This window comes from Pelagibius litoralis, from assembly GCF_011683915.1.
Classification (GTDB): domain Bacteria; phylum Pseudomonadota; class Alphaproteobacteria; order Kiloniellales; family Kiloniellaceae; genus Pelagibius; species Pelagibius litoralis.
On record NZ_JAAQPH010000001.1, the window covers coordinates 112,812 to 440,563 of the forward strand.

The following is a 327,752-nucleotide window of genomic DNA, read 5'->3' on the forward strand; positions in this document are numbered from 1 at the left end:
TGCGATTATAGTTGGTTGCAACAAAAATATTGCAACGCAGCATAGCTCTGCGGGAAACGCATGGCAAAGGTGCGGGGGCTGTGCCGGGACGGGAAGGCGGCCGCCGCGCCCCTGGGAACGTTAATATGGGATAGCGTTTGACGCTTGCAGGATTTGGCGTAAGGTTCGCGGCTGAACGCGTTACAGGGAGTTTGGAGAGACCGAGGGGCGGCTCTCCGGGAAGTCAAAAAGTCAGACGCAAACAAGCGAAACAAGAGCCGGGGGCAGTTTGCGCCCAGGCGGACGGGGGACATGGAGTATTTCGTTCAGCAGCTTATCAACGGAGTCACCCTTGGGGCGATCTACGGTCTGATCGCTATTGGCTATACGATGGTCTACGGGATCATCGGCATGATCAATTTTGCCCATGGTGACATCTTCATGATCGGTGCCTTCATCGGGCTGATCACCTTTCTCATTCTGGGGGTGGCGGGCATTACCTGGGTGCCCCTGGCGCTGGCGATCGTGCTGATCGTCGCCATGTTATTGACCTCCGTCTACGGCTGGACGGTGGAGCGATTGGCCTACCGGCCTTTGCGAGGCTCGCATCGCCTGGCGCCGCTGATCTCTGCGATCGGCATGTCGATCTTCCTGCAAAACTACGTGCAGCTGCTACAGGGCGCGCGGGTGCGCCCGATGGCGCCGGTGGTCAAGGGTGGGGTCACCCTGATGGAGGCCGACGGCTTTGCCGTGCAGCTCAGTTATGTGCAGATTCTGATCGTGGTGGTGACCGTTGCGCTGATGACGATCTTCGCGCTGATCATCGCGCGTACGTCTTTGGGGCGCGCGCAGCGGGCCTGCGAACAGGACCGCACCATGGCGGCCCTGCTTGGCATCAATGTGGACCGGACCATCTCGCTGACCTTCGTCACCGGGGCCGGGCTTGCCGCCGTCGCCGGTATTCTCTTTCTCGTCTACTACGGGGTGATCGACTTCTACATCGGCTTCCTTGCCGGTATCAAAGCCTTCACCGCAGCGGTGCTGGGGGGGATCGGGTCTTTGCCCGGCGCTATGCTGGGCGGACTCTTGATCGGTTTGATCGAGACCTTCTGGTCAGCCTATTTTACCATTGAATACAAGGATGTGGCGGCCTTTTCGATCCTGGTCCTGGTGTTGATCTTTCGTCCGACCGGCCTGCTTGGCCGGCCCGAAGTCGAGAAGGTCTGAGCCATGACCGTTGAGGCAAGCAGGCAAGCCGGCGGCACCGAAGGCACGGACCTTGTGGCGTTGTTGAAGGAAGCCGGCCTGGCGGCCCTGGTCGCGCTCGGCCTGGGCATCTCTATAATCGGTATACGCACGGTTACGATCCCGGGCGGGCTCGGCCTGGAGTATCGCTGGGACTGGGTCGTTATTGCCGTGGTCTCGGTCTTCGTCGGCCGTTTCGTGCTGGCGCTGCGGCGGGAAACCCGGAGCCCGGCCAAGCGGGCGGAACGCGAAGTGGTGATGAACCGCATCGGCGCGACGGTGCAGAGGGTGTCGAAGATCGCGGGCCCGGTATTGGTCGTCATCGCCATTGCCCTGCCGTGGATGCCTTTTTCCAACCGCTACATCGTCGATATCGCCACCTTGGTGTTGATGTACATCATGCTGGGTTGGGGCCTGAACATCGTGGTCGGCTTGGCCGGTCTGCTCGACCTTGGTTATGTGGCTTTCTACGCCGTGGGGGCTTACTCCTATGCGCTGATCGCCGTCCACTTCGACCTGTCGTTCTGGCTCTGCCTGCCTTTGGCCGGCCTCTTCGCCGCCACCTTCGGCGTGCTGCTCGGCTTTCCCGTTCTGCGTCTGCGCGGCGATTACCTGGCCATCGTGACGCTGGGATTCGGTGAGATTATCCGCGTCGTGCTGCTGAACTGGTATGAGTTCACGCGCGGGCCGGACGGGATTTCAGGCATCCCGCGGCCAAGCTTTTTCGGCCTGCCGTTCAGCCGGCGGGTGCAGGAAGGCGAGCAGTCGTTCCATACCTTCTTCGGGCTCGATTACTCCTCGATGCACCGCATCATGTTCCTCTATTATCTGATTCTGGTCCTGGCGCTGATCACCAACTTCTTCACCATGCGCATCCGCAAGCTGCCGGTCGGCCGCGCCTGGGAGGCGCTGCGCGAGGATGAGATCGCCTGCCGCTCCCTCGGCATCAATCCGACCAACACCAAGCTGACGGCTTTTGCCATCGGCGCGATGTTCGGCGGCTTCGCGGGTTCCTTCTTCGCGACCCGCCAGGGCTTCATCTCACCGGAGAGCTTCACCTTCGTCGAATCAGCCGTGATCCTGGCCATCGTCGTGCTGGGCGGCATGGGCAGCCAGATCGGTGTCGTCATTGCGGCAGTGCTGCTGATCGGCGGTACCGAGTTGTTCCGCGAGTTGGAACAGTTCCGCATGCTCGCCTTCGGCGGCGCCATGGTGCTCATCATGGTCTGGCGGCCGCGTGGTCTGCTGGCGCATCGTGATCCGACCCTGCGTCTGAGCGCTGGGGGCCAGAACGCTGGGGCCAAGGGAGGCGCTTCATGAGCCTGGCCGAGGCGGAAACCCAGTCCCGGGACGTCCACGATAAGACGGTGCCGAGCGGTGCAAGGCCCCTGCTGACGGTCGACCACCTGACCATGCGGTTCGGCGGCCTGGTGGCGGTGAACGATGTTTCCTTCGCCGCAGGCGACGCCGAAATCACCGCCATCATCGGCCCGAACGGGGCAGGCAAGACAACGCTCTTCAACTGCCTTACCGGGTTTTACAAACCGACGGTGGGGCGGCTTACCCTGGACAGTTCGGGGCGCCAGCACTTTCTTGAGCGCATGGATGATTTTCGGATTTCCCAGAAAGCGCATGTCGGCCGCACCTTTCAGAACATCCGCTTGTTCCCGGCTATGTCGGTTCTGGAAAATCTCATGGTGGCGCAGCACAACGCCCTGATGCGTGCCTCGGGCTATTCGGTGCTCGGGCTGCTGGGCATCGGCGGCTATCGAAAGGCGGAGCGTGAGGCCGTTGACTGGGCGCGCTATTGGCTGGAGCAGGTCGATCTGGTCGACCGCGCCGACGACAATGCCGGCGATCTGCCCTACGGCGCCCAGCGCCGGCTGGAGATTGCCAGGGCCATGTGCAGCCGGCCCGTACTGCTGTGTCTCGACGAGCCTGCGGCGGGCCTCAATCCCCGGGAATCGGCCGAGCTGAATGCGCTGTTGCTGTACATCAAGGAAAAGCACCAGATCGGCCTGTTGCTGATCGAGCACGACATGAGCGTCGTCATGGAAATCTCCGACCACATCGTCGTGCTGGATTACGGCCGCAAGATCTCAGACGGCACGCCGGCCTTTGTGCGCGGCGACCCGACGGTCATCCGGGCCTATCTGGGTGAAGAGGAAGACGACGAGATTCCGCCGGAGGTGGTGGCCGATCTGGCCCCGGTTTTGGCTGGTACGAAACCCGACCCGAGCGACGGGGAGGGGCGCTGAGATGACCATGCTTTCCATCGCCGGGGTTCACTCCTTCTACGGCAATATCGAAGCCCTGCGCGGCGTCGACCTGGATGTGCAGCAGGGCGAGATCGTCACCCTGATCGGCGCCAACGGAGCCGGCAAATCGACCCTTCTGATGACGGTCTTCGGCAACCCGCGTGCCGCGGTTGGTTCTGTGCGTTTCGAGGGACAGAACATCACCACCATGCTGGCCCATGATATCGTCCGCCTGGGCATTGCGCAGTCCCCGGAGGGGCGGCGGATCTTCCCGCGCATGACGGTGATGGAGAACCTCCAGATGGGCGCCACGGTGGCGCCGCTGGAACACTTCGACGACGATCTGGATCGGGTCTTCACGCTCTTTCCGATCCTAAAGGCCCGCCAGCAGCAACGCGGCGGGACACTGTCGGGCGGTGAGCAACAGATGCTGGCGATTGCCCGGGCGCTGATGAGCCGTCCCAGGCTCTTGCTGCTGGACGAGCCTTCGCTCGGCCTTGCGCCGCTGATCGTCAAGCAGATCTTCGCCGTTTTGAAGGACATCAATAAGCAGGAAGGCATGACCATTTTTCTGGTCGAACAGAATGCCTTTCATGCCCTGAAGCTTGCCGACCGTGGCTATGTGATGGTGAACGGCCGTATCACCCTGAGCGGCGGAGGCGAAGAGCTGCTGGCGATGCCTGAGGTGCGGGCCGCCTATCTGGAGGGTGGGCACTAGGCATGGCGCCCCACCGACAGACACTATTGAAGAGGGAAGCATGATCGCGCTGCTGGGTACCAGTCTTCCGGTCTTTATCGCCGTGACCTTGTTCCTGGGCGGCGGCGCGGCCTTCATGACCGGCCAGGCGCTGAGTGCACACTGGCGGCCGGTCTGGCAGGCGGTTGGCTACTCCATGCTGCTGGGCTTGGCCGACCGTTTCATCATCTTCAGCCTTTTCGGCGGAGAACTGCTGTCCCTCAGTGGCTATGTTATCGATACCGCCGTGATCATGGCCGTGGCTTTACTGTCCTATCGGGCCACCCGGGCACGCACGATGGTGGCGCAGTACCCCTGGCTTTATGAGCGCGCCGGCCCCTTCGGCTGGCGCGAACGGCGTGCGGGCTAGTGGGAAGTCGTTGGAATAAAAGGGATTGCGGGCTTTCTCAGGCCTGCCTAAGCTGTCTGTCGAAATGACATGACGTAAGGTGCGGAGGGGCCGGTGGCCGCGACGCCAAAGAATAGTGAACACAGGGATTTCAAGCTAGACGGGAGGGTACCCCCAGATGCGTAAATTTACTTCGGTGCTTATGGCTGCGGCAGCCGTGACGGCTTTGTCCGTTACAGCGGCTAAGGCGGATATCGTAATCGCAACGGCCGGGCCGATGACCGGTCAGTACGCCAGCTTTGGTCAGCAGATGAAAGCCGGTGCCGAGCAGGCCGTGGCTGACATCAACGCTGCCGGCGGTGTGCTTGGTCAGCAGCTGGTTTTGGAAGTGGGCGACGATGCCTGCGATCCGAAGCAGGCGGTGGCTGTTGCCAACCAGATGGTCAACAAGGGTGTCGTTTTCATGGCCGGGCACTTCTGCTCCGGTTCTTCCATTCCGGCGTCGCAGGTCTATGAGGAAGAGGGCATCCTTCAGATCTCTCCCGCGTCGACCAACCCGGCTCTGACGGAAGAAGGTGGCGACAACGTTTTTCGCGTCTGCGGTCGTGATGACCAGCAGGGCGAAGTTGCCGGTGCATTCCTGGCCGACAGGTTCGGTGCGAAGAACATCGCCATCGTTCATGACAAGACCGCCTACGGTAAAGGCCTGGCGGACGAGACCCGTAAGAACCTGAACTCGGCCGGCGTAACCGAGGCTCTCTATGAGGCCTATACCGCTGGTGAAAAGGACTACACGGCGCTGGTCTCCAAGCTGAAGCAGAATGCCATCGACGTGCTTTATGTCGGCGGCTATCACACTGAGGCGGGCCTCATGGTGCGGCAGATGCGCGATCAGGGGATGAACACGTTGCTGATTTCCGGCGATGCCCTGGTGACCGACGAATACTGGTCAATCACCGGTGACGCTGGTGAGGGCACTCTGATGACCTTCAGCCCCGACCCGCGGAAAAACCCGGTGGCTGCGCCGGTGGTGAAGGTCTTCCGCGACAAGGGTGTCGAGCCGGAGGGTTATGTCCTCTACACCTACGGTGCGATCCAGGCCTGGGCCCAGGCCGTTGAGACGGCTGGCAAGGTCGATCTCGATCCGGTCATCGCTTCTCTGAAGTCCGGCGAGTTCGAAACGGTGCTCGGTAACATCGGCTTTGATGACAAGGGCGATGTGACGGCGCCGGGTTATGTCTTCTACGAGTGGAAAGACGGCGTCTACGATTATCTTCAGTAGGACCTGATTTCCTGAGAGTTTGAGGCGGCCCGCTCAAAAGGCGGGCCGCCTTTCTTTTTGTCCGGACGGCACCCGGCTTGACGTTCCGGTAAGGCTTTGGTTCTAGCCTGCCGCCATGCCCCGGCTCCACCGCGCCCTTTTTCTGACGTCGCTTCTGTCCGCCAGCCTGTTTGGCGGCATTGCCCTGGCCGAGGAGAAACACCTTCCCGTCGGCCCGGCGAAGGTACGGGTCCTCGGTGCGAACCAGGCGCCGATCCTACCCAGGCGCTCGGTTAACTATCGCCAGGGTTCACACCTGCTGATGGAAGACGAGCGTCCGCTGCGCGAATTCGATCGTGACCGGGGGCTGACCGATCTCTGTCGTGCCGGCCGCTTCCGGCAGAAGCGGGACCGCTTTCTGATGGTGCGTCTGGCCGGTTTTAACCACGGTGCGGTGGTCGGCGGGCACTGGGCGCTCTATGACCCTGAAGGCCTTGCCGTCCCGGATCTGGTCTATGCGGTTAAGGGCCAGGATACGGCGCGCTGCGAGGTCTACATCATCAGGCATATGGCGCCGATCCGGTAACCGCCCATCCTGCTCGCAAACGTTGGAGAACAAGCGATAGATCGGTAACTAAAGCTACGCCGATTAACGCCTTCCTAAGCAGCCCGGCAATAGACTGATCTCTCATTCAGCCCCTTTTATCCAGCCAGGGATCAGCAAGCCGAATGGTCAGCGCCGACGACAGACTGCAAGGAATTGAAGCACGCTCTCTAGGCCGCTGGGGTGATCCGCGCCTGTTGTTGATCGTGCTGGTCATGGTGCTGGGGATCGCTGCGTCGGGCCTGTTGCTGGCCGGCCGAAGCGACCCGAGTGCCGACGCGGCTGACTGGTCCCTCAGTCAGTGGTTGTATGACCAGGGCTTCCGTCTCATACCGGGCGATCTGCCGCCGGGTGTCGGCGTCCAGGGGGGCGAACGTGACCTGGAATCGAAACCCTGGCATCAGCATCGTGTTTGCGGCCGCATTCTCCAGATTGTCGAGACAGCCTGCGGCTATGAGGCTGCGGACCGGGACTCAGAGGTCTACTGGGCCTGCGTGGCCGGCGAGTTGAAGTACACGATGTGGAGTGCCTACGGCTGCAGCTAGGGCTTGCGGGCCGGGGATAACGCAGCACGGCGCCACACCAGCTGGTTCCTCATCGCCAATTCACCAGTCCGGAGTAATTCAGGGCCCTGCTGCGAAGCCCCTGCCGCGAAAGCACGAAAGGGCCGCCCTGTGGCGACCCTTTCTGGGGCTGGAAACGGAGAACTTCCATGTGGCCGGGGAAGAGGAAGCTTCCGCTCTGTGACCGATGGCCCCGTGCAATCATCGGCGAAACGGCTCTCCTCTAATGAAGAGTGCTGATCCGCACCGCGTCGTCGCGGTAGTTCACCCCATGTGAGGTGGCCATAAAGGCGCGCTCCTGCTGCTGACGGTGAAGTGCGTGCAGCTCTCGGCCGAGGCTTTGAAAGAGATTGGTCTTCCAACACAGCAGCCGGCTCGACTTGTTGACGTGTAACGGCTTCTTGCCGGGTCGGGCGGTATCGGCGTCAGATGGCAGCGCCGCAGTTTCGGCCCCCTGGCTTACTTTTTTCGTTGATTGGGTCCTCATGAACTACTCCCGTTCACACCACCGGAAACAACTTCCGCATCGCAAGGTTTCAAATTAGGTAACGAAGGTTAAATGAAGGTAAACCCTCGATGCCCCGGTTAGATAAAGGCCCCATGAACACAGTCTTGTCACAGCTGCCGATAAGTTGCCGCCAATAGCAGATCGAATTTTACTCAAAGCATGTACTGCCGCTCGACAATGATCGACATCGCACGACACGAAGGAGAGGTCACCGGCTGGTGGTCACCCAAGTTAAGCCTCAAACGCAGCAGTCGGACTGTGCGTTATCTGTGTCCCGGGCACAGACGTGCGTCAGGACGCGCCGGATCCTTGGATCAGGCTGCTGAGGCCCCAGAGGGCGAAATAGGTGAAAAGGATAAGCCGAATGAGCATCTTGCTGCTTCCTGCGTGACTACATGTCAATCACGCTAGGATCTCACAAGATGATTAAGAATGCGTTTTGTCACAACTTCGATGTTTTCTTGATTTCAGTCGTCTCCAGGGCAGGCCGCAAGTAAATCTCTCAAATGTTTTGAATGCTTTAGCCTTCCCTTAAGCACCTGCTGGCTAGGATCACCGCAGCGTTTGTTTTGATCAAACGGGGACAGGATTGTCCGGACCGTCGCGGTAAAACGCCGCTGCCGGGGCCTTCCCCCCGCGATGCGGAGAATCAGTAATGATACATGGAGCTATCGGACGCCGTTTGCGGCGGATTGCCGGCGCCCTGGTGCTGGGCGGCCTTGCCGCCGGCTGCGCAGGGACTTCGCAGGGACCAACGGCCTACGCCCCGGCGGACTTCGGCAAGGACGATGCAAGCCGGGCGGAACGCCTGGTTCGCTATTGCGACCGCCTGGCCGGGGAAGGCAAGCTGATCACCGCCCTTGGCCTCTGCGCGCGGGCGCACGAGCTGAACCCGGAAGATGCCGATACGATGATGCGGATCGCAGGGCTCTTGCAAGCCATGGATCGCGATGATGCGGCCGCGCAGACCTACACGGCCCTGCTGGCGCGGCATCCCGGTCACCACGAGGCGCTGTACAGCCTTGGCAAAGTCTACATGGAATCAGGCGAGGCCATGATGGCGGCTGTCCAGTTCAACCGTGCCGTGGAGAAGAAGCCGGAAGATCCGCGCCCCTATAACGCCCTGGGCATCATTCGCGATCAGGCCGGTGAGCACCAGGCCGCCCAGGCGCTTTACCGCTCGGCGCTGGAGCGTGACCCTTACTATCTCTCTGCGCGGAACAATCTCGGCCTGTCGCTGGCCTTGAACGGCAATCGCGACGAGGCGATCGATGTTCTGGCGGAAGCCGCCGTCGAGCCCGGTGCGGACGAGACGGTCCTGCATAACCTTGAGGCCGCTTACGCGGCGACGACGGCCGCCTTGCCGATCGACAACGGCGCGCCTTCGGGTCCGATGGCGCCGGAAGGCGCACCCCAGGGTATCGACCGCCCTGTAAAGCCGGTGGTCATCAAGCCGCCGCAAAACGATGGTTTGCCGGAGGAGGGGCCGGGCAGCAGCCCGGGTGACGTGCCGCAGGCGCACGACAATCCAATCCCCCTGATGATGCCGAAGACGGCGGGCGAGCCCGAGCAGAGCGGGGCCCTGCAGCCCGACGACCTTGGCGAAGCAGCGGGTATCGAGGAAGTGGACGGAGCGCTGTCGGTCATAGCCGCCGCGGTAACCCGCCTGCTGGAGCCGCCTGAATGGGCGGACTTCGAACCGGGCGAGTTGCTGGCCGCATTGCCGCCGGCGGTGCCGGTCGCGGTCCCGGCCCAGGTCCCGGTTTTGGATAGCGAGGCTCCGTTAGACACGCCGGCGACTTTGGCTCCGATGCAGATTGAGGTCTTTGATGAGGACCTGAGTTCGGTCGAGCGGCCGGCGAGGGTCGATCCTTACTATCTGTCGATGTTGATTGTGAACGACGCGGGGTCGAACGTTTAGGCGCTTTACCCCGCCCAAGCTAAAGGCCCCGTCCACGATTGTGGCGGGGCCTTTTTCATTGGGCTCTGTTGTCTGTCGACCCTTGTCGATCAGCGCGTGCAGGTGATTTCCTCAAAACCGTCGCAGAGGAACTTGTCACAGATGGTTCCGCTGCCGATGAAGACGGTTGGGTAGAGCGCGCCGATGTTCTCTTCCTGCGACCAGCGCGCTGCGCTGCTGAAACCTTTGTTCTGGCACCAGGTCCTTGCTGCCGGATCGCCGCAGCCCTGATCGTTGTCCAGGCAGAAATTCAGCCGATAGACCTGATGAACGGGGAAACGAAAGGTCTCTTCCTGCGGCCCGCTGGGCACCCGCTGTGGCGCTGTCACTGCGGGCTGCACGGGTACCGGCTGTACCTGCGGGCTGGGCTGCAGTGCCTGTTGCTGCTGGGCCGGTGCGCCCGGCGGTGCAGGCTGCAGCCCGCCGCCTGCTTGTGCCGGCGGGCTGGTCACCGGTGCGGGCGCCTGAGGCTGCAGGCCCTGGCTGCTTGGGGCGGCGGGGGCAGGGGTTGCTGCTGCCGGTGCAGTCTGGCCTTGTGAGGTGAAGGTGCTGCCGGGAGCGGGTGCGGCGGCTGCCGGAGCGGCAGGAACCGCCGAGGCGACGGAGGGTGATTCCAGATAGGGGTCCAGCGGGCCGCGCTGATAGCGGATCAGAACCGATTTGGCGCGGCGGTCAAAGTTGAAGTCCTTCAGCTTGTGGCGTGCCGGCCGGCCATCGTCACTGCTGGTCAGGGTGATGGAGGGGCCGGTGCATCCCGGGCCGGAAAAGACGGTTGCCGTGAAGCGGTGATCGATCCCTTGATAGCGCTCGCTGAAGTTGCCCGGCTGCAGGGCCACGGCTTCGCTAAGGCGCGTAAACTTCGGGGCATCCGCACCGGCGCCATAGCTGCTTGCCGGCAGGGTGAGGTCGGTACAGGCCTCGCGCTTCGGCGGGTTCGGCACCGGGACAAAGAGGCGGTTGAAATAGCTCTGATCCTCGGAGCGTTCGCAGCCGCGATTGTAGTAGCTGCGACGTTCCAGCAACAGGAAGCCGGGCGGCGGCCCGAGATCGCGGCGATAGGCGATCACCGAGGAGTAATCGTTGCTCTGGACCTCGCCGGTCTCGTAGGGCTGATCGGCGGGCAGTGCGGTACGGGGCTCAAAGTCAGCCGTCAGGCCGAGCCACCAGGCTTTGGGATTGTCGCGGCTGCCCAGGTTCGGTCCGCAGGCGTCGTCACGGCTGGCGAAGTAGGGGCGTTGAAACAGAATGACGCCAAGCTGCGGATCGACTTTCAATGAGGCGATTTTCTCATTGAGCTCGTCGCCGACAAAAGGGATCGCCTGATAGGGCTGATCCGCCGCCAACGTCAGAGTCTTGGATTGGCCGGTGAAATTCGGCCCGGTGTAGAAGGTGGCGCCGCTCGCCGCCGGGCCGCTGTCCTGGCCGCTGGCCCCAAACGGCAAGACCACGGCTGCCGCCGCCATCGCCAGGCAGCTGCTTTTCAACGCCATCTTCCAACTCGTCATCTTGACCTGTCTTGCGACCTTAACGCTCATTCAACGACCCCCAACTGTGGCCTAGGCTCTTTGGCCCGCCATTCAAATAATACACTGACTGCACCTCAACCGGCGCCTGGCCCGTCATTTCCCCGTCTGCCCGAAGGCCTCTCCAAAACGACCTGCTCCAAAGCGACCTGCCAGAGCTCTTAAGCCGCCGCAGGATCACCGATTGTGGACAGTGTCGCCCAGGCGCATCAGACTGGGATATGCCTGCACTTTCGCGAATCCTGGCCCTGCCCGCAAGACTATGACCTCTCTCTCAATTCCGCCAGTGACACTGGTGCTTGGCGGGGCAAGATCCGGCAAGTCCGCTCATGCCGAGAAGCTTGTGGAAGGTCAGCCGGCAGGCTGGATCTACCTGGCCACGGCGACGGCCGGCGATGGGGAGATGGCTGAGCGCATCAACCGGCACCGCGAACGGCGGGGCGATGGTTGGCGCACCGTCGAGGAACCGCTGGACCTGACAGCAGTCCTGCAGGCCGAAACCAGCGCCAATTCTGTTATCCTCGTCGATTGTCTTACTCTTTGGCTTTCCAATATCTTATTTGCTGAATTGGATGTGGAACATGAAATTAAGCGACTGGTCGAATGCCTGCCAGGGCTGGCCGGTCCGGTGGTGCTGGTTTCCAATGAAGTCGGTCTTGGGATTGTCCCGGACAACGCCTTGGCGCGACGCTTCCGCGACGATGCCGGCAGGCTGAATCAGGCCGTGGCCGCGGCGGCGGATTCCGTGATTTTTGTTGCGGCGGGACTGCCGCTGTCCCTGAAGCAACCATCAGCCTGAGCGCGGTCTAATCGACCTGACTATCAAACCATGAGCAGGGCGGCGGCCAGCAGGGCAAAGAGCAGACCGCCGGCGGCCAGATAGAGGTCCAGAACCCGGCCCAGATCTTCCACAGTCACCGCGCTGCGTCCGTCGCCCATCCAGGCATCCTCCACCAGCTGTCCGGCGTAGTGCCGCGGCCCGGCCAAGGCCAGCCCCAGGCCGCCGGCAAGGGCTGCTTCCTGCCAGCCGGCATTGGGGGAGCGGTGCCGGGGGGCATCGCGCAGCATCGAACGCCATGCGCTTCCGGCATTGGCGCCCGGAACCAGGAGAGCCGCGACGATAAAGAGCAGGCCGGCCAGCCGGGCAGGAAGGTAGTTGGCCAGGTCGTCGAGCTTTGCGGCGCCCTTGCCAAAGGCTTCGTAGCGGGCGTTGCGGTGGCCGATCATGCTGTCCAGCGTGTTGATCGCCTTGTAGGCCAGCAAGCCGGGGAAACCCAGGAGGAGGTACCAGAAGACCGGCGCCACGAAACCGTCGGAGAAGTTCTCCGCCGCGGACTCTGCCGCCGCCCGGGCAACGCCGGCATGATCGAGGCTGTTGGGGTCCCGCCCGACGATATGGCCGACAGCGCTGCGCCCTGCCTCAAGGCTGTCCGCCAACCCATTCGCGACTGCCTTGACGGCGTCATAGAGACCGCGAAACGCCAGCAGGCTGCTGGCGAGAATTGCTTCCAAGATCCATCCGAAGGGCATCTTCTGCAGCCCGCTGTGAAGCGCCAGGCCGATTGCGGCGCATCCCAACACCACCATCGCCGTGCAGAGCAGGCCGAGTAAGATCCGGCGGTCGCGAGACAGCTGCTGGCGGTTCAGCAAGTTTTCCAACCTGGCGATGCCGCGGCCGATCAGGACCACCGGGTGCGGCAGCAGGCGGTAGAGCCATTTCGGATCGCCCAGCAGCAGGTCGAACACCATGGCGAGCAGCAGGATCGCCATAGCCGCATTGAGGTTGGCGGAAACTGATCCTTCAGAGTCGACTATCAGGTTCAAGAACAAAGCTGCAGCCTGCTTCCGGCTTAGTAACTGGTGCGCACAATATCAGCGATTGATGCCGCTCGGCACGCCATCTCTCGGTTGGGATCGGCGGTTCAATTGCCGCTTCACTGGTCCACCAGCGCCTCGCGATAGGGGAAGAGCGCCGGGGTGCCGCCGGTATGCAGAAAGACGATCGTATCGTCTTGGGAGAAGCGCCCGGCGCGGATCATGCCGATGAGCCCGGCCATGGCCTTGCCGCTGTAGACCGGGTCGAGCAGCAGTCCCTCCAGCTTTGCGCAGAGGCTGATGGCGTCGCGCATTTCCGTGGTCGGCAGGCCGTAGGCGTCTCCGGCATAGCCGGGTTCCAGTCTGACGCTGTCTTCCGGAAGCTGGCCACCCGGTTCCAGCCTGTCCCAGACTTCCCGGGCAAGGCGCCTCACCTCGCCCTCGACGGCGGCGGGGTGGGCGTCCACATCGATACCGATCACCTGGACCGATGGATCGACCGCCGCTAAGCCGGCCGTCAGGCCGGCCTGGGTGCCGCCGCTGGACGACGCATGGACGACCGCGGTTATGGTCCGGTCCTGCGCCTGGAGTTGTTCGCGTAGTTCCAGGGCCGCGGCAGCATAGCCCAGGGCGCCGGTGGCGTTGGAACCGCCGGTGGGGATGGCGAAGGGTTTCCGGCCTTTGGCCTGAAGTCTCTCGGCCAGGGCTGCCATGGCCGCGCCGCGATCGGTATCGCCGTCATGCAGATGGGTTTTGGCGCCGAACAGACGGTCCAATTGGATGTTGCCGATCAGCTCATAGTCCGGCCCGCCCCAGGGTACCACCCTTGTCAGGACCAGTTCGCAGGCAAGGCCGAGTTTTGCCGCAGCGGCCGCCGTCTGGCGGACGTGGTTCGACTGAATGCCGCCGGTGGTGATGATGGTGTCAGCGGCCTGCGTCCGGGCCTCTGCCATCAAAAACTCCAGCTTGCGGGTCTTGTTGCCGCCCAGGCCCAGGCCGGTGCAGTCGTCACGCTTGACCAGGATCTCCGGGCCATCGAGCGCTGTCGAGAGACGTTGCAATGGCTCCAGAGGCGTCGGCAGGTGGGCAAGGGGCAGTCTCGGGCAGGCATTGAGCGCTGCCTGCAGCCTGTCGGTTTGGCTCATATCAAGCTTTTTCAGTCTTTGCCTGCTGTATCGCCTGTTCTATCAGCTTGCAGGCTTCGTCGGCTTCGCCCCAGCGTTTCACCTTCACCCATTTGTCCGGCTCCAGGTCCTTATAGTGGGCGAAGAAGTGGGCGATCTGGTCGAGCAGGATCTTGGGCAGGTCGCGGAAGGATGAGACGTTGGCGTAGAAAGGGTGGAGGTCGTCGACCGGTACCGACAGCAGTTTTTCGTCCTCGCCGGCCTCGTCCTCCATGATCAGGACGCCGATCGGGCGTACCCGGACGACGGCACCGGGGATGACCGGTACCGAGTTCACCACCAGGATGTCGACCGGATCGCCGTCATTGGACAGCGTATGCGGCACAAAGCCGTAGTTCAGCGGATAGTGCATTGCGGTATGGAGAAAGCGGTCGACGAAGATCGCGCCGGAGGCCTTGTCCATCTCATATTTGACCGGATCACTACCCAAGGGTACTTCGATGATCGCGTTAACGTCCCAGGGTGGGTTCTGGCCCACAGGGATCTTGCTGATATCCAACGCTTTCTCCTCGCTTACTAGAGAATTTGCCCCATTTTTGCCCTTGACCGGGGCGGGGAAGCTTTACCAATTGTTAACGCCATTTTCCTATTAATAATCTGTTAGGATGAGACTCTACGCGCTCACAACAAATAACGATAAACAGCTGAATTTGCTTACAATTGATTCTTTTACCCATCTGTGCGCCGGGCCCTTGTCTGGAATTGGCCCGCCGGGGGAGACGGTAAATCGGGTAAAGGATACTTCGAACGACTGTTGTACGCACCTGTTGGCCGTATGGCTGCGGGCTGAGAGGCTCCAGAAGGTGCCTGGAACGGTTTTTCGGTCAGGCCGATCGATAGGCCAAGGGACGTTACGTTGCAATGCGGAATGATATGAGCCGGACAGAAACCACAAAGCGCCCGCTGCTGTCGCGCTGGCCCGCCGCGTTCATCGCAGCGGTCCTGATCGGCACGACCGCTTTGGTGCTCTATGTCGAAGCCAGCATTTCGCAATTGAAGCAGGTCCTGCCCGTAGAGATTCTGCGCCAGGAACGCGATGTGGTTTTCATCATCGACGATCTGGTCTACCTGCAGGATGCGATCCGGCAGGCGCGGGAGGTGCCGACCGCCGACCGGCGCCAGGGCATCGTCGACCGGATCGAATTGATCGAGCGTCGTATCGAGGAACTGAACCAGTCCTATGAGTTCAGCAGCCAGATGGGCATCGGCTCCATGTACGCTGCCCTGAAACCCGTGGCGTCCGACCTGAAGCTCTGGCTGACCGATGGCGTCCAGGGCCTGGCGCCCGATTCCGAGGTGGTGCTGGATCTGGCGCTTGAGCGGGTCGGCGCGGCGCGGCGGGAGATTGCCAAGCTTTTCGGCGAAGCCAACAGCAACGCTCTGGCCATTCTGCAGGCCGAGGCCGCAAACCTGGAGCGGTTCCGCGGCGCCCTGATCCTCGTCGTCATCGTTGTCGCGTCGCTGACCGTGGTGCTGGTCGCCTTCATCTTCCGGGAGCGGCGCTCCGAACTGGCAGCTGCCGCGGCGCAGCAACGCTTGCGTGAGTCCATCGAGTCGTTGGCCGGCGGCTTCGCCTTATTCGATGCCAACGAGCGGCTGGTTCTCTGCAACCGCCGCTATGGGGACCTCTATGCCGGCGCGCGCGATCTTCTGGTGCCGGGCATGCGGTTTGAAGAGATCGTTACCGCTGCGGCGGGTGCGGGTAATTTTCCGCAGGCGGGGGAGCGCTGGGACATTTGGGCCGAAGAGCATATTCAGCATTTTCGCAATCCCGGTCCGCCCTTTGAGATCGAGCTGCGCGACGGGGCCTGGTTCAGGGTCGCCGAGAGGCGTACCGCCGACGGGGGCTTCGTGGTCATCAGCACCAACATTACCGAGCTGCGGCGGCGTGAATCCGAACTGCGCAGCATCGGCGAGGAGCTGCGTCACAAGAACGTGCTGCTGGATGCCGCCCTGGACAACATGGTTCAGGGCCTTGCCATGTATGACGTCAATCAGCGCCTGATCATCTGCAACCAGCGCTTCCTGGATCTCTACAGCCTGCCGGCCGGCATGGGCCAGCCCGGTACCGACCTGGTGGAGATTCTCGATTATACCGCCAAGCTGGAAGGACTGACCCAGGAGCAGGCCAGCATCATGCGCCAGCGCCGGATGTCGGCGGCGGCAAGTGCCAGAGAGGCGAAACTGCAGGACTTCCTGTCCAGCGGGCGGGTCATCAACGTGTTGCACCGTCCGATGCCCGGGGGCGGGTCGCTGGCGACTTATGACGACGTGACCGGCAGCTACAGCGCCGAGCGTCAGCTGCGCAGTGCCAAGGAAGAGGCCGAGCTGGCAAGCCGGGCAAAATCCGATTTCCTGGCGAATGTCAGCCACGAGCTGCGGACCCCCTTGAATGCCATTATCGGGTTCTCTGAGATCATCAAGGACCAGCTCTTCGGACCCATGGGAAATCAGCGTTACCGTGAGTATGCGATCGACATCCACGACAGCGGAACGCACCTGCTCAGCCTGATCAACGATATCCTCGATCTTTCAAAGGTGGAGGCCGGCAAGTTCGAGCTGCATGAGGAACCCATCGACCTGGAGGCCGCCACCAAGGCGTCTTTCCGGATCATGCGTGACCGGGCCGAGGAGGCGGGCGTCACACTGGTTTTGGACTTCCCGCCGCAGCTGCCGCGGCTGCAGGCCGATCCTCGCGCGGTGAAGCAGATCATGCTCAACCTGCTGTCGAATGCGGTCAAATTCACCGATGCAGGGGGGCACGTTTCGGTCCTCGCGCGACAGACCTCAGGCGGGGTGCTGCGGGTTCAGGTGAAGGACACCGGTATCGGCATTGCCGAGGAGGATATCGCCAAGGCCATGGCGCCTTTCGGGCAGGTCGACTCGTCACTGAGCCGCAAGTATGAGGGCACCGGACTGGGGCTGCCGCTGACCCGGCGGCTGATCGATCTGCATGGCGGTAGCTTGACCCTTACCAGTGAAGCCAATCAGGGAACCTGCGTGACGATAGACTTCCCGCAAGAGCGCGTCTGCCCGCAGACAGTCGACTTTTCTTCCCCGCCCCGCATCATCGGCAAGTCGGCTTAGCAGTATCCCCGCAGGCAGACGGTTGCAGTCCGTCTGCGCATATGCCCCGCTACTATAATCACCCTCTGCGCAATAAATTCTCGCCATGGCCACAACATGTGGTATAGCTTTGCTGTCTTCGGGGCATATGAGGGGCGTTGCTGTGGGGGAGGCTTTTGATCCGGGATTCTTGCCGGACAACAAGCTGCAGAGGCTTTTTGCTTACTGGCAAAAGCTGTGCCGGGATGAGCGTATGCCCTCTCGGCGCGATATCGATCCTGTTGAAATCCCGGACCTGCTGCCCAACATTTTCCTGCTCGATGTGGTTGGCGATGGCGAAGATTTCGTCTTTCGCTTGGCGGGCACCCTTGTCGAGGATGCCTTTTCAATGACGCTGCACGGCAAGTCCATCGCCGAAATCCAGCGCCAGGCGGGTAGTACCGGTATCCCCGACGCCCATCACATCGAGGTCGCGCGCGGTGGCGGACCGCGCTACCAGGAGGGCAACATGCCGGTTGCCGGGCGCGAGCACTGGATGATTCACCGCTTGCTGCTGCCTCTCGCCAGCGACGGCGAGACCGTCGATGTGCTGATGGGCGGCGCGATCTTTCTGCTCGGTGGCCAGGAAAGCGATCGGACGGCCGAGCCGTGGCAGACAGCGCAGCAGGTCAATAAGGTCCAATCCAAACACTAGGATTAGGCGCGGCGATCAGGTGTTTCCCACCGTCCATCCCTGCCGGGCTGGATGCCCGTCCTATTTTTGAGTCATAGACATGGCCCACTTGTCAGCTAGCGTCGGCTGTGCTTGCCTAGACCAGCACAATGGAGAGCGGCTGGTCCGCCAAACAGGAGAACGTGGCGCCAATGGCCAAGACATTTCAACCGCGCCGGCCGGTTTCTGCAGTAGACACAGCCCTGGGTGTGAGGCCGGGGGCGGGGGTGCTGGGGCTCGCCAAGTCGGAGCCGGCATCGCAAGCCGCAGAGGCAAGGCCCGAGGGCACTTTGATCGTCGGCAAGGGTATTTTCGTTAAGGGTGAGATCGAGTCATGCCTTACGCTTGTCGTCGAGGGCAGGGTGGAAGCCTCGCTGGCGGCTGACGATCTGAAAGTCCGCAAGGATGGTGTCTTCGGCGGCAATGCTGTGGTTGAGACGGCGAGTATTGCCGGCGAATTCGAAGGTGACCTTACGGTCCGTGGCTTGCTGACCATCGAAGCCGGGGGCCGGGTGAAGGGCACGATCCGCTATTCCGAGATCGTGATTCAGTCCGGCGGGCAGATCCGCGGCGATGTCGGTCTGATCCCGGCACTGGTAGCCGACGAGGATGTGGCCTAGAGCAGACCCGCTCCAGGGCCTCACCGTTTCATTTCGCGCTGCCCTGTATTCTGCGAAGGATGTCGCGCTGGACTGCGCCGTATCCACGGCTGCGGGTCATCGTCTGGTGTTTCGCCAGCAGGACATCGGCGGCCGGCAGGGCGCGAAACGGCAATGCGGGATAGGCGTGGTGGGCGCCATGCCGGTTCATGTTCCAGCATAGCCATTGCAGGGCTCCATTGGTTTCCGTCGTGCGCGAGTTGATCAGCATGTCCGCCGTCTGTGGGCAGCCGCTGTGCTCGGCCATCAAAAAGAGGCGGAGAAGGGGTTGTCCCAGCAGTACCGGCAGGACCCAGAGGTCCAGCAGAATGGATGAGCCAGCCCACAGGCTGCCGACGAGCAGGATCAGGTAGATTGCCAGATGCGAACGGGCTTCGCGCAGGATCTCGCTGCGCTGTCTGCCAACGATAAAGTTTTCCCCAACGCGGCCCAAAGTATGATGCAGGATCGTGCGGGACCTTTCCCACCAGTAGGGCAGACCCGATACATGCAAGACATAGCCGGCCAGGCTTTCAGGAGGTGAAACTGCAAGTTCCGGGTCCTGCCCGGGGTCCTGTGTGAAGCGATGATGCTGAAAGTGGAAGGCGCGGAAGTAGCCCGCCGGCAGGGCAAGGATGAGGCCGCAGACCTGCGCTACAAGGTTGTTCAGCCAGCGGCTCCGGAACGCGGTGCGATGGATGCACTCATGCAGCGGTGCGAAGAGAAAGACCAACGCGACGCCGTGGGCGAAAAGCGCCGCCGCGTAGACCAGCGCCTGCTCTGAGAGCAGCACCGTCGATCCGCTGACCAGCAGCAAGCCAAGATGACCGCCCAGCTGAACCAGGCCCTTGGCGTCGCTGCGCTGCGACAGAGCCTTAAGTGCCTGTTTGTCGACAGTGGCGTTGCGATAGACCTCTTCTTCCATCGCCGGCTTGCGGTCCTCAGGTCAGTGTCTTTGCGTGATGACGCAGATGGTCCTCAACGAAGGTCTGAATGAAGTAGTAGCTGTGGTCGTAATCCGGCTGCATGCGGAACTCAAAATGCTGACCGGCGTCTTCGCAGGCGGCGACGAGAAGGTCGGGCTTCAGTTGCTCGCTGAGGAAGGGATCTTCGGCACCTTGGTCGATGAAGATCTTGGCATCCGAGGGTTGGCGCCGGATCAGCGCGCAGCTGTCGTAATCCTCCCAGAGCGTTTCGTCTTCACCCAGGTAGGCCGTGAAGGCCTTGCGGCCCCAGGGGCACTGGCTGGGTGCACAAACCGGTGCAAAGGCCGAGACCGAGCGATAAACGCCGGGATTCTTGAGATGGATGGTCAGGGCACCGTGCCCGCCCATGGAGTGGCCGAAAATACCCTGACGCCCGGCGTCGACCGGGAAGTGCTCGGCGATCAGGGCCGGGAGTTCCCGGGTGATGTAGGAATACATGCGATAGCGGGCGGACCAGGGTGCCTGGGTGGCATCGAGATAGAATCCGGCGCCGCTGCCCAGGTCATAGTCGTCGTCTTCGCCCGGATAGCCGCAGCCCCGCGGCGAGGTGTCCGGCATCAGCAGCATAAGTCCCAGTTCGGCGGCAACCCTCTGAGCGCCCGCCTTGGCCGTGAAGTTTTCCTCCGTACAGGTCAGGCCCGACAGAAAGGTAACCATGGGCACCTTTGCACCGTCCTTGGCCTGCGGGGGTTGATAAACCGCGAAGTTCATGGCGCCGCCACAAATGGCCGAGTCATGGCTGTAGAAGCCCTGCGTCCCTTCGAAGCAGCGTTGCTGACTGTTGATCGTAAGGTCCATCCCCACCCCATTGCTTTGAATCGTAAGGGCCCAGCCTTACGAAGTTCGTCAGGAAACGCCGTTTCTCCATCACCGGCGCTCAGCGAATCACCCCATGATATCGTTTTTCGCCGCGCCGCTCTAGAAGACCACCACCGAGCGGATCGACTTGCCTTCGTGCATCAGATCGAAAGCGGTATTGATCTCGTCCAGCGGCATGGTGTGGGTAATCAGGTCGTCGATATTGATCTTGCCGTCCATGTACCAGTCGACGATCTGCGGTACGTCGGTACGCCCGCGCGCGCCGCCGAATGCGGTGCCCTTCCAGACCCGGCCGGTGACCAGCTGGAAGGGGCGGGTGGCGATCTCCTGGCCGGCGCCGGCGACACCGATGATGACCGAAACGCCCCAGCCTTTGTGGCAGCATTCCAGCGCCTGGCGCATGGTGTTCACATTGCCGATGCACTCAAAGCTGTAGTCGGCGCCACCGCCGGTCAGTTCCACCAGGTGAGCGACGACATCACCGTCGACCTCCTTGGGATTGACGAAGTGGGTCATGCCGAACTTCTCACCCAGTGCTTTGCGGGCCGGATTAAGGTCCACGCCGATGATCTTGTCGGCCCCGACCAGGCGTGCGCCCTGGATCACATTCAGGCCGATTCCGCCGAGACCGAACACCACGACGTTCGAACCGGGCTCCACCTTCGCGGTGTTGATAACCGCGCCGACGCCGGTGGTGACGCCGCAGCCGATGTAGCAGATCTTGTCGAAGGGCGCGTCCTCGCGCACCTTGGCCAAAGCGATCTCCGGCGCCACGGTGTAGTTGGCGAAGGTCGAACAGCCCATGTAGTGGAGCACCGGTTTGCCGTCGAAGGAAAAGCGGCTGGTGCCGTCGGGCATCAGGCCCTGGCCCTGTGTGGTGCGAATGGCCTGACAGAGATTGGTCTTGGGGTTCAGACAATACTCGCACTGGCGGCATTCCGGTGTATAGAGGGGGATCACGTGATCGCCCTTTTTCAACGAGGTAACGCCGGGCCCGGTGTCGACCACAACGCCGGCGCCTTCATGGCCCAGAATCGCGGGAAAAAGGCCCTCCGGATCGTCGCCGGAAAGGGTGAAGGCATCGGTGTGACAGATGCCGGTTGCCTTGACCTCGACGAGGACTTCGCCCGCTTTCGGGCCTTCCAACTGAACCGTCTCGATCGATAAGGGTTTGCCGGCTCCAAAAGCCACTGCCGCGCGCACGTCCATTTCTGCTGGTTCCCCCCGAAAGGTTTGATGTTAGGAAAGCTTTGGTTTTGAGAATCGACTGCCTGATGAGCTAGTTTAAGCTGCCTGCCGGTTTACTGCTACACCCGCACCGCGCCCCGGCGCAACATCGCGGATCGGGGCTTGCGGTGTAAACCGGTTGCAACGCCGGTTAGGACGATAGAATGCGGTAGGAGCGAATTGAAGGAGTTTTGGCATGGATGACCCTCTGATCCAGGCAAGGATCGATCTGGCGGCGGCTTTTCGCCTGGCCGCGCGCTTTGATCTGAATGAAGGGATCTGCAACCATTTCAGCTATGCCGCGCCAGAGCGGCCAGGCTGTTTCCTCGTCAATCCCTTCGGCATTCACTGGTCCCAGATGACCGCCAGCGATCTGCTGCTGGTTGACAACGGCGGGGGCGTGCTGGAGGGCTCGGGCGAGCTGGAAACCACGGCGTTCTGTATCCACTCCCGTATCCATCTGCGTCATCCCCGGGCGGCCTGTGTGCTGCACACCCACATGCCTTATGCGACAACCCTGACGGCGCTTGAGGATACACCGCTGGAGCCGATCAGCCAGAATGCGCTGCGCTACTATAACGACGTGGCCTACGACCCGAGCTACAACGGGATCGCCGGCGATGTCGAAGAAGGCGACCGCATGGCGGAGGCCATGGGCGAGAAGCGGGTCCTCTTCCTCGCCAACCACGGGATTATCGTGGTCGGCGACAGTGTCGCGAAGGCCTTCGAGGATCTCTACTATCTGGAGCGGGCCTGCCAGTTGCAGGTCATGGCTCTTTCCACCGGGCGTCCGCTGAAGCGTGTGACCGATAACGTCGCGGCGACGACCTTCACCAAGCCGGACGTATCACTCCACTATGCCCAGGCGCATTTCGCCGCTCTCAAGCGGCTGCTCGATGCCGAAGATGCCAGTTACGTGCAGTGATCTGATACCTGGGAGAATGCAGAATGCATAAGAGCCGTCTTACCGCAGTGGTGCTGGACTGCCAAAGCGATGATTTTGAGCGTGATGTGCAGTTCTGGGGTGAAGCGCTTGGTTGGCCGGCGGCGCCGTTACGCGACGGTCAGGATCCACGCTACCGCGACCTCAAGACCCCCAGTGAGCATCCCAAGCTGCTGCTGCAGCAGGTCGACCACCCCAGCCGGGCCCATATAGATATTGAAACAGACGATATCGAGGCCGAAGTCAGCCGACTGGAGGCACTGGGCGCCAAACGCATCGCGCAGGTCAAGACCTGGTGGGTGATGGAGGCGCCCAGCGGTCACCGCTTCTGCGTAGTAAGGCCACAGCGGGCGGATTTCCCCGGCGATTCCCGGGAATGGCCGTGAGCCTTGTGCTACTACGGAATTCGTCAACGATTTGCCGCTAAACTGATGGCCGCGAAGAGGGATAAGTGGATGCAGAGATGAGGGCCTTTTCCATGGTATTCGTTTGGTCTGTGCTGGGTGGCTATGCCGTTGTCCTGCTGATCATGTTCTTCGCCCAGCGCAATCTGCTCTATCCCGCCGCGACCGACGTTCCCAGGCTTCTCGATCATGGCTTGCCGGGCCTGCAATCCATCGAAACCGAACCCGAGCTCGGTCTTGTCCTGACCCACTGGTTTCATCCGCCGGCCGGCCCCGAACAGCCGGTGATCCTTTACTTCCATGGCAATGCCGGCCACCGCGGCGACCGGGTACCCAAAATGCGCCCGCTGATAGACGCCGGCTTCGGCTTGTTGATCACCGGTTACCGCGGCTATGGCGGCAATCCTGGTAAGCCGAGCGAGGAGGGGCTCGCTGCCGATGCCCGCTCGGTGCACGACTGGCTTATGGCTCAGGGGTATCGGGCAGAACAGATCGTCATCTTTGGCGAGTCTCTGGGAACGGCGGTGTCCGTCGCCCTGGCCAGCGAGCGCCCGCCGGCCGCCTTGGTGCTGGAGGCGCCTCCCAGTTCCATCGCCGATGTTGCGGCGGCCCACTATTGGTATCTTCCGGTACGATTGCTGATCCACGACGCCTGGGATTCCCAGGCGCGTATCGGGGCGATCCAGTCACCCCTGCTGCTGTTGCACGGGGAACGCGATCACGTGGTTCCGGTTCGTTTCGGGCGGAAGCTCTATGAAGCGGCCACTCAGCCCAAGCAGGCGCTGTTTCATGAGACGGCGATGCACAGCGATCTTCTGAACTACCGCGAAGTGGTGGAGACGGTGGTCAACTTCATCCGCGACAAGGCGGCGAAACGCCAATAGATCGCCCTCCGGGGTGTTGTCGACTTACGTCGGTGCCGTCTGAACTGACAAGAGTCTAAGCCTCAAGCGCGGCCAGGGCCTCCGGTGTATCGACGTCCACCAGCACCGCGTCGTCATCCATGGGCACTTCGCAGACCGCCTCGGCATGCTCGCCGATCAGGGCGCGCGCGCCGATGTCGCCGGCCACCTCCTGCATCTCGGCAAAGAAACGCCGGGCGAAGAGTACCGGGTTGCCGCGTTTTCCCTGCCAGGTCGGCACGCAGATCGCGCGGCCTTCCAAGGGATCGAAAGCCGCGATCAGCCGGTCGATGGTCGCAGGCGAAACCCGCGGCATGTCGCCGAGGCAGACCAGCAGGCCGTCAATCTCTTCCGGCAGGGCGCCCAGGCCCCGTTTAAGGGAAGAGGAAAGCCCGCTGGCGAAATCCGGGTTGTGGGTGAGGATGAAGCGTCCGTCGGGCAGGGCCGCTTCCACCGCGGCATAGTCATGACCGGTGACCACTGCCAGAGGCTTGGCCTGAGAGGCCAGCAGGCTGTCCGCCACATGGGTCACCATGGGTTTGCCGTCGACCTGCAACAGCAGCTTGTTCGCTTTTCCCATGCGCCGCGACTGTCCGGCCGCCAGGATCACGGCGGCGATGCGCGGCGCGCGGGACAGGCTTCTGGCCTCTTCGACCGCTTCGGCGCGGGGCAGGGGGCGGCTGGCGATCTCCTTCAACAGGCCGCCGGCCCCCATTTTCATAACTTCCCGGGGGGTGACTGGCAATCCCGCGACGAGACGCTGCAGGACCCAGTCGAAGCCGTTCAGCTTGGGCGAGCGGGCGCAGCCGGGCAGGCCGACGACCGGATGGCCGCCGAGATCGCCAAGCAGGATCAGGTTTCCGGGATCCACCGGCATGCCGAAGTGATCGACCCTGCCGCCGGCGGCAACAAGCCCGCCGGGCAGGATATCCCGCCGGTCGATGACGGCCGAAGCGCCGGACATCAGAACGATGTCGCAGCCCTTTGATGCAAGCGTGCCAAGTGCCTGGGCGACTGAACCCTCATCGTGACGGCAGCGCAGCTCTTCGGCAGGGGCGCAGTCGAGCAGGGCGAGGCGCTGGTTCGCAACGTCTCTTGTCTTGTCGAGCAGGCTTTCCTTCGTTCCCGGCAAGAGAGTTTGCAGCAGGCCCACCTTGCGCGGTGCCAGGGCGGCGACGGACAGCAGTGGCTTGCCTTGGCCGGCGACGGCCAGGCAGGCGTCCAGAACATGCCGGGTGATGGCGAAGGGAATGATCTTGATGGTCGCCGCCATCTGGCGCGGCTCCACCAGGTCATAGGGGCCAAGGGTTGCCAGGGTGACCGCTTCGTCGACCAGGTTCAGGGCGTCGATGCGCTCCCGCTCGGCCACCAGGATGCCGCGAAATCCGACCATCAGATTGCAGCGCCCTGTGAAACTGGCGCTGGCGGTCAGGCCGTCCCCTATGATGGCCACGGCCAGGGCGGTAGCGGCTTCGTCTTCATGGACTTCGTCGGCTTCGAGGCGGGCGACGATCAGGCGGTCGATACCGGCTTCCGTCAGCGTTGCGATGTCTTCCCCGGAAAGGCGACGGCCTTTCTTGAAGGCGATACCTGGCGCGCGCAGCGAGTGCGCGAGGATGCTGTCCGCTGCGTCACTAACCGGAACCTCGCCGAAGATCATTGTGCCGCTGCCGCGTCGGAGCCAAGTGGCGTTTCTTTGACCAGTGGCGTCGCCCCGTGCAGCACCTGGGTCATCTGTGCCAGGATGGCGATGGCGATTTCAGCCGGGCTTCGCGCGCCGATGGCGAGGCCGATAGGGCCGTGAATGCGTGCCAGCGCGGAGTCGTCCAGGCCGTCGTCGCGCAAGCGGTTCAATCGCCCGGCATGGGTTTTCCGGCTGCCAAGCGCCCCGATGTAAAAGACCGGGGAGCGGAGGGCGACGCCCAGCGCGGGATCGTCCAGTTTTGGGTCGTGGGTCAGCACGACGACGGCGGTCCGGTGATCGGGAGCAAGGCCTCGGAGCGCTTCGTCGGGCCAGCCGTCCACCAGCTCGACGGCCGGAAAGCGCTCACTGTTGGCCCAGGCCTTGCGCGGGTCGACCACAAGCACCTCGTAGCCGGCCAGTTGCGCCATGGGCACCAGGGCCTGACTGATATGAACAGCCCCTACGACGACGAGTCGCAGCGGTGGATTGTAGACATGGACGAAGAGATTCGCATCTTCGCCCAGCGGGCCACTGCGATCCGCCAGCACCGCGGCTTCGACCGCGGTGCGTTGCATCGCCGTGAGCGGGAGATCGCCCTGCGGCTCGCCCCCGGCGACCTGGGTGGCGATCAGGGTCTGCCGCCCGTCGTTGAGGTCGGTCACCAGGGCGGTCGGATGCTTGGCCGCCCGCGCGGCCTGCAGGGCTTCGAGCAGAGGGCGCTTCATTCGACGACCTCGACGAAAACCTGGATCGTGCCGCCACAGGCAAGACCCACTTCCCAGGCCTGCTCATCGGAGACACCGAACTCCAGCAACTTGGCCGCTGCGCCGCCCATGATTGCCTGTGCCTCGTGAACCACCGCGCCTTCGATACAGCCGCCGGAAACCGAACCCTGCAGCCGAAGCTGATCGTCGACGATCAACTGGCTGCCGACCGGGCGCGGGGAGGAGCCCCAGGTGGAGACCACAGTGGCCAGGGCGACTTTGTGCCCCTGACCGCGCCAGCTCAGGGCTTCGGCCAGCAGGTCTTCGGCGCCGGCTGTTACCGTTTCTTGCTTTGCCATGACGTCAATCCTTCCTCCCGCCGCATCGCGGGGCGACTGAGAACCGTCGAGAGCTCGCTCAGGCTTTCAAGGTTGTGAATCGTGCGAAAATCGTCCACATGGCCGATCATCGCCTTCGCTCCCATTGATTTTGGCTCATAGGCGTCGTAGCGCAAGAGGGGATTGAGCCAGATCAGCCGGCGGCAGGATTTGTGCAGGCGCTCGATCTCGCCGGCCAGGCCCTCGGCGTTGTCGCGGTCCAGGCCGTCGGAGATCAACAGCAGCACCGCACCCTGGCCCAGGACTCGTCTTGCCCAGACCCTGTTGAAGTCGTGCAGGCAGGCGCCGATCCGGGTGCCGCCGGACCAGTCGACCACGGTGTCCGAGACCTTTTCCACCGCAACGTCGACATCCTTGTGACGCAGATGGCGGGTGATGTTGGTCAGCCGTGTGCCGAAGACGAAACTATGGACCCGGTCGCGGTCGTTGGTAACAGCATGCATGAAATGCAGCAGCATGCGTGAATAGCGGCTCATGGAGCCGGAGATATCGCAGAGCACGACCAGAGGCGGATGGCGCCGGCGTTGGCGCTTCCAGCGCAGGGGAATGGTATCGCCGCCGCTGCGCAGGCCGGCGCGCATGGTGGCCCGCAGGTCCGCCCGCTGTCCCTGCTGCGCCGGGCGAAAGCGCCGTGTCGGTACTTCCATGATCGGCAGGCGCATGGCCTGGATGGCGCGCTTGGCTTCAGCCAGCTCGGCGCCGGACATCTTCTCGAAATCGATCTCCTGCAGGATTTCCTTGCTGGAGAAAGTCATGACCGCGTCGATCTCGGTCTGCTCCTGCTCTTCGCGCAGGGCGTCGTCCTCGGAACCCTTGGGTCTCAGAACGTCGGTCAGGCGGCGGCTCAGTTCCTCGGCGTTGTCCGGGTGATGCCCGGCCAGGGGTGTGATGTCGGGCAGCAGTAGGCTCATTACCCGCTCCAGGATCTTTGGATTGCGCCAGAACATGTGGAAAGCCTGATCGAACAGCTCCTGCTGGTCGCGACGGTTCACGAAGATGGCGTGAAGGGTCCAGTAGAAGTCCTCGCGCCGGGAAAGCCCGACCGTGGCGGTCGCCTGCAATGCATCCAGCACCTTGCCCGGCCCGACCGGCAAACCCGCCGCCCGCAAGGTGCGCGCGAAGTAGAGAATGTTCTCCGCCAGCCGGCCGTCCGGCGGGGTTTCGCTCTGTGTCGAAGGGGCCATAGCGGCCAGCATATACCATGCCGTGGCCCCAGGCCCAGTGCTCTGGGTCATTAGATTCTCTAATTCCTCGGATGAGAACAAGTCGTTTGCGCGGAGTGGCTTAAAGGCTCACATCTAAGGGCAAGCGGAGATGAAAAGGGCGCCAGCGCGCAGGCCTAAAGAGGCCGCCAAGGCCTGGCCCCGTCCTTGAATGAGGAGAGAGTTATGTCGACTATTCAATCCCCGATCCACCCCCAGCCGTTTGGCGGCGGTGCAGGTTTTGACGACGGCGCGGGCTTGGGAAGAAGCCTTTTCCTGACGCTGCGCTGGATTGTCGCGGTAACCGCCCTGATGGCGCTTGGCGTGTTTGCAGTCCAGGGTCTGACCTCGGTGGAACAGCCTTCGGCTGGTGCTGTTGATCAGATTGTGACCGAGCAGGTGCCCGCCGGGCAGACGACTTTCGACGGCCGCGGCAAGTGGAGCGGCTACGCACGCTGATCGGAAAGCCATCAGGAAAAATTCCAAGAGGCGAAGAAAAAACCGGCGACCCCTGGGTCGCCGGTTTTCGCTGACTGTCCTTTGACGACAGGTTATGCGCCGCTCTCGCTGGCGGCATATTTCTTGATCTCTCCGCTCTTCAGGCGGGACCAGTAGGACGTGAGCTCCTGCTTCACCACCGGGAAGAGAATGTAGAGCCCGATGATGTTGGCGATCGACATGGCGAAAATCGCCGAGTCCGAAAAATCGATCACCGGCCCCAGGTTCATCGAGGCGCCGATCACCACGAAGATGCAGAAGATCAGCTTGAACAGCAGGTCCATCGAACGGCTTTCGCCGAACAGGTAGGTCCAGCACTTCGCCCCGTAGTAGGACCACGACAGCATCGTGGAGAAGGCGAAGAGGATCACCGCGACCGCCAGGATATAGGGGAACCATGAGAAGGCGCTCTCGAAGGCGAGGGAGGTGAGTTCGACGCCGCTCATGCCGCCGCCGGCCGTGTAGGTGCCGGTGATCACGATGACCAGCGCTGTCATGGTGCAGATCACCACCGTATCGATGAAGGGTTCGTGCAGCGCGACCAGCCCCTCGGTGATCGGTTCCTTGGTGCGCACCGCCGAGTGGGCGATGGAGGCTGAACCGATGCCCGCTTCATTGGAGAAGGCCGCCCGGCGGAAGCCCTGTATCAAGGCGCCGATGGCACCGCCCGCCACGCCCTCCGGGTTGAAAGCGCCGCCGATGATGGCGCCGATGGCTGAAGGTACCTGGTCGATGTTCATGACGATGATGATGAGCGCGGCGCTGCAGTAGATGACCGCCATGAAGGGCACGACTTTTTCCGTCACCTTGGCGATCGACTGGATGCCGCCGATGATCACCACGCCGACCAGCGCGGCGACGATCAGGCCGAACAGCCAGCCCTTGTCGGCCATGAAGCTGTCCGCGCCGCCGGTGACGTTGACGAACTGCTGGAATGACTGATTGGCCTGGAACATGTTGCCGCCACCCAGCGAACCGGCGATGCAGCAGATGGCAAAGAACACGGCGAGCACCTTGCCGAGACCGCCCATGCCTTTCTCGGCCAGCCCTTTGCTCAGGTAATACATCGGACCGCCGGAGACCGAACCGTCCGCGTACTCGTTGCGGTATTTTACACCCAGGGTACACTCGGCGAATTTCAGGGACATGCCCAGGAAACCCGCCAGGATCATCCAGAAGGTGGCGCCCGGGCCACCGATGGAAACGGCGATAGCGACACCGGCAATGTTACCCAGGCCGACGGTGCCGGAGAGCGCGGTGGCGAGCGCCTGGAAGTGCGAGACCTCACCGGCATCTTTGGGGTCTGAGTAGTCGCCCTTCACCAGTTCGACCGCATGGCCGAAGGCGCGCACCGAGATGAAATTGAAATAGATCGTTGCGAAGAGCGCGGCGACGACCAGCCAGACGACGATGACCGGAATGGCGATTTCGTCGTTGACCGGCACCGAATAGAAGATCACACCTGCGATCACGTCGGTGACCGGAGAAATCGCCTGGTTGATCTGCTCATCCAGGCTTATCGCCATCTCTGTGGAGTCTTGGGCCCAGCTCGCCGGTGCCCAGAGCAATGCGGTCAGGAAGGCCGCTAGCAGTTTTTTCATGGAAGCCTCACTTTGTTTTTCTGCCGCGATCCCCCCGCGGCGCGTTGTTCCCTTTGTTGTGGGAACAGGCTTTTTTGCTTGAGGGCTTGGCCCTCGCGGTCCCGGTCAAGGAATGACGGTGACGGGAACCGGCGAAATCTGGACCAGGGTGCCCGCCGTGCTGCCGAACAGCAGAGCCTGCATCTTGGTCAGGCCACGCCTTCCGATGAAGACCTGATTGACCTTTTCTTCCTTCGCCAAATGGCTCAGTACGTCTGCGGCATGGCCGTGGCGGACCACGCCTGTTGCCTCCACGCCCTGGTTTTTGAGCGACTCCAGGACCGGCCCGACAACATCGCTTTCGGCACGCGAGATCTCTTCCTCGCGCCGCTTGTGGCGAACCTCGTTTTCCTGTGGTGTGTTGAAGCTGTAAGGCGACCACTCGATCACGTAGGCCACGACCAGCCGTGCCTGGCTTTCCTTGGCGCGTTGTGCGGCAAAGTCCGCTGCGCGGGCACCCCCCTCGCTACCGTCGATACCGACGAGCAAAGTATCCGTCATGTTTCCCCCACCTCTGTTTCAGCGGTGCCCGGAACGGGCTCCCCGCCGCTGTTCGCTTACTGGGATTTTTTCTTTTACGTTTGCACGTATGATTTATGAACGCCAGGGTTAGATTGATTGTGCGGATACAATTTTTGCGTCAAGAACTGGCTGGATGACGGTTGATTTTCGGCGATGGAAATTATCCTCGGACGCCGAAACCGAGGCGCAGAGAGAGTCTTCCGGGCGAGGAAAATTGAATAGGGCCGGCGGCGTCAGCGCCCGACGGCATACCCCTGCATGAAGCGCGGGTTGGCTGCGGCCTTCAGGATGTCACCGTCCTTGGCAGCCGCCGTCACCCGCCCGAGGCTCCAGTCATCTTCGACCTGGACATCGTGGCCGCGGCGGCGCAGTTCCTCGATGGTGGCTTCCGGGAAACGCCCTTCCATTTTCAACTTCCCGGGCTCGCATTCGCGGGGATGAAAGGAACTGGGGAAATGCAGGCTGTTGAATTCCGGCGCGTCGATGGCTTCCTGAAGGTTGAGGCCGAAGTGAACGTGACGCAGGAAGACCTGCAACGACCATTGGTCCTGCTGATCGCCACCGGGGGTGCCAAAGGCCATATAGGGCTGCCCGTCACGCAGGGCTAGGGAAGGCGACAGGGTGGTGCGCGGGCGTCGCCCGGGGGCGAGGGCGGAAGGCATGCGTTCGTCCAGCCAGAACATCTGCGCCCGGGTGTTAAGGCAGAAACCCAGTTCCGGGATCGCCGGTGAGCTTTGCAGCCAGCCGCCGCTGGGGGTTGCCGATACCATGTTTCCCCAGCGGTCGATGATGTCGATGTGACAGGTATCGCCCAGTGCGGTATCGGCGACGCTGTCTTCCTTCTTTGCAAAGCGCGCCATGGTCGGCTCGCCGCTGCCGCGCGGGTTTTCGCCTGAGCCGTCATCAACGGCGATGCGGACAATGGGCTCGGCACCGAACCCGGGAATGTCGCCCGGCCGCAACTCAACCGACGCTTCATCCCCGATCAAGCTGCGGCGCCCGTCGGCGTAATCGTCGGAAATCAAGGTCTCGGTCGGTACCGGAGCGAAGTCCGGATCGCCGTAGTAGGCTTCGCGGTCGGCGAAGGCGAGTTTATGAGATTCGACGACAAGATGGACGAAGTCCGGATCGTCCGGTGCAAGCTTGTCGAGATCGAAGCCCTTCAGTAAGGCCAGGGTCTGCAGGGCGGCCGGGCCCTGGCCCCAGGGACCTGTTTTACAGAGGGTGAAGTTCCGGTAGTCGCCGGTGACCGGGGCCCCCTTCGTTGCACTCCAGTTGGCCAGGTCGTCGGCGGTCAGCAGGCCGGAGTGGGCGCGCCCGCTGGCGTCCATCACCTCCGTCTCCCGGCAGAAGCGGTCCATTGCCTCTGCCACGAAGCCGCGATACCAGGCGCGCCGCGCCGCCTCTATCCGGTCCTCGCGATTGCGTCCGCCGGCTTCGGCTTCGCGCAGGACCCGGCGGTAGGTTTCCGCCAGCACCGGATTGCTGAACAGGCTGCCGGCTTCGGGCACGCCCTTGGCCAGATAGAGCGCTGCCGATGTCGGCCAGTCGTTCTCAAAAGTTTCCTGGACGTTTTCAATCGTGGCGCTGACGTTGGGGATTACCGGATAGCCCTCTGTGGCGTAGGCGATCGCCGGTTCCAACAGTTCGCTCAGTTCCATCGTTCCGTGATCGCGCAGCATCAGCATCCAGGCATCGAAGGCACCGGGAACGACCGTGGCCAGCAATCCGGTTCCCGGGATCATGTCCAGGCCGAGATCCTGGAACGCCTGGATGTTCGCCGCCGCCGGCGCGACGCCCTGTCCACAAAGCACCTGCACTTCGTCGCCCTGGGCGGTGTAGTAGATAATCGGGACTTCGCCCGCCGGCCCGTTGAGATGCGGCTCGACCACCTGCAGGGCAAAGCCGGTCGCAACGGCGGCGTCGAAGGCGTTGCCGCCGCGTTCAAGAACGGACATGCCGACGGCCGATGCGAGCCAGTGCGTCGATGTCACAACACCGAAGGTGCCGAGGATTTCAGGGCGGGTCGTAAATGCGGTCAAGGCGGTTTCCTCTTGGCATCCCGGTTTTCCGGGTAAGACGGGATTACAGTTTGGCGGTTTCTGCGAAACCGGGCGGTACGCGGATCTGCGTGGCTTGCTCGAATGCGTAGGCGAAGCGAATCAGTGCCGGCTCCTGATAGGCCCTAGCGATAAACGACAAGCCGACCGGCAGGCCGAAAAGATACCCGGCGGGAACCGTGATACTGGGATATCCGGAGATGGCGGCAAGATAGGCGCTGCTGCCGAAACGGTTGTCGCCGTTTACCCAGTCGATCAGCCAGGGCGCGCAGGTGGTCGGCACGACCAGGGCGTCCAGTTGATGCTCGTTCATGGCCTTGTCGATGCTCTCGGTTCGGATCAGCCGCAGGCAGGTCTCGCGCGCGCTCTGATACGCCGGATCCTCCAGACCCGCGGTTGCCTGCGACTTCTCAAACAGGTCTTGCGGGTAGTAGGGCATCACCCGCGCTCGGTTTTCCTCGTTGAAGGCGATCAGCGCTTCCAGGTTATGCGGCCCCGGGCCGGGGGGCAGCGCAGCGAGATAGCGGTTCAAACAGGCCTTGAACTCACTGGTCATAACCTGCAGTTCCTGGGCGCGAACGACCTCCGGCGTCGTAACGCAAATCCCATCGACGACCTGGGCGCCGGCTTCGCGGATGGCGGTCAGGTTGTGCGCGAAGACTTTTGCGATCCCTTCATGCATCCCGGCAAGGTCGGGTATGGCGCCGATCCTTGCATCCCGCAGCCCGCCTTTGTCCAGGTAACTCGTGTAGTCCTCGGCCCGACAGCAGTCTGCATCCACCGTTGCCGGATCCTCCGGGTCGCTGCCGGCGAGGGCGCCCAGAACCAGGGCAGCATCGGCGACACTGCGTGCCATGGGGCCGGCCGTGTCCTGACTGTGGGAGACCGGTATGATCCCGCTGCGGCTAACCAGCCCGACGGTCGGCTTGATGCCGACGACGCCGTTCATAGCGGCCGGGCTGACGATGGAGCCGTCGGTCTCCGTACCGACCGCGACGGTGCAGAAGTTCGCGGCCACCGCCACGGCGGAACCGGAGCTTGAGCCCCCGGGGGAACGGTCCAGGGCATAGGGGTTGCGCGTCTGACCGCCGCGGCTGCTCCAGCCGCTGGATGAACGGCTGGATCTGAAGTTTGCCCATTCGCTGAGATTTGTCTTGCCGAGGATCACGGCGCCGGCGGCGCGCAGGCGCGCCGCGACGGCAGCATCCTTCTGCGCTCGGTTGCCTTCCAGGGCGATGGAGCCGGCCGTGGTCATCATGCGGTCGGCTGTATCGATATTGTCCTTGATCATGACCGGAATGCCATGAAGGGGGCCTACCGGTTTTCCGGCCACCCTTTCTTTATCAAGAGCCTGGGCAATCGCCGTGGCTTCGGGGTTGATCTCCATGACGGCATTTACCCGGGCGTCCATCCGGTCGATGCGCGCCAGATACTGCGCGGTGACCTCGACCGCAGTGGTTTCACCGCTGTCGATGTCTCTGCGCAGTTCGGCAATACCGGCTTCGGGTTGCGCTGTCATGGTCCGCCCTAAATGCCCCGGCCTTCGCGCACGTCGAGGAAGTCGCGCAAGGCATCGCCGAGGAAGTTGATGGAGAGAACCGTCAGCATGATGGCGAGGCCGGGGAAGATGCCAAGCCACCAGGCGCGGGATATGAAGCTGCGCGACTCTGACAGGATCAGGCCCCAGGTCGGCGTGGCGGCTTCCACCCCCAGGCCCAGAAAAGACAGGCTGGCTTCGCCCAGAATGGCATAGGAAACGCTGACCGTGGCCTGAACGATGATCGGCGCCGTCGCATTGGGCAGGATATGGCGCCACATGATACGGAAGTCGGAAACGCCGACAGTGCGGGCCGCGGCGATGTATTGTTCTTCCTTGATCGACAGCACCATGCTGCGGGCGATGCGGGCGAAATCATCGACGAAGGCGAGGGAGATGGCGACGATCACGTTGACCAGGCCGGTGCCGAGCACGGCGACCAGGTAGACGGCGATGATGAAGTTCGGAAAGGCCCACTGCAGGTCGATGTAGCGCATGATGACGTGGTCGACCCAGCCGCCGAGGTAGCCGGCCAGAACACCCAGCCCGACCCCAAGGACCAGCGCAATCGCGACGGTCGACACGCCGACGAAAAGCGATATCTGTGTGCCGACGATCAGCCGGCTGAGAAGATCGCGGCCCAGGTCGTCGGTGCCAAGCGGGTGGGTCCAGGACGGCCCGACGATCATGTCGAAGTCCATGGCGTTGGGGTCGTAGGGCGAGAGCACCGGGCCCAGAACTGCAGCCACCACAAAAAGGCTGAGGATGACAAGTCCGACCAGAGCCTTCTTGTCGGCCAGTATCAGGGAGGCGAAACGGGCCCAGCCGGAGGAACGCCGGGGGGCCGCGCCGGCCCGGTCGAGAACAGCTTCCTGTGTCATGAATCGTACCTGATGCGGGGGTCGATCACGCCGTAGAGCATGTCGACCAGAAGGTTGCTGAAGACGAAGATCGCCGAGACCACCAGGATCGCGCCCTGGACCACCGGATAATCGCGGTTGAGGATGCCCTGAATCAGCAGGCGCCCGAGGCCCTTGATCGAGAACACGTTCTCGACCACCACGGCACCGGACATCAACAGTGCAAAGGCGATGCCGATGACCGTCACCACCGGGATCAACGCGTTGGGCAGGGCGTGATAGATCATCAGCGTCGACTGTTTCAGGCCCTTGGCCCGGGCGACCCTCATGTAGTCGGTTTTCAGAACCTCCAGCATGGCGGAGCGGATCATCCTGGCGATGATGGCGGCAAAGCCCGTACCCACCGCGATGGCCGGCAGAATGAGGTGCGAGAGCCATGGCCAGAAGCCGGCGGAAAGGGGTTCATAGCCGATGGCGGGCAGCCACGAGATGTTCACTGCGAGGAAGACGATGAGCAGGATGGCCAGCCAGAAGTCCGGCATGCTGAGGCCGAGGAAGGCGAAGAGGGTGACGCCGTGATCCCAGCCCGTATTGCGTTTTGTGGCGGCGATCAGCCCGGCGGGAACCGCGATAATCAGGGCAATGATGAAGGACAGCCCGGCGATTGAAAGCGTGCGGGGTATGGCCTCGAGCAGTAGTTGCTGGACCGGAACCCGGGCACCGTAGATCGATGTGCCGAAGTCGCCCTGAAGCGCGTTCGAAAACCATTTCAGGTACTGGATGTACATCGGTTGATCGAGGCCGAACTTACGGCGCAGCGCCTCGACCGCTTCCATGTCGCCGGCGTCCGCCATCATCGCTGCGAAGGGGTCGCCGGGAACGATCCGCAGCATGAAGAAGACCAGCGTCGCCACCGCCCACATGACGATAAGGGCCCCGATGCTGCGTCGAAGAAGATAGCCGGACATACCTACGTCACTCGCTTTTAAAAAGGCGGGCGACCGGGAAGGCCGCCCGCCAGGGTCCGTTACGTCAAGACAGGGTCACGCGATCAAGGTCCACCAGGCCGGGAATGCGGCTGATGGCCGGGAAGTTGACCGACTTGTGGTGCACCAGGATGTCAGAGGGATGATAGAGGAAGGCGCAGGCGACTTTGTCGGAGGTGATCCTGTTGGCCTTCTGCACCAGTTCACGGCGTTTTTCGATGTCCGCCGTGGCGCTTTGCTCATTCGTTAGGGCATCGACCTCCGCTTCGGAGAAGTATCCGAAAGGATGGGTGCTCTCGTTGCGTTTGCGGCCGTTGAACTTGGAGGTCGTCTGCATCCAGTCGACGAGGCCGTCATCGGGGTCGTAGTCGCCGCCGCTGCCGGCCCGGCGCATGTCCCAGTTCATGGTGTCGAAGTCCTCGATGCCGACCGAGAATTCCTTGGTCAGCAGCTCGATATCGATGTTGAGATTGCGCTTCAGGATCGAAGCGACGACCTGGGATTCCCGTCGGTTTGAGGGGGTGGTGATCAATTTCAGGGTCGGAAAACCCTCGCCGTCGGGATAACCCGCTTCGGCCATCAGGCGGCGTGCTTCCTCCAGATCGAAACTCTGGCCACTGGTTTCGGCCAAGGCCTCGTCATAGTAGTAGCCCATGGCCGGATTGATGGTCCCGTAGGCTGCGGTACCGCGCCCGAACTGGGCCTGCTTGAGGTAACGGTCGCGGTCCAGCGCCTTGGCGATAGCGAGGCGGACCTTGAAGCCTTTCTCCTTCATCAACTCGTCCAGCGGCTTGTTGAAGTCGGTGACCTTCATGTGCTCGTGCCAGGGGTTCATCCAGAGCGACTGAAAGCCGGGCCCGGGTTTCTCGTCGACCACAAGGTCGGGGTTGGCCACAAAACGGTCGATCAGTTCCGGAGCGATCGGGTTGCCGCCGATGAGCTGAATATCGCCTGCTTCCATGGCCGCCCCCAAAGGCTCGGCTGCGGAAATCGGCTTGATGATGACCTTGTCGAGCTTCGGGCGCTCCGGGTCGTAGTAGTTGTCGAACTTCTCCAGCACGACCCCCTGGCCAAGCTGATGGAACGTCACACGGAAGGGGCCGGTGCCGACCGGCATCAGGCCGTAGTCGGAGGGCGACATGGATGCCAGGGCACCGCGGCTGACGATGGTCATGGCCCGGCCGCTCGAGCGTTCCAGCGCTTTGGTCAGGAACGAAGCCTGCGCCTTCTTCAGCTTGAAGCGTACGGTATAGGCGTCGACTTTTTCCAAGCCGGCAACGTTGTTCAGCACCCGGCCGTGGATCGACTGGTTCGGGTCTTTCGAGCGCTCGTAGGTGAAGAGCACGTCGTCGGCGTCGCAGGTATCGCCGTTGTGGAAGGTGACGCCCTCGCGCAGCTTCATGGTGTATTCGGTGCCGTCGTCCGAGACCGTCCAGCTCTCCGCCAGATCACCCTCGGCGACCAGATCGGCATTGATGTGCATGAGGCCGCTGAGCACGTTGGAGGAGATCTGGAACTGCAGAACCTGGTTGATCTGTGCCGGGTCGAGGGTCTGGATCTCGCCGACCCCTGACCAGCCGCAGTTCAGGGTTCCCCCCGCATGGCCGTCCGCCCGGGCCGAGCCAAGGCCACCCAGGCCGGGCAGAAGCTGCGCCGCTGTCAGAGTGCCGGATGCGGCCATGAGCCGAAGCACCGCGCGGCGCTTCAGACGCGGGCCGGACATTTCTGCCCGGCTCAGGCCGAACAGCGGGTCGCGCGGATCGAAGTCATAAGCATTCTTCAGATCGTCTTCGATCTGAGTTCTTTGTCGCTCGGTCAAGTTTGTTGATTTTTTCATTGTCTCGTTCTCCTGTCAGACTTCCCTGATTGTCTTCGAACATGGTCTCTTGGTTGTTATCCGGCGCTGTCCTCACGCCGGTTCTGTAATGCGTTGGTCGATTTTCAGGCAGGCGGCGGCGTGATCCGGCCCGACTGTCTTCAGTTCCGGTACGACACTGCGGCAATCCGCATCGGCCAGCGGGCAGCGTGTATGAAAGACGCAGCCGCTCGGCGGGTTCGTGGGGCTGGGGATTTCCCCGGTCAGCACCTGGTGCTCGCGCCGCTCTTCTATCTCCGGATCCGGGACCGGGACCGCCGAGAGCAGAGCCTTTGTGTAGGGGTGTTGAGGCGTTTCGAACAGCCGGTCGCAGTCACTGAGTTCCACCAGCTTGCCGAGGTACATGACCGCGACCCGGTGGCAGATGTGGCGCACCACGCTGAGGTCGTGACCGATAAACAGATAGGTCAGGTCAAACTCGTCCCTGAGGTCTTCCAGAAGGCGAATGATCTGAGCCTGGATCGAGACGTCGAGAGCCGACACGGCTTCGTCGCAGATGATCAGGTCCGGGCGCAGCGCCAAGGCGCGGGCGATTCCCACACGCTGGCGCTGACCGCCGCTCATCTCGTGCGGGTAGCGGTCGGCCAGGCCCGCGGAAAGGCCGCAGACATCGAGAAGCCGGCGCACCCTTGCGGCAATGGCGGAATGTTCCCGCTCGACACCATGCACAAGCAGGGGTTCGCCGACGATGTCTTCCACTTTCATACGCGGATTCAGGGAAGAGAAGGGGTCCTGGAAGATTGCCTGCACCCGCCGCCGGAAAGCCGCTGTGTCCTGCCGGTCGAAGCCCGCCGTATCGGCGCCGTCGAACAGTATCTTTCCCGATGTCGGTTCTTCCAGTTTCAGGATGCAACGGCCGATGGTCGACTTGCCGCAGCCCGATTCACCGACCAGACCCAGGGTTTCGCCGCGTCGAATGGTGAGGCTGACCCCGTCGACCGCCTTGGCTTGTCCGACGGTGCGCTGGAACAGCGCGCCTTGGCGTATCGGGAAGTGTTTGCGTAGATCGCAGAGCTCCAGCAGGGGCTTGCCGGGACGCCGCGTCGATCCGCCGTCTGGGTCAACCATCGTCACTTTGCGGCAACTCCGTAAAGACCTTCGGATTCAAAACAGGCACTCCAGTGTTCCTGGCCGAGCGGCAGCAGCGCCGGCGCTTCCGCAGCACAATGGGCAGTGCAGTGCGTACAGCGCGGTTGAAAGGCACAGCCAGATGGAAGAAGCGTAAGGTCGGGCGGGTTGCCGGGGATCGGGTCCAGGGGCGAGCCCCGTGGCCGGTCGAGGCGTGGCACCGAATTGAGCAGGCCGATCGTGTAGGGATGGCTCGGGCGGCGATAGATTTCCCTTGCGCCGCCGCGTTCGACGACGCGCCCGGCATACATGACGTTCACCCGGTCGGCGTAGCGCGCGACGATGCCCAGGTTGTGGGTGATGATCACCAGGGCCACGCCGAGGCGGCGGCAGAGATCCTTCATCAGTTCGAGGATCTGGGCCTGGATGGTAACGTCCAGGGCGGTTGTCGGTTCGTCGGCGATGATCAGCGGCGGATCGCAGCTCAGCGCCATGGCGATCATCACCCGCTGGCGCATGCCGCCGCTCAGGTGGTGCGGATAGGCCTTCAGGCGGCTTTCCGGGTCCGAGATGCCGACCAGTTTCAGAAGATCGATCGCCTTTGCATCGGCCTGTGCCGCGGTGAGGCCGAGATGCAGGCGCATGGCCTCGGTCATCTGTCGGCCGATGGAGAGCACCGGATTGAGCGAGGTCATCGGCTCCTGGAATATCATGCCAATGCGCCTGCCGCGTACCTGGCGTATTTGTTCCTCGTTGTACTGCAGCAGGTTTTCGCCCTGGAAAAGAATCTCGCCGCCGCAGACCCGGCCCGGCGGATCCGGGATCAAGCGCAGGATGGAGAGGGCGGTAACCGATTTGCCGCTTCCGGACTCGCCGACCACCGCAACAATCTCGCCCGGATTGACGTCGTAGGAAACGGCATTGGCGGCCCGTATGGTCCCGCCGGGGGTCGAGAACTCGACCACGAGATCCTTGATTTCGAGCAGCGCGGTCATGATTCTCGCCCCGCGCCGGCGGCCGGGCTCGAGCGCTGCAGACCACCGAAAGTCTTCGCTGCAAAGCGCTCTACGGCTCTGCGGATGCCGTGCTGCATCAGATGAAATCTGCCTCTCCGCGGCAATCCCCGGCACTGTGAGCCGCTTGTCTCGCCCCTGCTTTGTAGGTATTATCATTATTGATAATGATATTTTCAGACACACCAAGACGCCTGTCAACCGATGACTGAAATTGCTGAAATTCTGAACGACAACGCCTGGGCCTTGGCGCGCGAGCGCAAGGGCAATGTCGTCTACCATGCGGTCAAGAGGGCCATTCTGCTGCGCGCTTTCAAGGCGGGGGATGCCCTGATCGAACAGCAGATAGCGGCGGCCATGGGGTGCAGCCAGGGGCCGGTACGCGAAGCCCTGATGCGGCTGGAGCAGGATGGCCTGGTGGCACGCCGCGGCTATCAGGGAACGCTTGTTTCCGATACCTCAGCGCCGGAGGCGGCGAAGATGGCCCAGATCCGCATCGAGATTGAGACCACCGGGATCAGGATGGCGATCCCCGCCATGACCAGCCGCAAGCTGGATGAGATCGGCGGCCTGCTTGAAGAGCTTGAGGGGGCGGAGGACCGTCTCGATTCCTATGCAAAAAGCGATCTCGACCGGGCATTCCATCTGGCCCTCTTCAGTGCCTCGGGCATGCATGCTTTGGAGCCGATCCTGACGCGCTGCTGCCTGCACATGCACCGCTTTACCTTTGGCAACGAGGCCCGTGCCAAAGGGGTTGCCGCCAACGACTATCAGCGCGGGCCGAGCCGCGATCAGCACCGGGCGATCTTCGAAGCGATTGCCGGCGGCAGGTCAGACGAGGCGGCGGACATCCTGCGGCGTCACGTCGAAGCGGTGATCGCTTACTGGGCGCCTGATCTCCAGACTGCCATGATGGACGGTCCGTAGAAGCTCAACAGGCGTTATGTGGCTGGATGATACTGGTAGTGCCAGTTCTCGGTCAGGGTCTTGCCTTCCAGTTCCATGTAGCAGCGCAGCTCGACCGGTTCGTCGCCGGAAACGGTCAGGTCAAAGGACGCCAGCCAGCGCGGGGTGTACCAGACCGGGTCTGACCGTGTCAGGCTGACCTCGCCGCGCGATGCGGTCACCACCACCTCGGGGCGGGCGCCCCAGGGGATATCGGCCAAGCTGGCGCCATCGAACTCTATGGCGAATTTGACCACGCCCGGCGGGCGCGGTTTGCCGGCCTCGCCGCCGCGTCCCGTGCGGGTCGCCACACAGCGGGCCAGTTCGACCACGGGATAGAAAGGCTCGAACTCGTCCCAGTGCAGGCGGTAGCGGTAGGTCAGGCTGCTGCCGGCGCGCGCCGGCTCCGACGGCATCCAATAGGCGACAATATTGTCGTGGATCTCATCGTCGGTCGGCAGTTCGACCAGCTGAACCGCGCCGCTGCCCCAGGACCCCAGAGGTTCGATCCAGCAGGTCGGGCGGTGGTGGTAGTTCACCCCGTCGAGATAGTGGTCGTAGTCGCGGTCGCGCTGCGAGAGGCCGTAGCCGAGCGGGTCGCGATCCTGGAAACTGGAGGTGATCGGCCGGCGGGGGTTGTTCAGCGGCCGCCAGATGCGCTCACCCGCGCCGGTCCAGAGGGCCAGGCCGTCGGAATCGTGGACTTCGGGCCGCCAGTCCATGAGGCGCTGTTCGCCGTACTCGCCGTACCAGAACATCGAAGTCAGCGGCGCGATACCCAGGCGGGCGATGTCATTGCGAATGAAGAGCCGCTTTTCGACCTCCATGACAACGCCGCGTTGGCGCGACATGACGAAGCGATAGGCGCCCGTCAGGCTGGGCCCTTCCAACAGCGCGTAGACGATCTGGGGGTCACCCTCGCGCACCGTCGGCGTAAACCAGAACTGTGTGAAATCCGGGAACTCTTCCGGACCCGGATCGCCGACATTGAGGGCGATCCCTCTTGCCGAGAGTCCAACCTGGCCGAGGGCGCCGACGCTGCGGAAGTAGGAGGCTCCGACGAAGGTTACCCAGGGTTCGCGCTGGCGCCAGTCACCGGAGCGCCGCGACTCCTGAACCCAGAATCCGGCGAAGGCCGAGGACTCGGGCGGCAGGCCTTGCGCCGGATGATCGGCCGGAACCGTGAAGTAATCGGTATCGTAGAGCACTTCCTGTGCCTGGCCGCTTTCGACCTTGTGCATGCGGATCGACTTGGGGAAATAGCGGCCCATATGCACAAAGGTGATGGGATAGACGCTGCCTTCCTGACCCCAGAGCGCGTAGTCGGGCTTCAGACGCAGCTTGCCGTGCGCATCGTAGTCGATCTGCTCCACCAGTTCGGGAGCCGGCCTTGGCGGCTCGCTGTAGGGCTGTCCCGCCCGCGCCTTGGCGTGATCGATCAGCCATCCCCAATCGAAGGGCCGGGCAGGGCCGAGACGCAGCGCCGGTGTTTGAGCGTGAGCCCAACTGGGTAAAGTCAGAAGCGCGCCGAGCGCGGCCAGAGACTGGCGACGAGATAAATTCATGTTTTGTCATTTGATAGCCGTTCGGGTCTGACAGCATATGGTGTCCGGGCACCGCCGGGGCTGTGTGATTCTGGTGACCTGGGGCGGTTGTTGAAGGCTGGGCAGAAACACCCGGACAGTGCCGGCGGTGTCGCCGGGGCTTGAAGATACTGGCCTTTTAGAGGGGTCAGGCGATGGCGACGCCGGTCAGTTCCGACTTTACGTCGCTTAGCAGGCGGGCCGCCTCGCTGCCCTGTATCTTGGCGATATCGTCCTGATACTTCAGCAGGACGCCCAGCGTGTCGTCGATGGCCTGGGGATCGAGGGCGACCTTGTCGAGTTGGGTGAGGGCCTCGGCCCAATCCAGGGTCTCGGCGATGCCGGGCAGCTTGAAAAGGTCTTCCTTGCGCAGCGCCTGCACGAAGGAAACGATCTCCCGCGACAGTTTCGCCGGTGCCCCCGGGGCTTTGACGGTCAGGATCTCCAACTCGCGCTCCGCCGAAGGATAGTCGATCCAGTGGTAGAGACAGCGCCGTTTCAGGGCGTCATGGATTTCCCGCGTGCGGTTGGAGGTGACGATCACGATGGGCGGCGAAGCCGCAGCAATGCTGCCCAGCTCGGGAATGGTGATCTGATAGTCCGACAGCACTTCCAGCAGGAAGGCTTCGAAGGGTTCGTCGGTGCGGTCCAACTCGTCGATGAGGAGAACCGGCGCGCCGCGGTCATCGGGCCTGAGGGCCTGCAGCAGCGGGCGCTCAATCAGGAAACGCTCGTCGAAGATGTCGTTGGTGAGGCTGGCGCGGTCGCCGGCACCGGCGGCCTCGGCAACCCGGATCTCCACCATTTGGCGGGGATAGTTCCACTCATAGACGGCGGCGGAAACGTCGAGCCCTTCGTAGCACTGCAGCCGGACCAGGCGGCGCCCAAGGGTATCGGCGAGAACCTTGGCGATTTCGGTTTTACCGACGCCGGCTTCGCCCTCCAGAAACAGGGGACGACCCAGCTTCAGCGCCAGAAACAATACCGTCGCCAGGCTGCGCTCGCCGACGTAGTCGCCGCTCGACAGCAGCGCGAGCGTTTCGTCGACGGACACGGGAAGGGGGCTTTGCTCGCCCATGGTTTTGGGTCTCATGCTGTGGTGCTGGGGCGGTGACGGCTGCTCTTCTAGCAGAGTGTGACTACTTTTGCCGCCATTCGCCCTGGTCTGTCAAAATCCAAGTACCGTCGGGCACCTGTTCAATGATCTCCTGCGCGTAGACGGCGCCGACCTGACTTGCCGGAATACCCTGCTTGCCGGCTTGTTCTGCATAGATTGCCTGACGCTTGGCGTTCACTTCGTCGACGAAATCGGCAAAGGCCGAGTCGCGCGCGACCGCCAGGCCGTCGAAGCGTTCGCCGACCTTGCCGCTGGCGCGCAGATCGTCCAGGGACTGGGCGGCTGCCGGCGCCGTCAGCATCGGCAAGGCCACGATAATCGCGGCCAAAAGGGTGAATAGGGAGGACCAGAACCTCGTCATGCCATCTTCCTTCGGAGTTGTCTCAGCTCTTTTTCCAGTGCGGCCTGCCGCTTTCGCGCTTGCGCAGGTCAAAAGATATCCGGATTGCTTTGAATGTCCTTATCGGCCTGTTCTTCAAGTTTTACACGGACTTCGGCGTCTAATTTGACATTCAGGTTTATCGTGATGGGCTCCTTCGGTGCCTCCACCTGGACCGTTGGGGTGCAGGCGGAAAGAGCCAGGCAGAGCAATGCTCCGGTGAGGGCCGCGTCGCGACCGGAAACGAGGTACAAATCCTTATCTCCCCTCAGAATTCAGCTTTCGGGAAAGAAAGCCGGGAATATCATATCAGCCTGATGGGCCCCTATCCAACGACCCTGTGGTACTACGCGGCTTTCGCCCGCTGCATCCCCGCCCAGCGGCCACCCCGCTCACTCGCGTAAGCGCCAGGCCCGACGCAGAGCCTCGTCGGACAACGAATAACCCTGGCGCAGAGCTTCCAGGACGCTGGTCAGATTACTCTCCAGATTGATATTGAATTGAAAGGGCTGACCGTCCAGCACTGCCGGATTGCTGCCGAGGATCGAGAGTAGGATCTGGGCTTCGTTGCGGGCGGATTTGTTGAGCTTGATTGAGAGGGTTTCATAACGAAAGTCCTCCAAGGCCTTGATCGCAAGTTCGACCGTCTTGCCGCCGCCGCCAAGCGCCGCGGCCAGGGTGGGTGAGCGCAGGGAAAGCCGGCCCGGGGCCTGGGCGGCCAGTGCGCCGTCGGCGACGACGACCGCATCGCCTTCGAAGACCACCGGAATGCGTCCCGCCAGAATGCCGCTGCCCGACAGCCCGTCGACCTCGACCAGGGCGAAGAAGATCGCCAGGTCCAGGTTGTCTGTTGCCAGGACCATGGCGTTCTCGCTCGCCGCCGGGTCCAGGCGTGTCGGCTCCAGGGTCCAGTCGGCGCCGGCCAGTCTGAAGCCACCCCCGGCGATTTCCAGATGAGGGCCTGGCTCCTGATCCAGGCTGAAACGAAGCTCGGCATTATCGATGGGGGCGCCGGCGTCGATCCGCCTGATGGTCAGGCGCTGATCCGCTGCGCTGCTGAGCGGGACGAGGCTCTGCAGTGCCAGATCGAGCGAGATCCCCTCGACCTTGATGCCCTGGCTGGTGAAAGACAGGTTCTGTATTCCGAGGGTACCGCGTTCCGCCGCCGTGTTGAGGGGCCAGGCAAGCTCGGCGGTACCGGAGACTTGGCCGGAGACCTCCATCAATCCGTCCAGCAGGCCGGAGACATCAGACGGCTGAAGCCCCTCCGGTGTGAAGAGCAGGGGGGCGACTGTCAGGCGTGCGGCGGCCCTGCCGTCGTCGTTGTAGCGCGTGCTGAGCTCGCCAAGCCTTGGGCCCTCCATAAGCGCCGCATTGGTGGTGATGTCGTAGCCACTGCCACGGCGGCGGAGCGTCCCGTCGACCGTCAGGGGCGCCAGCATGGGCTGATCGCCGCCCAGCACGACGGGCCCCGCCGCAAAGCGGCTCTCGACCGGCCTCAGGTCCCGGTCAAGGCGGGTCTTCGTGGTCAGGCCATCGGCTTTCAGCGCGTAGCTCGGGATCCTGATCCCGTCGATCTTGGCTTCCACCGTGGCGTCGTGGCCCTGGGCGGGGTCGAAGCGGCCGTCGACGGTTACCGCCGCCCGTTCAAGGGCAATGGCCAAGGGATCGCCGGCTGCGGGTTCCAGGCCCGCATCGACTGACAGGGCGCGGCTGCGCAGGCGGTACCGATAGCTTGGATCGTTCAGGCCCTGCTGCAGTTCGGCTTGATCGATGATGAGGTCGAGCGGCTTGTTCAGTCGCAGCGGCAGGTCGCCGCCCAGCTGACGCACGCCGGCTTTGCCGTCACCGGCCAAGGCCAGCATCAAGCCCTCAGTGCCGAAGCGGAGGTTGAGAGGCAGCTCAAGGGAGAGGTCGCGGACTTTCTGGTCACCCAGGGTGAGGCGCTCGGCTTTTGCCGTAGCGGTTCCCGTAGCGTCAAAACGGGTGATCGTTCCGCTCCCGCCCAGATCCGCGTCGCCGTCGAGTGCGACCGTGGCGGAGAGCCCCTGTTCGCTGGTCAGGCTTGCGACGGCGGCAAGCTCGGCTGCCGCTATGGGCCAGGCAGGCGTCATCGCCAGATGGAAGGGCTGCGGTCCCTTCGACGCCAGGGATACAGACAGGCCGGACTGCAACAGAGGCAGCAGGTCACCGGGAACGCCCAGGCTGAGGAGGCGCTCGGCCGCCGGCTGTTCGATGCGTGCTTCGCCGTCTTCGCGCAGACTTATTGCCAGCCGGTTGTCCTGCAGATTTGCGGCGAAGGGCAGGTGGGCGGAGAGGCCGCTGCTGCGGTCGGCCAATGCGACATCGGCGAGGATGACATCGCCGCTGAAGGAAGCGGTGGCGCTTTGCAACAAGGGCGGGATGTCCTGCCAGCCTGTCGGCCAGGGCAGTAGGCGGGGAAGCGCCGCGGCCGCCTCCGCCACCAAAGTCAGGCCGCCCTTGTTGACCGTTACTCCCGGCAGCGGCAGGTAACCGGCCAGCGCGCCCGCGGTGCGCAGTTCGGCTTCTACGGCCAGCACCATTTGGCGAAGTGATGCGGTTTCATTGATACCGCCTGCAAGGTCAAGCTGTAGGCTCTCGCCTTTGCCGGCAAGCGTCGCCTTGAGGGTGAAGTCCGAGAGCCCACCCTCGGCGGCTATGGTACCGGCGGTAAGATCGAGTGGCTGGTCGTCAGCGGGCCGGTAAATCAGGTCTGCGAGTTTGAAATCAGCAGAGATCTGAGGTTTGCCGTCTGGCGTCAGCGCCACGTCAAGGAACCCGGTGAGCTGCCCGATGGCAATCTCCTGCCAGTCGATCTGTCCGTCATCGATGCGCGCCTTCACCGAAAGGGCGCCGTCCGGGCCCAAATGCCCGCTGATGCCAGCGGAAAGTCGGCCAAGGTCGGTCATGGCCTGGGCTGAAAGCCGTCCTGTCAGGCTGCCATCGTCCTGCGGTCCAAATCCCCCTTCGATATCGACAACCATTGGCCCGGCTCCTGTCCGGGCGACGATCTCTGCCCCGTTCAGACGAACCGTGGGGACTGCGCCAAACTGATTGTCCTCGGAGGGTGCATCTGATGGCGCGGCGGCGTGCTGGTCGATCAAGGGCTGTAAACTGCCAAGCAGCGGGCCGTTCCCGGTCAGGTCCAGCTGCAGAGTGAGGCTGTCGATTTCGACACGCGTCGGCCTGCCGGACAACAGGTTGGGCGTGAAGACCAGCTGAATACTTTCTGCCGTAATCTCGTCCTCTGTGCCCAGGATGAGCGCGTCGAGCACGATGGTGTCGCTTGTCAGCCGGTTGACCTGCAGAGAGCCGACCTCGACATCTTGCCCCTCCAGGTAGGCCCGGGCCAGTCCGCCCGCGATTTCCTGGCGGAACAGCAGACCCGCGGCCAGGAGAACCAGCAGCGTAGCCCCCCCATAGGCAAGCCACCGCAATCCGCGGCGCTTGTCCTGGGCTTTCTGGGTAGGAGATGGGCTGGTCATGGGCGCAGGCTAACGCAGCGCGGACCGGCTATGGAAACGGAAAAAGGTAGGGCCGGCCCCTGCAGAGCCGGCCCCTTGGAAAACACAACTGCCCGAACGCTTAGCCTGCCGCAGCTGCGGCTGCCCGGCGCAGCATGACCGACACCAGATTTGCCCGGTACTCGGAAGAGGCATGCAGGTCGCTGTTCAGACCGTCCGCTGCGACGCTGACGCCGCTCACCGCATCGGCGGAGATGCCGCCGCTCAGGGCGGACTCGGCATCGCCGAGCCTAAATACGCTGGGGCCTGCACCGGTAACTGCCACGCGGGTCCCCGCCGGGCCCTTGGCGACCATCACGCCGACGATGGCATAGCGCGACGCCGGATTGGCAAACTTCGCATAGCCGGCCTTCTCGGGAATCGGAAAGGCCACCGCGGTGATGATCTCGCCCTCGTCCAGCGCGGTTTCGAACATCCCCGTAAAAAAGTCGTCCGCTGCGATCTGGCGCTTGTTGGTGTGCACGGTGGCGTCGAGCCCGACCAGGGCCGCGGGGTAGTCCGCTGCCGGATCGTTGTTGGCCACCGAGCCGCCGATGGTGCCGCAGTTACGCACCTGGGCATCGCCGATCCCCTCCGCCAGGGCGGCGAGGGCCGGGATTTTGGCCTTTACCGTGGCATCGTCGGCAACCGCCGCATGGGTGGTCATGGCCCCGACGATCAGGGAACCGCCATCCTCGCGGATGCCCTTCAAATCGGCAATGCCGCCGAGGTCGACAAGGTCCGAAGGGTTGGCAAGCCGCTGCTTCAGCGTCGGCAACAGGGTCATGCCGCCGGCCAGGATTTTGCCGTCGTCGGCGCTGGAAAGGGCGGCTGCGGCGGCATCGACCGAGCCTGGCCGGTGATGATTGAAGTTGTACATTTTCTCTGTCTCCCCTTATTCCGCGGCCATCTTCGGTTCATTGGCCAGGCGCCAGACCTTCTCAGGACTGGCAGGCATGTCCATGGACAGAATGCCGAGGGCATTGGTAATGGCGTTGATCGTGGCCGCCGGTGCCGCAATGGCGCCCGCCTCGCCGCAACCCTTTACGCCCAAGGGATTGTGGGTACAGGCCGTTTCGGTCAGTCCGACCCGGAAGGACGGCAGATCGTCGGCCCGCGGCATGCAGTAGTCCATGTAGGAACCGGTCAGAAGCTGCCCGCTGTCCTTGTCGTAAACGCAGTTTTCAAGCAGTGCCTGGCCGACGCCCTGGGCGATGCCGCCATGGACCTGGCCCTCGACAACCATCGGGTTGATCACCTTGCCGAAGTCGTCGACGGCAACCCAGTCGACGATTTCGGTGACGCCGGTCGCGGGGTCGATCTCGACCTCGCAGATGTGCAGGCCGGCCGGATAGGTGAAGTTCAGCGGATCGTAGAACGCCGTCTCGTCGAGGCCGGGTTCCACATCCTCGGGATAGTTGTGGGGTACATAGGCGGTAAAGGCGATCTCGGCGATCGACTTTTCCTTGTCTGTGCCGGCAACGCGGAAGGTTCCGGCGTCGAACTCCACATCTTCTACCGAGGCTTCCATCAGATGAGCTGCGATCTTGCGCGACTTTTCGATGATCTTGTCGCAGGCGCGCGAGATTGCCGAACCGCCGACTGCCAGAGAGCGGGAGCCGTAGGTGCCCATACCCATGGGGATCGAGCCGGTATCGCCGTGCACGATCTCGACGTTCTCAATCGGAATGCCCAGGGTTTCGGCCACCAATTGGGAGAAAGTCGTTTCGTGACCCTGGCCATGGCTGTGGGAGCCGGTGAAAACCGAGACCGAGCCGGTGGCGTTGAAACGCACCTGGGCCGATTCCCAAAGGCCGACGCCGGCGCCGAGAGAGCCGACCACCGCCGAGGGGGCGATGCCGCAGGCCTCGATGTAAGAGGAGAAGCCGATCCCCCTCAGCTTGCCCTTGGCTTCGGAGGCCGACCGGCGCGCGGCAAAGCCATCGTAATCGATCATCTCCAGGGCCTTGCTCATCGAGGCTTCGTAATCACCGATGTCATATTGCAGCGCGACCGGCGTCTGGTAGGGGAACTGGTCCGGCTGGATGAAGTTGCGGCGGCGGATTTCCGCAGGGTCGATCCCCATCTCCCGTGCCGCCACCTCGACCAGCCGCTCGACCACGTAGGTCGCTTCCGGCCGCCCGGCGCCGCGGTAGGCGTCAACCGGGGCGGTGTTGGTGAAGACCGCTTTCACGTTGGCGAAGATCACCGGGGTGGTGTACTGGCCGGCCAGCAGGGTCGCGTATAGATAGGTCGGCACGGAGGTCGAGAAACTGGACAGATAGGCGCCCATGTTCGCCGTGGTGTCGACCTTCATGCCCAGGAACTTGCCGTTCTCGTCCATTGCCAGTTCGGCATGAGTGACGTGATCGCGGCCATGGGCATCGGAGGTGAAGCTCTCGGAGCGATCGGCCGTCCACTTGACCGGCGCCCGGACTTTCTTCGAGGCCCACATGCAGACCGTTTCTTCGGCGTAGCAGAAGATCTTGGAGCCGAAGCCGCCGCCCACGTCCGGCGCGATAACCCGAAGCTTGTTCTCATTCATCCCAAAAACGAAAGCGCAGAGGATGAGTTTCAGCAAATGCGGGTTCTGGCTGGTGGAATAGAGCGTAAAGCTGTCGGTACCGCCATCGTACTCGCCTAGGGCAGCACGCGGTTCCATCGCATTGGGGATCAGGCGGTTGTTGATCAGATCGATCTTGGTGATGTGATGCGCCTTGGCGAAAGCCGCGTCGGCCTCGGCCTCGTCGCCCAGCACCCAGTCGTAGCAGAGGTTGTTCGGCGCTTCGTCGTGAAGCTGTTGTGCGCTGCCGTCCTGCGCCTTGCCGGTTTCCGCTACGGCGGGCAGTTCGCCGTAGTCGACTTCCACCAGCTCCCCGGCGTTGCGCGCCGCATCATAGGTTTTGGCGATGACCACGGCGACATGGTCGCCGACGTAGCGGGCCTTGTCGCGCGCCAGCGGGAAATGCGGCGGCGCTTTGTGCGGGTCGCCGTGACGGTCGTTGACCACCCAGCCGCAGGGCAGGGAGCCGACATTGTCGGCAGCCATATCGGCGCCGGTGAAAACCGCGACGACACCCTCTGCCGCCTCGGCGGCCGTTTTGTTGACGCCTTTGATAGTGGCATGGGCGTGGGGCGAACGCACGAAGTAGGCGTGCAGCTGGCCCGGCCGGTTGATATCGTCGGTATAGCGCCCCTGGCCGGTGAGAAAGCGGAAGTCTTCCTTGCGCTTTACGCTGGCGCCGATTCCTGTGTCTGGCATTGCCCTATCCCCTCATGTTTTCTGCGGCGCTTTGGATCGCCTTGACGATGTTGTGGTAGCCGGTGCAACGGCAGATGTTGCCTTCCAGCCATTCACGGATTTCGCCTTCGTCAGGATTGGGATTCTTGTTCAGCAGGTCGACGGCGGACATCACCATGCCCGGCGTGCAGAAACCGCATTGCAGGCCGTGATGCTCGCGAAAAGCCTCCTGCATCGGGTGGAGGTCGCCATTGCTGGCCGCCAGCCCCTCGATGGTGGTCACCTCGCTGCCGTCGGCCTGCAGCGCCAACAGGGTGCAGCTCTTCACCGACTGGCCGTCGACATGCACGACGCAGGCGCCACATTGGCTGGTATCGCATCCGATATGGGTGCCGGTCAGCGCAAGCTGTTCACGCAAAAACTGAACGAGCAGGGTACGGCCTTCAACATCGCCCGTAACCGCCCGCCCATTGACTGTCATCGAAACAGTGGGCATGGGGATCTCCCTTGTATTGACCTCCGAACGAAGCGTTCGGCTTTTTTATTGTTTCTGATTGCCCGGTTTCCCTGCGGTTCCGGGCATAAGTGTTTTTCCTGCCGCACTAAGTCTGTTGCCGAGAGGGTTTCAGGTCAAGGGGTGCGGCACCCTCTTTCCATGAAATTTCTGCGTTACCGATAGTTACAGCGCAAAGATGGCAACCAGGATTAGCACGGCGACCAGGATGCCGGTCACCCAGACACCCATGGAGGCCCCGGCGCCCACATCGGCATCGGCATCAGCATCCGGGGCGCTTGTACTCTCTGCCGGCACGGCATCTTTCTGTTGCGCCGCGGGATGAGCCGGCTCTTGCGGTGCCGCTGCCTCGGTTTCCGGCGCACCACCGCTCACCGTCTCGGCGAAGCGCGAAAAGAAATCGTCGGCCATCTTCTTGGCGGTCCCGTCGATCAGGCGGGAGCCGATCTGCGCCAGCTTGCCGCCGACCTGGGCATCGACATCGTAGTTCAACAGGGTCGCGCCGCCGTCTTCCTCCAGGTGGACCTTGGCGCCGCCCTTGGCGAAGCCGGCAGCGCCACCCTTGCCCTCGCCGGAAATCGTATAGCCGTTAGGCGGGTCGAGATCGCTGAGGGTCACATTCCCAGCGAAACGCGCGGAAACCGGGCCGACCTTGGCGCGGACCTTTGCAGTAAAGGACGTATCAGAGGTTTTTTCGATTTCCTCGACGCCGGGAATGCAGACGCGCAGGACCTCGACGTCGTTGAGCGCCGTCCAGACGGCCTCCTTTGTTGCTTCGATCCGGTATTGGCCGGTCATTTTCATAGTCTAACGGCTTTCATTCTAGGGACGCGGTTGTGACTGACCGGCAAGATTAGCGGAGCGCGGCGGGGGATACTATCCCCCAGATCGCCGGCCCCCAGATCGCCGGCCCCCAGATCGTACGCGCCCAGCCGCCCAAGGACTAGCCGCCCAGGAACAGGCGGCCGACCTGCGGATCTTCGAGCAGACGGTCCCCGGTGTCGGCCATGGCCAGTTCGCCGGATACCAGGACATAGCCGATGTCCGCAAACTCCAGCCCTTTCTTGGCATTCTGCTCCACCATGATGATGGTTTTGCCTTCGTTTCTCTGCAGGTCGTGCAGAATTTCGAAAACCATGTCGATAAAGCGCGGCTCCAGGCCGATGGAGGGTTCGTCGACCAGCAGGACTTCGGGGTCCATGACCAGGGCGCGCGATATTTCGAGCAGGCGGCGTTCTCCGCCGGACAGCACTTTCGCGGCATGACGCCGGCGCTCGGCCAGGCGCGGGTACTTGGCGAAGATCTCCTCGGCCTTCTGCTTGGCCTGGGCCGGCTTGTCCATCAGATAGCCGCCCATCCAGAGGTTTTCCTCCACCGTCATGCCCGGAAACACCGACTTGTCCTGCAGGATGTAAGCGACGCCGGCGGTGCGCAGCTTGTCTTTGGGGGAAAGCCTGGTGACATTCTTGCCGTCGACGGCAATCGAGCCGCCGAAAATGTTGGTGAAGCCGAAGATGGAGTGCAGCACCGTCGATTTGCCGGCACCATTGGGGCCGATGAGGCACAGCGACTGACCGCGGCCGACCTGCAGGTTGAAATCGTGCAGGATCTCCATCTTGCCGTAGCCGGCCCGCAGACTGTCGATGGCTAGGAAGGGCCGATCGCCGGCGAGGGCCGCGACGCGCCCCTCGGGGATGCCTGAAACGGCCAGGGCGGCGGCCTGGCGGTTCACATCTTCGACTGAAATGACGGTGTCTACACCGCCATGTCCATAGCCGCGGACTTTGCCGGTCCCGTCTTGGCCGGTTTCGTCCTGATCGCTGTCAGCGGTCATCAATGAGCCCCCAGATAAGCGTCGATGACGCGTTGATCGTTCTGGATTTCCTCGGGGTGCCCTTCGGCCAGCAGCTCCCCATGGGCAAGGCAGTAGATGTTTTCCGCCAGGTTCATGACCACGCGCATGTTGTGTTCAATGACGAAAAGGGTGATGCCGAACTCCTGATTGGCCCGTTTGAGGCGGTCGATCAGACCGTTGATCAGCGTCGGATTGATGCCTGCCGTAGGCTCATCGAGCAAAAGAACCTTGGGCTTGTTCATCAGGGCCATGGCGAACTCCAGCAGCTTTTGCTGACCGAAGGAGAGGTCGCCGGAGATCAGGTGGCGTTTTTGATAGAGCCCGACGAACTCCAGCAGATGCTCAGCCTCGTCCTGCAGTTCGGCCGGATATGCCCGGAACATGTCGGTCAGGGTCGCGTTGCGGTGCGGCACCGAGATCAGCATGTTCTGCACGCAATCCATTTCCGCGTAGATGCGCGTCTGCTGAAAGGTGCGCAACAGCCCGAGGCGCGCGATCTGCGGCACGAGGAGCTTGGAGATCTCCCGCCCTTCGAACTTGATGGAGCCGGAATCGATGGGATGATAGCCGACAATGGAGTTGAACAGCGTGGTCTTGCCGGAGCCGTTGGGGCCGATCAACCCGGTGATCTTTCCCTCCTCGACGGTGATCGAAACCGCGCTGTTGGCGCGCACGCCGCCAAACGACTTGGAGACCTTTTCGACGGCAATCAAAGGCTGGCTCATCGGCTTGCCTCCTCGCCCGCTTTGTCCGCCGACACACGTTGGTCGACGGTGATGCCGAAGCGTTCCGGCCACTTGCGCTGCATCCAGCCCATGATGCCCTCTTGAAAGAAGACCACATTGATGACGATCAGCAGGCCGAGGGCAACCCATTGCCAGCCCAGCAGGTAGGTCCAGGTCACCTCCTTGACGATATGAAACAGGGTGGCGCCGATGACCGGTCCCCAGAGGGTGCCCTTGCCGCCGAGCAGCGCCATGACGACCATGAAGATGCCGAAGGTCGCGGCCGGGAAGGCCACTTCCAGGGGCTCGATGAAGCCGGTCAGGTTGCCGAAGATCGCACCCGACATACCAAGCAGGAAAGCGGCAGAGGACCAGGCGACCAGCTTGTGGCGCAGGGTGTGGATTCCCATGGCCTCGGCCTTTCCCTCGTCGTCGCGGATCGCGTTGATGGCCAGCCCGAAACGGGTAGCGTAGAGCCAACGCACGAAGACGAAGGTCAAGACCGCAAGCAACAGGAACAGGATGTAGAACACCACCGACTTCTCGTGCGGCTGGCCCGGGTAGACCGGCATGGCGATGCCGCTGCCGCCGCCGATCCACTCCCAGGTGCCGGCCAGCTCACGTGCCGCGAGGGCAAGGCCGAGAGTGCCGATCGCGAAATAGGGGCCACGCAGGCCGAAGACGATGCGGCCCAGCACGATAGCCAAAACGACGCAGCCGATCGCCGCCGCGATGGTGCCGACGAAGAGACTGAAGAAATAATCGCCGTAATCGAGCACCAGCTGTTCGCCGCCGCGCGCGGAGGTGTAAGTGCCGACATCGGTGAACATGCCCACTTGAATTACCGCGGAGATATACATCCCGGCGCCGAAGAAAAAGATGTTGCCCAGGGAATTGTAGCCCATCTGTCCACCGCAGATGTCCCAGGTCAGGGCAAAGAGGATCATCAGCCACAGCAGCGCGATTTGCGTGGTGTAGGCAGGGAAGATGAAGGGCGCCGCCACACCGAAGATGATGATGGCCGCATAGATGTACCAGGGCGTGGTGTCAGCGTTGATCGCGATCTTGCGCCGTGGGACGCCGTCGCCGCCGGTCCTGGCCGGACCGTGAAGGGTATTATCTCCAGTCATGGCTTACTGCACCACTTGTCTGTAGCGCGCCAGCTGAACCTGGCGCCAGATCAGCACCAGCAGCAGAAGAATCAATGCCGTGGCCTGTTGGAATTCAAGGCCGAGGACAAAGCCGGAGTATTGCTCGGCAACGCCGAGCCCGAGCCCGGCGACGATGACGCCGGGGATGTTGCCCAATCCCGCCGCGGTCACGATCACGAAAGCGCGGATCGAGTGAGGAATGCCGTAGAAGGGCTGGATCACCCAGATCATCGAGACCAGCACCCCGGCGGCCCCGCAGATCGCCGCATTCAGCGCATAGGTGAAGGCATAGACCCGTTCGGTGTCGATCCCCATGATCTTGGCGGCCCGGGCATCCTGTGCCGTCGCCCGGATCGCCTGTCCCATGCGGCTGGTTTTCATGAACAGGATGACCGTCGCCGCCAGGCCGAGCGCCAGACAGAAGGACACGATCTTGATCTCGGCCACCGTGACGAGGCCGCCAAAGAGCGAATGGGTGGAAAACCCGGACTCGGCCGTTCTGACTTCCGGTCCATAGGCCAGATTGAGGCCCTGCTGCACCACAAGCGCGATGCCGAAGGTCGCCAGCAAAGAGGTGAAAAGGTCGCGGCTGATCACGTACTTGATGATCGTCTCATAGACCAGCCAGCCGAAGGCGAACATGATGGCGATCACGATCGGCAGGGAGGCGATCGGATGGACGCCTAGGGTGCCGAGATGCCAGGCGAAATAGCCGCCCATGATGACAAACTCGCCCTGCGCCAGGTTCTTGACGTTCATCACGCCCCAAACCAGGGCGAGGCCATAGGCGGCAAGCACAAAGACCGCACCGATGAACAGCCCGTCGAGCAGGAGCTGAATGTTGAGGACCGGCGCCAGCGTCAGCAGGCCGATGTTATCGAGCATAAGCGTCCTTCGCCCAATCTAACCCGTGGTAAGGGAAAACGATTTGCCCCCGCCCGTATCAGGGGCGGGGGCAGAAGGGCGAAACCTCAGTACATGACCTCGCGCGGCCAGACCAGTTCGTGCGACGCCCACTTGGAGGGCGCAACGACATTGAACTTACCGTTCTGGATCTGGCGCAGCACCATCGGTTTGGCGATGTTGTTGCCGGCCTCGGAGAACTTGATGGGACCATAGAACGTCATCATATCCGTGGCGGCAATGGCATCGCGCACTTTTTCGGTATCCAGGGAATTAGCCTGCTCGAAGGCTTCCTTCCAGACGATCACGGCCGCCGCCGCCTGGGCCGATTGATAGGGAACATTCTTGTAGCCATCGAAGCTCGACTTGAAGGTTTTGTCGAAGTCCGAGGCGGAACCGAAGTACTTGTCCTCATAGCTCAGCGTTTCAGCCCACTGGGTGGAACAGAGGAAACCGTCGGCAGCGGAGCCGAACTGCGCGACCACCTTGGCGCCTTCGCAGTGGGTCATGGCGACCATCGGGACGGAAACCTGCAGCTCCTTCATCTGGCGGGTTGCTGTGACGGCACCCTTGTTGTGGCCGGAGATCACCAGCAGGTCCGGCTTCACGGCCTTCACCTTGGTCAGCGTCGACGAAATGTCCGAAAGATCGGCCGGCATCTTGTCGTCGATGACGGTCTGCATGCCGTACTTCTTCATGTCTTCGACAACGCCCGCGCGCACGTCGAGCGAAAAGGCGTCGTTTTCGAAGACCAGGGCGACACGCACGTCCGAAGGTTTCTTGCCGCTCTTTTCGGCAACCTCGGCAGCCAGGTCGACGGCGCTGGCCAGGTATTGCTCCGATGTCGAGAGCACGGCGAAGAGGTACTTGTAGCCCTTGTTGAAGAGGGCGCGCGAAGCGCCTTCGGCCTCGATCATCGGGACTTTGTACTTTTCGGTGACCGGGGCGGCGGCGATGGTGGTGGACGAGCTGTAGGGCCCGAGGATGTAGCGCACCCCGTCCTGCTCGATCAGGCGCTCCAGCAGCTGTGCGGTCCGGGCAGGTGTCGATTCGTCGTCATAGTACTCGACCTTGAGCTTGTAGCTCTTGCCGCCGACCGAGACGCCGCCCATCTCGTTGATCTTCTTCACCGCAAGATCGTAGCCGTTCTGAGTGTCGACGCCGTTGGACGAGTACTTGCCGGTCAAAGAAATGGCCGAGCCGAGGACGATGGTGTCGCCTTCGACCTTGGCCTGAGCGCCGGCCGTGGCCAGCATGCAGGCCGCAGTGCCGGCCAGCACCAAGCGGGAAATATCCCGCGCCCTTCGGGGCAGGGTATTGGATTTCATGTGGGTTTCCTCCCTTGTTCCAAGCAATTCAGCTTCATTCTTTTTCTGCCGCTTAAGCGATGCAGTTAGGGGAAGATAATAGAGAGGTGGCGTTGTGACGCAAGTCCCGCATGGCCATGGCCGGCCGCTGACAGGCTAAGGCAAAACGGTCAGGGTTTTGGGGCTCAGCCCTTGTTGCGCCGCGGAATAGTGAGGGAATTGGGCTCGTCGTCGTCGGAATCCGGCGGTACGTCGAAGCTCGCCCAACCGCATTCCGTGCCGGTCGGCGGCAGGTCGGTCTCCGGGTTCGCCTGTCGGTGCAGGAACGACTTGGCGATGAAATTGGCGGTTATCGGGGCCGTCAATAAAAGGAAGATCGTGACCAGCAGCTCATGGACAGAGAGGGTGCCTTTGTCCCACAGGATGAAAACCATGGAGGCCATAAGAACCGATCCGACGCCCAGGGTGGTGGCCTTGGTGGGGCCGTGCAGGCGGGTCATGAGGTCGGGCAGCTTGGCCAGGCCGTAAGAACCAACCAAGCCGAAGACACCCCCGAAAACGATGAGGGCGGCGATAAGGAGTTCGGCTAGAAAGTCCATGGTCGCTCCTCCGCTATTCGATGATATCGCCGCGCAGGATAAACCTGCAGTAGGCTACGGTGGATATGAAGCCGACCATTGCGAAGAGCAGGGCGGCTTCGAAATAGACCGTTGTGCCCTTAGCGATGCCGTAAAGGATCAGGATCGCAATACCGTTGATCACCATGGTGTCGAGCGCCAGCACACGGTCCGCAACGGTCGGGCCTTTCGCAAGGCGGAAAAGGTTGAGCAGCAGGCCGACTGCAAAGCACGAAAACCCAAAGAACAGCGCGTAGGTGATCATTCGAAAATCTCCTTCAGCCGGGCTTCGTAGCGTGCCTTGATCCCATCGACCTGGCCTTGCGGGTCGTCGGTATCGAGGCAGTGTACCAGCAGGCTGCGCCCGTCGGCCGAGAGGTCGGAGGACACGGTTCCGGGCGTCATGGTAATGGTGCCCGCCAACATTGTTATGGCCTCAGGAGAATAGATTTCCAGCGGAATGGTGATGAAGTGAGAGCGCAGCTGTTTGTTGGTCTTGAACACCACAACATAGGCAATCTGTATGTTGGCGACAAAGATGTCCCAGAGTACCAACAGGACATAGGCGATGATTTTTAGGGGATGACGGATGCGCGGCCGCTCCGGCCAGAAAGCAGCCGTTAACAGTGGCACGGTGACTCCGAGGATCAGGCCCAACAGCAATCCGCCCAGCGACAGGCTGTTGAGCAGCATAAGCCATACCAGCACCAGGGTCGCGGTCAGGACCGGATGGGGCAGCAGTCTGGCGATCATCGGCAGGGCTCCCTAGCGTTGTTCTGCGACGACTTCAGGACCGAGGACTGTCCTGATGTAGTGAGTCGGAGAATAGAGTTCAGCGGCTGCCGTTTCCAGATATCCGGTCACCGGATTGGCGAAGATCGCAAGGCCGACCATGGCGGCCAGCATGAGGCTGGCGGCCGCAATCGGCAGCGCGGGGCGGCTGGGTGCGGTCTCCACAGGATCGGGAAGCGACGCGCTCTTCCAGAAAATCACGCTGCCGGCGCGCGCAAAGCCGACGATACTGACCAATGAGGTCACCAGGATGATCGTCCATATCGTCGCCATGGAGTCCGAGCTGCGGGCGCTGTCGAGAACCATCAGTTTACCCAGAAAACCGGTCATCGGCGGCATGCCGGCCATGGCAATGGCTGCCAGGAAGAACAGGCTGGCCAGTAAACCGGTCTGGGCGAAGCGTGGTGCGGTGGTCAGCCGGCCGCCGGCACCGCCGCGGCGGTCGCTGATCTGATCGGCCAGCAGGAACAGGGCGGCCGTCGCGAAGGTCGAGTGGATCATATAAAACAGCGCCGCGACCGTGGCCGCCGGGGTGAAAAGCGCGATGGCCGTAAGCAAGGTACCCATCGAACCGACGACGGAGAAACAGACAAGCCGCGAGAGTTCCTTGGCGCCGAGCACGCCTGCCGCCCCCACAATCAACGTCACCAGGGCGGCGGGTAGCAACCAGTCGGCCGCCAGCCAGGCGTTGTCGCCCGCAGCGTCGCCGAACACGAGGGTGAAGAAACGCAGGATCGAATAGGCGCCGACTTTCGTCATTACCGCAAAAAGTGCGGCGACCGGCGCCGGCGCATTGGCATAGGTGCCGGGCAGCCAGAAGTGAATCGGCACCAGGGCCGCTTTCACGGCGAAGACCACCAGCAGCAGCAGCGCGCCGACCCGCAGCAGGGCCTGATCGCCGGCGGGAATTTGGGGCACTTTGACCGCCAGATCGGCCATGTTGAGCGTTCCCGTAACGCCGTAGATCGTGCCGACGGCGATCAGGAACAATGTTGACCCGGCGAGGTTCACCACCACATACTGCACGCCGGCCTTCATGCGTGCCGCACCGCCGCCGTGCAGCATCAGGCCGTAGGAGGCGATCAGCAGCACCTCGAAGAAAACGAAAAGATTGAAGATATCGCCGGTCAGGAAAGCGCCGTTAATGCCCATGAGCTGGAACTGGAACAGCGCGTGGAAATGGCGGCCACGGGTATCCCATGCGCTGGTGATCGCGTAGATCGCCACCACGACCGACAGCAGGCTGGTCAGCAGGACCATCAGCGCCGACAGGCGATCGAGTACCAGCACGATGCCGAAGGGGGCCCGCCAGTTGCCCAGTTCGTAGAGCTGCGCCGGCCCGCTGGCCGCCTGTGCCGTCAGTCCCAGGGCTACCGCCAGCAGGGCCACGGCGCCGGCCATGGAGAACACCCGTTGCAGCAGCAGGTCATGGCGCATGGTCAGCACGATAAAGGGCGCCAGCAGGGCCGGCAGGACGATGGGTACGATAATCCAGTGGTTCATGCCGCACCTCCCCCGGTGCCGGCACCATCCCCGCTGCTGCCGGTCCCAGGGCGCTCGCCTTCGGCCGTGTCGACCTCGTCGGAGCCTGCTTCAAGATAGGCCCGCAAGGCCAGCACCACGATCACGGCTGTCATACCGAAGGAGATCACGATGGCGGTCAGCACCAGGGCCTGGGGCAGGGGGTCGGTATAGCCGTTCGCGCTGTCGGAGATCACCGGCGGCAGGTTGGTCGCCAGACGCCCGGTGGCGAACAGGAAAGTGTTGACCGCATAGGACAGCAGGGCAATCCCGATGATGACAGGGAAGGTGCGGGCGCGCAGCAGCAGGTAAACCCCCGCTGCGGTCATGACCCCGACGCCGCTGGCGACAAGAAGCTCCATCTAGCTGCGCTCCCCCGTCTGCGTGGCGACATCGGCGCTGAGTCCGGCATCGGGCGCGATCTCTTCTTCCTCGGGTACCGGTTTGAAGTCCATGGGCTCGTCGCTCACCGGTTCCTCGGTCCGCCGCGCCAGGCGGGAGAGGTTGGCCAGGGCCAGCATGACCGAGCCGACGACGGTCAGGAACACGCCGATGTCGAAACCCATGACTGTCGCCAGCTCGAATTTCTCCAGGAGGGGCAGTTTGAAATAGCCATAGTCGCTGGTGAGAAAAGGCCGGCCGGCCAGCCAGGCGCCGACGCCTGTGAATCCTGCAAGAAGAACACCCCAGGCGATCATGGCGTGGTAGTCGATCTTCATGCGGCGCTCGGCCCAGCCAAAGCCGCTGGCCATGTACTGCATCAGGAATGCGATCGAGACGACAAGCCCGGCGATGAAGCCGCCACCGGGCTCGTTGTGGCCGCGCAGGAAGATGAAGATGCCGACGACGAGTGCCAGCGGCAACATGACCCTGGTCGCCACCACCATCATCAGCGGGTGTCGATCCTTGGCCCGCTCCTGATCCGGTATCCAGGAATTGAGCCGCCGGGCCGCCGGGCCGTGCAGTGCGCCGTCTAGCAGCGCGTAAATGGCCAGGGCGGCAATGCCCAGCACGATGATCTCGCCGAAGGTGTCGAAACCGCGGAAGTCGACCAGGATAACGTTCACCACATTGGTCCCGCCGCCGCCGGGTTTGGACTGCGCCAGGTGGTATTCGGAGATGCTGGTGAAGTCGCGCGTCATGATGAGGTAGATAAGCCCGCCGACACCCAGGCCGCTGAAGACCGCCAGGGTGCCGTCACGCAGCCGTCGCAGCATCGAGCTTTCCCGTGGTGTCTCCTTGGGCAGGAAATTGAGCGCCAGCAGCAGCAGGACGACGGTTACCACTTCGACCGAAATCTGGGTCAGTGCGAGATCCGGTGCGGAGAGGTAGATGAAGGCGATGGAGAGAATAAGCCCCATCACGCCGATGATCACCAGGGTGAGCAGGCGGTTGCGATGGAAGAAAACGATGGCGATACAGGCGCCGACCAGCAGCAGCCAGCCCAGTATCGGAACCAGTGGCGCGGGCATCGGTGCGCGTAGACCGGCGGCGTGCTCACCGCTCATGAAGGCAGTAACGCCGACCGCAAGGGTTGCAGTGACAAAGAATGCCAGATAGCGGCGCAGCGAACCGTTGTGCAGGCCGTCGATGAGCAGATTGCTGAACGCCGCCAGGCCGTTGACCAGGGCATCGAACATGGTCTTGGCTTCGGGGCGCGGCAAGGCCAGGCGCAGCTTGTTGAAGACCGCGTGGCGCCACAGCAGGAAGGCGCCACCGGCGACCGCAACAGCGCTCAGGCCCAGTGCCAGGGTGACACCGTGCCAGATGGCCAGATGAAACTCCGGCAGCGGGCCGCCCACCACCGCACCGGCAACCACGGTGACAAGCGGTTGGGCCAGCGCCGGCACAAGGCCGATAAGGACCACCAGAACCACCAGAAAGGCCGGCGGCAGATACATGCCGGCAGGCGGATCGTGCGGGTGCTGTGGATAGTCGTCGCGTCTCGGTCCGAAGAAAACGTGAAACACGTAGCGGAAAGAATACGCCACGGAGAAGACGGCCCCTAAGGTTGCCATGGCCGGAAGAATCCATGGGTTCCCGGCCCAGGGCGTGTGCGCGGCTTCGTGCAGCATCATTTCCTTGGAAAGAAAGCCGTTGAAAAACGGCAGCCCGGCCATTGAGAAGGCGGCAAGTGTGGCAATGGTGGCTGTGATCGGCATCAGCGCCGCAAGGCCGCCGAGACGCCGCGCATCACGGGTGCCCGCTTCATGATCGACGATGCCGGCGGTCATGAAGAGCGCGCACTTGAAGGTGGCGTGGTTCAGGATATGGAACACCCCGGCGATGGCGGCCATGGGAGTGCCGAAGCCGAGCAGCATGGTCACCAGCCCCAGGTGACTGACGGTCGAGTGGGCCAGAAGCCCTTTCAGGTCGTCCTTGAACAGAGCGATCCAGGCGCCGATTGCCATGGTCGCCAGGCCGGTGGTGGCGACGATGTAGAACCAGGCCTCGGTTCCCGCCAGCACCGGCCACATGCGCGCCATCAGGAAGATGCCCGCTTTCACCATGGTGGCTGAATGCAGATAGGCGCTGACCGGGGTCGGCGCCGCCATGGCGTGCGGCAGCCAGAAGTGGAAGGGGAATTGCGCCGATTTGGTAAAGCAGCCGCCGAGGATCAGCAGCAGGGCCGGCAGGTACCAGGGCGAAGCCTGGATTTCGGCGCCGTGTTGAAGAATGACCGTCAGGTCATAGGAGCCGGCGATGTTGCCGAGGATCAGCATGCCGGCGATCATCGACAGTCCGCCCATGCCGGTCACCGCAAGGGCCATGCGGGCGCCCTGGCGGCCCGCCGGCAGGTGTTTCCAATAGCCGATGAGCAGGAAGGAACTGAGACTGGTCAGCTCCCAGAAGACCAGCAGCAGCAGGATGTTGTCCGAGAGGACGATCCCCACCATGGCACCCTGGAACAACAGCAGATAGGCATAGAACTGGCCCATCGGATCGTCTTTGGAGAGATAGTAGCGGGCGTAGATGATGATGAGCAGGCCGATCCCGAGGATCAGGCCGGCAAAGAAAAAGCCGAGGCCATCCAGGAAGAAGGTGACGTTGAGGCCCAGCCAGGGCAGCCATTCCCAGCGTGCCTGTATCACTTCCCCGGCAAAGACCGCGGGTGCCTGGGTGAGCAGCAGCACCAGTGCCAGCAACGTCACCGAACCGGTGGTCAAAGCACAGGCGTCGCGGCCTGCACGGATCAAGAGACCGGGCAGCGCCGCACCGATAAACGGTAACAGAACGATCCAGGCCAGCGTCATGCCCGATAATTCTTTCTATGGTTTAGTCGTTGCAGTGGAAGAGGCGAGCCTTGCGTTCAAGCAATTCAGAATGGATTCCCAGCTTTCAGGTAGGTGAAATGAGCCTACTGACGGATCGGCGCCGGTCAAGACAAACCGGCAGCCGGCCGGACTTCTTGGCGCTGTGCCTGCGCATTTGAGCGACGCCGGCTTGGTGCGACCACAACGTTTTGTGTGGATTCTCGTCTTCTGTGATTAGGACCGCTGGTTGAACAGTGTTCTCTTGTAGAAATGCGTCAGGCCATTACGCTTTTCCAAAGCGCCGGTCGGAAGTTCGCCGGCCCTGATTTGCCGGTTAGGTTTGCTGACTGGGTTTGCCGATTGGCCGTTGCCAGTTGGGGCTTGCGGGCGGGCCGTCAATCGGGCATCGCTGAAAACGAACAATACCGCCGCGGAGCGTTTCGGGCTTCGCCGCCCAGTTGACAGGAGAGGCGCCCATGGCCCCAAGGCCGATTATCATCGATACCGATCCCGGACAGGACGATGCCATCGCCATCCTGCTTGCCCTTGCTTCGGAGGAACTCGAGGTGCTGGGGATCACGGTGGTGGCCGGTAACGTGCCGCTGAGGCTGACCGAGCTGAATGCCCGCAAGATATGCGAGCTTGCCGGAAAGCCGGAAACACAAGTGTTCGCCGGCTGCGCCCGGCCCCTGGTGCGCCCGCTGGTGACGGCGGAGGAGGTGCATGGCAAGACCGGCCTCGACGGTCCTGATCTGCCCGATCCCGTCATGCCGCTCCAGGAGCAGCACGCGGTGGATTGGCTTGTCGAGACCTTGCGCGCGGCACCGGCGGCGGGCATCACGCTCTGTACCCTGGGCCCGCTCACCAACGTCGCCGCCGCGCTGGTGAAGGCGCCGGACATTGCTGGGAAGATCACCGAGATCGTGATGATGGGCGGCGGCTTCTTTGAAGGTGGCAACGTCACCCCGGCGGCCGAGTTCAACATCTACGTCGACCCCCATGCGGCCCAGGTCGTTTTTACGTCCGGCATAAAAACAACGATGCATCCTCTTGATGTCACGCACAAAGCGCTGATGACGAGGGATTGGATCGATTCGCTGAAGACGCTTGGCAACCGGACCGGCACCGCGGCGGCGGCGATGCTCGACTTCTACGAACGCTTCGATATGGAGAAGTACGGTGAAGACGGCGGACCGCTGCACGATCCCTGCGTGCTGGCCTATCTGCTGCAGCCGGGCCTGTTCCAGGGGCGGGACTGCAATGTGCAGGTCGAAATCGGCTCCGAACTGACCATGGGCATGACGGTGGTCGACTGGTGGGGCGTTTCCGGCCGGCCCGCGAACTGCCACGTGATCAACCAGATCGACGCCAAGGGGTTCTACACACTCATCCATGACCGTCTCGCCAGACTGCCGTAGGGTAGCCCGGGCAGGGTGCTCCAAAAGCACCGGTGGCAAAAGAAAACGGTGAACAATGCTTCTGGTCCTCAGCCAGCTTCTCTGTCTTCTGGTGATCGCCCGGCTCTGCGGGGTCGGGGCTGAGCGCCTTGGACAGGCAGCCCCGGTCGGCGAGCTGGTCGCCGGCGTTTTGATTGCGGTGGCGGTTTCGGTGATTGGGCCGATCCTCGGGGGGGCCGCCAACGGTCTTCTCGTAGATCTGCGCGAAGCGCCGCAGATCGCCGACATCGCCACTATGGCGATCTTCTTTCTGGTGCTGCGCGCCGGTGTGGATATGGAGCCGAGGGAGATGTTCGCCGCTTCCGGCGGCGCTTTCGCCGTGGCATTGGGCGGGGTGATCGTCCCCATGGCCCTCGGCATCGGATTGGCCTGGTGGTTCATTCCCGCCTCGGAGATGAAGGTGGCTCAGGCCCTGGTCGTCGGCGTTGCCATGTCGGTAACGGCGATTCCGGCGACCGCAAGGGTGTTCGAAGAACTCGGCCTGCTGCACAGCCGCCTGGGGATAACCGTAATGGCCGCCGCCCTGATCGACGATGTTTTCGGGCTGATACTTCTTGCCGGTGTCACGACCTACGCGGCAACCGGGGGCGATGCCGATCTTGGCAATCTCGCTTGGCTGGCGGCCAAAGCCTGCCTGTTCTTCACGGTAACCGGGCTGCTGGGCGCCCACGTCTATCCCCATGTCAATGAGCGTCTGCGTGAGGAGAAGATCGTGGCGCTTGATCTCAGCGCCCTGGTGGCCGTTGCGATCGCCTATGCGTTGCTGGCGGAGGTTTTGGGGCTGCATTGGATCATGGGTGCCTTCATGGCGGGCCTGTTCCTGGAGCCGGCGCGGATCGGCCAGCGCGCCTTTGACGACATGAAGCTGATCCTCGCCGCAATCACCAGCGGCGTGCTGGGGCCTCTGTTCTTCGTTTCCATCGGCATGCAGGTTGACCTGGGGGCGGTCTACGAAGCACCGGCCTTGGCGGCCTTGGTCATTCTCGCCGCGTTTTTCGGCAAGTTGATGGGTTCCGGCCTGCCTGCCTTATGGATCGGCTTTGACCGGCGCCACGCCGCTGCCGTCGGGGTCGGCATGAGCGCCAGGGGGGCGGTCGAGCTGATCATTCTAGGGGTGGTGGCGGAGGCCGGCATCCTGGCGACAGGCGGCCGGGCCGGTGAGGCGGGTGTGGTGGACAACCTCTTTTCCCTGCTGGTGGTCATGGCCGTGGTCACGACATTCATCGCGCCGCTGGCGTTGCGCTGGCTGTTGAAGGCCGATGAGTAAGGCCGTGAATGCCGTGTCGCCGCCGCGCTTCATCGGCAGCGAGATCTATCGGCGCTCGACCTATGGCGGGCGCCATCCCCTGGCTATCCCGCGCGTCTCCACCTGCATGGATCTCTGCCGGGCGCTCGGCTGGTTGCCGGAGGCGGCTTATATCGACAGTCCGCGGGCAACCCCGGCGCAGCTGACGCGGTTTCACGATCCGGCTTACGTGGCCGCCGTGCAGAAGGCTGAGCGCGAGCAGCAGCTGAGCGTGGCGGAGCAGGAACGCTTCAACCTCGGCCGCAACGGCAATCCCATCTATCCGGAGGTCTTCCGCCGCCCGGCGACGGCCTGTGGCGCATCGATCCTGGCTGGCGAGCTGCTGGCGGAGCCCGGCATCGTCCACAGCCCCGCCGGCGGCACCCACCACGGCCGCGCCGGCCGGGCGAGTGGGTTCTGTTATTTCAACGATCCGGTCTTGGGCATCCTGACCCTGCTGGACCAGGGGATCGCGCGGGTCGCCTATCTGGACGTCGACGCCCATCACGGCGATGGCGTGCAGGATGCCTTTCATGACGACCCCCGGGTCCTGACCTTGTCGATCCACGAGGATATGCGCTGGCCCATGGCGCCGGGCAGCACGGGCGGCGCCGATGATCGGGCCGGAGGGCTGGCCCGCAACTTTCCGGTACCGGCGGGCTTCAACGACAGCGAATTGGCGTTCCTCATGGAAGCCGCCGTCCTGCCGCTGGTCGAGAACTTTGCGCCGCAGGCCTTGGTTCTGCAGTGCGGCGCCGATGGCTTGGAGGAAGACCCGCTGAGCAAGCTCTCGCTTTCCAACCGCGCGCTCTGGCGGGTCGTGGCTCAGGTCCGTGACCTTGCGCCGCGCCTTCTGGTGCTGGGGGGCGGTGGCTACAATCCCTGGTCGGTGGGTCGGGCCTGGGCGGGCGTTTGGGCAACGCTCAATGGCTTCGAGATACCCGGGCGCCTGCCGGATGGGGCCGAGGCGGTGCTGCGCGCTCTGGAATGGCGTCACAGCCGGGGCCGCAATCCGCCGGAAGCCTGGTTTACCACCCTGGCCGATCCGCCGCGCGACGGCCCGCTGCGCGAAGAGGTAAGGACGCTGGCGGCCCGCGCGACAGCTTCCTGACCAGCCTGTGCTAGCGGTCTGTTTCGGACATCGCTTCGCGCCGATCGATCAGGGCGCGGACCTGAAGGTGGTATTCAGCCAGCCTGCCGTCGCTCGCTATGCTCTCCAAGGTCCTGGAGCCGGGCTCATAATAGGCGGTGTAGATGTCGCCGCACATCGTAGCGGCAACCGCATCGGCTTCCGCAGTTGCAAGCGCCAGCCCCACGGCGTCGAGAAGGCGCACCTCTGGCTCCGCATAACTGCAATGATAAGTGCCGCTCCAGACGAATAGGGCCAGTTCCGACTTGGTGATGCTTTCCCGATAGGCGTCTTGGTCGCCGAGCAGCAACTGGGCGTGGGCAAGGTAGGTATAGATCTCAAAGTTCGGCACTTCGTGGATGTCGATCCGCGCTGCCGCCTCGAAGTCTTTCAAGGCCGCACTGGGGAGCCCGAGGGCCATCTTTGCCAGGCCGCTGCAGAGAAGTTCGGCGTAAGGGGGATAGTCGATGATGCTGTGGCGCGGCCTGCAGTCTTCTGACTCTCGCGGGTCCGCCGACTCTGCCGGAGGCGCCGGTACGGCGGTGAGAAGCAGTATCGCAAATCCCAGAACAAGACGCATCGCACACTCCCTGCTGATATAGGGCCCCGTTGCCGGGGCCGGAAGGGCGGTGGTCGAATGTCCGTCGGGCATTCGAAAACGGGCGGCGCCATAGCTTATCCTGCGGTGCCGGCCGGACCGGCGACTGGTCCGCGAAGACAGGGCCCATACTAGCCCGGCGGGCCGGGTCAGGGGAACGGCTTCTTGTGGCACCCTGAGCGGTCTCGCTGCCGACACCCCCGACCTTATTGCACTTGTGCGCAAAAGCCCGGATGGCTAAAGCTTAGGACTATGGGAAAGCTGATGAAAATCGCCGCTTTGGGCGCGGTCCTGCTGGGCCTGTTGCTGACCTCCGGTGAGGGCAGTGCCCAGGCACCGGGCAAGCTCGTCGGTTTCGACAGGGATGAAATCACCATCGAGACTGAGGCGGGCGGGCGTCATGTCTTTGAAGTTGAGATGGCGGTATCGCCCGAACAGCGCTCTCAGGGGCTGATGTTCAGGCACAGCATGGCCGCAACGGCGGGCATGTTGTTTCTCTTCGAGCGGTCGGAACCGCGTGCCATGTGGATGAAGAATACGCTTATCCCCCTGGATATGCTCTTCATCGACGAAAGCGGCGTCATCGTGCGCATTCACGAGCGCTCGGTGCCATTTTCGTTGCAGGCAATCGCTTCCGGTCAAGCCGTTAGCGCGGTCTTGGAGTTGAACGCAGGGACGTCTTCACGTCTGACCATCAAACCCGGTGACCGGGTTCTCCACGCTGCGTTCGGTTCAGGATCCTGAGAGCACCGACCTCACATCTGTAAGCCCAGTTCCTGAGACACCAACTTAGGCCTCCGGGTCCGCGGCAATCTGCTCCATCGCGCGCCAGCCTTCACCGGCAGCAACCAGGCAGCTCATGCCTTGCGGGGTCGTCACGATGATGGACCAGGTCGTACCATTGCCGGTGCTGAGCACCTCGACCAGTCCGCCGTTGTGGGTGACACCCAAAGCGACAGGCGCTTCTTTGTACTTCTTCTGCAGAACCTGCAGAACCGAATCCCGCTGATCACACTGAGGCTGCGCCGTCGCTGCGGTGGTGCTAGCGATGGCGAGTCCGGCGCTGAGCGCTACGATCTTCCACATGATTGGCCTCGTCTTTCATTGCACGTTCAGCGAAACCCTCTCCGCCGATCTCACAATTTTTCCACGTGCGAATGAAGATGGCCTTAACTTTCACTTAAGTGATCGTTAACGTCATTAAATAACTTTTGACTACGAATTTTTGTCATTTTGTTTGTGTGCAAGCATCAGGCCGTCACCGATCGGCACGAGCGAGCAGGTCACCCTTTTATCGCCCGCGACCTTCGCGTTGATCGCGCGAATCGCCAGGGTGTCTGCGTCATTCTTCGACGGATCGATGACCGAGCCGTTCCACAGCACGTTGTCTATGGCGATCAATCCACCGGGGCGCAACAGCTGTAAGGCGAGTTCGTAGTATGAATCGTAGTTGGATTTGTCCGCATCGATGAAGGCGAAGTCGTAACGTCCCGCGTCTCCGGCGTTAAGCATTTCCTGCAGCGTTTCGACCGCCGGGGCAATGCGCAGATCGATCTTCCCGGCAACGCCGGCCTCCTGCCAGAAGCGCTGGCCGATGGCGGTGGTTTCCGCGTTCACGTCGCAGGCCACGATCTTGCCGTCGGCCGGCAGGGCAAGCGCCACCGCCAGGGCCGAATAGCCGGTGAAGGTGCCGACTTCGATGCAGCGCCTGGCCCCCATCAGTTGCACGAGCAGCGCCATGAACTGGCCCTGTTCCGGGGAGATCTGCATCATCGAAGCCGGAACCCTGGCGGTCTCCTCACGCAGCCGGCGCATAACCTCGGGTTCGCGCAGGGAGTTGGCCAGCAGGTAGTCGTAGAGCGCGTCGTTGAGGTCGAGGGTGCGGTTGGACATCTGCGAAAGCTCCAAAAATTGCGGGATTTAGAGCACCTTGCCCTCGAAAGGGTGGCGGCCCTCGCGGTCTTCGATTTCGACGACCCAGACGTCGGGGTCCCGGGTGACGGCCCGGTCTATGTAGGCATCGGCGGCGCTTTCTTCCACCAGGCCGCCGCCCAGCGCCGGCATCCAGGCGAGGTCGCCGTCCAGATTGCGGGCTTGGCTGAGCACCTTGCAACCGGCCTCAAGCTGGTTGATCTTCAGGATCAGCGTGCCGCTGTTCTTTTCGCCGCGATGGACCACGGTAGCGGGAATGCCGTCGACGATGCAGCGCTTGATGTGCGCCTTGATCCAGAGTTCGGACGGCAGGCGCCCGTCCGGCTGCATGTCCATTTCCTAGATCTGCTCTTTGGTCTTGAGGAAGCGCAGGTCGGGGTTGTCCTCTGCCGCGCGGTCCAGGTGCCAGGCGTTGCGTGCCAGGAAGACCGGGGCACCGGTATGGTCCGTACCCATGGCGCCCTGATTGCTGTCGACAAAGCGTTTCAGCTTCAGCGCGTCGTCGCATTCCACCCAGCGCGCGGTGTGGAGCGAGGTCGGCTCGAAATGCACCGGCACCTCGTATTCCGTGCGGATGCGGTCGGCCAGCACGTCGAACTGCAGCGGCCCGACCACGCCGACGATCCAGTCGGCGCCGATGGTCGGTTTGAAGACCCGCGCGGCGCCTTCCTCGGCCAGCTGTTGCAGGGCGCGGCCCAGGTGCTTGGCGCGCAGCGGATCGGCCGGCCGGACGGTCTGCAGGTATTCCGGCGCGAAGGAGGGGATGCCGGTGAACTTCAGCTCCTCGCCCTCGGTCAGGGCATCGCCGATGCCCAGGTTGCCGTGGTTGGGAATGCCGATGATGTCGCCGGGCCAGGCTTCCTCCGCCAGCTCGCGGTCGCGCGCCAGGAACAGCACCGGGTTGTGCACGTTGATGGTCTTGCCGCTGCGCGAATGGCGCAGTTTGGAGCCGCGCTTGAAATGGCCGGAACAGAGCCGCAGGAAGGCGATGCGGTCGCGATGGTTGGGGTCCATGTTCGCCTGGATCTTGAAGACGAAGCCGCTGATCTTGTCTTCCGTCGGCTCCACCAGGCGGCCCACCGCCGGCTGCGGGCGCGGCGCGGGGGCCATGTCGGCGACACCCTGCAGCAGCTCGCGGACCCCGAAGTTGTTCAGTGCCGAGCCGAAATAGACCGGCGTCATGGTGCCGTCCAGGTAGGCCTGCCGATCGAACTCGGGGCAGAGCCCGCGCACCATCTCGACCTCTTCGCGCAACTGGGCGACGGCATCGGCGGGCAGCAGTTCGTCCAGCTTGGGATCGTCGATGCCGGAGCAGGACTCGCCCTCGGCGCCCTTCTTGTCGCGGCTGCGTTCGACCAGCAGCAGCCGGTCGTGCAGCAGGTCGTAGCAGCCGAGGAAGGAGCGCCCCATGCCGATCGGCCAGGAGGCCGGCGTAACGTCGAGGGCCAGGCGCTGCTCCACCTCGTCGATCAGCTCGAAGGGATCGCGGCTTTCGCGGTCCAGCTTGTTCACGAAGGTGATGATCGGCATGTCCCTGAGACGGCAGACCTCGAACAGCTTAAGGGTCTGGGCCTCGATGCCCTTGGCCGCGTCGATCACCATGACCGCGGAATCCACCGCTGTCAGGGTGCGGTAGGTATCTTCGCTGAAGTCTTCATGGCCCGGCGTATCGAGCAGGTTGAAGGTCTTGCCGTTGTAATCGTAGGTCATGACCGAGGAGGCGACGGAGATGCCGCGCTCGCGCTCCACCTTCATCCAGTCCGAATGGGCCCGGCGCTGCTCGCCACGCGCCTTCACGGCCCCGGCCATCTGGATCGCGCCGCCGAACAGCAGCAGCTTTTCCGTCAGCGTGGTCTTGCCGGCATCGGGGTGCGAGATGATCGCGAAGGTGCGCCGCTTGGCAACGGCATCGGAAAGTGTGGTCATGCTCTTGGATCTGGGTTCCCGCAGGCTCCGGCCAAAACAGCGCTGCCTGCTGTAACGGCGCGCCTTATAGCCGGGCAGGGGCGAAATGTCGATGGCCGCGGTTCTGCCCGCTGCCACGTCGGAGGGCTGCCGGGGCGGGTGTGTTCTTTGGGGCGCAGGCTCGCTCCGGTTGCCCGCCCCGGGCTTCGGTGACAGTCTGGCCGGCCCAGGGGCGACTTGGGGCAACTCTAAGGGGGGACTCTGCCGGCCGTGCTGACCGTCGAGCTGGATCTTGAACGCATCAACGAGGCCCAGGCGGGCTATCTGAAGCAGCGGACCCGGCGCGGGGCGCATTTCGCCAATCAGGTGCGGGTGTTCCGCGACGCCTTCGTTTATGCCGCCAAACGCCTGGCCGAGCGCCAGAGCGCGGCGGCGGCCAAGGGCGCGCCGCTGCTGGTCGACGGCACCCAGCAGACCCTGGAGGACCAGCTTTTTGGTCCCCTGGCGACCGAGGGCTGGCCGAAGCGCGCCGCCGCCGTGCTGCACGGCCTGCATCTGCCGGCACGGCCGCTGCTGAAAGCCATGCCCTGCTGCCCCGGCGGGCCGAACTGGTCGGTGCTGGATGGCGACAGCTACTTGGCTCAGCTTGACGATGGGCCGCCCCAGGAACGTGAGCTGGGCGACACCACCGCCCTGGCGGTCTATCTCGCGCCGCTTTGCCGGCTCCGGCTGCTCTGGATCGGGGCGGAAAGCGAATACCCGCAGGCTGTCGCCCGGCTGGGCCAGGAAACCCGCCTCTGGGCCGATTGGCGCCCGGTGAGCCCGGACTACGCCGATTGGCTGGATAATGCCTGCCGGGCCGGGCTCAAGGGCCCGGAAACCGCCGATTCTTGACAGATTCTGCAAATTGTTGTTTAATTCGACAACAGATCGGCCTATATAGGGCCTCACAAGCGGTATGAGTGACGCTGGAAAGGAACATACCATGGCAGTCAGCAGGTTGCGGCCGGCCCCCCGGATAGAGGGCGCCGATCCCACCGACCCGGATGTCGAAGCCCTGCGGGCGAGCGCGCGCATCGTGGCCCGGATGGAGGTTGCCGATGCCGTCACCGAAGCGCTCAACGCCTATGCCGGCAGCCTGCGCGACCTGCAGCAGGCGAGTGGCCTCGACCCCGCCTTCGTTTCCAAGCTGGCCGGCGGCAAGGTGAACAAGCAGGGGGCGACCGTCGCTTCCCTGGCGCAGATCGCGTTGGCCATGAACAAGTCCCTGAAGATCACCATCGAATAGGGACCGGTCCTTGGACGGCTCCGCGATCGCGCCCTGGCTCAGTTTTCTTGCCGACATGATGCTGGCGGCTGCGGCGCTCTATGTGACGTCACAGGCGCTGCGCGGCTGGTATCGCGAGCAGCAGGCCGAGAAAATGGCCGAGGGGCCGGAGAAGCAGTCCCGGATCAACGACGCCAAAACCTTCTACGCCCTCGCCAGCCTCTCCAAGGTCTGGGTCCTGCTCCTGATCCTCGGCGGCACCCTGATCAAGCTGGGCATCAATCTCTATAACGGCCCTTGGTTGTAATCCCTGCTGCCCCTATGTCGTAGGTCAAGAGCAGCGAGCGGCCCGATAGCCGTGCGCATTTGAATCCACGCAATGCAGGAGCAGATAATCATGGAGTCTCTTACCGCCTGGGCACCGCGTGTCCTCAGTATCCTGCGCATCATGGCGGCCCTGACCTTCATGGCCCATGGCACGCAAAAGCTGCTGAACTTTCCGATGCGCAGCAGCGAGGGGCCTGGGCCGGAACTGCTCTCCATGCTGGGAATCGCCGGCGCTATCGAGTTGGTAGGTGGCGCGCTGCTGGCGCTCGGCCTCTTCACTCGTCCGGTCGCCTTTCTCTGCTCAGGCCTGATGGCCGCGGCCTACTTCATCGCCCACGCGCCGCGTGATTTCTTCCCGACGCTGAACGGCGGCGACGCGGCCATCCTGTTCTGCTTTCTCTTCCTCTACCTGGTCTTCGCCGGCGGCGGTGCCTGGTCGGTGGATGCCTTGTTGAAGAAAAATAGGTCGGCTTAGCGTTAGACCTGTGCCTTGATTGCCGACAGTGTTTGCCGCTGCCGCCCTTCGGCATCGAAGTTTTCCGGGGCCAGCCAGGCCTGGAAGGCGGCTTTGGCCTGCGGCCATTCCTTGTCGAGCAGGGAGTACCAGGCGGTATCGCGGTTGCGGCCCTTTATCACCGCGGCCTGGCGGAACACGCCCTCGAAGGTGAAGCCCAGTCGTTCGGCGGCGGCGCGGGAGCCGGCGTTCAGCGCGTTGCATTTCCATTCGTAGCGGCGGTAACCCAGTTCGTCGAAGACACGGGCCATCATCAGGTACATGGCCTCTGTCGCCATTACCGTTTTCTGCAGGGCGGGGCCGTAGTTGATATGGCCGACCTCGATCACGCCGACCGCCGGGGTGATGCGCAGGTAGCTGGCGACGCCGAGCGCCCTGCCATTGGCTTGGTCGACGACGGCGTGGAACAGCGGGTCCCCGCCCAGGCAGGTTTCCTCCATCCAGGCCCGGAAAGCGCCCGGGTCGTCAAAGGGGCCGTAGGGCAGGTAGGTCCAGATACGGTTTTCCCGGTCGGTCGAGTAGGCCGCGAAGAGGTCCTCACAATGCCTGTCCGGATCCAGCGGTTCCACCCGGCAGCTACGGCCTTCCATCGCCCTGCGGGGTGGGGCCGGGCGCGGTGTCCAGTCGGGCAGGGGCTCGCCCAGAAGTGCATCTGGTGGCTGGTTCAGGGGGGCTGGTGTGTCCGGCATCTCGGTCTCGATAAGGAATGGGCGGCTCCTTTCTGATGCCGTCAGGCGGCCCGCCGGGCAAGGGCCAGATCGGCAAAAAGCGGAGAACCACTTGATTGCCGGGACCCGCCAGGCGGGCAGCGCGATTGGTTTTACCGATACTGGTCCAGCAGCCGCGCCCAGCTTTCCGTGTCAATCGCAACGCGCGACATCCGCCCTGGCACAGTATCACGCTGGCTGGTGATGCCGAACATCTCGTCCTGCATCTCGCCGGTGGTCGGGGCGCTGGCGGCATTGTCGTAGGTCTCGATCGTCAGCGCCGAACCATACTTCTTTTTGAGGTTGGCGGTGATGTGATCGGCGACGAAGTCGTTCAGCGCATCGCCCCGCAGGCCCCGCTCCCAACCGACCGTGGCTGCATCGCCCTGTCCGGGAATGTTCCGGGCGCCACCGGCGGCGTTGGTAGAGGTTGTCCCGCCGCCGGTTTGGTGAATGGCGACGATCTCGCCGTTCACCCGGTAAACGCTGTGCACAGGGACAGCCCTTTGTTTGGCAAGCTGCGCGGCTCTCTCGGCTGCTGAGGGCCCCTCATGGAGCGTCTGCAGGGTGCGTTGCATGGACTCCCAGCGTTCGGGGTCGGTTTCCTTGAGGTCATGAAGCTGGTGAAGCTGCGGGGTGATCTCGCGCGCGCTGGCGAGTGGGATTCCACCTTGTATCGTCGTCATCTGTTCCTCCGTTCATCATGCTCCCCCGGTGATCCGCGAAGGGTCACCACAACACCTGCAGCAAGAAGAATGCCAAGGACTATCAACTGCATGGTTGTTCTGAGTTCGTTTGGAACCCTGGTCTGCCAGCTCGGTGGAAAGTCGCTTCAGGGTCGACCTAGTAGAATAGGGTAGGTATAAATTGCCGTTTATGAAAAACCCTGCCTAGGTCTGCAGCCGGCCGATGGCCCGCTGGATCACCTGAACCAAGTCCCGCTTGTTTCGATGGAAGGGCCGTGACAGCCTTGGAGAATGATGTCTGACATAAACCTGCCGCTCATCCTTCTGGCCGCGTTGATCGCCTCGGCGAGCCCCGGACCCGCCACCCTCGCCATTGCCGGCACTTCCATGAATTCGGGCCGCCCCTTCGGCCTGGCGCTGGCCGCCGGGATCACGACCGGATCTTTGATGTGGTCGGTCACGGCGGCCTTGGGCTTGGGCGTGATCATGCTCGCCAACGCCTGGGCGTTTGAGGTCATCCGGTATCTCGGGGCCTGCTACCTGCTGTTTCTGGCGTTCAAGTCGGCACGTTCGGCCCTGACGCCTGGCGCTTTGACGACCCGGCGGGTTTCAACGCCGACGCTGAAAGCGGCCTATGGCAAAGGGTTGGCGCTCCACCTGACCAATCCGAAAGCCATCCTGTTTTTCGGATCGCTTTTCGGGGTCGGTATTCCACCGGGGTCGTCTCCGCTGGCGCTGGCGATCGTCATCTCGGCGATTGGCCTGCAGAGCTTCCTGGTATTCCATGGCTACGCCTTTCTCTTCTCAAGCCCGCCGATGATGGCCGGCTATGCAAAGCTGCGCCGCTGGTTCGAGGCGGTTTTCGCGGTGGCCTTCGGCGCTGCCGGGTTCAAGATCCTCACCGCCCGGCTAGACTGAATCGGCCTGGGGGGCGGAGGCAAGGCGCAGGAAGATCCTGTCCTCGCGGCGGATAAAGCGCTCCTCCCGCGCAAAGCGATAGTTTTCCTGCCCCAGGGGATCGGCGGCCAGGCGGGCGCGATAGGCTTCGTAATCCGCCAGGCTGGCAATGTTGTAGAGGCCGTAGGCAGTCGTGGCGGAGCCCTCGTGCGGGGCGTAGTAGCCGATCAGGTCGGCGCCGCAGCGCGGAATGGCCTGGCCCCAGTTGCGGGCGTAAGTCTCGAAGAGGTCCTTCTTGAAGGGGTCGATTTCGTAGCGGATGAAGCAGGTAATCATGGGGCATGTCTCCCGGTGGTTGGCTGCCGTCATAAAGCACATCCTCTCTGCCTTATGGTTCGCCTGATATCGAAGTGTGTCGGCATGACGGAGGCACCTTGCCAAGGCCGGGGGCGAGGCCTAGTCTAAGTGCAGTCTCAACGGGGTGCCCAAGACGGGCTGAGAGAAGGGGAAGCGGTCAAGCCGCGGTCCTGACAACCCGATGAACCTGACCCGGGTAATGCCGGCGGAGGGATTTGAGCGGCAGGCCTCTTCTACAAAGACCCACCCACCTCAAAGCCAACCGCCCCATAGCCTTATGGAGCGATGCGATGCGTTTTCTTGGTTTTTTCACCGTTTTGATCGTTGGTCTGACGGCGGCCCTGACCCCGGCGCAGGCCGCTGAGGATAAGAAGCGCCTGACGGTCTACACCTACGATTCCTTCACCTCCGACTGGGGGCCCGGTCCGCAGATCAAGGCGGCTTTCGAGGCTGACTGCGATTGTGTTTTGGACTATGTGGCGGTGGATTCTTCGGTCGGCGTCTTGAGCCGTTTGCGCCTGGAAGGGCCGCAGGCCAAGGCCGATGTGATCCTGGGCCTCGATCTCAATCTGATGGCCGAGGCCAAAGAGACCGATCTTTTCGCCCCCCACGGTGTCTCGGCGGAGACTCTGTCCCTGCCCATCGACTGGATCGACGAGATCTTCCTGCCTTTCGACTACGGCTATTTCTCCTTCGTCTACGATACCGAGGCGCTGAAGGCGCCGCCCGCCAGCCTCAAGGAACTGGTCGAGGCGCCGGACGATCTGAAGATCATCGTGCAGGACCCGCGCACTTCGACGCCGGGTCTGGGCCTGATGCTCTGGGTCCGCGCGGTATACGGCGACCGCGCGCCGGAGGCCTGGGCCAAGCTGGCGCGCAAGACCGTGACGACGACGAAGGGCTGGAGCGAGGCTTATGGCCTGTTCCTGGAAGGCGAAGCCCCCCTGGTGCTGAGCTATACCACCTCACCGGCCTACCACATGATCGCCGAGGAGACGGCGCGCTATCAGGCTGCCGCCTTCGAGGAAGGCCATTACATGCAGGTCGAGGTCGCGGCGATCCCCAAGGCGGCGCGGGAGCCGGAGCTGGCCCGTGAATTCCTGGCCTTCATGATCGGGCCGGAATTCCAGGCGGCGATCCCGACGGGACAATGGATGTATCCGGTGATCGACCTGGAAGGCGGCCTGCCGCCGGAATACGACAAGCTTGTCGACCCCGCCCGCCCGCTGCTGTTCCGTCCCGAAGAGGTGGCGGATAACCGCAAGGCCTGGATCGAGGAATGGCTGCAGGCGGTCAGTCAATAGCCGCCTGAAAGCGCCCGCCGCGCAATGCCCTGGTGGCTGCCCGCCAGCTTCGCCCTCAGCCTAATCCTGCTGCTGGTCGGCGGGGCTTTGCTGGCCCTTGGGCTGACCGCCGGCGGGCTGGACCTGTTCGACAATCTGGGCCAGCCCTACCTCTGGCGGGTGGTCTGGTTCACCCTCTGGCAGGCGGCGCTCTCGACCTTCCTCTCGGTGGGCCTGGCGGTCCCGCTGGCGCGCGCCCTGGCGCGGCGGCAGTTCCTCGGACGCGGCCTGATGCTGCGGCTGTTCAGCCTGTCCCTGGTGATCCCGGTCATCGTTGCTATTTTCGGAATCGTCGCGGTCCATGGCCGCCGCGGCTGGGTGAACGACGGACTGGAACTGCTGGGCTTCTCCGGCACCCACTACCTCTACGGCCTGGGCGGGATCCTGATCGGCCATACCTTCTTCAACATGCCTTTCGTTGCCCGGGTGCTGCTGCAGGCGCTGGAAGGTGTGCCGCCGGAAAGCTGGCGCGTCGCCAGCCAGTACGGCCTGCGCTCCCGCGATGTCTTCCGGCTGATCGAATGGCCGGCCCTGCGCACGGTATTGCCGGGGGTGGCGGGCCTCGTCTTCATGCTCTGCTTCACGTCCTTCGCGGTGGTCCTGACCCTGGGCGGCGGCCCCAAGGCGACCACCCTGGAGGTCGCGGTCTATCAGGCGCTGCGGTTCGATTTCGATCTCGGCCGGGCGGTGACCCTGGCCTTGGTGCAATTGATATTCTGCGGCGGCATCGTTCTCGCCCTGCTGCGCCTCTCGCTGCCCGGCAGCCTCAACCTGACCGAGGGGCGGGTCTATGAGCGCCCGGACCGGGCGGGTTGGACCGGCCGCTTGTGGGACGGCGCCGTCATCGTCTTTGCCATGCTGCTGGTCCTCTTGCCCTTGGCGGCGGTCGCGCTGGCCGGCTTCAATCCCACAGCCGCGTCGGTTCTCGCCGAGCCGCGGGTCTGGCGTGCCGTTTGGCAATCGCTGGTGATCGCCCTGTCTTCCGCCAGCCTGGCGCTGCTCCTGGGCGGGGCGCTGCTGATCAGCAGCCGCATCCTGCGCCATCGCCTGTTGCGTTTCAGGGCGGCGGCCCGGCTGGAGCTTTCCGCCTCGCTGATTCTCGTGGTGCCCCCCTTTGTGCTGGCGACCGGCCTTTTCGTGCTGCTGCGCCCCTTCGCCGATGTTTTCGCCTTGGGCCTGCCGCTGGTCATCCTGGTGAACGCCTTGATGGCGCTGCCGTTCGTGGTGCGCTTTCTGGGCGGGCCGATGATGGAGGAGGCCCAGAAACACGACCGGTTGTGCCAGAGCCTTGGGATTGCGGGCTGGACCCGCCTGCGCCTGATCGAGTGGCCGAACCTGCGCCGCCCGGTCGCCCTGGCCCTGGCGGTGGCCGCGACCCTGTCTCTTGGCGACCTGGGGGTGATCGCGCTCTTCGGCAGCCAGGACTTCGCCACCCTGCCGCTGCTGCTCTATCGGGCCATGGGCGGTTTCCGCATGGCGGAGGCCGCGGTGATCGCGGCCCTGTTGTCGCTGCTCTGCCTGCTGCTTTTCCTGGCCATCGAGTTCGGCCTTGGGCGATTGTGCTTCCACGCCAGACAGAGGAGGGTCGGTCATGCTTGAGGTTTCGGACCTGACCTTCCGCTATGAAGATCTGACCATGGTCTTCGATCTCTCCGTGGTGCGGGGGGAATGCCTGGCGCTTTTGGGGCCGAGCGGGGGAGGCAAGTCCACACTGCTCAACCTGATTGCCGGTTTCGAGAAGCCGCTGTCCGGGCGGATCATGATTGACGGCCGCGACGTCACCGCCCTCAGCCCGGCCGAACGGCCGGTCACCAGCCTGTTTCAGGAGCACAATCTCTTTGCCCATCTGTCGGTGGCGCAGAATGTGGGGTTGGGCCTGGATCCCGGTCTGCGCCTGGGGCCGGCGGAGCGGGAAACAGTCAGGCAGGCCTTGGTCCGGGTGGAACTGACCGACCTGGAACACCGCCTGCCGGCGCAACTTTCCGGCGGCCAACGCCAGCGGGTCGCCCTGGCCCGAAGCCTGGTTCGGCGGCGGCCGCTGCTGTTGCTGGACGAGCCCTTTTCCGCACTCGATCCGGGTTTGCGGTTGGGGATGCTGGATCTGGTGGACCGGCTCCGCCGGGAACAGGGGCTGACCGTGGTTCTGGTCAGCCACAACCCGCAGGACGCTTTGCGCATCGCGGCAAGGACCGCGTTTCTTTCGGAGGGGCGCATTTTGGCCCAGGGCCCGACGGAAAACCTGTTGAGCGGCACAGAACCGGCTGCCTTGCGGATGTTCCTCGGTACCTCCCAATCGGGGTCTGGGGACGGCTAATCCTGATTCTCCCCAGCCTGGCACTACCAGAAGCGGCGGTAATGCTCTATTTTGGCGGCAGATAGGGGTGGCCCCTCCGGCTGAGGTTTCTGGCGCCGGCCGGTGCGAGCGCCTGATGATCAAGAAGAACGCCGTCAAAGGACGGCCGTGCAAGGTGCGATGGGGTCGGCGAAATCAAGCCGCAGTTCGATGAGTTCTAGAGCCGGGTCGGCGTGGATCTGCCAGGTCTGCCGTCTGCTGGCTTTGTGCTGCCTCATACTTGCCGGCGCGCCGTCCGTAGCGGTCGCACAAACGGTTCAGGACCGGGGTTCCCAACCAAGCGGCGTCTTGGCCATTGAAGACCTGCGCACGGCGATTTCCGAAGCCGAGAGACTGTCGGCTTTTTACGGCGAGATCGCCGCGCGGGACAGCAACACCTTTGCTTCGGCACGCTGGGCGGAGTTACGGAGCAACTATCTGGGGATTGCCCGTCAGCTTTCAGAGCTGCTGGATGACGGGCGCCTTAGCATCGTCGACCTGCCCGAGGGTGTGCATCGGGTGGCGTCGGATGGAAAAATTGAGATCGACGAACGGCTCGACGGCCAATGGCTGCCGAGCCTGGTGCGGGTTGCACGCACCAGCGGACAGAACGAAACAGGGCAGAGCGATCTTTTACTGCCGGTTCTGATTCAGGCTTTATCGCAGGCCAAACAATCCGAAGGCTGGCCCTGGTTCGACGATCATATCAGGCGCTCCGGCAGTCTTGCCTCCTTGGCCGAGGAGGCGGCCCGCCGGCCGGAGCTGGCGCGTTATTTCTTTTTGAAGGACAGTTACCTCAGTCTTTCGATGCGGCGGATCGCCGAAGGCGACCCCGCCCGGCGCCACGACTGGGCACGGCGGCAGATGCGCGCCTTTACTGAAGTGCGCGGCCTCAGGCAGAGCTTCGCCGCGCGTTATGGTGCCGGTCCGGCCGACGTTCTGCGCAGTGATTGGTCTGCCTATGTAGCCCTGGTGGACGGCTTCGCCGTTACCCGGGGATGGTTGATGCTCGACCCGGCGCTGCGCATGGCGCAACGGCGCGAACCGGTCGTTCCCGGCACAGTCGACCGCGCCGCCGACGAGATCGTCGCGGGCCAGGAGACTTCGATCCTGGCCCTGCGGGCGGGGCAGCGGGCGCCGGGACTGACAGGCAGCGCGCCGGCCGTTTCGGACAGCCAGGGGTTGGGGCCGAGCCTGGCTTCATTGGTGAATCGCGTGAGAACGGTTGAAGCCGAGCAGTCGCTGCAGACCGAGGTCTCTGCTCAGCTGCCGCTTCAAGCCCTGCTGTTGAGACCTGAGCTGCGGACGGCCCCGTCGGAGACGGCCGAGTTCCGAGCCTTTGCCGCCCGTCTGAAGGAGGCGATCCGGCAGCCGGATCCGACCCTGGAGATTGCCAAGCGCGACGAAGCGCTCAATGCCGCGGCGTTGGAACTGGCCGCCTTGCAGGAACGCGTGAACGAGCTGGAGCCGGTCGAACAGGAAGTCGCGGCCCTGCAGGAGCGGGTGCTGGTGCTGAATGAGGCGGAGCAGCAGGTCGAGGCCTTGCAGTCGCAGGTCGGTGAACTGGATGAGGCGCAAGAGCAGGTCGCCGCACTTCAGGCCCAGGTGGATGCTTTGGGGGCGGCCCTCTCTGCGCGCGAGGGCGAAGCCGACGTTTTGCAGGAACAGCTGGCGGAAGTGCGTGGCAATCCGGCATCGTCCATTGCGCCGGCCGTTTCACGCATTGAAGAGCGGCAGCTCTACATGATGGCGGCCATTGCCGTTATGTTCCTTCTGACACTCGTTCTATGGGCGCGGCGGCGCGATCGTCAGGTTGTCGTCTATGAAGCGCCGGCGGCTCCGGCCCAGGTTGCCGGCCCGCCCTTACTCTTGAATCCACCCATACCGGCACCCGGCCCGTTACCTGAACAGCAACCCCTGCCGGAGGTGATCGAGGTTGCTCCGGAGGAGGCCCAGGAGGCCGGTCAGGAGGCGGGCGCCCGCAAGGACGTCTTGAACGGTACTGCCGGTAACGGCTACTCGCAGACGGACCTGCAGAGAGATGCGGCAGCGGTTCAGGCGGCAGCGCTGGGCGATGAGGTCTCGGCGGCCGGTCATCCCATCGTCAGGGCCCTGCGCAAAGGCAACCTACCGCTCTTCGAACTGCTGTTCAGCGAGCTCACCGATCTGCGCAGTCCTCAGCTGCAGCGCATCGTCTATGGCGGCGGGGGCGAGGACCTGGCCATTGCCTGTCGCGCGGTTGAAGTCGACAAGCTGCTGTTCGGATCCATCTTCCTGCTTACCGATCATCTGCGTGGCGGAGATGCCGACGGCGATCCGGAGCGCATCGCCGCCATTCTCAGCATGTACGACCGTACGGCGCCGGACACGGCCCGCAGGGTGTTGCTGAAGTGGCAGCGCAACTGGGGTGTCGAACGACCAGTCGGGCCATCCCTTGTCGACTAAGCGGCGCAGCCGCGGGGGATCGGCGAAGCGGCAGAGCCGCAGGGGGACGGCGAATCAGCAGGGCCGCCAGCGGGGCCTTCAGTTTCGATCATTCCTTCCCCGGTTGCGCCGTTGGTTGATCTGGGGGTTTCTGATTGCGGTGTTCCTGCCCACGGCTTTGATTGTCGTATACCGGTTTCTGCCGCCACCGATCACGCCTTTGATGGTCATTCGGCTCTTTGAAGGGCAGGGCCTGGAGCGCGACTGGGTTTCCTGGAAGGACATCAGCCCCAACCTGAGGCGGGCTGCCGTCGCAGCCGAAGACAATCTGTTCTGCGAGCACAGCGGCTTTGATTGGCTGTCCCTGGAAGCGGCGGTGAAGTCCTATGCCGAGGGTAAGCGGGCCGGTGGCGGCAGCACCATTTCCATGCAGACGGCGAAGAACCTGTTTCTCTGGCCCAGGCGCAGCGTTGTTCGCAAAGCCCTGGAGGTGCCTTTGACCGGTGCCGTCGAACTGCTTTGGCCCAAGCAGCGCATCATGGAGGTTTACCTGAACATCGCCGAATGGGGGCCGGGCATCTATGGTGCCGAGGCAGCGGCGCGCGCTTACTACGGTGTCAGCGCCAGCAAGCTCAGCCTGCGCCAGGCCTCCCAGCTTGCGGCTGTGTTGCCAAGTCCGTTGAAGTGGCGCGCTTCACCGCCGGAAGACTACGTTGCGCGGCGCGCGGCGACGATCCGCAAAAGGATAGGACAACTCGGCCCGCTGCTGGACTGCGTCAGCGAGTGATTTCAGCAGCCGCCCAGCGGCTGCAGCAGCCCCCAGCCGAAGGTGCTGTCACGGCCCGGGGCGCCTAAATCCCTGGCGCTGCCTGTAAGCTTCTGTCCCAGCAGGGTCGGGGTGATGTCGGGGTCCTGTGCCAGGACCAATGCGGCCGCGGCGGCGACAAAGGGGGCGGCGAAAGAGGTTCCGCTGCTGTAGCGCCCGCCCTTGCCGCTGCGCGCGGACCAGACGTCCACACCCGGCGCGGCGATATCGATGTAGCCTCCACGGTTGGCCTCGCTGTATGGCTGAAGGGCGGCATCGATGGCGGTGACCGCGACGACATGCTGATAGCCGGCAGGGAAGACGGGGGCTGCATTGGGGCCTTCGTTGCCGGCGGCAGCGATCAGTATCATGCCGCTTTCATGGGCGCGCCGGGCGGTCAGGCGCAGAACCTGGTTGCCCGGCCCGGAAAGACTGAGGTTTACGATGCGAACGCCCTGCTGGCCCAGCCAGTCGATGGCGCGGGCAATGGCATCGGTGGTGCCGACCACGCGGTCGTTGTCCCTTAAACCGAAAATCGCCGCCGCGTAAAGACGGGCGGAGGGTACCAGGCCGGAGGTGTTGGAGGCCGGATCGCCGACAATAAGCGAGGCGACGGCGGTGCCATGATCCGGCGGGGCCGGTTTCAATCCGGCGGTCAGGAAATTTCGCGCCAGTACGCTGCTGTCGCGAAGGGCCGGATGGCTGCGGTCGACGGCGGTATCGATCAGCCCGACATCGACCTCCAGGCGGCAGGCCTGCGATACGTCGGGCCAGCCGATCAGTTCCCTGGCGTAGTGCCGGGGTTCGGCGGCCGCCTGGGGTGCGTAAAGCGTGTTGGCGTCGAACAGGGTTGCCGGGAAGCTCTGGCGGAGTGTGTCCAGTGAAGCCGGGACGTCCTGTCCGCCGGGAATGCCGAGGCGGACAAGGGCAAAGCCCAGAACCGGTAACTCCTGCAGCGACCGCACGGCATAGCCAAGGCCGGTCAACTGCTGTGCCAGCGCGGTGGCTTCCGCCAAGGTGCCGGTGATGGCCAGAACCTCGTCATCCTCCTGATCGGCAGCGGCTGTGCCGGGAACGGCCAGTGGCGGCAGGTTGGGGACCGACGGGCCGGGCGGCTGCTGTGGGGGCGTGCCCGGAGTGGCGGTGGAGGGGCGTTTGGTACCCGTCGGGCGCTCCTCACGCGGCGGATCGACCGGTCGCCGGTCCGGGGTGCCGGTTCCCCGGCCTGGATCGATCGGATTGCCGGACGCATCGACTTGGGTGTCTGTGTCCTTGACCGCACAGATCTGGAGCGGCCGGCGTTGGGCGCTGGTCCACTCGCCGCTCCTTTTGTTCTCGATGCCGAGTTGATACCAGGCGCCCGGGGACAGGGCACTGTGGCGGGGCAGGGTCGCGACGATGCTTCTGTCGGTCCAGCGGGTAACCGGCAGTTCTACGCGGACGTAGGAGTCTTTCAGAATGAGCGACTTTCCGCCGGCGCGGCCGAAGTTGCTGCCCTTGACGACAATGCGGTCGCCCGGCTCGACACAACTGATCACGCCGATCCCGGTAATTCGGGGCGCATTCCGCGGGTCATGGGTCGTGTTCTGTGCGGTGGCCGTGGTCGCCAAAGACAGTGCAACCGCCAAAAAGCCCGCAAACCGCAGGGCCCCCAACACTGGTTAGTTCCTCTCGGCGAAAGTGACCACGTCGCCGCGCGCCTTCAACTTCACCAGCGCTTCTTCGATGTTTGCCGATTCATTTCCGGGAGCCAGCAGGCGCAGCCCATAAATCCCGAGGGCCGTCGGGCCGTCGGCGATGGTGGTGCCGGCTGACTGCAGGACCTCGCGGATCTCCTGTTCGGTCGCTGTCGGCGCGAAAGTCACTTGCAGCACCGGGCCGTTGACCCCGGCAATACCTACATCGCCGCCGGTACGGTCGCTGACACTGATCATCACGCCGGCTTGCACGACCACGGCCAGGCAGGCGGCAACCGCCAGGGGGCGCCACCAGGACGAGATCGCCACGACCTTACCGGTCGTCGGTGCCTGCTGTTGGTCACCTCTTTTGATTTCCCGCTTCAGGCGCTGCAGTCCGAGATCACCCGGGCTGTTCTCCAGCGGCTGCTCCTTCACGTTCTGACGCATTGCAGACAGCAACGCGACTTCCTCGCGGGCCTGCACATTGCTTTCCAGGTAGGCCTCGACCGCCGTCCGCTCTTCCGCCGACAAGCTGCCGTTCACATACCAGGGCAGTAAGAGGTCCAGCTCCTCGTCTCTTTTTCCGTTCTCAGCCATCACAACAGTCCCATCTCTTTGAGCCCCGCAAGACACTTCATCAGTGCCTTTTTCGCGTGAAACATTCTGGTCTTCACGGTTCCCTCCGGGCAGCCGACGATGTCAGCTATTTCGCCGTAGGGGAGGTCTTCGAAGAAAGCCAGATGAACCACGCTGCGATGTGCCTCTGAGAGTTGATCGACACAGTGACGTACCTGCTTGGCGTTCTGGGCTGCCGAGAGCGCTTCTGCCGGATTTGGTGCATCGTCTTCTGCGATCTCCGGGTCCAACTCGACGTTCTCACCTGGTTTGCGACGGCGGATCCGGTCGATTGCTTTGTGGTGAGCGATTCCAAGTACCCATGTGCTCACCGCCGATCTTCCTTCAAACCGCCCGGCGCTGCGCCAGACCTCGAACATAACCTCATTGAGTACGTCGGCGGCATCGAAGGAATCGTTCAATTTAGATCTGATAAATCGGTAAACCCGCCCTTCATACTGCTGGTAGAACTCGTCCAGGGCGGTTTGGTCGCCGTTGGCCATGCGGGCCAGCAATTCTTGATCTTCCTGTGCCAATAACAGCTCCCACTGCTATCGGCGGTCCGGGCCTTGACCGCCGAGTGTCCCAGACCTGGAATTCGACGATGCGGATTCCAGGACCAGGACACTAACTATTTGAATCTAGTGCAATTAAGTTTTCAAGACACGCCGCAAAGCAAGCGCCGCATCTTGGGCCCATTGCACTAGGGTTTGTAGATCTCCCTGACGGAACTGATCCCGATGACTGCGCCATTAGCATCAATCGCGCTGACCTTCCAGAGGTAGCTTCGGTCCGAAGGCAGGTGCGCAACAGAGAATTCCGCCAGGTTTGCTTCCGTCTGATCGCCTGGGACGAAGGTCCCAACCAACGCAGCTTGTCCGGCTGTGTCGTCAGAAATAGGACCGGAAACCTGTGCGGCAACCGCATTCGGGTCGGCCGGTTCCGCCGGCCCTGCCGGCGTGGCGAAGAGCTCAACATGATAGGCCTCGGCGCCGAGCAGGCCCGACCAGGCGAAGCGTGTTTCACTGCTCAGCGCTTCCCCTGGGCGCGGTCCGCTCACCAGGATTTCACGCAGTGGCGTTTGATCGCCGGCAAAACTGCGCGGGGTCACATAGTATTGCAGCGCCGGCTGTTCCACGGAGACTTCCGGATTGGTGATCCGAAAGCGCACGAGATTGGTGCCTTCAAGGGCGGTCGGCAGGCGCGGACTGGTGATTACCGTCCGACCGCTGCCGCCGACACCCTGACGCACCAGGGTGAGCGGACGAAATGTCGGGGCGCCCGCCGTTGTGTTGCCATCGGCCACTTCCCAGACACCGGACAGCAGACTGACGCCGGTCGTATTCAATTCGACCACAGCCCGCAGGTCGCTGTATTTGGACAGAACGCGGGTCCGCGACTGATCGTCGAAGGTCAGGGAAAGGCGCTGAACCGAGAAAGGCGCTGAGCCAGGCCCCGCCGGTACCACCAGAAGATCACCGTTTTCATCGCCGCTTTCCGCGCTGTCGTTGAAGTTCCGGCGGACGACGATGGGGCTGTCCTGTTTGATGGCCCGGTACACCAGCGCGCGGGGAATCTGCAGCGTTTCCCTGAAGATCAGGTTCTCGGGGGAGGTAAGGCCCTCGGTGGTCTGTTCCAGCCGCCGTGAGACGGTACCGACCACGGCGCCGCCGATCAGCAACTGGGCTTGTTGCGACGCAATGGTTGCGGGCAGAGGGGGCGAGGTCATAAACGATCTGCCCACCTGCCAGGAAACGGCCACGCTGCTGGCGCCGTTTGTGGCCACCTGCACCTTGGCGGGGGTTGCCGTCACCGAATTGACGGAGGCTTCCGCCGGGATGACGGAAAGGGCGACAGCCGTCAAGACGGCGGCTTTCGCGAGGGTGAGGCGGGTTTTCTGGGCGCCCATAATTCTGTTCCTTGCCTGACGTTCCGATTAATCAGCCATTTCCTGCTTATCAGGGGTGACTGCTCCCGGTAGGTCGTGCTTGACCTCTCCGGGGTTCAACGGCAGGCGGCAAGCCTTTCTATGGCTTATAAATTTCTCTCACTTCGCTTGCCCCCAGCATCACCCCATCCTTACCGATCGCCTTAACCATCCAGCGGTAGCGCCTGTCCGGGGGCAGGTGGGCCAGGGTGAAGTCCTTCAGGCGGGTTTCGGTAACGGCGCCGGGCAGGACGATCCCGGTCAGCGGTCCATTCCCTGACGGTGCGGCATCGGGTGCGGGATCCAGGGGCAGGTTGGCAACGACCTCATCCTGGGCGACAGGGAGTTCGGCGGGCCCTGGGTCGCCCCGATAGAGCTCAAGCTTATAGGCCTCCGCCCCTGGCACGGCCTGCCAGGCAAACCGGGTTGTCTGGGTTAGCGGGGTGCCTTCGCTTGGGCTGGTGATCAACAGCAGGCGGGGTTCCTGCTGGTCGGGCAGCGGGCTTTCCGGCGTCACGTAGTACTGCAGTTCCGGCTCATCGAAGACTCTGCCGGGCTCCGTAATGTTCAAGCGGACGAGATTGGTTCCCTCAAAGCGCGTCGGCAGCGCCGGGCTGGTGATAAGAACGCGCCGGCCGCCGGCGACGTTCTGGCGCACCAGGGCGAGGGGGCGGAAAATCGGCGTACCGGCGGTCGTTGTCGCCGGGGCATATTCCCACTGCCCGACAATAAGGCCGGTGCCCGTTGTGTTGATCTCCGCCACGGCCCGCAGCCGGCTGCCCTTCGGCAGGACTTTCACCCGGGAGCGGTCGTCGAAGGTGAGGGACAGGCGGCTGATCGAGAAGGGCTCCGAGCCGGGACCTGTCGGAAAGAGAGCGACCGCTGCCGTGTCGGGGGGGAGCGCGCTGGTGTCCGTAAAAGTTCGTGTAAGGAGGATCGGCGCTCCGGATTTTACAGCGCGAAAAGCGACACCCTGGGGGATAACGATTGTCTCGGTCGCGGACCTGACCTCGGTCATCCCGCCCGCACCGGTGAAGGAACGTGAGAGCGTGCCGCCGACCGTGCCGGCCAAGAGCCCACCGACGAAGAGTTGTGCATTGGGTGAAGAACTGGTTCCGGGAAGCGCAGTAGGAGAAAGCCGCGTCAGTTGCCAGACGACGGTGACGGTCGAAGGTCCTGTTAGCGAGATACCGGCCCGGTCCGGCGTCACAGTGACGTTAAGGGTCTGCGCCTGCGACGCCGGTGCCATGATCAGCATACAGGCCAAGCCGATTAACAGCGCCGAAATACCGAGCAACGATCTCCGCATGGTTAAGCCCCTCAATAGCTCACCGGCAACGAGAGCCGGAGTGTCGTGAAGGCCTGGTACTGAACATCGTCTTCCAAGCTCTCAAAGTCATCGTTCCTGGTTTCCTGAAGAAAACCGTTGAAGGCCAGGGCGACACCCAGCTTGTTTGCATCAGGCTCGCGCAGGGTCCAGACGACCTCGCCGCCGAAGCTGCTGCTGTCCGGTGTGTCGCCGTCGCCGGTGCGAACGTTCAAATTATAGTTCAATGAAGCCGTCAGGGTCTCGGGGATCACTGTGATATCGGCGGAAAGGCCGGCATTGATCGTGCGGCTGGTTTTGAGGAGATCGCGATCCTCGAAGACATCGTACTGCACGTTGGGCGACAGGGTAAGCCAATCGTCGATCAGGATATAGGCGCTTAACCCTGTGGTATTGTTGATAGAATCGCTGCTGAAGCCGGTCTGGTCCTCAAAGGTGTAGAGCGTATGCGAAAGGTTCCAACTCCAGGTGGCGTAGTTGGAGCCTGTGCTCAAGGTCAGCGAACGGCTCTGATTGTCGGCGTCGTCTTCCGGGAAGTCACTGGAGGTCTCGACCCGCTCGATGTCCGTTACGCTGGCTGTCAGGCCGAAGAACGGCTGACCGAACCATGGCAGGCTGCCGTCCTCCAGGGGCTCAACAAAGGGCGTATAAGTCCCGTTGAAGTAAGCATTTACGGTGCGGTCGGTCGGCAGAAAGTCGAAGTCGTCGACATTGCTGAGCTGGTGGTCGACGCGCAGCTGGGCGGCGAATTCGTCCCAGAAAAAGTCGGTGAAGACCGAGGTCGTTTCCCGGTCGGCCTGCAGCGAGGGGTTGGCGAGGCTCTGGAAGAAGGTATCGACCTGCTCGCGCTGTGCGCCGAAGGTCCAGTTGAAGGTACTGCCACCCAGGGTGCTGCCGCGCAGCGGCTCGAGCGAGGCCAGCACAGAGTAGGCATTCGCGGTTTCCGGGGCAAAGCCCGTGTCCTTGCCGTCGAAGTCGAAGGTCGCTTCGGCAAACTCACCGCGAACCCGCAGGGCTTCGTCGAACCAAAGGGTGTCGGCTGCGACCGACCAGCCGTCACCGTCATTGATCACTTCGTCGGTGCCGATACCAAAGCCGCCGTCACTGCCTTCGCCGTTGTAGTAGATTCCCGTGAGCAGGATGTTGTCCTTGAGCGCCTCGATGGGCCTTACCGAGATCGAACCGCCTTCGATGCGATCTTCGTCGTGACTGATGCCCAGGACGTGACGCGTGCCGACGATGGATTCCGTGCGCAGCATGAATCCGGTTGCACTGATTCTTTCGTCGGCGGTACCGGCCCTGACGGAAACGCCACGCCGGTTGAAGCCCGACATGATCAGGCTTTCAATGCCGGTATCATGATTACCGGCGGTCAGGCCGGCAAAGAAGTCCTCGTTTTCATAGTCGCCGTCCAGGCGGTACTCGCCGAGGTCGATGTTGCGCTCGTTGAGGCCCAATTCAAGTTGGGAGTTGTAGAGATAGTTGCCTTGCAGGGATACGCGCCAGTTCTCGTCGCCCGCGGCTGCTTCCAGGTTGCCGCCGCTTTCTGCCGTGACATGTTGAGGGGGCGTGTCGATGCCGCCGTCCAGGACCCGCGCATTGACTTCGCCTGCGAGGTCGGCTCTCACCGACAGATCCCGGATCAGTTCCGAATGTCGCACCTCCAGGAACCAGGCGCCCCGTTCCACGATGCTGCCGTCTTCACCCCGTTCGACGAGGCGTACAACGTGTTCGCCGGTCGAAAGCGCCTCTGGCGGATTGAGCGTCAGTTGGCCAGGGGCGGTCACCGCAAAAGCGGTTACGTCGATGTCGTCCAGTTCGACGGCTAGGCGCGGATACACTGCCGGATCGAGATCGTCCGGTAGGATGATGACGATCGGATCGTTGCGCCCGTGTGTTTCGCCGGTCGCGGCCTGCAGCTCCGGGACCCAATCCTGGGCCCAGGCGTCCTGCACGCAAAAAGTCAGGCCAGCCACCAAGGCTGTCCCACACATAAGGTTTAGAACCGGTGCCCCTAGAGCAGCCTTGCGTCGGCTACCCATAAACCCCGAAGGCGTGGCGCCAACGGCGACACGTCTTACGTTACGCATTATCCCCTGCCTTTCGCTCCACCCCCCAGCGGTCGAAAAGAGGCGACTCTCCCACTATCGGACACCTAATATCCTGAAAGTGTAAAGAAAGGAAGGCGCAGATTGGTATCCAGGCCTTTTTTGTATAGCCGACCCCTAACCTCCGTCGTGTGCCACCTCTTGCTGCTTCGATTGCTGATCCTTAGGCTGAATCCTAATAATGCGCTCAATTTTCTGGGGAAATACCCATGTCGGCCCACAAAAAGCGGCATCCAGCCGCCGGGAAGAAGTTTCACCTGGCCGACCTTGATGTCGCCGCCCACCTGAGGCGCGGCCCCTATCTGCGTGAGCTTGAAGAGCTTCAGCAGCTTCTGCGCCAGATCCAGCAGGCTTACCTGTGTACCGGCGACCGCGGAATCGTGGTCTTCGAGGGATGGGACGCGGCTGGCAAGGGGGGCACGATCCGCCGTATGTCGGCGGTGATGGACCCGCGCGGCTTCAAAGTCTGGCCCATTGCAGCACCGACCGACGTCGATAAGGTGCGTCACTATCTCTATCGCTTCTGGGAACGGGTGCCACCGGTGGGCGCGATCTCGGTGTTCGACCGTTCATGGTATGGGCGGGTGTTGGTCGAGCGGGTCGAAGGCTTTGCCGAGAAAGCGGAATGGTCACGTGCCTACGGGGAAATCAACGAGTTTGAGAAGATGCTGCGCGATGACGGCGCCCGGATCGTCAAGATCTTCCTGCACATTACCGCGGATGAACAGTTGCATCGTTTCGAAGAGCGTTTGAACGATCCGATGAAGCGCTGGAAGCTCACCTATGAAGATTTTCGCAACCGCGAGAAATGGAATGACTACGAGAAGGCCATCAACGAGATGGTGCGGCGAACCTCCACGGATACCGCGCCCTGGCATGTCATTTCCGCGAACGACAAAAAGCATGCGCGGATCGAAGCCTTGCGCATCATCACCGACACCTTGGCTGAGGGCGTAGACCTGAACCCACGCCCGATGGACGCGGAGGCAAAGGCGTTGGCCCGTGCAGTGTTCGGCTCTCTGCCGAAAGACCTGGACTAGACCGTCGGGTTGGTGGCCATGCCGCTTTGGCCGTGCTTTGCTCTTATCTGCCGGCCCGCAAGCAATGCCAGGGGCAGCCAGATAGTGAGCCACTCCCGACCAAGGTTCTGCACCAGGCTGCGGGTATCAAAGAACGCGCAGGTCAATCCGAAGGTCAACAGGATCAGGTAGATCGGTGCTCCGTTGCGCGCCGCCCTGATGGCTTCGAGCCCAGAGACCCCAAGTAGCCCAGTGAGCAGGACGCTTGCCGGCAGGCCGCCATAGAACTGGTTTGCCAGATAAAGATTGTGGGATGACCTTTGTGTACCGTTGGTGCTTTCAAACATGACGTCCGTTAGGGCGCCGTATCCAAACCAGGGTCGTTCGGCGATGGCCGACAGGCTCTGTAGCCATAGCTGAGCATGGCCGGAGAAGCCCCTGGTCAGCGTGGTCTCGATACTTGCAACCCCGACAACAAGACCGATTGTCAAAGCCGCGCCAAAAACGCCCAGCACCGCGAATACAAGGACTCCGGACTTTGTTTTGTTGACAGCAAGGCCAAGAGCGAGAGCGGCCCCGAGGGCCAGGAGGGGCCCCCTGCTGCCGGCCATTAGCATGAAGATGGCGCAGAGGGCGATAACAGTGAACCATAAAAACCGTTCGCAGCCCCCTCGGGCAGAAGGTATCAATGCGAAAGCGCAGACCAGCAATGTGATGCCGTAGAGCGTTGCGCCGATGATCGGGTGGGAAGCGAGGCCAAACCCGGAAAGGCGATTGCCGGGCTCCATCCAACCTGAAAGGGCTGCCGCAAAGAGCGCCACGAGACACAGTCCCGCAGTAACAGAAATCCAGAAAAAGAGCTTTGCTTCGAACTCGTTTTGCGCGGTCGCCAGAATCACAACGATGGCAACGAACATAAGGGAGAGCAGCCCGACACGCAGCAGATCGGCAAACCCCAACCATGAGAAGGACACGCTCCAAAAGGCGCTAAGGCAGAAATAGGCCAGATAGACAACGATCAAACGAAAGATGGGCGCCGCCCAGACGGCATGCCAATTGGCTCCCCAGAGGCTGTGTAGAAAGGCTGGAACGGCGAGCAGGTAAAGCAGATTACGGTGCCATCGTGTCTCCAGCACGAAGGCGGCGCAGACGACAAGGATAAGAATCCCGGTCAGAACGTCGACGCGCGTCAGAAATCGCCGGAACTGCGTGAAATTGGTCGGACCGCGGTCTGGTTGGAAATCTCTGTGGGCCAAGGGTAGCTTTCGGAAAGAGGCTGATCAAAGCTGCGTTCGATGATGTACTTTGCAATCCGCTCAGAAGCGAACATGGCGTGCGCCGCGCGCCAACCCGCCTCTGCGACGCGTCGGCGTTCGCCATCGTGTTCTTCGAAGTGTGTCAGCTTGTCGAGAAGCTCTTCACGCTCCCCGAAGAAGGCGACTTCGTCTTCGGAAAAGAGGTCGTTGAAACCCGTCGAACGCGGGACGAAAGTCAACAGGCCGTTGCCTATGTATTGTGACATGCGGTCCGATGCATAGAGGTAATGCTTGTTCTGACGACTGACGCTCAGTCCCATCCTCGCATTGGTCAATGCCTGCAGATAGGCCGCGCCACGCAGTGAGGGGCGGCCGTCGATGCCGCGTATGTCGAAACGTAGAGACGGTTGCCGCCTTGCGATCGAGCGGGCGAGATTTGCGCGCTCGGTATTTGCATGGCCCTCGTCCAATGCAAAAAACAGATCGTTTTCCTGATTGCTGTGCGCAAAGCAGCGGCCCCCGTCCAACGCCTGGTCGACGGGGTTTGGGATAAAGTAGGAGGGGGCTGTATTGTCTGAGCCGAAGGTCGGTAGGGGAAGTGCCGTTGTCACGAAAATAGCGTCGACCACCTTGGCGCGCCGGCGAATGCGGTCCAGGTTCGGTTGATCGTCCAGCGAGTCGACATTGCGATAAGCAACGCGAACATTCTCCATTTCCCCCCTTATGGACTGGATTGTCTCGTTGGAAATCAGTTCGCAGTGGCCTAGGAGAAGAAGGTCCGGCTGGAAGCGCCGGCAGACAGCGATCAGTTTGCGGTTTGCTGCAGGGCGACCGAAGGCGCTGGACCGGAACGGTGTGCTTGTTCGCGCGACCTCACGATCATTGAACGCATGCACAGCGCAGCCGGCCCGGGCAAATCCGTGCAACAGCTTGGGCATGATCATGTAGTGATTGTCGGCAAGATCGCCACCAAAGAGATCGCCGACGATCAATACTTTGGTGGGGCCCGCAAAGGCAGGTATCACAAGCGCTTACTCATCAGGTTCCTCCGGGGAGAAAAATCGATTACTCGCTCTTGCGGGGCAAGGGACAAACTCTGGATCCAGGTGCCAAGATTGTCACGGGCCGCCAGTTTCTTCGCTTTTCACTGATGTGAGTGACGAGACTGGAGCCGGAGGATCCCGCTCTACGCGGGCGCAGCCGCACAGTATTAGAAGAGCTGGGCCCGATGGGCGTTATGGTGGCGGTCTTTTCCCTGATTTCGGCAGGCATCCTGCCGGTCTTTTTGCCGCTTGCCGAAATCGGCTTGAACCCCTAGGTTTCCGGCCAACGGGGCGTAGCTCAGCCTGGTAGAGTGCCTGCTTTGGGAGCAGGATGTCGGAGGTTCGAATCCTCTCGCCCCGACCATCACCCTAATTTTGACGCAAGCTATGGCGATCCGGGCTTTTCCAGATGGAAAGCGACGGAATTCGGCCGCATCCGGAAGCGCTTCAGCAGCTCAGACGGCAGCTCCCCATCCGGCGACGCTACTGGTTCGTCGAAGTCGAGAATCCGGAAACCGGCCTCGGTGAAGGCCCGCCAGTAAGCCGACAGGGGGCGATGATAGCTGGTGAATACCGTGGTGAAGTGATTCCAGGGCGGCTCTTCCAGGGCGGCTTCGTCGAAGTAACTCGATTCCCAGTGAAAGCTGATCGTGCCGTCTTCCTGCTCCATTTTGTCGGACAAAGGGAAGCAAGGATGGAGAAGGATGAATACTGCACGACCACCGGGCCGCAGCACCCGTTGTGCAGCGGACAGCGCGGCACGGTAGTCCGGTAGGTCCTGCAGCACATAGTTTGAGACCAGGCGGTCCTGGCTGGCATCGGGAACCTGGGAGAGCGTCTCGCAGCTCTCGGTAAAAACGGACATGGTAAGATTGCGTTCTGCGGCCAGTCGCCGGCTGAAGCCGGTCATGACCGCCGACAGGTCCACGGCGGTTACCCGGGCGCCTTTGAGCGCCAACTGGCGTGACAGGTAGCCGGTCCCGCAGCCGGCGTCCAGAACGTCCAGGCCTTTGACTGGCCCCATAAACCGCCAGAGAACCGGGTCGCTGTTGTAGCGCCGGTTGCGGTCGCCGTCGTCGCCGACCTGGATGTGCCAGTCATCGGCTTTTTGATCCCAAAGTTCCCGGTCGCTGAGAAGGGTGCGTCGCTTGTAGCTCACTGGTCCGCTCGCTCGCTGTGTTTGGGATAGAGGGCTCGTCCTAGCCATTCTTGCAGTGCAAGGCAAGATCGCTATCCTGCCCATCCAAAGCCATCTGGTTCGTGGAGTTGCGTTGATGAGTGAAGCTGCAGAGGTTGCGGCCTATAGGGTGCGGATGAAGGCAGATCTGGGTCTCGAAGCCGACACCGTTGTCGAAGCCTTTCGCTTCGGCGATTCGCCGGACCTTGCCGATCAATTGGTCGAGCTGGTTGTCTCGGGGCCCAAGCGGGCCACGGTCGGCTGGATCGCTGATGCGGAACTGGACGGCGAGGTGCTGGCCGAGGTGGGCGACCACTTCATCGTCCTGGATGGGGCCGGGCGACCGCGCTGCACGATCCGGGTCACCGAAACCCGCCGGGGGTCGCTGCTCTCCGCCGACGAGGCCTTCGCCTGGGACGAAGGAGAGGGGGATCGCACGCTGGCGTGGTGGCTCGATGGCCATCGCGAATTCTTTGCCAGGCGTTCTGTGGAAATCGGCCTGCCCTTCGACGAGGCCGAGAGCGAGTTGCTGTTCGAGCGTTTCGAGGTGGTGCATCGCGCTGGTTAGCGTTGCTATGTTGAAGTTAATAAGCCCATTCCAAGAAGGAGGTCCGTCATGGCGCTTGCCAAACTCGACCATGTGAATATCCGTACCGCCAGCCTCGCGCCGATGATTGCCTTCTATGAGACGGTGCTTGGTTTCACCGCGGGGGCGCGGCCGCCGTTTGGTTTCCCTGGCGCTTGGCTCTATTGCGGCGATACTGCCGTGGTTCATCTGATCGAGGTGGGGAACGCGCCGGAACCAGGAGGGGATTTGCGGCTTGAGCATTTTGCTTTTTCCGCTTCCGGCCTGGCTGACTTTCTTTCCCAGCTACGCGGACAGGATTGCGACTATCAAATTGGTGTCGTGCCCGACTTCGGGATCATTCAGGTCAACATTCACGATCCGGACGGAAATCACATTCACGTCGACTTCGCCCCGGCTGAGGCTGCTTCGGTATCTGACGAACCTGCTCTGGCGGCGGTTTAGCAGAGATTTCACGACTCCCGGTGCATCATCAAAATCGTTGCGCGGGGCAGGGCAGCGGCTATCATGCGGCCCGGATCAGAAAGGGTGCCGTTTTGCCGTTGCCCTTGCTAAAAAAGTGGGATCGCTATGCAAGTCCGTATCTATCAGCCACCGAAGACCGCCATGCAGTCCGGCCGGGCCAGGGCCAAGGTCTGGATGATGGAGTTTGAGCCGACGGCTGCCCGTCAGGTAGAGCCGCTCATGGGTTGGACATCGTCTGCAGACACGCGGGCCCAGCTGCGCCTGCGCTTTGAATCCCTTGAGGAGGCTATCGACTACGCGAAAGCCGAGGGCTTGATGTATAGCGTGGAGAAGCCGCGAGAAAGAAAAGTTAAAGCAAGAGCTTACGCGGATAACTTCAAGTACGATCGCATGGGGCGCTGGACTCACTAGAGCCTGTGCTGTAATGCGGCTGCTCCCCAGGCGGCCAACCATATTCCTTTCCGGGCGCCCGTAGCTCAGCTGGATAGAGCAACGGACTTCTAATCCGTAGGTCGCAGGTTCGAATCCTGCCGGGCGCGCCAAACTCCAGTCTTCAGCACTGTGTTTGCTTCCACCATGCTGCCTTGACGCATTGCAGTGGTTAGTCGCGCTGCTCGTTGCGCTCCCAGAACGGCGCGGAATTCAAGGCATCCCGGTTGCCGTAGGCATTGCTGGAAGGCGCGGAACAGGCGCCCAGCAGCAGGGCAACCATGGCGGCGCCCGACAGGGTGACCGACAGCTTGGTGGCCTGAAATTCGGAATTCCGGAGGTTCATTACGGCGTCTCTCCTCAAGAGGGGGCATCTACAGGTGGCCCGGGCTCTCCCGGCACACTTCAATCTTTGTCCCATATAGGTTTTGGTGGCCCGCTCGCCCAGGCCTATCCGGCGCGGGGTCGCCCGAATCGGTCCTCTGGTGTATCAAACCCGCGTGATCTGGCAAATGCCGCGCGGCCTCCCGGCTTTTAGGGGCCATCATCCTCCGCACGGCGGGCAGGGTCACGCAACGGCGCCAGCCCGGCCGCGATCTTGGTCATGACCTTTTCCGTCAGCTTCTTTTCCAGGGACCATCTGAGCACCATCTTGCCGGCGAAGCGGAGCACGCCGTTAAGCACCGGGCGCAGTTCCTCGTCGATGGCGATTTCACCCAGGGCTTTTATCCGGCGGCGCACCTGATCACGGATGCGATCCATATCGACCCTCTCAGGCTTGGGGGCTTCGCTTGCCGGAATCTCTTCCGAGGCAGCCAGGTCCTCGGTCAGGGGAATAATCGGAAGCGCCGGATGCAGATTGCCATTTGAATCGCGCACCATCCGCTTTTCCCCGTTGTGCTCACGCACATACCAGGCTTTGCGTTGATCGGCGGTCATCTCCGCAAACAGCGGGTTGATCTCAGGCAGCACCAGGTACCGCCGCAGGAACGAACGGCAGTTCTTGCGCCCCAACAGATAGTCGTGTCGGCGAAAAGATTCTTCAAAGAAACCGCCGAAACCGCCGAGTGTTGCCGAGGCGATGGCATACTCTGCCTGCCGCCCATCGGCGTCTCGCCGGGATGGCGAAATCATAAAGCGGGAATAGACATCTGACTGCTCGGCCAATTCGAGTTCTTCCGGTTTGAAGCGTGCCTGATCGACCAAAGCGCCGAACATCTTGGGCAGGATGGTGCGCAAGCGGTCGTCGTTGTCGGCTTCGGGATCGAACTCGAGCTTGTTGGGGAAGGGGTCGATCATGATAACAGCGCGCTGGGCTGCCTCTCCTTCGCGCGGGTTGCGGACCCGGCCGCCGCCGGAAAGGTGACGCCGCGCCAGTTCCAGGGGTTCGTTATTCATCAGGCCGCCGTCGACGCAGAGAAAGTCATAGGTGTCGGGGCTGGGGTTGCCGAAGGCCGGATCACGCATGTCATGACGGTTGAAGTAGTCGCCGCCCTTGCGGGTCAGGATCTGCGGCGCGAGACCGATCGGAAAGGCGCCGGTGGCGAGGGCCGCGCGGGCCAGTGTCGGCCAGTTTCCACCGGGGCAGTCGGCAGGGCTCAGGGGCAGAAACCCCGGCGGCGTATCGGCATCCCAGGTGACGGCGAAACGCATGTCGTCCATATGGTTGGTCATGCCATAGGTATCGCTGCTGCCGGCGCCGAAGAGCTGAAAGCCATAGGGGACGCCGCGCAGGTTTGCGACGGTCAGGAACAGCGCCAGAGGATCGCCGACCCAGGGCCGCTTGCGTCTTTCGCCGTCCACCACCAAAGCGCTGCTGGCGATATCCCACAGCGCCGTTGAATCCAGTGCGGAAACCAGGGCACGGCGCTTCTCGACATCGCTGGTCCCGAGCAGTTTTTTTATGTCGATTTCTCTGACCCAGGAATTATAGAGCTGGTTGCTCTTGGGGCTGGCCGTATCGTGTCCCGGGCGTTGGTGGGCGAGGTCGTGCATGAAGTGAACGGCTGAAATCGCAGAGGTCATGCCGCCTGCCGAGGCGCCGGCCAAGACGGGGATCTTGACCCGATGGCGCGGTCCGCTCCAGTCCGCGCGCTCGCGCGCGGCGTAGTAGCTGTCCAGCGCCTCGATCATGAAGTCCATCACACCCGCGGTGTAGGCACCGGCGGAAATGGCGCCGGCCATCACTAGGCCCAGTTCGAATTCGGCTTGATCGGTCATTTTGGCTCTCCCAAGAGCATGCCCTAGAACACGGGCGCGGCGAACTTAACGGCTTTCTTCAGCAGTTTGTCGAGCAGCCCGAAAACCTTGGTCGCCTTTTCGGCGATCTTCACCGCATCGTCCAGGTCCTTGGTCGCCTGGCGCAGATCGGTTGTCGCCTCAAAAACCTTCTGCTGTGCCTTTGTGAAGACAACGGCATCGCTGTTGAAGCGTGCGGCCGACAACTCGACCCATTGCGCCCGCAACTCCTGCGCCCTGTTGAACAGGGCCTGGCGTTGAGGAATGGGTATGTCCGGCGCCATCGCTTTCAAAACCATCTCTTCGAACGACTTGTAGACGTCGTCACGCAGAGCTTTGGACGCTTTCACTTCAGGCACGGTTTCCTCCCCATTGTGTTTGCCCGCTCCGGCGGTTCTCAGGCAGTGGCATCCCTAACGCTTGCTTCCCGGCAATCGGGGCTAAGAGGACGCTGCGGCGTTCAACCGCTTGAAGGAATCAAATACATCCTTGGCGGAGTCCGAGTAGCCGCGCACGATGGTCACGAGATCGGAGAGATCCTGCGGGCCTTTATCCGACTTCGCATAACGCACCAAGGCATCGTGGGCGACGTCGAACTGGTCGAGGGTTTGAATGAGTCCCTGCAACGTCGAGAGGCTTTGGGTGCGTGCCTCCAGGGCCTGATCAATCTTGCTCAGGGTGTTGAGCCGGGCGGTATTGTTGCCGGCTTCCTGCGCCTGGGCATAGCGGATCGTCAGCTCCGCGACCTCCAACTGTTTTACCGAATCGCGCTGACGGACAACGAAAGCGAGATCTTCGCGCAGCTTTGCCGAAATCTCCTGGATCGCCGGTGCGGCTTTCGTGATCGCCGCATCCAAGGCGGTGGACCGCTTGGCGTTCAGGATTTCGGTTGCGATGGTATCGGAGATCACCTTCAGGGGGCTGGTGATATCGCCGATGGGCAGGCTTCCCAGGATACCGCTGTCGGCGTTGAGGTCGGTCAACAGCGTATCGGCGGAGATTTTGGCCCGTTCGCTGGCTGACTTCCAACGTTCGCTCACGTCGCTCTCAGCCAAGGCGGCGAGCATCTGCGTGTACTGCTTCAGGATCCCGAAAGCGCGGTCTCTGGCGGCGAGGGCCTGCGGCGAGAGGATCGGCTCGGACAGCTTGGAAATGTTCAGCTGCCGGCTCGGGTCTTCACGCAGCAGCTTGAGCTCGTAGCCCCGTTCGAAGGTGTTGATGCTCTGGACATAGTCGAGCGCGACCGAGGCGGTCCGATCCGTCGCGCTCTGGAACTCGCCGATGCTTTCCTGATAGATCGTGAAGTCGCGCGGTGTGCCGCAGGCCCCCAGCATCACCATCAGCAGAAAAGCGCAACAGCCTTTGACGGCAGACTTCGTTGCAGTCGTTTCCCCCGTTCGATGCTGACCTTTGGTCACCGCATGCGAACGACTGCTGGTCTGAACCATGCTTCGCCCCCCACGATCAGATTCCCGACATTTTCAGGAGTCGCGGACGACTCCTAATCAGATTGTTGTGCCGATTGGCCTAGAACCGCAACAGCGAATTCCGGAGTAAGTCGTAGGGGTTAGGAGGAAGCGGTTGGAAAGGGGACAGGCTTCCACTGCTCAGAGAGCCGCCGGTATACCCAAAAATGACGACTGAGGATCAGCGCAGTCCGCGCACGACCGCCGGTTTCGATCTGGGTGTCAGCACCTTCGCCGAGTCGCTTGGGCCGGACTGCCAGTTCAGATCGACGCCCTGTTCCTTGAGGTAGGCTTCGGCCGCCGCCCTGGCTTCGGCGTGAGAGTCGGCGAAGCCCTGAGCGTAGAACCGCCCATCCTTCTCATAGGACACGGTCCAGCGAAATTCGGTCGCGCCACGCCGGCTGCCGGCACTGGGCGTGCCGCGCCAGGGTTCGATCAGGATGTCATGCTTCTTCATTGCTTCAACGTGTATTGCTTCGTGTCGATGGTCTGGATCTCCGTCTTCGGGTGCATTGTAAACTGACATGGCGTGATTTGTAGACTCTCTTCTTCGCGGCGCCACGCTCCGCCTGGGTCTTCAATCCCGCCGGCCGGCTTGGGCTCGGGCCGGGCTGGGGGGCGGGGGTGGTGGCGGTTCGTTCGGATACCCGGGCGGCCAGTCCGGTGGCGGCTCGATATCGGGAGAAGGCCGACCCGGCGGGCCACCGGGTGGCGGCGGCACCGGGGCCGGGGGATCGGGGGGCGGTTTGGGAACCTGTGCGGCTTGCTCAACCAAAGCCAGACTCGTCCTGGGAAGCCGCGGTTGGCATTGTCCGGATCTCTAAATCCGCCTAGTGCCTTAGGACCAGGAGGGCACCCTCGATCAGCTTGACGACATTCGGGCAGCCGTCGATAGCGGCGAGATCGCGGGCCAGTTCAAGCTTGGCTATGCCTTCGTCGGGTGTGGTGGCCGGGCGCGTGATGATTTCATCGTCCAGGTCCGATACGCTCGCCTCTGCTGCACTGCGGTCGAGCTGATCCTGTTCGCGCAGCACTCTTGCGCGATGGATCGTGAGTTCGTTCAACGTATGCATGGACATGATTAAACCGCGCTCCCTGCCGTCCTGATTGTGACAAATGGCGGGCACCTGCAGGCCTTGTTAACCATGATAGCGGAAGGGCGGCGGTTTGTCGCCCGAATCATTCGTCTTCGGACAAAAAGCGGGCCGCCTGGTCACGGCGCCCCAGGCTTTGCCGGTCGATGGCGACGCTTTTGATCAGGGCAAACACCTTCAGCCCCGGGCGAAGGCCCAGGGCCTGGCAGGAGCGCGCCGTTATGCGTGCCCAGATGGCGGCGCCGCCGGCATCGAGCTGCAAGTCGACCTGCGGGCTACGTTCTTCACTTATCGCTTTCACTTCGCACTCTATCATATTGAGAATACTTGTGTCGCGAGGTGGCGTGAGAGCGATCGACACGTCTCTCGCCCGAATCCTGACGCGCAGGCCCTGGCCGAGCGGCAGATTGAGGTGGGGCACCTTCAGGCGCCCGCCGGCAAACCGCAGCTCGGTCAGACCAAAGGCCTTGTCCTGGCCGGCGATGGCGGTGGCCAACACCGCACCGGCCTCGTAGCGCCCGGTCAAGGGGCGCAGATCGAGGCGGCTGGTCAGATCCTCGACGCTGCCGACGGCCTCTACCCGCCCGCTGGACATCAGCACCAGGGTGTCGGCAAGCCGGACAATCTCCTGCATGGAATGGCTGACATAGATGATCGGCAGTGCCATCTCATCGCGCAGTTGCTCGATGAACGGCAGGATCTCGTCCTTGCGCGGTTGGTCCAGGGCCGCCAGAGGCTCGTCCATCAGCAGCAGTTTGGGATTGGCCAGCAAAGCCCGGCCCAGGGCGACACGCTGCTTCTCGCCGCCGGAGAGTGCCTGCGGCCGTCGCTCCAGAAGGCTTTCGATGTCGAGCAGCGCGACGACCTGTTCCAGTTCGATGCGGCGCTCGCCTTTCGGCACCCGTTTCAGGCCATAGGTCAGATTGTTTCGCACCGAGAGATGGGGGAACAGCCGGCCCTCCTGGAACACGTAGCCGAGGCGTCGGCGTTCGATCGGCACGTCGATGCCCGCCGCGGAATCGAAAAGGGTCTCACCACCCAGCGAAATGCGGCCGCGGTCCGGCTTCAGCAGCCCGGCCAGCATGTTCACCAGGGAGGTCTTGCCGGCACCGGAGCGCCCGAAGATGGCCGTAATACCCCCTGTTTCGCAGGCGAATTTAGCCTCCAGCGTCATTTTGCCGAGGCGATGGTGGAGATCGACGTCGAGGTTTTTCATGGTCGCTCCCTAGTCGATCAACCGCGCCCGCAGGCGCCGCTCGATGATTTCCGAGGCGCCCAGGGCGGCCAGCGACAGTATCACCGAGAGCACCGCAAGCCGCAGGGCCCCGGTTTCGCCGTCGGGGGTCTGGATCAGGCTGTAGAGCGCCAGGGGAAGGGTTCTGGTTTCCCCCGGGATGTTCGAGACGAAGGTGATGGTGGCCCCGAACTCCCCCAGGCTGCGCGCAAAGGCCAGCACGCAGCCCGCCAGGATGCCGGGGGCGATCAACGGCAGGGTAATGGTCAGGAAGACCGAGAGGCGCGAGGCGCCCAGGGTGCGGGCGGCGGTTTCCAGGTTCTGGTCTATGGTCTCGATCGAGAGCCTTATGGCCCTGACCATCAGCGGAAAGGCCATCACCGCGGCCGCAAGGGCCGCGCCTTCCCAGGTGAAGGGCAGGGAAATACCAAAGGTTTCGTAGAGCCAGGACCCCAGGGGACCGCGCCGTCCCAGGAGGATCAGCAAGAGGTAGCCGACGACCACCGGCGGCAGCACCAGCGGCAGGTGGATGATCCCATTGAGCAGGGTCTTGCCATAGAAATCGTAGCGCTGCAGCAACCAGGCGGCGGCCAGTCCGAAAGGCAGGCTGGCGGTGACGGACCAGAACGCCACGCGCAGGCTCAGTCGGATGGCTTCGGATTCCAGCGCTGTAAGTTCGAACATCGATCCTGCCGGCTATGCGAGGGGAGGCCCCGAGCTGGTTAGCCCCAAACTGATTAGCCCCGGGCCGATTGGCCCTAGCCGTTTAGCTCTCCGGGACCGGCGATGTAAAGCCATGCTTGCGGAAGATGGCAGCCGCTTCGTCGCTTTTCAGGAAATTGTACACCGCTCGTACGGCCACAGAGTCGCGCCCGGTGACGATGGCGAGGGGATAGGTGATCGGCGGGGTGGTATCGGCAGGGAAAACATCAAGGACCTTGACGTTGCGCGCGATCGCGGCGTCGGTCTTGTAGACGATACCGGCCACAGCCTCGCCGCGGCCGACCAGGGCGAGTGCGGCACGCACGTTGCTGGCTTGCGCCAACCTGTCGGCGACCTGGTCCCAGAGGCCCAAAGCTTCCAGCGCCTGGCGGGCATAGATACCGGCCGGAACGTGCGCGGGATCGCCGATGGCCAGGCGGCCATCCCCCAAGGCTGCGTCAAGCGATGCGCCCGGCAGCAACTGCAGGCGCAAGGGGGAGTCCGCCGGGGCGACGAGGACCAGCCGATTGGCCAGCAAGGCGGTTTGGCTTTCCGCGACAATCAGCCGCTGCTCGGCCAGGTGATCCACCCAGGCGCCGCTGGCGGAGAGAAAGAGGTCGGCGGGCGCGCCCTGGGCGATCTGGCGGGCAAGGGTGGAGGAGGCGGCAACGACCGGGCGGATCGAGCCGCCGGTCTGCGCGGCAAAAGCTTCGGCGATCTCGTTTACGGCGTCGGTGGTGCTGGCGGCGGCAAACAGCGTGACCGGCCTGTCCGCTGCCTGCACGCCGGAAATGGAAACTGTGAAAAGACCTGTGAGCGCCAGGAACAGGCCGAAGAAGAGCCGCAGCGTCATCGTTCAGGCGCCGTAGAGTTTGCCGGGGTCGGTCACCACCGGCAGGGTGTCATCAAGGCCGCCGTCCGTATTCAGGCTTCTGTAGAAGCAGGAGCGGCGGCCGGTGTGGCAGGCGACGCCTTTCTGGTCGACGCGCAGCAGCAACGAATCGCCATCGCAGTCGATCTGCAGTTCGACCAGCTTTTGGGTCTGGCCGGAGGACTCGCCTTTGCGCCAGAGTTTGCCGCGCGACCGCGACCAGTAGCAGACCTGGCGGGTTTCCAGGGTCTCCGCCAGGGATTCGCGGTTCATCCAGGCGACCATCAGAATCTCGCCGCTGTCATGCTGCTGGGCGACGGCCATTACCAATCCCTTGTCGTTGAAGGCGATCGCTTCTTCTAAAGCTGCTGGCAGGTCGCTCATGATAATCCTGTGCTCCATATCGTCGGCCGCTCCGCAGGCCCGGCGGCAAAGACACGGTTTGCCGCACGCAGGCGATCAAAGCCAGCCTTGAGGCCGGAAATCAAGCCGTCAATGCGGCCCAGGCCGTTGGGGGCCTTGACGGCGTCACGGACTTGGCCGCTGGGATACCAGAGCGGAGACTGCAGGTATCGGCTATCGCGGCATTCGGCCTGGAACTTAGACATTTCGGGGCCTTGATTGTCGGCGATCCCGGCCAATAGGGGGCGCTGGAGGGGCATCGGTAAAGTTGCCTATTTTTTTATCATTCCGCCCTCAGCAACCTGTTGCCTTTCCTTGGCGACTGAGACATGGTTCGCCCATACGGACGCTCAAGCATTCCGTCGGGAGGCTGTAACTGTTGATAAAGACAGGCGGTCAGAACGGGGCGGGTTGTTCGTTTTAAGATAATAAACTTCGAACAGCAGGGAAGGTCTATCCATGACTACATTTAAGATTTTGCTCGCGGCGGGTGCGATTACCGCCGTCGGTGTCACCGGTGCTGCCGCTGGCACCCTGGACGATATCCGCGCGAAGGGCTTTGTGCAGTGCGGCGTGTCTACGGGTGTGCCCGGCTTCTCCTTTACCGATGATGCCGGCAACTGGCAGGGCTTCGATCCCTCCGTCTGCCAGGGGGTTGCCGCTGCTGTGTTCGGTGACGCCAGCAAGGTGAAGTTCACCCCGACCACCGGCAAGACGCGCTTCACGGCGCTGGCCTCCGGTGAAATCGACGTGCTGGCCCGTAACACGACCTGGACGTTCAGCCGCGATGTCGATCTCGGCTTTACCTTCGTCGGTGTGAACTACTACGACGGCCAGGGCTTCATGATCCCCAAGGCGCTGGGCGTCACCAGTGCCAAGGAGCTTGATGGCGCTTCGGTCTGCATCCAGACCGGCACCACGACGGAGCTGAATCTGGCGGACTACTTCCGCACCAACAACATGAGCTACGAGCCGGTTCCGATCGAGACCAATGAAGAAGCGCGCACCAACTATCTGGCCGGCCGCTGCGACGTCTACACGACGGATGCATCGGGTCTTGCCGCCAGCCGCGCCGCTTTCGACAATCCGGCCGACCACATCGTGCTGCCGGAAATCATCTCCAAAGAGCCGCTGGGCCCGCTCGTCCGCCAGGGCGACGATCAGTGGGGCGATGTCGTCCGCTGGACGCTGAACGCCATGATCAATGCCGAGGAGTACGGCGTGAATTCGTCGAACGTCGACGAAATGGCCGGCGGCGCGAGCAACAACCCCGAAGTGGCTCGCCTGTTGGGCAGCGAGGGCGATCTCGGTGGCATGTTGGGTCTGGAAAAGAACTGGGCCTACAACGTTATCAAGCAGGTCGGCAACTACGGCGAAGTGTTCGAGAAGCACATCGGTTCGGACACGCCGATCGGCCTGGAGCGCGGCATCAATGCGCTTTACACCGACGGTGGACTGATCTACGCGCCGCCGATGCGCTAAGCGCAGCGACTGAAACGGGAGAGGGATACGCCGGCGGGGCCGCTGGCGTATCCCATACCTGTTTCTCAATAGCACCGGGCTGTTCACGCCCACAGGGTGCCGGGGTCGTCGCAGCGGGGTAACGCCATGGCCGTCATTGAACAAGATTCCGAGCCGCTCACTTTGGGCCGCCTCTGGTCGGATAAACGCTATCGGGCCGTCATAACGCAGATACTGGTCGTCGCCGGGATTTTCATGCTGATTGCATTCCTGGCCACCAACGCCGTGCAGAACCTGGAAGCCCTGGGTAAGACCTTCGGATTTGCATTCCTGCAGGCACCGGCCGGCTACGACATCAACCAGACTTTGATCCCCTATAACTCCCAGGATACGCATTTCCGTGCCGGGGTTGTGGGACTGTTGAACACCGGCCTTATTGCGATTACAGGCTGTATCTTTGCGACCATTCTGGGCTTCATCCTCGGCGTCCTGCGGCTTTCCAGCAACTGGCTGATCAACCGTATCGTCTACTGCTATGTCGAGTTCACGCGCAATGTCCCGGTGCTGGTGCAGATCCTTTTGTGGCATGGCGTGATTGTTTCCACGCTGCCGGGTGTTCGCCAGGCGCTCTCGCCCACTGACGGCGTATTCCTGACCAATCGCGGTTTCTACGTACCCAAGCCGATCTTTGAAGATGGCTTCATGTTGGTGGTCGTTGCTTTCCTTGCCGCCATCGTCGGCATGGTGGTGTTCAGCCGCTGGGCCAAGAAGCATCAGGAAGCGACCGGCCAGATCTATCCGGTCTTCTCCATCGGCGTTGCGGCGATCTTCGGCCTTCCCCTGATCGCCTTTTTTATTGCCGGGATGCCGTTGTCATTCGATGCACCGGCGTTGCAGGGTTTCAATTTCCAGGGCGGCATAGTCGTACGACCTGAGTATGCGGCGCTTTGGTTCGCCTTGTCGATCTACACCGCCGCCTTCATTGCCGAGATCGTCCGGGCGGGCATCCAGTCGGTCAGCCACGGTCAGACAGAGGCGGCTTTCGCCTTGGGGGTCAAGCCGAACTGGACCATGCGCCTGATTATCGTTCCCCAGGCCCTGCGGGTCATCGTGCCGCCTTTGACGAGCCAATACCTGAACCTGACCAAGAACTCGTCCCTGGCGATTGCGATCGGTTACATGGACATCGTTGCGACCTTCGGCGGGATCACCTTGAACCAGACCGGCAAGGAGATGGAGGTAATGATCATTGTGCTGACCATCTATCTTACGATCTCGCTGCTGATTTCGGCCTTCATGAATTGGTACAACCGGCGCATTGCGCTGGTGGAACGGTGAGGGGGAGCGACGATATGGCTGATACCACTCAGACCTACGAACCGGGCACCCATCCCGACCTGCCGCCGCCTATGGCGACCAGGGGCCCAATTCTTTGGGTACGGAAGAATCTTCTGAGTTCACCGTTGAACATCTTCCTCACTATCGTCTCGGCCTACCTGCTCTACCTGATCGTACCGGGGGCTCTCAATTGGGCTCTTCTCGATGCGGTCTGGGATGCCGGGTCGCGGGCCGAGTGCCGGGAAATCGGCAGCGGTGCCTGCTGGGCGCTGGCCGAAGTCCGCTTCGGCCAGTTCATCTACGGTTTTTATCCGGAACATCTGCGCTGGCGCGTGGATCTGACGGCGGTGTTGTTCATCTTGGCGATTCTGCCCCTGCTCTGGGACAAAACGCCGTTCCGTCCACTGATGTTGATTTACTCGGCAGCGTTTCCAATCATCGGGTACCTCCTGTTGGTTGGCGGACTGGGACTGGAGCCGGTGGAGACCACCAAGATCGGCGGCTTCACCTTGAACGTGGTGATCGGCGTCACCGGTATCGTGGCGTCGCTTCCGTTGGGCATTCTGCTGGCGCTGGGCCGTCGTTCGCATATGCCCATCGTGCGGACGCTCTGCGTGATGTTTATCGAGTTCATCCGTGGCGTACCGCTGATCACGCTTCTGTTCGTCGCCTCGACGATGCTGAACTACTTCCTGCCGCCGGGAACGACCTTCGACTTGATCCTGCGGGTCCTGATCATGGTCACGCTGTTCTCCTCGGCTTACATTGCCGAGGTCGTGCGCGGTGGCCTGCAGGCGATCCCCAAGGGGCAGATTGAGGCAGCCGACGCCATGGGACTGCGCTATTGGCAGTCCATGCGGCTTGTGGTGTTGCCGCAGGCGCTGAAGATCTCGATCCCCGGCATCGTCAACACCTTCGTCGGACTGTTCAAGGACACGACACTGGTGGTGATTATTGGCCTGACCGACGTACTGGGGGTCGGTCGCGCTTCGCTCTCCGACGCCAAGTGGCAGGGCTTGGCTTGGGAGGTCTACGTTTTTATCGCGATACTTTTCTTCGTCTGCTGTTTCAGCATGTCGCGTTATTCGATCTATCTGGAACACAAACTGCACACGGGTCACAAGCGCTAAAGGCGCGGGCCGTTAAAGGAGGCATCAATCATGTCGGACGCAGCTGCTGCAGCGCTATCCATCTCGGATGAGGTCGCGATCCAAATTATCGGCATGCATAAATGGTATGGAGATTTCCATGTCCTCAAGGACATCAACCTGACGGTCAATCGGGGGGAGCGGATCGTCATCTGCGGGCCTTCGGGTTCGGGCAAGTCGACCATGATCCGCTGTATCAACCGTCTGGAAGAACACCAGAGGGGCAAGATCATCGTCGATGATATCGAGTTGACCAACGACCTGAAGAACATTGCCGAGATCCGGCGTGAGGTCGGCATGGTGTTCCAGCACTTCAATCTCTTTCCCCATCTAACGGTTCTGGAGAACTGCACCCTGGCGCCGATCTGGGTGCGCAAGATGCCGAAGAAGGAAGCGGACGAGATCGGCATGCAGTACCTGGAGCGGGTGAAAATTCCCGAGCAGGCGGACAAGTATCCGGGCCAGCTCTCCGGCGGCCAGCAGCAGCGCGTGGCCATCGCCCGCTCGCTCTGTATGAACCCGCGCATCATGCTGTTCGATGAGCCGACCTCGGCCCTCGATCCGGAAATGATCTCGGAAGTCCTCGACGTCATGGTGGGTTTGGCCGAGAGCGGCATGACCATGCTCTGCGTGACCCACGAGATGGGCTTCGCCCGCAAGGTCGCCAACCGGGTGATCTTCATGGACGGCGGCGAGATCATCGAAGAGAACGAACCGGAAGAGTTCTTCAACAACCCGCAATCGGCCCGCACCCAGCTCTTCCTCAGCCAGATCCTGCAGCACTAGATCGGATCATGTTTTGACGGAACCACTTCGTGGTTGCGCCAAAACATGTGAATCCGATCGCCATCAAACAGTTAGAGCAGATTCACCCGGTCGATGGATCGCCTCCGGCGATTCCATCCGACCGGGATCTGCTCTAGGCCGACAAATTACCTTAGGGCCGGCGCGGATGATCCGCCCGGCCCTTTTTGCTGCCTCTTTTTCCTTAACTCTTCCCTGGCGGCGATCTGTTAATCTAAGGGCCCTCGCGCCTCGGGTGCGATATGACCGGATCTTTGGGATGACGGGTGAGCGAGATAGCGAATACAGGTCGCGCGCGACAGCGGCCCGCCGGCAAGGTGGTTTTCGCGCAGGTGGAGCCGACCACGCGGTGCAATTTCATCTGCGGTTTCTGCAGCGGCAGGCAGATGGATCAGACCGACTTTGCCGCTGAAGATTTCCAGCGTCTGCTCGACAGCTTCCCGGATCTCGAGCATATCGAGTTGCAGGGCGAGGGTGAGCCGCTGCTCCACAAGGGCTTTTTCGATATGGCCCGCCAAGCGCGCGAACGGGGCATCCACCTTTCCATGATCACCAACGGCAGCCTGCTTTCCGAGGAACGGGTGGCAGCAATCCTGGATGTTGGGATCGAGGCGATTTATGTCTCCATTGAATCGCCGGAGGAGGCAGCGTTTCAAGATATCCGCGGTGGCCTGCTGAGCAAGGTGAAGGCTGGCATCGCCCGTCTGATCGCCGCCCGCAAGGCGCGGGGGATGATGCGCCCCACGGTCGGTTTCGCCATCACTGTCCTGAAAGACACCATCGACAGCCTGCCGGAAATCGCCGATCTCTACCGCGAACTGGCCATGGATGGCGGCGCGACGGTGCAGGCCCTCAATCGCATGGAGAGCTACACCGGCGTCTATGACGAGGCCATGGCGGAAAGGCTGCTGGCGCGTGAGGACAATATCCGGATGCAGCAACTGATCCGCGGTACGCCGAAGATCGGCGCCATGCTGGCCGAGACACGCAACACCCGGCACTTCTATATCGAAATGGGCCGAACCTTTCCGGCCGAGCATGGCTGCCCCTGGGTCAAGGGTGCGCTCTACGTCGATCGTCATGGCGGTATCGCCAGCTGCTGCATGGTCAAGGACACGGCGAAGTACGGCCTTGGCAAGATCGGCCTGACGCCGATAGAGGCGGTACTGGACAAGCGCCGCGAAATCGACGAAGCGCTCCAGGCCGGCAACCCGCCGGAGCAGTGCCAAGGCTGCGGTTACTACCGCAGCCCGGAGCGGCGGGCGGCGATGAGGCTGAACCGCCTGGCGGCGGAAAAGGCGCGTGCTTAGGGCGATCAGCTAGAGCAACCCGGGTCTGCTCCGGGCCTCAGCCGGGAATGATCCCGTTCAGCTTCGGATCCGGGATGGTCTGTTGTTCCTGGCGGTAGGGCTGGAACCCGTATTTCTGGTAGAGCGGCAGGGCGCGGGGGTGATCCATGGTGTTGGTGTTCACCGTCAGGCGATCCGGCTCGTAACTCCAGGCCTGTTCGAGGGCCGAGTAGAGCATGTAGGGGCCCAGCTTCCTACCGACGAATTGCGGCAGCAGGCCGAAGTAGGCCAGATCGATCACCGGTTCTTCGCGGCGGTCCAGTTCGAAGTAGCCGGCCGGCACACCCTCCACATAAAGCACGAAAACCTCTATCCGCTCATCTTCCAGAAGGGCTGCGAGATCGGCATCCGGCATGCTGCGGCGGTACCACCAGTTCCAGTCTTCGCCGATGCCGTTGTAAAGGAAGCGATAGAAATCGAGGGTAGGGGTGTGGGCCCGCATCAGCGCCACCTTGGTCCGCGGCGGCGGATGAACGGCCACATGGTTCGGGCGCTCCGTCATCTCCAGATAGGTGACGGTGAACTGCAGCGTCGTCTTGCGGCCCGCGGCCACGGCCAGGTCCGGCGGCAGCACATCGCCCTCCGGCGGTGCCGACGGCAGCTCCAGCCAGCGCGCCATTACGGCCCTGGGCGTAAAGGCGTAGCCGAGGGCGGCATAGAAGCCCAGGGCCTGGCGATTGCTTTCGCGCACCATCAGCTGGATCTTCAGGATGCCCTGACGGCCCAGCCAGTCCTCCGCTGCGCGTACCAGCTTGCGGCCAAGCCCGGCCCGGCGGATGTCCGGATCGACCGCGACTGCATAAAGCCAGCCGCGATGGCCGTCGTGGCCGCAGCAGATGGTGCCGGCAAGCCTGCCGCTGCGTTCAGCGACGAAGATCTCCGCGCAGTCACTCTGCTGCCACAAGGCGATGTCGCGTTCGGGGTCGTTGTACCAGACCGTGAGCCCGCAGCGCTGCCACAGCGCGACGCAGCCGGCAAAGTCTTGATCCTGATAGGGGCGTAGCTGATCCATACCTGACCGCTTGTTTGTTTTGGCCGCTTGTTAGTTTTTGGCGTCTATTGCTGCTTGGCCGGTCCGGTTTCGACCGGTGTGTCGCCGGGACGTCCCCACTCGGACCAGGAGCCGTCGTAAACCGCGGTATCGCGGTGGCCGAGGCGATGCAGCGCCAAGGCAAGGACGCCGGCGGTGACGCCCGACCCGCAGGACGCCACGACCGGCCGTGAGAGATCCAGGCCCTCGGCCTCAAAGCGGCTTCTGATCTCCTGATTGTCCAGAAACGTCTGGCTGCTCTGATCGATGATCTCGCCAAAGGGCAGATTGAAGCTGCCGGGGATGTGGCCGCTGCGCATACCTTCGCGGGGCTCGGGGTCGCGTCCCTCAAAGCGGCCGCGGGCGCGGGCGTCGATCACCTGTTCGCCGTTGCCGCCCAGAGCGCTGAGAACCTGGTCGCGGTCGCGCAGCAGAAAGCTGTTGGCACGCGGCGTGAAATGCCGCTCGTCGTTGCTCTCAGTCCCCTCGGCAACGGCGCGTCCCTCGTTGAGCCACTTGGGCAGCCCGCCATCGAGGACAGCGACTTCCCGGTGCCCGAAATAGCGAAAGGTCCACCAGACCCGCGGCGCGCTCCAGATGCCGCGCTGATCGTAGATCACCAGGCGCAGGCCGTCGCCGAGGCCGAGCCGGCGCACCTTGGAGGAGAAGATGTGCGGCGGCGGCAGCATATGCGGCAGGTCGCTGTCCGGGTCGCAGATATCGTCGATATCGAAGAAGACCGAGCCTGGAATGTGCTGGGCTTCGAACTCGCGTCGCGGATCCAGGCCTTCGCGCGGCAGGTAGTAGCTGGCGTCCACCACGCGCAGGTCCGGCGCCGTCAGATTTTCCGCCAGCCATCCGGTGGTGACCAGGGCGTTCTTATCAAAGTCGACCATTGTTGGAAATCTACTCCCTTGAGGGTCGTTACGGCATGACAGCCGCTTCTATTCGTCCAAGAGGATGTTGATGCGGCGGTTCTGGCGCCCTTTGTTCTCGATCTTACCGGTCCTGACCTTGCCGATCTCGCTGGTACGCTGCACATGGGTGCCGCCGCAAGGTTGCAGATCGACGCCGGCAATGTCCAGAAGGCGGATACGCCCGCCGCCTGAAGGTGGCTTCACCGACATGGTGCGGACCAGTTCCGGCTGACCGGCCAGTTCGTCTTCGCTGATCCAGCGCGGCGCGACGGAATGGTCCTCCTGAACCAGGCGGTTCAGTTCCGCGGTGATATGCTCCTTGTCGAGCTGGGTTTCAGGCAGGTTGAAGTCCAACCGGCCTTTGCCGTCGCCGACCTGGCCACCGGTCACATCGCCGGTCACGACCGCGCAGAGCAGGTGCATGCAGGTGTGCATACGCATATGGCGGTGGCGCCGGTCCCAGTCAATTTCGGCGGTAACCCTGGTGCCGGGAGCAGGCGCTGCGGTGCCTTCTTCAAGGATATGGAGGACGTCTTCATGGGACTCGCCCTTGCGGGCGTCGACGATGCGCAGACGGTTGCCGTCCTCCAGGACAAGGTGGCCGCTGTCGCCGGGCTGTCCGCCGCCCATGGGATAGAATACCGTCCGGTCGAGGCGCAGGCCCTCGGGCCCGACCGAGGTGATGCGGGCCTCGCAGCCCTTCAGATAGGCATCCTCCCGAAACAACAGTTCCATCGTTCTCGTCTTTCTTGTTCGCTCATTGTGTGCGCCAGGAAAGCCAGTCCGGCACCGGCAGGCCTTTTTCGCGCAGAAATGCCGGATTGAACAGCCTGCTTTGATACCGCAGCCCGCCATCGCAGAGGATTGTAACGATTCGGTGGCCCGGTCCCAACGTTCTCGCAAGCCGCAGCGCCCCGGCGACATTGATGCCACTGGACGCTCCGAGACAGAGGCCCTCGTTCTCCAGCAGGTCGAAGACGATGGGAATCGCCTCCTTGTCGGAAATCTGGAAGGGCTCGTCGATCTCGGCACCTTCCAGGTTGGCGGTAATGCGCCCCTGGCCGATGCCCTCGCTGATGGAACTGCCCTCCGCCTTCAACTCCCCGTGCCGGTAGTAGTGGAAGAGCGCGGCGCCCATGGGGTCGGCCAGGCCGATCACGACGTTCTTGTTGCGCTCTTTCAAGGCCATGGAGACGCCGGCCAGGGTTCCGCCGGTGCCGACAGCACAGACGAAGGCATCGACCTTGCCGTCGGTCTGCGCCCAGATTTCGGGCCCCGTCGTCTCATAGTGGCCGCGCCGGTTGGCTACGTTGTCGAACTGCTGGGCCCAGATCGCCCCGTTCGGCTCGCTCTCGTCCAGTTCTTTGGCGAGGCGCTCTGAGACGTGGACGTAGTTTTCGGGGTCGCGATAAGGCACCGCGGGCACTTCGCGAAGCTCTGCCCCGGAAATCCGCAGGATGTCTTTCTTTTCCTGGCTCTGGGTGTTCGGGATCACAATCACGGTGCGATAGCCGCGTGCGCGGGCAACCAGGGCCAGGCCGATCCCGGTGTTGCCGGCGGTGCCCTCGACGATGATGCCGCCGGGACGCAGCGTGCCGCGCTCTTCCGCATCCTTGATGATTGCCCAGGCGGCCCGGTCCTTCACAGAACCGCCGGGGTTGAGGAATTCGGCCTTGCCGAGGATCTCGCAGCCTGTTTCTTCAGAGAGCTTTCGCAGGCGAATGAGGGGCGTATTGCCGATTGCACCGACAAAACCGTCGCAAACATCCATAACTTTCGGTTCCTTGCTGGGGGCTTCCCACCCATTTGGCGGCGGCGCCAGGCCGGCCGAGGGGCCGGTTGGCACTAGGGGCAGGTGGGGTTGAGCTCCTATTGGGCAGTACGTTACCGTAGATTACTTCCATTTACGCATAATTTCGGTGTAATTCAAGGCCAGCCATTGCAGGGCGACCACGGCCGTGAAGTTGGTGATGGCTCCCTCGGCCAGCTTTAGCAGGGCTTCCTCGCGCGGCAGCGTCAGGACGCGGATGTCTTCTCCCTCATGTTCCAGGCCATGAATCCCGCCGGCCCTGGCGGCGTCGACCCGGCCGCAGAACAGCGCCAGAGTCTCGGAAGTCCCCCCGGGAGAGACCAGATATCGGCCGACCGGCTGCAGGGCGGTGACCTCGCAACCGGCCTCCTCCAGCGCTTCCCGGCACACCACGTCTTCCGGGGTTTCGCCGGGATCGATGATCCCGGCCACAACCTCGATCAGCCAGGGCTCAAAGCCGGCGGATAGGGCGCCGAGGCGGAACTGCTCGATCAAAACCACGTGATCGAGTTGGGGGTCATAGAGCAGCACGGCGGCCGCGTGGCCGCGTTCGAAGATCTCGCGGCTCATTTCCCGGGTCCAGCCACCGTCGAACCTGCGATGGCGCAGGCGGTAGCTGTCGACCTGAAAGTAGCCTTTGAAGGGGGTCGTTTTCTCGATGATCTCGATGCGCGGGTCGCGCTCGGGTTTGCTCATGCTTGCGGGTCCTGAAGGGATTGGGTCGGGCTGTCGTCTGTGGGTGTAACGCGGTGGGGGGCGATGGCATCTTCGATTAGCCGGTCAGCGGAACTCTAGCCGAGCAGCGGGGTCGAACCCAATCCCTTTCCATCTTGTAAGGCTGCCGGCCTTGCCAAGATACGAAGCGGCGTGTTCCGATCTCAATCCGATGCCCGCCCTTGATATTGCTTTGTATGGAGACGGCTTTCATGGCCTTGAAGAGCGAGAAACTGACTTTTCCGGGATCGAGCGGCGAGATGCTGGCCGCGCGGCTGGAGCTTCCTGCCGGTCCGCCCCGGGCCTACGCGCTCTTTGCCCACTGCTTTACCTGTACCAAGGACGTTTTCGCCGCCTCGCGGATCGCCGGTGCCTTGGCGGAACAGGGCATTGCCGTGTTGCGCTTTGACTTCACCGGGCTGGGCGCCAGTGAGGGGGATTTTGCCAACACCAATTTTTCTTCGAACGTAGGCGATCTGGTGCGCGCCGCCGACTATCTGCGCGAAACGCGGGCGGCGCCCAAGCTGATCATCGGCCACAGCCTGGGCGGGGCTGCGGTCTTGGCGGCTGCCGGCCAGGTGCCGGAGGCGGTGGCGGTGGCGACCATCGGTGCGCCGGCCGAACCGGCCCATGTGGCGCACCATTTCACCGCTGCACGGGAAGAGATCGACGCCCAGGGCGAGGCGGAAGTCCTGCTTGTCGGCCGACCTTTCAGGATCAAGAAGCAGTTCCTGGAGGATATCGAGGCCCACCGCCTGGAAAAGGCGATTGCGGAAATGAAAAAGGCGTTGATCGTTTTTCATGCGCCGCGCGATGAGACCGTGGGCATTGAAAATGCCGGCAAGATCTTTGCCGCGGCGAAGCATCCGAAAAGCTTTGTCTCTCTGGACGATGCGGATCATCTGCTGAGCCGAAAGATCGATGCGATTTATGTGGCCAACGTGCTGGGTGCCTGGGCGGCCCGATATCTGGGAGGTATCGATATGGCGGAGACGCCCAGCGCCAAGGACAGCACCGTCGTCGTGGAAGAAACCGGCGAGGGGCGCTTTACCCAGGCCATCGCGGCCGGCCCCCACAGGCTTCGCGCCGATGAGCCGGAGAGCTACGGCGGGTTGGATTCCGGCCCATCGCCCTACGATCTTGTTTTGGCGGGCCTTGGCGCCTGCACCGCCATGACGCTGCGGATGTATGCCGAACACAAGAAGCTGCCGCTGGATAAGGTCAGGGTCACGCTTTCTCACGATAAGATTCACGCCGTGGATTGTGCGGAATGTGAAACCAAGGACGGCAAGATCGACCGGATTGAGCGGGTTATCCGGATTACCGGCGATCTCGACGAGAACCAGCGTGAACGCCTGCTGGCGATTGCCGACCGCTGCCCGGTGCATAAAACGCTGGAAAGCGAGGTTCAGGTGGTGACCAAGGCCGCCGGCTAACCGAAATGACCGGATTTCAACCTATGGCGGCGGCTGAGCCGCCTTGGGTCGCTTATGGTTCAAGGATTGTCGCAATGCTGCAACTCGCGGGTTTCGGGCAACGATAAAGTTTGCTAGGCTTTTGGCTGTAAAGAACAAAAAAGAAAGCCAAGCCGTGGTCACGCAGAATTGGCGACGGTCAAGAAAGAGAAGCTTTTGAGGAACAGGGAAAATCCAAGGTTTGCGGATAACCGCTGGTAGATACCAATCAGCGGCCGGGGTGCGGGCAAAGGCGGCTTACGCCTTGCAGCAGCATCCAGTGGCAGCGGCCGGTCGGCCGCTTCAAAGGGCTGCTGTTTGTAGCGGAGACGGCAAGGAGAACTGCCGTTTCGGGCAAACGTCCGTCGGTGAACCAAATGAATTCATGTCGGCGCGATCTCGCGGCCGCTTTGCTGTTCGAAGGGGCAACCTTTTCGGACAGAGTTACTGCAATTTGGACAGATCGAGCCATGAAACGGCAGGGCAAGGCCCGGGTCAGGCTCCGAACAAGCTCACCAGGGAGACATTCAGATGACGAAAAAGTTGGAAACGATCAACGGAAAGCCGCTTCATCCCGGCGTGGATCAGCTCTGCAAGCAGTACAAGAGCGGCAAGATGGACCGCCGCGAGTTCGTGCGCCTGAGCGCCTTCCTCGGCGTTTCCGCAGCCTCCGCCTATGCCTTCGCCGGCGATCCGACCGGTGGTTTGTTCAAGGAAGCGGCGGCCGAAACACCGAAAAAAGGTGGCACCCTGCGGGTCGCCATGCAGGTTCAGCAAATGACCGATCCGGCCACCTACGACTGGACGGAAATGTCCAATCAGGCGCGTCATATCGTCGAATACCTGACCATTACCGGTAACGACAACATCACGCGCCCCTACCTGGCGGAAAGCTGGGAGGCGTCCGACGACCTGAAGACATGGACCTTCAAGCTGCGCCAGGGCGTGAAGTGGAGCAACGGCGACGACTTCGGCGCGGATGACGTGGTCCATAACTTCACCCGCTGGCTGGACCCGGCGACCGGTTCCTCCAATCTCGGCCTTTTCTCGGCGATGACCGAGGAATACGACACCGGCGAGAAAGATGACGACGGCAAGGCCAAGATGGGCAAGCGCATGGCCGAGGGTGCGGTTGAGAAAATCGACGATCACACCGTACGCGTTCATCTCAACTCGCCGGTCCTTTCCATGCCGGAGAATCTTTATAACTATCCGACGGCGATCGTTCACCGAAACTTCGACAAAGAGGGTGGCGACTTGTCGAAAAACCCGGTCGGTACCGGCGCCTTCGAGTTGGTTGAACTCTCGGTAGGCGAGAAATGCATTCTGCGCCGTCGCAATGAGCCCTATTGGGGCGGTGAAGTCTATCTCGATGAAATCCACTATATCGATACCGGGCAGGATGCTTCCGCGAGCATTGCGGCGCTGGCTTCACGCCAGGTCGATGCGCTCTACAACCTCGATATCTCAATCATTGATATTGCAGAGCGTGTACCCGGCGTTTCGATTTCTCAGGTGGTGACGGCACAGACCGGTGTCATTCGCATGAATGTCACCCAGGCACCCTTTGACAACCTGAAAGTGCGCCAGGCCATGGTGATGGCGGCCGACAACGATCAGATCCTGAAGCTTGCCTATCGCAGCCTGGGCGCGGTGGGTGAGAACCACCACGTCGCGGAGGTTCATCCGGAGTACGCTAAGCTGCCGCCTTTGAAGCGCGATGTGGCCAAGGCCAAGGCGCTGTTGGCGGAGGCTGGATTTCCGGACGGCATCAAGGTGACCTGCAACGTCGGTAATACCGAAGGAACCTGGGAGCAGGATTCGCTTCAGGTTTTGAAAGAGCAGGTCGCCGAGGCCGGGGTCGACCTCACGATCAACGTCATGCCGGCGGCCCAGTATTGGGAAGTCTGGAACAAGGCTCCGTTCAGCCTGACTTCCTGGACTCACCGGCCCCTGGGAACCATGGTCCTGGCTCTGGCATACCGTTCCGGTGTTCCCTGGAATGAGTCGGGCTATAGCAGTGAGGCCTTCGATAAGGCCCTCAATGAAGCTGAATCGATCCTGGACGTCGAAGAGCGCCGTAAGTCCATGGCCACGGTCGAAAAGATCCTTCAGGACGATGCGGTCATGGTCCAACCCTTCTTCCGGTCGGTCTATACGGCGGCGACCGAGAACGTGAACGGCTACAGCACGCACCCAACACGTTATCATCAGTTCAATAGCGTCTGGTTGGCTTGATTGGCGATGGGCCGCGACGCTGGGGGTGTCGCGGCCCTCGTTCTTTGTAGCGGCCGTATTCCGCCGCTACCGCTTCGTAAGTCCGGACGGTTAGGCGCGCACAAAGCGCCGGGGGCCGCGTCGGGGGACGGGAAGGCTAGGAAGCGATGCTGATATTCATTGCGCGACGCATTGGCACCATGGTGCTGACCATGCTGGTCGTGTCTCTCATTCTGTTTCTGCTGCTTGAGATCAATGTCGAGGGCGTGGCCATCAAGGTTCTGGGCGCCTTTACCTCGGATCAGCAGCGGGAGATCTGGCTGGAAGAGAATGGGTACTTCGACCCCTTGCCGCTGCGCTATGCACGCTGGGTCGGTAATGCCGTGGTCGGTGATTTTGGCGAGTCGGTCCGCTTCAAAGTGCCGGTTTCGGAGATCCTGTTGCCGCGTATCTGGAGCACCGCGGTCCTGGGCTTCTGGGCACTTCTGTTCGCCTCGGCTATCGGGTTGTTTCTTGGCGTTATTGCGGGCATGCGCGAAGGATCGAAGCTGGACCGGACGGTTTCCGTCGGCTCGATCGTCACGACGTCCGTTCCGGAGTTCGCTTCGGCACCGCTGCTCTCCGCGCTTTTCGTTTTCTATCTCCCGCAGACCATCGGTTGGGGCTTGCCGGGCACCAGTTCAATGTCATCAGGCTTTGACTGGGTTCAGCTGATCCTGCCGGTCATGGTGCTGGTGCTTTACGATTTCGGCTATATCGCGCGCATGACCCGGGCTTCGATGGCCGAGGTCATGATGACCCACTATATCCGCACCGCTGTCTTGAAGGGGCTGCCCTATGGAACGGTAATCCGAAAGCATGCTCTGCGGAACGCGCTGATCGCACCCTTCACGGTGATCATGCTGCAGATCAACTGGCTGCTTTCCGGTGTCATCGTCGTCGAGTTTTTCTTCGCCTATAAGGGCTTTGGCTCCTTGCTGCTGGAAGCGTCTCTGAACCAGGACATCTTCCTGATCGAGGCCTGCGCCATGGTCGCGGTCTTTGTCGCCGTGGCAACACAGACCCTGGCCGATATCGGCTATACCTATCTCAATCCACGCATTCGGTTCAGCTAGGGGGGCGGGCGATGACAGAAGAAGCCATTTCAGTTCCGCACCGTGAGTCGGCGCTGCTCCGCCTGGTGAAGGGGGCGGCCCTGATCCGGGAAAGCTGGGTCGGCATGGTCGGCCTTGCCATCATCGTGTTCTGGGCGTTGGTTGCGCTCTTCGCCGATGTCGTCGCACCCTTTCCGCCCAACGCGACGGGGATACCGATGTTGGCGCCCGGCGGGGCGGGACTTGACGGAACAAGCGTCCACTGGCTGGGTACCGATCAACTCGGCCGGGACATTCTTTCGCGGATCATCTTCGGGTCGCGTCAGGTTTTGCTCTACGCGCCGCTGGCGACGTTCTGTGCTTATGCTGTGGGCGTGCCCATGGGCTTGGCCGCCGGTTACCGGCGCGGCATCACCGATGAGGTGCTGTCGTTCATCGCCAATGTGATTCTCTCGTTCCCGGTGCTGGTGCTCTACATCATCATCATCGCGACCATCGGCGCTTCGGGCATTAACATCGTCATCGCCGTCACCTTCGCCTCGGCGCCGGGGATTATGCGCATCGTGCGCGGGCTGGTGCTTGATCTGCGCAATCGCGAATACGTTTTCGCCGCGGAGACGCGCGGCGAACCGGCCTGGCGTATCATGATGATCGAAATCCTGCCCAACGCGCGGGGGCCGCTTATCGTCGATGCCTGCCTGCGCCTGGGCTATGTCATCATTACAATCGGGACGCTTGGATTTTTGGGCCTCGGGCTTCCGCCGCCCGATCCCGACTGGGGAAAGATGATCACCGAAACGCGGCAGTTCATCACCATCTTCCCGCACATGGCGATCTTTCCCTGCATTGCGATTTCGTCGCTTGTTCTGGGTTTCAATCTGCTGGCCGACGGCCTGCGCGAAGTCTCGTTGAGGGACTAGAGGAGGGCGCTGTGGACAACGGCGGCAAGGACTACGACGGCCCGGTATTGGAATGCAAAAACCTCTGCATTTCCTACTTCACCCGCGCCGGCGAGATACCGGCGGTCATCGATTTCAACATGACATTGCACCAGGGCGAGTCCATCGGTCTGGTCGGTGAGTCGGGTTGCGGCAAGTCGACCGTTGCCATGGCGATCATGCAGTACCTTGGCAGCAATGGCGCGATCGTCGGCGGTGAGGTGCTCTACAAGGGACGTGATCTGTCGACCTTCAGTCCGGAGGAGTTGCGCCAGCTCCGTGGCAACGAGATCGCCATGGTCTATCAGGAGCCGATGGCCTCGCTGAACCCCAGTATGACCCTGGGGCGACAGCTCATGGAAGTGCCGCTCTGCCACGAGAACATCGATGAGAAGGAAGCCTATGATCGGGCGGTCAAGATCCTGTCCGACGTAAAGTTGCCGGACCCCGAACGGGTGATGAGTGTCTATCCGCATCAGATCTCAGGCGGCCAGCAGCAACGCGTGGTCATTGCCATGGCGTTGCTTTCCAATCCCTCGCTGCTGCTGCTCGATGAGCCGACGACCGCGCTTGACGTCACGGTGGAGGCCGGGATTGTCGAGTTGATCGGCGAGATCGCTGGCCGGTTCAACACTTCCATGGTCTACATCTCCCACAATCTCGGCCTGATCCTGGAGACCTGCGACCGGGTGAATGTCATGTACTCCGGCGTCGTGGTCGAGCATGGCTCGGTCGCCGAGGTCTTCGACCAGATGCGTCATCCCTATACAAAGGGCCTCTTTGGCTGCATCCCGCTGCCGGGCGCCGACAAGACGGCACATCCCCTGGTTCCCATTCGCGGTCAACTGCCGCTGCCGCACCAGCGGCCCAAGGGCTGTTATTTCGGCCCGCGCTGCGACTTTTTCGAGGCCGGTACCTGCGATCAGGAAAATCTGGCCATGACAACCGTGCCTGACGAGCCGGGCCATACCGTGCGCTGCCGCCGCTGGCAACAGATCGACTGGGACAACTACCACCCCGAAGGGGTCGGGGCGGGTGAGATGGAGGCCGGCGAGGTCGTGCTCTCCATCAACAATATGAAGAAATACTACGAGATTACCGACAACTCCATTGCCGCCATGATCTCGGGTAAGCGTGTGCGCCATGTAAAGGCCAACGAGAGCATCACCTTCGACGCCCGGGCCTGTGAAACCGTGGCTGTGGTGGGCGAGTCCGGTTGCGGCAAGTCGACCTTCGCAAAAGTTTTGATGGGCCTGGAGACGGCCACTGACGGGATGGTCGTCTTCAATGGCAAGGATATCTCCCAGGAGGAGGTTCAGGACCGCACGCCGGCCCAGATCGGCTCGATGCAGATGATCTTCCAGAATCCTTTCGACACTTTGAACCCGAGCCACACCGTCGGGTCGCAGTTGGCCCGTGTGATCCGCAAGTTCGGGGTTGAGACGGACGGCGACAAAGTTGAAGCCCGGGTGATGGAACTGCTGGATCTCGTGAAGCTGCCGCGGGACTTCGCGCGGCGCCGGCCGCGCCAGCTTTCCGGCGGCCAGAAACAGCGTGTCGGCATCGCCAGGGCCTTTGCCGGCAACCCCTCGACCGTGGTGGCCGACGAACCGGTGTCGGCCCTTGACGTTTCGGTCCAGGCGGCCGTCACCGGGTTGTTGATGGATATCCAGAAGACCTACCGCACGACCCTGATCTTCATCAGCCACGATCTCAGTCTGGTGCGTTATCTGGCCGATCGTGTGGTGGTGATGTACCTCGGCAATATCGTGGAGCAGGGGACGACCGACGAGGTTTTCTCGCCGCCCTATCATCCTTACACCGAGGCACTGCTGTCTGCGGTGCCGATCGCCGATACCTCGATAAACAAGCAGCGGATCATTCTGGAAGGCAACCTTCCCTCGGTGACCAATCCACCGTCGGGTTGCCCCTTCAACACCCGCTGCCCCAGGAAGATCGGGGAGATCTGTGAAACCGTGGTGCCACCTGTTTTTGAGCCGATACCGGGCCATCAGATCGCCTGTCACCTCTCGGTTGAGAATTTCCAGGCGATGCAGCCGGTGATCGTTCAGGCAAACCAGCCGGCCAGTCCCGCGGCCGAGTAGCCCGCCAAGCCACCCGGGGCCTATCAGGGTTAACGCTTCTGTGCCTTTTGGTTGGGTGTTGCAGCCTCTTGTCGCCGCCGCTTTCCGGTCGTACCTTGCCTGAATGGACAAGGGGGTTCTCATATCAACCGGTTGCCGCGTGACGTCGATTGCGCGCCGCGCCTTTGTGTTGCCGGTCTGGGTGCTCGGCCTGATGGCGCTGTCCGCCTGCACCATCGAAATGGGGCCGCCCCCGGAATCCGACCCGCCCTTGGTCACGGAAAGGGAGCGCCCGCCGCCGCCGCCGGCTCAGCCCACCGAACCGCAGGCCTGGTCCAAAGATCTCGATTTCGAGGGCGGCGAGTTGTCCATTCGCCGTGGCGGGTTGGCCGAGGGCTTGGTTGCCGCTGAGGAAAGCCGGACTTACAGCGCCGAACGGCTGACTTTTGAGAGCGCCGCCTCCAGTGAACGCCCGCCGACCGAGGCGGAGCTTGTCCGGGAGCGGGCCCGCAAGCGGCTAGAGGAAGCCCAGGCCCGGCAACCGGCTGGTCCGGCGGCTCAACCGGTCATCGCCCCGCCGGAGGTTGTGGCCGCGCCGGTCGAGTCGGTAAGCGCCGAAGCGCTGCCGGAGCAGAGCCCCGATGTTCTTCAGTCTTCCGCAAGCGATACCGGCCCAGAGACCGGGCAGCAGCCGGCCGGGGAGTCGTCGATGGTTGCCGAGGTAGCACCGCTGCCGGCGCAGCAGGCCGACGTAACCGCCGACGATCATGTGGTGGCACAAGACAAGGGCGCTTCCAAGGGGCAGGCTGCAGGCCAGACGCAGCTCGCCAGCACGGCGCCGCTTGTCAAGCTGCCGCAGGGCGAACCGCCGTCGGAAGAGCTTGCCGATACCTTGCTGGAGTCTTGGGATGCACCCGACGGGACCATCCTGGTCCAGGTTTCGGCGATCCGGGACAAGCTGCAGATCGCGGGTGAGTGGGAGCGCTTGAAAAGCGGATACCCTGAGATCCTGGGGCCGCTCCGTCTGGTGGTGGAAGAGGCCAAAGTGGGCGAGCGCGGTGTGTTCTTCCGGGTTCAGGCAGGCGGCTTTGCCTCCCAGGACCAGGCGGAAGCGGCCTGCGTCGTCCTGACCGATCAGGGACAGTCTTGTTTCGTGCTGGAGCGGTCTATCGGCGGATAGGCGCCGGCAGCCCTTGTGTCGGCTCAGTGAGGGGTGATCCGGATCTCGCTGTCCGTTACCATCGCAAAGGGTATGCGCATCGCCACCAGCTTCCACTCGGGACCGCGGCCTTCTGCCCAGTGGCGGAATTGCTGCTTTGCCCGGTGTACGACCTCTTCGTCGCTCTGTTCGTGCGCGCTGACCACCTGCTGGTAAATTTCCAGATGAATCTGATGTTCATCGTCGTCCAGCTGAAGCTTTACGTCGTACTTCGGCATGGATATTCGCCCCGTTTTTGATATCATCGACCTTGTCCATCATGGGTCAGGACCCCTTGAGCTTTCGTTAAGTGGAAGTACAACTTCTTCGCGTATATGGTTAATTGCTCCTTAAGTCGGCCTTGTTATTCCTCAGTCCGACGGTCCGCAATCCTGGTTCGCACAGATGCGGTTTGCTTGGTCAAAGCTTGACTGTCCGGTGGAATTGGTCGCCCATTGGGGCCTGATGGTGCCATTGTTTTAGTTGGAACGGCCTGGAGCCTGATCAGACGGGTACATGCAGCTAAGTAATCGGAGCCAAGCAGCTGAAGATTGGGAGCTCGCGGCCTTTGCCGAGCGCGTACTGGAATCTTTGCCTGTGGCTGTCGCCGTGGCCGTCTGCGGCGACCAGGGCAGGGATCCGGCCCTGGTCTATGGCAACGCAGCTTTTGGCCGACTGACGAGTGCCTCTCCGTCTGTTACCGCTCCGATCTCCCTATCGGCGATTTTGACGTTCGAGCGATCGGAGACCGAGGCTCGCGGTCTTGCCGGGCGCCTGGCAACTGAGGCGCCCTTCAGCGAGACACATCTGTTTTGCAAGGCTGATGAAGACAGTGTTGCACTGCGCTGCGATTGGGCACCCCTTGGCCTGTCCAGGGACGGTGGGACCTGCTGGACGGTGACGTTGACACCGCAGAGCGATGCCGACGCGCTGCGCGCCGAACTGGACGCCAGCGAGGCACGTCTTGCGGCCATTCTCGACAACTCCCCACTGGATATCTGCCTTAAGGACGCCGAAGGCCGCTATGTACGCACGAGCCGGCGGTTTTCGGAGATCTATTCGGTGTCTGACGATGTGACCCGCGGCAGGTTGGCTTCCGACCTCGGCGTCTCCGATCGTTGGGCGGCGCGCAGCCGCGAGGTTGACCTGGAGGTCATCGAGACCGGAAAGGCGGTGGTGTTTGAGGAGCGTATTCCGCTTCCCAGTGGCCCCATGGAGGCGATCACCGTAAAGTTCCCGGTGATCGGCTCGTCCGGCACGTTTCAGGGTGTCGGGGTCATCTGCTCCGATGTTACCCAACGCCGTAAGCTCGAGCAGGCGCTGCGCGACAGCGAAGAATGCCTGCGCATGATCTTCGAGCATGCGCCGCTCAGCATGAACTTGAAGGATGCCGAGGGGCGCTATACAGCGGTAAGCCGTCAGCTGCGTGAGGTTCATGGTTTGACGGCGCAGGAAATGTACGGTCGCCTGCCGGAGGAAGTCTCTGACAGCCCGGAATGGGTGGGCAGGACAAAAAGAGCGGACCGGGAAGTCCTGGAGAGCGGCCGCCTTCTGATCCAGGAGGAAACGTTTCAGCGCGATGGCGAAAAGCGAACGCTTCTGACCATCAAGTTTCCGCGTATCGGTCTCGACGGACAGGTCGTTGGCCTGGGTTCCATCGGAACCGATATCACGGAACGCAAGCGCGCGGAACAGGCGTTGTTCCAAAGCGAGATGGAGGCCGCGCGCACCAGGGCGTTGTTGTCCGAAGCCATCGAAAGCATGACTGACGGTTTCGTCTGGTTCGACAACGACGGCAAGCTCATCCTGTGCAATCGCAAGTATCGGGAGCTCTATCCCAGGCTTGCCGATGAACTGCGCCCGGGCGCCGCCTACAATGATCTGATGAAACTTGCCTTCGATCGCGACCAGTTCGCCGTCGTGTCGGCGGAAGAGGTGGCGCTCAAGCAGGTTCAGGCGTCCGACTACGTCAAAGATCATCCCACGTTTCGTACCAAGACGAGTGAGGGGCGCTGGATCGAGGCGCGCAATCACCCCGTCGAGGCCGGCGGATTTATCGGTATTCGCCTGGATATTACCGACCGCGTGCTGGCGGAAGATGCGCTGAAGGAGAGTGAACAGCGCTTTAAGGACTTTGCCCAGTCCGGACCCGGCGGATTCTGGGAGATGGACGAGGCTTTGCGGTTCTCATCCTATCTGGACGTGCAGACGGCGAGCGGACGCTCCAGGCCGGCTGCCCAGGAAGCCATCGGCCGTACCCTTTGGGAGCTTTTCTCGGTTGACGTCGAAGCCGACCTTTACTGGCGCGCTTACAGCCAGGATCTCGATGCGCGCCGGCCTATCAAGGATCTTCGGGCTGCCTACACAGACGATCAGGGCAACCGTTACTATTGGCGCATCAATGGCAAACCTTTCTACGACCGCACGGGGCGCTTTGGCGGCTATCGCGGCGTGGCGGAGGACGAGACAGCCGAGGTAGAGGCGCGGCGGCGGGCGGAGGCGGCCGAGGCTCGCCTGATCGATGCCATTGAGAGCCTCTCCGAGGGTTTCGCTCTTTTCGATGCCGATGATCGTCTTGTGCTGAGCAATCAGACTTACCGCAACATCTCCGTGAACAACGGCGCGCATATCGTTCCCGGTATCACCTTCGAAGAAATCGTGCGCCTGAACGTGGCCCACGGTTATGTCCCCGGATTGGAGGCGGGCGAGATCGCGGAGGAATGGATCGAGGCCCGGCTCCGCCGCCACCAGGCTGCCGAGAGTTTCCTTGAGCAGGATTGGGGTGACGGTCGCTCCCTACTGATAACAGAGCGACGGACGCACGAGGGCGGGATCGCCTGCGTCATCTCCGACATTACGGAGCTTCAGAGGGCCCGCGCGGCGGCGGAACGCGCCAACAAGGACAAGACCCGATTCCTGGCGGCTGCGAGCCATGATCTGCGCCAGCCGCTGCATGCAATCGAACTCTTCGTCGCGGCTTTGGAGGCCACTGTCGAGGACGACGAAGCGCACGAGCTTGTGGCTGATATCAGGCAAGCCTCTGAAGCCGCAGGGCGGTTGTTGAACGCTCTGCTCGATGTTTCGGAGCTGGAAACGGGCAAGCTCGAAGGGCGGTTCGAAACTTTCCGGGTACAGAGAGTCCTGGACGGACTGCAAAGGGTTTATGGACAACAAGCCAACGAGAGGAAGCTTTCCTTGCGGATGGTTCCTTGCAGTCAATTGGTTTACAGCGACCCGGATCTGCTTGAACGCATTCTGAGCAACCTGTTGTCGAATGCCGTTCGCTACACCACGAGCGGCTCCATACTGCTCGGCTGCCGCCGTAGAGAGGGTAAGCTGCGGATTGAGGTTTGGGATACCGGCCCGGGTATTCCGGAAGCGGAAAGAGTGGCCATTTTCGATGAGTTTCACCAGTTGGACAATTCTGCCCGCGACAGGCGAAAGGGAACCGGCCTGGGCCTATCGATCGTACGGCGTCTCGCCAATATCCTGGGGCATGAGATCCTGCTGCGTTCGGTTCCGGGTAGCGGAAGCATGTTCGCGGTGGAACTGGAACTGGGCGATGTCTGTACCGATGAGGCTGAGGCAATTCAGCCCAAAGCCGGGGTCGGCTTTGCCGCCCAAGGCCTTGAAGTCCTGGTGGTGGAAGACGACGAACAAAGCCAAAAGGCCATGTCCCTGGCGCTGGAGATTTGGGGCTGCAATGTTCGGGTTGCGGCCGATTACGACGAAGCCCGTGATTTGCTGTCGGGCGCGGCGGTACCGGTCGACTTGATTGTTGCCGACTACCGCCTGCCGAAGAACGTAAATGGTGTGGAGGTCGCGAGCCGGCTACGCAAGGCCTGCGGACGTGAAGTGCCCGTACTGATCGTCACCGCCGACCAGGGTAAAGGTCCGCGCAGCGAGATTGCTGCCCATGGCTTCAAGTCACTCAGGAAGCCGGTTAAATCAGAACAGCTCAAAGCGACTCTGGCAGAGTTGTTGGACGATGCAGTGAGCGACAGCCAGGTGTCTTCGTCCGTCGGTTAGCCCGGCACAAGGCTCCATCGCTATGGTGTTCTGTTCGCGGCGATGTAGCGAAATACAACTTTGTGCCCCGTCAATAGTCCTCGGAATTTCTCTTGCTTCCCGAATCTGCAGATGATTTCTGGTTCCTTCTCGGCTTGCTCGCAGGTTTGATCTACCTGTCTGGGATCTTTTCCGCCTTTCATGCCGCCGTCCGAACGCGCACCGCTCAGGGGGCTGTGGCATGGACCATTTCACTGATTACCTTTCCCTATCTTGCTCTTCCGCTGTATTGGATCTTCGGACGCGGTAGGTTTCATGGCTATGTCGCGGCGCGTCGTAGCGGCGATCTGAAGATCCATAATATAGCAACCGAACTGCGTGGCCGCCTTCTGGACGCCGGTGGGATTGACGGCGCGGTAACGCCCAGTCAGCAAGTTCTTGAAACACTTGCTGGAATGCCGTTTACCAGAGGCAACAACGTTGACCTTTTGGAGGATGGCGGCGCGGCTTACGGTGCCATGTTCGGCGCCATTGACGAGGCGGATGACTATATCCTTCTGCAGTCATACCTTATCCGGGACGACGATCTTGGCCGTGACCTGAAAGCGCGTCTGTTGCGAAAAGCCCGCAACGGCCTGGCCGTCTATCTTCTTTATGACGAGATTGGTAGCTACGGCCTGCCGCCGGCCTTCGGGGCGGAGTTAAAGGCCGGCGGTGTCAGGGTCTGTGCATTCTCCACGACACAGGGGCCAATTAATCGCTTTCAGCTTAACTTCCGGAATCACCGCAAGACACTGGTTGTGGACGGGCGCCTTGCTTTTGTTGGCGGCCTCAACTTCGGTGACGAGTACCTGGGGCGGGACGGGCAGTACGGCCCATGGCGCGATACCCACGTCTATGTCTCGGGTCCGGCCGTACAGGCCGTTCAGCTCGCCTTCGTTGAGGACTGGTACTGGGCGGCGCACGAGGTACCGGAACTGCTCTGGGAACCTCGGAAGGCGGAACAGGGTGGCAAACTGGCCCTTGTTCTGCCGACCGGGCCGGCGGACTACTGGGACAGCTGTGAGCTGTTTCTGCTCGAGGTTATTACGACGGCCAAAAGGCGGATTTGGATTGCCAGTCCCTATTTCGTTCCAGACGAGCAGATTATCGGGGCCTTACAGTTGGCCCGCCTGCGCGGTGTAGAGGTTCGCATTCTGCTGTCCAAGAAGGCGGATCACTTTCTGGTGGACTGGGCGAGCTACGCGCATTACCCGATGGCGGAGCGGGCCGGGATCGAGATCTACCGCTATGACGCGGGCTTCCTCCATCAGAAGGTGCTCTTGGTCGATGATACGTTGGCCAGTGTGGGCACGGCGAACCTGGACAACCGGTCCTTCCGGTTGAACTTCGAAATCTCAATGGTGATTTGGGATCGCGGTTTCGCCGGCGAAGTGGAGGCCATGCTTCTGAACGACTTCTCGGCGAGTAGAAAGGTGGTCGCAGGCGAGTTGGATGAAAAGCCGCTTTGGTTCCGCTTTGGGGTCAGCTTGTCCCGGTTGCTGGCCCCGATCCTCTGAGCGTTGCCGTTGGCATATTGGCGCCTACATCTTGCCGAAAGAGTCCATGGTTCGCAGGGCCGCAGGACCGATCAAAACGATAAACAACGGCGGCAAGATAAAGACGATCATTGGGACTGTCAGCAGGGCGGGCAAGCGGGCAGCCTTTTCCTCGGCTCTCATCGCGCGTTCCTCGCGGGATTCGGCCGAGAGAACCCGCAGCGCATGGGCTAGAGGCGTACCGTAGCGTTCGGCCTGCAGAAGCGTACCCACCATACCGCGCAGCACCGTAATGTCGGTTCTCAGGGCCAGGTTTTGCAACGCAACGCGCCGGTCCGGTAGAAATCCAAGTTCAAGCGCCGTGAGATTGAACTCGTCCGCCAGCTCGGGCGCAGTCTTTTCCATCTCGCGGGCGACGCGGGCCAAGGTCGCGTCTAGTGCAAGCCCGGCTTCCGAGCAGATGACCATCAGGTCGAGGGCGTCCGGCAGCGATTTCCGGATCGCCGTGCGCCGCTTCTCGGCGGCATTTCTGACAATGATATCAGGTAGATAGGCACCGAAAATCACCGCTCCGAGGGCCGCAGTTACCCGACCCGCCGGACCAAGGCTATAAGCCTCCAGCCCGTACAGCATGAAAGTCGAAACACCGCCGAAGGCAAAGGGTAGCGCAAGCTTGAAGAAGAAAAAGCGCACCACTGCGTCGTTGCTACGCCAGCCCGCTTGCATCAGTTTCAGCCCGACCTTTTTGGCCTGAGCGCTGCGGAGCAGTTTCAGCTTATCGACCACCTTATGCATCATGGTCAGGCTGGGCAGTCGAACCTCGCGACGCGTTGGCGTCATAATGCTCGCTCTCAAGCTGCGGCGTTGGTCGGCGATCGTCTTGGCCCGCTTGCTTGAGACATCGCGATGCAGCAGTGAGAACCAAATCGCCAGAACACTGATCAGCACGGAGATGCCGGACATAGCGACCAAGAGGTTTTCGATCGATACCCCGGCGGGCAAGAGGTCTTCTAGAGTCATATCTCGAACTTCACCATGCGATACATGACGCCGATACCAACGGCAAAGCTGAGGAAACCCAGAAAGAGCAGGAAAATGCCGCGCGGGTCCTCAAAGAGGTCGCCGATGTAGCCCGGGTTCACCAGGAAAATTAGGAGCCCCATGATGAAAGGCAGGGAGCCGATGATGTAGGCGCTGGCTTTTGCCTCTGATGACAGGGCTTTGATCTTCAACTTCAATTGACGGCGGCGGCGGAGTACGTCGGAAAGGTTCGCGAGGGTCTCTGCCAAGTTGCCGCCGGTTTCCGACTGGATGGCCAGGGCGACGGTAAAGAAGTTAAATTCCTGGATGTTGAGACGTTTGGAAGCTTCCCAAAGCGCTTCTTCCAGCTGCTCGCCAAGGCGCACCGCGTTCGTGACGTGAGATAACTCTGATCCAACCGGGTCGACGATCTCGTCGCCGGCCGTTTTGATGGATTCAGTTATCGGCAGGCCGGAGCGGAGACCACGGACCATGAGGTCGATGGCCTCGGGGAAATGAGCGATAAAGCGGTTCCGGCGTCGCGCGATGAGGAAACTCAGACCGGCGTGTGGTAGCATGATGGCGACAAAGAACCCGGCCAGAACGGCCGCAATTAATGGTACGAAGCTGATCAACTGCAAGCCACCGAATGTCGCCAGTCCAAGAATCAGACCGATCAGGAGGTAGCGGCCGAGGGCACCACTGAACCCGGCACTGGTAAGCCGCAGCCGCAACAGTTCGGGCCTCGGCGTGAGTTGCTTGATCAGGCTGTCGACGACGGCAATGTTGCTGTCTGTGTCCGATCGACGGATGGATGTTGATTGTGACGGCGCGACGGCCTTGTCGGTCGCTGCCTTGACCCGCTCGACCCGCCTTCTGGTCTGTTTGCTCGAACTGTCACCGCCGAAGATCAGGAGGAAAACAGCAAGAATCGCCAAGGTGGGCAGGATCACCAGCAGCAACTCGACCGATATCTGGCCGAGATTAAATGGCAGCTCGATAGTCATCCCATCGCTTCCAGCAAGGGCTTGTCGAGGCCGAAGTAGGCCGCGCGGGGCCCGAAATGCGGTCGCAGTCCAGACGACTTGAAGTTCCCGAGCAGCATGCCGTCCTTGCCCTCGCCTTGGAACTCATAGGTGAAAAGGTTCTGTGTGGTGATGATTTCACCTTCCATGCCGACGATTTCTTCGACATGGGTAATCCGGCGCATACCATCACGCATGCGCGAAACCTGAACAACCATGTCGAGCGCCGAAGCGATCTGTGTGCGTACGGCGCGGGCCGGCAAGTTGATCCCGGCCAGGCCGATCATGTTCTCAAGGCGCGTGAGCGCTTCGCGGGGGCGGTTGGCGTGGATGGTGCCGAGGGAACCATCATGGCCGGTATTCATGGCTTGTAGCATGTCGACAGCCTCGGAGCCGCGCACCTCACCCAGGATGATGCGGTCGGGGCGCATACGCAGCGCGTTCTTCACCAGATCGCGCATGGTGATTTCGCCGCTGCCCTCCAGATTGGGTGGCCTTGTTTCCAGGCGCACAACGTGTGGCTGTTGCAGTTGCAACTCGGCGGCGTCCTCGATTGTGACGATTCGTTCTCCGGGATCGATCAACTGAGACATCGCGTTCAAGAGTGTCGTCTTGCCGGAACCCGTGCCGCCGGAAATCAAAATGTTCAACTGGCTTCGCGATGCGATCTTCAGGACGGTGGCCATGGCGGCAGATATGTTGTTCTGCCGCTGCATCAGATCAAGCGTGATGCCCTTCTTGGAGAACTTACGGATTGAGATTGACGGGCCGTCGATTGCAAGCGGTGGAATGATGATGTTGACGCGGCTGCCGTCCAGAAGGCGGGCGTCGACCAGGGGGGTCGTTTCATCCACCCGGCGACCGATCTGGGAGACAATCCTCCGCGCGATATTGAGAACGTGCTCGTCATTCTGGAAGCGGACGTCCGTTACCTCCAACTTGCCGCGCCGTTCGACATAAACCTGATGCGGCCCGTTGACCATGATGTCTGTTATGGCCTCGTCCGCCAGCAGCGGTTCCAGAGGACCAAGGCCCAACATGTCGTCGAGCATGATGTCGACGATTGACTGTTGCTCGGGCGAATTCAGGTTCAGTTTTTCGTCGACGACGATCTCGCGGACGATCTCGCCGATCTGTCGAGTCAGGTCGTCGCGTGGGAGCTGGGATGCGGCGGAGACGTCCAGGCGCTCCATGACTAAGGGGTGCACCTTGCTCTTCGCGGCCTCGATGATGGGCGTGTTCGACGTTGCTTTGCCCTTGGGATGACCTTCGGGAGCGCTCACTGCGCCGCCTTGGGGTTCCGGAAGTTGGCTGATCATCTCCTGGCGTTCGTCGGGCTGCAGGGCTTCGCACTGAAGCAACCAGTCGATAAGGGCTGATACCAGTTTACGCCGTTGCAGCAGGCTCAGCTTCGTGCGGCTCTGCTCGGCCGCGTTGGAAATCAGATTGCCGATCCGCAATGCGAGTTCGGGCCGAGGGACCGCCGAGACGTCATCGTCGGCAAAAAGAGAAAGTACGGCCGGCTGAAGCTGCCGGCGGACAGCTTCGAGGTTGACATCCTCCGCCGCCCCGGTATCGGGATCGTTCGGTTGACCGCTGTCTGCAACCCCCGACACGACGCTTTACCTTTTGCGGAAGAGGTCGCCAAGACCTCTTCTTTTGCTGGATTTGTCGCTCTTCGGATCCCGTTTTTCGGGCAACTTTATTTCCTTGGCCAGCTTGCGGACAATCTTGCAAACCTTGGCGTTGGCAGAAGCCTGGGCAAGCGGCTTGCCGGTGTTGGCGGCGGCGTTGAAGGCCTTTGGCTCGTCTGGCAATACCAGGTCCACCTTGTGTTCCAGGGCGCGCTGAAAATCTTTCAACTGCATGGCTTGCTTGGGGCCCGCGGCTCTGTTGGCGATGATCCGAACCGGTGTTTCCGGCGCGACTTCCCGGATGCCGGCGAGCAAACGCAGGGAGTCTCTCAGCCCCGAGAGATTCAACTCGGTCACCAGCAGGATCTCTGTTGCCAGTTCAAAAACGCGCCGGCGTATGGCGTAGGCGGGTCGGGGTACATCGATCACGATAGCGTCGTTGATCCGGCCCAGCGCTTCGAACAACGCATCGACGGCGTTGGGATTGAAGTTGATCTCCGAGGTAAGGTTTTCCTCGGTTGCCATGATCGAAAGATGCTCCGTCAGCTTCGCGGTCGCGCTGGAAATGAAGAGCCCGTCGACACGGGCTGGGTTCTCCAATGCCTCGCGCAGTCCGCGTGTGGGCTCGATGTCGAGTGAAAGAGCGATGGTTCCGAACTCCAGATCCAGGTCGACCAGCACTGTCTTGTGCTTTCGCTCTTCGCCTAAGATCCAGGCCAAATTGACGGCCAAGGTGCTTGATCCGACACCTCCGCGCGATCCGATTACCGCGATCCGAGCTCTTTCTTCCACTGCGATCTCAGGCACGGCCGGTTCGTTGGTGTCTTCAGTCCGATTGATCGCAGAGGCCAGGGCTTTTTCGGTCACCGGCTTCACAAGATAATCAGTGGCCCCGGATTCGACGATCTCTCGATAAACGGCGATGTCGTTTACGGTGCCAATGCCAATGATCTTGGTGGTATCCGGAATCGCAGCGCGGAGCGATAACATGGCGGTTTGCGGAGATGCTGCCTCTGAGACATCGACGATCAATACCGAAGGTGGCACCGTCGAGCTTAGGAATTCGATAGCCTGATTGGGACCGCCGTCCAGCAGCAGCGGTTCGGCGAAGAATTCCCTGAGCACTGAGTCGACAACCGAGTGTGTTTGATTGTCGCCGACAAAAGCAACGCATTCAGCGGCCGTCGCGTTCGAGACTTGATGTTCCAAGACACGGTCCGCCACAGTCATTGGGACTTTGTATCCTCTTCGACAAGCGGCTCAATATCGCCGACCCTGTAGCGCATGACCGACCGGCTGAGCGCTTCCCCGTCCGCCGGCTCCAGCGGGCGGCCCTGCTCGAGATCGGCAGGATTGACGACCATCGCGCCGAGGTTGCTTGCGGTGGCGCAGCCTAGCGCCGATTCAAAAGCCGGCGTGTCCGGCTCCAATGGCTGGAGTTGCTCGCAGTTCGGAAGGATGGCCATGTATTTGATCAGGTTCAGGCGGATTTCGTTGCCCTGAGTGCCGGCAGCCGGCACCCGCAGCGCGGGGTCCAAGACAGCGTCGTAACCGCGGTCGGCGAGCGCCAGGCGGACAGCTTCCAGCCTTTGCAAGGTAAGCCGATCGTATCCCGCCACCGCCCTATCGCCGGCCGACAACGACAGAGTAGTTCCCGGATCGGGATCGGCCTCATTCAGCAACGCATCGATTGCCTGTTGTCCTTGCCGATCAACTGCTGCGGAGCCATCGCCGAAGAAGACGCTTTGCTGGAACAGAATACCTTCTGCCTGGTTTTCCGGTGTGGCGGGAACCTGGCGCCACTTGGCGTGATGGAAAACGGTGTTGACCACATCGGCAACCGCCTGTGCCCCGGGTTCTCGCTCAGGGTCGCCGGCGCAGGCCGCGCTCAACAGCGAGATCGAGAGAACTGCGGTGAGCTTGCTCAGCTTTCGTCCCGTCATCTCTTTGTTCCTAATCCAGAATAAAGCCGGTGTTCTTGCCACCACCCAGCCGGCTTGCCTGCGCGGGGTCCAGCGGCACCGTGCGGCCGGGTTGAGCACCGGCGGTTGCCGGCAATCCGGCCCCGGCAAGCGGCTGTGCCCGGTAGGGGTCCAGCGGCGTCTTCAGCTGATCGCTGTCGACCGGCTGAACGATGTAGGGCGTGACGATGATGACGAGCTCCGTCTCTTCGCGCTCGAATCGATCGCTTTGGAACAGCGCGCCCAGGATCGGCAGATCGCCGAGACCGGGAATCTTTCGGCTCTCCTGTCGGCTGTTGTCGAGGATCAGGCCGGCAATGGCAAAGCTCTGTCCGGAAGCCAGTTCCACCGTGGTTTCCGCGCGGCGTGTGGTGAGCGACGGAACGGAGAGGCCGCCGGCAAGTACCTGCACCGCGTTGGAAAGCTGACTTACCTCCGGGCGCACGCGCATTGAGATGCGGCTGCGGCCCAACAGGGTAGGGGTGAAAGCCAAGCTGACGCCGAACTGCTTGAACTGGACCGTTATCGTATCTTCGTCTTGCGAGACCGGAATCGGAAACTCGCCACCGGCAAGGAAGCTGGCTGTTTCTCCCGACAGGGCGGTCAGGTTGGGTTCGGCGAGGATGGTAACCAGATTGTCCTCTGCCAGCGCGTCGATCAGCGTGTCAATCGAGGCGTTGCCGATGTTGCCGCCTGCGAAGATCGAGTTGATACCCGCCACTGGGGGCAGGGACTGCAGACCGAACTGGATGCCGCCGTCGACAAAAATATCCCAGTTGAAGCCGAACTGGTTGATGACCTCACGCGATACCTCGGCAATCCGAACCCGCAGATTGACCTGGTTTGGCGCCGTCACGGCAAGGCGGTTGATGATCTCGCCGCCCTCGCTGATGAAGCGCGTCGCAAGACGGCGTGAGTCCTCGGCTTCGCTAGCCGTAGCGACACTGCCGGAAAGGATGATCGCTCCATCGACCGACGATGCTTCGATCTGACCGCCCGGCACCAGGTCATCCAGCGCGCCCTGCAGGCGGGTGAGATTGTGGTTCACCGTCACGGTCACGTTGGCGATGATGTTGTCGTTTGAATCCAAAGCGAAGAGGGTGGTGGTTCCGACGGCTTTGCCGAAGAGATAGAGCAAACGATCAGATTTTGCGCTGATATCGGCGATTGCCGGGTTGGCGATGAACACCGATGACATCGCGCGATCGAGGCGCAGCAACTGGCCCTCGCTCAGCTCGATGACAATAGGATCGCCATTGCTAGGCACCGCCCGACCCTGCAAGGCGGCAGCAGCTTGCCCGGCCGGGACGGCTATTGCCGCCGCCAGGGCAAATACAAGCCAAAGCCTTGAAATCAAGCGCATAAAGGACCCCATTTAAAAGCGTAATTCCTGAACTTCATTACCACGCGTTACGTTAACAACCTTCTTACCGTCGTCATTGCCGGATCCCCTGCCGACAAGGCGGCTGACCTCGGAATCCCAGGTATAGGTGTCGCCGCGCTCCGGATCGCTCTCTTCCTTGGTTTCATTCATGACCGTTAGCCGCTCCAGCTCTTCTTCGTCCTTGGCCAGGCTCCGCAGGCTGATGGAAAGAGCCCCCAGTTCCCGCACGACCGAGAGCATCTCGGTCTGCTTTGGGGTAACTTCCAGGGTAAAATTCTTGGCGTATTGGGGATCGGTGCCGTTGTCGTCGGTCGTCTGGTCAAGGGCCAGTACGCGTACGTTTTGCAGAACGGTCTCGCTGGCGCGGCGTTGGACGACGTTCTCGCCAGTACGGTCCGACAGTGTATGTGTCAAAATGATGTCAATCCGATCGCCCGGGAACACCAAGCCGCTGACACCCGAAGTCGCGTCGACACGGATCGCAATGGCCCGATAGCCCGGCCGCAGGACAGCTGCGAGAAAGCCGCGCTCTCCAGGCCGAATCACTCTTCTCGGGGTAATCGGTTCACCGGCCGTGAAGCCACGGCGCACAACGGCCCCGAAAAAAGCATCGGGTTCGATCTCATCATCGGTGAAGTATTCATCCGGAATATCGTCATTCGGCCAGAGCTGCCAACGCAGTTGCTCTTCTTGAATGAAGACACCAGTCGGTAGCTCGGCTTTGGCCACCAGCACCTTGATTCCTTCGGCTTGCACTTGTTGGGCTACGATAACCGGCTTCGCCCGTTGGTTGGCCAACCAGCTGCGCGCCACGAAAGAGGTGCCGGCTGTAATCAGTAGGGCGGCGGCGATCAGCACAATGTTCCGGAATGACATGGCATGGACCTCCTAGGCACATCCGCAGAACGCGGTCGGCTCGGTCAATCCAAACAGGGCCAGACCAGCCGAAGAGTAAAGAGTTACCCGTGATTTCATCATCTTACGCTCCCATCAGCAGCTGTAGCGCGACGTATAGGCCGCCGGCCGAGATGGCTACGGCATAGGGCATCGGTTGCTTGCCGAAAGACGGATCGCTGGTGACGAAGAAGAAGGCGGCCGGGGTGGCGGCCCGCATCATCTTGTGTCGGACCCACAGGGCGACAGCAAGCAGTCCACCGGCAATGGCGGTGTAGAAAAGCATTGGGAGAAAAAGGGTTGGGCCCGCCCAAAGCGTGACTGCTGCGAAGAGCTTTACGTCCGCCCCGCCGCAGAAACGGAAGGCAAAGAAGACGAAGCCCAGGCTAAAGGCCGCAGCGGCGTAGATCAGGCCCCCTGACCAATCGACACCGCCGCCTGCGGCGACGACAAAGGAAGGGTAAAGCGCAAGGAGCGCCAGGCTGAAACGATTTGGGACGGTCAGGTTCCGGCAATCGCTCGCAGCGGCCATGATCAACAGGCCCGCGAAAGCCAGGATCGTGAACCTTGTTGTTGCTAGAGATAAATCCATAGTCTGACCGTCCAGGAAGTGTCTCCTTTGGTGCGTCTTCTTTGCGAACCAGGAAGGGAAAGCAATGAAGACGCACCAAAGGAAAGATAGGGCCGCGAGGACGCTGCCCCGGGCCCTATCGTTCTGACATGGCAACAGCCGGCCCCGGGGGGCCGTCTGAATCTAGTTGTTAGGGAGTAGTAGTACCAACACCCTGCGTGACCGCATTGTCGAGGCGGTTCGAAACTTCGGTGAACAGGTTGTCCAGTGAATTACCCAGCGCTCCCAGTGCCGCGATGGCGGCAACGGAAACAAGGGCAGCGATCAGGCCATACTCGATGGCCGTGGCACCGGAATCGTCCTGAAGAAAAGATTTGATAGTGTTCATCATGATTGCGACCTCCTATGCAAGCATATCCGAGGCCAATAATCCGCTCTTCGCATTAAGAAAAGGTAAAAGGAATTGTCTTTTTTGAGTACAAATAATCAAGTAGCACAAGAAAATAGTAGAAGTATTATTATATTAATACGTCAATATCTGAATTGTTTTATGTAAAAATTGGAATAATCGCAACAAAATGCAATATTGGATGTCTACTGCGTTGCCTGAATCACGCGGATTTCCTGGCTGATTTGGGGCTCGGCACAGGTTCATCAGAAGTGATTGCGTGGCTAAGAGAGACGGCTCCAGGCGGCGCCGGCAAGGTCAGATAATGCAGGCGTTTCATTTCTCTGCGGCTCAGAGAGACCGAGTCCAGTATCAGACCGCAGGCAAGCCCCAGCGAGGCTGAGAGCATCAGAGCGCAAACCAGGACGGCGGTAGGAAGTCGAGGCACCAGGCCGGTTTCGAAGTAGGTCAGAAACAGCGGAATCGATAGGCCCAGCGCGATTGCGGCCAGGACCGCTGCCCCGGTAGAGAAAAACGCCAGGGGACGTTCGTCCTTGGCAAGCCTGACAATGGTTTTGAGGATACGGAAACCGTCACGAAAGGTGTTGAGCTTGCTCTCGGAGCCTTCCGGCCGTTCTTTGTAGGGAGTGGCGATTTCGGCGACCGGCATCCGCAGTTCCAGGGCATGCACCGTCAATTCGGTTTCGATCTCAAAACCTGTGGCGAGGGCGGGAAAAGACTTCACAAAGCGGCGGGAGAAAATCCGATAACCGGAAAGAATGTCGCTGAAACGCTTGCCGAAAAGGCTGCTCACCATTGTGGTGAAGAGCCAGTTGCCGAACTGATGACCCGGCCGGTAAGCCTCGTCGCTGGTGTTGATCCGCGCCGCATTCACCATATCAAGCTGTTCTTGGCAGAGCTGTTTGATCAGCCCCGGTGCTGCGGCGGCGTCATAGGTATCGTCGCCGTCGGCCAATACGTAGATATCTGCTTCAACATCGGCGAACATACGGCGCACGACGTTACCCTTGCCACGCAGCTTTTCGCAGATGACGTTGGCCCCGGCTTCCCGGGCCACCGCCGCGGTCCGGTCACTGGAGGCGTTGTCGTAGACGTAGATCCTGGCTGATGGCAGTGCCGTGCGGAAATCCCTTACGACCTGCCCTATGGCTGCTTCTTCGTTGTAGCACGGCAGCAGAACGGCGACCGAGGGGGCGGTGGCCTGCCAGGTGGCCGCGATGGCGGCTTGTTGGGCGTGAACCGGGTTTTCCTGCGTCATCTACCTAATCGCCAGATCTTCTCAGGGCCTGCCTGACCCTCGCGGACTCAGTCTTGCCGAATTCGCTCAAGATTTTCCTAACGCGGGTTCCGTTCCGCTCATTAGCTCTCAGATAGTCAGCGGGAGACGGTGAACAGCCTGGCCTGGCGTTGCAAATGGACGGGAAGGGCAACCTCGGCAGCCCAGGATGGTATCTGGCCGCCGGAAAGCTGCTTGTAGAGGCTGTCGCCCGCGGAGGAGAAGAAATTCCGCTCCGCTGGACTCTGGCATAACAGGATCAGGCCTATACCGCGCTCCACGATCATGGCGCGAACCGCGCCGGGGTCGCTACTCGTTAACATCCAATAGCTGTCGTAGATTCCATCGCTGTTGCGGTGATAGGGCGTCCCGATCACCGCGTGGTCCGTGCGATAAAGCAGCTCGGGTCCGATATCCAGGAAAGTAAGTATGGTCTGCCGGGAGCCGGTCCAGCGCGGATCGGTCTCAAGAAAGCCGGCCACCTCGCCTACGTCGCAAGCGGTAAGGGACTGACCTGAGGCATCTTTGGCGTCGGCCTTGTCGACCATCAAGGTGGTGCCGACCGTCAGGGGGCCGAGCAAGAGGACCGTGATGGTGCAGCCGCGCAGGATGCCGCGGCTGAAATCGCTGTGGATCCGGTGTGTCCACTGAAGGAAGCGATCGAAGACCACGGCAAAAGCCATGATAAAGGCGACTTCGGCATAACCGGAGAAGCGTATGTGTTTGATGGCGACAAGCCAGAGCAGGAGGCAGGCGAAACCGATAAAGGCCAGGGTCCAGAAGCTGCTGCTACGGCGCTCCTGCCACAACAATCTGGCAAAGAAGGGTACGACCAAAAGGCCACTGCCGAAAAAGAAGATGAAGCTGCCGATACTGTCACGGTCCTGCGGAATAAGCGGCCGCATCTCTAGGACCAAATCCAACCAGATGGGCTGGATACGGGGGTCGACCCCGGCCATGGGGCCGGCGAAGAAGAGTGGGTGGATGCTGTTCACCAGAAGGCCGGCAGCCGTGACGCCGAACAGGCCGAGCAACAGGCGTCCAACCGGGTGCGTGCCGGCTGTGGCGCGGTTTTCATAGGATTCTGCGGCGCGCCAGAACAGCAGGATGCTGACCACGACAAGAAACTGAACAGTGGAAACGCGGTCGTAACTTGGCTCCAGGAAGCGCTCTAACGGCCGCTCGGCAAAGAGCGCGGCAAGGAGTAGCAGGCTGGCTGCCAGCGCAAACCACTTGTTTTGCGAGGCCTTTTCGCGTTCGCCGAACAGCCAGGGCATTCCGAGGGCGACAAGGCAGACCCCCATGGGTAGCAAGAACTCCACCGAGAGCCAGATACCGAAACCGGCACTGGCGCCGGCCCATACGGCCGGGCGCGCATCCAGGGGGTTGCGCAGCGCCCGCAGTGTAAAACCGGCCGTGACGACGAAGACGAGCAGCAGAAGGCTGTGATGATCGGCCCGCCCGGCGACCGAGTAGGCCAATGCGCCAGGCTGCAGAAACAGCGCGACGGCTGGCAGGAACCAAACCTCCGGCCGGATCACGGGCCGCATTGCCCAGGCCAGGGCAAAGCCTGTCGTCAGTTGCAGAAGTGGTGATACAAGAATGCCGGCAACGTAGAGCGCCCCTTCGAAATCCATGCCGAGCGACGCCGGTAACGCGATCAGCATGATCAGCATGTCGAAGGGCCGGGTCCAATGCAGAGTATCCCCATAGGGTGCATTGGCGCGTTCGATGGTGCCGTCGAACCAATCCCAGTTCTGATAGAGTTCCGTCACGCGCAGCATGCGCATGTAGCTGTCGGGGCCGACAAGGCCTGATTCAAACACCGGCAGGTCGCGGAAGACGATCAGGCTGGTGTGAACCATGGCCCAGGTAATGAAGAGCGCAAGGTAAGGCAGCAGCTGGGCCGCCCCGTTTCGCTTTGTGCTGTATGATTGCATCGACCCGCCGCATATAAAGCTGCATGAGCAGCCGCAATCCTGGGACTAAAGCTCTAAGGAACGATTAAGTCTGTGGGGAAGCTCACTGATTTGACTTAGCAACGAAGTCGGTATTCAGGCGGAGCGCCGTCCGGCCGGTTGAGGCGGTGTTTGAGCGGTCGTGGTAGCGTCGTGTTGATTCGTTTGAAGAGGTTGGCTCATCAGCTCCCCGGATGATCCGTACTCGCTTTCCACTAAGTACTTTTCGTCTTCCTGCGGCCGACTAGCTCGTACCACTTCGGCGATCAGGCCGGTTGCGATCATCTGGGTCCCGAACAGAACCGCCATGATTCCGAAGAAAAGGAGCGGTCGAGAACCGATTGGACCCGCCCCGACCAACCAAAGAACTGTTAGATAGGCAAGTGCGGCAAAGCCGGCGCCGGTTATCGGCAAACCAATGTAAGCAAAGAGGTGGGCCGGCCGCATGCGGAAACGAGTGGACAGCAGAACCGTGAAGAGGTCGATCATCCCTTTGATCAGCCGGCTCCAGCCGTACTTGGATTGGCCGTGCGTGCGAGGATGGTGGGTTACGGGAATTTCGCTTACCTGAAAACCGAGGCTATGGAGTAGAGCCGGCGTGAAGCGATGCAGCTCACCATATAGATTGAGATGAGCCAGCGCGGACCGCCGATAGGCTTTGAAACCGCAGTTATAGTCATGTAGCCGCAAGCCGAAAACACGACCTACGACGGCGTTGAACAACTTAGAGGGTAGAGTCTTGCCGAGGGGGTCGTGACGTTTCTGCTTCCAACCGCTCACCACGTCGATGCCGCTGTGGATCTGCTCCAAGAACCTCGGTATTTCCATTGGATCGTCTTGCAGATCGGCATCCATGGTGATGACGATATCGCCGCGGGCGCGGCGAAACCCTGCAGACAACGCGGCTGCCTTGCCGAAATTCGTTCGAAAGTTGATCAAAGAGGCCAACGCGCTACTCCCGACCAGCTTCTGAGCCTTGATCGGGCCCAGATCGGTACTGCCATCGTTCACATAGATGACTTCAAAGGGGCAACCAGTCGGCGCAACGGCAGCGACTATCTTCTCGTGGAGCTTCTCTATGGTTTCCTCTTCGTTAAAGAAGGGGACCACAATCGAAAGCGATAGCGACATTGGACGACCTCGCACCTTCTCCGCTCACACCATAAGTCAACGGCTCCGCGGCAACACAGCGCGCAGTCTGCGACAGAGTTATTAATCCTTTCACAAGCCGCATGGTTTATGGCTGGTGGTTTCCAAGAAAAACGAAAGCGGACCAACGGCTTGTCGACCTTTCCAGCAACAGAAGCCACGGGGACGTTTGGTTTGCGTCGGCATGCCGGCCTGATGACCATCTTGGCTTTTGGGGCGGTCGTCTTTGTATTGCCCCAGATCTTCCCGCTAGGCATTGCCCGCGACTATCCCAATCACCTGGCCCGGGTGTTTATTCAGTATCGGCTCGGTAGCGATGCTTTTTTAACCGGCAACTATGCCCTTGAATGGAGGTTGATCCCGGACCTGGCGATGGACCTCTTCGCGGCGCCCTTTATGGATTGGCTGTCGCCCTATGCCGTCGGTGGGCTGTTCAACGGCCTGACCTTGGCGCTGCTGTTTTTTGCCACGGTGGCTCTGCACCTGCGTCGGGCCGGGTCCGTGAGTCTCTGGACGTTGCTGCCGCTGGCACTGTTGTTCAACGAAGCCCTGCGCTGGGGTTTCATGAACTTCCTCTTTGGCGTGGGATTGGCGCTCTGGGCCGTCTACTTCTGGCTGGCAACCGAAGCCTGGCCCTGGCACCGACGTCTGCTGGTCTTTGCTGCTGCGCAGACGGTGCTCTTTTTTGCTCACCTCCTTGGCTTTCTACTCTGCGGATATCTCGTCTTGTGCTTCGAGTTGCTGAGAGTTTGGCGCGACTCGAACAGTGGCCTCCTGGTGCGGTTACAGGTTTTCACCCGGCATATGATGCAGTTCGCCCTGCCTCTGGCGCTCTTCGCTTACGTGCTTTTTGGTCAGGACGGTGTCGGTGACAGCCGTACCTTTTATGGTGCGTTCAGCACCAAGGCTTTGGCTTTTCTTTCCCCGACCTCCGCCTTGGTCGCACCAGCCGGTCCCTTGGTGCTGCTGGCAATCTTGGTTCTGATCTACGGCCTGCTGCGACGCGGCGAGGCCAAGCTCGACGGCGACTTGAAGCCCTTGCTTTGGGCCATGGCAGCGCTGGTGATTGCCATGCCTAACATGGTTCTGGGGATCTGGGGCCTGGACTTCCGTTTTCCTTTCATCGGCCTTCTCCTGCTTGTTGCGGCGATACGGCCGGCTGCATCGGTTATGGCTTCGCGATTGGTTCAGGGGCTTGTGCTTGCGATGGTCGGCGCTTCATTGTTGGCTGGAGGATTGCAGATGGCTCGCAACGACGAGGTCCAGCAGGAAATCAGGCAGGCCTTGAGGATGACGGAGGCCGGCGGAGCCCTCCTTGTCGCCGGCGACTATGATCCAAATTGTCGGGGCTGCTTTCCGGCCTGGATCGATTTCATGCACAGTGGGTCTTTGGCCGCTATCGAGCGCGGCATGTTCGTACCCCTCCTGTTCACCGCAACTTCGTTGGTAGAGGCCGCGCCTGGGCGTGCCGAATTGGATGTGCCCCACGGCTGGCCAGTGCCTCGGCAGGCCCTGGAGAAGGGGCGGGAGCGGGCCCTCGAGCAGCCTGTTCGCCGCCATGATCCGGCCCATGCCTATTGGAACGATTGGCCGCGCAATTTCGACTACCTGCTGTGGATGCGGAGCGGGAGAGGTTCGTTGGATGGGCTCGGCGGTCTGGAGAGGCTGGCGGAGGGAGAAGTCTTCGTTCTCTATCGGGTTATCGCGCCGGCAGCGATGGGCGGCGCGCGCTGACTTCTAATCCCGGCCGGAAGAGGAAGCCGGAGGCGGCAAAAAGCGCCTCGCCGACCAGGAAGGCCCCCCGTGTCACCGCTGCAAAGGCAAGAATCGCTTCGGGCGCCGCGAGCCCGCTGAGCCCCGCCAGTAGACAGGCCTCCCTTACACCCAGGCCACCGGGCGCACCTGGTGTCACAAAACCGACGAGCCATGCGACGAGATAAACGAATATCAGCAGCGGCAGCATCTCATGCGGCAGGTCCAACAAAGGAATCGCCAGCCACAGGCCCAGAAGCCCGGTCAAGGCGAAGAAGCTCAACTGCAGAAGGCCGACAAATGACAGCAGACGGCTGTCCAGGGGCGGCAGCAGGTTGCGGGCTTTTGGCGACAGCAGCATGAACAGGAGCACCGCCAGAAGGCTGAACGCAGCAACCAAAGCCCAGAGCGGAAGCTGCGGGGCGGCAAAAGACAGCAGATCGGCCAATCCCGTCAGGGAGAAAGGCAGTAAAGCCAACAGGATCACCCCGACCGCTGAAAGGTGTCCCAGAATTTCCAACAGACTGGCCTGTGCCGGTGCCTTCTGGCCGTAACCGAGGCGGGCGGCAGCAATCTGCCGGCCGGCATAGTGAAAGACATTGCCCGGAAGGTATTTGGCGAAGGTGGCAAAGGCATAGAGTTGCACCGCCGCTTCCGGGCTGACCGGGTTTCTTGAAAACTTCTGCAGGCAGGCCGACCACGCGAAAGCCAGAAGATAGAGCCCGGCGCCATAGAGCAGCGCGGCGATGCAGGCGATCCCCAGAACCCGGTTGCTCAGGTAACCGCCGAACTCGGAGAGATCGAGGTGGCTGAGGGCGAAACCCAGATAGAGCAGGGCCGCAAGGGGCAACAGCCAGGCAGCAGCGCGCAGCAAGACCCTGGTCATCCTGCGTCCACCAGGGCTTCCAATACCGTCGGGTCTGGCGACAGCAGGGCGGTCGGGTCGGGGTAGGGCAGACAGGCGGTGAGACCGGAGGTTGCCAGTTTGGGCATGGCGCAGTTTTCCAGAGCCGCGCGGTAGCGCCGCCGGCCGGCGTTGTCGAAAAGAATCAATCCATCGGGTTTGATGCGCCGCTTGGCCGCCTGCAGGCAGTGGGCCCGGCAACGGCCGTCGATCACGATGAGGTCGAAGAGGCCTTCGAAACGATCGATCGCCTGGACGTAATTCTTGAAGTCATACCCCGACCAGGCGCGGTGGGCCGACCAGTGCGTGCTTTGGGCGTCGGCGGTTTCCGCCTCTGCCAGCGTGAGCAGGACATTGGGGTGTCCCGCCACCTTCTTGGTCACCGTCGCGTGCCAGCGCGGATCGTGTTCCGCGGAAATGACGATTTCGGCGCGCTTTGCCAGATAGACCGTGCTGGCGCCTGAGCCATATTCGAAGACCGTCGCCCCCGGCCGCTGTTGTAGGAAGCGGTCCACCAGCTTCGCGGCCCGCAGCGTCCACCAGGGCAGGTCCAGGCGGACCATGGCTTCGATGTCGTAGATGGCAAAAAGGCTGTGTAGCCAGCGCACCAGATCGCCGTGCAGCGGCTGGGCCTCGCGGCCCAGCATGCCGCTGCTGTAAAGCCCGGCCCCCAGGCCGTGCATGGCTGAAACGTAGGCGCGCTTGATGTTCTGCATGGTGGCTTTGCGCTCTGGACAGTCATTGACACCCGGTCGTCGGATGAGAGTGTCCCAAGCTGTCGTTAAGCCACGGTTAACCTTGGTATTTTTCTTGGATTAGAAGCGGTTGCTGCAGTGCGGTCAGACGTGAAAGGATTCGCCGCAGCCGCAGCGGCCCTTTTCGTTGGGATTGGTGAAGACGAAGCCGGTCTGGAACTTATCCTCGACATAGTCCATCTCGCTGCCGAAAAGGAACATAACGGCGGTCGGCTCGATAAAGATCTTCACGCCCTTATCCTCGACCACGTCCTCCAGCTTGCGCTGTTCCTTGGCATATTCGACCACGTAGCTCATGCCCGAGCAGCCGCGTGTGTTCACACCGACGCGCAGGCCCAGGACGGGCTCCTCGCTCTTGGCGATCAGGGCCTTGACGCGCTCGGCTGCTGCGTCGGTCAGGCTTATGAGATTTCCAATGGCCATGGCTTATCTTATCCGTTCTCGTCAAACCTACATATAGGGATTCCGAGTGTAAATCGGAAGGCCCCATAAGTGCTTATAATTCTTAGAACATTCCTAATGCGAGCTGGGCATCCTCGGACATCCGCTCCGGCGTCCAGGGCGGGTCCCAGGTCAGGGTGACCTGGACTTCGCCAATTCCCTCGGTTTCCGCAACGGCGTCGGCCACCTGCTGCGGCATTTCGCCGGCCACCGGGCAGGCCGGGGCGGTGAGGGTCATCTGGATGGCGACCGAGCCGTCGTTGTGGATGTCCAGGTCGTAGATCAGGCCGAGGTCGTAGATGTTGACGGGTATCTCCGGATCGTGGACCTGGCGCATGGCGTTTTCCACGGCAAGACGCTCAGCCACCGGCATACCGGGCTGCAGCGGCGTGCCCGCGCGGGCCGTCAGGCCCTCCGGCGCGGCGCCGATGCCGAAGCTGTCCAGACCCAAAGGATGATCGTTCATCTTACTGCTCTCTATTCCGTCGTCGTTTCGTCGCCGCCGGCAAGCGCCGAGGTCATGGCGTGCCATGCGAGGGTGGCGCATTTGACCCGTACGGGAAACTCGCGCACGCCGGCCAGCACCTGCAATCGCTCCAGCGCTTCCCGGTCTTCGGTTCCGGCTTGCTCCGTGGTGAAGCCTCCTTCGGTGCAGAGTCGGTGAAAGTCATCGAACAACTGCTGTGCCTCGGTTTCCGTCTTGCCGCGCAGCACCTCGGTCATCATCGAGGCCGAGGCGATGGAGATCGCACAGCCTCTGCCCTCGAAGGCGACATCGCTGATATGGCCGTCCGCATCGGTCTCCAGGTAGACCGTGACCTGATCACCGCAGAGCGGGTTGTAGCCGCGCGCAGAGCGGTTCGCCGCCGGCGGATGCCGATGGTTGCGCGGATGCTTGCCGTGGTCCAGGATCACTTCCTGATAGAGGTCGCGCAACACGTCCTGCATGGTTCTAGCCGAACAGCTCCTTCACTTTTTCCAGCGCGCGGGCCAGGACGTCCACCTCCGCAGGGGTGTTGTAGAGCCCGAAGGAAGCCCGGGCCGTCGCCGGCAGGCCGAGGCATTCCATCAGCGGCTGGGCGCAGTGGTGGCCCACCCGGATGGCCACGCCCTCGCGGTCGATGATGGTGCCGATGTCGTGCGGATGGATACCTTCCAGGCCGAAAGAGATGATGGCCGCTTTTTCCTTGGCGGTGCCGTAGATCGTGAGACCGTCGATCTGCTGCAGCCGCTCGGTGGCGTAGGCCAGCAACCCGGCCTCATGGGCGGCAATCGCATCGTGTCCGATGGCGGTGACGTAATCGATGGCGGCGCCCAGCCCGATGACCTCAACGATCGGCGGTGTCCCGGCCTCGAAACGGTGTGGCGGATCGGCATAGGTCGTCTCGCTGAAGCTGACCGAGCGGATCATATCGCCACCGCCCAGGAAGGGCGGCATTTCCGTCAGAAGCGAGGCCTTACCGTAGAGCACGCCGATGGCTGTCGGGCCGTAAAGCTTATGGCCGGTGAAAGCATAGAAGTCGGCATCCAGATCCTGGACGTCGACCTTGCCGTGCACCACAGCCTGGGCGCCGTCGACCAGAACCAGTGCGCCGGCCTTGTGGGCCAGCCGGATGATTTCCTTCATCGGGTTCACGCTGCCCAGCACGTTCGACACATGGGTGATCGCCACCAGCCTCGTGCGGGGTGTCAGCATGTCTGCATAGGCATCCAGGCGCAGGCTGCCGTCCTCGGCGATGGGCACCACCTTCAGCGTAATGCCGATCCTGTCGCGCAGCAGCTGCCAGGGCACGATATTGGCGTGGTGCTCCATCTCGGTGATTATCACCTCGTCGCCGGCGGCAAGGCTGTTGCCGAAGCTGTGGGCCACCAGATTGATCGCCTCGGTCACGTTGCGGGTGAAGACGATCTCCTGGTCCGAAGCGGCATTGAGGAAACGGGCAACGGTCTTTCGCACGCCCTCATAGCGGTCGGTCAGGGTCTGGCTGAAGTAGTAGGCGCCGCGATGAACGTTGGCGTAGCCGGTTTCCAGCAGTTCGCTCATGGCGTCGATAACCGCCCGAGGCTTCTGCGACGAGGAGCCGCTGTCCAGGTAGACCAGCGGTTTGCCATAGACCTGCTGCTTCAGGATCGGGAAATCCTCACGCAGCCGCTCGACATCGAAGGCGAGTGTGGAGTTACTGCCGGCGCCGATCTCGGTCAGGGTATCTGTCGCCAGAGCCATATCAGAACTCCCTGCGGGTGCCGGCCAGCCAGTGGCCGATGGAGGACATGAGGGCGGGGCAGAGCCCCTCGGCCGCGATCTGGTCGACGGTCTCCCCCAGGAAGGCCTCGATCAGCATGGAACGGGCGGTTGCTTCGGGAATACCGCGGGCGCGCAGGTAAAACAGGGCATCATGGTCCAGGTCGCCGGCGGTCGCGCCGTGGCTGCAGATCACATCATCGGCGTAGATCTCCAACTCCGGCTTGGCATCGATCTCGGCGCGGTCGGACAGCAGCAACGCTTTGCTCAACTGATGGCCGTTGGTGTGCTGAGCGTCGCGGTGGACGGTCAGTTTGCCTTGAAAGACCGCGCGGGCGCGTTCGTCGATCACGCCTTTGAAGACCTCGCGGCAAGTCGTGTTGGGTACCAGATGATCGATCATCGTGGTGTTGTCGCAGTGCTGGTCGCCGCGCACTAGATAAGCGCCGTTCAGGTGGCAGTTGGCGCCTTCACCGGCCAGCTTCACCGACACCTCGTTGCGCGACAGGCGCGCGCCGGTGGTCATCGAAAAGGCGTCGTAGAGGCCGTCGCGGCCGACCTCGGCCTTCACCGTCGCCAGGTTGAAGGCGTTCAACGCATCGGCTTGCAGCTTGTAGTGACGGAAAATCGCGCCGTCGCCGACCGTCACCTCGGTCATCGTGTTATTGAGATAGGGCTGGTCGCCGAGATGACTGAAATGCTCGATCAGCGTGGCCTGGCTGCCTTCCGCCAGGATCACCAGATTGCGGGGATGGTAGGCGAGGGGGGCATCGCCCGCCCCGCCCAGGTGGACGACTTCCACTGGATGATGCAGCACCGTGCCGCGCGCCAGCCGCAGGACGAAACCGTTCATCATCATGGCGGTATTCAGGGCCAGCATCGGCTGCACCTTGGGGCCGTTGAGGTGATCCAACTGGCTGGCCAGCCAGTCCGGATCGGCGGACATCTGCTCGGTCAGCGGCAGCAGTTGTGCGCCTTTCGGCAATTCGCCCAGACGCGACAGGTCGCTGCGGAAATGACCGTCGACAAAGACCATACGATGGCTTTCGGTCGTCTCGGGCAGCAGGCTCGGCGCCCGGTCGATCGAGATACAGGCCCGCGGCACGCCCTCGGCGGCGAAGGCAACCTTTTCGACCGGCCGCAGGCTGGTGTACTTCCAGGTCTCCAGACGCGGCGTCGGAAGGCCGCTCTCGGCGAAGTGCTGCAGGCCGCGCTCGCGCAGCGCCGTCAGCCAGGGCAGATCCTGTCCGGGAAGCTGGTCGCGCAGGGCGCCGAAGTGTTCGTTAAAAGCTTCTGTCATCTTGCTCTCTAATTCTGCTCACCAGTCAGGCGGCGCCGGCGAACTCGGCATAGCCTTTCGCTTCCAGTTCCAGCGCCAGTTCCTTGCCGCCGCTGCGCTGGATCCTGCCCTGTGCCAGAACATGAACCTGATCCGGCACGATGTAGTCCAAAAGCCGCTGGTAGTGAGTGATCACCAACATGGATCTGTCGGGGTCGCGCAGCAGGTTCACCGAATTGGCCACTGTCTTCAGCGCATCGATGTCGAGGCCGGAATCGGTTTCGTCCAGTATCGCCAGGCTGGGCTCCAGCACGACCATCTGCAGGGCCTCGTTACGCTTTTTCTCGCCGCCGGAGAAGCCGACGTTGACCGCGCGCTTTAGCATCTCGTCGTTGATGCCCAACTGCTTGGTTTTCTCGCGTACCATCTTCACGAACTGCATGGCGTCCAGCTCGTCCTCGCCGCGGTAGCGGCGCACGCCGTTCAGCGCCTCTTTCAGGAAGGTGGTGTTGGGTACGCCCGGGATTTCCACCGGATACTGGAAGGCGAGGAAAAGGCCTTCGCCGGCGCGTTCTTCCGGCGCCATCTCCAGGATGTTCCTGCCCTTGAACAGCACTTCGCCCTCGGTCACCTCATAGCCTTCGCGGCCGGTCATGACGTAGGACAGGGTCGACTTGCCGGAGCCGTTCGGGCCCATGATGGCATGGACTTCGCCGGCCGGGATGGTCAGGTCCAGGCCCTTCAGGATTTCCTTGCCGTCCACGGTGGCGTGCAGGTTCTTGATCTCAAGCATTTTTCGCTGTGATCCTTGTTATGCGTTTCATCTTGTTGTTTAGCCGACGCTGCCTTCCAGGGAGATGCCGACCAGCTTCTGGGCTTCGACGGCAAACTCCATGGGCAGCTGCTGCATGACCTCGCGGCAGAAACCGTTGACCACCAGGGCCACGGCGTCTTCCTCGGAGATGCCGCGCTGGCGGCAGTAGAAGAGCTGGTCTTCGCTGATGCGCGAGGTCGTGGCCTCGTGCTCCAGGATGGCGTTGCGGTTCTTGCTTTCGATGTAGGGTACCGTATGGGCGCCGCAGCGGTCGCCGATCAGCAGCGAGTCGCACTGGGTGAAGTTGCGCGCGCCCTCGGCCTTGGCGGAGATCCGCACCAGGCCGCGGTAGGTCGAGTCCGAGCGCCCGGCGGAGATGCCCTTGGCGATGATGCGTGAGCGAGTGTTCTTGCCCAGGTGGATCATCTTGGTGCCGGTGTCGGCCTGCTGGCGGTTATTGGTGATGGCAATGGAGTAGAATTCGCCCACCGAGTTGTCGCCCTGCAGGATGCAGCTCGGGTATTTCCAGGTGATGGCCGAGCCGGTTTCCACCTGGGTCCAGGAGATCTTGGAGTTGCGCCCACGGCAGGCACCGCGCTTTGTGACGAAGTTATAGATGCCGCCTTTGCCGTCCTCGTCGCCGGGGTACCAGTTCTGCACTGTCGAGTACTTGATCTCTGCATCGTCCAAGGTGATCAACTCGACAATTGCGGCGTGGAGTTGATTCTCGTCGCGCATCGGCGCGGTGCAGCCCTCCAGATAGCTGACGTAGGATCCCTCGTCGGCGATGATCAGGGTGCGCTCGAACTGGCCCGTATTCTCCGCGTTGATACGGAAGTAGGTGCTCAGTTCCATCGGGCAGCGCACGCCCTTGGGGATGTAGACGAAGGAACCGTCGGTGAAGACCGCCGAGTTCAGGCAGGCGTGCTTGTTGTCGCCGTAAGGCACGACCGAGCCGAGGTATTTGCGCACCAGTTCCGGGTGCTTTTGCACGGCCTCGGAGATCGAGCAGAAAATCACGCCGACCTCTTCCAGGTTCTTCTTGAAGGTGGTGGCCACCGACACGCTGTCGAAGACCGCATCCACCGCCACGCCGGCCAGCATCTTCTGTTCGGTCAGGGGGATGCCCAGCTTCTCATAGGTCTCCAGCAGCTTGGGGTCGACCTCGTCCAGGCTCTTGGGCCGGTCGTCCGGCGATTTCGGTGCCGAGTAGTAGTAGGAATCCTGATAGTCGATCGGCGGAAACTGCACCTTGGCCCATTCCGGTTCCGGCATGGTCAGCCAGTGGCGATAGGCTTTGAGACGCAATTCCAGCAGCCATTCCGGCTCGTTCTTTTTGGCCGAGATGAAGCGGACGGTGTCCTCGCTCAGGCCCTTGGGCGCGGTCTCGCTCTCGATGTCCGTGACAAAGCCGTACTTGTACTTCTCGATCCCGCGGACCTGTTCGACTGTCTCGACTGTGGCGGCCATTCAATAACTCTCCCGATACAACAAACGCTTGCTTGGTGTTTTAACTAAACTAGATCAGCTTTTCCTGTCCGCCTGAACCGTTTTGGGGGCGGTTGTCTGCGACAGCCCGAAAGTCGCGGGGAAGGCAGACATTTCGGCCAGGCTGACGCTGGTCAGAGCGTCCTGAATGGCGGTGTTCACCTTGTTCCAGTTGCCGCGCATCGGACAGAGCGACTGCACGTCACAGGATTCGGCCGCGCCGTCGACGCAGGCGGTAAGGGCGATTGGGCCTTCAAGAGCCTGAATGATCTGGGCCACCGAAATCTGCTCCGGACTGCGGCTGAGCGTGTAACCGCCCGTAGCGCCGCGCTGGGAGGTGACCAGACCGGCCCGGCCGAGAAGATTGAGAAGCTTGGAGACCGTGGGCAGCGGCACTGCGGTATCGTCGGCAATCTGCTGGGCCGATCGCAGGTTCTCGCCCCGCAGGCTCATCTGCGACATCACCACCACCGCATAATCCGTCAGCCGGTTTAACCGGAACATGGGAAACCTCAATCCATACTAATCTAGTATAGATTTAAATATAAGATATTGTGGAAGAATCAAGTGATAACCGCTCGCAATTGACGACTTTCCGGGCGCTACCGCTGGGGCCCGGTCGCGCTTTTGGGACGGCTCGTCAAATTTGCGGCACGGCACGAAAAAAGGGGAGGCACAAAATGCCTCCCCCTGTTAGCCGTTGAATGGCAGGTGAACTGGCCGGGTTGTCGGAAAGTCAGGGCTGGCTGCTGTTGGGGCAGTCGCCGGGGACGGACGCCAGTTCTTCGCTGCTTTCACAGCCACCAGCATAATACTCAGGATGGGGGTCGCAGGGACCTTCATAGGATGTCTGCGAGGCGCCATCATGGCAGCCATATGCGTTGGTGGTTGAGCCCGGGACGGAGTTGGTCATTTGCCGGGGCCCGGTAGTGGGCCGCGTCGGGCCGGTTCCGCGCGTGGGTTTTTTGAGCTCTTGTGCGGCGATCTGCACGTACGCGTTGGCAGGCCCAAGATCTTCGGCGCTTGCTGATACCGAGCCCGCCATCAGCGCGACCAGCGCGGCAGCAATCGTATTGGCGGCGGGTTTGGCAATTCTGCATGTCATCGGCATTGAAATTTCCTCTCGAGGTTGAATTGGGGCAGAATCTTTCTCGATAAGAGATCGAAAATCTACGGAAACCTGCGTTGTTGCTTCTGTGTCGTTCAAAGTGGCCGCTGGATTCATCCTGTCGGCAGTTTGGCCGGCTGTTACCGCCGCGCCGTCCGGTGGGTGCCGGGATCGGCTGAAAGGCGCCTCTCACGCTTTCTTGACGTGTAACCCCCCGCCTTTGATTTGCGTCACAGGTCATATCCTTACAGGTTTGAACGCGTGGATATCTTGTGGGGCCCGACCTGGCCCGGGGGCATGTTCATTGGGGATCAGGACAATACGGGAGTGATGATTATGTTGCGGATGTTCTCAGCCGGCCTCTCGGCGACTTTGCTTGCCTTGGCTTTTGCTACGCCGGTTGCGGCGGCGGGTGATCAAGCGAACGGGCAAAAGCTGTTCAAGAAATGCTCTGCCTGCCACTCCCTGGAAGAGGGTAAGAAAAAGGTCGGGCCAAGCCTTTACAAAATCTTCGGCGCCACCCCGGGTCAGGTCGCGAAGTTCAGATATTCCAAGGGCATGACGTCCTACGGGGCGACCGGCGTCGTTTGGGACGAGGAAACCCTGGACGCCTGGCTGACGAAGCCGAAGGACCTTGTGAAAAAGACCAAAATGGCCTTTCCCGGCTTCAAGAAGGAACAGGACCGCGCCGACGTCATTGCCTATTTGAAGAGCCTGTCGGAATAAGCTGGGGAGAATGGCCCGGTTTCTGCGGGCCTGCGACACTTCGGATCTTGTCTTACCGGCGGCTCCGCCTTTAGTCTGCGGCTGCTTCGGCGGAATGTCGTGGCTTCAGGAGAGATGGCCCCGCGCGGGGCACAACAAGACCGGAGTGTTTTAATGCGTCTGAAGAGCTCCTTTACCATCGCTGCCTTCGCCGCAGCGGCGCTCGTTTCCGCACCTGCCTTGGCCGAAGGCGACGCCGCCGCCGGCGAAAAGGTTTATCGCAAGTGCAAAGCCTGCCACGCCGTCGAAGAAGGCAAGAACAAGGTCGGGCCAAGCCTTTACAACATCGTCGACCGTGCTGTCGCAACCGTCGAGAAATACAAGTATTCCAAGGCGATGGTAGCCTTTGGCGAGGGTGGGGCCGTATGGGACGCCGAAACCCTGGATGCCTACCTCGAAGCGCCGAGGAAAGCGGTCAAGGGAACCAAGATGGCTTTTGCCGGCCTCAAAAAGCCGGACGACCGAGCCAACGTGATTGCCTATCTGATGCAGTTGAAGCCGGAATAGTTTTCGGCGCAGGATATTGATTCGGGGCGTCGGCGGAAAGTCGGCGCCCCTTTACTTTAGGAAACGCTCAACCTCTTGTGATGTTGAGTTGATGCGGCGTTCGGCGCTAATACCTACAGAATGAACCGATCGCGTGGGCTGTGTTTGTCCACCGCTGGACTTCGACAGGAGGCTGGCTTGGTTCATGGGTTCCTTTACGATCCGACGCCCCTTCGGCGCTTCAGAGGCGACGTTGCTGCGATCCGACCTCGGACGGCTTGTTCGATAAAACGTGCGAGCGCATTTGCCCTTCTGGCGATTGCCTGCCTGCTGCCGTTGTTTCAGGCGAAGGCCCAGGACTCGGATTTTGCTCGGCCGGAGCGGCACTTTTCGGTCGAGCGGCCGGCCGATCTTTCGGCGGCCGATGCCCTTGTGGTCTACGATAAGGTGCGCGACCGCATGGTCGCCGGCTATCGCCTGTCCCACGACCCCACGGCCGGGACCTTCGTTGAATGGCGGCGTTACAATTCAGCGCCCTACCGCTCCGCGACCCATGGCCAGCGTTTTGTGAACAACTACGCCAACATGACGGCCAAGGCCTATGGCCGCTATGAGGAGGCGGGGCCGATGCCGGTCGGATCCATCCTGGCCAAGGACTCCTTTGCGGTGACCCAGCGCGGCGACGTTTTCACCGGTCCGCTGTTTCTGATGGAAAAGATGTCGCCGGGATTTCGCCCTGACGCCCATGACTGGCGCTACACCATGATCATGCCCGACGGCAGCCTGTTCGGCGTGACCAATGGCGAAGGCAGCGAGCGGGTCGAGTTCTGCATCACCTGTCATGAAGCGGTCGATGAAGATCAGCACCAAATGTTCTTTGTCCCCGACGAGTACCGGGTAGAGTTCCTCAATCTAAGGTAATCAGTCTCTCGGATTGCGGCGTTGCGTAACGGTGGCCCGCTCTGCGGCATCGGTGAGGGGAGCCCTGCGAGTGCTTCACGATATCGTGAGTCGCCGTGACTCTACAGAATCGCCGGGGAGTCATAGGCTTGAGGAGCTTGAGGCTTACTTGGAATGAGCAGGTCTCATGAACAAACAATAAACCAAGAGTATCTGTCTGGGAGTGATCAAAAATGAAGTCCAGGAAGCGCTTATTAATGTCGACTGCCGTGGTTCCCTTGGCGGTTTTGGCTGGTGTGGCGGCCGGAGGCCTGCTTGTCACAGGGCATATGGGCGTTCCCATGGCCCAGGCAGCCTGTAACCCTTGCAACCCCTGCGCTGCGAAAAAGCCGGTGAACCCTTGCGCGGCCAATCCTTGCGCAGCGGCAAACCCTTGTGCGGCCAAGGCGTGCAACCCCTGTGCAGCGAATCCCTGTAACCCTTGTGCAGCGGCCAATCCCTGCGCGGCGTCGAACCCTTGCAACCCCTGTAATCCGTGCAATCCCTGCAATCCTTGTGCGGCCGGCGGCGGCGGCGCGGTCGCAGCCTGCGCAATTCCCCGGATTCAGGCAGCGGCAGCGGCCAATCCCTGCGCGGCGAAGAATCCCTGCAACCCCTGTGCGGCCAACCCGTGCAATCCTTGTGCGGCCAATCCCTGTGCTGCCAAGGCATGCAACCCTTGCAATCCCTGCGCGGCGAAGGCCTGCAATCCCTGTAACCCTTGCGCCGCCAAGAACCCGTGCAATCCTTGCGCCGCGAACCCCTGTAACCCTTGCGCGGCGGCGAACCCTTGCAACCCCTGTAATCCGTGCAATCCCTGCAACCCCTGTGGGGCTGGTTCGGCACCTGAGCTGACCGACGCGGAAGCACTGGCTGCCTATGACTGCATGTTCGAGACCATGAAGGCCGCCTACGCGAAGTCCGACAAGGGCGATGCTTCCGGCTATTCGAACTGGCGGCAATACAGCACGCAGGCCTATGTCTCCGACACTCACGGCGGGCGCTATGTCCAGAACTGGGGTAACTCGGCGGCGAAGGCCTACGGGCTTTATGAGAATGCCGGAACCTTCCCGCCCGGTGCGAAGCTCGGCAAAGACAGCTTCGGCGTTAATGCCAAGGGTGATGTTTCCGTCGGGCCGCTGTTCCTGATGGAGAAGATGCAGGCGGGCTTTAACCCGGATAGCGACGACTGGCGCTACACCATGGTGATGCCGAACGGCTCGGTCTTTGGAACCACCAATGGTGCCGGCTCCGATAACGTTGCCTTTTGCATCGGTTGCCACCAGTCGGTGACGCCGGAACAGGATAACGTCATGCTGCTGCCCGAAGAATACCGGGTGAAGTAGGGACGGTTATGCGGACCGGACCGCGGCGCCCTACCTTGCGCCCTTCGGTTCGCATCCTGTTGACGTTTTTTGTTGTGATCACCGCCTCGACCTTAGGGTCGGGGCGGTTGTCGTTTGCAGACTTCGTCGATGGTCTGGCCGCCTACGATGCGGGCGATCTGCAGGCCGCCTATGACGAGTGGCTTCCCTTGGCGCAGGCCGGCGATCTGCAGGCCCAGGTGGCCCTGGCTGGTTTGCTGCAGGTTGGAGGGTTCGGCCTGGCGCGAAACTTTCCGGAGGCTGTCGCCTGGTATCGGCGGGCCGCTGAGCGCGGCGACCCTGTTGCCCAGATGAACCTTGGCGATCTTTATGCCAAGGGGCAGGGGGTGAAACGCGATGCCGTCCGGGCCTTCGCCTGGCTTTCCCTGGCGGCCGAGCAGGGGCGCGATTGGGCCGCGCGGCAACGCGATGCCTTGGCGGAAACCATGACCCCTGAGGAAACAGCCGAGGCAAAGGCGCTGATGGTGCAACTGCGCGCCGCCTACTGAAGCCCGCTTTGGCGGGCGGGCTGCTTCGTCGATGCCCGCCCCCGGGGTGGAAACCCGACATCTCGTAACCGTCGTGAAACCTGATCCTCCAGGCGGCATCGAAGTGCCATACCCTGGGCCTCTGGGTTTTGCGGTCTGTTGGGGTTATAGTCACAGCGTTTAATCATTATGAGGTGAGTCGTGGGCCTTCGATTGCCGAGCCTTCTCCTGGCCCTTCTTCTTTCCTGCCTGTCGCCCTCTCTGGCCGTGGCACAGAGCGACGAGACAACGGCGGCGACGTCTGAAGCATCGGCACTGGAAGAGCTGCAGAACGGCGACAAGCCCCTTTCCGAAGCAGCGATTCGCGATCTCGTCGCCCGCCTGGACGACGCCCAGGTTCGCACTCTCCTGCTCGAGCGCCTGGATGCCGTCGCGCGGGATCGCGCGCAACCTTCAGAGCAAAACCTGGGCAGCCTGCTCATCCAATCCCGCGACCAGGCGGAGGCATTGCGTGATGGTCTCGCTCGGATGCTCGCCGCACTCCCTGCCTTGCCGCAGGCCATGTCCACGGCGTTTGAGCGTCTGCGCGACAACCGGCAGCCCGTTGTGTTCCTTTGGATCGCGCTCGGCTTCGCGGCGATGATGGGGGTGGGGTGGTTGGCGGAGCGGCTGCTGCGCAGGGCGATGGCTGGGTTGTTCCGAAGGATCGTGGAAGCGCAACCCAGCTCGACCATTGCCCGGCTGGGCGGGCTGTTGCTGCGGCTGGTGCTGGAGTTCGTGCTGCTTGGCGTCTTCATCGGTGGCGCTCTTGCCGTCTACTTCCTGGTTACCCAGGGTAACGAGGTGACGCGTACGGCCGTGATGACCTACGTTGCCGCGGTCGTTGTGGTCCGCAGTTACGCGATTTTCTCCCGCTTCCTCCTGGCGCCCTATTTGCCAAGCCTGCGTCTTCTTCATATGGACGACCGCGATGCCCGCTACCTGCATCGGCAGAACCTGATCCTGGCCTCGATTGCCGGCTTCGGCTTTCTTACCTGCAGCCTGCTACAGGGTCTGGGTATGCCCGACGATGCGCATCAATTGCTGAGTTTCACGGTCGGCTTCGTTCTCATCGCCACGGTTGTCTACACCATCGCCACCGCCCGCCGGGCCATATCCGGCGATTTGAACTGGGATCCGGAGCAGGCGGGGCCGCTGCGCACCATGATTGCGGAAAGCTGGCCGCTGGCGACCACGGTCTACGTGATCCTGCTGTATCTGGTGATCGTCGTTATTGAGCTGAGCGGTGGCCGGGCCTCATATCTGGCCTCTTTCGGCAGTCTTTTGACGGTGCTCTTCCTGCCGCATCTCGATGCCATTCTGGAGCGCGCCGCCCGGCGCATGGAACAGAGGGACGACAGCGCCGCGACCGCCGTAGGCCAGTTTAAGATCGTGGGGCTGCGCGCCTCGCGTTTTCTTGTCTGCATTGCCGCGGCGCTGTTTCTCGCCAGAATTTGGGGGGTCGATCTGTCCTCTCTGGCGGAGGAAGGGTTTGGGGCACGGATTGCCGGCGCGCTGATCGATATCGGCATCACGGGCTTGATCGCCTATGTGCTCTGGGAGCTGGCGCGGATCACCATAGATCGGCGGCTTGCCGAGGACGCCGCCGCAACAGCATCAGAGGACGGCGGCGGGGAGCCGGAGCCTGGCGAACAGGGCGGGCAGGGGGCTTCGCGGGTGCGCACCCTGCTGCCGCTTTTGCGGGTCGTGATCCAGGTGACGATAGCCGTGATGGCCGTGATGCTGGTTCTGAGCGCGCTTGGCGTGAACATCGGCCCGCTGCTGGCCGGGGCAGGCGTAGTCGGCCTGGCTGTCGGGTTCGGGGCCCAGACCCTGGTCCGCGATATCGTCTCCGGCGTCTTCTTCCTGGTCGACGATGCGTTCAGGCTGGGGGAATACATCGATGTCGGGGTGGTGAAGGGCACGGTGGAGAAGATCTCCATCCGGTCGCTTCGGCTGCGCCATCATCGCGGCGCCCTCCACACCGTGCCCTTCGGCGAGATCCAGCACCTGACGAACTACAGCCGCGACTGGGCGATCATGAAGCTGGAGTTCCGCGTGCCCTTTAACACCGATCTTGAGAAGGTCCGTAAGATCTTCAAGCGTATCGGCCAGGACCTTCAGCAGGACGAGGAGATCGGTCCGGATTTCCTGCAGCCCTTCAAGTCCCAGGGGGTTCTGGCGACCGATGACAGCGCTTTCCTGCTGCGCGGCAAGTTCATGGCCAAGCCGGGCAAGCAGTTCCTGATCCGCCGCGCCATTTTTCAGGCGGTGCAGCAGGCTTTCGCCCGGGAGGGCATCAAGTTCGCCGACCGCCGGGTCACCGTCAACGTGCCGGGCGCGGGGGGCATGGAGCCGGAGGAGCGCGCTGCGGCTGAGAAAGCCGCCGCCTCTGCGGTGGCCAGTGCCGATGCTTTGGCGACGAAGGCTTAGATCCGGACTCAATGCTAAGACCCTCGGCCAAGGCACTCGACAGAATCGCTTCTGTCTTCTAACACTCCGCCCCAGCCGTCGGGCATCAACGCCGGCGGGCTGCGAAGCAAAAAAATCAAAGAGGCAAGGCAGAGGCATGCAAGACCCAGTTGCGAGTCCCAAGGTCACGACCGTCGACCACCCCCTGGTCCAGCACAAGCTCACCCTGATGCGCGACAGAGACACGGCGCTGCCGGAATTCAGGCGTTTGTTGCGCGAAATCAGTCTCTTACTGGCTTATGAGGTCACCCGGCACCTGGAACTGAAGACGGTCTCTGTCGAGACACCGGTGGCGAGGGCCGACCTGCCTTTGCTGGCCCGGCCGGAGCCTTGCTTCATCACCATCCTGCGCGCAGGCAACGGCCTGCTTGACGGGATGCTGGATCTGATCCCGGCGGCCTCGGTCGGTCATCTGGGGCTCTATCGCGATCCCGCGACCCTGGAAGCCGTGGAGTACTACTACAAGGTGCCTGGGGATATGGGCGAGCGCCTTGCCATTGTGGTCGACCCGATGTTGGCGACCGGCCACACCGCCGTTGCCGCCCTGGATCGGCTGAAAAAGGACGGCGCCAAGGATATCAGCTTCGTCTGCCTGGTTGCCGCGCCGGAAGGCATAGAGGCGCTGACTGAAGCCCATCCCGATATCCCCATCTACACGGCGGCCGTCGATGAACGGCTGAATGAGAAGGGCTACATCGTCCCGGGTCTGGGCGATGCCGGCGACCGAATTTTCGGTACCAAGTAGCAGCTGCAGAAGACTGCTTTTGGGGTATGCCTACCCCTTTGTGCGTTCACGAACCTGTGATGCTCGGTTGCTGTGCTGAATCCCTATATCCTTGTTGAATCAAGACCGTAGGGGGCAAGGAACGGTCAGCATAAGGAGACCGTTTTTCTATGTCCGTTCATGTTGTCGCGTTCGCGGCCGCAGTCTTTATGACCATCGCCTCTGCCGTTGCCACCGGCGTTGCTGCGCAATCGATCACGGCTGCGGCCCCCGATCAGGAGGCCCAGTACTTCGATGACGAACTGGACGACCTGGATGAGCCGCGCCGCGCCTACAGAGTCCAAAGCCCGGCCGAACCGAATCGTCATGACCGGGTCCAGAATCCCGCCGAGTTGACGGCGGAGGAAGCAGCGGCGATCTACAATGATCTGGCAGACGACCTGGCGGCGACTTACGCCCTCAGCGGCGATCCGGTGACCGCCGGCTACAGGGACTGGCAGCGTTTCAACGCGGCGCCCTACAAGTCGATGACCCACGGCCGGCGCTACGTTAACAACTATGCAAATGAAATCGCGGCGCGCTACGGCCGGTACGAGGCGGCAGGGCGCCTGCCGGTCGGCTCTGTCGTGGCCAAAGACAGCTTCGTCGTGACCGACGATGGCGCCACTGGACCGGGGCCGCTTTTCGTCATGGAGAAGATGGCGGAGAGCTTCAACTATGTGACCGGCGACTGGCGCTACTCGATGATTTCGGCCACAGGCGAACTTCTTGGCCGGACCAACGGCCAGGGGGCTGACCGGGTCGAATTCTGCATCTCCTGTCACTTGGCCGTGGAAGACCAGGACCATCTTTTCTTCGTGCCGGAAGAGGCACGCCTGGCGCCAGGGCCATAGGGAAGTGGAAGGCCGGGAGGCGCATCGCCTGCCGGCCTTCTCTTATGCTTCGCTTTCCTGGATTGGAGGCGCTTAAGACATCGCGGCGTTCTGGGGGCGATGCCATTCGCGGCCCGCTATGTGAAGCTCGCTGGACTTCTCCGTTTTTTTGCTTCTCTGGGCTTCCAGCTGTTGATAGAGCTCGCCTGGCGCAAAGCGCATGAGATGCTCTAGATCTTCCCGCGCCATCCATACGAGCCATTCGGCGAACGATTCGGGGCTGCCGGGGGCATGCCAGAAGCCGGGTTCCATATGCATGTAACCCTCACGAGCCGCCAGGCCCCTGCAGGCCGCGTGGGGATACATGAAGCCAAAGACGAAGTCGGGTGACCACTCCATCAGACTTAAGGCCAGCGCCATGCGCGGCAGAATTGTCGTGAGCCCGGTTCCTCGAAAACGTTTTCCGTCGTCTTCCTTCAGCCACAGCTCTCCATGGTAACAGACCCTCCCAGAGATTTTCTGGCAGGCGGGAGTCGGCGAATAGTCGTATTGGGTCGGATCGTCCGTGTTGCCAGGGGTCATGTATTTCTGCCGATGCAGCCTGAAGTGGTCGGCTAACGTGGTGCCCGAAAGATCGAGGAGGCGCATCGCCTGGGTGTGGATGAGTTCGCCGTTCTCATCGACGCCCTTGATCCAAAACCCGTTCGACGAATCGATGTACGTACAGGCGACGTCGTACATCGGGTAAAGGGTTGATCTGTCCGATTGAGCCATGCGGACTTTTCGGAATTCTTCGAAATCGGTACTGACCTCGAGCAAGAGGCCTCTTGCTTCGCTGATCTGGATGATGTCGGCAATATATCTAATTGCTTTGTAGAGATTGTCGGTAGGCATGGTCGGACGCTCCCTTAATTCGCGTAACGGTGAGGCGATAAGGTAGCGTGATACGTATTCCCCGAAGCTAAGATTGCCCGTCGCCCGGTCTAGATATCGAACTCCATCAGAAGGTCGTCGGGCATTGGGCGGACGTTCCGAGGGTCCAAACCCTCGATTTCTAAGCGTTTTGTCCTCGCAACCAGTACTGCCAGGGCCGTTTGGCCATCGGGGAAAGTGCAACACATTAGGAGCCGTTGAAAACTTACCGGAATTGGAGTTCCACCTCTCTCTCGCGGGATTTGGGCATAAACATGGTCGAGCCGTACACCGCCCTCGCTAAAGATCTGGGAGTGGGCACCGGAGATGAAGTCGTTAAATTCCGATCCGGCGGGATCATCCTTGGAGAAACGGCCGATTGCGCTCTTGGCCCAAACCCGATCAAACCAGGTCGCATAGGAAGACTTTTCGCCGATGGCCACACAGAGCCAACTATCATCGTGTTGTCGGTAAAGAAGCAGATAGGGTTTCAGGACTTCCAGTTCAGGGGATTCAATTTGAAACCTCGCATTCGCCCAAGCGAGAAAGCCTTTCTGCAGGATGGGCGGGCCGTCGATCCACAGGCGGCTAAGTGGATGTTGCTGGGCATAGAAGTCGCGGCCATGCTCATCGCGGTATCTAGAGCGGTCCATCCCCGAGGCATCCGTATCATGCGTGAGGTGACCGCTCAGCCAGGCCTCGGCCTGCTCGAGGACTCTTTCGGCTTCCCTGATCGCCTGCCTGCCTGGTTCCGTCAGCACATATTGTCTATCGGTGATTTCGAAAAACTTGGCGCCCTTGATACTTTCGAGGGTACTGATATGACGCCGCACGGTCTGGCGGGTGATGCCGAGGGTTGCGACTGTCTTCGAAAGGTTCAGCGTTCGCCCTAATGTCGTGAGGGATTTCATCATCTCGAACAGCACGGGCGGGCGTTGCAAAGTTGGCATGATAGATTACTGGCTCGTACGATCAAAAAGGGACTGCCACATAACTTATACAACAATCCCTTGCACCAAGGAAATTGGCTCTGTGATTAGAGTCATGCAATAGCTGTATAATGCAATGCGAGCTATATTGATTTACACCAAATAAAAAGTATGGACAAACCGAACTATTATTACATATTGGTCGAGTTTATGAATCTGATTTTGCCCAAAAGATTTCCGTGCTGCCTCTGTCTCCATGCAGCGGTCTTACCGCGGCCATAGCGCAGGGAGGTGGCGCGGGCATTGCTTCGCTGCACTGGCTTGGCGCAGAGTATATTCCATGCAATTGGGGCTCTTAAAAAGCAGCGCGGACCGGGACGGATCCTATTACGCCGAGTTTTCCGCCGGCGACGGGGTCCGTGTTCTGAGCGAGGCTGCCTGCGTCTACATGGATGGCGATGCTTTCGAGGCATTGTGTTTTGTGGCGGGGAATTTTCGGGTCAGCAGCACCACCACCATCGAGGGCTTTGCCATCGATCGTTTGGTGGAAGAACTGAACGACGCCGCTCAGCGGATATCCCACAGCGACAGCGCCAAGCAGATCTGGCCGCTCAGCGCCAGCTACGGCTATACGCAGTTCAACTCGATCAAGGACTGGGAAGCGGGCCGGCGTGACTTCAGCGTCATGCTGCGCGAACTGGGGCAGTGGCTGCAGACCGTGCGTGCGCGCGATGAGCCGGTGACCATCCGGGGCGTCTAGATCGGATCATGTTTTGACGGAACCACTTCGTGGTTGCGCCAAAACATGTGAATCCGATCGCCATCAAACAGTTAGAGCAGATTCACCCGGTCGATGGATCGCCTCCGGCGATTCCATCCGACCAGGATCTGCTCTAGCCGCTGTCCATAGTGAAAAATGCAGTCAGGAGAAGGCCTTGAAGGCAATCAGGGTGAAGGTATCCTTGATCCCCGGCAGGGTCTGAACGTTCTCGTTGACGAAGTGGCCGATGTCGTCGCTATCTTGCAGGTAGCACTTGACCAGAAGGTCGTATTCGCCGGAAGTCGAGTGAACCTCGGAAACCTGCTCAACACTTTCGACCAGCGCGTCGGCGACCGGATAGGCTTTGCCAAGCTCACACTTGATCATGATGAAGATCGTCTGCATCGCACCCCGTCTTTCGCTGTCCGGCCGGCTGTGGCCACGAGTCGTAAAGCGCCATAATAACCGCTTGGCGCCGGGGGGCCAGCCGTGAGCTATCGCATTCGCCCGGGTCGGATCGAGGATGCGCCCCTGCTGGGACCCATGGAAAGTGTCGCAGCCCGGCGGTTCGGCGAGATCGGTCTGATCCGGATCGCCCAGGGCCGTCCGACAGTCGAGACGGAATACGTGGACTTGGCGCAGGCGCACCGCCTTTGGGTGGCCGAGGAGGAGGAGGGGGTTCCGGTCGGCCTCGTTATTGCCGGGGTGGTCGACGGCGAGGGGTATCTCGCCGAGGTATCGGTCCATCCCGACTATGGCCGCCAGGGTCTGGGGCGTGCCCTGATCGGCACCGTGGAGGCTTGGTCAAGGGCGCAGGGCTTCACCAAACTCTCGCTCACTACCTTTCGGGACGTGGCCTGGAACCGTCCGTACTACGAGGGGCTGGGTTTCTCGGTCCTTGCCGAGGATGAAGCGGGACCGGAGCTAAGGACGATCCGCGAAGGGGAAAGGGCGCGCGGCGTCGACAATGTCAGTCCAAGGGTCTGCATGCGCAAAGATCTCAGCGCAGACTGAGCTTAGGCAAACATTTGTCAGTGTAGACGCGCGTTCTGAGAGCGTGGTGGCGTTACCTTACGCTACCCGTAGACCCACAATACTGCGCTTTAAGCGACCTTGGCCGGACGCAGCAGGAAGGCCGGGATATGATCACCGAAAGCGGTTTCGCCGGGTGCCAGGCTGTCGCTTTCCTGCTTTGGCTTGCCGCGCCGCGGTTCGCGTTTTTGTTCCCGGGCTTTGGATCGTGCCGCAGGCCGAGGCTTCGGCTCGACAGCAGCGTCAAGCGTCACCACTTCCTCGGGACTTTCCGCGGCGGCGTTCGCGGCGACATCATTGGCCGGCGTTGCGCTGGGCGCCGTTTCCTCGGCCACAGTTTCGCTGGCCACAGTCTCTTCCCGGTTCGATTGGCTCCGTCGGCCGGACCTGCGGGAGCCACCGCGACGGCTGCCTTCACCGCTGCGGCTGCTGCCGCGTCGGCTTCTGCCGGGCTTCGCTTCTTCGGCTTCCCCGGCCTCCCAACCGCTGTCCTGCTCAAGCGTGACTTCCGGGATGTCCATGCCGAGCATGCGCACGACATTGGCCAGATACTTGCCTTCCTCTCGCAGGGCGAGGGTAAAGGCCTTGCCGCTGCGTCCGGCGCGCCCGGTACGGCCGATCCGGTGAACGTAGTCCTCAGGATTGGAGGGCACATCGAAGTTGAAAACGTGAGAGACGGCCGGAATATCCAGGCCGCGGGCCGCGACGTCTGAGCAGACCAGGAACTGCACCTTGGCATCCTTGAAGCTCTGCAGCGTTTCCATGCGGACCGGCTGGGCCATGTCACCGTGCAGGGCGGCGACTGAAAAGCCGTGGCGCTCCATCGACCGGAAAACAATGTCCACGTCGCGTTTGCGATTGCAGAACACCAGGGCCGACTTGACGTCCTCGCTTTTGGCCAGCGCGCGCAGGGCAGCGCGCTTTTCCTTGGCTGCACCCTTAACCTTGACGAGGCCCTGGGTCACTGTCTCGGCGGCCGAGGCCGGCGGATCGACCGAGATCGCTTTCGGATTCATCAGGAAAGCGTCAGCCAGGCGGCGAATTTCCGGCGGCATGGTGGCCGAGAAGAACAGGGTCTGACGGATTTTCGGTAGCAGGCCGACAATGCGCTCTACATCGGGCATGAAACCCATGTCCAGCATCCGGTCCGCTTCGTCGATCACCAGGATCTTCACGTCCGCCAGCAGGATCTTGCCGCGTTCGAAGAGATCGATCAGCCGCCCGGGGGTGGCGATCAGAACGTCGACGCCACGGTCGAGTTTCTGCTCCTGCTCCACAAACGACGAGCCGCCGATCAGCAGGGCCATCGAAAGCTTGCCGTACTTGCCGTAGAGCTCGAAGTTTTCGGACACCTGGGCCGCCAGTTCACGGGTTGGCGCGATGATCAGGGAGCGCGGCATTCTTGCCCGCGCTCGACCGCTCGATAGAATATCGATCATCGGTAGGGTGAACCCGGCGGTCTTGCCGGTGCCGGTCTGAGCGCAGCCCAGGACATCGCGTCCCATGAGCACAACCGGTATGGCTTTTTCCTGAATCGGCGTCGGCGTGGTGTAACCCACTTCCTCAACAGCCTTCAGGACCTCTGGACTTAGTCCAAGATCTTCAAACGTCATGCAATCCGTATTCGCTTTGGAGTATCAAGGCCGATTGAATTCACTACAATCGTGACCGTGGCGGATCATAAGAAATAAAGGCAACTTGTCAATCATTAGACGCTCTCTTCATGAAATAGCGGCCACTTAACGTTCCAAATAAAATAATGTTCCTATATCCTGGCCCTATTATGGTTAATATTTCCAGACTCCAAGCACTGCAGCCAAAGGTAGAGGCTGGCTACTTGGGTCTTCTCCTGGTCGATCTGCAGGAACGTCTGGCCCCGGCCATTGCCGAGAGCCCGGTGGTGATCGACTGCGCCCTCGCATTGGTGGCCGCGGCCAAACAAGGGGCGCTGCCGATCCTGGCCACCGAGCAATACCCCGAAGGCCTGGGCCTGACGGCGGCCAGGCTGCGGCGCGAGCTCAACCCTGACTGGATCATCGAGAAGATCGCCTTTGGCGCGCCGCGGGAGGACGCCTTCCGCAACGCCCTCATCGCAAGAGGCATCGGCGAGGTCATCGTGGTGGGGATGGAGGCCCATGTCTGCGTTCAGCAGACGGTGCTGTGCCTGCTTGAATTGGGCTATGGCGTTTCTCTGGTCGGTGACGGGGTCGCATCGCGCGCACCCTTGAACAAGGCGGTTGCCTTGCAGCGCATGGCAGCAGCCGGTGCGCGCATTGTTCAGGTGGAACAGGCCGTCGCCCGGCTTCGGGCCGGGGCAGAGCGCGAAAGTACTGGTCAAACCTAGTGGACAACTAATTCTTAGCGGCTTCTCGCTAAATACTCTGTTTTCCTTTGCAACCTTCCCAGAAGAAGAAAGACGAAATGGCTGAAAAGCTTCCGCTTGCGTTCCTGCCGGGTCTGCTCTGCGACGCCGCCCTCTGGCAACCTCAGATCGCCGGGCTGGGCGACATCGCAGATTGCTGGGTGGCCGATTTCACCACTCAGGATTCCGCCACCGCCATGGTGGACAGCGTCCTGGCGGCGATGCCGGAGCGTTTCGCCCTGGCCGGCCTCTCGATGGGCGGCTACGTCGCGCTTGAACTGATGGCCCGCGCGCCGGAAAGGGTGGAACGCCTGGCGCTGATCGACACCAAGGCCCGCGGCGACAGCGAGGAACAGACGGCGCGCCGGCGCGGCCTGATCGAGCTGGCCGAGAAGGGCCAGTTCAAAGGCGTGACCCCCAGGTTGCTGCCGCTCTTTATCCATGAGGATCGTCTGGACGATGCGGTGCTGACCGGCGTGGTCATGGGCATGGCCGAGCGGGTGGGCAAAGAAGCCTTCATTTCCCAGCAGCGCGCCATCATGACCCGCCGCGATCACACGCAGATACTTGCCGGGATCGCCGTGCCGACCCTGATTCTCTGCGGCCGTCAGGATGCCCTGACGCCGTTGTCCGAGCATGAGGACATGGCGGCTGCGATTGCCGGTTCCGAGTTGGTAATCGTCGAGGATTGCGGCCATCTGCCGAGTCTTGAGCGCCCGGAACCGACAACCGCCGCCCTGCGCCGTTGGCTGCAGCGGCCCCTGGCCCAGACCTAGACCGGTCCCTGACCGGGCCGCCCATCGTCCGGCCGCCCGTCGTCCGGCTCATCGGTATCGGCCGTCGGGTCGACGGTGGATACGGTCTGGGCCATGTTCAGGGATTCGACAAAGGTGACGTGCTCTTCTTCCGGCGCCGGGGCCCGCTGGCCCATTCGGTGCAGGGCAAAGGCGGCAAGACAAAGCTGTACGCTGGCCGTCACGGCAAACAGGGCATCGGGCCCGAAAAAGCGGGTCAGGACGGATGTGGCAATCGGCCCGATGACGGCACCGATGGCCAGAACCAGCAGCAGGCCGCTTGCCGCCTCGACATAGCCGTCCGGTTCCACGTGGTCGTTGGTATGGGCGACACAGAGACCGTAGAGCGGGAAGGTGAAAAGCCCGAAGAGAAACACCAGGGCGAGCAGAGAGATACCCCAGGACGGCGACCAGGCGACGAGGACTATGCCGGCGATGGCCGAGCCGCTGGCCGCGCCGATTATGACCCGGCGCCGGTCCATCTTGTCGGAGAGGCGCCCCAGTGGCCATTGGCCAACCGCCCCGGCGATGACCACGATGCTCATGAAGATGGCAACCCCCCAGGTGTTGGCACCGTTTGACTGGGCGAAGATCGGCCCCAGCGCCCATATGGGCCCGGTCGCAAGGCCGGCGACCAGGCAGCCGACAACCCCAACCGGCGAGAGCCGGTAGAGGTGCAGCAGGCGAATGCTGACCGACTGAACCGGGGCCGGGGCTTCGGCGCGGGTCAGAGCAATCGGCACCGCGGCGAGGGAGACCAGGATGGAGGCCAGCAGGAACAGCGGGAAGTCCTCCGGCTTGGCGAGTCCCAGCATCAACTGGCCGATGGTGATCACCGTCAGATTGATGATGGTGTAGAGCGAGAAGATGAGGCCGCGGGTGTCGTTGGTTGACTTCTCGTTCAGCCAGCTCTCGATGATCATGAAGAGGACGGCGAAACACAGGCCGGTTGTGGCGCGCAGGACCCACCAGAGGACCGGGTTCAGGAACAGCGCATGCACCAGCACGACGCAGGACGCAATTGCGACCAGGGCGGTAAAGGCGCGAATATGGCCGGCCCGGCGGATCAGCCTTGGCCCATAGAGACAACCGGCCATGAAGCCCAGAAAATAGGATGATCCGAGAATGCCGATCTCGATGCCGCTGAAGGCCTCGCTGTTGGCCCGCACCGGCAGCAGCGTCCCCTGAAGGCCGTTGCCCATCAGCAGCAATGCAACGCTGAGCAGCAGGGCCGTGATCGGGGCGAAGGCGGCAGTCATCGTCGGACGGGGTCCTTCAAAGCAGCGCTACATTGGCAAGCCAGGCGTGTTTCTAGATCGGATCATGTTTTGACGGAACCACTTCGTGGTTTCGACAAAACATGTGAATCCGATCGACATCAAACAGTTAGAGCAGATTCACCGGGTTGATGGATCGCTTTCAGCGATTCCATCCAACCCGGTTCTGCTCTAGACGTCGAGCTCCTGCACGAAGCGGGCGTTTTCCTGAATGAAGGTAAAACGCGCTTCGGGTTTACGGCCCATCAGGCGCTCGATCATGTCGGCAGCCTTCTTTTCTTCCGCGGCGGGGTTCTTGTCTCCGTCGGCCACGATGGTGACCCGCAGCAGGGTGCGCTTGGCCGGGTCCATGGTGGTGTCTTTCAACTGCTTGGCCGGCATTTCGCCCAGACCCTTGAAGCGGCTGACATCGATATTGCCGCGGCCCTTGAAGTAAGACTTCATGAGCTTGTCCTTGTCCGCATCGTCCATCGCGTAAACGCTTTTGCTGCCCTGGGTCAGGCGATAGAGCGGCGGTTGCGCCAGATAGAGGCGGCCGCTTTCGATGAGGCCCGGCATTTCCCGATAGAAGAACGTGATCAGCAGCGCGGCGATGTGCGCGCCGTCCACGTCTGCATCGGTCATGATGATGACGCGCTCATAGCGCAGCTTGTCGGCATCGAAGGCGCCCCGGGTGCCGCAGCCCAGGGCCAGGGAGATATCGGCGATTTCCTGGTTCGACTTCAGCTTGTCGGCAGAGGCGCTGGCGACGTTCAGGATCTTGCCGCGCAGCGGCAGCACCGCCTGGGTTTCGCGCTGGCGGGCCTGCTTGGCCGAACCGCCGGCGGAATCGCCCTCGACCAGAAACACCTCGGTGCCCTCGGCGCGGTTACGGCTGCAGTCCGACAGCTTGCCGGGCAACCGCAGCTTGCGCGTCGCGGTCTTGCGGCTCTGTTCTTTTTCCTGGCGCCGGCGCAGGCGGTCTTCGGCGCGCTCCACGAAGCGCTCCAGCAGCATGCGCGCGCGTTCCGGATGGCCGGAGAGCCAGTGGTCGAAGTGGTCCTTGATCGAGGTTTCGACCAGACGGCTGGCGGCCGGCGTCGCCAGCTTCTCCTTGGTCTGACCTTGAAACTGAGGGTCGCGGATGAACAGCGAAAGCATGGCGCTGGCACCGCCCAGAATGTCGTCGGAGGTGACCTGGCCGGTCTTCTTGTTGCCGGTCAGATCGCCATAGGCTTTCAGGCTTTTCAGCACCCCGGATCGCAGGCCGGCCTCATGGCTGCCGCCCTCCGGCGTCGACACGGTGTTGCAGTAGGAGTTGAGGAAGCCGTTTTCATCCACCGGCCAGGAGATCGCCCATTCGACACGGCCCTGTCCGTCCGGCAGCTTGGCCTCGCCGACGAAAGGTTCCGGCGTCAGGGTCTTGCGATCGCCCAGCGTCGCCGTCAGGTAGTCGGAAAGCCCGTTGGGAAAATGCAGGACGTCGTCTTCCGGGACGTCATCGCCCTTGGCCAACAGCTTCTTGTCGCAGGCCCAGCGGATTTCGACGCCGCGATAGAGATAGGCCTTGGAGCGTGCCATGCGATAGAGCTGCGCCGGGCGGAAGGTCGCTTCCTCGCCGAAGATCGTCGGATCGGGATGGAACAGGATGGTCGTGCCGCGCCGGTTGTTGACCGGCTTGCCCTTGGAGAGCTTGTTCTTGGGTTTGCCCTTGTTGTAGGTCTGCTCGTAGAGCTTCTTGTCGCGGGCGACCTGGATGATCAACTCATCGGCCAGGGCATTGACCACCGAAAGGCCGACGCCGTGCAAACCGCCCGAGGTCTCGTAAGCTTTCTGCGAAAACTTCGCGCCGGAATGCAGCGTTGTCAGGATGACCTCAAGCGCCGACTTGGGTTTGTATTTCGGGTGGGGGTCGACCGGGATGCCGCGCCCGTTGTCGGCGACCACGACCACATTGCCCTCGTGCAGTTCAAGCTCGATACGGCTGGCGTGCCCGGCCACGGCTTCGTCCATGGCATTGTCCAGCACCTCGGCGACCAGATGATGCATCGCCCTTTCGTCGCTGCCGCCGATATACATGCCGGGCCGCCGGCGCACCGGCTCCAGCCCCTCCAGAACCTCGATGTCCTTTGCGGAGTAGTTGTCCGGCGTCTTTTTCGATGCTGATTGGAAAAGGTCTGCCATCTTGGCCCGTGTTCTGACTTGTGGACTGCTCTGAAAAGTCGATTCTGGCGCCTTTCCTTTGCCATCTGGCGGTTTGGCCGCCTGGCAAAAGAATCGCCCTATAGGGTATGGTACCCTATGTTTACCCCCGATATCTAGTTGTGGAGAGGGGACTTGTCCATGCCTTCCAGTAATGTCGACTGATACTTCCGAACAAGCGGCGGAGCCGCGCGGCAGTCTTGCCACCAGAACCCTGGCCATGCCGGCCGATGCCAACCCCAGCGGCGACATCTTCGGCGGCTGGGTGCTGTCCCAGATGGACATCGCCGGCGGCATCACCGCCGGCACCCACGCCGCCGGCCGTGTCGCCACGGTGGCCGTCGATGCGATGACCTTTCACCGCCCGGTCTATGTGGGCGACGTGCTTTGCACCTACGCCGACATCATCCGCAGCGGCCGCACCTCAATCGCCATTCATATCGAGGCCTGGGCGCAGCGCGGCCGCCAAGGGGAGCGGGTGAAAGTAACCCAGGGCGTGTTCACCTTTGTGGCGATCGACGATCAGGGCCGGCCCCGGCCGTTGTCCGAATCGGCCCCGGAACCCGCCAAGGAGCAACCAATCCCATGATGTTCAGACTTTTAACCGCGTTGATCCTTTGCCTCCCGCTTGGCGCCGCTCTTGCCGGCGAGGCCGATGTGGTCGCCGTCGAGGCGGTGCTGGAAGGCGACGACACCTGGCGCTTCAGCGTCACCGTGCGCCATGCCGATGAGGGCTGGGACCACTACGCGGATCGTTGGCAGGTCCTGACACCGGACGGCAAGGTTTTGGGCACGCGGGTGTTGCTGCATCCCCACGAGGCCGAGCAGCCCTTCACCCGTTCGCTGGGCGGGGTGGTGATCCCCGCAGAGATCGATCAGGTGATCGTCCGCGCCCATGATTCGGTGCACGGTGACGGCGGCGCCGAAATCCAGGTGAAGCTGCGGCGCTGATCCTCGGTCTTTGGGCGTCAGGTGACTTTCAGCTTGCGCCATAAGCCGAAGGGCGCGCCCGGATCCTCCCGCGCGATCCAGCGATAAGGCAGATGGCGCCAGGGCTCGACCCGCCGCCGCCGGTTGTCCAGCGCATAGACCCCCTTGTCGCTGTGCACCAGGAGCACGGCATGGCCGAGCCCGCTTTCAATATGACAGGCGGCCAGGGTGAGGGCGGACCTGGGCCAGCCGTAGTCCTTGCAGAGCGTGTGCAGTTTGCGGATGGCGTAGTCTTCGCAATCGCCTTCGGACTCCGCGAGGCGCCAGCGATCGGGCCCGTCCGGGCGAAAACGGATCAGACGGTTGACCCGTTGATGGACCAGCGTCAGTTGGACCTCGCGCTCCGGGGTCAGCGTAATTGGGGCAAAGGGATGGGGCGCGGGGTCCAACTCCGGGTGGCGCTTGATCAGACTGAACCAGGCGGCCGGTGCGGCGTGCAGGCCGGCTGCCTGCATCGCCGAGGATGGCGGCAGGGCCGGGGGCAGTGACGTCAGGTTTGCGCCGCTGCGCGTTGGCAGGGCGCAGGTTGCGGTGATGCCGGCGAGGGCGCCGAGCAGGTGCCGCCGGGTGAACTTCGTAAGAGGCTGATCTGGGCCGGCTTGGCCTGTTTTGGAAGGCACGATGAACTCCAGGCTTGAGAATTGATGGCCGGAGTTTTATCGAAACTACTGTGTTTCGAGCGTGCGATATTGGAAGTATTCTTATGATATGGAAGAGAAAAAGAAATGTTATGAGATTTATATTAATAATCAGTTAGTAATTAAGCGTATTCATTTGAATTTTATTCATACTTTGTAAATAAACACAGGAATTTCCACCTTTTCTTGTGGATCGGCCATGGCAGGTTGTCCGTGCCCCATCTGTTCATCACAGCGGGGTCCGGAAGCTTTTGGCTTTCCCGACCAGCGGCGGTGGCGTCACTACGGTCCGAGGCGCTGCTCGTCCTTTGTTTCATCGGCCGCGCGCGCATCGGTCACGGCGAGGCTGAGACGCTCCGCTGAGATCTCCAGCCGCGGCGGTATCGGCCGCGCCTCTGCGGTCGTGACCCAGGGTAAGTGGGTCGCGCTCGGAAAGGCGACGACGACGAAGAAGAGAAAGAAAGCAACTACGCTGCTGCGCCAGGTCATTCGTACCGACATCTCTGTTTTCAACACATCAAGAAACAACGCCCCTTTCTTAGACGGTTTCTTGTGCTTCGGGCGTGATCTCTTGGCGGCAGAATTATGGTGAAAATAAAGCCGTTCTGTGATTACGCCGATCTCTTTACGCTTCTTTAACCAGCGCGATGGGCGGACAAAGAAAAGCCTCGCCGGATGCTTGTCCAAGAGAGCTTGATCGTCTCTGCCGGCCCCGCACGCCCGGCCGCTTGTCAGATCTCGTTAATACCCTGATGGCATATTCTGAAGTTCACCATAGTCAGAACGGTTAGATTTTTCTGAGGGTAATATCTGATGGCCGATAACCTTTATGAACAGCTTGGCGGCGGGCCAGCAATCGACGCAGCGGTCGATATTTTCTACCGCAAGGTCCTGAGTAACGATGCGATCAGCGGGTTCTTCGACAGCACCGACATGGAGGAGCAACGCGCAAAACAAAAATCGTTTCTTACCATGGTATTCGGTGGCCCGAGCCAATACAGCGGCAAGGACATGCGTGCGGCCCACGCCCCGTTGGTTGAGAAGGGGCTTAACGACAGTCATTTCGATGCAGTAGCGGGCCACCTGCAGGAAACGCTCGACGAACTCGGCGTACCGGCCGACCTCGCGGCTAAGGTGATGGCCATAGCAGCGGGCACGCGTGACGACGTCCTTAATCGTTAGCGCCGAGGACTAGTCTGATGACGCTGCGTTTTAATGGTGCAGAGATACCCTGCCCGCAAGGGTCGACCGTCCTTGATGCCTTGATTGAGGCCGATCAGTCGGTTGAATATTCCTGCAAGAACGGCATTTGCCAGACCTGTGTGTTGCGTGCGGACCGAGGCGCGGTGCCGGCGGAGTCTCAAGTAGGTATCAAGGATACCCTCAAGGCGCTTGGGTACTTTCTGCCCTGTGTCTGCCTTCCGGAGGGCAGCCTGGAGATTTCCGTACCTGAGGATGCGGATCTACTCGGTCGTGCCCGGGTCGTCTCGAAAGAAACGCTGTCGCCAAGCGTCAGCCGGCTTGTGATAGAACCGGCGACGCCGCTCTATTACCGCGCCGGCCAGTTTCTCAACCTGCGGCGCGATGACGGACTAACGCGCAGCTATTCGCTTGCCAGCGTGCCTCATCTCGACCCCCACCTTGAATTCCATATCAAGACCCTGCCAGGCGGAGAGATGAGCACCTGGATCAGGGACGATGTTTCCCCCGGGCAGCCCCTTGAATTCGGCGGGCCAAACGGCGCCTGTTTTTACCTGCCTGAACATCCGGAACAAAACCTGCTGCTGATCGGTAACGGCACGGGCCTCGCGCCGCTCATAGGGATCGCACGCGATGCCCTTCACAGCAGTCACCATGGCGATGTCTATCTTTATCATGGTAGCCGGCATGTCGCCGGCATCTACCTCCATGAAGACCTGTTGGAACTCCAGACCCTGTTTCCCAACTTTCACTATGTACCCTGCCTGTCGGGCGACGCGCCACCGCAGGGATACCGTGCCGGTCGCGCCGAGGCAGTTGCGCTGGGAGATTTTCCCGACCTCACGAACTGGCGGATCTATCTTTGCGGCTATCCGCCCATGGTGAACGCAGCGCAGCGGAAGTGCTACCTCGCCGGTGCAAGAATGGACGATATTCATGCCGACCCCTTCGAGCTGAAGGAGTTGCGGTCCAGTCCCCGCGACTGACGCCGACCCCTTTGGGGCTCTCAATCAAAGTGGTATTGCAGGTCAAGCAAAAGCCCCGCCGGTTCTCTCGCCGGCGGGGCTTGGTCGTCTGGGTCTGTTCGTGGCGCGGACCCCGGAGCCCGCAGCGGATCAGACCGAGTAGTACATCTTGAACTCGACCGGGTGCGGGGCGTGTTCGAACTCGTAGTTCTCTTCCCACTTAAGCTCGATGTAGGCCGCGATCTGATCCTTGCTGAAGACGTCGCCGGCAAGCAGGAAGTCGTGGTCGGCTTCCAGGGCCTCGAGCGCCTCGCGCAAGGAGCCGCAGACGGTCGGGACGTCGGCCAGTTCCTCCGGCGGCAGGTCGTAGAGGTCCTTGTCCATGGCATCGCCCGGATGGAGCTTGTTCTTGATGCCGTCCAGGCCGGCCATGAGCATGGCGGAGAAGGCCAGGTAGGGGTTCGCCGTTGGGTCGGGGAAGCGGACCTCGACGCGCTTTGCCTTGGGACTGTCGCCGTAAGGGATGCGGCAGGAGGCAGAGCGGTTGCGGGCCGAGTAGGCCAGCAGCACCGGCGCCTCGAAGCCCGGGATCAGCCGCTTGTAGCTGTTGGTCGAGGGGTTGGTGAAGGCATTCAGTGCCTTGGCATGCTTGATGATGCCGCCGATATAGTGGAGGCAGGTCTCCGACAGGCCCGCATAGCCGTCGCCGGCGAACAGCGGGTTGCCGTCTTTCCAGATCGACTGGTGGGTGTGCATGCCCGAACCGTTGTCGTCGGCGATCGGCTTCGGCATGAAGGTCGCCGATTTGCCGTACTGATGGGCAACCTGATGAACGACATACTTATAGATCTGCATGCCGTCTGCAGCCTGTACCAGCGGCGCGAACTTGATGCCGAGTTCATGCTGGGACGGCGCCACTTCGTGGTGGTGCTTTTCGACCTCAAGGCCCATCTCGCCCATGATCTTCAGCATCTCGGCGCGCAGGTCCATGGCGGAGTCGACCGGCGGGACTGGGAAGTAGCCGCCCTTGATGCCCGGGCGGTGGCCCATGTTGCCCTGCTCGAAGATTGAGCCGGTGTTGTAGGGACCCTCGTCGGAATCCAGGAAGTAATAGGTCTGGTTCTGGGAGACGTCGAAACGCACGTCGTCGAAGACGAAGAACTCGGCCTCTGGGCCCCAGAAGCTCTGATCGCCGACACCCGACGACTTCACGTAGTTCTCGGCGCGCACCGCCGTTGAGCGGGGGTCGCGATGGTAGAGCTGTCCGGTCGAGGGCTCGACGATATTGCAGAACAGGATCAGCTGCGGAAGGTTGGAGAAGGGGTCCATGACAGCCGAGCTGAGGTCCGGGCGCAGGATCATGTCGGACTCGTTGATCGCCTTCCAGCCGGCAATCGACGAACCGTCGAACATGATGCCTTCGGTCAGTTCGTCTTCGCCGACCGCATCGACATGCATGGCCAGGTGCTGCCACTTGCCGCGCGGATCCGTGAAGCGATAGTCGACATAGATCACGCCCTGCTTTTTGATCATCTCAAGGATGCTGTTTGCGTCTGCCATGGATATTCTTTCCGTTTCCTGAAACCTTGTTGTTGCGATTTGCTCGGCTTGCTTCCGACCCCGGCGGGTCCTGCGAACCGCTGGTGATACGTCTAGACCGCTGCCGCGCCGCGTTCACCGGTGCGGATGCGGATTGATTCTTCAATCCCGCTGACGAAGATCTTCCCGTCACCGATCCGCCCGGTGTGCGCCGCCTGTTGAATGGCCTCGACGGCGCGCTCGACCAGATCGTCCTCAAGGACGACTTCGACTTTTACCTTGGGGAGGAAATCGACAACGTATTCAGCCCCACGATAGAGTTCGGTGTGGCCTTTCTGACGACCGAAGCCTTTTGCTTCCGTGACCGTGATCCCTTTGATCCCGACCTCGTGGAGCGCTTCTTTCACTTCGTCGAGCTTGAAAGGCTTGATGATCGCTTCGATCTTTTTCATCGCGTAATACGGCCTCTTATCCTGTGCTGTCCGGTTCCGGCAAACCTCCGCCAGACTGCCGCATAAGCAGGAGCCGTGCCAAACGGTGGAGACTTGCTCAGATCCAGTGGTTGTCAGACGTGCGGCGGCAACCGCGGTTCGATACTCAAGATTTTCTGCTCAATATTTGGGCAGCCTGCGGAAATTGTAGTCAGGCAGCGCCCGATTGCCGGTTTTCCAGATGGCCGCGGATGCGTTCCAGGGACTCGCGTATGTTTTCCAGCGAGTTGGCGTAGGAAAGTCTCAGGTATCCTTCACCGAAGCGACCGAAGGACGTGCCGGCGATGGTTGCGACACCGGCTTCTTCGAGCAATTCCAGTTCCAGGGTCTTGGCCGGGATGCCGGTGCCCGTGATATTTGGGAAGGCATAGAAGGCGCCGGCAGGTTCGACGCAGGAGATGCCCGGCAGGCTGTTCAGCGCACCATGGATCGCCCGGCGGCGGACGTCGAAGGCCGACATCATCTCCGCAACCGCATCCTGCGGCCCCCGAAGCGCGGCCAGGCCGGCGTATTGGGCAGAGGCGTTTACGCAGGAGTGGCAGTTGATGGCGAGGCGCGTGGCCGTCTCGGCCAGGCCCTTGGGCCAGACCGCAAAGCCGAGGCGCCAGCCGGTCATTGCATAGGTCTTGCTCCAGCCGTCCAGCATAATCACCCGGTCGCGAATCTCCGGATACTGCAGCAGGCTGACGTGCTCGCGGCCGTCGTAGAGCATCTGGCTGTAGATCTCATCGGAGAGGATGGCCACCTGGGGGTGGGCCTGCAGACCCTCGACCAGACGGTCGACCTCTTCGCGCGGCGTGACCCCGCCGGTCGGGTTGGCCGGGCTGTTGATAATGATAAGGCGCGTCTGCGGAGTGATGGAGCCGAGGACGGCTTCAGCCGAAAAGGCGAAACCCTTGTCCTCCGAAAGGGCGATCGGTACCGCCTTGGCGCCGGAAAAGTTTATCACCGACTCGTAGATTGGAAATCCGGGGTTGGGGTAGAGGATCTCGGCGCCCGGTTCACCGAACATGAGCATGGCAAAGAACATCGTTACCTTGCCGCCGGGCACCACCACCACCTGATCCGGGTCCACCTGAACGTTGTGGCGCAGTTCCAGGTCCTCCGCGACAGCTTCACGCAGTTCCGGGATGCCGTTGGCGGGGGTGTAGCCGTGATGGCCGTCATGCAGCGCCTTTACGGCGGCCTCAACGACGTGGCCGGGCGTTTGAAAGTCGGGCTGTCCGATCCCCAGATTTATGATCGACTTACCCTGCAGCTCCAACTGCTTGGCCCGCGCCAGAACCTCAAAAGCGCTCTCGGTGCCAAGCCGCCCGACGGCCGTGGCCAGTTGATACATCTCCGCCTCTCCTGAACTGATTTGAAGCGGCAGACTAGAACATGGCGGGGGGCGAGGGGGCAAGGTGCCCCAGGCAAGGCGGATCGATCACTGCGCGGGGCTCTTGACGCCCCCGGAGCAAGGGCTTAAACACGCCCCTTCGATGCGGAGCGCCGGTCCGGCGGCTTCACATGCTCCGGTGGTGGCTGTAGCTCAGTTGGTTAGAGCGCCTGGTTGTGGTCCAGGAGGCCGTGGGTTCAAGTCCCATCAGCCACCCCATTTCCACCAATTAGCTATTGAGGCGCCTGCCGGTTGGGGGCGACGTCGTTCTGTTGCTGGGCCTATTGGATGGCGCCCAACCCGGATGGCTTATCCGGGCTTCTTCTTATCCAGACAAAACAGCAACGCCATCAAAAGCGGAAACAGCAGCAGAATCCAGTACATGTCCCTGGGATTCTGGTAACTCTGGTCCAGAGTTGCGAGCATTCCCAGATAATCAGCGATAACGAATGCTGCAGCTGTTGAGATCAGGAGAACAAACAGGAGAAATTGATACGCCTTGCCGGGGCTGACATGAGATCTGTTCATCCACAACAGAGTGCCGACGATGTTGGGTATCATGAAGCATATGATCAGCAGGAGCGACAGATTAGGGGACTGCGAGGCAAGCCCGATGCCTGCGAACAGCAGCCAACAGCTTGAGCCGACTTGGGCGCCAAACCACCCTGCATTCCATTGAAGATTGCCTGTACCTGATTTTGCCACCATGGCTGTTCTCGTAGCAATGAATGGGCGGACTGGCGTCAAGAGGTATAGGGAATCAGTTTAGCATCGATGAACCCGGGGCTCGAACAACGCCGTTAGCGAGGTTTGCGACCTCAGAATCAACCAGTTGTGTCTCTTGGTCCAGCCATCCGCAAATGTGGCCTTGGCCATGGAGCCTAGTTGGTCCCGGCGAAGGCAGGAATGCCGAAGCTGTCGCGAACGGCGGCGTCGCCGCGGCTCCCCTGCAGCGCGGACAAAAGGCTCGACAGACGCCACTCCTGGGCCTTCGGCGCCGGGCCGAGGTTGAGCGACAGGGTGAAACCCAGGGTATAGCCACCAGCACTGTCGGCGCTCAGATCCGAACCGATGACAAAGGGGCCGAAACGCTGATCCAGGCCGATCCTGGCCTCCGAACGCGACTCCAGGACCTCGTGGGTGAAATCCAGCGTCGCCTCAAAACCATTGTTGAGGGGCCAGTGTGAGCCAAAGACCAGCTCGGTCAGCTGGCCACTGGGGAACACATCGTAACCGATGCCGCCCTCGTGTCTTGCGCCCATCCAGTCGAACCCGACAGTCACGTCGCCGCCCAGGGCTTGGCCCGCGTCACTTTCGGCACTGAGATCCTGCTCCAGGAAGAAGCGCGTTCCAACGCGCATCTGCGGCAGATTCAGGCCGCTTTCCAGCGAAACATCCAGATCCTGCTGCCCTGAGCGAGACTGTTGGTATTCGCCGTTGAGCCCCAGCGGAATGCTGACGCCCTCGCCCAGGTCAAAGCTGCCCGATGTTCCCAGTCGGCTGCGCCGGGTGACCGGATCACCATCTCCGGCCTGGTTCAGGTAGGCTAGGTATTCCTTGTGTTCGGCCTGGACGCGCAGCGGACCCAGATCGAACTGGGCGCCGATCTCGCCGGTTGCGAAGCCGGTGTTGTTGACGACAAGGTCCAGCCCGTTGCCACGGCCGGCAGACGTTGCGGTGCAGGCAAATATCAGCGCGAGGCTTGTGACGAAGCTGTTTTTAAGCGTCCGGCGCAGGCGCGGTCTCGATCTCATGAATCCGTTGGCTCTTGAATTCCTTGCGCTTTCCAGCGCGGTAACTTTCTATTAAGAAATAATAAAGTAATTCTATTAATATTTCGTAAACCATATCTTTAAGTGACGTTTCACGTGAAACAAACAGAGTGATATCGATGTATAGAATTGCTATATTAAATAACAATAATAATACTGTTAGTAATTTCGCATTTGAATGACGCTTGGTGCTTCAATTTCAAGACCTCTGTGATATGAAAGTGTCCTGTGGCAACACTGTGACCAGTCAAGTGTTTCAGTTTGTTGTTGTTGGTTGCTGTTTTTTGTTTCAAACACAGCTGTCGTATGGGGCGAATAAAGGGCCGGCATTACGGGACAATTCGCGCAGAGCCGGCCGCGCTGCGAATACTTGAAATATCTTGGGAAGCCCGGGGACAAGGCGCTTCTTCGCGCCCCTTGCGCGCTTTTATCGCGGTTCGGTCCCTGGTAAGGGGCACACTTGGTGCCTGATGCCGGTTAGACTGACCCGCACGGCGTCTATGCTTGGGGGCACAGAGGCCTCGATGAGAGCCGGCGGGAAAACTTGAGATTGGGGAGGGGCCGCTTGCAGGACTCTTTAAAGGCGAAGATGCGGGCCGGGCGCCAGGTCAACGGATTCTGGTCTGAGCTGTTCAGCCCGGCAGCGGCTGAGATCATGGCCTCTGCCGGTTATGACTGCGCGATGATCGACTGCGAGCATGGCCCCGGCGATCCGGGCAGCGCGATAGCGGTCATGCGGGCCATGCAGGCGACGGGTTGTACGCCGCTGGTGCGTGTGCCGGGCAACGATCCCGGCTGGATCAAGCGGTTGCTGGATGTGGGCGCGCAAGGGGTCATGATCCCTGCGGTGAATAGCCCGGAAGAAGCGGAGGCGGCGGTAGCTGCCTGTCATTATCCGCCCAGAGGCGTACGTGGCATGGCCGCGCCGATCGTACGTGCGTCGGGCTACGGCCGCGATTGGCAGGGCTATGTCCGCGACATAGCTGAATCGCTGCTGGTGATCTGTCAGGTTGAAAGCAAAACCGCGCTTGAATCGGTCGGCGCGATCGCCGCGGTCGACAAACTGGATATGATCTTCATCGGGCCTTTCGACCTCTCGGCCAGCCTGGGCTTCATGGGAGAACCGGATCACCCGGAGGTACGCGAAGCGATTTCGAAGGCTGAACGCGCCGCCAAGGCCGAGGGCTGTCTGCTGGGGGGCATCCCGACGCCTGAAAGGTCTCCCCAAATGCTCTACGAGGCGGGCTATGATCTCGTCCTGGCCGATATCGATGTGCTGATCCTGCGCGACGGTGCCACGGCCGGGCTGTCGGCCTTGCTTGCCGCAGCGGGCAGGAACTGATCCGGGAGGCTCCTTGTCGGTGATGCTTTCACAAGACGGCTCCGGCGCCGAAATACTGACCGTTGAGGAGATGTACAGCGCGGACCGCCTGGCGATTGCCGGCGGTGTTGCCGGGCGGGATCTGATGGAGGCGGCTGGCACGGCGGTCGCCGACAGCGTCCTGCTGTATGAAAGCAGCCGGGCAGGGGCCGTTTTGGTGCTCTGTGGGCCCGGCAACAACGGCGGCGACGGATTTGTGGTGGCCCGGCGCCTGAAGGCGGCGGGCAGGGCGGTCAGACTGGCCCTTTTGGGCGACAGGAGTGCTTTGACCGGCGATGCAGCCGCGGCCGCGGCGGATTGGGATGGGGAAATCGAGGTTCTCGATCCCGCCGGGCTTGAAGATGTGGCCCTGGTGGTCGATGCGCTTTTCGGGGCTGGCCTCAACCGTCCCCTGGACGGCCTGTCTGCGGCGATGGTGGAGGCTGTCGAAAGGGCAGGCCTTCCGGTGCTGGCGGTCGATGTGCCCAGCGGTCTTGCCGGCGACCGGGGCGATGCTCCCGACGGACCGGCTTTCCGCGCGGATCGAACAGTCACCTTTTTCCGCAAGAAGCCAGCACATCTAATTGTTCCGGCGCGGTTTTTCTGTGGGGACGTACAGGTGGCGCAGATCGGTATCCCCGAATCAGTGCTTCAGGAGATCAGCCCAAGGCTGTTCGAGAACAGTCCGGCGCTTTGGTTGGCGGGTTTTCCCTGGCGCCCGGCTGAAGCCCATAAATACCAGGCCGGTCATGCCCTGATCAGCGGCGGGACGGAGATGACCGGCGCTGCCCAGCTGGCGTCGCGCGCCGCGCTGCGCATCGGCGCAGGCCTGGTCAGCCTGGCCTGCAGCCCGGCGAGCCTGCCGATCTATGCGCTGGCCAATCCCAGCGTCATTACCCTGGCCGTGGGCGCGGCTGCGGACTTCGTGGCCGCTCTGGCGGACCCCCGCCGCAATGCCGTTCTCGTCGGCCCCGGCAATGGTGTGGGGGCCGATACCCGCGAAAGGGCGATCGCGGCCCTTGAGGCCGGCCGCAGTCTGGTTCTCGATGCAGATGCTCTGACGGTGTTCGAGGGCCGGACGGAAGAGCTTTTCAAGCTCACCGCCGCCTCGGCGGGCGAGACGGTCCTGACACCCCACGACGGGGAGTTTCGGCGCCTTTTTCCGGGGATCGCCGGCGACCCCCTGGAACGGGCGCGCGTGGCCGCTGCGCAGAGCGGCGCCATCGTGGTGCTCAAAGGCCCCGATACGGTGGTTGCGGCCCCCGACCGCCGGGCTTCAATCAACGGTTCTGCGCCACCCTGGCTGGCCACCGCTGGCACTGGTGATGTGTTGTCGGGAATGATCGTCGGCCTGCTGGCGCAGGGCATGCCGGCCTTTCTGGCGGCTGGGGCCGCGGTCTGGATTCATGCCCAGGCGGCCTTTGCCTTCGGTCCCGGGATGATATCGGAAGACCTTCCCGATGCCTTGCCGAAGGTTCTCGCCAGGCTTTCCGATGAGGCGGGCCGGGCTGTGGATTATCGGAAAATAGTCAACAATTTTAGATAGTTCACCGGTAATCGTTAACGAAAACTTCATGCCTGGAAGCGCAAAATCAACCTACTGTGGTCAAGGATTGGCCTAATCGGGGGGTGGCCTTGATTGAGAAGGTATTGAGATCATGCTTTCAACGCATTGGTTTAAACAACCGCCGCGCTGCGAAAAGATAAAAGTCGGCTGCACCTATAAACGAGCCCACGAAGGCAACATTGTTGAGACGGCGAAGGTGATCGACGTCGGCAGTGACGCCCTGGGCATTCCTCATGTGACCTACGAGGTGTCCGTCGAACGGGCCCGTCTGGCCAAGTATGAGGAGCGGCGCACGCTGGGTCTGCAGACCTTTGTCGAACGTTTTCGCGAGTCGATCGCCGATCTGCCGATTGCCGATAAGCACGACGCTTAAGCTCTGCCAAGCGACGGCCGTTCCGGCGTCACGGGCCGCGCAGCCAGGCCTTTTGCGCCCGCAGAGACGCGCCCGGACAAACAGTGCCGCCAATTCGTATTAACGGAAGGAAGCGGGCCGAAGCTTTGTCAGGTTGACATTAATCCTACGTCAAAGTTTTGCCCCTAAAGTCAGTCTCATGCTTACAACGCGCCAGGAAAAGACCTCAACAAACGCACGGCCGACCAGCCTCTGGCGGCAGCTGTCCGGTGCCCTTGGCGGCGGCGAAAGGCGCAGCCTGTTTTCCAAGCGCGGCATTGATCCGGCGAGTGTGAAGGCGGGCCGCGTTTTCCGTCATGATGACGGTAAGGGCCGCTGCGAGACGGCTACGATTGTCGGCCTCTGCGACATCCTCGGCATGCCGCACGTGCGCTACGACCTGCGTATCGACCAGCCGGGCCACCGCCCTTTTGAGGATGGTTCCCGGGTGCTGGGTATGAAGACCTTTATCGAGCATTTCTGCGAGCCGGTCGGCTCCTGATTGCCTTTCAGCCGGCTTCCAGCCGGCCGAAACGTCGCATTCGCGGGCCTGCCGGCGGGCAGGATCTCCGGACGTCCTCGAGTTTCCCTCAATAATCCGCTGATTTCTGGGCCCTTGCGGGCTCGCTTGCTATTGCGCGACCGGCTGCGATGATATACATCGGCCATCCGCGGAGAGCGCGGGCGTGGCGGAACTGGTAGACGCGCTGGTTTTAGGTACCAGTGGAGTGATCCGTGGGGGTTCGAGTCCCTCCGCCCGCACCAGCGCTCTGCGGCGAGAACAGTACCTTGCCTGGCAGTCAGGTTCCTCTTGTATCATCACCGTAAACAAGGCTTTGAAAGGCCCAGCCGAACATGCAGGTCACAGAAGTAAACAGCGAAGGCTTGAAGCGCGATTTCAAGGTGGTCATCGGGGCCAAGGAGATCGGTGAGAAGGTTGAGGCCCGGCTTCGGGAGATCAGCACCAAGGTTAAAATCCCGGGTTTCCGCCCCGGCAAGGCGCCGATCAAGCTGCTCAAGCAGCGTTACGGCCCTTCGGTGATGGGCGAGGTGCTCGAACGCGCTGTGACCGACTCTTCGGCGCAGGCGTTGAACGAGCGCGGCTTGCGCCCCGCGGTGCAGCCGAAGATCGAAATCGTCTCCTTCGACGACGGCAAGGATCTCGAATACAGCATGGCCATCGAGCTGCTGCCGGAGATCGAGCCGATGGACTTTTCCAAGATCGGGCTGGAACGCCTGAAGATCGCCGTGCCGGAGGAAGACGTTGCCGGTGCGTTGGAGCGTCTGGCGTCATCCCGCAAAGAATCCAAGCCGCTTGAGAAACCGCGTAAAGCGGAGTCCGGCGACATTCTGGTCATGGACTTCGCGGGCACGGTTCACGGCGAGGCGCTGCCGGGCATGGCCGCGGAGGATCATCACCTGGAATTGGGCTCCAACAGCTTCATTGAGGGCTTCGAAGAGCAGCTGATCGGCGTCGACGCGGGCGAATCGCGTGAGGTGCAGGTGACCTTCCCGGAAGCTTACGGCAACGAGAAGCTGGCCGGTCAGCCGGCGGTTTTTCAGTGCACCATCAAGGAGATCCACGAGGCTGTTCCCGCCGTGCTTGATGACGAGCTGGCCAAGTCGATGGGCGCGGAGAGCCTTGAAGACCTGCGCGAGAAGGTCAAAGAGCGCCTGGGTGCGGACTACGATGGTCTGTCGCGGATGCGTATGAAGCGCGTGATCCTGGACAAGCTGGCCGATGCCCACGATTTCGGCGTGCCTGACAGCATGGTCGATCTGGAGTTCGAGGCCATCTGGAAGCAGGTCGAGGCGGACCGCGAGAAGGGCAACGTCGATCCGGACGACGAGGGCAAGGACGACGAAGAGGTCAAGACGGAGTATCGGGAGATCGCCGAGCGCCGCGTGCGCCTCGGTCTTCTGCTCTCCGAGGTCGGCCGCATCAATCAGATCGAAGTCGCGCAGGAAGAAGTCAACCAGGCTCTGTTCCAGGAGGCCCAGCGCTATCCGGGCCAGGAGCAGCAGGTGCTGGAGTTCTACAAGTCGAATCCGGAGGCCCTGGCCCAGCTTCGCGCGCCTCTGTTTGAGGATAAGGTGATCGACTACATCATCGACCTTGCCGAGGTGTCGGAGCGCGAGGTTTCGCCAGAGCAGCTGCGCGAGGAAGAAGAGAAAGACGCCGCTGAGGCTGAAAAGCCCAAGAAAGCGGCCAAAAAGCCGGCGAAAAAGTCGGCAGCCAAAGGGACGGCCAAGACCAAGAAAACGGAAGCAGCCGAAGATGCCGGGGCGAAAGCCGCGGGCGACGAAGAGTAGTCTGAGTTGGGCTTGCGCAGGCAGGGCACTGCACGGAGCTTGTGGTGTGTGCCCGCAACGCCTAGATGTTTCTTTGTCTTTATCAAAGGCGCCATCGTAATAGAGGAAGGTCTATGAGCTACCTGTCTGATCCGGTCCTGAATCACCATGAAACGGTGATGAACAATTTGGTGCCCATGGTGGTCGAACAGACCAGCCGCGGTGAACGCGCCTACGACATTTATTCGCGCCTGTTGAAGGAGCGCATTATCTTTTTGACGGGCCCGGTGCACGATGCCGTTGCGAGCCTGATCTGCGCGCAGCTGCTCTATCTCGAATCCGAGAATCCGACCCAGGATATCTTCTTCTATATCAACTCGCCGGGCGGCGTTGTGACCTCGGGTTTGGCCATGTACGACACAATGCAATACGTCCGCCCGGACGTGCAGACCGTGTGTATCGGCCAGGCGGCTTCTGCCGGGTCTCTCTTGCTGATGGCCGGCGCCACCGGTAAGCGCTTTTCCCTGCCCAACTCGAAAATCATGATCCACCAGCCTTCCGGTGGATACCAGGGGCAGGTGACCGATATCCAGATCCATGCGGAGGACATCCTGCGCACGCGCCATCGTCTGAACGAGATTTACGTTCAGCACTGCGGGCAGGACCTGGAGACCATCGAGGGTGCCATGGAGCGCGACAACTTCATGTCGCCGGACGAGGCCAAAAATTTCGGCCTGATCGATGAAGTGGTAAGCCGGCGGCCCAGCGCCGACACCGACGGTTCGGGCAAAGAAGGCTAGCGTATCCCCGGTCGCCGGGGCTGTGTCCGCATGGCCGCGGCGACCGGTGGCTGTGCCGAGTGGTTGTTAGATCAACTGCAAGCTTAGATTGTGCTCGATGCCAGTGCTGGTGCCTTTGTATTAAGGGATTATTGAGTCCTGACAATTAGGCTCAAATTGCTGTGTTGCTGAACAGGCGGAATGCCGAACCCGATGTAACCTCGAATGCTTTGGTTTTTGTCGTTGTGTGGGTACGGGCCGTTTGACTAACATGGCAAGGTGAGGAACAAACCCCTAGAAAAAGCGGTATGACCAAGTCAAGCGGTAGCGATTCCAAGAATACCCTTTACTGCTCCTTCTGCGGCAAGAGCCAGCACGAGGTGCGTAAACTCATCGCCGGTCCGACGGTGTTCATCTGTGATGAATGCGTCGAGCTCTGCATGGATATTATCCGTGAAGAGCATAAAACGACGCTGGTGAAGTCGCGCGACGGTGTGCCGACACCGCAGGATATCTGCACGGTGCTGGACGACTACGTCATCGGGCAGGGGCATGCCAAGCGGGTCCTCTCCGTCGCGGTTCACAATCACTACAAGCGACTGGCCCACAGTGCCAAGTCGGCTGACGTGGAGTTGGCGAAGTCCAACATTCTGCTCGTCGGTCCGACCGGCTGCGGCAAGACGCTTCTCGCGCAGACCCTGGCGCGCATCCTTGATGTGCCCTTCACTATGGCCGATGCGACGACGCTGACCGAAGCCGGCTATGTCGGTGAGGACGTCGAAAACATCATTTTGAAGCTGCTGCAGTCGGCCGACTACAACGTGGAACGGGCGCAGCGCGGCATTGTCTACATCGATGAGGTGGACAAGATCAGCCGCAAGTCTGACAACCCCTCCATTACCCGCGATGTGTCGGGTGAGGGCGTGCAGCAGGCTCTGCTGAAGATCATGGAAGGCACGGTTGCTTCGGTGCCGCCGCAGGGTGGCCGTAAGCATCCGCAGCAGGAATTCCTCCAGGTCGATACCACCAATATTCTCTTCATCTGCGGTGGCGCCTTTGCCGGCCTCGACAAACTTATCGCCGGCCGCGGTAAGGGAACGTCGATCGGATTCGGAGCCGACGTGCGCGGCCCCGACGATCGCTCTACCGGTGAAGTGCTGAAGGAGGTTGAGCCGGAAGATCTTCTGAAGTTCGGCCTGATCCCTGAGTTTGTCGGGCGCCTTCCGGTGGTTGCCACCCTCGAGGACCTGGACGAGGGCGCTCTTGTCGAGATCCTGACCCAGCCGAAAAACGCTTTGGTGAAGCAATACGAGCGTCTTTTCGAGATGGAAGACGTCCGGGTCGATTTCACCGATGACGCCTTAAGCGCGATTGCCAAGAAGGCAATTATCCGTAAAACGGGTGCCCGTGGTCTCCGCTCCATCATGGAAAGCATCCTTCTCGACCCCATGTACGACCTGCCTGGTCTTGAGGGTGTTGAGGAGATTGTCATCAATCGTGAGGTTGTCGACGGACGCGCAAAGCCGCTGTACATCTATACCGATCGCCGTGAAGATCTGGGGACAAGCGCTTAGGCGATTGTTTTTGCTGGATTATTGCAGGGCCTTGAAGTCTCGGCGAGAATCTACAATTTCTAAATCGAAGTGCCGTAGACTCGCACCTCAGTCGTTGTTCGCCGGCATTCTGCCCGCCGGCCTCTAATTTCATACGAGGTACTATGTTAGAACTCGCCCGCGGCAATCTCTTCCCCGTCCTGCCTTTGCGGGACATCGTGGTCTTTCCGCACATGATCGTGCCGCTCTTCGTCGGTCGCGACAAATCCGTGCGCGCGCTTGAAGATGTGATGAAGGATGACAAGCAGATCCTGCTCGTCACCCAGAAGAACGCAGCGCAGGACGACCCCACGCCGCCCGATATCTATTCCGTCGGCACCATCGGCACGGTGCTGCAGCTTCTGAAGCTGCCGGACGGCACCGTGAAAGTGCTGGTCGAAGGTGGTCAGCGGGCGCGGATTACCAAGTACGCCGATACCGACGACTTCTTCCAGGCTTATGCCGAGGTGGTCCAGGACGACGACGGCGACGAGCGGGAACTCGATGCGCTCGCGCGGACGGTGGTTTCCCAGTTCGAGCAATACATCAAGCTGAACAAGAAGATTCCGCCGGAAGTGTTGGTTTCAATCAACCAGATCGACGACTTCAGCAAGCTGGCTGATACCGTGGCGTCGCATCTGGCCCTGAAGATTCCTGAAAAGCAGGAGCTGCTGGAAAGCGAGACGGTCAGCGACCGCCTGGAAAAAGTCTATGCCTTCATGGAAGGCGAGATCGGCGTGCTTCAGGTCGAGAAGCGTATTCGCAACCGTGTGAAGCGCCAGATGGAGAAGACCCAGCGCGAGTATTATCTGAACGAGCAGCTGAAGGCGATCCAGAAGGAGCTTGGCGAGGGCGAAGACGGCCGCGACGAGTTGGCCGAGCTGGAAGAGCGCATCAAGGCGACGAAGCTGACGAAGGAAGCCAGCGAAAAGGCGATGGGGGAGCTGAAGAAGCTACGCTCCATGAGCCCGATGTCGGCCGAGGCAACGGTGGTGCGCAACTACCTCGACTGGATTCTCTCGATTCCCTGGAAGAAGCGGACGAAGGTTAAGCGCGACATCAACAACGCCCAGGAGATTCTGGACGCCGACCACTATGGCCTGGAAAAGGTCAAAGAGCGGATCCTGGAATATCTCGCCGTTCAGCAGCGCATGAGGAAAGTGAAGGGCCCGATCCTTTGCCTGGTCGGCCCGCCGGGTGTCGGCAAAACCTCGCTCGGCAAGTCGATCGCCAAGGCGACCGGACGCAACTTCGTGCGCATGAGCCTTGGCGGCGTGCGGGATGAAGCGGAAGTGCGCGGCCATCGCCGGACCTATATCGGCTCGATGCCGGGTAAGGTCATCCAGAGCATGAAGAAGGCGAAGTCCTCGAATCCGCTGTTCCTTTTGGACGAGGTCGACAAGCTGGGTGCCGACTGGCGCGGCGACCCCTCTTCGGCGCTGCTTGAGGTCCTTGACCCGGAACAGAACAGTTCGTTCAACGACCACTATCTTGAGGTCGATTACGATCTTTCCGATGTGATGTTCGTGACCACGGCCAATACCCTGCGTATGCCCGGGCCGCTGCTCGATCGCATGGAGGTGATTCGCATTCCCGGTTACACCGAGGATGAGAAAGTACAGATTGCCTTGCGCTACCTGATTCCCAAGCAGAAGAAGGATCACGGTGTTAAGGACGAAGAGTGGTCGATTTCCGAGCAGGCTCTGCGCGACCTCGTTCGCCACTACACCCGCGAGGCCGGCGTTCGTAACCTGGAGCGCGAGCTCGCAGGCCTGGTCCGCAAGGCGGTCAAGGAGATCGCCATGGGCAAGGCCAAGACGGTGTCGCTGACCCGTCGGAACCTGGAAAAATACGCAGGTGTGCCGCGCTTCCGCCATGGCGAGGCGGAATTGGAAGATCTCGTCGGCGTATCGACCGGCCTGGCCTGGACCGAGGTCGGCGGCGAAATGTTGTCGATTGAGGCTGTGACCCTGCCGGGCAAAGGCAAGGTTACGTCGACCGGCAAGCTGGGCGAGGTAATGAAGGAATCGATCCAGGCGGCTGAGTCCTACGTGAAGAGCCGCGCGGTCGATTACGGCATCAAGCCGACTTTGTTCGAGCGCAAGGACATCCATGTCCATGTACCGGAAGGGGCAACGCCGAAGGACGGTCCGTCAGCGGGTGTCGCCATGGTCACGGCCATTGTTTCGGTGCTGACCGGCAATGCGGTGCGCCGCGATGTCGCAATGACCGGCGAGGTGACTCTGAGGGGGCGCGTTCTGCCAATCGGCGGATTGAAGGAGAAGCTGCTTGCAGCCCTGCGCGCCAACATAAAGGTCGTTCTCATTCCCAAGGAGAACGAAAAGGACCTGGCCGACATTCCGGACAACGTGAAGCGGGGAATGGAGATCGTTCCGACGGCGACCGTGGACGAGGTGCTTGAACGCGCTTTGGTGGAAAAGCTGACGCCGATTGAGTGGAACGAATCGGATGAAGAGGTCGCCGCGACTCGGACGCCAAAAGGCGAAGCGGGTCGCTCAGGATTGGTGACACATTGAGCGCGAATCGGGAATCTTCGATTCGCTAATCGATTTGTGAGGGGTGTTTAGCTCAAAAGAAGCTAAAACCCCTGCATTTCTGCGCTTCTCACGTTGACGCCGCGCGATTCTGCGATTTACACTTCGCACCTCCTCGGAGTGGTTTTCTTTATCTCTCTGCACATCTTATTCCCTACTGTTAGAAGGGGGGTTCAACGTGAACAAGAATGATCTGGTAGCAGTTGTCGCCGACAAAACTGGTTTGTCGAAGGCTGATGCAACGAAGTCGGTCGACGGTGTCTTTGATGCAATCACCGAGTCTCTGAAGTCGGGTGGCGAGGTTCGCCTCGTGGGCTTTGGCACATTCACAGTGACCAAGCGCGCCGCATCCCAAGGCCGTAACCCGCGCACGGGTGAGCCGATTCAGATCAAGGCGTCCATGCAGCCGAAGTTCAAGGCCGGCAAGGGTCTGAAAGACGCTGTGAACTAAGTTTCCGCGCACACTGCGTAGAAGCAGCCGGCCGCCCCGCTTGCATCGGAGGCGGCCGGTGCTATTTTGGGCTTCTGTTGTGACCTTGCAGCTTTGTGTGAGGGCGGAGGGTCTAAGTTCCCGGCGATCATTGTGGATCATCGGTTTGGTTGCCCGCAGCGCTGCTGTGGAAACCTTTTGGGCGGTTAGCTCAGCTGGCAGAGCGTCGCGTTTACACCGCGAATGTCGGCGGTTCGATCCCGTCACCGCCCACCATTTCCTTTCTCCGCGTCGTCCGATGATTCACCGGGTGAGACTGCCGGCCCGGCGATTCAGGTGCCGTGAGGCCCCCGCTGTCATTTTGGCTTTGCATTAAGATCTCCTGTGGCAGAGTCTGCATCAGGTCTCCCGGTGACCGGTATCCAGACGGATACGGTGGCGTTTGGGAGAAAACCTCGGAAAATCGGTCCTGTAGTGCTTGGCACTGCTTGACACCCAGGGGGCGGTGGAGTACATCACCGCGTCCCAGCTACGGGGGTGTAGCTCAGTTGGTTAGAGCGCCGGCCTGTCACGCCGGAGGCCGCGGGTTCGAGTCCCGTCACTCCCGCCATTTCCTGGTTAATTCCTGTTAACATTTTGCTGCTAGGTTCTGTCGCGACGGTAATGGTGTCGTCGCGCGACAGAAGGACGCGTCGTGTCGTTTGTTTGGGGATTGCCGCTTTCCCGCGAATCCCTTCCGCCCTATATTTCAATTAAGTGAAAGCGCTAGGGGCTGCGCCGGACGAATGACCTTGCATTGCAGCATCCCTTGCGGCAGTAAACGCTCGTTGGCTCGCTGTGCAGCGGCGCTGCTTGGGAACCAGCGGAAACGACACGCCGCAAATGGCGGGCAGGAGAGTGACACATGAATGCCTTGTTGGCCGAGTACCTGCCTATCCTTATTTTCCTGGGGATTGCGATCGGTCTGTCTGTGGTCATTGTGGTGGCCTCCTACATCGTGGCGCGTCAACGACCCGACTCCGAAAAAGTTTCCGCCTATGAGTGCGGATTCGAGGCTTTCGACGACGCAAGAAGCCGCTTTGACGTGCGCTTCTATCTCGTCGCCATTCTTTTCATCATTTTCGACCTCGAAGTGGCCTTCCTTTTCCCCTGGGCTGTGTCCCTGGGCGATATCGGGCTTTTCGGGTTCTGGTCCATGGTGATCTTCCTGGGGATCCTGACGGTCGGGTTCATCTATGAGTGGAAGAAGGGGGCCTTGGAATGGGAGTAGAGCGTTTGAACCAGCCTGCCGCTTCAGATCTATCCAACGCCCCTCTGACCCCTGGTGCTGCCCAGGATGCGGTGATCAGCCGTGTGGCGACCGAAATCTCGGACAAGGGCTTTGTCATCGCCCAGATGGACAAGCTGGCCGCCTGGGCCCAAACCGGCTCGCTCTGGCCGATGTCCTTCGGGTTGGCCTGCTGCGCGGTGGAGATGATGCATACCGCCTGCAGCCGTTATGACCTCGACCGTTTCGGCATGGTGTTCCGGCCCAGCCCGCGCCAGTCGGACGTGATGATCGTTGCGGGCACGCTGACCAACAAGATGGCGCCGGCTTTGCGCAAGGTCTACGACCAGATGCCGGAGCCGCGCTGGGTGATCTCCATGGGGTCCTGCGCGAACGGCGGCGGTTATTATCACTATTCCTACTCGGTCGTGCGCGGCTGCGACCGCATCGTACCGGTGGACATCTACGTTCCCGGCTGCCCACCGACGGCTGAGGCCCTGCTCTATGGAATCATTCAGCTTCAAAAGAAGATAAAGCGCGGCGCGGCGATCGCCCGCTGATTGCTTGGCGCAAAGCTACGAGGATAGGCGGAAGTTCGATGACCGAAGCGCTGCAAGACCTTGGCGACTATCTCTCCACGGCCCTGAACCAGGATCTGCTGGCCCAGGAAATCGCCTACGGTCAACTCAATCTGCTGATCAAGCGATCCGCCCTCCTGAAAGTACTCACGGTGCTGCGGGACGATCAGAACTGCCAGTTCAAACAGCTTGTGGACATGACGGCGGTCGATCGGCCGGAGCAGCCGGAACGCCTGGAACTGGTCTACAACCTGCTTTCCCTGAAGCTGAATCAGCGCATTCGTGTGAAGCTGACCACGGATGAGCGCAACCCGGTGGACTCGGCTGCCGGCGTGTTCTCTTCGGCTATCTGGCTGGAGCGCGAAGCCTGGGACATGTTCGGCGTTTTCTTTTCCGGGCACCCCGACCTGCGCCGCATCCTGACCGATTACGGTTTTGAGGGGCATCCGCTGCGCAAGGACTTCCCCCTGACCGGTTTCAAGGAAGTGCGCTACGACCAGGAGCAAAAGCGGGTGGTCTATGAGCCGGTGAAATTGCCGCAGGAGTTTCGTCACTTCGACTTCCTCAGCCCCTGGGAGGGAATGCTGCGGATGCCCGGCGACGAGAAAGCCGAGGCGGAGAAGAACGAAGAGGGAGGCGCCTGATGGCCGAAGTACAGATCAAGCCGCTGACCCTCAACTTCGGGCCGCAACACCCCGCCGCGCATGGCGTTTTGCGGCTGGTGCTGGAGATGGACGGCGAGATCATCGAGCGGGCGGACCCGCACATCGGCCTTCTGCACCGGGGCACCGAAAAGCTGATCGAATACAAAACCTACCTGCAGGCGGTTCCCTATTTCGATCGCCTGGACTATGTGGCGCCGATGAACCAGGAGCATGCCTTCGCTCTGGCGGTGGAGCGGCTGCTGGGCATTGAGGTGCCGCTGCGTGGGCAGTACATCCGCGTGCTCTATTGCGAGATCGGCCGCATCCTGAACCATCTTCTGAACATCACCACCTTCGCCATCGATGTGGGGGCGATGACGCCGATCCTCTGGGGTTTCGAGGAGCGCGAGAAGCTGATGGAGTTCTATGAGCGTGCCTGCGGCGCGCGCCTGCATGCGGCTTATTTCCGTCCCGGCGGGGTGCATCAGGATCTGCCGGCCGGCCTGCTGGAGGATATCGCCACCTTCTGTGAAACCTTCCCCCAGGTGATCGACGATATCGAAGGTCTTCTGACAGATAACCGGATCTTCCGCCAACGCACCGCGGATATCGGCGTCATCAGCCGTGCAGAGGCCGAAGACTGGGGGTTCTCCGGGGTGATGATGCGCGGTTCCGGCGTCCCCTGGGACCTGCGCAAATCGCAGCCCTATGACTGCTACGCGGATTTGGATTTCGACATCCCGGTCGGCAAGAACGGCGACTGCTTCGACCGCTATCTCTGCCGCATGGAAGAGATGCGCCAGAGCCTGAAGATCATGCAGCAGTGCATTGAAAAGATGCCGACGGGCCCGGTTCAGGTATCCGATCAGAAGATCACGCCGCCCAAGCGCGACGAGATGAAGCGCTCGATGGAAGCGCTGATCCATCACTTCAAGCTCTATACCGAGGGCTATCACGTGCCGCCGGGAGATACCTATACGGCAGTCGAAGCACCGAAGGGCGAGTTTGGCGTCTATCTGGTGGCGGACGGCAGCAACCGTCCCTACCGCTGCAAGATCCGCGCGCCCGGGTTCTCGCATCTGGCGGCGATGGATTACATGTGCAAGGGCCATATGCTCGCCGATAGTGTGGCGATCCTCGGGTCCATGGATATTGTCTTTGGCGAGGTCGACCGATGAAGACCACCAGCTTTCCGAAGGGGCAAAGCGGCGATTTTGCCTTCACCGAGGAGAACCTGCAGCGTGCCCAGACGCTCACGGCCCGCTATCCCGAAGGCCGTCAGTCCAGTGCGATGATTGCGCTGCTCGATCTGGCCCAGCGCCAGAACGGCGGTTGGCTTTCGGTTCCGGCCATCGAGTATGTCGCCAACTATCTGGATGTCGCGCCCATTCGGGCCCATGAGGTGGCGAGCTTCTATTCGATGTTCAACACCAAACCGGTGGGCAAGTACTTCATTCAGGTCTGCCGTACCACGCCGTGTTGGCTGCGCGGTTCCGACGGTATTACCGAAGCCTGCAAGAAGAAGCTGGGTGTCGGTCTGCGCGAGGTCAGCGACGATGGTCTCTTCAGTGTGATCGAGGTGGAATGCCTCGGCGCCTGTGCCAATGCGCCGATGGTTCAGATCAACGACGACTACTATGAGGATCTGACCCCGGAGAGGATCGCGGAAATGATCGATGAACTGCGCGCCGGCGCTGAGGTCCCCGTGGGCTCGCAGACCGGCCGGCTGTCTTCGGCACCCGAAGGCGGCCCGCAGACGTTGTTGAACGTGACGGATGCGGGCGGCGCGGGCGCGGCGCCGGGGGAGGGCGACTGATGCTGCAGGACAAAGACCGCATCTTCACCAATCTCTACGGCCAGGATGACTGGAGCCTGGCCGGCGCACGGCGGCGCGGGATCTGGGACGACACCAAGTCCCTGCTGGCGCGGGGCCGCGAGCAGATCGTCGAGACGGTCAAGGAATCGGGCCTGCGCGGGCGCGGCGGCGCGGGGTTCCCGACCGGCCTGAAATGGTCCTTCATGCCCAAGGAGACCAGCGAGCGCCCATCCTACCTGGTGGTGAACGCCGATGAATCCGAGCCGGGTTCCTGCAAGGACCGGGAGATCCTGCGCAACGACCCCCACCGCCTTCTGGAAGGCTGCCTGGTCGCCGGCTTCGCGATGGGTGCCGGAGCCTGCTACATCTATATCCGCGGCGAGTACTTTCATGAAGGCTCCCAGGTGCAAAAGGCCATCGACGAGGCCTATGAGGCCGGCCTGATCGGCAAGAACGCCTCGGGCAGCGGCTACGACTACGACATTTATCTGCACCGCGGTGCCGGCGCCTATATCTGCGGCGAAGAGACTGCGCTGCTGGAAAGCCTTGAGGGTAAGAAGGGCCAGCCCCGCCTGAAGCCGCCTTTTCCTGCGGCCGTGGGGCTCTACGGCTGCCCGACCACCATCAACAATGTTGAGACCATCGCTGTAACGCCGGAGATCCTGCGGCGCGGCGCTGAGTGGTGGACCGCGCTCGGCCGGCCGAACAATACGGGCACGAAGATCTTCAGCGTTTCCGGGCATGTGAACAAGCCGCTGAACGTGGAAGAGGAGATGGGCATTCCTCTTAAGGAGCTTATCGAGAAGCATGCCGGCGGCGTCATTGGCGGCTGGGATAATCTGCTTGCGGTTATTCCCGGTGGTTCATCCGTGCCCTGCCTGCCGGCGCCGACCTGCAACACCATCTTGATGGATTTCGATTCGTTGCGTGAGGCGCAATCGGGCCTTGGGACCGCTGCGGTCATCGTGATGAACAAATCGACCGATATCGTCGATGCCATTGCACGGCTGTCGCACTTTTACATGCATGAGAGCTGCGGCCAGTGTACGCCTTGCCGCGAGGGTACCGGCTGGATGTATCGTGTGATGACACGGCTGGTTCGCGGCGATGCGGAGATGGAAGAGATTGATACCCTCCTGGATGTGACCTATCAGGTTGAGGGGCACACGATATGCGCGCTCGGTGATGCGGCAGCCTGGCCGGTCCAGGGCCTGCTGCGCCACTTCAGGCCTGAGGTCGAGCGGCGCATTCTGGACTACAAGAAGACCCAGGCGGCGGCGGAGTAGGGGGAAAACGATGCCGAAGCTGACGATCGACGGTAAGGAAATCGAGGTTGCGGACGGTATGACCGTGCTGCAGGCCTGTGAACTGGCCGGTGTCGAGATTCCGCGTTTCTGCTATCACGACCGCCTGTCGGTGGCCGGCAACTGCCGCATGTGCCTGGTGGAGATGGAACGGGCGCCCAAGCCGATCGCTTCCTGCGCCATGCCGGTGGGTGAGGGCATGGTCATCAAGACCGACACGGAAAAGGTCACCAAGGCCCGCCAGGGCGTAATGGAATTCCTGCTGATCAATCATCCGCTGGATTGTCCGATCTGCGATCAGGGCGGTGAGTGCGATCTTCAGGATCAGGCCATGGCCTATGGCTTCGACCGCAGCCGCTATCAGGAAAACAAGCGCGCGGTCACCGAGAAGTACATGGGGCCGCTGATCAAGACGATCATGACCCGTTGCATCCAGTGCACCCGCTGTGTGCGCTTTGCGACCGAGATCGCGGGCGTCGAAGAGATCGGGCTGGTAAACCGCGGCGAGCACGCGGAGATCACAACGCTTGAACAGGCGGTCGGCTCGGAGCTGTCGGGCAACATGGTCGATGTCTGCCCGGTGGGCGCCCTGACCTCCAAGCCCTATGCCTTTATGGCCCGGCCCTGGGAGCTGCGCAAGACGGACTCGATCGATGTCATGGATGCCGTCGGCTCCAACGTGCGCATCGATACCCGCGGCCGTGAGGTCATGCGTGTGCTGCCGCGTCTCCACGAAGACATCAATGAGGAGTGGATCTCCGACAAGACGCGGCATGCCTGCGACGGCTTGGCACGCCAACGGCTGGACCAGCCCTATCTGCGCAACACCGAAGGCCGGCTCGAAGCGGTTTCCTGGGCCGAGGCCTTCAAGGCGATTGCCGCACGTTTTCAAGGGCTTGGCGGCGACCGGATGGCGGCTATCGCCGGCGATCTCTGCGACGCCGAATCGATGATGGCGCTGAAGGACCTGATGACGGGTCTCGGCTCGGAGAATCTGGATTGCCGTCAGGATGGTGCCAGGATCGATGCTTCCAGCCGCGCCGGATACCTTTTCAACAGCACCATCGCCGGCATCGAACAGGCCGATGCGGTGCTGCTGATCGGCACCAATCCGCGCTGGGAAGGTGCCCTGGTGAATGCCCGCCTGCGCAAACGGGCCCTGATGGGCGGTTTTGCGGTCGGGCTGATCGGCCAGCAGGTGGACCTGACCTACCCTTACGACTATCTCGGCGCCGGGCCGGAGAGCCTCACCGAGATTGCCGAGGGCCGGGGGGCCTTCGCCGAGGTTCTGGAAAAGGCCGAGCGGCCGATGCTGATCCTCGGCATGGGGGCGTTGGCCCGTGCCGACGGCGCCGCCGTACTGGCTGCGGCCCGCAAGGTCGCCGAGCGTTTCGGCATGGTCGCCGGCGACTGGAACGGCTTCAATGTCCTGCACACGGCGGCAAGCCGCGTCGCCGGTCTGGATCTCGGTTTTGTGCCGGGTGCCGGCGGACGCGACGTCGAAGGCATTCTGCAGGGCGCCGAAGAGGGGGCGATCGAAGCGGTCTTCCTGCTTGGCGCGGACGAGTTCGATATGAGCCGCCTGGGGCAGCCGGGCCAGGGGCCCTTCGTCATCTACCAGGGCCATCACGGCGATGCCGGGGCGCATCGTGCTGACGTGATCCTGCCGGGGGCGGCTTATCCGGAGAAGAATGCGACTTATGTGAATACCGAGGGGCGGGTTCAACTGGCCCGCCTGGCCAGTTTTCCACCGGGCGAGGCGCGTGAGGATTGGACCATTCTCCGGGCCCTGTCCGAGGCCCTGGGCAAGCGCCTACCCTACGACAATCTCGGCGAGCTGCGCCAACGCCTGATCGAAGCCAATCCGGTGTTTGCCGCTGTCGACCAGGTCGAGCCGGCGCCCTGGGCGGACTTCGGCAAGGAGGGCGCCATGACGGCGGCCCCCTTTGTCTCGCCGGTCGGCAACTTCTACATGACCGATCCGATCAGTCGCGCCTCCGAAACCATGGCCCAGTGTACTGAGGCTTTCGGTTTGGGCGCCAAGCGGGGGGCGACTGGCACCGATGGCTGACGTGATCAACTTCTTTTCCGATTTCTTCTACAACAATCCCTACGGGCAGGTGGCGTTCCCGTTCGTCAAGATCTTTGCGATCCTCATCCCGCTGCTGCTGGCCGTCGCCTATCTGACCTATGCGGAGCGCAAGGTCATCGGCGCCATGCAGCTGCGCAAAGGTCCCAATGTGGTCGGCCCCTTCGGCCTGCTGCAGCCCATCGCCGATGCGGTGAAGCTGCTGTTCAAGGAAACCATCCTGCCCGCGGGCGCCAATAAGATCGTTTTCATAATGGCGCCGATGCTGACCTTCGTCCTGGCGATGATCGGCTGGGCGGTGATCCCCTTTAACGCCACGCTGGTGCTGGCCGACATCAACGTCGGGATTCTCTACCTCTTTGCCATCTCTTCGCTCGGCGTCTACGGGGTGATCATGGCGGGTTGGGCCTCCAACTCGAAGTATCCCTTCCTGGGGGCCCTGCGCTCGGCGGCGCAGATGGTGTCCTACGAAGTCTCCATGGGCTTCGTCATCATCTCCGTGCTGCTGCTGGTCGGTTCCCTGAACCTCAGCGACATCGTGATGGCGCAACAGGGCAGCTACGGCATCTTCAGCTGGTTCTGGCTGCCGATGCTGCCGATGTTCGTGATCTTCTTCATCTCGATCCTGGCGGAGACCAACCGCTCACCCTTCGATCTGCCGGAAGGCGAGTCGGAGCTGGTGGCCGGCTTTTTCGTCGAATACTCGTCGATGCCCTTCGCGCTCTTCTTCCTGGGCGAATACGCCAACATGATCCTGATGAGTGCGATGACCGCGATCCTCTTCCTTGGCGGCTGGCTGCCGCCGTTTGATATCGCACCCTTCACCTGGATCCCGGGCCCGATCTGGCTGTTCGCCAAGATCGCCCTGGTGCTGTTCTGCTTCCTCTGGGTGCGGGCGACTTTCCCGCGTTACCGCTATGACCAACTGATGCGGCTGGGCTGGAAGGTCTTTTTGCCATTCTCGCTTTTCTGGGTGGTGCTGACCGCCGGGGTGCTGGTCGCATTTGACATGGTGCCGAATTCATGACGGCAGGAGATAAGACATGGGTATGATGGAGCGCGGCATGAAGAGCCTGTTGCTCGGCGAACTGCTGTCCGGCATGTCGCTGACCCTGCGCTACTTCTTTAAGCCGAAAGTGACACTGAACTATCCCTATGAAAAAGGCCCGCTGAGCCCGCGCTTCCGCGGCGAGCATGCGTTGCGGCGCTATGCCAACGGGGAAGAGCGCTGTATTGCCTGCAAACTCTGTGAGGCGATCTGTCCGGCGCAGGCCATCACCATCGAGGCAGAACCGCGCGCCGACGGCAGCCGGCGCACGACGCGCTACGACATCGACATGACCAAATGCATCTACTGCGGCTTCTGCCAGGAAGCCTGCCCGGTGGATGCGATTGTCGAAGGGCCGAATTTTGAATTCGCGGCCGAGACCCGCGAGGAGCTTTATTACAACAAGGAAAAGCTGTTGGATAATGGGGATCGTTGGGAGACCGAGATCGCCCAGAACCTTGAATTGGACGCACCTTACCGCTGAGTCGCGGATCAGGGGCAGCAGCAAGCGAGTGATTGGGGGAAGTGCCGTGCGCGCAAATATGAGTGCCGGAATATTGGGTAGCAAGATGATCGCGAAAGGGGGGACGCGATGATTCTTCAAGGCTTGGCCTTTTATCTCTTTGCTTCGATCACCGTCGCCGCGGGCGTGATGGTTGTCACCTCGCGCAATCCGGTTCATTCGGTGCTGTTCCTGATTTTGGCCTTCTTCAATGCCGCCGGCCTTTTTGTTCTGATGGGCGCCGAGTTCCTGGCCATGATCCTGGTTGTGGTCTACGTCGGCGCGGTGGCGGTGCTGTTCCTCTTTGTCGTGATGATGCTGGACATCAACTTCGTCCAGATGCGCGAGGGCTTCCTGCAGTATCTGCCTCTGGGCGCGATGATCGGCCTGATCCTGCTGGTTGAGCTGGTGTTGATCGGCGGCGCCTGGGTGGTTTCGCCGGAAGCCGGAGGCCTGGCGGCGGTGCCGGCCGTGCCGGCGGGCGAACTTCACAACACCCGGGCCATCGGCAACGTGCTCTACACCGACTATGTCTACCTGTTCCAGGCCGCAGGGCTGATCTTGCTGGTGGCGATGATCGGCGCCATCGTGCTGACGCTGCGTCAGCGCGCCGGGGTGCGGCGGCAGTCGATTGCCGAACAGACGGCGCGTACGCGGGCCGAAGCGGTGGAGGTCAAAGAGGTCTCCACCGGAAGCGGGGTCTAAACAGATGCTTGAAATCGGACTGGGCCACTATCTGACGGTTGCCGCCATCCTCTTCACTCTGGGGATCTTCGGCATCTTTCTGAACCGCAAGAACGTCATCATCATTCTCATGTCGATCGAGTTGATGCTGCTGGCGGTGAATATCAACTTCGTTGCCTTCTCGACCCATCTGCAGGACCTCGTCGGACAGATCTTCGCCATGTTCGTTTTGACCGTGGCCGCCGCGGAAGCGGCGATCGGCCTGGCCATCCTCGTGGTCTATTTCCGCAACCGCGGGTCTATCGAGGTCGAAGACATCAATATGATGAAGGGTTAGGGCAGGGGCCATGGATCAACTTATCGTCCTGCTGCCGCTGCTCGGCGCGATCATTGCCGGCTTCTTCGGGCGCCTGATCGGCGACCGGGTTTCCATGCTGGTGACCTGTGGCCTGCTGGTTCTCTCCGCCATCCTGTCCGGCTTTGTGTTCTTTGATGTCGGGATTCAAGGTAACGCCCGCACGACGGAGCTTTTCACTTGGATCGACTCAGGCAGCTTCGAGGTAAGCTGGGCCCTCAAGGTCGACACCCTGACCGCGGTTATGCTGGTGGTGGTCACCTGGGTTTCCTCCATGGTGCACATCTATTCCGTCGGCTACATGTCGCATGACAATGCCAAGCCGCGCTTCTTCGCCTATCTCAGCCTCTTCACCTTCTTCATGCTGATGCTGGTGACGGCGGACAACTTCTTGCAGATGTTCTTCGGCTGGGAAGGCGTCGGCCTGGCGTCCTACCTGCTGATCGGTTTCTGGTATGAGCGGCCCTCTGCCTGCGCCGCTGCGATCAAGGCCTTCCTGGTCAACCGCGTCGGCGATGTCGGCTTCGCGCTCGGCATCTGCGGCGCCTTCGTGCTGTTCGGGTCTGCCGGTTTCGACGAGGTCTTCGCCGCAGTGCCGGGAATGGCCGATGCGCAGTTCACGGCCTTCGGGATTGAAGGCCATGCGCTCACCATCATCTGCATCCTGCTGTTCATCGGCGCCATGGGTAAGTCGGCGCAGCTCGGTCTGCACACCTGGCTGCCGGATGCCATGGAGGGGCCGACGCCGGTCTCCGCCCTGATCCATGCCGCGACCATGGTGACTGCCGGGGTGTTCATGGTGGCCCGCCTGTCGCCGATGTTCGAGTTTGCGCCGACGGCGCTGGAACTGGTGACCTACGTCGGTGCGCTGACGGCCTTCTTCGCCGCCAGCGTCGGCCTGACGCAGAACGATATCAAACGAGTCATCGCCTATTCGACCTGCTCGCAGCTCGGCTACATGTTCTTCGCCATCGGCGTCTCGGCTTATTCGGCGGCGATCTATCACCTGATGACCCATGCCTTCTTCAAGGCGCTTCTGTTCCTTGGCGCCGGCTCTGTCATTCACGCCATGTCAGACGAACAGGACATGCGCAAGATGGGCGGTACCTACAAGCTGATCCCCATGACCTACATTCTGATGTGGATCGGTACCCTGTCCCTCCTGGGTATCGGCATCCCCGGAACCGTGATCGGCTTCTCCGGATTCTTCTCCAAGGACATCGTCATCGAAGCCGCCTTTGCCGACCATTCGTTCCATGGGAACTTCGCCTTTATCGTCGGCGTGTCTGCGGCCGCCATGACGGCGTTTTACTCTTGCCGCCTGATGTTCATGACCTTCCATGGGAAGCCGCGGGCGCCCAAGGAGGTCATGTCGCATGTCCACGAGTCGCCGCCGGTTATGCTCTTGCCGCTGATCTTCCTGGCCCTGGGCGCGCTCTTCGCGGGCGGTGCCATGTACTACCTCTTCGTCGGCAGCGGCATGGAGGCCTTCTGGGGCGAGTCCCTCAAGGTTCTGCCGGAGAACAACACGGTCGAAGCAGCGCACCACGTGCCGTTCTGGGTGAAGGCTTCGCCGCTCGTCGCCGGTATCCTCGGCATCGGTTTGGCCTGGTACATGTACATCGCTTCGCCGGATATGCCTGGAAAGCTGGCAGGAGCGCTACGGCCGCTTTACCTGTTTTCCTTCAACAAATGGTACTTCGACGAGCTTTACGAACGGGTCTTCGTGCAGCCGGCGCGCCTGCTGGGCTTTGGCCTCTGGAAGGGCGGCGACGGCGCGATCATCGACGGGCTCGGCCCCGATGGCATCGCCGCGACCACCAAAAACCTGTCGCGCCGCGCCTCGCTGCTGCAGAGCGGCTATGTCTATCACTATGCCTTTGCCATGCTGATCGGGGTCGTCTTCCTGGTCACCTGGTACATCTTGAGCCAACTGGGGTGATCATCTGATGACGACGGGCTGGCCGCTTCTTTCGACGATCACTTTCCTGCCGCTGGCGGGTGCTCTCATCATTTTGCTGATCGGGCGTCACGACGACGAGGCCGTGGTGGCCAAGAACGCCCGTTATATGGCGCTCTGGACATCCTTCGTCACCTTCGTGGTGTCGCTGTTCCTCTGGACCGAGTTCGACCGTGGCTCCGCCGACTTCCAGTTTGTCGAGCGGGTCGACTGGATCCCGGCCTTCAATATCAGCTACCACATGGGCGTCGACGGCATCTCCATGATGTTCGTGCTGCTGTCGACCTTGCTGACGCCGCTCTGCGTGCTGGCGAGTTGGAACGCGATCCAGAACCGCGTGAAGGAATACATGGTCGCCTTCCTGGTTCTGGAAACCTTGATGGTCGGCATGTTCTGCGCCTTGGATATCGTGGTCTTCTACATCTTCTTCGAAGGTGTGCTCATCCCGATGTTCCTGATCATCGGGATCTGGGGAGGCGGACGGCGGGTCTATGCGGCCTTCAAGTTCTTTCTCTACACCCTTCTGGGTTCGGTTTTGATGCTGCTGGCGATCCTCGCCATGTATTTCGATGCCGGCACGACCGATATCCCGACGCTGCTGGCGCACAATTTCTCTACCGCCATGCAGACCTGGCTCTGGCTCGCTTTCTTCGCGTCCTTTGCGGTGAAGATCCCCATGTGGCCGGTGCACACCTGGCTGCCGGACGCCCACGTCGAGGCCCCCACCGCCGGGTCGGTCATTCTGGCCGGCGTGCTGTTGAAGATGGGCGGTTACGGCTTCCTGCGCTTCTCGCTGCCGATGATGCCGGAGGCATCGGACTTTTTCGCACCTTTCGTGTTCTCGCTCTCGGTCGTCGCGGTGATCTACACCTCGCTGGTGGCCCTGGCCCAGGAGGATATGAAGAAGCTGATCGCCTATTCGTCGGTCGCCCATATGGGCTTCGTGACCATCGGCATCTTCGCGGCGAACCAGCAGGGTATCGAAGGGGCGATCTTCCAGATGCTGTCCCATGGCATCGTTTCCGCCGCTCTGTTCCTCTGCGTCGGCGTGGTCTATGATCGCCTGCACACCCGCCTGATTGCGCGCTACGACGGCCTGGTCCAACGCATGCCCGCCTATGCCCTGGTGTTCATGCTGTTCATGTTGGCCTCGGTCGGCCTGCCCGGGACCAGCGGCTTCGTCGGTGAATTCCTGGTGCTTGTCGGCGCCTTTCAGGTGAACACCTGGGTGGCTCTTTTGGCGGCTACGGGCATGGTTCTGGGCGCGGCCTATATGCTCTACCTGTACCGCCGGATCATCTTCGGCAAGATCACCAAGGACGATCTGAAAGCGGTCCTGGATATGGATTGGCGGGAGAAGGCAGTCTTCGCGCCGCTTATCGTGCTGGTCCTCTGGATGGGCATTTACCCCGCCTCGTTCATCGATGTGATGGCGCCTTCGGTGGAACGCCTGGTGGAGAACTATCAGACGGCGCTGGCCAACTCAGAAGGCCCGTTGCTTGCCGGCCTCTGGCCGCTGCGTTAGGAGAGGCGCGATGATGTCTGAAATGAACCTGACCGCCGCGCTGCCGGAAATCTTTCTCGCGATCGCCGGCATGCTGTTGCTGATGCTGGGTGTCTTTCGCGGCAACAGCGGAACGCGCCTGGTGCTCTGGTTGACGGTTGGCAGCTTCGTGGTGGTCTTCGTCATGATTGCCGGCATGATGGGCCGCAACGAGATCGCAATGGGCGGGCTTTTCGTTGCCGATGCTTTCGGCGATTTCATGAAGCTGCTGGCGCTGATCGGTTCGGCGGTGACCTTGATCATGTCGATCCGCTTCATCGAGCGCGAGGACATGGCGCGCTTCGAATACCCGGTGCTGATCCTCTTTGCGACTCTCGGCATGTTGCTGATGATCTCGGCCAACGACTTGCTGTCGCTCTATATGGGCCTGGAACTGCAAAGCCTCTCGCTCTATGTCGTCGCGGCCTTTCGCCGCGATCACCTGCGCTCCAGCGAAGCCGGCTTGAAATATTTCGTCCTCGGCGCCCTGTCTTCGGGGATGCTGCTCTACGGCATGTCGATGATCTACGGTTTTGCCGGCACCACGTCCTTTGAGGGTCTGGCAAGCCTGATGGCGCAGAAGCTCGCTGCCGGCGAAGAGGCGCCCATCGGCCTGATCGTTGGCATCGTCTTCCTCGCGGCGGGCCTGGCCTTCAAGATATCGGCCGTACCGTTCCATATGTGGACGCCGGACGTTTATGAGGGCGCGCCGACACCGGTAACCGCGTTCTTTGCGACAGCACCGAAGATTGCTGCCATGGCCCTGATCATCAGGGTGATGATTGAGCCCTTCGGCGACATGGTGGCGCAGTGGCAGCAGATCATCTGGTTCATTTCCCTGGCCTCCATGGTCCTGGGCGCCCTGGCGGCGATCTACCAGACCAACATCAAGCGGCTGATGGCTTACAGCTCGATCGGGCATATCGGCTATGCCCTGGTCGGTCTGGCGGCGGGAACGGAAGAGGGGGTGCGCGGCATCCTGCTCTACCTGACCATCTACCTCGTCATGAACCTGGGCACCTTCGCCTGCATTCTCTGCATGCGTCAGAAGGATGTGATGGTCGAGGGGATCGAGGACCTGAAGGGCCTCAGCAAGACCAATCCGCTGATGGCCTTTGCCCTGGCCGCCTTCATGTTCTCGATGGCCGGCATTCCACCGCTGGCCGGCTTCTTCGGTAAGCTCTATGTCTTCCTGGCCGCCATTGAGGCGGGCCTCTACTTCCTCGCCGTGTTCGGTGTTCTGGCTTCGGTGGTGGGTGCCTTCTACTACCTGCGCATCATCAAGCTGATGTACTTCGACGAGCCGACGGAGTCCTTCGACCGTCCAATCGGCCGCGAGATGTCGCTGATCCTGACCGGCTCCACCCTGGTGATCCTTCTGTTGTTCCTGGTACTGGGACCGCTGCTCGACGGGACGGCCCTGGCGGCCGCGTCGTTGTTTGAGGGATGAACCCTGAACCGGTGAAGGGGCGTCAGCCGAAGCTGCCCCCGGCCTATCGCCTGGTGCAGCTTGAGGAAGTCGACAGCACCAGCAGTGAGGCCAAGCGCCGCGCTGCCGAGGGCGCCGAAGACGGCACCCTTATCTGGGCGCGGCGCCAGAGCGCGGCCTATGGCCGCCGGGGCCGGCCCTGGGATAGCGGCGAAGGCAACCTCTTTCTCTCCCTCATCGTCCGGCCGGATTGTACCTTGGCCGAGGCGGCCCAGCTGAGCTTCCTGACCGCTCTGGCTTTGGGCGATGCGGTCGGCAGTGTCGCTCCGCCGATGATCGAGGTGACCTATAAGTGGCCGAACGACGTCCTCTTCAATGCCCGCAAAGGCGCCGGTATCCTATTGGAATCAAAGGGTGATGGTCACGGCGGGCTGGAATGGCTGGTGATCGGCGTTGGCGCGAACGTGACCTCTTTTCCGCCTGAATCCCGCTTTCCCGCGACCTCTCTGCACTTTGAGGGCTGCCCGTCCAGCGTGAGCGCCGTCGATCTGCTGGAGGCCTTCAGCCGGCATATGCTTTCCTGGGTCAATCGCTGGCTGGATGACGGCTTCGCGCCGGGGCGGCAGGCTTGGCTGAACCATGCTCACGGCCTTTCGGAGGACATTGAAGTGCGCCTGCCGCAGGAGACACTGAGCGGCCGCTTTCAGGGGCTCGACCCTCAGGGCGCCCTGCAGTTGGCTCTGCCGGACGGCAGCACGCGCAGCATCGCCGCCGGGGAGGTTTACTTCCCCGATAGCACTTAGGGGAAGGGCGGTCAGCGATGCTTCTCACCATTGATGCCGGTAACACCAATGTCGTCTTCGCCATTTTTGACGGTGAGGCAATGCGTGCCAAATGGCGCGCCTCCAGCGACGCCAAGCGCACCGCCGACGAGTACGCGGTCTGGCTGACCCAGTTGATGGCCCTGGAAGACCTGAAGCCCGCTGATGTGACCCAGGCGATCATCGCCAATGTGGTGCCGGCGGCGACCTTTCAGCTAACCACGCTTTGCGAGTCCTTTTTCGGAGTCAAACCGCTGCTGATCGGCGAACCCGGCGTCGATCTGGGTATCTCGGTGCTGATGGACCGGCCGGAAAATGTCGGCGCCGACCGGTTGGTGAACGCTTTGGCCGCCCATCGACGTTACGGCGGGCCGTTGATCGCGATCGATTTCGGCACTGCGACGACCTTTGACATTGTCGGGCCCGACGGCGCCTATGAGGGCGGCGTTATCGCCCCCTCGGCACAGCATTCCAGCGAGGCGCTCTACCGTGCCGCCGCCCAGCTGCCGCGGGTCAAGATCGAGCGGCCTGAGCACGTCATCGGCAAGGATACCGTGCCCGGGATGAAGTCGGGGATCTACTGGGGCTATGTCGGCCTGATCGAAGGCTTGGTGGCGCGCATCCGGGAGGAGTACGGCCGCCCGATGAAGGTGATAGCGACCGGCGGGCTGGCGTCGATCTACGCCGAAGCGACACCGGTCATCGAAGCTGTGGACCAGGATCTTACGCTGCGCGGGCTCTGCCTGATCCACGCGGCCAACACTAAGGAATAACTTGATGGTACGCAGCTACACCGGGTCGGACCTGGGGGCCGATGCGCTCTACTTTCTGCCCCTTGGCGGCACCGGTGAGATCGGTATGAACCTCAATCTCTACGGCCACAAGGGGGCTTGGCTGATGGTTGATCTGGGCATCACCTTCGCGGACGAGCGCCTGCCGGGGGTCGATGTTCTGATGCCGGACCCGGCTTTCATTGAGGAACGCCGCGAGGATCTGGCCGGCCTTGTGCTGACCCATGCCCATGAAGACCATATTGGTGCCGTTCCCTACATCTGGCCCAAGCTGCGTTGTCCGGTCTATGCGACCGGTTTTACCGCGGCGCTGCTGCGCCGCAAGCTGGCGGAGTTCGGGTTGCTCGACGAAGTGCCCCTGACCGAGGTGCCGCTATCGGGCAAGTTCTCGGTGGGGCCTTTCGACATTGAACTCATCACCCTGACGCATTCGATCCCCGAGCCCAACGCGGTGGTGATCCGCACCGATGCCGGGTCGGTTCTTCACACCGGCGATTGGAAGCTCGATCCCGACCCCCTGGTCGGCGACGACTTCGACGAAGCGCGCCTGAAGGCCCTGGCCGACGAGGACGTGCTGGCGATGATCGGTGACTCGACCAATGCCATGGTTGCCGGTGAAGCCGGTTCCGAGGGCGCGGTACGCGACCGGCTGCGCGATGTGATTGGCGGCCTGAAACAGCGGGTCGCCGTCGCCTGTTTTGCCAGCAACGTCGCGAGGCTTGAGACGATCATCAAGGTGGCGGAGGAGAGCGGCCGCCGGGTCTGCCTGCTCGGCCGCTCCATGCACCGTATCGTCGAATGCGCCCGGGAAAGCGGTTACCTGAAGGGGCACCAGCCGTTTCTCTCAGAAGATGAGATCGACTACCTGCCGCGCAACGAAGTGCTGCTGCTGTGCACCGGCAGCCAGGGTGAACCGCGGGCTGCGCTCTGGCGTATTGCGCGCGGCGACCATCCGGCCGTCGCGCTGGACAAGGGCGATGCCGTGGTCTTTTCTTCGCGGGTGATTCCCGGCAACGAGACCAAGATCTTCGAACTGCAGAACGCACTGGTCGAGTCCGGGGTCGAGATCATCGATGACCGTAACCACGATATCCATGTTTCCGGCCATCCGGGCCGTGATGAACTGATCCAGATGTATCAGTGGGTGCGGCCGCGCATCGCCGTGCCGGTGCATGGCGAACGGCGTCATCTGGCCGCCCACGCCCAGATCGCCAAGGAATGCCAGATACCCCAGCAGATCGTCGGGCAGAACGGCGCCATGATCCAACTGGCGCCGGGGGAGGCGCGGATCATCGATCAGGTCCCCTCCGGCCGCCTGGCTTATGAGGGGCGGCGTCTCCTGCCGGTGAATTCGTCGGTGATCAAAGGACGCCAGAAGATGGTGTTCAATGGGGCCGCTGCCGTGACCCTTGTGTTGGATGAGCGCGGCCAGTTGGACGGCGACCCGGAAATCAGCACTGCCGGGCTCTTCGAGCCGGGCGAGGAAGATGAGATTCTGACCGAGGTTGAGGCCGCAATCAGCCATGCCGTCCAACGCCTGGGAAAGCGCGAACGCCGCGACGATTCCGCCGTGCGGGAGGCCGCCCAGCAGGCCTTGCGGCGCACCGTCAACCGGCTGCTTGGCAAGAAGCCTGTCACCATGGTGCACGTCATACGGTTTGAATAGAGCGGCGCTTCGAATAGGCTGGGCCTGGGTAGCAGAGTCGAGAATTTTGAGGAGGAGGGCATGATCGGTCGCTTGAACCACGTTGCCATTGCGGTGCCGGACCTTGAGGCAGGGGCGGCAGTCTATCGCGCCATGCTGGGCGCTGAAGTCTCCGCGCCCCAGGCGCAGCCCAAGCATGGGGTCACCGTGGTTTTCGTCATGCTGCCCAACACCAAGATCGAACTCCTGGAGCCTCTGGGCGAGGACTCGCCGATTGCCGCTTTTCTGGCGCGTAACCCCGCCGGCGGCATGCACCATGTCTGCTACGAGGTCGACGACATTCTGGCCGCCCGCGACCATCTGGTTGCCCAGGGGGCCCGGGTGCTGGGCGATGGGGAGCCCAAAATCGGGGCCCACGATAAGCCGGTACTCTTCCTTCATCCCAAGGATTTCTGCGGCACTCTCGTCGAACTTGAGCAGGTCTAGGGCAGGCGATGAACTGGTTCACCGGCATTCTCGTCTACACCATGGTCTGGTGTGTCGTTTTCCTGACCGTGCTGCCCTTCGGGGTTCGCCGGACGGAGAACCCCCAACCCGGTCACGAAGCCGGCGCACCGGAGCGACCCATGCTGGTCCGCAAGGTCCTGGTTACGACCCTTCTTGCGGCGGTGATTTCGGTCGGAATCCACTTTTTCATCGAGCAGGACTGGATCAGCTTCCGCGTCACTCCTTGAGGGCGCGGCCAAGAAAAGCCTATATTTTGGAAGCGCTTACATGAGCAGTTATTGCGATTTCGCCCCGGATCATCCTGTCCACGCATACTATCATAACCAAGAATACGGCTTCCCGGTGGAGGATGATCAGGTGCTGTTTGAGCGCCTGATCCTGGAAATCAACCAGGCAGGGTTGTCCTGGGAACTGATGCTGAAGAAGCGCGAGAACTTCCGGGCGGCCTATCACGGCTTCGACATCGCGCGGGTGGCGGGTTATGGCGAGAAGGACCGGACCCGGCTGTTGAATGACGCCGGCATCATCCGCAACCGCCTGAAGGTCGACGCGGCCATAGAGAACGCAAAGCGCATCCTGGTCCTGGCCGAGGAACACGGTTCCTTCGCCGGCTGGATCGCCGCGCAGCATCCACTACCCAAGGAAGACTGGGTGAAGCTGTTCCGCAAGACCTTCAAGTTCACCGGCGGCGAAATCGTCGGGGAGTTCCTGATGAGCATCGGGTATCTGCCGGGCGCGCATCACGAGAAGTGCCCGACCTACCGTAAGATTGCCGGTCTGAAACCGGCCTGGATGGTGGCGGCGAAGAAGACCGCCGCGAAGAAGCTTGGCGCAGGGGCGGGGAAAGCGAAAAAGGCAAAAAAATAGGCAAGCACGAAGCTTGCCGTCACCAGTTCCCTGTTAGGTTTTGAGGCCCAATTGCAGGCTCTCTTTTTATTGGATGATTCCGAAGAATCACCGAAAAGGCGTATCCACCCTAAACCTGGGCCGCGCTGCCATTTATTAGGCAGTTCTTACGGGAAGATACTATTAGCCTAAAGAACTATCCGCGTCATCACTTTTCTAACAATGTTACGCTGATGGGCCATGTTGCATTGCAACAATTTCGCGAAAGCGGGTTTATCGCTTTCTTAAATCGAGGGAACCTAGGTTCGAGCATGCGCTCACCAGATCTCACCTGTTTTTCACTTTGTCGCCTTTCAGTTGCCGGGCTGCTCGGCCTTTGCCTCGCGATACCGGGCCTGACGGTTGCGGCGGCGGACGAGCCCTACCTGACGATCAGCGCGGCGGATTGCGCGGCCCTGACCCGTCATCTGCCGGCAGACGATGTGACCTATCAGGCGGGCGTCGACGTGCGCAGCAAGGCCGTAGCGCCGGCCGATCTGGGGGCCAACGATCCGTCGGGCGGTGGCGGCATTACCCTGCCGCAGGCGGTGATCATCCCCATCGAGGTGGATCTTTTCGACCGGTTTGGCATCCCCGCCAACGGGGTGAACTTCAAGGCCGACGCCTTCATCGGCGAGGTGACGGTGGATCTCGCCAGCGGCCAGGCCTTTTTCAACGGCCAGCCCCTGCAAAGCGAGGCTGAGGCTGAATTGGCCGCCCGCTGCCAGTGGATCATCCGGGATTCAAAGGCCGCCGACTAGCAGGACCGGGCGTGCCATGGACAAGGCCCCGGGCTTCCCATATACAACATGACTTCCCCCGTTTCGGTCGGTTTTCGGCCGGGGCGGGCCCGTCAGTCACAGCCAGAGTTCTCCATGCGCCTTTCGCAGTATTTCATGCCGACCCTGAGGGAAAACCCGAAGGAAGCGGAAATCGTCTCCCACCGCCTGATGCTGCGTGCCGGCATGGTCCGCCAGGCCTCGGCAGGCATCTACTCCTGGCTGCCGCTCGGCTATCGGGTGCTGCGCCGGATCGAGCAGATCGTCCGCGAAGAGCAGGATGCCGCCGGTTGGCAGGAACTGCTGATGCCGACCATTCAGTCGGCGGATCTGTGGAAACAGTCGGGCCGCTATGACGACTACGGCAAGGAGATGCTGCGCATCCAGGACCGCCATGAGCGCGAGATGCTCTACGGGCCGACCAATGAGGAGTTGATCACCGAGATCTTCCGCAACGGCGCCAAGAGCTACCGCGACCTGCCCAAGGGGCTCTATCACATCCAGTGGAAGTTCCGCGACGAAGTGCGGCCGCGCTTTGGCGTGATGCGGGGACGGGAATTCCTGATGAAGGATGCCTATTCCTTCGACCTGGATTACGACAGTGCCAAGCGCGCCTATCAGCGCCAGTTCGTGGCCTACCTGCGGACCTTCGCCCGCCTGGGCCTGAAGGCGATCCCCATGGAGGCGGACACCGGGCCCATCGGCGGCGATCTCAGCCACGAGTTCATTGTGCTGGCCGAAACAGGGGAGTCGGAAGTTTTCTGCGACCGTGAGTTCCTGGACCATGATGTATTGGAGGCTGATTTCAACTACCAGGACGATGCCGCGGTCCAGAAGGTGGTGGACTACTCCACCAGCCTATACGCCCGTACCGACGAGAAACACGACCAGGCCCGTTTCGAGGCGGACGTACCCGAGCAGCGGCGTTACGTCGGGCGTGGGATCGAGGTCGGCCATATCTTCTATTTCGGCACCAAGTACTCCGAGCCTCTGGGCGCCCTGGTCACCACGCCGGACGACCAGACCGTGCCCATCCACATGGGCTCCTACGGCGTCGGCGTTTCGCGCCTGGTCGGCGGCATCATCGAGGCCAGCCACGATGAGAACGGCATCATCTGGCCGGAATCGGTGGCGCCTTTCCATGTCGGCCTGGTGAACCTCCGCATTGCTGATGCGGATTGCACCGCGGCCTGCGATAAGCTCTATGGCCAGCTGGTCGAGGCGGGGGTTGAGGTGCTGCATGATGACCGTGATGAGTCGGCGGGGGCCAAGTTCGCTTCCATGGACCTGATCGGGCTGCCCTGGCAGCTTGTGGTCGGGCCGCGCGGCCTGAAGAACGGCGTCGTCGAATTGAAGCGCCGCGGCGGCAACGGCGAGCGCGAGGAGCTCTCGCCCGAGGCCGCCATCGCCAAGCTGGTCGCTTAGGCCGCCCGGATGATCTTCAATGCCTTCGAACGCCTGGTGGCGATGCGCTACCTGCGGGCACGCCGCGAAGAGGGTTTCATCTCCGTCATCGCGGTCTTCTCCTTTCTCGGCATCATGCTGGGGGTAGCCGTTCTCATCATCGTGATGGCGGTGATGAACGGCTTTCGCCAGGAACTGCTGTCGCGGATCCTGGGCGTGAACGGCCACCTGACGATCTTTGCCAATGGCGGCGGCATAGACGGTTACGACGACCTGACAGCCCGCCTGATGGCGGTCGAGGGTGTGATCTCCGTGACCCCCCAGGTCCACGGCCAAGTGATGGTGACGGCCGATGGGTCGGCGACCGGCGCCCTGGTCCGGGGTATGCGCGGCGAGGATGTGGCGCTGCGTCCGATCCTGGCGGAAAATATCATCAGCGGCAGCATGGCCGACTATGGCGTCGATAACGGCATCCTGATGGGATACCGCCTGGCCCGGCAGCTCGGCCTCAGGGTCGGCGACAATGTGACCCTGGTCTCGCCGTCGGGCACGACCACGGTGATCGGTACCGTACCGCGATTGAAGACCTACCAGGTGGCGGCCCTCTTCAATGTCGAAATGTACGAATACGACAACGGCTTCATCTACATGCCCCTGGAGGCTGCGCAGCTGTTCTTCCGCCTGCCGGAATCCGTGAACGCGGTCGAGGTTTTTGTCGATGATGTGGAGGACGCGCTGAGCGCAGGCCGGACCCTGCAACGAGAACTGGGGCCGGGATTTCGCACCGTCGACTGGCAGCAGACCAATGCCAGCTTCTTCAACGCGATCCAGGTCGAGCGCAACGTCATGGCCTTGATCCTCTCGCTGATCATCGTGGTGGCAGCGCTGAACGTGATCTCCGGCCAGACCATGCTGGTGAAGGACAAGGGCAGAGACATTGCCATCCTGCGGACCATGGGCGCGACCCGCGGCATGATCTTGCGTATCTTCCTGCTGAGCGGCGCCAGCATCGGTGTGCTGGGGACCCTCTGCGGGTTCGGGCTCGGTCTGGCGTTTTCCAGCAACATCGAAGCGATCCGCCAGGTGCTCCAGAAGATGACCGGGCGAACGATTTTCGATGCAGAGATCTACTTTCTGTCGCGCCTGCCGGCGGAGGTCGAATCCAGCGAGGTGATTGTCGTCGTCGTCTTTGCCCTGGTGCTTTCTTTCCTGGCGCCGCTCTATCCGGCCTGGCGGGCGGCGCGGCTCGATCCGGTGGAGGCGCTTCGCTATGAGTGAACGCGGCGCCAACGCCGCCGGCAGTCTCGAACTGCGGGACGTGAAACGGGTTTTCAAGCAGGCGCGCAGCAAACTAGAGGTGCTGCACGACGCCTCCTTCACGGTCAGGGCGGGGGAGATGGTGGCCCTGGTCGGTCCCTCGGGCTCGGGCAAATCGACTCTGCTGCACATCGCCGGCCTTCTGGAAAAACCTGATGGCGGCGAAGTTCTGGTCGACGGCGAGGCCTGCACCAAACTCTCCGACGGAGCCAGGACGGCACTGCGCCGCCGCGCCATCGGTTTTGTGTATCAATACCATCATCTTTTGCCGGAGTTCTCGGCCCTGGAAAACGTGGTGCTGCCGCAGATGATCGCCGGCGTTTCCAAGACCAAGGCACGGGAGAAAGCTGCGGGATTGCTGGACTCCGTCGGGCTCACGCCCCGGGCCAGCCATCGCCCGGCGCGGCTTTCGGGCGGTGAGCAGCAGCGCGCGGCCATTGCCCGGGGACTGGCCAACGACCCCTCGATCCTGCTGGCGGACGAGCCGACCGGGAACCTGGACCCGGACACCGCCGACGGTGTTTTCGCCCAGTTGACCGGTCTGGTGCGCAACGGCAGCCTGGCCGCTCTCATCGCCACCCACAACATGGATCTGGCCAGGCGCATGGACCGTGTTCTGCGACTGGAGCACGGCCACATCGTCGAAGGTTAGGGTCTCACTCCCGTCTGGCGAGTTACCCACAGCGGTTGCTAACCTGTTCTCCTGACTCGACTCCTTCACTGAGGGCACACTCGGCGCATGGCGCACGCTGACTTCGTTCATCTCAGGGTCCACTCGGCCTATTCCCTGTCGGAAGGGGCGATCCGGCCGAAGGTCCTGGTGAAGCTCTGCCGGGAGCATGGCATCCCGGCGGTCGCGGTGACCGATACCAGCAATCTCTTCGGCGCCCTTGAGTTCGCCCAGGAAGCCCAGAAAGCCGGCGTCCAGCCGATCATCGGCTGCCAACTGGCAATCAGCCGGGAAGCGGGCGAGCCGCGCAACGGCACCGCGCCGCCACCGGATCAACTGGTCCTGTTGGCGCAGAATCAAACCGGTTACGAAAACCTGATGCGCCTTGTCTCCGTGGCTTTTCTCGAAAGCGACCCCGGCGAAGTCGCGCAGGTAGGCCTGGACCTGCTGACCGAATACGCCGAGGGGCTGATCGCGCTGACCGGCGGGGTTTCAGGCGCGCTGGGCCGTTTGCTCTCCGGCGGGCAGGGACCTGCGGCGGAGGCCCTGCTGAAACGCCTCCAGGAGATTTTCCCCGGGCGGCTCTATGTCGAACTGCAGCGCCATGGGCTGCCGGAGGAAGAGGCAATCGAGGCGGCGCTGCTGGATCTGGCCTATGCGCAGGATCTGCCGCTGGTTGCAACCAACGAAGCCTACTTCCCCGGGCCGGACGACTATGAGGCCCATGATGCACTGCTGTGTATTGCCGGCGGCGCCTACATCGCCCAGAGCGACCGCCGCCGCCTGACCCCGGATCACAGCTTCAAGACGGCGTCTGAGATGCGGGTGCTGTTTGCCGATCTGCCCGAGGCGGTCGACAACACCCTGGTGATTGCCCGGCGCTGCGCCTATTTCCCGGAGTTCGTGAAGCCCATTCTGCCGGCCTTTCCGACGACCGAGGGCCGCAGCGAGGAAGAGGAGATGCGCGCCCAGTCGGAGGAAGGACTGGAGAGACGCCTGGAGGACCAGGTCCTGACCGGTGTCGATCCGGCGGAGCGGGAGGCCGTGGCGGCGCCTTATCGCGAGCGCCTGGCTTTCGAGCTCAAAGTGATCCAGGAGATGGGCTTTGCCGGCTACTTCCTGATCGTTGCCGACTTTATAAAGTGGGCCAAGACACATGACATTCCGGTCGGGCCGGGGCGCGGTTCCGGCGCCGGCTCGGTGGTCGCCTGGGCCCTGACCATCACCGATCTGGACCCACTTCGCTTCGGCCTGCTGTTCGAGCGTTTCCTCAATCCTGAGCGCGTGTCGATGCCTGACTTCGACATCGATTTCTGCCAGGACCGCCGCGACGAGGTGATCCGCTACGTTCAGGACAAGTACGGCCGCGACCACGTCGCCCAGATCATCACCTTCGGAAAGCTGCAGGCGCGGGCCGCGCTGCGCGATGTGGGCCGGGTACTGCAGATGCCCTATCCGCAGGTCGACCGCATCTGCAAGCTGGTGCCGAACAACCCGGCCAATCCGGTCACCTTGCAGCAGGCCATCGACGGCGAGCCGCAACTTCAGGAGATGCGCCGCGAAGACGAGGCGGTGAACCGCCTGATCACCATTGCGCTGCGCCTCGAGGGGCTCTACCGCCACGCCTCGACCCACGCCGCCGGCGTTGTGATCGGCGACCGTCCGCTCGATCGACTGGTGCCGCTCTACCGCGATCCGCGCTCCGACATGCCGGTCACCCAGTTCAACATGAAGTATGTCGAACAGGCCGGGCTGGTGAAGTTCGACTTCCTGGGGCTGAAAACCCTGACCGTGCTGCAGCGGGCCTGTGCTTTGCTGGAGCAGCGCGGCGTGACGGTCGACCTGACCCATATCCCGCTCGACGATGCCGGCGCCTTCGAGATGATGAGCCGGGGCGATACGGTCGGCGTGTTCCAGTTTGAATCCTCGGGCATGCGCAGCCTGCTGCGCGAAGCGCGGGTTGACACCTTCGAGGACATCATCGCCCTGGTGGCGCTCTATCGGCCCGGCCCGATGGAGAACATCCCCAAGTACGTCGCCTGCAAGTACGGCAAGGAGCAGCCGGAGGTGCTGCACGAAACCATCGAGCCGGTGGTGAAGGATACCTACGGCGTCATCATCTACCAGGAACAGGTGATGCAGATCGCCCAGGTCTTTGCCGACTACAGCCTGGGACAGGCCGACCTGCTGCGCCGCGCCATGGGCAAGAAGATCAAGGCGGAGATGGACGCCCAGCGCGACATTTTCGTGAAAGGCGCCATGGCCAAGGGCGTGACCAAAGACCGCGCCTCCTACGTCTTCGACCTGGTCGATAAGTTTGCCGGCTACGGCTTCAACAAGGCCCATTCCGCCGGTTATGCGCTGGTGGCCTATCAGACGGCTTATCTGAAAGCCAACCATCCGGTCGAGTTCATTGCCGCTTCGATGACTTACGACATGGGCAATACTGACAAGCTGAACGTTTATCGCCAGGAGCTGCAGCGCCTCGGCATCGCCTTGCTGCTGCCGGACATCAACCGCTCCGAGCGCGACTTTTCGGTCGAGGCCCTGGACGACGGGACGCCGGCGATTCGTTACGCCCTGGCGGCGGTGAAGAACGTCGGCGGCGCGGCCATGGACTCGGTGATCGAGGAGCGGCAGAGCGGCGGCGCCTTCAAGAGTCTTGCCGACTTTGCCCAGCGCGTCGATGTGAAGCAGATCAACAAGCGCCAGGTCGAGAACCTGGCCCGGGCCGGCGCCTTTGACGACCTCAGTCCCAACCGGGCGCAGGTCTACCACGCGGCCGAGACCATCGTGCGCTACGCCAGCGCCGCGGCCAGCGAGCGCGAAAGCGCCCAGGTCAACCTCTTCGGCGCGGCGGACGAGAGCGAGCCCCTGGCGCTGCCGCTTCCGCCGGTCGAGGACTGGCCGGGAATGGATCGGCTCCGCAATGAGTTCGATGCCATCGGCTTTTATCTCTCGGCCCATCCGCTGGATACCTACGGGCCGACACTGGAGAAGATCAAAGCCAAGACCAGCACCGAAGTCATGCAGATGGGCAAGTCGGACCTTGTCACCATGGCGGGCATCGTGATCGGCAAGCGGGAGCTCAACAGCCGCAAGGGCAACCGCATGGCCTTCGTGCAGCTCACCGATGCCTCCGGCGTCTTCGAGGTGACACTGTTTTCGGAAACCCTCAGCCAGGCGCGTGAGTTCCTGGAAGGCGGCCAGCCGCTCTCGCTGAAGGTGTCCGTCGAGCATCGCGGCGAAGACGAGCCGCGGCTTACCGCGCAGTCTCTGGAGCCGCTGGACAATGCCGCGGCAAGGGGCTCGGACGGCCTCAACATTCACCTGACCAGTCCGAAGCCGCTCAGCAGCCTGAAATCCATCCTGGAGCGCGAGGGCAGGGGCCGGCGTAAGGTGAAACTGGTCCTGACGCTGGCGGACGGGCAGGAGGTCGAACTGGCCCTGGGGGGCGGTTATCAGCTCTCGCCGACCACCCGGCAGGCGATCAAGGCGATCCCGGGGATCGTTATGCAGGAGCGCTGAGCGGCGGCCCTGCCGGGGCGCTGGCCGCAGATGGGTTTTCCAGGTCCTTTTTCCTTGATTTTTGCGGCCCTGGGGGCGATAACCCGCCCGTTTTCAACCTCACACGTGGGCATTGCGGCTCTCGGGGAGAAATCCCGATCGTCGCTCCGGTGTCTGAAACCCCAGCTTTTCCGGGCTTTTTTGGAAAAGGGGAGCAGATGACAGGCCCACGGTGGACCAACCGGAGAAGATCTTATGGCGCTTCCGAGCCCCACGATGCGTCAGCTGTTGGAAGCTGGCGTTCACTTTGGACATACCACCCGTCGCTGGAACCCCCGCATGGCCCCCTACATCTTCGGGGTCCGTAACGGCGTTCACATCATCGATCTCGAACAGAGCCTGCCGTTGCTGAACCAGGCGCTGGTTACCGTGCGCGAAGTGGTCGCCGGCGGCGGCCGCGTGCTCTTCGTCGGCACCAAGCGCCAGGCCAGCGAGAAGGTGGCCGAGGCTGCAAAGCGCTGCGGCCAGTATTACGTCAACCACCGTTGGCTGGGCGGCATGCTCACCAACTGGAAAACCATCTCGAATTCGATCAAGCGCCTGCGCACGGTCGAAGACCAGTTGGCCAAAGAGCAGATCGGCCTCACCAAGAAAGAGCTGCTGAACCTGACCCGCGAACGCGACAAGCTGGAGCGTGCACTGGGCGGGATCAAGGAGATGGGCGGTCTGCCTGACGTGATCGTGGTGATCGACACCAACAAGGAGCACATCGCCGTCAACGAGGCGACCAATCTGAAGATCCCGGTGATCGGTGTGCTTGATTCCAACTCGAACCCGGATGGTGTGACCTTCCCGGTACCGGGCAACGATGATGCACTGCGCGCCATCAGCCTGTACTGCGACTTGATCGCCGATGCCGTTCTCGACGGCATTCAGGCGGAGGTAGCGGCCAGCGGCGGCGATGTCGGTGCTGCCGAAGTGGCGCCGGTCGAAGTGCTGCCGGAAGAGCCGGCGGCTGCACCACCTGCCGAGGCTGCTCCTGAAGCGGCTCCCGAGGCAGCCCCGGAAGCGGTTGCCGAAGCTGCGGATGCCTCGAAAGAGGCTTCTGCCGGCAGCTGAGACCGGAAAAAAGCGATTTGGGAGCCCCGGCCAAGGTCGGGGCTCCCTCATTGAAGAACACTTGGACTCCAAGAAAAAAGAGGTGAGTCATGGCTCAGATTACCGCAGCGCTGGTCAAACAGCTGCGCGAATCCTCCGGCGCGGGGATGATGGATTGCAAGAAGGCGTTGACCGAGACAGACGGTGACCTGGAGACAGCGGTCGACTGGCTGCGCAAGAAGGGTCTCGCTGCTGCCGCCAAAAAGGCAGGCCGCGTCGCGGCCGAGGGCCTGGTTGCTGTCGCCTCCGAGGGTACTTCCGGCGCCGTGGTCGAAGTCAATTCCGAGACCGACTTCGTTGCGCGCAACGATGCTTTCCAGGGTTTCGTGCGCAGTTGCGCGGAGATTGCACTCGGCGTGGGTGGCGACCTGGAGCAGACCACGGCAGCCGGTTTCCCCGGCACCGACCATAGCGTCGCCGATGAACTGACCAACATGATCGCCAAGATCGGCGAGAACATGGCGCTGCGTCGTACGGCCGGTATCTCCGTCGGCAAAGGCGTTGTTTGCTCCTACATTCACAACCAGACGGCCCCGGGCCTGGGCAAGATCGGTGTGCTGGTCGGGCTCGAATCCGAAGGCGACACCGCGAAGCTTGAAGCGTTGGGCCGCCAGTTGGCCATGCACGTTGCTGCGGCGCAGCCCCAGGCGGTCGACCGCGACGGCGTCGATACCTCTGCCGTGGAGCGTGAGCGTGACGTCTTGGCCGAGCAGGCGCGTGCCAGCGGCCGGCCTGAGGAGATCATCGCCAAGATGGTCGAGGGCCGGCTTCGCAAGTTCTACGAGGAAGTCTGCCTTCTTGAGCAGGTTTTCGTCATCGACGGCGAGAACAAAGTCAGCAAGGTCCTGGAGACCGCCGGCAAGGATGTCGGGGCTCCAGTCACGGTTGCCGGCTTCCATCGCTTCCAGTTGGGCGAGGGCGTCGAGCGGGAAGAATCCGATTTTGCGTCAGAAGTCGCCGCGACCCTTGGGGGATAGTGCCTTGCGGGCCTGGACCCGTTGGCTATAAAAATGTTCTGGGCCGGAGGGCTTCGGGCCACTGGCGCGAAGCCCTCCGGCGCATTACCATGTGGCCGCTTTTCCCCCAGCGCGCTCCCCCAGAGGCGCACCCTCGTCGCAAGGCTTCATAGAGGCTCATGTCCAAGACGCAAACCCAACTGAACCCCGCGCCACGCTACAAGCGTGTCCTTCTGAAGATTTCCGGCGAAGCCCTTATGGGCAATCGCGAATACGGTCTCGACCCTGATATGGTCGCGCAGATCGCCAGAGATGTGGGCGCCGTTCGGGCGCTCGGGATCGATGTTTGCCTGGTCGTCGGCGGCGGTAACATCTTCCGCGGAGTTTCTGTCGCGGCGGCCGGAATGGAGCGCGCCTCGGCCGATTATATGGGCATGCTGGCGACTGTGATTAACGCTCTGGCTCTGCAGAACGCCCTTGAGCAGATCCAGGTGGACACAAGGGTACAGACCGCCATTCCGATGGATACGGTCGCCGAACCCTATATCCGGCGCCGGGCCGAGCGGCACATGGAAAAGGGACGAGTGGTCATCTTTGCCGCAGGAACCGGAAACCCTTATTTCACGACGGATACCGCGGCGGCCCTGCGCGCCTCCGAGATGGGCTGTGATGTCCTTCTGAAGGGCACCAAGGTGGACGGCGTCTATGATGCCGACCCTGAGAAGAATCCAGATGCGAAGCGCTATGAGCGCCTGGGGTATATGCGGGTATTGACCGACGATCTGGGTGTTATGGATCATGCGGCTATCTCTCTTGCCCGCGAAAACCAAATCCCTATCCTTGTCTTCTCGATTTATCGACCCGGCGCCTTTGCCGAGGTGCTGTCGGGCAATGGTTGCTACACACTGGTGAAAGATGAGGATTGAACCGTGGCTGACCCTGATCTAAGCGATATCAAACGCCGTATGGACGGTGCCATCGATGCGCTCCACAAAGAGTTTGCCGGCCTCAGAACGGGCCGCGCTTCGGCCGGTCTGGTGGAGCCGATCATGGTTGAGGCCTATGGGGCCGCAACCCCGATAAACCAGGTCGGCAGCATTTCGGTGCCGGAACCGCGGATGGTCACCGTCCAGGTCTGGGATCGCAGTCTGGTCGGTGCCGTTGAAAAGGCAATCCGCGAGGCCGGATTGGGCCTGAACCCGGCGAGTGACGGGCAACTGGTGCGTGTGCCGATACCCGCCCTGTCGGAAGAGCGGCGCATAGAGCTGACCAAGATCGGCGGCAAGTATGCCGAGCAGGCGCGGGTTGCGGTTCGCAACGTGCGCCGGGACGGCATGGAAATGCTCAAGAAAATGGAAAAGGACTCCGAGATTTCCAAGGACGAGCATCACGGCTGGGCGGAAAAAATCCAGGATCTGACGGACGCCCACATCAAGAAGATTGATGAGGGGCTGGCCCAGAAGGAAGAGGAGATACTCCAGGTCTGACCGCGATGGACGAACTCCCTTTCTCTTCGGATCCGGCGGTTCCTCGTCACGTTGCGATCATTATGGATGGCAACGGGCGCTGGGCGAATGCGCGGGGTATGCCGCGCACCCTTGGCCACCGTCAAGGTGCCGAGGCCGTGCGCCGCTGCATATCGGGCGCGATCGAGCTTGGCATTCCATTTCTGACCCTCTTTGGCTTCTCTTCGGAGAACTGGCGCCGGCCGATGACCGAGGTCGCGGACCTTATGGGCCTTCTGCGGCGCTATCTGCAAAGCGAGTTGGCGGAGATCCACAAGAACGGCATCCGCCTGCGCGTGATCGGCGACCGGGCGCGTCTGCCTGACGACATTGTCCGCCTGATCGACGATGCTGAAGCGAGAACCCGGGACAATCAGCGGCTGAACCTGATGATTGCAATCAGCTACGGCAGCCGCCAGGAGATTGCCGAGGCTGCCAGAAGATTGGCCGAGGCGGTACGCGATGGCGAGCTGCAGCCCTCGGAAATCGACGAGGACCTTTTTGCTCAAGGGCTTTTGACCGCCGGTATTCCAGACCCTGACTTGGTAATCCGGACCTCCGGCGAGCAGCGCCTTAGCAATTTCCTGCTCTGGCAGGCCGCCTACAGCGAATTGATCTTTGTCGACAAGCTTTGGCCTGATTTCGACAAAAGCGACCTTCTGGCGGCTGTCGAAGAATACCAAAGACGTGACCGGCGCTACGGCGCGGCTGCTGAATCCCAGTAGGGACAAGCTTGCTCAAGACCCGCATTATTTCGGCAGTGGTGCTGGCACCACTGATTCTCGCGGGCATCTATGTCGGGGGGGTCTGGCTCGACGCGTTGATGCTCGTCGCCGCGGGCTTGATGGGATGGGAATGGGCGCGGCTGTGCAGCAGCGGCAGGTTTCTTCCTGGTGGCATACTGGTCATCCTGACGCTGATCGGGGTTCCCTTTGCCTTCGCCCTGGAGGTCTCGCAGCACGCGTTTATTGAGTTGCTGATCGGCACGGCCCTGGTTTTGCTCGTGAACTTTTTTGTGCATCGGCCACAGGCGTTGTGGTTCGCCGGGGGCACGCTCTACATAGGCCTCGCAGTGCTTTCGTTTCTCTGGTTACGGGAAATCCCCGGTCAGGGGCGTGCCTTGGTCTTCTGGGTCCTGGCTGTCGTCTGGGCGGTGGACATCGGCGCCTACTTTACCGGACGGGGAATTGGCGGCCCCAAGCTGGCGCCGACCATCAGCCCGAACAAGACCTGGGCCGGTTTGATCGGCGGTGCTGTCTTTGCCGCCCTGGTAAGCGGTATCGCCGCCGAGTGGCTGGAGAAACCGCTGTTTCTCATGATCTGCGCCGGTGCCTTCCTTGCCGTCGTCGCGCAGGGCGGCGATCTGCTGGAGTCGTGGTGCAAGCGCCGCTTTGGCGTAAAGGATTCCAGTCACCTGATTCCCGGCCATGGTGGTATCCTGGACCGTGTAGATGGCCTTTTGGCGGTCCTTCCGCTTGTTTTCGTCTTCTTCTGGGTTATGGAGGCCCGCGTCTGACATGTCATTGGCTACCCCCGCACTGAAGACAGCGAGCCAACCGCGACGCCTCACGGTCTTGGGCTCAACCGGATCAATCGGTTGCAGCACCCTGGATCTGGTCGAACGCAATCGCGAGGTCTTCGAAATCGAAGCCCTGACCGCCAATCGATCGGTTTCCAGCCTGGCCGCGCAGGCAAAGCAATTCGGCGCGCGCCTGGCCGTGGTGGCGGACGAGAGCTGTTATCAGGACCTCAAGGAAGCGCTGAGCGGCACCGGCATCGAGGCTGCTGCCGGGCCGGCGGCGGTGGCCGAAGCCGCGGCAAGGCCCGCCGACTGGGTCATGGCCGCGATCGTCGGGGCGGCAGGACTGGCGCCGACGTTATCGGCGGTTCGTCAGGGACGAATCGTCGGGCTCGCCAACAAAGAGACCCTGGTGTGCGCCGGCAGCCTGATGACAGCGGAGGTCGCAGCCTGCGGCGCCCACCTGCTGCCTGTCGATTCTGAGCATAATGCCATCTTTCAGGTCCTGGATCTGGAGCAGCCGGAGGCGGTCGACCGTTTGATCCTGACGGCTTCGGGCGGGCCTTTCCGCAAGCTCAGCCGCGAGGCGATGGCCACGGTCACGCCGCAGCAGGCCGTGGCGCATCCCAATTGGGATATGGGCGCCAAAATCTCAGTAGATTCAGCCACCATGATGAACAAGGGCCTGGAACTGATCGAGGCACACTACCTCTTCGGCGTGCCTGAGGACCGGATCGATATCCTGGTCCATCCCCAGTCCGTTATCCATTCCATGGTGTCCTACATCGACGGATCGGTGCTGGCTCAGTTGGGGCAGCCTGACATGCGCACGCCCATCGCCTATGCCCTGGCCTGGCCGGAGCGTATGGCGACCCCGGTGGAGAGGCTGGACCTCGGGGCTATCGCCCGCCTGGACTTCGAGTCGCCTGACGATATTCGCTTTCCGGCCCTGGCCCTGGCCCGGGCGGCCTTGCGTGCCGGCGGGACGGCACCGACCACCCTGAACGCCGCCAATGAGGAAGCCGTGGCGGCTTTTCTGGCCGGCCGCATCGGCTTTACCGAGATAGCCGAGGTTGTGGAACAAACGCTTGAGGCCCATCCCAGCGTGTCCCTAAGCAGCCTGGACGAAGTTGAGGCGGCGGATGGGATTGCCCGGCAGACCGCCCAAAGGCTGCTTGAACAACGGGGTGGTGCGGCCTAAGTCCTTTTCTTAACAGCGGTTTTGCGGTATCACCGTGAGCTCCGATGAGGGGTCGGGTGGGCGAGCCGATGGTCGCCAAGGCGGCCAGAAGACCGGCCGTCGAAAGCTCAGAAACAAGCTTAGGATCGACCTTTAAGTCATGGATTTTTCTGGTGGCCTTTACGGCTTTGGCATACCCTTTCTGATCATCCTCACGGCTCTGGTCTTCATTCATGAACTTGGCCACTACCTTGTGGCGCGATGGAACGGCGTGCGCGTCGAGGTGTTCTCCATTGGGTTTGGCCCGGAACTGTTCGGATGGACCGACAAAGCCGGGACGCGGTGGAAGTTCAGCGCGATTCCGCTTGGCGGTTACGTGAAGATGTTCGGCGACGCGAATGCGGCCAGCATGCCGTCGGATGAGAGCCCGGAAATGAGCGAGGCGGAGCGCGCGGTTGCCTTTCCGCACAAGCGCCTGAACCAGCGCGTCTGGATCGTCGCGGCCGGGCCGATTGCCAATTTTCTCTTTGCCATCGTTCTTCTGGCCGGCCTTTTCAGCATTATCGGTCAACCCTTCACACCCGCTGTGGTGGGGGCAGTAGTTCCGGATTCCGCCGCCGAAGCCGCCGGGTTCCAGGCGGGCGACGAGATTACCGCGGTAAACGGGAATTCCGTGGCACGTTTTGAAGAGTTGCAGCGGATTGTCGGGCTGCGGCCCGAAGAAAACCTGGAAATCACTGTGCTGCGCGACGGTGAGGAGCTGGAGTTGATCGCGACCCCGGCGCGCGTCGTGCGGGAGAACAGCCTTGGCGAAGCCCAGGAAGTGGGTCAACTGGGTATCCAGCGCAGCGGCAATGCCTTCATCCGGCATGATCCGGTCACGGCGGTTTGGCAGGCGACGCGCGAGACGATTTCCATTGTCAGCCAGACCTTTACGGCGCTCGGCCAGATTATAAGGGGGGATCGCGGTGCCGACGAGCTGGGAGGACCGATTCGCATTGCCCAGATGTCGGGACAGGTGGCGGAACACGGTATTCCCCAGGCCATCTTTTTTGCCGCGGTGCTTTCGATCAACCTGGGACTGATCAATCTCTTTCCGATACCCATGCTCGATGGCGGTCATCTTCTGTTCTATGCCGTTGAGGCGGTGCGGGGGCGCCCATTGGGGGAAAGGGCCCAAGAATACGGTTTTCGGATTGGACTGGCTCTGGTATTGACGTTAATGGTCTTCGTGACGTGGAACGACTTGGCGCGGTTCGAGACTTTAGCGAATTTTTTTAAGGGCCTGGTCACCTAGAACACCAGTGCCACGGGGGAAGGAACAAGGGAACGTGTGTCGCGGACGGTTGTTCGTCGTCGTTATTGCTTGCCTGCTGTCGAACGCAGCATGGTTTGGCCTTTCTGAGCCTTTGTTCGCGCAGTCTCTGCTGTCCGGCGGCAGGATTGATTCGATCAGGGTAGAAGGAACGCAGCGGATCGAGGCTGCCACGGTCCGCTCCTACATGAGGGTCAACCCCGGGGACCCCTTCGATCCGGTGCGGCTTGATCGCTCTCTCAAGAACCTTTTTTCCACCGGTCTGTTTGCCGATGTGAATCTGCGCCGCGACGGCGATGTGCTGGTTGTCGTGGTTGCGGAGAACCCGATCGTCAATCGCATCGCTTTTGAGGGTAATCGGCGAATCGACGATGAGACTCTGCAACAGGAGATCGAATTGCGCCCGCGCGTGGTCTTTACGCGCACCAAAGTGCAGAGCGACGCCGACCGGATCCTGGAAATCTATCGCCGCTCGGGACGTTTTGCCGCGACGGTGGAACCCAAGGTCATCCAGCTCGAGCAGAATCGCGTCGATCTCGCCTTCGAAATCTCCGAAGGCCCGCTGACCAGCATTCGGGCGATCAATTTCATCGGCAATAAGGAGTTCTCGGATTCGACGCTGCGGGATGAAGTAACCACCTCAGAGGCCTCATTCTGGAACTTCTTTTCGAGTACCGATACCTACGATCCTGATCGACTGACTTTCGATCGCGAATTGCTGCGCCGCTTCTATCTGAATGAGGGTTATGCGGATTTCCGCGTGGTGTCGGTTGTCGCCGAGTTGACCCCTGACAATCAGGATTTCATCGTGACCTTCACGGTGGAGGAAGGCCCACGCTATCGCTTTGGCGCCATCGGCATAGAGACAACGCTGCGCAATCTGGATCCTGAGTCGCTACGCGATCAGGCAACGACCTTTGAAGGCGACTGGTACGACGCCAGCGAGGTCGACAAGACGATCGAGGCCTTGACCGAGGCTGTCGGCGACCTTGGTTTCGCTTTTGTCGATATCCGGCCCAGGGTTCAGCGCGACCGGGAAAACCTGACCATCGATATCGTTTTCGATATTCAGGAGGGGCCAAAGGTTTTCGTTGAGCGGATCGATATCGAGGGCAATACCCGAACCCTGGACCGGGTTATCCGCAGGGAGTTCCGGCTGGTCGAAGGCGACGCCTTCAACAGTTCAAAACTGCGCCGTTCCCGTCAGCGCGTACAGAACCTCGGTTTCTTCAAGACGGTAACAGTGGAGAATGAGCCGGGCAGCGCCCCTGACCGCACGGTGGTGAAAGTCGAGGTCGAAGAACAATCGACAGGCGATTTGACGTTCGGCGCCGGTTTCTCGTCTTCCGACGGGCCCATCGGCAACATTGGTATCCGGGAGCGCAACCTGCTCGGTCGAGGGCAGGATATCCGGCTGAGCTTCACGCTCGCTGGCGAGGCCTCGGAAATCGACTTCAGCTTCACCGAGCCCTATTTCCTGGATCGGAACCTGGCGGCGGGTATCGATCTGTTCCGCACCACGGATGATCGGGATGACGAAAGCTCTTTTGAGGAAGAGCGGCTGGGTGGTTCGTTGCGTGCCGGTTTCAATGTGACCGAGAATATTCGCAATGTGGTCCGCTATACGGCCGAGAACCGTGATATCACCGATGTGGACAGCGATGCGTCCCTGCTGGTGCGCTCGGAGGAGGGAACGACGCTGCGCTCCGGTGTCAGCAACGAACTGACCTATGACACCCGGGACTCGCGTTTCGATGCGAGAGAGGGTGTCATCGGCAGGCTTCGAACGGAGTTCACCGGCCTCGGCGGCGATGTGACTTTCGTGAAGGCCTCGGTCAGCGGCGGTTACTATTACACCGTCTTTGAAGACTACACGATCAGTACTAGGGGCTCGACCGGCACCATTGCCGGCGTCGGGGAAGATACGAGGATTTCGGACCGTTTTTTCCGGGGTGGCGGCAATCCGCGCGGGTTTGAGTTTGGCGGTATCGGACCGCGCGACCGGAATACCGGGGATGCTCTGGGCGGCAAGCACTTCTATACCGGCACCGTTGAATTGGCCTTTCCTCTGTCCCTACCTTTCGATCTCGACGTACGCGGGCGCTTGTTCACCGATATCGGTGCCGCCTGGGATCTTGATGACGGCAACATCCCGGTTGTCGTCGATGATTCGAGCAATCCTCGTGTTACGGTTGGTACCGGCGTATCCTGGAATTCGCCTTTCGGCCCGGTGGTCCTGGATTTAGGCTTCGCGGTGGTCAAAGAGGACTTCGACGAGACCGAGATCCTCAGTTTCAGCTTTGGAACACAGTTTTAGGGAATATGACGCGTTTATGCCGTTGGCCTTTGCGCATTGCCGCAACCTTTCTGCTGGCGGTGGCCCTGCCAATGGCTGCCCAGGCCCAGGCAGCGCGTGCGCCGGTCATCGGTGTCATCGATATTCAGGTTGTCCTTCGGGAGTCGGTCGCGGTTAAGGCCTTGGCCGAACGCATAGAAGCGGGCCGGCAATCGGCCCAGCAGGCAATGCTTGATCGGGAAGAACTGCTGCGGGCGGCAGATTTTGATCTGGCTCAGCGGCGGGCCTCTCTTTCAGAAGACGAGTACCTGCGTGAGCGCGAAAATCTTGAAACCGAAGGCGTAACACTTCAACGGGAAATGCAGGCTGAAAGGCGTCGGTTGGATCAACTCTTCAGTCGGGGTATGTCCGAGGTACAGCAGGTTTTACTGCTCATCTCGCAAGAGATTGCCAGAGAGCGCAATCTGGATCTTGTTTTGGCAAAAACCACGGTGATTATCGTTAAGTCAGAATTCGATTTCACCGATGAGGCGCTAAATCGGCTCAACGCCCGGCTTGTCGATGTTTCACTGCCTACGACGGGCAACTAGCAGAAATTCTGGCGAAGCTGTAAGAATGCCAAGCGACGAAGACTAGGGTGGGTCATGGCGGATAGCCGTTTTTTCAAGGTGGCGGGACCTTTCAAGCTCGTCCAACTCGCGGACATAGCCGAGGCAGAGCTGCAGCCCGACGCCGATGGTGAGGCGGTGTTCTCCGACGTCGCACCATTGGATATTGCAGGGCCGGGGCAAGTCAGTTTTCTGGACAATCGAAGCTATGCCGACCAGTTTGCCGTCAGCAAAGCGGGGGCCTGCATTGTCGATCCGGAGTTCGCTGAGCGAGCCCCGCCCGGGATGAGTCTGATCCTGACCCGGCGCCCCTATCGGGGCTATGCAAAGATTGCCCAGGCGTTTTATCCGCCGACATCGGCGGTTCCCGGCGTTCATCCCTCGGCACAGATCGATCCGAGCGCGAAGGTTGGGGAGGGTAGTCATCTCGGGCCCGGTGTGGTCGTCGGGCCGGCTGCTGAAATTGGCCGGGGCTGCCGGATCGAGGCCAACGTGGTGATCGGTGACGCCGTTGAAGTTGGTGACGGAACGGTCATTGGCCCAAATGCCTCACTTGCCTTCTGTATTGTCGGTCGGGCCTGTCAGATCCATGCCGGGGCCAGGATCGGCACCCGTGGGTTTGGCTTCTCGATGGACCCAGAGGGTTTTGTCGATGTTCCGCAACTCGGTCGCGTTTTGATTGAAGACGGTGTCGAGATCGGTGCGAATACGACGATCGATCGCGGTGCCGGCCCCGACACTGTTATAGGCGCCGGGGCGAAGATTGATAATCTGGTACAGATCGGGCACAACGTGAAGGTCGGTCGTGGTTGCGTTCTCGTAGCGCAGTCCGGGGTGGCCGGGAGCACGACGCTTGAGGATTTCGTGGGGGTTGCCGCGCAGGCGGGGGTCTCAGGTCATTTGACGATTGGCAGTGGTGCCCGGATTGGGGCCAAAGCAGGTGTGATGCGCGATGTCCCCAGCGGGATGAGCGTGCTTGGCAGTCCGGCAAGGCCGGTCAGGGAGTTCTTTCGACTATGCGCGCTGTGGGAGCGGCAGTTGAAGGCAAGAGGCGGGAAAAAAGGATGAGTGAAGAAACCACGGATCAGGAAGTTGCCGGCAGTCTCGATGTTCAGGAGATCATGCAGCTTCTGCCCCACCGCTACCCCTTTCTCATGATCGATCGTGTTGAGGAGATTGTCCTCCACGAATCGGCAACCGGGATCAAGAACGTCACCATCAATGAGCCGTTCTTCCTGGGGCACTTTCCGGAGCGGGCGGTCATGCCCGGCGTTTTGATCGTCGAGGCGATGGCACAAACCGCCGCCGCCATGATCATGTACTCCCTGGGTGAGGCCGCGTACGGCAAGCCGGTGTATTTCATGACCGTCGACGATGCACGGTTCCGCAAGCCGGTGGTTCCGGGCGACGTCTTGAAAATCTACGTGAAGCGGATCCGCAACCGACGAAACGTCTGGAAGTTCGCGGGTGAAGCGAAGGTAGACGGCGCGGTGGTGGCAAGCGCCAGTTACTCCGCGATGATCATGGACTACTGATGCCCGAAATCCATCCAACCGCGGTCATAGATCCCGGCGCCCAAATCGCCGAGAGTTGCCAAATCGGCCCTTATTGCATCATCGGCCCGCACGTGGTTCTCGGCGAGGATGTGAAGCTGAAAAGCCATGTGGTGGTGGACGGCCGGACAACGATCGGCGATCGCACGACAATCCTGCCGTTCAGTTCGATCGGGCAGACGCCACAGGACCTGAAGTACCGGGGTGAGCCCTCGGAGCTCAAGATCGGTTCCGACAACACGATCCGCGAGCATGTCACGATGAACATCGGGACCGAGGGCGGCGGCATGGTGACCGTGGTCGGCAACGGCGGCCTGTTCATGCCGGGCTCGCATGTCGCCCATGATTGCCGGATCGGCAACAACGTGATCATGGCGAACCACTGCACGCTGGCCGGCCACGTCACGATTGAGGACAACGTTATTCTTGGTGGACTCACCGGGGTGCAGCAGTTCGTTCGTGTCGGTCGCAACGCCATCCTGGGCGCCATGGTGGGCACGAAGCACGATGTGATTCCCTACGGTATCGTCATGGCCCGGCCGACCCGGCTGGATGGTCTCAATCTGGTCGGGCTGAAACGGGCTGGCGTCGACCCCAAGGAAATCCAGGCGCTGATGAAGGCCTATGATCGCTTGTTCGTTGAGGAAGAGGGCACCTTGAATGAGCGTATGGCGTCTGTCGAAGAGGTTTTCGGCGAGCATGCCACGGTCGAGACCTTGCTTGAATTCCTGCGTGTTGAGACGGGGCGCCCGATTTTGCGGCCGATCGACTACTGATGCCGGGGCCGCTTGGCATCGTTGCTGGCGGCGGTCATCTTCCTCGCCAACTTGTCGAACTCTGCCAGTCGAACGGGCGCGGGGCCTTTGTCGTCGCACTTGAGGGCAACACCGAAGCCGCGACGGTAGAGGGCGTAGACCACCTCTGGATCAAGCTTGGCCAGACCAAGCGGGCCTTGGATGCGCTGCGCAAGGCGGAGGTTCGCGAACTGGTCCTCATCGGGCCGGTAAAACGGCCGTCGATGTCGGAGCTCTGGCCCGACGCCTATACCTTGAAGGGGCTTGCCAAGATCGGCTTCAACCGTCTGGGCGACGACGGTCTTCTGGGCGCAGTCGTGCGTACCCTGGAAGCGGAGGGATTTACGATTCGCGGGGTCGACGAGCTGATGAGTGAGCTGCTGGCCGTTGCCGGTCCCTATGGCCGCTTTCTTCCCGATGCCCAGGCCGAGGCGGACATAGCGCGCGGCGTCGAGGTGGTCCGGGCCATGGGAGCGGCGGATGTGGGGCAGGCCACCGTGGTTCAAGGCGGCCTTGTTCTGGGCGTTGAAGCGATTGAGGGAACCGATGCGCTGTTGCAGCGTTGTGGTCCGCTCCAGCGGGCCGGGCCGGGCGGCGTGCTGGTCAAGCTAAGCAAGCCGGGGCAGGAACGCCGGGCGGATCTGCCCACTGTGGGCGTGAAAACGGTCGAGGGGGCCGCGGCCGCCGGCCTGCGCGGAATCGCCATAGAGGCCGGCGCTACCCTGGTCGTCGATGCCGAGGCGGTGCGACGGGCCGTGGACGATGCCGGGCTCTTTCTCATCGGCATCGATCTTTCGACATGACCGCAATCCCCGGTGTCGCAGAGGAAGAACGGGAAGACCCGCTTGTCTTTCTGATCGCCGGCGAACCTTCGGGGGATCTGCTGGCCGCGCGCCTGATGGCGGCGATGAAAGCGGAAAGCGGCAATCGGCTGCGCTTTGCCGGAATTGGCGGCGAGCAGATGACGGCCCAGGGCCTGAAGAGTCTCTTTCCGATTCACGAATTCGCGGTCATGGGGTTCGTCGAAGTGCTGCCCCATCTGTTCAAAATCATCATGCGGATCCGCCAGACGGTCGCGATCGTGAAGTCGCTGCGCCCCGATGTCGTGATCACGATTGATTCGCCCTCCTTTACTTTGGAGGTTGCCCAGCGTCTGAAGGGCGAGGGAATTCCTCTGGTCCACTATGTGGCGCCTCAAGTCTGGGCCTGGAAGGCGGGCCGCGCCAAACGCATGGCCCGCTATCTCGACTTGATATTGGCGCTTCTGCCTTTCGAGCCGCCCTTGTTCGAAAAGAACGGTTTGAAGACGCGCTTTGTCGGTCACCCGGCGGTGGAGCTCGCCGTCAGTGATGAACAACGTCTGGCCGACCGCCTGCCGAAGACCGGTGAAGGGCCTCTTCTTGCCGTGCTGCCGGGAAGCCGCAAGGGCGAGGTGCGCAAACTGCTGCCGGTTTTCGAGGCGACGGTGGCTGTTCTTGCGGAGAGGCATCCCGGTTTGCGGGTTGTGATCCCGACCGTCGAGACGGTGGAAGCCGAGGTAAGGCAGCGCACCGCATCCTGGACTGTACCGGTAGAGGTGGTGCGCGGCGCGGAGGCAAAGCAAAAGGCGTTTGCGGAAGCCCAGGCCGCCCTGGCGGCATCGGGCACCGTCGCGCTCGAACTGGCCGTCGCCTCGGTGCCCGCCGTGATCGCCTATCGCCTCAGCGGCATCGGCGCTTTCCTGTCGGCCGGCTTGCTGACGGTGCCTTATGTCAGCCTGGTAAACCTGATCGCCGAGCGTCTGGTGCAACCGGAACTGCTGCAAGGCAACTGTACGGTGGAGAAACTTGTCGAGCCGTTGGAGAGCCTGTTGAGCGACCCGCAGGCGCGCCAGACCCAGCGCAGTGCCTACCTGGAAGTTGTTCGTGCATTGACCCCGGCAGAGGGATCGCCCAGCCGTTGTGCGGCCCGGGAAGTCCTGGACCTGCTGTCGGAGCGGCGCGGTAAAAACCCGGCGCCTGCGGCACCATAAGAAAACGCCCGGGCAAAACCCGGGCGTTCCTTGGTACGGTTTTCGGTTCTTGTGAAACCGGCGAGGACCGGCTTTCTATCGATCGCCAAGCGCCACGTAGTCGCGCTTCGTGTGGCCGTTGTAGAGCTGCCGCGGGCGGCTGATGCGCTGCTTCGGATCCTCGATCATTTCACGCCACTGGGCGACCCAGCCGACGGTCCGCGCCAGCGCGAAGAGCACCGTGAACATCGACGTCGGGAAACCCATCGCCTTCAGAATAATGCCGGAATAGAAGTCGACGTTGGGGAAGAGCTTCTTCTCGGCAAAGTACTCGTCTTCCAGGGCGATACGCTCCAGCTCCATGGCGACGTCGAGCAGGGGATCCTTGACGCCAAGCTCCGCAAGGACCTCGTGGCAGGATTTCTGCATCACCTTTGCCCGCGGATCGTAGTTCTTGTAGACCCGATGGCCGAAGCCCATCAGCCGGAAGGGGTCGTCGCGGTCCTTCGCCCGTTCGATGAACTCGGGAATGCGGTCCTTGGTGCCGATTTCCTGCAGCATCTGCAGTACCGCTTCGTTGGCGCCGCCATGCGCGGGACCCCAGAGCGAGGCAATGCCGGCAGCGATGCAGGCAAAGGGGTTGGCGTTGCTCGAACCTGAGATGCGGACCGTCGAGGTCGATGCATTCTGCTCGTGATCGGCGTGCAGGATGAAGATGCGGTCCATGGCGCGCGCCAGCACCGGGCTGATCTTGTACTCCTCGCAAGGCACCGAGAAGATCATGTTGAGGAAGTTCTCGGCATAGTTCAGATCATTGCGCGGATAGACGAACGGCTGGCCGATGGAGAACTTGTAGGCCATGGCTGCAATTGTCGGCATCTTGGCAATCAGGCGATGTGAAGCGATCATACGCTGACGCGGATCGCTGATGTCCGTCGAGTCGTGATAGAACGCCGACATCGCGCCGACCACGCCGACCATGATCGCCATGGGGTGCGAATCCCGACGAAAACCCCGGTAAAAGTAGTTCATCTGCTCGTGCAGCATGGTGTGGTAGGTGATCGAGCGTTCGAACTCGGTCTTCTGGTCGGCTTTCGGCAGTTCGCCATGAAGCAGCAGGTAGCAGACGTCCATGAAGTCGCTGTGTTCGGCCAGATCCTCGATCATGTAGCCACGGTGCATGAGGATGCCGACTTCGCCGTCGATGTAGGTGATCGCGGAGTCACAGCTTGCGGTTGAGGTGAAGCCCGGGTCATAAGTAAAGCACCCGGTTTCGGCATAAAGCCGGCTTACATCGATGGCGCGCGGGCCGACTGTTCCGCCCAGGATCGGCAACTCTATGCTCTTTCCGGTGGAATTGTCTGTCAGGGTGACGGTCTGCTTGGTGCTGCTGTCTGGCGTTACATCATTCATATTTCCATCCCCATGACTTGTCCTAAGATCCGTACGTTCGGCCGGAAGCATAGAGAAACCGGCCCTTTCAATCAATTGCCGCGGTGCAGCAAACTGACCTGGCGGGGCGATCCTAACGCCAGGATACCAACGTTAGATGAATCGACCCATCAACCCATTGATCTTGTTGAATGACTGCCCTCAAAAAGGGCTATCATCCACTTCGGGCGTGCCGCTAAGGGGCGGAAGCCTGATCGGCAACCCTGGCGAGACATTCGCCGCGCCCCAGGATATCCATCACCTCAAAGATGCCCGGCGAGGAGTTCGACCCGGAAAGCGCTGCACGCAGCGGCTGGGCCACTTCGCCCAGCTTGCATCCCTCCGCATCGACAAAATCCCTTACCGCAGTCTCTATCGCGCTTTCGTTCCACTCGTCGACTTTACTGAGAACTGCTTGCAGACGGGCAAGGCGCGACCGAGCATCATCATTGAGGATCTTCTCGGCCTTGGCATTCAGCGCGAGTGGCCGGTCGGTAATGTAGAACATAGCATTTTCCGCCAGTTCGACCAAATTCTTTGCCCGGCTGCGCAGGCCATCCATGCCGCGTCGCAGACGCTCCATCGCAACCTCGGAAAGCGGCCCGCCTGATGCAGCCTCGATCAGCGGCAGCGCCGCGGTCAGCAGGGCCGCCGGCTCGCTGTCTCTCATGTAGACGCCGTTCAGGTTGTCGAGTTTCACAAAATCGAAGCGCGCCGGTGATTTGCCGACGCCGTCGAGGTCGAACCAGGCAACCGCCTGCTCGCCGGAGATGATTTCATCATCGCCATGGCCCCAGCCCAGCCGCAGGAGATAGTTGCGCAGGGCGGCGGGCAGGTAGCCCATATCGCGATAGGCCTCAACGCCCAGGGCGCCGTGGCGCTTTGAGAGCTTGGCGCCATCAGGCCCGTGGATCAGCGGGATATGCGCAAACAACGGCGCGTGCCAGCCAAGTGCCGTATAGAGTTGGGTCTGGCGGAAGGCATTGGTCAGGTGGTCGTCGCCCCGGATGATGTGGGTCACGCCCATGTCGTGATCGTCGACCACGACCGAGAGCATATAGGTCGGTGTGCCGTCCGCCCGCAGCAGGATCATGTCGTCCAACTGTTCATTGCCGACAGTTACCGGCCCCTGGACGAGATCGCCGATCTCGGTTTCGCCGGACTGCGGCATTTTCAGGCGCACCACCGGCTTCACGCCTTCAGGCGCCTCAGCCGGATCGCGGTCACGCCAGCGGCCGTCATAGCGCATGGGTCGGCCTTCGGCGCGGGCGGCGGCGCGCATTTCTTCCAGCTCCTCCGGCGAGGCATAGCAGTGGTAGGCCTTGCCGTCGGCCAGAAGCTGGCGCGCCAGGGCCGCGTGATGGGCGGCGCGGGAAAACTGGAAGACGACCTCGTCGTCCCAGTCCAGGCCGAGCCACTGCATGCCCTCCAGAATTGCGTCGATGGCCTCCTGGGTCGATCGCTTGCGGTCGGTGTCTTCGATGCGCAGGCGGAACTTGCCACCGTGGTGCCTGGCGAACAGCCAATTGAAAAGCGCGGTCCTGGCGCCGCCGATATGGAGGAAACCGGTGGGCGAGGGGGCGAAACGGGTTACGACGGGGCCTGTTGTCGGGGTCATCTGATGGAAGCCGCTGCTGGAATTGATGGCGGGGTTTAACACAGTGCCCGCGGCCAGTCCAAACAGTCTGGAACTCCCCTTTCGCGTGTCTCCATGGCGCCCCTATAATCGCATTCCGTTCGCACCGACTTGAAGGGACTGGCTTTTGGGCTTCAGCCTATCGCCGGATGATCTACAGCAGAGCGCGATCGCGCGTCCGCCGGTCCTTTCACGATTCGGCGGACGCCTGGGCGCGTGCTTTTTGGCGGAGCAGGAGCGTTGGCCGCTATGGCTGCCGGTTTTCTTTGGCCTGGGCATCGCGCTTTACTTTGGCGCCGCGTCGGAGCCGCCACGCTGGGCCGGGGTGGCCGTATCCTTGATCTTTGCGGCGGGGTTCGTTGCAGGTTATCGCGTTGTTGCCCTGCGCCTTGCCATCTTTCTCGCATTGTTGACGGCGTTGGGGTTCAGCGCGGCGCAACTGCGCAGTATCTGGGTCGAGGCACCCAGCCTTGAGGGCCGCTGGGGGCCTGCCCCCCTGACCGCCGAGGTGCTCAGCGTCGAAAAGCGCGAGAAGGGATGGCGCTTCGTGCTGCGGCCGCTTTTCATGGAGGAACTGAGCCCCTCGGCCTATCCGGAGAGAGTCCGGGTAACGGCATACCGCGTCGAGGGAACGCCGCGTCCCGGCGACACCGTGGCGCTACGTGCCCAACTGCGCCCGCCGAGCCCGCCGACCATGCCCGGCACCTTCGACTTTGCGCGCCAAGCTTACTTCCAGCAGCTCGGCGGTATTGGTTTCGCGCTGGGCAGCCTGCGCGCGACTGCGCCCGGGACAACCGGCCAGCCGGAAAACGATCGCGGCCCGGCGGAGCACTGGACCTTGTTCTGGGCTGAGGCCCGCCAGGGGATCGCGGCGCGCATTGCCGCCGTGTTGCCCGGCCAGAAAGGGGCGGTGGCAGTTGCCCTGGTCACCGGTCAGCGCGGCGCCCTTGCCGAAGACACACGCGAGGACATGCGGGGGGCGGGGCTTGCCCACCTGTTGGCAATTTCCGGACTGCATATGGGCCTGGTCGCCGGGCTATTGTTCTATAGCCTCAGAGCGGGCCTTGCCCTGGTTCCCGGGCTCGCCCTCCGGCGTCCGATCAAGAAGTGGGCCGCCGTCGCGGCCGGTCTCGGTGCTTTCGTCTATCTCTGCCTTGTCGGCGGGGCGATCCCCGCACAGCGGGCCTTCCTGATGGTTTCCATCGTCCTGCTGGCGATCCTGCTGGAACGCCGCGCTCTATCCTTAAGGCTGGTGGCTCTCGCAGCTTTCGTCGTTCTGATGCTTTCACCCGAGAGCCTGGTTTCGGCCAGCTTCCAGATGTCCTTCGCCGCGGTTGTCGCCTTGGTCAGTGTTTATGAATCCTGGGAGCGCCGGCGCTACGCCGCGGTTCGGGAGAGGGGAGTCATCCAGGATTTCGCAACCTACGTTCTGGGAATCGGGGTGACATCGCTGATCGCGATCCTGGCGACCAGTGCTTTCGCTGTATTTCATTTTCAGCGCCTCGCACTTTTCGGTCTGCTGGCCAATCTCGTCGCCGTGCCGCTGACGGCCTTTGTCATTATGCCGTTTGCGGTCCTGGGGATGGTCCTGATGCCCTTCGGTCTCGAAGCGGTCGGCTTTGTGCCCATGGGCTGGGGGATCGATCTTCTGCTGCTGGTGGCAGAGGGTGTGGCCGGGTGGCCGGCAGCCCATCTGCAGGTACCGCCGATGCCCCTTTGGGGCCTGGCTTCCGTCGTTCTGGGCGGTCTCTGGCTTTGCCTCTGGCAGGGGGTTTGGCGGCGATGGGGGGCCCTTGTCATTTTGCTCGGCGCCGCTTCGCCGGCCACCGTATTGCCGCCGGATCTGTTGGTCAGCGGCGATGGCCGTCTGGTGGCCATCCGCGATGCGGAGCGGTATCTCTGGCTGCCGGATCGGCGCTCCAGCCGCTTCGTTATTGATTCCTGGCGCCGCGGCAGTTTTGCCCGCGAGGTGATGACCTGGCCGAAAGCAGGGGGCGCCGCCAACGGACGATTGCTGTGCGATCCACTTGGTTGCCTTTATCGAAGCCCGGAGGGCCTGCTGGCGGTTTCGCGCGATCCCCTTGGGGCCACGGACGATTGCGCCAAGGCCGATGTGTTGGTGAGTCTCGAGCCCCTGCGCCGACAGCCTTGCCGGGGCCCGGCCCTGGTCATCGACCGTTTCGATTTCTGGCGCGACGGGGGACACGCGGTCTGGCTGGAGGAAACCGGTCCGCGGGCCCTGTCGGTGCGGCAGGACCAGGGCTTGCGGCCCTGGTCGCCTTTTGCGCAGCGTCAGCGCTGAGCCCTTGAATCTTACCGGCCCTGGTCGGTTAAGCCGATCCGTCGGCCTCAGTAGCTCCGCAGCAGCCCGACCAGGCGGCCCTGGATGGTGACCCGCTCCGGTGGGAAAATGCGGGTTTCGTAGGCGTGGTTCGCAGGCTCGAGGGCGATGGCCCCGCCTTTCCGTCGCAGGCGCTTCAAGGTTGCTTCCTCGTTGTCGATGAGGGCAACGACGATAGCGCCGTTTTCGGCGGTGTCGCCGCGCTCGATCAGCACGGTATCGCCATCGAGGATGCCGGCGTCGACCATCGAATCCCCATCGACTTCCAGTGCGTAGTGTTCGCCGGTGCCGATCATCGCCGAGGGAACATCGACGTGATTCGAATAGTCCCGCAAGGCCTCGATGGGCGTGCCGGCCGCGATCCGCCCATAAAGCGGCAACTGCATCGCTTCGGAATCATTGGCGGCCTGGGCGCCCGGCAGGGAGGATGTAAAGTTCCCCTGGATGACTTTGGGTGCGAAGCCCGGCCTCACGCCGCCAAGGGGCAGATTGGCGTTATCCTGGACACCGGGGCTGCCGGCGCTCAGATCGTCCGGCAGTCGCGTGACTTCGACAGCCCGGGCCCGATGCGGCAGCCTCTTGATGAATCCGCGTTCTTCCAGGCCGGTTATGAGCCGGTGGATGCCGGATTTCGACTTCAGGGTGAGGGCCTCCTTCATCTCGTCGAAGGATGGAGAAACCCCATGCCGCTGAAGGTGGCCATGGATGAAGAGTAAGAGTTCGTGCTGCTTTTTTGTGAGCATCTGCTGGAAAGACCCCCAGGGTGTCGTTTGCGGCTCGTCACTGGACACAAGATATGGAACAAAACAAAAACCTAGCCACATGTTCTAGTTTGGTTCTTCTTTATCGTCAAGGATTTTGTCTACAGCACTACCTATGCGGCAACAATACCTATCCAGGATTGCGGCTCGCTTGGTCCGTTGTGCAGACTGTCAGAGGCCTTCGGCGAGTTCCCGGAGGTCCATGACGGGGACCATCGCGCCACTGCGGGCAGCCTCAGCGTGGGGCGGGCGCAGGATCAGCCCGTCGGCCGCCGCCAGCATAGCCAGCATGGAGGAGTCCTGGCGCCCGTAAGCGGTAGCGGTGCGCTGCCCCTGGCTGTCTTTTGAGACCCTGGCTCTCAGATAGTCCTGGCGGCGGTCATTGGCCGGCAGATCAGCACCGAGACGCATGGGGCTCACCGGATGGGCCGGGCTGTCGAGGCCGCGCAGCCGATTGAGCGCGGGGCGTGCAAAGAGCAGGGCGCAGACCAACGCCGAGACGGGATTGCCCGGCAGGCCCAGCATCGGCGTGTCGCCGAGCTGGCCGAACATCAGCGGTTTGCCCGGGCGCATGGCAATTTTCCAGAAGTCGAGCTGCAGGCCCTGGCCCTCCAGAGCGCTCTGGACCAGGTCGTGCTCGCCGACCGACGCGCCGCCGGCGGTGAGCAGCAGATCGGCACCCCGGGCACCGGCGGCAAGCTCGGCCAGGCGCTCGCTGCGGTCCGGCGCGATGCCGAGCTGTATCGGGTCGCCGCCACAGGCCCGCACAAAGGCGGCCAGTGCCAGCCCGTTGGAGCTGACGATCTGACTGGGACCCAGGGGGTCGCCCGGCATCACCACCTCGTCGCCGGTGGCGAGGATGGCCACCCGCGGGCGGCGGTGAACCTGCACCCAGGGATGGTTCATGGCGGCAATCAGGCCGACATCGCGGGCGGTCAGCCGCTGCCCGGCGCGCGGCCCGGCATCGCCCTCGCTGAAATCCAGGCCGGCCGGGCGTACATAGTGGCCCAGCGGGCTGGATTCCTTCACCGTCACCTGATCGCCCGATACCTCGGTATCCTCCTGGATCACGATGGCGTCGGCGCCATCGGGCAGCGGCGCGCCGGTGAAGATACGCACGGCTTCGCCCGGGCCCAGCTGCCCCGCGAACAGGCTGCCGGCGGGAACCCGGCCGATCACCTTCAGGCTGGCCGGCACGGCAGCAACGTCGGCGGCCCGTACGGCATAACCGTCCATCGCTGAGACCGCTTTCGGCGGCTGGGTCACCCGCGCCGCGATGTCCGTCGCCAGCACCCGCCCGAAAGCCTCTCCCAGACCCAGGGTTTCCGACGGCAGGGGCCGAAACCGCTCCAGGATCCGGGTGAGCGCCTCTTCAACTGAAATCATCAAGAAGCCTCATAGGTGCCCGATTTACCGCCTTCTTTGCGCAGCAGACGTACATCGGTGATCCGCATGCCGCGGTCGACCGCCTTGCACATGTCGTAGACAGTGAGGGCGGCGATGCTGACGGCGGTCAAGGCTTCCATCTCAACCCCTGTCCGGCCTTTCAGCTTGCAGCGGGCGATGACATCGACGGCCGGTCGACCCTCATCGAGGGTCAGGTCGACGGTGACCGAGGTGAGCGCCAGGGGGTGGCAGAGCGGGATCAGGTCCGGCGTGCGTTTGGCCCCCATGATGCCGGCCAGCCGGGCGACGGAGAGCACATCACCCTTTTTGACGCCACCGTCACGGATCATCGCCAGGGTCTCGGGCTGCATGACGACCGAGCCTGCAGCAACCGCAATGCGTTCGCTGATTTCCTTGTCGGAGACGTCGACCATGACGGCCTTGCCCTCGGCATCGAAGTGCGTGAAACCGGCCATGGTCGTTTCCTAGAGTCCGCTGCCGGCCGCTTCGGGTGCGGCGCTGCTGTGCTGTGGTTGCACCAAAGTCAAAGTGGCTGCGGTGACGTCGTCTTGGCGCATCAGGGATTCGCCGATCAGGAAGGCGCGGGCGCCGACCGCCGCCATGCGTGCCAGGTCTGCCGGCGCATAGAGACCACTCTCGGCGACCAGCAGACGATCCGCCGGCAGGCGCGGCGCGAGGCTTTCCGTTGTCGCCAGGTCCACCGCCAGGGTTTTGAGGTTGCGGTTGTTGATGCCGATCAGCGGCGAGCGCAGTTTCAGCGCCCGGTCCAGCTCTTCGCCGTCGTGGACCTCGATCAGGACATCCATTCCGAGATCGAGCGCCACGGTTTCCAGTTCCTCTGCCTGGGCATCGTCCAGGGCGGCCATGATCAGCAGGATGCAGTCGGCGCCGAGCGCACGGGATTCGAGGATCTGGTAGGGGTCCAGCATGAAGTCCTTGCGCAGACAGGGCAGGGGAACCGCGGCCCTGGCAGCGACCAGAAAGTCGTCGGCGCCCTGGAAGTAGGGTTCATCGGTCAGGATCGACAGGCAGGCGGCACCGCCGGCGAGATAGGCCTCGGCCAGGCGGGGCGGATCGAAGTCGGCGCGGATCAGTCCCTTGCTGGGCGAGGCCTTCTTGATCTCGCAGATCAGCGCATTGAGGCCCAGCGCCGCTTTTTGCTCCAGGGCGGCGCGGAAACCACGCGGCGGACCGGCAGCCTCGGCCCGGGCCTGCACAGCGGCCAGCGGCGCCCGTTGCTTGGATGCGGCAACCTGCACCCGCTTATCGGCGCAGATTCGTTGCAGGACATCACCCTTCCCGGCGGTCATGCCGGTACCTCCTCATTCGTGACCCGAACCAGCCCCTCGAGGGCCTGCTGGGCCTTGCCGGAATCGATGGCCTGGACGGCCAAGGCGGCGCCTTCTTCGAGGGTCTCTGCCTTGCCGGCGACGATCAGGGCGGCGGCACTGCCCAGCACCACGATGTCGCGGTAAGGCCCGGCCTCGCCGGACAGCAGCGCTTTCAGCTTGGCGGAGTTGTGGTCCCGGTCGCCGCCCACCAGCTGCTCCAGATTGGCCGTCGGCAGGCCGGCATCGGCGGGCGAGACCTCAAAGGTGGTGACCTTGCCGTCTTTCAGCTCTGCGACCTGCGTTGGGCCCAGGGTCGACACCTCGTCGAGGCCGCCGGCACCGTGCACCACCCAGGCGCGCTCATGGCCCAGTTCACGCAGGACTTCGGCCAGCGGAACGATCCATTCCGGGGCGAACACCCCGATCAACTGGCGGCGTACCTTGGCGGGATTGGACAGCGGGCCCAGCAGGTTGAACAAGGTTCGTGTTCCCAGTTCCACCCGGGTCGGTCCGACGTGGCGCATGGCGCTATGGTGGCGTTGGGCCATCAGGAAGCAGGTGCCGACCTCGGCCAGCGCACGCTCGACCAAGCGCATGTCGGCATCGATGTTGACACCCAGGGCCTCCAGGACGTCGCTGGCGCCGCTCTTGGAAGAGGCGGCGCGGTTGCCGTGCTTGGCTACAGGCACCCCGCAGGCCGCCACGACGAACTGGCTGGCTGTCGAGATGTTGTAGGTGCCGCTGCCGTCGCCGCCGGTCCCGCAGATGTCAATGGCGCCGTCAGGCCGTTCAATCGTCGTCATCTTGGCGCGCATCACGGTGGCGGCGCCGGTGATTTCCTCGACCGTCTCGCCGCGCACCCGAAGCGCCATCAGAAAGCCACCCATCTGCGATGGCGTGGCATCGCCGGACATGATGATGTCGAAAGCCTGTTCGGCATCGGCCCGGCTCAGGCTTTGACCGCTGGCCACCCGGGCAATCTGATCTTTCAGATCTCGTGCTTTGCCGCTCATCCCCGCCCCCTGATCACCGATGCCGCAATGCTAAGCCGCGACGGGCTGGTTGGCGAGGGTGAGGAAGTTGCCCAGCAGCGCATGCCCATGTTCCGAGGCGATGCTCTCCGGATGGAACTGGACGCCGTGGAGCGGCAGTTCACGATGCTGAAGCCCCATGATGACGCCGTCTTCGGTCTCTGCAGTGACTTCCAGCTTGTCGTTGGGAAAACTCGCCGGGTCCAGCGTCAGGGAGTGATAGCGCGTTGCCGTCAGCGGAGAGGGTAGATTGGCGAAAACGCCTTTGCCGCGATGGAACACCGGGCTCCGTTTGCCATGCATCGGCTCCGGCGCGCGCACCACCTTGCCGCCGAACACCTGGCCGATGGCCTGATGGCCCAGACAGACCGCAAAGATCGGCAGCTTGCCGGCGGCTTCCTTAATCAAGTCGAGACAGATGCCGGCCCGGTCCGGATCGCAGGGTCCGGGCGAGATGATGATCCCCTGTGGCCGAAGCGCCAGAGCCTCCGCCACCGTCACCTTGTCGTTGCGGCGAACCTCAATCTCCGCACCCAACTCCCCCAGAAAGTGGAAGAGGTTGTAGGTGAAGCTGTCGTAGTTGTCGATTAAGAGAAACATTTCAGGTTCTTACGCCGCGCTCTTCAGTCATGCATTTCAGTCTGGGGTTTCTCTTATAACAGGTCGCTGCGGCCAACGGAAAGCCGCCAGATCGCCCGGCTTGACCCTCCAGTCACTAGAAGGTTTACTCTACGATCCCTATCTCATTAGCCGTTCAGGAGGAGGCGATGAACATCGGTGCGGTGGCGCGTCATTCCGGCGTAACCGCCAAAACGATCCGCTATTACGAGTCGGTGGGGCTGATCGCACCGGCGGAGCGTACGGCCGCCGGCTACCGCGTTTATGACCACCGCGACGTGGAGACTCTGCGCTTTATTCAGCGCGCCCGCAGCCTTGGCTTCTCGGTAGAGGATGTCGGCAGCCTGCTGACGCTCTGGCAGGACAGGCAGCGCAGCAGCGCCGAGGTCAAAGCCCTGGCCAGGCGCAGGGTCGGAGACATTGAGCGCAAAATCGCGGAATTGGCCGAGATGCGGGCCACACTGACGGACCTGATGGAGCACTGTCACGGCGACCGCCGGCCTGACTGTCCGATCTTGAACGGCTTGGCGGGGAGCCAAAAGACAGCCGTCTGAACCCAGATTGAACGCAGCTTCGTTAACCAAGCCATGCTAGGGTCCGCGCGCTATGAAACCGCGCGAATCGCAGAAATCCAAACGCCCCGGCGGTGAGGCCCTGTGGAACGCCGCCGCAGTCTGCGGCTTACTGCTGATCGGCTTGATCATCGGCGGTTTCGCCGGGGTTCTGATGGACCGTGAGGGGTTGCTGGGAGATCGCGGTCAGGTGGCCGGGAACCAGGACGCTGCACCGTCCTCTCCCCAAATTCCAGGGTCTCCAGGTCCGGTTCTGCCTTCGGGTTCCGGTATCCCCAGGACCGGCACTGCGGATGCTTCGGACGCCCTTCGGGATCGCACCGATGCATTCGACCGGGAGGCGCTGGAAGCCGCCCTCCAGGCGGCCGGGGACAGCGACGGTGAGGTGGAGCCTCCGGAGAGCGCGGATAGGCCGCTGGCCTTTGCGCCGCCCATTCCGGTCCCTGATCGCGGGCTGAAAGGGCCTGCGCCCTGGCAGAGTCATGCTGTTGCGGTGGCGCCGAGCGACGGCCGGCCGATGATCGCGATCGTTCTCGATGATGTCGGCGTGCACCGCCGCAACGCGCAGAATGCCATTGCCCTTCCAGGTCCCTTGACCCTCTCGTTCATGACCTACGCGGAGGACCTGGCGACGATGACCAAAGCCGCGCAGCGGGCCGGTCATGAGCTGATGATGCATGTGCCGATGCAGCCCCTGAGCCCGACCATCGATCCCGGTCCCAACGTTCTGATCGACGGCCTGCCGGCGGCGGAACTGACACAGCGCCTTGTCTGGGGGCTTGACCGTTTCGAGGGCTATGTCGGCATCAACAATCATATGGGCAGCCGCTTTACCGCTTCGCCCGAAGGCATGGCCCTGGTGATGGGCGAGCTGAAAGCCAGGGGACTCCTGTTTCTGGATTCCCTGACGGCACAGAACTCGGTTGCGGGCAGCTTGGCACAACGGGCCGGCGTTCCTTTTGCCGAACGGGATATCTTTCTGGACAACGAGCCCGATGACCGGGCTTCGATCGATCGTCAGTTGGCCTTACTGGAGCAGGTCGCCCGAGAGCGCGGCTATGCCGTGGGTATCGGCCATCCCCACAGGGGGACGGTTGCCGCCCTGACCGACTGGATTCCGGAAATGCAGGCCCGGGGTTTTGCCCTGGTGCCGATATCGGCGGTGGTGCGGCACCGGGTCAACCTTGCCGACACAGGCCGCGGCGACGGCTGATCAGGCGGCTAGAGCGTTTTCGACTTACGTCGAATCGGTTCCGGCCCGCTCCCCCTCCCGGCCACCCACCAGGATAATCGCATTGGGTGGCCGGGAGGGGGAGCGGGTCGGTGCCGTTAAAACCTGAAAGAGTCTAGTTGTAGCGGGCGTGGATCTCGGCCTGGGTGCCGTCGGCGATCATCTCCGATAAGGCGCTTTGCATCCGCTCGACGATGTCGTCGGGCGTATCGAGCGAGCAGGCGACGGAGAACACCTGTTCGAAAAGCACGGCAACTTCCTCCACCGGCACGCCCTGATCGCGCAGGCGATGCAGATAGGATTCTGAGACCGCCATCAGATCGACGCGGCCGTTAAGCAATTTGGTCAAGGTCAGATCCAGGTCGCGGGCCAGGTCGATTTGGCTGAAACCGGCGTTGCGCAGCAACTCGACCGTATAGTCGCCCGTCTGGGTACCGGTGCGATAGGCCGTGGCAGCCTTCAGGTCAGCGGGGTCGACCGCAGAATCTTCGGCGCGGATGATCAAGGTTCTTTCGACCAGCAGCGGCTCAACCCACTTGAAGCGCTTGTTGCGGTCCACGGTATGTGCGGTTGTGAAGACGCAGGTCATCGGCTGCGAACCCGCCAATCCTATGGCCCGTGACCAGGGCATCAGGGTCATCTCGTAGGCGATCCCGCTGCGGTGCATGACCTCTCGTACCTGATCGGCGCCGAGACCGGCTATTTCACCGTCCTGTTCGAAATTGAAGGGGGCGTATTGCTCTGTCGTAAGCTGCAGGACTTCTTCCGCTGCGACTCGGCTGTCATGAAGAACAAGACTTGTTGTGACGATGACGGCGGCAAAAGTTCCATCGATCCACTTCATCATTGATCTCCGAAAGAATAGTCAGGCTGAAAGGCTTGTTGGCAAAATCCTGCAAGAAAACAAAAACATAGCGTAAGAACTAATTTTGCTGGCGAAGCTGACATAGTACTACTACCAGAATTCGCGTAAACAATAGTTTAAGGTAAGTGACTTATCGTGCTTTGGTTGTTTATCGTTATGAACAAGGTCTTAAGATAACGCCGCGCCGGTCATGGGCAGCGCAAAGCAGGTCAACGAAACCGCAATGCAGCAGAAGCGCACGAGAGTCTCTGGCACGTCGATCCGGAATCGGATCGTGATCACCGTGCTTGTGACGGTTGTCGTTGTCTCGCTGCTCGGCACGGCTCTCTCGGGACGGGAGAACGCCGCCCGCCTGATGAGCGGTTTGGAAGCTGAATCCCAGGTGCTGACGTCTGTGTTCGGGGATACCCTGTCGGATCCCTTGTGGGACTATGACTACAACATGGTCCAGCAACGTTTGGAGCACCTGGTCGACACCAGGGCGATCGTCGGTGCGCGGGTGTTCGATAGCAGAGGCAACAAGCTTGCCGAAGTCCTGACCGACCGCTTCGATCCGGAGGCCACGGCCGACTACCTAGTTTTCGATCATAGCATCATTGCCGAATCAGGAGAGTGGGTCGGCACCCTGTTTTTATGGGTCTCCACCGCCGGGGTTTCAGCAGAGGTCTGGAGCGCCATTCGCTACGACGCCGCGACCGCCGGCATTCTGGCCGTGATCACAGCCATCGTCGTCTTTGCCGGCGTCAATCTGATCTCCGGGCCCCTATCGCGTGTCGCCGATGCAATGATCCGGATCGGCGAGGGCGCGCTCGAGACCGAAGTGCCGGAGCGCGGCCGCGACGGTGAGGTCAGCCGCATGGCCGATGCACTGGAGCAGTTGCGCCTCAAGAGCCTGCGCGTGGAGCAGGCCGAGCGGGATCTGCGGCGGGCCAATGCCCATCTGGAACAGCGCGTGTCTGAACGAACGGTCGAGCTTGAAACGGCGCGTGAACAGGCGGTCGAAGCCAACCGCGCCAAGACCGAGTTCCTGGCCAACATGAGCCATGACCTGCGAACACCGCTCAATGCCATCCTCGGGTTCAGCGAGATCATGCGGGCCGGCGCCTTCGGCCCCCTGGGCGATCCGCGTTATGAGGAATATGTCGAAGACATTCATCATAGCGGCTCACTGCTGATCAGCCTGATCAACGACCTGCTGGACATTTCCAAGGTCGAGGCCGGCAAGTACGAACTGACCGAGGAGGTCGTCGACATCCGGGCGCTGATACACAACGCCCTGCGCCAGATCGCCACGGCTGTCGAGGGCGCGGCACTGACTGTGGCCACGCATGTGCCCGCGGATATGCCGGCCCTTCGTGGGGACGGGCGGGTGCTGACCCAGATCCTCAACAATCTGCTTTCCAACTCGGTGAAATTCACGCCGCGGGGCGGACATATCGATGTCAGCGCCTGGACAGACCATCAGGGTCAGCTCCACATACGTGTCGCCGACAATGGCATCGGCATGACCAGGGAGGGCGTTACCAAAGCGCTGCGGCCTTTCGAGCAGGCGCACAACGCCCGGGCCCGCGAACACAACGGTACCGGTCTCGGCCTGCACCTCTGCGACAACTTCATGAAGCTCTTCGGTGGTTCGCTCGAAATCAAGAGTGAAGAAGGCGGCGGCACCACGGTGACGGTCGCCTTCCCGGCGGAACGTGCGATCGAAAAGCGTCGTTCGGCCTAGCGAAAGCGCCAGGCCTGGGTTCGCTTCAGAACACCTTTGGAAATAATGAGGTGCAGGATACGGGCGCCGGCATTGGTGTAGAAGATCATCATGCCCATTGCCGCGGCCGGTGCGATATCGCCGGCGTCATCCATGTTCAGCACCGCGACCGAAGCCAGGGTCGTCGTTGGCGAGTAGAGAAAGACCACCGCCGAAACCGTCGTCATGGCATTGACGAAGAGATAGATCGAAATGTCGAGGATGGTCGGCAGGCAGACCGGTACGGTGACCAAGCGAAACAGTTTGTGGAAAGGCTGTTTCAGCGAGGCGGCGACGGACTCGAACTCCCGATCCATCTGTTTCAACGCCGTCACCGCGGTCAGGTGCGAGACGGTATAGAAGTGGGTCACCGTGCAGATCACCAGGATCGCCATGGTGCCGTAGAACACATTCAGCGGATTGCGTGGATCGTTGAAGAAAAAGATGTAAGCCAGACCCAGCACCATGCCGGGGATCGCCATGGGCAGCATGGCCAGCAGCTGAAAGAGGCCGCGTCCGGTTTCGAAACCCTTGATCTTCTCGACCATATAGCCGCCGGTGAAGACCACCAGCGTGCCGAAAACAGCGGTCAGCAAAGCCAGTTGGATGGAGTTGTAGTAGGAATCCCAACCGCCGCCGTCCATGAGATCGAAGGCATAGTTGTTCATGCTGAGACTGAGATCGTAGGGCCAGAACTTGATCAGCGCCGCGAACTGGCAGACCGCCAGCAACCCGACAATGAAAACCGCAACCAGACTGCAGTAACCGAAGGCCAGCCAGTCGGCGCGCGGATTGGCGCGGGGCTGGTAGGGGACCGAGCGGGCGGATAGCAGGGCGACCTGCTTTTTCTGCACCTGCCGGTCCACGGCGAAGGCGACCAGTGCCGGGATCAGCAGAACCACCGAGACTACGGCGCCCATTTCGAAATTCTGCTGGCCGATCACCTGTTTGTAGATATCGACGGCCAGCATGTTGTACTGCCCACCGATCACCTTGGGCAGGCCGAAGTCGGTGATCACCAGGTTGAAGACCACGAAAGCGGCTGAAATCAGGCCGTAGCGGGCGCCGGGCAGGGTGACGGTCCAGAAGATCTTCCAACGACTTGCTTTTAGAGACTCAGCCGCTTCGTAGAGCCGCGCATCGGAGATCGCCAGGGCCGTGGTGATGATGAGCATGGCATGGGGGAAGGTGAAGAACACCGAGCCGATGACGATGCCGATAGGGCCGTAGATCGATTCCCCCAGCAGCAGGCCCTTGATCATGCCCTGATTGCCGAAGAGGTAGACCAGGGCGATGCCGGGCAGCAGCGATGGCACCAGGATGGGCGCCAGGGCAATCAGCCTGAAAACGCCCTTGAAGCGCATGCAGCTGCGGCTGAGCGCATAGGCAAAACCGAAAGCCAGGGTGACGGTGATGATGGTGCTGAGGGCCGAGATGAACAGCGAGTTCTCAATCGAGCGGAACAGCGACGGCGTCGAAAAATAAGTCGTGTAGTTCTGCAGGCCCTGGCTGCGAACCGGGCGCAGCATGACGCGGCGGAAGGTGTTGGAGTCCACTTCCTGCCAGGCAGTGCCGGAAAACCGTTCCGAGCCGATCAGGAAGGAAACGTCTTCGCCGGTGCCGCGGATGCGGTAGATCATCGGGCTGCGGAAACTGAATTCGGGAAAGAAGCTGGTCGCCGGCAGGCGCCCGTCGCTGCTGGTGGCGAGATCTTCCGATGGCACGGCCTGCAGGGTTTCGTTCAGGGCCGCGGCGGTGATCGGTGCTGTCTGAAAGTTGCCCGTGTCGTCGCTGACCTGGAACTCATAGCTGGTGAGATCGAACTGATAGGTCGAAAAGGACTTCGACAGCATGGCGTAGAGCGGCAGGGCGAGGGCGATCACCAGGTAGAGCGCGATGACGGCCATGAAACCGCGCATGGCCAGGTCGTCGCGGCCCAATCTTGCCTTGATCGGACGCCCGGCGGGCCGAAGGTTCTCAGCCGTTGCCGACATCATCGCCTCCGGCGGGAAAGGCGATCAGCCTGTCGGCGGGCAGTTCAATGGTCAGCGCCGACCCGGCGGCGAGCGAAAGGCGGCGCACCGCGTTGATGGAGAAGTCGGCGTAGAGCACCTCGTCGCCCAACTCCGCTCCGGTGAGGCGAGAGCGCCAGAAGGACCCCAGGAACTCCATCTCTCCAACGGTGACCGCCAGGGCGCTGTGATCGCTCTCCGCCCGACGGCTTCCCGGTTCGTGGGGAATGATGTCTTCCGGGCGGATGGTCACGATCACCTGTTGGCCCTGCGCAAAGCCGTGCGCCGCACTTCTCAGTGCGCACTTGCCGACGGTCAGGCCGTTGGCCGCCGTAATGGTTGAGTGGATCTGGTTGGTCTCACCGATGAAGTCGGCAACGAAGAGCGATCCGGGCTCGCGATAGATTTCGGTGGGGGTGCCAACCTGCTCGATGACACCATGGTTCATGACAACGATGCGGTCCGCCATGGAGAGTGCTTCCTCCTGATCATGGGTGACCATGACCGTGGTGACGCCGAGCTTGCGCTGCAGTTCCTTGATCTGATGGCGCAGGTGGACGCGCACCTTGGCATCCAAGGCCGAAAGCGGCTCGTCGAGCAGCAGCAGGCCGGGGGAGGTGGCGATGGCGCGGGCCAGGGCGATGCGCTGCTGCTGGCCGCCGGAAAGCTGTGCCGGATACTTTTTGCCCTGGTCGGCCAGGTCCACCAGGTCCAGCAGCTCGGCGACCCGGCCGGTGATCTCGGTTTTCGACCGGCCGGCGTTTTCCAAGCCAAAGGCGATGTTGCGCTCGATGGTCAGATTGGGGAACAGCGCGTAGGACTGAAATACGATGCCGAAATCGCGCCGGGCGATCGGTAATGCGGAGATGTCGCGGCCAGCCTGCTCGATACTGCCGAAACTCTGAAGGTCGAGCCCGGCGATGGCGCGCAACAGGGTGGTTTTGCCGCAGCCCGAAGGCCCGAGGAAGCAGACGAACTCACCCTCCTCGATCTCCAGGGAGATGTCCTTCAGGGCCGTAAAATCGCCGAAGTTCTTGTAGAGGTTGCGGATGCGAAGATAGCTGGACACCGAGGAAGCCTCGCTCGATTTATACCAAGTTACGCTGATAATGACTCTCAGGACCAAAAGAGGGCGCCGCAAGCGGCGCCCTCCTTGTCTGAACTAAGCTGCGATCAGCTCTTGGGCTCGGACTTCGAGTCGTAGCGCTTCTGCCATTCTTCAAGGATGGCCTTGCGGTTGTTGGCGGCGAACTCGAAATCGTTGTCGATCATCTTCTCGACAAGGTTATCCGGGAAGTGCTCGACCGGCTTGGCGACACCCGGCATGGCAACGACGGCATAGCCGCTGTTGTACATCTCGTTGGCTGTCTTGGTGACCGACCAGTCGACCAGGGTCTTGGCGGCCTCAAGCTTGGCGGTGCCGGCGACAATGGCCGTAGCCTCCATATCCCAACCCACGCCCTCGTCGGGCACGATGATCTCCAGCGGCGCACCGGCGGCTTTCGACTTGGCACCGCGGAAAGCAAAGGAGACGCCGATGGGGATTTCCCCGGCAGCGGCCAGTTTGCAGGGCTTGGAGCCGGAGTGGGTATAGCGGGCGATGTTGCCGTGCAGCTTGTCCATGTAATCCCAGCCGCCGTCTTCACCGAAGATCTGCAGCCAGCTCGACACGTCCAGGAAGCCGGTACCCGAGGAGTTGGGGTTCGGCATGATCACGTGCCCGGCGTATTCCGGTTTGGCCAGGTCTTTCCAGGTCTTCGGCGGCGTCAGGCCCAGCTTGCCGGCCTCCACCGTGTTGTAGCAGACCGAAGCGACCCAGGCGTCCATGCCGACCCAGGCCGGTGGGGTGCTCTTGTCGACGAACTTGGCATCCAACTTCTCCACGCCCTTGGGGGCATAAGCCTCCAGCATGCCCTCTGTCTTCAGCAGCAGCAGCGAGGTTGCAGCCAGGCCCCAGATTACGTCGGCCTGCGGGTTGTTCTTCTCCGCCAAAAGCTTGGCGGTGATGATCCCGGTTGAATCGCGGACCCAGTTGATCTTGATGTCCGGATGGTCCTGATTGAAGGTTTCCGCGTAGCGCTTCAGGTCCTCCGCCTCGACGGCCGTATAGACCGTTAGTTCGGTTTCCGCCGCCGCCGTTGAGGCGACAAGCAGGCCGGCCGCCACCGCGGTCAGACAAGTCCTACGAAAAGCCATGATATTTATTCCCCTGTTGCTAGCCGAACGTTTTCGTTCTTCTTGAGTTTGTTGGCCTGCCTCTGCTCCGCTGCCGTATCCAGCGCCGGAACCATCCCGTAGCAGCCTGTTAGAAATACTGCATGGCAGCCTTCAATAGGGAAAATCTATTATTTTTATGCATCGAAAGCTTTTACTGATGGATGAACTTCACCGGGCGAGGGTCAGCATCAGGACACCGGCACCGACGATAACGGCGGCGGCGAGGCGGCTGATCCAGGGCCGCTCGCGGAATATGACGACGCCGAAGAGGGCGGCGATGATCACGCTGGACTCGCGCAGGGCCGAGACCATGCCCAGCGGCGCCAGGGTGTTGGCGTAGATCACCAGACCGTAGGCGACAACGGCGCAGAGCCCGCCGAGGTAACCGACGCGAAGGGTGGCGCGCACCTCCGGCGTAAAGCTTGGGCGCAGGCGCGTGAAAACGAAGAGGCTGACGAGGAACTCACTGAAGAACAGCCAGCCCATGTAGCCGAAGGGACTGCCGGAGAGTCTGACGCCGATGCCGTCGACCACGCTGTAGGTGGCAATGATCAGCCCGGTGGCGATGGCGGCCAGGGTCGAGCGCGGATCGGGCACGCTGGGGCCCTTGGAAAAGAAGGCCAGCAGGCAGATGCCGGCGGAAACCAGGGCGATACCGGCCCAACCTTGTGACGAGAGCATTTCGCCGGCAAACACCAGGGCGCCGAGCGACACCAGCAGCGGCGCGATGCCGCGCGAGATCGGATAGACCCGCGACAGGTCGCCCCATTTGTAAGCCATCGACAGGAAGTAGTAATAGCCGTAGTGGGTGGTCGCCGAGGCCGCGATGTAGGGCCAGGAAGCGGGCAGGGGAGTCTCGGCCCAGAGCAGCAGGATCAGGCCGACGGTGCCGTGGGTGCCCGCCACGGCGGCCAGCACCAGCGCCCGCGCCCGCGTTCCCTTGACGATGGCGTTCCAGGTGGCGTGCAGCACCGCCGCGCCGAGCACCAGCACTACAGCAAACTCTGACAATCAGGCCCCTAGCTTTCTTCGGCTTTCTTTGTTGGTTCGAGTCCTGCCGTCGGACCTTAGCTCCAGGGCAGGGAGAAGGTCTTCACGTTGGTGTAGCTCTTTACCGCCTCGATGACGCCTTCCTTGTAACCGAGGCCCGAGTCTTTGATGCCGCCGAAGGGTGACATCTCGATGCGGTAGCCGGGCACTTCCCAGATGTTCACCGTGCCCACCTTCAGGCCCTTGATGTAGGCCTGCATACGGTTGAAGTCGTTGGTGCAGACGCCGGAAGAAAGCCCGAAGGCGGTGGAGTTGGAGATTTTCATCACCGCTTCGTCGTCGTCGGGCACGCGCACGATGGGGACGATGGGACCGAAGGTTTCCTCCATCACCAGTTCCGACTCATGAGGCACGCGGTCGACCACGATGGGCGGCAACAGCGCGCCCTGGCGGCCCGGGTTGTAGAGGATTTCCGCACCCGCTTCCGCCGCGGCGTGAACACGCGCTTCGAAGGATTCGGCCGCCTGCGCGTGAACCACGGTGCCCAGGTCGTTATCGCTGTCCATGGGGTCGCCGAAGCGGATCTTCTTGGCGCGCTCCAGCACCAGCGGCACGAAACGCTCGGCGATGCTGTCCTGGCAGAGGATGCGCTTCACTGCCGTGCAGCGCTGTCCCGAGTTCTTGGTGGCCCCGGCGACGGCGAGGTCGGCGGCCTTGGCAAGGTCGTCGTCGCTGAGGTCGTTCAGGATGATCAGCGGGTCGTTGCCGCCCAGTTCCAATACAGTGCGCTTGTAACCGGCCTTGTCGGCGATCATCTTGCCGACCGGCACGCCGCCGGTGAATGTAATCAACTCGATGTCCGGGTTCTGGATCATCTCCAGGCCGATATCCTGCGGCAGGCCGGTAACGACGGAGAACATTTCCGGCGGCAGGCCGGCGTCATAGAGAATATCGGCCAGGATCAGCGCCGTCATGGGCGTCAGCTCGGTCGGCTTGCAGACCATGCAGTTGTTGGTGACGACGGACGGCGCGATCTTGTGGGACACCATGTTGAGCGGATGGTTGAAGGGCGTGATGGCGGAGATCGCCTTCAAGGGCTCGCGGGTCGTGAAAATCTTGCGCGCCTTGCCGTGGGGCGTCAGATCGCAGGAGAAGATCTCGCCGTCGTCCTGGATGCAGAGCTGCCCGGCCAGGGTGAAGACATCGTAGGCGCGGCCCACTTCATAGAGTGAGTCGGCCTTGGAAATACCGAGTTCCAGAGTGATGAGGTCGGAGATTTCCTCTTTTCGCGCGACCAGGATCTCCGCCGTCTTGAACAGGATCTGCTGGCGCTCGTAACGGGTCAGCTTCGGTTCGTAGGCAGCGGCAATGTCGAAGGCCTCGCGCGCCTGGGCGGCGTTGCCCGCGGGTACCGTGCCGATCACCGCGTCGGTGTAGGGGTAACGGACCTCGATAACGCCTTCGGCATCGACCTTACGGCCGGCGATGCGCATGGGCTCATGGCGGATAGCTGCGGCGCCGATGGTTTCTGCGATACTCATAATGGAAGGTTCCCTTACTCGGCGGCCGCGGACCGGCTGGCTTCTGCATGATTGAGAGCAATATCGAAGGCGTCGAAGTTACGCAGCTTCCGGCCCTCGACACCGCTCACCGGGCGGTTCACGACCAGCGGCACGCGCTGCTCGCTGACGCCGCCATGAGAGCGCAGCGGCACCTCCAGGCCCGTAAGGTCGTGCTTCTCCGGGCTCGTCCCGACGGCTCGGGTCTTCTCCGTCACGATCACCAGATCGCCGATCCGCTCGGCCGGCAGCTCGTAGGCTTCGGCCGCCTCTTCGCGGGACAGGACCCGCTCGACGCCTTCCAGCCCCTCGACAAAACCGGCGACCGCGGCCCGATCAGCATCCTTGGGAAGGTAGACCGTCGCATAGGAACCCAGTGCTCCGTGGTGAACCACGTAGGGGTCGGTGATCGGCAGGATGGTCCGCGCCTTGCCGGCGCCGAGGAACTCGTCCAGAGCGCTCTGCAGGTAAAGCACATTGGGTGAGCCATCGGATTTGTGCTTGGCGTTCATGCCGTGGTCGGCGGTCAGGACGATGACGGCACCGGCGGCGTCAAGCCGGGCAAAGTAGCCGTCCATCATGGCGTAGAAGTCATTGGCGCCCTCGGTGCCCGGCGCGTGCTTGTGCTGGATGTAGTCGGTGGTGGAGAGGTAGGTGAGGTCGGGCCTCATGCTCGCCATCAGCTTGACCCCGGCGGCGAAAACGAACTCCGAGAGGTCGGCGGAGTAGACGCTGGGCACCGGCCTGCCGACCATCTCCAGCACGCCCTCAATGCCGTTCTCGGCGAGGGAAACTTCATCGGCCTTCTCGGCGGAGAAGCTGACGGCCTCGCCCGCTTTCAGCGCCAGGCCGTGACCGAGCAGGCGGCGCAACTTGTCCTTGGCCGTGACCACGGCGATCCTGGCGCCGGCCTGCTGGAAGGCGGCGAAGATGGTCGGCGCCTGCAGATAGGCCGGGTCGTTCATCATCACCTCCGCGTCCTTGGCGGGGTCGTAAAAGAAGTTGCCGCAGATGCCGTGCACGGCGGGTGGTTGTCCGGTGACGATGGAAAGGTTATTGGGGTTGGTGAAGCTGGGCACCACGCAGTCGGCGCGCAGGTCCGCCCCGCCCGGCAGTGCGGAGGCCAGCCAGGGCATGCGCCCGGCGGCCATCGCCTGTTCCATGTAGTCGGGCTCGGAGCCGTCGATACAGACCACGACCACAGGGTCTTTGGGGAACGCGTAGCTGCGCTTGTTTACGGTAACAGAGGAGGGGGCGTTCATTGGGGGTCCTTTTGCGGAGGTCCTTTGCGTTCTCAGGCAACCAGCTTGGCGCGTTCGTTTATGGCGGAAGAAGGGGGGCTGGCGTCGTCGACCCCCATTTCGTTCAACGCCTCGCCAACTGCCACGACCAGCTGATGCATGACGGCGGTGTCGAGCCGGCCGATGCAGCCGATACGAAAACTGTCGACCACCGTCAGTTTGCCGGGATAGATGATAAACCCCTTGGCTTTCAACAGCTCGTAGAAACGATTGAAGTCAAACTTCGGATGGGCCGGGTTGAAGAAAGTGACGATGATCGGCGACAGCCAGCCGTCTTTCAGCAGGGTCTCAAAGCCCAGCGCGCGCATGCCCGCCACCAGGGTATCGCAGTTGGCGGCATAGCGTGCGCCGCGCCCGGCGACGCCGCCCTCCGCCTCGTGCTCCCGCAGGGCCTGCAGGAAGGCGGCGACCACATGGGTCGGCGGCGTGAAGCGCCATTGGCCGGTCTTTTCCATTGCCGCCCACTGGGCATGGATGTCGAGGCTGAGGGAATGGCTGCGGCCCTTGGCGGCCTCGATCTCGGTCTTGTCGGCGATGACGAAGCCGAAGCCGGGCACGCCTTCGATGCATTTGTTGGCGGAGGACACCATGGCCGCGTAAGGGACAGTCTGCGGGTCGAGGGGCAGGGCGCCGAAGGCGCTCATGGAATCGATCAGCAACTTGCGGCCTTTGGCCGCCACGACCTCGGCAATCTCCTGCAGCGGATTGAGGATGCCGGAGGAGGTTTCACAATGAACCAGGACGACATGCGTAATCGTCGGATCGGCGTCCAACGCCGCCGCCACCTCGGCGCCGCGGGGCGGCAGATAATCGCCCTTGTCGAGCACCCAGTAGGAACGGTCGAGATAGCCCAGGGTCTGCACGGTCCTCTGGCCGTAGGCGCCATTCACCAGAACCAGCGCCTTGCCGTCCGGCGGCAGGAAGCTGCCCAGCATGGCCTCCACCACGAAGGTGCCGCTGCCCTGCAGAGGCACACAGTCGTAGGTACCGTCTTTGTCGCCGGCAATGGCAAGCAGGCGCCGGCGCAGATCAGCCGTCATGGCGCGAAAATCGCCGTCCCAGGAGCCCCAGTCCTTCAACATGGCGCGTTTCACGCCTGCCGAGGTGGTAAGGGGGCCGGGGGTCAGCAGATAGGGTTCGCCCCCGGCGGGTGGATCGGCGATGGAGAATTTGGGGGTCACGGCTGCTCCGCTGTCATGGGCCATCAGCGTCGCTCTCCTGGCGTGCGAGGTGGAACTGAAAGGGTGAATCGGCCGCTATCCTGGGGTTCTCTCATGTATCTGTAAAATCGTTATTTTGTATATGTTTGATAAGTTATGGTAATAGAAGCCTGTGACGGTTTTTTGACCTCATCCTAAGAGGGGCGGGCCTTGCGCTACGTTCAACTGAGAGCGTTCCACTATGTTGCAGTCTGCGGCGGCTTTTCACGCGCCGCCGAGGCGCTTTGCCTGACCCAGCCGGCGATCTCCGACCAGGTTCGCAAGCTGGAGGAGGAGTATGATGTCATCCTCTTCAACAGGCACAAGAAACAGGTCAGCCTGACCAGTGCCGGGCAGCGGTTGCTGGAGATCAGCCACCGCATGTTCGAGGTTGAGAAGCAGGCCCTTGAGCTGCTTTCCGAATCGCGGGCTCTGCGGGCGGAATCGCTGCGGGTGGTGGCTGACTCGGCCCATCACATGCTGCATATTCTCGGCCGTTTTCGTGAACGCTACCCTGATGTCGGCATGGTCGTCAGCGCCGGGAACTCCGAAGAGGTTATCGCCCAGCTTTACGACTACGAAGCCGAGATCGGCATACTGGGCGAGATGCCCAAGGGCCGCGACTTCGAAACCATCAAGCTGAGCTCCACGCCGCTGATCGCCTTTACCAATACGGAGCATCCCCTGAGCAAGCGCAAAAAGATCACCCTGGCGGAACTCTGCGATCAGTTTCTGGTTCTGCGGGAGCGCGGATCAAAAACCCGCCAGAGCGTCGAGGCGGCGGCCCAGGCCCGCGGGCTGAAACTGAAGCCGGCGATCGAGGCCGAAGGCCGGGAGGCGGTGCGTGAGATTGTCGCCACCAGCGGCGGCGTCGGTGTCGTCTCATCCGCTGAGTTCGGCCAGGACCCGCGGCTGGTACCGATCCGCCTTTCCGATTGCGAGCTGCTGATGGACGAGGCGCTGGTCTGCCTGCGCGAACGCGCCGGCGGCAAGGTCATCCGCGCCTTCTTCGAAACCGCCCGCGAAGTTGCCGCTGCCGGTTAGGCTCGTTGGGTTACGCTTGGCGGTTGGCCTGTTTCGGGCCGCTCCGCTTTTTTTGGATGGTACCCAACAGCAAAGGGGCCGCATTCCTGCGGCCCCCCATGAGCTGGTAAGTCTTACGGACCCGAAACGGGAACCCGCTTCGAAGGCGTCACGCGGTTGACGAAGGCTGCTTCCTCAAACCCGTTGAACATCCAAGGCCCTCAGACTTCTCCGAAATCTCATGTGACATTGGATCACCTCCTTTCAGCTGTTGAAACAGGACCTAAACTATCACCCTGATTCGCGATTCCCGGCAAGAGTTTTCATCGGTGCCACCGGAACATAAGCGATCCTGCAGCTTAGGCTTTGGCCGACTGCCAGCCGCAGGCCGCGAAAAAGGCGTGCACCTCATCGGTTAGAAAACCGCGGCCGCTGGCAAGTTGGGGCAGTAGAAAAGAGCCGCCACTATTGATTTCAACCACAACGGGCCCGGCATCGGTAAAGGCAATATCCAAAGACTGGTAGCGCACCGGCGCGAAGAGCCGGGCACAGTCTTCATTCAATTGCCTCAGCTCCTGCCAATACGGCAAATAGGTGCCGACCAGCGGTTGTCCGGTCGCGGGGTGTGCGTTGAATTCCTCCACGGCCGGCCCTTTCCCGCGCAGGACACGCAGGATCTTGCCGTTTTCCCGATCGACATTGGCCAGCAGATTGCCTTTGCGCCAGAAGTTGTCGGCAATGTTGTTCCCGACGGGAATCTTGAACAGGGTGAACGGCGTTGTAACCTTGCCGTTCTCCACCAGATTCATGGTGCGAAGGGTGGCGACGGCGCCCGCATATTTTCTGATATCCGCGTGGTTCTCGATCATCTCCTGCAGCAGATAGCAATTGCCGGCGACCATGCCATCAAGGAGATCTTGGGGCGTGGACCGGCGTCCACCGTCTAGATGTACGACTCCATTATCAAAGGCCTGAATGACAAAGGCACCAAAGCTTCCCAGCGAATTGTTGGGTTTGGCAAAAATCGGAAAGGTATTGAGGTCGCGAAGAAAGCCACTCAGTTGGTCCGCGTTTTCAAGGCGCCGGTCGGGGCCAAAAGACCGGCCGCTGCTATCGATAATCGCCAGCGTTTTGGGGACGGCGATGCCGAATTGATGCAGGATTTGATAGGATAGCCACTTGTCCTCTGTGGTCGCACGCCAGGATAAATCTGAGCAGCGATTGGTGATTGGCCAGTGTACGCCTTCACTCAGGAAGCGTTCCTTCTCCGCCTGGTCGTACAATGAGTCGTCATAGAGGTTGTAGAGAAGGTACTCCTGGAGGGTCAGGCGCCCGATCTTGCGACGCAGCTTCCAATGTTCCATGACCATCGACATGGGGTTACGACCGCTGCGCAGCTGTGCCGCCCGGAGTTGACTGGCAAGGCTGTCGCCGCCGCTAACGCTTTCGGCGTAACTCTTTGAAATAAGATCATTTTCGTTGATCAGGCTGGTGTCCGACGCCATCGTACTCCCTCCGCTCTGGTGCGGCCAAAGCTAAGGCTGTCATGCTTAACAAATGGGAAATATTTTAACGCGACAGATCGGGGTTGCGGGCCCGCAAGCAATAGCCCCGGGCATCCGACAGCGGAACAGTTTCCGGGTCTAATACCCAAGCTTACCCTTCAGATCTTCGAAAGGCCGGCACACGGCATTCACGTAGGCGGCGCGTTCGCGGAGGGTCCGGTACCAAGCTTCGACATGCGCCAGCTCGGGCCGCTCGATGGGCATCTCGAACCAGCGGTAAAGCGTCATTCCGGCGGCGATGTCCGCCAGGCCCAATGCGTCACCTGAGACGAAGGCGCTTTCGGCCAGGCGGCGGTCGAGAACGGCCAGGCGGGCGGCGGTGCGCGACCGGCGGGCTTCGATGCCGGCGGCGTCCTGTTGCTCGGGCGGTGTGCGCACCAGCATCCAGAAAAGGTCGATCCAATCCCGATAGAGAGTCGAATTGACCCAGGCGAGCCACTGATCCGCCACCGCACGTTCGCCCGGGTCTTCCGGCCAGAGGCGGCCCTTGCCGTAGCTGGCGGCGAGATAGCGGATAATGGCATCGCTGTCCCAGACGACCTGTTCGCCGTCGCGCAGGGTCGGCACCGTGCCGTGCGGGTTCATGGCCCGGTAAGCCGGCTCGTCCAAGCCGCCGAAGTCGCCCCCGGCATCGATGCGCTCATAGGGTAATTCCAGTTCTTCCAGGACCCAGAGCACCTTCTGAACGTTGCAGGAGGACAAGCGTCCCCAGAGGGTCAGTCGGGCCATCGCGATACCTCTTGTGCGGGACTCAGTTACCCCGCCTTGCCGCGAAGCGCACGGCCTCTTCGGCGGCGCGCAGCAGGGCCCGGGCCTTGTTCCAGCTTTCCTGGTACTCGGCCTCCGGGTCGCTGTCGGCGACCACGCCACCACCGGCCTGGATGTGCATGACGTCGTCCTTCACCACGGCGGTCCGTAGTGCGATACAGGTATCCATCGAGCCGCCGGCGCCGAAGTATCCGACGCAGCCGCCGTAGACGCCGCGGCGCTCCGGCTCCAGCTCGTCGATAATCTCCATGGCCCGGACCTTGGGCGCGCCGGAAACGGTACCCGCCGGAAAACCGGCGATCAGGGCATCCATGGCGTCCTTGCCCTCGGCGATTTTGCCTTCGACGTTGGAGACGATGTGCATGACGTGGCTGTAGAGTTCGATCACCATCTGCTCGGTGACCTTCACACTACCCACCTGCGTTACCCGGCCGACGTCGTTGCGGCCGAGGTCCAGCAGCATCAGATGCTCGGCCAGCTCTTTGGGGTCGGCCAGAAGCTCGTCGGCCAGCGCCCTGTCGCCCGCTGCGTCGGCCCCGCGGGGCCGGGTGCCGGCAATTGGCCGGATGGTCACCGTGTCGTCGCGCAGACGCACCAGAATCTCTGGGCTGGAGGCCACGATGGCGAAGCCGCCGAAGTCGATGAACACCAGAAAGGGTGAGGGGTTGAGACGGCGGAGCGCCCGATAGAGCGAAAAGGGCGGCAGCTTGAAGGGCAGGGAGAGGCGCTGCGACAGGACCGCCTGGAAGACATCGCCGGCCAGAATGTAGTCCTTGGCCTTTGAGACCATGGCATGGAAGGTCTCCCGGGTCATGTTGGATGCCGGTTCCGGAAGGCTGCCCAGGTCGGCCGTCACGTCGCGGCGCTGGGGCAGGGCGCGCTCGAAATCCTGGGCGACATCGGCCAGCCGCTCACAGGCTTGAGCATAAGCGGCGCGGGCCGAAATATCGCCGCGCGGCCAGACCGGCGTGAAGAGGGTAACGAGATCTTCCACGCGATCGAAGACCGCCATCACCGTGGGGCGGATGAACATGCCGTCCGGTACATCCAAGGCCGCCGGGTTGTTGTCCGGCAGGTCTTCCATCAGCCGCACCGTGTCGTAGCCCATGTAACCAAACAGACCGGAGGCCATCGGCGGCAGGCCCTCCGGCAACTCGATGTGGCTTTCGGCGATCAATGCGCGCAGGCTCTCGATCACCGGTTCGGCCAGGGGCTCGAAGCTCTCGCTGTCGAAACGTGCCTGGCGGTTGATCTCGGCTTTCGTGCCATGGCAGCGCCAGATCAGGTCCGGGCGCATGCCAAGAAAGGAATAGCGGCCGATGATGGAACCGCCCTCAACCGATTCAAAGAGAAAGGAGTTGGGCTTTCCTTCGGCCAGCTTGAGAAAGGCGGACACCGGCGTTTCAAGATCCGCAATCAGGGCGGTGTAAACCACCTGCGCCTGGCCAGCCTGATAGACTGCCTCAAAGGCCGCAAAGTCTGGTGTGGTTTGCATGGCTGTCTTAGTAGGCGCTGCCGCCGGTAAGGGTCTGGTCGATCAGTCGCTGATTGATGCTGATATCGATTTCCTGTCGCAGCGAAGCCAGGAATTGCTGGAAGATGTCGTCCTTGATCGACGATGCGAGCTGATCGGAAAGCTGCGTCAGGCGCTCCTCCCGGCCGTCCTGCTCCGCACCCAGCACATCGACCAGTTTGGCGACGATCTGACTACCGGACGTGGCCGCCAAGACGACTTCGCCCTCGCGGACATCGAACAGCTGTTGGGAGAGGGCGGGCGCCGGGGTGCGTTGCGGGTTGTTCTCAAAGCGGGTGATGGCTTCGGTACGCTCCAGTGTCAGTCCTTCTGCTGTGGCGAGAGCGGCAAAATCTTCACCGGCTTCAAGGCGGTCCACCAGAGCCTGCGCCCGTTCCTGGCTGACCCGGCCCAGTTCGCGCGCCTGCCACAGCCGCACCACGTCTTCGCGAACCTCATCCAATGGCCTGGGCGCCGCCTCCGTCGTGCCGTCGATCCTGATGACGAAGTAATCGCCCTCCAGCGTCTCGGTCAGCAGGCTGGTGTCGCCTTCCGCCGTATTGCGCAGCACATCGATAAACTCATTTAAGGTCGGCAGGCCTTCAATAGCGTTCCCTGCCGTATCACGGCCCTGAATATCGATTGCGGCAATCTGACGGGACTCGATCCCCAGATTCCCGGCGGCGTCTTCGATGGGCAGCCCCCCGGCGATGGCGTCGTCGTAGCGGTTGGCCTGCTCGATGACGATGTCGACCGCCTGGTTCTCGGCGATTTCCCGGGTCAGTTGCTCCCGCAGGTTTTCCAATTCCGCTTCTTCGCCTTCCTCGATGGCGCTCACCACCACGATGTGCCAACCGAGCGGGCTCTGGATAGGTCCGCTGACCTCTTCGAGCGCCAGCTGAAAGGCGGGGCCGCCGAGTTCCGCCAGCAGCTCGGTCTCTGCGACCAGACCAAGGGAGACCGGCGCACGCCCGGTTTGCTCCTGCGCGGCCGCGGCAAAGTCGGTTCCCTCGGCGATCTTGTCGGCCAGGGCCTGGGCCGCAGCTTCGTCGGGCAGCACGGCCTGGGTTATCTCGCGGCGCTCGGGCGTCGACAGTGTCTCGCGGCGGGCCTCGAACTCGGCAAGCAGCGTTTCTTCCGAAACGGAGATCTCCGCCGCCGCATCGGCAACGCGCAGATGAACCAGCGTGATCGCCTTGTATTCCGGGGTCATAAAGTTGTCGATCGCAGAGTCGTAGGTTTCCTGGATGGCGGCTGCGTCGGGTTCACCGACATCCCCGGCGCTGTCATTGGGGATGACGACATAGTCGGCGATACGCCGTTCCTCGCGATAGGTGAACAGTTGTTCGGTCAGGCTACGGGGGGCGACGGCCCCTTCGGTCACCGCCTGGGTAAGCTGCTGTCTCTGCGTATCGCGGCTGAGAATCTGCAAGAAGCCCGCTTCGCTCATGTTGCTGAATTGCAGAGCCTGGGCGAAGCGGTTGCGGTCGAAGCGCCCGGTCGCACCCTGGAAAGCAGGGTTCTCCAGGATTTGGGCGCGCATCTGGTCCTCGGTCATCAGGAGGCCGAGGCGATCGGTCATCTCATCAAGAACGGCGCGGCTCACCAGACGGTTGAGAACCTGCTGGGGAATGCCGAAGGCCTGGGCTTGCTCCGGGGTGAGCTGGGTTCCGAAGCGCCGGCTGACATTGCCGATTTCGCGCGATACCTCCTGGGCATAGCTGCGCTGGTCGATCACCGTATCGCCGACCGTCGCGACGTTCTGGCCGTGGCCGTCCGTGCGAAAGATATCGCCGATGCCCCAGACGGCGAAACTGAGAATCAGAAGGCCGAAGAGGGGGATCATCACGATCTTGGTGATAAGTTTTTGGCGTTTCATCGGTTGGAACTGACTCTCTTAAAGGCGGGCCTACAAAAGCCCGGCACCGTTGGGTGGATGGCCGCGGCAGTTTAGAAAGGCCTCCCCGGCCGGGCAACACGCAAATCCAGGCTTCCCGCCGTTGTTCCAACACAGTTTCGTGGGGGCGGGGCCCTTTCGTGGGGATTGGCCGGGGATGGTGCCTGTGCTAGGAAAGCGGTCCGCTGCTTGGAAGGGGTACCGCCAGCGATGAAGCCTTTAATAGCCGGCAACTGGAAAATGAACGGCCTGCTGGCCGATGCCACGGCTTTAGCCGAAGACCTGAAAGCGCGCGCTGCGGCCGGGGGCCTTGCCTGTGAGTTGCTGGTTTGCCCGCCTTATCCTCATATCGGGCCGGTGGCGGACATCCTTTCGGAGAGCGGCGTACAGGTCGGCGGGCAGGATTGCCACAACGCCGGCAGCGGCGCCCACACCGGCGATATATCGGGTGCCATGCTGCGGGATATGGGCTGCAGCCACGTCATTCTCGGCCATTCCGAGCGGCGGGCCGACCACGGCGAAAACGACGCGGTGGTCAGGGCCAAGGCCGAGGCGGCCCTGGCTGCCGGGCTGATTCCCATCGTCTGTGTCGGCGAGACCGCGGCTGAGCGGTCGGCCGGGCAAGCCCTGGCGGTGATCGCCCGCCAGGTAAAGGGCTCGGTTCCGGTCGGGATGGCGGCGGAGCGCCTGGTCGTGGCCTACGAGCCCGTTTGGGCCATCGGCACCGGCCAAACCGCGACCCCGGGCGATGTGGCCGAAGCCCACACGGAAATCCGCCGCGTGCTGGTCGGTCTGGTCGGTGAGGGGGCCGAGCAGGTCCGCATTCTCTATGGCGGCTCGGTAAAGCCGGCAAATGCGAGGGAGTTGATGGCTCAGCACAATGTCGGCGGCGCCCTGGTCGGCGGCGCCAGCCTGAAAGCTGAGGATTTCTGGGCGATTGCGACAAGCTGCCCCTGATCGGATCGGGCGCGGGCATCGGCCAGGCCTGAGGCTTTCGGTCGGTTTTTTCTGGTCTTTCGCGGCTGGAGCCATTACATAGCGCGCAATTGCGTTGGGTTCTTGTCTGCAGTCCCGCCTGCGGTATCCGGATTTCAGCGCGATATCCATGAAACAAATTCCGGCGGAGCGCGCCGCCCCGGCAAAGCGCAGCCAGCCAATCGAGGACGCTGAACCCAGCGAACGAGCAGCATGCAGGAAGTACTTCTAGTCGTTCATATTCTTCTCGCCCTGGCGCTGATCGGGGTGGTTCTGCTGCAGCGGAGTGAAGGCGGCGGTCTTGGTATTGGCGGCGGCGGTGGTGGCGGCGGCGGTGGCATGGGCGGCTTCCTGACCGGCCGGGGGACGGCAAACCTGCTGACCCGGACCACGGCGATCCTGGCCGCCTGTTTCATGGCTACGAGTATTACGCTGACCATTTTGGCCGGCGGCGGCGACGAGCGGCGCTCGATCGTCGATCAGCTGCCCGCAGGGCCGACCCAGTCCGCACCGATTGAACCCGCGCTGCCTGCAGAGCCGGCGGAGCCTTCGGTCCCGGCCCAGTAGGCCTGACCGAGCAGGTCGCACGGCCGGAGTCCTCGCCCGCTCAATGCTCGGTGCCTTCCGGGTACCGCCCTTTTCAAACCCAGCCTTTGCGCAATGCGAATCCGCAACGACGGATTTGCTGCCTGTGGATTGTCTGCCGCCCGGTGGCGCATCAGGCGTTCGATCGCCCTGCGAAGGGCGGTCCAAGACCTTGATCGGCCAGCGCAGAGCGGGACTTTTCCTTCGTTTGTCACAGACTGTCGGCAAAGTGACGTTGCCGTCCTTGCAAGGCTTGCTTCCCGGCCTCTGATCGTTCAATAGTCTTGGCCCATGGCGCGGTTTATCTTCATCACCGGCGGTGTGGTTTCCTCCCTCGGAAAAGGTCTCTGTTCCGCAGCGCTTGGGGCGCTTCTCCAGGCACGCGGATTCAAGGTCAGGCTGCGAAAGCTCGACCCCTATCTGAATGTGGATCCGGGAACCATGTCGCCCTATCAGCACGGCGAGGTCTACGTCACCGACGACGGGGCCGAAACCGATCTCGACCTGGGTCACTACGAGCGTTTCACCGGCGTGCCGGCACGCAAGAGCGACAATGTGACGACCGGGCAACTCTATTCCAAGGTTCTGGCGCGTGAGCGGCGGGGCGAATACCTGGGCGCCACCGTCCAGGTGATTCCCCATGTCACCGACGCCATCAAGTCCTTCGTGCTTGGCGATCTGGCCGACGAGGATTTCGTAATCTGCGAGATCGGCGGCACCGTCGGCGATATCGAAGGCCTGCCGTTCCTTGAGGCGATCCGCCAGCTGGGCAACGAGCTTGGCCGCGAGCGCAGCCTGTTCATTCACTGCACCCTGATCCCCTACATCGCGGCGGCCGGCGAGTTGAAGACCAAACCGACCCAGCACTCGGTGAAAGAGCTGCAGTCGGTCGGTATCAAGCCCGATATCCTGGTCTGCCGCAGCGAGCGGGAAATCCCCAACGAAGATCGGCGCAAGATCGGGCTTTTCTGTAACGTCCGAGAGGAAGCCGTCATTCCGGCGCTGGACGTGCACTCGATCTACGCCGTGCCCCGGGCTTACCACGAAGAGGGTCTGGACGACGAGGTCTGCCGGCACTTCGGCCTGGATGTCGGGCAACCGGGCCTCGAGAACTGGGACCGGATCATGGGCCGCATCGACGAGCCCGATGGCGAGGTCACTATCGGTGTCGTCGGCAAGTACGTAAGTCTGCTGGACGCCTATAAGTCGCTTGCCGAATCCCTGACCCATGGCGGGATCGCCAACAATGTGAAGGTGAAGGTTTCCTGGCTGGATTCCGAAATCTTCGAGAAGGAAGGCACCCTGCAGCAGCTTGAGGGTGTGCACGGCATCCTGGTGCCCGGCGGCTTCGGTGAGCGCGGCGCCGAGGGCAAGATCGCTGCGGCACGCTTTGCCCGGGAGCATCAGGTTCCCTATTTCGGCATCTGCTTCGGCATGCAGATGGCGGTGATCGAAGCCGCCCGCAATCTGGCTGCCATGCCGGAAGCCGGGTCCACCGAGTTCGGCAATCCGGCTGATCCGGTGGTCGGCCTGATGACCGAGTGGTCGCAGGGCAACCGGATCGAGCGGCGCAACAGCGAGAGCGATCTGGGCGGCACCATGCGTCTTGGCGCCTATCCCTGCGTGCTGAAAGAAGACAGCCGGGTGCGGGAGATTTACGGCGAGGACTCGATCAGCGAGCGCCACCGTCATCGCTTCGAGGTGAACATCAACTACCGGGAAAGCCTCGAAAAGGCCGGCTTGCTTTTCTCAGGCCTGTCGCCCGACGGCGAGCTGCCGGAGATCGTCGAGCTGCCGAGCCATCCCTGGTTCGTCGGCGTGCAGTTTCATCCGGAGCTGAAATCACGGCCCTTCGACCCGCACCCGCTGTTCACATCCTTCGTGGCGGCGGCGGTGGAGCAGTCGCGCCTGGTTTGATGTAAATTCGTTAGGGGTAAAGTCAGGCGGACCACCCGCACTCCGCTCCACCCTGCACTGCAGGAACTGTAATCAGAGGAATTGCCCAGGATGGCGCAGGCAAAGCACGTAAAAGTTGGACCCGTCACCCTCGGCAACGATCTGCCGTTTGCGCTGATTGCGGGCCCCTGCGCTATGGAAAGCCGGGCCCATGCGCTGGAAATGAGCCATGCGCTGACCGAGATGGCGGCGGAACTGGGCATCGGCCTGATTTACAAATCCTCTTTCGACAAAGCCAATCGGACCAGCCTGACGGCTGCCCGCGGCATTGGGCTGAACGAAGCCCTCTCGGTATTTGCCGAAGTGCGCGAGACCTATGGTTGCCCGGTTCTGACCGACGTCCATACAGCGGAACAGTGCGGCATCGTTGGTGAAGTGGTCGACGTCCTGCAGATTCCGGCCTATCTCTGCCGTCAGACAGATCTGCTGGTCGCCGCCGCCAATACGGGCAAAGTGGTCAACGTCAAGAAAGGCCAGTTCCTGGCCCCCTGGGACATGAAGAACGTCGCCGCCAAGATCACTGAAAGCGGCAATCCCAACGCCCTGGTGTGCGAGCGCGGAGCGTCCTTCGGCTACAACACCTTGGTTTCGGACATGCGCTCGCTGGCGATTATGGCGGCGGACACCGATTGTCCTGTGGTCTACGACGCCACGCACTCGGTCCAGCAACCGGGCGGCCGCGGCGGTTCTTCCGGGGGACAGCGCGAATTCGTGCCGGTTCTCGCTCGCGCCGCCATCGCGGTCGGGGTGGCCGCTGTCTTCATGGAAACCCATCAGGATCCGGACAGAGCGCCATCGGACGGCCCCAATATGGTGCCGCTGCATCAGTTGAAGGATCTGATCACGACCCTTATGGCATTCGACGGAATTGCCAAGGCCAATCCCATTGAATTGAACTGATCGTCGTCCCAAGGCCGGAGAGGCTACCGACAGCAACTCGCCGGTCGACATTTGGCTCGCGCTCGCCTATAGCAATCCGCGTGTCGCCTGCGGACAAAAAACGCGGGCAACAGCTTTGGGCAACGCAAGAGTGTCTTAGCGGTCGGCAGGGCGAAGCGCCTGATGCCGGCATCCAGGGATCGCAAACCGGGAAAGCGTCGAGAGGGTCATGACAGCAATCATCGATATCAGGGGCCGGGAAATATTGGATTCCCGCGGCAATCCGACCGTTGAGGTCGACGTGACGCTCGAAAGCGGGGCCTTCGGCCGGGCCGCGGTGCCTTCCGGCGCTTCCACCGGCGCCCATGAGGCCGTGGAGCTGCGCGACGGCAACAAAAAGCGCTATGGCGGCAAGGGTGTGCTGGCGGCCGTCGAAGCGGTCAACCACGAGATTTTCGACGTGCTCTCCGGCCTCGACGGCGAGGACCAGGTGCACATCGATCAGATGATGATCGACCTGGACGCGACCGAGAACAAAAGCCGCCTGGGCGCCAACGCGATCCTCGGTGTTTCCTTGGCTGTCGCAAAGGCCGCGGCGGAAGAGGCGGGCCTGCCGCTCTACCGCTATGTCGGCGGCAGCTATGCCCGTACCCTGCCGGTGCCGATGATGAACATCATCAACGGCGGCGCCCATGCCGACAACCCGATCGACATTCAGGAGTTCATGATCATGCCGGTCGGGGCCGACAGTCTGGCCGAGGCGGTGCGCACGGGCTCCGAGATTTTTCACGCCCTGCGCAAGGGCCTGAAGGACGCCGGCCACAACACCAATGTCGGCGATGAGGGCGGCTTCGCCCCGAACCTCGCCTCGACCGACGAGGCGCTCGGCTTCGTGGCCCGGGCGACCGAGGCCGCCGGCTATAAGCTGGGCGATGACGTGATGCTGGCGCTCGATTGTGCCTCAACCGAGTACTTCAAGAACGGCAAGTACGAGCTGGAAGGCGAGGGCAAGAGTCTCGATTCAGCGGCCATGGTCGATTACCTGGTGGCGCTCTGCGACCGCTATCCCATCCTTTCCATCGAAGACGGCATGGGCGAGGACGATTGGGAGGGCTGGAAGCTTTTGACCGACGCCCTGGGCGACCGGGTGCAGCTGGTCGGTGACGATCTCTTCGTCACCAACCCCGTCCGGCTGAGCGACGGCATCGCCAAGGGGGTGGCCAATTCGATCCTGGTGAAGGTGAACCAGATCGGCAGCCTGTCGGAAACCCTGGAGGCAGTGAACATGGCCCACAAGGCGGCTTACACCGCGGTGATGTCCCATCGCTCCGGCGAGACCGAGGACGCCACCATCGCCGATCTGGCGGTGGCGACCAACTGCGGCCAGATCAAGACCGGCTCGCTGTCCCGCTCGGACCGGCTGGCGAAGTACAACCAGCTGATCCGGATCGAGGAGGAATTGGGCACCGCCGCGGTCTATGCCGGGCGCGACGTCCTGCGCAGCTGAAAAGTTACTTAGGCGTGGTCTAAAACCCACCGCCTGAAGGGTCCAAAAGGAGTCCAAAGCGCGAACAGTCGGCGCAGGAGGTTCATTCTTGAATCTCTTTGGAATCTTTGACTCTTTTTTTCTTGACCCTGCGAATCGCTCTGTGATTCGTTGTGCTCATGCGTCTTATCAGAGAGATCAAAAACCGCGCCCGGCAAGCGGCCCCCCAGGTACTCGCTGCCTGCATGGTTGCCTACTTCGCCTATCACGCGATGAACGGCGACCGGGGCTTCTATGCCTGGATCATGCTGAAGCAGGAGCGCGCCCAGGTACTGATGACGGCGGAGAGCCTGCAACGCCAGCGCGCCGAGCTGGAAACCCGGGCTGCCCTGCTGCGGGGCCATGCACTGGAGCCGGACCTGCTTGAAGAGCGCGCGCAAGCGATCTTGAACTACGGTACGCAGCAGGATCATGTTATCTTTCTGCCGCCGGAGTTGCAGCGTAACGGCGAACCGCTCTGACCAGCTGGAAAGCGCATTCTTTCGGCCTTAACTTATATTGTGTTAATTAATAAATTTCCGATATAAAACAAAGCATTAACCACGATTGCATCGATTTAAGTCCTGGGGTAAGCTCGGCGCGTAGATGGGCGGGTTTCAACCGCCTTTGGCCCTATGCGCAACGCGGGGAGACCCCTATGGCGAACAGTAAGGCGGCGGCATCACGTGCCGGCGGCAAACGCAAAGCTGCCGCGGCACCGATCAAAGCCTCGGTCGAAGATCTTCAGAAATACTATCGCGACATGCTGTTGATCCGCCGCTTTGAGGAAAAGGCCGGGCAGATGTACGGCATGGGGCTGATCGGCGGCTTCTGCCACCTCTACATCGGTCAGGAAGCAGTTGTCGTGGGCGTGCAGGCGTCCATGGGCCCCTTGGATACGGTGCTGACCTCCTACCGCGACCATGCCCATATGCTCGCCTGCGGCATGGACCCCAAGGGGGTGATGGCGGAGCTGACCGGGCGTAGCGGCGGCTACTCCAAGGGCAAGGGCGGTTCCATGCACATGTTCAGCCATGAAGAACGCTTCTACGGTGGCCACGGCATTGTCGGCGCCCAGGTGCCGATCGGCACCGGCTTGGCTTTTGCGCACCGCTATCTGGAAGAGGATGCGGTCTCGATCAGCTACCTCGGCGACGGCGCGCTGAACCAGGGCCAGGTCTATGAGTCCTTCAACATGGCGGCGCTGTGGTCGCTGCCGGCGGTCTACGTGATCGAGAACAACAAGTACGGCATGGGTACTTCGATCGAGCGGTCCTCGGCCAAGAGCACCGAGCTCTATCATCGCGGCCAGGCCTACGGCATCCCCGGCGTCCAGGTCGACGGCATGGATGTACTGGCGGTGCGCGAGGCGGCGGAGAAGGCGCTCAGCCATGCCCGCTCCGGCAAGGGGCCCTTCATCATGGAAATGATGACCTACCGCTATCGCGGCCACTCCATGTCCGATCCGGCCAAGTACCGTTCGAAGGAAGAAGTCCAGAAGGTCCGCCAGGAGCGCGACCCCATCGAACGGCTGCGCGGCATTATGATTGAGCGCGAGGTGATGGACGAAGAGCACCTGAAGGCGCTGGACAAAGAGGTGAAGGCCGTCGTTTCCGAGGCGGCGGACTTCGCGCAGACCAGCCCGGAGCCGGATGTCTCCGAGCTTTACACCGACGTCTACGTCTAAATCATCAGGACAATTCCGGCGCGACGGGGCCTGATCCCGTTCCAGCGGCTGGACGCAATTTTCCCGGGAGGGGACATGCCAATCGAGATTCTAATGCCAGCGCTTTCGCCCACGATGACAGAGGGCAAGCTGGCCAAGTGGCTGAAACAGGAAGGCGATGACGTAGCCTCCGGTGACATCCTGGCGGAAATCGAGACCGACAAGGCAACCATGGAGGTCGAGGCGGTCGATGAGGGCAAGATCGGCAAGATCATGGTGGCCGAGGGCACGGAAGCGGTGCCGGTGAACCAGGTGATTGCCGTTCTGCTGGAAGACGGCGAAGACGCCTCGGCGATCTCGACGGCGCCGGCAGCGGTGCCCGCGGCTGCACCGGCGGCAGAGGCGCCCGCGCCGGCAACGGCCAGTGCGCCGCCGATGGCGACGCCCGCCGCCGCAGAGCCCGAGTGGTCGGGTGCAACGGTCACTCAGACCGTGCGCGATGCACTGCGCGATGCCATGGCCGAGGAGATGCGCGCCAATGACCGCGTTTTCCTGATGGGTGAAGAGGTGGCGGAGTATCAGGGCGCCTATAAGGTCAGCCAGGGCCTGCTGGACGAGTTCGGCGCCCGCCGGGTGGTCGATACGCCGATCACCGAACACGGCTTTGCGGGCCTCGGTGTCGGCGCCGCCATGTACGGCCTGCGCCCCATTGTCGAGTTCATGACCTTCAACTTCGCCATGCAGGCGATCGATCACATCATCAACTCCGCCGCCAAGACGCACTACATGTCCGGCGGCCAGATCTCCTCACCCATTGTTTTCCGCGGCCCCAACGGCGCCGCGGCCCGGGTCGCCGCCCAGCATTCCCAATGCTATGCCTCCTGGTATGCCCATGTGCCGGGCCTGAAGGTCGTTGCCCCCTATTCGGCGGCTGACGCCAAGGGCTTGTTGAAATCGGCAATCCGCGACGACAACCCGGTAATCTTCCTGGAGAACGAGATTCTCTACGGCCAGAGCTTCGAGGTGCCGGACTCGGCCGACTGGACCGTGCCCATCGGCAAGGCCAAGGTCGTCCGGCCGGGCAAGGACGTCACCATCACCGCGTTTTCGATCATGGTGGGCAAGGCCCTGGAGGCCGCCGAGTTGCTGGCGGCCGAGGGCATCGATGCGGAGGTCATTGACCTGCGCAGCCTGCGGCCACTGGATACCGAGACCATCATCGCTTCGGTGCAGAAGACCAACCGGCTGGTGACCTGCGAGGAAGGCTGGGGCTATTCGGGCATCGGCTCGGAGGTTGCCTCGGTGGCCATGGAGCAGGCCTTCGACTGGCTCGATGCGCCGGTGAAACGGGTCTACGGCGTCGATGTGCCGATGCCCTATGCCGCCAATCTGGAAGCGCTGGCCTTGCCGCAGGCAAGCCACATCGCCGCTGGAGCCAAAGAAGTCTGCTACCGCGGCTAGCGCGGCGCAGGAGGGGACAGAGACATGCCAATCAATATTCTGATGCCGGCGCTTTCGCCGACCATGACCGAAGGCACCCTGGCCAAGTGGCTGGTGAAAGAAGGCGACGAGATCGCCTCCGGCGACGTGATCGCCGAGATTGAAACCGACAAGGCGACCATGGAGGTCGAGGCGATCGACGAAGGCACGATCGGCAAGATCTTCGTGGCCGAGGGTACCGAAGCCGTCGCAGTCAACCAAGTGATCGCCGTGGTGCTGGAGGAGGGCGAGGACGCTTCCGCGATCAGCGATGCACCGGCTGTTGCGGCGCCAAGCCCGGCCGCGCCGGCGCCGGCTGCGAGCACCAACGGTTCGACGCCACCGCCGGCTGCTGCAGCGCCGGCCCCAGCGGCACCGGCTGCCGGTGGCGGCAACCGCGTGTTCGCCAGCCCTCTGGCCCGGCGCATCGCCAAGGACAAGGGCATCGATCTGACGGCCCTGAAAGGCAGCGGCCCCCATGGCCGCATCGTGAAAGCCGATGTCGAGAACGCCCAACCCGGACAAGCGGCTCCCGCCGCAGCGGCGGCAACCCCGGCGGCGGCAGCGGCCCCCGCCGCTTCGGGGCCGGGCGCCAAAGAGATGGCCGACCTGCTGGGCATGACCTACACGCAGGAACCGCTCAGCGGCATGCGCAAGGTGATCGCCAAGCGCCTGACCGAGTCCAAGCAGCAGGTTCCGCACTTCTACCTGACGGTCGACTGCCAGGTGGACGAACTGCTGAAGGTCCGCAAGGAACTGAACGGCCGTTCGGACGCCTACAAGATCTCGGTGAACGACTTCGTCATCCGCGCCGTCGCCCTGGCGCTGAAGAAGGTACCGGCGGCCAATGCCTCCTACGACGAGTCCGGCCTGCTGTTCTATAACAATGCCGATGTCTCGGTGGCGGTGGCGACCCCTGCGGGCCTCATCACGCCGATCATCAAGGCGGCGGAGACCAAGGGCCTGGCCGCCATCTCCACAGAAATGAAGGACCTGGCGGTTCGCGCCCGCGACGGCAAGCTGAAGCCTGAGGAATACCAGGGCGGCACCTTCTCGGTCTCCAACCTCGGCATGTTCGGCATCAAGGATTTCTCCGCCGTCATCAACCCGCCCCAGGGCTGCATCCTGGCGGTCGGCGCCGGCGAGCAGCGCCCGGTGGTGAAAGACGGGGCGCTGACCATCGCCACGGTGATGAGCTGCACCCTCTCGGTCGATCACCGCGTCGTTGACGGCGCCGTCGGCGCCCAGTTCCTCGCGGCCTTCAAGAAGCTGATCGAAGACCCGCTGACGATGCTGCTTTAGGCGACATCTTTGCACCGGAAAGGAAAACCGTGAGAGGTCTTCCAAAACTGTTGTTTGCCCTTTTGGTCGTCGTTTTGACGATCCCTACCGGTGTGAGAGCGGACCCGGCAGCCGTGGACCAGAGCTTCGCCGCCTACAAGCAGGCGCTCGTCGAGGGCGACGGGGAGGCGGCTTCCAAGCTGACGGCCGCCGACACTCACGCTTTTCTGGACGAGACCCTGGAACGGGCGCTGACCATGGAAGCGGCGGAGGTGCGGGCCCTGCCGCTGCTCGATCAGATCTCGGTGCTGATGCTTCGTCACAACATGAAGCCCGAGCAACTGCGGGCGATGCAGAAGAGCGATGCGGTGGCCTATGCCGTCGATCAGCGTGCCTTCGATATGGACGAGGTTGAGCGGCTGACGGCGGCGCCTTTCTCCGTCAATGGCGACCGGGCCCAGGCCGAACTGTCGAACCTGAAAGGCTCGCCGATTCCGGTCTCGGTGCACTTCAAGGAAGAGGCTGATGGTTGGAAGTTCGATCTGCTTTCTTCGATCGCACCGTTCCGAGCGGTTTTCGAATCCCAGGCGGGTCTCTTTGCCAACCTGAAGACCAGCGACGGCAAGAGCGGTGTGGTGCCGTTGATCCTTCATCTGATCAGCGGGCGGGCGCCCGACGCGAATATATGGAATCCGCCGGGCTGAGCGCCGGCAGCAGGAGAGTGATATGGCTGATACGAACTTTGACCTGATCATCGTCGGCGGCGGGCCGGGCGGTTACGTCGCGGCGATCCGCGCCGCGCAGTTGAAGATGAAGGTCTGCGTTGTGGAGCGCGAGCACCTGGGCGGCATCTGCCTGAACTGGGGCTGCATCCCGACCAAGGCGCTGCTGCGCTCGGCAGAGATCTATCACTACATGCAGCACGCCGACGCCTACGGCCTTTCGGCCAGCAACACCGGCTTCGACCTGGCCAAGGTTGTGCAGCGTTCGCGCGGCGTCTCCAAGCAACTGAACGGCGGCGTCGGTCACCTGCTGAAGAAAAACAAGGTCACGGTGATTGACGGCGAGGCCAAGCTGAACGGGCCGGGCAAGCTGGTCGTCACCAAGGACGGCAAAAAGCTCTCCGACCTCACCGCACCCCACATCATTCTGGCGACCGGCGCCCGGCCGCGCGCCCTGCCGGGGATCGAGCCGGACAAGAAACTGATCTGGACCTACTTCGAGGCGATGGTGCCCCAGACCATGCCCAAGACCCTGCTGGTCATCGGCTCCGGCGCTATCGGGATCGAGTTCGCTTCCTTCTTCCGCACCATGGGCGCCGAGGTCACGGTGGTCGAGGTGATGCCCCAGGTCATGCCGGTTGAGGACGAAGAAATTTCCAAGCATGCCCGCAAGCAGTTCGAAAAGCAGGGCATGAAGATCATGACCGAAACCAAGGTCGTGTCTGTGAAGAAGGGTGCCGACAACGTCATCGCCACCATCGAAGACAAGGCCGGCAAGAAATCCGAGATCACCGTCGACCGGGTGATCTCCGCCGTCGGCGTGCGGGGCAACATCGAAAACATCGGCCTGGAAACCACCAAGGTGAAGACCGACCGCGGCTGCATCGTCATCGACGAATACGGGCGCACGGCGGAACCGGGCATCTATGCCATCGGCGATGTCGCCGGCCCGCCGATGCTGGCCCACAAGGCCGAGCACGAAGGCGTCATCTGCGTCGAAAAGATCGCCGGCCTGAACAACGTCCATCCGATGAAGAAAGAACAGATCCCCGGCTGCACCTACTGCCACCCGCAGGTTGCCAGCGTCGGCCTGACCGAAGCGAAGGCGAAGGCGGCGGGCCATCAGGTGAAGGTCGGCCGTTTCCCCTTTCTCGGCAACGGCAAGGCCATTGCCCTGGGTGAGCCCGAGGGCATGGTGAAGACCGTCTTCGACGCCAAGACCGGTCAGTTGTTGGGCGCCCACATGGTCGGGGCCGAGGTGACCGAGCTGATTCAGGGCTATGTCGTGGCCATGGGGCTGGAGACCACCGAGGAAGAGCTGATGCACACAGTCTTCCCGCATCCCACCCTCTCCGAGATGATGCACGAGTCGGTCCTTGATGCTTACGGCCGCGTCATCCATATGTAGTCTATGAAAGACAGGCGAGCACGATGAGCAGCGACAGCACCACCGAGACCCCACGGGTCCGCCATCCTGAGAAGGCCCATAAGCCGGACCAGGAGGTGAAGCGCAAGCCTGCCTGGATCCGGGTGAAGGCGCCTGTTTCCAAGGAGTATCACGCGACCCGCGAGATCATTCGTGAACATAAGCTCGCCACGGTCTGCGAGGAGGCGGCCTGCCCGAACATCGGGGAATGCTGGGCCCAGCGCCATGCCACCATGATGATCATGGGCGAGATCTGCACCCGCGCTTGCAGCTTCTGCAATGTTTCCACCGGCAAGCCCGGCGCACTCGATCCCTTCGAGCCGGTCAACGTCGCTTCCGCCGTGGCCAAGCTGGGCCTGAAGCATGTGGTCATCACCTCGGTCGACCGCGACGACCTGGACGACGGCGGTGCCGCGCATTTCGCCGAAGTTATCCGCGCGACCCGCGAAGCCTCGCCGGATACCACCATCGAAATTCTGACCCCGGATTTCCTGCGCAAGGAAGGCGCGGTTTCCGTTGTGGTCGAAGCGCGGCCCGACGTGTTCAACCACAATCTGGAAACCGTGCCGCGGCTCTATACCGAGGTCCGGCCCGGCGCGCGCTACTTCCACTCCCTGCGCCTGCTCGATGAGGTGAAGCGTCAGGATCCCAGCCTTTTCACCAAGTCCGGCATCATGGTCGGCCTGGGCGAGGCGAAGGAAGAGGTGCTGCAGGTCATGGACGACCTGCGCTCCGCCGATGTCGATTTCCTCACCATCGGGCAGTACCTGCAGCCGACCCCCAAGCACCATGTGGTCGACCGCTTCGTGACACCGGAGGAGTTCAAACAGTACGAAGCCATGGCCTACGGTAAGGGCTTCCTCATGGTCTCGGCGACGCCCTTGACCCGTTCCTCCTATCACGCGGGTGAGGACTTCGCCCGCCTGCGCGCCGCGCGGGAAGCCAAACTGGCCGCCGCCGGTTAGTAGTCTCGCAAGTAAGTCTCGGTTACACTCCCGCCCATGCCGATTCACACGGAAAAGCGCGTGCTGCCCTATACGCCCGGGCAGCTTTACGACCTTGTCGTCGATATTGAGCGCTACCCCGAATTCCTGCCCTGGTGCCTGGGCGCGCGGATCAAGTCGCGCCAGGAAGACCTGATCGTGGCCGACCTCATCATCGGCTTCAAGATGTTCCGCGAGCGTTTCACCAGCCGGGTGACCCCCGATGCCGCGGCCGGGCGCATCGATGTGACCTATGCCGAGGGACCCTTCAAGTACCTGGAGAACCACTGGGTTTTCGAAGACCACCCAAAGGGCTGCCAGATCGATTTCTATGTCGATTTCGAGTTCCGCAACAAGCTGCTGCAGAAGGTGATCGAGGCCCTGTTCCACGAGGCCGTGCGCCGCATGGTCGCCGCTTTCGAGACTCGTGCCGGCGTGCTCTACGGCGCTTCGGGCGCTGTGATCTCCCACCAGCAGGGCGGCTAGGGCCTTGGAATCTCCCGCAGGATCGGTTATTCAACGCCCATGATTAGTTTCGCCGTCATCACCGCAACCACCACCACGACCCGCAACGGCGGGCCGCGAGGAGTTTTGTTGTGCTGATTTCAGCTTCATAGAACACCCAAGGGGCCCCGCCGATTTCGGACGGGGCCCTTTGCATTTCCGGTCTTCGTCCGATCGCCGCCGGCTCCGCAGCTTTGCGAGAGGACAAGACAATGGAAGAACAGGATCACCGGGTCATCGCCCGGCGCATGGACCTTTTCCACCAGCAGGAAGAGGGGCCGGGGATGATCTTCTGGCACCCCCGCGGCTTTGCCGTCTATCAACTGATCGAAGAGGAAATCCGCGGCCACATGCGCGCCGCCGGCTTCAGTGAACTGCGCACGCCGCAACTGCTGGACCGCTCGCTCTGGGAGGCCAGCGGCCACTGGCAGAAGTTCGGCAAGGAGATGTTCGTCTTCGAGGACGGGGAGCAGCAGAAGGCCCTGAAGCCGATGAGTTGTCCCGGCCATATCGAGGTCTTCAACAGCCGCCTGCGATCCTACCGCGACCTGCCGCTGCGTTACTGCGAGTTCGGCGCCTGCCTGCGCAACGAACCATCGGGCGCACTGCTCGGCCTGATGCGCACCCGGGCTTTCGTACAGGACGACGCCCACATCTTCTGCCTGGAGGAACAGGTGGAAGAGGAGGTGGCGAAGTTCTGCCGCCTGCTGCAGGCCGTCTATGCCCGTTTCGGTTTTGACGACGTGGCGGTCGGCCTGTCGACACGGCCGGCAGAGCGCGCTGGCGAAGATGCTGTCTGGGACCGTGCCGAAGACATGCTGGCTGTCGCGGCCACTTCCGCAGGCCTGGATTTCAAGCTGCAGCCGGGCGAGGGCGCCTTCTACGGCCCGAAGCTGGAGTTCGTCCTGCGCGACAACAAGGGCCGCTCCTGGCAGTGCGGCACGATCCAGGTGGACCTGGTCCTGCCGGAGCGCCTGGACGCCGCTTTCACGGACACCGAAGGGCGGCGGCTGCGCCCGGTCATGCTGCACCAGGCGGTGCTGGGCAGTATCGAGCGGTTTCTCGGCGTCCTGCTGGAACACTACGCCGGCAAGCTGCCTTTCTGGCTCGCCCCCGATCAGGTGGTGGTGGCCTCCATTAACCCGGAGCAGGCGAACTACGCTGAAGAGGTTGTCGCTGACCTGAAGGTCGCTGGTCTGCGTGCCGTCTCGGACGTCCGGCCCGAACGCCCAGCCAAGAAAGTGGTCAACGCCCGTGCCTTGGGCATCCCCTGCTTCATCGCCGTGGGGCCGCGCGAGATGGAAGAGAACCGCGTCGCGCTGCGTCAGGACAACGGACAGTCGAAAGCCCTGACATTGGCGGCCCTTGCCGACTTTCTGCACAGCAAGGCTGCCGCGTGATGGAAGAGGGACCGCTAACCCGCCTGTCCCATGGCCAGGGCGGCGAAGAGCGCGATGAGGTTCAGGCTGTTGAAGAGACCGTGGATGATGATCGGCGGCCAGAGGGAACCGCTGTATTCGCGCGCCGCCGCCAGGATCAGGCCCATGAGGATGAAGGCGGGGATCAGTGGCGGGATGAAGTGCAGCAGGGAGAAGCAGACGGCACTCACGAGGGCGGCGGGCAGGAAGGAAAAACGCCGGCGCAGCAGCGGAAACAGCAGCCCGCGAAACAGCACCTCCTCAGTCAGGGGAACCAGCACGCCGACCAGGCCGATCATGGCGATCAGACGCCCCCAGCCGAAACCGCCGGCGCTCAGGATATCGACCTGGGGATTCTCGAAAGGACTCTCCAGCAAGGATTCAAAGGCGAGGCGGGAGAGCGCCATCAGGGGGACGCAGGCCAACCCCCCGGCGATGGCGAGGCGATACCAGGCGCGGTCGGCTGGTGCGAAACCAAGATCGGCCCAGGCGATCCGCCGCCTGGTGACAATCAGCAGATGGACAAGCAGGAGAGGAACCAGGGACTGAAACAACAGCAGCGGCAAGAGGCCGTCTTGAGAGAGTTCACGACCGAAGAGATCCGCCAAGCGGTCTTTCTGGCTGCCGAGCAACAGGGCAAGGGCGATGAAAAGAGCCAGCAGCAGCACGATATCCCAACGCGTCACCGCTGGAAGATGGCGGGGCGCTGCGCGGGGCGGAAACAGCATTCAGCCGGCCGCTTCGTTCAACAGGCGCAGCGCTTCTGCGAGGGTGGCCAGCCGTACGGCGCCGCGGTCGCCGGGAAAAACGAAGCGCTCGGCCCTGGCCGCGCCACCGCGTGTTGCGATGCCCAGATAAACCAGACCCACCGGCTTCCCGGCGGTCGCACCACCGGGGCCGGCGATGCCGGTGGCGGAGACGGCGATGTCGGCTTGCGACTGGGCGACCGCGCCCCGGGCCATGGCCTCGGCCACTTCGGCACTGACGGCGCCCTGTGCTTCGATCATCGCCGCCGGCACCGCCAGCATCTGTTGCTTGGCTTCGTTGGAGTAGGTGACCATGCCGCGGTCGACCACGTCGGAAGAGCCGGCGATCTCGGTCAGGCTGGCGGCGATCAATCCGCCGGTGCAAGATTCCGCCGTTGCGATACGAAGTCCCTTTGCCCGGCAGTGGGCGAGAACGGCGGTAGCGCTGTCCAGTATCTCTTGATCGAAGGTCACAGGTTGCTCCACAGCCAGAGGCCGCCATAGGTGCAGGCAGCGGCATAGAGGCCGGCGATCATGTCATCCAGCATGATCCCCGGCGCACCGGCGAGGGAGCGGTCGGCCCAGTTGGCGGGCCAGGGTTTCAGGATGTCGAACAGCCGGAAGAAGACAAAGGCGAGAACGACACCGAAGGGATCGAGCGCGCAAGGCACCAGGGCCAGCCATTGGCCGGCGACCTCGTCGATCACGATCTCACCCGGGTCTTTGCGTGCCAGCCCGCTTTGGTAGCGGGCCGATGCCCAAAGCCCGAGAATGAAGGCCAGGACAGCGGCCAGAGCCAAAACGACAGGGCCGCCGAACCAGAGAATCGCCAGACCGAACGGCAGAGCCGCGAGAGAGCCCCAGGTGCCCGGGGCGCCGGGCAGGAGACCGCTGCCGAACCAGGTCGCGATCAGCGACGACGGCAGCCAGGGTGAGGGGACGGCCACCGGCTATGACCCGGCGGGCAGCGCGAGCGTGGCCATGGCCTGGGCGGCAATCCCTTCGCCGCGCCCCAGGAACCCGAGCTTCTCGGTCGTCGTCGCTTTGATGCTGACGCGTTCTTCCGGCAAATCGAGTAAGGAAGCCACCCTTGTGATCATGGCCGCGCGGTGCGGGCCGATCTTCGGCCGCTCGCAGATCAAGGTGAGGTCGACATGGCGGATATGGCCGCCGCGCGCCGCCACCATGTCGCGGGCATGGCTGATGAAGACGGCGGAATCGGCGCCCTTCCACTGGGGATCGTCGGGCGGAAAATGGCTACCGATATCACCGGCCGACAAAGCGCCCAGGATGGCATCGGTCAGGGCGTGCAGGCCGACGTCGGCATCGGAGTGGCCGACGAGCCCCGCCGAGTGATCGAGGCGCAGGCCACAGAGGGTCACGTGATCGCCGGGGCCGAAGACATGGACGTCGAAGCCCTGGCCGACCCGTGTTTCAAGGGAAAGACCGCCGCGCAGCCAGCGTTCGGCGCCTTCCAGGTCTTCCTGCGTCGTCACTTTGATGTTCTCCTGCCCCCCTTCTACCAAAGCCAGGGACAATCCTGCCAGTTCCGCCACCGCGGCATCGTCTGTCAAAGCCCTGTCGGCGACCGCACGATGGGCGGCGGCGATGTCGTCGTAACGAAAACCCTGGGGCGTCTGCGCGCGCCACAGGCCGTCACGGTCCTGGGTGCCCGCCACGCAGCCGTCGAGCCCGCGTTTCAGGGTGTCGACGACCGGCTGGGCGACAATCGCGCCGGCGGCGTGCTGCAGGGCGCCGAGCACCCGGCCGATGGCCTGCTGGCTGATGAAGGGCCGTGCGCCGTCGTGGATCAGAACCAGATCCGGAGCATCCTGTTCCAGGCTCTCCAGGCCCAGCCGCACCGAGTGTTGACGGCTGTCGCCGCCCGGCACCGGCGCGTCAAGCGGCAGACCCTCTGCCGCCTCGTCATAGAGATCCCGGTCATCCGGGTGAATCACGGCCCGCACCCGGCCGATTTGGGGATGGGCCAGAAAAGCGACCAGGCTGTGGCGTAACACCGGAACCCCGCCAAGTTTGGCGTACTGTTTGGGAAGTGCGCCACCGAAGCGCTGGCCTCGGCCGGCGGCGACGATCAGCGCTGCAGCCGTAGTCACGTGGAGGGTTCTCCGCCAAGCTTGCCCCGACGAGGGGACTCCGGATTTCATCAGCGGCGAGCCTAGTGTGTGATCTGGCTATTGAAAACAGTTAGATGGCCCTGGTGGCTCGGCCCGGAGGTGATGTATAGAGACGATCATGAACACGATGGTTCTGTCTCTTTCCGCCCTTATCTCGCTTTTGCCGGCGACGGTGCTGCCGTTTGCGCGCTCTGCGGTCAAGGCCGATCTGGTTTTCTGGCTGCTGCTGGGCGCCGCTATCGCCGGACCGACCGGTTACAGCCTGGCTGTCCTGGCCGGCCATTGGGAGAGCAATCTGCCGGCAGCCCTCTGGCTGGCGGTGGCGGTATCCCTGGCGCTCTATGCGCTTGTGGTGCTGTTGGCCCGGGAAGCCTTTCGCCTGGCGCCGCTCCTGCTGCCTTACGCGTTGGTTCTGGGCGCCCTGGGAACCGCCCTGGCGCCGCTCAACGTGGATCTGGGTCCGGCAACCGACGTTGACGCCTGGCTCGCCGTCCATATTGCCGTTTCGGTCGCTACCTACGGGCTCTGCACCCTGGCGGCGGTGGCCGCAGCCGCCGCTTTTATTCAGGAAACGGCTTTGAAGCGCCGATCCCCCAGCGGTTTCACCCGAATGCTGCCCTCGGTCAGCGATGCCGAGTGGCTGGTGCTGCGTCTGCTGATCGCTGCGGAAGTCGTTCTTGGCCTGGGCATCGTCACGGGGATTTCAAAGCTTTACGTATCTTCCGGGGCGATCCTGAACCTTGATCACAAGACTCTGCTGTCGCTTCTGGCCTTCCTGTTCATCGCGCTGCTGCTGTTCCTGCACCACCGCAGCGGCCTGAGGGGCCGCCGGGCGGCGCGTCTGGTGCTGATTGCCTACCTTTTGCTGTCCCTGGCTTATCCCGGTGTAAAATTCGTCACCGACTACCTTCTGGCCTAGGAACACAGCCAAGACCCTACCCAACGGTGAAAATTGCCCGTTTGGCGGGCAGAATTGCCGGACAAACCTCCAAATCCGGCTTATCGGCGTGACAGCGCCCAATATTTGTGCATCATTCGGCCGCTCGGGCACCACAGCTTTTCACGCCTGAGATAAAGGGAACGCGCAGCCGTCGGGCTCGGGCCGTCGGCTTTTGGGGAGCAGCACAGCGTGGCAATCGCCATCGGAAACCTGACTTTGAAGGAGCCGGTGATCCTCGCCCCCATGTCCGGGGTGACGGATCAGGTCTTTCGCCGGCTTGTGAAGCGCTTCGGCGCCGGTCTGGTCGTATCGGAGATGATCGCCAGCCAGGCGATGGTCCGCCAGATGCAGGACTCGGTGAAGGAATCCCGCAAGATGTCGGGCTCCTGCGATGACGAGTTTCCCCTTTCCCTACAGCTTGCGGGCAGCGATCCGGCGGTCATGGCCGAGGCGGCGAAGCTCAATGCCGACCGCGGCGCCGCGATCATCGACATCAATTTCGGCTGTCCGGCCAAGAAGGTAACCAACAAGGCCTGCGGCTCGGCCATCATGCAGGACGAACGCCTGGCCGGTGAAATCATGGCGGCGGTCGTCGAGGCGGTCGATCTGCCGGTGACGGTGAAGATGCGGACCGGATGGAACCTCGAGAACCGCAACGCCCCGGTGATTGCGCGGATCGCCGAGAACTGCGGCGTGCAGCTGCTGACCGTGCATGGGCGAACCCGCTGCCAGAAGTACGCCGGGCAGGCGGACTGGGATTTCGTCGGCGCGGTCAAACAGGCGGTGAAGCTTCCCGTGGTGGTCAATGGCGACATAAACAGCGTTGAGGACGCCGCCGAGGCGCTGAAGCGTTCCGGGGCGGACGGTGTGATGATCGGTCGCGGCGCCTATGGCCGGCCCTGGTTTCTGGGCCAGGTGATCGACTATCTGCGGGACGGCAGCTTGCCGAGCGAGCCGCCTTTGGCCCTGCGGATCGCCGTCATGCTGGAGCACTACGAAGGCCTGCTGGCGCTCTATGGCGCGCGGACCGGCGTGCGTATCGCCCGCAAGCACCTGGGTTGGTACGCCAAAGGATTGGATGGCGCGGCGGAATTCCGCGCCACGGTCAACCGTGAGGACGATCCGGCACGGGTTAAAGAGATGATCCTCGGGCTTTTTGAGCCCGGCCTGTCGTCCCGGGCGGCGTGATGGCCAAAGTCACCAAAATCTTTGCCAGGGGCGATGACGCCCAGGGGGATAGAGACGGCCATCTGCCTGATTCATCCGCAGTGCTTTCAGCCCTCGCGGTACCGCTTTTCGTTGTCGACGCCACAGGTTGCATCAGCTTTGTGAACCAGGCGGCGGAGCAGTTCTTTGCCTCCTCCAGGAACAGCCTCATCGGGCGGCCGCTCCTCGATCTGCTGTCGGAAGACAGCCCCGTTGTCGGGCTGATCCATCAGGCGCGCGCGGGGGAGCAGTCGATATCCGAGACCGGCGTAACCCTCACCGGTCCGAAAATAGGCTCCCATTTCGTCTCGATCGACGCGGCCGTGATGGCGGATTTCCCTGGCAGTGTCGTGGTGTCGATCAACGAGCGTTCCATCGCCCGCAAGATCGACCACCAACTGGTTCACCGCAGTGCTGCACGTTCGGTTACCGCCATGGCTGCGATGCTGGCGCATGAGGTGAAGAACCCTCTCTCAGGTATCAGAGGGGCGGCCCAGCTGCTTGAGCAGAATGCGGACCCGGAAGACCATCAGCTGACCCGGCTGATCTGCGAGGAGGCCGACCGGATCGTCGCGTTGGTGGATCGCATGGAGATGTTCTCCGATCAGCGGCCCTTGGCCCGCGAAGCCGTGAATATCCACATCGTTCTGGAGCACGTGCGCCGCCTGGCGGAAAACGGCTTCGCCCGCCATCTGCGTTTCGTCGAAAGCTACGATCCATCGTTGCCGCCGGTTTACGGAAACCGTGACCTTTTGATTCAGGCCATCTTGAATCTGGTGAAGAACGCGGCGGAGGCCGCCCCCCTGGAAGGCGGCGAGATAACCCTGTCGACCCGCTATCAACAGGGTGTCCGCCTCGCGGTGCCGGGCAGCGGCAGCCGCATCGACTTGCCGCTCATGCTGATCGTACAGGACAATGGACCGGGAATTCCCGAAGACCTGCAGCAACACCTCTTCGACCCTTTCGTGACCACCAAGGCCGGGGGCAGCGGGCTGGGCCTCGCCCTGGTCGCCAAGACAATCGGCGATCATGGCGGCGTAATCGAGTTTGACAGCGAACCGCGGCGGACGTCCTTTCGGGTGATGCTGCCGATGGCGCCTTCGGACAGCCTTGCGCCGGCCGAGAATGCGGAGGCCCCTGCAGGATGACTGCCGCAACGATCCTCGTGGCCGATGACGATAAGGCAATTCGGACGGTCCTGACCCAGGCCCTGGGGCGCCAGGGACACGTCGTCAGGACCACCGGCAATGCCGCCACCTTGTGGCAGTGGGTGAATGCGGGCGAGGGTGATCTGGTGATCACCGATGTCGTGATGCCGGACGAAAACGGCCTCGACCTCATTCCCCGCATCAAGAAAATCCGCCCCGGGCTGCGCATCCTGGTCATGTCGGCACAGAACACATTGCTGACCGCGGTCAAAGCCACCGAACGCGGCGCTTTTGAATATCTGCCCAAACCCTTCGATCTGCGCGAACTGGTGTCGGTGGTCAACCGGGCACTTTCCGAACCGGCCTCGGGCGGGGGAGCTTTGGTGCATCACGGCGAAGAGGAGGAGGAAAAGCTTCCGCTCATCGGCCGCTCGCAGGCGATGCAGGAAATTTATCGGGTCCTGGCGCGCCTTATGCCGACGGATCTGACGGTGATGATCTACGGCGAGTCGGGAACCGGCAAAGAGTTGGCAGCGCGCGCCCTGCACGACTATGGCAAGCGCCGCCGCGGCACCTTTGTGGCCGTCAACATGGCAGCGATCCCCAGGGAACTGATCGAAAGCGAACTCTTCGGCCATGAAAAGGGCGCTTTTACCGGCGCCACGACGCGGTCATCGGGGCGCTTCGAGCAGGCCGCCGGGGGGACTTTGTTCCTCGACGAAATCGGCGACATGCCCCTGGAAGCGCAGACGCGGCTGCTGCGTGTCCTCCAGGAAGGCGAGTATACGACAGTCGGCGGGCGCACGCCGATAAGGGCCGACGTGCGGATTATCGCGGCAACCCACAGGGATCTGCGGCAGATGGTGCGGCAGGGGTTGTTTCGCGAGGACCTGTTCTACCGCCTGAGCGTGGTGCCGATCCGCCTGCCGCCGCTGCGCGAACGCAGCGAGGATATATCCGAGCTCATCCGCCATTTCTTTGCCGAGGCGCAGAACGAGGGGCTGGCCACAAAGACCCTGGACGGCGAGGCCATGGAGGCCTTGCGTGCCTATCATTGGCCGGGAAACGTGCGCGAGCTGGAGAACCTGGTTCGCCGGTTGACTGTGCTCTATAGCCAGGAAACCATCGGCATCGACGTAATCAACAGTGAGTTGAGCGAGGTCGACGCCGGAACCTCGGAGCCTTCGACGGCGCCGGACTCGCTTGGCAGCGCGGTAGAGCATCACCTTCGATCCTACTTTGCCGCGCATGACGGCAACCTTCCGGCGCCGGGTCTTTATGACCGTGTTCTGCGGGAATTGGAGCGCCCTTTGATCGAACTCTCCCTTTCAGCGACACGTGGCAATCAAATTCGCGCGGCAAAATTGTTGGGCCTCAATCGAAATACTTTGCGAAAGAAGATTCGAGACCTAGACATCCAGGTGGTTCGCGGCCTTAAATAGCCTGTGGCAAATATACAACAGACGAACGACTCCGCCGGCCCCTCGGTCGAGGACATTGAAGTCGAAGGGATCGAAACGGTGGCCGGCCGCCCAGAGGGCGGCTGGACCGCTATGCTTCTGCGATGGGCGCGGAACATCAGGTTTGAGCGGACGCTGGCGATCTTCCTCTTGGTCGCCGGGCTGACCAGTGGGATTGCAACCTTTGTTGCAATGACCGGTAACCTCTCGGTTGTCGCCAACGCCGACCACATCCTGTTGCTTCTGCTGACCGACCTGGTCGTCATTCTCGGCCTGGCTGCCCTGATTACCCGGCGATTGTCGATTCTCTGGATCGAACGCAAGAAGGGGCGCGCAGGTTCGCGTTTGCACGGCCGTTTGGTGGCTCTGTTTTCCGTGGTGGCGGTGGCACCGACCATCCTGGTCGCGGCCTTCTCGGTCATCATGTTCGATCTGGGTTTGGAGTTCTGGTTCAGCGAACGGGTTTCCACTGCCATCAAGAACTCCCGTGCCGTTGCCGCAGCCTATCTTGACGAGCACCAGCAAACCATTGCGGCGGATGCTCTGGCCATCGCCCAGGTGCTGAACAAGGGCGGGCCGACGCTGGCCTACAACCCGGCGATCTTCAACAATGTCATGACCCGGCAGGCGAGCCTGCGCTATCTGACCGAGGCGGCGGTCTACGACAGATCCGGGCGCATGCTCGCACGCTCTTCCAGCTTCCTGTTGGCGTTCAATCCGGAAATTCCCGAATGGGCCTTTGAGCGGGCAAGCAGCGACGGCATGGCGATCATGACCTCGGAGGAAGAGGACCGGGTGAGGGCCTTGGTGCGCCTGGATCTCGCCGCCGATGCCTATCTCTATATCGGGCGCCTAGTCGATTCACGGGTACTGGGTCACATGGAGTCTACGCGCTGGGCGGTGCAGCGTTACGAGGAGCTCGAAGGCGATCGTTTCAGCCTTCAGATTACCTTTGCGCTGATCTTTCTGGTCGTTGCCCTGTTGCTGCTTTTGGTGGCCGTATGGATCGGCCTGGCTTTTGCCAATCAGCTCACGGGGCCGATCGGCAGTCTGATCGCCACTGCGGAGCGGGTCGGTAAAGGCGACCTGAAGGCGCGCATCCAAGGACCTGCCCGCCGCGATGAGATCGGCAATCTCTCCCGTGCCTTCAACAAGATGACCGGCCAGCTCGAGCGGCAGCAGGATGCGCTGTTGGAGGCGAATGCCGAATTGGATTATCGCAGCCGCTTTATCGAAGTTGTCCTTGGCGGGGTTTCCGCCGGGGTTATAGGCCTGGACGATGCGGGCCGCATCAACCTGGCAAACCGCATGGCCTGTGACTTCCTCTCGCTCGATGCCGAGGATCTCCGCGGGCAGCCTTTGCAGGACGTCTTTCCGGCAATGAGCGATCTGCTGGACAACGCGCGTCGACGGCCGAGGCGCCTGGCACAATCGCAGCTCACCATGCCCGACAGCAGTGGTGCGGAGCGGGTTTTGCTGGTGCGCATCTCCGCCGAGGTCGAAGCCGGCACGACCATGGGCTTCGTCGTCACTTTCGATGAGATTACCCAGCTTCTGGCGGCCCAACGTAAGGCCGCATGGTCGGACATCGCCCGCCGGATCGCCCACGAAATCAAAAACCCGCTGACCCCGATCCAACTGGCAGCCGAGCGTTTGAAACGCAAGTATGTGAGCCAGATTGTCGACGATCCGGAAACCTTCAAGGTCTGTACCGATACGATTGTTCGCCATGTTGGCGATATCGGGCGTATGGTCGATGAGTTTTCCGCCTTCGCCCGCATGCCGGCGCCGGCCATGCAGTCGGAGGACATTGCCAAGCTGGTCGAACAAGCAGCCTTTCTTCAGCGCACGGCCCACCACGATATCGCTTTTAAACTGTCGCTGCCGGATGAACCGATAATTTTGGCCTGCGACAGCCGACAGGTCGTACAGGCTTTGACAAATCTGATTCTGAACGGCATTGAATCAATCGAAGGTCGCCATTTTCGCGACGGGCCGAAGGCCCCGCCGGGCGCGCTGGAACTGAGGGTCCTGACGGATGACGGAAATTGTATTATTGAGATCCTGGACAACGGCAAGGGACTGCCGGTAGAGGACAGAAGCCGCTTGACAGAACCCTACGTCACGACACGTGAACGGGGTACAGGCCTGGGATTGGCTATAGTGAAAAAGATAATGGAAGATCACGGCGGCAACCTGATCTTGAAAGATAGAGACGGGGACGGGGCGGCAGTCAGTTTGATCTTCCCTCTTCGGGACGAATTGATCGAAGGCGGTTCGCAACATGAGGCCGAAGTGACTGCTGCGACGTCAGGCAGAGCGGTAGAGAGAGCGGCGGGCAATGGCTGACGAAATCCTGATCGTCGATGACGAAGCCGACATCCGTTTACTCATAAAGGGTATCCTAGAGGACGAGGGTTACGAGACGCGCGATGCCGGCGATAGTGAAACGGCCTTTGACATGCTGCGCGACCGCCGGCCCAGTCTCGTCGTTCTCGATATCTGGCTGCAGAACTCGAAGCTCGACGGTATGGAGATGTTGAGTGTCATCAAGCGGGAACACCCACTGGTGCCCGTGGTGATGATCTCCGGCCATGGCAACATCGAAACCGCGGTCAATGCCATCAAGCTGGGCGCTTACGATTTCATCGAGAAGCCCTTTAAGTCGGATCGCCTGCTGCTGATCGTTCAACGCGCGATCGAAGCGGCGCGCCTGCGCAGCGAGAATGAGGAACTGCGCCTGCGGGCCGGACAGCCCTCTGACCTTATCGGCTCTTCCCCCTGGTTTCACCACGTCAGCCAGGCTGTTCGAAAGGTCGCGCCGACCGGTAGCCGAGTACTCATTACCGGCCCCGCCGGCGCCGGCAAAGAGGTGGTGGCCCGGCAGCTTCATGCCCAGTCGCATCGCGCGGATGCCAGCTTTGTGGCGCTTAACTGTGCGACGATGCATCCCGACCGGTTGGAGTCTGAGCTTTTCGGCACGGCCCCGGGGCTCGACGGCAACGATTCTCCGGGAAAGGTTGGCACTTTCGAGCGCGCCCATGGCGGCACCCTGCTGCTTGACGAAGTCGCCGACATGCCGATGGAGACGCAGGGTAAGATCGTCCGCGTTCTTCAGGAACAGACCTTCCAGCGCGTCGGTGACGACCGCCGGGTTGCCGTCGATGTAAGGGTTATCGCCGCCACCAACCGCGATCTTCCCGATCTCATCGAAGACAGCCGCTTCCGCGAGGATCTGTTCTATCGCCTGAACGTCGTTCCCATCGAGGTTCCGGCTCTGCGCGAACGCCGCGAGGACATTCCCGATCTTGTTGCCTTTTTCATGGAACGCGCCGCCGAAAGCGCCGGTTTGCCGCCGCGTTGTTTGAGCGACGATACCCTGGCAGCGCTCCGGGCCTACGATTGGCCGGGAAACGTGCGCCAGCTTCGCAATGTCATTGAATGGGTCCTGATCATGGCGCCCGGGGGGGCCCAGGATCCAGTACGGCCGGATATGCTGCCGCCGGAAATCGGCGCTTCGGCACCCGCCTCGCTGCCCGGCGAGACCGGTGAGGAGATCATGTCGTTGCCGCTGCGCGAAGCCAGGGAAGTGTTCGAGCGCAAGTACCTTGAGGCACAGGTCATGCGTTTCGGCGGCAATATCTCGCGGACGGCAACTTTCGTCGGCATGGAACGTTCCGCTCTGCACCGCAAGCTGCGCTCTCTCGGCGTAGGTTCGGTCGATCGGGCCTGAGTGTGGTAGCGGGGACGAACTAACCTATGCAAGTTAACCTATGAAGGTCATCATCTGCGGTGCCGGCCAGGTCGGTTTCAATATTGCGCGCTACCTTTCGAGCGAAAACGCCGACATCACGGTCATCGATCAGTCCCGTGAGCTGATCGAGAAGATCACCGATTCCCTCGATGTGAAGGGGCTTGTCGGCTTTGCCTCGCACCCGGACGTTCTGGAGAGTGCCGGGGCGGCAGACGCCGAAATGGTCATCGCCGTGACCTACGCCGATGAGGTCAACATGGTGGCCTGCCAGATCTGTCATTCCATCTTCGAGGTGCCGACGAAGATCGCGCGCGTGCGCGAACAAAGCTATCTCGACCCGCTCTGGTCCGATCTGTTCAGCCGCGACCATATGCCTATCGACGTGATCATCTCGCCGGAGATCGAAGTCGCCAAGGCGATCGAACGGCGTCTTCAATTGCCCGGTGCCTTCGATGTGCAACCCCTGGCCGACGGCAAGGTCAGCCTGGTCGGTCTGCACTGCACGGAAGACACGCCGGTCATCCATACGCCGCTGCGCCAGCTGACGGCCCTGTTTCCCGATCTTCATATCGTGGTCATCGGCATATCGCGCGAGGGTCAGGGATTCGTACCGACACCAGACGATGACATGCGGGTCGGCGACGATGTCTACCTGGTCGCCGATACCAGCCATCTGGCGCGCACAATGGCGGTTTTCGGCCATGAGGAAAAAGAGGCGCGCCGCGTGATCATCGTCGGCGGCGGGAACATCGGCCTGAACCTCGCGACGGCGGTTGAGAACAACCACCCGCAGGTGAACCTCAAAGTGATCGAGGTGGACAAGCGCCGGGCGGAGACTGTCGCGCAGGCGCTGCAGCGCACCGTCGTCATTCACGGCGATGCCCTGGATACGGAGATCCTTGAGGAGGCCAACGCCGCCATTGCCGAGACCGTCATTGCCGTCTCCAACGACGACGAGGTGAACATCCTGACCTCGCTGTTGGCCAAGCGTTATGGCTGTAAGCGGGCGGTTACGCTGATCAACAAGACATCCTATGGACCCCTGATCGGCACGCTGGGAATCGACACGGTCGTCAGCCCGCGGGCAATTACGGTGTCGACGATCCTGCAGCACGTGCGGCGCGGGCGGATCCGTTCCGTACACTCCCTGAGCGAAGGCTTCGGCGAGGTGATCGAGGCGGAGGCTCTCGAGACCTCAAGTCTGGTCGGTGTGCCGATCCGCGAGGCCCGCCTGCCGGAGGGGGTGATCGTCGGAGCCATCGTGCGCGGGAACGAGGTCATTATTCCCCGCGGCGATACGATCACGCGGGCCAATGATCTGGTGGTTATCTTCGCGCGCTCCGAGGCGGTTAAGAAGGTCGAGAAGCTCTTTGCCGTGAAACTGGAGTTTTTCTAGACCTTATCGCTATCCCGCACCGATCCGGATCTGTGCAGTTAACATCGAGGAAAGACGTCGCCCATGCCCCGCCAAGCTTATGTCAACGGCCGCTACCAACCCCACAGCGATGCGGCTGTTCATATCGAAGATCGAGGATACCAGTTCGCTGACGGGGTCTACGAAGTGGTGCCGGTCTACAACGGCATTCTGGTGGACGAAGACCTCCATTTCGACCGCCTGGACCGTTCGCTTGCCGAACTGCAGATCGAGGAGCCGATGTCGCGCCCGGCACTGAAGCTGGTGGCGCGTGAGTTGATGCGCCGAAACGGCCTCTCCAACGGCTTTGTCTATATGCAGGTCACCCGCGGCGTGGCCCCGCGCGACCACAAGTTTCCCAAAGATTCCCGGCCGGCCCTGGTTTTGACCACGCGGCAGATGAAGCCGCACAGCCCACAGGTACTGGCCGAGGGATTGAAAGTCATCACAGTGACCGACCAGCGCTGGGACCGCTGCGATATCAAATCGGTGTCGCTGCTGCCCAATGTTCTGGGCAAGCAAGCCGCCGCCGAGGCCGGGGCCTACGAAGCCTGGCAGGTCGACGGGGACGGCATGGTGACCGAGGGAACCTCGACCAACGCCTGGATCGTGACCGGCGACAACAAGGTGGTGACCCGTGACGCCACCCACTCGATTCTGAACGGCATCACCCGCATCACCCTGTTGGAGCTCATCAAGGCCGAGGGTTACTCACTGGAGGAACGATCCTTCTCGGTCGCGGAGGCCCAGGAAGCGCGGGAAGCTTTCCTGACCTCCAGCACCTCGTTCGTGCTGCCGGTGACCCAGCTCGACGGCAAGCCCATCGGCAACGGCCACCCTGGTATCCTGACCGGCAAACTGCGTCATCATTACATGGACTATATGCAGACGCTGCGGAAGAGCGCGTGAAGCTGGCGCGCCCCCGTGCCGTTATATTCGACTGGGATAACACCCTGGTTGATAGCTGGGCGGTCATCCACCACGCTTTGTCTACCACCTTTGAGGCTTTGGGCGAGGAACCCTGGACCCTGGCGGAGACGCGCCAGCGGGTGCGCAAGTCGGCGCGTGACAGCTTTCCGGAGCTTTTCGGCCCGCGGGCGGGGGAGGCGACCGAGGTTTTCTACCGCACCTATGAAGCGGATCATCTGGCGCAGCTGAATCCGCTGCCCGGGGCCGAGGCGATGCTGCAGGGTCTGGCCGAGCTGCCCGACCTGAAACTGGCCGTCGTCAGCAACAAGAAGGGTACACTGCTGCGCAAAGAGGCCCTGCATCTCGGCTGGGAGCGGCATTTTGTCTCGCTGGTCGGTGCCAACGATGCGGAACAGGACAAACCGGCGCCGGAGGTGGTGGACTTCGCCCTGGCCGGCAGCGGGATTGCGGCCGGCCCCGGCGTCTGGTTTGTCGGCGATACCGATATCGACCTTGTTTGTGCGGAGAACAGCGGTTGTACCGCAATCCTGTTGCGGCCCGACGCGCCCGCCGCGATGGAGTTCGACGGAACGGCTTTGGATTTTCATGTTCCGGACTGTGCCGGCTTTTCCGAACTGGTTATCCAAAGCCTGAAATAACAAGAGGTTGAATTCAGCTTCATCGCACACATTTTTGCAGTGCGGATGAATTTCCATTTCACGGAAGCCGTGGTAAGGAAAGCTGCAAGTCGGCGCCGACTGAGGTATCCTCTCGGACTCGACAAAGTGTGATTGACCGCGTTATTTTGGGTGTACGAAGGCTGGTCAAGAATAAATAAGCCGTGTCTAAGAAAAACAATAAAGGTGCGAAAAATGGCCGCTGAAAAGAATCAAAGCGTGCAAGATGTATTCCTCAATCATATTCGCAAGAATAAGGTTCCAGTGACTGTGTTTCTGGTCAACGGCGTGAAGCTGCAGGGAATTGTTACGTGGTTTGATAATTTTTCTGTTTTGCTTCGCCGCGATGCGCACTCACAGTTGGTCTATAAGCACGCAATTTCGACCGTGATGCCGGCGACTCCGGTCCAGCTTTTTGAGCCCTCCAAGGAAGAAGAAACTGCCGAGGGCTAGCTTCGGTGGCAGTCTTTGAGAACCGGCAGCATCGAGCCGCCGGTGTCTAAGCCGAAATCGCGGGTTTTCTGTCTTTTTGAAAAGAGGGGCGGCGCTCTGTGCTGCCACCAGCGATGACTGATTCTGCCCTGGTTTTACACCCGGATATCCTGCGCCCCGGCCATCCGCCCGGTCTGCGGGCCCCTGAAGCGCGTCTTGACGAAGCGGTCGGCCTGGCCGCGGCTATCGGCCTGAAAGTTGCCCACAGTGAAGTCGTTGCGGTGAAGCAGGTTCGGCCCGCGACGCTGGTTGGCGGTGGCGTGGTGGAACGCTTTCAGGAGACAATCGCCGAAAACGACATCACTGTCGTAGTGGTCGACACCGCGCTCAGCCCTGTCCAGCAACGCAATCTGGAGCAGGCCTGGGATTGCAAGGTCATCGACCGCACCGGTCTGATTCTGGAGATCTTCGGCGCCCGGGCCCGCACCAAGGAAGGCAAGCTGCAGGTCGAGCTGGCCGCCCTCAGCTATCAGCGCTCGCGCCTCGTGCGGTCCTGGACCCATCTGGAGCGCCAGCGCGGCGGCGTTGGTTTCATGGGCGGCCCCGGCGAAAGCCAGCTTGAAATCGACCGCCGGCTGATCACCGAGCGGATTACACGGCTCAAGAAAGAATTGGTTCAGGTTCAGCGGACCCGCGGCCTGCACCGCGGGGCACGTCAACGGGTTCCCTATCCGGTGGTTGCCTTTGTCGGCTACACCAACGCCGGCAAATCGACCCTGTTCAACCGCCTGACCGAGGCGAAGGTCCTGGCGCGCGATCAGCTCTTTGCCACCCTGGATCCCACCATGCGCCGCGTGGTGTTGCCCTCCGGCCAGGTGGTGATCCTTTCGGATACCGTTGGTTTCATCTCCGACCTTCCGACCGATCTGGTGGCTGCCTTTCGGGCGACTTTGGAAGAGGTTTTGGAAGCCGATCTGATCCTGCATATCCGCGACGCGGCCCATCCCGACAGCCGGGCCCAGCAGGCGGACGTTCAGGCCGTTCTGGCGGACCTGGGTGTCTCGGAAGGGGCCGAGCACCTCTTTGAGGTTCTGAACAAATGCGACCTGCTGTCGACCGAGGAGAAGGCCCGGCTTGCGCTGCGCGACGCCGAGCAGCCAAAGGCGGTGCTTTGCTCAGCCCTGACCGGCGAGGGTTGCGACCAGCTGCTGGCCATGATCGATAACGAACTCTCCGCGAAACGGCTGCAGGTGGCTCTGTCGCTGCCTCTGTCCGAGGGGGCGGCGCTGTCCTGGCTATACGACCATGGCGAAGTGCTGCAGCGGCGCGACGACGGCCTGGGTTGCCAACTGGATCTGAAAATCGCTCAGAACGACTTGCAGCGCTATCTTAAGAAATTCCCGGAAATCGCAGCGAAAAATGAAGAATTACTGCGAATCTACGGCAATCGGCGGCAGATTAAGGAAAAGCAGCTGGAGAGCGGTTGACTCTTCGCTGGCGGACTTCTATATGCTGCCTTAGCACTCACTTGATGTGAGTGCTAACAGAGGGTGATCGGGGGGCCGTCCTGGCAGCTTTCCATCAGCCTCAACTGATCCAATCAAACTCACACAGGGTGGAGTTCCATGAAATTTAGGCCTCTGCATGACCGCGTCGTGGTCGAGCCGCTTGAGGAAGAAGAGAAGACCGCCGGCGGCATCATCATCCCAGATACAGCCAAAGAAAAGCCGATGCAGGGCAAGGTCCTTGCGGTTGGCAACGGCGCTCGCGGCGATGACGGCAAAGTCACCGCTTTGGACGTGAAAAAGGGCGACAAGGTCCTTTACGGCAAGTGGTCGGGCACGGAAGTGAAGCTGGACGGCAAGTCCATGCTGATCATGCGTGAATCCGATATTATGGGCGTTATCTAAAAAAGGAAGAGATCCAGAAATGGCTGCGAAAGACGTTAAGTTTGGCGCCGATGCCCGCTCGCGTATGCTGCGTGGCGTCGACATTCTGGCCGATGCCGTAAAAGTCACCCTCGGTCCGAAAGGCCGTAACGTGGTGATCGACAAGTCCTTCGGTGCCCCGCGCACCACCAAGGACGGTGTCACGGTGGCCAAAGAGATCGAACTCTCTGACAAGTTCGAGAACATGGGCGCACAGATGGTGCGCGAAGTTGCCTCCAAGACCAACGACGTGGCCGGTGACGGCACCACCACGGCGACCGTTTTGGCTCAGTCGATCGTGCGTGAAGGTGGCAAAGCGGTTGCCGCCGGCATGAACCCGATGGACCTGAAGCGCGGCGTCGAGCTGGCCGTCTCGGCTGTGGTCGCCGAGCTTCAGAAGAAGTCGAAGAAGATTTCCACAACTGGTGAGGTTGCCCAGGTCGGCACCATCTCCGCCAACGGCGAGGCCGAGATCGGCACCATGATCGCCGAGGCGATGGAGCGGGTCGGCAAAGAAGGCGTGATCACGGTCGAGGAAGCCAAGTCGCTTGAGACCGAGCTCGACGTCGTCGAGGGCATGCAGTTCGACCGGGGCTATCTCTCGCCGTACTTCATCACCAATGCCGACAAGATGGTCTGCGAGATGGAGAATCCCTTCATCCTGCTGCACGAGAAGAAGCTGTCGGGCCTGCAGCCCATGCTGCCGCTTCTCGAGACCGTCGTTCAGGCCGGCCGGCCCCTGCTGATCATTGCCGAGGACGTTGAGGGCGAAGCCCTGGCGACCCTGGTGGTGAACAAGCTGCGTGGTGGTCTGAAGGTTGCCGCCGTGAAGGCACCGGGCTTCGGCGATCGCCGCAAGGCCATGCTGGAAGACATCGCCATCCTGACCGGTGGCCAGGTGATCTCGGAAGACCTTGGCATCAAGCTGGAAAGCACCACGCTTGATATGCTGGGCACCGCCAAGCGCGTTGTCATCACCAAGGAAGAGACCACCGTCATCGACGGCGCCGGCAAGAAGAAGGAAATCACCGGCCGCTGTACGCAGATCCGCGCGCAGGCCGACGATACCTCTTCGGACTACGATCGTGAGAAGCTGCAGGAGCGTCTGGCCAAGCTGGCCGGCGGTGTTGCGGTTCTGCGTGTCGGTGGTGCCACCGAGGTCGAGGTGAAGGAGCGTAAGGATCGTGTCGAAGACGCGATGAACGCCACCCGCGCCGCGGTCGAGGAAGGCATCGTCATCGGCGGCGGTGCGGCCTTGCTGAACGCCGCCAAGGCGCTGGCCAAGCTGGAAGGCGTCAACGACGACCAGCGTGTCGGTGTCGAGATCGTCGCCCGCGCCCTGCAGTCGCCGATCCGTCAGATCGCCGAGAACGCCGGTCACGAAGGCTCCATCGTCGTCGGCAAGATCAACGATGCCAAGGACGCGGCAATTGGCTTCGACGCCCAGAACGGCAAGTACGTCAACATGTTCAAGGCCGGTATCATCGACCCGACGAAGGTCGTGCGTACCGCGCTGCAGGACGCAGCTTCGATCGCCGGTCTCTTGATCACGACCGAAGCCATGGTTGCCGATTCCCCCGAGAAGAAGGACGGCGGCGGCATGCCTGCCGCGCCTGACATGGGTGGCATGGGCGGCATGGGCGGCATGGGCTTCTAAGCAGCCCTCGCCAACCAAAGCCTGCCCAAACAGGCTTACAAAGGGGGGCCGTGGCGACAGCCGCGGCCCCTTTTTTTACTTTGAGGCTCGTTTCCTCATCACAATCGCAAAGCTGTCAGCCAGAGGCCGTCTTGATCGATATCCAGCGTGTCGCAACCATCATTGAAGAGATCGCCGCGAGCGAGGTCATGCCCCGCTTTCGTGGTCTGAATGCCGAAGACATTCAGGAGAAGGTGGCGGGGGAGCTGGTGACGGTGGTCGATCTGGCGGTTGAGCGTGCCTTGGCGGCGCAGCTTCCGGATCTGCTGCCCGGGTCCCTGATGGTCGGCGAGGAAGGCGTTCACGCCGCGCCCGAACACATGGAACGGCTGCATGGTTCAGGCCCGCTGTGGATTGTCGATCCCATCGACGGAACGCGTAACTTTGCCCGGGGCCGGGAAACCTTTGCCATCATGGTCGCCCTTGTCGAGGCTGGCGAAACCCGCGCCGCCTGGATCCTGGAGCCGGCCAGCGGGCGCTTCGGTATTGCCGAGGCCGGGGCAGGGGCCTGGATGAACGGCCGGCGCCTGCAGGTGGCCGCGCCGGGCCAGCCGGAGACAATGACCGGCAGTCTCCATGCCTCCCGCTATGCCCCGAAGGAACTCGGCCAGCGCGTCGAACAGCGCCGTGGCCAAGTCAAAGCGATCAAGTCATTGGGATGTGCCGGGGCCGAATATCTCCGCCTTGCCGAAGGCGCTGTGCATTTCTCCCTCTTTACCCGGCTGATGCCGTGGGATCACGTGCCGGGTGCCCTGATTCACCGGGAAGCCGGCGGGGTTTCCTTCTGTTTCGACCGCCAGCCCTACCGGGCCGACCGCTATCGGGAACTGGGCCTGTTGATGGCGCCGGATCAGGTGAGCTGGGACGCCCTCTACCGAACGCTTCTGGACGACTAGATCGGATCATGTTTTGACGGAACCACTTCGTGGTTGCGCCAAAACATGTGAATCCGATCGCCATCAAACAGTTAGAGCAGATTCACCCGGTCGATGGATCGCCTCCGGCGATTCCATCCGACCGGGATCTGCTCTAGCGACCGATCAAACGGCGCTGCAGCAGAACATGCGGGCCGATGGGCGGCAGGTCGAAGATGTCGCCGACCCGCTCGAATCCCTGGGCGAGATAAAACGGCTCCACTGTCGAGCGACCGTTGCACCACAGCAGACCCTCATCACTTTGGCTATCGGTCTGGGCGGTGGTATAGGCGATCAGACCGGCCAGCAGAGCAGCACCGATGCCGCGCCCCTGGGCTTCCGGCTCGACCGCCATGCCGCGGATACGCCAGGCTTGTTCGCTACCCGAATCAAGTGGATCTGAGTCGGGCGGTGCCTCATGAAAAACCGAGGCAATTCCGATGACTCGGCCGGCGGCGTCGCGATACCCCAGATGAAGCGTAGCGATTGCCTCATCCAGGGGGTAATGACAGTCGGCAAGGGTCTGGTTGGGCCGTAAAACCCGGTGCCGCAGGAGCAGGCAGTCGGCGGCCTTTATCGGCTCAATGGCGGGGTCATACTGGATGTGTTCTGGCATCAGGGGCTATCCGAATCTGGCTCTGGCACTTGTTGCGCAGTGGGCCTAGGGTTCGTGGACAAACGACCCCACGTCAATGCCCTTGCGCGTCATCCATCGATGCCGCGTGAGTGCTGTCATGGCGAAACCCGGTCGACAACAAAGACTATGGCAGAAGAGGAACGCAGCCAATGTTGGTGGGTGTACCAAAGGAAGTGAAGAACCACGAGTATCGCGTCGGCCTGGTTCCGGCCTCAGTACGCGAACTGGTTCATCATGGCCACAAGGTAACGGTCGAGACCAAGGCGGGTGAGGGGATCGGCTTTTCCGACGCGGACTACCAGGCGGCCGGGGCGGATGTCGCACCGGATGCGGACAGCGTCTTCGCCGCGGCGGAAATGATCGTCAAGGTGAAGGAGCCCCAGCCCGCGGAATACGCCCGGCTGCGCGACGGCCAGTTGTTGTTCACCTATCTGCATCTGGCCCCCGATCTTGCCCAGACCAAGGGCCTGATCGATTCCGGCAGTATCGCGATTGCCTATGAGACGGTGACCTCGGCGCGCGGCGGCCTGCCGCTGCTGGCGCCGATGAGCGAGGTGGCCGGACGCATGTCGATCCAGGTCGGCGCCCACTGCCTGGAGAAGGAGCAGGGCGGGTCCGGCATGCTGCTGGGCGGCGTGCCCGGCGTCGCGGCGGCCAAGGTGGTCATCATCGGCGGCGGCGTCTCCGGCACCAACGCGGCGCGCATGGCCATGGGCATGGAGGCTCATGTGACCGTCATCGACCGCTCCCTGGAGCGGCTCTACGAACTGGACATGCAGTTCGGCCCGATGCTGAACACGATCTATTCGACCGTCGATGCCATTGAGCGCCATGTCGAGGGTGCCGATCTCGTGGTCGGCGCCGTGCTGGTGCCCGGCGCTGCCGCCCCCAAGCTGGTCACGCGGCAGATGATCCGCAAGATGCGCCCGGGCTCGGTCCTGGTCGATATTGCCATCGATCAGGGCGGCTGCTTTGAGACATCGCGCGGCACAACCCACGATGCGCCGACCTATATCGAGGAGGGCGCGGTCCACTACTGCGTCACCAATATGCCCGGTGCCGTCGCCCGCACCTCAACCTTCGCCCTCAACAACGCCACCATGCCCTTTACCCTGGCCCTGGCAAACAAGGGCTATCGCCGGGCACTGGCCGAGGATGAACACTTGAAGCGAGGCCTCAACGTCGCCGGCGGCAAGGTTGCCTACAAAGCCGTGGCCGACGCCCACGATCTGCCCTACGTCCCGGCCGAGGAAGCCCTGGGACTCTAGAAGTATCGGTGGTTGAGGGGGAGGTACTCTAGGTCAGGATGACCGGGGCCCCCCTTTTTACCACCAGGCTGTGCTCGAATTGCGCCGCCAGGGCGCCGTCGACGGTCTTCAATGTCCAACCGTCGTCGGCCTGGTAGATCCTGCCCGACCCCTTGGTGAGGAAGGGCTCGATGGTGATGACCAGGCCTTCATGCAGAGGCCGGCGGTCCTTGGGATTGTAAACGTTGGAGACGGTGGGCGGCTCATGAATGGCGCGTCCGACTCCGTGGCCGGCCAATTCCGGGATCACCCGATATCCGCCGCGGCGGGCCTCCTTCTCGACCGCCTGACCGATGGCGTTGATCGGCCGGCCCGCTCGCACCGTCCGGATCGCCCGGTTCAGCGCCCGACGAGTGCAGCGGCAGAGCTTCTTGATCTCCTCGCTGGCCGGGCCGACGGAAAAACTGGCGCCGGAATCCGCCCAATAACCTTCGATCTCCGCTGACACGTCGATGTTGACCAGATCGCCCTGGCGGAGTGGACGCTTGTCAGGAATTCCATGCGCGATGGAGTCATTCACGCTGATACAGGTGGCACCGGGAAAGCCGTAGGCCAGTTCGGGGGCCGGTCGAGCGCCGAAAGCCCGGAGACAATCACGTCCGGCTGCGTCCAGTTCAAGAGGAGTGATCCCCGGCTGGACCAGCCCGCGCATGGCGGTCAGCGTCTCCCGCACCGCCGCGCCGACGCGCTTTAGCGCGGCCAATTGGTCGTCGGAATCGATGGTCATGAAGACGGCTCCATAGCTCGTTGTTTCCCGCAGCAAAACTGAATTTGCCCTAGTCTCTCCGGCTTGTCACCGCCGGGAGGCTGTGCGAGCCTTTTTGGCAGGATCTCCCTAAACACCAAGGAAGATATCTTCATGGCCTGTTGCCATCATTACTTCGAGCCGACTGAGGGCGGGGACAACGCTTTTTCGGTAGACGCCTCGTCCATCACCTTCGGGCGCGGCTGTCTGGCGGAGGCCGGGACGGTGGCAAGGGCCCTGGGAATCGGCCGTATCGCCGTGATGACCGACAAGGCGTTACGGGGCCAGCCGTTCTTCGAAAAGGTCGAAAAGGCGCTCACCGCCGCCGGCGTCGATGTCGCGGTCTATGACGAGGTGAAGGTCGAGCCGACCGATGAGTCGTTCCAGGCGGCGACCCGCTTTGCCGCAGAGAGCAAGGCCGACGGCTTTCTCTCGCTCGGCGGCGGCTCGGTCATCGACACGGTGAAGGCGGCCAGCCTCTATGCGACCTATCCGGCCGACTTCCTGACCTATGTGAATGCCCCCATCGGCGAGGGTAGGGCAGTGCCCGGCCCCTTGAAGCCTCACATCGCCTGTCCCACCACCTCGGGCACCGGCAGTGAGTGCACCGGGATCGCGGTCTTTGACCTGCTTGCCATGAAAGCGAAAACAGGCATCGTCTCCCGCGCGCTCAGGCCCGACCGGGCCCTGGTCGATCCGGACGTGACCGCGAGCCTGCCGGCCAACGTGGTGGCCGCCAGTGGCTTCGATGTTCTCAGCCATGCCCTGGAATCCTACACCGCCCAGGCTTATACGAAGCGCAAGGCGCCGGGCGATGCCAATCTGCGGCCGATGAGCCAGGGCGCCAATCCCTGGAGCGATCTCGGTTGTCGCGAAGCCCTGCGCCTGCTCGGCATCTACTTTGCCCGGGCGGTCGCCGATGCCGACGATGCAGAGGCGCGCGAGCAGGTGATGTGGGCTGCGACCCTGGCGGGGATCGCCTTCGGCAACGCCGGCGTTCATGCGCCGCACGGCATGGCCTACTCGGTTGCGGGGCTGGTGCGCGACTTCCAACCCGATGGCTATCCGGACGCGGAACCTTTGATCCCCCATGGGATGTCGGTCATCGTCAACGCGCCCTCGGTATTCCGCTTTACCGCGCCGGCCTGCCCCGACCGTCACCTTGAGGCATCCGGCTGGCTGGGCGCCGACCTGCGGGGTGCAGGCGAGGGCGACGCCGGCGAGGTGCTCAGCAGCCAGATCGTCGCCCTGATGCGGCAAACCGGCATGCCAAACGGGCTGAGCGGTGTTGGGTATGAGGAGACGGATCTGGCTCCACTGACCGAGGGGGCCTATCCGCAGCGCCGCCTGCTGGACAACGCGCCGCGCGAAATCAGCCGGGATCGTCTGACCGATCTTTACCGCGACGCTCTGGCCTATTGGTAAAATCGGCGGAAATCCTGCCTTTCTGCCAGCTAACCGAAGGGGTCTGGCCTCACGTTTGGCGTTCAATTGGGTCTAGCTCGAAGCCAACCGGCAGGACTAGACTGACGTCCAAGATAGAACCCGTGTTCCGCAATTTTTCGGGAAAGTTGGTCCGATGAACGTCATTCCGCCGATTCCAAATTCGCTTGAACAGCATTGGATGCCCTTCACGTCCAACCGCCACTTCAAGGCAAACCCGCGCATCCTGACGGCTGCGAAGGGCATGTACTACACCACCGACCACGGCGACCAGGTGATCGACGGATCAGCAGGCTTGTTCTGTGTCGCAGCCGGACATGGCCGGCGGGAGATTGCCGAGGCGGTAAACGAGACGCTGACCACCTTGGATTACGCGCCGCCGTTCCAGTACGGCCATCCGGCATCCTTTGAGGTGGCACGGCGTCTCGCCTCGATCACGCCGGGCGACCTCAATCACGTTTTCTTCTCGAACTCCGGTTCCGAGGCAGTCGAATCGGCGTTGAAAATTGCGCTCGCCTATCATAAGGCGAAGGGCGAGGGACAGCGCATGCGCTTGGTCGGCCGCGAGCGCGCCTATCACGGCGTGAACTTCGGGGGCCTGACGGTCGCCGGGCTGCTGAACAACAAAAAAGCCTTCGGCCTGGGTCTTCCAGGTGCCTGTCATCTGCGTCATACCGAGCTGCCGGATCATCAGTTCGTCGAGGGGCAGCCCGAGACAGGGGCCGAGCTGGCCGAAGATCTGCAGCGCTTCGTCGATCTGCACGGCGCGGATCAAATCGCCTGCTGCATCGTCGAGCCGATTGCCGGGTCGACCGGCGCCCTGATCCCCCCCAAGGGATATCTGCAGCGCCTGCGGGAGATCTGCGATGCTCATGGCATCCTGCTGATCTTCGACGAGGTGATCTGCGGCTTCGGGCGCACCGGCAAGCAGTTCGGCGCCGATGCATTTGGGGTCATCCCCGACATGGTGACCATGGCCAAGGCTTTGACCAACGGTGTGGTGCCGATGGGTGCCGTTGCCTGTAGCGATCATATCTATGAAACGATTACCGAGGCTGCGCCTGGTAACAGCATAGAACTGTTCCACGGCTACACCTATTCCGGTTGTCCGGTCGCCTCGGCGGCAGCGATTGCCACCCGCAACATCTTCGACGAAGAGGATCTGGTGAACCGCGCGGCCAAGATGACTCCGAAGTTCCAGGAGGCGCTGTTCTCTCTGCGGGATCTGCCGGTGGTTGCCAACATCCGCGGCTACGGCCTGATGGGCGGTGTCGATCTGGCCACGGCTGAGGCGCCGGGTGCCAGGGGCTTGCGGACGACGCAAGAGTTCTACGATGCCGGCCTCATAGTGAAGATGACCGGCGACTGTGCGTTGATCTCGCCGCCGCTGATCTGCGAAGACCAGCATATCGACGAGATCTTCACAAAGCTTCGGGATGTGCTCTCCAAGCATTGATCGACGGAGCATTCGACCCTTTGAAGAGGCGGTCTCGTGGGGGACCGCCTCTTTGATTCAGGGGTCAGCCGAACAGGACGGTCGGTAGCCAGAGAGCAATCTCCGGCCAGATGGTGATGAGGCTGACGCCGAATACCATCAACAGGAAGAACGGTAGGGCGGCGACGGCAACACGATTGATCGGAACGCCGGTTAATCCCTGCAGCACGAAAAGGTTGAAGCCGACCGGCGGCGTCATCTGGCCCAGTTCGACCATCAACACCAGGAAAACGCCGAACCAGATAGGGTCGAAGCCCATGGCGACAACCGGCGCCAGCGTGATCGGCAGGCTCATGACGGTGATCGAGATACCGTCCAGGAAGAGCCCCAGAATCACGTAGAAGACAGCAAGGATGGCGATCAACTGATAGGGCCCGAGCTCCATCACCGCGATGGCCTTGGCGACATCCTGCGGCACATGCATGTAGCCCATGGCAGTAGACAAGAACGCCGCCGCTACCAGGATCGAGCAGACCATCGCCGATGTGCGTACGGCGCCCATCAGGCTTTCGACCAGCAGCCGCCAGCTTAATTGTCTCAAGCAAAGCCCCAGGAGGAGGGTTCCGGCGACGCCGACGGCGGCGGCTTCCGACGGTGTGGCAAGGCCGGAGTAGATGGCGCCCAACACAACCCCGATGAGGGACAGAATCGGCAGCAGGTCGAGGCCGGCGCTCAGCAGACTGTAACGCTCCGTCTTCTCGCGCGGCGCCAGTTCCGGCGAAGCGGCACAGCGCAGGGCGATATAGGCGGAGTAGAGCAGGGCCACCATCAGGCCCGGCAGGATACCGGCGGCAAAGAGGCGGGAGATCGAGACCTCCGCCAGCACCCCGTAGATGATCATGACGATCGAGGGCGGGATGAGCAGGCCCAGGCTGCCGGCCCCGGCGAGCGAGCCGATGGAGAGGCTCTGGTCGTAGCCACGGCGCTTCAGTTCCACCGTGGTGATCTTGCCGATGGTCGCCGTCGTTGCCGCCGAAGAACCGGAGACGGCGGCAAAGAGGGTGGAGCCCACCACGTTGGTATGGATCAGGCCGCCGGGAACTTTGGCGACGAAGGGCGTCACGCCGCGAAACAGCCGCTCGGAGATGTTGGTTCGGAAAATCATCTCCCCCATCCAGATGAACAGCGGAATGGCCGCCAGCTCCCAGGAACTGGCGCTGCGGAAGAGGATCTTGCCGAGGATGGCGCCGATACGCTGCGGCGGAAAGTCCAGCACAAGGACAAGGCCGCAGGTGGAGACCAGCAGCAGGCTGACGAAAACCCAGGTGCCTGACCCCAGGAAAAGCAGGATGAGTACAAGGACAATGAGGCCGGAGAGCAGGGCGTCCATCTATTCGGCCACATCCTGGTTCACCGGATTACCGCCCTTGGCGATCCGTAGGAAGTAAGCCAGGAGCTGCAGCATGAAGAGCATGAGGCCAAGCCAGACGGCGCCGACTGGAAGCCAGAGGGGCACCTCGGCGATGCTCTCCGACACCGACCCGCGGGTCCAGTGACGCAGGGCATCGCGCCCCACCCACCAGGCACAGAAACCGGCCATGACGAAGGAGGCGGCGATACAGCAGAGTTCGACGAGGCGCCGGGGCCGCCCGCGCAGATGCCCCACCGCCAGATCGACCCGGATCAATGCCCCCTTGTCGAGCGCATAGCCCAGCGACAAGAAGGTCATCGCCGCGACGGCATAGCCCACGAACTCGTCCAGGACGAAGGTCGAGGAGGCAAAGAAACTCCTCAGCACGATCTCATAGACGATGTGCAGAAAAAGGTAGACGAGGAGGAGGGCCGCCAGCGCGCCGGCAGCGCGGCTGATCATGCCGACGGTACGCTCGAACACCGGCCCCCCTCTTTCCCGCGAACGCCGGACTAGTTGTTGAAGGCCTTGATGATTGCCGCGCCCTTGTCGCCGGTTTTGGCCAACCATTCGTCGCGCGCCTTGGCGCCAGCATCGTTCAGCGTTGCCAGATAGTCGTCGCCCACGCCGGTGACCACCGTCATACCGGCATCCTGCATATCCGCATAGTTCTGCGCCACGCGGCTTTCGACAGCCTCCCAGACATAGTCTTCCGCCATCTTTGCGGCCGCAAGAACGGCGGCCTGTTGTTCGCCCGACAAGCCGTTCCAGGTATCGAGGTTGATGTGGGCCATGTTGAGCGGCATGGCGTAGTTCACCTCGGTAAAGTGGGAGAGATGCTCCCAGAACTTGGCATTGGTTCCGCCCTCGGCAGAGGTCAGAACCGCCTCGATGCCACCGGTCGAAAGCTGGGGTACGACGTCGGCCCAGGAAAGCTGGATCGGGGCGGCGCCGGCTTGCTGCAGCGTGATGGTGCCGTTGGCGTCGTAGGTCCGGATCTTCAGATTGGTGATTGCGGTTCCGCTATCGACCGGCTTCTTGGCCCAGATGCCCGACGGCGGCCAGGGCGAGGCCCAGAGCAGTTTCTGATTGTTGTCGGCAAAGATCGCCTCATAGTCCGCACGGGCGATTTCCATAAGCTTGCGCGCTTCGCTCGGTGTTTTTGCCAGGAAGGGCAATGAAGGCAGCAGGAACATCGGGTCGATGCCGCCCAACGGGCCGACGTAGGTATTGGCGATGGGCAGCGCGCCGTCCGCGACGGCATCCAACTGATCCTTGGACTTGAAGCCGATGGAGCCACCGAAGTGATGGGTGATTTCGATCGCCCCGCCGGTCAGTTCCGACAGCTTGCTGGAAAACAGGCGGTCGCCTTCGGCGTGTATCGAAGTATCGTTATACTCGTTGGCCATATCCCATTTGACTTCGGCAGCCGACGCGCCGAAAGGCAGCGCTGCGAGCGCCAAGCCGGCCAGGATTTTGCGGAATCCGTTCATGTTTGCCTTCCCCTGTTCTTCATCCCGCTTTATCGCGGTGATTGGTCGAAGGGCAATCATAGCGGAGAATCCCGAAGCCGCAATTTAACTGCGCGGTCAGCAGCGCAGGCCCCGGCCATTCGAACGGCGGCGATAGTCGATGACCCCGCCGCGACGGTCTGTTTCGATCACACAGCAGCGCAGCAAGGCATCTTTCAGTTTTCGGCGACCGCGCTGAACGCGGGACTTCACGCCTGAAATTGAAAGGTTAAGACGTTCCGCCGCCTCGGCCTGGGTCAGACCTTCGATATCGGTCAAGAGCAGCGCCCCCGCATAGGGCTCAGGCAGGCTGCGGATAAGCGGGGCGATGCAGCGCGCCAGCTCGCCTGTGGCTGCAGGTCTTTCAGCGTCGCCTGTAGATTGTTCCTGTATACCCGGCGCGGCAGCCTGGGATAGAAATTTCCCCTCCGTTGCGCGGCGCCGGTAATGGTCTGATATCGCATTGCCTGCCACCCGCAAGGCCCAGGCAATCGGGCTGCGGGCTTTGGCGAGCGCCTCCTGACTTTGGACGAGGCGCAGCAGGATTCCCCCCACGACGTCATCCACCGACGATGGATCGACACGCCGGCGCACGTAGCCGCGGAGCCTGGCTTCAAAGTCCGTCCAGGCGCCGTCGTCGAAGGATACCTGCTTCGCCATCGCTACTGGGCCTCACCCTAAGCCGATGTCTTCCGTCGCTTCCTTACGCGCACAGCAAACGCCGCCAAGAGTTTCGCGCGCCGGGGCAGGATTGTCATCGGTGATCCGGTACCATTCCCAGCGCGTTCCATCCGGCGCCCGCGACCAGACCTTGTCCTGGGTGGCATGACAGCAGGTCTCGTCGCGCTGCACCTCTTCCAGAATCCCGGCATCGGTCAGTCTTTGCAGGTTACGCCCCAGAAGTTCGCGATCCAAGACCTCGACGCCCAGATGGTTCAGGCGCTCGCCCGCATCGGGCTGTTCGAACAGCACCAGCTTCAGCGGCGGCGCCTCGATCGCAAAGTTCGCATAGCCGTCGCGCCGTTTGTGGGGCGTCACCCCGAACAGCTTGCTGTAGTAGGCCACCGCCTGATCGATATCGGGCACGTTCAGGGCCAGTTGAAGCCGCATGGTCTCACTCCTTCCAGGTTGGTTATACCTGGTTAGACGCAGACCCCGGCAAAAGGACGCAAAAATCTGCGCACAGCCCCCTGTTTACTGCGCAGCCTGCCCGGCCAGGGGCAGGTCCGCGGCTTTCTCCAGACGCAGTGCCTCCTCCCGGGCGGCTTCCGCCTTTGCCATCTCCCGCCGCCGCGCGACCTCTATCGCAACCGCCCCCACAAGGGTAACGGCGATGATCAGCACCGCCAGGGCCGCCAGGTCGGGCTGGGTGCCCATGCGCACCTTGCCGGCAAGCACGGTCGTCAGCGTGCTGTCCGCCTGGATGGTAAAGACCGTGGTGTTGTAGTTCTCGAAGGACGTCAGGAAGGCCAGGCCCATGGCCGAAAAGATCGCCGGCCGCAGGAAGGGCATCAGCACCTTCCAGAAGACCTGGACATGGGTGGCCCCGAGATCCAATGCCGCTTCTTCCTGGGTGCGGTCGAAACGCTGCAAGCGGGCGAGGAAGATCAGCATGGTGTAGGCCGAGATGAAGGTCGACTGTCCGATGATCGTCAGGAACATGCCGCTGTAGTAAAAACTCTCATAGTCGGCATCCACGAAGGTACCCAGGCGATCCCAGAACACCAAGGTGGAGATGCCCAGGATGACGCCGGGCATCAAAACCGGTGAGACGACGATGGTGTAGTAAAAGGTCTGCAGCTTCGCGTGGACCTGGGTCATGAGGATGGCGGCAGCCAGGCCGATCGGCACCGATACGATCATCACCCCGATACCGATCCAGATCGAGTTGCGGATACCCTCCATCATCAGGTCGTCTTCGAAGAGGGTAGGGAACCAGCGCCAGGTAAAGCCCTCCCAAGGGATCACCTGGGGAAAGTCCACATCGTTGAAGGCGGCAGTCCCCATCATCATCAAGGGCGCAAAAAGGAAGAGGAAGAAGAGGAAGATATAAAACGAGACCAGGAGATTCTGGATCTTTGCCGAACTCATTTCGCGATCTCCCCAAGGCTGACCTTGAAGATACGCATCACCGCAAGGACGAAGACCAGACAGGCCAGTAGCAGCACGATGGCGTAGGCCGCACCCTGCGGCCAGTTGCCGCCGGTGTTGAACCAGCGATAGATGATCTGGGTGAACCAGAAGCTTGAGGGACCGCCGAGGATCTGCGGTGCCGCCAGGGCGCCGGCCGAGAGCATGAAGACCAGGGTACAGCCGGAAGCGATGCCGGGCTTGGCATGGGGCATCACGACCCGCCAGTGGATACGCCACCAGGGGGAGCCCAGGTCGCGCGCTGCCTCCACCTGATTGTGATCCAGACTTTCGATGGCGTTATAAAGCGGGAACACCATCAGCAGGATATAGGCGTAGGACAGACCGGCATAGAGCGCCACGTCTGCGCGGATGAAATCGATCGGCTGATCGATGATCCCAAGGGTCTGCAGGATGGCATTGATGACCCCAGAGGTGCCGAAGAGAATGCGAAAGGCGAAGGCGCGCAGGATCTCGTTCACCCAGAACGGCAGGATGAGCATGAGGATCATCGCGCGGGCATGGCCGCCCTTTGCGACCTGTGCGACGTAGTAGGCGATGGGATAGCAGATGATGAAGTTGATCAGCGTCACGAAGATGGAGGCGATGATGGTCCGCAGGAAGACCGTCAGATGCAGCCAGTTGAACATCTCCTCATCGCCGGGCCGCCCAAACAGCAGGTAGCGATAGTTCTTGAGCGTATAGACATCTTCCGGCCCACCGATCTTCGCCGGCGGCAGGTTGAAGCGGAACGAAAAGTCGAGCATGTAGGCCTGGGGCAGGACGATCATGATCGCGACCCAGAGAAAAACCGCGCCCAGCAGGTAGGTCGAGATGATGATGCCGTTGCGACGAAAGAAAGTTGTCATGGCGCGGTCATCCCTTGCTCAGGAACAGGGTGCCGTCCGGGCGCCTGGAAGGATTATTCATCAGCAACCTCCCCGACCGGCAGGACCACTGCCCGATCCGGCTGAAACACCAAGGTCGCTGCCGAGCCCTGAGGAAAGGCCGGCAGATCGCCGGAGTTGGTCATCGACATGACGATCGGGCTTGAACCTTCGCCCCGCAGGAAGACCGAAAAGAAGGACCCCTCAAACTCGCTGTTCAACACCGTGCTTTGGATGGTGTTTTCGCTGGCGGAAGCGCCGTTCAGATAGCTCAAGGATTCCGGACGCACGAAGAGCATCGCCTCGTCGCCGGTTCTTAGACCGCTCAAATTACGGCCGCGCAGGGGGCCGAAATGGGATTCGACGACGGCATATTTGCTGTCCACAGCGGTGATACGGCCGACGAAGGGATTGTTCTCACCGACGAAGGAAGCGACGAAAGCGGTCTGGGAGTTCTCGTAGACATCGGCGCCGACGCCGACCTGCTGGATCACACCCTGGCTCATCACCGCAATGCGGTCCGACATGGTCAGGGCTTCGCCCTGGTCGTGGGTGATGTAGATGAAGGTGATGCCGACGCGCTGCTGGATCGCACGCAGTTCGGTGCGCATGTGCTGGCGCAGTTTCAGGTCGAGGGCCGACAGCGGCTCGTCCAGCAACAGAACCTCCGGCTCCACCGCCAGGGCGCGGGCGATGGCGACACGCTGCTTCTGGCCGCCGGAAAGCTCACTCACTTTTTTATCGCCCTGACCGTTGAGGGCGATCAGATCCAGCAGTTCGTCTGCCCGCTTGCGCCGCTCCGCCTTACTGGCGCCACGCACTTCCAGGCCGAAAGCGATGTTGTCCGCGACGGACATGAGGGGAAAGAGGGCGAGGTTCTGAAAGATCAGGGCGGTCGGGCGCTTGTTCGGCCCGATGCCGCGCATGCTCTGCCCGCCGATCCTGACATCGCCCTCCGTCGGCTCCAGAAATCCGCTGACGGCGCGCAGGATTGTCGTCTTGCCGCAGCCCGACGGGCCGAGGAAGCTGAAGAATTCGCCGCCCTTGATACTCAAGTGTGCATCTTGGACCGCTGTGAAATCGCCGAAGCGAATCGTTACGTGGTCCAGATCAACATCTGCACTCATGCCTGCTTGCCCCCGTCTTGCCGCTGGACGCCCTGGGGCGGCCGCTCACTTGTTGCTACCGCGCCTCATGCATTGGGCGCGGTTCACTGAATGTATATCCCTACATGCCTATAGCCGGCAATGCCGGCGCAATCCCATTCAAGCGCTGAATAGTTCCTGGCTGATGGGATTGGGGCCCCGACCATCGGCCGGGGCCCCATACCATGAACCCAGAATCAGGCGGCGACGAACTTGTCGCTGTATTCCGCCCGGATCTCTGTGTACCAGGGCTCCGAAGGCGGCCACCACCAGAGCCGATCCAGGGCATCGCCGGGATAAGCTTCGCTGAAGGCCTTCTTGCTATCGGCGGACAGATGATTTTCTGCCCCGACGGCAACCGGGTTATAGCCGGTTTCGTTGGCGATCAGTCCGTTCACCTGAGCATCGTAGACGTAGTTGATGTACTCATAGATCTGATCGGTGTTCTTGGCACCGATCGGCATCGCGAGGCCATCAAGCCAGGTGAGGGCGCCTTCCTGCGGCGCCATGTAGGTCACCGGCTTGCCCTCTTTCTTCAGGCGCAACGGCGGGCCGTCCCAGGTCTGGCCCAGCACCACGTCGTTCTGCATGAAGCCGTTGATCTGGCCATCGGCATCGTTCCAGAACTGCTTCAGCCAGGACTTGTGCTCAACGGCGAACTTGCCGATCTCGTCCCAGATGCGCCGCATGCTCGCTTCGTCCTTGTAAGCGTCGAGCATGCGGTTGGAGGGAACCTTGCCGGAGGCGTCGAGATGCAGGCCGATGCCCAGCATCATCGAGTGCGGACGGCCCATGACCTTGCCCTTCATTTCCGGGCGCCAGAGGTCGCCGTAGGACAGGTTGGTATAGTCCTGTTCCCACTTGTCGGTGCGCCATGCCAGGGCCTCGGTGCCCCAGTGGTAGGGCAGGTGGTGGTTTCCACCATCCCAGGTCCAGCCGTCGGTCGAGCCCTTCAGCAGGCCCGGCACGATCATGTCGGTCTTGACCCGGCTCATATCGAAAGGCTGCAGCAAGCCAAGCGGCTTCCACTCACCGGCACGGTCAACGGTCGGCCCGATCAGGTCGAAACCGCGGCCCTTGGTGGCCCGCATCTTGTTCAGAAGCTCTTCGTTGGAGCCGTAGGGTGTGTGTTTGATCTTGATGCCGGTATTCTTCTCGAAGCCTTCCAGGAAGGACTTCGGCAGATAGTCGGACCAGTTCATGACCACGAGTTCGCCAGAGGAAGCCAGGGCCTCCGGGCTGATGATGGCCGGAGCGACGGCCATGATGGCGCCGCCGGCAGCCGCCTGCTTCAGCATGGTCCGGCGCGTGAAGCCCCGCACCGCGCGGTGCGTCTTCATGCTGGATGTCGGTTTTCTTGTCTTACTCACGCTAGTTCTCCCCTCAAACAATGACGTGGAGAGTGCTGCCCGGAAGCGGGCAGACGTCCCTGTAGACTGTTTGTCGATGTTGGTCGTTTGTCGATTACGTTTTATGCTTATCCTTGAGTCTGGCAGCGGGCTTCGAAAGGTGTCAAGGCCAACTCCCGGCCACCCATGGTGCCAGTCCGCCGGGGAATCTGACAATGTGGTATGATCGAGCGCCATTTTGCAAAGGGATCCTTTGGTTTTCGGCGCTTAGCCTGCTGGTCAGCGCCGATCCGGCGCAGGCTCAGGACCGCGACCTGACCCGGGTGATTTATGACTACGCCGTTACAAGCTATTGCGGGACTCTGGATCTGGACGTCGAGCGCGGGTTTCGCACCGAGCTGGAAACCCTGACCCGGAGGTCGGGCCTGGACACCGAGGGCGCCCGCAAGCAGCGCCTTAAAGGCTGGGTGCAGGCAGACCGGGAATGGAGCAACCGGGGCCTGGGCGGCTTCCGCGCCTGGTGTCAGGATGAAGGCGTTGCGGCAAGCCGCCACTTTCGCGCTATTGCGATAGGTGAAAAGGAACCATAGGTGGCTGTTTCTTTCCGACGGGCCGGTCCTGGCGGGGCTCTGGAGCTTGAGCGTTGGGGCGCAGCCTCCTAAGTTGAACTAACGAGTTTAGGAAAAGCACACAAGGCCATGCGCGACTTCATTTTCCCGGTGCGGCACGACGGCGACCTGGGGCTTCAGGCCCAGCTCCGCCGGCAACTGATCGACGCCATCGTCGACGGCCGGCTTTCGGGCAGTGATCCGCTGCCGTCCTGCCGCCGCCTGGCGCAGTCGCTCGGCGTATCGCGAAACACCGTGGTCCTGGCCTATCAGGCCCTGGCCGACGAAGGCCTGCTGATATCGCGTGAGCGGGTCGGTTACTTCGTCAACACCGACATGGTCTTCCAGCAAACCGAGACCAAGGGCGGCTATCCCGAGCTGGAAGCCGGGCAGACGGTCGAATGGTGGAGCCGCCTGCGGCTGCACCCCTCTGAACTGGTCAATGTGGAGAAGCCGCGCAACTGGCGGCGCTATCCCTATCCCTTCATCTACGGCCAGCCGGACCCCACCTTGTTTCCGGTCTCTACCTGGCGCACCTGTTCGCGTCAGGCGCTGGGCGTCGATGCGATCCAGAAATGGACCGAGGACAATTTCAACGAGGACGACTCCCACCTGATCGAGGAGATCAGAACCAGGGTGTTGCCGCGTCGCGGGATCAAGGCCAAGCCCTCGGAAATACTGATTACCCTGGGCGCGCAGAACGCGCTCTTTCTCATCGCCGAACTGCTGGCCGGCCCCGGTAAGATCCTTGCTGTCGAAAACCCCGGCTATGTCGATACGCGCAACATCTTCGCTTTGAAGGGAACAGAGATCAGGCCGATCCCGGTGGATCGCGAGGGCATTGTCGTCGACCACCGCCTGGACGACTGTGCCTGCGTCTACGTTACGCCCAGCCACCAATCGCCGACGACCGTCACCCTGCCGCTCGAACGGCGCATGGCCTTGTTGGAGAACGCACAGAAATCTGACTTCCTCGTTATCGAAGACGACTACGAGGCTGAGGCCAACTTTCTGCATGCGCCGACCACAGCGCTTAAGGCCATGGACCGCTCCGGTCGTGTGATCTACATCGGCAGTTTCTCAAAGTATCTCGGCCCCGGCCTGCGCATGGGCTACATGGTGGCGGCCGAAGAGTTCATTCATGAGGCGCGGATGTTGCGCCGCCTCATGCTGCGTCACCCGGCGACCAACAACCAGCGCACCATGGCTCTCTTCATCGCCGGCGGTCATTACGATGCGCTGGTGCATCGCCTGCAGCGCGACTTTCGGATCCGTTGGGAAATGATGGGCGAAGGCCTGGCCAAATACCTGCCCGAGTTCGCACCCCGTCCGTCCTGCGGCGGAACCAGCTTCTGGCTGGAAGGTCCGAAGAGCCTGGATACCGACGTTCTGGCGCGCGAGGCCCTGGCCGAGGGGATCGTGATCGAACCCGGCTCGATCCACTTCCACTCCAAGAAGCCGCCGCGAAACTTTATGCGCCTCGGATTCTCGTCAGTGGAACCCAGGCGTATCGTGCCGGGCCTGCAGGCCTTGCGCGGATTGATCGATAGTAAGTTGGAAAAACGGGACTGACACGGCGAGCCGTTAGAGGCGCGCCCGGTCAGCCGTTCATGACGCGGTCGATCTGCGTCTGATCCAGCGTATCCATGTTGCCGTTGATGATCGAGGAAGCGACATCCACAAAGCTCTGCAGCTTGCGGGTGACGCCTTCGACACCAAGTTGAAGCGGTCCCTCAGCCCCTTCGTCAATCAAGCCCTTGATCCTCGGCATGGCCTCGGCGATCAGCCGATTCATTTGCTCAACCGTGGCGTCAAAGGCCTGACGGTAGTTGGCCGGCGCATTGTCATAAGCAAGAATCGCCAACTCGGCATCGGAAAAGCAGCTGTCGCGGAAATGGTCCGCATAGCTCTTGGGCCGCCACTCCCGACAATCCTCGAAGCAATCCGGCATCGAAGGAACCATCTCAAGAAGCATGATTATTTCATTGAAGTGATTGAGATAATCAGTAGCGAGAAGGGTGTTTTCGTTGATGTTCTTGCCGCGCACCAGCAGACGATAGGTGCCGGTGAAACCGGCACCTTTCTCGGGCATGTCGGGGGTTCCATCCCCAGCGCTCCCGCTGGATGCCTCTTCTGTGGTCAGAGCTTGGGTTTCCGATGAAGCCATAAGTTGATCCTAATCCGCCGTACTTGCGCGCGGCGACCCAGTCTTTTCATGCTGCGCATTCGAACACGGAATTCAATCACAGTGCTGGTTTATTTTTCCTTTCCGAAGGAAAAAACCCCAGTAATTGGCGACACTTAAGAGGTGATTCTGTGTCTATCCCCGCGCGAACGTCACTGGGCCTTTCTAAACAAAAAAACTGTCCGGCTTGTACTGGTCCACATTGGTGTAAAACACCGTGACCTCATCTTCTTCGGCAATATCGTCAATAGCGGTAAGCAGAGCCCAAAGCCCCAAAGGATCTTCTTCCCATGAAACAACGGCATTGGGCTGCGCGGCATGATTGCAAAAGGTTGAAAGGCCAAAGGCCAGGAGACAGTCATAGTCGGCACCCTCGCGATAGGTCACCGGGTCGGCGAAGTAGTAGACGAACACCGTGGTCTGATCGATGAGCGGACGTTCCGCCGCAGGCAACCGAATTGCCGGGGCCCGCTCGATAAGGGTCCCGGCGGCAATCGCACGGCTTGCCCGTACCCCTCGGCCCTTGCCGGGAATTGCCTCGATTTTCAACATTGCCTCATTCCCCAGTCGCTTCATCCCCGATTTCTTGAGGCATGGTTACATAGGCGCAGTTCAAAGCAAAACGCTCGAACGGCTCTGACCGCCGGGTTTTCAGATAGGCGAGGCCAGCCCCCGCACATCCCCTCTATCCCGGCAAAGCATGAAGCGGCATCTTGCGACCTGATGCCAGTCTCATTAGGCTCGCCAACCGTCGGCGCCGGAACCTGCTTTGCGGGGGGCTTGGCAAACAGGATTCAAAAACAGAGGCGAGTGAACTGAGATGACCAAAGTTGCCTTCATCGGGCTTGGCGTCATGGGCTTTCCCATGGCCGGGCACCTGGCCTCCGCCGGCCATGACGTAACGGTCTACAACCGGACCGCGGCGAAAGCGCAGGATTGGGTGGCCAGACACGGCGGGGCCGCCGCCGCGACCCCGCGGGAAGCTGCTGAGGGCGCCGAAATCGTTTTCTCCTGCGTCGGCAACGATGACGACCTGCGCAGTGTGATTCTGGGCGGCGAGGGGGCTTTTGCCGGAATGGCCGAGGGTACGATCCTGGTGGACAACACCACCGCTTCGGCCGAGGTTGCCCGCGAGCTGGCAGCCGCCGGCAACCAACGCGGCGTCGCCTTCATCGACGGCCCTGTTTCGGGCGGGCAGGCAGGGGCGGAAAACGGCGCCCTTACGGTCATGTGCGGCGGCGATCAGACGGCTTTCGACCGTGCGCAGCCGGTGATCGATGCCTTTGCCCGCGCCGTCACCCTGATGGGGCCGGTAGGCGCCGGACAACTCACCAAGATGGTCAACCAGATCTGTATCGCTGGCTTGCTGCAGGGTTTGTCGGAAGGCATGAGCTTCGGCCAGAAGGCCGGCCTCGACATGGACAAGGTAATCGATGTGATCTCCAAGGGGGCGGCGCAGTCCTGGCAGATGGAAAACCGTGCCTCGACCATGTGCCAGGGGTCTTTCGATTTCGGCTTTGCCGTCGACTGGATGCGCAAGGACCTCGGGATCTGCCTGGCGGAGGCGCACAACAATGGCGCCCGCCTGCCGGTGACCGCCCTGGTCGATCAGTTCTATGCCCAGGTTCAGGCCCGCGGGGGCAAGCGTTGGGATACCTCCAGTCTGATGCACCTGGTGGCCAACGACTGATCTGCCATAACCGCTTCCATCCTTGGTCGCCGCCGACTTGGGAAAGAGTGAGTTCATGACTTTGCAAGTTTTCGCGCTGCAGGCCGTCTTTACCGGCGTGTTTGCGACCCTGATACTCGATATCTGGCAGCGGCTGCTATTTTCGGTTTCGGGTATTCCACCGGCCGATTGGGGCCTGATCGGCCGGTGGTTCGCCTATCTTCCCAAAGGCCGTCTGATTCATCGGCCGATTGGCGAAACCCCGGCGGTGGCAGGCGAGGCGGCCATCGGCTGGACCATGCATTATCTCGTCGGTATCGCCTATGGCTTTGCCTATCTCGGCCTGATGGTTTTTGGCTTGGACCGGCCGCCAAGCCTGTTGAACGGTTTTGTCTTCGGGGCCGTTTCGGTGGTGATCCCCTGGTTCATAATGCAGCCCGGCCTGGGGGCCGGGATCATGGCGCGCCTTGCGCCCAACCCCTGGATCCCGCGACTGAACGCCCTGGCCAGCCACGCGCTCTACGGTATCGCCCTCTATGGCGGGGTCCAACTGGCGGCACAGTTGTAGTCCGAAATAGGAAGAGGGGCGGAGCAACCTTTCGGCTGCACCGCCCCTCAGGGCAAAATCGCCTAAACCAGGGTGCCGAGGTTCAGATCGTTCTGGTCCAGATCACCCGTGACATTGGTCACCGTCGCCAGGACCGTGTCGAAGACCGCATCCCCGGTGGTGTCGACCGAGATCACGGCATCCTGGCCAATCCCTGCCTGTTGCACGTCAACCCGGGAACTGCGATCCACGTCCGCGACGCTCAGACCGTCCAGCAGAGCGTCGAGATCGATGCTGTCCACGCCCGTCGCATCGAACCCGTCGATCAGATCGCCGGCATCGACGATATCGTTGTAGATGAAGGTATCGCTGCCGGTCCCGCCAATCAAGGTGTCGTTGCCGGTTCCACCGACAAGAGTGTCGTCACCCGAGTTGCCATAGAGCAGATCGTTGCCGTCGCCGCCGAGGATGCTGTCGTTGCCCCCGCCGGTGACGCTGCCGTTGGAATCACCATAGACCGTGTCATTGCCACTGCCGGCATCAATGACGTCATCACCGCCGCCGTAGACGGAAGCCGTACCACCATCAAAGGCGAGGGCGTCGCCGGCAATGAGATCGGCGCCGCCACCGCCGAAAATAGTGTCATCGCCGCCATACTCGGCATCGGCCAGTCCGCCCTGGGAAAGAGCGTCGCCGGAAACTTTGTCGTTGCCACCGCCGGCAAAGATGAGATCCGTGCCGTCGTGTTCGGAAAAGAGGCTGAAATTGGAGCGAGCCGTACCGCCGCCCTGCGCAAGGGAATCGCCCGCGATCAGGTCGTTTCCACTTCCGCTGTCGATGGTATCGCTACCAGCGCTGGCCATGCCTTCCAGAGAGGCACTGCTGTTGAGAGTCGCCGTTCCGCCGCCCTGAACCAGCACGTCGCCGGAGATGGTATCGTTGTTGCTGCCGGTCGTGATGCTGTCGTTGCCTGCATGGCTGCCGGCAAAGGCCAGATATTTGCCAAAGCCGTTGACGTGGCATCACCGATGGCCAACGCGTCACCGGCGATCAGGTTCTTGCCGCCGTTACCGTTTATGATATCGCTGCCTGTCGTGCCGCCCTCTCTTGCATCGTTGAACAAGAAGGCCGACGCCCGGCCAGAGGTGCTGACAGCAAGGGAGCCGCCGGAGAGAACGTCAGCGGCGCCATCGCCTGTGATCGTGTCGCTGCTCGAAATGCCGCCATAAGCGATGTTCCCCGCCCATGCCTCAGCCAAGCCATCACTGATGGCCAGGGCTTCTCCTGCGATGCTGTCAGACCCATCGATTCCGCGCAGGCTGTCGTTCCCCGCCTCCGCGGTTGCCCCGGTGGCTGTGTTCCCAACACCGGCTCGCGCACTAAGGTCGCTGATCGCCAGAGCGTCGCCGGCCATTGCGTCGTTACCGATGCCCCCACCGACAGTATCATTGCCGGCGATGGCGTCCAGCCCATCGGTCAGTGATTCAGCAAGTGCCGTTCCGTTCTCAGCATGCGCGAGCGTCTCTCCTGACAGATTGTCGGCACCACTGCCGCCGAGAATGGAATCATTCCCTTCCGTAGCGCCGCCGCCGGCGCTGATGATGGAAACCGCAGAAGCCGGAGCGTTGCTTGCTACATCCAGGTCTTCGCCAGCGATGTTGTCGGCACCGCCGCCGCCGGAGAGGCGGTCGTTGCCGCCCAGTCCTTCGATCAGGTCATCACCAATGCCCCCACCGATGGTGTTGTCGCCGTCATCACCGGAAACCAAGAGGGCCAATGCGGCCAGTGTAGGGATGGACACTCCTTGCAGGGTGAGAGCAGGTTGCAAGCCACCTTCCAATACATCCGGGGCAGGGATGTTGGTACTGGAAACCGGGGTCTGAGAGTTGTTCTGTGCCATTACGCTATACTCCGTAGATCCGAGACACCTTAGACAAGCGTGCCAAGGTTCAGATCGTTCTGGTCCAGATCACCCGTGACATTGGTCACCGTCGCCAGGACCGTGTCGAAGACCGCATCCCCGGTGGTGTCGACCGAGATCACGGCATCCTGGCCAATCCCTGCCTGTTGCACGTCAACCCGGGAACTGCGATCCACGTCCGCAACACCCAGGCCGTCCAGCAACGCATCCAGGTCGATACTGTCGACGCCGGTCGCATCGAACCCGTCGATCAGATCCCCCGCATCGACGATATCGTTGTAGACGAAAGTATCGCTGCCGGTCCCGCCGTACAGGGTATCGTTACCGGCGCCGCCGTCGAAGACATCGTTGCCGCCGTTGCCGGTGAGCACGTCGTTGCCGCCGAAGCCCAGCAGGTAATCTTCCTGGGCGTCGCCCTGCAGGTTGTCGTGATTGTCGGTGCCCAGCGAGAGAATCCGCGAGAAGATGCCGTTGCCCGAACCCTCCGGGCCGCTCCAGCTGAAGGCGATGCGCCCGTCGGCCAGGGCCGTGACCTCGATATTGGTCTGGTTGCCGACCGCCGCGTCGGAGACCATGAACTGATTCCCGATAGGATTGCCGTCCGCGTCGAACTGGCGCGCGAAGACCCCGGTGCCGTCGCCGTCGCCCTGATCCGAAACCCAGGCCGCTATAAAGCCGCCACCCGGCAGCGACGCCAGGGAAGGCGCCGTCTGACTGCCCGCCGTCTGGTCGTTGGCCACGAAAGCGGCACCCTGCGGAACCCCGTCGATATCGAAAATCCGTGCCATGATGGCTGTGCCGTCACCGTCCTGACCGGACGATACCCAACTCGCCACAAAACCACCGTCTTCCAGCAAGGCCAAGGTAGTGGTGCTGGAAAAAACTCCCAGCGTCGCATCAAAGATTTCCAACTCGGCCCCAACCGGTTCGCCGAAGCTGTCGAAGCGTTGAGCGATGTGCTTGGCGGTGCTGAAGTTCGTCCAAGCCACCAGGAAACCGCCGCCGGAAAGCGCAATGACATCCGGAATGGCAACATTGTTGATGTTGCCGCCGCTGTCCAGAATCAACTCATTGGAACGCGGCGTGCCGTCATTGTCGAAAGTACGAACAGAGACCTTCTGGGCAACCGTCCAGGTGACCGCATAGCCGCCGTACTGCAGGCCCGTCACCTCCGGCGACTGATCACTGTTGGACACGTCGACCGTCACAACCGAGCCGACGGCACCCCCAGCCGCATCGAACGCCTGTGCCTCGATCCGTGCCACGTTGTTGACGCCCAAGGCCCAGCTCACCACGAAACCGCCGTCGGAAAGCCCGGAAACCGTCGGATTACTCGGAAAACCGCTGCTGCTGCTGCCAGCCTTCGAGATGAAGACCTCCGAACCAACCTCCACGCCGTCCGCATCATAGCGCTGCGCGTAAATGCCCCGCGTGGAGCCGCCGGTGCCGACCACCCAGGTCACCACGTACCCGCCATCCGTCAGACCGGCAATATCGCCGGCACCCCCACCCATGCTGGCCGTATCATTGACCGCCAGCGCCGGGCCCGAACCGGTCAGCCCGACCTCGATGCGCACCGTGCGCTCCACACCGCCGTCCAGGTAAACGAAACTGTCGACACCGCTGAAACCCATCACCGGGGTGTAGCTGTAGGTACCGTCGGCATTCAGCGTGAGGGACCCATTGGAAACATCACTCACCAGCGTGACCGCCACCGTGTCGGTATCCAGATCCCCCGCCGCAGAACCGTCAGACAGAACCCGCAACAGATGATCGCCGGCCACAGGTGGCGGCGGCGGCGGCGGTGCATTGAGGTCGATCAACTGATCGGCAAACTGCAGGTTCTCTACCTCAGTCAGCAGATCGGTGCCATCGGGGCTACCAACCCGAAGATCCACTACCTCATAGCTGCCGCCACCAAGGTTCGTGACCTGGTAGTCTGCGAAGTTGCCGCTGAACACCGCCGTATCGTTTCCGGCGCCGCCGATGAGGGTATCGTTGCCGCCGTTGCCGGCCAGCAGGTCAGCGCCGCCGAAGCCCAGCATGTAGTCGGCCTCTATGCCGCCCTGGAGATGGTCGTGGTTGTCGCCGCCCAGCGACATGACCCGGGTGGAGACACTGCCCGATTCCAACCAACTGAAGGCCAGGCGCCCGTCCTCGAGCATTGTCACCTGAGGCGTTTCGGGACTGCCGAAGGCGCTGTCGGTAACCATGAACTCGTCCCCGACCGGGCTGCCGTCAGCAGCGAACTGGCGCGCGAAGATCGCCGTTCCGTCGCCATCGCCAGCCGTCGAGCCCCAGGTCGCCACAAATCCGCCGCCAGGAAACGCCGCAACCGAGGGATCGGTTTGGTCGCCCGTAACGAAGTCGTTCACGACAAAGGGATTGCCCAACGCGTTGCCGAGATAGTCATAGATGCGCGCGACGATCCCAAAGCCGTCGCCATCGTGCCCGGTGGCGGTCCAGCTCACCACGTAGCCACCGCCGTCAAGCAGGGCCATGGAAATTTGGCCATCGGCAACAAGCAAGGAACCCAGCTGGCTGACCTGCTGCTCGCCTCCAACCAGCAGACCCGTGCTGTCGTAGTGCTGCATAAAGATGTGCCCGCTGGCGGAGTCAACCCAGCTCGCTACGAAACCACCGCCCGACAGAGCCAGGACCGAAGGATTGGTCAGACTGGCGCCACCGTCCAACACGACCATGGGGGCGGTCGGGTTGCCGTCATTATCGAAGATACGAACCTCGCCCGTGTTGCCTGCGGTTTCCGAGACCAGGACATAGCCGCCGGTCTGAAGAGCGGTGAACACAATATCCGTACCGGCGGATACGGGCGCAATCGTCGAACCCGTCCCCACCAAGCCCCCGTCGGCGTCATAGCGTTGCACATAGATGCCTTCGTCCCACTCGAGGCCGACAACAAAGCCGCCGTCAGACAGGCCAATCACCGTCGGTGAGTTCAAGGGGCTGCCAATCAGCAGCGGCGAGCCGACCGCCTCTCCCTGGTCGTTAAAGCGCTGCGTACTGACCAGCGCGCCATTGCCGGTGGAAATCGTGGTCACGTAGCCGCCGCCGGCCAGGCTGGCGATGTCGCCGGCAAAGGCGACGGTGGCGTTCACCAGAACCGCCGGACCCGAACCCGCCAGCCCGACCTGGATGCGCACCGTGCGTTCGATCCCACCGTCGAGATAGACAAAGCTGTCGACACCGGTGAAACCCATCGTCGGGGTATAGCTGTAGGTGCCATCGGCATTGAGGGTGAGGGAGCCGTTGGCGACATCGCTCACCAGGCTCACCGCAACCGTATCGGTATCCAGATCTCCCGCAGCCGATCCATCCGCCAGAACACGCAGCAGATGATCGCCGAAAAAGGTCTCACTCGGCGGTGGCAGCGACACGTCAGCAACCTGATCGGCGAATCGCAAACTCTCGACATCGAAGAGGGTATCGGTCCCATCGGGGCTACCCACCCTCAGATCCACCACCTCATAGCTGCCACCACCCAGGTCGGTTATCTGATAGTCGGCGAAGTTACCGCTGAATATCGCTCTATCCGCACCGGCGCCGCCGTCCAGGGTATCGTTTCCGGCGCCACCGATGAGAGTATCGTTGCCGTCGTTACCGGTCAGGACGTCATTACCGCCGAAACCGCGCAGGATCTCGTCCCCGATGTCGCCCTGCAGGTGGTCGTGGTTGTCGCCGCCCAGGGACAGTACCCGTGTGAAGACCTCATTTGCCTCCAACCAGCTGAAAGCCAAACGCCCATCCGCAAGCATTGTCACCTGGGGGGTGGAGGGGCTGCCGAAGGTGCTGTCCGTGACCATGAACTCGTCCTGGACCGGGCTGCCGTCGGCAGCAAACTGACGCGCGAAGATCGCCGTTCCGTTGCCGTCGCCCGCCGTCGACCCCCAGGTGACCAGGAAGCCCCCGCCGGGAAGCGTCGCAACCGAGGGGTCCGTCTGGTCACCCGCAACGAAATCATTCACGACAAAGGGATTATCCACCGCATTGCCGGCGTTATCGTAGATGCGTGCAACAATCCCAAAGCCATCGCCATCATGGCCGCTGGCGGTCCAGCTCACCACGTAACCGCCGCCTTCAAGCAGGGTCATGGAAATCTGATCATCGTCAACAGGGGTTGAGCCCAGCTGACTGACTTGCTGCTCGCCTCCAACCAGCAGGCCCGTGCTGTCGTAGCGCTGCATAAAGATGTGCCCGCTGGCGGAGTCAGCCCAGCTCGCAACGAAACCGCCGCCCGACAGGGCCAGAACCGAGGGGTTGGCGATACTGGCACCACCGTCCAATACGATCACCGGAGCAACCAGATTGCCGTCATTATCGAAAACACGAACCTCGCCCGTGCTGCCTGGTGTTTCAGAGGCCACGACATAGCCGCCGTACTGGAGAGCCGTGAATACGATATCCGTACCGGCGGATACGGGCGCAATCGTCGAACCCGTCCCCACCAAGCCCCCGTCGGCGTCATAGCGTTGCACATAGATGCCTTCGTCCCACTCGAGGCCTACAACAAAACCACCGTCAGACAGACCTATCACCTCCGGTGAGTTCAAGGGGTTGCCAATCAGCAGCGGTGACCCGACAGCCTCTCCCTGGTCGTTAAAGCGCTGCGTGCTGACCACCGAGCCGGTTGAGACCGTGGTTACGTAGCCACCGCCAGCCAGACTGGCGATGTCGCCGACAAATATGGCAGTATTGTTCACCGAAACCGCCGGTCCGGATCCTCCCAGGCCGACCTCGATACGCACCGTGCGTTCGATCCCACCGTCCAGATAGACAAAGCTGTCGACACCGCTGAAACCCATCGCCGGGGTGTAGCTGTAGGTGCCATCGGCATTGAGGGTGAGGGACCCGTTGGTAACATCGCTCACCAGGGTGACCGCTACCGTATCGGTATCCAGATCTCCCACCGCAGAATCGTCGGCCGTTACCTGAAACAGATGATCGCCGGAAACAGTAGTTGGCCGCTCGTCGGGGCGCAGTTCCATCGTGTAGTCGGCAAAACGTATAGTTTCCATGCCGCTCACACTGTCGGTACCATCCGGAGAGCCAACGCGCAGGTCCGTGATCTGGAGAGTGCCGCCGCCCAGGTCGGTCACTTGATAGTCGGCGAAGTTACCACTGAATATCGCTCTATCCACACCGGCGCCGCCGTCCAGGGTATCGTTTCCGGCGCCGCCGATGAGAGTATCGTTGCCGTCGTTACCGGTCAGGACGTCGTTGCCGCCGAAACCGCGCAGGATCTCATCCCCGATGTCGCCCTGCAGGTGGTCGTGGTTGTCGCCACCCAGGGACAGTACCCGTGTGAAGACCTCATTTGCCTCCAACCAGCTGAAAGCCAAACGCCCATCCGCAAGCATTGTCACCTGGGGGGTGGAGGGGCTGCCAACGGCAAAGTCCGTGACCATGAACTCGTCCTGGACCGGGCTGCCGTCGGCAGCAAACTGGCGGGCGAAGATCGCCGTGCCGTCGCCATCACCGGCTGTCGAACCCCAGGTGACCAGGAAGCCCCCGCCGGGAAGCGTCGCAACCGAGGGGTCCGTCTGGTCACCCGCAACGAAATCATTCACGACAAAGGGATTATCCACCGCATTGCCGGCGTTATCATAGATGCGCGCGACAATTCCGAAGCCATCGCCATCATGCCCGCTGGCGGCCCAGCTCACCACGTAACCGCCGCCTTCAAGCAGGGTCATGGAAATCTGATCGTCGTCAACAGGGGTTGAGCCCAGCTGACTGATCTGTTGCTCGCCTCCGACCAACAGGCCCGTGCTGTCGTAGCGCTGTGAAAAGATGTGTCCACTGGCGGAGTCAGCCCAACTCGCAACGAAACCACCGCCCGAAAGCGCCAGAACCGAGGGATTGGCTATACTGGCGCCGCCGTCCAATACGATCACCGGAGCAACCAGATTGCCGTCATTATCGAAGATACGAACCTCGCCCGTGCTGCCTGGTGTCTCAGAGGCCACGACATAGCCGCCGTACTGGAGAGCCGTGAATACGATATCCGTACCGGCGGATACGGGCGCAATCGTCGAACCCGTCCCCACCAAGCCCCCGTCGGCGTCATAGCGTTGCACATAGATGCCTTCGTCCCACTCGAGGCCTACAACAAAACCACCGTCAGACAGACCTATCACCTCCGGTGAGTTCAAGGGGTTGCCAATCAGCAGCGGTGACCCGACAGCCTCTCCCTGGTCGTTAAAGCGCTGCGTGCTGACCACCGAGCCGGTTGAGACCGTGGTTACGTAGCCACCGCCAGCCAGACTGGCGATGTCGCCGACAAATATGGCAGTATTGTTCACCGAAACCGCCGGTCCGGATCCTCCCAGGCCGACCTCGATACGCACCGTGCG

General features: G+C 62.1%; 306 protein-coding genes, 6 tRNA genes and 1 riboswitch. Of the genes, 161 read left to right on the forward strand and 151 right to left on the reverse strand.

The features are described from left to right. Positions 1-291 precede the first annotated feature (291 nt). The 8 genes from HBA54_RS00585 to HBA54_RS00620 all read left to right on the forward strand — a co-directional run bounded on the left by HBA54_RS00585 (position 292) and on the right by HBA54_RS00620 (position 6,977). On the forward strand, positions 292-1,206 hold the full coding sequence (locus tag HBA54_RS00585; protein WP_167220370.1) for an ABC transporter permease subunit: 915 nt from the start codon (positions 292-294) through the stop codon (positions 1,204-1,206). Positions 1,207-1,209: 3 nt separating this feature from the next. Then, positions 1,210-2,544, forward strand: coding sequence for a high-affinity branched-chain amino acid ABC transporter permease LivM (livM, locus tag HBA54_RS00590; RefSeq protein ID WP_167220371.1), 1,335 nt, complete (start codon positions 1,210-1,212; stop codon positions 2,542-2,544). A 92-nt stretch (positions 2,545-2,636) separates the two neighbouring features. Then, positions 2,637-3,482 (forward strand): ABC transporter ATP-binding protein, encoded by an 846-nt coding sequence (locus tag HBA54_RS00595; protein ID WP_240932453.1) that lies wholly within the window; start codon positions 2,637-2,639, stop codon positions 3,480-3,482. A gap of 7 nt (positions 3,483-3,489) precedes the next feature. After that, entirely contained in the window at positions 3,490-4,200 is a 711-nt protein-coding gene (locus HBA54_RS00600) for an ABC transporter ATP-binding protein (protein WP_205944356.1), read from the forward strand. Positions 4,201-4,240: 40 nt separating this feature from the next. After that, positions 4,241-4,588: a DUF6867 family protein gene (locus tag HBA54_RS00605; protein WP_167220374.1), complete on the forward strand. Its 348-nt coding sequence runs from the start codon at positions 4,241-4,243 to the stop codon at positions 4,586-4,588. Positions 4,589-4,745: 157 nt separating this feature from the next. Next, positions 4,746-5,849 (forward strand): branched-chain amino acid ABC transporter substrate-binding protein, encoded by a 1,104-nt coding sequence (locus tag HBA54_RS00610; protein WP_167220375.1) that lies wholly within the window; start codon positions 4,746-4,748, stop codon positions 5,847-5,849. 115 nt (positions 5,850-5,964) lie between these two features. Beyond that, the gene (locus tag HBA54_RS00615; RefSeq protein ID WP_167220376.1) at positions 5,965-6,414 is read left to right on the forward strand and encodes a hypothetical protein; all 450 of its coding nucleotides are present in this window, start codon (positions 5,965-5,967) and stop codon (positions 6,412-6,414) included. A gap of 143 nt (positions 6,415-6,557) precedes the next feature. Continuing rightward, complete coding sequence (locus tag HBA54_RS00620) at positions 6,558-6,977, forward strand: hypothetical protein (RefSeq protein ID WP_167220377.1); 420 nt, start codon at positions 6,558-6,560, stop codon at positions 6,975-6,977. A 241-nt stretch (positions 6,978-7,218) separates the two neighbouring features. Here HBA54_RS00620 and HBA54_RS00625 read toward each other — a convergent pair whose 3' ends face one another. Then, positions 7,219-7,482 carry a hypothetical protein gene (locus HBA54_RS00625; protein WP_167220378.1) on the reverse strand — a complete coding sequence of 88 codons (264 nt, stop codon included), beginning with the start codon at positions 7,480-7,482 and terminating at the stop codon, positions 7,219-7,221. A 676-nt stretch (positions 7,483-8,158) separates the two neighbouring features. On the opposite strand from HBA54_RS00625, the gene HBA54_RS00630 reads away from it, so the two are divergent. Continuing rightward, positions 8,159-9,424: a tetratricopeptide repeat protein gene (locus tag HBA54_RS00630; protein WP_167220379.1), complete on the forward strand. Its 1,266-nt coding sequence runs from the start codon at positions 8,159-8,161 to the stop codon at positions 9,422-9,424. 89 nt (positions 9,425-9,513) lie between these two features. Here the strand turns inward: HBA54_RS00630 and HBA54_RS00635 are convergent, their stop codons facing one another. Next, the gene (locus HBA54_RS00635; RefSeq protein ID WP_167220380.1) at positions 9,514-10,998 is read right to left on the reverse strand and encodes a beta/gamma crystallin domain-containing protein; all 1,485 of its coding nucleotides are present in this window, start codon (positions 10,996-10,998) and stop codon (positions 9,514-9,516) included. 250 nt (positions 10,999-11,248) lie between these two features. On the opposite strand from HBA54_RS00635, the gene cobU reads away from it, so the two are divergent. After that, a complete protein-coding gene (gene cobU / locus HBA54_RS00640) occupies positions 11,249-11,785 on the forward strand; it encodes a bifunctional adenosylcobinamide kinase/adenosylcobinamide-phosphate guanylyltransferase (RefSeq protein ID WP_167220869.1) in 537 nt (178 codons plus the stop codon). A 23-nt stretch (positions 11,786-11,808) separates the two neighbouring features. Here cobU and cbiB read toward each other — a convergent pair whose 3' ends face one another. The 3 genes from cbiB to ppa all read right to left on the reverse strand — a co-directional run bounded on the left by cbiB (position 11,809) and on the right by ppa (position 14,484). Then, positions 11,809-12,810 carry an adenosylcobinamide-phosphate synthase CbiB gene (gene cbiB / locus HBA54_RS00645; RefSeq protein ID WP_240932429.1) on the reverse strand — a complete coding sequence of 334 codons (1,002 nt, stop codon included), beginning with the start codon at positions 12,808-12,810 and terminating at the stop codon, positions 11,809-11,811. Positions 12,811-12,920: 110 nt separating this feature from the next. Continuing rightward, a complete protein-coding gene (locus HBA54_RS00650) occupies positions 12,921-13,946 on the reverse strand; it encodes a D-cysteine desulfhydrase family protein (protein ID WP_167220381.1) in 1,026 nt (341 codons plus the stop codon). 1 nt (position 13,947) lies between these two features. Then, positions 13,948-14,484 (reverse strand): inorganic diphosphatase, encoded by a 537-nt coding sequence (gene ppa / locus HBA54_RS00655; protein WP_167220382.1) that lies wholly within the window; start codon positions 14,482-14,484, stop codon positions 13,948-13,950. 374 nt (positions 14,485-14,858) lie between these two features. Between ppa and HBA54_RS00660 the strand changes: the two genes are divergently transcribed. The 3 genes from HBA54_RS00660 (at position 14,859) to HBA54_RS00670 (ending at position 18,383) form a co-directional block, all read left to right on the forward strand. Further along, positions 14,859-17,072, forward strand: a complete 2,214-nt coding sequence (locus HBA54_RS00660; RefSeq protein ID WP_167220383.1) for a sensor histidine kinase — start codon at positions 14,859-14,861, stop codon at positions 17,070-17,072. Positions 17,073-17,199: 127 nt separating this feature from the next. Further along, on the forward strand, positions 17,200-17,745 hold the full coding sequence (locus HBA54_RS00665) for a PAS domain-containing protein (protein WP_277345292.1): 546 nt from the start codon (positions 17,200-17,202) through the stop codon (positions 17,743-17,745). Positions 17,746-17,915: 170 nt separating this feature from the next. Beyond that, positions 17,916-18,383 (forward strand): bactofilin family protein, encoded by a 468-nt coding sequence (locus HBA54_RS00670; protein ID WP_167220385.1) that lies wholly within the window; start codon positions 17,916-17,918, stop codon positions 18,381-18,383. Between the two features lie 28 nt (positions 18,384-18,411). On the opposite strand, the gene HBA54_RS00675 is transcribed toward HBA54_RS00670, so the two are convergent. From HBA54_RS00675 to HBA54_RS00685, 3 genes are all read right to left on the reverse strand, one after another. After that, on the reverse strand, positions 18,412-19,326 hold the full coding sequence (locus HBA54_RS00675) for a fatty acid desaturase (protein ID WP_167220386.1): 915 nt from the start codon (positions 19,324-19,326) through the stop codon (positions 18,412-18,414). A 16-nt stretch (positions 19,327-19,342) separates the two neighbouring features. After that, entirely contained in the window at positions 19,343-20,185 is an 843-nt protein-coding gene (gene fghA / locus HBA54_RS00680; protein ID WP_167220387.1) for an S-formylglutathione hydrolase, read from the reverse strand. A gap of 120 nt (positions 20,186-20,305) precedes the next feature. After that, positions 20,306-21,415, reverse strand: coding sequence for an S-(hydroxymethyl)glutathione dehydrogenase/class III alcohol dehydrogenase (locus HBA54_RS00685; protein WP_167220388.1), 1,110 nt, complete (start codon positions 21,413-21,415; stop codon positions 20,306-20,308). Between the two features lie 214 nt (positions 21,416-21,629). Here HBA54_RS00685 and HBA54_RS00690 point away from each other — a divergent pair, with 214 nt between their 5' ends. From HBA54_RS00690 to HBA54_RS00700, 3 genes are all read left to right on the forward strand, one after another. Then, positions 21,630-22,358, forward strand: a complete 729-nt coding sequence (locus HBA54_RS00690) for an aldolase (protein WP_167220389.1) — start codon at positions 21,630-21,632, stop codon at positions 22,356-22,358. 23 nt (positions 22,359-22,381) lie between these two features. Continuing rightward, the gene (locus HBA54_RS00695) at positions 22,382-22,762 is read left to right on the forward strand and encodes a VOC family protein (RefSeq protein ID WP_167220390.1); all 381 of its coding nucleotides are present in this window, start codon (positions 22,382-22,384) and stop codon (positions 22,760-22,762) included. Positions 22,763-22,854: 92 nt separating this feature from the next. Then, entirely contained in the window at positions 22,855-23,664 is an 810-nt protein-coding gene (locus HBA54_RS00700) for an alpha/beta hydrolase (protein WP_167220391.1), read from the forward strand. Between the two features lie 55 nt (positions 23,665-23,719). Here HBA54_RS00700 and HBA54_RS00705 read toward each other — a convergent pair whose 3' ends face one another. The 4 genes from HBA54_RS00705 to HBA54_RS00720 are packed head-to-tail and all read right to left on the reverse strand — an operon-like array spanning position 23,720 to position 27,703. After that, positions 23,720-25,342, reverse strand: coding sequence for an NTP transferase domain-containing protein (locus HBA54_RS00705; protein ID WP_167220392.1), 1,623 nt, complete (start codon positions 25,340-25,342; stop codon positions 23,720-23,722). Then, the gene (locus HBA54_RS00710) at positions 25,339-26,091 is read right to left on the reverse strand and encodes an XdhC family protein (protein WP_167220393.1); all 753 of its coding nucleotides are present in this window, start codon (positions 26,089-26,091) and stop codon (positions 25,339-25,341) included. The genes HBA54_RS00705 and HBA54_RS00710 overlap by 4 nt, the downstream gene beginning before the upstream one ends. Further along, positions 26,088-26,429 (reverse strand): XdhC family protein, encoded by a 342-nt coding sequence (locus HBA54_RS00715; protein ID WP_167220394.1) that lies wholly within the window; start codon positions 26,427-26,429, stop codon positions 26,088-26,090. Before HBA54_RS00715 ends, HBA54_RS00710 begins: the two co-directional genes overlap by 4 nt. Then, a complete protein-coding gene (locus tag HBA54_RS00720; protein ID WP_240932431.1) occupies positions 26,408-27,703 on the reverse strand; it encodes a vWA domain-containing protein in 1,296 nt (431 codons plus the stop codon). The genes HBA54_RS00715 and HBA54_RS00720 overlap by 22 nt, the downstream gene beginning before the upstream one ends. 153 nt (positions 27,704-27,856) lie before the next feature. On the opposite strand from HBA54_RS00720, the gene HBA54_RS00725 reads away from it, so the two are divergent. Beyond that, entirely contained in the window at positions 27,857-28,129 is a 273-nt protein-coding gene (locus HBA54_RS00725) for a hypothetical protein (RefSeq protein ID WP_167220395.1), read from the forward strand. Positions 28,130-28,221: 92 nt separating this feature from the next. On the opposite strand, the gene HBA54_RS00730 is transcribed toward HBA54_RS00725, so the two are convergent. The 9 genes from HBA54_RS00730 to HBA54_RS00770 all read right to left on the reverse strand — a co-directional run bounded on the left by HBA54_RS00730 (position 28,222) and on the right by HBA54_RS00770 (position 39,712). Continuing rightward, on the reverse strand, positions 28,222-29,769 hold the full coding sequence (locus HBA54_RS00730) for an alanine/glycine:cation symporter family protein (protein WP_167220396.1): 1,548 nt from the start codon (positions 29,767-29,769) through the stop codon (positions 28,222-28,224). Between the two features lie 105 nt (positions 29,770-29,874). Further along, positions 29,875-30,309, reverse strand: coding sequence for a universal stress protein (locus tag HBA54_RS00735; RefSeq protein WP_167220397.1), 435 nt, complete (start codon positions 30,307-30,309; stop codon positions 29,875-29,877). A 254-nt stretch (positions 30,310-30,563) separates the two neighbouring features. Continuing rightward, positions 30,564-32,372, reverse strand: a complete 1,809-nt coding sequence (locus tag HBA54_RS00740; protein ID WP_240932432.1) for a gamma-glutamyltransferase family protein — start codon at positions 32,370-32,372, stop codon at positions 30,564-30,566. 43 nt (positions 32,373-32,415) lie between these two features. Further along, on the reverse strand, positions 32,416-33,909 hold the full coding sequence (locus tag HBA54_RS00745) for an amidase (protein ID WP_167220398.1): 1,494 nt from the start codon (positions 33,907-33,909) through the stop codon (positions 32,416-32,418). A gap of 8 nt (positions 33,910-33,917) precedes the next feature. Continuing rightward, positions 33,918-34,808, reverse strand: coding sequence for an ABC transporter permease (locus tag HBA54_RS00750; protein WP_167220399.1), 891 nt, complete (start codon positions 34,806-34,808; stop codon positions 33,918-33,920). After that, complete coding sequence (locus HBA54_RS00755; RefSeq protein ID WP_167220400.1) at positions 34,805-35,755, reverse strand: ABC transporter permease; 951 nt, start codon at positions 35,753-35,755, stop codon at positions 34,805-34,807. The genes HBA54_RS00750 and HBA54_RS00755 overlap by 4 nt, the downstream gene beginning before the upstream one ends. A gap of 64 nt (positions 35,756-35,819) precedes the next feature. After that, positions 35,820-37,610 carry an ABC transporter substrate-binding protein gene (locus tag HBA54_RS00760; protein ID WP_167220401.1) on the reverse strand — a complete coding sequence of 597 codons (1,791 nt, stop codon included), beginning with the start codon at positions 37,608-37,610 and terminating at the stop codon, positions 35,820-35,822. A 72-nt stretch (positions 37,611-37,682) separates the two neighbouring features. Next, a complete protein-coding gene (locus HBA54_RS00765) occupies positions 37,683-38,717 on the reverse strand; it encodes an ABC transporter ATP-binding protein (protein WP_167220402.1) in 1,035 nt (344 codons plus the stop codon). Between the two features lie 2 nt (positions 38,718-38,719). Then, positions 38,720-39,712, reverse strand: coding sequence for an ABC transporter ATP-binding protein (locus HBA54_RS00770; protein WP_167220403.1), 993 nt, complete (start codon positions 39,710-39,712; stop codon positions 38,720-38,722). A gap of 222 nt (positions 39,713-39,934) precedes the next feature. On the opposite strand from HBA54_RS00770, the gene HBA54_RS00775 reads away from it, so the two are divergent. Then, positions 39,935-40,657, forward strand: coding sequence for a GntR family transcriptional regulator (locus HBA54_RS00775; RefSeq protein WP_167220404.1), 723 nt, complete (start codon positions 39,935-39,937; stop codon positions 40,655-40,657). A 14-nt stretch (positions 40,658-40,671) separates the two neighbouring features. Here the strand turns inward: HBA54_RS00775 and HBA54_RS00780 are convergent, their stop codons facing one another. The 20 genes from HBA54_RS00780 to HBA54_RS00875 form a co-directional block, all read right to left on the reverse strand. Next, positions 40,672-42,240, reverse strand: a complete 1,569-nt coding sequence (locus tag HBA54_RS00780) for an OpgD/OpgG family glucan biosynthesis protein (protein WP_167220405.1) — start codon at positions 42,238-42,240, stop codon at positions 40,672-40,674. 166 nt (positions 42,241-42,406) lie between these two features. Continuing rightward, positions 42,407-43,336, reverse strand: a complete 930-nt coding sequence (locus HBA54_RS00785) for an AAA family ATPase (RefSeq protein WP_167220877.1) — start codon at positions 43,334-43,336, stop codon at positions 42,407-42,409. 61 nt (positions 43,337-43,397) lie between these two features. Next, positions 43,398-43,736: a YdbL family probable chaperone protein gene (locus HBA54_RS00790; protein WP_167220406.1), complete on the reverse strand. Its 339-nt coding sequence runs from the start codon at positions 43,734-43,736 to the stop codon at positions 43,398-43,400. A 68-nt stretch (positions 43,737-43,804) separates the two neighbouring features. Next, positions 43,805-44,008 carry a YnbE family lipoprotein gene (locus HBA54_RS00795; RefSeq protein ID WP_240932433.1) on the reverse strand — a complete coding sequence of 68 codons (204 nt, stop codon included), beginning with the start codon at positions 44,006-44,008 and terminating at the stop codon, positions 43,805-43,807. A 138-nt stretch (positions 44,009-44,146) separates the two neighbouring features. Further along, positions 44,147-47,260, reverse strand: coding sequence for an intermembrane phospholipid transport YdbH family protein (locus HBA54_RS00800; RefSeq protein ID WP_167220407.1), 3,114 nt, complete (start codon positions 47,258-47,260; stop codon positions 44,147-44,149). A 100-nt stretch (positions 47,261-47,360) separates the two neighbouring features. Beyond that, a complete protein-coding gene (locus tag HBA54_RS00805) occupies positions 47,361-48,158 on the reverse strand; it encodes an FAD binding domain-containing protein (protein ID WP_167220408.1) in 798 nt (265 codons plus the stop codon). 15 nt (positions 48,159-48,173) lie between these two features. Further along, positions 48,174-50,540, reverse strand: coding sequence for a xanthine dehydrogenase family protein molybdopterin-binding subunit (locus tag HBA54_RS00810; protein ID WP_167220409.1), 2,367 nt, complete (start codon positions 50,538-50,540; stop codon positions 48,174-48,176). Positions 50,541-50,544: 4 nt separating this feature from the next. Next, positions 50,545-51,015, reverse strand: coding sequence for a (2Fe-2S)-binding protein (locus HBA54_RS00815; RefSeq protein ID WP_167220410.1), 471 nt, complete (start codon positions 51,013-51,015; stop codon positions 50,545-50,547). Positions 51,016-51,198: 183 nt separating this feature from the next. Next, the gene (locus HBA54_RS00820) at positions 51,199-51,837 is read right to left on the reverse strand and encodes an SRPBCC family protein (RefSeq protein WP_167220411.1); all 639 of its coding nucleotides are present in this window, start codon (positions 51,835-51,837) and stop codon (positions 51,199-51,201) included. Positions 51,838-51,976: 139 nt separating this feature from the next. Then, the gene (locus HBA54_RS00825) at positions 51,977-52,867 is read right to left on the reverse strand and encodes an ABC transporter ATP-binding protein (RefSeq protein ID WP_167220412.1); all 891 of its coding nucleotides are present in this window, start codon (positions 52,865-52,867) and stop codon (positions 51,977-51,979) included. Beyond that, positions 52,867-53,613, reverse strand: a complete 747-nt coding sequence (locus tag HBA54_RS00830; RefSeq protein ID WP_167220413.1) for an ABC transporter ATP-binding protein — start codon at positions 53,611-53,613, stop codon at positions 52,867-52,869. The genes HBA54_RS00825 and HBA54_RS00830 overlap by 1 nt, the downstream gene beginning before the upstream one ends. Next, positions 53,610-54,743: a branched-chain amino acid ABC transporter permease gene (locus tag HBA54_RS00835; RefSeq protein ID WP_167220414.1), complete on the reverse strand. Its 1,134-nt coding sequence runs from the start codon at positions 54,741-54,743 to the stop codon at positions 53,610-53,612. Before HBA54_RS00835 ends, HBA54_RS00830 begins: the two co-directional genes overlap by 4 nt. A gap of 3 nt (positions 54,744-54,746) precedes the next feature. Continuing rightward, the gene (locus HBA54_RS00840) at positions 54,747-55,649 is read right to left on the reverse strand and encodes a branched-chain amino acid ABC transporter permease (protein ID WP_167220415.1); all 903 of its coding nucleotides are present in this window, start codon (positions 55,647-55,649) and stop codon (positions 54,747-54,749) included. An 86-nt stretch (positions 55,650-55,735) separates the two neighbouring features. Continuing rightward, positions 55,736-56,995 (reverse strand): amino acid ABC transporter substrate-binding protein, encoded by a 1,260-nt coding sequence (locus tag HBA54_RS00845; RefSeq protein ID WP_167220416.1) that lies wholly within the window; start codon positions 56,993-56,995, stop codon positions 55,736-55,738. Between the two features lie 164 nt (positions 56,996-57,159). Then, a complete protein-coding gene (locus HBA54_RS00850; protein WP_167220417.1) occupies positions 57,160-57,573 on the reverse strand; it encodes a Na+/H+ antiporter subunit G in 414 nt (137 codons plus the stop codon). 13 nt (positions 57,574-57,586) lie between these two features. Beyond that, entirely contained in the window at positions 57,587-57,856 is a 270-nt protein-coding gene (locus tag HBA54_RS00855) for a K+/H+ antiporter subunit F (protein ID WP_167220418.1), read from the reverse strand. Beyond that, positions 57,853-58,344 carry a Na+/H+ antiporter subunit E gene (locus HBA54_RS00860; protein ID WP_167220419.1) on the reverse strand — a complete coding sequence of 164 codons (492 nt, stop codon included), beginning with the start codon at positions 58,342-58,344 and terminating at the stop codon, positions 57,853-57,855. Before HBA54_RS00860 ends, HBA54_RS00855 begins: the two co-directional genes overlap by 4 nt. Positions 58,345-58,356: 12 nt before the next feature. Then, positions 58,357-59,886, reverse strand: a complete 1,530-nt coding sequence (locus HBA54_RS00865; protein WP_167220420.1) for a monovalent cation/H+ antiporter subunit D — start codon at positions 59,884-59,886, stop codon at positions 58,357-58,359. Further along, positions 59,883-60,266 (reverse strand): Na+/H+ antiporter subunit C, encoded by a 384-nt coding sequence (locus tag HBA54_RS00870; protein WP_167220421.1) that lies wholly within the window; start codon positions 60,264-60,266, stop codon positions 59,883-59,885. Before HBA54_RS00870 ends, HBA54_RS00865 begins: the two co-directional genes overlap by 4 nt. Next, complete coding sequence (locus HBA54_RS00875; protein ID WP_167220422.1) at positions 60,267-63,158, reverse strand: monovalent cation/H+ antiporter subunit A; 2,892 nt, start codon at positions 63,156-63,158, stop codon at positions 60,267-60,269. A gap of 476 nt (positions 63,159-63,634) precedes the next feature. Between HBA54_RS00875 and HBA54_RS00880 the strand changes: the two genes are divergently transcribed. The 3 genes from HBA54_RS00880 to HBA54_RS00890 are packed head-to-tail and all read left to right on the forward strand — an operon-like array spanning position 63,635 to position 67,011. Beyond that, positions 63,635-64,576 carry a nucleoside hydrolase gene (locus tag HBA54_RS00880; protein WP_167220423.1) on the forward strand — a complete coding sequence of 314 codons (942 nt, stop codon included), beginning with the start codon at positions 63,635-63,637 and terminating at the stop codon, positions 64,574-64,576. 55 nt (positions 64,577-64,631) lie between these two features. After that, positions 64,632-65,882, forward strand: a complete 1,251-nt coding sequence (locus HBA54_RS00885) for a cation:proton antiporter (protein ID WP_167220424.1) — start codon at positions 64,632-64,634, stop codon at positions 65,880-65,882. Then, positions 65,875-67,011: an acetoin utilization protein AcuC gene (locus HBA54_RS00890; RefSeq protein ID WP_167220425.1), complete on the forward strand. Its 1,137-nt coding sequence runs from the start codon at positions 65,875-65,877 to the stop codon at positions 67,009-67,011. The genes HBA54_RS00885 and HBA54_RS00890 overlap by 8 nt, the downstream gene beginning before the upstream one ends. Before the next feature lie 10 nt (positions 67,012-67,021). On the opposite strand, the gene HBA54_RS00895 is transcribed toward HBA54_RS00890, so the two are convergent. Beyond that, complete coding sequence (locus tag HBA54_RS00895) at positions 67,022-67,609, reverse strand: hypothetical protein (RefSeq protein ID WP_167220426.1); 588 nt, start codon at positions 67,607-67,609, stop codon at positions 67,022-67,024. Between the two features lie 282 nt (positions 67,610-67,891). On the opposite strand from HBA54_RS00895, the gene HBA54_RS00900 reads away from it, so the two are divergent. Then, on the forward strand, positions 67,892-68,371 hold the full coding sequence (locus HBA54_RS00900) for a DUF192 domain-containing protein (RefSeq protein WP_240932434.1): 480 nt from the start codon (positions 67,892-67,894) through the stop codon (positions 68,369-68,371). 45 nt (positions 68,372-68,416) lie between these two features. On the opposite strand, the gene HBA54_RS00905 is transcribed toward HBA54_RS00900, so the two are convergent. The 4 genes from HBA54_RS00905 to HBA54_RS00920 all read right to left on the reverse strand — a co-directional run bounded on the left by HBA54_RS00905 (position 68,417) and on the right by HBA54_RS00920 (position 71,485). Next, positions 68,417-68,713, reverse strand: a complete 297-nt coding sequence (locus HBA54_RS00905; protein ID WP_167220428.1) for a hypothetical protein — start codon at positions 68,711-68,713, stop codon at positions 68,417-68,419. A 129-nt stretch (positions 68,714-68,842) separates the two neighbouring features. Continuing rightward, positions 68,843-69,520: a class I SAM-dependent methyltransferase gene (locus HBA54_RS00910; RefSeq protein WP_167220429.1), complete on the reverse strand. Its 678-nt coding sequence runs from the start codon at positions 69,518-69,520 to the stop codon at positions 68,843-68,845. Between the two features lie 27 nt (positions 69,521-69,547). Next, entirely contained in the window at positions 69,548-69,889 is a 342-nt protein-coding gene (locus HBA54_RS00915; protein WP_167220430.1) for a DUF1491 family protein, read from the reverse strand. Between the two features lie 9 nt (positions 69,890-69,898). Beyond that, a complete protein-coding gene (locus HBA54_RS00920; RefSeq protein WP_167220431.1) occupies positions 69,899-71,485 on the reverse strand; it encodes a peptide chain release factor 3 in 1,587 nt (528 codons plus the stop codon). A gap of 249 nt (positions 71,486-71,734) precedes the next feature. On the opposite strand from HBA54_RS00920, the gene HBA54_RS00925 reads away from it, so the two are divergent. From HBA54_RS00925 to HBA54_RS00940, 4 genes are all read left to right on the forward strand, one after another. After that, positions 71,735-72,358, forward strand: coding sequence for a hypothetical protein (locus tag HBA54_RS00925; RefSeq protein WP_167220432.1), 624 nt, complete (start codon positions 71,735-71,737; stop codon positions 72,356-72,358). A gap of 91 nt (positions 72,359-72,449) precedes the next feature. Continuing rightward, entirely contained in the window at positions 72,450-72,752 is a 303-nt protein-coding gene (locus HBA54_RS00930; RefSeq protein WP_167220433.1) for a hypothetical protein, read from the forward strand. Positions 72,753-72,762: 10 nt separating this feature from the next. Next, the gene (locus HBA54_RS00935; protein ID WP_167220434.1) at positions 72,763-73,038 is read left to right on the forward strand and encodes a hypothetical protein; all 276 of its coding nucleotides are present in this window, start codon (positions 72,763-72,765) and stop codon (positions 73,036-73,038) included. A gap of 90 nt (positions 73,039-73,128) precedes the next feature. After that, on the forward strand, positions 73,129-73,533 hold the full coding sequence (locus HBA54_RS00940; protein WP_167220435.1) for a DoxX family protein: 405 nt from the start codon (positions 73,129-73,131) through the stop codon (positions 73,531-73,533). 2 nt (positions 73,534-73,535) lie between these two features. Here HBA54_RS00940 and HBA54_RS00945 read toward each other — a convergent pair whose 3' ends face one another. Further along, positions 73,536-74,261, reverse strand: coding sequence for a GNAT family N-acetyltransferase (locus tag HBA54_RS00945; RefSeq protein WP_205944343.1), 726 nt, complete (start codon positions 74,259-74,261; stop codon positions 73,536-73,538). Positions 74,262-74,392: 131 nt separating this feature from the next. Then, complete coding sequence (locus HBA54_RS00950) at positions 74,393-74,965, reverse strand: hypothetical protein (RefSeq protein ID WP_167220436.1); 573 nt, start codon at positions 74,963-74,965, stop codon at positions 74,393-74,395. A gap of 291 nt (positions 74,966-75,256) precedes the next feature. Between HBA54_RS00950 and HBA54_RS00955 the strand changes: the two genes are divergently transcribed. Continuing rightward, complete coding sequence (locus tag HBA54_RS00955) at positions 75,257-75,883, forward strand: LysE family transporter (RefSeq protein ID WP_167220437.1); 627 nt, start codon at positions 75,257-75,259, stop codon at positions 75,881-75,883. On the opposite strand, the gene HBA54_RS00960 is transcribed toward HBA54_RS00955, so the two are convergent. Then, positions 75,875-76,198, reverse strand: a complete 324-nt coding sequence (locus HBA54_RS00960; RefSeq protein ID WP_167220438.1) for an NIPSNAP family protein — start codon at positions 76,196-76,198, stop codon at positions 75,875-75,877. The two genes, HBA54_RS00955 and HBA54_RS00960, sit on opposite strands and share 9 nt — an antisense overlap. Positions 76,199-76,329: 131 nt before the next feature. Continuing rightward, a riboswitch (TPP riboswitch) is annotated at positions 76,330-76,451 on the forward strand. Positions 76,452-76,509: 58 nt separating this feature from the next. Here HBA54_RS00960 and thiB point away from each other — a divergent pair. The 5 genes from thiB to mtgA all read left to right on the forward strand — a co-directional run bounded on the left by thiB (position 76,510) and on the right by mtgA (position 83,105). Then, positions 76,510-77,523, forward strand: a complete 1,014-nt coding sequence (thiB, locus tag HBA54_RS00965; protein ID WP_167220440.1) for a thiamine ABC transporter substrate binding subunit — start codon at positions 76,510-76,512, stop codon at positions 77,521-77,523. A 24-nt stretch (positions 77,524-77,547) separates the two neighbouring features. Continuing rightward, positions 77,548-79,161: a thiamine/thiamine pyrophosphate ABC transporter permease gene (gene thiP, locus HBA54_RS00970; RefSeq protein WP_167220442.1), complete on the forward strand. Its 1,614-nt coding sequence runs from the start codon at positions 77,548-77,550 to the stop codon at positions 79,159-79,161. Next, positions 79,154-79,876, forward strand: coding sequence for a thiamine ABC transporter ATP-binding protein ThiQ (thiQ, locus tag HBA54_RS00975; protein WP_167220444.1), 723 nt, complete (start codon positions 79,154-79,156; stop codon positions 79,874-79,876). The genes thiP and thiQ overlap by 8 nt, the downstream gene beginning before the upstream one ends. Positions 79,877-80,203: 327 nt before the next feature. Then, entirely contained in the window at positions 80,204-82,339 is a 2,136-nt protein-coding gene (locus HBA54_RS00980; protein WP_167220445.1) for a DUF2336 domain-containing protein, read from the forward strand. A gap of 115 nt (positions 82,340-82,454) precedes the next feature. Beyond that, entirely contained in the window at positions 82,455-83,105 is a 651-nt protein-coding gene (mtgA, locus tag HBA54_RS00985) for a monofunctional biosynthetic peptidoglycan transglycosylase (protein WP_240932435.1), read from the forward strand. A gap of 2 nt (positions 83,106-83,107) precedes the next feature. On the opposite strand, the gene HBA54_RS00990 is transcribed toward mtgA, so the two are convergent. From HBA54_RS00990 to HBA54_RS01015, 6 genes are all read right to left on the reverse strand, one after another. After that, a complete protein-coding gene (locus HBA54_RS00990; protein WP_167220447.1) occupies positions 83,108-84,781 on the reverse strand; it encodes a S8 family serine peptidase in 1,674 nt (557 codons plus the stop codon). A 3-nt stretch (positions 84,782-84,784) separates the two neighbouring features. After that, positions 84,785-85,399, reverse strand: a complete 615-nt coding sequence (locus tag HBA54_RS00995) for an anti-sigma factor family protein (RefSeq protein WP_167220448.1) — start codon at positions 85,397-85,399, stop codon at positions 84,785-84,787. Then, entirely contained in the window at positions 85,399-85,953 is a 555-nt protein-coding gene (locus HBA54_RS01000) for a sigma-70 family RNA polymerase sigma factor (protein ID WP_167220449.1), read from the reverse strand. Before HBA54_RS01000 ends, HBA54_RS00995 begins: the two co-directional genes overlap by 1 nt. A 167-nt stretch (positions 85,954-86,120) precedes the next feature. Beyond that, entirely contained in the window at positions 86,121-87,326 is a 1,206-nt protein-coding gene (locus HBA54_RS01005; RefSeq protein WP_167220450.1) for a hypothetical protein, read from the reverse strand. 118 nt (positions 87,327-87,444) lie between these two features. Continuing rightward, positions 87,445-88,653, reverse strand: coding sequence for a hypothetical protein (locus HBA54_RS01010; protein WP_167220451.1), 1,209 nt, complete (start codon positions 88,651-88,653; stop codon positions 87,445-87,447). 11 nt (positions 88,654-88,664) lie between these two features. Next, positions 88,665-90,647, reverse strand: coding sequence for a hypothetical protein (locus HBA54_RS01015; RefSeq protein WP_167220452.1), 1,983 nt, complete (start codon positions 90,645-90,647; stop codon positions 88,665-88,667). Positions 90,648-90,988: 341 nt separating this feature from the next. Between HBA54_RS01015 and HBA54_RS01020 the strand changes: the two genes are divergently transcribed. Continuing rightward, positions 90,989-91,819 (forward strand): polyphosphate kinase 2 family protein, encoded by an 831-nt coding sequence (locus HBA54_RS01020; RefSeq protein ID WP_167220453.1) that lies wholly within the window; start codon positions 90,989-90,991, stop codon positions 91,817-91,819. On the opposite strand, the gene HBA54_RS01025 is transcribed toward HBA54_RS01020, so the two are convergent. Further along, positions 91,816-93,054: an O-antigen ligase family protein gene (locus tag HBA54_RS01025; RefSeq protein ID WP_167220454.1), complete on the reverse strand. Its 1,239-nt coding sequence runs from the start codon at positions 93,052-93,054 to the stop codon at positions 91,816-91,818. The two genes, HBA54_RS01020 and HBA54_RS01025, sit on opposite strands and share 4 nt — an antisense overlap. Next, positions 92,988-94,046 (reverse strand): glycosyltransferase family protein, encoded by a 1,059-nt coding sequence (locus HBA54_RS01030; protein ID WP_167220455.1) that lies wholly within the window; start codon positions 94,044-94,046, stop codon positions 92,988-92,990. The genes HBA54_RS01025 and HBA54_RS01030 overlap by 67 nt, the downstream gene beginning before the upstream one ends. 338 nt (positions 94,047-94,384) lie before the next feature. On the opposite strand from HBA54_RS01030, the gene HBA54_RS01035 reads away from it, so the two are divergent. After that, positions 94,385-94,461 (forward strand) — tRNA-Pro (locus HBA54_RS01035). Positions 94,462-94,482: 21 nt separating this feature from the next. Here HBA54_RS01035 and HBA54_RS01040 read toward each other — a convergent pair. Next, positions 94,483-95,256 carry a class I SAM-dependent methyltransferase gene (locus HBA54_RS01040; protein ID WP_205944344.1) on the reverse strand — a complete coding sequence of 258 codons (774 nt, stop codon included), beginning with the start codon at positions 95,254-95,256 and terminating at the stop codon, positions 94,483-94,485. A 115-nt stretch (positions 95,257-95,371) separates the two neighbouring features. Here HBA54_RS01040 and HBA54_RS01045 point away from each other — a divergent pair, with 115 nt between their 5' ends. The 4 genes from HBA54_RS01045 to HBA54_RS01060 all read left to right on the forward strand — a co-directional run bounded on the left by HBA54_RS01045 (position 95,372) and on the right by HBA54_RS01060 (position 96,867). Further along, on the forward strand, positions 95,372-95,842 hold the full coding sequence (locus tag HBA54_RS01045; protein ID WP_167220457.1) for an ASCH domain-containing protein: 471 nt from the start codon (positions 95,372-95,374) through the stop codon (positions 95,840-95,842). Positions 95,843-95,890: 48 nt separating this feature from the next. Continuing rightward, positions 95,891-96,304, forward strand: coding sequence for a VOC family protein (locus HBA54_RS01050; RefSeq protein ID WP_167220458.1), 414 nt, complete (start codon positions 95,891-95,893; stop codon positions 96,302-96,304). Positions 96,305-96,430: 126 nt separating this feature from the next. Continuing rightward, entirely contained in the window at positions 96,431-96,736 is a 306-nt protein-coding gene (locus tag HBA54_RS01055) for an ETC complex I subunit (RefSeq protein WP_167220460.1), read from the forward strand. A 54-nt stretch (positions 96,737-96,790) separates the two neighbouring features. After that, positions 96,791-96,867 (forward strand) — tRNA-Arg (locus tag HBA54_RS01060). Between the two features lie 59 nt (positions 96,868-96,926). Here HBA54_RS01060 and HBA54_RS01065 read toward each other — a convergent pair. The 10 genes from HBA54_RS01065 to hisI form a co-directional block, all read right to left on the reverse strand. Next, positions 96,927-97,100 (reverse strand): hypothetical protein, encoded by a 174-nt coding sequence (locus HBA54_RS01065; protein WP_167220462.1) that lies wholly within the window; start codon positions 97,098-97,100, stop codon positions 96,927-96,929. A gap of 188 nt (positions 97,101-97,288) precedes the next feature. Continuing rightward, complete coding sequence (locus HBA54_RS01070; RefSeq protein ID WP_167220464.1) at positions 97,289-98,974, reverse strand: patatin-like phospholipase domain-containing protein; 1,686 nt, start codon at positions 98,972-98,974, stop codon at positions 97,289-97,291. Positions 98,975-98,997: 23 nt separating this feature from the next. Further along, positions 98,998-99,351 carry a hypothetical protein gene (locus tag HBA54_RS01075; RefSeq protein ID WP_167220466.1) on the reverse strand — a complete coding sequence of 118 codons (354 nt, stop codon included), beginning with the start codon at positions 99,349-99,351 and terminating at the stop codon, positions 98,998-99,000. Positions 99,352-99,432: 81 nt separating this feature from the next. Continuing rightward, a complete protein-coding gene (locus HBA54_RS01080) occupies positions 99,433-100,440 on the reverse strand; it encodes a hypothetical protein (protein WP_167220468.1) in 1,008 nt (335 codons plus the stop codon). 199 nt (positions 100,441-100,639) lie between these two features. Continuing rightward, entirely contained in the window at positions 100,640-100,915 is a 276-nt protein-coding gene (locus HBA54_RS01085) for a hypothetical protein (RefSeq protein WP_167220470.1), read from the reverse strand. A gap of 373 nt (positions 100,916-101,288) precedes the next feature. After that, positions 101,289-101,537: a hypothetical protein gene (locus HBA54_RS01090; RefSeq protein WP_167220472.1), complete on the reverse strand. Its 249-nt coding sequence runs from the start codon at positions 101,535-101,537 to the stop codon at positions 101,289-101,291. A gap of 100 nt (positions 101,538-101,637) precedes the next feature. Continuing rightward, positions 101,638-102,768, reverse strand: a complete 1,131-nt coding sequence (modC, locus tag HBA54_RS01095) for a molybdenum ABC transporter ATP-binding protein (protein WP_167220474.1) — start codon at positions 102,766-102,768, stop codon at positions 101,638-101,640. Between the two features lie 9 nt (positions 102,769-102,777). Continuing rightward, positions 102,778-103,470, reverse strand: a complete 693-nt coding sequence (gene modB / locus HBA54_RS01100) for a molybdate ABC transporter permease subunit (RefSeq protein WP_167220476.1) — start codon at positions 103,468-103,470, stop codon at positions 102,778-102,780. Positions 103,471-103,552: 82 nt separating this feature from the next. Further along, a complete protein-coding gene (gene modA, locus HBA54_RS01105) occupies positions 103,553-104,341 on the reverse strand; it encodes a molybdate ABC transporter substrate-binding protein (RefSeq protein ID WP_167220478.1) in 789 nt (262 codons plus the stop codon). A gap of 3 nt (positions 104,342-104,344) precedes the next feature. Further along, the gene (gene hisI, locus HBA54_RS01110; protein ID WP_240932436.1) at positions 104,345-104,743 is read right to left on the reverse strand and encodes a phosphoribosyl-AMP cyclohydrolase; all 399 of its coding nucleotides are present in this window, start codon (positions 104,741-104,743) and stop codon (positions 104,345-104,347) included. A 477-nt stretch (positions 104,744-105,220) separates the two neighbouring features. On the opposite strand from hisI, the gene HBA54_RS01115 reads away from it, so the two are divergent. The 5 genes from HBA54_RS01115 to HBA54_RS01135 all read left to right on the forward strand — a co-directional run bounded on the left by HBA54_RS01115 (position 105,221) and on the right by HBA54_RS01135 (position 110,822). After that, the gene (locus tag HBA54_RS01115) at positions 105,221-106,243 is read left to right on the forward strand and encodes an amino acid ABC transporter substrate-binding protein (protein WP_167220482.1); all 1,023 of its coding nucleotides are present in this window, start codon (positions 105,221-105,223) and stop codon (positions 106,241-106,243) included. 126 nt (positions 106,244-106,369) lie between these two features. Then, positions 106,370-107,560 carry an amino acid ABC transporter permease gene (locus HBA54_RS01120; RefSeq protein ID WP_167220484.1) on the forward strand — a complete coding sequence of 397 codons (1,191 nt, stop codon included), beginning with the start codon at positions 106,370-106,372 and terminating at the stop codon, positions 107,558-107,560. 14 nt (positions 107,561-107,574) lie between these two features. Next, on the forward strand, positions 107,575-108,690 hold the full coding sequence (locus tag HBA54_RS01125) for an amino acid ABC transporter permease (protein WP_167220486.1): 1,116 nt from the start codon (positions 107,575-107,577) through the stop codon (positions 108,688-108,690). Between the two features lie 30 nt (positions 108,691-108,720). Further along, on the forward strand, positions 108,721-109,494 hold the full coding sequence (locus HBA54_RS01130; protein ID WP_167220488.1) for an amino acid ABC transporter ATP-binding protein: 774 nt from the start codon (positions 108,721-108,723) through the stop codon (positions 109,492-109,494). A gap of 284 nt (positions 109,495-109,778) precedes the next feature. Beyond that, a complete protein-coding gene (locus HBA54_RS01135; RefSeq protein ID WP_167220490.1) occupies positions 109,779-110,822 on the forward strand; it encodes a radical SAM protein in 1,044 nt (347 codons plus the stop codon). A 37-nt stretch (positions 110,823-110,859) separates the two neighbouring features. Here HBA54_RS01135 and HBA54_RS28905 read toward each other — a convergent pair whose 3' ends face one another. The 5 genes from HBA54_RS28905 to HBA54_RS01160 form a co-directional block, all read right to left on the reverse strand. Then, positions 110,860-111,873, reverse strand: coding sequence for a GNAT family acetyltransferase (locus HBA54_RS28905; RefSeq protein ID WP_240932437.1), 1,014 nt, complete (start codon positions 111,871-111,873; stop codon positions 110,860-110,862). 44 nt (positions 111,874-111,917) lie between these two features. Continuing rightward, complete coding sequence (gene sseA / locus HBA54_RS01145) at positions 111,918-112,787, reverse strand: 3-mercaptopyruvate sulfurtransferase (protein ID WP_167220492.1); 870 nt, start codon at positions 112,785-112,787, stop codon at positions 111,918-111,920. Positions 112,788-112,835: 48 nt separating this feature from the next. Next, the gene (locus HBA54_RS01150) at positions 112,836-113,543 is read right to left on the reverse strand and encodes an alanyl-tRNA editing protein (protein WP_167220494.1); all 708 of its coding nucleotides are present in this window, start codon (positions 113,541-113,543) and stop codon (positions 112,836-112,838) included. A gap of 22 nt (positions 113,544-113,565) precedes the next feature. After that, the gene (locus tag HBA54_RS01155) at positions 113,566-114,579 is read right to left on the reverse strand and encodes a cysteine synthase A (protein WP_167220496.1); all 1,014 of its coding nucleotides are present in this window, start codon (positions 114,577-114,579) and stop codon (positions 113,566-113,568) included. A gap of 123 nt (positions 114,580-114,702) precedes the next feature. Beyond that, complete coding sequence (locus HBA54_RS01160) at positions 114,703-115,314, reverse strand: NUDIX domain-containing protein (protein WP_167220498.1); 612 nt, start codon at positions 115,312-115,314, stop codon at positions 114,703-114,705. Between the two features lie 230 nt (positions 115,315-115,544). On the opposite strand from HBA54_RS01160, the gene HBA54_RS01165 reads away from it, so the two are divergent. The 6 genes from HBA54_RS01165 to HBA54_RS29570 all read left to right on the forward strand — a co-directional run bounded on the left by HBA54_RS01165 (position 115,545) and on the right by HBA54_RS29570 (position 124,299). Further along, positions 115,545-116,768 (forward strand): bifunctional alpha/beta hydrolase/OsmC family protein, encoded by a 1,224-nt coding sequence (locus HBA54_RS01165; RefSeq protein WP_205944345.1) that lies wholly within the window; start codon positions 115,545-115,547, stop codon positions 116,766-116,768. Between the two features lie 549 nt (positions 116,769-117,317). Further along, positions 117,318-119,024, forward strand: coding sequence for an ABC transporter substrate-binding protein (locus tag HBA54_RS01170; RefSeq protein ID WP_167220502.1), 1,707 nt, complete (start codon positions 117,318-117,320; stop codon positions 119,022-119,024). A 146-nt stretch (positions 119,025-119,170) separates the two neighbouring features. Beyond that, entirely contained in the window at positions 119,171-120,118 is a 948-nt protein-coding gene (locus HBA54_RS01175) for an ABC transporter permease (protein ID WP_167220504.1), read from the forward strand. A gap of 11 nt (positions 120,119-120,129) precedes the next feature. Then, complete coding sequence (locus HBA54_RS01180; RefSeq protein ID WP_167220506.1) at positions 120,130-121,017, forward strand: ABC transporter permease; 888 nt, start codon at positions 120,130-120,132, stop codon at positions 121,015-121,017. 11 nt (positions 121,018-121,028) lie between these two features. Next, positions 121,029-123,140, forward strand: a complete 2,112-nt coding sequence (locus HBA54_RS01185) for a dipeptide ABC transporter ATP-binding protein (RefSeq protein WP_167220508.1) — start codon at positions 121,029-121,031, stop codon at positions 123,138-123,140. A 139-nt stretch (positions 123,141-123,279) separates the two neighbouring features. Continuing rightward, positions 123,280-124,299, forward strand: a complete 1,020-nt coding sequence (locus HBA54_RS29570) for an SPOR domain-containing protein (RefSeq protein WP_167220510.1) — start codon at positions 123,280-123,282, stop codon at positions 124,297-124,299. A gap of 23 nt (positions 124,300-124,322) precedes the next feature. On the opposite strand, the gene HBA54_RS01195 is transcribed toward HBA54_RS29570, so the two are convergent. Then, positions 124,323-124,556: a hypothetical protein gene (locus HBA54_RS01195; RefSeq protein ID WP_167220512.1), complete on the reverse strand. Its 234-nt coding sequence runs from the start codon at positions 124,554-124,556 to the stop codon at positions 124,323-124,325. Positions 124,557-124,914: 358 nt separating this feature from the next. On the opposite strand from HBA54_RS01195, the gene HBA54_RS01200 reads away from it, so the two are divergent. Together HBA54_RS01200 and cls are read left to right on the forward strand one after the other, a co-directional pair. Next, positions 124,915-128,346, forward strand: a complete 3,432-nt coding sequence (locus HBA54_RS01200; RefSeq protein ID WP_167220514.1) for a PAS domain S-box protein — start codon at positions 124,915-124,917, stop codon at positions 128,344-128,346. Positions 128,347-128,492: 146 nt separating this feature from the next. Next, positions 128,493-129,884, forward strand: coding sequence for a cardiolipin synthase (cls, locus tag HBA54_RS01205; RefSeq protein ID WP_240932459.1), 1,392 nt, complete (start codon positions 128,493-128,495; stop codon positions 129,882-129,884). A 24-nt stretch (positions 129,885-129,908) separates the two neighbouring features. Here cls and HBA54_RS01210 read toward each other — a convergent pair whose 3' ends face one another. From HBA54_RS01210 to HBA54_RS01265, 12 genes are all read right to left on the reverse strand, one after another. Continuing rightward, positions 129,909-130,883 (reverse strand): type II secretion system F family protein, encoded by a 975-nt coding sequence (locus tag HBA54_RS01210; protein WP_167220518.1) that lies wholly within the window; start codon positions 130,881-130,883, stop codon positions 129,909-129,911. Next, on the reverse strand, positions 130,880-131,836 hold the full coding sequence (locus HBA54_RS01215) for a type II secretion system F family protein (protein ID WP_322095961.1): 957 nt from the start codon (positions 131,834-131,836) through the stop codon (positions 130,880-130,882). The genes HBA54_RS01210 and HBA54_RS01215 overlap by 4 nt, the downstream gene beginning before the upstream one ends. 50 nt (positions 131,837-131,886) lie before the next feature. Beyond that, on the reverse strand, positions 131,887-133,368 hold the full coding sequence (locus HBA54_RS01220) for a TadA family conjugal transfer-associated ATPase (protein ID WP_240932439.1): 1,482 nt from the start codon (positions 133,366-133,368) through the stop codon (positions 131,887-131,889). 162 nt (positions 133,369-133,530) lie between these two features. Next, positions 133,531-134,772 carry a CpaE/TadZ family protein gene (locus HBA54_RS01225; RefSeq protein WP_167220522.1) on the reverse strand — a complete coding sequence of 414 codons (1,242 nt, stop codon included), beginning with the start codon at positions 134,770-134,772 and terminating at the stop codon, positions 133,531-133,533. Next, positions 134,769-135,485: a CpaD family pilus assembly lipoprotein gene (locus tag HBA54_RS01230; RefSeq protein ID WP_167220523.1), complete on the reverse strand. Its 717-nt coding sequence runs from the start codon at positions 135,483-135,485 to the stop codon at positions 134,769-134,771. Before HBA54_RS01230 ends, HBA54_RS01225 begins: the two co-directional genes overlap by 4 nt. Positions 135,486-135,495: 10 nt before the next feature. Continuing rightward, entirely contained in the window at positions 135,496-136,770 is a 1,275-nt protein-coding gene (locus tag HBA54_RS01235; RefSeq protein WP_167220525.1) for a type II and III secretion system protein family protein, read from the reverse strand. Between the two features lie 108 nt (positions 136,771-136,878). Further along, the gene (gene cpaB, locus HBA54_RS01240; RefSeq protein ID WP_167220527.1) at positions 136,879-137,763 is read right to left on the reverse strand and encodes a Flp pilus assembly protein CpaB; all 885 of its coding nucleotides are present in this window, start codon (positions 137,761-137,763) and stop codon (positions 136,879-136,881) included. 103 nt (positions 137,764-137,866) lie between these two features. Then, positions 137,867-138,373, reverse strand: coding sequence for an A24 family peptidase (locus HBA54_RS01245; RefSeq protein ID WP_167220529.1), 507 nt, complete (start codon positions 138,371-138,373; stop codon positions 137,867-137,869). A gap of 169 nt (positions 138,374-138,542) precedes the next feature. Beyond that, positions 138,543-138,743 (reverse strand): Flp family type IVb pilin, encoded by a 201-nt coding sequence (locus HBA54_RS01250; protein ID WP_322095953.1) that lies wholly within the window; start codon positions 138,741-138,743, stop codon positions 138,543-138,545. A 220-nt stretch (positions 138,744-138,963) separates the two neighbouring features. Further along, complete coding sequence (locus HBA54_RS01255; RefSeq protein WP_167220531.1) at positions 138,964-140,019, reverse strand: glycosyltransferase family 2 protein; 1,056 nt, start codon at positions 140,017-140,019, stop codon at positions 138,964-138,966. A 116-nt stretch (positions 140,020-140,135) separates the two neighbouring features. After that, on the reverse strand, positions 140,136-141,977 hold the full coding sequence (locus HBA54_RS01260) for a hypothetical protein (protein ID WP_167220533.1): 1,842 nt from the start codon (positions 141,975-141,977) through the stop codon (positions 140,136-140,138). Positions 141,978-142,091: 114 nt separating this feature from the next. Then, a complete protein-coding gene (locus tag HBA54_RS01265; RefSeq protein WP_167220535.1) occupies positions 142,092-143,126 on the reverse strand; it encodes a glycosyltransferase family 2 protein in 1,035 nt (344 codons plus the stop codon). Positions 143,127-143,339: 213 nt separating this feature from the next. Here HBA54_RS01265 and HBA54_RS01270 point away from each other — a divergent pair, with 213 nt between their 5' ends. After that, positions 143,340-144,878 (forward strand): hypothetical protein, encoded by a 1,539-nt coding sequence (locus HBA54_RS01270; protein WP_167220537.1) that lies wholly within the window; start codon positions 143,340-143,342, stop codon positions 144,876-144,878. Here HBA54_RS01270 and HBA54_RS01275 read toward each other — a convergent pair. From HBA54_RS01275 to HBA54_RS01325, 11 genes are all read right to left on the reverse strand, one after another. Next, entirely contained in the window at positions 144,844-145,782 is a 939-nt protein-coding gene (locus HBA54_RS01275; RefSeq protein WP_167220539.1) for a lysylphosphatidylglycerol synthase domain-containing protein, read from the reverse strand. The two genes, HBA54_RS01270 and HBA54_RS01275, sit on opposite strands and share 35 nt — an antisense overlap. Continuing rightward, positions 145,779-146,516 (reverse strand): class I SAM-dependent methyltransferase, encoded by a 738-nt coding sequence (locus HBA54_RS01280; protein ID WP_167220541.1) that lies wholly within the window; start codon positions 146,514-146,516, stop codon positions 145,779-145,781. Before HBA54_RS01280 ends, HBA54_RS01275 begins: the two co-directional genes overlap by 4 nt. A 123-nt stretch (positions 146,517-146,639) precedes the next feature. Further along, positions 146,640-146,978, reverse strand: coding sequence for a HesB/IscA family protein (locus tag HBA54_RS01285; protein WP_167220543.1), 339 nt, complete (start codon positions 146,976-146,978; stop codon positions 146,640-146,642). A gap of 82 nt (positions 146,979-147,060) precedes the next feature. After that, positions 147,061-147,462, reverse strand: coding sequence for an SUF system Fe-S cluster assembly protein (locus tag HBA54_RS01290; RefSeq protein WP_167220545.1), 402 nt, complete (start codon positions 147,460-147,462; stop codon positions 147,061-147,063). Positions 147,463-147,473: 11 nt separating this feature from the next. Continuing rightward, positions 147,474-147,944: a Fe-S cluster assembly sulfur transfer protein SufU gene (sufU, locus tag HBA54_RS01295; protein ID WP_167220547.1), complete on the reverse strand. Its 471-nt coding sequence runs from the start codon at positions 147,942-147,944 to the stop codon at positions 147,474-147,476. Positions 147,945-147,948: 4 nt separating this feature from the next. Then, complete coding sequence (locus tag HBA54_RS01300; protein ID WP_167220549.1) at positions 147,949-149,220, reverse strand: cysteine desulfurase; 1,272 nt, start codon at positions 149,218-149,220, stop codon at positions 147,949-147,951. Position 149,221: 1 nt separating this feature from the next. Continuing rightward, complete coding sequence (gene sufD / locus HBA54_RS01305; RefSeq protein ID WP_167220551.1) at positions 149,222-150,538, reverse strand: Fe-S cluster assembly protein SufD; 1,317 nt, start codon at positions 150,536-150,538, stop codon at positions 149,222-149,224. A gap of 25 nt (positions 150,539-150,563) precedes the next feature. Continuing rightward, a complete protein-coding gene (gene sufC, locus HBA54_RS01310; RefSeq protein ID WP_167220553.1) occupies positions 150,564-151,310 on the reverse strand; it encodes a Fe-S cluster assembly ATPase SufC in 747 nt (248 codons plus the stop codon). Between the two features lie 39 nt (positions 151,311-151,349). Continuing rightward, positions 151,350-152,801, reverse strand: coding sequence for a Fe-S cluster assembly protein SufB (gene sufB, locus HBA54_RS01315; protein WP_167220555.1), 1,452 nt, complete (start codon positions 152,799-152,801; stop codon positions 151,350-151,352). A gap of 54 nt (positions 152,802-152,855) precedes the next feature. Continuing rightward, complete coding sequence (locus HBA54_RS01320; protein ID WP_167220557.1) at positions 152,856-153,323, reverse strand: SUF system Fe-S cluster assembly regulator; 468 nt, start codon at positions 153,321-153,323, stop codon at positions 152,856-152,858. Positions 153,324-153,555: 232 nt separating this feature from the next. Further along, complete coding sequence (locus HBA54_RS01325; protein ID WP_167220559.1) at positions 153,556-154,026, reverse strand: hypothetical protein; 471 nt, start codon at positions 154,024-154,026, stop codon at positions 153,556-153,558. A gap of 237 nt (positions 154,027-154,263) precedes the next feature. On the opposite strand from HBA54_RS01325, the gene HBA54_RS01330 reads away from it, so the two are divergent. The 3 genes from HBA54_RS01330 to HBA54_RS01340 all read left to right on the forward strand — a co-directional run bounded on the left by HBA54_RS01330 (position 154,264) and on the right by HBA54_RS01340 (position 156,099). Then, entirely contained in the window at positions 154,264-154,653 is a 390-nt protein-coding gene (locus tag HBA54_RS01330) for a c-type cytochrome (RefSeq protein WP_205944346.1), read from the forward strand. Between the two features lie 153 nt (positions 154,654-154,806). Beyond that, a complete protein-coding gene (locus HBA54_RS01335) occupies positions 154,807-155,199 on the forward strand; it encodes a c-type cytochrome (protein WP_167220560.1) in 393 nt (130 codons plus the stop codon). A 177-nt stretch (positions 155,200-155,376) separates the two neighbouring features. Next, a complete protein-coding gene (locus tag HBA54_RS01340) occupies positions 155,377-156,099 on the forward strand; it encodes a cytochrome P460 family protein (protein ID WP_167220561.1) in 723 nt (240 codons plus the stop codon). Between the two features lie 583 nt (positions 156,100-156,682). Here HBA54_RS01340 and HBA54_RS01345 read toward each other — a convergent pair. After that, positions 156,683-156,931: a hypothetical protein gene (locus HBA54_RS01345; protein WP_167220562.1), complete on the reverse strand. Its 249-nt coding sequence runs from the start codon at positions 156,929-156,931 to the stop codon at positions 156,683-156,685. Positions 156,932-157,004: 73 nt separating this feature from the next. Here HBA54_RS01345 and HBA54_RS01350 point away from each other — a divergent pair, with 73 nt between their 5' ends. The 5 genes from HBA54_RS01350 to HBA54_RS01370 all read left to right on the forward strand — a co-directional run bounded on the left by HBA54_RS01350 (position 157,005) and on the right by HBA54_RS01370 (position 162,097). After that, entirely contained in the window at positions 157,005-157,463 is a 459-nt protein-coding gene (locus tag HBA54_RS01350) for a cytochrome P460 family protein (protein WP_167220563.1), read from the forward strand. Between the two features lie 107 nt (positions 157,464-157,570). Beyond that, positions 157,571-157,990, forward strand: coding sequence for a tetratricopeptide repeat protein (locus tag HBA54_RS01355; RefSeq protein WP_167220564.1), 420 nt, complete (start codon positions 157,571-157,573; stop codon positions 157,988-157,990). Positions 157,991-158,170: 180 nt separating this feature from the next. Next, positions 158,171-160,441, forward strand: a complete 2,271-nt coding sequence (locus HBA54_RS29575; protein WP_322095954.1) for a mechanosensitive ion channel family protein — start codon at positions 158,171-158,173, stop codon at positions 160,439-160,441. Between the two features lie 136 nt (positions 160,442-160,577). Beyond that, positions 160,578-161,225: a uracil phosphoribosyltransferase gene (gene upp, locus HBA54_RS01365; RefSeq protein WP_167220565.1), complete on the forward strand. Its 648-nt coding sequence runs from the start codon at positions 160,578-160,580 to the stop codon at positions 161,223-161,225. Positions 161,226-161,374: 149 nt separating this feature from the next. After that, a complete protein-coding gene (locus HBA54_RS01370) occupies positions 161,375-162,097 on the forward strand; it encodes a cytochrome P460 family protein (RefSeq protein ID WP_167220566.1) in 723 nt (240 codons plus the stop codon). A gap of 72 nt (positions 162,098-162,169) precedes the next feature. On the opposite strand, the gene HBA54_RS01375 is transcribed toward HBA54_RS01370, so the two are convergent. Together HBA54_RS01375 and HBA54_RS01380 are read right to left on the reverse strand one after the other, a co-directional pair. Further along, positions 162,170-162,970, reverse strand: coding sequence for a hypothetical protein (locus HBA54_RS01375; protein ID WP_167220568.1), 801 nt, complete (start codon positions 162,968-162,970; stop codon positions 162,170-162,172). 89 nt (positions 162,971-163,059) lie between these two features. Continuing rightward, entirely contained in the window at positions 163,060-163,938 is an 879-nt protein-coding gene (locus HBA54_RS01380) for a LysR family transcriptional regulator (protein WP_167220570.1), read from the reverse strand. Positions 163,939-164,257: 319 nt separating this feature from the next. On the opposite strand from HBA54_RS01380, the gene HBA54_RS01385 reads away from it, so the two are divergent. Further along, positions 164,258-164,677 carry a hypothetical protein gene (locus HBA54_RS01385; RefSeq protein WP_167220572.1) on the forward strand — a complete coding sequence of 140 codons (420 nt, stop codon included), beginning with the start codon at positions 164,258-164,260 and terminating at the stop codon, positions 164,675-164,677. 162 nt (positions 164,678-164,839) lie between these two features. On the opposite strand, the gene HBA54_RS01390 is transcribed toward HBA54_RS01385, so the two are convergent. Continuing rightward, the gene (locus tag HBA54_RS01390) at positions 164,840-165,082 is read right to left on the reverse strand and encodes an Lrp/AsnC ligand binding domain-containing protein (protein WP_167220574.1); all 243 of its coding nucleotides are present in this window, start codon (positions 165,080-165,082) and stop codon (positions 164,840-164,842) included. A gap of 84 nt (positions 165,083-165,166) precedes the next feature. Here HBA54_RS01390 and HBA54_RS01395 point away from each other — a divergent pair, with 84 nt between their 5' ends. Beyond that, positions 165,167-165,691 carry a GNAT family N-acetyltransferase gene (locus HBA54_RS01395; protein ID WP_167220576.1) on the forward strand — a complete coding sequence of 175 codons (525 nt, stop codon included), beginning with the start codon at positions 165,167-165,169 and terminating at the stop codon, positions 165,689-165,691. Positions 165,692-165,780: 89 nt separating this feature from the next. On the opposite strand, the gene HBA54_RS01400 is transcribed toward HBA54_RS01395, so the two are convergent. Next, positions 165,781-167,322, reverse strand: coding sequence for a DEAD/DEAH box helicase (locus HBA54_RS01400; protein WP_167220579.1), 1,542 nt, complete (start codon positions 167,320-167,322; stop codon positions 165,781-165,783). A gap of 224 nt (positions 167,323-167,546) precedes the next feature. Between HBA54_RS01400 and HBA54_RS01405 the strand changes: the two genes are divergently transcribed. Continuing rightward, complete coding sequence (locus HBA54_RS01405) at positions 167,547-168,053, forward strand: isochorismatase family protein (protein WP_167220581.1); 507 nt, start codon at positions 167,547-167,549, stop codon at positions 168,051-168,053. A gap of 77 nt (positions 168,054-168,130) precedes the next feature. Then, positions 168,131-168,847, forward strand: coding sequence for an alpha/beta fold hydrolase (locus HBA54_RS01410; protein ID WP_167220583.1), 717 nt, complete (start codon positions 168,131-168,133; stop codon positions 168,845-168,847). Here the strand turns inward: HBA54_RS01410 and HBA54_RS01415 are convergent. Next, complete coding sequence (locus HBA54_RS01415; RefSeq protein ID WP_167220585.1) at positions 168,844-170,124, reverse strand: MFS transporter; 1,281 nt, start codon at positions 170,122-170,124, stop codon at positions 168,844-168,846. The two genes, HBA54_RS01410 and HBA54_RS01415, sit on opposite strands and share 4 nt — an antisense overlap. Before the next feature lie 189 nt (positions 170,125-170,313). Beyond that, positions 170,314-172,305 (reverse strand): DNA topoisomerase IV subunit B, encoded by a 1,992-nt coding sequence (gene parE / locus HBA54_RS01420; RefSeq protein ID WP_167220587.1) that lies wholly within the window; start codon positions 172,303-172,305, stop codon positions 170,314-170,316. A 172-nt stretch (positions 172,306-172,477) separates the two neighbouring features. On the opposite strand from parE, the gene HBA54_RS01425 reads away from it, so the two are divergent. Both HBA54_RS01425 and HBA54_RS01430 read left to right on the forward strand, forming a co-directional pair. Further along, positions 172,478-172,912: an acyl-CoA thioesterase gene (locus HBA54_RS01425; protein ID WP_167220589.1), complete on the forward strand. Its 435-nt coding sequence runs from the start codon at positions 172,478-172,480 to the stop codon at positions 172,910-172,912. Continuing rightward, a complete protein-coding gene (locus HBA54_RS01430) occupies positions 172,909-173,274 on the forward strand; it encodes a hypothetical protein (RefSeq protein ID WP_167220591.1) in 366 nt (121 codons plus the stop codon). The genes HBA54_RS01425 and HBA54_RS01430 overlap by 4 nt, the downstream gene beginning before the upstream one ends. A 17-nt stretch (positions 173,275-173,291) precedes the next feature. Here the strand turns inward: HBA54_RS01430 and HBA54_RS01435 are convergent, their stop codons facing one another. Continuing rightward, a complete protein-coding gene (locus tag HBA54_RS01435) occupies positions 173,292-173,933 on the reverse strand; it encodes a transglutaminase-like cysteine peptidase (RefSeq protein WP_167220593.1) in 642 nt (213 codons plus the stop codon). Positions 173,934-174,233: 300 nt separating this feature from the next. After that, entirely contained in the window at positions 174,234-174,638 is a 405-nt protein-coding gene (locus tag HBA54_RS01440) for a hypothetical protein (RefSeq protein ID WP_167220595.1), read from the reverse strand. A gap of 126 nt (positions 174,639-174,764) precedes the next feature. On the opposite strand from HBA54_RS01440, the gene HBA54_RS01445 reads away from it, so the two are divergent. Further along, positions 174,765-175,133 (forward strand): group I truncated hemoglobin, encoded by a 369-nt coding sequence (locus HBA54_RS01445; RefSeq protein ID WP_167220597.1) that lies wholly within the window; start codon positions 174,765-174,767, stop codon positions 175,131-175,133. Between the two features lie 17 nt (positions 175,134-175,150). Beyond that, the gene (locus HBA54_RS01450) at positions 175,151-176,137 is read left to right on the forward strand and encodes an FAD-binding oxidoreductase (protein WP_167220599.1); all 987 of its coding nucleotides are present in this window, start codon (positions 175,151-175,153) and stop codon (positions 176,135-176,137) included. Between the two features lie 129 nt (positions 176,138-176,266). On the opposite strand, the gene glnA is transcribed toward HBA54_RS01450, so the two are convergent. From glnA to HBA54_RS01465, 3 genes are all read right to left on the reverse strand, one after another. After that, on the reverse strand, positions 176,267-177,676 hold the full coding sequence (gene glnA, locus HBA54_RS01455) for a type I glutamate--ammonia ligase (RefSeq protein ID WP_167220601.1): 1,410 nt from the start codon (positions 177,674-177,676) through the stop codon (positions 176,267-176,269). Positions 177,677-177,768: 92 nt separating this feature from the next. Beyond that, the gene (locus tag HBA54_RS01460; protein WP_167220603.1) at positions 177,769-178,107 is read right to left on the reverse strand and encodes a P-II family nitrogen regulator; all 339 of its coding nucleotides are present in this window, start codon (positions 178,105-178,107) and stop codon (positions 177,769-177,771) included. Between the two features lie 190 nt (positions 178,108-178,297). Further along, entirely contained in the window at positions 178,298-179,485 is a 1,188-nt protein-coding gene (locus tag HBA54_RS01465; protein ID WP_167220605.1) for a pyridoxal phosphate-dependent aminotransferase, read from the reverse strand. Between the two features lie 181 nt (positions 179,486-179,666). Between HBA54_RS01465 and HBA54_RS01470 the strand changes: the two genes are divergently transcribed. Next, positions 179,667-179,743 (forward strand) — tRNA-His (locus HBA54_RS01470). Between the two features lie 90 nt (positions 179,744-179,833). Here the strand turns inward: HBA54_RS01470 and HBA54_RS01475 are convergent. Then, entirely contained in the window at positions 179,834-180,232 is a 399-nt protein-coding gene (locus HBA54_RS01475) for a hypothetical protein (RefSeq protein WP_167220607.1), read from the reverse strand. A gap of 173 nt (positions 180,233-180,405) precedes the next feature. Continuing rightward, positions 180,406-181,278 carry a hypothetical protein gene (locus HBA54_RS01480; RefSeq protein WP_167220609.1) on the reverse strand — a complete coding sequence of 291 codons (873 nt, stop codon included), beginning with the start codon at positions 181,276-181,278 and terminating at the stop codon, positions 180,406-180,408. A gap of 583 nt (positions 181,279-181,861) precedes the next feature. Here HBA54_RS01480 and HBA54_RS01485 point away from each other — a divergent pair. The 52 genes from HBA54_RS01485 (at position 181,862) to lpxB (ending at position 234,702) form a co-directional block, all read left to right on the forward strand. Further along, entirely contained in the window at positions 181,862-182,638 is a 777-nt protein-coding gene (locus HBA54_RS01485) for an HpcH/HpaI aldolase family protein (RefSeq protein WP_167220611.1), read from the forward strand. A gap of 22 nt (positions 182,639-182,660) precedes the next feature. Continuing rightward, positions 182,661-184,202 carry an NAD(P)H-hydrate dehydratase gene (locus tag HBA54_RS01490; RefSeq protein WP_167220893.1) on the forward strand — a complete coding sequence of 514 codons (1,542 nt, stop codon included), beginning with the start codon at positions 182,661-182,663 and terminating at the stop codon, positions 184,200-184,202. A 112-nt stretch (positions 184,203-184,314) separates the two neighbouring features. Beyond that, complete coding sequence (locus HBA54_RS01495) at positions 184,315-184,596, forward strand: hypothetical protein (RefSeq protein ID WP_167220613.1); 282 nt, start codon at positions 184,315-184,317, stop codon at positions 184,594-184,596. A gap of 178 nt (positions 184,597-184,774) precedes the next feature. Further along, positions 184,775-185,116 carry a hypothetical protein gene (locus HBA54_RS01500; RefSeq protein WP_167220615.1) on the forward strand — a complete coding sequence of 114 codons (342 nt, stop codon included), beginning with the start codon at positions 184,775-184,777 and terminating at the stop codon, positions 185,114-185,116. 178 nt (positions 185,117-185,294) lie between these two features. After that, positions 185,295-185,379: transfer RNA gene (locus HBA54_RS01505), tRNA-Leu, on the forward strand. A gap of 90 nt (positions 185,380-185,469) precedes the next feature. Continuing rightward, on the forward strand, positions 185,470-186,927 hold the full coding sequence (gene tig / locus HBA54_RS01510) for a trigger factor (protein WP_167220617.1): 1,458 nt from the start codon (positions 185,470-185,472) through the stop codon (positions 186,925-186,927). Between the two features lie 113 nt (positions 186,928-187,040). Next, a complete protein-coding gene (locus HBA54_RS01515) occupies positions 187,041-187,706 on the forward strand; it encodes an ATP-dependent Clp protease proteolytic subunit (protein ID WP_167220619.1) in 666 nt (221 codons plus the stop codon). Between the two features lie 287 nt (positions 187,707-187,993). Further along, positions 187,994-189,259, forward strand: a complete 1,266-nt coding sequence (clpX, locus tag HBA54_RS01520; RefSeq protein WP_167220621.1) for an ATP-dependent Clp protease ATP-binding subunit ClpX — start codon at positions 187,994-187,996, stop codon at positions 189,257-189,259. Positions 189,260-189,402: 143 nt separating this feature from the next. After that, a complete protein-coding gene (lon, locus tag HBA54_RS01525) occupies positions 189,403-191,814 on the forward strand; it encodes an endopeptidase La (RefSeq protein ID WP_167220623.1) in 2,412 nt (803 codons plus the stop codon). Positions 191,815-192,010: 196 nt separating this feature from the next. Next, on the forward strand, positions 192,011-192,283 hold the full coding sequence (locus tag HBA54_RS01530) for an HU family DNA-binding protein (protein WP_167220625.1): 273 nt from the start codon (positions 192,011-192,013) through the stop codon (positions 192,281-192,283). 179 nt (positions 192,284-192,462) lie between these two features. Further along, positions 192,463-192,538 (forward strand) — tRNA-Val (locus tag HBA54_RS01535). Positions 192,539-192,795: 257 nt separating this feature from the next. Beyond that, positions 192,796-192,872 (forward strand) — tRNA-Asp (locus tag HBA54_RS01540). A gap of 294 nt (positions 192,873-193,166) precedes the next feature. Beyond that, a complete protein-coding gene (locus tag HBA54_RS01545) occupies positions 193,167-193,532 on the forward strand; it encodes an NADH-quinone oxidoreductase subunit A (RefSeq protein ID WP_167220627.1) in 366 nt (121 codons plus the stop codon). Further along, positions 193,523-194,089, forward strand: a complete 567-nt coding sequence (locus HBA54_RS01550; protein WP_167220629.1) for a NuoB/complex I 20 kDa subunit family protein — start codon at positions 193,523-193,525, stop codon at positions 194,087-194,089. Before HBA54_RS01545 ends, HBA54_RS01550 begins: the two co-directional genes overlap by 10 nt. A 38-nt stretch (positions 194,090-194,127) precedes the next feature. Beyond that, positions 194,128-194,751: an NADH-quinone oxidoreductase subunit C gene (locus HBA54_RS01555; RefSeq protein ID WP_167220631.1), complete on the forward strand. Its 624-nt coding sequence runs from the start codon at positions 194,128-194,130 to the stop codon at positions 194,749-194,751. Next, a complete protein-coding gene (locus HBA54_RS01560; protein ID WP_167220633.1) occupies positions 194,751-195,929 on the forward strand; it encodes an NADH-quinone oxidoreductase subunit D in 1,179 nt (392 codons plus the stop codon). Before HBA54_RS01555 ends, HBA54_RS01560 begins: the two co-directional genes overlap by 1 nt. Then, positions 195,926-196,567 carry an NADH-quinone oxidoreductase subunit NuoE gene (gene nuoE, locus HBA54_RS01565; protein ID WP_167220635.1) on the forward strand — a complete coding sequence of 214 codons (642 nt, stop codon included), beginning with the start codon at positions 195,926-195,928 and terminating at the stop codon, positions 196,565-196,567. The genes HBA54_RS01560 and nuoE overlap by 4 nt, the downstream gene beginning before the upstream one ends. Continuing rightward, positions 196,567-197,853, forward strand: coding sequence for an NADH-quinone oxidoreductase subunit NuoF (gene nuoF / locus HBA54_RS01570; RefSeq protein WP_167220637.1), 1,287 nt, complete (start codon positions 196,567-196,569; stop codon positions 197,851-197,853). The genes nuoE and nuoF overlap by 1 nt, the downstream gene beginning before the upstream one ends. A 10-nt stretch (positions 197,854-197,863) precedes the next feature. Beyond that, complete coding sequence (gene nuoG / locus HBA54_RS01575; RefSeq protein WP_167220639.1) at positions 197,864-199,942, forward strand: NADH-quinone oxidoreductase subunit NuoG; 2,079 nt, start codon at positions 197,864-197,866, stop codon at positions 199,940-199,942. Continuing rightward, complete coding sequence (gene nuoH / locus HBA54_RS01580) at positions 199,935-200,987, forward strand: NADH-quinone oxidoreductase subunit NuoH (RefSeq protein WP_167220641.1); 1,053 nt, start codon at positions 199,935-199,937, stop codon at positions 200,985-200,987. Before nuoG ends, nuoH begins: the two co-directional genes overlap by 8 nt. A gap of 16 nt (positions 200,988-201,003) precedes the next feature. Beyond that, positions 201,004-201,492, forward strand: coding sequence for an NADH-quinone oxidoreductase subunit NuoI (gene nuoI, locus HBA54_RS01585; protein ID WP_167220643.1), 489 nt, complete (start codon positions 201,004-201,006; stop codon positions 201,490-201,492). A 108-nt stretch (positions 201,493-201,600) separates the two neighbouring features. Next, complete coding sequence (locus HBA54_RS01590; RefSeq protein ID WP_167220645.1) at positions 201,601-202,215, forward strand: NADH-quinone oxidoreductase subunit J; 615 nt, start codon at positions 201,601-201,603, stop codon at positions 202,213-202,215. 4 nt (positions 202,216-202,219) lie between these two features. After that, positions 202,220-202,531, forward strand: coding sequence for an NADH-quinone oxidoreductase subunit NuoK (gene nuoK / locus HBA54_RS01595; protein ID WP_167220647.1), 312 nt, complete (start codon positions 202,220-202,222; stop codon positions 202,529-202,531). A gap of 10 nt (positions 202,532-202,541) precedes the next feature. Beyond that, a complete protein-coding gene (gene nuoL / locus HBA54_RS01600; RefSeq protein WP_167220649.1) occupies positions 202,542-204,491 on the forward strand; it encodes an NADH-quinone oxidoreductase subunit L in 1,950 nt (649 codons plus the stop codon). Positions 204,492-204,498: 7 nt separating this feature from the next. Beyond that, entirely contained in the window at positions 204,499-206,034 is a 1,536-nt protein-coding gene (locus tag HBA54_RS01605; protein ID WP_167220651.1) for an NADH-quinone oxidoreductase subunit M, read from the forward strand. 10 nt (positions 206,035-206,044) lie between these two features. Next, positions 206,045-207,502, forward strand: a complete 1,458-nt coding sequence (gene nuoN, locus HBA54_RS01610; protein ID WP_205944347.1) for an NADH-quinone oxidoreductase subunit NuoN — start codon at positions 206,045-206,047, stop codon at positions 207,500-207,502. Next, positions 207,499-208,284: a biotin--[acetyl-CoA-carboxylase] ligase gene (locus tag HBA54_RS01615; RefSeq protein WP_167220653.1), complete on the forward strand. Its 786-nt coding sequence runs from the start codon at positions 207,499-207,501 to the stop codon at positions 208,282-208,284. Before nuoN ends, HBA54_RS01615 begins: the two co-directional genes overlap by 4 nt. A 17-nt stretch (positions 208,285-208,301) precedes the next feature. Beyond that, positions 208,302-209,075, forward strand: a complete 774-nt coding sequence (locus tag HBA54_RS01620; RefSeq protein ID WP_167220655.1) for a type III pantothenate kinase — start codon at positions 208,302-208,304, stop codon at positions 209,073-209,075. A 4-nt stretch (positions 209,076-209,079) separates the two neighbouring features. Then, positions 209,080-210,759 carry a ribonuclease J gene (locus tag HBA54_RS01625; RefSeq protein ID WP_167220657.1) on the forward strand — a complete coding sequence of 560 codons (1,680 nt, stop codon included), beginning with the start codon at positions 209,080-209,082 and terminating at the stop codon, positions 210,757-210,759. Between the two features lie 60 nt (positions 210,760-210,819). Continuing rightward, positions 210,820-211,224, forward strand: coding sequence for a methylmalonyl-CoA epimerase (gene mce / locus HBA54_RS01630; RefSeq protein ID WP_167220659.1), 405 nt, complete (start codon positions 210,820-210,822; stop codon positions 211,222-211,224). Positions 211,225-211,232: 8 nt separating this feature from the next. Beyond that, positions 211,233-211,472: a DUF1467 family protein gene (locus tag HBA54_RS01635; RefSeq protein ID WP_167220661.1), complete on the forward strand. Its 240-nt coding sequence runs from the start codon at positions 211,233-211,235 to the stop codon at positions 211,470-211,472. 40 nt (positions 211,473-211,512) lie between these two features. Further along, positions 211,513-212,112 (forward strand): DNA-3-methyladenine glycosylase I, encoded by a 600-nt coding sequence (locus HBA54_RS01640; RefSeq protein ID WP_167220663.1) that lies wholly within the window; start codon positions 211,513-211,515, stop codon positions 212,110-212,112. A 290-nt stretch (positions 212,113-212,402) separates the two neighbouring features. Continuing rightward, positions 212,403-212,891, forward strand: coding sequence for a hypothetical protein (locus tag HBA54_RS01645; RefSeq protein WP_167220665.1), 489 nt, complete (start codon positions 212,403-212,405; stop codon positions 212,889-212,891). Between the two features lie 114 nt (positions 212,892-213,005). Next, positions 213,006-214,334, forward strand: coding sequence for a proline--tRNA ligase (gene proS / locus HBA54_RS01650; protein ID WP_167220667.1), 1,329 nt, complete (start codon positions 213,006-213,008; stop codon positions 214,332-214,334). Positions 214,335-214,343: 9 nt separating this feature from the next. Continuing rightward, entirely contained in the window at positions 214,344-215,591 is a 1,248-nt protein-coding gene (locus HBA54_RS01655) for a lipoprotein-releasing ABC transporter permease subunit (RefSeq protein ID WP_167220668.1), read from the forward strand. After that, positions 215,584-216,282 carry an ABC transporter ATP-binding protein gene (locus tag HBA54_RS01660; RefSeq protein WP_167220670.1) on the forward strand — a complete coding sequence of 233 codons (699 nt, stop codon included), beginning with the start codon at positions 215,584-215,586 and terminating at the stop codon, positions 216,280-216,282. Before HBA54_RS01655 ends, HBA54_RS01660 begins: the two co-directional genes overlap by 8 nt. An 87-nt stretch (positions 216,283-216,369) precedes the next feature. Then, the gene (gene dnaE, locus HBA54_RS01665) at positions 216,370-219,828 is read left to right on the forward strand and encodes a DNA polymerase III subunit alpha (protein ID WP_167220672.1); all 3,459 of its coding nucleotides are present in this window, start codon (positions 216,370-216,372) and stop codon (positions 219,826-219,828) included. Positions 219,829-220,062: 234 nt separating this feature from the next. Next, a complete protein-coding gene (gene rpsB, locus HBA54_RS01670; protein ID WP_167220674.1) occupies positions 220,063-220,926 on the forward strand; it encodes a 30S ribosomal protein S2 in 864 nt (287 codons plus the stop codon). An 89-nt stretch (positions 220,927-221,015) separates the two neighbouring features. After that, a complete protein-coding gene (gene tsf / locus HBA54_RS01675) occupies positions 221,016-221,942 on the forward strand; it encodes a translation elongation factor Ts (protein WP_167220676.1) in 927 nt (308 codons plus the stop codon). 158 nt (positions 221,943-222,100) lie between these two features. Continuing rightward, positions 222,101-222,847, forward strand: a complete 747-nt coding sequence (pyrH, locus tag HBA54_RS01680) for a UMP kinase (protein ID WP_167220678.1) — start codon at positions 222,101-222,103, stop codon at positions 222,845-222,847. 3 nt (positions 222,848-222,850) lie between these two features. Further along, positions 222,851-223,408, forward strand: a complete 558-nt coding sequence (gene frr / locus HBA54_RS01685) for a ribosome recycling factor (RefSeq protein WP_167220680.1) — start codon at positions 222,851-222,853, stop codon at positions 223,406-223,408. Positions 223,409-223,413: 5 nt separating this feature from the next. Beyond that, entirely contained in the window at positions 223,414-224,151 is a 738-nt protein-coding gene (locus HBA54_RS01690; RefSeq protein WP_167220682.1) for an isoprenyl transferase, read from the forward strand. 8 nt (positions 224,152-224,159) lie between these two features. Next, positions 224,160-224,942, forward strand: coding sequence for a phosphatidate cytidylyltransferase (locus HBA54_RS01695; RefSeq protein WP_167220684.1), 783 nt, complete (start codon positions 224,160-224,162; stop codon positions 224,940-224,942). A 1-nt stretch (position 224,943) separates the two neighbouring features. Beyond that, entirely contained in the window at positions 224,944-226,146 is a 1,203-nt protein-coding gene (locus HBA54_RS01700) for a 1-deoxy-D-xylulose-5-phosphate reductoisomerase (RefSeq protein WP_167220686.1), read from the forward strand. 139 nt (positions 226,147-226,285) lie between these two features. Beyond that, positions 226,286-227,422 carry an RIP metalloprotease RseP gene (gene rseP / locus HBA54_RS01705; protein ID WP_167220688.1) on the forward strand — a complete coding sequence of 379 codons (1,137 nt, stop codon included), beginning with the start codon at positions 226,286-226,288 and terminating at the stop codon, positions 227,420-227,422. A gap of 112 nt (positions 227,423-227,534) precedes the next feature. After that, positions 227,535-229,757, forward strand: a complete 2,223-nt coding sequence (gene bamA / locus HBA54_RS01710; RefSeq protein WP_240932441.1) for an outer membrane protein assembly factor BamA — start codon at positions 227,535-227,537, stop codon at positions 229,755-229,757. 5 nt (positions 229,758-229,762) lie between these two features. Beyond that, positions 229,763-230,326 (forward strand): OmpH/Skp family outer membrane protein, encoded by a 564-nt coding sequence (locus HBA54_RS01715; RefSeq protein WP_167220692.1) that lies wholly within the window; start codon positions 229,763-229,765, stop codon positions 230,324-230,326. Positions 230,327-230,380: 54 nt separating this feature from the next. Further along, positions 230,381-231,412: a UDP-3-O-(3-hydroxymyristoyl)glucosamine N-acyltransferase gene (gene lpxD, locus HBA54_RS01720; RefSeq protein ID WP_167220693.1), complete on the forward strand. Its 1,032-nt coding sequence runs from the start codon at positions 230,381-230,383 to the stop codon at positions 231,410-231,412. Then, positions 231,409-231,879 (forward strand): 3-hydroxyacyl-ACP dehydratase FabZ, encoded by a 471-nt coding sequence (fabZ, locus tag HBA54_RS01725; RefSeq protein WP_167220695.1) that lies wholly within the window; start codon positions 231,409-231,411, stop codon positions 231,877-231,879. The genes lpxD and fabZ overlap by 4 nt, the downstream gene beginning before the upstream one ends. Then, positions 231,879-232,673 carry an acyl-ACP--UDP-N-acetylglucosamine O-acyltransferase gene (lpxA, locus tag HBA54_RS01730; RefSeq protein ID WP_167220696.1) on the forward strand — a complete coding sequence of 265 codons (795 nt, stop codon included), beginning with the start codon at positions 231,879-231,881 and terminating at the stop codon, positions 232,671-232,673. The genes fabZ and lpxA overlap by 1 nt, the downstream gene beginning before the upstream one ends. Next, entirely contained in the window at positions 232,673-233,494 is an 822-nt protein-coding gene (locus HBA54_RS01735) for an LpxI family protein (protein ID WP_167220697.1), read from the forward strand. The genes lpxA and HBA54_RS01735 overlap by 1 nt, the downstream gene beginning before the upstream one ends. Further along, entirely contained in the window at positions 233,491-234,702 is a 1,212-nt protein-coding gene (gene lpxB / locus HBA54_RS01740) for a lipid-A-disaccharide synthase (RefSeq protein ID WP_167220698.1), read from the forward strand. Before HBA54_RS01735 ends, lpxB begins: the two co-directional genes overlap by 4 nt. Before the next feature lie 75 nt (positions 234,703-234,777). Here lpxB and HBA54_RS01745 read toward each other — a convergent pair whose 3' ends face one another. Next, positions 234,778-236,094 (reverse strand): citrate synthase, encoded by a 1,317-nt coding sequence (locus tag HBA54_RS01745; RefSeq protein WP_167220699.1) that lies wholly within the window; start codon positions 236,092-236,094, stop codon positions 234,778-234,780. 214 nt (positions 236,095-236,308) lie between these two features. Continuing rightward, positions 236,309-237,730 (reverse strand): glutamate--tRNA ligase, encoded by a 1,422-nt coding sequence (gltX, locus tag HBA54_RS01750; RefSeq protein ID WP_167220700.1) that lies wholly within the window; start codon positions 237,728-237,730, stop codon positions 236,309-236,311. Positions 237,731-237,971: 241 nt separating this feature from the next. On the opposite strand from gltX, the gene HBA54_RS01755 reads away from it, so the two are divergent. Next, positions 237,972-240,050, forward strand: coding sequence for a ComEC/Rec2 family competence protein (locus tag HBA54_RS01755; protein ID WP_167220701.1), 2,079 nt, complete (start codon positions 237,972-237,974; stop codon positions 240,048-240,050). A 47-nt stretch (positions 240,051-240,097) separates the two neighbouring features. Here HBA54_RS01755 and lexA read toward each other — a convergent pair whose 3' ends face one another. The 6 genes from lexA to HBA54_RS01785 form a co-directional block, all read right to left on the reverse strand. Beyond that, complete coding sequence (gene lexA / locus HBA54_RS01760; protein ID WP_167220702.1) at positions 240,098-240,832, reverse strand: transcriptional repressor LexA; 735 nt, start codon at positions 240,830-240,832, stop codon at positions 240,098-240,100. A 189-nt stretch (positions 240,833-241,021) separates the two neighbouring features. After that, the gene (locus HBA54_RS01765; protein WP_167220704.1) at positions 241,022-242,236 is read right to left on the reverse strand and encodes a molybdopterin molybdotransferase MoeA; all 1,215 of its coding nucleotides are present in this window, start codon (positions 242,234-242,236) and stop codon (positions 241,022-241,024) included. Further along, positions 242,236-242,712: a cyclic pyranopterin monophosphate synthase MoaC gene (moaC, locus tag HBA54_RS01770; protein WP_167220706.1), complete on the reverse strand. Its 477-nt coding sequence runs from the start codon at positions 242,710-242,712 to the stop codon at positions 242,236-242,238. Before moaC ends, HBA54_RS01765 begins: the two co-directional genes overlap by 1 nt. A gap of 9 nt (positions 242,713-242,721) precedes the next feature. Next, positions 242,722-243,567 carry an indole-3-glycerol phosphate synthase TrpC gene (gene trpC, locus HBA54_RS01775; RefSeq protein ID WP_167220708.1) on the reverse strand — a complete coding sequence of 282 codons (846 nt, stop codon included), beginning with the start codon at positions 243,565-243,567 and terminating at the stop codon, positions 242,722-242,724. Further along, the gene (gene trpD, locus HBA54_RS01780; RefSeq protein WP_167220710.1) at positions 243,564-244,601 is read right to left on the reverse strand and encodes an anthranilate phosphoribosyltransferase; all 1,038 of its coding nucleotides are present in this window, start codon (positions 244,599-244,601) and stop codon (positions 243,564-243,566) included. The genes trpC and trpD overlap by 4 nt, the downstream gene beginning before the upstream one ends. A gap of 30 nt (positions 244,602-244,631) precedes the next feature. Then, on the reverse strand, positions 244,632-245,219 hold the full coding sequence (locus HBA54_RS01785; protein ID WP_167220712.1) for an anthranilate synthase component II: 588 nt from the start codon (positions 245,217-245,219) through the stop codon (positions 244,632-244,634). Between the two features lie 167 nt (positions 245,220-245,386). Between HBA54_RS01785 and cueR the strand changes: the two genes are divergently transcribed. Both cueR and HBA54_RS01795 read left to right on the forward strand, forming a co-directional pair. Then, on the forward strand, positions 245,387-245,791 hold the full coding sequence (gene cueR / locus HBA54_RS01790) for a Cu(I)-responsive transcriptional regulator (protein ID WP_167220714.1): 405 nt from the start codon (positions 245,387-245,389) through the stop codon (positions 245,789-245,791). A 52-nt stretch (positions 245,792-245,843) separates the two neighbouring features. After that, on the forward strand, positions 245,844-247,022 hold the full coding sequence (locus HBA54_RS01795) for a divergent polysaccharide deacetylase family protein (protein ID WP_167220716.1): 1,179 nt from the start codon (positions 245,844-245,846) through the stop codon (positions 247,020-247,022). Positions 247,023-247,155: 133 nt separating this feature from the next. Here the strand turns inward: HBA54_RS01795 and HBA54_RS01800 are convergent, their stop codons facing one another. Next, the gene (locus HBA54_RS01800) at positions 247,156-247,884 is read right to left on the reverse strand and encodes a substrate-binding periplasmic protein (RefSeq protein ID WP_167220897.1); all 729 of its coding nucleotides are present in this window, start codon (positions 247,882-247,884) and stop codon (positions 247,156-247,158) included. Positions 247,885-248,179: 295 nt separating this feature from the next. Here HBA54_RS01800 and HBA54_RS28920 point away from each other — a divergent pair, with 295 nt between their 5' ends. Beyond that, positions 248,180-249,631 (forward strand): sensor histidine kinase, encoded by a 1,452-nt coding sequence (locus HBA54_RS28920; RefSeq protein WP_167220718.1) that lies wholly within the window; start codon positions 248,180-248,182, stop codon positions 249,629-249,631. On the opposite strand, the gene HBA54_RS01810 is transcribed toward HBA54_RS28920, so the two are convergent. The 7 genes from HBA54_RS01810 to HBA54_RS01840 all read right to left on the reverse strand — a co-directional run bounded on the left by HBA54_RS01810 (position 249,628) and on the right by HBA54_RS01840 (position 258,933). Further along, complete coding sequence (locus HBA54_RS01810; protein WP_167220899.1) at positions 249,628-251,643, reverse strand: putative 2-aminoethylphosphonate ABC transporter permease subunit; 2,016 nt, start codon at positions 251,641-251,643, stop codon at positions 249,628-249,630. The two genes, HBA54_RS28920 and HBA54_RS01810, sit on opposite strands and share 4 nt — an antisense overlap. Next, complete coding sequence (locus HBA54_RS01815) at positions 251,627-252,730, reverse strand: putative 2-aminoethylphosphonate ABC transporter ATP-binding protein (RefSeq protein WP_322095955.1); 1,104 nt, start codon at positions 252,728-252,730, stop codon at positions 251,627-251,629. The genes HBA54_RS01810 and HBA54_RS01815 overlap by 17 nt, the downstream gene beginning before the upstream one ends. 104 nt (positions 252,731-252,834) lie before the next feature. Next, on the reverse strand, positions 252,835-253,857 hold the full coding sequence (locus HBA54_RS01820) for a putative 2-aminoethylphosphonate ABC transporter substrate-binding protein (protein ID WP_167220720.1): 1,023 nt from the start codon (positions 253,855-253,857) through the stop codon (positions 252,835-252,837). Between the two features lie 189 nt (positions 253,858-254,046). Next, positions 254,047-254,889 (reverse strand): DMT family transporter, encoded by an 843-nt coding sequence (locus tag HBA54_RS01825; RefSeq protein ID WP_167220722.1) that lies wholly within the window; start codon positions 254,887-254,889, stop codon positions 254,047-254,049. Between the two features lie 56 nt (positions 254,890-254,945). Next, complete coding sequence (gene phnY, locus HBA54_RS01830; RefSeq protein WP_167220724.1) at positions 254,946-256,409, reverse strand: phosphonoacetaldehyde dehydrogenase; 1,464 nt, start codon at positions 256,407-256,409, stop codon at positions 254,946-254,948. Positions 256,410-256,423: 14 nt separating this feature from the next. Further along, complete coding sequence (phnA, locus tag HBA54_RS01835) at positions 256,424-257,689, reverse strand: phosphonoacetate hydrolase (RefSeq protein ID WP_167220726.1); 1,266 nt, start codon at positions 257,687-257,689, stop codon at positions 256,424-256,426. A 32-nt stretch (positions 257,690-257,721) separates the two neighbouring features. Next, the gene (locus HBA54_RS01840; protein WP_167220728.1) at positions 257,722-258,933 is read right to left on the reverse strand and encodes a 2-aminoethylphosphonate--pyruvate transaminase; all 1,212 of its coding nucleotides are present in this window, start codon (positions 258,931-258,933) and stop codon (positions 257,722-257,724) included. A gap of 165 nt (positions 258,934-259,098) precedes the next feature. Here HBA54_RS01840 and HBA54_RS01845 point away from each other — a divergent pair, with 165 nt between their 5' ends. After that, positions 259,099-259,971: a LysR substrate-binding domain-containing protein gene (locus tag HBA54_RS01845; protein WP_167220730.1), complete on the forward strand. Its 873-nt coding sequence runs from the start codon at positions 259,099-259,101 to the stop codon at positions 259,969-259,971. A 338-nt stretch (positions 259,972-260,309) separates the two neighbouring features. Here HBA54_RS01845 and HBA54_RS01850 read toward each other — a convergent pair whose 3' ends face one another. From HBA54_RS01850 to HBA54_RS01865, 4 genes are all read right to left on the reverse strand, one after another. Next, positions 260,310-261,455 (reverse strand): sugar-transfer associated ATP-grasp domain-containing protein, encoded by a 1,146-nt coding sequence (locus HBA54_RS01850; protein WP_167220732.1) that lies wholly within the window; start codon positions 261,453-261,455, stop codon positions 260,310-260,312. Between the two features lie 138 nt (positions 261,456-261,593). After that, positions 261,594-262,244, reverse strand: coding sequence for a glutathione S-transferase family protein (locus tag HBA54_RS01855; RefSeq protein WP_167220734.1), 651 nt, complete (start codon positions 262,242-262,244; stop codon positions 261,594-261,596). A gap of 22 nt (positions 262,245-262,266) precedes the next feature. Continuing rightward, a complete protein-coding gene (gene trpE, locus HBA54_RS01860; protein WP_167220736.1) occupies positions 262,267-263,778 on the reverse strand; it encodes an anthranilate synthase component I in 1,512 nt (503 codons plus the stop codon). A 7-nt stretch (positions 263,779-263,785) separates the two neighbouring features. After that, the gene (locus tag HBA54_RS01865) at positions 263,786-265,675 is read right to left on the reverse strand and encodes a peptidylprolyl isomerase (RefSeq protein WP_167220738.1); all 1,890 of its coding nucleotides are present in this window, start codon (positions 265,673-265,675) and stop codon (positions 263,786-263,788) included. Between the two features lie 228 nt (positions 265,676-265,903). Between HBA54_RS01865 and tpiA the strand changes: the two genes are divergently transcribed. From tpiA to thrS, 14 genes are all read left to right on the forward strand, one after another. Next, positions 265,904-266,650, forward strand: coding sequence for a triose-phosphate isomerase (tpiA, locus tag HBA54_RS01870; protein ID WP_167220740.1), 747 nt, complete (start codon positions 265,904-265,906; stop codon positions 266,648-266,650). Positions 266,651-266,881: 231 nt separating this feature from the next. Next, positions 266,882-267,235: a preprotein translocase subunit SecG gene (secG, locus tag HBA54_RS01875; RefSeq protein ID WP_167220742.1), complete on the forward strand. Its 354-nt coding sequence runs from the start codon at positions 266,882-266,884 to the stop codon at positions 267,233-267,235. A gap of 309 nt (positions 267,236-267,544) precedes the next feature. Continuing rightward, the gene (gene pyrG, locus HBA54_RS01880; protein WP_167220744.1) at positions 267,545-269,170 is read left to right on the forward strand and encodes a CTP synthase; all 1,626 of its coding nucleotides are present in this window, start codon (positions 267,545-267,547) and stop codon (positions 269,168-269,170) included. A 90-nt stretch (positions 269,171-269,260) separates the two neighbouring features. Beyond that, the gene (kdsA, locus tag HBA54_RS01885) at positions 269,261-270,109 is read left to right on the forward strand and encodes a 3-deoxy-8-phosphooctulonate synthase (protein WP_167220746.1); all 849 of its coding nucleotides are present in this window, start codon (positions 269,261-269,263) and stop codon (positions 270,107-270,109) included. Positions 270,110-270,317: 208 nt separating this feature from the next. Beyond that, positions 270,318-271,595: a phosphopyruvate hydratase gene (gene eno, locus HBA54_RS01890; RefSeq protein ID WP_167220748.1), complete on the forward strand. Its 1,278-nt coding sequence runs from the start codon at positions 270,318-270,320 to the stop codon at positions 271,593-271,595. Positions 271,596-271,753: 158 nt separating this feature from the next. After that, positions 271,754-272,095: an FtsB family cell division protein gene (locus HBA54_RS01895; protein ID WP_167220750.1), complete on the forward strand. Its 342-nt coding sequence runs from the start codon at positions 271,754-271,756 to the stop codon at positions 272,093-272,095. A 176-nt stretch (positions 272,096-272,271) separates the two neighbouring features. Next, positions 272,272-273,300: a pyruvate dehydrogenase (acetyl-transferring) E1 component subunit alpha gene (gene pdhA, locus HBA54_RS01900; RefSeq protein WP_167220752.1), complete on the forward strand. Its 1,029-nt coding sequence runs from the start codon at positions 272,272-272,274 to the stop codon at positions 273,298-273,300. A 75-nt stretch (positions 273,301-273,375) separates the two neighbouring features. Continuing rightward, positions 273,376-274,740 carry a pyruvate dehydrogenase complex E1 component subunit beta gene (locus tag HBA54_RS01905; RefSeq protein WP_167220754.1) on the forward strand — a complete coding sequence of 455 codons (1,365 nt, stop codon included), beginning with the start codon at positions 273,376-273,378 and terminating at the stop codon, positions 274,738-274,740. Positions 274,741-274,764: 24 nt separating this feature from the next. Then, positions 274,765-276,060, forward strand: coding sequence for a pyruvate dehydrogenase complex dihydrolipoamide acetyltransferase (locus HBA54_RS01910; protein ID WP_167220756.1), 1,296 nt, complete (start codon positions 274,765-274,767; stop codon positions 276,058-276,060). Between the two features lie 29 nt (positions 276,061-276,089). Next, positions 276,090-276,743: a hypothetical protein gene (locus HBA54_RS01915; protein ID WP_167220758.1), complete on the forward strand. Its 654-nt coding sequence runs from the start codon at positions 276,090-276,092 to the stop codon at positions 276,741-276,743. 22 nt (positions 276,744-276,765) lie between these two features. Further along, on the forward strand, positions 276,766-278,169 hold the full coding sequence (lpdA, locus tag HBA54_RS01920) for a dihydrolipoyl dehydrogenase (protein WP_167220760.1): 1,404 nt from the start codon (positions 276,766-276,768) through the stop codon (positions 278,167-278,169). 23 nt (positions 278,170-278,192) lie between these two features. Continuing rightward, positions 278,193-279,152, forward strand: coding sequence for a lipoyl synthase (lipA, locus tag HBA54_RS01925; protein WP_167220762.1), 960 nt, complete (start codon positions 278,193-278,195; stop codon positions 279,150-279,152). A gap of 36 nt (positions 279,153-279,188) precedes the next feature. Further along, entirely contained in the window at positions 279,189-279,656 is a 468-nt protein-coding gene (locus HBA54_RS01930) for a type II toxin-antitoxin system RatA family toxin (protein ID WP_167220764.1), read from the forward strand. A 230-nt stretch (positions 279,657-279,886) separates the two neighbouring features. Next, positions 279,887-281,074: a threonine--tRNA ligase gene (gene thrS, locus HBA54_RS01935; protein ID WP_167220766.1), complete on the forward strand. Its 1,188-nt coding sequence runs from the start codon at positions 279,887-279,889 to the stop codon at positions 281,072-281,074. 14 nt (positions 281,075-281,088) lie between these two features. Here thrS and HBA54_RS01940 read toward each other — a convergent pair whose 3' ends face one another. From HBA54_RS01940 to HBA54_RS01955, 4 genes are read right to left on the reverse strand one after another with little or no spacing between them, the layout of a single operon-like run. Continuing rightward, positions 281,089-281,820 (reverse strand): CPBP family intramembrane glutamic endopeptidase, encoded by a 732-nt coding sequence (locus HBA54_RS01940; RefSeq protein WP_167220768.1) that lies wholly within the window; start codon positions 281,818-281,820, stop codon positions 281,089-281,091. Then, the gene (locus tag HBA54_RS01945; protein ID WP_322095956.1) at positions 281,821-282,312 is read right to left on the reverse strand and encodes a CinA family protein; all 492 of its coding nucleotides are present in this window, start codon (positions 282,310-282,312) and stop codon (positions 281,821-281,823) included. It lies immediately after the preceding gene. Next, entirely contained in the window at positions 282,309-282,785 is a 477-nt protein-coding gene (locus HBA54_RS01950; RefSeq protein WP_322095957.1) for a phosphatidylglycerophosphatase A family protein, read from the reverse strand. Before HBA54_RS01950 ends, HBA54_RS01945 begins: the two co-directional genes overlap by 4 nt. 3 nt (positions 282,786-282,788) lie before the next feature. Beyond that, the gene (locus tag HBA54_RS01955; RefSeq protein ID WP_322095958.1) at positions 282,789-283,952 is read right to left on the reverse strand and encodes a bifunctional 2-C-methyl-D-erythritol 4-phosphate cytidylyltransferase/2-C-methyl-D-erythritol 2,4-cyclodiphosphate synthase; all 1,164 of its coding nucleotides are present in this window, start codon (positions 283,950-283,952) and stop codon (positions 282,789-282,791) included. Positions 283,953-284,091: 139 nt separating this feature from the next. On the opposite strand from HBA54_RS01955, the gene ccsA reads away from it, so the two are divergent. From ccsA to HBA54_RS02025, 14 genes are all read left to right on the forward strand, one after another. After that, positions 284,092-284,892, forward strand: a complete 801-nt coding sequence (gene ccsA, locus HBA54_RS01960; RefSeq protein WP_205944348.1) for a cytochrome c biogenesis protein CcsA — start codon at positions 284,092-284,094, stop codon at positions 284,890-284,892. Between the two features lie 210 nt (positions 284,893-285,102). Further along, complete coding sequence (gene dusB, locus HBA54_RS01965; protein WP_167220772.1) at positions 285,103-286,101, forward strand: tRNA dihydrouridine synthase DusB; 999 nt, start codon at positions 285,103-285,105, stop codon at positions 286,099-286,101. Then, positions 286,101-287,267 (forward strand): two-component system sensor histidine kinase NtrB, encoded by a 1,167-nt coding sequence (locus tag HBA54_RS01970; RefSeq protein ID WP_167220774.1) that lies wholly within the window; start codon positions 286,101-286,103, stop codon positions 287,265-287,267. Before dusB ends, HBA54_RS01970 begins: the two co-directional genes overlap by 1 nt. Further along, a complete protein-coding gene (gene ntrC / locus HBA54_RS01975) occupies positions 287,264-288,709 on the forward strand; it encodes a nitrogen regulation protein NR(I) (RefSeq protein ID WP_167220776.1) in 1,446 nt (481 codons plus the stop codon). The genes HBA54_RS01970 and ntrC overlap by 4 nt, the downstream gene beginning before the upstream one ends. Positions 288,710-288,712: 3 nt before the next feature. Further along, positions 288,713-291,076: a sensor histidine kinase NtrY-like gene (locus tag HBA54_RS01980; RefSeq protein WP_205944349.1), complete on the forward strand. Its 2,364-nt coding sequence runs from the start codon at positions 288,713-288,715 to the stop codon at positions 291,074-291,076. Beyond that, complete coding sequence (gene ntrX / locus HBA54_RS01985; RefSeq protein ID WP_167220778.1) at positions 291,069-292,460, forward strand: nitrogen assimilation response regulator NtrX; 1,392 nt, start codon at positions 291,069-291,071, stop codon at positions 292,458-292,460. Before HBA54_RS01980 ends, ntrX begins: the two co-directional genes overlap by 8 nt. Positions 292,461-292,500: 40 nt before the next feature. Next, on the forward strand, positions 292,501-293,877 hold the full coding sequence (gene trkA / locus HBA54_RS01990) for a Trk system potassium transporter TrkA (protein ID WP_167220780.1): 1,377 nt from the start codon (positions 292,501-292,503) through the stop codon (positions 293,875-293,877). Between the two features lie 63 nt (positions 293,878-293,940). Further along, positions 293,941-294,804, forward strand: a complete 864-nt coding sequence (locus HBA54_RS01995) for a D-amino-acid transaminase (protein WP_167220782.1) — start codon at positions 293,941-293,943, stop codon at positions 294,802-294,804. Next, a complete protein-coding gene (locus tag HBA54_RS02000) occupies positions 294,801-295,463 on the forward strand; it encodes an HAD family hydrolase (RefSeq protein ID WP_167220784.1) in 663 nt (220 codons plus the stop codon). The genes HBA54_RS01995 and HBA54_RS02000 overlap by 4 nt, the downstream gene beginning before the upstream one ends. Before the next feature lie 213 nt (positions 295,464-295,676). Next, a complete protein-coding gene (hfq, locus tag HBA54_RS02005; RefSeq protein ID WP_167220786.1) occupies positions 295,677-295,934 on the forward strand; it encodes an RNA chaperone Hfq in 258 nt (85 codons plus the stop codon). 113 nt (positions 295,935-296,047) lie between these two features. Next, on the forward strand, positions 296,048-297,400 hold the full coding sequence (gene hflX, locus HBA54_RS02010) for a GTPase HflX (protein WP_167220788.1): 1,353 nt from the start codon (positions 296,048-296,050) through the stop codon (positions 297,398-297,400). A 138-nt stretch (positions 297,401-297,538) separates the two neighbouring features. After that, positions 297,539-297,823, forward strand: coding sequence for a co-chaperone GroES (gene groES / locus HBA54_RS02015; protein WP_167220790.1), 285 nt, complete (start codon positions 297,539-297,541; stop codon positions 297,821-297,823). Between the two features lie 19 nt (positions 297,824-297,842). Then, a complete protein-coding gene (gene groL, locus HBA54_RS02020) occupies positions 297,843-299,498 on the forward strand; it encodes a chaperonin GroEL (protein WP_167220792.1) in 1,656 nt (551 codons plus the stop codon). Between the two features lie 131 nt (positions 299,499-299,629). Next, a complete protein-coding gene (locus tag HBA54_RS02025) occupies positions 299,630-300,433 on the forward strand; it encodes an inositol monophosphatase family protein (protein WP_240932442.1) in 804 nt (267 codons plus the stop codon). Positions 300,434-300,566: 133 nt separating this feature from the next. Here HBA54_RS02025 and HBA54_RS02030 read toward each other — a convergent pair whose 3' ends face one another. After that, the gene (locus HBA54_RS02030) at positions 300,567-301,067 is read right to left on the reverse strand and encodes a GNAT family N-acetyltransferase (RefSeq protein ID WP_167220794.1); all 501 of its coding nucleotides are present in this window, start codon (positions 301,065-301,067) and stop codon (positions 300,567-300,569) included. 170 nt (positions 301,068-301,237) lie between these two features. Between HBA54_RS02030 and ald the strand changes: the two genes are divergently transcribed. Beyond that, positions 301,238-302,356: an alanine dehydrogenase gene (gene ald / locus HBA54_RS02035; protein WP_167220796.1), complete on the forward strand. Its 1,119-nt coding sequence runs from the start codon at positions 301,238-301,240 to the stop codon at positions 302,354-302,356. Positions 302,357-302,384: 28 nt separating this feature from the next. Here ald and map read toward each other — a convergent pair whose 3' ends face one another. Further along, entirely contained in the window at positions 302,385-303,122 is a 738-nt protein-coding gene (gene map, locus HBA54_RS02040) for a type I methionyl aminopeptidase (RefSeq protein WP_167220797.1), read from the reverse strand. Between the two features lie 132 nt (positions 303,123-303,254). On the opposite strand from map, the gene HBA54_RS02045 reads away from it, so the two are divergent. Further along, complete coding sequence (locus HBA54_RS02045) at positions 303,255-304,565, forward strand: hydroxyacid-oxoacid transhydrogenase (RefSeq protein WP_167220799.1); 1,311 nt, start codon at positions 303,255-303,257, stop codon at positions 304,563-304,565. Positions 304,566-304,719: 154 nt separating this feature from the next. Continuing rightward, positions 304,720-306,039, forward strand: a complete 1,320-nt coding sequence (aptA, locus tag HBA54_RS02050) for an omega-aminotransferase AptA (RefSeq protein WP_167220801.1) — start codon at positions 304,720-304,722, stop codon at positions 306,037-306,039. Between the two features lie 64 nt (positions 306,040-306,103). Here aptA and HBA54_RS02055 read toward each other — a convergent pair whose 3' ends face one another. From HBA54_RS02055 to HBA54_RS02095, 9 genes are all read right to left on the reverse strand, one after another. Beyond that, positions 306,104-307,408 (reverse strand): TRAP transporter large permease, encoded by a 1,305-nt coding sequence (locus tag HBA54_RS02055; RefSeq protein WP_167220803.1) that lies wholly within the window; start codon positions 307,406-307,408, stop codon positions 306,104-306,106. After that, positions 307,409-307,912 (reverse strand): TRAP transporter small permease subunit, encoded by a 504-nt coding sequence (locus tag HBA54_RS02060; protein ID WP_167220806.1) that lies wholly within the window; start codon positions 307,910-307,912, stop codon positions 307,409-307,411. A 29-nt stretch (positions 307,913-307,941) separates the two neighbouring features. Then, the gene (locus HBA54_RS02065) at positions 307,942-308,922 is read right to left on the reverse strand and encodes a TRAP transporter substrate-binding protein (RefSeq protein ID WP_167220808.1); all 981 of its coding nucleotides are present in this window, start codon (positions 308,920-308,922) and stop codon (positions 307,942-307,944) included. Positions 308,923-309,018: 96 nt separating this feature from the next. Further along, positions 309,019-309,600, reverse strand: a complete 582-nt coding sequence (locus HBA54_RS02070) for a sigma-70 family RNA polymerase sigma factor (RefSeq protein ID WP_167220810.1) — start codon at positions 309,598-309,600, stop codon at positions 309,019-309,021. 12 nt (positions 309,601-309,612) lie between these two features. Then, positions 309,613-310,050, reverse strand: a complete 438-nt coding sequence (locus tag HBA54_RS02075) for an ArsI/CadI family heavy metal resistance metalloenzyme (protein WP_167220812.1) — start codon at positions 310,048-310,050, stop codon at positions 309,613-309,615. 84 nt (positions 310,051-310,134) lie between these two features. Then, positions 310,135-311,031 (reverse strand): ABC transporter permease, encoded by an 897-nt coding sequence (locus HBA54_RS02080; RefSeq protein ID WP_167220814.1) that lies wholly within the window; start codon positions 311,029-311,031, stop codon positions 310,135-310,137. Further along, positions 311,028-311,939, reverse strand: coding sequence for an ABC transporter permease (locus HBA54_RS02085; RefSeq protein WP_167220816.1), 912 nt, complete (start codon positions 311,937-311,939; stop codon positions 311,028-311,030). The genes HBA54_RS02080 and HBA54_RS02085 overlap by 4 nt, the downstream gene beginning before the upstream one ends. A gap of 53 nt (positions 311,940-311,992) precedes the next feature. Beyond that, positions 311,993-313,084: an ABC transporter ATP-binding protein gene (locus HBA54_RS02090; protein ID WP_167220818.1), complete on the reverse strand. Its 1,092-nt coding sequence runs from the start codon at positions 313,082-313,084 to the stop codon at positions 311,993-311,995. 215 nt (positions 313,085-313,299) lie between these two features. Then, complete coding sequence (locus HBA54_RS02095; RefSeq protein WP_322095959.1) at positions 313,300-314,472, reverse strand: extracellular solute-binding protein; 1,173 nt, start codon at positions 314,470-314,472, stop codon at positions 313,300-313,302. Between the two features lie 194 nt (positions 314,473-314,666). On the opposite strand from HBA54_RS02095, the gene HBA54_RS02100 reads away from it, so the two are divergent. After that, positions 314,667-315,041 carry a hypothetical protein gene (locus HBA54_RS02100; protein WP_167220820.1) on the forward strand — a complete coding sequence of 125 codons (375 nt, stop codon included), beginning with the start codon at positions 314,667-314,669 and terminating at the stop codon, positions 315,039-315,041. A gap of 108 nt (positions 315,042-315,149) precedes the next feature. Next, entirely contained in the window at positions 315,150-316,631 is a 1,482-nt protein-coding gene (gene pdxR / locus HBA54_RS02105; protein WP_167220822.1) for a MocR-like pyridoxine biosynthesis transcription factor PdxR, read from the forward strand. 28 nt (positions 316,632-316,659) lie between these two features. Here the strand turns inward: pdxR and HBA54_RS02110 are convergent, their stop codons facing one another. Both HBA54_RS02110 and HBA54_RS02115 read right to left on the reverse strand, forming a co-directional pair. Next, positions 316,660-317,151, reverse strand: a complete 492-nt coding sequence (locus tag HBA54_RS02110) for a hypothetical protein (RefSeq protein ID WP_167220824.1) — start codon at positions 317,149-317,151, stop codon at positions 316,660-316,662. 258 nt (positions 317,152-317,409) lie between these two features. Continuing rightward, a complete protein-coding gene (locus HBA54_RS02115; RefSeq protein ID WP_167220825.1) occupies positions 317,410-317,796 on the reverse strand; it encodes an SET domain-containing protein-lysine N-methyltransferase in 387 nt (128 codons plus the stop codon). Between the two features lie 268 nt (positions 317,797-318,064). Here HBA54_RS02115 and HBA54_RS02120 point away from each other — a divergent pair, with 268 nt between their 5' ends. After that, complete coding sequence (locus tag HBA54_RS02120; RefSeq protein ID WP_167220827.1) at positions 318,065-318,934, forward strand: NAD(P)-dependent oxidoreductase; 870 nt, start codon at positions 318,065-318,067, stop codon at positions 318,932-318,934. Between the two features lie 55 nt (positions 318,935-318,989). Next, entirely contained in the window at positions 318,990-319,481 is a 492-nt protein-coding gene (locus HBA54_RS02125) for a DUF2938 family protein (RefSeq protein WP_167220829.1), read from the forward strand. 62 nt (positions 319,482-319,543) lie between these two features. On the opposite strand, the gene HBA54_RS29410 is transcribed toward HBA54_RS02125, so the two are convergent. From HBA54_RS29410 to HBA54_RS28935, 3 genes are read right to left on the reverse strand one after another with little or no spacing between them, the layout of a single operon-like run. After that, the gene (locus tag HBA54_RS29410) at positions 319,544-320,323 is read right to left on the reverse strand and encodes a calcium-binding protein (protein WP_167220831.1); all 780 of its coding nucleotides are present in this window, start codon (positions 320,321-320,323) and stop codon (positions 319,544-319,546) included. Further along, positions 320,272-321,360: a calcium-binding protein gene (locus tag HBA54_RS02135; protein WP_167220833.1), complete on the reverse strand. Its 1,089-nt coding sequence runs from the start codon at positions 321,358-321,360 to the stop codon at positions 320,272-320,274. The genes HBA54_RS29410 and HBA54_RS02135 overlap by 52 nt, the downstream gene beginning before the upstream one ends. Before the next feature lie 29 nt (positions 321,361-321,389). Further along, complete coding sequence (locus tag HBA54_RS28935; RefSeq protein WP_322095960.1) at positions 321,390-327,701, reverse strand: cadherin-like domain-containing protein; 6,312 nt, start codon at positions 327,699-327,701, stop codon at positions 321,390-321,392. Between the last annotated feature and the right edge of the window lie 51 nt (positions 327,702-327,752).

Excerpts from the sequence above, each read along its gene's own strand:
- HBA54_RS00745 (WP_167220398.1), bottom strand. The coding sequence starts at position 33,909 with ATGACAGCGCAACCCGAAGCCGGTATTGCCGAACTGCGCAGAGACATC.
- sufC (WP_167220553.1), bottom strand. The coding sequence starts at position 151,310 with ATGCTTGAGATCAAGAACCTGCACGCCACCGTGGACGGCAAGGAAATC.
- phnA (WP_167220726.1), bottom strand. The coding sequence starts at position 257,689 with ATGAACGCCCCCTCCTCTGTTACCGTAAACAAGCGCAGCTACGCGTTC.
- modC (WP_167220474.1), bottom strand. The coding sequence starts at position 102,768 with ATGAAAAACCTCGACGTCGATCTCCACCATCGCCTCGGCAAAATGACG.
- sufU (WP_167220547.1), bottom strand. The coding sequence starts at position 147,944 with ATGCAGGACGTGTTGCGCGACCTCTATCAGGAAGTGATCCTGGACCAC.
- HBA54_RS00875 (WP_167220422.1), bottom strand. The coding sequence starts at position 63,158 with ATGACGCTGGCCTGGATCGTTCTGTTACCGTTTATCGGTGCGGCGCTG.
- HBA54_RS00760 (WP_167220401.1), bottom strand. The coding sequence starts at position 37,610 with ATGAAAAAATCAACAAACTTGACCGAGCGACAAAGAACTCAGATCGAA.
- groL (WP_167220792.1), top strand. The coding sequence starts at position 297,843 with ATGGCTGCGAAAGACGTTAAGTTTGGCGCCGATGCCCGCTCGCGTATG.
- HBA54_RS01475 (WP_167220607.1), bottom strand. The coding sequence starts at position 180,232 with ATGGTGGCAAAATCAGGTACAGGCAATCTTCAATGGAATGCAGGGTGG.
- HBA54_RS01410 (WP_167220583.1), top strand. The coding sequence starts at position 168,131 with ATGGCTGAAAAGCTTCCGCTTGCGTTCCTGCCGGGTCTGCTCTGCGAC.
- HBA54_RS01640 (WP_167220663.1), top strand. The coding sequence starts at position 211,513 with ATGAGCAGTTATTGCGATTTCGCCCCGGATCATCCTGTCCACGCATAC.
- HBA54_RS00825 (WP_167220412.1), bottom strand. The coding sequence starts at position 52,867 with ATGACCGCTGACAGCGATCAGGACGAAACCGGCCAAGACGGGACCGGC.
- HBA54_RS00915 (WP_167220430.1), bottom strand. The coding sequence starts at position 69,889 with ATGCAGCCGGACGGGCGCCTGCCGTCCGAACTCTGGATCAAGGCGCAC.
- thiQ (WP_167220444.1), top strand. The coding sequence starts at position 79,154 with ATGCTTGAGGTTTCGGACCTGACCTTCCGCTATGAAGATCTGACCATG.
- HBA54_RS00625 (WP_167220378.1), bottom strand. The coding sequence starts at position 7,482 with ATGAGGACCCAATCAACGAAAAAAGTAAGCCAGGGGGCCGAAACTGCG.
- HBA54_RS02045 (WP_167220799.1), top strand. The coding sequence starts at position 303,255 with ATGGCCTGTTGCCATCATTACTTCGAGCCGACTGAGGGCGGGGACAAC.
- HBA54_RS00725 (WP_167220395.1), top strand. The coding sequence starts at position 27,857 with ATGTCGACTATTCAATCCCCGATCCACCCCCAGCCGTTTGGCGGCGGT.
- aptA (WP_167220801.1), top strand. The coding sequence starts at position 304,720 with ATGAACGTCATTCCGCCGATTCCAAATTCGCTTGAACAGCATTGGATG.
- HBA54_RS00730 (WP_167220396.1), bottom strand. The coding sequence starts at position 29,769 with ATGAAAAAACTGCTAGCGGCCTTCCTGACCGCATTGCTCTGGGCACCG.
- HBA54_RS02125 (WP_167220829.1), top strand. The coding sequence starts at position 318,990 with ATGACTTTGCAAGTTTTCGCGCTGCAGGCCGTCTTTACCGGCGTGTTT.
- HBA54_RS00735 (WP_167220397.1), bottom strand. The coding sequence starts at position 30,309 with ATGACGGATACTTTGCTCGTCGGTATCGACGGTAGCGAGGGGGGTGCC.
- HBA54_RS01245 (WP_167220529.1), bottom strand. The coding sequence starts at position 138,373 with ATGGATTTATCTCTAGCAACAACAAGGTTCACGATCCTGGCTTTCGCG.
- lpxB (WP_167220698.1), top strand. The coding sequence starts at position 233,491 with ATGACCGCAATCCCCGGTGTCGCAGAGGAAGAACGGGAAGACCCGCTT.
- HBA54_RS01010 (WP_167220451.1), bottom strand. The coding sequence starts at position 88,653 with ATGCGGAGATCGTTGCTCGGTATTTCGGCGCTGTTAATCGGCTTGGCC.
- HBA54_RS29410 (WP_167220831.1), bottom strand. The coding sequence starts at position 320,323 with ATGGCCAGCGCTGGTAGCGATACCATCGACAGCGGAAGTGGAAACGAC.
- HBA54_RS00905 (WP_167220428.1), bottom strand. The coding sequence starts at position 68,713 with ATGTGGAAGATCGTAGCGCTCAGCGCCGGACTCGCCATCGCTAGCACC.
- HBA54_RS00620 (WP_167220377.1), top strand. The coding sequence starts at position 6,558 with ATGGTCAGCGCCGACGACAGACTGCAAGGAATTGAAGCACGCTCTCTA.
- HBA54_RS01450 (WP_167220599.1), top strand. The coding sequence starts at position 175,151 with ATGACGCTGCGTTTTAATGGTGCAGAGATACCCTGCCCGCAAGGGTCG.
- HBA54_RS00770 (WP_167220403.1), bottom strand. The coding sequence starts at position 39,712 with ATGACCGCGCTGCTCGAAATCAAGGATCTCGTGGTCGAGTTCTCGACC.
- HBA54_RS00600 (WP_205944356.1), top strand. The coding sequence starts at position 3,490 with ATGCTTTCCATCGCCGGGGTTCACTCCTTCTACGGCAATATCGAAGCC.
- HBA54_RS01465 (WP_167220605.1), bottom strand. The coding sequence starts at position 179,485 with ATGTATCAACTGGCCACGGCCGTCGGGCGGCTTGGCACCGAGAGCGCT.
- HBA54_RS01865 (WP_167220738.1), bottom strand. The coding sequence starts at position 265,675 with ATGAAACGCCAAAAACTTATCACCAAGATCGTGATGATCCCCCTCTTC.
- HBA54_RS01130 (WP_167220488.1), top strand. The coding sequence starts at position 108,721 with ATGTCGGACGCAGCTGCTGCAGCGCTATCCATCTCGGATGAGGTCGCG.
- HBA54_RS00750 (WP_167220399.1), bottom strand. The coding sequence starts at position 34,808 with ATGACACAGGAAGCTGTTCTCGACCGGGCCGGCGCGGCCCCCCGGCGT.
- HBA54_RS01330 (WP_205944346.1), top strand. The coding sequence starts at position 154,264 with ATGTTGCGGATGTTCTCAGCCGGCCTCTCGGCGACTTTGCTTGCCTTG.
- HBA54_RS00900 (WP_240932434.1), top strand. The coding sequence starts at position 67,892 with ATGAAAATCGCCGCTTTGGGCGCGGTCCTGCTGGGCCTGTTGCTGACC.
- HBA54_RS01605 (WP_167220651.1), top strand. The coding sequence starts at position 204,499 with ATGACGACGGGCTGGCCGCTTCTTTCGACGATCACTTTCCTGCCGCTG.
- HBA54_RS01160 (WP_167220498.1), bottom strand. The coding sequence starts at position 115,314 with ATGAGCAAACCCGAGCGCGACCCGCGCATCGAGATCATCGAGAAAACG.
- modB (WP_167220476.1), bottom strand. The coding sequence starts at position 103,470 with ATGTTCGAACTTACAGCGCTGGAATCCGAAGCCATCCGACTGAGCCTG.
- gltX (WP_167220700.1), bottom strand. The coding sequence starts at position 237,730 with ATGACCCCGACAACAGGCCCCGTCGTAACCCGTTTCGCCCCCTCGCCC.
- HBA54_RS00835 (WP_167220414.1), bottom strand. The coding sequence starts at position 54,743 with ATGACTGGAGATAATACCCTTCACGGTCCGGCCAGGACCGGCGGCGAC.
- nuoI (WP_167220643.1), top strand. The coding sequence starts at position 201,004 with ATGGGTATGATGGAGCGCGGCATGAAGAGCCTGTTGCTCGGCGAACTG.
- HBA54_RS01895 (WP_167220750.1), top strand. The coding sequence starts at position 271,754 with ATGCGTCTTATCAGAGAGATCAAAAACCGCGCCCGGCAAGCGGCCCCC.
- HBA54_RS01625 (WP_167220657.1), top strand. The coding sequence starts at position 209,080 with ATGGTACGCAGCTACACCGGGTCGGACCTGGGGGCCGATGCGCTCTAC.
- HBA54_RS02110 (WP_167220824.1), bottom strand. The coding sequence starts at position 317,151 with ATGCCCGAGAAAGGTGCCGGTTTCACCGGCACCTATCGTCTGCTGGTG.
- HBA54_RS00880 (WP_167220423.1), top strand. The coding sequence starts at position 63,635 with ATGGCCCCAAGGCCGATTATCATCGATACCGATCCCGGACAGGACGAT.
- HBA54_RS00630 (WP_167220379.1), top strand. The coding sequence starts at position 8,159 with ATGATACATGGAGCTATCGGACGCCGTTTGCGGCGGATTGCCGGCGCC.
- HBA54_RS01300 (WP_167220549.1), bottom strand. The coding sequence starts at position 149,220 with ATGGCTCTGGCGACAGATACCCTGACCGAGATCGGCGCCGGCAGTAAC.
- cobU (WP_167220869.1), top strand. The coding sequence starts at position 11,249 with ATGACCTCTCTCTCAATTCCGCCAGTGACACTGGTGCTTGGCGGGGCA.
- HBA54_RS00955 (WP_167220437.1), top strand. The coding sequence starts at position 75,257 with ATGATGTCTGACATAAACCTGCCGCTCATCCTTCTGGCCGCGTTGATC.
- HBA54_RS02085 (WP_167220816.1), bottom strand. The coding sequence starts at position 311,939 with ATGACAACTTTCTTTCGTCGCAACGGCATCATCATCTCGACCTACCTG.
- HBA54_RS01180 (WP_167220506.1), top strand. The coding sequence starts at position 120,130 with ATGACAGAAGAAGCCATTTCAGTTCCGCACCGTGAGTCGGCGCTGCTC.
- HBA54_RS01660 (WP_167220670.1), top strand. The coding sequence starts at position 215,584 with ATGAGTGAACGCGGCGCCAACGCCGCCGGCAGTCTCGAACTGCGGGAC.
- phnY (WP_167220724.1), bottom strand. The coding sequence starts at position 256,409 with ATGAGTATCGCAGAAACCATCGGCGCCGCAGCTATCCGCCATGAGCCC.
- HBA54_RS00605 (WP_167220374.1), top strand. The coding sequence starts at position 4,241 with ATGATCGCGCTGCTGGGTACCAGTCTTCCGGTCTTTATCGCCGTGACC.
- HBA54_RS01125 (WP_167220486.1), top strand. The coding sequence starts at position 107,575 with ATGGCTGATACCACTCAGACCTACGAACCGGGCACCCATCCCGACCTG.
- nuoL (WP_167220649.1), top strand. The coding sequence starts at position 202,542 with ATGGATCAACTTATCGTCCTGCTGCCGCTGCTCGGCGCGATCATTGCC.
- HBA54_RS01230 (WP_167220523.1), bottom strand. The coding sequence starts at position 135,485 with ATGACGGGACGAAAGCTGAGCAAGCTCACCGCAGTTCTCTCGATCTCG.
- HBA54_RS00920 (WP_167220431.1), bottom strand. The coding sequence starts at position 71,485 with ATGACCACACTTTCCGATGCCGTTGCCAAGCGGCGCACCTTCGCGATC.
- HBA54_RS00775 (WP_167220404.1), top strand. The coding sequence starts at position 39,935 with ATGACTGAAATTGCTGAAATTCTGAACGACAACGCCTGGGCCTTGGCG.
- HBA54_RS00720 (WP_240932431.1), bottom strand. The coding sequence starts at position 27,703 with ATGACCCAGAGCACTGGGCCTGGGGCCACGGCATGGTATATGCTGGCC.
- HBA54_RS01745 (WP_167220699.1), bottom strand. The coding sequence starts at position 236,094 with ATGAATGATGTAACGCCAGACAGCAGCACCAAGCAGACCGTCACCCTG.
- tpiA (WP_167220740.1), top strand. The coding sequence starts at position 265,904 with ATGAAGCCTTTAATAGCCGGCAACTGGAAAATGAACGGCCTGCTGGCC.
- HBA54_RS01070 (WP_167220464.1), bottom strand. The coding sequence starts at position 98,974 with ATGACCGATCAAGCCGAATTCGAACTGGGCCTAGTGATGGCCGGCGCC.
- HBA54_RS01090 (WP_167220472.1), bottom strand. The coding sequence starts at position 101,537 with ATGTCCATGCATACGTTGAACGAACTCACGATCCATCGCGCAAGAGTG.
- lon (WP_167220623.1), top strand. The coding sequence starts at position 189,403 with ATGTTAGAACTCGCCCGCGGCAATCTCTTCCCCGTCCTGCCTTTGCGG.
- nuoG (WP_167220639.1), top strand. The coding sequence starts at position 197,864 with ATGCCGAAGCTGACGATCGACGGTAAGGAAATCGAGGTTGCGGACGGT.
- HBA54_RS00895 (WP_167220426.1), bottom strand. The coding sequence starts at position 67,609 with ATGCGTCTTGTTCTGGGATTTGCGATACTGCTTCTCACCGCCGTACCG.
- HBA54_RS01170 (WP_167220502.1), top strand. The coding sequence starts at position 117,318 with ATGACGAAAAAGTTGGAAACGATCAACGGAAAGCCGCTTCATCCCGGC.
- HBA54_RS02055 (WP_167220803.1), bottom strand. The coding sequence starts at position 307,408 with ATGGACGCCCTGCTCTCCGGCCTCATTGTCCTTGTACTCATCCTGCTT.
- HBA54_RS01930 (WP_167220764.1), top strand. The coding sequence starts at position 279,189 with ATGCCGATTCACACGGAAAAGCGCGTGCTGCCCTATACGCCCGGGCAG.
- HBA54_RS01905 (WP_167220754.1), top strand. The coding sequence starts at position 273,376 with ATGCCAATCGAGATTCTAATGCCAGCGCTTTCGCCCACGATGACAGAG.
- HBA54_RS01490 (WP_167220893.1), top strand. The coding sequence starts at position 182,661 with ATGCTTTCACAAGACGGCTCCGGCGCCGAAATACTGACCGTTGAGGAG.
- upp (WP_167220565.1), top strand. The coding sequence starts at position 160,578 with ATGCAAGACCCAGTTGCGAGTCCCAAGGTCACGACCGTCGACCACCCC.
- HBA54_RS01995 (WP_167220782.1), top strand. The coding sequence starts at position 293,941 with ATGCCCCGCCAAGCTTATGTCAACGGCCGCTACCAACCCCACAGCGAT.
- lpdA (WP_167220760.1), top strand. The coding sequence starts at position 276,766 with ATGGCTGATACGAACTTTGACCTGATCATCGTCGGCGGCGGGCCGGGC.
- nuoF (WP_167220637.1), top strand. The coding sequence starts at position 196,567 with ATGCTGCAGGACAAAGACCGCATCTTCACCAATCTCTACGGCCAGGAT.
- HBA54_RS01165 (WP_205944345.1), top strand. The coding sequence starts at position 115,545 with ATGGCCTTGAAGAGCGAGAAACTGACTTTTCCGGGATCGAGCGGCGAG.
- HBA54_RS01370 (WP_167220566.1), top strand. The coding sequence starts at position 161,375 with ATGTCCGTTCATGTTGTCGCGTTCGCGGCCGCAGTCTTTATGACCATC.
- map (WP_167220797.1), bottom strand. The coding sequence starts at position 303,122 with ATGACCATCGATTCCGACGACCAATTGGCCGCGCTAAAGCGCGTCGGC.
- HBA54_RS00780 (WP_167220405.1), bottom strand. The coding sequence starts at position 42,240 with ATGAATTTATCTCGTCGCCAGTCTCTGGCCGCGCTCGGCGCGCTTCTG.
- HBA54_RS01940 (WP_167220768.1), bottom strand. The coding sequence starts at position 281,820 with ATGCTGTTTCCGCCCCGCGCAGCGCCCCGCCATCTTCCAGCGGTGACG.
- HBA54_RS01635 (WP_167220661.1), top strand. The coding sequence starts at position 211,233 with ATGAACTGGTTCACCGGCATTCTCGTCTACACCATGGTCTGGTGTGTC.
- HBA54_RS01690 (WP_167220682.1), top strand. The coding sequence starts at position 223,414 with ATGGACGAACTCCCTTTCTCTTCGGATCCGGCGGTTCCTCGTCACGTT.
- HBA54_RS00950 (WP_167220436.1), bottom strand. The coding sequence starts at position 74,965 with ATGACGACGATACAAGGTGGAATCCCACTCGCCAGCGCGCGCGAGATC.
- HBA54_RS00840 (WP_167220415.1), bottom strand. The coding sequence starts at position 55,649 with ATGCTCGATAACATCGGCCTGCTGACGCTGGCGCCGGTCCTCAACATT.
- HBA54_RS01550 (WP_167220629.1), top strand. The coding sequence starts at position 193,523 with ATGGGAGTAGAGCGTTTGAACCAGCCTGCCGCTTCAGATCTATCCAAC.
- HBA54_RS01260 (WP_167220533.1), bottom strand. The coding sequence starts at position 141,977 with ATGCAATCATACAGCACAAAGCGAAACGGGGCGGCCCAGCTGCTGCCT.
- HBA54_RS01910 (WP_167220756.1), top strand. The coding sequence starts at position 274,765 with ATGCCAATCAATATTCTGATGCCGGCGCTTTCGCCGACCATGACCGAA.
- HBA54_RS00765 (WP_167220402.1), bottom strand. The coding sequence starts at position 38,717 with ATGGTTGACCCAGACGGCGGATCGACGCGGCGTCCCGGCAAGCCCCTG.
- pyrH (WP_167220678.1), top strand. The coding sequence starts at position 222,101 with ATGTCCAAGACGCAAACCCAACTGAACCCCGCGCCACGCTACAAGCGT.
- HBA54_RS01210 (WP_167220518.1), bottom strand. The coding sequence starts at position 130,883 with ATGACTCTAGAAGACCTCTTGCCCGCCGGGGTATCGATCGAAAACCTC.
- dnaE (WP_167220672.1), top strand. The coding sequence starts at position 216,370 with ATGGCGCACGCTGACTTCGTTCATCTCAGGGTCCACTCGGCCTATTCC.
- eno (WP_167220748.1), top strand. The coding sequence starts at position 270,318 with ATGACAGCAATCATCGATATCAGGGGCCGGGAAATATTGGATTCCCGC.
- HBA54_RS00675 (WP_167220386.1), bottom strand. The coding sequence starts at position 19,326 with ATGGAAGAAGAGGTCTATCGCAACGCCACTGTCGACAAACAGGCACTT.
- HBA54_RS01715 (WP_167220692.1), top strand. The coding sequence starts at position 229,763 with ATGACGCGTTTATGCCGTTGGCCTTTGCGCATTGCCGCAACCTTTCTG.
- HBA54_RS02070 (WP_167220810.1), bottom strand. The coding sequence starts at position 309,600 with ATGGCGAAGCAGGTATCCTTCGACGACGGCGCCTGGACGGACTTTGAA.
- HBA54_RS01065 (WP_167220462.1), bottom strand. The coding sequence starts at position 97,100 with ATGAACCTCCGGAATTCCGAATTTCAGGCCACCAAGCTGTCGGTCACC.
- rpsB (WP_167220674.1), top strand. The coding sequence starts at position 220,063 with ATGGCGCTTCCGAGCCCCACGATGCGTCAGCTGTTGGAAGCTGGCGTT.
- HBA54_RS01045 (WP_167220457.1), top strand. The coding sequence starts at position 95,372 with ATGAGTGAAGCTGCAGAGGTTGCGGCCTATAGGGTGCGGATGAAGGCA.
- secG (WP_167220742.1), top strand. The coding sequence starts at position 266,882 with ATGCAGGAAGTACTTCTAGTCGTTCATATTCTTCTCGCCCTGGCGCTG.
- HBA54_RS00805 (WP_167220408.1), bottom strand. The coding sequence starts at position 48,158 with ATGTACAACTTCAATCATCACCGGCCAGGCTCGGTCGATGCCGCCGCA.
- fghA (WP_167220387.1), bottom strand. The coding sequence starts at position 20,185 with ATGGACCTTACGATCAACAGTCAGCAACGCTGCTTCGAAGGGACGCAG.
- fabZ (WP_167220695.1), top strand. The coding sequence starts at position 231,409 with ATGAGTGAAGAAACCACGGATCAGGAAGTTGCCGGCAGTCTCGATGTT.
- HBA54_RS01460 (WP_167220603.1), bottom strand. The coding sequence starts at position 178,107 with ATGAAAAAGATCGAAGCGATCATCAAGCCTTTCAAGCTCGACGAAGTG.
- HBA54_RS00870 (WP_167220421.1), bottom strand. The coding sequence starts at position 60,266 with ATGGAGCTTCTTGTCGCCAGCGGCGTCGGGGTCATGACCGCAGCGGGG.
- HBA54_RS00945 (WP_205944343.1), bottom strand. The coding sequence starts at position 74,261 with ATGCCGGACACACCAGCCCCCCTGAACCAGCCACCAGATGCACTTCTG.
- hflX (WP_167220788.1), top strand. The coding sequence starts at position 296,048 with ATGACTGATTCTGCCCTGGTTTTACACCCGGATATCCTGCGCCCCGGC.
- HBA54_RS00850 (WP_167220417.1), bottom strand. The coding sequence starts at position 57,573 with ATGGACTTTCTAGCCGAACTCCTTATCGCCGCCCTCATCGTTTTCGGG.
- pdhA (WP_167220752.1), top strand. The coding sequence starts at position 272,272 with ATGGCGAACAGTAAGGCGGCGGCATCACGTGCCGGCGGCAAACGCAAA.
- HBA54_RS01645 (WP_167220665.1), top strand. The coding sequence starts at position 212,403 with ATGCGCTCACCAGATCTCACCTGTTTTTCACTTTGTCGCCTTTCAGTT.
- tig (WP_167220617.1), top strand. The coding sequence starts at position 185,470 with ATGCAGGTCACAGAAGTAAACAGCGAAGGCTTGAAGCGCGATTTCAAG.
- HBA54_RS01500 (WP_167220615.1), top strand. The coding sequence starts at position 184,775 with ATGCTTACAACGCGCCAGGAAAAGACCTCAACAAACGCACGGCCGACC.
- nuoK (WP_167220647.1), top strand. The coding sequence starts at position 202,220 with ATGCTTGAAATCGGACTGGGCCACTATCTGACGGTTGCCGCCATCCTC.
- HBA54_RS02090 (WP_167220818.1), bottom strand. The coding sequence starts at position 313,084 with ATGAGTGCAGATGTTGATCTGGACCACGTAACGATTCGCTTCGGCGAT.
- trpD (WP_167220710.1), bottom strand. The coding sequence starts at position 244,601 with ATGAGCGGCAAAGCACGAGATCTGAAAGATCAGATTGCCCGGGTGGCC.
- HBA54_RS00855 (WP_167220418.1), bottom strand. The coding sequence starts at position 57,856 with ATGATCACCTACGCGCTGTTCTTTGGGTTTTCGTGCTTTGCAGTCGGC.
- thrS (WP_167220766.1), top strand. The coding sequence starts at position 279,887 with ATGGAAGAACAGGATCACCGGGTCATCGCCCGGCGCATGGACCTTTTC.
- HBA54_RS01285 (WP_167220543.1), bottom strand. The coding sequence starts at position 146,978 with ATGGCCATTGGAAATCTCATAAGCCTGACCGACGCAGCAGCCGAGCGC.
- HBA54_RS00685 (WP_167220388.1), bottom strand. The coding sequence starts at position 21,415 with ATGGACGTGCGCGCGGCAGTGGCTTTTGGAGCCGGCAAACCCTTATCG.
- HBA54_RS02075 (WP_167220812.1), bottom strand. The coding sequence starts at position 310,050 with ATGCGGCTTCAACTGGCCCTGAACGTGCCCGATATCGATCAGGCGGTG.
- HBA54_RS01290 (WP_167220545.1), bottom strand. The coding sequence starts at position 147,462 with ATGAACGATCATCCTTTGGGTCTGGACAGCTTCGGCATCGGCGCCGCG.
- kdsA (WP_167220746.1), top strand. The coding sequence starts at position 269,261 with ATGGCGCAGGCAAAGCACGTAAAAGTTGGACCCGTCACCCTCGGCAAC.
- HBA54_RS00995 (WP_167220448.1), bottom strand. The coding sequence starts at position 85,399 with ATGGCTGAGAACGGAAAAAGAGACGAGGAGCTGGACCTCTTACTGCCC.
- HBA54_RS00940 (WP_167220435.1), top strand. The coding sequence starts at position 73,129 with ATGGAGTCTCTTACCGCCTGGGCACCGCGTGTCCTCAGTATCCTGCGC.
- HBA54_RS00635 (WP_167220380.1), bottom strand. The coding sequence starts at position 10,998 with ATGAGCGTTAAGGTCGCAAGACAGGTCAAGATGACGAGTTGGAAGATG.
- HBA54_RS01430 (WP_167220591.1), top strand. The coding sequence starts at position 172,909 with ATGATGTTCAGACTTTTAACCGCGTTGATCCTTTGCCTCCCGCTTGGC.
- groES (WP_167220790.1), top strand. The coding sequence starts at position 297,539 with ATGAAATTTAGGCCTCTGCATGACCGCGTCGTGGTCGAGCCGCTTGAG.
- HBA54_RS01390 (WP_167220574.1), bottom strand. The coding sequence starts at position 165,082 with ATGCAGACGATCTTCATCATGATCAAGTGTGAGCTTGGCAAAGCCTAT.
- thiB (WP_167220440.1), top strand. The coding sequence starts at position 76,510 with ATGCGTTTTCTTGGTTTTTTCACCGTTTTGATCGTTGGTCTGACGGCG.
- HBA54_RS01175 (WP_167220504.1), top strand. The coding sequence starts at position 119,171 with ATGCTGATATTCATTGCGCGACGCATTGGCACCATGGTGCTGACCATG.
- HBA54_RS00660 (WP_167220383.1), top strand. The coding sequence starts at position 14,859 with ATGAGCCGGACAGAAACCACAAAGCGCCCGCTGCTGTCGCGCTGGCCC.
- HBA54_RS00790 (WP_167220406.1), bottom strand. The coding sequence starts at position 43,736 with ATGACGAGGTTCTGGTCCTCCCTATTCACCCTTTTGGCCGCGATTATC.
- HBA54_RS01085 (WP_167220470.1), bottom strand. The coding sequence starts at position 100,915 with ATGAAGAAGCATGACATCCTGATCGAACCCTGGCGCGGCACGCCCAGT.
- HBA54_RS01005 (WP_167220450.1), bottom strand. The coding sequence starts at position 87,326 with ATGGGCGCCCAGAAAACCCGCCTCACCCTCGCGAAAGCCGCCGTCTTG.
- HBA54_RS01545 (WP_167220627.1), top strand. The coding sequence starts at position 193,167 with ATGAATGCCTTGTTGGCCGAGTACCTGCCTATCCTTATTTTCCTGGGG.
- parE (WP_167220587.1), bottom strand. The coding sequence starts at position 172,305 with ATGGCAGACCTTTTCCAATCAGCATCGAAAAAGACGCCGGACAACTAC.
- HBA54_RS00910 (WP_167220429.1), bottom strand. The coding sequence starts at position 69,520 with ATGTCCAACCGCACCCTCGACCTCAACGACGCGCTCTACGACTACCTG.
- HBA54_RS01250 (WP_322095953.1), bottom strand. The coding sequence starts at position 138,743 with ATGATGAACACTATCAAATCTTTTCTTCAGGACGATTCCGGTGCCACG.
- HBA54_RS00595 (WP_240932453.1), top strand. The coding sequence starts at position 2,637 with ATGCGGTTCGGCGGCCTGGTGGCGGTGAACGATGTTTCCTTCGCCGCA.
- HBA54_RS00690 (WP_167220389.1), top strand. The coding sequence starts at position 21,630 with ATGGATGACCCTCTGATCCAGGCAAGGATCGATCTGGCGGCGGCTTTT.
- HBA54_RS02080 (WP_167220814.1), bottom strand. The coding sequence starts at position 311,031 with ATGAGTTCGGCAAAGATCCAGAATCTCCTGGTCTCGTTTTATATCTTC.
- HBA54_RS02065 (WP_167220808.1), bottom strand. The coding sequence starts at position 308,922 with ATGAACGGATTCCGCAAAATCCTGGCCGGCTTGGCGCTCGCAGCGCTG.
- HBA54_RS01555 (WP_167220631.1), top strand. The coding sequence starts at position 194,128 with ATGACCGAAGCGCTGCAAGACCTTGGCGACTATCTCTCCACGGCCCTG.
- nuoE (WP_167220635.1), top strand. The coding sequence starts at position 195,926 with ATGAAGACCACCAGCTTTCCGAAGGGGCAAAGCGGCGATTTTGCCTTC.
- HBA54_RS01700 (WP_167220686.1), top strand. The coding sequence starts at position 224,944 with ATGTCATTGGCTACCCCCGCACTGAAGACAGCGAGCCAACCGCGACGC.
- glnA (WP_167220601.1), bottom strand. The coding sequence starts at position 177,676 with ATGGCAGACGCAAACAGCATCCTTGAGATGATCAAAAAGCAGGGCGTG.
- HBA54_RS01380 (WP_167220570.1), bottom strand. The coding sequence starts at position 163,938 with ATGCCAACTTTGCAACGCCCGCCCGTGCTGTTCGAGATGATGAAATCC.
- HBA54_RS01820 (WP_167220720.1), bottom strand. The coding sequence starts at position 253,857 with ATGGCTTTTCGTAGGACTTGTCTGACCGCGGTGGCGGCCGGCCTGCTT.
- HBA54_RS01335 (WP_167220560.1), top strand. The coding sequence starts at position 154,807 with ATGCGTCTGAAGAGCTCCTTTACCATCGCTGCCTTCGCCGCAGCGGCG.
- HBA54_RS02030 (WP_167220794.1), bottom strand. The coding sequence starts at position 301,067 with ATGCCAGAACACATCCAGTATGACCCCGCCATTGAGCCGATAAAGGCC.
- HBA54_RS00785 (WP_167220877.1), bottom strand. The coding sequence starts at position 43,336 with ATGGGCGAGCAAAGCCCCCTTCCCGTGTCCGTCGACGAAACGCTCGCG.
- HBA54_RS00865 (WP_167220420.1), bottom strand. The coding sequence starts at position 59,886 with ATGAACCACTGGATTATCGTACCCATCGTCCTGCCGGCCCTGCTGGCG.
- hisI (WP_240932436.1), bottom strand. The coding sequence starts at position 104,743 with ATGAGCGACCTGCCAGCAGCTTTAGAAGAAGCGATCGCCTTCAACGAC.
- rseP (WP_167220688.1), top strand. The coding sequence starts at position 226,286 with ATGGATTTTTCTGGTGGCCTTTACGGCTTTGGCATACCCTTTCTGATC.
- HBA54_RS00700 (WP_167220391.1), top strand. The coding sequence starts at position 22,855 with ATGGTATTCGTTTGGTCTGTGCTGGGTGGCTATGCCGTTGTCCTGCTG.
- HBA54_RS00755 (WP_167220400.1), bottom strand. The coding sequence starts at position 35,755 with ATGTCCGGCTATCTTCTTCGACGCAGCATCGGGGCCCTTATCGTCATG.
- HBA54_RS01195 (WP_167220512.1), bottom strand. The coding sequence starts at position 124,556 with ATGCCGAAGTACGACGTAAAGCTTCAGCTGGACGACGATGAACATCAG.
- tsf (WP_167220676.1), top strand. The coding sequence starts at position 221,016 with ATGGCTCAGATTACCGCAGCGCTGGTCAAACAGCTGCGCGAATCCTCC.
- HBA54_RS00860 (WP_167220419.1), bottom strand. The coding sequence starts at position 58,344 with ATGATCGCCAGACTGCTGCCCCATCCGGTCCTGACCGCGACCCTGGTG.
- HBA54_RS01120 (WP_167220484.1), top strand. The coding sequence starts at position 106,370 with ATGGCCGTCATTGAACAAGATTCCGAGCCGCTCACTTTGGGCCGCCTC.
- HBA54_RS02115 (WP_167220825.1), bottom strand. The coding sequence starts at position 317,796 with ATGTTGAAAATCGAGGCAATTCCCGGCAAGGGCCGAGGGGTACGGGCA.
- HBA54_RS01050 (WP_167220458.1), top strand. The coding sequence starts at position 95,891 with ATGGCGCTTGCCAAACTCGACCATGTGAATATCCGTACCGCCAGCCTC.
- HBA54_RS01735 (WP_167220697.1), top strand. The coding sequence starts at position 232,673 with ATGCCGGGGCCGCTTGGCATCGTTGCTGGCGGCGGTCATCTTCCTCGC.
- HBA54_RS01400 (WP_167220579.1), bottom strand. The coding sequence starts at position 167,322 with ATGACGTTTGAAGATCTTGGACTAAGTCCAGAGGTCCTGAAGGCTGTT.
- HBA54_RS01270 (WP_167220537.1), top strand. The coding sequence starts at position 143,340 with ATGACCATCTTGGCTTTTGGGGCGGTCGTCTTTGTATTGCCCCAGATC.
- mce (WP_167220659.1), top strand. The coding sequence starts at position 210,820 with ATGATCGGTCGCTTGAACCACGTTGCCATTGCGGTGCCGGACCTTGAG.
- HBA54_RS00650 (WP_167220381.1), bottom strand. The coding sequence starts at position 13,946 with ATGAGCCAAACCGACAGGCTGCAGGCAGCGCTCAATGCCTGCCCGAGA.
- trpE (WP_167220736.1), bottom strand. The coding sequence starts at position 263,778 with ATGCAAACCACACCAGACTTTGCGGCCTTTGAGGCAGTCTATCAGGCT.
- sufB (WP_167220555.1), bottom strand. The coding sequence starts at position 152,801 with ATGGCCGCCACAGTCGAGACAGTCGAACAGGTCCGCGGGATCGAGAAG.
- HBA54_RS00695 (WP_167220390.1), top strand. The coding sequence starts at position 22,382 with ATGCATAAGAGCCGTCTTACCGCAGTGGTGCTGGACTGCCAAAGCGAT.
- HBA54_RS01840 (WP_167220728.1), bottom strand. The coding sequence starts at position 258,933 with ATGGCCCATGACAGCGGAGCAGCCGTGACCCCCAAATTCTCCATCGCC.
- sseA (WP_167220492.1), bottom strand. The coding sequence starts at position 112,787 with ATGGTCGACTTTGATAAGAACGCCCTGGTCACCACCGGATGGCTGGCG.
- HBA54_RS01350 (WP_167220563.1), top strand. The coding sequence starts at position 157,005 with ATGTTCGAGACCATGAAGGCCGCCTACGCGAAGTCCGACAAGGGCGAT.
- HBA54_RS01590 (WP_167220645.1), top strand. The coding sequence starts at position 201,601 with ATGATTCTTCAAGGCTTGGCCTTTTATCTCTTTGCTTCGATCACCGTC.
- HBA54_RS01480 (WP_167220609.1), bottom strand. The coding sequence starts at position 181,278 with ATGAGATCGAGACCGCGCCTGCGCCGGACGCTTAAAAACAGCTTCGTC.
- HBA54_RS01495 (WP_167220613.1), top strand. The coding sequence starts at position 184,315 with ATGCTTTCAACGCATTGGTTTAAACAACCGCCGCGCTGCGAAAAGATA.
- clpX (WP_167220621.1), top strand. The coding sequence starts at position 187,994 with ATGACCAAGTCAAGCGGTAGCGATTCCAAGAATACCCTTTACTGCTCC.
- HBA54_RS00615 (WP_167220376.1), top strand. The coding sequence starts at position 5,965 with ATGCCCCGGCTCCACCGCGCCCTTTTTCTGACGTCGCTTCTGTCCGCC.
- HBA54_RS00885 (WP_167220424.1), top strand. The coding sequence starts at position 64,632 with ATGCTTCTGGTCCTCAGCCAGCTTCTCTGTCTTCTGGTGATCGCCCGG.
- HBA54_RS01785 (WP_167220712.1), bottom strand. The coding sequence starts at position 245,219 with ATGTTTCTCTTAATCGACAACTACGACAGCTTCACCTACAACCTCTTC.
- HBA54_RS01850 (WP_167220732.1), bottom strand. The coding sequence starts at position 261,455 with ATGGCGTCGGACACCAGCCTGATCAACGAAAATGATCTTATTTCAAAG.
- HBA54_RS01415 (WP_167220585.1), bottom strand. The coding sequence starts at position 170,124 with ATGACTGCCGCCTTCGCCCCGATCACGGCCCTGCTGCTCAGCGTTGCA.
- HBA54_RS01765 (WP_167220704.1), bottom strand. The coding sequence starts at position 242,236 with ATGATTTCAGTTGAAGAGGCGCTCACCCGGATCCTGGAGCGGTTTCGG.
- ntrC (WP_167220776.1), top strand. The coding sequence starts at position 287,264 with ATGACTGCCGCAACGATCCTCGTGGCCGATGACGATAAGGCAATTCGG.
- nuoH (WP_167220641.1), top strand. The coding sequence starts at position 199,935 with ATGGCTGACGTGATCAACTTCTTTTCCGATTTCTTCTACAACAATCCC.
- HBA54_RS01615 (WP_167220653.1), top strand. The coding sequence starts at position 207,499 with ATGAACCCTGAACCGGTGAAGGGGCGTCAGCCGAAGCTGCCCCCGGCC.
- ntrX (WP_167220778.1), top strand. The coding sequence starts at position 291,069 with ATGGCTGACGAAATCCTGATCGTCGATGACGAAGCCGACATCCGTTTA.
- nuoN (WP_205944347.1), top strand. The coding sequence starts at position 206,045 with ATGATGTCTGAAATGAACCTGACCGCCGCGCTGCCGGAAATCTTTCTC.
- HBA54_RS00845 (WP_167220416.1), bottom strand. The coding sequence starts at position 56,995 with ATGAAATCCAATACCCTGCCCCGAAGGGCGCGGGATATTTCCCGCTTG.
- HBA54_RS01265 (WP_167220535.1), bottom strand. The coding sequence starts at position 143,126 with ATGTCGCTATCGCTTTCGATTGTGGTCCCCTTCTTTAACGAAGAGGAA.
- HBA54_RS00930 (WP_167220433.1), top strand. The coding sequence starts at position 72,450 with ATGGCAGTCAGCAGGTTGCGGCCGGCCCCCCGGATAGAGGGCGCCGAT.
- moaC (WP_167220706.1), bottom strand. The coding sequence starts at position 242,712 with ATGGCCGGTTTCACGCACTTCGATGCCGAGGGCAAGGCCGTCATGGTC.
- HBA54_RS01225 (WP_167220522.1), bottom strand. The coding sequence starts at position 134,772 with ATGACTGTGGCGGACCGTGTCTTGGAACATCAAGTCTCGAACGCGACG.
- sufD (WP_167220551.1), bottom strand. The coding sequence starts at position 150,538 with ATGACAGAAGCTTTTAACGAACACTTCGGCGCCCTGCGCGACCAGCTT.
- HBA54_RS01150 (WP_167220494.1), bottom strand. The coding sequence starts at position 113,543 with ATGGAACTGTTGTTTCGGGAGGATGCCTATCTGAAGGGCTGCGAGGCC.
- hfq (WP_167220786.1), top strand. The coding sequence starts at position 295,677 with ATGGCCGCTGAAAAGAATCAAAGCGTGCAAGATGTATTCCTCAATCAT.
- lpxD (WP_167220693.1), top strand. The coding sequence starts at position 230,381 with ATGGCGGATAGCCGTTTTTTCAAGGTGGCGGGACCTTTCAAGCTCGTC.
- HBA54_RS00815 (WP_167220410.1), bottom strand. The coding sequence starts at position 51,015 with ATGCCCACTGTTTCGATGACAGTCAATGGGCGGGCGGTTACGGGCGAT.
- HBA54_RS02100 (WP_167220820.1), top strand. The coding sequence starts at position 314,667 with ATGTGGTATGATCGAGCGCCATTTTGCAAAGGGATCCTTTGGTTTTCG.
- HBA54_RS01855 (WP_167220734.1), bottom strand. The coding sequence starts at position 262,244 with ATGGCCCGACTGACCCTCTGGGGACGCTTGTCCTCCTGCAACGTTCAG.
- HBA54_RS01020 (WP_167220453.1), top strand. The coding sequence starts at position 90,989 with ATGTCGGCCCACAAAAAGCGGCATCCAGCCGCCGGGAAGAAGTTTCAC.
- proS (WP_167220667.1), top strand. The coding sequence starts at position 213,006 with ATGCGCCTTTCGCAGTATTTCATGCCGACCCTGAGGGAAAACCCGAAG.
- HBA54_RS01155 (WP_167220496.1), bottom strand. The coding sequence starts at position 114,579 with ATGGATGTTTGCGACGGTTTTGTCGGTGCAATCGGCAATACGCCCCTC.
- thiP (WP_167220442.1), top strand. The coding sequence starts at position 77,548 with ATGCCCTGGTGGCTGCCCGCCAGCTTCGCCCTCAGCCTAATCCTGCTG.
- lexA (WP_167220702.1), bottom strand. The coding sequence starts at position 240,832 with ATGCTCACAAAAAAGCAGCACGAACTCTTACTCTTCATCCATGGCCAC.
- ald (WP_167220796.1), top strand. The coding sequence starts at position 301,238 with ATGTTGGTGGGTGTACCAAAGGAAGTGAAGAACCACGAGTATCGCGTC.
- HBA54_RS00820 (WP_167220411.1), bottom strand. The coding sequence starts at position 51,837 with ATGAAAATGACCGGCCAATACCGGATCGAAGCAACAAAGGAGGCCGTC.
- HBA54_RS00810 (WP_167220409.1), bottom strand. The coding sequence starts at position 50,540 with ATGCCAGACACAGGAATCGGCGCCAGCGTAAAGCGCAAGGAAGACTTC.
- HBA54_RS01275 (WP_167220539.1), bottom strand. The coding sequence starts at position 145,782 with ATGACCAGGGTCTTGCTGCGCGCTGCTGCCTGGCTGTTGCCCCTTGCG.
- HBA54_RS00960 (WP_167220438.1), bottom strand. The coding sequence starts at position 76,198 with ATGATTACCTGCTTCATCCGCTACGAAATCGACCCCTTCAAGAAGGAC.
- pyrG (WP_167220744.1), top strand. The coding sequence starts at position 267,545 with ATGGCGCGGTTTATCTTCATCACCGGCGGTGTGGTTTCCTCCCTCGGA.
- HBA54_RS02120 (WP_167220827.1), top strand. The coding sequence starts at position 318,065 with ATGACCAAAGTTGCCTTCATCGGGCTTGGCGTCATGGGCTTTCCCATG.
- HBA54_RS01375 (WP_167220568.1), bottom strand. The coding sequence starts at position 162,970 with ATGCCTACCGACAATCTCTACAAAGCAATTAGATATATTGCCGACATC.
- HBA54_RS01255 (WP_167220531.1), bottom strand. The coding sequence starts at position 140,019 with ATGACGCAGGAAAACCCGGTTCACGCCCAACAAGCCGCCATCGCGGCC.
- HBA54_RS00670 (WP_167220385.1), top strand. The coding sequence starts at position 17,916 with ATGGCCAAGACATTTCAACCGCGCCGGCCGGTTTCTGCAGTAGACACA.
- modA (WP_167220478.1), bottom strand. The coding sequence starts at position 104,341 with ATGACGCTGCGGCTCTTCTTCGGCCTGTTCCTGGCGCTCACAGGTCTT.
- lipA (WP_167220762.1), top strand. The coding sequence starts at position 278,193 with ATGAGCAGCGACAGCACCACCGAGACCCCACGGGTCCGCCATCCTGAG.
- HBA54_RS28905 (WP_240932437.1), bottom strand. The coding sequence starts at position 111,873 with ATGGATCAGCTACGCCCCTATCAGGATCAAGACTTTGCCGGCTGCGTC.
- HBA54_RS00710 (WP_167220393.1), bottom strand. The coding sequence starts at position 26,091 with ATGAAGCGCCCTCTGCTCGAAGCCCTGCAGGCCGCGCGGGCGGCCAAG.
- HBA54_RS00705 (WP_167220392.1), bottom strand. The coding sequence starts at position 25,342 with ATGATCTTCGGCGAGGTTCCGGTTAGTGACGCAGCGGACAGCATCCTC.
- HBA54_RS01080 (WP_167220468.1), bottom strand. The coding sequence starts at position 100,440 with ATGGTTCAGACCAGCAGTCGTTCGCATGCGGTGACCAAAGGTCAGCAT.
- HBA54_RS01280 (WP_167220541.1), bottom strand. The coding sequence starts at position 146,516 with ATGCAGAACATCAAGCGCGCCTACGTTTCAGCCATGCACGGCCTGGGG.
- livM (WP_167220371.1), top strand. The coding sequence starts at position 1,210 with ATGACCGTTGAGGCAAGCAGGCAAGCCGGCGGCACCGAAGGCACGGAC.
- HBA54_RS00715 (WP_167220394.1), bottom strand. The coding sequence starts at position 26,429 with ATGGCAAAGCAAGAAACGGTAACAGCCGGCGCCGAAGACCTGCTGGCC.
- HBA54_RS00610 (WP_167220375.1), top strand. The coding sequence starts at position 4,746 with ATGCGTAAATTTACTTCGGTGCTTATGGCTGCGGCAGCCGTGACGGCT.
- HBA54_RS01385 (WP_167220572.1), top strand. The coding sequence starts at position 164,258 with ATGCAATTGGGGCTCTTAAAAAGCAGCGCGGACCGGGACGGATCCTAT.
- pdxR (WP_167220822.1), top strand. The coding sequence starts at position 315,150 with ATGCGCGACTTCATTTTCCCGGTGCGGCACGACGGCGACCTGGGGCTT.
- HBA54_RS01425 (WP_167220589.1), top strand. The coding sequence starts at position 172,478 with ATGTCGACTGATACTTCCGAACAAGCGGCGGAGCCGCGCGGCAGTCTT.
- HBA54_RS00890 (WP_167220425.1), top strand. The coding sequence starts at position 65,875 with ATGAGTAAGGCCGTGAATGCCGTGTCGCCGCCGCGCTTCATCGGCAGC.
- HBA54_RS00800 (WP_167220407.1), bottom strand. The coding sequence starts at position 47,260 with ATGACCAGCCCATCTCCTACCCAGAAAGCCCAGGACAAGCGCCGCGGA.
- HBA54_RS01795 (WP_167220716.1), top strand. The coding sequence starts at position 245,844 with ATGAAACCGCGCGAATCGCAGAAATCCAAACGCCCCGGCGGTGAGGCC.
- trpC (WP_167220708.1), bottom strand. The coding sequence starts at position 243,567 with ATGACCGCCGGGAAGGGTGATGTCCTGCAACGAATCTGCGCCGATAAG.
- HBA54_RS00665 (WP_277345292.1), top strand. The coding sequence starts at position 17,200 with ATGAGGGGCGTTGCTGTGGGGGAGGCTTTTGATCCGGGATTCTTGCCG.
- cueR (WP_167220714.1), top strand. The coding sequence starts at position 245,387 with ATGAACATCGGTGCGGTGGCGCGTCATTCCGGCGTAACCGCCAAAACG.
- HBA54_RS01320 (WP_167220557.1), bottom strand. The coding sequence starts at position 153,323 with ATGTTCCGGTTAAACCGGCTGACGGATTATGCGGTGGTGGTGATGTCG.
- HBA54_RS01115 (WP_167220482.1), top strand. The coding sequence starts at position 105,221 with ATGACTACATTTAAGATTTTGCTCGCGGCGGGTGCGATTACCGCCGTC.
- lpxA (WP_167220696.1), top strand. The coding sequence starts at position 231,879 with ATGCCCGAAATCCATCCAACCGCGGTCATAGATCCCGGCGCCCAAATC.
- HBA54_RS01800 (WP_167220897.1), bottom strand. The coding sequence starts at position 247,884 with ATGAAGTGGATCGATGGAACTTTTGCCGCCGTCATCGTCACAACAAGT.
- HBA54_RS01810 (WP_167220899.1), bottom strand. The coding sequence starts at position 251,643 with ATGTCGGCAACGGCTGAGAACCTTCGGCCCGCCGGGCGTCCGATCAAG.
- HBA54_RS00585 (WP_167220370.1), top strand. The coding sequence starts at position 292 with ATGGAGTATTTCGTTCAGCAGCTTATCAACGGAGTCACCCTTGGGGCG.
- trkA (WP_167220780.1), top strand. The coding sequence starts at position 292,501 with ATGAAGGTCATCATCTGCGGTGCCGGCCAGGTCGGTTTCAATATTGCG.
- HBA54_RS01445 (WP_167220597.1), top strand. The coding sequence starts at position 174,765 with ATGGCCGATAACCTTTATGAACAGCTTGGCGGCGGGCCAGCAATCGAC.
- cpaB (WP_167220527.1), bottom strand. The coding sequence starts at position 137,763 with ATGTCATTCCGGAACATTGTGCTGATCGCCGCCGCCCTACTGATTACA.
- HBA54_RS01620 (WP_167220655.1), top strand. The coding sequence starts at position 208,302 with ATGCTTCTCACCATTGATGCCGGTAACACCAATGTCGTCTTCGCCATT.
- HBA54_RS01970 (WP_167220774.1), top strand. The coding sequence starts at position 286,101 with ATGGCCAAAGTCACCAAAATCTTTGCCAGGGGCGATGACGCCCAGGGG.
- HBA54_RS00830 (WP_167220413.1), bottom strand. The coding sequence starts at position 53,613 with ATGAGCCAGCCTTTGATTGCCGTCGAAAAGGTCTCCAAGTCGTTTGGC.
- HBA54_RS01655 (WP_167220668.1), top strand. The coding sequence starts at position 214,344 with ATGATCTTCAATGCCTTCGAACGCCTGGTGGCGATGCGCTACCTGCGG.
- HBA54_RS02135 (WP_167220833.1), bottom strand. The coding sequence starts at position 321,360 with ATGGCACAGAACAACTCTCAGACCCCGGTTTCCAGTACCAACATCCCT.
- HBA54_RS01515 (WP_167220619.1), top strand. The coding sequence starts at position 187,041 with ATGAGCTACCTGTCTGATCCGGTCCTGAATCACCATGAAACGGTGATG.
- ccsA (WP_205944348.1), top strand. The coding sequence starts at position 284,092 with ATGAACACGATGGTTCTGTCTCTTTCCGCCCTTATCTCGCTTTTGCCG.
- HBA54_RS01055 (WP_167220460.1), top strand. The coding sequence starts at position 96,431 with ATGCAAGTCCGTATCTATCAGCCACCGAAGACCGCCATGCAGTCCGGC.
- HBA54_RS01560 (WP_167220633.1), top strand. The coding sequence starts at position 194,751 with ATGGCCGAAGTACAGATCAAGCCGCTGACCCTCAACTTCGGGCCGCAA.